Below are 455,407 nucleotides of genomic sequence, written 5' to 3' on the forward strand. Positions count from 1 at the left end.
ATCCGCCCCAGCGATCGCCGTTCTAAATCCTTTGGGACTGTCAGGTTGAGTTCCTTTGCGCGTTGTTGCAGGAGGGCGAAATTTTGGACGTCGTGGGTCACAAACCGCCGGAAACGGCTGCCGGAAACGGCAGTTAAAGCCCACTGGTTGCTGGCGTGAACCCGATACGCCCCTATGGGCTCGTCGATTCCCGCCAGTTCTCCAGCGTAGAAAGGCGTAGAAATCATCAAGTAATCGTCAGCAGTGGTCTTATATGCATCGGGAATGGGAAATATCGGAATCAGGGTTTCTCGGCGATAGGCGTTCCCGCTCATGGGCGAACTCACGTAGCTGCTGGTCTGCAATAATTTGCGCCATACCTCGCCAGCGGCCAAACTCATGCCCACCGAAGGAATAAAATAGCCCAATGGTTCGCTACTGCCGTCCACAACCTCGAGCCGAAAGTGGACTTTTCCGACCCCTGGTTGAAATGCAGCTACAATCTGCTCTACTGCCGCTGGCAATAAATAATCATCTGCATCGAGAAATAAGATAATGTCACCTTTGCACGCTGCAAATCCGGCGTTCAGTGCGGCGGCCTGCTTGCCGTTAGGTTGAAAAATAGCCCGGATGCGATCTCCATAGGACGTTAGGACAGTTCGAGAGCGGTCAGTCGAGCCGTCGTCCACAACAATAACTTCGCAATGCTGGTAACTCTGATTCAGGGCGCTGTCAACAGATTGAGGCAAAAACTGCTCGTAATTATAGTTGTTGATAATAATGCTGACCGAAGGGCGAGCATTCACGTGGGTTCTCCTTGCTGTTGAACTTTTTCAGCACGGTTTAGCAGCGGACGCAATCGGTTCAAAATCCACTCCACTGACTTAGGTCGACTTTCTTGCGCGAACAGCCAACCAATTGCAGGTTTAGCTATGGGTAAGGGTAATAAACCGACTGTTAAGAACCACAAGGTCACGATCGCCCGCTTTTTCCGGTTTAGATCGGAATATAGCCAAACGGAACGGATGCCATGATAGATCAAACTAAAGACGCTGTCAGACGGAATCGAATGGTTCTGCGGATCGAGACGCAAAGAGGCGAGGCGAGCCCACAAGTGGGTATTGGTTCGAAAGAGCAGATCGGAGGGCACGTCGTACCCAAATTCAGTCGCCTTTTTTATGATGAGGTTTTGCTTTCTTAAATCGTGCTCGATAAAGGAGCGAAATCGTTTGCCGTCCATGGAGGTGCCCCAATTGTTGCTGCCATGGACGCGATAGCGACCCAGCGCTTCTTCAATGGCTAATACTTTTCCATAAAATGCAATGGAGGTCGCAATAAACCCATCGGCAGAAATTCGGTACTCGTCAGCAGGAATCGGGAAGATATGGGTTAAGGCCTCCCGGCTTAAAGCATTGCCGCTCGTCGGTGCAACGCCGTAAACGCCGCGTTCGAGCAATACAGAGACCACATCCCCCCGTCCTAAGTATTGCCCCCGCGATGGATAGGTATATCCTAGAGGTCGACCCTCTCCATCGATAGCATCGAGCAGGAAGTGAACTTTAGCGACACCTGGCTCCCATCTCGACACAATTTTCTCGACGGCATGGGGCAATAACACATCATCTGCGTCTAAAAACAGAATGATTTCGCCATTGCTAGCTTCAAACCCTGCATTGAACGCAGAAGCCTGTCCCCCATTTTCTTGGAAAATAGATCGGATGCGATCGCTAAATGAATGGATTACACCCTTAGAATCATCAGTGGAGCCATCATCGACAACAATAACCTCAATATTTGAGTAACTTTGATTGCAAGCACTCTCAACAGCTTCTTGGAGAAACCGATCGTAATTGTAGTTATTGACAATAATAGTTACGAGTGGCAGATCTCTCATAACTCACCTTTTACTATGATGAATGCGATATTTACTCAAATTTTTAACCATCTACATACCCTAGTTCTTTCAGAAGCTCTCCGTCTGAAAAATACATGATACTTTTGAGAAGCGGATCTAGTTTTTGCCCCGTACCCACTCGCGATCGATAGACAAATCCTTCTGCCTTTTCCTTCTTTCGAACTTCCTCCGTGTAACGCTCGTAACCACCTTCGGGGTTATAACTCGAAGATTTATCGAACATTAAAACTTTTTGCTCCCAAGGCTCTTGAAGATATTCAAAAATGCTCTTCGAGCTACTTTCGGGTCGATCGACTAAATCTTCATAACGCACTTCGAAGTACTGATCTGAAGGCATGGTCTTGCCGTAATTCCGAGCAGCTTGGATGTAGTCTCTCCATTTATAAATGAGGCTTACAGCGGACTTGTATCCCCATCTCGTGCGGGCCGACATTACAACATCTCGACCATCCCGGATAATGTGGATGATCTGGCAATCGGGAAACAACGCGTGGATGAAATCAATATGAGGCGTATAGCTAGGAGTTTTGTCGGCCCACCTTTTCTTTCCATATTTCAAAGCATAATCTTCCTTGAATCTATTAAACATATCGGCAATAACGCCATGCCAATATTTTGATTCGGAGTTATATTCCTGGAGCTTTTTCCAATACTTTCCTTCGACCAGACTCCTAAAATCAACTAAGAAGTCTGTTTCGTTGCCGCAACTAATATTTGAATGGGATTCAAGCATGGTAAATAGTAAAGTTGTGCCAGAACCCGGACATCCAACAACAAAAATAGGTCGATTCATGTTTCTAAATATTTAGTGATAAAGGTCGATTCAAACTTTGCTTGATGGCGCTTGTACAATCTAACTAATGTTTGAAATAATGGCAAAAGTTTTGGTGTAAATGGAAATGGGGAAAATAATGAAGAAAGGGGTAAGGTCTTCCTCTAAAAGGATCTAAAATTATACTTCTCCCATAGCAATAGCTGAAGAGTCTATTCCAAACTCGGAGATAACTCTATTTACAAACTCAAGCTGATCGTCTTTGAGGTCTTCGGTGCGCCAGCGAAAGCTACTCCGCGGCTTAACCCGTTCGAGTTGAGCATTAATGCTTTCATCTTTTTCCAACTCTAAAAATGCAAGTACCTTATCAAGGTATGTTTTAGGGGAATCGCAAAACTCTTCATATCGGATCTCTAAATAACGATCTGATTGTCCTGAAAGCTTTCGGGCTGAGCTTACATACACCGCCCATCGAAGAATTGCCCTTTTCCACGGACTGAGTGTCGGCCATTCTTTTTGGAATTGCAGTGGTATCAAACGGAACCAAAACACGGAGTGAATTTCGTTCAGCTCGTCTTTGATCCACGCGTGCTTTAGCATTGAAGACGCTACATCGCGAGGATCCCTGACTATGTGGACAAACTTAGCATCCACAAAATAGTTCGCGAGTTCTTCTGCGAGCAAGCTATGTCCAGGTGACTTCTCTAGCAAGCGTTGACCTGATTTAATGCCGCTCAGACGCACTAGTATTTTTTCTAAGTTTGGCAATCCTTTATGAATCAATTCGGGATGTTCGACCACTGACCACATATTGCGGCGCACCGTGTCATTTTCCGAAAAGTTACACAGTTGTGGCGAGAAGCTTAAAACGTCCGTTAAAATGCTAGTCCCAGACCTGCTACTGCCGAGTATAAAAATTGGCCTTTTCAGTTCGGTATTGTACGGCCACGGGAATTGTGCTCTGAGGTACTGCTTGAGAAGCATTTTTCTGAACGAAATTTCTTTTAATAAGTTTTTCATAGATTGGTATGTCCCATTACATAAATACGTAGCATAAGAATTTAAAGAGGTTGACTTCCATGTAGACTCGCATCACGGATAGAGCTTTTGGAAATCAAAGGAGTCCTTCCAATAGTTGGTAAACTGTCTTGCCCGCGATATCCCAAGATAATCGGTTATGATATTCGCTCCAGCTAGAAAAGGCCAGTTCTCGATATTCGGAATAATTGCCGAACACATTAACAATATAATCGCAATATTCTGAGATGTCAGCATCTCGATCGAAAAGTTGTCCGTTAAAACCGTTGCGGATAGCTGTAGGCACGCCACCGATCGATCTGGCAATACAGGGCACCCCCAACGAATTGGCTTCACAAAATACGACGCCAAAGCACTCGGCTAGAGTAGGCAAAATTAGAAAATGAGATTCCATGATTATATTGCGAAGCCGATTGCGGCCCTCATCTGTGCCTTTACTGATAAAACCCAAAGGCTTTACAAAGTCGGGAGTAGGCTCCGGAATGAGGGGGGTGCACCCAATCACAGTCAATTCAACCTTTAGGCCAGACGCATTCAGCTGTTTTGCCACCTCATAGGCGGTGTCTCCCCCTTTTCTTTTCCAATCCATACCGAGAAACAGGAGTTTGCAGACATCGGATGACCTCGCATCTATCCTCCGACTGATGTCTTCGAATTTTATCTCGGTGTCGATATTGGCTCCAAAAGGCACGACTTTTACTTTGTTAGGATCTGCACCATAAGCTTCAATAGCTGTCTTGGCTGCCCAGTCAGATGCATAAATGGCTAGACTGCATTTTTGCAAAGCATTCTCTTCTAGCCAGTTCCACTCTCGCATTACGCTCTCATCCAGATTCGTATATTGCTCGTAAAAATTGTGCAGTCCGGCAAAAGTTGCATCAGCCCAGAAGACAACCGGACGATCGCATTCTAAGTAAGCAGTCGGAATGCTCGTAGCACTAAAGACAACATCTGCGTCGGAATTTTTAAGCTTCTGGCTGATTTGTCGAGCATAATTTTTAAGCATCCAAGGATCTGCATTCGGCAAGTAAGTTTTCTTATTAATAAATTTGCAATAAGCTTTTTTGAATTTATAAATCCCCTTAAAGATCTCAGGTTCGTTCAAAGGGCCCATATAGTCGAGGACAACCTGTTGCTTGAGAAGTGACTGAGCAATGTAGTAACCCAGGCCAGACCACTCTTTTCTACCTTGAAGACTTCGAGAATCATAGGGAGTTACATATGCTACTTTCATCAATTATTACCTGCACGCCTAGAAATTAAAATAGGTGCTCTGAAATCCATTTAGCTCATACCTGTTCGCCTCTTAAGATGACTTCATCGTAGTTGCCGAAATTTTTAATTTTCCCATTTTCTAACTTATAAATCTGTTGGCAATCTTTGACGGTCGTCAATCTATGAGCAATGATAATAATTGTCTTCCGTCCCATTAAATCTCTGATGGAATCAGTGACCAACTTTTCAGTCTCATTGTCAAGCGCTGCAGTTGCCTCGTCCAGCACCAATATTTCTCGTTCGTGATATAAGGCTCTGGCAATACCCACTCTCTGCCTCTGCCCTCCAGACAGTAACACTCCTCGCTCTCCTACTACAGTTTCCAGGCCGTGGGGCAATTTCTCGATCACTTCAGTAAGTTGGGCCGCATCGATCGCCATCTTTAACTGCTCCCGATCGACGAGAGCATCGGGAACTCCAAAGGCAATATTTCTCTCTAAAGTTTCATCGGTGAGAAAAATAGTTTGAGGAATATATCCGATCGAGTTTTGCCAAGCACGCAGATTTTGATATATGGAAACGCCATCTACCTTAATATCGCCGACCTGGGGAATCAGCAAGCCCAATATGATATCTACCAGAGTTGTTTTTCCAGCCCCAGATTTACCAATAAAGGCAATTGATTCACCTTTTTTGATCGTTAAAGAAAGCTCCGAAACAGCATGAGCTGAAGAGCCAGGATAACTATAGGTCAAATTATTCAAGGAAATTTCTTTGGTAAAATTTAAATGAGCGCGCGCGTTCTCTTTAGAGAAATCGGGTTCAAAGGAATTTTTAGATAATTGAGGTAGGTTCAACTGATTTTGATTTAAAGTTTGTTTTTCCTTGAAATTCTCGAGCTCTTTTAAGTCAGCATATATTTGATTGATTGTATAACTTGAATTCCTCAATTGATTGACGCCAACAATCGAGTTACTAATAGCAGGTAGCAGTCGAATCGAAGCTAGTGCGTAGACACCTAGTACGGAAGTTATATTGTCAATTCCAATGCCTAGAAGTAGGGAAACGGAAATGATCGCCACGATGCTTAAAACCATCGCACATTCAGTTACAAACCGGGGCAAGATTTTAAACGAAGCAAAGTTACCATGTGAGTGCTCGAGTAGCTTTGCTTGAGCAATAATTTGCTCTTCAAAATAGCTTTCACAACCTATGATTTTTGTCTCCTTGATGCCGCCAAAGGCATGATTGATAATTCGAACAATATTTTCTTTGCTTCTAAGTACTTCTTTGCCCCAGCGGTTAATCCGATCTTTGAAAGAATTAAAGAAAATAAACACTGGTAATAGAACTGCTAATAAAACTACCATTACGGATATACTGGTGGCGCAAAGCAGGAAGAATAAAGATGTAGAAACAAAAATGTTTGCTGTAGTTGTTAGTAAAGGTGTAAGAATTGAGTTGGTGAATGAATTAGATATCTCGATTATCATACCAATAATAGAAGAGCTATTCTTCTTCGTATGGTATATGTATGAAGCAGCAAGGTATTCGCGAGACATCTTGACGATCAACAGTCTTTGTTGGCGATCGCTAAACCTAACGATGTAGGATTGTGTAAACCAAGCTCCAAGGGTTTTGACGATAAAGGCTCCCATTACTAAGGAGCCAATAAATGCAACAAACTGGTGCTCTTGCTGAATCCCTGAGATACTAAAAAGTTTGCTCAAAAATAGATTTTTAGAGATAAGACTAAAATCATTGGCAAGGGCAATAAACGGTCCAATGACTCCAATGCCAATAACTTCAAGGACTGAAGTAAACAAAAATAAGATTAATATGATTAACAGTTTGCTGGTTGGGGCTGGAAGAATCTCTAAAAGCTTCTTGAGAGTTCCCTGCATAATTTGCTGCCATGGTTAACGAACTAAATGCCTTTACAGTAATTATAAATTCAAACACTATAAAGCAGTATAGACGTAAATAAAGCCACGGAACACTGACTCGGTCCATCACCTGTCGACGTCCAAGCATCATCCACTAAAAAAGATTAACCACGGACTAACTCATCCCCCTATGAAGCGCGCTCTCCTTGTCCCTTATCCCAAGCTAATTGCAAAGGGGGCCGGCAACAAGAAAGTGCTGGCCCCCTAGAGTTGGACTGCGAGTCTCCATCAATCATAGATCGAGCACTTTGAAGAAACTGTTCGTCAAGATGCCCTTTGATCATTTATGCAAAGAGGGGTTTGAATGCATCCGGGATGGTGGAAACTTGCCCGCCGCTTTGCACGACAACATCTGCTAGTCCGTCAGGGCCAAGGATTCCCGACAGTGTCGCTTGATCCAGGCCCGATAGATCGGGGAGAATTCCTCGAATCCGGTTGGAAGAGATGCCAGTTATCGTGATGGCCTGATCGGCAATCGTCACTGTTGTATTCGTTGGATTGAAGTTGACACCCCCAATTACAAACTCAGTCCCCGCTGGTGCTCGCCAAGGGTGAATATCCCATGCGGTTGCACCAGTTGGATTGAGCAGCGGATCCGGCGTAGCGACTGTAATGTAGTCCGCAGTGTAGTCAATCCCCACAACTGCACCTCCAGGGCCGGTAAGAATGTCAAGACCATCCGCCATGCCTGTAATCGAAGTCACCTGAAGCGATTGGTCGCCACTCGAGTCGAGCTTGACATTCCAAACCTGCTGCTTCCACTTCTGAGCAAATAGGTTTCCATAAAGTTGTCCGTTGAATGCTAGCGACCGATATTCAGTAATCCCAACAGTAGCAGAGTTTACGACTGCTAAAGGAGCTGTATATTCACCTGGAATGCTTGCTGTAAAGGCGCTGCGATAGACGTTCTGTCGGTCATCAGTCCGACCGCGGTTGCGATTGGGATGCCCGTAGTAGTTACCTTCTTCGATCAGGTTAATCTCATCCGGAACATTTTGAGTAAAGGGAATTTCGGTATTGGCTCCCGTCGAGACATCGCCAAAATTTACGTTAGGGCCATTATCCGTTGCGTACAACTGACCTTTGGTACTCCAAGTAATATCAAAGGGATTGCGAAGTCCGCTCGCGTATATCGATACATCTGTTCCTGGCTTCATAGAAGCCCATTGACCGTAACTCTGGCTGGTTGCAGGATCGAAAGTCAGACCGGAGATGACCGGTGCATCAGGGGAGAGTTCGTACTCAATTGCCCCATTAAAGTTAGGTTTAGTGATTTCAGCTTTGAGTATGGCTGCAGTTGTGGGAGATTCGGATAAGCCTCCAATTTTCGTGGCAGTGATCCCTGCATTCGTATTTCCGCCCACTGCAATTAACAGGTTACCCTCATCGTCGAAGTCGAGGCCGTTGACGCCGTGGTCGTGGTTAGAGACCCCAATGCCAGTTACGAGGGGTGTATGTACGTCGAAGTTAGGCCCTTCTAGAACAGAAACTTGACCGCTATAGGGGAAAAAAGTGGTTAGAAGTTCGTTGTTCTTTGCCGCACCTGTATCGTAATAAAGCGCGCTATGCGCAACGTAGATCTTGGGCTGCTGACCGGGGCCAAATTCAAAAGGATTAAACGCAATTCCCAAAATATCGTTGTTGTAAAGCCCAGATAAAGTTGTAATGACTTGAGTATTGACAACGTTGTAGTTGTCATCAAACGTGATGGCCTTGATTTCGCCTTCAATAGTACCAACGTACAATCGACCATCTGGCCCCCAAGTGCCGACAGTAGGAGCAATCAGGCTTGGGTCGGTGATCACTTTTTGGCTGAAGGCGATCGGTACGCTTTCGTTGTCTGAGATCGTGACCGTGAGCGGATCGATGGCTAAGCCGTTATAGCTGGGATCTGCGGAAGTTACCGTATGGTTAATTGTGGCCAGATGAACCCCTTCTGAATTCGCGTCATCCACCGCACTGACATTGACGACTTGAGGAATATTCCAATTTGCGGGGGTAAATGTTAGCGATGTTACACCAGTGCTAATCTGATTGGCCGGACTATTTTGCAGCGCGATCGTGACATTCGATGTAGGCTGACTGTTCAGGACAAGCGTGTAAGAGTCGCCAGCCCCTGCTTCTGCAACTTGAGTCGCGTTTCCCGTGATTCCGAGCAGCACTTCCGCCCCGGAAACGGGCTTGATCGCCAACCCTGCGATGACAGCGTCATTTAGAACGGAGTTGAAATCGATATTTAGGATTCCATCGTTCACAGAAGCCGTGATAGTCGTTTTATCAGGGCCTTGAATTACCTTAGCAGTGTTTTCTCCCTCTAAAAAGGCATTCTTAATTTCACCGTAGACATCAAAGTTATCGAAAATGAGCGCTCCTTCAACAGACACATCGAACGATCGCTGTTCGAAGTCGCTGTACTCCAGCTCTGAAAGATGGAAATCGATGTTGTAGTTGCCGTTTGCGACCGGAATAGCATAGGAGAAACTATTTCCTTTTCGCTGCGTTTGGTAAATGGTATCGGTTAGGGTGTTGTCGATGGGAATTCCGCTTCCAGTCGTGAAAGCGCTGCCACCCGTAAAATAGGTATCTGCCAACCAAAGTTTGCCACTGGCATCTAAGACGCTATTTCCGCCCGAATTAATGCGAATCGCATCATCGGCAGGCAGGGGATTGACAACTGAAACGGTTAAAGTGGCATCAATAAAGAATCCATCCGTATCCGTTGCCCGGACAGTAATATCCGCCACGCCCTCTTCTTCTGAAGGAGCGTCTAGAACGAGATTGCCCCCATTTACAGTAGCTGTAACTAAGGAAGGGTTGGTAATGTTGAGAACAGTGTAAGTCAGCGCTGAATCTGGATCTTGCAGATCTGCAAAAGACAGACCCAAATTAATTTGCGTGTCATCGGACCCCGCTGCGATCGCGACGTCTGGAATGCCTATGGTAGAGGGATTCTCTAAAGGATCCACGACATTTAAAAAAAGACTCCCAAGCTCTTGAGCCGCCACCGAGTTGGGCACGATCCAGGTATCGAACACCTCGTCACCGCGAACTTCGATGGTGTAATTTCCTCGATCGGCCAGCGTCCATCCGCCTGCTGGTGCGGCAATCTCATAGGTAACCTGAAGGGGCGTGCCGTTTCCAGAGGGAGGATTGATGCCGACTAGAGTAACCCCAATGGGCTGCCCACCTACTCTGGTAACGCGGACATCGACGGGATCCAAGCTAGATGCATCAATAGCTATATTGTCAGAGTACGTGACGGTAAAGCGCGCACCCTGCGTGCTGCCAACATTCAAGGTAGATAGGCCGCTTGTCGCAAGGCTAGCTGTTGGAGCTGTTAAGTCTTCTTTAGAAACGAGCTCGAAGTAGTCGAGATTGAAACCTGAGGAGGTCATGTTAACCCGCATGGTTTGGGGACCCGCGTTCAACGTGACGTTGGGAATGACGATATCTTGCCAAGCCGTCCAGCCATTGGTTTTGGGAATGGCGACGCTGTAGGTTTGTCCGGCAATAACAACTTGAAGCGATTTACCCGTGAGGTTCGTGGCAGCCCGCACGACCAAGTCGTATATTCCGGCAGAGGGGACCGTGAAGGCGTAGTTCAAGTACTCGGCTTTATTGTTATCCCCGACGTAGAACCCACCCGCAGGGTTGACGAACACATCGACATCGTCAGTGAAGCCAGGTGCCCCACCAATGTTGCCTGCTGTCTTGTCGAGATATGCAACACCGTTGGCACCCTTGGTATAGCTCTCCGCTTCGATGCGAATGTTTCCACCTGGGGGGACAACGCCATTGACGGTGACGCCAAAGGTAGTTTCGGCAAAGAGTCCTGCGGGGTCTGTGGCGCGCACGGTGATGTTGCTGTTGCCGGTACCAGCTGCGGTATAGTCGAGGGTCAGCGCACCAGTGGCGGGGTTAATCGCGATGGCATCGAAGAGAGCTGGGTTAGTGTTGCCCGCGATGGTATAGGTCAGACCCGTGTCGGGAGTTTGAGCGTCGGCGAAGGCATCGAACAGGTTAATGACCGTGTTGGCAGCGCCTGCGGCGACGGTTACGTTCGCTATACCACTGGTGGTGGGGGCAGTGTTGCCAGGTGCATTGACGGTGACGCCAAAGGTCGTTTCGGCAAAGAGTCCTGCGGGGTCTGTGGCGCGCACGGTGATGTTGCTGTTACCGGTCCCGGCTGCGGTGTAGTCGAGGGTCAGCACACCAGTGGCGGGGTCAATGGTGATGGCATCGAAGAGAGCTGGGTTAGTATTGCCCGCGATGGTATAGGTCAGACCCGTGTCGGGGGTTTGAGCGTCGGCGAAGGCATCGAACAGGTTAATGACCGTGTTGGCAGCGCCTGCGGCGACGGTTACGTTTGCGATACCACTGGTGGTGGGGGCAGTGTTGGCGATCCCACCTTGAGGTCTTAATTCGAAGTAGTCGAGATTGAAACCTGAGGAGGTCATGTTAACCCGCATGGTTTGGGGACCCGCGTTCAACGTGACGTTGGGAATGACGATATCTTGCCAAGCCGTCCAGCCATTGGTTTTGGGAATGGCGACGCTGTAGGTTTGTCCGGCAATAACAACTTGAAGCGATTTACCCGTGAGGTTCGTGGCAGCCCGCACGACCAAGTCGTATATTCCGGCAGAGGGGACCGTGAAGGCGTAGTTCAAGTACTCGGCTTTATTGTTATCCCCGACGTAGAACCCACCCGCAGGGTTGACGAACACATCGACATCGTCAGTGAAGCCAGGTGCCCCACCAATGTTGCCTGCTGTCTTGTCGAGATATGCAACACCGTTGGCACCCTTGGTATAGCTCTCCGCTTCGATGCGAATGTTTCCACCTGGGGGGACAACGCCATTGACGGTGACGCCAAAGGTAGTTTCGGCAAAGAGTCCTGCGGGGTCTGTGGCGCGCACGGTGATGTTGCTGTTGCCGGTACCAGCTGCGGTATAGTCGAGGGTCAGCGCACCAGTGGCGGGGTTAATCGCGATGGCATCGAAGAGAGCTGGGTTAGTGTTGCCCGCGATGGTATAGGTCAGACCCGTGTCGGGAGTTTGAGCGTCGGCGAAGGCATCGAACAGGTTAATGACCGTGTTGGCAGCGCCTGCGGCGACGGTTACGTTCGCTATACCACTGGTGGTGGGGGCAGTGTTGCCAGGTGCATTGACGGTGACGCCAAAGGTCGTTTCGGCAAAGAGTCCTGCGGGGTCTGTGGCGCGCACGGTGATGTTGCTGTTACCGGTCCCGGCTGCGGTGTAGTCGAGGGTCAGCACACCAGTGGCGGGGTCAATGGTGATGGCATCGAAGAGAGCTGGGTTAGTATTGCCCGCGATGGTATAGGTCAGACCCGTGTCGGGGGTTTGAGCGTCGGCGAAGGCATCGAACAGGTTAATGACCGTGTTGGCAGCGCCTGCGGCGACGGTTACGTTTGCGATACCACTGGTGGTGGGGGCAGTGTTGGTATTCGGATCGCCAGCATTGGCATGAATCAGATAAATCGGCTCGCTTACGGGTCCCAAGGGTTTTTGATTGCCGTCAATAATCGAGGCAACTAAACCGATTGGAAGTTTATCGTCTCCGGGGAAAGTCAACGTTCCGCCTGGTGCACCAAAGTTAAACAACGACGTGATGTCTTGCTGGGTACCATCTAGCAGAACATCCACGGTCTGAAACTGAATTGCATTATTCGCGGGGAATGGCGAACCCACAAACTTTTCTGACAGGTTAATAGGGTTGCCATTGGGATCGATATAGGGAAAGGGTTGGATAAATCCTTTCGCCAAGACAATGCGAGCGGTATCTCCCGCTTGGCCTGAAACCAAAACCTGGATATTAGACTGAGTGTAGGAGCCAGAACCTCCGGCTGCGAGGCCGTTAACGGTTAAGGCGACTTGCTTGTTTGGGCTTGCTTGCGAGGCAATGGTCCGACTGCCACCCTGGGAACCATCTCCCATTAGCTCTCCAACTGCCGTCGTACCGTCAGTGAACAGCACGTGAACTTTAGAATTAATCAATTCTGCCCCAGAAACTCCGCCAATGTCCCAAGAATCTAAGAGCGGTTGACTGCCGTTGATGTCTTTCACAACTTTCGGAAGACCAACAATGGAGTTGGCGTCCATGTCAACGCCGAAGGAAATCTGTTCGTTAAAGTTAAAGCCTTGGTTAATATTCGGGTCGAAGGTCAGCCGCATTCCTTCATAGCCAGAGGTTCCACCGATGCCATAAAACGGCATCAGAACGTCTGCACTTCCTGGAACAAAGACACCAGTTCCACCAGTATTTCCATTTTTAAGTGTAAAGCCGCGAAAAAGGGTGTCCCCAGCCAGTCCAACGGGATCGAAGACGGTATCGGGGAACAGCGCATCAGTGACGTCAAAATAGACGGCGGCGATACGCTTATTGCCAATATTTTTGACTTGAAAAGAGCCTGTACCGTAATTAGAGTGCTGGATACCGCTGTTTAGCGTGATTGTAACTTCAACCGCGCCTACTTGCCCGGCTACTATAGGATCGACGGGAGCGATTCCCGCAAACGCTTCAATTTCGTCAGCCATAAGAGTGAAACCGTAATTTTCAAGACTGGCAGGATAAAACGCTAAAACAGGAGTGAATAGAGCTGTTTTGACATCGAGATTCCAATCGCCCCCCTTTGCCCTACACCCCGTTGGAGTGGTTGAGGCTGCAACAGATGCTCCGGTGAGCGCGCCTAGTTTTTGAATAAAGGCCGAGCCGCGATCGCCCTTCCCTACACAGCAGCCATAGAGAAGAATTTGCGCGTCAGTAGATAGTGCATTTGCCCAGCTTTTCAATTGGGCTCGATACCGATCGATTCCTGCAAGGTCGAGTCGAACGGAACCCAAATCTAATCTGCCAGGGCTACCGTGAGAAACAATGTGGAGGGCATTTAGGTTTTGAAATTGATGGATAGCTCTGTCGAGCTGAAAAATGCCGTCAGCATCTGGATTGAGGACTATAACTGCGGCATCTGCAACTAAACCTGCAATCAGTTGAGTGTGGTCTTCAACGCTCGGATCGATGATGACTAGTTGAGTTACTCGATCGGCTCGGACATTCGTTGATAAATGGTTGCCTTCAATATCGGAACGGAATTTTAAACCAGAAAATATCACAATGTTGCCCTCCTCAAATCAAGAAAATAAATGCTTTTCGAGGCATTTATACGCATATAAAAAGTACAAATTGCAACGTCAACTCAAGCAACCAATGCAGTTGCCTGACTTGTTAAAAGGACCGTAGTTAGATTGTCGTAATGATTTTATTCGAGAAATTATTTATACATGCACATAAATGTTGTGCCGCAGTAAAGTTGACCGAAAAAACATCACAAAGACCTGTCAAACATATGAGAAAATCATATGATTCCTGTCGATTCTTAAGAATTCAAAAATCGATCTTAAAAATGTCATTGTCAAATTAGTTTCATGCAAAAACATGAAACACAACGAACGCAATATTTAAAGCGCTGTTGAAAAAATTAGATCGTATCTATATGTATTAAGTAAAACTGGCGCAGCATAAGCATTATGGCGAAAGTAACTTGCTGGAAAAGTTTCGGTTTATCGATCTTGACAGATGAAATCCTGTGCATGAGGTGTCATGCACAAAAAGATCTTCAAGCATAGGAATATTTAATTTGGGCTTGCGATTGCATTCGTCTCAAAAGAGATCGATGCTAATCTTTCAAGCCAAGCAATCTTTGGGTTGCCACACAAAATTTTAATAACAACTACTATCTATCTCAACGTTAGATAGCCTTCAGTCGCTATACCCCCCCACGTCCAGCCGATCTTTTCCCCCCGTCATCAGCTGTCTCATGGTTATTTTACCAACTTAGTCTTTTTTTCTCCAAAGTGTCAATAGACGTCAATCCAGTACCCTATAAAGATTAAGCTGTATTTACACTGTCTATACATTTATCTCGGTTCAAACTTTTCTCAGAAAGGTTTGAACCGAGGTTTATTTTACTTCTAGGTTACGAGTAGTTGTCGCACTTTTACCCCTTGGGATAGCGATGGGCTGCCTCTGTAATAAGAAAGGGGCTATCAGTTCTTCCTCTCTGCACGTACCCGAATCGTTCGACGGACAACGTTGACTGGCGATCTTAAAGAAACTCAGATAAGAGGTTGCTGAAAAAGGAACGAAGCAGGGCCTCGCTTACTTCAACCCAAATATTTTGGGCGCCATCGAAATAGCCCAATCCCGACAGCACCAGTTTATTGCCTGCAACTTACTCGAATAAGGGTTTGGCTCAGGCAACAGGTACATTTTGCATTAAGCCGTAGGCCATCGCCTTAAACCCCGCCCTATTTAGGGCTTCGACAGTTGCTGTTTCGTCTGGCACTCTAAACTGCACGCCCAAACGCACCAGTTGGTTTTGACTGACGCCTTTGATTTTTGCAACTACCGCTACCTTAGGGCTGCCACCTTCCTCTACTTGCGATCGCAGAACTTCTTTGAGTTGTTGTTGGCGCTGAATATTGGCTGCATCCTGAGCGGGAATCTCGACCATCACGAACCGAACGTCTTCAATGGGTTCGGCGTCTTCGATAATAAACTGGGTCCGCTCGTCCCGTCGGTCTACTTTCCCCCACACCATCAAGCGACGGTCGGCTGCGATATGCTGGCTGATGCGCTCTAAGCTTTTGGGAAAGATCACGGCTTCTGCTTTGCCCGTCAGGTCTTCGAGCTGCACGATCGCCATGCGATCGCCCTTTTTAGTGACAATCGGCTTTACTTCCGTCAGCAGCACGATGGCGCTGAGGGTGATGTTATCGGCTTGGGTATCCAAGTGGCTGAGGCTGACGGGTGCCATGATGCGAGAAGGTTGCTCGATTTCGCGCAGAGGGTGGTTGGAGATATAAAACCCCAGCAGATCTTTTTCGAGTTTTAGCTTTTCACCCTCGGGAAAATCTACAACGGGAGCGGCTTTGGGAGCGGTATCGATGCTTGAGGGCGCACCCTCGTTGCTGCCCATCATGTCAAACAGATTGCCTTGACCGACTGCGCGATCGCGGGCGCGGGATTGGACCCAGTCTAAAATGACATCCAGATCTTGGCTGAGTTGATTGCGATTGGGATCTAGACAGTCCATGGCGCCGCAGTGGATTAATGCTTCTAGGGCGCGGCGGTTGACGATTTTGGGATCGATGCGATCGCAGAGGTCGGCCAAGGACTGAAAGGGGCCTCCCACCTCCCGCGCTGCCAAGATATTTTCGATCGCCCCTTGGCCGACATTGCGAACGGCTGAAAAGCCAAACAAAATACTCGTTTCTAGGGGCGTAAAATCTACGCCAGATTGGTTGATGTGGGGCGGATCGACTCCAATGCCCATGTTGAGACAGGTCGTAATGTAGCGCGGAATCTTATCTTGATCGCCGCTGTTGGCAGTTAGCAGGGCGGCCATGTACTCTACGGGGTAATTGGCCTTCAGGTAGGCGGTTTGATAGGTGACGTATCCGTAGGCCGTGGAGTGAGATTTATTAAAGCAGTTGGACGCCACCAAGCCGGACTGGACCGCGAAGTTATGATCCTGCGCTAAGCCTAGGTCGTAGACGGGTTGGAACCCCAGCGATCGCCGTCTAATAATCTTTACCACCGCGCTTTTTCCTCCAGGTACTTGAGTGGAGAGACCGCAACGTTCGATCTTCTCCCATATCCGCTTCAGTTCAAACCTATTGCCTGTCCTAGAAGGTTGCGGCAATTGCTTCAAAATTATTGCAATGATTGTTGCCTCTCTACCAAATTTTACTCGCATTCAAGATAAATCTGGCTCATGACGAGATCTTGCTGGCGCTGGACGTTCTCGCACTTCAACGCTTATTCCAAGGCGATCGATACAAACGCGCTTGTCCTGACATAGCAAAAAGGTGCCCTTCGCAAAAAGGACACCTCTATTCAAGCCAGTTAATGCAAGCAGGGAGTGATTTACTTCATGCCATACTTGCGCTTGAATCGCTCGACGCGACCTTCGGTATCGATTAACTTCTGGGTACCAGTATAAAATGGGTGGTTCCCAGACCAAATATCTACATTGAGTTCGGGTCTTGTCGACCCAACCGTCATCACCACTTCGCCATCGCAAAAAACCTTGGCTTCGGGGTACCATTCGGGGTGAATTCCAGGCTTTGCCATCGTCCTATCTCCTATTTGCTTGCAACAAAAACCGACAAATCCAAATCCAGATTTAACGCTTCGAGTACTGAGGCGCTTTTCGGGCCTTGCGAAGACCGTACTTTCTCCGCTCCTTCGCGCGGGGATCGCGGGTCAAGTAACCTTCAATTTTTAAAGGTTTGCGATTATCGGGGTCGAGCTGACAGAGCGCCCGCGCTACACCCATTCGGATTGAATCTGCCTGTCCGGTCAATCCACCACCCTTCGCATTGGCGATAATATCGTATTCGCCTTCTAGGCCCAAGGTTTCTAAAGGAGCCTTAGCCAAAGAAAGATAAGTCGGATTGAACTGAAGGTACTCTTCTCCAGGCTTGCCGTTGACGATCAGCTTTCCCGTTCCAGGCACCAAACGCACGCGAACGATCGATGTTTTACGGCGGCCCGTGCCAGCGTAAGAAACGCGCTTGGAAGAATCAGTCGTTTGCATTATTGGTTCGCTCCTGGAATAGTTTCAATCTTCAAAATTTCTGGCTGCTGGGATTGGTGGGGATGATCTGGGCCAGCATAGACCTTGAGCTTGGTAAAGAGCTGGCGACCCAGGCTGTTCTTAGGCAGCATCCCTTTAACGGCTTTCTCGACGATCCGTTCCGGCAGACGCTTTTGCAGATCGGCAAAGGTTTCTTCCTTCATTCCGCCAGGGCGACCGGAGTGGCGACGGTAAAGCTTTTGCTCGCTCTTTTTGCCCGTCACGCCCACCTTATCGGCGTTGATGACGATCACAAAATCGCCCGTGTCCATGAACGGCGTGTAGTGGGGCTTATTTTTGCCGCGCAGCACCATTGCAATCTGAGTGGCCAAGCGACCCAAACGCTGGTCGGCAGCGTCTACGACGTACCATTTTTGGTCGGCAGCGGCAGCGGTCGGTAAGTGAGTTTTTTCCATTGTCTATCTCAATTCGGGCTTCAAAACGTTGATACATGTCGGTCGGCTAGGAGACTGAACCGACATAAAGATGGGTGGTTGGCGGGTCCGACAACACGAAGTTAGGGAAGGTATCAAACCAAACCTCTGGCGGGAATGGGAAGTCTGGGTACCCCACCCTCAGCAAACACAGTCCCTTTGCAGGGGCGGCGTGTTTGACTTCATGGCGCTGCTCTGTTTGCCAGATTTCAGTGAAGGCTTCCGGCGATCGCAGTCCCGCCCCCACCTGTACCAGCTGCCCCACCAGCAGCCGCATCATGCCGTACAAAAAGCCGCTGGCCTGAACCTCAATCTGAAGCAGCGACCCAGCCCCGACATTCGTCACAGGCTCGCAGCTTGCGGCTTGGACGTCCACCCAAGAATGCCGTCGGCTGGATCCCGCTCGGTGAAATGCTGAGAGGTGATGGCGACCCACCAACGGCTTCAGGGCAAACTGCATCCGTTCGACATCTAAAGGGTGGTGGTAGTAGTGCCAAGTGTAGGGTTGCAAAAACAGATTCGGACGGGCATCTCTATAAAGCGTATAGCGGTAGCGCCGCCACAGCGCCGAAAACCGAGCGTGCCAGCTTGAGGACACCGCTGCCGAAGCGCGAATTAAAACATCGTCCGGCAGCCGCGCGTTCAAAACGCTGGCCCAACGAGCTGGCGGAATGGGTGACGCCACCTCAAAGTGCGCCACCTGAGCCGCTGCATGAACCCCCGTGTCCGTCCGTCCCGCACCGTGAAGCGTTACGGGATAGCCAACCACAGATGCGATCGCCTGTTCGATGTCCGCCTGAACGCTCCGGTGATGAGGCTGACGCTGCCAACCGTGAAAGCGAGTGCCCAGGTACTGAATGACCAGGGCAACGCGTTGCACGGAAGGAAGAATCGTAGACACCATAAATTTGCGGCGTTTGCTTTGTGCCAGGAGTTTTTGCTGGCTTAGGTTAGCTCGATGATGGACATTTCGGCAGCGTCGCCGCGACGGGGCACGGTGCGGATAATGCGGGTATATCCCCCATTCCGGTTCCCGTAGCGCTCGTTCACCGTCTCAAACAGGGCATGGACGAGCTGCTTGTCGTAGATGTAACCTAACGCTCGTCTTCGAGCTGCAAGGGTTCCTTCTTTGGCCAAGGTGATCATATGCTCTGCTTCAGAACGCACTGCACGCGCTCTTGCCTTGGTGGTCGTAATCCGACCGTGACGGATCAGCTCTGTCGTTAAGGCTCTCAGCAACGCTTTGCGCTGATCGGCGGGTTTACTTAATTGATGCACGCGACAACGATGACGCATATCGACCTATTCCCTTTACTACGTGTTTTTTGAAGCCTTTTCCAAAGGAAGCGTGATGCCCAAATGAATTTGGAGCGCTTCAATGACTTCTTCGGCAGACTTTGCGCCAAAGTTTTTAATCTCGAGAAGATCTTCTTGAGAATACTCCAACAGATCGGCAACGCTGTTGATCTGAGCGCGCTTGAGGCAGTTGTAAGCCCGTACCGATAGGTTTAATCCCTCAATGGGAATTTGATTGGTTTCGTCTTCCGGCGCGATCGTCACATCTTCGGTGGGTCGGTAGGTGACATCCTTAAGGGGGTTGAATAAATCCACCAAAATGGAAGCTGCCTGACTCAGCGCTTCTTGAGGGGTCAAACTTCCGTTGGTCCACATCTCAATAATGAGGCGATCTTTCTCCATAGAACCGCCCACGCGCGCGTCTTCAACGGAGTAGTTGACTTTCCGCACCGGCATGAAGATGGCGTCGATCTGCAAAAAGTCAAGAGCGACGTTCTCGTCTCGATTTTTTTCGACCGGACGATACCCTTTTCCCTGCTCGATCTTAAACTCCATCTCTAGGATGGCATCGGGGGCTAGGGTGGCCACATACTGGTCCGGGCTGATCACCTCGACATCTGCAGAAAGCTCGAAATCTTTAGCCGTAACGGTCGCGGGTCCCTTCACAAAAAGCCGTCCGATTTGAGTCTCAGGACTGTGACTATTGAGGACCAACTGCTTCATGCTCAGCAGTACGTCTAGAACATCCTCGCGGACGCCAGGTATGGCAGCAAACTCATGATTCACGCCCGCGATGCGAACGGAGGTCACGGCTGTGCCCGATAAGTTAGACAGCAAAACCCGCCGCAAAGCGTTTCCCACTGTAGTTCCCTGACCGCGATCTAGCGGCTCGAGCACAAACTTGCCGTACTGGCTATAATCTGCGTCCACTCTCGATTCAATACATTCAACCTGAAATTGCGCCACGTGAAACCCTCTCTTGTTGCTTGCCTTTATGCGCCTGTAAAAGCCAATGAACTACGTCCGAGCGCTCGATAAACAGTTATAAAACCCGCGCTCAGACGGAAACACTGCCCGATCCGGCGTTAAACGCGTCTACGCTTGGGTGGACGGCAGCCGTTATGGGGAATCGGCGTTACATCTCGAATTAACGTAATTTCGAGTCCGGCACCTTGAAGGGCGCGGATCGCGGTTTCTCGGCCTGCACCTGGCCCGCTGACCATCACTTCAATTTGCCGCATCCCTTGATCGATGGCGCGTCGAGCTGCGCCTTCCGATGCGGTTTGGGCTGCAAAAGGGGTCCCTTTCTTGGCTCCCTTGAAGCCGCTAGAACCAGCCGATGCCCAAGAAATGACTTCGCCATTGGCATCGGAGATTGTGACGATGGTGTTATTAAACGTGGATTGGATGTGAGCCACGCCGTTGGGGACGTTTCGCTTTTGCTTGCGGCTGGAGGATCGTTTCGATTGTTGCGCCATATCGGTTCTTTAACTGTTATCGAAGCAGACTACGCTAAAACTGGAAAAGGGAATGGAAAGACTATTTCTTCACTGCCTTTTTCTTCCCGGCCACGGTCCGACGACCGCCGCGACGGGTTCTGGCATTGGTGCGGGTCCGCTGACCTCGAACGGGCAAGCCCAAACGATGGCGGCGGCCTCTATAGGTGCCAATGTCCATCAATCGCTTAATGTTCATGGACTCAAATCGTCGGAGATCCCCTTCGATTTGATATTCTTCAACGGCACCCCGCAGGGAAGAAATTTCCGCGTCGGATAGTTCTTTGATGCGGGTATCGGGATTAACGCCCGTCTTCGCCAAGATGGCGTGCGATCGCGACAAGCCAATTCCAAAAATGTAGGTCAGACCAATCTCAACGCGCTTGTCCCGTGGAAGGTCAACTCCGGCAATACGTGCCACGCTATGTTTATCTCCTTTGCGGATACGTTACTAATACACGGCCCCCAGAAGGGCAAATCGAAGGGCAAATCGAATTAACCTTGACGCTGCTTGTGCTTGGGGTTAGAACAAATCACCATGACGCGACCCCGCCGCCGGATCACGCGGCACTTGTCGCAAATTTTACGGACGGATGCGCGAACTTTCATGACTATTTACAACTCCAAACTCGTTATTTTAGCACTATCTAAAGCTAAAGTGAATATTAAAAAAATTATGTTTTGGGCCTGACTCCATTATTTTTTGCGGAGGCGGTAAGTGATCCGCCCTTTAGTCAGGTCGTAGGGGGTGAGCTCGACCTTGACGCGATCGCCGGGCAAAATCTTGATATAGTTTCGTCGAATTTTGCCGGAGATATGAGCCAAGACATTGAAGCCGTTGTCCAAATCGACGCGAAACATTGCGTTCGGCAGCGACTCGGTAACGGTTCCTTCCATCTCGATAACATCTTGTTTAGACAATGGCAGCGGCCTCCTTTAGGGGAATGCGAAACAGTGGCGAGATCTGGGGTTACCCTGGAAGAAAATTGTCTAGGGCAGCTTGAATGGCTTCCGTGACGTCCTCGACAGCCGCACTCCCGTCGATATCGGTGAGCTGGTGGCGATCGCCATAGAAGCGAATCAACGGCGCGGTCTGGTCGTGGTAGACCTGCAGGCGGCGGCAAATCACCGCTTCGCTGTCGTCTTTGCGCCCGCGTCCGAGGAGCCGCTCTAGGAGCATTTCGTCGGGCACCACAAGATTGATGACGCGATCCAATCCCCGATCGATGCTAGTGAGCAGTTCGTCTAGGGCGTGAGCTTGAGGCACCGTTCGCGGAAACCCATCTAAAAGCCATCCAGGCTGGGTATCCGGCTGAACCAACCGCTCGCGAATCAGATCGATGACTAGGTCGTCCGGCACTAGCTCCCCCCGGTCGAGATAGTCTTGGGCTTTTACACCTAAGGCCGTCTGCTCGGCTACCGCCGTTCGAAACAGATCCCCTGTCGAAATGTGAGGTACTGCAAACCGGGTCGATAGCTCGACAGCCTGTGTTCCTTTGCCAGCCCCTGGAGGGCCAAAGATAATTAAGCTTGCCACTAGTCTTTCACCATTCCTTCGTAACGCTGGGAGATTACGTAGGTTTGGATTTGCTTGGCCGTATCGATCGCAACCCCCACCAAAATCAGCAGAGAGGTCGCTCCCAATCCTCTGAAGGTCGTCACCCTCGTCGCACTTTCGATCGCCGTGGGCACAATCGCAATAAATCCCAAGAATACGGCCCCCAGCAGTGTGAGTCGGTTGAGCACCTTTTCTAGATATTCCGTAGTGGCCCGACCGGGGCGAATCCCTGGAATGCTCGCGCCGCCCTTCTTCAGGTTTTGCGAAACATCCACGGGGTTCATGACGAGGGACGAATAGAAATAGCTAAAAAATACAATCAGCGTGAGGTAGAACAGGACGTGAATCCAGGGTGTTGGGCCATTCGGAGAAAGATAGCCCGCAATTTTCCCGATGGTTTCGTTGCCTGCAAAATTGGTGGCCAACGCACCAGGCAAAATCAGGACGGAAGATGCAAAAATAATCGGCATCACGCCGCCCTGGTTTAGGCGCAGGGGCAAGTAGCTGGTCTGCTCTCGATACATGCGGCGGCCCACTTGGCGACGCGCGTAAACGATTGGAATGCGCCGACTACCCTCTTGGACGAACACGACGCCCACGATCGTAAACAGGTACACCGTAATCAGCAGGACCACGTTACCGACGCTGACCCCGCTCTGGGTCAGGTCGATGGTCTGACTGAGGGAGGTCGGCAAGCCCGAAACGATGCTCAAAAAGATGAGCAGCGAGGCTCCGTTGCCGACGCCTCGCTCCGTAATCAGCTCGCTGACCCACATCACAAACATAGAACCAGCCGTCAAGGCCAAAACCATTTGCCCGATAAACCAGGGGCCAGGATTTGGAACAACTCCAGGGGCAGAATTGACAAACAATGCAAATCCAACGCTCTGAGCTATGGCCCACCCTAAGGCAACGTAGCGCGTAATTTGAGAGATTTTGCGTCGGCCTGCCTCGCCCTCGTCTTTCTGGAGGCGCTCCAGGGAAGGGAGGGCGGCGGTCAAAAGTTGCATGATAATTGAGGCATTAATGAAGGGGATAATCCCCAAGGCAAAAATGCCCAAGGCCGAGAAGCCGTTGCCGGAGAAGTAGTCGAGGAACCCTAAGAATTGGTTGCTTTTGACAATCTCGGCGAAAGCAGGTCGATTGATGCCTGGAATGGGCAGGTAAATACCCAGTCGAACCAGGATCAACAGACCGATCGTGACCAATACGCGACCGCGCAGGCCGGCAGCTTGCGCCATCTGAGTAAATGTTTCTTGGGCTGACGGTGCCTTCCCTCGACTGACAACCATATGGGGTTAACCTCTTTTATTAAATGGAAGCGGCATTAAAGCTAGATTTTCAACAAAAAAGGATGGGGCTTAGCCCAGGATTTCGATGCTGCCGCCTGCGGCTTCGATTTTGGCGATCGCGCTTTTCGTCGCAGCCGCAGCCTTGACCTTGAGGGCAACCTTGAGTTCGCCATCCCCCAAAAGTTTGAGAGGACCCTTTTGGGCAGTCAGGATGCCCGCTTCGAGCAGCGACTCGAGGGTTACCTCAGTCTTGGGCGGCAAAGTCCCTAATTTGGAAACATTCAGCACCGTATACTGCTTCTGGTTGACCAGGGTAAAGTGCTTCAATTTAGGAACTCGGCGGTAAAGAGGATTTTGACCCCCTTCAAACCCAGGCCGCGTGGGGCGACCGGAGCGAGACTTTTGACCCCGCATCCCGAAGCCGCAGCTCGCGCCTTGGCCAGCCGCAATACCGCGACCGACGCGACGAGGGCGATGCTGCGAACCTTCCTTAGGTTGTACGTCTTCTAATCTCATGATAGTTGCATCCCAGCAAAGACATCGGAGTTTAATATTGACAAAGTGCCAGCGAGGATTTGACCCACTACTGGCACCCTAACGCGGATGAGCCAAAGGCTAACCGTAGACTTGCTCGAGGGTCAGACCGCGCTCTTCTGCGACGTCGGCAAAGGTTCGCAGTAAATCGAGGGCGTTGACCGCAGCTCTGGCATTGTTGAGAGGGTTATCGGAACCCAACTGCTTCGCCAGTACGTTTTTGACACCTGCCATCTCCAGCACGATCCGGACAGCTCCCCCGGCAATAACCCCAGTACCGGGGGCAGCGGGTCGGAGCATGACTTTCGCTGCACCGCCACGCCCCTCAATGGGGTGAGGGATTGAATTGGCCTTGGTTAAAGGCACGTCGACCAGCTGTTTTTTGCCGTCCGCCACGCCTTTTTTGACCGCGCCAATCACGTCGCTGGCTTTACCCACGCCGACGCCGACCTGACCGCGCTCGTTACCGACGATCACGATCGCCCGGAAACTAAGCTTTTTACCGCCCTTGACGACTTTAGAGACCCGACGAATTTGAACCACTCGCTCTTGCCAGTTGCTCTCTTTCTCGCGGGCTTTGTTACTACTTTTGCGACTCGTTGCCATAGTTTGTGATACCCAGTTTTAAAACTCTAGCCCAGCAGCCCGAGCCGCATCTGCCAGCGCCTTGACGCGCCCGTGATACAGATTGCCGCCTCGGTCGAATACGACGCTTTCAATGCCCTTTTTGAGCGCGCGTTCGGCGATCAGTTTGCCCACTTCCTCCGACGCCGCACAGGTCGCTCCCGACTCGACTTTACTTTTGAGATCCGGTTCGACCGTAGAGGCTGATGCCAGCGTCTGCTGAGCGACATCGTCGATCAGCTGGGCGTAGATGTGCTGGTTCGAGCGAAAGACTGCCAACCGGGGACGCTCGGGCGTGCCGCTGACTTTGCGGCGAACGCGATTGTGCCGCGCTTTGAGCGCTTCTTTACGAGTACTTTTCATTTATTTCTTACCTGCCTTACCCACTTTACGGCGGACGAACTCGCCGGAATATCGAATCCCCTTGCCTTTATAAGGCTCCGGCGGACGCACGGCGCGGATGCTGGCGGCGATGTTGCCGACAATTTCCTTATCGATGCCGCTGACGACGACGTTGGTATTATTCTCTACCGCAATCTGAATGCCGTCCGGCGGCTCGATGGTAACGGGATGGCTGTAGCCGACGTTGAGAATCAGGTTCTTACCCTGAACTTGGGCGCGATAGCCGACGCCTTGAATTTCTAAGCGCTTTTGGAAGCCTTGGGAGACTCCCTCAACCATGTTGGCCACGAGAGTACGAGACAGACCGTGACGCTGGCGCGCGACGCGAGATTCGTTAATCCGCTTGACGTGCAACGTATCGCTTTCTTGTTCTGCGGTGACTTCAGGCACCAGCACTCGCGATAGCTGACCCTTGGGGCCTTTGACGCTAACGCTTTGGCCTTCAATGGTAATGGTTACCTTATCGGGGATGGGAATGGGGCGTTTGCCAATACGAGACATCTCAATACTCCATGTCAATTCTGTGCGGGGGAATGGCTACCATACGTAGCAAAGGACTTCGCCGCCCAAGCCGGTTCGCCGCGCTTCGCGGTCGGTCATGATGCCGCTTGAGGTGGAGATAATGGCAACGCCAATGCCGCCCAACACCCGAGGCAGATCCTTGCGGTTTGAATAGACGCGCAGTCCGGGCTTGCTAACTCGCTTGAGGGTGTTGATGATCGGCTGGCGATTTCTGCCGCGATACTTTAGGGTAATCACGAGGCGTCGCTCGACCCCTTCGCCGTCTTCTTCAAAATCTGTGATATACCCCTCGGATTTAAGAACCGTCGCGACGTTCCGCGTCACCTTGGTATAAGGCACTGCCGTTGTTTGATGCCGAGCGAGATTCGCGTTGCGAATCCGAGTGAGCATATCGCCAATTGTGTCATTTGCCGCCATAGTTACTCCTTATTGAACCGCCCCATACGCAAGACGCCCCTATCTTCCTAACTGTCACGGAATGGCATTCCCAACGCCTTGAGTAAGGCGCGCCCTTCCTCGTCTGTTTTAGCTGTAGTGATGATGGAAACGTCCATCCCTCTGACTTGATCCACGCTGTCGTAGCTCACTTCGGGGAAAATAAGCTGCTCTCGCAGACCCAGGGTATAGTTCCCTCGACCGTCAAAGCTTTTCGGGCTGACGCCGCGAAAGTCCCGAATCCGAGGTAGGGAAAGATTGATCAGCCGATCCAGGAAGGCATACATGCGATCGCGGCGCAGTGTCACCATAATCCCGACGGGCATGCCTTTGCGAATCTTAAACCCGGCGATCGCCTTCTTGGCGCGAGTCACGACGGGTCGCTGCCCGGTAATAATCGCCACTTCGTTGAGGGAAGCTTCGAGGGACTTGGCATTGGTTGCTGCTTCCCCTAACCCTCGGTTGATCGTAACCTTCACGATTTTGGGAATTTCGTGAACGTTGCTGTAATTAAACTGTTCGCGCAGTTTGGGCACTGCGGTGTCTTGATAGAACTGTTTGAAACGAATAGACATAGTGGATTCCTTAAGCGCCCTGGTCTTGGTCAGGGATGAGCAATACGCGATCGATCGTCGCGTTTCAATCGATAATTTCGCCCGTTTTCTTGAGCATTCGCACCTTGCGTCCTTCATCGGTAAAGGTGTAACAAACGCGGCTTGCCACGTTTTGCTTGGTGGAATACAGCATGACGTTGGAGCTGTGAATCGGAAACTCGTAGGTTTGAACCTGACCCGATTCGCCTTCCTGCTGGGGCTTAACGTGCTTGGTCTTGATGTTGACCCCCTTGACTACTACTTGGCTTTTTTTGGGGATCACTCTCAAAACTTCGCCCACCTTGGCCTTGTCTTTGCCAGAAATGACCTGAACGGTGTCTCCAGTCTTGACGTGGATCTTGTGACGGGTCGGAGTGGGTTGCGATTTTGCCATTACAGAACCTCCGGTGCCAGAGAGACGATTTTAGTAAAGCTCTTATCCCGAAGTTCCCGAGCGACGGGCCCGAACACGCGGGTGCCTCTAGGATTGCCGTCGGCGTTGATGAGGACGGCGGCATTGTCGTCAAACCGAATGGTCATTCCGCTATCGCGGCGGATGGCCTTACGGGTTCTGACGATGACGGCTCTCACGACATCGGACTTTTTGACGGGCATGTTGGGGGTCGCATCTTTGACGGCGGCAATGATAACATCGCCCACACCACCGTACTTGCGATTCCCGCCACCCAGGACGCGGATGCAGAGGAGCTTTTTAGCGCCGCTATTGTCAGCGACATTGAGGTAAGTTTCTTGTTGAATCATTTCCGTAACCTATGCCTTAACGGCTGTTGTGAGAATTTCGGCAACGATCCAACGCTTGGTTCGGCTGAGGGGCCGCGTCTCAAGGATTCGGACGCGATCGCCGGTATGAGAGGCATTTTCCTCGTCATGGGCTTTATACCGCCGCGTTTTCACGACAATCTTGCCGTATTTGGGATGGGGCGCTCTGTTTTCGACCGCAACCACGACGGTTTTATCCATCTTGTCGCTGACGACGATGCCCACTCGTTCTTTAACCGCCATTGGCGAATGCTCCTAATGCTGTGAATCGCGTGATTTTCGAGTGTCAAATAGCTGTTGTGCGATCGCTGGTTAAGCGGTGGCTTCAGTCTGAAGCTCGCGCTCGCGCTGAAGGGTTTTGAGCTGCGCGAGTTTGTGACGCGCGTGCTTGTATTTGTGGGACGCTACGGCTTGACGCGTCGCGGCCTGAAAGCGCAAATCAAAGAGCTCGCGCTTGAGCGTCTGAATTTCGGTTTCCACCTCATCAGCGCTCAAGGCACGCAGCTCACTCATCTTGGAGAGTGCCATTTTCGGTCGATTCCTCTGCTGTACGCATAATAAACTTGGTCTTGATCGGCATCTTGAAGGCCGCGAGGCGCATGGCTTCTCGCGCAATTTCTTCGGAAACGCCTGTAATCTCGTACATGATGCGTCCCGGCTTCACGACGGCCACCCAATACTCCGGCGCGCCCTTCCCCGAACCCATCCGGGTTTCAGCAGGGCGCTGGGTGATGGGCTTGTCGGGAAAGATGCGGATCCAGATTTTGCCGCCCCGACGGATATAGCGGGTCATGGCTCGACGACCGGCTTCGATTTGACGGGCAGTAATCCAGGATGGCTCTTGTGCTTGCAGGCCAAACTCTCCAAAGTTCAGCGTGTTGCCGCGCGTGGCCGTGCCTTTCATGCGGCCCCGCTGCTGCTTTCGAAATTTTGTTCTTCTTGGACTTAACATGATCCGCAACTATGGGTGTGAATGGGTACTGAGTCGAAGGAGCCAGACCGCAACGCGCAGCGTGGAACGACTCGCTATTCGGAGCGATCTTCAAACTGCTGGCGGCGTTTTTGCTGGCGGCGACGAGGTTGTGCCTCGCGGGCGGCGGGGGCTTGCTCGACGGCTCCGGGGATAATTTCACCCTTGAAGACCCAAACTTTAACCCCTAGGATGCCGTAGACAGTACTGGCGGTTTTGTAAGCGTAATCGATGTCCGCCCGCAACGTATGCAGGGGCACGCGACCTTCTCGGGTCCACTCGCTCCGGGCAATTTCCGCGCCGTTCAAGCGACCTGCAACCTGGATCTTGATGCCTTCGATGCCGGCCCGTTGAGCGCGCTGAATGGTTTGGCGCACCACGCGACGGAAGGAAACCCGTCGCTCTAACTGCTGGGCGATGTACTCGGCAATCAGGGCTGCTTCTGCATCTACCTTCGCCACTTCAATGACGTTGATGCGGATGGGGCGATCGCCGCCCAAATCTTTCTGAATCCCGACGCGCAGGGTTTCAATGCCGCTGCCGCCGCGACCGACGACCACGCCAGGACGAGCCGTGCGCAACTCCAGATCGATTTGATCGGCCTTGCGCTCGATGCGAATTCCAGCAATGCCTGCATTGCTCAGATTTTTGACCACGTAACGACGGATCTTAAAATCTTCTTTGAGAAGTTCTGGATAGCGATCCGAGTCTGCATACCAGCGAGAGCGGTGCTCTTGGGTAATACCCAGACGAAACCCGGTTGGATGAATTTTTTGTCCCACAAGTGCGTCCTCTACAGATAAAAAGCCATTGGCCAAACGTCCATCAATCTATTCATCAGCCGTACTGGGGCCAACGCCAATCGTAATGTGACACGTTGGCTTCCGAATCTGGTAGGCGCGTCCTTGCGCCCGCGGGCGGAACCGTCGCAAGCTAGGGCCTGCATCGGCATAGGCTAAGCTCACCACCAACTCCGTTTTGTCAAAACCTTTGTTATGCTCTGCATTGGCCACTGCCGACCGCAAAACTTTAACGATCGGCTCGCAGGAGCGGTAGGGCATAAACTCCAGCAAGATCAGCGCGTCGCGATAGCTCCGACCTCTAATTTGGTCGAGGACGCGACGCACCTTGCGGGGAGACATGCGGACAAACCTTGCAGTGGCGAAAGCGCCTTCTAATTCTCGTAAATTTTTCGACATAGCTGTTTTGCCCTACATCCGAGCCTTTTTATCGCCCTTCGCGTGACTTCTAAAAGTCCGCGTCGGAGCAAATTCACCCAATTTGTGACCCACCATTTGTTCGGTCACGTAGACCGGAACGTGTTGCCGACCGTTGTGGACGGCGATGGTGTGGCCGATCATGTCAGGAATGATGGTGGAAGCGCGAGACCAGGTTTTAATCACCTGCTTGTCGTTTTTAGCGTTGAGGACTTCAACCTTACGCAGGAGGTGGTCGGCCACAAACGGACCTTTCTTAAGAGAGCGACCCATAGTTCGTTAACTGAAACAACACGATGAGAGAGAAAAGAGAGAGCTGATTTCTGACGCCAGCTCATCGATCCGTTAGGAAGAACGACCGCCACGACCGCGCTTGGAAGAACTGCGGCGACGGCGCACGATCAGCGCGCTGCTTTGCTTTTTCTTCTTGCGAGTCTTGTAACCCAGCGTGGGTTTACCCCAAGGCGTGACAGGGCCGCTGCGACCGATCGGCGCGCGACCTTCACCGCCACCATGGGGGTGATCCACGGGGTTCATCACCGAACCGCGAACTTTAGGACGGTGAGCCTTCCAGCGGTTGCGGCCCGCTTTACCGATACTGATGTTGTTGGATTCAACATTGCCCACCTGTCCCAGGGTGGCGTAGCATTCTTTGCGGAACATCCGCACTTCCCCAGAAGGAAGCTTAAGGGTGACCATTTTGCCCTCTTTGGCGACGACTTGGGCCATCGCGCCTGCCGCCCGCACGATTTGACCGCCCTTACCCGGCGTCAGCTCGACGTTGTGAACTTCTGTCCCCAAGGGAATTTTCTCGAGTGGCAGCGCGTTACCGACTTCAATGGCAGAATCGGGGCCTGACATGATGACAGTGCCGACTTGCAAGTTGCGCGGGTGCAAAATATAGCGCTTTTCACCATCTTGATAGTGCACGAGGGAAATCCGAGCGTTGCGGTTGGGGTCGTACTCGACGGACACCACTTTGCCGGGAATGCCGTGCTTCTCGCGGTAAAAGTCAATTAGACGATAGAGGCGCTTGTGACCGCCGCCCCGACGGCGACTGGTGATGACGCCTCGGTTATTGCGTCCCTTGTGGCGGTGACTGGAATACACCAGAGACTTTTCAGGGGTATCGGTCGTGATCTCGGCAAAGTCGGAAACGGTTCTCTGCCGGGAACCTGGAGTCAAGGGTCGATAGTGACGAATGCCCATTGCTAAAACACTCTAGCCTTTAATACTGCTGCTTTCTTCAACTGAAATGGAGGTGACTATACATCAGGAAATAGGGTGATGGTGTCGCCAGGGGCAAGGGTCACGACCGCTCTCTTATACTGGGAGCGAAACCCTGCATACTTACCGACGCGACGCTTCTTGCGCGGTGGGTTTTGGGTGCTGATACCGACCACTTTGACCTGAAATAATTCCTCGATCGCCGCCCGAATTTGAGGCTTGTCGGCACGCGGGTCGACTTCAAAGGTGTACTGGTTGTTTTCCAGTAACATGGTTGCCTTTTCCGTCACCAGAGGCCGACGAATGATGTCCGCTAGCGCGGAAGGAATGAGTTTACTCACCGAAGACCTCCTGAATTTTTGCGATCGCAGACTCGGTCACGATCACGCGATCCGCCGCGAGAATATCGAACACGTTGAGGTTGTTTGCCAAAATGAGCTTGACCGTGGGAATGTTGCGCGCCGACAGGTAAACCGTTTCATCCTTTTGTCCCACAATCAGAAGTACCTTGGCTTGAGGCTCGATCCCCCAGCGACCCATGGCTGCCAACAGCTCTTTGGTCTTGGGCTGCGGCAACTGAGCGGCAAAATCGGCCACCACCACAAGCTCTTCAGCGCGACTGAGGAGGGCAGTGGTCAATGCCAAGCGCCGCTCCTTCTTGTTCATCTTGATAGAGTAGTCTCTCGGCTTGGGTCCAAAAGAAACCCCGCCCCCGCGCCAAAGCGGAGAGCGAATCGAACCAGCGCGGGCGCGGCCCGTCCCTTTTTGCCGCCAAGGTTTGCGGCCACCGCCCCGAACTTCAGCGCGGGTCTTGGTAGAGGCCGTCCCCTGACGCTGATTGGCCAATTGCCGGATCAGCGCGCGGTGGACAATATGCGGAGCATTGTCTTCGTTGGCGGTCTTCAGGTCAAAAGAGGCTTGACCCGATTCTGCTCCTTGCCAGTCGTGAACTACACAGTTAACCATTCTCGTCTCTCTGCAAACTTGATAAAGCGATCGGCACCAGAGGGCGCAACAGACTTATTTACGACCGACAATTGTTGCCGGGCGGATGTTCAGCAGCGCGCCCGATTTGCCCGGCAGCGCGCCCTTAATCAACAAGAGGTTCCGCTCTGCGTCCACCTTGACAACTTCCAACTTCCGTATCGTCACCTGCTTGCCGCCCAAGCGACCCGCCATCCGCTTGCCGGGGTAAACGCGACCTGGCGTCGTCCCAGCTCCGGTCGAACCGGGCAGACGGTGATTCTTAGATCCGTGAGCCATCGGCCCCCGCGCGAAATTGTGGCGTTTTTGATAGCCCGCAAATCCACGACCCGTGCTATCGCCCGTCACGTCGACGATCTGACCTGCTTCAAATTGAGTCACTGAGAGCAGTTGCCCCAATTCGTAACTGCTCGCATCGTCTAGGCGATACTCTTTCAAGTGTCGCAGCGGAGCCGAGTCGGACTTCTTTAAGTGACCGAGTTCTGGACGATTCAGAGACTTTTCTCGGGTTTCGCCGTAACCAATTTGGATGGCATTGTAGCCATCGGTTTGAGCGGTCTTGACTTGGGTTACGGGGCAAGGGCCAGCCTGCACCACAGTGACGGGAACAGAACGTCCCTTTTCGTCAAAAATCTGGGTCATGCCCAGCTTTGTTCCTAAAATGCCAACAGACACGATTAACGTTCTCCCTTCACGACGGTATCGGGAGAGCCGATGAACTTATTGTCCCTAAGCCCGGTTTCGACTCACCTCAGAGAGTTGCACATTCGGACGAGAGCATCATTTCTCTAAATTTCTAGACCCTAGAAATTTAGAGAAAAGACAGAAGATGATCGTCTTCTTATTAGGCTAACCACTGCATAAAGCCCGGAAAGCTAAAGTCAGGCGCTGAACCATGCCTAATGTGTGCCAGGACTTGAACCCATTGAAGACGCTCAGTATCCTATTTTGGCAGCAATTAAACATAATAAATTAAATCTGCAGTTCTGTCTAGCAACATTTTTTAATTCATTCTGGTAGCGTGCTGGGAGAACGGGTTTTAGTGCAAAACTGAAGGTAATGCCTTTTTTGATCCGGCTTGCGGCTGAGAGCCGCACGTCCAAGTTGAAGACCTTGTTATAGAACCGATAAATCATGACCGATATCACAACCAATATTCTTCTCCTCGCTGCCATCGCAATTTTAGGGTGGGGACTCTACCGCGCCCGTTCTCTGGGGAAGCTGGGCATTTTGGCGTGGTCGCAGTCTGTGGTTTTGATGGCTCCTTGGCTGATTCTGTTTGGGCTGATGAGCGCAGGCATTGCGGTGAACTTAGCCAGTATTCTGTTTTTGCTCGTGGGGTCTGTCGTCGTCTATATTGCGATCGGTCGTAAATTGAGAGCTTTAGCGCTGCAAAATCCGCGTCCGAAGCCTGCTGAGCCTCTGGAATCGATCGCCCACCCTCCAGCGGAGACGAATGGAGCGGCAGCGTCCGTCCCGAATCCAGAGTCACTGGAGCCGCACCCCATCCCTGCGGACGACCTGCAAGCGCTCAAGGGCATTTTTGGGATAGACACATTTTTCGCGACCGAAACCATCCCCTATCAAGATGGGGCGATTTTCAAAGGAAATCTTCGGGGAGAGCCGGAAGCCGTATGGGACAAGCTCAACCAGAGCTTGGAATCTGCTTTGGGCGATCGCTACCGACTGTTTCTGGTCCAAAACCCAAATGAAAAACCCGTCGCGATCGTATTGCCCAGCCGGAACGACCCCAAGCCGACTACCGTCGCCCAAAAGTGTCTGGCGGTGGGATTGCTGGTCGCTACCTCCGTCACCTGCTGCGCGACGGCAGGTTTTTTACTTCAGTTCGATCTATTCGAGCATTTCGAACGGCTCCCGGAAACGCTGCCCATCGGTCTTGGGCTGTTCAGCGTCGCGATCGCGCACGAACTCGGACATCAAGTCATGGCGCGTCGCCACCAAGTGAAGTTCAGCTGGCCCTTCTTTTTGCCCGCCCTTCAGTTGGGTACTTTTGGGGCGCTCAACCGATTCGAGTCGTTGTTTCCCAACCGAAAAGTGTTGTTCGATGTGGCCTTTGCCGGTCCTGCGGCGGGCGGTCTGTATTCTCTCGGTTTGCTGATCGCGGGTCTGCTGCTCTCCAACCCCAACAGCCTTTTTAAGATCCCGTCCCTCTTTTTTCAAGGCTCAATTTTAGTCGGGACTTTAGCCCGCGTTGTGTTGGGGAATGCCATTCACGAGGAGACAGTGGGCATCAGTCCGCTGATGGTCATTGGCTGGATTGGCTTGGTCATTACGGCCCTCAACCTCATGCCAGCCGGTCAACTGGACGGAGGGCGAGCGGTACAGGCCATTTACGGACGCCGCACCGCAGGCCGCACGACTGTCGTAACGCTGATTTTCTTGGGCATTGCCTCTCTCGTCAATACCCTCGCCCTGTACTGGGCTGCCATTATCTTGATTTTGCAGCGAGATCTGGAACGCCCCAGTCAAAACGAACTTTCCGAACCGGACGATACCAGGGCAGGGCTACTGCTCCTAGCGCTGTTTCTCGCGATCTCGGTACTGATTCCGCTAACGCCGAGTTTGGCGGGACGGTTGGGAATAGGGATGTAGTTGCACGTATTGCCTTGCCGAACCCATCGACTTTTGCTCGGCCTCTGGTGCACAATGGCTCTAAACGTTCGATCTCTCAATTTTCAATCTCTCAACTATCGATGAAGGCTTGCCGTCCATGAGTTTTGAATACCCTGAAGATTTGCGATACTTGGATTCCCATGAGTATGTACGCTTGGATGGAGATATTGCCACGATCGGCATTACGGCGTTCGCTGTAGATCAGCTTGGAGATATTGTGTTTGTAGAGCTGCCCGAGGCGGGCGATTCATTGACCCAAGGCGAAACCTTTGGGTCGGTGGAGTCGGTCAAAGCTGTAGAAGACCTCTATTCACCCATCACGGGGATTGTGATCGAGAGTAATGCTGTCGTTACCGAATCTCCAGAGCAGTTGGCAGAAGATCCTTACGAGTTGGGATGGTTGCTGAAGGTTAAACTCAATGAGATGCCGGACCTTTCCGAGATGATGTCGGCAGAAGAGTACCGCGATCGCGTCGAAGGGGAATAGTTGCCCGTCGCAAAGTTCGGAGGCCCGTACCGCCTCGCTTTGCTACGCGCGCCGATTAACTCATGAAGTCCTTAAAAAACTTTAGAAAACTTGACGAACAGAAGTCAGCAAAGCCGTAAAAATAGTATCCGAGCTTACAAGACTGTATCGAAAGGTTAACAAAAGTTGAAACTTGGGTCTACAAAGGCTATGATCTCGTCGAGTTTTGTAACGATCACTACACTGGACTGCCACAAAAGGAGGTACGGGGTTTGGCAAGAAGACGGAAGCGCAAAAGTCGTCGTCGTCAAGAAGGACGGCGGATTCTAGAATGTGTTCCTCAGTACAGTATTGAAAGCGGTGAAGATAAACCTGTAACGGCTGCCCGAAAGTTCATCCAGTTAAAGGGAATCGCTCCGCCAGCGCTTCTTTTAGTGAAACGCAACGAACATACGACGGATCGGTACTTTTGGGCCGAGAAGGGATTGTTCGGCGCTCAGTACGTCGAAGAGAATCATTTTCTTTTCCCCAGCCTGCGCGTCGAAGAAGAGATGCCTCTGGCACACGTATAGCGTTGCGCTGTATTGATGAGTCCGTTCCATCGAATCAGTACTCGATTCTGAGGCTGTTTAAAGTACATCTATATACTCCAGAACCAGGGCTTGCCAATCTTTGTAGGTCTTTGTTCTGGATGTTTTTTATGAGTTAAAAGCTCCTTCAACTCAGGCTTTAACTGTCTACAATGGAGACGCTGACTGTAATCTCAATGTCGAACTATCTCGAGTAATAGAGAAAGGTGATATATGGCTGCAATTCTTGAATTAACCCGTGAAAATGTCGAAACGGTTTTGGACGAGCTGCGTCCGTATCTGATGGCGGACGGGGGAAATGTGGAACTGGTTGAAGTGGAAGGGCCTGTGGTACGAGTGCGCCTTCAGGGTGCGTGCGGCTCTTGTCCCAGCTCGACCATGACCCTCAAAATGGGAATTGAGCGCAAGCTCAAGGACAGCATCCCTGAAATTGGTGAGGTCGAGCAGGTTCTTTAGCTTGAATAGCCAGCACTGCAAAACTTTAGGAGTGCTGGCTCAGGCAGGCCCGATGCTCTCTAGAGCCGCTTCTAGGGCGATCGCCGCGTGGGTCCAGTGGGTGCCGCCCTGACAAAATGCGATGAACGGTTCCCGTAGGGGGCCGTCGGCAGAAAATTCGGACGTGCTGCCGTCGATAAATGTGCCTCCTGCCATTACCAATTCGCTTTCGTATCCGGGCATCTCGCCAGGTACCGGATCGAGGTAAGCGCCAACGGGCGAATTTTGTTGGATGGCCCGACAAAACGCTTTGAGCTTTTCGGGCGAGCCCAGCTTTACGGCCTGAATGACGTCTCGACGGGGCGCTTCAGGCAAGGGATTGACAGGATAGCCGAGCTGCTGAAACGCGAGGGCGGTGAGGTGATTTCCCTTCATAGCCTCGCCCACCATTTGCGGGGCGAGAAATAAACCTTGAAACAGCAAGCGATGTTGGTCGAACGTCGCGCCGCCGTGGCTGCCAATCCCAGGACTGGTCAGGCGATAGCAGGCAGCTTCCACTAGGTCCGCGCGACCTGCAACGTATCCTCCGGCTGTGGCGATCGTGCCGCCCGGATTTTTGATCAGCGAACCCGCCATCAAATCCGCGCCTACTGCCGTGGGCTCGCGGGTGTCCACAAATTCGCCGTAGCAGTTGTCCACAAAGCAGACCGCGTTGGGATTCTGCTGTTTGACGAGCGCGACAATTTTTTCGATATCTGAGAGACTCAAGCTCGGTCGCCAAGCGTAGCCGCAGGAGCGCTGAATGTGGACCAAGCGCGTACTAGGGCGAATCGCGCGCGCCAAACTCTCCCAGTCGAGCATTCCTGCGGGAGTTAGTTCGAGCTGACGGTAGCGAATGCCAAAGTCGCGCAGAGAGCCTTGTCCTTGCCCCCGCAAGCCGATAACTTCTTCTAACGTATCGTAGGGTGCCCCTGCAACTGCCAACATCTCATCGCCGGGCCGCAGGACGCCAAAGAGGGCACAGGCGATCGCGTGGGTGCCGGAGACAAACTGAACCCGGACCGCTGCTGCCTCTGCACCCATAATTTGGGCAAAAACGCGATCGAGAACCTGACGGCCCAGATCGTCGTGTCCGTAGCCTGACACGCTTGAAAAGTGGTGGGGACCGACCCGATGGTGGCGGAAAACCCTCAACACCCGATGTAGGTTTTCCTTGACTTGAGCGTCAATATTAGAAAAGATAGGACGGAGTGCATTTTCTGCGGCCTGCAACTGCGTCTGCGCGTTCGATAAACCCATCATCAAGCAAAAATGTTAATTTAGTTTACAAATGTTAATCTACGTCACAATGGTTTGAGCCGATCCGATGAGGCTGCCCTATCCTTCGCAAACGACTGAAGCCGTAATGGTTTTACGCTCGCGTGCAGACATCCAGCCTGATGGCTCGAAGTTAAGGCTAACGTAGATGAGGATCGCCCTGTTAACTTTTACTGAAAGGTCTTTGGATGACTGCTGCAACAACTGTTACAAAACCTCCCTTGTCTTGGCCCGTCATTTTGTTTATGGCGGCAATTCATATTGGTGCCCTGTTTGCTTTACTGCCCGGTAACTTTAGCTGGTCAGCCGTCGGTTTAATGCTGGTCTTGCACTGGATCACAGGCGGACTGGGCATCACGTTAGGATGGCATCGATTGCTCAGTCATCGCAGCTTTCAGACGCCCAAGTGGCTGGAGTATTTCTTTGCCTTTTGCGGCGCCTTGGCTTGTGAGGGCGGCATCATCGAGTGGGTGGGCCTGCATCGAAACCATCACGTGTATTCCGACCAAGAGAAAGACCAGCATAATTCCAACTTTGGTTTCTGGTGGAGTCACATGGGTTGGATGTTGCGCGATGTGGCGGCCAAAAAAGAAGTCGAGCGTCTCACTAGAGACATCAACCAAGATCCGGTTTATCAATTTCTAGATAAGTACTTTTTACCGATTCAAATCGTTTTCGGTCTCGGACTGTACGCCGTAGGCGGCTGGTCCTTCGTCGTTTGGGGGATTTTCATGCGTTTGGTGCTGGTTTATCACTGCACGTGGTTTGTCAACAGTGCTACCCACAAGTTCGGCTATCGCACTCACGAGGCAGGCGATCTATCGACCAATTGCTGGTGGGTTGCCCTTCTAACTTACGGGGAAGGCTGGCACAACAATCACCACGCATTTCCTCATTCTGCCCGTCACGGACTGCAGTGGTGGGAAATCGATACGACTTGGATCATGATATCCATTCTTAAAACGCTGGGCTTGGCCACTAAGGTGCGATTGGCAGAAAGCCGCTCTGCATAGATCGCGATAGATCGCGAAAAGAATTCTGATGCGTTTTGACCTCCTTCTCCCTGCGAGACGGAGGTTTTTTAAAGTTTAGCTGCGCTTGTCAATCCATAGGGATATCCATCGGGACCCCAGAAATTCGTCCACGCAAGTCCAGATGCTTTATCTCGATGAATTTCGCCAATAAACCGAACGCCTGCTGCTTCTAACTGCGATCGCGCTCGACCGACATCCGCCACGACAAATTCAATCGTCGGACCGTTCATAAAGGTAGCTTCTGCTGAGCGCGATCCGATCACGCCCAGTCGTTCTCCGCCCTCTAGGGTGAATTCGGCAAATTGCGGGGACTCCACGCTTAAGGGCAACTTCAAAACATCTCGGAAAAAGAGAACGGTATCCTCAAAATAGGGCGTACGCGTCCCGACCCAGCCAATGCCTCAAACGGGGACGGGCGCTGCGGCGATCGCGATCGCCGTTGGGGGATGCCATCGATGCACTGCGAGCGGTAGCTGCAGTCCCGGAATGCAGGCGGCAGCGTAGCCTACACAAAGGGAGCAAAGAATTAAAATCGCTAACCTGAAGGAGGTCATATTGGCTTCAAAAAAGGATCTCGCGCGTTAAATCGCTCTCGTTTCATCATATCCCGAGGGTTAAATCGGGGTTTTGTAAAATCTCGACGGTGTCGCGATCGCCCTTAACGGCGATACTGGGAAGAGGATATGGTTAAGTACAACAGCATTCAAGGATTGAGAATGGATCCAGCGCAACTCTGGCAACGCTATCAAGACTGGCTCTACTATCACGACGGGCTAGGCATTTACCTCGATATCAGTCGTATGCGGTTTACAGATGCCGATGTTGCTGCTCTAATGCCCAAGTTCGACCGAGCGTTTGCAGAAATGGCCGCTTTGGAGAAAGGGGCGATCGCCAACCCAGACGAGAACCGCATGGTGGGCCACTACTGGCTCCGCAATCCAGATCTAGCCCCCACGCCAGAACTCAAGACTGACGTCGTCAAAACCCTTGAGTCTATCGAAACCTTTGTCAAAGATGTCCATTCAGGTACCGTTCACCCATCCTTAGCCCCCAAATTTACCGATATTCTTTCCATCGGCATCGGCGGCTCTGCTCTCGGTCCTGAATTCGTGGCGGAAGCCCTCGCGCCCCTCCACCCGCCCCTCCACATTCACTTTCTCGACAACTCCGATCCGACGGGTATCGATCGGGTGCTCGATCGAATTCAGGATCGGCTGACCTCTACCCTTGTTATCGTCATTTCGAAGTCCGGCAGCACGCCAGAGCCGCGAAACATGATGTTAGAGGTGCAAAAACGGTACCGCGATCGCAGTCTCAATTTTGCCCAGCATGCCGTTGCCGTCACGGGAGAGGGAAGCCAGCTCGACCGCTTGGCCAAGGCCGAGGGGTGGCTCGCTGCCTTCCCCATGCACGACTGGGTCGGTGGGCGCACCTCGGAGATGTCCGCAGTGGGTCTGTTGCCTGCCGCCCTTCAAGGCATCGCCATTCGCGACCTGCTCGAGGGGGCTAAGGTCATGGACGAAGCCACCCGCGTCCCGAACCTCAAGCAAAATCCCGCCGCCCTCCTCGCCCTGAGCTGGTATGTCTCGGGTGACGGCAAGGGACTCAAGGATATGGTGGTATTGCCCTACAAAGACAGCCTGCTTTTGTTTAGTCGTTACCTCCAGCAATTGGTCATGGAATCCTTGGGCAAGGAACTGGACCTAGACGGCAACGTCGTGAACCAAGGAATTGCGGTCTACGGCAATAAAGGCTCCACCGATCAGCACGCCTACGTCCAGCAGCTGCGCGAAGGGCTGCCCAACTTTTTTGCCACCCTCATCGAAGTGCTCCAAGATCGCGAAGGGCCGTCCGTGGAACTGGATCCCAATGTCACGACGGGTGACTATCTGTCGGGCTTTTTATTGGGCACCCGCGAAGCCCTCTACGAAAAAGGTCGAGATACGATTACCGTGACCCTGCCAACAGTCGATGCCAAAAGGGTGGGTGCGTTGATTGCGCTCTACGAGAGAACTGTCGGCTTTTACGCTTCCCTGATTCACGTGAATGCCTATCACCAGCCGGGAGTAGAGGCCGGCAAAAAGGCCGCAGCTGCTACCCTCGCGCTTCAACAGAAGCTTCTGGAGGCGCTGGCGGCAGCCAATGGGGCGATCGCCCTGACGGATTTAGCTGCCAAAGTGGGAGAGAATACCCGCATCGAGACCGTCTACAAAATCCTGCGCCACCTCCACGCCAACAGGCGGATCCGGCTGGAAGGCCCATTAAACCAGCCCGGACAGTTGCGGGTTTCTAGACTGTAAAGCCTTTCTGCTAGGGTGTTGGAGCTGGGCGCCGATCTCGATACACCGCAGTCGGGACGCCGCGATAAAATGAAATTGCGAGATTAAACTCGCTGCCGCCCTCCACTCCGTATTGCTTGAGAGAACTTTAATGGCTCTAGAAGCTGATGTCAAAAAATACATTGCCTGCTGGATGCAGTTAGGGAAAAAGGTTTGGATTAATGCCGGTCAGTCGTTCTGCTTGGCGCAAACGGTTCTCGAACGAGATCGTTACAGTCCTGAGTTCGAGCAATGCTGGGCTCAAATTACGGACGCCCATTCGAACGACTGCTACTTGGACGGCACGACAATCGACGTCAAGGAGCTGCTGAGCGATTCCTGGGAGATCGTGGAATGCGCTCGATGCGATATGCCCATTTCTCTGCCCGCAGCTGGATTGCCCGTCCTCGGTTGCCCTTGCAATAGTTTGCCAAACTGGCCCAATACGGAATTACCGTTGCCCCGCGCGCCCGTCAACTCTTCCGAGCGCCTGCTGGCGATCCAGAAAAATTTGACAAAATAATAAGGCGGCGATCGCGACGCGGCATTTTCCGCAGGCCAAGTTATAGTGCCTGGGGAGAGACTGAGGTTGTTTCGAAAACATTTTGGAAAAAACAAACCGCAGATGGGCTGCTTTACAGTTTGCCCATCTGCGGCTTACTTATGGCTCGATCGAACTGCTAACGTAGGCTTAACCAGCCCAGCCTTTGTCTGCTTGCGATAAAACATAAGCTGCCACGTTAGCAATTTCGTCTGCGCTCAAACGACCGCCAAAAGCAGGCATTGCATTTTTACCATTGGTGACTTGAGTTGTAATGGCATCGGCGGAATACATCGAAAATTGCTCGAGCGCCTCTTTCTTAAGGGTCTTATTGGCCATCACGACATTATTGCCGCCCATATGACAAGCAGCACAATTCGCGCTAAATACCTTCGCGCCTGAAGCAGCATCTGCTGCTAGGGCCGGACGCCCCAACGCGAAGGTCAAAAACGAAACCGCCAATAGAATGACAGATAATAACTTTTTCAACGGGTTCTCCTCCAACAAAATTCGACAGCGATTTGATAACGCGCCTTCACGACGGGCTGGTTCTAAATTGAGGAAGAAACCCTCGTATAGGCCCGTGAAAGCGATCCTTTCTTATTTTAAGATGCTCTAGATCTGATTTTGACGTATCTTTCGACAAAATTTTAGTTACAGTTCTTAAAATCTTTCGATTCCCCAGCCCGGTGCAACTTCCGCCGCCCTCAGCACAAAGGCAGCTAGGTTTTCTAGCTCTCCCGCGGTCAACCAGCGCTCAGAAACTTCTCGACATCCAAACCCAAAGTCTTGACCGTCATAGGTCAATGGTTCGCGTTGAAAGGCCACTAAAGCACCAATCGTGTTGCGAGGCGGCGTTGCACCTTTGAGATCTTCTAAAGACAACGACACTAAAGGATTAGGTAACGTCGCGCCCCCCACGTGACAACTTTTACAGTTCTCTTCAAAGAGGCGCTTACCTACTGACAGGTCGTCTGCCGTAAAAGAGCGAGATTCGCCTTCCTGATTCAAAGGTAAACTAATCGGTTCAGAGGCTTTGAGATAGCGTTGCACGTACGGATCGATCTCTGCCGCCCAAACGAGATCGGGCGTGCTTACAGCTCCGAACACCACCAGTACGATTATCCCAAGCCAGCGCCAGCAAACGGACTTTAGCATGTTTATCTAAAAACCAGATTATCTAAAACTTGCTAGGGAATTACCGGAGGAGATTGCGGATCGCGTTAGTAGTAAATTTTGCCGCCGCCCCACTTATCGCCCAAGATTTTAGGCTGGACCAAAATGTAGCCGGCAATGTCTACGAGTTGATCTTCGCTCAAGTTACGCATCTTTGGAAAGATGTCAGAACTCTTGAGGCTGGGGTGAATTTCGGCAATAGATTCCTCCCCATCGTAGGTCGTCGGATCTTTCATGTAGTCTACCAACCCTTCTATGGTATCGCGATTGGGGTTAGCAAGGGCTAGGGTTTCGGGATCCAAGCCAAGGCTTGGGTTGGTCTTGGTCACACCGCCGACATGACAGCTCGCACAGGCGGCATCGAACAGCTTGCGACCGTCGTCGAACTGTTTGCGGGTAAGAGTAATGGTGTCTCCACTCCCGTTTAGGGGCACTGTTCGGGTAAGCGCATCGAGTTCTGCCGCTTGAGCAACGCCCGTCCAGAGCTGGAATGTAAAGAATACTGCGGCCACCACTAGCCCAAAGTATCGTCTCAACATAGTTCTCCTTTCAATTTCCTCAGTGAATCAAGCTCTCAACACAGACTTAAGATCTATCCGATCGCAGACCGGACAGGGAGGCATGCGCTCGCTTCAAAAGCGAGCACCGCGATTGAAGACCATCGGTTTCAATGTCATTACTCCCGTTAATATCATGCCATTGCAGGGGATGTTTCCCAAAATGACTGCTATTAAACTCTTAAAAAGCGCGGAACGTTGCTGTTTCGAGATCGCAGGATGACGCTACAACAAGGAATAGACGTTCTAATAACGGTTGTGCTGTTTCTTTAAGCGAGGGCTGCGGGGACGGGTTGGTGGAGGCGAATCAGTCGGGCAAGGGTGGCTTTGAGCTGGGTCCGAGGCACGATCGCATCCACGAAGCCGCGATCTAGCAAATATTCTGAGGTTTGAAAGTTGTCTGGCAGCTTTTCACGGAGGGTTTGCTCTACAACGCGCCGTCCGGCAAAACCAATGGTGGCCTTTGGCTCGGCCAAAATGATATCTCCCAGCATGGCAAAGCTAGCGGTCACGCCGCCCGTGGTGGGGTGGGTCAAGAGCGGAATGTAAAGCAGGTGATGTTCGCGGTGGCGCTCGAGGGCCGCCGAGGTTTTTGCCATTTGCACGAGGCTTAACATCCCTTCCTGCATGCGAGCTCCCCCGGAAGCGCAGATGATAATGACGGGGATTCGATCTTGCGTGGCCCGTTCGATCAGACGGGTTAGCTTTTCGCCGACGACCGAACCCATGCTGCCGCCCATAAAGCTAAAGTCCATTGCGCCTAGGGCAATGGGTAGGCCCTCTAACTTGCCAATGCCAGTCTGAACTGCATCCGTAAGTCCGGTTTTCTCCTGATAGTCTTTGAGGCGATCGCCGTAGGATTTGCGATCGCGAAACTTGAGCGGATCGCAGGAGGTCAGGCGCTCGTCCATGGGCGACCAAGTCCCGCTGTCGATCAGCTGAGCAATGCGAGTGCGGCTATCGATGCGGATGTGATGGCCGCAATCGACGCACACCATCTGGTTTGCTTTCAAATCTTTGGTAAAGGTCATCACGCTACAGGCTTCGCACTTGCTCCAGAGACCGTCCGCAATCTCTCGTTCCGGTTGAGCGTGAGAAGCTGGTGTTGTTTTTTGACGATTTGCAAACCAGTCTAGTAAAGACATTGACCTTTAAGGTTCCTTATTGACATTCCCAAAGACCATTGTAGAGTCTTGCCGAAGTCTCTTTCGATCGGGACAGAACGCAACCCGCGATCGAAGATCGCTCGATGGGCTTTTGGCTCGACAGAGGTGCTTAAAAAAAAGTTTAGATCCACAAGCATCTGGATTAAAAATCAACGTAAATACTTGGGCACCCTAACTCATAGAAATGGTTAGATCGAGTATAGGGGTTTTATCAAGCATCATGTTCCAACGTATTTTCGACCGCGATTTTCCCCTCTGGGAGTTCTTAAATCAGCGCATCTTCGATGCAAAGGTTAAATTTCTCAGTCCGAGAGAGTTTCAGCACTATCACCGGGTAGAGCGATTGGAGCAGTGCTGGGGCTTGACTTGCCCGGATCGCAATAAATATCCTTTTGCTTGAGTCGGGTGATGTTGCTAGTTCTAACGGTCGTACCAAGCGTTGATGGGTTTTTGAAATCTGAATCTCAGCCGTTTTACATTTCTTGATATAGAATCTCACCTGCGGGATCCTTCAAGGAATGATACAATAAATGTCAAGATCGTTATTCCGAGCGGATTACCGGATTTAATGGTTTTGCGAGCCAGCGTCACTACTAAACGTCAGTTTTACAGGGAATCCAAGTCTGAGCTTTGAGATGTCGATCGCTTTGGCATCCGGGCTTTTGGCTCCAACCCCGACCGAGTGTGGCTGCGATCGCTGCTCTAGATTTCAACTATCATTCCTGCACCTGTGTCCATGGTTAATACGTTACCGACTGTCCCCGTCCAAGCAAAGCGCTCTAAGGTCGAGTTTCTTAAGGAAAAAAGTAACTATCTGCGGGAGCCCGTGCTCAGCGAACTGAAACTCGATACGAATCACTTTAGTGAAGATGCGGTTCAGATTTTAAAGTTCCACGGCTCTTATCAACAGGACAATCGAGACAATCGAGTCAAAGGTCAAGAGAAAGACTACTCGATGATGTTGCGGACGCGCAGTCCGGGCGGGTTTATTCCGCCGGAGCTGTTTTTGACGCTCGATCGATTGGCGGATACCTACGGCAATGGAACCTTGCGGGCGACAACGCGCCAAGGGTTTCAGCTGCACGGCGTTTTAAAGCGCGACCTTAAGGCCACCATTGTCGAAATCGTTCGCAGCATGGGTTCTACTCTGGGGGCTTGCGGCGACCTGAACCGCAACGTGATGGCTCCGCCCGCCCCCTATAAAAATCGTCCCGAGTATCAGTATGCCCTCGACTATGCCAACCGGATTGCCGATCTCTTGACGCCGCAGTCCGGTGCCTATTACGAGATTTGGTTGGATGGCGAAAAGGCAATTTCTGCGGAGGAGCATCCTGAGGTCAAGGCGGCCCGCCTGCGGAATATTCACCACAGCAATTTATCGAGTCCTAAGGAGCCGATCTACGGGGAGCAGTACATGCCCCGGAAATTTAAGATTGCGGTGACGGTTCCGGGCGACAATTCTGTGGATGTCTATACCCAGGATGTCAGTTTAATTGTCATGACCGGCCCTGAGGGCGAACTAGAAGGGTTTAACGTGTTGGTTGGGGGCGGTCTGGGGCGCACTCACAATAAGGAAGAAACCTTTGTCCGCGCTGCCGATCCCTTAGGCTACGTCGATAAAGACAGCGTCTACGATCTGGTTAAGGCGATCGTGGCGACCCAGCGGGATTACGGCGATCGCACCCAGCGACGGCATGCCCGCATGAAGTACTTGGTCCATGACTGGGGGTTAGAAAAGTTCCGGCAAACGGTTGAGAAGTATTTTGGTCGATCTATTTTGCCCTACAAGGCGCTGCCAGAATTTCAATATAAGGACTTTCTGGGCTGGCACGAGCAAGGCGATGGCAAGTTATTCTTGGGGATTTCCGTCGAGAACGGACGGGTCAAAGATGAGGGCGAGTTTCGACTTAAAACTGCCCTGAAAACTTTGGTGGAAAGGTTCTCGCTGCCTATCCTTTTGACGCCGCATCAAAACGTGCTGTTTTATGGCATTCAGCCCGGCGATCGCGCTGAAATCGACCGGATTTTGCAGGCTTCCGGCATTCAGCCCGTCGAGGCTATCGACCCGATGGTGCGCTATGCCATGGCCTGTCCGGCACTGCCGACCTGCGGATTGGCGATCGCGGAGTCGGAGCGCGCGATTCCTGGGGTGTTGGCTCGGATCCGAGCGTTGCTCGATCGCCTTGGATTGGGACAAGAGCACTTCGTGGTTCGGATGACGGGATGCCCCAATGGCTGCGCTCGTCCTTATATGGCCGAGCTTGGGTTTGTCGGGATTACGCCGGATACGTATCAGGTTTGGTTGGGGAGCAGTCCCCATCAAACGCGGCTGGCACAAGCCTTTGTAGAAAAGCTTCCGATTGCCGAACTAGAGACGTTTCTAGAGCCGCTGCTCGTATTTTTTAAGGAAAAACGCTCGACCGACGGCAAGCCAGAGAGCTTTGGCGATTTTTGCCATCGGGTTGGCTTTGATGCTTTGCGAAGCTACGCTCAAACCTACGTCCCAGCGCCCGTTAAGGCGAGTGCCGATCGCCATCGCCTCCGGTATCGCGTGAATTTAAGGCCTAAGGTGTTTGAGGATCTCAAGCAGGCTGCTGAAGTTCAAGGGCGCACCTTGGCCGATATTGCCTCCGATGCAATTGAGGCTTACTTAAAGCAGTCTCAACCCGGTGCGTAATGCTTTGAGCGGCGGCACGCTATGAAAATTGTAGCGATTGGGGGTGGAGCGGCTGGCTTTTTTGGCGCGATCGCCGCTGCTGAAGCCAGTCCCCACGCCCAGGTGACGCTACTGGAGGCCAGCCCGCAGGTGTTGGCTAAGGTTCGGATTTCGGGTGGGGGTCGCTGTAATGTGACCCACGCTTGCTTCGACCCGACGGCGTTGGTGCAGTATTATCCGCGCGGGGGGAAGGCTCTGCGCGGGTCTTTCGCTCGGTTTCAGCCCCACGATACGGTGGCGTGGTTTGAGTCCCGTGGGGTGGCGCTCAAAACCGAGCCTGACGGGCGCATGTTTCCGACGACCGACGATTCCGCCACGATTGTGGACTGTCTGGTCCACACTGCTCAACGAGCTGGGGTGCAGGTGGCGACTGGGGCGGCGGCGACGGAGGTTATCCCTTCGGCCTCTGGATTTACTGTGCAACTTAAGGGCGGCAAAACGATCGGGTGCGATCGCCTTTTCTTGGCAACGGGCAGCCATCCTTTGGGCTATCGGTTGGCGGCAAGTTTGGGCCATCAGCTCGTGCCACCCGTTCCTTCCCTATTTACGTTTAATATTTCCGATCCTCGCTTGGCAGCGTTGGCGGGGGTGTCGGTGCCTTTGGTGCGGGTGAAGCTGCTGGTGGAGGGTCAAAAGCCTTTGGAGCAGGAAGGACCGTTGTTGATTACCCATTGGGGTGCGAGCGGGCCTGCGGTGCTCAAGCTGTCGGCTTGGGGCGCGCGGTTGCTTTACGATGCGCGGTACCGAGCTGCTATTCAAGTAAATTGGCTGCCTGCCCTAAAGGTTGAAGTGTTGCGGGGCGTGTTGTTGAGGGTGAAGGAGGAATGGGCGAGGAAGGCGATCTCCAAGCATTGCCCGGTTGCCCTACCTCAACGGCTCTGGCAGCGGTTGGTTGAATCTGTAGGGATCGACCCCGAACTCCGCTGGGCCGATCTTTCTAAGAAAGCGCTGAATCTACTGTTGCTGGAATTGACGCAGGGGCAGTTTGAGATTCGGGGTAAGGGCATTTTTAAGGATGAGTTTGTCACTTGCGGTGGCATTCCTCTCGCGGAAGTTAATTTTAAGACGATGGAAAGTCGCTGTTGTCCGGGGCTGTACTTTGCGGGCGAGATTTTGGATGTGGATGGCGTAACGGGTGGGTTTAATTTTCAGAATGCCTGGACGACGGGTTGGATTGCAGGACAGGCGATGGGTGGATAAAATTTCCCAGAAAATATTTAATCGCTAGGATATTTATGAAAGAAGTCTATTCATCTAAGGGACTGCGTACCCCATGACCGCCCTTGTTAAGAACGTGGGTGTAAATCATAGTTGTTTTTACATCCTTATGCCCCAGTAATTCCTGTATGGTACGGATGTCGTAGCCATTTTGCAACAGGTGAGTGGCAAAGCTGTGGCGGAATGTATGGCAACTGCCATGTTTGGCTATGCCTGCTGATTTAATGGCTATTTTTACCGCCCTTTGCAGCGGTCTTTCCTGAATATGATACCGTCGCATTACGCTGGATCCTGGAATCCTCGAAAGGCTGATAGCTGGGAACATGTATTGCCACCCCCATTCTCGATTGAGATTTGGATATTTCTTTTCTAGTGCATTGGGCAGAAATACCTCTCCCAATCCTGCGCTCAAATCTTGTTGGTGGAGCTTCTTTGCATACTGGAGCTAGCTTTGCAGAGATTCTACGAGGGAAGACGGCAACATCGTTTGCCTATTCTGAAATCCCTTCCCGTCGCGAACGACAATTAGGATGTTAGACGACATCATGTTAGATAAACATCCCATAGAGGGTGTTAGACGACAGTTTGTCGTTTAAACAATAGTTATGCGGCTCGTGTCTCGTATGATCAATGCTTAAAATCGAAGAATCCGATTACCGCCCTCTGGATTCATTCCCTCTCAAATGGCGCTGGACTGATTCTCGCTGGAATAAGTTACCCAACATCGCCCTAAACTCCATACATCCTCTTAGCGAGAGTAAAGCCCGCGAGTTGTGTCGATATTTGTTGGAACTCTCTGGCCACTCAGGACTCAACGAATCTTTGTTTGAGCGTATTTCACGCATCAATACTTCTGGTGATGAGTCAGAAGTTCGGCAATGGTTACTTGATCGCTCAACATAGTCGTATCAAGCGGTAGTTGTATCGTGGAGCAATAATCTTGCTGCTTTGGTGAGGTGGAAAGTGTTCTGCAAATATTGGGATGATTTTTGCTAGCCTTCATCTGAAGATGCGGTAATATTTCCGCCTTCTGGAGAATGGATGCTGTTTTATTCGCACGATGAATATTTTATGTACGGTGAGAGGCGTATCGGAGGCGAAGCCTAACATAGTCCCTGAGGTAGACGGAGTCAATCACTAAGTTTCTGGGCAGTGTTCAGTCAAGTGAAATTCACCTACTACTGAGAGTTCTACATCAGTAGCAAGTTATTTTTGCCGAAAATTCCTTTGTTGCTAGCGATTTGGATTGAACCTGAATTTCATTGTCTCAACTGGGCTACTTAAGCCTGTGCGAGGGGGTGAGATTCTATATCATTAGCGCCTAAAAGCTTGATAAGAGGAGACTTCTTGCATGCTAATGCAGCTAGATATTTCTGCTCATCGTAGGGCGTATTATCTTGCCAACAGCGCCAAAGAATTCTGCCCCACTTGTATGCAAGTGAGCGAATAGCAGTTTGATGGGACTTCCCTGCGCGTTTTTGTTTTTGATAAAAAGCTTGTGCCCAAGGCGAAAACCGTCTGGACTGGTTCACCCATTCGACAAAGGTTTGCCTGAGAAAAATGGGACAAGACCACCTCCAATGCACCCATCGCTTCTTGCCACTTTCTTCTTTCACTGGAGCAATGCCGACATAACTCATAAAGGCCTGTGCCGAAGCGAAACGGTCTCGTTCTGCACCGAAAGCCACAAGCAGACGAGGTGCAAGATGAGGGCCAGCCCCTGGCAGACTGGAAAAGAGTTCAGCATCGGGAATGGACTCAAATAATGTCACAATCTTGGCATTAAAATCATTGAGCTGAGTGAGCACGACTTTTAACAGTGCAATCAAGGCACTGGTCAACGCTTGAGCCGGAATCACAATGGCCTCGTCGCGAGTCAGAGGCGGCCCTGCCTCTTGGATTTGTCGGATACGTCGGGCGAAAGCTGCGCACCAAGAGTCCGCCGATTTGCGTCCAGCCTGGTGGGAGCGAAAGAATTGGGTCAATTGCTGCGGGGTTGCCGCTTGAGCGTCGGTCACGGATGTAAACTACTCCATAAATGAGCAAAAGACCAAAGTGTCTTTATCCTCAAACCAATCGAGCACTTGAGGAAAGTATGTTTTGAGAGCGGCGGTAATACGATTAGTCAGTCTGACTTTCTCGCCCACGAGCATTCGCCGTGATTCCACCCATTGTCTGAGGGCACGAGTTTGAGGACAGCCCGGTACCCAGCAAACTAGCTTTTCTGGATGCTTCTGCATCAGTTCGACCAACAGACGGGCATCTACTGGGTCAGACTTAGCGCGAGAGGGTTGGAAAGCTTTACGGTAGTTCGCAACGGTACGAGGATTGATGGGAAACAAAACCAAGTTATCGTATTGACACAGGGCATAGAGCAACGTGCCTCTTTTCTGTTCCAGGGCGACCGCGATTTTTCCTCCTCCATAGCGTGCTCGCAGTTGATTGACCCAATCTAGGATGTCTTGGGGACGGGTTTTGATCGTGTATTCTTGCCAGATGTCTGATGTGCAGTCATAGAGGGCAATATCGTGTTTGCGATCTGCCCAGTCAATACCGATATAGGCAACATAGTTTTGGGTGCTCATGGTAGATTAATTTCATTGATTTTGATTGAACGGAGGGAGCTTGCCGCCTGCACGTGCGAAAAGATTATGGAAAAGGTTGAAGCCTTGTTCCCTGAGAATTCGTTAAGAGGGTAGGGTAAGGGATAAGAGGCGATACGATATGTTAGAAGTCATCAAGTGACGACGGCTGCATGGTCGTCCTCAAATCCTGGCAAGTTCTCCCGATTTTTTACTTTAAGCTTTTCTTCAATCAACCTAGAATTTTTGGTGAGGAGCGAGCGATATAGCCCTACGAGAGCATGTTAAGACGTTTGTAAATAGCCCGCTTTGAGCAGTAAGGATTTGATTAAGCAGTGCGTCCTAAGCAAAATCCGTAGTGCTATATGTTAGTAGACATGAATTCTGTCGCCGCATGCATGGTCGTCTCCTATTTCTCTCTAGTGCTCGTCTCCCCATAAAGTCGCTGCACCCGACCCCCTAAAAGTTTCTGTTAAGATTCAGAGGTTGTCTACGGCGGGTGAGCTTGGTCGTTAGGCTTTACTGGCGGCTTCTAGTCCTATGTTCGGTCCATTTCTGGTTTTGTTGCTGAGTTTTAGCGGTATGGCTTTCCTGCTGCGGTCTGTATTTTTGTTGATGGGTGGTGGGGCGATTGCCAGTTGCTGACTGTCGGGAGAAAAGATCAGGCACAAGGCCACCGCCCAACTTAGGGCCGTTATACAGTCGCGAAAAAGCTGGGTAAGTGAGATAGCCCTCTCCTAGCTCCTATTCTGAGTGAGATAGTCAAAATCTATCCCCCTAACCTTCCATTTTTAGGGGGATAGGGGGCTAGTGTAATATCTGCGAAACTTTAAACCATCTCTTCGCTAACGCTTACCCTTCAACTAGAGCAGCTAAAGATGGGATCTGAAGCATCTCTGCTAATTCTTCAATTCCTTTTTTGATGCGTCGGGTGACAGTGACGGGGCTGACGCCAATCCGGGCTGCTACTTCTTGACGGGAATGTTGATGTAAAAACACCGATTCGATCATTTCGCGGGTCTTTCCTTCAAGCTGGTTGAGGGCGTGTTGTAGCTCCAGACGTTCCTCTTGGCAGCTTTGCAGAAAAGCACTGTGGGCATCCATCAACGTATCGCCTAAGGTCGTCGCGCTCTCTGTCTGTTGACCCGCTTGAATTCGGGCATCTAAACTCATCGGTGCTCGATTGATGGATGACAGCTTCACAGCCCGCCATTCTTCCACATCGATATTCAGCGCTGCGGCAATTTCCAGCTCGTTGGGCTGACGGCCCAGCTTTGCAACGAGCGCTTGAGACACTTTATCGCCCTCGTTTCTCAACTGCTGGAGGCGCCTGGGAATCCGTACTGTGCTGGCTCGATCGCGCAGGAAGTGGAGCATTTCGCCCTTGATGTAGGGAATGGCAAAGGAGCTAAAGGCGTAGCCTTGGGTAGGGTCGAAGCGCTCGGTCGCGGTAATCAGACCGATATAGCCTACCTGCTCTAGATCTTCAAACGGGACAGAACTTTGATGGGCGATGCGATGAGCGACTTTGCGCACTAAGCCCACATTTGCATTGACAATGCGATTGCGCAGATGGACGCAGGGTTTTTGGCGATAAGCCATTAGCAATTCTAGCGTTTCAGATTGTGCCGAGATTTTGTAAGCCACGATGAAGCCCCCCGTTGTGTTGATGAACCATTGACTTCATTATTCAAAATCTGCATGTTCAGCACATCGTTGAATACACGTAAGTTCCAACGGGGGATAGACTCAGCGGACTCCGCACAATTTCGTAAGTAATTTCCGCAGTCATGCTCTAAGGCGGTCTTTTCCGGGACTGCGTTGCCAGGGAGTTGGGAAGCGCTTGCGCGCCATCAGCTCCCTTAGATTCAGACACCGCTAGGATGTTGGTCGGTTGGAGTCAGGACCCTACAGCCCCAGCGCTTACTCGCCTTTGCGAATAAATAGCACGGGACACGGAGCCTGGACCCTCACATAGTCTGAGGTAGAAGTCCCCAAGAGCCGATCCAAGTCGGGCAAACTCCGAGCAACCGAGGGCCGACGATCGGGGGAACCCAGTATCAGTAAGTCTGCATGGCTCTCCTCAGCAATGCGACAGATGGCTTCGCCCGGTTTCCCGGACATCGCCACGCACTGGACGGTCACGCCAAATCGCTTTGCAGCGGCGATCGCTGGGGCCAGCAGCGGATCGCGCTCGGCTTCGGCAGAGGTGAGGGTTTTGCGCTCGGTTGCGTCAGGAATCACGTGAGCCAAAATCAGTTTGCCGCTCTTGTTATCCCGAAGCAATTGAAGAGCAAGGTCGAGGGATTCCTTGGCCGCGGCAGAAGCATTGATCGCCACCATGATGCGATTGAGGCGCTTGACGTACACGTCGTCCTTAATCAGCAGCATGGGCTTGGAAGACAGTTGAAACACGTACTGACTGACGGAATTTTCCAGAATGGATTGGAGGCGCTTGAGTCCCCGAGATCCCATGATGATGAGATCGGCATCGATCTCTTCCGCAACGCGGCACACTTCATCCTTCGGTTCGCCTTCCCGGAGGATGGTATTGACGGCCATAAACTTACTCGGATCCAGGTGAAGCCCCTCAACTGCTTTTGCTAAGGTTTTGGCTCCTTCTTCGCGTTTTTCTTGCATGCCTTCGGTGCTCACTTGGGGAGGCACCACATGCAGCACCGTTACGGTGGCGCGCTGGATGGCAGGAAGCTCCATGAGGGCGTTGAGCATTTGCTCGGTCTGTCCGGTACCAGAATCTGCCAATAAAATTTTTTCAATCATGGTTAACCTCCTGGTGCTGTGGGTGAGGGGACATCAGTGGGTGCGCTTAATGGTCTACTTCTACTGATTTACCATGTTGGATCGACCAAAATTGATAAGTTCTGCGAACTCTAAGGCGTAGAAAAAGGCGTAGAAAACTATTCCCCTATTACTTCAGAATTGGCATGCTTCGCTCGCTTACCTCAAGTGCGCAATATCATGGTGGCTGTAGATCTCGATCGCTTCGCCCGAGCTGGAAATTGCCGAAGATACCTCTATGTTTGCAAGTTAACCAGGAAGGTATTCCGTATGAAATGCATTAACTCCTTTCTCCGCATCGCACCTCTGACGTGGTTGGCGATCGCCTCCAGCGCATTGGCTGTCCCCCAGTTCAGCGGCGCGGCGCATCAATCTCAGCCCCCCACGGGCTGCCCGCCCGGATGGGAACAGGCAACATATCCCCTTAACCCTCAGCTCGGTTGTTTGCCAACCCACATCCAAGCCAAACCAGGACAATCTGAATCGCAAACGATGATGAAACCCCTTAAAGTCCAGGGTTTTCAAGAACAGCCTCCGACCGGGTGCAGGCCGGGATGGTCTCAAGCTAAGCACCCATTGAATTTTCAACTGGGTTGCTTGCCGGGACAAATTCAGAGCGCTCCGCAACCGAGATAACGGACAGGCACTTTCTCCTAAGATAAGATGAACTCCATTGAAACCCGTTAGCGGGTAGATCCATCGATAGATCTACCCGCTCATCTATTCCCTTGATATAGATGTTTGCTATTTGGATGTTTGCTATTTGCAAGGCCGCAATGGGAGAAATCGATGAAAGCCTATCAAATTCAAACCGCGTCTGGCCTTGAAGGACTCAGACCCGTCGATTTACCCGACCCGACGCCAGGGTTCGGACAAGTTTTGGTGCGGGTTCGGGCCGTGTCCTTAAATTATCGAGACGCTATGGTTGTCAGCGGTCTCTATCCCGGACTAAAGCTGCCTCTCATCCCTCTATCCGATGGCGCGGGCGAGGTGGTTGCAATTGGGGAAGGAGTGACGCGGGTAAAGGTAGGCGATCGCGTGGCTGGGATTTTCTTCCAAGATTGGATTGCAGGTCGGCTCACCCGCGAGAAAATCAAATCGGCAATGGGTGGGGCAATTGACGGAATGCTGGCCGAGTATGTCGCCCTCAACCAGGAAGGAGTCGTGCATCTCCCAGAACACCTATCCTACGAAGAAGGCGCGTCGTTGCCCTGCGCTGCCGTCACTGCTTGGCAGGCCCTCGTGACCAGAGGCGGTTTGGCGGCGGGCGAAACCGTTTTGCTGCTCGGGACGGGTGGGGTTTCGATCTTCGCGCTGCAATTTGCCAAAATATTAGGAGCCAACATCATCATTACCTCCAGCAGCGATGAGAAGTTGGAACGGGCCAAAGCAATGGGCGCGCGCGAAACCATCAACTACAAAACCCATCCAGATTGGCCGGAAAAAGTTTGGGAATTAACCCAGAAAGAGGGGGTAGACCAAGTTGTTGAAGTGGGAGGCGCTGGTACGTTAGAGCGCTCCTTAAGATCGACGCGGGTTGGCGGTCGGGTCAGTTTGATTGGCGTGTTGAGCGGCGCAGGTGAGGTGAACCATACCTATATTTTGCGCAACAGCATCGACGTGCAAGGCATTTATGTAGGAAGCCGGGAAATGTTTGAAGCCATGAACCGGGCGATCGCCTTGCATCAAATCAAACCCGTCATCGATCGCGTATTTCCATTAGACGAAGCGCCAGCAGCCTACCGCCACCTCCAAAGCGGCAGTCACTTCGGGAAAGTCGTCATGCAACTCTAAACTTGACTCGAACCCTAAAGCGAATTCCGAAGCCACGAACCCATCTTGCCGCAGTCAACCCGATTTGCTATTCTTAAAAAGACCGATCGGTCTTTTAGTCATGTCCAAAGCCCAAGACACCAGAGCGCGAATTATCGAGCAAGCGGCAACGCTGTTTAACCAGCAGGGTTACTCCGGGGCTTCGATGTCTGCCCTGATGCAGTTGACAGGCTTACAGAAGGGAGGAATCTACAATCACTTTGATAGCAAAGACGAATTGGCCTTAGCCGCCTTTGACTTTGCCATTCATCGAATTCAGCAAAAATTCATCGGGGCATTAAACGGCAAGCGTCACGCCGCAGATCGATTGATTGCCATCCTGAATGTCTATGGAAACCTGTTGGACGATCCCTTTCTTCAGGGCGGATGTCCCATTCTCAATACCGCCGTAGAAAGCGACGACACCCATCCCGCGCTTCGCGAAAGGGCGAAGAAGGCGGCGGATGCGTGGCGCAGCTTGATTCAACGCATTGTCGAGAAAGGCGTTATGCGTAAAGAGTTACACTCAACCGTAGATCCAGAAAACGTTTCCAGTATTTTAATCGCGACCATTGAAGGGGCCATCATGTTGACCAAACTGTACGAAGATACAGCCCATTTGCACAGGGCATTAACCCATCTCGATGCCTACGTCCGTCAACTGGCCCGCACAGGCTAAATTTTTTTGCCGCAAAACAGACCGATCGGTCTTTTGTTGCACGACCTCGTACACCCGATCTCGTACACCCGATTTGGAAACCAATACCCATGTTGAAGCTTTACTACGCCCGCCCTTCTCTGTTTGCCCGTCCTGTATGGTTGGCACTCCTGGAAAAGCAGGTTTCCTTTGAATTAGTGCCTGTCAATTTGAATGGCGATCAATTTAACCCCGAATTTATGGCGCTCAATCCCTTCAGTCACATTCCGGTTTTGGTGGATGGTGATTTTCGCGCGATCGAATCGATTGCTATTCTGGATTACCTCGAAGCAAAGTATCCCAACCCGCCGCTGCTTCCAGCAGACGCCAAGACCTTGGCAACCGTGCGAATGGTTCAGCTTGTCGCGGTAAACGAGCTGCTTCCAGCAGTGGCCAGGTTAATTATGTATGACAGCCGTTCAGACGAGTCAAAATACGGGCATTTGCAGGCTATCAACGTACTCAATTTTTGGGAGCCTCTCCTCGGCAATTTTCCCTATTTTGCTGGCGAGCAGCTCACAGTAGCAGAAATTGTAGCGGGTATGCTTGTCTGCACCCTGCCCGATTTAGGCATTTCCTTTGCCAATTATCCCCGGCTGCAAGCTTGGTCCGATCGATTGCTCGCTCGACCGACCTGGCAACAGGTTCAGCTCAGTTCGGAGGAATGGACCAGCTTTAAGCGCCACCTACGCGTAATGCCAAAAACTTGGGAGCGGCGACGGCGACAGCGCGTCAAAGCGCTTGCCCAGTAGCACGAGCGTGAAATGTTGGAGCTACTATCTCCTCCCTGTGCCAGATTCCTAATTCTTTCATCACTCTCTAAACAGCGGAATGTGGGCTAAATAGCAAGCAACCCAAATAAAAAAAACTTAGATTTCGGCCTGTCGGAGTAGATGTTGCTGCTGGTTAAATCGACGCTGGGATGGCGTCAAATTAGCAAAATCGACAGGGGGACGCATATCCCATTGATATTCACCTAAAAAGAAGAGCGTACTCGCCAGGATCAGCCCTGCGAAAAGAAATTGATAGGGCATCGTCCAAGGCAAAACAAGACAGCCCAAAAGATGAACCAGACCCGTCAGACCCAGCGATCGCGACTTCAGTCCCCATCCGGTAGCCCAGTAACCGACAGCGCACACCAGCAGCCACAGTTCGCTGAGATGGGCCATTCCCCATCCCCAACATTGAAAGATACTGTAATCGGTAAGACTCACTCCAACGACGAGTAAGCTCACCCAAAGCCAAATCAGCCAGCGAAGACGCTCGATTCCCGTCCAGCACCAACTCAAAACAGTCATTGCAAGCGCAGCACCAATCGTCAAAATAGACCAAATCCAGGCTTGCGTCGTCCAGGCAAGCGGGACAAACTGGGCCGTGGCAAAAATCAGACTGGACAGCACGCCCCAAAGGACGAAAATTTGGTCGATGCGGGTATAGTGCGACTGAAGCAGGATGCGGGAGCCGAGCTGAACGCGAATATGCAGTAAACCTTTTAAGTCTTGGATGTCCAGCGCTGCTTGCTTGGGCTGCAACAAAGGCTCGGAAGAATTCAAAAAGGTCATACTGCGTTATGTCGATCTCTAAGGGTAAGACTTAAACAATCTTAACAAATTAGATTCAGGTCAAACGGCTTTTCATCGGAATCCTTTTGCGCTGTACGGATAGGGCAAGCTCCATGGCGCGATCGATTCGTTCGTTGCGATTTAACGGTGGGCAGCAGCCGTCGGCTTAGGGAATGTTTCATCATCCTTTGAGCCTGCCATCAACGTTTGGAGAGCCGTGAGTCCTTTTTTAACTTGTCGGGAGACCGTGACGGCGCTGATGCCTAGCAGCTCGGCGGTTTCCTTTTGAGTCAGATCGTGGAAAAAGACAAACTCTAATACTTCGCTCGTGCGTTTTTCGAGTTGAGCCAGCGCGAGTTGCAACCGAAGCTGATCTTCTTGGGCGAGCTGAAAACTCCGGTACTGCCGATCTGGCAGCAGATCGACGAGCGAACTCGCTTCATTTTCATCGTTGCTGCTTTGCAGTGGCGCATCTAGGCTGAGAACGGAGCGATTGTAGACAGATAGCTTGACTTCCTGCCATTCCGATTCGGAAACCCCCAAGGCTTCCGCAATTTCAGCATCGGCTGGGACGCGGTTGAGCTGCGATCGCATTTCCCGGTTCAGTGTTAGCGCCTGACGCTGTAAATCTTGCCACCGTCTCGGAATTCTCACCTGCGGGCATTTATCCCTCAAGTAGTGCTGAATTTCTCCTCGGATGTAGGGTACTGCAAAGGAACTGAAGGCGTGGCCTTTGACGGGTTCGAAGCGCTCGATGGCACGAATGAGTCCGATGCTGCCCACCTGGAGCAAATCATCAAAACTCTCAGTACACTGTGTAACCCAGCGATGGGCTTCTTTGCGAACCAGCCCCAGATTCATTTGAACCAACTGATTGCGTTTTTCAGTGGTGGGCTGCTGCTGGTAGGCTTGCAGCAGCTCGAGACTTTCGCTTTTTAGCTCAGAAGGGGATGTTGCCAACATATTTTTTAAGGGGCGGTATTCACAAAAGAGTTCGAAAAGTCTGACCCAGCACTGACACCCATCCAGTTCCCCACTTAAGGGGGCGTTCTTTTTGCAGCATCAATCTCTCCCTAGAGTACGAAGGGCAAGGCTTACAGAGCATCAGGAAAATCACGGAACTTGAAATGCGTGTTTTAGCCCGCGCTTCGGTTGAATTGCAACTCTCTACCCCAACCCACTGAAATTCGCAGCGAATTTAGGGGCGTCTTCTACCCTGTAATCGATCTTTCTGCCCGAACTCAAACCCCAAGATCCTTTCCAGGAAAGCATGGCAGGCAAAAGGCATGGCAGCAGAAAACGACATTCACAAAAATTTGCAATTTTTGAGTATAAAAACGGTTGACTTTTCAAAAAGCTCTCTATGTCTCTCCTGGAAGTGTTTCCAGCGCATCTCCGTAGAATTACGGAGACTAGCGCGGCGTTGGGAAAAACGAGATCGGGAAGAGACGCGTTCTTTTAGGATTCCCAAGTTTAAATGGAGTCGTACATTAGAAGAGGCATTGTTTGTCTGAGGCCAAAATTCCGATGAATCCCGCGACTCAAATCATCCCAACCGCAGCCCAACGCTTCATGTCTTCTGCTGCCACTTCAGAGCTGCGGCTGATGCTGGACTGTGCGGACGCGCTCCAGTGGGAGGCGTGGCTGCCTTTGGGCTTGTTTTATGGTGTCACGACGAATCCGCTCCTGTTGGAAAACGCTCGGGTTGCTTGTCAAGTTGAAGTCCTTGCTGCTCTGACGCAGAAAGCGTTGGCCTACGGCGTCCGAGAGGTGCAGCTCCAAACTTGGGGCGCGACGATCGAGCGGTACTATCAGATCGGCATCCGTCTCGCCGCGATCGATCCGCGCGTGGTGGTTAAAGTGCCTGCGACTGAGATTGGTGTGGCGGCAGCGGTTCAGCTGATTCGCGAAGGGGTGCGGGTGACTTTAACGGGCGTGTACGCCATCCCGCAGGTGCTGATTGCAGCCGCCATTCATGCGGAGTATGCGGCCCCTTATCTCGGACGCATCCACGACACTGGCCGCAATGGGTGCGAAGACTTAGGCGCTATGCAGCGATCGCTCGATGGGGTTGGCAGTACCACTCGGCTTCTGGTGGCCAGTATTCGGCGGGTTGAGGATATTGCGATGCTGGCGGCCCAAGGGCTCAATACCTTTACGATTTCTACGGCGATCGCCACCCAATTTTTCGACGTCCCCGCAACGCTCCAGGCCGCATCAGCGTTCGAAGCAGCGGCCGAGCGAACCTCGGAGCTCGCGTTTGAAGGTCAACGGTCCGAGCGGTGACTCGACTCGACGACTTCCCGGACGCGATAGATGGTGCGACCTTGAGATTCGTGATAGGTGCGCATCATCAGTTCTGCCAGAAGCCCAAAGCAAAACAGCTCCAGACCTGCCAAGACCAATAACACGGCTAACGTCAGCAATGGGCGATGGCCGATAGATTCGCCCAAAACGAGCTTGACGTAGGTGAGGTGCAGCCCCAGCCCTAACCCAATTGCTGTGGAAATCAACCCAAACCAGCCAAAGGCGTGCATGGGTCGGGTCAAAAACCGCTTCATAAAGTAAATCGTCATCAGATCCATCAACACGCGAAAGGTGCGGCTGAGTCCGTACTTACTAGAGCCAAACTGACGGGCGTGGTGGCTGACGGGCAACTCTGCAATTTTGGCCCCTTCAATGAAGGCTAAGGCGGGTAAAAAGCGGTGCAGTTCTCCATAGAGGTGCATGTCTGCCAATAGCTCCGCTCGATAGGCTTTCAGGGAACAACCATAGTCGTGGAGCGACACTCCGGTGACTTTGCTGATGAGTCCGTTGGCCAGCTTCGAAGGCAATAGGCGGGTCAAGGCCGCATCTTGACGGTTTTTGCGCCAGCCGCTGACAAGGTCGTAACCTTCTTCTAGCTTGGCTAGGAGCTTTGGAATATCGCTCGGATCGTTCTGCAAGTCTCCATCTAGGGTAACGACGATGGGCGCTTTAGCGCGATGAAATCCTGCGGACATCGCTGCCGTCTGGCCGTAGTTGCGCCGCAGCAGCACTGCGGTCAAGTCCGCGCGCTCCAGAGCCATCCGCTTTAGGAGTGCGGTCGTTCCATCTGTAGAGCCATCGTCTACGGCAATGATTTCGTAGGCTAATCCTTCTGCGTGCAGGACTCGGGCGATCGACTCCAGCAAATGCGGCACGCTCTCTACTTCGTTATAAACCGGAATCACGACCGAGACCCGGAGTGAAGGAGAGAGGGATGCTGGAAGTTCGGGCAAGTACGGTTCTAGTTTCATGGAATGCGATCGCAAGGATATCGGTCACTATTTTAGGCACATTTGTAATGCCCCGGACAGAATTACGGTCGCGCCTTTGCGACATTTTACGTTCGCATTTTGTTTGGAGAGGACGATCGGCCTAAGGTTCTTCATAGAGACTGGGCCGCGCTCGACGGAACGCGGCTCAAACTTGGCGGATGATATTGTGTTGCGAAAAGCCGGGCAACCATCTCTGCACGGGATGAAACCTCAAGCTTGCGGAACATTCGCTTCAGGGCTTGCTTTACGGAATTCTCGGCAATCCACAGTTCAGTCCCGATCTCTGCGTTGGTTCGCCCCAAGGCCACTAATCCGGCAATTTGCAATTCGCGAGGCGTTAGGCAATCTGCTTTGAAGACCTGGTACTGAGATTTTCTGTCGGAAACACGTTGCGATCGCACGGTGGAAGCCCAAGCCGATAAGTGCAAACAAACGGCACTCATATCGACTAGATTTTGCGTATCGAAGGCAGGCATTGCCCGTTCGCGAGTACAGCCCACGGCACCGATTAATCGACCGTTGCTGACGATCGGTCCTGCCATCGCATGCCAATGATCCGGGCGAGGACAAATCAGGGTCCAAACTTTGGGGGAGGCCACCAATGCTTCGTGAACCGGGGCATGGCGCTCGACCAGGTAGCGCACGACCGGATTGTGTTCGATCGATAGCCCCATTTGCATTGTTTTCAGAAGCGTGCGATCGGCTAAGGGCAGGTATTTGCGTAGCGCCTCTTGGAGGTCATCGAAGAAAAAAATACCCCATCGCGTTGCCGAAAAATACTCGCCTATTTTTGGCACGATGCGCGATCGCAAGTCATCTTCATCCTTTGTCTGATAAATTTCTTCAAATAAAAGTTTCAGGAAAATGCTCATGGCGGTGAAAAGAGTACTCGATCGAGGACTAGGCGCAACGGATCTTGATTTCTAGTATAGAGGGAGATTTCGGAGTAACCGTTAGTGGAAGGACTGATTGATGAGCGATCTACAACCGTATACCGTTGGCTTAGTCATCTATCCCGGCATGACCACCCTGGATATTGTCGGCCCTCAGGCCGTGTTTAGCGAGCTTCCTGATATCAAACTCCATCGCATTTGGAAAGTGCTAGAGCCGATTGAGGCGGATGACGGTATGGTCATTGTTCCAGACACAACCTTTGCAAATTGTCCGCCCTTGGACGTGCTCTGTATCGGCGGCGGTTTAAAGCAAATGGCGATCGTAGACGATCCAGAAGTGCTGGAATTTCTGAAGAAACAGGGTAACACAGCTCAGTTCATCACTTCGGTATGTGGTGGATCTGTGTTTTTGGCTAAGGCAGGACTGCTACAAGGGTATCGCGCTGCAACCCATTGGGCGATGCGGGGAGAACTTGCCAAGTTGGGTGTTGAGGTCGGAACTGAGCGAGTCGTGGTGGATCGCAATCGGATATCAGGGGGAGGAGTGACGGCAGGCATTGATTTTGGTTTGACGATTGCCAAATTGCTGCGGGGGGAGGAAATTGCCAAGATGGTTCAACTCTCGATCGAGTACAATCCCGAACCGCCGTTTGATGTGGGTTCGCCCGAAAAAGCTGGCCCTGAGTTAGTGCAGAAGACGCTGGCATTCGTGATGGGGCAGTTGGGCTTATGAGTGCGATCGCGATCGCAAAAGTAGAGCGCACCGATCCAGCTTGGAGACAGCTTGGGTTTTATGGCATTTCAATTGCGTTTAATCTGTGCCTAGTTGCTCAAGTATTAAGTGTTGGGGTTTCTTACTTTAACGATCCTACTTGGTGGGCAATACATGTTTGGCTAGTTCGAGGGTATGGCGGACTGTCACTAGTCTTACTAGGTGGAGCAGTAGAAGATGACGTTTACGGCCCTTAATGAGTTTTGATGCTTAACAGATTATCCTCTTGAGAGTTTTTCTACTTTTAAAACTGCCTTTGAAGGTCAAGCTATTAGAGTTAATCGATTGAACTTGCTCAAATGCTTTACTTGCCCATTTTGGCGTTAGATGTACACCTGGCCTGCAGGATTATTTGTATGTATGAAAATGCTCTCATGCTATTTTCATTGAGGGTTCACATATGATTAGTACTATATATCCTAGTTCAGTGCTTGCACTGTTTATTAAAACATACAGGAGAACGTGAAAATGCTATCTATATTCAAAAAGAACACAGCTGGATTAATGACAATAGGATGTTTGTTATTAACTCCGGCTATACTCATTTCATCTCCATCTGTACAGTCTGCTATGGCTCAAGCCGATGATGATGATGACGGTGGTGGTGGTGTATCAGCTCCAGTGGGCGGAGTTGCAGCTGGCGCGGGTGGTGCTCATGATAATGGGTTCGGCGTGCTACCAATTGCTACTACTCTCTGTGGATTAGCACTTATGGGCACTGGCATTATGACCTATCGTTTGCGTAAATAGAAGGATTTTCGACTTTTATTTCTGATTTACGCAAATAGAAATAGATGCAAGCTGCATTATTTTGCAGCTTGCATCTATTTCTTACTAAAGATATTTCTTCATCCTGTATTCTCTGGTTATGAGCTTCTTTCAACTCTTGCGGAATTCAAGGCTAAGATTTTCATCCCCGTATCTCCCACATCTACTTATGCTGTCAGGAGTACTTGTTGGACTGATGGGACTAACCGAAGTCTTAACCAATAATGATTTGCAGTTCAGTCCTACTCAGCCAATTCCTATTAAAAAGCCTACCATTGTGGATGAGGCACGCTCATATTTGACACCAAAAATGAATAGTGTCCCCACTGTCTCAGGAATTAATCCATCTAGAATTCAGATTCCAGTTATTGGAGTAGATGCAAGTATTATTCAGCTTGGTTTAAATAAAGACGGAACACTTCAGGTTCCAGAGAATTTCGATTTGGCAGGATGGTGGAAAAAGGGGTATCGTCCTGGGGAAAAGGGTTCGGCAGTGATTGTAGGACATTTTGACTCAAAAACAGGACCTGCTGTTTTTTATCATCTGCAAAAGTTGAAGGTAGGAGATGAAATCCTGGTTATGAATGCAACTGGTCGAACTGTAAGATTTAAAGTGGAACGTTTACAGCAGATTGCTAAGCGTAGCTTTCCCACTGCCACAGTTTATGGAAAATCTTCTAAGCCCACTCTCCGAATAGTGACATGTGCAGGGGCTTTTAAGCACAATCATTATCTGGATAATCTGATTGTGTTTGCGTCGTTATCGAGCAATATGCACTGATCTTCCAGTAAACCATTGAAGAAACTGATTACGAGAAAATAAGAAGGTGAACAATGATTGAACCACTTATAATTCCTGCCAGAAAACACGATCGCTGGGGTTTCTGCCAATGCAGCCTAGCTTTACTCAATAACAGCAGACCTGTGGATCGATTGACTGTCATTTCAGGTTCGAGCGATCGCCAGTATGAACGCTTCATTTCTCCTCGAAGAGACTTTTCTGGGAGTAACCGCCCAATTCCTAAAGGGATCTATCGGTTTTGTTGAGCGGGGCTGGTGGGGAAGTGCCATTGGCTTATGCCTGGTTTGTTTTGAAGTATTTACTCGGCTACCCCAACGTCCGCAATTACGACGGATCGTGGAATGAGTGGAGCCGCCTACCCCATGCGCCGATTGAGCCGTAATGGCGATCGCACGAGATTGATACGCGTCAAGCGCCGCGCCGTTTTGCGATGGATTAGACTGGTTTACTGGCCGTTTCTAAATCGAGGTATAACTTCCGCAAAAACTCGGCTCTGTCCCATTGCGGCAAATCTGGAGAAGGAGCGACAGATGCTCCACTCCGATCGAGCGGTTCTGAGTCGGCTTGTGCGAGTAAACGATGTTCTACGTCCTGAAGCATCCTTTGCAGCGCCAGCTCTTGCTCATCGGCGTCATAGGGATCTTCGTCGATAATGTTTTGACGGATCCAGCGATCGCAATGATGCCGACAAGTCTCTGTAAATTGCTGAAGCGAACGCCACAGGGACGAGCGATTGGAACCGATGGTTTTGTTAAGACTAATCATTGCCCCTTTTAACCTCTCAAATTCTGAACGCGATCGTGCTTAGTCTCAATCTACAAACTGAATCTAAGAAAACGATGAGAGAACGCTAAGGTTGAGGATCGATGGGTAGGGCAACGGTAAAGACGGTTTCTCGGTTCGGCTCGCTCTGGGCGGTTAGGGTTCCGCCATGGAGGTGCGCGATGTCGTGGGCGATCGCCAAACCCAATCCAGCGCCAGTCTTGGTTTGCGATCGCGCTGTCTCGACGCGGTAAAACCGTTCGAATATGCGAGGCAGTTCGTCGGCTGGGATGCCTGGACCTGTATTGGAGATCGCAACCTGTACGTGGGTTTTAGAACCCGTCTCCTCCTGGGCGACGACACTCACCCTCCCATGGGCTGGCGTGTATTTAATCGCATTATCGAGCAGGTTGAGAAATAAACTGGTGAGACGATCGGTATCGCCCTGAACCCAAAGCTCGGGTTGTACCTGGGAGGTGAGCTGAATGGCCTGGGTCTCTGCCAAGGGCTGAAGTTGTTCGATTAAAACGCTCAGCAGCGTACTCAAATCGACCGATTGAAACGTAACAGGCAAAAAACGTTCTCGATCCAGTTTAGCCAGCAGGAGCAGTCCATTACTGAGGCGAATCAGACGTTCGACCTCGTATTCGAGCTCCTGTAACACTTGTTCGTACTCTTCTGGGCTGCGGTGTCGGCTGCGGGTTACGTCTAGGCGCACTTTAATTGCCGTTAGCGGTGTCCGTAACTCATGGGCAGCGGCGGCGGTAAACCGCTGTTCGCGCTCGAATGTAGATTGCAAACGGTCTAACATTTGGTCGACGGTCATTGCCAATTCCCCAATCTCATCCATTGCGCCTCGATAATGAATGCGTTGGCTGAGATCGGTGGCGGTAATCGTTCGAGCGGTTTGCGAAATGGATTGAATAGGGCTTAGCAGCCGATTGGCTAGAAACAGTCCGCCGCAGGCCGTCAAAATTAAGAACCAGGGTAGATCGATCAGAATTTCGGTCGGAAGTTCTTGAGCGATCGCCTGCAAGGACTCTAAAGACTGGATAATCTGAAACCAGCCAATCGTGCGATCGCCTTGAACGATCGGATGGCTCATCAACCGCCAAGCGCCGTCATCGGTTGATAGGGTTTTATAACCGTTCGTGACAGGTATCCAGGCAGGAACCTCGCGGTATCGACCGAATCCATCCGTAACCTGCCCTGCGGGGGTAATTAATCGGGCGGCTAGTCCAAGCTGACTCAAACGATTGGCTAAAGTTCTTTGTTGCGACGTTTCCTGGAAAAACAAGCCGTTGTTCGAGTCGATATAGAGCAAGGATTGAGCTGACGCAATTTGCAGGCTGGTATCGACTTTAGTCATCAGCTTATGCTCTAGCCTAAGGTAGAGATAACCCGTCGAACTTGCCAATGTTAGCCCCAATAACAGCACATACCAGGCTGTGAGCTTGATCCGGATGGGCAAACGTAACCGCAGCCAACTAATCATTGCTAATACTTAAGCGATATCCGATCCCTCGCACGGTGTGCAGCAGCGGCGGATGAAATCCTTTATCGATTTTGCGCCGCAGATATCCGATATAGACGTCTACAACATTGGAATCTCCGTAAAAATCGGAGCTCCAGGTATGCTCTAAAATTTGATTGCGAGTCAGTACTTGACGGGGATGGCGCATCAGATACTCCAACAAGGTAAACTCGCGAGGACTCAGCTCGATCGGCTGCCCAGCCCGACAAATTCGATGGGTTGCAACATCCATTTCTAAGTCTGCAAGCTGCAAAACAGGATTGGCTTGAAGTGGCGGTCGGCGGAGTAACGCCCGCAATCGCGCTAATAACTCTGTAAATTCGAAGGGCTTGGGTAAATAATCGTCAGCGCCTGCATCCAAGCCACGCACCCGATCTTCAACCGAATTCCGAGCGGTCAGAAGCAGTACGGGCGTCTTTATGCCTCGCGTGCGAAGCGATCGCACGACCTGTAAGCCATCTAGCTTGGGCAGCATAATATCCAGAACGATGATGTCATACTCAGCAACAGTCGTATGGTGTAACCCCGATTCCCCATCACTAGCAACATCGACAACATACCCGGCTTCTATCAATCCTTTCTGGATGGACTGAGCAATTCCTGAATCGTCTTCTACAACTAAAACTCGCATAGGATGCCAATTCAATCGTCTTGGTTCTTTCAGATTTTGTGTGGTACATCCGATGGTACACCACCAGCCATTCGCAGATAATTCAGGATCGTTGCCTGCGACTCTGTTTCGCGACAATGCTGACGACCGATGAGATCCCCAGTTGTTGGAGATGACCGCCGAGAGATCGTCTGTTAGGCGTTTGAGGCTATCTGTGGCGTCTCAACTGAGCCGTTAAGCTGCTTCAATCATTGGAAAGTTATCTGTGTGTTGCATGAGTTAAAACTTGGTGGTGGTCAAGATCGAACGTTCGCGTTTTCCTGCAGCTATCGCTTTGCATAGGCAACCAAGGAAACGCCCAAAACCACTAATACGGCTCCGGTAATGCGGGTGGGACTGGCAGCGTATTTAGTGAGCCCAAGCGCACCGTAATGATCGAGAAATAGTGCAGCAACCATCTGTCCGGCGATCGTCAGCGCGAGGGCAAGTGCGGCGCCAATTTTAGGCGTTGCAAAAATGGTCGACCAGACGTACAAAGTCCCTAAACAACCCCCAATCCACATCCACCAAGAGGTTTGAGCTAAAGCAGTCGAAGTAGGAAACGGATATTGCGCAAAGAAACAGATCCCCAGTGAGGTCAAAGTACCCACCAGATATGAAACAAAGGTGACTTGCATGGGTTCGCCTACGTAGCGTCGTAGGAACGTATTCAGCGCAACCTGAATCGGTAGGATTGCTCCACCGATCAGTGCGGCCACGAGATAAATCGTTCGACTATCCATGCTCAATCTCCTATTATGTTCTCCGTTTTGGGTAAAGCCATGCTTTGGTTAAGCGTGTCATCCAAGGCATGACAAAATAAGTCATCAAAAATATCATGATGCCGGAGGAGATAAAAGTACGGATCGAGGTAGGTAAGTTTGCCAGTAAAGGCGCTAAACTAAACACCAAAACTAAATCAATGCGCGTCGAGGCTCTGACAAAGTGACTTGGACAGTAATTTTGCCATCATTCAGCAACCAAGGACGAATGGTAAAAGTACGCGCACCGCTGGTATGCATGGGGTCGGCCTGGGCGATCTGCTGGGCGGCTTCAACCGAATCAGCTCGATAAATTAATAAACCATCTCCTTCAAAATATTGACCGTCATCGGTCCAAAGGGGGCCTGCCCCAAACAAAATATTTCGATCTTCGAGTTCTCTCAAATAGGCTCGATGCTCGACCAGATTTTGCTTGACGGACTCTAGGCTTTTAGCAGTGGATGTGACCACATACAGCTGTAGTCGCAGGGAATTTCCTGAACTTTCGATAATTTTGTCGGTCTCGATGCGATCGCTCATTTTTCTCGTTCCTGTTAGGCTTTTGCTACGATCTTTATGTTTAGCTGGCTGCGTTTGCATGCTAGGCAGCAATGCTAGGCAAAACATGTTGGAACAAAACCTGAATCAATTGACTCCCTGCGGGTGTACTCCAATCCTGCGCCAATTCTGCGATAACGGAATCGGTTGCAGTTAAGATCGTCCCCGCTTTTTCCATCCGGCGGCGCGATACTTCTTCAGCTAACTCAGAGGGAGAGCCAGAGGCATCCATGACGGCCTGAACGGTATAGCCAGCGGCGATCGCGCTCAGGGCTGGATAAACCAGACAAACACTCGTGGTTACGCCCGCCATAATGAGATTTTTCTTGCCTGTCGCGGCAACGGCAGCGCTGAAATTGGGATCGTTCCAGGCATTGACAATACCTGCCCGTTGAATGCGCGCTGCAAAGGCAGTGGGCAGAATTTCTTCCAACTCAGGCAGCAATGGCCCCTGAACGTTTGTTTCTTGGCTGCTGGTCAGCACCACGGGCAGGTTCAAAATTTTTGCGATTTTAGCTAAGGCGATCGCGTTTTGCTTCACCACTTCATAGGGAATATTTTTGACCAACTGCATCGTGCCGACTTGATGGTCGATTAAGAGTAATGCGGAATCTTGCGGTGTAAAAATAGTCACTGCGTTTGCCTCCTGTTAGCCTGCAGCTTGGGTTGACAGAATGTCGGACTCGAATGTATTGATCGTCTGATATGTGTCTTCAAATTGACAAGTACTTACAAAAAACTGCTATACATACAAAAAAGTGCCTAAGGAAAAAAGCCCATGAATTGCGAACAGAACCCCATTTATACTCCGACCAATATCATGGATACCTATCCTCATCTTCGCCAAACCCTAGAATTGGTTGCGGATAAATGGGTGGTTGCAGTGCTCTACATTTTGTCTCATGGGACTCGGCGCTATGGCGAATTGCAGCGTGAAATCGGCGATATTTCGCAGCGAATGCTGACCCGAACGTTGCGCGATCTAGAACGCAATGGCCTCGTGGAGCGCAAAGTGTACCCAGTGGTGCCGCCAATGGTGGAGTATTCTTTAACGCCCTTAGGGAAGACGATCAATGGAGTCCTCAAGTCTCTTTGCGATTGGTCAAAACAGAACTTTGATGCAGTAGAAACTGCAAGAACTGAATACGATCGCGCTCAAAGAGCAGAGAGTTAATGCTCGTGGCATGATAGCGTCTTACCTCATCGACAGCTCAGGTGCATACGGGTGAAACACCCTAAACTTATAGCGAGCGGTAAGAACGCAGCACAATGAAGATCGCTTTAGAGTTTTAGCAGCGCTGCCGAGGCTCTCGTCTGCTCCCAAAATGCATCTAGAAGTGGTTTGCCAAACTGCATTAATGGTCCTACAACTTCCGCTCCTGCCATTTCTGGCGTGCCTGCCTTAAAAGGCGGCTCAGGATCGTACTCCATCATCAGTTGAGTCATCTTCGCGACATCTTTCCCACAAAGTAACCCCAGCAGCGTCAATCCAAAATCGATTCCCGATGTTACACCAGCCCCCGTGATGCGATTACGGTCAATTACAACCCGTTGAGGCACTACCTCAGCCCCTAGCATTGCGAGTTGGTCGCGAAATGCCCAATGGCAGGTCGCTTTGTATCCCCGCAGTAAACCAGCCGCCGCTAAAACCATTGAGCCTGTACAGACGCTGGTAACATATTGAGCTGTTAGGCTTTGCTCTTTCAGAAAGTTGAGGATTTCATCATCTTTCATCACTTCGACTTGTTCCATGCCGCCGCCTGGGACGCAAATTACATCTAATGATGGACATTGTTCCAGTGTGACAGTTGGAATGAGGGTCAATCCTTCGTTACTGACAAGGGGAGATAGGGTTTTCCAAATCAAATGAACTTGCGTGTTGGGTGGAAATGCCAAAACTTGATAAGCCCCCATTACGTCAAGCTGAATAACTCCGGGATAAATCAAAAAGCCGATGTGTACCTGATTCATGATTTTGTGCTTATTTCAAGTTTTTGTCGTTGAGATATTGTAAAGAAGACTGCCAAGTTCAGATAGTCCTCAAGTGGGTACACTTTCAGTAAAGCGATGGCTAAGCTTTCCACCCGTTGCCTTAGGCGATCGCTCAAGACGATCTCGGTAATTTAATGCCGGACATCTGAGCAACCATCTCAGTCCGGGAGGAAACGTCCAACCTGCGAAATATCCGCTTCAATGCCTGCTTGACCGTATTCTCGCTAATCCAGAGAGCCGCACCAATCTCTGTGTTTGTTAAGCCCTGTGCGACCAGTTCGGCAATTTGCGCCTCGCGTGGCGTAAGGCGATCGCAGTTCAAGATTGGCAATGTAACAGGTTGCGATCGCAACGCTGCCAGTCGAGTAGACAGATGCAAACAGAGGGCACTTAAATCTGCCAAGTTCTGAGTATCGAACGCTGAAATATCGCGATGGCGGGTAAAGGCAATGCCACCGACAAGCTGACCGTCGTGGATGATCGGGCCAATCATCACATGTCCGTGATCGGCGCGAGGGCAAATGGTTTGCCAGACTCCAGGCGATAAGATAACTTCCTCATGCACGGGGGCGTGACGCTCTACCAAATAACGTAGAACAGGATTGTAGTCAAGCGACAGTGCCAACCTAACAAAACCAGGCGTCTTGGCATCAATGGACGGAAATTCATCCAGAAAACTTAGCCCCCAACGAGTTGCGGCGAAGTATTTGCCGACCTGAGCCATGACGGACTGACGCAGTTCTGACTCAGCTTGAGCCTGGGCGATCGCTTGAAATAAAGACTGCAATGAAGTTTCCATCATTCTTGCTGCTCATTTGCGCTATTGCGATTGCGGCAAGTGTACCCGAACGAGGTCTGGGCAAAGTGAGTGGGCTGCTCTTAATCTAGCTGTATTGCCATTGAGGAGCAATTAATTCTAAATGTTTAGCTCGATCGCGAGTCGCTCAAAGACTCAAACCCCAGTGGATTGGACGCTGATGGGCTTTTTCCTCCTCATTGCGGGCTTTAACCTGTGCCTTAATGCCCAAGTGTTGACGGTGGGATTGGCTTACTTTTATAACCCGGAATGGTGGCAGGCGCATGTGTGGTTGGTGCGCGGCTACAGCGGCTTGTCTCTAGTCCTGTTGGTGTGGGCGTACCGCATCGTCGTTCCGCACCGAGTGCGAAGCTTGACTGCCAGTTTGCCCCTGTTGTTGGGACTACAATTTCTGAGCATTCACCTGAAAACGCCCATTCCCTTAGCAGTGCTGCATCCGTTGATTGGCTTTGCATTGTTTTCGGTTTCAACGACGCTGGTGCATCGCGTCAGTCTTTTCCTGTTTCCTAAAGCCCCTGAAGATGAAACCCTATGACGTTGCAGCAGTTGAAAACCCTGAATCGATCGACGATTGTTCTCATTGCTGCTGGAATTGCGATCGCAGGGGGTTCGTTCTACTACACCATGACTCAGTTGGGGCAGAAGCCCGCCGCACCCGTTCAATCTGCACCCATCAACGAGCCAATCGCCGCACTGGGTCGGTTAGAGCCTGTCTCAGAAGTTGTGAGTGTCTCGGTTGCGACGACCTTGAGAAACGATCGCGTCAAGCAATTGTTCGTGAAACGGGGCGATCGCGTTCAAGCCAATCAGGCGATCGCGATTCTCGAAAGCTATAATCGCTTGCAAACTGCCCTATTAGAGGCACGAGAACAAGTTAGAGTTGCCCAGGCAAAATTGGCTCAAGTCAAAGCCGGGGCAAAGTCTGGCGAAATTGCCGCGCAGCGAGCCGAAATTGTCCGATTTCAAGCCGAGTTGCAGGGTGAGAGGGCGACTCAGACTGCCACGATCGCCCGCCGCCAATCAGAGGTGAGTGTCGCCCAGTCCGAATACGATCGCTATCTCGCTTTGTATCGAGCAGGCGCGATCGCCGCATCTGACCTCGACCAAAGACGGCTGACGTTAGAAACCGCTCAGGCACAGTTAAGCGAAGTAAAAGCCAACCGCGATCGCACTGCCGATACCTTACGAACCCAAATTACACGAGCGAAAGCCACGCTCAACCAAATTGCAGAAGTGCGTCCGGTGGATGTGCAAGTCGCACAAACGGAGGTGGATCGGTCGAATGCCGCTGTGCAAAGGGCGCAGGCGGAGTTAAATGAAGCGTCAATTCGAGCACCGATCGGCGGCACCGTTTTAGAGATTCATACCCATGCTGGAGAAGCGATCGCCGAGGCTGGGATTGCAGATTTGGGCGGCACAGACCACATGGAAGTGGTGGCGGAAGTGTATCAGAGCGATCTTGATGGGGTTCGCAACGGTCAAGCTGCCACGATCTCCAGCGATGCATTTGCGGGAGAGATTAAGGGTACGGTGCGCCAACTGGGACAGCAAGTGAGCCAACAAAAAGTATTCAGCAATCAGCCTGGCGAAAACCTCGATCGTCGGGTGGTAGAAGTGAGGATTCGCCTCAATGCAACCGATAGTCGGCGTGTTGCCAATTTGACGAATTTGCAGGTACAGGTCGCCATTCAACCTTGAATCAACGGAATTAATCTAAACTGATGCTGCCGAAATTCCTGCGTAAAACGCCCTTAGCATGGCTACAAGTCAAACGCGAAAGAACTCGGCTGTTGGTTGCCCTATCGGGCATTGCCTTCGCCGATATTCTCATGTTTTTTCAGCTTGGATTGATGTCAGCTGCTTTTGATGCGGCAACGGCGATCCACGATCGCTTAAACGGCGATCTGTTTCTGCTGAATTCCCTTTCGGACAACATGCAGACAATTAAACCGTTTCAGCGATCGCGCCTGTTTCAAGTCTCAGCGATCGGTGGGGTGAATTCGATTAATAGCCTCTATACCGGGATTGGAACTTGGCGAAATCCTGACAATCGCACGTCGTGGCAGGTTCAAGTTTATGCGTTTAACCCCAGCAATCCCGCCCTGAAATTGTCGGATGTGACACCCCAACTCAATCAGCTAAAGCGGCTCAACTATGCCCTGTACGATCGCTCGGCACGCCCGACTTTGGGCAATGTTGTAGAACAGATGCAGCGGATCGATCCGTTTCCCGCTCAACTGAACGATCGCCAAATTCAGATTGCGGGCGTATTTGTTTTGGGCGTTTCCTTTGCGTCCGATGGCAACCTCATCATGAGCGATTCCAGTTTTTTCCGAACGTTTCCCAACCGTCAACCCGATGAAATCGACATCGGACTCATCTCCCTTCGACCAAACGCAAACCTCAAGCAGGTTCAGGCTAGACTCAAAACTGCTTTGCCAGCAGATGTTTTGGTATTGACCAAACAAGAATTAATCGATCGCGAGAAAGCCTACTGGGGACAAAATCGACCGATTGGGGTAATTTTTGGCTTCGGTACGATCGTGGGGTTCCTGGTTGGTACCGTGATTGTCTACCAGATTCTTTACTCCGATGTCTCGGATCACCTGCCGGAATATGCCACGCTCAAAGCAATGGGCTATGGCGATCGCTACCTAATCGGCGTCGTGCTGCAAGAGGCATTAATCCTAGCGGTATTGGGCTTCATCCCTGGCTTTTCTGTTTCTTTTGGGCTATACGGCTTGATTGCTCAGGCAACCCTGCTGCCTGTCAACATGACGGTCAATCGCGCTACCCTGATTCTGTCTCTGACGCTGCTGATGTGCGTCGCATCGGGGGCGATTGCCATGCGGAAACTACAGGCGGCAGACCCGGCTGATATTTTCTAACCCAATCATGACTGAACCCGTCATTTCTATTCAGCATGGTCGCGATGTCGTAGAACCGATGAAAAAACTAGCAAGGGAACAGGACTGTACTATATTGACTTCCAACGTTTCCATCCGTAAATCTTGCTTCATTACTAACCCCTGACCGGAGATAGCAACCGAATCGACCTTCCCCTGAACGAGTTTTACCGGATCGGTAGAAATAGCAATATCTATATTTTCAACTTCATCTAACTGACTGGAAATAGCCACCTCTGCCATCTTATTGAGCGCCCTTTCCCCCACATCGGGTTTGTTCGACTCCATACCTTGCTTCCTTAAAATTTGGTTGACCGGATCGAGCGACTGACAAGCACTTCAGCTCGCTCTCTCAATTCCAGCAAAGATAAATGGAAATTTAATTCGTCAGAAGTGATACAAACCACAAGTACCTGGATGAGATCGAATACAGAGCGTTGAACGGATTGGAGCACCACGGTTGATTTGCGATCGAGGGTAAAGCGTTCCAAGGGAATTCTGTATTACCATTAATCCCAGATAAGTAAGACCCATCAACTTTATCCGGGCGCGCGACTTCACCCAAAATCTACCCTCTAACGACGTTCGCCCCCTCGCCAGCTTTTGGTCAGTCGTTTCGCCCAACTCGCCAGAAGCTGGAAAGATAGGCGATGCTGCCGTAGTTTTCGATACCTAGAAATGTTATGCCAGGTGATGCAACGGAACCCCTGACTGACTTTAACGATTGCCAGCGATCGCTCATAGCAAAGCGCATCTCTCTAAAAGAGGAATTTTCTCTCCATCGGTCTCAAGTTTTACGTTAAAAATTTGGTCCTACCTTCCAAGTCTCTGACTTTGTTGTAGGTAGTCACCGTCACGATCGAGAAGGATTAAGTTTTTCAAAAATTGAGCTGAGTGACATCCATTGGATTTACTGATAAAGAATATTTTGTCACCTTTAATGACAGTATTTTGTCACCTTTTATAAAATTTTTACAGGCTAATCCGCGACCCAAGTCGCATTTTTAATGGATATGTCAAATCTTATCTTCCTGCGGCAAACCTAGTAGAATCCTTGTTTAATAATGCTTTTACCCATCTTGATTTTTGCTAGAACACTAAAAAACTATTAAAAAAAGAATATTTTATATTTGTTATAGTTTATTCTTATACGCTGCCCAATAGACATTTCTTTGATTTCGATTTATATTGCAGGCAACCGCAAAGTTATGGAGAAGATATTCTCCTAAGCGAGGCGATCGTACGAATAAAATTCAAGCCCTTTAGATCTTGCCTAAGGTCTCTACGGGTACTGAATAATAGTTTAAAAGTACTAGGAGATTAAAATGACACGGCTCGCAATTAGAGATCTAAGTCTGGCTGAAATTTCGAATAGTGAAAAAACTATTGTCGAGTTGACCGATCGAGACCAGAGTGCAGTTATAGGTGGGTGTAATTGCGTCATAGTACACGGCAAGGACGGTACAGTCCTAATTCTTTGTAAGTAAAATCGAGCGTGCTCGCAGCTTTTTGCTTGCAGATAGAAAACAAAAATACAGACTAAAAACAAGGAGATTCAAATGTTACAGATTGCAATTCAAGATCTAGATCGCGGCGAAACCTCGAACAGTGAGAAAACTGTTGTCAAACTAACAGATCGAGACCAGAGCGCAATCATAGGAGGTTGTACTTGTAAAGGGAGTTATAACTCAAAAGGCGAACTTATAATCGTCTGTAAGTAATAAACTTTTACTGCTTAATCTGCCGGAATAAAAGGCCAGCAGGTTATTTCGTAAATTAAATTTTTCTAGATAAAACTCTTTTTGAAGAGTTTTTGAAATAGTTAAAATCTCAGAAAATTTCTCCATCTGGGGAAATTTTCTGAGTATAAAAGGAAATCAAAAAGTTCGATAAGTGTTTCGGTAAAGTGAATGAGGTAGGAGTAGGAGATTGACGAGATCTCAATAGAAATCTCCGAACCGATGCCGAGAGATGGCTGGTGAATATCGTAGAATTTAGCGATTAGGGCAAGTAGAAAACAACCCTTCCGGTGAGAAGCCTCCATAGGCCGGATGGCACTGAAGCGTCGATGGTGGGAGTCTTTTTCGAAACTCCTTGTTTTCTATTGCTAGATCCTTTTGGGACTGATTTAAGGCTTCTTGTTGCTTTTTAAGATATTCAGCGCGAGACGCGTGCTGATTTCCCAAACTTTGTTGCTGATAATCTACCACTACAGGCTCTATCGAGACAGTCGAAAGATCTGGCGTACGAGCAAGCTGTGCGATCAATATAACGTCAAGCATATTCTCAAACAGTACCTTGTAATCCCAATTGCGAGCAATCGATCGAAAGATCGCGCTCCATTCTCTGTATGCTTTTAGCGTACCCATCCCATCCGCTCAGTTGTCATCCATACATCTCCCTCCAAACGCATCACTGCCACTCTCTCTTCTCCATCCCTTTTAGAAATGACCGTTTTGCAGCTTTGTAACGGATTGTTTTGAAATCGATCCGCCCCGCCTCGAGCGATCGCCGCCTCTCCTCCCCTGCCGTGTCGTTGCATAAAATTGACCTAGGGCACAGTGCTTTCTCTAGCCAAGGTGCAACAGTCCGATATGATGATAATGAAGTTCGGCTTGCAAACCCGTTTTTTAATCTTGTCCATTTATCGGTAGAGCTACAGCGGCTATGGAAACTCTAAAAATTGTTGTTTACATCACGGTTTTCTTCTTTGTCGGTCTCTTTGTCTTTGGCTTTTTGTCCAACGACCCCTCTCGCAACCCGAATCGCAAGGACCTCGACTAAGCCTCTTCGATTCGTTTGAACATTCCAGCTTCGGCCCTTATTCCCAGGGATAGGGGCCGAAGTGCTGCTTGCGTCCGGTACCGATTTCGTGTAGCTTGAATGGGTTTATTGGCGCTTCGTTTTCCCGTTGCATCCAATTATGGAGGTTATGCGTCTGAGCGCTTTATCGGTGTACCGTAAGGAAATATGGTGTATCCAACCCTAGAAGCGGCAACGCCCCCTGCGCTGGTTCAGACTGCTTCCGCTTCCACTCCAATTTTGGCTTTAGATTTACCCCCTAAAGATGCTGCTGCATCGCCGTCCTTCCAAATCAGCGCGCAGCCCCCGCCCGTCATCCCCGATGGAACTCCGGCCACCACTGCCGATAGCCTCGGCAGTCCCCTTGCCGTGCCATCGCCTCCAACGGAAGTCCAGTTTTCGATAACCCCCGCTCCAAGGGCGATCGCCTCTATCCAACCCAGTCCGCCTACCTTTGAGCGCTCTAGCGCTTTAGTGCTGGACGCGTCCTCTGCCCATCCTTTTGCTCAAAAAACGGCGCAGAGCTTAGAACCAGAACGCCGTCCCGACCTCGCACCCGACCTGGTGCCAGATCCCGTCCCGACAACACCCACCCTTCCAGCGCCGCCCGCTCCAAATCCTCCGCCTACAACCAGCTCTTTTGTAGAACTATCCGCCGATCGCCAAGAATACGATGCAGCCCAACGGGCGCTGACGGCAGTGGGAAACGTGCTGCTCAATTATCGAAACGCTCAGTTAAAAGCAGATCGGATTCAGACCTTAACGCTCAAAAAACAGGCGATCGCCGAAGGCAATGTCACCTTGACCCAGGGCGGTCAGATTTTGCAAGGCGATCGCCTAGAGTACCAGTTGGATGAAGAACGCGGCATTTTCTTCAAACCGCGCGGCATTATCAACCTACCCTCGGCGGGACGCGAGACAGCAGCGCCAACCCCCGGAACCGCAGCAGTGGGCAATAGTCCCCTCGTAGGTCTAAAGGATTCGCTCCAACGACCGACCCAGCCCTCTACCCCACGCGCTCAAGATGGCATCCAGCGCTTGCGATTTGAGGCAGACCGAATCGAATTTACAGGACAGACCTGGGAAGCCATCAATATTCGCATCACCAGCGACCCCTTCTCGCCGCCCGAGTTAGAAGTAAGGGCCGACCAAGCCGCTTTGAGAAGGGTGTCGGCCCAGGAGGATGTGGTAACCCTCAGGCGACCGCGTTTGGTTTTCGACCAGCGGATTGCGGTCCCCATTCCGCGCTCCACAGTTATCTTGAGTCGAGTGCGTTCTAATCCCTTTGGCCTTGACTTTGGATTTGACGATCGAGATCGCGGCGGGTTATTCCTGGGGCGTCAGTTTACGCCGATCTCGAATCCGAAATTGACGCTTTCTGTCACGCCTCAATTTTTCTTGGAACGCGCCATCGTCGATAAAGGGTTCGATCTACTGTCGCCCGATCTGTACGGATTGAGCGCCCGACTCAAAAGCCAACTGTCGCCCAAGCTCAACTTTGGGGCTTACGTCGCCTTGCGGAGCGTCGATTTTACCAACCTAGCCGATAACGTGCGGGCAGGGCTGCGCTTTGAGCGTCCCATCGGCGATAACACGCTGGCCTTCGAAGCCGCTTACCGCGAACGGATCGTGAACGGGTCGCTGGGCGAGCAAAATATTCAAAATCGCGCCGGGTTGATTTTCGATTCGCCCACTCAGACCCTTGGTAAAACGGGCATCGAACTCAACTATCGCCTTGCCGGGGAATTGCTGACGGCTAATACCGATCGGTTTGGGGGCATCGACCTCGTGAGCCTAGGGCGAGTTCAAGGAAGCGCCTCCGTTCAGCGGGCTGTAGACCTGTGGCGGGGAACGACCTTACCGCCAACGGCCACAGAAGGCATGAAGTACACGCCCGAACCCATTCAACCTTACGTGCGCCTTGTGGGCAAACTGACTGGCGTGGTGAGCGGATACTCCAATGGGGATTCTCAGACCAGCTTAATTGGCAGCATTCGATTTGAAGGGCAGTTGGGTCACTTCTCGCGCCCGTACCTCGACTACACTGGATTTTTCGTCGGCTTTTCCCAAGGGGTTCAGATTGGCGAGTCGCCTTTTTTGTTCGACCGGGTGATCGATCGCCAGGTCGTGTCAGCGGGCTTCTTGCAGCACGTATATGGACCCGTGCGGTTGGGATTTCAAACCTCAATCAACCTGGACACGGGCGAATTTTTCAATACAGACATCATTTTGGACTACAGCCGCCGTACCTACGGTCTAACCCTTCGCTATAATCCAAACTTGCAGGTAGGCTCTATCGTGTTTCGGATCAACAGCTTCAACTGGGGCAGCAATCAAGACCTGCTCACCAGCCCGGAAATCGGCGCGGTTGAAGCGGGCGTGGGTCAGACCAATCCTCCCTTCTAGGTTTCTTATTTTTCGACCTGCATGACATCCCCTTTCCCAACTGCCCCCGCAGACGACGAAACCCATCGCTTTTGGATGCAGCGCTGTCTGACCCTAGCCCGTCAGGGGCTCGGTCGCACGGCTCCCAATCCAATGGTGGGCTGCGCGATCGTTCGAGATGGCGAAGCAGTGGGGGAGGGGTTTCATCCCAAGGCGGGGGAACCCCATGCCGAGGTATTTGCGCTGCGGGCTGCTGGCGATCGCGCTTTCGGAGCCACCCTCTACGTCAGTCTAGAACCTTGCAACCACTATGGCCGCACTCCACCCTGCTCTGAGGCAGTCATTCAGGCAGGAGTCGCGCGGGTGGTGGTGGGCATGGTCGATCCAGATCCGCGCGTTTCTGGAGGCGGCATCGAGCGGCTGCGGGCGGCAGGCATTGAGGTCATCGTAGGCGTTGAAGAACGGGCTTGCCGCGATTTGAACGAAGCATTTATCCATCGCATCGTCCGCCAGCGCCCCTTTGGCATCTTGAAATACGCCATGACCCTAGATGGAAAAATTGCAACGACCAGCGGCCATAGCGCTTGGGTGAGCAGCCCCGAAGCGCGGGCCTACGTCCATCGGCTGCGATCGCACAGCGATGCCATCATCGTTGGCACCAATACCCTCCGCCGCGACAACCCGCACCTGACCAGCCACCAACCGGAGGATGGCAGCGTTTCAGTGCACAATCCGCTGCGGGTGGTCATGAGCCGCTCGTTTGACTTACCGGAGCAAGCCAGACTCTGGCAGACGCAGATCGCACCCACCGTCGTCCTCACCCAGGGCGACCCCAACCCGGAGCGTTTGGCACAACTGCGCGATCGGCAGGTTGAAGTCGCGATATTGCCAGCGCTTACGCCCAAAGCCGCAATGGAATATCTCTATCAACGCGGTTGCTCGACAGTGCTGTGGGAATGCGGGGGGACGCTCTCGGCCCAGGCGATCGCCCAAGGCTGCGTCCAGAAAGTACTGGCATTCATCGCACCCAAGGTCATTGGAGGGCAAACGGCACCGTCTCCGGTGGGAGATTTAGGCTTAACGCAAATGACAGATGCTTTAGCCTTGGAGCGACTGTCGGTGGAGCGCGTCGGTCAAGACTATCTGTTGTCTGGATATTTGCCAGAGACTGCGTAACGCCGATCGCTTCGCCGTAGATAACGCAAACAAATTAAGATCGTTAGCTTTGTTTAGAACCTTAAGGGGGGCGTGCTAGCTTGTAGGACGAGCGAAGATCTATTGCTGTCTAGTCTTCACCTGAGGAACTAAACCCATAAATCGTAGCGTCAACTTCACCACCTAACTAATCATCCGAGGAATTATGAGCTATAAACAACTGGGTTGCTTTGCGGGCATTTTGGGGGGGGCATCTATTGCCGCAAGCTTCGCGCTCTCGCAGCCGCTTCATGCGGAACCCACTCGCAAACCGACAGCGCCCGTCCGCAAACCCGTTGTGCCTGCTCGCGCGAAGACCTTCCAGAGTTCCGGTTCAGCCGCTGCGGCCAGTCCCGGTCTGGAGGTTAAATTCGACGGATTGAGAGATTCCCAAGGCCAAGTTTGCCTCAGCCTTTTTTCCGGTCCCACTCAATTTCCCAGCGATAGCAGCCCCGATTTGCTCGTGAAGCGCTGCGCCCCTGTCTCCAGCCAAACCGCTTCCATTCTGCTGGGCGACCTCAAGCCCGGAGATTACGCCATTACAGCATTTCATGATGCCAACAAGGATTCCAAGTTAAACAAAGGCTCCTTTGGCATTCCAGAAGAAGGATTCGGGTTTTCCAACAATCCCGAAATTGGCTTCAGCGCCCCCAGCTTCACCGAAACGAAGTTCAAAGTGTCAAACGCGCCTGCCAAAGTTCAAATTAAGTTCCGTTACATGAAGTAGATCGCGATTGCGATCGGTAAAGTATCGGATTGTGTATATTTCAAGATTTTGTATCTTTTTGCACATAATTATCCGATACGGTTGCGCACGATCTGAAGGAGCTGCATGCAGTACCCGCTAGGCTGCAGGCCTTCGATGAAGTTGAGCGCAGGGAGAGAGCCTTTGGTCGAGTATAACCTGACGCTATCGATTAACGGACAGACGGTCGATCTCGCCGCTGTTTCGCCTACAACGACGCTTTTGCAGTACTTGCATCAAAGCGGACGGACGGGTACCAAAGAAGGCTGCGGCGATGGGGACTGCGGGGCCTGTACGGTGGCGGTGCAGTGCACCGGAGCTGACGGGCAATCCTGCTATCGGGCGATGAATAGCTGCTTAATTCCGCTGGGTTCGGTGGCGAACTGCAAGATTACAACGGTGGAGGGACTGGCCGACGCGCAGCTCCATCCCGTGCAAGCAGCAATGGTCCAGACGGGCGGATCTCAGTGCGGTTACTGCACGCCGGGGTTCGTCATGAGTCTGTTTGCCGCTTATTACAGCAGCAACGCGGACGATATTGCCATTGAAGGCAATTTGTGTCGCTGTACGGGTTACGTCCCGATTCGGAAGGCTGCTGCCCTGTTGATGCGGGAAATTGCCGAGACTAAACCCCGCGATCGCTTTACAGAAAGCTTGGCGGCACCCGCTGCAGACTTAGAACCGCTGTATTATGCGAGTCATGGCGAACAATTTTATCGGCCCACCCAGCTTTCTGAGGTGTTAGAGCTGCTGCAACAGCATTCCGACGCAACCCTGATTGCAGGCGGGACGGATCTGGGGCTCGATATCAGCCACCAGCGCCGCCAGTTTCCAGTGCTGATTTCTGTAGAAGGCGTAGCGAGCCTGAAGCACATTCGTCAAACTGAAGCGGCGGTGGAAATTGGGGCGGCGGTGCCCTTGAGCTGCATTCAGTCGGAATTGCGAGGCGTGTTCCCCAGCTTAGATGAAATGCTGTTTTGGTTTGCTGCGTGTCAGGTGCGGAACCGAGCCACGCTAGGGGGCAATATCGGCACGGCTTCGCCCATTGGAGACTTGCCTCCGGTCTTGCTTTCTTTGGATGCGGAACTCAACATTGCCGGATCTCAGGGCAACCGCACGATTCCCCTGGCGGACTTTTTCAAGGGTTATCGCCAGACCGATCTCAATCCAGGCGAGGTCATCGTGTCGGTTAAAATTCCGGTTTCCAAGCCCCCTGGCACGACGCAACGTTTCAGCCAGTCTTACAAAGTTGGCAAGCGCGGCACGGATGACATCAGCATCGTTGCAGCCGCCTTTACCGTAGATTTAGATGCTACAGATCGGATCGTCCGCGCCCGGCTCGCCTATGGCGGCGTTGCAGCAGTTCCGGCACGGGCGATCGCCGTGGAGTCCGCCCTCCTGGGTCAACCCTGGACAATAGCGACGGTGCATCAGGTCAAGCCGTTGCTTCGCGATGCGTTCGACCCCCTGACCGACCTGCGCGGGAGTGCTGCCTATCGCAAAACGCTGGTCGCGAATTTGTTCGAGAAATTTTTTGTAGAGACGAGCGAGGGAGGCGATCGCAATGGTCATGGGCACTCGTAAACCCCACGAAAGCGCGGAGGGACACGTCACAGGCAAAGCCATCTATACCGACGAGCAGCGCGCGCCCGCTGGAATGCTGTCGGCGTATCCGGTCACCGCTCCCCACGCGAAAGCCCGAATCTCGAGCATTGACGTATCGGCAGCCTTAGCCGTCGAGGGCTGCGTGACGGTGCTGACCGCAGCGGACGTACCGGGACACAACAACACGGGCGTCATTGTTTTTGACGAAATGCTATTTCCCACCGAGGAAATCAGCCATTGGGGACAGGCCGTCGTGTGGACCGTCGGCACCACGGAAGCTGCCGCTCGACAAGCGGCTGAGCGGGTTGTCGTAACCTACGAGCCATTAGAACCCGTGTTGACGATCGAGGGGGCGATCGCCACCCAGTCTTTCCACACGCAAACCCAAACGATGCGGCGCGGCGACCCGCAGGCCGCATTTCAGACCGCTGACTACCGCCTCAGCGGCGAACTGACGGTCGGCCCTCAAGATCACTTTTACCTCGAAACCCAAACCAGTTGGGTCATCCCCGATGGAGAAGGTCACTATCAAGTGTATGCCTCTACCCAGCACCCCACCGAAACCCAAATTATCGTAGCGCGGGTGCTGGGGATTTCCAGCAATCAGGTCGTCGTCACCTGTTTGCGCATGGGCGGTGCCTTTGGGGGCAAAGAATCCCAGGCGAATCCCTACGCGGCAGTCGCGGCGATCGCCGCCCGCAAAACGGGCTGTCCCGTCCGGGTCAAGCTCAATCGGGAACACGACATGACCCTAACCGGAAAGCGCCACGGCTTTCTAGGACGATACGACGTGGGCTTCAGCCAGGATGGAAAAATTACGGCCCTGGATGCCCATCTCTACGCCGATGGCGGTTGGAGTCTAGACTTGTCTCCGCCCGTCCTGTCGCGGGCGATGCTGCACGTCGATAACGCCTACTACATCCCAAACTTGGAGGTACGCGGATCCATTGCCCGGACGAATAAAGTTTCCAACACGGCCTTTCGCGGCTTTGGTGGCCCTCAGGGCATGTTGGTCATCGAAGAAATTGTGGATCGGATTGCGCGCGCCCTCCGGCTGCCGCCGGAACTGGTACGAGAGCGAAATTTTTACCACGGTACCGGAGAGACCAACACCACTCACTACGGCCAAGAACTGTTCGACAACCGTCTGGCGCGGGTGTGGGCGCAAGTGCAGGCCGACGCCAATTTTGCAGAGCGGAAGGAGGCGATCGCCCAGTTCAACCAAGCCAGTCCTTACCAAAAGCGCGGCCTAGCCATCACCCCCGTCAAATTTGGTATCTCCTTCAACAAAGTTTGTTACAACCAAGCGGGCGCGCTGATTCTCATTTACACCGACGGCAGCATTCAGCTCAACCACGGCGGCACGGAAATGGGCCAAGGGCTCCACACCAAAATGCTCCAGGTTGCTGCCGATTCCTTGGGCGCGAGCATCGAACGCTTCCGCATCATGTCCACCAGCACCGATAAAGTTCCCAACACTTCCGCCACTGCCGCCTCCAGCGGTTCCGACCTCAACGGTCAAGCCGTCAAAGACGCCTGCGAAACCCTCAAGGCAAGGCTGGCTCCCCTCGCTGCCGCGCTCTTAGGTTTCGAAAACCCAGAAGATATCGTCTTTGAAGCGGATTGGGTCTATTGCCGCACCTATCCAGGCCCAAAAATTCGGTTCGAGCAGGTCGTCCAAGAAGCCTACAACCGTCGCATCAGCCTCTCCGCGACGGGTTACTATCGAACGCCCAATCTGAGTTGGGATCCAGAAAAAGGCCAAGGCCGACCGTTTTACTATTTTGCCTACGGTGCGGCGGTCAGCGAAGTAGAGGTAGACGGCTTCACGGGCACCTTTAAGTTGCGTCAGGTCGATATCGTCCACGACGTCGGCGAGTCCATCAATCCCCTGGTCGATCGGGGGCAAGTCGAAGGGGCCTTCGTCCAAGGGATGGGCTGGCTCACCATGGAAGAACTGATTTGGGACGATACGGGTCGGTTGCGTACCTTTGCCCCCAGCACCTACAAAATCCCGACGGTCAGCGAAATTCCCGAGCATTTTGAAGTGCATCTCCTCCAGCGCGCCGCCCAGGATGGCGTCATCTACGGCAGCAAAGCCGTTGGGGAACCGCCCTTCATGCTGGCCATCTCGGTGCGAGAGGCCCTTCGAGCGGCGGTCGCTGCCTTTGGCCGAGAAGGTAACGTGCCCCTCGCGTCCCCAGCCACCCCAGAGGCCATCTCGAACGCGATCGAGACGGTACGGGCCCGATCGACTGCCCAAGGCGCGCGATCGACCCCTCAAACCGCAGTCTTTAAGGCACTAGAATAAAGTCGATTCCGTCGCTCCATCGAGCAACCTTGACATAAATTCCCTCGATTCCCGCAGCGATCGGCCCTGAAAGAACCATGACCATCGCATTTTTCCAGAAACTTGCCCAATTTCTAAACCAAGGCGCTGCGACCTTGGCAACGGTCGTAGACATTACGGGTTCGGTCCCCCGCGAAATTGGAGCCAAGATTTTAGTGAACGATCGCGGTGAAGTCTTCGATACGATCGGCGGCGGGGCGGGGGAAGCCAAGGTCATCCGCCATGCCCTAGAGGTGCTGAAGACTGGAGACTCGCAATTTGTAGAAATCGACCTTTCTGGCGCGGCTCATCGCCAGGTGCAAGGGGTATGCGGCGGGATGATGCGGGTTTGGCTAGCGCGCTGGCAGGGGGAAGCGGCGATCGCCCTGGTCCGAGAAACGATCGAAACACTTCAGGCTGGAAAATCGCTCACCTTAGTCACCCCCTACGACTCGGGGACAGTGCCTTATTTGCTCGACCACCCGGTCCAAGCGGATCGGCTCTTAGAAAATGCCTTTGTCGAATTGCTTCATCCCGCGCCGATTTTGCTCATTATTGGAGCCGGGCACTGCGGTATCCAGTTGGCAAAAGTAGCCCAGCTTTTGGACTTTCAGGTTATGGTGCAGGACGATCGCCCAGACTGGGCAAATCCCGTTCGCTATCCCAACGTCGCTCGGATTTTTACAGAAAGCGCCCAAGATGTGATCGCCCAGCTCGGCCATTGGTCCCATCTCTATGCAGCGCTCGTGACCCGAGGCTTTCAATACGACATTCAGGCACTTAGAGCATTATTGGCACTACCCATGCCCTGTCACTACATCGGCATGATCGGGAGCCAGAAGCGCGTGCAGCGGGTCTTGAAAGCCATCGAGCTAGAGCTGCATCTCGCCCGCGCCCGCTCGCAGTCGCCCATTATTTACGCGCCGATCGGTCTGGATATCGGCGCGCTGACCCCTGCCGAAATTGCCGTGAGCATTGCAGCGGAACTGGTGATGGTGCGTCGCGGGGGATCGGGGTATCCGCTATCGGTCATTTAGCCGTTTGGAGTAACCCCTCAGCGCCCCAATTCTCGAACGATCTTAAAGAAGGTCTTGTTGAGCGGAATTCGGCTTAAAAAAAACAGCAGAAACCCGATTTGACAGGTAGCCAATAGCCCGTAGAGCTTTAACGTCAGGTTCAGATCTAAGCTCTCAACGACACTAAGGCTGCCCAAACTAATGAAAGCAATACCCAGGAGCAAAACCCATTTTCTAGTTTGAGGCGTCAGCATTTTGAAACATCCAAACGCAGCATAGGTTTCATGCAAGAATCCGAATCCCAGTCCTTTAAAACCAGCCTTTCTTACCCGTCACATAGACTGCATCAAACTCGCTGTCGGACTTGGTGAGGTAAATAATGCCCTCCACCAGACCGATCACACCCATCACGAAAGAAGCAATCCCGCAGGTGACGATCCCCCCGAGCAGGGTAACGAGAATCATAATGACGCCTTCCTGGGTGTATCCCAGAATGAATTTGTGAACCCCCAACGCACCCAGCAAAATTCCGCAAATTCCCGCAGCAATCTTCTTGCTGCTCGTCTCTGAGCTTGGATTCGTCATATTATAGTAAGGAATATTCTTCTGATGCGTTTTACGTCTATAACCCTAGGCTGGATCGATCCGAGACGGTTGATTTTTTTGCGTTTCTTAATAGATTTCGCAGGCCGATTGAATTTCTGACAAGCCTCTAATTGCGGCAGTATTGGGCAAAGCTTGCAAGCTCGGGGAACGCGTTCAGAAGCTATCTCCGTCTGGACTTTGATTTCTACCGAGATTGCTGTTGCAACGAATCGGCGTTCGCGGCTGAATTTACCTTCTCGTTAGCTGTTAGGCTTAAAGTAGTCGTAGCGTTCGACCGTCATCTTATCGAACCTCTCATGGAACGTATCGGTGGAGTGGCCGCTTAGTAAGGCGCGAGTCTGTGCATCCCGGTAGAATGTCAGGTAGCCTTCATATCAAAAATCGCCGACTTCTACCGCCCGAAGCTCGTACCAGTTTTTTGTCGATCGGGTTATAGATGCCAAAAATCTTTATAAATTGGCTTTTTTTTTTGCAAATTTGTCCTAATGTTTGAATTTAGACTGGGTTGCATCGGAGGACAATTATGTTTGAACTCGTACAAGCCGTACTCCGAAGCGATGAGAAATCGGATTTGCGCCAGCTTATTGCCAAATTTCGCAGCACTGACAAAAAATACCTGCTGCGCAACGAGATTTTGCAGGCTTTCGAGCAAACCTGCCACAGTCTCAACAAACCGCCCTATTTTTTCCATAGCTCTCGCCTGGGAGAGCTAATCCAGCTCACCCATGAAGTGCTGCTGGAAGACGAAAGCCTGTGGATCATTCTGCGGCCTCGCATCGCACGTCAAGTTATTTTGCGGCTGTCTTCAGACCTCAGCGGCGTGGATTTGATGCCCGCAGAGGCCCTGCTAGACCTGCGCGATCGCCTCGTCAACCGCTACGAGCCAGGCATCTTAGAAATTGACGTGCAGCCCTTTTACGACCTGGATCTGACTATCCAAGACCCGCGCAGCATTGGCGAAGGACTGGCCTGCCTCCATCGATTTTTAGCCGCAGAGCTGGGGAAAGACCCCCAACAGTGGACGCAGTCGATCTTTGAAGTGCTGCGCGGACACCAACACAGCGGGATGTCGCTGCTGATTAACGATCGCATCCATAGTGGGGAGCACCTCCAGCAGCAGGTGGGAGAGGCGCTCGCCCTCGCGCACCACGCCGTACCCCATGCCTCCTACGAAGACATTCACTTAGAACTCCAATCTGTGGGATTCGAGCCGGGTTGGGGAAGTACCGTCGCGCAAGCCCGCGAAACCCTAGAACTATTGGCTCGATTGCTGCAAAAACCAGATCCGGGCGTTTTAGAGGCCCTCATTGAGCGAATCTCGGTCATCTTCAAGGTCGTCCTGATTTCCATCCACGGGTGGGTCGGTCAAGATGGCGTGTTGGGCCGTCCGGAAACCGCCGGGCAAGTTGCCTACGTGCTCGACCAAGCCCGGCATTTGGATCGAAAGCTCACCCTAGACATTCACAATGCCGGACTGGATCGGTTTGGCGTCAAGCCCCAGATCGTGATTTTGACGCGGTTGATTCCAGACTGCGATGGCACGCAGTGCAGTTTGCCCCTAGAGCAGGTCCAGGGTGCAGAACATACCTGGATTTTGCGGGTGCCCTTCCGAGACGGAGCGGATTCCGTCCTTCAGCAATGGATTTCTAAATTCGATATTTGGCCTTACTTGGAGCGGTTTGCTTACGAAGCAGAGCAGGCGCTGCTGGCCCATTTTCAGGGCAAGCCAAACCTGATGATCGGCAATTATACTGATGGCAACCTCGTGGCGTTTTTGATCGCCCGTCGCCTCAAAGTACCCCACTGCATGATCGCTCACGCCCTTGAAAAGCCCAAATATCTCTTTAGCGATCTTTACTGGCAAGACCTTGAAGAGCGCTATCACTTTTCGCTTCTGTACACCGCCGACCTAATCGGGATGAATGCTGCCGATTTCATCGTGACCTCTTCCTACCAGGAGATCATGGGCACCCCCGATACCACGGGTCAGTTCGAGTCGTACCAATGCTTTAGCATGCCCCAGCTTTTTCATGTCGTCAATGGCATCGAGCTGTGTAGCCCTAAATTTAACGTCGTCCCTCCCGGCATCAACGAGCGCGCGTTTTTTCCCTACCACCTGACCCAAGAGCGCACCGAAGCAGAGGGCGATCGCCTGGCCCACCTTTTATTCACCCAAGAAGACGCCCAAATCCTCGGCTACTTTAAAGACCCAGACAAGCGTCCCATTCTTAACTTTGCCCCCATCAACGCCACCAAAAACCTCACCGGGCTGGTGGAGTGTTTCGCCCTCAGTCAAGACCTTCAAGATCGCTGCAACCTCGTCGTGCTGACGGGCAAGCTGCATCCCAGTGAAGCTATTAACGCAGAAGAACAGTCCGAAATCGAAACCCTCCATCACCTGATCCAGCAGCACGACCTTGAAGGCCGGATTCGCTGGATCGGGCGACCGATTTCCAGCATGGACCTCGGGGAAGCGATGCGGGCGATCGCGGATCGCCGCGGTATTTTCGTGCACTCCGCTCGCTTTGAACCCTTTGGGCTTACGGTGCTAGAAGCGATGACCTCAGGATTGCCCACCTTTGCCAGTCAGTTTGGGGGACCCTCCGAAATTATTGAAGACAACATCAGCGGCTTTCTGATCAATCCCACCAACCTAGAAGAAACCGCCAATCGCATCCTTGAATTTTTAGAACGCTGCGACGCGGAACCCAACTATTGGGAAAATATATCTGAGCGAGCCATTCATCGCGTCCAAGATCGCTATAACTGGAATGCTCACACCACAAAATTACTAGCCCTTGCTAATCTATATTGGTTCTGGAATCAGCTGACGCCCCACAACCGCGAAGCCTTATTTCGCTACTTAGAGTTGATGTTTCACTTTATCTATAAAGCGGGGGCTTCTAAATTGCTAGAACATCCCCACCATTTCAAGTCCTGATTGACTGCTCGTTTTTCAAGATCGCCCGACAAAATGCCGCCACCTTATGGGATCAGGAGAGAACCCCTTCAATGCAAACGATAGCCCCTTCAATTCCAACGCTCGATACGCCAGACCTCACCTACACCGATTGGACCGTCATTGAGACCCAGTTCTCCCCCGACCTCCTCCACGCGCGAGAAACCGTTTTTACCATCGGCAATGGCTATTTAGGAACCCGAGGCAGTTTTGAAGAGGGATACCCCCAGGACTTAAGCGCTACGTTTATTCACGGCGTATTTGACGATGTGCCGATTGTCTATACCGAATTGGCCAACTGTCCCGACTGGTTGCCGATCGCTCTCAGTATCAATGGCGAAACCTTTCGGCTCGATCAAGGGACAGTGCTCAAGTATCAGCGCCAGCTCGACCTCCAACAGGGCATCCTGAGCCGAACGGTGCGGTGGAGCAGCCCCAACGGACGCACGGTAGATCTTCACTTCGAGCGATGGGCTAGCTTAGATAACCCCCACGTTTTGGCAGTGCGGTGCGAAATTACACCCGTGGACTTTGACGGGTTTGTGGAAGTTCAGGCCAGCCTCAACGGATACCCCGAAAATCAAGGGTTTAACCACTGGGAACTGATCCAACAGGGCAAACAAGACCACTCCATTTGGCTCTCTTCCCGGACCCGCGGTTCCCGGATTCAGTTGGGGATGACGGCCCAGCTGAATATCGTTGGAGCGGATGCAACACCTCAAGGCACTAGCGTTCCAGGCTATCCGACGCTTTCTGCCACGTTTTTGGTCAACGAAGGGCAAACCTACGCCGTCGAAAAACTGATCGCGGTCTTTACCTCCCGCGATGTGGAGGATCCGCTGGCAGCGGCCCTCAGCGAACTGTCTGCTTTGACAGATTACAAAACCTTGCGGGCAGCCCACCGTGCTGCCTGGGCGCATCGCTGGACCTACAGCGACGTCGATATTGAAGGGGACTTGCGGGCGCAGTTGGCCATCCGGTACAACCTGTTTCAACTTCTGATCTGCGGGTCTTCCACGGACGAGCGCGTGAGCATTCCGGCCAAAACCTTATCCGGGTTTGGCTATCGCGGCCATGCATTTTGGGATACCGAGATTTTCATCCTGCCGTTTTTTACCTTTACCCAGCCCGAAACTGCCCGACGACTGCTGAGCTATCGCTATCACACCCTAGATGGGGCAAGGCGGAAGGCGCTGCATTACGGTTATAAGGGTGCAATGTTTGCTTGGGAAAGTGCCGATACGGGCGATGAAGTAACCCCTCGCTGGGCGCTGCCGAATCAGCCCTACGGGGAAGACGTGCGGATCTGGTGTCGCGATCAAGAGATTCACATTAGCGCGGATATTTCCTACGCGATTTGGCAGTACTGGCAGGCCACGGGAGATGACGTGTGGATGCGGGACTACGGTGCCGAGATCGTCTTGGATACCGCTATTTTTTGGAGCAGCCGGGTCGATCTCAATATTAAATCGGAGCGCTACGAAATTCGCGAGGTGATCGGGGCCGACGAGTATCACGAACACGTGAGCAATAATGCGTTTACCAATCGCATGGCTCAGTGGCACCTCGAAAAGGCGCTGTATCTCTACGAATGGTTGCTAGAGCAGTATCCAGAAAAGGCTGCGGCCCTCAACGTCAAGTTGAATTTATCCCAAGAGCGGCGATCTCGCTGGCAAGATATCGTGCAGTGTATCTGGATTCCCTATGACCCCAGCACTGGATTGATTGAAGAATTTGAGGGGTTCTTTAAGCTTAAAGACATCGACCTGGCGGACTACGAACCGCGCACAAAATCAATGCAGGCCCTATTGGGCATTGAGGGGGCCAATCAGCGTCAAGTGCTCAAACAGCCAGATGTGTTGATGCTGATGTATCTCATGCGCTTTACCCAGGCGTTTCCCTACAGTGAAGAGTGGCTGCGCGTGAATTGGGACTACTACGCGCCGCGCACGGATATTACCTATGGTTCTTCGCTCGGCCCAGCCATTCACGCCATTTTAGCCTCGGATTTAGAGAAGGTTTCCGAAGCCTACGAACGTTTCATGCAAGCAGCGATGGTCGATCTCGAAGACGTGCGCGATAACGCGGCAGACGGCATCCACGGCGCATCGGCAGGCGGATTGTGGCAGGCCGTTGTCTTTGGCTTTGGCGGCATCCAGCTCAAGGAAAATGACGGCCCGAGCGCCACGCCCCATCTCCCGCCAGGATGGACGCGCTTGCGTTTTCGGCTGCACTGGCGCGGGCAGTGGTACGACTTCGACCTCAGACCGCCAGAAGCATCGCGGCAAAACTATCCTGACATTCGCGGCGTCATTTTCGATCTCGATGGCGTCCTCACCGATACTGCCGAGTATCACTATCGCTCTTGGCAAAAATTGGCAGACGAGGAGGGTTTATTCTTCAACCGTCAAGCCAACGAGGCATTGCGCGGCGTGAGCCGACGAGATTCTTTACTGCGGATTTTGGGCGATCGCAAAGTTCCCGAAGACAAGCTCGAAGACATGATGGAGCGTAAAAATCTTTACTACATTAGCTTCATTCAGGATATTTCCCCTAAAGATTTGCTGCCGGGTGCGTTGACCCTCCTGCAAGACTTGCGCAAAAACAATATTCGAATTGCGTTGGGTTCTGCCAGCAAGAATGCCCAAGGGGTGATCGAGCGGTTGGGGATTGCCGAGTATATGGATGCGATCGCCGATGGCTATAGCGTCGAGAATTCCAAACCCGCCCCCGACCTGTTTTTCTACGCGGCCCAGCAGTTGGGGCTAGAGCCGCAGCACTGTGTCGTGATTGAAGATGCGGCCTCTGGAATTGACGCGGCATTGGCTGCGAACATGTGGGCGGTGGGCTTGGGGCCAGCCGAGCGGGTGGGCAAAGCCCATTTGGTTCTCCCTCATTTGGCCGGACTCGCCTGGCACGATCTATTGGTCAAGCTCAGCGAGCTCGAGCGCAAAGAAGCGTCAGTGTCTCGTTAAGCTGAGCCATGCAGAGCGCGGTGATCGAAATGATTCAAAACTGGCTGACAGCTCGTCCTATGCTCGATTGGGCTTTCGCTCACCCTATTTGGACGTCGGTCGGCTTCGCCATCCTGCTCGTGCTGTTGGGGGGACTGCTGCGGGCGATCGCCCAGCTGACCGAGCAGCTTTGGGTGCGGCTGCTGCAATTGCCGATGCGCGTCGGGCGGTGGATTCTGGCTCAATTGTTCCAACTGTTTAGACTCCCATTTCGTTCTCCGGCTATCGCCGATCTAGAACCCGCAAACACCCGCAGTCCGGCATTCAATCTTGCCAACCTTCAAGACGACTCCGAATCTCCGGTTTCCGAGCAACAGCTTTGCGATATTCTGGTGCGGCTAGAACATTTGCAGCAGGAGCAAACCCTGTTGCTGCAAGACATCAAAAGGCTAATCTCGGCCCAAGAACGCTCGAAGTCTGGGCGTAAAACCCAAATTATGCTGCATTGAAGCTTCGGTAAAGCCTTCGCAGATCGAACCAAAGGGGAAGTTTAGGGTACATGGATGATAGTTTTAGAAAGACACTTTTGACCGCGTAGAGAACGTCAACCTCACCTTCTAGAGGAACTGCACGCGCGGCCTGAAAGTCTCTGAGCTTTTATTCAGTTTGTGCTGACTGCCTAAACCTATGCTTGTCAACGGTCGCTATCAAATTTTGCATCCGCTTCAAGAGGGAGGCTTCGGCCATACCTTTTTGGCAGAAGACACGCAACTCCCCTCGCGGCGGCGTTGTGTCATCAAGCAGCTCAAGCCCATTCAGCACAACCCTGAATTTTATAAGTTGGTCCGAGAGCGATTTCAGCGCGAAGCCGCCATTCAAGAAACGTTGGGAGAGGTCTGCCAGCAAATTCCGAGCCTGTATGCCTATTTCTCGGAAAACGATTGCTTTTATTTGGTCGAGGAATGGGTGGATGGAGAGACGCTCCGCCAGAAGGTTGCAGCCGTAGGACGCTTCTCGGAAGACGCCGTTCGCGAACTTTTGGTGCAGATTCTGGCGACGATCGAAACAGTACACCAGCATCAGATCGTTCACCGCGATATCAAACCGGACAATATTATTCTGCGCAAGCGAGATGGCAAACCCGTCCTAATTGACTTTGGTGCAGTCAAAGAATCAATGGCGACGGTCATCAATTCCCAAGGTCAAACAGCCCGCTCCATCGTAATCGGCACCGCTGGATACATGGCTCCAGAACAATCTGCGGGTCGCCCTGTTTATACCAGCGACCTCTACAGCCTAGGATTGACCGCAATCTACCTCCTGACTGGCAGAACCCCAGCCGAACTCGATACCGATCCCCTCTCAGGACGGATCGACTGGCGATCGCAGGCTCCCCACGTCAGCGAATCGCTAGCGCGGGCGATCGATACCGCGATCCAGATGCACCCCAGGGATCGCTTCGCGAGCGCGACAGCCATGCAGCAAGCGCTCCAGGCGTCTGTTCCCAGCGGCCAAGGCTACGAAACGACCGTCATCTCCCGACCCCAACCTGGAGCCAAAGCCGCCGCTCAACTGCCCCTGCGGATCTCCGCTCAAAACTCTGCCGAAATCCCGACCCACGTGGTTGCCCCGGCAACGCCCGTCGCGAGTTCTCAAAACTCCTCAACGCCCGCTCGCAATGATTGGTTTAAGCCCATCGCGATCGGCGCTAGCCTTGGCGGCGTGCTGTTAATCGGTCTGATGGTTCTGCGGGGCCAGCCCAACGCCGTCTCCACTCAACCGACGCCCCTCGCAACCCCCAGCATCGCAGCCGACCCCACAACCGCCGCCACAACCGATCCAACGCCCAGTTCTACTCCACAACCCAGCTCGCCGCCACCCGAACCATCGCCCGCCGCTGCCGCAAGCTGCGGAGACACCGGGAGCGGCCCTCAGGATTGGTACCCTGTCTTTATTAATAACGCCGACCTTGCAGAAGTCCGACAGCAATACTGCCAGGACGCGATCGCCAAAATTCGCGATGATGGCACCCCAGCCGTCCAAGTCGCTAGCTTCACCGATCGCGCTCGGGCCGATACCTTCGCCCAAAAAGTAGGCGGCGAAGTGGGCATCCCCTACAAAATAGGCGCATCTCCTACGCCCGCGTCTTCTCCTACCGCCCCATCCTCTCCCACCCCTTCTCCCCCTGCTTCTCCTTCCCCATCTCCTGCACCTGCTTCCCCTCCCCCCGCCAGCAGCGACGGAACCAACGCCGTCATTGTCGGTAATAAAGGAGAGACCAACATCCGACGCGGGCCCGGCACCAACTTTGGCGTGCAGCACATTGCCTTTCCCGGCGATCGCGTCAAAATTCTAGCCAACGACAAAGACGCTGGGGGATTTACTTGGTATAAAATTTATTTCCCAAAATCCGGTGCCTCTGGCTGGATTGCGGGACAGCTCCTCGAGCCGGACTAGGAAAGAACCCCCATGAAATGGATGCGTGCCTTGGGCGATCGCTGGCCCTTTATTGCTCTCACCCTCACCACGGCAATTGTGGTGATGTGGGCAGGAGCGACCTTGCAATCTATCTTTACACCCCAGGTCGTTCGCCCTTCTCCCCAAGCCACTTCCCCGTCTCCCCCAGTCAACCCAAGCCCGACGCTGCTGCCCAGCTGGGCTAAAACAGCGCCTGCGGTCGCGCCGACCCTTCCGTCCACTGCCATTGCCCCACTCCCAAAACCATCCGCGCAACCCTCGGTGGCGCTACGGCGATCGCCCGATCGGAGAACCGCTTTTCGCAATCCCCTCCCCCAAAGCCGCTACGGTCACCTCCCCTACGCAGAAAACATTTCAGATCGCTTGGTCAGCGTAGGCACTTACGGCAGTGGCAGCTATCAGCGTACCGAATTTTTAGATAAAGAAGCTGCCGCTACCTTTGCCAAAATGAAAGCAGATGCCGAGGCCGAAGGCGTGACCTTGGCGATCGTGTCCGGCTTTCGTTCCATCGCCGATCAAGAAAAACTGTTCGCGCGGCAAATCCAGCGTCAGGGAAGCGAAGCCGCCGCCGCTCGGCTCAGCGCGCCCCCAGGCTATAGCGAACACCATACCGGCTTTGCCTTAGATATTGGCGACGGGACTCGACCGCAGGCCGATCTAAAGTTTGAGTTTGAAAATACCAAAGCCTATCAGTGGCTGCAAACCAACGGTCGTCGCTACGGCGCGGAGCTATCGTTTCCGCCCAATAACATTCAAGGCGTTAGCTTTGAACCTTGGCACTGGCGTTTCACCAATTCTCCCTACGCCGCCGCGATTTTTTCGGTGGCCCATACCTTGCTCGGCCAGTCTGCGCCTGCGGGGGCTTCCTCGCAATAAAAGATTGCGTTTTGGAGAGACTGCTCCTGATACAATAGATGCTCAGAGAGCTGCTATGGGGCGTCGCTCGGCGTTTGGCTCAACTTCTTTGACGCGAAACCTGACGACAGCGAGATTTAAGTTCATAAGACTGATTTTGGGAGGACAGAACGTGTTAATTGCCGGAATGTTTGATTTTCTAAACGTGTTTTCGACCATTAATTTCGAAGTCATTTTCCAGCTTACGATGCTGGCCATGATTGTCATTGCCGGACCTGCTGTGGTCTTTTTATTAGCGTTTCGCGGCGGCAACCTTTAGGACAATGCTGCCAGCCGCTGGGCGGAGCAATTGTACCAGCGCTGGAGTCGCTCGAGTTCCTGCTCTAGGGAGGCTGTTGCGGCAAAACTAGGGCAGGGATATTTCATTTCTCGAAGCGTCGCGACTAAGGTGCTGGGCGAAACCCACCACTGCTGGCCTAGATCCAGCAGGTTGATGGGAGCATCGGGATTTTTGACAATTTCAAAGGATAGCTGCGATCGCACGGTTTTTGCATCGGGCAGTTTGGGCAGATCGTTGCGAACGCAGACGATATCTGGTTTCGCAATGGCCAGCAGCCAGCGCAAATGCGTCCAGGAGGGCGGCAGAGTCCATAACAAAACGGTGGCGCAGCGACTGCGCGGGCGATCGTAGGTGAGTTCTCCGGTCAGGATTTGGGCGGAGACGTAGGGCCGCTGATAGCCGTAGAGCAAAACATTCCCCACAAGTTGGGGCGCGATCTCTTCTAGGGTATTGAATGAATGCCAGCGGATGGCAGAAAGATCGATGGCTGGAGGTTCCGGGCACTTCAACTCGAGTTCGATTTTAGGCAAAAGGGGCGATCGCCCTACCCTGGCCCGTTCTGAGGGTGCCGCTTTAGGTTCCGCCGTCTGAGGCAGAGGGGATTTGGCACGAGGTCGTTCGGCAAGGCGCGCGCCCGCAAGCTCGAGCTCTAAGGCAGTTTGACCGTTCCAGGTATTTTCCCGCAGGCGATAAGCGACATCGACGCGCTCTGGGAGTGGGAAGTATTCTGCCCAGCGCCACGCGATCGCCGTAAATGCAGTTCCGCCGCCTTCTTGGGTTTGGATGTCTTGGCTGAGGGTCACTTTAAGATGATTTTGCCCGACGATGCGCTGATCTAAGACCTTCACGTTCGCACTCCAAAACACGGGTTCTGGATTGCCGATGCCGCAAGGCTGGAGCCGATCGATCTGCTCGTAGAGTTCTGGGGTGATGTCTGCAAACTGAGCCTGCACGTCTACATTCACCAAGGGTTTGAGGTGCTCTGGTTTGAGGTGCTGGTGGGCAAATTCGCCCAGGCGCGATCGCAGCTTCTCCAGGTTTTCTGACGCTAGGGTAAAGCCCCCTGCGGCGCGATGCCCGCCAAACCGATCCAGCAGATCGCCGCAAAAATGCAGGGCTTCGAAGACGTCAAATTCAGGGATGCTGCGGGCCGAACCCCGAATCGAGGTTTGAGTCTCGCCTTCATAGGTGCCAATAAACACCGGAACGCCGTAGCGCTCCACCAACCGCGAGGCCACAATACCAATTACCCCGTGATGCCAGTCTGGTTCGACGACGACCAGCACCCGATGGATGAGGGGATCGAGGGTGCCGTCGGTGTTTTGTTCGACGAGGGCGATCGCTGCCTGTTCGATTTCGCGGCACATCTGCTGGCGCTGCTGGTTGGCCAGTTCGCACTCCGCCGCACGGGTGCGGGCGATCGCGGTATCGTCCGTGGTCAATAGCTCAATCACCGTTTGAGGGTCGCCAATTCTGCCCACTGCGTTGATGCGCGGTCCCAGGCGAAATCCGATTGTCTCTGGCTTGAAGGCCTGCTTAGAACTGGAAGAACTGCCGGACACCTCGATCAACGCCTTCACCCCTGCAAACTCAGAATAGGGTAAACGTTTGAGTCCGCGCTGAAGCCAGCGGCGGTTTACGCCAATCAGGGGCGCTAAGTCGGCGATCGTGCCCAGGGTAAAGAGTTCTAACAGCGGCGTCACGAGTTGTTGGGTTTGGCCCATCTGCTGCGCGAGGGCCACTGCCAGGATATAGGCGACCCCCACGCCCGCCAGTCCGCTGTAGAGCGACCCTTCCGACAACAGCTTGGGGTTCAAGATCGCGTTGGCGGGTGGCAGTTGGGGCGGCAGATCGTGGTGATCCGTCACGATGACCGCTAAACCCAGCTCGCGGGCCTTGGCGATCGGGTCGTAGGCTGCAATGCCGTTATCGACCGTCAGCACTAGCTTTACCCCTTCGGCGGCAAAGTCTTCCACAATGCGTTCGTTGATGCCGTAGCCTTCGTGCATGCGGCTGGGGATGGCGTATTCAACCTTTGCCCCCAGCGCTTTTAAGGCCCGCAGGAGGAGGGCGGTACTGGTCATGCCATCGGCATCGTAGTCGCCACAGATGGCGATGGGGTCGCCCTGGCGAATGGCCGTTTCGAGCAGTTCCAGACTGGCGGCAAGATCGGGGAATTCTTCGAGGGGGACAGGCAAGTCCTGGGACTCTGGCTCTAAAAAAAACTGAATGGCTTCCGAGGTGGCTAATCCGCGATTCAGCAACACTTGAGCCAACAGAGGCGAGAGCTGAGTGGTTTGGGCAACGCGAAGCGCCTGCTCCGGGTCTTGAGGGTGGATTTGCCACCGTTGGTTGGGGAGATGGATTTGGGGCAAAGGGAGCTTTGATTCTAAAATCACGGGTTGGGAAGGCACCAGACTTTGCATGGAACGATTTGACGCCTCAAAATCTAGCCTAGCGTTTCCTGAAGGACAGCTTCACTGGCGCGAAATCCTACCATAACGGCTTTTCCGTCTTTTACAAAGAGGGGACGCTTGATGAGCATGGCATCTTTGGCAAACGCATTCGTCCATTGCTCGTCGTTCCAGGTTTGCTTTTCCTCTCCGAGGGCGCGATAAGATTGCCCGGAGGTATTGCGCATCGGCTTTGACCCTAGCGTCCCGACCCATTCTTGGATGAGGGGTTGGGCGGGTGGGTGCTCTTTTATGTTGACAAATTCATAGCTGATATTGCGATCGCCCAGCCATTGAAAGGCCTTTTTGCAGGTGCCGCAATTGGGGATGCCGTAAACTTTGAGGGTCATCGCTGTTACTGTAGATAACGTTTACTTTTGAAAGTTTACGGTACAAAGGTAGAGATGAGGTAAAGACAGACTGTCCGTCGGTCGTTACTCTCTCAACCGCGACCTTACCGGGAAACTTCCGAAGGTGCAGCGCAGTCTCATTAAATGGTGTGTGGATTTCTTGAAGGATTATGGCGAATTTTAAACATTTTTCAGCAGTAGGCAGTTTTATTACGATCGCCAGCGCGTTGTTATTGACCATCCCGCCTGCTCGGGGCGGGTACTCTAGCAACTTGGAGGTCAAGCTCAACAGTCTCAAAAATACTAAAGGTCGAGTTTGTCTGACTGTATTTTCGGGTCCGAAGGGTTTTCCCGCTGGTGGAAAGGGTTCGAGTCTCAAAGCCTCTCGGTGTATCGCGGCAAACAGCGGTACGGTAACCTTTACCAATCTGCCCTTGGGGAACTACGCGATCGCCGCGATCCACGACAGCAATAGCGATGGGAAACTCAATACCAATCGATTAGGTTTACCCGCCGAAGGATTTGGATTTTCGAACAACCCGCCCCTTCGGTATGGGCCTGCTAGTTTTTCCGACTCTCAGGTTTTTGTCTCTGGCACTAAAACCGTCGTGCAGATTCAGATGCGCTACCTCTAACTAAAAATTGAAACTATCATGGGGAATTGCGGCTTATTTGTAGGGCTGACGACCTTAGATTTAATCTATAGCGTGCCCCACCTTCCCCAATCCAACGAGAAACAGGTGGCAGCGGACATGGCGATCGCCGCTGGTGGACCTGCCACTAATGCCGCCGTCACGTTTCGGCATTTTGACAACGAAGCTATCCTGCTCGGTGCAGTCGGCCAGCATCCCCTTGCAGGGTTGGTGCGGGCCGATCTAGCGGCTCAACGGGTAGAGCTTTGGGATTTACGGCCAGAGGGAGCCGATCCGCCACCGCTGTCTTCCATTCTGGTGACGGAACAGACGGGCGATCGCGCTGTTATTTCTCGGAATGCGGTTCGCTTGCAAGTCGCTGCCCGTCAAATACCGTCTGATATCTTGGACGGCGTCGATATCGTACTGATTGACGGACACCAGCTTGAGGCGAGCGTGGCGATCGCCAAAGCGGCGCAGCAGCAAAATATCCCGGTTGTGCTGGATGGCGGCAGTTGGAAGCGTGGGCTTGAGGCAGTACTTCCTTTTGTGACCTATGCGATCTGTTCGGCTAATTTTTCTCCGCCGGACGCTTTGAGCCCATCCGATACGATCCAGTATTTGAGGGAGACCGCGCCAATCCAGACCATCGCGATCACCCATGGCGGTGACCCGATTCGGTACTGGACCCGAGGCGAAACGGGCGAAATTACGGTGCCTGCGATTCAGCCCGTGGATACGCTGGGGGCGGGGGATATTTTTCACGGCGCATTTTGTCACTGGATTTTGCGCGCGGGTTTTATTGAGGCGCTGGAGCAGGCGAGCGCGATCGCCGCTTTTGCCTGTCAATCCTTCGGCACCCGTCAGTGGCTGTCTTTAATCAAACACTAGTGAGTTCTTACTTCTCTTCCAACTCATGCGATTGCCCAATTTAGCAGAAGAAACACAGGGCGTCGCATTCTCTTGGCTATGGTGACGATCGCCTTTGCAGATGCTCTACGACTGACAGGGCAAGCGATCTCCCAATTAAAGTATTGCGATCGCCCCTCATATCCTGAATCACAACGATCGCAAAATACTATCAGATTGCCAAAGCTCATTTGGCGACCAAAATAGCTCAAATTTCTTTCCTTGAGCTACAGCTTGAGTGGGCGGAATTAAAAAATCCTGGAGTACAGCAATGATTTCGCTCAGTGTTTCTTCGCTGACTTTGAGTTTGCCCTTGCGGATGAAGGCTTTCCATTGGGTCTGTTTAGCTGCATCTTCAGAAAACTCAGCGGTGAGGGCAAGGGGAGGTTCTACTGGCAACAGGGTTCTTCGTCTGTCGAAGGTGGCTTGGATAGATTGACTCAGGGTGATGCCCTCAAATCTGAAATTTTGACACAGGTACCAGATGTCGTAAAAATCTTTCATCCGACTATTGGCAATGCCCAGTGCCACCATTACCTGAAACTTCTCGGCAATAACGGTTTCAGGGGGATAAGTCTTTAAGGAAGGGGCTGGGAATCCTTCTAGAATAGTGGGGAATGCTGCAACCCTAACCTGTGGGGTTATGGCATCCCCAAATCCAATGTCAATCTGAAGATCTAGACGGGTGGAGGTGCCTGTCAAAAAGGCATTTAGCTTAATCCGTACCCCTTCATATTCTTGGTCTTCTTTGATTTGCTTGCCTTGAACGGTTTCTGCTTTGAAGTCCAGCCCATCGTCTTCAACCTGGGTTTGACAGATCTCCTGAAACACTTGCTCTAGAGGGGCGATCGCATTGTCTCCATGACACAGAAGATCTAGATCGCGAGTGGCGCGGTGGGGTTCGTTGCTCCAAAGGGTGAACAGCATTGCGCCTTTGAGAATAAATCTGTCCCGGTGCTCGGATTGGTGCAAGCGGTATAGGAATCGCTCTAGGGCATAGCGCGTCAGGATGCTCTGAAAGTCTTCCTGTTGTTCTTGTGCAAGGTTGCGTAATCGTTGCCGGACAGAGGCGGCAATGTTGCGGGGGTGATTCTGGCTCATGTCAGGGATTCCAGGTAGGGACGCATGACGTTGCTGACTCGGCAGATTTTGGCGTAGTGCCAGAGTTCGTCCATGGTGCAGCGGCGATCGCGCCAGCTTTCTCGCAGGGCTTCTAGGGCAATGTCTAGGCCAATTTTGTTGCGGTACTTGAAGCAATCGGCGACGGTTTTAGGGAGGTTATAAATTTGCACTGGCATGCCCTCTAGTTGATGGGTTTCAATCCCAGATTCAAAGGCGTTGCCGGACATGTAGACAATATGGAGTGGAATCAGTTTTTCTCTGGGGGTATGGGCTTTGCCATGAATGGCAAGCCAAATTTCAAAGGGGGCTTGAGTGGTGATTTCATGGAAGCGCAGGGCTGAGAGCAGACAAACGATGCTGTGGGAAACACGCTGGGTGGCCTCAACTAGGCTGTGGTGCTCTGTGAAATCGGCATCTAGGGGGGTGTAAATGCCCCGTCCTGAGCGGATGAGAAGTCCTTGTCGTTCTAGGCGGCGCAGGTACTCGCGATGGATGCCTTGGGCTTCCAAATCCCGTGGACGAAGCACGCCTGCTGCACGGGCTAGGTCTAGAACTTGTTGGACTTTAGATTGAGACATCAGAAGGCAAATGTGTCAAAATGTCGGTAAATATTTATATTTGCCTATATTTTGACACAAATGGGTGTGCTGTGGATGACATCGCCCTATTCAGCAGAAGAAACACAGGGTGTCAAGTTTCCTTTGGCCATGGTGGCGATCGCCTTTGCAAATGCTCCACGACTGGAAGGGCGATCGCCCCTCAGAAAAAGCACTTGCGATCGCTCTATTCCAGGTGCTTGGGCTAAGGATGCGATCGCTTATTCTGAGCGCTGCGATCGCCCCTCCTGTCCTGAAACAAAACCAGGCGATAGCTTCGCACCAAGAGTCCGCGCTTTGTAGCCAAAAGCCCCATGCGCTAAGATCGTGTCACATCAAAAACTCACAGAGCAAACATGAAAGCCCTGTCCTCACCCAACGCATCAACCCATGCCTTCGATGTCTTGATTAAGCCCGAAACAGAAGGCAACGTCAGCGCAACCGTCTTAGGGTTGCCAGAGTATAGAGCCACAGGGAGCGATCGCACCTCAGCTCTAGCCGCCCTACAACAACTATTAGCCGAAAATCTTTCCCAAGCCGAAATCGTATCCATAGATGTTGCAGTTCCTCAGCCTGAAAATCCCTGGTTAAAAATGGCAGGTCGATTTAAAGATGACCCTCATTTTGATGAAATGCTCGCCCATATCGAAGCCTATCGTCGTGAGCTAGATGCAGATATGGAACACCGCTTTCATGAGCTAGACGAGCAGGTTTAACCAGAGTGACCCTTTGGATTCTCGATACCGATCATATTTCCTTACTGCAAAGGGGACATCCAGTCGTTGAGCAACGCATCCGCAGGATAAATCTCAACGACATCGCCCTCACAATAGTCTCCGTTGAAGAACAGCTCTATGGCAGGCTCAACAACATCCGTCGTGCCAAATTCCCAGAAGCTCTAAAGACATCCTACAAAGCACTATACGAGACCCTAGAGGACTTTAAAGCAACAAACGTCCTCGAATTCAATCCGACCGCGATCGATCTCTACCAGGAAATGGTGCGCCAAAAAATTCGGGTCGGCACCCAAGACTTGAGAATTGCAGCGATCGCCCTCTCCGTTAATGGCATCCTCGTCACTCGAAACCAGCGCGACTTTGCCAAAGTCCCCAATTTAGTTCTTGAGGATTGGTCAACAATCATTCCTAGCTAAGATTTGCGGTAAAACTATTGCCCAGACTCCATTCCCGCTAATCTTGAACAGATCGCCCTATTCCCAGGTGCTTGGGCTAAGAATGCGATTGCTTATTCTGAGGGCTGCGATCTCCAAAAATCCTTAGGTTTATGAAAATTCTGACAAAAATTGTCAACAGAACAGATGTTTATCCATTATCGCTATATCGCTCAAGCAATAGTTTAATCAACTGCGGAGACGCCCAAAAATTAGTTTGCCGAAGCCGATCGATCGTCATCGGAAAATTTACCAGTCCCCGCTCGGCAGAAGCTCCTAAAATGCCGAGCAATCCAATCACCTTCAATCCTCTTCCCATCGCGACCTTACGTGCTGCTCTTTCATCCAGAATCACCAAATTAGCCCTCATCTGCTCAGCCAATGCGATCGCGGCGCATTCACCCGCATCTAGCTGACTCAATTCAACATCCGGCTCGCCCACTAAAGATTGAACCTCAATCCACCTCGGATGCTGAGCCATCCACGCTTGAACCTTCATAGGAGAGCCAACAGCAGTCAACTCCATATAAACCGCCTGAGGGATAATCACTCGGCCATATAGTTTCTGAAGAAGGTCAATTTCATCAATCAAAACTAGGTAGCAAATTGGAGAAGTATCGGAAACAACCATCATTTCCGCTGAAATTACTCCTCATTCTCAATACTCTGCATTGTTGACAGATCCTGCTCAAAGTCGGACACATCATAATGTAGATATGCTCCAGACTCCTTCAAGAATCCATCAACCTCATAGCGCGTTGGTATTTGAAGAATTCGTCCTACTTCAGCATGGCTAATAATTTCGGCCTTATATGCCTCAGCAACCAAAGTTTCTAGGGCCTTCCGAGGCAATGTATGCCACTGTTCACTCATTCGATGGGCGATCGCATCTGGTATATCAATCGTAATTTGCATATCCCTAGCCCTTTAACCCTACAGGTCTGCTCTCCAAACATTATAAGTGAAGAAATCCGTACAATCTTTGACCCAAACCATTACTCGCCCCATCAAAGCAATGCGATGCCCTATTCCCAGGTGCTTGGGCTAAGGATGCGATCGCTTATTCTGAGCACTACGATCGCCCCTCATGTCCTGAAACAAAGCCAGGTGATCGCACTTTACCGCTCCACAACCCACACCTTCAACGTCTCGATTAAGCTAAAACGATAGATGCGATTGAGCTGCGATTAAATCCGAGCGACAATTTTATAAATTGCACTCGTAATTGCTGTGAGTTCTGATGGTTGAATAATATACGGTGGCATCGTGTAGATCAGTCGCCCAAACGGACGCAACCAAACTCCCTCTTCAACAAAGCGCGGCTGGATCGCCTGCATGTTCGCCGGGTCGTGCAATTCCACCACCCCAATTGCTCCTAACACCCGCACATCCTTAACTGCCGCCAAACTTCGGCAAGGTTCCAACTCAGTTTTAAGCTGAGTTTCAATTGCTCGGATTGTAGATTGCCAATCATAACTTTCCAGCAAGGCCAAATTTTCTAAAGATACCGCACAGGCCAACGGATTGGCCATAAACGTCGGACCGTGCATAAATACCCCTGCCTTGCCCGCAGCAAAGCTTTCGCTAACCTCCCGTGTCGTCAGCGTCGCTGCTAGGGACATAAACCCGCCAGATAATGCCTTGCCTACACAGAGAAAGTCCGGACATACCGCTGCATGCTCGCAGGCAAACAGTTTGCCCGTGCGTCCAAATCCAGTCGCAATCTCATCTAAAATTAGCAAGACATTGTATTGCTCGCATAATGCCTTGGCTTGTCGCACGTATTCTGGATGATAAAAGCGCATCCCCCCAGCATTTTGCACTACCGGCTCAAAAATGGCTGCTGCAATGCGATCGTGATGGGCTACGAGCAATGCAGCAAAGCTATCAATATCTCGTTCTTGCCAATCTCGATCGAAAGTCACCTGGGGTGCTTCAGCGAAATATTGCTGAGACAAAATATTGCGGAACAGATGGTGCATCCCATTCACTGGATCGCAGACCGACATGGCTGCAAACGTGTCCCCATGATAGCCATTGCGAATCGTCAGAAAATGCTGTTTCTGCGGCAAGCCGCGATTGTACCAATACTGTATTGCCATTTTCATGGCGACCTCTACCGCAACCGAGCCGGAGTCGCAGAAAAAGACATGTTGGAGTTCTGTGGGCGTCATGGCAATCAATTTCGCGGTCAAATCCACCGCTGGCTGGTGGGTCAGACCGCCAAACATCACATGGGACATCCGATCGATTTGCGCGTGAGCCGCTTGGGTTAAGCGGGGATGGTTATAACCATGAATGCAAGTCCACCAGGAAGATACGCCGTCAATCAGCGATCGACCGTCCATTAACTGGATGCGTACGCCCTGGGCTGATTCTACAGGAAATACGGGTAAAAGGTTGGGCATGGCCGCGTAGGGATGCCAAACATGCAGGCGATCTAGGTCGAGGAGTTGTTGTAAGGACTGCATGGAGTGTGGGGGTTGATATTGCTAGTATATTCTCCGCAAGGTAGGATATGCGATCTCAATTAAAATTTTCAATCTCGCTCAACCACTCTGCCTCGGACAAACGGCGACACACATTGCGATTGCAGCTCATCAATCGATACCCAGTCAATTCTCGGCGCAGGGTAGCGCAGTCCTCAGGGTGTTGCTTCAATCGGGTATTCACTTCTCTCGGGATAATTGCGATCGCGTTCGAACTTCTCCACGAGCCATTATAGAGCCGACTGCAGCAAATTTCTTGGGCAAAATCGAACCATGAATTACGCTCGCAATCACGAACCGATATGGGTAGAGCATCGGCACCGCGATCGCCCGAACAGGAAGTCGATGCGGCCATTTGGTTGGCAACAGAAGCACCGCGTCGAGAGACAGGCAAATTTTGGCGCGATAGCTTGCGCTGACTTGTCAGTTCGCAAGGCAATTCCTTTTTAGGCTCCAAGCTCGAACGACTGTTTCATTTGCATTAAACGCTCGTGATTCAACAACCACTGTTTGCGCTCGATGCCGCCGCCATAGCCCGTTAACTTGCCGTTGGCTCCAATCACCCGATGACAGGGTACGACGATCGAGATGGGGTTTCGTCCATTCGCTAGGCCCACTGCACGAGATGCATTGGGTTGTCCGATTTGCTTCGCTAACTCGCCATAGAATAGCGTTGCACCGTAGGGAATGGATTTGAGCGCTTCCCAGACGCGTTGCTGAAAAATGGTACCTTGCATCTGTAACGGCACGTCGAACTCAGTCAAAGTGCCTGCAAAATAAGCCGCCAGTTGTTGTTTTGTCTCCAGAAAGGGCGTAACAGAATCATCTTCCACCCAATCGTTTTGAGGTTTTAGTCGGTGCTTTTCGGACATCATGTAGAGTCCAATTAGCGATCGCCCGTCGGAGACCAGCCGCAGTGTTTGAATGGGACTTTCGTAAACCGTGTAGTAAATCATAGATCCCACGTTCCGCTGTTTTCAGAGACTGTCAGAGCATTAAACTAGGGTTAAAGACAGAATATTTGAACGACGATCGTTGATCGTTTAGGCAAAGCCTTAGATAACTCGTACGCGTCAGGATTGAGCGAAGTCTTTTGAGAAATCAGTCTTGAGGCCGTGCGTCGATTTGGGGTAAAGGTAGAGTGCGCCCATCTAGAAGGGTTATGCGTCGCAGATGGGGCGCTGTACAGCGCAGATAATCTGAGTGCGATGAGCGGTCTGCGATAGCTCCCAAGAGTTCCTTTGAAGATTAACCTAGCATCTACCTTAGTCGATAGCACGGTGGCGTTCAACCCCAGCACCCTCAAAGACTAAAGATTTGCGGAATCGAGTTGTGAATATGGAGGAGTCCCACAACGCTGGTTCCTCATTGAAAGCGAGCAACGGCGTCAATCAAGCACTGATAGCCGTAAAGGGATGTTTTGCTCTAAGCCATTCCAATCCTCAAGTGAAAAGAGTCATGACACCCAATTTAGGTGGATCAGTACGTGATGCGATCTCATCAAGCCTGAGAAAGCGATCGCGGGGCTAACTGCTGGTCGTCAGCCCTCGCTCTCGCAACCGTTGGATGAAGAAGTCCTCCAGGGAAGGACGCACCAAGTCCATTTTCAGCAGCTGCGCCTGACTTAGGTGCAGCGCGCGCACGAGCTGCTCTGGGTCGCCGTGAAACTCCCCGTGCCAGCGATCGCCCTGAATTTCCAGACCCGGAATCGATCGGTGCAGAGCGTTTGCGTCTCCCCCGCGTCCTTGAATCTGGTAAATTTCAGTGTTGGTGCCCAACAGCTCGTCCAAAGTGCCTTCGCAGATCAAATCGCCTTGGGCCAGAATCGCCACGCGATCGCAAATCACTTCCACATCCGATAAGACGTGGCTGTTGAAAAAGATCGTTTTGCCTTGGGCTTTAAGGGACAGAATAATTTCGCGCATTTGATAGCGCCCCAACGGGTCCAACCCGGACATCGGTTCGTCTAGAAAAATAACATCTGGGTTATTAATCAGCGCCTGCGCCATCCCGACCCGTTGCAGCATTCCCTTTGAGTAGCGCCGCATCTGCTTTTTCTTAGCGGCAGACTGAGCCAGCCCCACTAGGTCTAGCAATTCTGGAATGCGCTTGCGCCTCACCGCAGCCGGAAGCTGAAATAAACCTGCCGTAAAGTCTAAAAATTCCCAACCCGTAAGGTAGTCGTAAAAGTAAGGGTTTTCTGGCAGGTAGCCGATACGCTGCTTGATGGCGCGATCTCCGAGGGGGCGACCCAAAATCGACCCGCGCCCCGCCGTCGGTCGAATAATCCCGAGCAACGTTTTCAGCAGCGTCGTTTTGCCCGCACCATTAGGACCCAACAGGCCGAAGGTTTGCCCCGCATAGACCGACAGCGTGCATTGCTTTAACGGCGTAACGACTTTATTCAGCCAAAATCCAGTGCGATAAGACTTTTTAAGATTGAACGTTTGTACGATTGCTTGCTCTGGCGACTCTAGCTGAATGGCAGCATCAGATAAACTCGCAACGCTCATAACCCTTCCCCGCAAACATTAACGAATCAACAATAGAAGAGACTGGAATAACCCAATGCCCAAGCCTAGGATACCCCCAAGGTTTACGATAGCCTGCAGCTCGCTCTTGACAATTCCCTGAATGGCATCTTCTAGAGACTCCGGCGGCGTTGCCTTGACACGCTCCACGATAACCCGATCCAAATTCAAAATAGGAATGGCCTGCTCCACGAGCTTCTCTAAATCTCGTTCCAGATAGCGCTCTAAAATGAGGGCTAATTCTTGACTGACTACATCGAGAGACGCCACAACCGCCTCAGACGACTGGAGCCGACTTAAAATAACGGCAGCCGTCTCTTCCCAGTTCACCGTATCGCTCAAACTTTGCAAAACGCTCTCTCCCCTGGTTTGGAGATACAAACGGACGCTTTCCCTAAAATTTCGCCGCAGTTGCCGTACGGTGCTGACGGGAAGATTCTGGAGCGAAAGGCTACCCAGCCATTCCCCCAAGCGCTGCTGAATCCCCAAAGAAACCACCAACTCTTGAATTCTTGCATTGCAAGCATCTCGTTCCTCAATGCAAAAAGAGCGCAGCCGGACCAGGGCATTTTTGGCCCCCAACAAATTTGCAACCACCCAAAAGGTGCCGCTGGTTTTTTCGCGCAGCCCTTCATCGAGGATGGCAATATTGCGATCCGTCAGAAAATTAATGAGTCCGAGGCGTAAAGTATCCGGCGGCACGGCGTCGTCGATCAGCCAATCGGCCAACTGAGCCGCTTGGTCGTCGTCGAGGTGATAGTCCAGCAAAATTCGATCGAAAATCTGGTTGAATTGGACCTTCAAGAAATCGTCTCGTCGCGCCAATACCGCCGTTACGCGCGGTAAAGACTGTCCCACAAAATCTTTAAGAATGTTGGCTAAGATTCTGACCGTTTTTTGCTGAGTGTCAGCCTCGATCTGCTCCAGCGCTAGCTCGAGCAACCATTGAATCGCTGACTGCATCCGTTCCGTTTGCAGCAACCGTTGAGCGACCTTCTGCATCTCGTCCGGCGTCAGCAACGACGACATGATTGCATTTGAGACCCGCTGCGCCAGACGATCCTGGTTGCGAGGAATAAGTCCCGGCGTAAAGGGAAGGACGGTGTTGCCGATCTTAATCGGCCGATAGGGGCGAAAAAGCATTTTAATCGCCAAGTCATTGGTGTAGTAGCCAATGATGCCGCCAGTGATGGGCGGTAAGGCAACAATCCAGAAGGAGGACCAATCCAAGAATCACGCTCAACTGTTGCGAGGAATCAATCAAAGCTCGAATCTATATCAATCCTAGCAAGTTCGCTTCCCGCTCTCTCGTCGGAAAATCTAAATTTTGCGGCTGAAGCTATCCTAGTGCGGGGATTTAGCCTATAAATTTCTGAAAATTGAGGTTAGTATGGTCAGTACATTAGTAACCGTGTTGAGCGATGCTTTTTTCTGATGTGCCCGATCCCGAGCTTCTCAAAACGCTTCTCGAGCCGCTTCTGAATGATTTTCAGTATTGGCTGAGTCGCGCAAAGGTGCTGCTCTCTACAGAAGAAATTAGTTTTTTAAGCCCCGAAGCCCATTCCGATCTGCTGGCAAGGGTCGAACAAACGCTTCAGGAGGTGAACGCGGCTCAAAGCCTGTTTCATGCGACGGGTTGCCAAGTCGGGCTGGATGGGTCAGCGATCGTGCGTTGGCATACTTTAGTCGCAGAATGTTGGAAGATTATGATCCACTATCGCTTGGGCCAAGGGAGTCAAGGTAGCCCGATCGAACAGTCTTGAGGACGGTTTGGGGATAGGTCGGGGATAGATTGTAACGAACGAACCGCACTTTTTCGCCGAGCGCGTTGGACCCCTCGCTTTAGATTCGAAAGAGTCATATGAAAAAGTTTATGCTCTTCCGGCAAAGAACCTGTCAGAATGAAAGTATGATCGTCAATCTGGTGTGGGCGATCGCTTGCGGGGTTGATAAGCTGGTGTATTGAGAGCTGGAGAGTCGCAGCTATGTTGCAACTGCTTTATATTATTGCGTTTGCCATTTTGGCAGTGTTAGCGATCGGAAACTTGATCCGCAGTTTGTTTACGCTGGGGGTAGAGTCTCAGCGCAGCTACCGCCCGAGGAACGATGTGGAGACGCTCGTGAGTCGCAGCGGGGCTTCCCCCCACCCGGAACTGCTCGACGAAAGCGGGAAAATTATTGACGAGCCGCTGTTGGTCATGCGATCGATGACTGTGGAAGATGCCAGAGAACAGCTCGATGCCGCGTACCGAAATTCCCCCGGTTCTGGCGAAGAGGGTTGAAGAAACGGTCGATTAAAGGCTTCGTTTCGGCTGAGTTTTCGGTTCAAACGCCAGGTGTGGGTTTCTCGTTCGCAGCTATGCCTCCCGATCCTTCCCAAGACAGCGAACCGCAGCACTCACCGCAGGATGGGACAGATCTCGACGCTAAGTCTGAAGCGAGTGCTGCGGTGCCAGCTCGATCGCCAGGGGAGATTCCGCAGACAGATCGGACGTTCGGTCTGCGGCTGTTACCGCTTCAGCAAATCCGCCAAGTGTTGCAAAACTCGCTACAAACTGCCGGACAGACCCTTCAAAAAGGGGGCCAGTGGCTGACACAGTGGTTTCAGATCGGTGAAGCGGACCTACAGCAACTTCTAGAACAAGTCCGCCAAAGTTTGCCGACCGCTGAAGTCATTTTGATTGGCAAGGCCCAAACCGGAAAGAGTTCGATCGTGCGGGCCATGACGGGCGCTTCCGTGGAGATTGTCGGTCAGGGGTTTCGGCCCCATACGGCCCATACCCAGCGCTATGCTTACCCGACGGAAGACCTAACGCTGCTGAATTTTATCGATACGATCGGCTTAGGGGAAGGACTGAAGGACCCTCAGTCTGTCCTCCAAGACCTCCAGCAGGTATTGAGCGGCGAAATGCGTCCGGACTCCTCTCCGCCAGCCGCTCGGGTTTTAGTGGCGACCGTAAAAATCGCGGATTTTGCCATCGATCGCGTTCATCAGCTCCTTCAAGCGCTGCGCCGCGAACATCCCCAAGTGCCTTGTCTTTTGGTCGTGACCTGCATTCACGACCTGTATCCAGCTGCCGTAACCGAACATCCGCCCTATCCGCCGGACAATATCGAAGTGCAGCGCGCCTACGCAGCTCTCCAAAACCAGTTGCGGGACGTTTACGATCGCTCGGTGCTCGTGGACTTTACTCTGGAAGAAGATGGCTACACGCCCGTACTCTATGGATTAGAAGCCTTTATTGAAACGCTAGCCGCGCTCATGCCCGATGCTGAAGCCCAGGCGATCCATCGCCTGTTAGCGCGGGACGCGTTGGGCGATCGCATTGGCAATATGTATCGAGATGCAGGTCGGCGCTACGTTCTGCCCTTTTCGATTATGGCGGCAACCCTGGCGGCAGTCCCGCTCCCCTTGGCGACCATGCCCGTGCTGACAGCGCTTCAAGTGAGTATGGTGACGCTGTTGGGGCGATTGTACGGCCAGACTTTGTCGCCCTCTCAGGCGGGTGGAGTAGCCAGCGCGATCGCTGGAGGGTTTGCCGCTCAGGTGGTAGGCCGAGAATTGGTCAAATTTATTCCGGGACTGGGTTCGGCGATCGCGGCCTCTTGGGCCGGAGCCTATACTTGGGCGCTGGGGGAAGGCGCCTGCGTGTATTTTGGCGATTTAATGGGCGGAAAAACCCCAGATCCTCAAAAAATCCAAAAGATTATGAAAGAATCCTTTAAAAGCGCGCAGGAACGATTTAAGAAATCCGCTACTACCGATAAAGATCCTTAAGGTGACTAGGGCGCTCATTATTCAGAGATACATTCCGATTCCAAAGCGCTGCTCGCCAAGCCTAAAGTCTTCAAAGTCTTACGGAAAAGCGCTTAAAGTGCTTTCTGGCAGTAGATCCTTGCAATTAAAACCAATTTTGTCATCTTTGAGAAATCAAAATTTTTTGACAACTTTGGATATTGCTGAGACTATTAAAGCAGCTTTGCGAAAAAGCAATGAGCGAATTCATTCTCTCGTAGTGGTTTTGTAGGTGGGTGTGAGTTATGAAAAGTTTATTTATCTTGGGCGGCGCATTAGCGCTATCCTCTCTTGCAACCGTAACTTTGGCGACAGAGGTAACAGATCCCTTAACGACTGCAGCCCCTGAGACTCAGCCAGCAGCAGCTCCGTTTAGCACGTTTCAAGTGATTCCATCAGAGGAGCAAGAGCAGTCTCAGGTTACGGCAGTCTCTCAGCTTTCCGACGTACAGCCTACAGATTGGGCATTTCAGGCTCTCCAGTCCTTAGTCGAGCGGTACGGCTGTATTGCCGGATACCCGGACGGCACCTTTAAGGGAAATCGCGCTTCGACCCGTTACGAATTGGCTGCTGCACTGAATGCGTGCTTGGACCAGATTAGCGACAGGTTTGCCACCAAAGAAGACCTAGCAACGGTCAAAGCCCTCCAAGAAGAATTTAAAACAGAGTTAGCCACGCTTAAAGGCCGCGTTGACGGTCTTGAAGCTCGCACTAAAACCCTTGAAGCCCAGCAGTTTTCGACGACGACTAAACTTTCCGGCGAAGTAATTTTCCAAGGAGCCGTATCAAGCAATACTACTTCCTTACCATCTGGGATCTTCGCAAATCCACCTCTCGATTCCTTCTTTTCAGCTTCGGGAGATAATGTAACCTTTTTACACCGAGCCACTCTCTCTTTATTAACAAGTTTTTCTGGTAAAGATCTGTTGATTACAAGTCTCCAAGAAGGGAGCTACCCTATCCCTGGATTTAATTTTCCTCCTGGAGGAGGTGCGACGGTCACGAGCTATCAAGGTACTTTAGCCCCTTCACTGAATCAAGTTTCGACGGGCAATGTCGGTCTTTACTATCTTGGATATCGTTTTCCCGTCTTTCAAGGCAAAGGAACTGTCTTTGCCACTGCAGTTGGGGGTGAGCTAAGCGACTTCACCGACACACTAAACCCATTTTTTGATAGCGATGGACAGGGATCCTTATCAGGGTTTGGGATTCGAAACCCAATCTATCGACACATCAGCGGTAAGCTTACAGGTGCTGCTTCTGGAACTGGAGCGGGGGCAAATTTCAACGTCACAGATAAGCTAAATTTTGCTGTAGGGTATCTAGCTCCTAGTAACGTTGCTGCAACATCAAATGCGATTTTTACCTCTGCTGACTTTGCTACAAATGGCGGTTTATTTGGCGGAGATTATGCTGCAATTGCCCAGATAACTTATAAGCCACTAAAGAATCTCGGATTGGGGTTGACTTACGTACGAAGCTATCAAAACTCTGTCTCAACTCAGTTTGGCGGTGGTTCTGGTACGTTTAGAGCTAACTTTCCTTTCTTAAATACGCCAACTTCAGCAAACTCAGCTGGTTTTCAGTTTTCCTGGCAGCCCAGTACGCGCTTTGCGCTCTCTGGGTGGGCGGGAGCAACCTTTGCCCAGGCAGAAAATAGCAATAATGCAGGAATTGTTGCAGACGGTGATACGGCAACCATCCTCAATGGTGCGCTTGCTTTTGCTTTCCCCGATCTTTTAATGAAGGGGGGGATGGCTGGTTTTATCGTTGGTGTTGAGCCTCAAGTAACTTCTAATACTTCACTAATCGGCAAAGATGGCGCTGCAAATATTCACCTTGAAGGGCTGTATCGTTTCAAGGTGAATGATAATATCTCCATCACTCCAGGTGTGATTGCTGTCATTAACCCTGAAGGCAATAGCGGAAACGATCCCGTTATTATTGGTACCATTCGGACAACGTTCACCTTTTAGTTCAACGTCTACTGCGTTTTCCCCAAAAGAAGAGAGCAACTATGCTCTCTTCTTTTGGATTCTTCATCATTTTTTGCGGTACGTTTCAGTCGCTTGTTTTGTAAACATGGCATCTATCTGTTCGTAATGTAGGCGATAAGCTATCAACCACTCTCACTATTCGTCTCGTCGATCTTAAGGTTTTATGATCTAGATCACAAAATAATTGAGTAAAAATGATAGCCTGTAAGCATCTGAAGAGTTTACTGCATTGGGGCATGCTCATGCGTCATCTTATTTCCTTCCTGACGTTGTTTTCGGGGATTTCTATGGCAGCGGCCTATATGCTGCCACTTCAAGCAGCAGTTGCTCCAGCTCGCGAGACCAACGCGCAGATTGCCGCTACCAACTTAGCTCCTCAGGTCGATCCAGTGGCTAACACTAAAATTGTTTGTAGCCGTAACCGTCCGCTGGCTGTCATTCCTGAGAGTGCTAAGGTTGCTTCAAACCTTGCACCTCAAGTTGGTGTTTTGGCTTCCAGCATCGTTCAGCTCTTCTGTCGCGACGTTCGCATCAACACGATTGTAGTTCGCGATTATTGCGCCGTCATTCGCGAGTAGTTTAATTTTAATTTTTGAAAAGCTGTTATTTCCGAATCGCTCATTTTCTGAACTAGCGTCCTACCCTACCTATTGCGTTCTTCCATGAACTCCGCCTATCGCTTAACCGCCCTCTTAATGGGGACAACCGTGATGGTGGCCCAGCCCTTCCACTGGGGAAAGGCTATGGCAGGCGTCCCCATCGGTAAACTTGCCCCAGAAGTCACCGTTTTTATCCAAGGGGTCAATAACCCTGATAACTTTGGCTCTGGCGTTATTATCGGTCGTTCTGGGAAAAGCTATACGGTATTGACTGCTGCTCATGTGGTGGCGGCAGCAGATCGATACACGATTCAGGCGAGTGATGGAGTACAGTACTCTCTCCAAAATATTCAAAGACTGCCCAACGTGGATATGGCAGTAGTACAGTTTGAAAGCAGCAGCAGCTATACAACCGCTCAGTTGGGTGACTCCGATCAAGTTAGCTTAACCACTGGTGTTTATGTGGCTGGGTTTCCAAAACCAGGGCAAAACATTCGAGTGCCAGTTTTGACCATTACCAATGGTGAGATTGCCCAAGTTCTTCCAGCAAATGCTTCTGTGGACGGATATGGACTGGCTTATACAAACTCAACGCGTGCTGGGATGAGTGGAGGGCCTGTATTCAACAGTGAAGGACAGGTTGTTGCCATTCACGGGCGCAAGGAGGGCGAGGCAGGCGGGGGAGCCACGAATGGAGCTTGGTTAAATCTGGGCATTCCGATCAATCGTTATAAAACGGCAGGCAAAGGCAGCAGTCAAGTCGCCAGAGCTTCATTTGTCGATACGCAGCAGCAGAACGCGAGAGAAGAAGCTCAACGGCAGGCGGCGTTAGAGGCTCAGAAGAAAGCTCAAGAGCAGTCTCAACTGGCTCAAGAGAAAGCAGCCCAACAACAGGCGGCGTTAGAGGCTCAAAAGAAAGCCCAAGAACAGGCCCAAAAGCAAGCCGCTTTAGAGGCTCAGAAGAAAGCCCAAGAACAGGCCCAAAAGCAAGCCGTTTTAGAGGCTCAGAAGAAAGCCCAAGAACAGGCCCAACGACAGGCGGCGCTGGAAGCTCAAAAGAAAGCTCAAGAGCAGGCCCAACGGCAAGTCGCTTTAGAGGCTCAGAAAAAAGCTCAAGAGCAAGCCCAACGACAGGCGGCGCTGGAGGTTCAGAAGAAAAGTCAGGCACAGGCGGCGGCTCAGCAGCAGTCTCGGGGCGCTACTGCCAAGGCCGTTTTAGCGGCAGCATCTCCTTTTTCTGCGGCGATTTCCCGGTCTCAGCCTGCTGCTCCTCCTTCTAGCCGAGAGGTTTGTGAAGAGATTCGCATTAATACGATTGTTTCGAAGCGCTGTCGAGCAGAATCGGTATTTCAAGAGTCAGCGTCCGCGCCTAAGTCTGAGAGTAGTGCAGAAAACTATGTCAATAGCGGCAATGCAAAGGTTGCCAGTGGGAGCTATCAGGGTGCGGTAGAGGATTACAATGCCGCGATTCAGGGTAATTCAAGTTTGGCGATCGCGTTCTTCAACCGAGGTCTCGCTTATTACAAGTTGGGGAAAGAGGACCGGGCGATCGCCGATTTTTCCAAAGCCGCCGATCTTTTCAGAGCGCAAGGAGACGCCCAAAAACTACAGAAAACGCAGGACATTCTCCAATCCCTAACCCGAGCTAACTCTTAGCGCTTTTTCAGGACTTCTCGGCTAAAATCTGCTATTAGAATCAATTTCTATTCACTACATCGACGATCGGGAGGAGTGCATCCATGAAAAGACAGAAACTTGCTCTAGCAATTGCTTTTGTGACCCTAAGCAGCACCTTAGCTGCAATACCCATCGAATCCGTTTGGGCTCAAGCAAAGAGCGCGCGCTTTTTTTGCGGGCGCGACGCGACGGGTTCCCCCGCCACGATGGTAGAACCTGCCAATAAAGCGAGAAAACCTGTCGTCCTGATTCGATGGAAATCGCGCTTCTTCGATGGTGCTGGATATAATCCGGCATACCGCTGCGCCGTCGTGTCGAAGAAGTTTCAGGATGCCTATACTAAAAATCCAAACTTCGTCTTTACAACAACCATTGCCAACAGCGAACCCGTCATTTGCGCGGCAGAAAGCCGAGGGGGCGCTTGTACCACGCTACTCTATACCGTAAAACGCGGTTATCAAGATCCCATTCTGACCATGCTGCGCTTGGAACAAACGCGGGCAGGCGCGTCCGGCCCCCTAAACGAAAGCAGTGGCAGCAGTTCGAGCGAACCCGGCTATGTAGGCGTGCAGGATCTGATTGCCAACGTCTTGGAGAGCAGCTCTAGCACTTTGCCAACGCCAACTTCGGCAATTTCAAAACCAGCGCCGAGCGAGCGCCCTACCTCCGTTCGCCCCGTCAAAGCTCCGACAGCCCCCGCTGTAACCCCAAGAGCGCTTTGGTAGATCTATCTAAGCCGCGCCGGAAGGAATCTAAATCCGTTAGGAACCCGTACGATGGCCGGGTTCGATCCTGCATCAATTCGATCGGGATCGGGCTAAGTCCTCCGTCTATAAACTTTTGCGATGGACGATCGGTTTTCCCTCCCGCATTCCCATACTAGGGGTATATAGCGTCTTGCCTTTATCCATATCGTTATCAATATGCGTTTGAATGCTTTGACAGTCGGTATTGCCTTAAGCTGCGGTTTGCTATCTTTTTCCTGTAGGCCGACATCGGCGTTAGCGCCCGATCGCCCTAGTTCCGCCCGACCTTCAACGCCGCCAGCCTCGCTCCACAGCTTCGCGCTAACCCAAAATAAGCTTCAGGGTCTGATGCGGCACGCCCGAGGGATTACGGTGAAAGTCATCGCTGGAGATAATTGGGGTTCCGGTATTTTGGTGCGGCAGCAGGGACAGCGCTATACCGTATTGACCAACGAGCACGTCCTGTGGATGGGCGATCGCTACACGGTTCAAACCTCTGACGGTAAACAACACCTCGCCCGTCGGGGAGCATCGGGCGCGTTTGGGAAAAACGATCTGGGGCTGTTGGAATTTGATAAAGGCTCGTCCGCTGGCTCCTATCCAGTGGCAGTATTGGGCTGCTCCCTAGAGCTATCTGCGGGGACGCCTGTCTACGCTGCAGGGTTTCCACTACCGCTGACCGAGTATTCGAGCAAGGGATTTAAGTTTACGGCTGGGTCGATTTCGCTGATTCCGGCCAAAGCCCTTGAGGGCGGCTATCAGGTTGGGTATTCCAACGATATTGAAAAAGGAATGAGCGGCGGGCCTGTTCTCAATGCAAAAGGCGAAGTCATTGCCGTCAACGGCATGCATCAGGAGCCATTGTGGGGAGACCCCTACGTGTTTCAAGACGGATCGAAGCCTAAGTCCAGTCTATTTCAAATGTTTTCGCGCTCGAGCTGGGCGATTCCGATGGAAACGGCCTTTCGCACGACGGCTTTGACGGCAGCCCATCTTTCCCGTCAGTGTCCCGTGCCAAACATCAAGCAGGCTCAAGGCTGAACTCGCGATCGCCGGAGGGTAGGGATCGCTAAGGGGGTGGCGGGGGGAGTCGGCTCGGAAAACTGGTGCCGGAGCGAGGCACTGGCTTCGGCAATCCGCTCGGGACCGATAGACCGCAACTGGTCTAGAAGGTCACTGCTGGTATCCAAGAGATAGTTGACGTCGATATTGGCATACTCTGGCTGGTAAGGCGAGAGACGGCGCACGCCCTCTCCCAGCAAAATGACAGCGCCTCTCCAGTTCTGATTTCCCAAATGGTAGCAGGCCACCGCGATCTGTAAGATGCCTTGAAAAAAGGTTTTATCCGGCTCTTGGGCTTCAATCCAAAGGGCTTCTAAGGTATCGTGGCATTCGTAAAATCGGCCTTGCTGAAATTCCCGAACGCCCTGCCAAAACGAGGCGGGAAGTTCTGTCACGATCTAAAACTTGTTGGTTTCGGATCGGATCTCTTCAACGCTGATCTCCTGGCGATCGCCGCAAAAGGGATTGTCCGGCGTCAAAAATAACATGCAATGGCATTCCTTGCGTTCGCGCATGGGGACGCAGGGGCAGTTCCAGTAGGCTGCTTCAACTTCTGCTTCTTTATCTTCGTAGTAACGGCAAGGGCAGAGAGGCGAACCGAAGTCATCCTTGTGCTTTGCTAAGCCTTCAATGACGACGGCAGTCGTGCCTAGATCGGAACAGAAATAGGTGCCCGTGCGCTTGGCGTAGGTTTCGGAAAACTTACGCATTGCCTCAAGGCTTTTCTCGGTGCCTTGTTGAGGGCCGCCTGCTGTAGTCATAACTTGCTCTCAGTGTTGCTGTCAATGAACGGACTAGTCTTTACCGTATCATCTTTCCAGAAGGTTGCGTTCATAGAATTTTTCAATTCTCGCGGTTGTAATTTTTTGAGAATTGTTTTGGAAAGGGTCTTTCAGCCAGTGCAACACTGTTAACTTAAGGATGATGAGTTTGCCAAGTCTTGCTTTCGAGAGCATTTTAGAGTTTGGGGCTAAAAAGTTTAAAGACCTCAATGCAATCGAGGTTTAAGGGGTTCATTTCCCTCGATCCAACAGTGCTGTCTGAGTATTGTCCTAATTACAAATATGATGCTTAAACCTGTCTTCCGCAAATTAGCTCATCTCCGCGCGCCTTGGGCAGGCGTTTTTTCGATCGGCGTTTCCCTTGGCTCGGCTCTGACAATGTTTGGGGCTCCGGCTCTAGCGGCAAGCAGGGTTTCTGCCATCTATGGACCCTTGGAAATATCAATACCGGTAAGCGATATCGAGACTTTTGCTAAGACGGGCGCGGTGTCGGAGAGCCTCAAAGGCTACGCCCAAATTTTGAGCCCCAAGCAGCAGTTGGAACTGCGAAGCGTCCTTCAAGAAAAGCTAGAGGCGGACACCCGTTCGATCGAGCGGTTTGGGGGTACCGCGATGGGCCGAGATTTACTCAAGCGTCTGAGCAGCGTGCTGCAAACCGATCCGGGTCAAGACGGCGGAGCGTTACTGTTTAGTGGAATTATAGCGGCAGCCCAAGACCCTCAAGGGTTGACGATTCTGAGTTTGATTCGACGCTTTCCGGCTGAAAACTTGCGCATTAAGGTCGAACCGCTGCTGACGGCGCAGAAAGAGCTGACGGCGCTGTTGAAGTACCGCGATACGACGGTTGCGGCAATCGCCAAAGCAACAAATGCAGAAGCGCTGGCCGCTCCCAGGATAGATTTCACCAAACAGACAGATCTACGGCAACCCGGTCCTCTGAAAGTTCTCCGTCAAACCTTGGATTTATCGAACAGCCGAAATCGTCAGTCTATCCTGGGGCGTCAGGTGGGGGTGCAATTTAAGGTGGAAATGTACCTGCCAGAGGGGCAGGCCGTCCCCGCGCCGCTCGTGGTGATTTCTCACGGATTGGGGTCCGCGCCCATCGATTTCGGCTACCTGGCCGAACACCTCGCGTCCTATGGCTTTGCCGTGGCGCTGCCGCAGCATATCGGCAGCGATGCCAAGCGCCTGGAATCGATCTTAGATGGGCGCAGCAACGGGGATGTCAGTCCGGTGGAATTTGTCGATCGCCCGTTGGATATTAAGTACCTATTGGACGAGTTAGGCCGCCTCTCCGAAACCGATCCGACGCTCAAAGGGCGGCTGAACCTCCAGCAAATTGGCATGATGGGCCACTCCTTCGGGGGGTATACGGCACTGGCGCTAGCGGGTGCTGGCATCAATCACGATCGGCTGCGGGAGCTGTGCGTCGACACGCAGCCGACTTTCAATCTCTCGCTGATCTTGCAATGTCGCGCCAAGACATTGCCGCCGTTCAACTACAATCTTGCCGATTCGCGCGTGAAGGCGGCGATCGCCATTAACCCCTTTTCCAGTACTATTTTTGGGCCGGAAGGCTTGGGAGACATTCGGATTCCACTCCTGATCGTCAGCGGCAGCCACGACGTGGTGACCCCTGCAATTCCAGAACAGATCCATCCGTTTCTGTGGTTGAACGCTCCGAATAAGTACTTAGCTGTTCTGAGCGATGCCGGACATACGTTTTCGATTAACCCTCCCCAACAGCGAGAATTGTCAGCCGCTGTCAAAGGATTGGGTCCCCTTCTGTCTGGAACCGAGCCGCAACTCTCGCGGGAGTACCTGAATGCCACGAGCGTGGCGTTTATGCAAACCTACTTAGAGAATCGCCCAGATGCGCGCGGCTATTTGAGCGCGGCTTACGCTAAATATATAACCCGCAAGCCAGTCCAGTTGGGATTCGTGCGATCGCTGACAGTCGAGCAGCTCGAACGGGCCTACGGCGGCCCGCTCCCCATTCCAGTCGTGCCGCCCCTGACCGCCGTTGCCCCCAGCCGGACAGAATCGATCGTGCAGACCATCCGCAAAACGGGCGTTCTCAAGGCAGGCATTCGCAAAGCGGCTCCTCCCTTCAGCCAATTGGATGCGAAGGGCAATGCAACGGGATATTGCGTCGATCTATTGACCCTCATGGCTCGGGAACTGCAAGCACAGCTCAAAACGCCAGTGAAGTTGAAAATCGTACCGTCGACCTTGACGAATCGATTCTCGATGGTGCGAGACGGCACCGCTCAACTCGAATGCGGCCCCAATACCGTTACGGCAGCGGACGCGTCTCGCAAGACCACCTTTTCGACGCCATTTTTTATTACAGGCACGCACTTTTTAGTCAAGGCAGCCGATCGAAAGCAGCTCGATCCGAGGAACTTGCCTTCCACTGCTAGGGTCGGTGCTTACAGTCAGACTACGACGGCAAAATTTCTCGAACAGCAGTTTCCCAAGGTTAAGAAAGTCTTTTTTCAAGGGGCTCAGGCTCGAACCGAGGGGTTCCAAGCGCTCGCTACCGGAAAGATCGATGCGTTAGCCGGGGATGGCATTCTGCTGGTGACGACTTTGGGGCAACAAAAAGTCCCTACCAACCAGTTTGCTCTGGTGCCCGAGCAGCCCTTAACCTGCGATGCTTACGGACTCATCTTGCCCGAAGGCGATCGCGCTTGGGAAAATACCGTCAATCGAATCTTGGGAAGCGAATCGGCGCGACAGGTCTGGGACAAGTGGTTTAAGAGCCTTTACCCTTATATCTACCTCAATATTGACTATTGTGCCGATCGCCCCTAGAGCATTTTCGACGGACGTTCGCTCCAGGGGTCTAGAATGTCTTTGACCACAACTTCTTTGATCCAAATCTGACCTACGATCACGAGCGGTAGTGCCAGTAGAAGCCCCAAAAATCCAAAAAAGATGGCAAAAATAATCTGAGAGAGTAGGGTAACGGCGGGCAGCAAAGAAACCTGTTTTGCCATTACCGTGGGCACTAAAAAGTACTGTTCCAATTGCTGAATCAGAAAGTACAACCCTAAAACCGCTCCGGCTTTCCACGGGGCATCGAGCAAGGCGATCGCCATCGGTGGGAGCACGCTAAACGTAGGGCCGATAGTTGGAATGGCTTCCAATACGCCTGCAATGAGCGCGTTGGCGAGGGGCAGACGTACCTGGAGTACGAGCAGCCCGATAAAGCTGCTCAGCCCGATCACGAACATATTAAACAGCGTCCCGGCCATCCAATTGTCTAGGGCGGTTTCGCACAGACCCAATACATCGTCAACCCGACGGCGATAAAACGCGGGAAACAGCCGCACGAACAGCCCTCGGTATTTATCTGGCTCCAGTAAAAACATCACGCTTAGAATCAACACCAGCAGAATGTTCAGCACCACTGCTAGAGAATTGGAGAAAAATGCGAAGAAGTTACTGAGAATAGGGCCAACCAAAGGGGTGTACTGACGTTTGAGGTCTTCGAAGAAATTTTCGTCAATAATGTTCTGACCGGGAAACTTCTGCTCTACCCAGTGAAACAGCGCTACCAGCCGATCGGCGCTTTGGGGGACGAGGTTTGCCAATTCCTGAGACTGCGCGACGAAGGGCGGAATAACCAGCAGCCCAAACACGGTAGAAATGCCTAACAACAACCCAATCACTAAGGGAATAGCCAAACCGCGCTTTATTTTAAGCCGAGCGATGAGTAACCGAATCAGGGCATTCATGGCAGAGGCCAGCACCACTGCTGCAAAGCCCAACAGCATGACCTGCCGAATTTGCCACAAAACATAAAGCGAAATACAAAGGACGGCTAGACCAATCCACTTACCAAGATTCACGGTGACTCAGTCCTTACTAATCTCAAGATTGTCCTGACGGGCGCGGCTAAGCGCAGATCGCTAGGGGATCTTGTCTGTGCAGATTTTACAGGACTGTCGCCGCAATAGTTTTTCTATGACGCGATTTGAAGATTTTGCGGGACGGTCTGCAGGGGAATGCTGAGGCGCTGACCTGGTTTTGGTATCAACACTCGAGCTGCGGGCAGTACTTGATGCAGGCGATCGCAAAAGCCTTCCAGCGTTCCTTCCGCAGAAATCAATTTGTTCAAAAACCCTTCAGATTCAATTTCGCCATCGATGGTGGTGGGTAGTACTGCTTGGGGTTGAAGCCACTGGATGAGGTCTAAGGCACGATCGCCCCCGCGAATAAACGCGCCCACTAAGGGCAGCTTGAGGTCGATTAAGGGTGCGATGACGACATCCACCGGAGCAGCAGCCTTGAGGGTGGGGGAATGGTTGCCGTGAGGTTCGTAGTAGAGCTTGGTTCGATCGTGCAGATCTGTAAGGACGTAGGCATTTTCGACAAGCTGCGGGCCGACTAGCGATCCTGGGAAGGCTCGGACCTCAAGGGTTTGATTCCAGATAAAGGTCTCAGTATGGGCCAGGGCCGCGACGGTCTGAAACCCGAGGGATTTCGCGACCTTCGCGGCATTGGGCGAACCCACCACCGGAATCGATCGATCTAATTGGCTTAAGGTTTCGACGTGGGCGTGGTCGGGTAGTCCCTGGGAGAGCAGGATGAAACTGAGATTGTCTGGAATCGCGATCGGCTGGCGATGCGTTGCTTTGAAAAACCAAGGCGCGTTGCCAAAAATGAGATCGCCCACCAACCAAGGATCTAACAGAACTCGCGCCCCAGCCATCTCAATCAGCCATGAGTTGCTATCGAACCAAGTTAAGTCCATAAAATCTTACGCTCATCTCTGTTACTTATTGTTACATTTTTTTGGGCGAACTGCGTGGGGCGGCGCTTTAGCAAGGCGCGCAGCTTGCCGCCGTCCGCAATTGCTCACAATTTCCTCATCTTTATTTCCTAGGCTCGTTTCAGATGGGCTCTGTCTTGCGGGTAATTCAAAATGAAAATTCTACTCGTAGAGGATGACGAGCATACCACTGCACTGATTTCAAATGCGCTGACCGCGCATCACTATCTCGTTAACGCGACCAAGAGCGGACAGACCGCACTAGCGCTGACAGAAACCTATAATTATGACCTGATTCTACTGGATGTTATCGTCCCCGATCTCGATGGCGTCAGCCTTTGCCGCCAGCTTCGCTCCCAGGGGGCGCAGATGCCGATTCTGATGCTGACGGGGAACGGCAGCAGCGGCGATCGCGTTGCTGGATTGGAAGCCGGGGCGGATGACTACGTGGTGAAGCCCTTCGATTTATCCGAATTAGTTGCCCGCATCCGGGCTTTGCTGCGCCGCAGACAAACCCCCCTGCAAACAATACTGACCTGGGAAAACCTGCAGCTCGACCTCAGCACCTGTGAAATCGCCTATGGTGGGGTGCCCCTTCACCTCACGCCAAAGGAGTACGGGTTGTTAGAGCTATTTCTGAGAAACCCGCGCAGAATCTTCAATCGAAGCGCGTTGCTCGATAACGTCTGGAAGGCCAACGAGTTTCCAGGAGAGCGGGCGGTAACGACTCAAATTAAGGGGTTGCGCCAAAAACTCAAAACCGCTGGAATGACGGTCGATCTCCTCGAAACTGTCTATGGATTGGGCTATCGCCTCAGGCCAGAACCGCTCGAACGCCTGGACCATCGCACTGCTGCAGAGGCTGACGTGCTTCAAGCGCACACGGAAAAGGAAATTGAAGCAGCCATTGAAAAAATATGGCAAAAGTTGCAATCTTCGTTGAAGGACACCTTTGAACTCTTCGATCGCGCGAGTGCCGAGGCTGCTTCCGCGCACCCAGGGTCTGTCGGAATCGACCCCGACCTGAGACGGCAAGCGATTCTAGAGGCTCACCGCCTCGCCGGCAATTTAGGTTCCTTTGGGCTGCCGCAGGGTTCGGAACTGGCACGGCAGATCGAGCAACTCCTGCGAGCCAAAGAATCCCTCAGTCCCAACGATGCAGGACAGCTTTCGGAATGGGTAGAAGCGCTCAAGCATGCCGTCACCCAGCCGCGCAATGCGTTTAAGACTCCAAAAAAGCAGCTGGCATCTCCAAAAAAGTCGCATCCTACCAATCCTGTAACGCGACTGCTGGTCGTGGATGATGATGTGGCGATCGCCCAGCAAATTCAAGCAGCGGCACGGTCTGCTGGCTTTGAGGTTGCTGCTGCCACAAATTTGGTGCAGGCCCGACAGGCTTTTGCGCGCGCGTCCTTTGATGGCGTGCTGCTGGACCTGACCTTCCCCGATACTGCCGAGACGGGGCTGACGTTTTTAGAAGAGCTGACGCACCAAATCCCCAACGTTCCAGTGGTGGTGCTCACAGGCCGCGATCGCCTGACGGATCGCGTGGAGGTGGCGCGTCTGGGCGGACGAGCCTTTGTCCAAAAACCGATCTTGCCTCACAAACTCTTGGAAACAATGGCTCAAGTTCTCGCCCAAAGTCGCGAAGCGGGTCATAACGTTCTGATCGTAGACGACGATCTTCAATTGCTGGAAACCTTGAAAATGCTCCTACAACCCTGGGGATTGCAGGTGACGACCTTGGATGATTCGCAACAGTTTTGGAAGATGTTAGAGACCGCCGCTCCCGACTTGCTGATTTTAGATGTAGAGATGCCTCACTTTAATGGCATAGACCTATGTCAGGCGGTGCGCAACGATCCTTACTGGGGCGAGATTCCCGTGCTGTTTCTGACGGCCCATCGGGATGCAGAAACAATTCAGCGCGTGTTTATGGCCGGAGCTGACGACTACGTCAGCAAGCCTATAATGGCACCAGAACTACTGGCCAGGGTGTTGAATCGACTGGAACGCAGGCAACCGCGCCGCCCCCGAATGAGCCTTCAACCTTCACCCGATCGGCAAACCTTCTAAGTCCTTTTCCCCTTCTGTCCATCCCAGTACCATGAGTCAAACCCAACAGCAGCTCGCAACTGAGATAGAAGCCCTGCAAGCCGAAGTGGCGAGGCTCAAAGCCGCCCTAAAACAGGCCTGTCCGCCGCAGATCGACCAGAGCTGGCTCGTAAACGAGATTGCTACGCAAATTCGGCGATCGCTCGATTTAGAAGAGGTCTTAGAGACGACCGTTACGGAAATTCGGCGGTTTCTCGCTACAGACCGAGTCATTATCTTTTGTTTCGAGCCAGATCGGGTGGGTCGGGCGATCGCAGAATCGGTCGGGGCCGAGTGGCGTTCTATCCGATCCATCTCGATCCACGATCCTTGCTTTAGCGAACAATATGCCGACCTCTACCAGCAGGGACACGTTAGTGCCAATTCGGATATTTGTGCCTCGGGCTTTCGCCAATGTTATATTGACATGCTGGCTCAGTTTCAGGTACGGGCCAATCTAGTGGTGCCTATCCTCCAGGGGGAAGGTTTGTGGGGATTGCTGATCGCCCATCATTGCTGCGCTCCTCGGTCTTGGCAACCGGAAGAAATCAGTTTGCTTCAGAAGCTGGCCACCCAGGTTGGAATTGCAATCCAGCAAGCAGAGCTATACCAGCAGTCCCAGCGCGAGCTGATGGAGCGCAAGCGCAACGAAATTGTGCTGCGGGAAATGAGCGAAGCCTTGGGCAATGCCGTAGAAGGTATTTCGCGATTGGACGCTCAGGGACGCTACATCGCAGTCAACGAAGCCTATGCGCATATGGCAGGCTACCAGCCTGAAGAAATGCTAGGGATGGATTGGCGCAAAACCGTTCATCCTGAAGATTTAGATAAATTGACAGCAGCCTACCAGGCGATGGTTGCCGATGGCAAAGTTGAAGTCGAAGCCAGAGGCGTGCGTAAAGATAGGGTTGTTTTCTACAAGCAGTTGTTTATGGTCTCCGCCTATAACGACCGGAAGCAATTTACGGGGCATCATTGCTTCATGAAGGATATCGGCGAGCGCAAACAAGCTGAAGCTGTTTTACAGCGTTTGAATCAAGATTTAGAGTCCAGGGTTCAAATTCGCACTGCCGAATTAAGCCAAGTCAATTGCGACCTCCAGCAGGAGCTGCGTTTCCGCCAACAGGCAGAAGCGGCTCTACAGCGTCAAATTGCTCGCGAACGAGTCCTCCAAAGCATTACGCAAAAGATCCGTCAGTCCCTCGACCTCTGCGAGGTTTTGCCCACTGCGGTCGATGAGGTGCGTCAACTGCTTCAGGCCGATCGAGCCTTAATTTTTCAGCTCGTTGCAGACGGTACGGGTGCGGTCGTTCAAGAATCTGTCTTGCCTGACTATCCAGTCACCGCAGAAATGCGCTTCCCCGACGAATGGTTCTCTCAAGCCTGCTACGAGTACTACTGCCAAGGCAATCCTCGAATTGTACCGGATGTGGCGGTCGATGACTGGGCCGCTTGTCTGGCAGAGTTTATGGCGTCGGTTTGCGTGAAATCGAAAATCGTCGCGCCCATCGTGCAGCGTCGCAAAGACGGCTCGCCCTTTGTGTGGGGATTGTTGATCGTTCATGCCTGCTCTGACTATCGACAGTGGCAGCAGGACGAAGCGGAACTGCTCCAACAGATTGCCGACCAGATGGCGATCGCCCTGCAGCAAGCAGAGCTATACCAGCAGCTCCAGCAAGAGCTGCGAGAGCGCCGACAAACTCAAGCTTCGCTCCAGCAGAGCGAAGCGCTCTTTCGCTCCCTCAGCGAAGCGTCCCCGATCGGTATTTTTAGAAACGATGCGGAGGGCAAATGTATCTATACCAACCCTCGTTACCGAGAAATCACCGGGGCCACCTTAGAGGAGACCTTGGGGGATGGATGGCAGCAATTTATTCACCCTGAAGATTTAAAAAAACTCCTGCCCGAGCGCTCTGCCGATATGTTGGCAAAGCAAGAGAGTTCCGTCGAGCTGCGTCACGTCCGTAAAGATGGAACCGTTCGGCTGTGTAAAATCAAAGCTGCGCCAATTTTATCGACGACCCACGACCTGCTCGGCTATGTCGGCACCGTTGAAGATATTACGGAAAGCCGTGCCATCGAGCAAATGAAAAATGAGTTCATCTCCATCGTCAGCCACGAGCTGAGGACGCCGCTAGCGTCGATTCGCGGCTCCCTGGGGCTGCTCGCGTCCGACGTTCTCAAGGACGACCCGGATACTGCGCAGCACATGCTTGACATTGCAACGATCGAGACAGAACGGCTGGTGCGCCTCGTGAGTGATATTCTCGACCTAGAGCGACTCGAATCCAACAAAGTCGTGCTAGATAAGCAATGGTGTAGTGCGGCTACCCTCATGCAGCAATCTATCGAAGTGCTGCAGCCCCTTGCTGAAGAAAATCAAATCCATCTTTCCTGTTCGCCGCTCTCGGCTCAGATCTGGGTAGCGCCCGATCGCATTATCCAAACCCTGGTCAATCTTCTCGGTAACGCGATTAAGTTTTCACCGCCTTCGAGTCACGTAACGCTGACGGCTTCCATCCAGGCCAATCGGATTTTGTTCCAAGTTCGAGATCGAGGAAGAGGCATTCCAGCCCACAAGCTAGAGGAGATTTTTGGGCGGTTTCAGCAGGTTGACGCGAGCGATTCGCGCAATGAAGGGGGGACTGGCTTGGGATTGGCGATTTGCCGCAATATCGTCCAGCAGCACGGCGGAAAAATTTGGGTTGAGAGTGTTGTGGGCAAAGGCAGTACGTTTTACTTCACCATTCCTATCCCGACGGAGTAGTCATGACAGCAAAGCGCCTTCTGCTCATCGACGACGAAGAAAATCTGGTTTCGGTCATTCAGATCTGCTTGCAAAAGCTGGGGGGATGGACGGTCTTGACCGCCTCATCTGGGACAGAAGGGTTACGCCATGCCGAAGCGCTGCAGCCAGATGCAATTTTGCTGGATGTGATGATGCCAGATTTAGACGGACTCACGGTTCTGCGGCGGCTTAAAGCAAATCCGAGCACTCAAAACATTCCAGTTATTTTACTGACAGCCAAAATGCAGTCTGCCCATCAAAGCGAATACGCTCAGCTCGATATTGCTGGCGTGCTGGCTAAGCCTTTCGATCCCCTCGATCTGGCTAAGCGAGTGGCGAAAATATTGGGTTGGTAGCGTCCTTGCTGCCGCTGCGTCAAAAAAAAGACTTCTCTTATCGTTTCCTCACTTTTCTTCTTTACTTTGATAGAAAGACGCGACTGAAAGGTCGACCTAACATACCGCATCGTCAAGCACGGAAACAGGACAAGTTAAAACGCATCTATGGTTGAGGCAGCGACGAAACGAATTCTCGCGATCGACAGCGAACCGAATATGCAAAAGATCGTGCAAACCTGTTTGACGACTTTAGGGGGGTGGGAAGTTCAGCTGGCCACATCGGCTCAGGAAGGTCTGAATAAGGCCGCAATCGAGCGCCCGGACGCTATTTTGATGGAAGGAACGATGCCCGCAATGAAGATTGCCGACTTCTTGGCGCAGCTTCAGGCGAACCCAATAACGCGGTCTATCCCAGTCGTTTTCTTGACAGAACAGGCCAGCCTGACCGAACGGCATCGGTTTTTAGAATTGGGTGCAGTGGGGGCGATCGCCAAACCCTTTGACCCCTTAACTCTAGCTGCTAAGATTGCAGCCATTCTAGGTTGGGAGATAGATCGCTAAAACCAACCACCAAAGCGAAACGCAATGTCTGTAAGTGTGTACAGCAGATTCAAGCGAGGAGTGAGATTGAGGCCAGACCGACATTTAACGTCTTCCCTTATCTCAGGAGTTACGATTATGAGTTGCCCCATTGACCCGAACTACGTTGCCCTCAGATTTAGCTGGTGGATTGAGGTTTTTACCGCGCATCCCAGCTGTATTTATTACTTTGGTCCGTTTGAAAATCCATCGGAAGCCAATGCCGCCCAAGACGGGTATTTAGAAGATTTAAAGGGCGAAGGCGCGCATATTGTTTCCGTACGGACTCACCTATGCCAGCCCCGCAAACTAACCATCTACGAAAACGAGCTGACGATCCACGATTTTGAATTTGGACCGCTGACCTTTTTCGAGGGATTAGTGGTGAGCTGAGGCTGAAGGCTCGAAGTATTTTGTTCGCTCAAAATGCGAAAATCGAAAGGCTTAAGCTCTTCAGGCGATCGATGGTATCTATCAAGCGATTTTGGCTGCTCTTATTCACTGCGATTCTGACCTTTTGCGCCAATGAATCGACGCTTGCAGCGGCCAGTGTAAATCCGCTGCAAGCTCGACTGGAGCAGTTTCCTGATTGGAAATCGCCGCCCATCCTTCAGCCCGCTAAAGGAGATCTGTACTACCCGGACTGGATGGCAGGTACGTGGCAAGTCACAAGCACTCTAACAGATGTTGCCGCACCCCTTGCACCAGCAGTTGCGGCACCAGGATTTGATGCCAGTCGCAAAATGCTTCAGCAGCCTGTTCGTTTTTCCGTGCGGTTTGGGCCAGACAGATCGAAGGTGGCAACCTTGCCTGTACGATCGCCTTTCCCTGTAGGAGCGATCGCTCCTGAGAAGTCCAACATTGTGGCAGACCGCGTCTATAACGGAATGAGTTTAGCCGAGGCAACCTTGGGGAAAAGGGTTTTGCGGTCCATTAGGGTAGATCCGCAATCTCCCAACCGTCAGGTGGCAGTGTTTGAGAACGGGCAAAGCTTGACAGCGGAGATCGGCGATCGCGGGGTTGAAACACCATTCGATCGCGCATTTGCCAGCAGCGAACTTTACTTACAAACCTTTCGGAGTGCGTCGCAAATTTATTTCAACCGCGTCGAGAATACAATCTCTTATCAATTGATATCGGTCGAGCCGCCGCATATTGAAGCCAATCAGGTCACTGCTATTTATTTATCTCCGCAAGATCCAGATTACTTTAAAGCCAAAGACCATCCCGTCGCGCTTTATCGTTATCGTCTTGAGTTCGATCGACCGAGTTGAAAATTGTAGGATAACCTAGCTCAGCACGCACGGCAAAAGGCTTCTACGATCCTATGATAGGAGAACGGTCTTACTCTGTGTCTTTTGAGGACAACGTGACTACATCTTTTGTTGCAGGCGCTGCTGCCCAGACTCACTTTCGCCTCACTTTTGCGCCCCTGTCCTTGGCGGAGGCCTACGTGATCGCCGATTGTCCTGGCAATGGTGCGGTCGTCCTCATGAGCGGCACCGTGCGGGAGCAAACTGAAGGTCGCCCCGTAGCTTTTTTAGAGTATCAAGCCTACGAACCCATGGCGCTGAGAGTATTCGAGCAAATTGCTCGGGACGTTGGGCGCCAGTGGGCAGCAGTGAATACCCTCGTCATTCACCACCGCACCGGAAAATTGACCGTCGGCGAAATTAGCGTGCTGGTTGCCGTCGGTTGTCCCCATCGCAGTGAGGCTTTTGAAGCGTGTCGGTACGCCATCGACACGCTCAAGCATCAAGCCCCGATTTGGAAAAAAGAGCACTGGGAAGACGGTGCGAGTACCTGGGTGAGTATTGGAGCCTGCGAACAGCCAGATGCTTCGGTCGTAGGGTGCTAGAACACTGAAAGCTGTTTTAGCCGTTCCTGCTGCGCGATCAACAATTCCGTCGCCTGAGCGGTCGGGACGGGTGGCGAAAACAAATAACCCTGAACTTCCTGGCAATGAGTCGTGCTGAGGTAGTCCAACTGCGCTTGAGTTTCCACCCCTTCAGCGACCAGCGAGAGTCCCAATTGATGGCCCAGCGCCGTAATGGTTTTAATAATGTCGCACTCTTGGCCGGGGGCCTGGACCTGTTTGACAAACTGTCGGTCGATTTTAAGCGTATTGACAGGAAATCGATGTAAATAACTCAAAGACGAGTAACCGGTGCCAAAGTCGTCGATGCTGAGCTGAACGTTCCGCTTTCTGAGCTTATGCAAAAATCGAATCGTTCCTTCAGGGTCGTGGACGATCGTACTTTCAGTAATTTCTAGCTTGAGCTGATGTTCTAAGCTCTGCTGCTGGGACAAGATGTCGTCGATGACGCTCAGGAGCTTCGGCTGATTTTCGGGCAAAAAGTGTTTGGCGGAAAGGTTGACGCTCATGACGAGCGGTGCGAGGTCTGGAAATCGAGATGCCCAAGTTCGAAGTTGCCGATAGGCTTGTTGAATGACCCAAAGATCGATAGGGACGATCAGATCTGTCTCCTCAGCAATTTGGATGAAGATCTCCGGCAGAATAATTTGACCGTTGGCTTGGGGCCAGCGAATCAGCGCTTCAAATCCCGTAATTTGAGACGTCTTAATCGAAACGATGGGCTGATAGTAAATGGAAAATTCATCTCTGCGTTCCGTCGCACGGCGCAAATTAATTTCAATCTGAAGCTGCTGGCGGGCTTGGAGATGCATGGCATCGTCAAAGATCTCAAACCGTCCCGTTCCCAGTGATTTAGCGCGATACATGGCCGTATCTGCATCGCGGAGGAGATGTTCTGGCTGCTCGTACCGCCCATCGCCGATGACAATGCCGATGCAGGCATTCATAAAAATCTCGTGCTGCTCGATGGTGTAAAGCTCGCTCAAGGCGCGATTGAGCTTCTCTGCCAGGCGAATGGCTTCCATTTTGTCTGAAATATCTTCGAGCAAGATGGCAAATTCGTCGCCCCCCAGACGAGCGAGCTGTCCTGCGGACTGCAAGCAAGCATTGAGCCGCTTGGCAACAGCCACCAAGAGTCGATCGCCCAACGAGTGTCCGAGGGAGTCGTTGACCATTTTGAAGCGATCGCAGTCCAGATAGAGCACCGCAAAACGATAGTGCTGCTGCTGCTGCGCGTGGTCTAATGCTTGCGCGAGGAGGTTGCTAAAACAGGTTCGATTGGGCAACCCCGTGAGCGGATCGTGCAAAGCTAAATGCAGTAGCTCCTGCTGGACCTCGTAGCGCTGGGCCGTCTCCGCTTCTAGCTGTGCGGTGCGCTGCAAAATCCGCAGCTCTAGTTTTGAATTGAGTTCGCTCAGCGCCGTGTGGGCGGCAAACAAGCTCAGGTGCGTTCTGACCCGCGCCAAAACTTCTTCCCATTGAAAGGGCTTGGTGATGTAGTCCACACCACCATTCTTAAACGCTTGGACTTTATCGAAGACCTCGTCTAGCGCGCTGATAAAAATAATCGGAATCGCCTCGGTTTGCGGATCCGTCTTGAGCTGACGGCAAACATCATAGCCATCCATCTCCGGCATCATGATGTCTAGCAAGATTAAATGCGGCGGTGCCGATTGAATTGCCCTGAGTGCCATTGCACCGCTGACTACGCCGCGAACGCTATATCCTTGCTGCGTCAACAGCGCTGAAAGCACTTGAAGATTCTCCGACTTGTCATCAACAATCAGAATATCGATTTTGGATGACGCGTCCAAGGCAGTTTTCATAACAAGTTTTCAGTCAGCTCAAAAATGACATCGCATCGGAAATTCCGGACCAGATGCGTTAAGTTTTCCCGAAGCTCGCCGTTCTCCTCCGAAACGCGATCGATTAGCGACAACAATACAGCATTGTCTACCTTTTGAGCGGCTTGGTGAACTTCAGCGATCCACTCCTTTGGCATTGTTCGGAGCGACTCTAGGGTTAGGGTATCCATAGGCTGTTTTATACCACTTTTACGGACAGATTGCTGATGGACTCGGACAGCAAAATGAATGCCTAGGTATTGGGCGAGAACTTGGAAAATTTCGGCTTCTCTAAACGGTTTTCGAACGATCGCATCGCAGCCCGCCTCCAGAATCGCATCCGTATTTTCTTCTAGGGCACTGGCGGTCAGCGCAACGACAACCGTATTGCTCTGAGGGTTTGTTTTAATGTGCCGGGTGGCGGTATAGCCATCCATTGTGGGCATTTGCATGTCCATCCAAACTAAGTGAGGGTTCCAATCTTGACAGACCGCAACGGCCTCCTGTCCGTCGCGGGCATCTCGAATGTCAAAGCCCAAGGGTTCTAACAAGTGCATCATCAGCTGCCGACTCTCCCAGCGATCGTCCGCCACTAGAATGCGGTATTTCTGCTGTCCGGGCGCTAACCCCACGACCTGAGGTTCTGGCATCAGCAGGGGTTCGGAGACTGCTTCGACAGGAATATAAAATTGGAACAGCGAACCTTGCCCCAGTTTGCTAGAGACAGAGATACCGCCACCGAGGAGTTGCACGAACTCTCGACAGATGGGTAGCCCTAGTCCGGTGCCAGCCTGCGGACCGCTGCTGCTTTGTTTGCTCTGCACGAAGGCTTCGAAAATCGAGTCGAGTTCGGTGCTGGCGACCCCAACACCGGTATCTTCCACGTCGAAGGATAGGAGCGAGGTTGGGTTTTCCTCAGAATCCCGATCCTCTAAAAAGCGAACCCTAACCCAAATATGACCCTCATCGGTAAATTTGATCGCATTGCCGATGAGGTTGATGAGAATCTGGCGAAGCTTGCCTTCGTCGGTGACGACAAACTGCGGGACGTTGTACGATTGCTCGACGGTTAGCGCGATGCCTTTGGAAAATACTCGCATTGAGAACATGCTTTCCAATGTTTTGAGCAGGTAGTGCAGATCGAAACAGTTGAGGTTAATGTCGATTCGCCCAGCTTCAATTTTTGCCATATCTAGCACGTCGTTAATCATCTCCAAGAGATGCTCTCCGCTGCGATTGATAATATCCAGCCGATCGCGCTGGATTTCAGAGAGAGAGAGATCGCGGTTCATCACCTGGGCGAATCCCAAAATTGAGTTGAGGGGCGTGCGCAGTTCGTGGCTCATATTAGACAAAAATCGGCTCTTGGCTTGGTTGGCCGTTTCGGCCTCTAGTTTGGCTTGTTGCAGCGCGACTTCGGCCCGGCGGCGATCGCTGATATCGTTCATCGTGCTCACTACGCAAACCTGACCGTCCACTTCAATCATCTCTGCCGAGAAGAGCACCGTGCGAATCTTCCCCTTTCGATTGCGAAAGTCGCACTCGAAACCGCGCACCACTTGGTGTTGCTGGAGCATTTGAAAGACTTGTTCGCGGCGCTCGAGATCTGCCCATAACTGTAACTCAAAGCTCGTTTTTTCTAAAATATCGACGGTTTGCGCGTCAAAAAATTCTAAAGCGCTCGTATTGGCATCTAAAATACGCCCGTCGCTAATCCGGCTGATGGTCATCGGGTTGGGATTAGAGTGGAAAATCTTTGCAAACTTTTCTTCGGAGCGGCGCAACGCCTCTTCTGCACGTTTGCGGTCTGTAATGTCGTAGAGGATGCTGATGAGATAGGGTTCCCCGTCAACCTCGATCAAGTCTGCCGAGTAAAGAATGATGCGATCTCCTCGTTTTGTCTTCAGATAGCTTTCGACGCCCCGCACCGGACCCTGGGTTTGAATCGACTGAATCATCTGCTGGCGTTGGACTGGATCTATCCCTAAGTCCAGGTCGAAATTGCGTTTGTCCAATACCTCCCCGCGTTCGAGGTCGAATAAATCGAGGGCGCTGTCATTCACGTCGATCGGGCTTCCATCGCTGACGCGGCTGATCGCAATGGGATTGGGGTGGGTGTAAAAAATTTTGGCAAATTTTTCTTCAGACTGTCGCAGTGCCGCAGTTCGTTCTTGTACTCTCGCCTCGAGCTCGTCGAAGGAGCCTTGCAAGTGAATTGCCATCCGGTTGAAGGCTTTGGCAAGATTGCTTAACTCTTCGATGCGACTGTTTTCGAAACTAGCGCGAATGGAGTTGTGCGTGAAGCCCTGCGGGCCTTCTTGAGCCAGCATCTCGCCGGATCGGATCAATTCTCTAAGACCCTGGCTGAGGCGACGTGCGGTCACGAGGCTAAATAAAATAGCCGTCATTAGAACTACAATTCCCAGCAGCAGACTTTCTCGGTTTTGTTCGGGGACTTGCTGCCAGAACGTCGCGCGGGGCACAACGGCCACGACTAGAAAATCCAGACCGCAATCTTTCCGAACTGGGGCGGACCAGAGGGTGTAGTTGCTGCCTTGGCTTGACAGCGCGGCGTGCTGCAATGGCTCGCGGGCGCTCCATTGTTCGAGCAGGTCGGGCATGTGGGGGGCGATGTGCTGCAGCAGCGGATCGCTCAGGTTTGCTGCTGTAATGCGTTCGACTTTACCGCGATCGACTTTAAAGGGAAGTTGCTGGGATGAAGTGCCTACAATTTGGCCTTTGCGATCGACGATCGCCAGACCGGGCAATTGCTGGGTAACGAGCGATCGCAGAAACGTACTGATTTGCTCTAAGGAAAAGCCCACTCCAGTCACGCCCAGAAGGGTTTGGTTCGCGCTGTAGACGGGCTCTGAAAAGGTCAATCTCGGTCTAGATTCCTTAAAGTCTTGATAAATGCCGCTCCAGCCTTTACTGCCTGGTTTTAGCGCGTTAGCATACCAAGGCCTTTTCCTAGGGTCGTACCATTGCCCCTTTTTCAGCCGCTTGCGAACTTGACCTCGAGCGTTTACAGCATAGCTATAGAACTTTCTTTTAGTTTTCGCATTGACGCGGCTGGCCTGCCAGGTGCGATCGCCTTGAAACCCCAGTCCTGCAAACTCGCCGTTGACGCTGCCGAAATAAATTGCCGTAACGGGTACCGTCGTCAGCAGACTGCGCTGCCTCCAAAAGTGCTGCGTCAATCGATCGGGATCTTGAAGGCTTAATTCTCGATTGGAAATGCCCGCGCGGTTGAGCCGATTGATCACAGTGGAGGATTCCAGATACTCGTCGAGCTTTTCGCCGATTCGAGTCAGCGTTTCGGCCTGCACGTATCGATTTCGCTCCTCAATGGAGCGCCGCTCGTTATTCCACGCCAGCCACATCGTCAGGCCAACGGCTGTGGCCGTTTGAAGCACGAACGTCGCAACCAGTATGATTCGGAGCGGTATGGTTCTACGGGGCATGTCGAAGCGCATTTAGGCAGGCCAACACAGCAGAAGTAGGCTATTGCTCGGCTAATCGTTCGATTGTTTTCTAATGTGTTTAAGCTTATCTCACTGGGCCAGACGAATGCCTGAAAATTGCCATCGCGCCGAAGTTGGAAAAAAGTTGCGATAGGTGGCGCGAATATGGCCCGGCGGGGTGACGCAGGAACCGCCCCGCAGCACCATTTGGTTGCACATGAACTTGCCGTTGTACTCTCCCACTGCGCCAGCGCTGGGTTGAAAGCCTGGGTAGGGCAAATACGCGCTTTGCGTCCACTCCCAAACGTTGCCGTAGAGCCGAAAGCTCTGGTCTGGAGATGGAATGGGATGGAGATAGCCTTGCTCTAGGAAGTTGCCTTGAAGGGGTAAGTTTGAGGCTGCAATCTCCCACTCTGCTTCGGTGGGCAACCGCTTGCCAGCCCAGCGGGCGTAGGCATCGGCTTCAAAAAAACTGACGTGGCAGACGGGCGCGGCGGTGTCGAGCGATCGCAGCCCCCCCAGGGTCATCACTTTCCAGGTTCTATCCCCGCGCTCCCAGTACAGGGGTGCCGTCCAGCCCTCGCTTTGGATCGTCGCCCACCCTTCGGCCAGCCAGTATTCGGGATTTTGGTAGCCGCCTGCTTCGATGAATTCTAAGTATTCTTTGTTGGTGACGGGTTGGGAGGCGAGGCAGTAGTCCTGCAAATAGACTGGATGGCGCGGCCCTTCGTTGTCGAAGGCGAAGGCACTTCCATCGTGGCCGATGGCGCGCAACCCGCCGGAAAATTCTAGCCACGCGGGCTGAAGGTTGCCTTCATTTTGTTCTGGCAGGTTCGTTCGATACGCAGGCCGTAGAGGGTTGCACGCCAGAATATGCTTGATATCGGTCATCAACAGTTCTTGATGCTGCTGTTCGTGGTGCAGCCCTAGGGTGATGAGGCCTTCGAGTTCGGGACGGTCGCCGCTCTGGAGCAGCGACCGCATGGCGGCATCGACGTAGGCTCGATATTGATAGACTTCCGCTACGGTCGGTCGGGTCAAGAGGCCGCGCTGGGCGCGGGGATGGCGATCGCCGATGGCTTCGTAGTAGGAGTTAAATAAATAACCGAATTGGGGATGAAAAACCTCGTAACCCGGCAGGTAGGGTGCGAGCAAAAAGGTCTCAAAAAACCAAGTTGTATGGGCCAGGTGCCACTTGGGCGGACTGACATCCGGCATGCTCTGAACCACATAATCTTCAGTGGCGAGCGGGGCGCAAAGGACTTCGCTGAGCTGGCGCACTCGTTCGAACTGCGCTTTGAGGCTTGCCGTCGGCGTTTGGGTTGGAGTCATGCAAAAAATAAGCGATGGTGCGTCTTAAGGATAGGAAGATCCGTAGGAAGCCTGCGGGTTACTGCCGCGCATTGCTTGACTCCGCGCTTTTGCTTCGGCGGCGCTGGCTTTCAATGCCTGTAGGCGCGCTTCGACTTGTTTGCGCTTGCGTTTGTTGGGAGATTGCTCTGCGAGAACCTTAAGCGCGCTGCCGAGACTTTTGTAAGCATTGGGCAACGTGTAGCCAAAGCGGGTGGCAAGGGCGATCGCCTTTTCATCTGCAGCCGTGGCGTGCTCTAGGGCATTCTGCGAATTGTTGCGCTGGTAGAGCCGCCAGCCTGAAAATCCGCACAGTCCCATGGCTAAAAGCAGCAAGAGGCCATCCTGCACCCACAGCTCGCCCACCGCACCGCCCAGACCGATGGCCAAGGCGGCCATTTCCCAACCGTCTCTGGGGATCGTGTCGTTCTGGATGCGGGCGACCTCGTGCCAAAACAGCAAATTGCGCTGATCTTTGGCGAGTTGATCCCAGCGGGCTAGATTGATCTGCACCTCGACTTGATCTTTGCCAATTTCTTCGCAAGTAATCAGGGGCGGATTGCTGGCCATATTGGCTTCTACCGTCACCCAACTTTGCAACTCCGGCGGCAAGAGCGTTCTCAGCCGACGCAGCTCGCTCATTTCGGCCCGTGCATTAGACGTTGCAAAGGATGACATACCTGTGGTCCACCAATTTTGACGAAAGCGTTCAATTACTATTATATGGAGTATAGCGGCCTACCCCCCTCTCCTTCCACCGCTTTGCGATACATTACCGTCCTTCCGATAGGGTGGATTCCCGATCCTGGGCGAACGTTTGGTTGAGGTCACAACATGGCAGCGCAATGGCAGGGATTGCTTCAAAATTTGGGAACCTGGACGGGGTCTTTTACAAAACTGTCGCCAGCAGGTGTTTGGCTCCAGGATACGCCTAGCGAAGTCGTGCTCCGGCTTTCGGAAGACGGGCAAACGGTGTTTTTTACGCTCCAGCGCGAAGCATCCCCAGAGGTTGCGCTGCAATTCAATTATCCCGGACCCGGACTTCAGGTTCCTTTTTTTGAGAATGGGTGCTTTTCTCAAGGTTCTCTTCAGCACGCGCCCCAGGTGCGCTTTGGGGCGGAGTTTGCGCTGATCGAGGGCGATCGCCGTTTGCGCCTGGTCCAGCTCTTTGAGGCGGGTGCGGTCCTCACCGACCTCACTCTCATCCGCGAATGTCGTGCGGGGAACGAGGCGGAGTCTCCCCCGCTAACGGCGGATGCGTTGGTTGGGGTTTGGGAAGGGGAAGCGGTCACGCTCTATGCCGATAATCGATCGCCCAATGTGATTCAAACTCATCTTGCGGTGGAGCGGGAGGGCGATCGCCTCACCCAAGCTCTCCAGTTTGGCAGCCATAGGATTCAGTCCTCAGCTCGGATCGATGGGAATTGCCTGCACTTTAACGAAGGCGCTCAGCCGATGCAGCTTTTGTGTTTGCCAGGGGGTGCCTCGGCATTATTTCCCCAGCAGATTCAGCCGCGAACGCCGTTTGCGATCGAGGCGGGGTGGTTGGTGGAGCCGAGGTTGAGGAAGCGGATGGTGCGGAGTTATGGCGATCGGGGAGAATGGGTCAGCATTACGCTGGTGACGGAGCGTAAAATAGATTAGGGATAATCGAAGCACTGTAATTTGCCCCTCAAAGCGCACCATGGTACAAATCACCATTGAAGTTTCAGACGAACTAGCTCAGCGGTTAGAGCCTTTTCAAGATCGGCTTTCTCAACTTTTTACACGTCTGATTTCGGCTACGTTGCCAGGGATGACAGCTTCTGAATTAGGGCTTCCGGTTGCTGCGGTTGAGCCACCTCCCACCTATCAGGAAGTTTTAGATTTTTTGGTGAGCCAACCTACTTCAGAGCAAATTCTGGGTTACAAAGTATCGGAATCCGCTCAGTTGCGACTCCAAACTCTGCTTGAGAAAAATCGCGAGGCAGCGCTCAGTGCCTCAGAGACTTCGGAGCTAGACCTTTACGAACAGTTAGATTCTCTGATGGCCATGCTCAAAATCAGAGCCTATGCTTCAACCTATCCGAAACAAGATAGATTGCCTTCGGTATGAGTGTTTATGTGTCTGCTGCACTACGGCAGCAGGTTATTGACCGAGCGCAAAGCTATTGCGAATACTGTCTTTTGCCTGAAGCCTTTTCGATCTATCATCACGAAGTCGATCATCTCATTGCGCTCAAACATGGTGGTCAGACTGCCAGCGATAACTTAGTTCTAGCCTGCCTTCCCTGTAATCGCCACAAAGGTTCAGATCTCACCAGCATCGATCCGGTGAGTGGAAAAGTTACCCTCCTTTTTAACCCTCGCATCCAATTATGGAGCGAGCATTTTCAGCTTCAAGAAGGCTATATTTTGGGTCTGTCAGCAACTGGACGAACCACTGTTTTTCTGCTGCGATTTAACGATTCAACTCGAATCCAAGTCAGACAAAATCTTATTGCTTATGGGCTATATCCAAATTCATCTGACGCTTCTCTAATTTAGGTCGGTTAAATTTCTATAAAGCTGAACATCGCTCGGTTCCGACTTGCTACCCGATCGCAAGTCAACCTAAACTAACTGTGCACCGATTGCAGAGGCTTATCGTGGAGACAACGAGCGAAAGCAAGATTCCCAAACTTCTGGAAACCTACGAAGCCGATCTGCTGGCAGCGTGGAGCCAGCAGTTAGCTGCTACCAACCCTCGGAAAGGGTCGCTCGAAGCAGCCGAACTGCAAGAGGAATGTCGGGAGTTCCTCAAGTTACTGCGCAGGGCAGTTCAGCGGGGGAATATGACCGATATTCAGACAGCAGAGTGGCAAGAGGTGCGGGGACTGTTGGCGAGCGTTTCTAGAACGCGATCGCAAAGGGGGTTCACCCCTTCCGAGACCGCTCACTTTGTCTTTTCGTTCAAACAACCCTTATTTGATCGTTTGCAACAGGACTTGCAAGACCCTGCCGAACTGGGTCGAGAGATTTGGCAAGCGACGACTTTACTCGACGGACTGGGCTTGCTCACGGTAGAAGCCTACCAGAAGGCGCGCGAAGAAGTCATCGCGCGGCAGCAGGAAGAGCTGATGGAACTGTCTACCCCTGTGGTCAAGCTGTGGGAGGGCATTCTGGCATTGCCCATCATTGGCACCTTGGATAGCGCCCGCACGCAAGTGGTGATGGAGTCTTTATTGCAGAAGATCGTCGAAACCGGGTCGGAAGTTGCCATTATCGATATTACGGGGGTGCCTACGGTCGATACCCTCACCGCTCAACACCTTCTCAAAACGGTCACTGCCGCGCGGCTCATGGGCGCGGATTGTTTTATCAGCGGCATTCGCCCGCAAATTGCGCAGACCATCGTCTATCTGGGTATCGATTTGACGAACGTGATTACTAAAGCAACGCTTGCCGATGCCTTCATGTTGGCGCTCAAGCGCGTGGGAACGACCATCGCTCGCACCCAACCTTAAATACCGATCGGAGGAACGGATGGAACGCATTCCCATACTGCACATGGGCGAATTCTTGCTCGTCACCATCCAGGTGGATATGCACGATCGCCTGGCGATGACGCTCCAAGAGGATCTAACCGATCGCATCGTCCAAAGTCGCGCGCGCGGGGTTCTGATCGATATTTCTGCCTTGGAGATCGTGGATTCCTTCATCGGCAGAATTCTAGGCAACATTGCCAAAATGTCGCGGGTGCTGGATGCCGAAACGGTTATCGTCGGAATGCAGCCGGCGGTTGCCATCACGTTGGTGGAATTGGGGCTATCGCTTGCGGAGGTTCGCACGGCCTTAAACGTAGAAAAGGGCATGGCACAGTTGCGATCGTCCTTGGGTGCTGAGATTCAGGCCCCGGTCGCTGCGAGTCGAGGGGATGCGGACGATCGTGCAGAAGCCTGAAATGCTCCAGATTCGATCTTCTGTGGATGTGGTGCTGGTTCGCCAAGCCGCGCGCAAGCTTGCGGTGGAGATCGGCTTTGGCTTGGTCGATCAAACTAAAATAGTGACAGCCGCCAGCGAATTAGCCCGCAATACCCTAGATTATGGCGGTGGCGGCAGCGTCGAGCTAGAAGTATTGCAAGAAGCAGGACGAACGGGACTCCGGCTCGTCTTTGAAGATCGGGGTCCGGGCATTCCCGATCTCGAGCTAGCACTCAAAGATGGATTTACGACGGGCAGCGGCTTGGGGATGGGTCTGGGCGGCGCGAAACGACTCGCGAGCGAATTTGCAATTGAGTCGATAGTGGGAGAGGGGACGCGGGTGACCATCGTACGATGGAAATAACATGAGCGAATCGATTTCCATTGCCATTACAGAACAAAGCCAGACGGGGGAAGCCAGACGGGCGGCTTTGGCTTTGGCAGACCGTCTCGGGTTTCAAGAAACAGAACGGGGCAAAATTGGCATTGTGGTCATGGAGGTGGCCAACAATTTGCTGTATCACGCTCGCGGTGGAGTCATATTGTTGCGGGCGATCGAGCAGGAGTCAACCCTCGGTATCGAAATCTTATCTCTCGACCGAGGACCGGGGATGGTCGATGTCGCTGAGTGCCTGCGAGATGGGTTTTCCAGCGCTGGAACGTCGGGTAACGGGCTGGGTGCCATTCGTCGCCTTTCCGCTGTTTTCGAACTTTATTCTTGTGCGGGCAAGGGGACGGCACTTCTCGCCCAAGCCTGGTCCAAACCCCCGTCCGCTCGACCGGAAACGAGCTTAGAAATTGGAGTGGTGTGTTTGCCCAAGCAAGGGGAGACGGTTTCGGGCGATGCCTGGGCCTATCGAGCCAGCGCGAACCGCAGCTTATTTCTGGTGGCAGATGGTTTAGGTCACGGGCCCGCTGCTGCGATCGCGTCGTCAGAAGCCGTGAGGATTTTTCAGGAGCACTCTCATCGATCGCCTGCGGAGATCGTCGCAGTGGCTCATGGCGCCTTGCGCAGCACGCGCGGAGCGGCACTTGCCATTACTGAAATTGACTTCGAGCGATCGTCCGTTCGCTTTGCGGGCGTTGGCAATATTGCAGGCAGTATCTGGTCCCCAACCGGGCATCGCAACCTGGTCTCTCACAACGGCACCGTCGGCCATGAAGTGCGCAAAATTCAAGAGTTTACCTATCCTTGGTACGGCAACGAACTCTCAATCGTGCATTCCGATGGCTTAAGCGCTCACTGGCGGCTCGATCGCTATCCCGGCTTGAGCCTCAAACATCCCAGCCTCATTGCTGGCGTGCTGTACCGAGATTTTAGCCGGGAACGCGATGATGCGACGGTATTGGTGGTTAAGGGGGCAGTCCGATGACGATGCTGTTTGCGCTCGAGATTCACTACGAGCAGGATGTGGTGCAGGCTCGGCAGCGGACGCGCGAACTGGCCGAGCAATTGGGATTTGACACCCAAGATCGGGCGCGACTGGCAACTGCCGTTTCAGAAATTGCCCGCAATGCTTTTCAGTATGCCGAGGGAGGATCGGTTGAATTTTACGTGGAGGGGGACCCGCACATCTTTCAAATTCGAGTTCGCGATCGAGGTAAGGGTATTCCGCATCTCAGCGATGTTTTAGCGGGGCGATACATTTCCCCAACGGGAATTGGAATGGGCATTGTGGGTACGCGTCGGTTGATGGATGTGTTTGAGATCGAATCGCTGCCGGGGAAGGGAACGACGATTTTGCTCGGCAAAGCCTTGCCGATGCAGGCGCTGACCCTGACCGACGCGCAATTGCAGCAGATTCGAGAGGCGGTAATGGAGCGATCGCCGCAGAATCCTTACGAAGAAATTCAGCGACAGAACCAGGAACTGCTGCAAGCCATGGCAGAACTGCGCAAGCGCGAGGAAGAACTCAACCAACTCAACCGAGAATTAGAAGATACCAATCGAGGCGTGGTGGCGCTGTATGCCGAACTGGATGAAAAAGCAAACTCTTTGCAAAAAGCAAACGAGTTAAAAACCCGTTTTTTCTCTCACATGAGTCACGAGTTTCGCACGCCGTTGAACTCCATTCTGTCGCTTTCGCGGATGCTGCTGGCCCGCATGGATGGGGACTTGACCCCAGAGCAGGAAAAGCAGATAACGTTTATTCAAAAGGCAGCGGACGGATTATCCGAGCTGGTCAACGATTTGCTCGATCTAGCGAAGGTAGAAGCTGGAAAAATTGAGGTGCGCCCCAGTTCCTTTACAATCGGCGACTTGTTTGGCACGTTGCGAGGAATGTTGCGCCCGCTCATCGCCCAAGACTCAACCGTAGCCCTGATTTTTGAAGAATCCGATCGAATTCCTCCCCTCTACAGCGATGAAAGCAAAGTGACTCAGATTCTCAGAAATTTTATCTCAAACGCCTTAAAATTCACCGAGCGAGGAGAAGTGCGCGTTAAGGCCGCGCAAATCGACGGTAGCGTTACCTTCTCCGTATCTGACACGGGTATCGGTATCGCACCGGAAGACCTAGAACGCATTTTTGAAGATTTCGTGCAGCTCGAGTCGCACGTCCAAAGGCGGTTGAAGGGCACGGGCTTGGGGTTGCCTCTATCGCGCAAGTTAGCCGAACTGCTCGGCGGGATGATTTGCGTTGAAAGTACGCTGGGGAAAGGTTCTACCTTTTCGCTCTCTCTTCCGACGAGCTACCCCAAAGCGATCGATACTCCGCACTTGCAGCCCCCACTTCTACCGCTCAAACCCGCCGACCTGACCGTTTTAGCGATCGGGTCGCATGCCGAAACGCTGTTGGGCGGCCCGCATCTGCAAGCGTCGAGGTATGAATGGATTTCCGTTCGAACGCTAGAACGGGCAAGGCAAGTCTTGCAGCAACTTCGGCCTGCGGTTATCGTTCTCGATGTTCTCCTCGAATCGCAAGGGGTTGGGGAATTTTTGCAAGAACTCGAAGCAGAAGCGGCAACTCGCACGATACCCGTGTTGGTTGTTACTTCCCCGGAGGACGAACACCGGGCATTGGGCTTGGGAGCCAGGGTCGTCTTAATTAAGCCTATTGATGGATTGACTTTGCTAAGTGAAATCAATAGTGTGATTAGTCGTGGTACGACTCAAAGAGTCTTGCTGATCGACGACGATGCTGCATCTCGATACGTTATGAAACAGTGGTTGGCAGGCGTACCTGTAGAAATCTTAGAAGCTAAAAGCGGGCGGGAGGGGTTGGCGATCGCCCAGCGCGAGCAACTCACCGCGATCGTTCTCGATTTGCAAATGCCCGAGATGAGTGGATTTGAGGTTCTCGACCGACTGAAGCGCGACCCCATCACCCAATCCATTCCCACGATCGTTCGCTCTTCGACGCAATTAGAGCCCGAAACGCAAAGCAGCCTTGCAAAACAGAGTATTGCAATTCTTTCAAAAGAAACGACGTCCCAAACTACCGCAATCGCTCAATTCCGAAATGCACTCATCAAAGGCGGACTCGTTTTCAAAGTTTAGAGGAAACCACCATGTCTGAACCCCGGATGACGGTTTTGCACGTTGAAGATAATGAAGCGAACCGTTATGTCGTGGCTCGGATTTTGAGAAATGCAGGCTTCACGGTGATAGAAGCAGCAACGGGAATTGAGGGATTGGAAGCGATCGCCCAGCACCAGCCCGATCTCGTGGTTTTGGATGTAAAACTACCCGATTTGAACGGCTTTGAAGTTTGCCGCAAAATCAAGTCAGATCCCAAAACGGCAAGGATTCCAGTGCTACACCTTTCGGCTACGTTCGTCCAAAGTCAAGATAAAGCGGAAGGGCTGGACAGCGGTGCCGATGCCTATCTCGTGCAACCCGTGGAACCCATCGAGTTGGTCGCTACTGTGCGATCGCTGTTACGCATTCGACGAGCAGAGGAAGTCGCGCTGGCATCCGCACGGGAGTGGCAAACGACATTTGACTCCATCAAAGATAGCGTTTGTTTGGTCGATCGGGAGGGTAAAATTTTGCGCTCCAATCGATCGATGAGCCAGCTCTTAGGCAAGCCCTCCCATGAAATCTTGGGTCGCGTCCATCACGAACTGATCCGCTCCGTATTGGGCGTGGGTGACGGTTTCTGTTTTCGTCGCGCCAGGGAAACGCATCAGCGTCAAGTTTTGGAACTCCACCCGGAAGGACGATGGTTCGCCAAATCGGTAGATCCGGTTTTGGATGAGAATGGAGCGTTTGCTGGGGCTGTTTACATTTTGTCAGACATTACCGAGCGCAAACGCTCAGAAGTGACCCTCAAAGAGCAGAACGATCGCCTCAACCAGCTCATGCTCTCTCTACAGCGGCAGACAGAGGAGGCGCAACAAGCCAATCGCATTAAAGATGAATTTCTTGCCGTGCTATCCCACGAGCTGCGATCGCCGCTCAATCCCATTCTGGGTTGGGCGAGAATTCTCCGAACGAAGCAGCAAGACGAAGCAAAAACGCAATATGCTCTCGAAACGATTGAGCGGAATGCCAAGTTACAGGCTCAACTGATTGAAGACTTGCTCGAGGTTTCTCGCATCCTTCAGGGCAAGTTGAATTTGAACACCAGCTCCATCGATCTCACCTCCATCATTAAGGCCGCTTCCGAAACCGTCCGGCTCGCCGCTGAAGCTAAATCCATCCAGATTCAGACAGTATCAGAACCGAACGTCGGGTGCGTATTGGGGGATTCCGGTCGCTTGCAACAGGTCGTTTGGAATCTGCTTTCCAATGCCGTTAAATTTACCCCGCCGGGCGGTCGAGTCGAGGTGCGCTTGGAAAAGATCGAGCGCGAGCGCGGAGACGAAGGGGAGATGGATCGACAGGGAGACGGGAAAGCAGCGATCGCAACACCGCCCCCCTCCACCGCCACCGCTCAGATTACCGTCAGCGATACGGGCAAAGGGATCTCCCCCGATTTCTTGCCCCACGTTTTTGACTACTTCCGTCAGGCTGACAGTACGACGACTCGAAAATTTGGTGGATTGGGATTGGGATTGGCGATCGTGCGCCATCTGGTCGAGCTGCACGGCGGGACTGTTTGGGCAGACAGTCCTGGCGAAGGACGAGGTGCGACGTTTGTCGTAAGGCTTCCCATCGCAGCGGAATCGAGGGAGAATTCACCCGACCGATTGCCCGGCGATCGCGCAGATTGGAATCTCAATGGATTGCACGTCCTTTGCGTAGACGATGACAGCGATTCGCGCGAGTTAATTGCTTTTTTGCTCGAGCAAGATGGAGCAACGGTAACGAATGTAGAATCGGCGATAGAAGCACTGAACTGTTTGAACCAAACAAAATTCGATTTGATCGTGAGCGATGTGGGGATGCCCGATATGGACGGTTACGCATTCATCCGTCAAGTCAGACAGCACTATCCCGACCCTATCGCAAAAATTCCTGCAATTGCGCTGACCGCTTACGCGAGCGAAATTCACAGACAACAAGCTTTGGTTGCTGGATTTCAAGCTCGCGTTGCCAAACCGATCGAGCCAGATTTTTTACTCCAGGCGATTCGGACGTTGCTGGAGGAAACAGCCGGACTGGTAGAAAGCGCGGAAGCCAGCATACTCGCAACCCGCGATCGCGGGGAATGAGCCAGCACTAGCGATAGTACCGCTGTTCTAACCAAGCTCGAATCTCAGCTTCAGACCCAAAGCTGGCAGATACTCCGCTCAGCGGATCGTAAACTTGATAATACAAATGCCCCTGACGATCGCGTTTATGGGAAACCTTTGGCTCAGATGTTTGGACGATCCAATTGGCAATTGCCGCTTTAGTTCTTCCTACCGCTCCCTTCAACCTTCGTCCGAGTGGAATTGTTTGGGATATTTCTGCTTTAGTTTGTAGCTTAGTTTGTGGCGTAAATAAAGGCGAGACACTTTCGCATTTCATGGTTCCTACGTCCGAGCGATTTGGATTGCGTTCCTTAACTCTTTCTATCTTCGTCAACTTTTACGTTGCCAACCAGAGACAGTTCGCTTAAATTGTTATGGTTACAGTGAGATTTTATGCAACTGTTATGGTTGCAATTTTGCCTGACTGTATTGGACGCAGATTTGCCGCAGCAAACAGAGGTTGCCATGAAAGCCGAACTACCGGATAAATTGCGAGACATCCCGCTCTACGAGCAGGTTGCAGACCGCGTGCAGGGCTTGATTGCAGAAGGAACCTTGCAAGTGGGCGATCGCCTCCCATCCGTCCGCAAACTGCACCAGCAGCTCTCAGTGAGCGTGTCCACCATTTTGGAAGCCTATCGCCTCCTCGAAGACCGGGGCTGGATTAGCGCTCGCCCTCAGTCGGGCTACTACGTCAAGCAAATGCTGTTGAAAGCCCCGGAAGAACCCCTGCACTCCCATGCCCTCCATCCAGAGCGGCCTGTAGAAATTTCCCTGGCCTATCGCATGTATGCTAGCAAGCGCGACCCTAACACGATCCAGTTGGGCGCAGCAGTCCCCAGTTCCGATCTATTTCCCCTTGCTGCCCTAAATCGATTGATGGGGCAGGTCATCCGCGCCCAACCGCAGCTCGTTCACAGCTATGAAGTCCCTGCTGGCTGCGAAGCGTTGCGCCATGAAGTGGCGCGACGGCTCATGGAAGCGGGATGTTCGCTGAGTCCCAATGAGATTGTCATTACCAACGGCACCACCGAAGCGCTGTCTTTGTCTTTGCAAGCGGTGACTCAGCCGGGCGATACCGTGGCGATCGAGTCTCCGACCTATTACAACCTCCTTGAAGTTCTCAATGCCCTGCATTTGCGAGTCTTAGAACTGCCGACCCACCCTCAAGAGGGCATATCCTTGGCAGCGTTAGAATCTGCTTTGCAACAGCGCCAAATTTCAGCCTGCGCGTTGGTTGCCAACTTTAACAATCCGCTGGGGAGCTGCATGAGTTCGGAAAGGAAACGTCAGATTGTAGAACTTTTTAATACCTATGACGTTCCCTTAATTGAAGACGATATATACGGCGATCTCAATTTTGAAGGGACTCGTCCCAAGGCCATTAAAGCATTTGATACTCGCGGCTTAGTGCTGTACTGTGCCTCTGTCAGTAAAACCCTTTCCCCAGGCTTGCGGATGGGATGGTGCGTCCCCGGTCGCTATCAGGCAAAGGTAGAGTCTTTAAAGATGTCCGTGAATTTGAGTACAGCGCCAATTCCGCAGCTCACGGTAGCCGCCTTTCTGGCCAATGGAGGCTACGACCGACATTTGCGGCAGTTGCGACGGGCGTTTCAGCTTCAAATTGCTCAGATGACCCAGGCGATTTGCACCTATTTTCCCGCAGAAACAAAGGTTACGCGACCCAGGGGCGGTTTTATTCTGTGGCTGCAATTTCCCGAAGCGTTTGATGCGCTGGTACTGTACGAAGAAGCCTTAGCCCATAATATTAATATTGCTCCAGGCATTATTTTTTCTTCTTCTGGACATTACCGCAACTGCCTGCGGCTCAATTGCGGTTTCCCCTGGTCGCCTAGAATCGAGCAAGCCATGCAGATTTTAGGACAGTTATGCAAACGACAGCTTGCCAAAACCTACTTGGCATCGGAGATGCTTCCCCCTGCAAACGCATGAGGAAATGCGACTGGCAAACGTCTGCTAACCGAACTAGCCGTGGCCCTCACAGGGGAATTCGACAAAGTTTCCCAAACTGGCCCAGCCGCGATCGCCTTTCTCCACTCATCCACTGCGCGATCGTCCCTCAGCTCGACTCTAATGCGATCGTCTTGATGCATTAGGATAATTGCCAATCGGTTTTTCCTCGCTTAATTGAGTTCGGGACCGCTAGGGGGCGATAACTGAATCGCGATTGAAAACCTTGAATACTTCACCTCATTGGAATTGGAGAGAACAGGGTTTTCAGATACCGCAAGTAAACCAGTTTTAATCTCTTCAAAGTAAATGACGCCGCCAATCCGTCCGTCGACTTGGAACGGTCCGTGACAGAACTGGTATTCTGCAAGATAGATCGCCAAAAAATCGCTAATTTTTACGGTTCTGCCAAACATCTGCTTGCAAATTTGAGGAAGAATCGCATCTAGGTATTCATTTTGGATCGGTTCGCCCAGTTCCGTAAATTCTGCATGGTCTGCAAAGTGGTCCATATAGAATAGCCAGATTTTGGAAAGGTCTTTTTCCCTGAGCATTCTTTGCTTGAGTTCCTTCAATCGCTGGATCTTCATGGCGTGGATAGATTGAGATGGGATAAACAGACAGCGCTGTTAACAGCGTAAATGAAATCGCTAACTTTTCGGGGTCTACCCTGATTTCTCGACCGAACTATTCCAATGACTCATCCAGATCGAGACCGCGCTGGACAGACCTGCCAAATCTCCCCTCATTTACAAAATTTAGAGTTCCTTAACGTAAGGTTACCTCTGCGTTAAGAGTCGTCGCAAGTTGATGCCAGAAGGGTACGAACTGCGCTACATCAAGAACAGGATGACCGATCCGATCGTCGCATTGCCTGGATCGCAATCCACCGCGATCGCGGTTGGATCGAGCGCGATCGCCCCCAACCCTCAACGATTTTTGTCTAAAAAGAACGATTCCCCCCATTCGTATCAGAAGAGGTAAGCATGAACAGCACCCGCAATATTGCGATTGTCGGCCCCTACTCTAGCGGTAAAACCACGGTTTTAGAAAATTTGCTCTACGTTACGGGAAGTCTTTCCCGCAGAGGTTCCGTTCGTGCTGGAAATACCGTGGGCGATGCCTCCGCAGAAGCCCGCGCCCGCCAAATGAGTACAGAAGTCACGGCTGCCAGTCTAACCCACGGCAGCCTTAATTTTATGTTCCTAGATTGTCCGGGTTCGATCGAACTCGCCCAGGAAGCATTTAATGCCCTGATTGGCGTTGATGCAGCAGTAGTGGTGTGCGAACCGGATCCGCAAAAAGTGTTGGGCCTTTCGCTCCTCTTTCAAGTCTTGGACGATTGGCAAATTCCACATCTCGTGTTTCTCAATAAAATGGATCGCGCCATTGCTCCTTTTTCAGAGGTGCTGTCGGCGCTAAAGCAGGTGTCTAGCCGCCCTGTAGTGCCGCAGCAATATCCCATCGGCCAAAACGAAACGCTGCAAGGGTTTATCGATTTAGTGACAGAACAAGCCTTTCAGTACCACCCCGACGCCCCCGCCGATCCGATTCCACTCCCGGAAGCGCTGAAAGAGCAAGAACAAGCAACCAGAACAGAAATGCTGGAAACCCTAGCAGAGTTTGACGACCATCTTTTAGAAGAATTAATTGAAGAGGTAGAACCTCCCCAAACAGAAGTACTCCAAGACTTAAAAGATGACTTGAGCGCTGACCTGATCGTTCCTGTCTTGTTTGGGGTTGCCGATCGGGGGTTTGGGATTCGTCCGCTGCTGGAAATCCTGACCAAAGAAGTACCTGAAGCCCACGAAACAGCTAAGCTGCGCGGTTTCGGGACGGAAGGCGATGCCCCCATCGCCCAAGTGCTCAAAACGTATATGTCGGCGCAAGGGGGAAAGCTGTCTCTGGTGCGCGTGTGGCAGGGAACGCTGTCGGATGGGATGTCTCTCAACAAAGTTCGGGTGAGCGGCATCTATCGCCTCGTGGGGCAACAGCAGACGAGTATCGCTCAAGCGAGTGCTGGGGAAATTGTGGCCCTAGGGCGCATGGAAGGCATTCAAACGGGGGATACGCTATCCGGTAATGGCTTGGCTGAATCCACCCCGGAACTGCGGCGCGCGACGAGTTTAGAGCCTGTCTTCGCGCAAGCGGTCCGAACTCAAAACCGCAAGGATGAAGTGAAGCTGACCGCAGCCCTCAATAAACTCAATGAAGAAGATCCGTCCTTAATCTGGAAACACCAGGAAGATACCCGCGAGATCGTGCTGTGGGGGCAAGGCGAGATTCATTTGGCGATCGCCAAAGAGCGCCTAGAGCGCAAGTACAACCTACCCATCGACCTCAAAACGCCCCACATTCCCTACCGCGAAACGATTCGCAAGACCGCTAGCAGCCACGGTCGCTACAAACACCAAACGGGCGGGCACGGACAATTTGGCGATGTTTATCTAGACATTCAACCGCAGCCTCGCGGCGAAGGCTTTCAGTTTAGGGAAACCATTGTGGGCGGTGTGGTGCCCAAGCAGTACATTCCTGGCGTGGAAATGGGAGTGCGAGAATTTTTGGCCCAGGGCATGTATGGCTTCCCCGTCGTGGATTTATCGGTCACGCTGACGAACGGGTCCTACCACTCGGTGGATAGTTCGGAGCAGGCCTTCAAGCAAGCAGCTCGGTTGGCGATGCAGTCGGGACTGCCCAATTGCGAACCGGTTTTGCTAGAACCCATCGAGCGGATTACCTTGGCAACGCCGACAGAATTTACCGCTAATATTTTGCGGCTGGTCCGCAACCGTCGCGGCCAGGTATTGGGGTACGATGCCAAGCCGAACTGGACTGGGTGGGATGAAGTGACCGCCTACTTGCCCATGGCAGAAATGCGGGATCTGATTACAGAATTGCGATCGCTCACTCAAGGCGTGGGCTTCTTCCGCTGGGAAGACGATCATCTGGAAGAAGTACCAGACAAAATTGCGGAGCAGGTTCTCGCAACCGCCAACTCCGCAGCGTAGGATCGATGGCTCAAGGAGACAGAGAGATGGCAATATGAAGAGGCGTCAGCTCTGAAGGGTGAAATCCTGCATTCTAATGGCCACATTAGGAAATTCTGTCAATATTTTGCGATCGGATGTGACAAGTCGAACCTCCAGATCTAGAGCGATCGCCACAAACTCGCAATCATAAGCAGAGCAGCGGGATGAATTGACTAAATTCAACACCTGGTCTGAAGCAACTTCATATTCTTTCCCTTGCATTAAAGCTTCAGCTTCGCCCATCAATTGCCGAGCATCTTCAAGGGATATATACGCCTGCCGCAAGTAAAGAGCAATAATACTCCGAAACTCCGAACGCCATAGCTTTGGAGCCGCCCACTCCGAGTCTTGGATCCAAACAAGTTCTGCTTGAGCCGTATGCTCGCCTTGAATGAGAAGGTAGGCAATGACATTGGTATCAACTGCAATCATCGCCGTCCGTCTAGCTTGGCCTGTTGCAGTATCTCATCCGTTAGGGGATGAGATACTGTTTTTTGACGTAGTTCTCGAATCCGAGTGAGAGCCACTTGAGTATCGGGATGCCGATCTTGTAACACTTGTTCTAGACAAACTAAAACTTCGCTGTTAAGACTGCGACGATTATTGAGAGCTCTCTGCTTTAAAGTTTGGTATAAGCCTTCGGGCATGTTTTTTATCGTCAGATTTGTCATAGCTTTGCTCCATTGGCTTCCATAATGCAACCAAAATGGTTCCCTCTACTTTAATTCAAAATCTGAAGGGACTGCATTCTATAACAGGTCGAACTTAAGTTGCAGGATGAAAACCTCTGGATGCACTTGTTCCATTACCCTGATTGACTGACAAATGTTTAAGACCCTCACCCCCAACCCCTCTCCCAGAGCGGGAGAGGGGAGCTAGAGTTGGAAACGTTCTTGTTCCCCTTCTCCCCTTGTGGGAGAAGGGGCTAGGGGATGAGGGGGATTAGTTCTGTCAGTCAACCAGTCCATTACCATCTTCACCGCAAAATCTGTTCCAGAATCGTCGGATCTTGGATTTCCTTGTCTTTGGAAAGTAACAATACCTTAGACACCACTTCTGCTGTTTTAGGATCGTTATCGACAAAAGGCAGAAAAATCCTGCCCCGATGCTGGGAAGGCACCGGAATAATGCAAAGTGCCCCGCCCGGCTGACGATGCACCATCGCGCTGCCGAGATGAATGGAGTAGCTGCCCAAGTGCCCTTCAATCAACGCATGGGAGCCTTGAATCTGGACGTTGATTAACTTCAAGAGCCGACAGGTTTCACGCACCAAGCTCGCCCGCATTTCCACGGTTGAAGCGGTCGCTTCAGGATCCACGCCCCCTTGGTGCGCCACGCTTGCTACCAAATCCAGGTCGCGCATCGTCTCGCTAAACAGCGCTGGCGGAATTTCAGTCAGGGGCAGCGGTTCCCACTCATCGCGTCGGTAAAACCGAACCCCGGAAATTGTTAACCCTTCCACTTCCAATGGGGTATAAAATCCGTTTAGAAACTCGACCTCGGCAATCAATCCTTCCTGGTGAAACGTACGGCGTACCCCCTCGTCGGGGGCTGCAATCCACCCCCGCTGGCCGAAGAGGGCTAGGGCCTGACGCGGATTGACCTGATGCCCTTCGTAACGCCGAGATATCTTTTCGCCTCGTTCTGCGGCGGTGAGGACGTACAGCTCCCGAAAAATCTGCTTGAAGGGCTGCGTGCGAGACTGCGCGAAACAATCCTGCTGCCACAGATGCCATGCGTTGGTCGCCAGCAAATCAGAGGGATGGGCAATCCGCAGTTCCGCAGACCGAATGGGTTGAAGGCTACCATCGTGCTGCTGAAGCGCCGTGCCCTGTTCGACTAAATAGCCCATTTCCCGCTCGCCCAGGAGAACCAATTGGGTCAGCATGGGAGCCAATACGGGATGCGTTGTCAACTGAAGCAGTTCTGCCGCCGTAAAGCGATCGCCTCGGCACATGGCTTGTTCTAGGGAAATCCGCATCCGCGACGCTTGGCGGGTAATGTCTTGTTTGCGGGCTGTAATGGCTTGAATTTCAGGGTTTTTCTTGAGCTTGGCGGGGACGGCTTTTAAGGGTTTGCCTTGCTTGGTAATGGCGATTTCGGGTTCGCCTAAGGCATTGATGGAAAGGCTTACGCTGACTTCATCCACGGCGACGACTTGGGCCTTGCTAGATAGATCGGCGATCGCCGCTGCTTCCATGGCCCATTGCAACCGTTGGGGGTCAACGAATCCCGCTGTTCTGGCGAGGTTTTCTAGGCCAATTTCGACGCACAGCTTTTCACTGGCTTGACGTTGGGAACCAAATTTCTTACTCGCGCGCAAAAATTCCTGAAGAAATTGATAGCGACTCAAGATTTCGGGTTCGCGTTTCTTGCCTTTGGGGAGGGGCAGTAATCCTAAAGCACGCACTGAATCTTGATGGCGTTTTTGGGTGATGCGATCGCGCAGGACTTTCCCGTCGCTTCTGCCCAACATGGCATCGGCAAACAGTTTGGCCCGTTGATGCCCGATGCCGCTGGAGGCGTATTGAGCGGTTTCGTAGAGTTGGAGCCATCGTTCTTGCTTGAGGCGCTTGTAGACTCGTAAAAACCACTCTACGTCTACGGCTCCGTCCATCAAGCTTTGGGTCGAAAGGGGGGTGCGTTCGCTAATTTGGGCTTCCCAGGTTTCGCGCACGTCTTGGTCTACCGACCAACTGGTGTCTTTGGTGTGGGCATGGATCCACCAGACGGCATCGGCAAAGCCAGTCCAGCCGAGGGCGTGTTCGACGTAGTTGACCCATTGGGGCGCATAAAAGGCAAATTGAATCAGTTTTTCCGTGGGGATTTGGGCGGAGGCAACCCGCTGGCTAAATTCTGCGGGGGTATCTTCTGGGGCAGGGAAGCTGACGCGCATCAGGTGGCTAAACACTGCCGCTTTGCTGATACTGCCGTAGTTATAACCCCGTGCTAATTTCTCTTGCCCCAAGGCTTGGATGAGCTGGAGCACGATGGGAATACCAGAAATGGAGCGCAGGGCAAGGGCTGCGTGGGAGACTGCGGTGGGGAAGTCGCCGCGTTGAAGTTCTACGGCTAAGATGCGCTGCCGACAGCGATCGGCTAAAGCGACTAACGTAAGGTGCTGAGCGTATTCTGGCTGAAGTTTACGACGGGTTAAATCTGATAAATCTCGAAAGTTTGTTCTCAGATTTGCCTTCAATTCTGCGAGTGAGCCGGAATTCTGTTCGAGATAGAGAGCTAAGTCTCGTTCTTGCACACCTATCAGATGAAATATCAAATCAGCCTCAGTTGCATCTCCAGCTTGGTAGACATTATAGACATCCCAAAGCAAGGTCACGGGTTGATGCATAGTAATCCAGGCATCGATCCACTTGAGCGATTGCCACCATTGATATTGATGGCTTCGCCATTCCGTAGCAAAAAGAGATTGGAAGCGTCGAGCAAGTTTTATCCACTCTCCAAAAAAATTTGCAACGTCATAACGCCTTCCTTCATGGATTCGCTTTAAACGTTCAAGATCCTCTTGTGAGTCCTTTGCTGGAATAGCTTGGAGAAGCGTGGCGATCGCATCCAATACAAAACCTATAATCTGTGCGGAAGGATGCTGGTACAACAACCAGTCAACTACGGCCTGCACGATATGCGGATAGCGGAGCGTTAGGGACTTACCTTTAAGAGATCGAAAAGAAGATATTAAGCATTGCAATGGATTTTGTTGTTGCGCTTCTTCGACTCCTTCTCCATTGGAGCCATAACTGAATCGCTCAAAACTGGGGCCGATCGCTCGGAGGAGTTCTAACTCATCTCCATCGTGAAGTTGATTCGCACGATTCTGCCACCAGTTCTCCCAAACGTCAGCCAACGGCAGTAGTGCCAAATTTTCTTCACGGGATAATCTAGGGTCAATACGCGGAAAATTCCATTCTACATTACCCAGAAGTTCTTCTTGCTCCCCTTGCCAATTTTTAATTGTGATGGGCGTTTGTCGATGCTCGTGAACCAACTCATCTAAAGCTAATAAGCAAGCCTGAGACGCTTCGGTCTGGAACTCGATTGAGGCTGAAGGTTGAGGCGCAACCAATGGGGTAAGTTCAGTTAGCTCAATCAAGCCCAGAGCATTGGTGAGGGTGGGTTCTTCGGTTTTTGGTTCAAGAATGCTGCTTAAAAGTTGGGTTTCTGTCGTGGTTAGCTTTGCATGATTGGTTTGATATTCCACTGCCAATGATCGACAGGATTCAACCAAACGATCGCCCAAGACAAGTTCCCGTAATAACTCCAGCCCTGCCTGTCGTTGCAGAGTCTGTTTCGCTTGCAGAAGGCGTTGTCCAGAGGCGATCGCCATTTCATCCCCTTGATTGAGCAATAAGCCCAAAATCCCGCGCCGCAAATCGCTCGCCTTACGGGTCAAAAGCTGCTCTAGGGGGATACTTTCTTCGGCTGTAATTTTGCATTGACGTAGAAGTTGCAAGACCTCCTCCCGCACCCACTGGCTGGCATCCCCCACTGACCCCAGCAATACTTCCCGAATTTCTGCATCCCAAGGTTTCACCTCGGCTAGTCGCTGGGCGATGGTTCTGCGTTCGTAGCCATCCACAATCGACAATAGGGGAATGAGCCGTTTGGGCGATAGCTTTGCACCCAGAGTCCGCGCTCCCTGTTGAAAGATCATGGCGGAAGCAACGAGTGCCTGACTGGCTTCAATCTGCATCCACTCCCACACCATCGGAGGAAGCGTCTTGGGCTTTTCTGGAAACCGTCCTAGATTTTGCTCCAAACGCTCAAATGCATCGGAATTTTCAAGGGCAGCATATCGGAGCGACTGCACGGCATGAGCTGCTACGGCTAAATCGCGATCGCCTACAGCAGGCAGCAATGCCAACCGCGCCGGATCGATCTCTAACTGGATCAAAAAATGAACCGCAACAAAGCGATGGGTTGCCTCGGGATGGTTAAGTAGGTCGGTTGCGAGGGGGATAGCGGCGATCGCATCCATAAACCCCACACTCCAAAGCCCCAGATATACTGTCTGCGGATCTTCGCTAGAGAGCGCAGCCTGTCGTGCCGTTTCATCTTCTAAATACTGGCTCACTTGGGTCAGAATTTGCTTTGCTTGTTTCTCGTTCAGAGATTCCAGTCCGAACCCAAACCACACATCGATCGCCCGAATCACAGCGCTAAAGCGCGTCAAATTCTCCGCCACAATCAGCCGCACCATGCGCCCAAAGGCGACGGGATGAGCTTCATCGATGGTTTCTAAAATGGTTTGCCGCAACCCTTCTTGGCGCTGGGCGGCGAGGAGCAACCGTTCGATAAAGTCCCATCCCTCCGGGTCGTTGGCTGCCAGTAAAGCGCGGGTGACATGCCGTCCCATTGCGCCAATTTCATGGTCGCCCCGCGCAGAATCCAGCAAAATTTGCGAAATGCTTTGCCCTAGCTCATCGCCCCGGTTTATGACAGCAGCAAACAAAATACCGAATACGTCTGGTGCACCATAGCCAAGATAGGGCACCCAAGCGGCAAACCATTCTAAATCTCGATCGTAGCCCTCTATTGTGCTGATGAGCTGAATCAGCCACTGGCTGCGTTTTGCCTGCGTAAATTCTGGATGGTGGGGTGTCCGAAAAGATCGCCGACTATATCCGATCGGGTAAGGCAATTGATGGTGGAACTGCCATGCCAACTCAACAGTAGCGCTAATTTGGGGGAACAGAATGCTGAAGACTTGGATGCGATCGCCCTCAGACAATCTCTCCAAACGTGTTAGGGCCTTCTCTTGAAACTGACTGGATTGCCAATAATCGCCAGGTTTACCGCGATCGTTCAGCCCGAATAAACCATAGCCAACAACAGCCATCGCTTCAGGGAGTGCTGCAAACTGCTGGAGACGCTGCGATCGCCAGTCTTTGCTAACGATTAGCTTAAGTTGGGCTTGGGCAGCTTCAGGATTCAGCATCTTAGAAAGGGTTGGACGGCTCTCTGTATAGATTACCCATCCTGCCAACGGAACCAAGCGCAAAAACAAGAGCGGGTTTTTATTGGGCTTTAAAGGGCTTAATGATCGTTACGCCTTCAATATCGTAGGAAAGTCCTCGACTAGAACCATCTTGGTAAAAGGCAAGAGCCTGTTCGCGTGTCTCAAACTCTAAATGTAGTCCGCGATCGCTCGGATAAACCTGTGTTGCGTGATGGTTCTGTGCAGTCTGCATTAAAATCTCCTCAGCTGTCTTCTGGCGATTTCTCTGTCAACCTTAGCTTGTTTTCTACACTAGATCGGCTAGTAAACCATGAGATAAGTGTTTTTACCCTCAATGGGTAAGACTCTCAACGCCTGATTTTGTAAATCTGGCTCTAAACCAAGATCTTCTAAAGGAATCAGCCCTAGAAGCGGATCGGATCCTTCAGGCAGTTCAACGCAGTCATATCGTCCTTCTCGTCCCGCAACCTCAAGTCTCACCCCTGCAAAAACCCGAAACTTTGTAGGGCCAAGAGCCGTTTTGACATCGTTTTCACCCACATATTTGAGTCCGAGAGCCTGAATCATCTCCTTGGGCAGACAAAGACGACTGGCACCTGTATCGACCAGAACGTTTTCCAGCGTTAGGGAACGGATCTCGTTTTTTTGGATAAAGCCTCTTTCTGCTAAAATCTCGTCAACCCAATTGGCAACCGTAAGGGTTGTGGTTACTTTACCCATGTTTTGGCTAACGCTAGAAACAATCATGGCGTTTATCCTGCGATTAAAGCATGAAAAAACATCGCTTTTGCTAACTCGATCTTAATAGATTACCCACCCACCAACGGAACCAATCGCAGAAACAGCAGTTGAGAATTGGAGGTGAGAGGGGCGATCGCATCCAATGTTTCAATCTGCTCGTCGTCTATAAACACAAAATAAAGTCCATCCTCAAAGGCTTGCAGCGCCGCCTCAACAGCAGCATCCGCCTCAACTTTCTGGTCTAATTCACTGCCACCAGACTCGATTTTTCCCTGCTCCACCCCAAGCTGAATTTGTTCTGGACTCAAAACCCGCAATAGCCGACGCTGACTCTGCCGCGTTTTAAAGGCGCTGACTTCGGCACGGACAATATGAGTGAGGAGCGATCGCAGGGATAGGTTTGTCGTTTCAAGGGCTTCGGGTAACGTCAATTCCCAATCCGTAAAGGTGGGTCGGGTTTTCCCCATGACTTTCCCAGAAATCGTTAAAGTTGTAGACATCGTTACTTGCCAAAAATCATCCTTTTCGACTTCCCTCAGAATACAATCTCTAGCTGGTTGAGCGCGCTGCCCTGAGCCAGCATCTCAGCTCAGCTTGCCTAGACTAGAAACGAGCGTATTATAGAGATTGAGAAATTGAGGTATCGCAATGAAAGCCCCCATCCCTGTCCTGAAATCAGTGGCGGGGCTTCGTCGCTTTTTGCAAATGCAGCCGCGCAGCAGCCCCACCGAAGGCTTGCTAGGGCACCTGGGCCTCGTCCCCACCATGGGCGCGCTCCATCAGGGACACTTGAGCCTCATGCAGCGCGCGAGACAAGAAAATGCCGTCGTCATCGTCAGCATCTTTGTCAATCCCCTTCAGTTTGGGCCAACCGAAGACTTTACCCAATATCCCAGGCCGATCGAACGCGACTTAGCGTTCTGCCAGGACTGCGGGGTAGATGCAGTCTTCGTTCCAAACGCAGCCGACTTAGTCCCCAGCAGTCCCATGACCCAAGTGGTCCCACCCATTGCCCTCACCCAAGGACTGTGCGGGCGATCGCGTCCCGGTCATTTCCAAGGCGTTGCCACTATCGTGCTCAAACTGCTTAACTTAGTACAGCCTGATCGCGCTTACTTTGGGCGCAAGGATGCTCAGCAGCTGGCCATCATTCAACGACTTGCGAGCGACCTGAACGTCGCGACCGCCATCGTGCCCTGCCCCATCGTGCGAGAACCCAGCGGTCTCGCCTACAGTTCTCGCAACCAGTACCTCAGCGCGGAACAAACGCAACAAGCTCTGGTGCTTTCTCAAAGCCTAAGGCAAGCCGAAGCCCTGTTCAAAACAGGCGTAACTGACCGTAACTCAATCTTGAACATGATTCAAACTACAGTGGGACAAAAATCGGGGATCGAGATGGAATATGTCGAGCTGGTCGATCCGCAGACGTTAGAGCCTTTAGAACGAGTCGATCCCGTGGGGATGGTGGCGATCGCCGCTCGCGTCGGCAACACCCGTCTCATCGACAATATCGTACTGGACGGACGCAAACCCATCCTGGCGATCGATGGGCCGGCGGGCGCTGGGAAATCTACGGTGACGCGCCTGTGCGCTCAGCAGCTCGGACTCATCCATCTCGATACGGGGGCGATGTATCGGGCCATGACCTGGCTGGCCCTTCAATCGGGGGTGCCGCTAGAGGATGAAGTGGCGATCGCCGACCTCGTCAGCCAAGCCGAACTGGAACTCAAGCTGAACGATTCCTTAGAAGTGCGGGTAAACGGACAGGATGTGACCCAGTCCATCCGCTCCCTTGAAGTGACCGCACACGTTTCTACCATCGCGGCGCAGCCATCCGTGCGAGATATTTTGCGGCAGCAGCAACAATCCTATGCCAAAGTGGGCGGTGTGGCTGCCGAAGGGCGAGATATGGGCACGCATATTTTTCCAGAAGCAGGACTCAAAATTTTTCTCACCGCCTCTGTAGAAGAACGCGCCCGTCGCCGTCACGAAGAGCTTCAGGCCAATGGAAACACAGACATCACCTACGAGCAACTCGTTCGAGACATTGCCGAACGCGATCGCAAAGACAGCCAGCGCAAAACCGCGCCCCTGCGCAAAGCGAGCGATGCTGTCGAAATTTTGACCGATGGATTGTCTGTAGCGGAGGTGACAGACAAAATTGTGCATCTCTATAAAGAACGGTGCCCAGACCATGCCCTTGGGGTGTAGGATGCGAGTAAAGGGTTTTTAAAGTGTCCGTTGCGGCTGAATAAGCGCTGGGAATCGTTTGTCAGGGTTGGCAGATATCGATCGCTCTGATGTTTTGGGTTCCTGCTGGAAAGCTGGGAATACTGGAAGGATCCCAACAGCATAAGTTGAGGGAAGGGTTTTGGTTTACAGCATTACGGGTGAACGAATGAAACTGGCCGCACGGATCGCTCAGGTTCCGGCTTCGATGACGTTGGCGATCGCCGCAAAGGCGAAGGCAATGAAGGCGGATGGTATTGATGTGTTGGGGTTTGGCGCGGGGGAACCGGATTTCGATACGCCAGAGCACATTAAAGCAGCCGCCAAAAAGGCTTTGGATGAGGGCAAAACAAAGTACGGCGCAGCGGCAGGTGAAGCGCTCTTAAGGGAGGCGATCGCTCGCAAACTCTACCGCGATAACCAGCTCGCCTACAATGCCGAGAACGTGCTGGTCTGCAATGGCGGCAAACACTCTTTATACAATATCTTTCAAACCTTTCTGGACCCTGGCGATGAGGTCATTATTCCGGCTCCCTATTGGCTGAGCTATCCCGAGATGGTGAAGTTGGCGTCCGGGGTGCCCGTTATCGTCCAAACTGACCTCAGCGAAAACTTTAAGATTACGCCCAGCCAACTCAAGCAAGCCATTACGCCCCGCACGAAGTTCTTTGTCCTCAATTCTCCGTCTAATCCGACGGGAATTGTTTACACGCCTGCAGAGATTCGGGCGCTGGCAAACGTCATTTTAGACAGTCAGGTTTGGGTGATTTCCGATGAAATTTACGAAAAGACACTCTACGACGATGCGGAGCACCTCAGCATTGCATCTTTGGGACGAGAATTGTTCGAGCGGACTTTCGTAAGCAATGGGTTTGCGAAAACCTATTCCATGACCGGATGGCGAGTGGGTTACGTCGCTGGGCCTGTAGAGGAAATCAAGGCTATGACGCGGCTGCAAAGCCACAGCACGTCTAATGTCTGTACTTTTGCGCAATATGGGGCGATCGCCGCGCTAGAAGGCTCGCAAGATTGTGTTACAGAAATGCTGAGTGCTTTTGCAGCGCGGCGGAAGGTGATGTTGGATTACCTCAACGCCATTCCCGGCTTAGAATGCCCTCAACCCGACGGCGCGTTTTATATGTTTCCTAGCATTCGCAAGACGGGGATGCGTTCGATGGAATTTTGCGATGCGCTATTGGCCTCCCATCAGGTGGCAGCGGTTCCAGGGATCGCGTTTGGCGCGGATGATGCCATTCGGATTTCCTACGCGACGGATATGGACACGATTCGCAAGGGCATGGAGCGCCTGGATGACTTTGTGCGATCGCGTTTGGCGTAAGGATATTGCGCTAATCGAACCTAAAGATTGGAGAACGCGTCTGAAACGGCAGCCATGCACCTTCCGGCAAGAGAAAAGCATGTTCGCGCGGGATGTGCAATGAGTCGCAGGCTCCATCCGTAATCACCAGTAGTGGGCCATCTTTCGGAAAATCCGTTGATTCCAGAATGCATTGAATGCCGGGTTGCAAAATCGTACCGCCACGCCCTGTGATTTCGACTCTGACCAATAATTCCTCAGGATTGATGAATCCGCGATCGTGAGGGCTGGCATCGCACAAGACCAGTCGCACGGCTGTGACGTCTCGGCTCATGGCATAGCTGGCGATCGCCCCTACAGCTTTGCCCAACAGTAAGCGATCCATCGAACCCGAACTATCCAGGACGACTGCAAAGGTTCGGTTAAGGGCTAACTCCTCGGGACGAACCCAAGCTGGACGCGCAATATCAGGGGTGGAGGCTTGGCGGCGACTGGCACGGGCGAAGGTGCGGCGACGTTCGATGGGCTGAAAAAATCCATCTAGCCATTGGGCTAATTTCACATCCCAAGGGATGGGCGGTTGTTGAAGGGCACGAATTTCTTCTACCAGTCCGCCGGGTAAATACCCTCGCTTGCCACTGCTCAGGTGTAGCTCCAATCCTTCAGCGAGGGCGCGGCGATGGAACGCATCCAGATCGCACCCTGGCCCCGCTCGCCACCACACAGGCGATCGCTCGGCCAATACATCCGTCTCGCCAAAGCCTCGAAAGGTTTTGAGTTTCTGGAGTTTCCGCATTAGGCGCAAGTCGGTTGTCAGGCGATCGTAGATTTCTTCGGCGGAGTAGCCCCGCAGTTCAATATCGAACAGGGCACCGTCGCTGGGTAATATGCCGATACCTGCTTCTACTAGCCAATCATTGATCGCATAATCGCACGCGACATTCCACAAAAATGGATCGCGTCCCTGTTGCCGCTCATCGTGACGTAAGCCCACATGCATTAGCTCATGAGCCATCACAAATTTCATTTGCTCGGCGGTCATGGGATAGCGCGGACGAATGTAAATTTCCCGCAGTTCCGAGTGAATGGCGGCGATCGCAATGTTCAGGTTGTCGCAAATCTCATCGTCTTCAATAATCTCGAAGGAGGCGGCTAAGGCTGCAAGTAAGGGAAACTCTGCAACAAACCAAGACCGGGCTAATTGAGCCATACTGTTGGGCTTATAGCCCTTGCGATCGCTGGTTTTAGCGCGTAAATCCGTGGATGCGATCGCACTTTCTAATGCCCGTCGAATCCCGTTGGCAAGAGAAGTTGCATTGTTTTTCCGTTCATCATCGCTAATTTTGGGAGCAGTAGGGGTACAGATCCAGGTCGGCTGACCTTTGCCAGCCAATCCCAGGTTGAAATAGCGATCGTCCTGGGGGTTTTCCTGTAGATACCGCGCGAGTTCGTGGACATCGCGTCCTGGTGGGGTGGCTTCAATGTCTGCTAGGGATTGGGGGCGAGTACCAATGCTCAAGTGGCGCAAGAAATCTACGGCTTTCGCTTCGCAGGCCATCCGCCACGAGGGATCGGATTGTTCTGGATCGACGTGATCCATGACCAAGTGAAGTTCTGCTTGCGCGAGTACGTTGGCCCATTCCGGCGGGGTTGCCCGTCGCCAGATGTTGATGTAGATGGTGAATTTGGGTGTGGGTTGTGCATGATAGCGCATACTATCGCGCTCAATTTGGAGCCATGCGTCTTTGGGTAACGGGTGTTGTCCGTTAGTGATTATGGAGGTTGTTGGACCTAAGTTTTTGAACAGTTCAAATTGCCGCAACAACGCCTGTCCCGCCATAAATTGGGCCAGATTTTCCTTGGGGGGTGTTTTATTTTTGCCCACGGGAACTTCCTTCTCTCTTGGCAACCAGACGTGGTAAATCGCGAACCAATTGCAGCATGAACCAATCCGGTAGTGCTGTGCCGCTTTCATCTTCCGCAACCACAAGCTGCGCCATTTCCATGGAAATTCGCGAGAGTTGCACCACCAAATCTTTTGCCCGTAGCGATAACTCTTTTGCTTCGCGTCCGAGCTGTTTTTCTTCGGGTGGTAGCTCTTTGATTAACCGAGCGCGCAGCGATTGGGAGAGAAAATAAAGAATATCGCGCTCCTCCGGTTTTTCGGGCCATTTGGCTTCTTCCTTCAGAATAGCGGACAAATCAAAAGCTCGCTGTTGCTGCCGGAAAAATGCGGTGAATTGTTTGGCATGAGCAGGGGTGAGCAATCCCGCTGCTAGCATTTCTACTGATTTTTCAGTGAGGTTGTCGCCGTAAGCCTGTAGACCATCGGAGAGCATATGCCAGCTTCGCGGGGTGGAGAAAGGCTCTTCGTGTTTGGGCGGTTTTGACCAGAGCTGATCGCTTCTGAGGCCAATGTAGTCATACACTAAAGCGTGAATTCCGGCGTTGCCTGCCCAAGTCAGCCAGTTGCTAGCGTTCGCACGCAATTGCACATGCACCAGTCGGTTGATCAGGGCGGAGGACATCGGTTTCACAATCGCAGCATCTTCCGCCCGATTCCCGGCCCCAATGATGACGGTACCTTCGGGGAGATAATATTCGCCAATCCGGCGATCGTGGATCAAGGAGTAAAAGGCTTTTTGTACTTCCTGAGAACAAGCATTCAGCTCATCCAGAAAGAGACAAAAAGGCTCGTCCCGTGCAATCAGGGTAGGTGGGCAGAAGCGCGATTTGCCGTCAATGATCTGCGGAACTCCGATCAGGTCTTCGGGAGCCAGTTGAGAACCCAGTAAGGAGACGCAGGGCAAGCCGACAGAATCAGCGAAGGCTTCTACGAGGGAGGATTTGCCGATGCCTGGTGGCCCCCAGATAAAGACGGGGCGAATGGGGGCAATATTGAGGAGGAAGTCGATGAGTTCGCTGGGAATGAGGGATTTGGCAGCATCCATGAGGGCTTGTTTGTAATTGAGGTCAAACGCGATCGAGGGGTTGATGGGGTTCTGGCGGTAGTTCGATGCGGATTAAGTCACCAGGGCGGATCTCGCCACTTTCTACAACGATTCCCATCACTCCTGCTTTGCGAATTATTTTGCCGTCTGCATCTCTTCCTAGCACGGCTGCCATTAAACCGGGCTGAAATCGATCCAACTGAGTACAGGGATTTCGCAGACCTGTGATCTCAACGACTGCTACATCACCCAGATATAGCTGTGTGCCTGTTGGTAAACTGAGCAGATCGATACCCCGCGTTGTGACATTCTCTCCCATTTGTCCGGCTGATACAGCAAAGCCAGCAGCCTGTAACTCATCATGCAGCTCGGCATGAATCAAGTGAACTTGGCGTAAATTAGGCTGGCTCGGATCGGCGGCAACCCGCGATCGATGTTTGACGGTTTTTCCAAGATGAGCATCGCCTTCAACGCCCAACCCAGCCTGGAGGAAAATTTTCTCCTGATTCGCTTTACTGAAGGTGTGCTGGGTACTACGGCTGACTGCTGCAACTATACCGTTCATATGCATTTTCTCAACTAAACCCGGATCGCAAATTGTACAACTTTGGCATACGCAGGTGACGATCTCAATCTGTGGATTGAAATCTCAGAATAGATGCTCAACAGCTTTGGAAAGTGCTATGGGCCAATTAATCCCCCAGCCCTAGATTTTGTCCGGCACCACCAACTGGATGGAGATCGTGCGGTTGAAATGCGATCGCCACCCCACCCAACACTCTGAAGCCTATTTCTTGCCCAGCCTAACTTTCGCATTGTCGTAAGCACGATCGTGCAGAGCAAAACTAATAATCTCAACATACTTTGGTGCTGGCTTCTCAAAAATTCGATAGACCAGTCGATAAGCATTAGGATCGCCTTCCCACTCAACCTCAAGTGCCTGCCAGTTCTTGAGCTTTCCTGTCAGTGCATGACAAGGCAGACCATCACATTTGTGCGGGTCAAACTGCAAAATAGGTATAAAAATCTCGTTAAAATCGACTTGTAAGTCTTCAGTAAGACTGGGAATATCGTCTGCAAGCACTTTGGGATGAATTTTAACTTGATACTTTGTAGCCACGCTTGTGCATCCGTTCCCTCACCCTCTCGATATCAACCGACTCATCAGGTTCAATCAAAATCCAATCAACCGTTTCGCCCATTTCCATCGCGCTAACTCGTTGCAATGCTTTGCCTTCAGCAGAATCCGGGCTGACAGAGATATTGACATCCTCTATTTCACCCGTTCCATTCTGGACTGGGTTAAGAGCATCTTTCTTCTGCTTGATTTTGTTGGCCATGTGTATTGCCTCCTGCCTACATTATGCGCCATGAAAACAGACTACGAAAGCCTCTAAGAATGAAACGCCCTAACAACATAATGTTGAGCGATTCACATCCACCTGAGCAACGCACGACCGTTCGTCCCGTCCGACCAACTGGATGTACAGAAAAATTTTGTCTGAGTGCGATCGCCACTCCAACCAACACCTTAATTCCAGCCACACTGCTCCAAAGGCACGTTATCTTCCGCAGCGCTGGAAAATGCGATCGCCCAGCCAGTGACTCAGCCCATGAGAAGTATCATTTTCTCAATTTACAAAGATAAAGCGTTTGGTCTCTAGCTAAATTGTTCTAAAAGCCAACGATTCACAGCTCCATCATTCTCGGTTTGACTGCGTTGCAGCGCTTTCTCAATAAGCGATAGAGACAAACCAGGTAGAACTGCCGACACCTGAATCTGCCGACTGCCACCCCCTGCGATCGCAAAGGCAATCACAGTGGCGGCTTCAACATTCACAACCCAATATTCCTGGACTCCCAGACGTTCGTACAGCAGCCGCTTTTGGCCTAAATCATCGCTCAAGGTTGTGGAAGCCACTTCAATTGCTAAGGTGGGAGGGTTGTATAGATCCACATCAACAGGACTATTACTCCGAGGGATATTAGGCAGTTCTGCCCCGATGTAGAACGCAAGATCGGGCTGACATTCTCGTTCGCCCGCTTTACGGAAACTGCCATTCGTGATGGATAAAAACGGCAGATTTTTTAAGGTTCCATATAAAGTCACGACCGATGCCAACAATGAATTGTCGCGCCCGTGCGCAAACCCAATGGGCATGGTCTCAATCCTCATCCAGTTGGTATCGTAATAGCATCTTGTTTGTTCTCGTTCGGAACATTCTGAAATCCCAAGGAATTCTTCCCAGGTTGTAGGTATCCAGGTATCGGTGAGCAATTTTTGCTGAGTAGGTAAAGTGTTGACCATTTCGGTTCACCTTTTGAGCTTCAGAAAGATTGGAATGTCTTCGATAAGGACTTTGGGATGAGTTTTAACTTGATACTTTGTAGCCACGCCTCTGCATTCGTTCCCTTCCCGATTCAGTGGTTGGTGCGACAGGTACAAAATCTTAGCTAGCATAGAAGTCTTAAGTTTTTGCGCGTCAAGCACTGGGGCGAAACCAGCCCCGCTTCCAGAAAAAGTAGACCAAGCCCGCCTCAATCGAAAGCATGATCGACCAAACCAATGGGTAACCCCAACGCCATTCCAGCTCGGGCATGTACTTAAAATTCATGCCGTACAGCCCTACGATAAACGTAATGGGGATGAAGAGCGTCGAAATGACAGTCAAGACCTTCATGATTTCATTCATCCGGTTGCTGACAGAAGAAAGATAGACGTCCATCAGACTGGAAGCCAGTTCTCGATAGGTTTCGACCATATCCAAAACCTGTATGGCGTGATCGTAGCAGTCGCGCAGATAGATTTGCACGTCTCTACTAATCAGGGGACTCGCATCTCTGATCAGCGCATTAATCGCTTCTCGCTGAGGCCAGATGGCGCGGCGCAACAGCAGCAAATCGCGGCGGATCTGATGGATTTTGTCGAGGGTTTTGGGCGTAGGGCGCGAAACCACCTCATTTTCTAAGTCTTCAATGCGCTCGCCGTAATCTTCTAAGACAGGGAAAAATCCATCAATAATAGAATCGAGCAAGGTATAGGCCAAATAATCGGCACCGCGCTCGCGAATCGTACCTTTGCTAAACCGGATGCGCTCGCGCACGGGGTCAAAGCAGTCGTGTTCTGGTTCTTCCTGCACCGTCAGCAGGTAAGTTTTGCCCAAAATGAGGCTCACCTGCTCTCGCCAAAAGCCCACGCCGTTGGGTTTGGGAACCACCATCTGGGCAATAATCACGAGCTGGTCGTCGTAATCTTCCACCTTAGGGCGCTGGGGGACGTTGACGACATCCTCAAGCACTAAGGGATGCAGCTTAAAGGTCTGCCCCAATCGATTCAGAATATCCTCATCTCCGAAGCCCCGCACATCCACCCACGAGACGGAAGCCGACACCATGTATGCCGTAACATCTTCCGGCTGTTTGAGATGCACGCGACAGGCTCCCTCTGGGTTGTAGTCAATTAAGACTATTTCAGGCGGGTGGGCATTGGGGTCGATTTTGAGAGTGCCGGGGACGGCTCCAGGAGCATCGTAGAAATAATTAAAGTCGTTTTCTTCTGGAGATTGAAGCGCAGACGCATTTTTGACCATTGCAGGCTACCCATAGGTCACTTCCGTCATTAGAACAGGTTTTTAGGATGGCGTCCAAACTCCGCGAATTTGAGCAGTTGCCAGGGCGATCGCCGTTACGATCGCCCGATGTTCCTGTACTTGAATCCGAGCGTGAAGCGAATCCGGCGTATCGTCGGCCAGCACGGGCACCGCAGCCTGCACTAGAATCTCGCCGCTGTCCACCTCCGGCACCACCCAGTGGGCCGTACAACCCGTAATTTTGACCCCAGCGGCGATCGCCTGTTCCACCGCTCGAATCCCCTTGAAGCTGGGCAGCAAACTGGGGTGAATATTCAACACGCGATTCGGGAATGCGTCCAGCAACACGGGCGTCACCACTCGCATCCAGCCCGCCATCACCACCAGCTCTACATTGTAACTTCGCAGTACGTCTACGATGGCTCGATCCAACCCTTCGCGAGAGGCATAGTCGCGGTGATTCAGGAGCTTCGCGGGGATATCGTACTGCTGCGATCGTACGGCAACCTTAGCCTGAGGGTTGTTGTAGATCAATACCTCAACCCGAGCCGAGAGATGCTGCTGGGCAATGGCCTGGGCGATCGCCTCAAAATTGCTGCCCGACCCCGAGGCCAGCACGCCCAGTTTGACGGGCGTCTCAAACTCTGTCGCACGGTGGGGTGTAAGGGGCGAACAGAGACTTTGCAAAGCAAGATCGGGCGGAGTTGAACTCGTCATACACGCGTCATCACAGGATAATAGCGATACACTAACCAAAGCCTACAGTCCCCCGAAGGGTCATGAAACCAGCAATCTCTTCATCCCGTTCAGACGCGCTTGCAGCTTGGTTATTTTTAAGTCCTGCAATCGTGCTGTTGGGAATCTTCGTGCTGTGGCCGATGGCCTACCTATTGTATCTGAGCTTTACCAGCGGAAGTTTTACACGCTCGGGTTTACGCTGGACGGGATTGGCAAACTACATTCGGTTGCTGTCCGTGCCAGATTTTTGGCAGGTGCTGCAAAATACTGCCGTCTTTAGCGTCGCCACCGTCATTCCCAGCCTCGTTATTCCCTTGGGACTAGCCGTCCTGCTCGATCGCAAACTGGCATTGCGAGACCTATGGCGTACTGCCTTTGTCCTACCCTCTTTTATTTCGCTCGTAGCCGCAGGATTGGGTTTTCGCTGGTTATTTCAAACCGACGGCCCCATCAACGGCTTGCTTTCCCCCTTGGGCCTAGAACCCATTCCCTGGCTGGGAAATACGACTTGGGCCATGCCCGTGCTGATTTTGCTGAGCGTCTGGAAACAGCTCGGCTTTAACCTCATCGTGTTTTTAGCAGGTCTCCAGACCATTCCAGCCTCCCGCTACGAAGCCGCCGAGCTAGACGGCGCAAATCGCTGGCAAATGTTCTGGCACATTACCCTGCCGGGCTTGCGACCTACCTTTTTGTTTGCAATGGTCACCACGGCGATCTTCACCCTCCGCAGCTTCGAAACCGTCTACGTCGTGACGGGAGGCGGTCCCCTCAATTCCACCAATATTCTGGTCTACTACATCTACGAACAAGCCTTCAGCCAGTTCGATTTTGGCTATGCCGCCGCCGCCGCTACTATCCTGCTGGGCGTCGCCCTCATCTTCGTCTATCTCCAAGTTCGGGTTTGGGATGTCGAGAGCTAGCTGCCTTACCAGCGCGATCGCCGTCCTAAAAATTCCTTTGGAGAGACCTGGGCGTCGAGGGAGGTTGCATTGCCTTTAACCCCTTGAAACCAGCTAGAGAGACCCGTTAGCGTCTGCGTTAAATCTGGGGAGATCGCGCCCGCAGGCGACTCGACCTTGTGCGTTTCCCACAGTTGAGCCACCTGTGCGGTCCATTCTTCTGCCTCAGTGCTGCGGGTTTTCCAATGTTGGATGGCCGTTTCGTATTCGCTGGCCTGTTGCGCCTGACGCAGGACCTGCTCCTGGAGATCGTTGACCTGCTGCTCTAGCTGTTCCGAGCGAGTTTGGGCGACTTTCCCATCCTGCTCCAGTTCGTGAGCCGTATGCTGAAGCTGAGCCTGGAGAATGGATTGATTGGACAGCTCGTTTTGCAACTCCGTAATCTGGCGCTGTGCTTTGAGCAGAGTGGAGCTAATCCCCTGAATGAATTGATCTTTTTGAGAGTCGGGACGATTGCGATCCTTGAGGGCTGCAATCATATCTTCCCGTTGGGCTAGCATCTCCTCCGCCTGCTGCAGCTTTGTCTCCAGCGATCGCGCGGCTAAGTCGCGATTCCGAAGTTCCGTTCGCAGGCGGTCGGCGGTCTTTTGAGCGATGATTCTCTGCTGCGTTTCTTGCACCATCGAACCTTGCAGCGCGTCGAGCTGGGCAACAACTTGCGCTTTTTTGTCCTTCAGGCGATCTATCTCAGCCCCGTCCTGCCAGACCTGAAGTTGTAGCGCTGAGAAATTAGCCTCCTTTTGGCGGACCAAAGCGTTTGCTTCCGCCAATTCAGTTTGCATGGACTGAATCTGCTGCTGTGCCGCCTCTAATTCCGTATAAAGCGTTTGCTGGTCGGCCACTTGAAGCTTGAGCGTTTCGATCGCCTGTTTTTGAATGTGAGAGAACGCTTCCGTCGTTGCAAGCTGACCTTCTAAAAATTCTTGGTCGATCAGCTTTTGCTTGAGCTCGTCGATGTAGAGCTGACATTGATATAAAGCCTGCTCTAGTTGGCAGATCCGCTGCTCCTCAGAAGGCGGTTCCCCAGACGCAGAAAGCTGAATCGACTGAGCGACCTCGCTCAACAACTCAGAGACCAAAGGCATCGACATCCCCAGCTCGGGAGACGGCTCAGGCGGGTTGTCCTGGAAATTTTCTACCATCACGCTCTCCTCGCGGTCATCACGATCGGCTGAGTCAAGGGGCAGGGGCTGGTGGGAGGATTGCACCGCCGATTCTGTCAGCGCTCCCTCGCATTCCCACAAAATTTCTAGTTGCTGTTCCACGATAGATAGCCCGCAATGTCTTAAACAAGTAGAGCGCTCGATTCGATCGGCCCGACGCGCCATTCGATCGAGACACTTACGGATTGACCCCAAGTCTTACATCGAGACATCGATGCTTTAAGAAGTTAACTGTTATTATGGCTCACTCTTGCATAGGCGTCAGGCTAGATGGGAATCCTAGGGAAAATGTAATGCACCTATAGGCAAAAGTCGAAGAAGTGCAATACGATATCAGCCAATACCAGCCAATACGAGCTGGCTTAATCTTAAATTAATTAATTATGGTCGCAGCCGATAACATCTCTTTATCAGAATTATCGAGAGCCTTTGCCCCGGAGGACTCCGCGTTCTTCAAACTTTTACAGGGTGAAGTGGTACTAAAGCCCCGCGCCTACAATGCTCTAGGCGGAGCCATCACCGCCCAGATGTATCTACCCATCGCGCGATCGCTGGTATGGCAGCAGATTACCGACTACACCCGTTGGGTTCAGTTTTTTCCCGATATCGTCCGGAGCGAGATTCTGGAGAGCAATCCGCTGCGCCCCCACCGAGGGCACCGTCTCTATCAAGCGGCTCGCAAAAACTTTTTAGTATTCACCGCTCAGGTCGAAATTCACCTGCGGGTCTTTGAAAACCTGCAGCGCCAGATCCGGTTTCGGATGGAGCGCGGCAGCTTTGATGACTTCTCTGCGGAACTCACTTTAGATGATTGCGGTGACGGCACAATTTTGACTTACTCGGTCGAAGCAACGCCGCTGATTCCGGTTCCCAGCCTGTTGATCGAACAGGCCATGCGCCACGATCTGCCGGGCAACATGCGACAAATGCGACAGGTGATTTGTGCCGGGGTTTCGAGCTAACTAGCCTTACAGATTGGCTTCCGTAAGGGCGCAAAGCCTCGCACCCTTACGGAAGTGCTGCCATGCCCCCAATCTCAGGGTTCCAGCGGTCTGCACTAGAATAAAACTAGCGCCAATCGATCGCGGACCTCCTAAAAACGACATGGCTCATCTCACCCAACGGCGAATCGAAAACGTACCGGGCGATTTGTATGTAGATAGCACCTGTATCGACTGCGATACCTGCCGCTGGATGGCTCCAGATGTGTTTCGTCGCGATCGCAGCCAGTCGGCAGTCTTCCACCAACCTGCCGACCCGCAAGAACGGTTGCGGGCGTTGCAGGCATTACTGGCTTGTCCCACAGCGTCGATCGGTACGGTCGAGACGCCTAAGGATATCAAAGCAGTCCAGCAAAGCTTCCCCATTCCCGTGACGGAGAACGTCTATCACTGCGGCTATCATGCTGAGAACTCCTACGGTGCAGCGAGCTATCTGATCGTTCGTCCAGATGGGAATGTGTTGGTCGATTCCCCTCGGTTTGCACCGCCGCTCGTAAAGCGGTTGGAGGAAATGGGCGGAGTGCGCTATCTTTACCTGACCCATCGCGACGATGTAGCGGATCACCAAAAATTTCACGACCATTTTGGTTGCGATCGCCTTCTCCACGAGGACGACATTACCCAAGGCACGCGCTCCATCGAAATGCCGCTCTCTGGTGCCGATCCGATTGCGTTGGCCCCAGATTTGACGATCGTTCCCGTCCCCGGTCACACCAAAGGCCATACCGTTTTGCTTTACGGCGATCGCGTTTTGTTTGCGGGAGATCATTTGGCTTGGGATGACGAACTCCAGCAGCTCATTGCCTTTCGTCGCGCTTGCTGGTACTCGTGGCCGATATTGCGGCAGTCTATGAAAACATTGCTGGACTATTCTTTTGAGTGGGTTTTGCCCGGTCATGGCAGACGGCATTACGCTCCAGCTCCAGCGATGCATCAGGCTCTCGAGCAATGCATTGACTGGATGGAAGCGAATCCTTAGTGCTTAATGGCATCATCGATATGCGTCGAGTCTCGGCCATTATGGGCCATCATCCACCCGAGCAGTAGGATTAAAAATCATGACAAAAAGACGAGTTCTCGTGACAGGCGCGACGGGTCGGACGGGGACCTTAGTCCTGCAAAAGTTGCGGCAGCATCCCGCGCAGTTTGATGCGGTTGGCTTTGCGCGTTCCGAAGCAAAGGTTAAAGAACAATTTGGCGATGTCCGAGGCTTTTTCTTCGGCGATATCAACCATCCCTTCAGCCTTAAGCCAGCGCTGGCTGGCATTCAGTCCCTTGTCATCTTGACCAGCGCAGTCCCGCAGCTCAAAGCGCCTCCTCAGCCTGGAGAACGCCCCGAATTTGGATTCGAACCCGATGGAACGCCGGAAGAAGTGGACTACATCGGCCAGAAACACCAAATCGACGCGGCGATCGCCGCCCATGCAGACCACATCGTCCTAGTCGGTTCCATGGGCGGTACCGACGAAAACCACCCCCTCAACCAGCTCGGCAACGGCAACATTCTGATTTGGAAGCGCAAAGCAGAACAGTACCTCATCGATTCCGGTATCGACTACACCATCATCAGAGCTGGAGGGCTGCTCGATAAACCCGGTGGTATGCGAGAACTGCTTGTGGGGAAAGATGACCAATTTTTGGCCCATCCTCCCAACGGCATCCCCACCTCCATCCCCAGGGCAGACGTTGCCGAAGTCGTCGTGCGGGCATTGCAAGAGCCAACCGCTAGAAATAAGGCCTTCGATCTGATTTCAAAGCCAGAAGACGATCCCTCCGCGTCTATTACAACGGACTTTGCCGCGCTGTTTGCCCGAGCCACGGCTGGATTGTAGGGGAAAGGGCGATCGCACCAACCCCCAACCCGATACACTCAAGGGTATGTCCAAACGGCGTTATTCCGGTGCCCAACGATGCAAACCCTGTCCATCATCCCCCCTCAGTTCCCCAACCTTGCGCCCCTATCTTTACCCGAGCGCTTGCTGTTAGGCCCCGGCCCGTCTAACGCCAACCCCGCTGTTCTCGAAGCGATGAAGACCCCTCCCCTCGGACATCTCGATCCGGCTTTCTTAGGGGTAATGGATGAAATTCAGGCATTGCTGCGCTACGTTTGGCAAACTCAGAACCCGTTGACCATTGCCGTCAGCGGTACGGGTACCGCAGCCATGGAAGCGACCATCGCCAATTCCATCGAACCCGGAGACAAAGTCTTAATCGGCGTTGCCGGATACTTCGGCAACCGCTTGGTCGATATGGCAGGGCGCTATGGTGCAGACGTGCAGACCATTACCAAGCCTTGGGGACAGGTATTCTCCCTAGCAGAGCTGCGCGCTGCCATGGAAACCCATCGCCCTCGGATTTTAGCCTTGGTTCATGCGGAAACCTCCACGGGAGCCTGTCAACCCATGGCCGGAGTGGGCGATCTGTGCCGAGAATTTGACTGCCTCCTCCTTTTAGATACCGTCACCAGCTTGGGCGGCGCGCCCGTCTTCTTAGACGAATGGGGCGTAGACCTAGCCTACAGTTGCAGCCAGAAAGGACTGGGTTGCTCTCCTGGTGCCTCGCCGTTTACGATGGGCGATCGCGCCATGGAAAAGCTCCATCAGCGCAACACCAAGGTCGCAAACTGGTACCTCGATATGAATCTGCTGGGTAAATACTGGGGTAGCGAGCGGGTCTACCACCACACCGCCCCCGTTAACCTTTACTACGCCCTCCGAGAAGCACTCCGATTGTTGGCCGAGGAAGGCATCGAAAATAGCTGGCGACGGCATCAGCAAAACGTGGAGTACCTCTGGGCAGGGCTTGAAGACATGGGACTCCAACTTCACGTCGACCGAGAATTCCGGTTACCCACGCTGACCACGGTGAAAGTTCCCGATGGCGCAGACAGCAAAGCGATCGCCCGCAGACTGCTCGACGAATTTAACATTGAAATTGGCGGTGGATTAGGCGAACTCGCCGGAAAAGTTTGGCGAGTGGGACTGATGGGCTTCAACAGCCGCAAGGAATCCGTCGATCGACTGCTCGAGGCGCTGCGCCAGCTTCTGCCAGGGAAATAGGAGGAAGATTGGTTTTACTTTCTGGGGAGGGCATCAATTACTTTACAAAAGTCCCATCATTTCCCAGCATAGAAAAGGACAACAACCCCTGGTGGAGAAAATCTGTGGAACGTACATTTTTAGCAATTAAGCCGGACGGCGTGCAACGCAAACTGGTCGGCGAAATTCTAGGCCGCTTTGAAGCGAAGGGGTTTACCTTAGTGGGGCTGAAGCTCGTGACCGTCAGCAGAGCGCTGGCAGAACAACACTACGGCGAGCATAAAGACAAGCCATTTTTTGCCGGACTGGTTGACTTTATTACCTCCGGGCCAGTCGTAGCAATGGTTTGGGAAGGAAAGGGCATCGTCGCTTCCGCTCGCAAAATCATCGGCGCAACCAATCCTCTCAACTCCGAACCCGCGACCATTCGGGGCGATTTTGGGGTGGACATCGGACGCAATATCATCCACGGCTCCGATGCACCTGAAACGGCAGTTCGGGAAATCGACCTCTGGTTTAAGCCGGAAGAACTTTCGGATTGGACTCCTACGCTTTCGACTTGGATTTACGAATAAGTAGAGCCGCTGCATTGTAGGGGCGCGCGACCTTGCGCCCCTGCTGAAGGGTTGCTCCAGACTCTATTTGGTCACTTTCAAATCTTGGGGCGTCTGAACGACTTCGCTGACGATCTCGACCTCAGATGCAGCAGGAGAGATTTGGGTTTGCTCGTCAGATCCATCCACTCGCTTAGAAAATCCCCAAGCGAACAAACAAGCAATGACGGATATCATGAGCCATTCAGGCGGCACAATTCGATCGTTCAACACTTTGAGCAATAACCTGGCGCCAACCAATGCCACAGTCGCGTAGCCGGCATCCTGCAAGTGGACGAACTCTTTGAGCCAGCGGATGAATAGCTCGGCCATGAGCCGGAGCGTCATAATTCCAATGACTCCGCCTAAAATGACAAGCCAGCGATCGTTCACCAAGGCGATCGCCGTCGTCACGCTATCTAAAGAAAAGGCGAGGTCCGTCACTGCAATCAACGGGATCGCTTGCCACAGAGTCGTAAAGCGAGGGCCGTGGTGCTGTCCTTCCTCCTCATCGGATAGAAAATACTGCAAGGACAGCCATAGCAAGTAAGCGGCCCCCAACAGCTCAAACTGCCAGTATTGCACCACCCAAGTTGCCGTAAAAATCAGCCCCATCCGCATGGCGAAAGCTGCCACCATGCCCAGATTGAGGGCTTGACGCTGGAGCTTTTCGTTTTCAATCCCTTGGACTAGGGCTGCCAGGGCGATCGCATTATCCGCCGACAAAACCGCTTCCAAGCCCGCCAAAATAGCAATCAGAAAAACGGTATGAATCCCAAAATGGGAGGGAAGTTCGGAGAGTTTGTCTAGCATTCGAGTTCTGAAGGGATCCGTCAATAATTTTAGAGCGTTACGCAAGCTTGCGGCTTCGATGCCGAAGCTCCACCTATCAACCCTAACGTTAAATCAAGCTTTGCGCACTCTCGATCGCGATATCTCAAGGTTCTTAGCCCTTCAGAGAACGGACCGCTTCATTCTGCCGACCCTTAAGATTTTCCCCAGAGAGTGTTGCATGATGTAACAAAGGATTCCGTTGGGGGTCACTTTGACGGACATTGTGAACTATCAACGCAATTTCAAGGAGCTTGTCCTTATGTTGTCAGATACCCAGGTCTTCGTCGCACTGGCGATCGCCCTTATCCCTGGTATTCTTGCACTGCGCTTATCGACCGAACTTTATAAGTAACTTTATAAGTAAAGGTCTTGGCTAAAAATCGGCACATTCTCTCGTAGAATGTGCCGATTTTTTTAATTCGGGTTGGAACGGCAGGCGAGTCCAGTCGTTCCCATTGCCTTTAAACGAGGGGATCGCCACCCAGTAAGGTTCCCAGACAAATTTACTGCAATCGTTTTCGAGCAGGAACCTCGACCTCCTTTGCTCGGCTCAGATCTTTAAACCGATCGAGTCGCCTCAAATGTCATTTTTTGTACAGAAAATTAAATTTATTGTTGACTTTCGCCAACGGGCTTCGCTAGAATCTCAGCGCGTAAATTCTTTTTGCGTTTGCCAGACAGAACGGGCATCTCCGAACATCCGGTGGGTCGATCGATCGACGTCGCTTCGCCCATTGCAAAGCTTCACCTCCTCACGCTGCAAAAATTTCCATAAACTCAGCTCTCATCTTAAAAATCTCAAGATTTTAAGATTTTGGAGACAGTTTGGCGTGCTTTACATTCAGCGTTGAAGAAATTATTAATATCGCTATCTTTCTTTAGCCTTCTAGCCTAGAATCGAAACAAAAATAACCACCACGGCCTTTTGACTATGAGCGCACTACCCAATTCCGTTCCATCCCCCCGCGATCGCGGCTCCAAACATCCATCGACCGATCGCGCTCGCCGAAAATCTTCCTCCCGCCGGCGCGATCGCGAGCAACAGGCTGACTCTGCTGCTGTTGCTCGGTCTGAAGAACATACTGCAAGAATCTGGGAATCGGGCTTGATTTTAGGGGTGAACGCAGTGCTGATCGGAACTGCTGCGGTAACGCTAGCCAATTTGGTTCCGTATCAGCTAACCCAGCGGGCAAAACTCCAGGAAATTAGACGCGAAGAGTCTCAGATCGCCCAAAGCCTTCAAGAGCTCCAACAGACCTACCAACGCAGTCAGTCGCCAGAAACAGCTCAGCGTATTGCCCAAGAGCAGGGGAGTTTGATGCGTGCCAATCAACTCAAGGTGTTTCAAATTCCTCAAAGCCCGCAAAAGGTTCAATAAACTTTAAGAAACGATTGGGTAAAGGCCTTTAGAATAAGGGTGGGTAGAGTCAACGCGCTCTGCCCATTTTTTAGGTCTTTTCGCTTGGAATCTTTTATGTCAGCAGATTTGATGCCTTCCAACGTGACCGACGTTCCTGCCGATGCCTACGTCGTGCTGGGATTGGCCACCTGTTTTATTAAGGAAGACGGTAAGCTTCAGCCGTTAAAGGTGGTAGAACCCATTCCCTCCGCCGCTTTGGAAGCGCTGTGCAAAGGCATTGAAACCTCCTACGAAATGGCGATCGCCACGACCTTCTCCGCTGCTTTTGTCGAGGGCGAAGGTCGAGTACCCGATGGCTTCCCCACAGACGTACAGCTTTGCGAATCCTTTGAAGAACGGCTCATGGCAGCTACCCGCAGCTATCGATCCTGCGCTTCTATCCAGTCGCTGCTTCCCCTCGGCGGGGCTAAAACCGACTTTAACTATTCCACCGAGCGCAAGCGCATGCTCAACGTCGAGCGGGTGATTCGAACCGAAGACAATGTGAAGCAACACGCCTATACCCATCAAGTTCTTTAGTAAATCCAAGAGTAAACCCAAGGTTTTGACTTAGGAGAGCAAGCATTCCCATGATCCTCACTGGTCCCGGATGGCAGATGTTAGGTATTATCCTAGGCTGGAGTTTTGTCTTCTTCCTCGGTTCGAGCCTGTGGACTTTTTTTAGAGAGACGGTTCGGGTGAGTCAGCGCTTGCACCAAATTCCCTGCGCGAACTGTCGATTTTGCACCAATAGCTCTTTTCTGAAATGTACGATTCACCCTCAGTCAGCGCTGACGGAACAAGCAATTCAATGCCCGGATTTTTGTCCGAACGCTTGAGCGGTCTGGATAATCCTTAGGCAAAGGAAGACTGCCCCAGATCTGTTGGGACATCTTGCCAGCGCCCCGGCCCCACAGCTCTCAATGCTTCGGTTAAGGATAAATTTCCCGTGTAGAGCGCTTTTCCGACAATCGCACCGCTGACCCCGAGAGGTTCCAACGCCAAGAGACTTAGTAGGTCGGTCATGGAGCTCACGCCGCCAGAGGCAATAACAGGCACAGAGACTGCCTCTGCCATTTCCCTCAACATCGGCAAGTTCGGACCTTGCAGCGTTCCATCGCGCTGAATATCGGTGTACACGATCGCAGCGGCCCCTTCGGCGGATACGCGCTGCCCTAAGGCAATCGCCGAAACGTTTGAGGTTTCCAACCATCCGCGAGTGGCTACTTTGCCATCCCGCGCGTCAATCCCCACCACAATTTGACCGGGATAGCTCTGGCACAGCTCCCTCGCTAAATTTGGATCCTCAATCGCTGCCGTTCCCAAAATCGCGCGTCGAACGCCCATTGCTAAGAAACTCGCGACTCGCTCCCGCGTCCGCAGTCCGCCCCCCACTTGGACGGGAATCTTGAGGGTTTCCACAATTCGAGCGATCGCTGCTAAATTGACCGGCTCCCCCGTCTTAGCACCATCCAGATCGACCAGATGGAGCCATCGCGCCCCTTGCTCCGCCCAGCCTCGTGCCACTGTTACCGGATCTTCTGCAAAGACCTCAGACTGCTCGTAATCGCCCTGGTACAAACGCACGCACCGACCACCGAGTAAGTCGATCGCTGGGATCACATCCATGGAAGTTTCCTTTAGTCGCTAATATTTTCGAGCGCGCTGGAGCTGGCTCAACTTCTATTGAAACAGCTTTTAGGACCTCAGCAGCCGAGCTCCGAGCGAAATAAACCTTAGGCATTGTTCGACGAATATTAAGTAATGTGTCTTTTTTGACGTCATGACAGCATTCCGTCTTGACAGCCTTTGCGACAGTGGGTAGAGTATGAAGACACACCCGGGAAAACGTGTAAGCCTTATGCAAGACAAACAAAAAGTCACGTTATATTTGCCGCCTGAGCTTCATCGCGAGCTTAAGATTAAGGCCGCAGTAGAAACCGAGCCGATGTCTGCAATTGCAGAGCGCGCGCTTACGTTCTACATTCAGCACCCGGAGGTTGTCGAAGAGGTTGAGGCATCCGTTTTAGGCGCTACCCATCAGGTGTACAACTGTCCTGAGTGTGCTTCTTCTGTAATTTTGCGCTCCAGCGAGCTGATTTCCTTAAAGCACCAGCAATCCTTGCTGAGCGATGACGGTCTTCAGGTTGCTGTTGCCGAACCTTTGGTTCCGGCTAGCGTATAGCAGCAACGCTCCCTTTAGGGGAAGTCATAGGAACCGAAAGTAATTCGCCAACTCTAACCTGAGGTGATGGCTATGAGAGAAGAGCTTAAAATTCTAATTAAAGCTCAGTACCCGCTGATTTATTTGGTCACATCCGAGGAGATGCGTGCGGAGCAGACCATATCTGCTATTGCTCATGGCGAACGCCCTCAACTTAAGGTTTTTACCTGGACTCAAACCCATGGATTGATCAGCGTCGATCAGCCTCGTCAGAGGAGCCATCACAATACGGTCGCGCCTGAAATGGCCATTCAAGCCGCGATCGCCGAGAAAGAACCCTCAGTTTTTATTTTCAAAGACCTTCACCCCTGTTTTTCTCCGCCAGTCGTTCGACTGTTGAGAGATGCGGCGTTGGCTTTCAAAGGCACGGACAAGAGTATTATCCTCGTGTCTCCGATCCAGCAAATTCCAATTGAAATAGAGAAGGAAATCGTCGTCCTCGACTTTCCGCTGCCTACGATTGCAGAGCTGGACGAAGTTCTCTCCAGCCATCTTCCCCCTAACTCGCCAAAACTGACACCTGAAGTCCGAGAAAAAATGCTGAGGGCATCTCTAGGGTTGACCCTAGACGAAGCTGAGAAGGTTTACAAAAAGGCCAAGGTTACTTCGGGGCGTCTGTCGGAGCTCGAGCTAAGTATCTTCTTGGCAGAGAAAAAACAGCTCATCCGCCGCAACGGCATCTTAGAGTTCATTGAAGAAGACGAAACCATCGACTCAGTGGGCGGTTTAGGGGAGCTCAAAAGTTGGCTGAAGCAACGAAACTTTGCGTTTACAGAGCGCGCCCGCGAGTACGGATTGCCCAAACCTAATGGCATGTTAATTCTAGGCGTTCCCGGCTGCGGCAAGTCCTTAATTGCCAAGACGACTTCTCGGTTGTGGGGGTTACCTCTCCTGCGACTCGATATGGGCCGCGTCTACGATGGTTCGACGGTCGGTCGTTCGGAGGCGAACTTGCGGGAGGCCCTCAAGACTGCCGAGTCTATCGCGCCCGCTATCTTGTTTATCGACGAGATGGATAAGGCCTTTGCCGGGAGTTCCGGGTCTGCCGATTCTGACGGCGGCACTTCAAGCCGTATCTTTGGCTCGTTTCTGACTTGGATGCAAGAAAAAACATCTTCGGTGTTTGTGATGGCAACGGCCAACCGGGTGGAGCGCTTACCGGGGGAATTTCTCCGAAAAGGGCGTTTTGATGAAATCTTTTTTGTAGATCTGCCCGTTAAAGAAGAGCGCGAAGAAATCTTTAAAGTTCACCTGTCCAAGCGACGCTGCGACATCTCGCGATTTGACATCGAGCAGCTGGCAACCGTTTGCGATGGATTTTCAGGATCTGAGATCGAGCAGGCAATCATTGCGGCCATGTACGAGGCCTTCGCTCAAGATCGAGAGTTTACGCAGCTCGACATTATTGCTGCCAGTCGAGCGACCATACCGCTGTCCCGTACCATGACCGAACAGGTCACAGCGCTACGAGACTGGGCCAGACAGCGGGCGCGTCCAGCAGCAGCTTCCGTCGCCGAATACCAGCGGCTGGAGTTCTAACAAGTTTTCTTCTGAAACCCCTCAGAAGGAAAAACTAGCCCAGTGCTAGTTTCACAACCGCATCAATTGGATTTATCGGATTGAGCGGCGTCTTCAGTCAAACAGTCAAATGTTGTATACCTCATCATCAAGTGGAGAATTATTACCATGTCACACTTCAGCACCCTCCGAACCAAAATTACCGACGCTGAAATCCTCAAAACTTCTTTGAAGGATCTGGGTATTCAGCTGAAAACCGAAGCCGACGTGCGCGGTTATCACGGTCAAAGAGTTCGGGCTGACATCGTCGCCGTACTTGAGGGCGAGTACGACCTAGGTTGGTCGAAGAATACCGATGGTACCTTTGACCTCATTGCCGACCTCTGGGGCGTTGCCAAGAAACATAATCAAACAGAGTTAATTAACTCGATCAATCAAAAATACGCTATTAACAAAACACTGGTTGAAGCTCAGCGCCCTGGCCTCCAAAATGCTAACGTCAAGTTGGTTGTGCATAGCTAAATTTCTCTGCGCGTTCCCAAAACATTTTAAGCCGCCTGTCTTCAGGCGGCTTTTTTGCGGCTGGCCGTCAGGCGAGATCCAGCAATCTCAAAATGCGATCGCGTTTGTCTAAGGTACCTACAATTCGGCGGACAGGGGGCGGCCAAGTTTTAATCAGGGTTGGTGTTGCGGCAATGCCGTCTCGTTCTGCGACCTCAGGATGTTGCCGAACGTCTACGATCCGGAGCGTGTAAGGACAGGTGAGGGTTTGCTCTAAAAATTGATGGAGGCTTTCAAGGGCTTGGATGGTACTTTTGGTCTTGCCATTGATAAACAAACGCAGCACGTAGCCCGACAGTGTATTGGAGAGATCTGGGGCGATCGCAGATCGAAAAGAGGCCAGGTGTTCTAGGTTCAGGACTAAATTATGCGGTTCCCAAAGCTGCGGAAATTGCTGGCGATAGCGCTCTAAAAGATCGGCAGTACAGTGACTTTCAGTATCTTCGCCGATCTGCCAGCGGTCGAGCGGCGTATTGAAAAGGCTTTGGAGGAGAGGTCGATATTGCCATACCCTGGGCTTGACTTCGGCAGCAATTTTTAAGGTTTGGGTTTTAGGGTCTATCCAGCGATCGACCGTAGCCGTAAAGCAATGGGTCAAAAATAAAGGGGCTTCGGGCAGGCTTAAAACTTGAGCGACTGCGGAGCACAAGTGGATGTGCCAATGCCCTTGCTTTGCAGGATCGATGCAGTAGATTGCATCTCCGCCTGGGGTAAACAGCGCTAAGCCTTTGAAAGTTTCTGGAAAACTGGGGTAGGACAAACCCATCAATTGTTTTTAGATACGCTACATCACAACTTTGCCAGATTTTACGCCCATGGGAAGGGGGTGTCTTTTAGTCCGCTACACCCCCCCTTCCCCTAAACATCTCGAGCGCGAAGCAGCATCAAACCCGCCCGCGCAGAATCTGTGCCATTTCGTTCGGTTTTGGTGACGCTTCGAGAGCGGTCTCTTCGTCGACGCGACCTTCTTCGTACAGTTCGTAGATGCACTGATTCATCGTCATCATGCCATCGTAGGAACATTGCGGAATGAGCTGTTCGATCGCCTCAATGTCTCCCCTCAAAATATAGTCTTTTACCGCATCGGTGTTGACCATAATCTCGTGGATGGCGGCTCGCTTCCCATCAGTGGTGCGCAATAGAGATTGCGCGATCACGGCCACTAAGGATTCTGCTACCTGCATGCGCATAGGACCCTGCTCGTCTGGGTTGTACAGGTTCAAAATCCGTTCGATAGTTTTGACAGCACTGTTGGTGTGCAAGGTCCCAAAGACCAAGTGGCCGGTTTGGGCCGCTTTGAGTGCGGTATTGACGGTCTCGCGATCGCGCATTTCCCCGATCAAGATGATGTCAGGATCTTCCCGGAGAGAAGCTTTGAGCGCGTTATCGAACTTATGAGTGTGAATGCCCACTTCCCGTTGCCGGATCATGGATTTGCGACTCTTGTGTACGAACTCGACGGGATCCTCAATAGAGATAATGTGCTTGGGCATTTCCGCGTTGATGTAGTCCACCATGGCCGCGAGGGTGGTGGATTTGCCGGATCCGGTTGGCCCCGTGACGAGAATGAGTCCTTTTTGGTAAAGGCACAAATCTCTGAAAATCATCGGAAGGCTGAGTTCTTCCAAGGTTTTGATGCGCAGCGGAATCAGCCGCAGCACCATGCCGGGACCGTATAGACTCACAAAAATGTTGATCCGCACCCGTACCAATCCTTCGTACTGATGGGCGCCGTCAAACTCTAGATCGTGGTGGAACTGCTGAATTTGCTCCGGCGATAGAATTTCTTCTAGCCAGTATTCAAAGGTGCCGTTATCGGTCACTGGATAGTTGGTGGGAATCATTCGACCGCGATCGCGAAACCGAGGCACCTCGCCGACACCGAGGTGAATATCGGAAAAGTCGTTATCGTAAGCTTCGTTAACGAGGCTTTCCAGCGTCAATCCATTGAGAGGACGCCTAGGACTTCGCATCGTGGACTGGGTTGGCTCTGCTCGTCCAGCAGCCTGGTGGGCAACGGTCGAACCGCCAACCGCCGTGAAGGGAATTGTATCGTTAGAATCGGGATGGGCCTTGGTAACGCCAGGGAATTCTAGACCGGGGACGGCATAGGTTTGAGTAGAGGAGCTGTGACTTGACAGTTGATTTTGGGTGGGCGTATCAATAGACATCGTGGGTTCCCCATCGTTGTGCGCCATGGGAAAGTGAGGGGGGGGCGGTAGAGGGACTTTAGGGGAAGGTAAGGGCGATGGGTTTGACATAGGGATAGGCCACTTCCAAAAACGACACGACAAGTGTGAGACGTTTAGCCCGATACAACGGCTAAATGATAAAAAGGATTTGTATTAGTATTGACCGGCAAGCCTTCGAAAATAACGTTTTGCCTTTAAATCTCAACGGCAACTCAGTAATGATTGCCAGATTTACGGTGGTGGATAGCTGTTAGACGATCGGGGTCGATAACAGCTCCCGCCTCAATAAGGGCGTATACCAGCCAGTGATCGCCGCAGTCCATCCGATTGTCGACCGTGCATTCTAGGTAGGCAACGGCATCTTTGAGCGTCGGACATCCGTTTTGAGCGGGCTGGGTTTCAACCCCTACAAACCGATCCTCGCCGGGACTGAAAGGTTTCAAGAAGTGTTTCATCAGCCCTAGGTGTTTCCCTTCGCCCAAAATATTCAGGACAAAGGCGTTGCCGCGATACAGCAGCGACTCGATGGCCCGATCCTTGGCAACGGCAACGGTCAGTCCCGGTGGATTGAAGGTCGCTTGGGCCACCCAGTCTGCCAGCATCGCACTGCTAACCTCGTCCTGCCGTGCGGTGACGACGCACAACGACCCCACAATGCGACCTACCGCCTGTACCGTTGGGTCTACCTGGGACTCTAGGCTGACTTTCTGACGAGATTGACGCGTCTTTTTCGCTTTTTTGAGACTTTGAGCGAAGTCTGTCCCTGCTTCTTCGCAGTGTTGCAACGTGGCAGCTGTTGGTTTGAACTTGACGCGGATCGTCTCAAATCCCAACTGAAAACCTGCATCTTTGAGCTTGCTCTCTAGAAGGTCGATCGCCTCGCCACTCCAGCCATAGGAACCGAAGACGCCCGCTAGCTTGAGCTTGGTGGCGCTTGAAATTGCGATGCCAAGAGCCGTCATGACCTGGGTGGGCGCGTGACCGCCGAGAGTGGGCGACCCAATAATGAACCCATCCGCTTTTTCAATGGCAGCCTGCACTTCTTCGGGGGCAGACACTTCGCAATTGATCGACTCGACTCGGACGCCAGATTTGGTGATGCCTCGGGCGATCGCCTGAGCCAAGGTCGCGGTATTCCCGTAGGCCGAAGCGTACAGGAGCGCTACAGCCAATTCCTGTGCCTTCTGCGCTTGACTCCACGTTCGATAAGCTTTGGTTAAATCTTCAAGGCCGTATTTAACGAGAGGGCCGTGTCCCGTGGCATAAAGTCGGGCGGGGTATTCTGCCAGTTTGTCGAGGATGCTTTCCACTTGACGGGCGTTGGGAGCCATCAAGGAATCGAAGTAGTATTGCCGATCTTCTTGAATCGTCTGGAATCCCTCATCCAGTACTTGATCGCTGCAAATATGGGCTCCAAAAAATTTATCGCTAAACAGAATTTGCGTCGCGGCATCGTAAGTGCAAATGCTGGTCGGCCAGCGAGGCGTGGAGGTGGGAATGAGAGACAAACGGTGACCGCGGCCTAAGTCCAGCGTTTCATCTCCGCGTACGATTTGTACCGTTGGGGTTAGCTCCGGGAGCGCCTCCTTCAGCACGATGGAACCTGGATTGGAGGCAATGACAACCGCCTGGGGTGCAATGGCTAAAAGGGCTTTGAGGGTAACGCAGCGGTTGGGGTTCACCCGTCCCATAATGATGTAGTCGATCGTCGTCGGGTCGATCCGATCTTGAAGGGAACGCAAAAATAGCGCGGTAAAGGTTTCGCCGGGGGGATCGATCAGGGCGACCCGATCGGCCCTCAGCAGGTAGGTATTGGCGGTGGTGCCGCGCTGAAGACCGTACTCGATTTCAAACTTGAGGCGAGTCCAACTGCGCGATCGCAGGATCGTGGTTTCCGCTGCGATCGGCATGACCTGAACGTCTCTCGGTTTCGCTTCTGCCATGACCTTAAACCTTAAATGACGTATAAAAACCGCTTAGGTCTTATGGTAGCAGCAGCGATCGTTCTTGACGGCTTGACGGTAGGTAGAACGCCCCAACATGCTCGATTCAATCCATTACACTGGATAAATAGCATGAAACCACCTATCGACAAACCTGCAAAACCCCCTATGGCTGATAGATCGCCCATTTTGCACCTTCTGTTGGCGGCATTGGTGGGAGGAGCTGTTGCATTTGTTTTATCGCAGCTTCAGTTCAGTTTGTGGATCGAACCGACGGCATCCAGGGATTCTGCCCCCCCCGTCATAGAAGTCGCCCCAGAGTCTGTGCCGCAGGTTTCTGCGTCGCCCTTTCCAGGTGCAGGCGCTCCAAAGCCGTTGGCCAACGGTCTGCGCGTGCGCAATGCAAGTCCCCATACGGTTAGGGTGGTTTTGCTCTCTCAGCAGTCGAACCAAGCTGCTCGACCGACCGCAACTCCCTATCGCGCTCCCATACACTGGGATTTTGCTCCCAATGAAGGCAGCAAAGGAGGGCTATTGCTTTCATTGCCAGAAGGCAATTTGACCTTGCAGACTGGAGACGTATTAGTGGCCTTTGCCCTAGATGGTTCTCAACGGTACTGGGGACCCTACGTGGTCGGAGAAACGAGCGGGCTAACCCAGTCGGCAGCGTTGGAATGGCAGTTGGAGATCGCACCCTAAACTCTGCTCGAAACCTTTTCAAAATCTTCGTTTGCTGCATCTGTTGTATAGTCTCCTGTATTCGCACTGTGGAGAGTTTTTGTAATGCCGGGTTCCACGATTCTTGTTGCGGTTTCCGATGCTGCCCTATCTTCAGCCATGAGTGCAGACCTCGAGCAATCTGGCTATGCGGTCCAGCATGCCCATAGAGCGAATGAAGTATTTTTGAAAACAAAAGAAATTCAGCCCGACCTGCTGGTGATTGAAGAGCAGTTTGCCCAGGATTCTGGACTCGATGTCTGCAAGCAATTGCGCCTGGACGGCGTTGTCTTTCCGCTTTTAGCCGTGATGAATGCCGACACCGTGGAAGATCGCGTCGCTTGTCTTCTGGCGGGTGCCGATGACTATTTCGTGAAGCCCTACCGCAGCGAAACCTTTGTCAAGCAAATCCGTCTTTACCTTCAGCCTGCCAGCGCGAGTCAAGGAGAGTCGCTTAAATTTGACAATCTGGTTTTAGATTTGAGCGCGCGGGTGGCTCTGCGAGGCGGCCAAGTCATCAGCCTCACCATGAAAGAATACGACTTGCTCAAATATTTGATGGAGCACCCGCGAGAAGTGCTGACGCGCGACCAAATCTTGGAAAATGTCTGGGGGTACGACTTTTTAGGCGAATCGAACGTCATTGAGGTTTACATCCGGTACCTGCGCCTCAAAATTGAAGGAGAGGGAGAGAAGAAATTGATTTACACCGTGCGGGGAGTGGGCTATGCCTTACGGGATGCCTGAGCGACGACAACTGCTACCTTTTGTTGGTGTTGTTTGCTTTATCGGTCTGCTGCTCGCCTGCAATCCCATTCGTCAAACTCAATCCGAACCCAAGGCAATGGCTTCAGCCGTTCCCCGCACGCCAGCTCAGGTTTTACCCATTACGGCAACGGCCAAACTCGGCGATCGCTTGTTCGAGCTGGAAGTTGCAAAAACGCGCCAGCAGCAGGCCATAGGACTCATGTATCGCACCTTTTTGCCGTCCAACCGGGGGATGCTGTTTCCCTTTTCGCCCCCGCAGTCCGTCCAGTTTTGGATGAAACACTGCCTGATCGCTTTGGATATGATTTTTGTGCGCGGAGGCAAGGTCGTCGCGATCGCTCCCAATACACCCCCTTGCAAGGCCGATCCTTGTCCGACCTATGGCCCCAAAGAACCCATCGATCGAGTCATTGAGATCCGGGGCGGACTGGCTGCGAGCATTGGACTGAAGGTAGGCGACCCGGTTGAGGTGCAGTGGCTCAAAACCCCTCGATAAGTTTGTGAAAAATTCGCAAGCGATCGATAGCGTCTATACCTTTAGACGTATTTTTTTTGCACCCAGAAGGAAGATTTTAGCGCCATAATTATTCCCTTAAATCTAGGACGATCTTCCTACAAGTAAGGCAAAAGTTTATTTCTTAACAAATGTTTATCTACCTTTATTTTTAGACACGCAGTTTTAAGCAAATTCTAAAGAAAATCTAAACGCTTTATTTTCAGGTTATTTGGCCTAACGATTTCCCTGTGGCGATTGCAGGGATCGCTCTCCAAAAGTACGTCTTGTTTTGAAACCTAAAATAAAGGTGTTAAAGAATTTCGCTGGAACCAATTCTATAAAAACGAAACTCAAACATTTTTGCGTTGACGCCTCGACCGATCCCCGATTCCTTAGAAAGCGCTTAAAGCTAGTGCTGGATCGGCAAGTTTCAAGCCATCGAGTTTAAAACTAACTCCGTTCCTTGATTTCTGACACAATAAAGCAGCCATAAATCTTGTGACACATTCAAATTTTTCTTGTCGGTATTGTAAATACTACGAATTTGCAGGCCATCGCGGGGGCGAGTGCCAACGTCTTGGAGTACCCGTAGAGGGGAAATGGTCCGCCTGTCCTTTAATGATCCCAGCCGTTAACCCTACGACTAGGACCATTGACAAGTTGGCGCTGACAGAGGCTCATGCTTCTTCGCTGCTTTACCTGCGCGTCTCGGCCAATGTAAAACTCGACCCGCCAGAATTGGCTTCTGCATAACAGCGTTGAATAGTTTCCCTCTAACGATCGGTTTGCTGTCGAGCAAGGATTCGCTCGGCTTTTGCCTAAACTTTACTTTGCACCATCTGCCTTAGCTTCTCGGCCAAGGTATCCACTTCAGCCTCTAGGGTTAAGTAATGCAGGCAAACCCTGATGCAGTTCGGATCTGCAATAAGCCGCATCATAATCTGCCAATTTTCTAGAACCTGCACCCATTCTTTATGGGACTGCCCCTCCACTTGAAAAGAGACCAGCCCTGCTTCTGGAGGAGCGGTGCGGAGGGTGCGAAGGCTGGGAATGTCCTGAAGGTGCGACCACAATCTTTGACTCAGGCTGTAAATGCGCTGGTAGCGCTGGGCTGGACTGCCCCACTGCCGATGGGCTTCAATCGCAACCTGCAACCCTCGGTAAAGTGGAAACGCAGAGGTGGCCATTTCAAATTTTGTGCCGTCCTGCTTCCAGCCTGTCGGGCAACCCGATGCATCCACGCAAATGCCGCGCCAGCCGATAAAGGTAGGTTGCAGCCGATCGTGCAGGGCGGGTCGGATGTAGAGTCCCCCAACGCCATCCGGGCCGCACAGCCACTTATGACCGGTAAAGGCATAAAAGTCTGCGTCTAATTCTGCCAAGTTTAGGGGCAGGACCCCGACGGACTGGGCGGCATCGACCAGTAGCAAGACGTCGGGGTTTTGTCGGCGGCAAGCTGCAATAATTTCGGCCAATGGCAAGACCTGACCCGTATTCCAAAGAATGTGGCTCAGGACGACGAGACGGGTATCGCGCTGGATTCTCTCGGCGATCGCCCCCACGGCATCGCCTTCATTCAAGGTGCCCTGTACGGGGCAAATGTCGATTTCAAGCCCAAACCGACGGCTCAGTTCTCGCACTGCCGCTACAATTCCTGGATGCTCGCAGTCCGTAATGAGAAGGCGATCGCCCTTTTGCCAGGGCAACCCCCACAGGGCAATATTGCAGCCCGCAGTTACGGATTCTGTCAGGGTAATTGTATTGGCAGAAACCCCCAATTCCTGGGCAATGGCCAGATGGGTGAGTCCGATCTGCGCGGTGACGGATTCCAGCGCTTTTTTAGAAAAAGGCCCATGCTGCTGCATGAGGGTATAACTTTCTAGAATGGCATCCAAGGCCGCCTTTGAAAGCGGTCCCTGTCCGCCATAGTTGAAGTACAGCTTGTTATTGAGGGCTGGAAACTGCTGGCGATAGGTTTCTAAAGCGATGGGCGGCGCGAGATCGGACATGACGGGTTCGAGTTGAAAACAAGAAGGACGGGTTTGGGTGCCCTCATACTGTATCAAACCGATCCGTCCGATCCGCCTCGGCCATCGAACCAAGTCCCCTCCGCGATCGCCGGGGGCGCGCACTAGAATAAACTCAACGTTTTGTTTTTAAATCCTACGGCAGCAAAGATTGATGAAGACAGTTCTCAATTTAAGGTGAAAAACCCTTAAAATTGCCGTTAAAGTTGAAATATCGCAATAGGAGCCTCATTATGAGTTGGTTAAAGCGAATTTTTGGTCAAGACAAGCCCGCAGACCCCCAAGCTGCTATCAACGCACCAGCCGCAATGCCCGCTGCGAGTGGAGAATCAATTCCCGCAGAGCGCGTGGGATTGAATGGCGAATATGACGAAAGCGGCTTGGCCAAAAGAGTCGCACTTGCCTTCGATGAAAATTCAGAATTAACCGATGAGAACGATCTCTGGGTTGCCCAGACCAGCGGCACTGTAGTCTTGAAAGGAAAAGTTTCCAGCCAAGTCGCGCTCAACAAAATGATTGAGGTTGCCAATGAAGTGAATGGGGCAACTTCGGTCGATACATCCCAGGTGACGGTTGCTTAGCGCTCGAGTTTTCATCGCGTCTGCGGCTGAAAAGATCGAACCTCCAAAACCGCGCTCGACTTTTGAACGATCAGTTCAGACGCGATGCTTCCTCTTCTAAAATCCAAATCGCATAGGCTTTGGGCGTTTGCGTGATCGCGGCATCGTTGCCGTTGTCGTAAAGTTTGCCCAAGATGTCCAACGCTTTGTCGCGGTCTTTGATGGTCTTAAAAAAGCTGTAAAGATTGGAACCCAGGGCGATCGCAGGTAGTTTTTCCTGCGTTCCGTCAATCTGAATGTGACAGGTTTCGTAATCGTCCTTGGTGAGGAAAAGCTTGTGCTTGAGCGCTGAATCTTGAGACTGAAGAACTAAACCCATGGCCTGACTCCCTAATTTCGACTGCCGTTGATGAAAACTGGTTGAAAGATTGAGAAGCCGCGAACGCTGCATTCGCCTGCTTCTTTTATTAAGATATGTAACTTACCTCTGGTTCGAACACCGTATTTTTGCGGAGATCGTTGGGGTTTATGAGAAATTGGGCCTCAATCCGCTCGACGGGGAAAGACTTAGTAGATCGCAAACTTCTTGCGCTCGATCCCCCTAAATCCCCCTTAAAAAGGGGGACCTTAACTCTGAAGCCCCCTTTTTAAGGGGGTTGGGGGATCGAGTGTAACAATATCAAGCGCGCCAATGAGGCTCCCGATCGCATACCCTAGAGGGGTGTAGGGGTTTGTAAAGTTCAAACCTGTCAAGATCTGTCACGTCATTTTTGCGTAACGCAGTTTACTTATGGCGCAAATCCGAATTGTTGAAAGCTTCGATACCAGCTTTACCCTCAGCCCAGATGCGAAGGAAGCGCTGTTTGCGCTTTTAAGGGGTGAAACTTTTGCCGCGCAGCTCGTCGAACAGCTACAATGCGGGGCCGTTGAGTTTACCGATCTGCTGTTCCAGCCAGTGCCCTATAGCGCTGGCACTCCCAAAGGAATGCCGCCCGAATTCGAACCTTATTTTGAATCGTCCGAGCACGCGATTGTAAACGTGCCGCCAAACTTTATGTTTAAGGCCAAAATCTTTAGTCCCAGCCGACTCTGTGCGGTATACCGTCTGGTGAAAAATTGAACGTGCCTCTTTCCGGATGCCTGGGAGCATTGGGTACCCTAAGAGAGGCCGATTTCTCGTCAGATTTAGCGGAAACCTTGTCAATCCTAAGCTTAAATAAAGGTTAAATTGACAGGCCTTCGATTTTCGCGTCAATATTGAGAAGTGTAACTTTGCTTAAAGGCGAATTAAATGTCCTTAGAGTTGATCCCTCTGGAAAAATTAGAAGAAATTGCTCGTATTTACGGATACTGGGCAGTTTTATTGGGGATCATGCTAGAAAATCTGGGAATTCCCTTGCCGGGGGAATCTATTGTCCTCGTCGGCGGTTTTTTGGCCGGTCGTGGCGATTTAGGGTTTTGGCAAGTTTTAGCTTGTGTGATTTCCGGCGCGGTAGTGGGCAATACCTTTGGTTATTGGGCGGGCGTCTATGGCGGATGGCCGCTGGTTCTACGGGTCAGCCGCTGGTTTCGCATCGACGAGCAGAAATTGCTTGATGTTAAGCAACGGTTTAGCAATAACGCGGCGAGAGCGGTCTTTTTCGGACGCTTTATTACGCTGTTACGGATTTTTGCCGGGCCGCTGGCAGGCATTGTAGAAATGCCCTTTGCGCAGTTTATGCTCTACAACGTCCTGGGTGCAGTGGTTTGGGCTTCAGCGATTGTGACGGGTGCTTATTTTGCGGGGCAGTGGGTGGACTTGGAGCAATTGATCCGATGGGTGAGCCAGTTTAGCGTTGTGGTACTGGGGGCGATCGCCGCTTGGTTCGTCCTTCCCCTAGGCGTGAAGCTCGTTCGCAAAACTTGGTTTAAGCCCGCGAACGAGACTGAGATACCTTAGGCATGACAACCCTTGCAGATCGTCTAGAGTCTCTGAAGGCAGGGATGGTAGCAGGCAGTACGGCTGCTGGAGCGGAGGGCGCGATCCAATTGATTCAGGGGCTATCTCATGCAGGAAGTTCGGTTCTCTACGGATTGGACTTGGGGTATTGGGTTGATGTGGCGATCGCCGCATTTTCCGGCTTTCTGTTTGGCGTGACCTGTCGTTATGCCATCCGTAAAGATGAGAATCCTCATTTGTCGTCAGGGGTAGTGCTGGCCTTCGGGTTAGTGCGAGGATTGGCTCAAGTCCACGGACAAGACCTAAACCCCTCGATTTTTCCCCTAGTCCTCTTTGCGTTACTAGAAAGCATTCTCCTGTTTGCGATCGCCTACGTCGGTCTATCGACTGCCATGCGAGCGGGTTGGATTAAGCCCAGTCTTTAGAGCGTTACGGTCTTAACGTTTCCGTTTGGCCAGACAGGGCGGCTTCCATCACTTGCTTGAGCCAAGGTACCTCTTGAGCTAGATTGAATTCCCGTTCCACCTTGAGGCGTCCGGCTTGTCCCATCCGCTGCCGGAGCTCTGCGTCATCTAGAAGCCGATCTAGGCTTTGAACCAACGGTTCCACGGCACCAGGCGGAATGAGATAACCATTGATGCCAGCCTCCACCAGTTCGCTAATGCCCGCGATCGCTGTGGTAATGACGGGTACTCCAGCCGCAAGGGCTTCCATAAGGGCCACGGGCAATCCTTCGGAGAAGCTGGGTAAAACAAAAATATCGCTGTCGCGCAGATATTGGCAGACGGCATCCTGAGACTGATACCCAACAAATTTGAGATGGGGGGTCAGCTTTAAGTTTGCGGCTAGGGTTTCGAGGGCATGGCGATCGGGGCCATCCCCCACGAGGGTCAGAATCAGTTCGGGATGGCGAGGTACGACTTGTTGAAGGGCTTGAAATAAAATCGGTAGACCCTTGGCAGCAGAAAGACGACCCGTATAGAGCAGCCGTTTGCGCCCTGGTTGATGGCTAACAGGGGTAAATCGCTGGAGATCGACGCCACAATGGACAATATGAAGCTTAGGCCATTGGTCAGACGGGCAAAATAGCATGAGCTGAGAGCGGCAGTAGTAGCTGATGCAGCTCACAAATAGCGCCTGCTCTACTTTGAGATCTAGCCGCCAGCGATAGGGTTCGAAAAAGATGGCGGGGCCGTGAATGGTAAAGCTGAAGCGGATGCCTGCAAGGGTTGCCGCAATCATTGCCACCGTGCAGCTTGAGTCAGCCAGATGGTTGTGGAGATGCCGGATTTGACGCTGCTGGAGGGCATGGGCAAGGGTGCCTGCTTCGATGAAATAGAAAAATTGGTAGAGGAGGGCTTTGAGACCCGGCGATCGCCCAACCCAAGCCAGCTTAAGTCCCTGGGCGTAGCGGCGGGGAGAGCTGAAGAGGAGGGAAATGTGGGCGCGGAGGAGATGGGGAAGGTGAGGGGGGAGGAGGGTGACGGTGCGATCGCGTTCGGCCTGCTGTTCTGGACCGACGATATGTTCGATGCCCGTGGGACGGACGGAGAAGGTATGGACTTCCACGCCGAGGTTGCGCAGCCCTGCCACTTCGCGCTGAATGAAGGTATCGGTAGCCCTCGGGTATTCTCCGGTGAGGTAGGCAATCCGCATTAGGACTGTGCCTCCTGTAGTAGGTCGATGTCGCTGAGCGATCTCGAGAGGGCTTCTTGGAGCGAAAACCGAGGGGTCCAGTCTAGGTATTGCTTTGCACGAGTGTTGCTGTAAGCCAACGGTTTAAAGCGGGCGTGAACTCTGGCTGGGACGAGCAGTCCAGGGGGATTGGCGGGCAAGATACTGGGGAGTCGTGCCGCCCAGCGCGAAATTTGATTGACGATGGCCCAGGGCAGCACGAGCTGGGGCGGTAGATCGGGCAACACCTGCCGGAGCGCCTCGCGATAGGCTTTTTGGGTCGGAAGATCGTCATCGATCAGGTTGATGGTGTGGCGACTTTTGGGGGGATACTGGATCGCCTGCACGATCGCATCGGCGCAGTGTTCGACGTAGAGCAGCGGCAGGATGGCGCGATCGCCCACGCAAACCCACAGCCGATCTTTCAGGTTAACGCCCAAAGACGCATTCCACAGATGATCCTTGCCGTAGACAATGCCAGGGCGCAGGATCGTCAGCAGCGTGTCGGTTTCCGTTGCAAACTGGCGCACTAAAATCTCTTGGGCGAGCTTGGCTTGCGTATAGCCATCGCGGCGATCGGGCCGAGTTTCGAGGGGGAGACTTTCTCCCAAAATCGTGCCAGGGCTTAACGCCAGGTAGTCGTAGACCGAAAAACTGCTGATGGCGATCAGGTGTTGCACGGCAGACGTTTTCATTGCCGCGACCAGAGCCTGGGTTGCCCGCACCGTACCCTGACGCTGTTGCTCTCGGGTGCCGGACATGACTGCGGCTAAATGAACGACGGTATTGATGCCCTCCAGGGTTTTGGGTAGACGCGCCGTATCTCCCAGATCGAGGTGCGTCACTTCCAGTTGGGGATGCTGGGGCCAAGGCAATGTTGGCTGGGGCGATCTCACCACGGCCCTGACGTCATAGCCTTTACAAAGCGCTGCCGCCACCACATAGCGACCGATAAATCCCGAAGCGCCTGTAATCAGTATTTTCATAGGCTTAGCTTACGCCCAAGGCATGGGGGCGATCGGTTCAAAGGTGGTCTTAGGTTTGTAAGACACCCCTGAGGTAGCATTCTGAATCGCCAGTACCACTTCGTTGACGTGCAGCGAAAATTCTGCAGAAAGGCGGCAGGGACGCTGGTTTTCGATCGCATCGGCCAATTCTGCAACCCCGCGAGCGTAGTCCATTTGCTGGCCTTTTTTGATGCTTTGCTTCTTCTGGCTGGAGCACACTAAAGGATACTGACGAGACAGCGGATTGAGGAAGGTTTTGCGGCGGAAGGTGAGCGATCGCCGCACGAACACGGGCGAATTATAAAACCAACAGTCGCGGGTATACAGGATACCCTCGTCCCCAATAATTTTGAGCGCGTGGTCGTGGGGGGCCACAATGCTACAGGTCAGACGGGCCACCACGCCGGAGGCAAACTGAAGGCAGGCGACGGAAAAATCCGGGGCGTTCTTGGGTTCTAAAGGTGCATCCGTTTGCTTATCGGGCACTTGACAGGACGCAAAGGCAGTTACAGAGGCGATCGGCCCAAAAAAGGCGGCCAACCAAGTCACGTAGTAGCCTGCGTGTTCGAGGGTGCAGCCCACCTCGAACTCATCCTGGGCGGGCCAAGGGATGCCAGAACTGCTTTGCCACTGACGGTAGGGCATTTTATGCAGCAACCCGTCGTCCATTTCGGCATAGACGACCCGGACGGAACCAACGGTCTTTTCCCGAAGCGCTTTCCATAGGGTCTGGGCCGTCTCCCCCAGTAAATTGCAGGGAGCACAGGACAGATACAGCCCTTGGCTTTGGGCTAGGGCGACTAGGTGTTGAGCCTCCTCAAAGGCCATGGCAAGGGGTTTTTCGGAATAAACGTGCTTGCCTACATTGAGGCAAGCCTTGGATATTTCAAAGTGACTGCGCGGATTAGTGAGATTGAGTACTAGCTCGACGCTAGAGTCGTCGAGAAGGGCTTGGAGACTAGGGTAGAGCGGTAAACTATGAAATTTGGCAAAATGCGCGGCGCGATCCGGGTCGCGATCCGTGACGCCTGCCACCGTTAACTGGGGATAAGAGCGCAGCGTACTGATGTAATAGTCGGCTACAAATCCGCAGCCTACAATGGCAATCCGCATTCAAACCATCCTAGATCTAAGGCTTACTCGAGAGCGCTGGGGTTCGGTCGGCTAGGGTACGGCGGTCAATCGGAGGTTTTCATGCGCGCGTTCGAGGGCGCTCGTTGCCTGACCCACGGCTGAGGAAATCTGGGGATAGAGTTCCCGCGCCCCGATCGTAGTGCCCGATTTGCCAATTTGCTCTAGATCGCGACAAAGCTGTCCTACCCGAACCGCACCTAGATTGACGCTGCCGGAACGGAGCGCGTGGGCAGATTGTCGCAGGGCTTCCGGGTTGGCTTGGGCGATTGCCGTCTCGATGGCCGCCAGCCGCTGCGGCACGTCTTGAGCGTAGGCATCCAGCAGTTCCCGCAAAAGCTCTGCCGCTGCATCGGGACCGACCATTTGCAAAAATCCGTCGAGGACAGATGGATCGAGAATCATCGCTGTTTCTGGGGGCAGAGGAGATGGATCGTCTGATAAAGCGCTTTGTCCTAATTCTAAGAATAAGGAGTTTTCGCCCTTTTGGAGCGCCGCTTCTAAATCTTGAATCCGTAAAGGCTTGGTAAGATAATCCTGCATCCCGGCTTGCAGGCAGCGATCGCGATCGTCCGTCATGGCATAGGCAGTCAGGGCAATGATGTAGGGACGCTGAGAACTTTGCCATTCCGCGCGGATGGCCCGAGCGGCAGAAATCCCGTCCATTATCGGCATTTCAATATCCATCAGGATCAGGTTGTAATTGTCTTGACGTAGAGCTGCAACGGCCTCAGCGCCGTTATTGGCAACCTTGAAGTCATAGCCAAGCTGCTTCAGCATGAATTGAGCGACCGTTTGATTCACTGGATTATCCTCGACAAGCAGGACTGGCGTTTTTTCAATAACTGTGGATGCAGCCGTTAGGGAAGCGGGAGCGCGGGTCGGCAGGGGAGGGACGGGGTCGGGAACGGAAATAGACTTAGTGGCAATCGTAAAATAAAAGGTCGAGCCAGGGCCTGTCTCCAGCGTCAAAGCGGTCGGACCTCCTTGCAGAAGGGGATTCAAAAAGGGTTGCCACTGGTTTGGCGGATCGCCCCCGAGACTCCCCCGACTTTCTACCCAAAGATGACCGCCCATTAAACGCGTCAACTGGTGGCTGATGGCCAAGCCCAACCCGGTGCCGCCGTACTTGCGCGTGATGGAGGTGTCGACCTGGCTGAAGGGCTGAAACAGCGTCGTTTGCTGCTGGGTAGAAATGCCGATGCCCGTATCTCGAATCGCAAACTGGAGTTCGTAGCGGGGGGAAAACGGATCGGGGCGGCGGGCGATCGCTCGAATCGAAATCTGACCCGCATCCGTAAATTTGATCGCATTGCTAATCAGGTTTGTCAGAACTTGCCGCAGTCGATAGCTGTCTCCTTCAACCTGCTGGGGCACCTCCGGGTCGATAAACCATTTCAGCGCCAGCCCTTTTTCATGACATTGAGGCACCAATAATTCAATGGCTGAAGTAATGCAGGCGCGAACGTTAAACGTATGGTTGTCAATTTGAAGCTTGCCAGCCTCGATTTTAGAAAAGTCTAAAATATCGTTGAGCAACGTCAGCAACGCTTCGCTGCCGTTGCGAATAATGTTGAGATACTGCGCTTGCTGGGGGTTGAGGTGCGTGACGTGCAATAAATCCAAGGTGCCGATCACGGCGTTCATGGGAGTGCGGATCTCGTGACTCATCATGGCCAGAAATTCGCTTTTGGCGCGGCTGGCTGCCTCTGCGGCGCGGGTGGCAACAACCAGATCTTGGTTTTGTTGGGAAAGCTGTTTGCGATGGGCCGTTTCTTGTTCTAGGAGTTGGGCTTGGGCGAGGGCAATCCCGACTTGGGCTGCAACGGCTTCGAGCAGCTCGATCTCGTCCGGCTGCCAGCTACGAGGGCGATCGCACTGATGCAGGCTCAGAAGGCCGTTCGGTTTGCCTTGATAGGAGGTCCGAACGGCAAGCATGGACTTAACGTCGAGTTGCGCGCACAGCGAATGGACGGGCGCGAGCAAAGGCTCTTGAGATACATCTTCCGAAACCACTGCTGATTCTTGATGCAATGTCGTGAGTGCGTGGGGATTGTTCGCGACTGGAATCTCTACGTCGGCCATGGAGACGACTCCATCTTTTCGATATTCGGCAGCGCAAAAAATTTTAGGCTCGGGGTGTTCGGTATAGGTACAGAGCACGCAGCGACTGACCTGAAACGCTTTGCCAACCTGATCGACCGTGGTCTGAAAAATGAGGGAGGTCTCTAAACTGCCTCGAATTTTTTGAGTAATTTGTTTGAGTAAAACCGTTTGCTTGAGCTGCTGCTGAACTGCGTTTTGGTACTGCTGGCGCTCCATTTCGCTCCCAACCCACTGGGCCATAAACCGGAGCAAATCTTTTTGAAAAGGCTGAAACGTCACAGGCGAAGGTGTTGCGCTGCCAAAGCATAGAAGCCAGTGGGCCTGTTTGCCACTGGTCACTCGAATACTAAACCAAGACCGGAAGGATCGATCTTCATTGGAAAATAGCGATCCCTCCGGGGATTGTTCTGCAAAACCAAGATGTTCGTAATCGATGGGGGAGTCGTGCTTGGCGGTTAAAGCGCAGAGTTCGAAAAAAACACCATCGCAGAGTGACGACGGATCGAAGGTGACTGGGGTGTGGGTCGGGGTGGGGTTGTAGTGTACTTGCGCTAAAACCTTGGGCGAGTTGTTAGACCATTCGCAGAATAGACCGTACTCTAGGCCAAACCACTCGCACCCCATGTTGAGCAACCTCTCGATCCGCTTTGAAAAGTGTAGGTCGCGGGCGGCAATGACTTCGCTGAGGAGGCGATCGCGTCCCTTGAGTTCTTCTGCTGCGTTGGGGGGGATGGTAATGGCTGAGACAAGTTGGGGATTGATAGCCGCTAGCTCTTGAATGCTGGCGGCTGCGAAGTATTGGGCCTGAACCCGTTCGCCCAAGGCAATGCGATCGCCATTTTGGAGGCCGTAACTGTCGCACGCGCGATCGTTAACGGTGATGCCGTTGGTACTGCGCTGCCCCTCTAAAGTGCCGTCAACGAGGCGGAAGGTGGAGATCTCAGACGAATGGGGCGCCGCTGTTCTCACCAGGGTGGCGTGGTGCCGGGAAACAGCTGGAGAAGACACTAGAATCGAGCTGCGCGAATCTCGCCCGATAGAATAACTGTCTGCTTCTAAGGGAATGGTCCGCTTGCCAAAACGGTCGCAAATAACTAAAAAGTGATGCACAATCTAAGGCCCGTGGCGATCCATGAGGGTTGGAACGAAGGATACCCGCTCGAAGAATGGATGGGCGAGGCTCTTCTTACACTCAGGATGCCCTCGTACGGGAAGGCTGGTGCTATCTACCTAAAGGGTAGGTAGGCCGTTGAAGGCTAAAAGATGCGTCTGGTGGGTCGCGTGCGGTACATCCCTAAGTCGTATATCCCTAAATCAAAGAAGACCAAGATGGCACGTAAGAATCTGACTGTTGCATAATTTGCTGGAGTTCTTCGTGTTCCATTGCTCGGAGTGCCATTGAAAGACCCATTTGGACAATGCTGAGGCGCTGTCTGGCTTCTTCGCTGAGTTCTTCAGCGGCTGCTTCCGTGCAGGCCAAAATCGTGGCGGTCATGCTGAGGTTGTCGGCGGTTACAGCTAAAGCTTCGGCGAGTAAACTGGTGAACATAATCTCAAACCTGTTTCGCTGAACTGAACTACTCCTTCATCATTGAGCAGGCCAACCGATATTAATACTGGATTAATACTGAACTTTAGTCTGTGTCTCTACATCCATCTCTCTGGGTTTACGCGGATAAAACAGGTTGGCAAGATCGTACAGATGTTCTGATGCCAGTCGCTTCGAGGTTTTTTGTATTGTCAGGGATTCATGACAATTAACTCGCGATCGAGATTCCGTAAGTTTGCAGAGGCGTTTCCTGTCGATCGAATTTGGGGGCATCGTCAGCGGTTGCAAATGCGGTCTGAAACCCGTGCGAGTCTTAAGAAGCGCATCGGGTCGAGCTGTGGCGATCGCCGCGATCCGTTCTCCGTGGAAATACGGCATTCTTCCAACCGCTCTATCCCAAGCCCGCCTTCAGGGCGGGTATCAACGATTCCGCAAGCATTTCGGCATTCACGCCCATCGACGTATGTTGCCGAGCCGCCCAACATCCCGCGCGAGCATGCCACCACACGGCTACCTGCACGGCAGACTCCAGCGATCGTCCTTGCCGTTGGGCCTGGGCCATCAATCCGCCCATCACACCCGTCAAAACATCTCCGCTGCCACCGCGAGCTAAAGCGGGCGTGCTTTCAGCGTTAACCCAAGCCCGACCGTCAGGCGCTGCAATCGTCGTGCAGGCTCCTTTTAGCACGATCGCGGCGCGACTGATTCGAGCGGCTTGGCGAGCGGCAACAAGGGGTGAAGTGTCAGCCAATTGCGGAAACAATCGCTGAAATTCTCCAGCGTGGGGAGTCAAAACCGTAATGGCCGTCCGGGTTTGCAGCTGTTCTACCCCCAGTCGAGCGAGTAAATTGAGCCCGTCCGCATCGAGGATAGATGGGCGATCGCGCTCTAATACTTGCTCCAATACCGTCGTAGATTCCGCTGTCACGCCGGGGCCGTAGGCGATCGCATCAAATCGTCCCAACTCTAAATCCTCGGGAAGCCGAGCAATTGCCCCGCGCTCCGTCTCCTCGCAACTGACGACGACGGCATCGGGAAGCCGCGCGACAACGAGGGGCTTTAGATTGACCGGAACGGCGATCGTCAACATTCCCACGCCAGAGGCGCGCGCGCCGAGTCCCGCTAAAATGACGCTACCGGGATATTTCTGAGAACCGCCGACGAGCAGCAGGTGACCTTGTTTGTATTTGTGGGTAGCGGGCGATCGCGCTAAGGGCAGTTGCCGCACCATCTCCTGGGCAACGAGTTGCTGAACGGCAAGCGGCTCGCCCGGAATCGCCTCAATGCACGCCCACGGAATATCGAAATCGACGAGCTCTCGCTGCCCCGCCCACTCAAGGGAAGCATCTTGCATCAACCCTAGCTTCCAAAGTCCCAAACAAAGCGTGTGGGTAGCGCGGACTGCTGCCCCCAAAACTTCCCCCGTATCGGTATGAATGCCTGAGGGTAAATCGATCGCGATCGTGGGTTTATCCCATTGGTTGATCGTATGGATGGTTTCGGCGATCGCCCCCTCTAACGCCCGCTCCAGCCCGAACCCAAACAGCCCATCCACCAAAACGTGGCAAGCGGACAGATCCTCGACGCCAGTGCAGAAGGGAATTGCAAAGAGCGATCGTGCAACTTGCGCGTGGGCTGCCGTCAAATCCTTACAGCGCTCGAAGGGCTGATAGATCCGCACATGATAGCCCCGCACCCATAGCTCTCGCGCCACGACCAAGGCATCGCCTCCATTGTGACCCGGTCCGACCAAAATCCCAACGGAAGGAAACACCTCCAACGGAAAAAGGGCCTGAACGCGACTTGCAATCAGACCCCCTACTTTTTCCATGAGCGCAGCAACTGGCATTCCACCCGCAAAAATGAGAGACTCGATCTCCCGCATTTGCCGTGCCGACACGATCGGCACCTGAATCTGGATAGACCGCTGCGATCGGCGGCTTACCCGTGGGTCGAAACCTTCAGTCACTGGCGTCGCTCAGCTAGATAATGGCGGAAAATGCATCCCCAATCCATATGATGGCACCAGCAAAAACGGCTCCACCAATCCCGCCAATTAAGAAACCGCCTGCAAACTCATTCCAACCTTCAGAATCTAGATCGGTCGGGGCAGGTGCTGCCAAATTGCCGATCGGTGCATCCGGTTTGCTGCCCGCGTAGAGTGAGAGGCAAACCGTCAAAATCACAACCAGCCCGCACGCGCCCAGCACGCCCGCCAAACTAGAAATTTCAGTATTGCGAAGCGGCCCTAGCTTTGCAAAGGGACCGTAGAGCAAATAGCCGTGAGCCATTCCAATTTCAAGGGCGCGACGAAACGGCTTCAACCCGATGCGATAGGCGGGTAAGTTTTGAATGAGAGCCTTGGTGAACTCCGAAGAGTTGATGGGAGTGGCTAAGTTCCCAATTTGCGGATCGCCCGGAGCTTTAATAACGTCTACTGCCATGGATTTTTCTACTTTCAATAAGGTTGGGTGACAACAATAAAAACGCAAAGCCATCTCATTTTAACAACCGCTGAAGTCAATAAAATGAGATGACACTGCTAGAGATTCAGGTTTTCGAGAAAAATCTTTCATTTTCCACACAGAAAATTCAGACCTGCTCGGACTTATCGCGATTAAAGCGGGTGAAATAGCAAATCGGGGTAAAACCGATTGAATTCGATCATAATCCCCGCCGTCAGGGTAAACCAAATTGCGGCTACGACAGGGGCAGAAGCCAAAAATCTTGCCATGGGGTTCTCCAAATGGATGTTTAAGAGTCGGAAAGGAACAGCGAACTGAGGTGCTCTAACGGGGAGAAACCGTAATTTCGCCGTCTTTGGCAAACATCTCGCCCGAGGTGAATTCCTTTAAAGCCAATAGGGGCCATAGTCCAGCAGCAACCGTGCAGCTAAATGCTAACGGAAGATTGAGGATAATTTCTGACATTGCTGCATCCTTGCCCTTGCGAACCGCGATCAAATAGGAACGACCCGCCCAGCCAATGGTGCCCGTGATGTAAAGAAACATGATGCTCGGCAACAAAAAGTCGCCAGCATGGCTGAGACGACCATCCACAATGAGGTGAGGTAGGCCTTCAGGACCGCAGAGGGCTTGACCGTAACGCTCAAACCGCTTGGCTCCAGAATCGGGATCCGCGGTGGTGGGGCGGGCGGTCTTGGCCCGTTGCTGAAACGCAGGCGTGTCACTGCACTTGGTCAGGCCTGCCACATCTGCCGATGCCGATGGCGCAAAACCCAACCACAGGGTAAAAACTAAAATGAGAGCAAACAATCGACGCATAGAGTTGTTTCCCTTTATTTACACAACAAGCCAGTCATAAAAGCAAAAAAGACTTTTCGCTATAGGTTGCCTACAGACTCACACTCTCTGTAAAACCTTACAAAACAATCTGTCATGTAAAGGGTGAAGGTTTGAGAGAATAGGCATACTCATTCAAAAAACTACCAGCTAATGGCTACTGTTTTGGCAATTGAAACGAGTTGTGACGAAACTGCAGCGGCAGTTGTTAAAAAACGTCACATTTTGAGTAACGTCGTATCGTCCCAGATTCTGACGCATCAGCCCTTCGGCGGGGTGGTACCGGAGGTGGCATCCCGCCAGCATGTCGAGACGATTAATGCCACGGTCGCGGCTGCGGTGGCGCAGTCCGGCTTGAGTTGGGCCGAAATTGACGGGATTGCCTCGACCTGCGCGCCCGGTCTGATGGGCTCGCTGCTGGTGGGGTTGACGACTGCGAAAACTCTAGCGATGCTCTACGACAAGCCTTTCTTAGGGGTCCATCACCTGGAAGGCCATATCTATGCATCCTACCTAGAACGGCCCGATTTAGAACCTCCCTTTTTGTGCCTTTTGGTGTCTGGGGGGCATACCAGCCTGATTGTCGTGAAGGATTGCGGTATCTACGAAATAGTGGGCCAAACCCGCGACGATGCTGTAGGCGAAGCCTTTGACAAGGTTGCACGGTTGATGGGGTTAGGCTACCCAGGCGGTCCCGCGATCGACCGGGCGGCCCAGGCGGGAAATCCTCTGGCTTTTCCGTTGCCCGAAGGCAATATCTCTTTGCCGGAAGGGGGCTACCATCCCTACGACACCAGCTTCAGCGGACTCAAAACAGCCGTGCTCCGCTTGATTGAATCCCTTGAGGCCAAGTCTATCCCCTTGCCCGTGGCAGATCTGGCTGCGAGTTTTCAGCATACGATCGCGAAATCCTTGACCCGCCGCACCGTGCGATGCGCGTTGAATTATGGGCTGCAAACCGTTGCGATTGGCGGAGGGGTGGCGGCCAATAGCGGGTTGCGATCGCACCTGAGCGCTGCCGCCCAAGTCCAGGGACTCCAGGTCATTTTTCCTAAACTGGCGTTGTGTACTGATAATGCGGCAATGGTGGCCTGTGCGGCGGCGGCGCATTTGCAGTTGGGGCATCGATCGTCCTTGGGGCTGGGCGCGCAGTCGAGATTGGCAATCTCAGACGTGATGGCGCTCTACAAGCAGGATAAAATAACGTTGCCTTTGGCTCTTTCCGCCTAAATTGTCAGCCTGCTTGCATTGCAAGAGCCGCAGCAAGTGGGCTGTCCAGCCTCAATAAACAGGAACTTTGCACCATGTTTGACAAATCTAATTCTCAGCCTCGGAGTTCAACCATCAGGATGCTGCGGCTGGTTGGCTACGTGCTTTTACTGCTGTCAATCTTGGATGCGATCGATCTTTTGATTCCACCTCGCTTTATGAACCCTGAATGGGAAATTCAGCTCATTACAGAATTGGTGGAACGCGTGGCCGTTCCTTTAATTGGTCTGGCCTTAGTTTTCTATAAAGACCTGGATTTCAGGCTCAAGTTTGAAATTTTGCTATTGAAGGGGTTTTCCTCGGCTGCTTTAGTTGCGGGAATGGGCTATCTTTTATTGCTGCCGCTGTTGGTCGTCGATACCTTTCGCTACGATGCTTCGATCTTGGGGCAGACCAATACCTTAATGGACCAGCGCATGACCCAGATCGAGCAGATCGAACAGCGATTGAGCAAAGCTGCGTCTAAGCCAGAGCTGAGCGCTCTCTTCAGTCGATTCAGCGGCCAAGCACTGCCGCCAAATTTGGCCAGCCAAGATTTTCCTTCTCTCAAACAAGAACTGTTAGAGACAATTGCCAGGGGAAAACCAGCCGTCCGCAAGCAAGTGAATACTGCGGCTCAAGAACGGCGTTTGAAGCTTTTTAAGACGACGGTAAAGGCATTTTTAGGCGCTGTTATTTCCAGCTTTTGCTTTATTTATATTTGGTCTCTGACGCGCTGGATTCGTCGATTTCAGTTGGGTAAGGCGCAAATGGGACAGCCGACTGAGATGGAACTTTAAGACTCGGCGATTTTACGATCTGTTGAAGGGCGGCGGCGATCGCCTCGGGTTGTTCCACCATTCCCATATGTCCGCACTGCGGGATTTCAATGACGTTTTGTGCGCCAGCCTGAAACAAATGATGAAAGCTGGCCAGGTGGTAAACGTACTTTAGCTCCATCACCCGGTCCTGTTGGCCTGCCAAAAAGTAAACGGGCTGCTGCAACTGCGCCACAACTTGGGGCAATAAATGAACTTCTTCCGGCAAGGTAGAGTCGAGGAGCGATCGCCGCGCGGCTTTTGCGTGCGCTGACACAAAGTCAACGACCCGCTGGTGCCCCCACCGCCGCGCTAGCGGCTGGTGCACCATAATGCGGCTGAAGACGAAGTCGAGGAACGGCACTGAAGGGAGCCAAGGGGGACGCACCGCAATCATTTGCTCGCCAGCTTTGCGGAATCGATCGAAGGCTTCTTTGACGTAAATCCCGCCGCCAGCGTTGAGGCAGACGGTGCCTGCGATGGTCTGAGGGGCTAAGCCTGCTGCCCATAGCGCAATACTGCCGCCCAAAGAATGTCCCACCAGCCAAGCCTGCGAAATATCGAGCTGCTTCAGGAGGAGGACGAGATCCTGGGCGTAGGCGGCTGGCGTGTAGGGCGTTTGGATGCTTTTGACCAAGCAGGATTGCACGAAGGAGTCATCTTGACCCAGGGCGATCGCCGTTCTGAGGTCCACGGAATTGACTGCCAAAGTATCTTCGTTACCGGACTCGCCAAACCCCCGGAGATCGTAGGTCAAACATTGGAAATAGGGAGAAAGGATCCGAATTAAAGGCTCCCAGTAGCGACGGCTCAGCAACCACCCGTGAATAAATACTAAGACAGGGCCAGACCCAACGGGGGATGTCAATTCGTAGAAATGTCGAACGCCCAAAACATCAGTGCTTTGCATAGAGTCATCCGGATACTGCGCAAACCTCACGCACCCCTTGCCTCTATCTTCTACTGCCCCTAGGGGTGCTGTCTACTAGCCTTCGCAATTGTCTAAGATATGCGATGGAGCGCTAGAACCGTAAATGTTTGGGGATTCAATACCATTAAATTCAATACAATTTAAGGAGGGTGGAAAGACGAACGCACAAAAGATGAACGCACAATGGTGCCCGCTTCGGACCTTAACGCTCGATGCGAATGACATGTTCGGTGACGGCTTCGAAGGTATCGTCATGGCTGATAACGATGAGCTGCCGAAAGGCCTTGAGGTTGCTGATGGCCTCAGCAAGTTGGCGTCTGCGCTGTCGATCCATATTGGTGGTCGGCTCGTCGAAAAAGGCAATGTCAATATTGGCCAGCACCCGGAGCAGGGCTAAGCGAACCGCAAGCGCCGCACACATTTGCTCCCCGCCGGATAGGCTCTTGAAGCTGCGCCAGTAGCCTCGTTCCCGCACGCTAATTTCGTAGTCTTCGGTCCACTCTAGCGTGACCTCGTCTCGGTTTAGCAATTCTCGGAACAGCCGATCGGCTTCTCTAGAAACTTCTGCTAGGTAGTATTTGGTAATGCGCGGTCCGCTTTGATTGTAGATATGGCGGGCATCTCCCACGAACTGAAGAATTCCCCGTCGCTGCTCTAGAATCAAACGATCGCGATCGCGCTGTTCGGCTAAGGCTTGCCGATCCTGAAGGCGTTGGATGAGGTCTTGAAGCTGCGATTTCTGAGGGGCGAGGCCGCCCTGAAGCTGGTTGTTTTGCTGCTTGAGCTGCTCTAGATTGGCGTTGAGCAAAAGATGTTGCTGCGGATCGTAAAATTGTTGAGCCTCCTGAAGTTGGCTTTGAAGCTGCTCTACCTGCAACTGAAGTGCCGCTAAGGTTGCTTCAGCTTCTGTCTGTTGCGGAGCCAGTTCCCGATACTTGTTGGCTTCTTCTCGATGGCGCAGGTAAAGCTGGTGGTCAGCTTGGTGGGTTTGCGCCAATACCTGCTGCTCCTCCAATAGGGCGTCCAATTTGGCAAAATCTGCAATTTGAGTTTCAAGACCCATCATTTCCTGCTGCATGGGCGTGAGGCCGATCTGAAGCCGCGCTACCTTATCTTGAAGCTTTGCTGCTTGCTGAAGCTGCTGCTGGAGGAGCCGCAGGTTGGCTTTGGGATCGCCGAGCTGTTTGAGTTCGGCTTCGAGTTCGGCGACTTGGGTTTGCAATGGTAGGGCTTGTGCCAGTTGGCGATCGCAGGATTCGCACTGTTCTTCAAGCATTTCTAGTGCCTGTTGAACTTCTGCATACTGCTGTTGCTTCAGCGGTAAAACGGCTAGTTGCTGCTGTTGGTGCTGAGCTGTCTGGAGGACTTCTGCAATGCGGTGCAACTGTTGCTCTAGGGATGCCGTTGCTGCCGGATCGGTTAAGGGTTGGAGGAGCGTTTGGATCGATCGCAAAATCTTAGCATTGAGCGTAATGCCGGACTCGATCGCCTGCTGCAAAAAAGCTAAATCAGGATGGGAGGGCAGTGCTCGATCGAGGAGCATCTTGGCCGCCGCCGCCTGCTGCTGATAGCGATGGTAGGCGGCCTGGGCTGGTTCTACCGTTGACTGTAACTCCCCCGCAAAAGCCTGCCCTGCAAACATCCGACTCAATTGATTCTGAATCTGAAGTCGGTGCTGCTCTAGTTGGGGAATTTGCTCGACCCGATCGGCCAAGGGAAGCAGCGTTTCAATCTCTGTCTTGAGGCGATCTAAGGATGCTTGGTGCTGGATCTGTTGCGTTTGGAATGCTTGGTGCTGAAGTTTTAACGGTTCTAGCGTTTGAAGGGCTTGAAGCGATTGCTTGAGCTGTTGCTCTAAACGCTCCTGCTGGGGAACCAGCGCCTGCCACTGGGCTAAATCTTGGCGAAGTTCGGCAAAGGTGGCGAGCTGTCCTTGGATCTGGGATACTTCCACCTCGCGATCGCGTAGCTGACGGCGCAGTTCTTCGCGCTGCTGGAGGACGGTCTGCTGCTGGCGTCGCTGCTCGGAAAGCTGCTTTAGCGCGTCCTGGGCTGTTTGGTAGATGTGAAAGCTCTCGCGCCTGACGCGGCACACCTCGACTGCTTTTTGGGCGCTCAAACAGGCCGCCGCCAATAATTTTAGGGCTTCTGTCTTGCTGGCCATCTGAAGCTCTAGCTGACGGACTTGCCCTTCTAATGCTTGGACTTGCGTCGCTGCTGCCGCGAATCGATCGACTCGGACCTGGAGCGCCTCGATTTGATGGGCGAGTTGCACGATCTGCGCTTCATCTCGGGCGATGGCTGCTGTCAAGGTATCGGCCTGCTGCTGAAGGTCGGCCCAATCGGCGAGCTGTTGCTCGTAGTTTGCCAACTGCTGGGTCAGGGTGTTGACCTGCGCCTTGGCGTAGGTTTCTAGATCGCGCAGTCGATCGTAGGTTTGCTTGTACTCTTCAACCTTAAGAATCGGGTCGAAGATTTTTTTGCGATCGGCAGGACGCTTCAAAAAATCTGCTGTAAACGTTCCTTGCGGGATGCCGATGGTTTCCGCAAACAGTCGTGCTAAATCGGTGAGGGGGGGGACTCCAAGATGCTCCCGGAGCCACGCCTGTACGTCCTCCAGCTTGCGCATCCCCAGGTTGATGTTGAGTTGGGGGTCGTGTAGCTCGTAGCCGCGACTGGTGCAGCGCCGCGCTTCATAGACGCGCTCGTCCGCTTGGGAAATGAAGCAAACGGTCGCTTGGGCGCTTTTGGCCCCAGTGCGAATGAGCTCGCCTCGCGTGTAGTCGCTGTGGTCGAAGAGAACCCAGGCGATCGCCTCTAAAATGCTGGTTTTTCCCGCACCGTTCTCGCCGCAAATTGCATTGGTGCCGGGAAGAAACTCGTAATGGCGATCGGCGTGGATCTTGAAATTTTTGAGCGTAACCGAACAAATTTCCATGCTGTAGAACAGCCTAACGCGTCAGGCGCTAGATGGCTATTGCCGTCCAGGCGATCGTCGTACCTCAAGCCTGACCTTACCCCGAAATTGAATCCATACCATCGGCGTCAGCAGATCGGTGAACTCAGATATCCTCTGAAGGATAGCAACTTTGCCCAACCCAGAAATCGATCATGATTGGATATCTCAACGGTCATCTAGCTGACCTCCAGCGCAGTTCCAGCCCGCGCAGCTTCATTACGCTAGATGTCAATGCCATCGGTTACGACATTCAAATTCCAACCCGAACGATCCAACAACTCCCCGAAATAGGAGGCAGCCTTCAGATCTTCACCCATCTGCAAGTCCGCGAAGATCAATGGATCCTCTTTGGATTTAGCACCGCCGCCGAACGCGACCTCTTCCGCCAACTGATTAGCGTGAGCGGCATTGGCCCGCAGCTAGGGTTAGCCCTCCTCGATACCTTTGGACTCCAAGATCTAATCCAGGCGATCGTCAGCAGCAACACCAAATTACTGTCCAAAACTCCTGGCGTAGGTGCTAAAACCGCCGAGCGCATTGCCCTAGAACTGCGAACCAAGCTAGCAGAATGGCGCGAACAAGCCGGACTCGCGACCGCTCCCCTCCCCGGCCCAGCGGCTGAAATTCAAGCTGAGGTTGAAATGACGCTCTTAGCCTTAGGCTACAGCACTCGCGAAGTGATCGATGCGCTCAAAACGGTCGGGCAAAAAACCGCACTGTCTAAAACCGCCAACACAGATGACTGGATCCGCGAGGCGATCGCCTGGCTCAGTCAAGGCGTCTAAATTGAGATTTCATGCCGGAAAGGAACAAATCGCTAGCTATACGGTCTTTTTAACTACAATAAAGCTTGAAATAAAATAAAATCGCTCCATGACTTGCCTAACGCCATCAGCCCGTAGCATTGGAATTGGGATTATTTTCGTTGGTTTGGCTTTAGCAGGGTTACAGCCTGCCGCCACCGCTCAAATCCCTCCTTCTAGAAATACCCCCAACAACCTTGCCCAAAGTAAAACCGCTCCTCACCTCAACACCGAGATCGTTCCAGGGGTTAGCGTTGGACCTATTACAGCTAAAACTACCTATCAAGATCTGGTTAAAATTTACGGTGCTGATAAGCTTTCCGACGTGCGCCCGCCCGATGCAGAAGAAACCGAGCGCGAATTTGGGACAAAAGTCAATCTCGGGCCAGAATTTTCCTTTATCGTAGTCTGGCAAGACAAAACAAAAACCAAACCCTACGAGACCATCGAAATGGGTCCCGGCTGGAAACTCCCCGCCGGACTCCGAGTTGGAATGACCATCGCCGAACTTCAGCAAAAACTAGGCCCCTTCGAAATTGTGGGATTGGGCGGACCCTATTCAGGTATCGTTCCGCTCACCAATACAAAATTAGAGCAATACTTTGGTAAAGTTATCGTGCAACTGGCACCCAAACAAGGTGCGGATAAAAAATTCCCTCAGCAATACAAAGCTATGACCGGAGAAGTTTTGAGGCCCTCAACCGATCCGAATTGGAAGCCTTTAGAAATGAAGGTCAAATATATCGTACTGCTATTTCCTAAAAAATAACTCGATCTTATAATTTATCGATCCAATTTTAATTTTTCGATGCTTTCCTGATTCAATGCCAATAGCAAACAAATAAATTTATTAAGGAGCGAAAGCTCGGCAAAATCAGCAGTTGAAACCGCAGCTGATAGTACAGACTAAAAAGTCTGTACTATCAGAGCGAATCTTTAGTTACATGCAGATTTTACAGAAAAGATCGGACAAAAAGTGCTGTTACTGCCCAAAGGCATTCTAACTCCAATAAGTTAGTGGCATCTTTTGACCTCGATAGCCAACAAAACAAGACATTGAAACACGCGTACCATCAACTGATGGCCGAACAGCATGTACGCGTCCAGAGTCAAACAAAATGAGATCTCCTGTCATAGGCTTGATAGAAACTTCTGGATTAGAGAGTTTGTCTGGATCCAGATGCAATCCATCTTTAGAAAGTTTTAGAAATTCTTTTTGGCAAGGATTCTCTTTCCATACTTCTAACTCGCCACCGTAGCGTGCACCTTGCAAATATATATTTGCAGATAGCTGAGTCTGAAGGAGTACCCGATCTAAATCCTCATTCATATCGCGGGCAAGTACATCTTGATGGGGAGGTAGTTCAAAATGTTCTTCGAACATTCTTACAATGCCAACCATCATCGTTTTTCCATGTATATTTTCTAGACGAGCTCCCATCGGCCACCTCTCTTCCAGTTCGAGCCGCAGTTTATCAATCGGTGCAAGGTATGGAAAACATGAGTTGCGTATAGCCGCACACATCTTACTGGCCTCAGAATAGTATTGATTTAAAAGGTTCGCATCACCTTTTGTTTCAAAAAATGTAAGGCCTGTACGTTGCACTCCTACATCTTTTGCTCTCAAATATCTAGAAAACTCGGGCAACTTTAGTAGATTTTGGCAGAGCTGAGAACAGAGCCAATCTGGATAATAATTTGGAATGCGCAAACAAGCATATTTCCCATCTACTAGATCTAAAATATCTTGTTTCGCAATCGAGTTTGTTACTTTTATGGGCGACGAAATCGAACTGAATGAGTTTCTTCTGTCAAGCAATTCAAGCATGGACATATTAATACCTCAATAGAAACAATCGTGTCGTTTATATTCTCGAAAACCAACAATTGGTGTCTCAGAATATAATTGACACTTTCGATTTCAGATCGACCATCAACACTAAAAAATAAGTCAATTATTAATTTTTATTGAAAATTAACCAATCGAAAACTAGCGAAGCTGTATATCTCGTAAGAGCCAATCTTCTGTAAGGCTAAAGTCCTTAAGAGATTGGAGTCTCGATCTGAATAAATCTAAAATGCCTCTATTTTTATGATTTTATAAAATAGTTTGTATTGTTTCGCTATAACGATAGCCCCGCTCGTACGATCGGGCTACAAATTATATGATTACAAGTAATAAATATGCTTTTTTATAGAAAAGACATCCTTTTCTAAGCTGAGCTTCCAGAAAAGATATCTGCTTTCTATGCTTCTAGGGTTCCCATCTCCACCAGCTAGCTAACATATTTACATGGATGGATATCTCAGGATGTCTCTAGCGGTAGTAGCTGGGTCAGATTGAGATGAGCGAACGAATGGGCGCGCCCAAGTTGCTTTGTGCACATGCCATAGGATCTGCTGAACCCAATTCCACAAGGTTCTGGCACTCGCTGAGATCTCGGGGCATGGGTTTTGGTATCCGTCGCGATCGCTCATAGGGTATCGCAATGTCGAACAGACAGTCAAGGCAAATTCGTTCCTTACAGCTCGCTTGCTTGGACTAATACAGGTTTTATCTAACAGAACGCTCGGGCTGAGTTTTTAGGTTTGGTAGGGACCGTAACCTACTTGGCGTCTTCTGTAGATACAACCGATGGAGAGCCTCCTCCAGCAGGGGCGAAAGTCTTTAGACCAAAAGGGAGATTTTACAGTTTCTACAAGAGGGATAAATACTTTAAAGTGAATTTTGTAGTGCCTCGTAGAGATTGAAGCGATAATCGAGATTCATAAATATTTCTTCTGCTGATTCTCTATCTAAAGGTTTAGAGAAAAAATACCCTTGACCGTACTTACATTTAAGATTGAGAAGGGTCATAAATTGTTGTTCTGTCTCAATTCCTTCAGCAATTGCTTTGAAACCAAAATTTTGGGCTAAAGTAAGAATTGCGCTAACAATTTTAGCTTTCTCGTTATCCTGTTGTAAGCTATTGACAAACGATTTATCAATCTTGAGCGTGTGTACGGGAAGTTGATGGAGATAACTCAACGAGGAATATCCGGTCCCGAAATCATCCATATAAATATCAATTCCTATTTTTTTAAGCTCGTTGAGTAATGTGGAAGCGGAATCAGCATTTGTCATAAGAGTTGTTTCTGTGATTTCTATCTTCAAGTAATAAGAATCAAGGTTGTTTTCTTGTAATATGTTAAAAATCTCGCTTGCCAAATCAGGCTGAGAAAACTGATGACTTGAAAGATTAACACTAATTTTTAGATTATAGTTTTTGTATTTACTTTGCCATAGACTTAGCTGACGGCAGGCTTCAGAAATAACCCAGTAGCCAATCGGAATAATCAGACCATTCTCTTCAGCGACAGGTATAAACTCGCCAGGGGAAAGCAAACCTCGTGTTGGATGCTCCCAACGTATAAGAGCCTCAAACCCCAACAAACAACCACTTTCTAGACAAACAATCGGTTGATAATATAATTGAAATTCTTGCCGCTCAATTGCTCTGCGCAAATCATTTTCTAAATACATTAACGCAACGGCAGATTGATGCATTTCCGCATTGAATACTGCGTATCGTGTTTTACCTGTCTTTCCTAACTCTTTTGCTCGATACATAGCTGTATCGGCATCTCTAAGAATCTCATCAGAATCATGATATGCGGTGTCGCTCAAGGCAATGCCAATGCTAAGGCTTGTAAAAACTTCAAGTCCATCTAAATTAAAGGGGGCCGAAATTATTTCTTGAATTCGATTTGCGATATCAATGGCATCCTGCAATCGTTTTATGTCTTTGAGCAAAATAACGAATTCATCGCCACCCAGTCGGGCTAAGGTATCATCGTTGCGCAAGCACGACTTTATGCGAAGGGCTGTGTTAATTAATAACTTATCTCCAATTAGATGCCCTAGGCTATCATTGACAATTTTGAAGCGATCGAGATCCAAAAACAAGACCGCAAAAAAATAATTATTATTTTCTTTGAATTTTAAAAACTCTTTTTTTAATCTATCCACAAAAAGCGTTCGATTTGGCATTCCAGTAAGTGAATCATGACAAGCATAGTGTAAAAGTTGTTTTTCCGAACTTTGACGCTTTTCTACATTTTTTTGGAGTTCGTAAATATTTCGTCTTAATTCAAGCTGCGTAACAACTTGACGAGCTAAAACGCTGAGTGCGTGAATTTGTTCGTCATCTAATTGACGTGGCTTATGATCGAGAACGCACAAAGTTCCCAACGCTACGTTGTTAGGTGTAAATAGAGGAGCACCCGCATAAAAACGAATTTTTGCATCGCCGATAACAAAAGGGTTGTCTCTAAATCGTTTGTCTTTATAAGTATCTGAAATGATAAAGATATCTTTCTGTAAGATAGTATAATTGCAAAATGTAATGCCGCGAGGCTCTTCTGAAGAAGTAAATCCTAATTTGGATTTATACCATTGCCTTTGGTCATCTATCAAACTAATTGCGGCAATCGGGACTTTGCAGATATAAGCAATTAAACGCGTTAGGTCATCAAAATGCTCCTCGGGTAAGGTATCTAATATTTGATACTCGCGAAGCATGTTTAGACGATCTTCTTCGATCTTAGATAGCTTCATTAATCTCTCTCCCCAAGACTAATTTTAATGATTAACGATTTCAATTAATTCTGGAAATAAGAAATCTTCAAACTATATCTAGAGTTCATATAAATTCTAAAACTAAAATAATGCTAGCAATTTCTAAGGTCGAGGCATGATTTTGATGATGGAGAACCTTTACTCACGAAACGATCGCAACGGTCAAAGCGATGCTCGAACTTTAATGACATCTCCAAAATATGCTGCAACTAAGGCGATGTAAGAGCTTTAAACGACAAAACTCCTAGTAATTCAACTTATACCGAACTGCTCCGCAGACAGGTGAGATCGATCGAACGCTCTGTAGATCGAGCAGTTCAGCATCGGCTAACCCAGTAAACCTGTATTTCCAGGAGAAATACAGAAATGCAAAAATCTGCTTAGCAGTCAACCCAAGCCAGAAATACTTAGTATTTAACGGATAGCTAGGTTATTACAACCATCAAAAGGCTCATTAAAGTCTATGAGGAGCAGAAAATAATCGTTTTCAAGGTCTACTCGCCTCTCCTTCAAGAATAACAAAAGAGATAGATAAAGGCTCACTATCTGCGGGAACACGCCTTGCTATAGCATCGTATACCCATATCCGTTCGTCAACAATCAGGTCGGCGATCGCCGCACCTGTTCTTGGAACGTTAAAACGATGGAAAAAATCGGAGCTTATTTGTAAGGCTTCTCGATTTGCCGAACCTGCTGCATCAGCAATAAAGTCTGCTGATACCGCGTAGGGTCATCCTGCTGCGAAAAAATCTTAGCCGCCTCCTGTAAATCTTGTAGCCCTGCGTGCTTTTCTCCCATCTGAGCGCGCAAGGTACCTCGGCTACCGTAAGCTTCAGCCAACTTAGGATTGAGCACGATGGCCCTTGTGTAGTCAGCCACAGCTCCTCTGTATTTACCCAGATCCGAGAGCGCTTTGCCGCGATTGTAGTAAGCATCTGCATAGGTAGGCTTGAGTCTAATCGCGCGGTTGAGATCGGACAGCGCCCGAGCGATGTCTCCCTTAAACTCGCCGTATAGCATTGCGCGATGGTTGTAGGCTTCTGCATACCTTGGGTTGATCTGGATAGCCTTATTAATGTCCAAAAACGCACCCTGGAAATCCTCCGTATCGGTGCGCACTTCGCCTCGGCTATACAATGCTTTGTAATTCCAGGGATCGAGGTCTAGTGCCTTATTAAAATCCGCGATCGCATTTTTATAGTCCTCTAGATCGTGGTGGGCCAGCCCTCGATTAATGTATGCTTCCGTCGAACGAGGGTTGAGCTGAATCTCCTGCGTAAAGTCGGCGATCGCTCCTTTATAATCGCCCCGTCGTACTTTGGCTTTCCCTTGCTGGAGGTGGTTCGATGCTTGTAGAGTTACGTTGGCGCGCGGCGATCGCGCTGATGCTTCAGAGGTTGTACCTAACAACATTAGCGCTAGCGAACAAGGAATAATGACGATCTTGAAAGCAGCTTTCATGAGTCTCGAAGCCCGTGGGTTTGCATTTTGCCCGATCCGATACTGTTCTTAAAAACTTGTTTTTTACTACCCTCTATCTTTCTCTAACCTACTGCACACCGCAGCATACACGTATACCGTTAACAGAGATTTAACACTAATTCGCGATAAAATCCGTCAGCTCGCGCAGCTTTGCGCTAAAATATTAAGGAATATATCGCAACCTCACATTTTAAATCTCGGTTGCGAATCGCTCACTTAGCTTGCCCTCTTATGCAATGCATTATTAATCGACGTGCTGAATTTTCTGCCAGTCACAGGTATTGGTTCTCAGATCGAACGGAACAAAGCAATCAAGAACAATTTGGAGCCTGCGCTCGGTCTCCGGGGCACGGGCACAACTACGAGCTTTACGTTTCGATGTTGGGAGAACTAGATCGGTACGGTATGGTGCTCAACCTATCGGACGTCAAGCAGGTCATCAAAAAAGAAGTTACGAGCCAACTTGACTTTGCCTATCTAAACGACGTTTGGCCCGAATTCAGTCATACCTTGCCCACAACCGAAAATCTCGCGCGTTTGATTTGGCAGCGGCTAGCGCCGCATTTGCCCCTCGTTAAAATTCAACTATACGAACATCCTCGCCTGTGGGCAGAGTATAAAGGAGCTGGAATGGAAGCCTATCTCACCGTCGGGACTCACTTTAGCGCGGCCCATCGTTTAGCGTTGCCAAGCCTCAGTCTCGAAGAAAATACAGAAATCTATGGCAAATGCGCCCGACCCAACGGCCACGGTCACAACTATCACTTAGAAGTGACGGTGAAGGGCGAAGTCGACGCTCGCACCGGAATGCTGGTGGATTTAGTCAAGCTCCACGAGGTTATCGAGGAAATAGTCATAGAGCCTTTAGACCACACCTTTTTAAATAAAGACATCCCCCACTTTGAAACCGTGGTACCCACCGCTGAAAATATTGCGGTCTATATTGCCCGACTGCTCAAAACCCCTATTCAAGCGTTGGGGGCCGTCCTCGATCGCGTCAAACTTATCGAAAGTCCTAACAATTCCTGCGAAATCGATTGCAGTTGGTTAGACTCCGAACTTCACCTTCCCGCTCAGAGTCAGCCCGCTCTCGTGTAGTCGGTAAAACCCTTCTATTTCTCGGGAGCGCTACAGCAGTGCTTGGCATTCTAGCATCAGCTTTTGATTGATCAGCGCGTAGGGCTGTACGTTCAAGGCTTCGTGAAAGGCTTGAATTGCAGCTCGATAGTCCCCCAAAGCTGCATGGCACAAACCCAAGCCGTGCAGCGCGCCGAAATGAAAAGGTACGAGTTGAAGGGTCGCTTTGCAGTCCTGGAGCGCTTCAGTATATTTGTGTTGGGTATAGTACAGCACCGCACGGCGGTTCCACGCTTCCGCAAAGTCTGGCAATTGTTCGATCAGTTGGTTTAGAAGCTGTTCTGCTGCTTCGGGTTTTCCTGTTTCTAGAAGTTCTTGGCTTCGCTGAAGCTGTTCTAGGCCCGTTGCGCCTTTTTGCCAAAACCAAAGTTCCCAGAGAGACTGCGTTGCGCGATCGCGCACTCTAGGCTCAGAATTCTTTAAGTCTTCGAGTAGCTGTTCTACCGCTCCACCATCCATCACCGCTGCTTTATACCTTTCCTCGTAACGACGGAGATCGAGCGTACATTAGAATGTAGCGATCGAGCCGGAAGCCGACCCTAGCCTAATATTCATTGGAGCGATCCGAAAAAAGCCCTAGCAGCGGTCCTAAAATGGCACCAAAGACAAAACCGCCCGCATGCGCCCAGTAGGCAATGCCGCCGTTCTGCATGCCGACATTGGTGGGTACGTTGAGGCTAGCAAAGCTGTACAGGGCTTGCTGTGCAAACCAAAAGCCCAAAAAGAAAAACGCAGGGACCCGAAACGTCCACATAAAAAAGCCCAAGGGGACCAACGTTAAAATTTCAGCCTGAGGGAATCGCAGGATGTAAGCGCCCATGACCCCGGCGATCGCTCCGCTAGCGCCCAAAGAGGGGATCGCTGAGTACGCGCTGAAAAACCATTGAGCGAGTCCGGCCAAAACGCCGCAAGCCAAGTAAAAAATCAGAAACCGAACGTGACCGAGCTTGTCTTCAACATTGTTGCCAAATATCCACAGGAACAGCATATTTCCAGCAATATGCAAAAAACCGCCATGCAGAAACTGTGACGTAAACAGCGTCACCCAAGCTGGGAATGGCAATCCCGTCGGCTCTCCCGCAAAAGATGCGGTCAACGCGCGAGGGACGATAGCCCACACGCGAAAAAACGATTCTAGCTGCTGCGGTCCCAAACTGAGCTCGTAAACAAACACCGCAATATTGATGGCAATAATGGCGTAGGTTACAACTGGGACAATTCGAGTAGGGTTATTATCGCGAAGGGGGACCACAGGCTTACTGCTTTACTGTTACAACTAAACGTACACTATCCTCAACCCTTTGTGCCTCAACCCAATGAAAGGATCGTTATGTCTAGGACGACACGCCCTCTCTCCCAGCGCCTTGGCTTAAGCCGCATTAAACTTCAGTTGCGGCAGCAAAGCATTGCAAAAATTCAGCAACGCTACCAAATGGTGGCTCAAGGGCTTGAAGATGGGTCTTTGTCTTGGTGGGAATGGGCTGTGCTGACGGGGCAACTCCGAGAGCTCAGTGCCGCCCAGCACTTGGTTGAAACTTTGTTTGCAACAGCAGCGGAAGAGCCTACCTCGGACGAGCGAGTATTAGAGACCGATCCGTTTCCTTCGGGCCGTTCCTTAGCGCTGAGCCGTCCCATCGCAGCCGCGCTGGATCGCCATACCTTTACTGAAAATGACGACTTTCAGACGCTTAAATATGTCATTTTGGATCGATTAACTGCAAAATTAACGCTGCCTTTGACCAACCAGACAGATACCCCTCTTGAGATAGATATTCTCAAACCTGTCAAAAAGCAAGAACTGTTCTTAGTCGTTCTCAAGCAGTTCGAGGCATTGCTGGATGAGCTGCGCTTTTCGCGGGTCTCGCGATCGCAGCTCAAATCCAAGCGACGCCAACTTTTGCAGGACTTATGGCAAAGTTCAGCCACCGACTTTTTGGGCAAATACCGTACCATTGCCGTTGGGACTCTAGATGCCAGCACCTCCGCTACCGAAATCATGCAGCAAGTCCTGCTAGATATAGTCGTTGTCGATAATGCAATTTTGGAGCGCGTGCCCCTCTTTGTAGAATTGCTGGATCACCTACTGTTTCATTCAGACCTCGAGATGGATCGGCAGGTCTACCCCGTCGGTTCTTCAGAGGCAATCCTTCAAGGCGAAGCCATTTTAGGCAATGTCGTCCTCCAAATTTCCAACGCCGTGGCGCAGCCCTTAATCAATCGGTTTTCTGGGGTCGACGAACTACGGCGCGATTTCTTTGACCGTCGCTGGCTTTCTACCCGCGAAATCGAGCGATTTCGGAACGCGCTTTCGTGGAAGTATCGCGTCTTGCAATGGTTTGTGGAGCCAACCGATATTTTTGAAAGCCAGTATCGCCTGCTCGCTTTCAGCGAAGCGGGCCTTCAATACCGCACTATTTATGCCCCCCGCGACCTCGAACTCAAAACCCTCTCCGGCGTGCCGTTTGTTGTTACCCTAGCCCTAGAAACCCGAGATGCAGTCGCTCCTCCCCTCCAGGCAGCGGTCACGATCGTAGGCCGGGGGATTGTATTTGTCTTGACCCAGGTCATTGGGCGCAGCATCGGTCTTGTGGGACGCGGCGTCCTTCAGGGGATTGGCTACGTCCGGGGGGAGGTGCGATCGCGATCTGCACCATCTGCAAACCAAAGACAACCGTAAAACCACTGACCTCAAGACCCGTCTCTTCCCGCGACTGTCGCCCTCCTATTCATTTTCAGAAAACTAGCATTCTGCATTGTTCGTTTGTCGCTGTAAGCCTTACTGTCTGTTTCTTATTGAAAAATGAGACTGTTCTCTCAATGCAAATCGGCATTCAGCGGCGGCAGGATGAGTTAAAAAAACACTGGGTATCTTCAGCATTTATGCTGTTTGGGTGTGGGTAGCTGTAAATCTATTTTTAACTATAGATAAGACGGCATACGTTTATTGAGAGGAAGCGCGAGTGGACGCCCAACAGCTGATTACTCTTTATCGGTCAGGAGAACGCGACTTCAGCGGTTTGGAACTCGAAAATCTAGACCTGCGGGAGGTAACGCTCGCTGGCTGTAATTTTACAAAAGCCAGTTTGCGAAACGTCGTCCTGAGCGGCGCAAACCTAAAAGCCGCCGTCTTTAAGAATTGTCTTGCAGTAAACCTAGACTTCAGTTCAGCTTGCCTCAAAGGCGCAAACCTACAGCAGCTGAACGGTCAAAACGTCTCTTTCAGCCGCGCCGACCTCCGAGACGCTCGACTCCAGGAAGCCTATGTACTGAGAACCGACTTTACCAAAGCAGTGTTGGCGCGCGCCAACCTGCAAAAAGCCTATCTATGGGGCAGCCTATTTATGGATGCTGACTTCAGCGACGCTATTTTAGACAACGCAAATTTGCAGAATGCAGATCTCTCCCGCGCCGAACTCAGCGAAGCCAAACTGCGCTACTGCTACCTTCACAGCGCTAATTTGCAACATACATCCTGGATTGGGGCTGACCTGAGCTATGCCAACCTCATGCAGGCCAACCTCAACAACGCCGACTTCCAAGAAGCTAACCTCAGAGGAACTGTGCTGCTGCGCGCCGTGCTTCTGAATGCAAAATTTAGTCGCTCTCCTCTAGCTTTTGCCAGTTAGGTTGCGTTGCAGTTCCTGGCGAACGCGCATTAAAACTTTGCCCAACTGATTTTGGCCTAAGCCGTCTGCGCCGCACCCCCAATAGCTATCGGTCGGTGAGTCTTCGATAATCAATTCCTGTCCGGTTTTGAGCAACACTTCTGCAAGGTCTGGGTGGCTCGCAAACTTGGTTGAGACCGCATCGTACATAACAGCAGCCTTGAGAGTATCCCAGTTACAGCGCACGGTATGCTTCGGATTGCGGCCAATTGCCGCTGCCATTTCCGGGCTTTCGGCATTGCAAATCTGCTGGCAAAGGTGCCGATCGACCGTCCCGACAAATTTTTGAGCCTGATAGTAATGTTCTGCAGTGGGCCAAAGGGTTCCCCCTAGCCAAATACTGTGGGGAGAAAAATTAGAGAAACAGCCATACGGCTCGCACACCTTATAAAAAAAAATGGTCATTCCCAGAAAACGGGCAATAGTTCCATTCCCATGATGGCAGGAAACTTCAGCTAAATGCAGTCTGGATCGCAGAGAAGCAGACAGGGTTTATTTTTTGAGCGGGTTATTTTTGAAGTACGCCTCAAACACCTTGAGTGCCATGGGGCCGCAGGTGCGACCGCCCCCGCCCCCAGAATTTTCGGCAAAGGCAACGACCACAATCTCTGGTTTGTCAAAGGGCGCAAACCCTCCAAACCAGGTATGAGACGGACGCGGCGGATCTTCTCCCGTCCCACTTTTTCCTGCCACGGGCGGGAGGTTAGGTACGTTGAGCGCAGTACTGGTTCCGGCCTGGACCACCGCTCGCATGCCAGTCCGAAGAGTTCTCAAGGTTTGGGGTTTGATATTTAAGGATTGCCGCCAGTGATTGACGGGCAGGTCGGACTTGAGTAAGTGAGGCTTTACGCGATAGCCGCCATTGGCCGGAACCGCAAACACCACAGCTGTTTGGAGCGGACTTACCTGAACGGCTCCCTGCCCGATCGACATCATCACCGAATCTGCGGGGTACCAATTCTCCTGCCAGACTTTCTTTTTCCAGTCGGGATTCGGCAAAAATCCTTCCGCTTCGCCTGGAATCTCGATTCCGGTTTTTTGGCCCAATCCGTAGCGATGCGACCAGTCCAGCAGCGTTTTAGGGCCGACCTTGACGCCGACTTGGCCGAAAAAGGTATTGCTGCTCCACTGCAAAGCTGTTACAAATCCAATCGCGCCAAATCCAGCTCCATTCCAGTCGCCTACCCCATGAATGGAGGGGTAGGTCATGAGCACCGCATCGGGAGAAAATTTGCCCGATTCCATGCCTGCGGTAGCCGTAATAATCTTAAAGGTGCTAGCGGGGGGGAACCCCTGAAGCGAACGGTCTACAAAGGGAAACGATCGCTTTTGCAAGGTTTGCCACTGGGCTTCAGTTATGCTTTTAGCAAACCAGTTGGGGTCAAACGCCGGATGGCTTACCATCGCCAAAATTGACCCATCTCTGGGGTCCATGGCAACAATAGATCCTTGGCGATCGCCCAATGCTGCTTCTGCGGCCTTTTGGACATCCAGATCCAGCGTCAGCGTAATGTCTTTCCCCGGCAGCGTGGGCTTTTGGCCCAAAATGCGCACGATCTGACCGGCCCCATCCACCTCCACCTGCTGACCGCCCCAGGTGCCGCGCAGTTCATCTTCGTAGGCGGCTTCAATCCCCATTTTGCCGATGACGTCTCCGAGGCGATAGCCTCGGTCCTTCTTCTTGTCTAGCTCTTCTCCCGTAATTTCGCCGATGTACCCCAAGGTTTGAGCGGCCATTTCTCCATTGGGGTAGTACCGGGTGGCTTCATTGTCTACTTCAATGCCAGCTAGCTCGCTGCGGTGCTCTTCTAACGCCACAATCTGGCTGTAGGAGATCCCCCGTGCCACCCGCACCAGAGAAGGAGAGTTGACCCCGGCTTTTTTAACCTTTTCTTGAATTTGCTGGGCGGGAACGTCGAGGATCTCGGAGAGGGTCTCCAATGTTTGAGGCCACTGCGCTTTTTTTTGCACCAAAGGCCATACGAACACGGAGTAAGAACTCTGGCTTCCGGCAAGAACTCGGCCTTTGCGATCGAACACTTTCCCGCGTTCTGGTCGTTTGGGAATGAGCTGAATGCGGTTTTCGTCCGCTAGTTCTCGATTGAGCTTGCCCTGAACCACTTGTAAAAAGGCTAAGCGTGCCGGAATCAGTCCGAAGAGCAGCAGGCTGACCAGGGCGATCAAAACGACATTTCGCGGGCTTTGCCCAATGGCCCGAGCGGAAGATCGATGCGGCGATCGCCGAATATTGTGAGACTGAAGCAACGTCATGGAAGACAAATAAACATCAAAAAAAAGGGCTATACCCAACACTCTAAACTGCTCGTCGGGCGATCGCCAAATTTTAGAGAACCGAACGAAGTTTACCTATCCCCTTGACTTGAATAGCGTAAGGCATAGGTATATTTTGAAGCAAGGTGATAAGCTAACCACAGCTTATAGGTACGGTTTTAGAGGGGCAGTTCGCTGTTGCAAATTGACCGTCAAAGGCTAAACTCACCGATCGAGTCTCTGGTGCGGGTTGTTTCTCGATCGAACCCAATGAGAGGGCTTGTGATGTCGAATTTAGAGCAGCTAGCCCAGAGCCGTTGGATTGAACTTCGAGTGTTGTGTGTGGAGCGAGCAGTGTCATGGTGGTGTCTTCAGAATCTTTACCTTCTCTCCTTTCGATGAAATCACCCCTACGGAAGGAGTCCGATATCGGTTCCAGCCGAAAACCGCGTCAATTGTTTGGGACGGACGGCATTCGCGGCAAGGCGGGTCAATTATTAACGCCTGCTCTTGCAATGCAAGTGGGCTTTTGGGCTGGAAAAGTACTGCAGCAGGAAGCAGGAAGACCCGGTCCATTTATGATGGGTCAAGATTCTCGGTGCTCCAGCGATATGCTGGCCATGTCCCTGGCGTCGGGCTTGACTGCCGCTGGCTTGGACGTTTGGAATATGGGACTGTGCCCTACCCCTGCAGTCGCCTACCTCACCCATCGCACCGAAGCTTTAGGGGGTGTGATGATTTCCGCTAGCCACAATCCGCCGGAAGATAATGGCATTAAGTTTTTTGGGGCAGATGGCGCAAAGCTATCCCTCGGCATTCAGCAGGCGATCGAAGATCGCCTGTACTCCAGCTCGATTGAGAGCGTGACGGGGCATATCTGGGGCCGCCACCACCATCGATCCGACCTGACGCAGGTTTATCTGGAATCGCTTCAAACTCCTTTCAACGCTAACCTGACCCTCCAAGGGATGAAAATAGTGCTGGATTTGGCTTGGGGTGCGGCAACGCAATTGGCACCCGACCTATTTCGACAGATGGGGGCTGAGGTCATTTGCCTCCACGATCGGCCCGATGGCACTCGGATTAATGTCAATTGCGGCTCCACCCACTTAGAGACGCTTCGAGAGGCAGTGGTCAGCTGCAGCGCAGACATTGGTTTTGCCTTTGACGGAGATGCCGACAGAGTTTTGGCGATCGATTGCAGCGGTCGTACGGTCGATGGAGATTACATTTTGTACCTTTGGGGCCAGCACCTGAAGCAAGCCCAAAAGTTGCCAAACAATACCATTGTGGCAACGGTGATGTCGAACCTCGGGTTCGAGCGCGCTTGGCAAAAACAGGGAGGCCAATTAGTGCGCGCGGCGGTGGGCGACCAATACGTCCATGCCGAAATGCTCAACCATAATGCCATGCTAGGGGGCGAGCAATCCGGACATATTCTGTGCCGCCATTACGGCATAGGCGGCGACGGTCTGCAAACGGCCCTCCACATTGCGGCCATTGTGAAACAGGCGGGGGTTCCGATCCGAGTGCTTGTAGATGCGAGCTTTGCCACCTATCCCCAACTGCTGAGAAATGTGCGCGTCGAAGATCGCGATCGCCGCTGTCGTTGGCAGGAATGCGAACCGCTCCAAGCGGCTATCTGCGAAGCCGAGGCAGCCATGGGCGATCGGGGCCGAATTTTGGTGCGGGCCTCCGGAACCGAACCGCTGATCCGGGTGATGGTTGAGGCGGCTGACTTCAGTGCCGTCCATCACTGGTGCGATCGCCTTGTGGATGTCGTGAATTGCCATCTCGCAAACTGACTGCTTCTGGACGGCCCGCTACGAACATCACTGCCGATTGCTCGAAAGGTTCACAAAAAGTGGATGCCGCCTAGAAAGGCCAGTTTTTATGGTGGGGCCTGCGATCGACTCCTGCTTAAAAAGCAAACCTTTTCAATTTTTCCTTGGGTTGACAAGGCGATCGCTGGCATAGGAGCAATTATCAAAATCTTAACTAGATCTTAAGTATTCGCCGTCTCGACTCCCCCAAATAACTGGATCTTATCCGTACTATGGAAATTGAACGCGATCGGATATCGTCACCTTAGGAACTTTTTGTGGAAACACTTCAACAGCAGCTTACGGTCGTTAACACCAAAATTGAGGCAATTCATCAAAAAATCGAGGTAATCAGTACCCAAATTGAAGAGCTTTTAGCCTCCACCCGGTCGAACGAGCGACCCAAGATAGTTCGCGACGGCGATCGCACCTATCCTCCCAACGCCAGGGCAGGCCTCCATCGCGACATATTAGCTGACGAAGATCCCGCTCCCTTGACCGGCAGCAAAGGCCAAACCATCAGCCAGGAGCTTCAAATGCAGCGTTTGATGGCGCAGCTCACAGCAGCCTACAACCGCATTGCAGCCCTTGAAGAGCAGTTAATGGCTCAGCGATTCCACTAAATAGCCCCGCCGTTTAAAACCTTATTTGACAAAACCCTTGCATATCTGCACAATAGAGATTGCTCGGGACTTGGGACTGTAGTTCAATTGGTTAGAGCACCGCCCTGTCACGGCGGAAGTTGCGGGTTCGAGCCCCGTCAGTCCCGTTCAAACAATTAGTGTTAGACAGCCTGTCAAAGCGACCGAGGCATTCTGTTTCTTAGCTTTTGAAAATTCTACGGCTGAAAGTTCCAGGAAAACTCGAAAGACTCATCGGGCGGAGTCGTCAGCTGTCTGGGTTTGCACCACTTGACCCGAACGGTAATACCTCGAGCGCCTTCTTCCTCTATATCCTGGATGTAGCCCAACTGAGACGCTTCAGCTTCAGCAAAGCTTGTAAAGGGACCAAAGTAATACAGGCAGTCTGGCCGTGCTGTCTGCAACTCTACCCACCATCCCCAGGTTGATGCTTCATCTTGCCCTAATGAATCCCGTTTCTGCCAAGCTCGCGTCGATGCTTTAATAAAAATCTGGACCATTAAAACGGCAGCGAGCAGGAAAGCTAAATTAACAACCAAGGTACTCTCAAACATGATATATGTTCCTCTGATGCCTTAGCATGGTTTATTGGATTCAGCCTGTACCGATTGTAGAAAGAGTTTTGCAGGCGGCGCTTCCGTTAAATTACAGATCTTTGCCAGCGCGCAAAGAAAGCTTTACGTCCGTTCGAGCGCGTTCGAGAGCGTCGTTCGGTGGTTGACAGATTCTTTCTCAGTCGTCCATGATTGCACTTCAACGATGGTGGAAAAGAGGGGTTCTGGCATTTCTGGGCTTGGCGATCGCGAGTAGCGTCCTGAGCCTGAATGGCCCCCCTCGTTTAATGGCTGCACCCCAGCCTCAGACCTTACGCGTTGCCACCCGTCTCATCCCTCCCTTTGTGATGGAAGAAGGAGGAAAGCTAACGGGCTTTAGTATCGAGTTGTGGCAGAAGATAGCGGACCAGATGGGGGTGAGATCCACCCTGACGCCCTACCCAACCCTCCCGAAAATGTTCGCAGCAGTGGAGCAACAGAACGCAGATCTGGCGATCGCCGCAATTTCCATTACCGCCGAACGCGAGCAAAAATTTGATTTTTCCTATCCTATTTTTGCCTCGGGGTTAAAGATTATGGTACGGAACCCCAATCGATCCGGGTTTGTTCCCAATCTACTTCGAGATTTACTTTCGCCAGCACTGCTGCAAATTATTGGCCTTGCCTTGGCCATGATCGTCATTGCCGCCCATTTGATCTGGCTGTTCGAACGGCGGCATCCCCACAGTTCGATATCGGAGAAGTATTTCCCAGGCATCTTTGAAGCTGCTTGGTGGGCGGCTTCCACGCTAGCAACCCAGGCGGAGGAAATGCCCAGGGGTGCGTTAGGACGCGTGATGGCCATATTTTGGATGTTCATTTCAGTTCTATTCGTGGCCTACTTTACCGCGACCGTAACGGCTGGAATGACGGTTCAAAACCTGCAAGGAGATATCAAAAGTGTAGAGGACTTAAAAGGTCGAGCGGTCGCCACTACCGCCAACAGTACAGCGGCGGCATTTCTCCAAGGCAGACAACTTCAGGTCCTAGAAGTGGACAAAATTGAAGCCGCTTATGCAGCGCTTGCAAACAAACAGGTCGATGCCGTTTTGTTCGATGCCCCTGTCTTGATGTATTACGCCGCCCGCGATGGGCAAGGCAAAGTTCAGTTGGTCGGCGAGACGGTACGAGACGAAAACTACGGCATTCTTCTGCCCATTAACAGTCCCTATCGCAAGGAGATCAATAGGGCGTTGCTGAAGCTCAAAGAAGATGGCACGAGCGAAGCGCTACACGATAAATGGTTCAACCCGGAGCGTTAAACGCTAGATCGCTTTCCGATCTGAAGGGGATTTTTCCGCGATCGCTGAGGAACAAATTGTGGGACGCAGATCGAGATTAGACCGAGAGCAGATCGAGATTAGAATTTTGCCTCAGGACTCTAGACTGGAGAATGGAGTTCACCTCAACAGAATGCGTACCATTGCCGAAATTAATGACAAAATCCAGCGCGGCTCTGTCGTCGTTTGGACCGTCGAACAGCTCAAGGCACGCGTCGCTGAAGCGGGTATTCCTCAAACGGCTGCAGAGGTAGACGTCATTGTAGCGGGCACTTTTGAACCCATGGAGTCTTCTGGAGCCATTCTGAATCTAGGCCATACCGACCCGCCGATTAAGATTCGCCAATGTTGGCTCGATCGTGTGGCGGCTTATTCGGGCTTTGGCGCTGTGGACTTATACCTGGGGGCTTCTCAGTCTGCGGAATCTATCGGAATGTCTGAAGCAGACGGCGAAGAAGTGCGCGAGCGCGGCGGCGGTCACGTCATTGAAGATTTAATCGCCGGGAAATCCGTTCCCCTGCGGGCCACGGGGCAGGGAACCGACTGCTACCCCCGCGCTACTCTCGATACGGTCATCACTAAAGACACCATCAACCAGTTTTATTTGTTCAACCCGCGCAACCTCTACCAAAACTTTATTGTGGGCGTCAATGGCGGCGATCGCCCTCTTTACACGTACCTCGGTCCCCTTCAGCCCCGTTTGGGCAACGCAGTGTATTCCAACACGGGTGCCCTATCCCCCCTGCTCAATGATCCCAATCTGAGGCTCCTCGGTATTGGCTCCCGCATCTTTATGGGCGGCGGTATTGGGTACATCACCTGGGAAGGCACTCAACATTTCCCGCTCCAGAAACGCCGACCCAACGAAACCCCTATTGGCCCTGCGGCAACGCTCGCCCTCATTGGAGATGCCAAGCAAATGAACCCCAAATGGGTGCGCGGTTGTTACTTTAAGCAGTATGGGCCGTCGCTCATGCTGGGCGTCGGGATTCCGTTTCCGGTTTTAGACGAAGAGGTCGTGCGCCGCTGTGCCGTAACAGATGCGGAGTTGGTGGCACCCATTATCGATTTTTCGATTCCGAGACGGGTAAGGCCGACCTTCGGGCTGGTGAGCTACGCGCAGCTTAAATCTGGCAAAATCAAAATTGAAAATAAGATAGTGCGGACTGCGCCTTTGGCCAGCATTGCTCTTTCGCGACAGGTCGCTTTAGAACTAAAGGAATGGATTGAAGCGGGGACTTTTATGCTGACGGAACCCGTTGCTCCCATTCCCAGCGATCGCGCTTTCATTCCCCAGGAAGTTTGGGGTTCGCGAACGAACCTAGAGTGACTTCAGATCGACCTCGCTCGCACGATTTCAGCTGTATCAAGGACGCTCGATCGATATGGTAGACTCCGCGCAGCTCGCGCCTCCACCCATTAGCTTGATTGTCGGTCTGGGCAATCCAGGCGCGAAATACGATCGCACGCGCCACAATGTCGGTTTTGATGCGATCGATCGCTTGGCAAAGCGCTGGCAAATTCCCCTGGCCGAACAGCGTCGATTTCACGGCGAGTTAGGGGAAGGGATGGTGGCAGGGCAGCGGATGCGATTGTTAAAACCCAACACGTTTATGAACAAGTCCGGACAGTCGGTGCGGGCGGTGCTGGACTGGTACAAGCTTCTGCCGCAGCAGGTGCTGGTGCTCTACGACGACATGGATTTACCCGTCGGGAAACTTCGAATTCGGCTCAGCGGTTCGGCAGGGGGGCATAACGGCATGAAATCGCTGATTGCCCATCTGGGAACTCAAGATTTTCCGCGACTGCGAATTGGCATCAGTAAAGCTGCTGAGGCTGGGGCTGCTAAGGATACAATTTCCCACGTTTTGGGCAAATTTACGCCGGAGGAGTTGCAAATTTTGCCGGAGGTGTTGGATATGGCGGCAGATGCGGTCGAGCTGGCGCTCCGGCAAGGAATGGAGAAATCGATGAGTCTTTACAACGGGCGATCGGTGGATGGGGTGAAATCGTAGAGATCGGTTTGGATGGAGTGAGTTATTTCCGGTTAGAAATCCGCTGCATTGACACAGCTTCAGGGTACAAGAAATAGGAGTTTTAAGACAAGTATTAATGCTTAGTAAATATCTTGTTTTTAGAAGCGGGCAACTCGGTATATGCCATCCATTAGCTGAGGTGGATGAGATTGATTGAGAATATTCGCGATCGAGAAAATTTAATTGAGCTGTTGTGGAAGCTCTCTAATAAGGGTGCTATACGATAATCTGTCGCAATGCCCTACCGTTTAGTGTTAGACGACATCTGTCATACTAATGCCCGTAAGAGGGTGTTAGTATGACAGTCTGTTAGATAAACAGCCTGGAGAGAGTGTTAGACGACAGTTTGTCGCTTAAACCATAGTTGGGCTGCTTAAATCCTGGGTAAAGGCAATTTTTCAGAATATCTGTCAGCGTTCTGTTTTGAATTCTCAACGCTTTATCCAGCGAACAGATTTTTTTGATATACTACAAATGGACGGTTGAATCTGAAATCGGTGATTTTCGATCTCGAAGAATGGACTGTAGCTCAGATTTTAGTAAAGGCCGTTTATTAACACTTTGCAAGCTTTAAAAACATCTCCACTCAAAGACTTCGTAAATGGCTGAGCAGCCATCATAGAGTGCAAGGAGCTATGGAAGTTGTGAAACGCTTGGAGATTTAGGTTGAGGCGATTGTCTTCACGCTTTCCAGGTAGCGTTCAGTGGGGTGAAATACGGAGAAGTGCGATTATTTGTAATCTCAAGTTTTGCGTATAACATAACACTTCACTGCACCGGAATAGGGCGTTAAGCTATGAGAGGTGATGTAAGGTGCATCGCTGTCCTGTGAGTTTCGACGTCATGCAGCTTAAGATCTCGGTGGAGGCAGTACCATAAGTTTGTGGCTAGGGCTTTAGAGAATTTGACGATTAAACAACATTGCGGGGCAATGATTGAAGATTATTTCTGCACCACCAAGCTTCAAACATTAGCACCTATTGCATTTCGGATTTGAATTGGCAACTTGTTCCAAAATTCTACAATTTAATAATATAAATTTCAAAAATGTATGTATAAGAATCTTATTCATAAGGTTAATTACACGGTTAAAAATTTTATTATAAACCCAAATAATACCATAAAGTTTTTGCTAGGAAGATTTTATTCTGTACGTTTAATCCTGACTTATTTTGATCGAGTTCATGAAGCAAAAGAGTCTAATTTATTACAATCCTTCTTTCCTGATTTAGATATTTCCTCGGCTGTTAGTTCGCTTAAGAAAGATGGATTTTTTGGAGGACTTGCATTACCCCAAAATATACTTCAAGAAATACTTGATTATACAAAATCGAATGACTGTCATGCTGGAGGCGATCCCCAATTAGGATTCAGAATTTCAGACAAAAAAAAGGTAGACCAGATATATAGTCAGCCGTTTTATATGGCTGACTATTTTAATGTTAGCGAACGATGTCCTGCCATCTCAAAACTTGCAAATGATTCAAAGCTACAGGAAATCGCACATCTATATGTGGGGAAGCGAGCTAAATACACGGGATGTAGCCTCACGTGGGTTTTTCCAGTAGAAGGTCTTTCCCATGATGCGCATAGACAGGAAAGCTGTAGTTTTCACTATGACATCGATGACTATGCCAGCATGAGAGTCTTTTTCTATCTAACTGAGGTAACGACTGAAGGAGCCCCCCATGTTTTTGTTTATGGTAGTCATCATAAAAAGTCTTTATTTCATGTCTTAAATTTTTTGAGTAGAAAACTTGCTGACGAAGCAGTTTCAAAGTTTTACGGTACTGAAAAAGTTTTTCCAATCTACGGTCCGGCGGGATTTGGATTTATTGAAGATACAAGTGGTTTTCATAAAGGAACCGTTCCCAAAAGCCAGCTGCGCCTGATGCTGATGCTGCATTATGCAGGCAACAACTATAACAACGAGAAATATAGCGATCATAGAGATCCTCACTTGCTAAAATCTTTCGATCGATCCAAACACCTACCATGATTTTGCAAATATCATTTAAAATATGCCTATTGAAGTATCTTGTTTCTTGTTATCCTAGGTAGTCCTCATTTGTAAATCGCAAGCCTCTAGAGTGGTTGTTAAACCATGGTTAGGAAATCATCATGTATACGGCATATTTTTATTGCCAAAAACCTGCTTTCCTAGCGAATTGGTAGTTCTCAACTTCAAAAACATTGGTTTTCCTTGTCCAAATGCTAATGTTTCTGAGGTCGATCTCTCAATGCTTACTATTCCTGATGGTTATTATCCGGTCAAGGTATATCTTAGAACTCGCTTCGCTATTCTTCTGGTGTTTATAGGATTGGGTAAAAAGCTCAACGATCCCTCGAACTGGTACCTTTCAGGACACCATTGCACTCATTAATGCTGTCCTTTGAGAATTTCTACTTACCTTTAATATTGCTCTCTCATTCACGCACTGGCTTGGGTATGCAACAGCTTTAAAAGCTTCTGCGCTTCAGCCTGACAAAAATGTCCTGTAGACTTGCACGGTATAGAGAGCAAAATGCGATCGAAGTGCTGCAAAGAGTGACAGGGTACGGACAGGGTTAGGGCCAATGGATCGTCGCACACCATCAGGACAAAGGGACCGCTCTCGTATTCGTGATGGGATGCATCCATGTCCTTGCGGGGCTTGAAGCAATAATGTTCCAAGACATATTCCGCATGGGCAAAAGTAATATACAACCCGCTGGTTTTAACGTGGGGCGGAGGGTTGTGGTTCGCTGAATAGGTCTGGCGGGACTGGGTTTGATGGGGAGCCGATTGGGGCGATCGCGGTTCTCGATCGCGCGCGGCCCGATCGCGGGATGAAGCGCTCGATCGGCGGGAATGACCTGCGGCTTGTCTCGGATCCGCGCACCACTGCTTTAAGCAGTCGTAGGCTTGGTTGAACTGCTTGAGCTTCTCCTCAGCTTTGTGGCGCAACCGAGCGTTATGGCCAAAGCGGTCTGGATGCCAGACCATGACCAAATCCTTGTAAGCTTGCTTGATCTCATCGAGCGTTGCATCTCGATCTAGCTCTAAAGCTCGGAAATAGGCTTCAAACTCATGCATTGCCCGACCAATGAGAGTTGCTGTATTCATCTCATCCTAGTCATCGCGTCTCTTCAAAATCAATCCGATTTAGATAAGTTAGTTGTACTCTTTTCTAAGAATTGACAATAAATATTGCATTTTGCAACGTATTTTTCTTCGATCCAGAGTCCCTCAGGTCGCCCTCAGCGTATTTTCAGACTTGGTGCATAGAATCGAATCCATCAAACCTCACAGGATTTTTGCCCCATGACACCTCCTCGCATCCCCTCCCCTCGCTTACTGTTCTTTAGCTTATCTGCCTTGGCTTTGCTTGCCGCGCTCGCAGGCGGAGCGCCCCACGACCTATCGCACTCCAAGGCAGCCCAACCCTTCCCCGAACCCATCGCTAGTTTACCTGCGGCCTCGGGAAAATCCACTGTCGTTTTGGCAGGCGGATGCTTTTGGGGAATGGAAGGGGTTTTTGAGAGCCTGAAAGGGGTGTCTGATGTGGTATCTGGCTATGCAGGAGGCAGCGCACGCGATGCCATTTACGAAAAGGTCGGGGCCGGACAGACCGAACACGCAGAAGCCGTACGGATTACCTACGATCCATCGCAAATTACCTACGGGCAACTGCTGCAGATTTACTTCGCAGTCGCCCACGACCCGACGCAGATCGACCGACAGGGTCCAGATTATGGCACTCAGTATCGGTCGGCGATATTTTTTAAGGATACTACGCAAAAACAGGTTGCCCGAGCCTATATCGATCGGCTTAATGCGGCTCGCGTCTTCAAGAATCCGATCGCAACCCAACTTTCGCCCCTCAGTCAGTTTTACGCGGCGGAAGAATACCATCAAAACTTTATTGCTCGGAACCCGACGCATCCTTACGTCACGGCCCACGATCTACCCAAGATCGAGCAGCTTCGAAAACAGTTTCCAGCGCTCTACAAACCCTAAGTTTGGGATCTAGAGTTGCTCAAATCAGTCGCTCGACCGCCACTTGAAGATCGGGAAAGGTGAGGGGTGAGAGCATTCCGGTGCGGAAAATTTGTTCGCTCAGGTATTGCCGTCCCTGCGGTTCTCGAAGCACGATGATTCTCGGGTCGGCTAAATCTAAAACCCAATACTCCTGAACGTTTGCAGCAGCATAAATGGCAGCCTTCAGGTCTAGATCTTTGCTAAGGCTGGTTCTGGCCACTTCAATGAGCCAGTAAATATCTTCTGGCCCAGGATGCCTGTTACTGTAAGCAGACTCCGGCAAACGCACGATCGCAATATCAGGCTCGGGTTCAGAGGTATCTAGAGTAATTGGCCCATTAAAGCGAACAGCGGCTTTATCCCGCAAAATTTCCCTTAAATAGTTTGAACTTTGACTGGCGGTGCTGTAGTGAATTGGCGTTTCTGGACTCATTTCAACAATTTCGCCTTCTAGGAGTTCCACCTTGCGATCGCGCAGAACCCCTGCCCCAATCATGCTGTGATAATCTTCGACAGACCATTTCGCTAAGGTTTTCATAGCCCAATTGCTCGCGAGCGGCATAGATATTTTTTATTCTACTCGCCTCTACAGCAGCTCAAGATATTGCGACTGAAGACCGATCTGCAGACAGGCTGCAAACAGGGCTTCGCGAAAAAAGAATGTCGGCGCACTAGACTAGGGAATATAAACTCTGATGCAAAGCGATCTGACAACGCTGCCATATTACAAATGATTTCTCTGTTAGAACAACAAACTGCGATCGACGACAAACTGTCCCAGCGCTTTATTGCGCTCGATCCGGGCGGATACTTTATTATTTATATCGACACTGAGAATGCGCTGATTTACGCTAAGCACTTTACCAACGCCATCAACGAGAAGGGCTTAGCGGTCGATCCAGAGACGGGCGAGCCATTTCCCTGCGGCGTCAAGGTGGAGCGCCAGCCGACGGCTGTTTTCCAGGCCCGAACGGCAAAGGAACTTTGCATTCAAATCTTTGAAGCGCCGGAAATTTCTTTGGTGACCAAGCTGGATCATGCGGCTTACTTGGGTAGAGAGTTTATGCGGGCGGAAATGGCCTTAGCGATGGGGCAGGTGTACGTTCAAGATTAGGTTGGTTTTCCCGTCCCTGTAGGAGACTTGTTTTGACACATTCATCGGTGGCGCGATCGCAGTCTACCTCCCCCTCCAAACCCATTCGAGTTGCCATCGTGGGCGACGTCCACGGCCAGTGGGACGATCGCGACGAGTCGGCATTGATCTCCTTGGGCGTCGATCTAGCCCTATTTGTGGGGGACTTTGGCAACGAAGCCGTCGAGCTCGTCGAGCAGGTTGCAGAAATGTCAATCCCCATTGCGGTGGCGCTGGGCAATCACGATGCTTGGTATAGCGCTACGATTTGGGGTCGCCAAAAGTGTCCCTACGATCGACGATATGAAGATCGAGTCCAGCAGCAGCTCGAGGCGTTGGGAGCGGCCCATATTGGCTACAGCCAGCGCGATTTCCCCCAGATGCAGTTCGGGATTGTAGGAGGCAGACCCTTTAGCTGGGGCGGGCCGGACTGGAAACACGCCGATTTTTACGCCGATCGCTTCGACGTGCACTCCATGCAGGATTCCTGCGATCGCATCGTGCAGGCCGCCCAGCAGTCAAGGTGTGAAACCCTTGTTTTTGTCAGCCACAATGGCCCGACGGGCTTGGGCGATCGCCCCGAAGATCCCTGCGGTCGAGACTGGATACCCGTTGGCGGAGACTACGGCGACCCGGACCTGCACGCGGCGATCGCGGCGACCAAAGCATCGGGAAAACGGGTTGCGCTGGTGACCTTTGGGCACATGCATCACGCGCTGCGCCATACCAGGCAGAAGCTCCGCAAACGAGTCCATGTCGGAGACGATGGCACCGTGTACCTCAACGCCGCTTGCGTCCCGAGAGTGTTAGAGCAAGGCGGCACGAGCTATCGCAACTTTTCATTGGCAAGCTTGGCGGCAGGGCAAGTGGTTCGAATTCAGTCCGTATGGGCGTCCTCAGAAGGGGCGATCGCAGCTCAAGAATTGCTTTACGCGCAGCCGCCTTGCTCGTCCTACGCTTTGCCTGCGGCTAGCGGATGAGGTTTCTTTCATCCCCTAGGGTACATGGGGGAGGAAAACTCACCCCCCATGAGATAGAATTAGCCCGCAGGCTCAAGATCGTCAGGAATGCAGGTTGCCACTGTCTCCCACCCTACGACAAAAAGTCCATTTTTATCATAAATTGGTTTCTGCCATGAAGACGGTGTTTGTCCTTTAGGGCAACCTGCACGCAATACGCCGGGGCCTCCCAACCCTGATGATTCAGGTCGGGTTTGCTTTAGACCCTGAAATCCTGATGGTGCAGATTGAGGTGACGCTTGCGTACTAAAAGTGCGGGGTGAAGCTAAGGCTGCAGATGCAAGTGATACAACGATTAACAGTCCTAACGAAAGAGGTTGAATCAGTTTCATAATGTGTCTCCTTGGATAAAGCTAAGTGAACTTATAAACTTGATTCTCGTTTACGCTCTTCAGTTCGGTGGTGATGTACCTCGTGTAACAGTCGCGCATTTATCATCCTTTCAGTGTGATTTGCATCCGCGAACCTTACTACTGCGGACAAGCGTAGCAATATCCTATAAACCAGCCCTGCCCAAAGAAATCATTCACCGTCCTCGGCGATCGCTCCCTTCGTCTCAACGCGTTTTTAAGGTTCGAAAATTGAATATTGACCTTTTCCATTTTGCTTAGATTGATAGAGCGCTGTATCTGCATCCTTGACTAAATCGGTAGCCTGCTTGTAGCGAAACGCGCTCAGAACGATTCCAATACTGACTCCGCAAATCAGCTCGCGGTCTGCAAGGTCGAGCGGCGTGCGAAATTTTTCCTGGATCCGCTCGGCCACGTTTCGAACCTCAGCTACATTGGTAATGCTGTCCAGCAGGATAGTAAATTCATCCCCACCCAAGCGGGCTACCGTATCGTTTGCCCGCACGCAACTCTGAAGAACGCCAGCCACTGCTTTCAAAAGCCGATCGCCCACATCGTGACCGTAACAATCGTTAACCTGTTTGAACGAATCTAGGTCGATAAAAAAGACCGCAAAATAGAGCTTTGGAAACCGTCTAAACCGCCGCATTGCCATCTCTAGGCGATCCGTAAACAGATTACGGTTGGGCAGCCCGGTCAAGCCATCGTGGAAGGCATCGTGGCGCAACTGCTCGTCTCGCTGCTGCCGCTCGGTGATGTTGCGAATAATGGCGATCGCTCGATCTTGCGAGTAGGGAATCACTCGCGCTTCGTAGTAGGCTTTTTCACCCCCAGTGGAAAGAGAATACTCTAGCTGTTCGGGGGTTTGCGTCCAAAACACCTGTTGGAGCGCGCGCTCGAAGGCCGCGCTCACCTGTATCGGCCACAGATCTTGAAGGCTTTTGCCCTCCCACTCTTCCAGTACGAGGTAAAGTTCTGAGACAAGCGGAGCCTTGTAGTCTGCGATTTGACCTTTTCGATCTAAAAGGATCAGGACATCTGGAAAAACTTCAAAAAAAGAAATAGACACGCTGCGGGTTCCCCCAAGTCGAAGGTGTTTTGCATCCAAAACTGCGTTTTTTCACGAAGGATGCATGCAGTAGAGTGCGAAGGCGCGATTGAAGTTCGGGTTTGTCCGGCCTTAGCGCAGCGAGCCCAAATTCATCGCCCCTTCCCCTCCAAATTTGCAAAATTGCTTATGATAAAAGTCGAAATCTAAAAATCAACCATACTCCCAAACAACGCTGTATCAAACCTTAAACTGAGATTGAACCCATGAAAGCATTGGTTGTAGGAGCAACGGGCGAAACGGGACGTCGGATCGTACAGCAGCTCGTAGCGCAAAATATCGGCGTTCGGGCGCTGGTGCGAGACCGGGCGAAAGCGCAGGAAATGCTGCCAGCGTCAGCAGAACTGGTGGTGGGAGACGTGCTCCAACCGGATACGCTGAGAAAGGCGATCGCCGATTGTACCGTCGTATTTTGTGCCACTGGAGCGCGCCCCAGCCTCAACCCTTTCGAACCCTACCAAGTGGATTTTGAGGGCACCAAAAATCTAGTGGATGCGGCCAAAGCGGCACGGGTAGAGCATTTTATTTTGGTGTCTTCTTTGTGCGCCTCGCAGTTTTTTCATCCGCTCAACCTATTCTGGCTGATTCTGGTCTGGAAACAGCAGGCCGAACAATACCTTCAGCGCAGCGGGTTGACCTATACCATCGTGCGTCCCGGCGGGTTGAAAAATACTGAAGATCGTCCCCCCATCGTCATGTCGAGTGCGGACACCCTTTTCGATGGCAGTATTTCGCGGACTCAGGTCGCTCAGGTCTGCGTCGAAGCTTTGGCCTACGCTACAGCTCACAACAAGATTGTTGAAATCGTAGCCCGCCCAGATGCAGCAGAGCGGCCTTTCTCCGAGTTATTTGCAGGGGTTGCAGCCTAAATTAATGACGCATTCTAAATCGCTGCCATCCAAATCGGAATCGCCACCGCAGGCACCCCAGCCCAAACCCTCTCTTGTCCCGTTGTTGTTTCAGCTCAGCTCTGTCGCCCTACAGCAGAGCAGCAGGATTCTTAAAACGGGCATTCAGCGTTTTCAGCGCCTCAACCTGCGCGATCGGGTTGTTGTAGCAGGATTGATGGGTTCGATTTTATCCCTTCAGATGCATTGGATTCCCTCCTTCGAGCAATCCTCTCCTTTTCGCTCCGCCTATCCTCCTCTGGTCATGACAGGTGGAGACCCCTATATTCGCGCCCTAATGCGGACGATTTCTGTCAGCGAGTCGAACGATCCCAATCCCTACGGGCTCCTCTATGGCGGCGAGTATTTTTCAGATTGGGATCGCCATCCCGACCGCTGTATCGAAATTGTGGCCGGGCCCAATGTGGGGGACTGCACCACCGCAGCGGGTCGCTACCAGTTTATTACGACTACTTGGGAACAAATGTCGCGCCTCTATCATCCAAAGCCCGCAGGCTGGTTGTTTTGGCAGAAGTATACCTTCGACCCAGAGAGTCAAGACCGGGTCACCTATCGTTGGCTGGCAGATCCAGAAGCGTGGGGAATGGACATTCGCGCTCAACTCAAAGCCGGACAGCTCCTTCCCGTCCTTCGCACGCTTTCAGGAACTTGGACCAGTCTCGGCTATGGTATTGAAACCAACGAGATGACGCCCTATCTGAGCGAGATGTACCAAAGGTTTTTAAAGGAAGAAAAAGCGAAAGCAGGCTCAAATGTATCGACGTCCGCTCCTACAATGCAGGCAGAGGTTGAAGGATAAAGGGCGATCGCCTTTTTCATCCCGCCCATGGCTTCAATCGGTCAATATCTTCTCGATGCGGCGATCGGGAATGAACCACAGGACGGCAACCAAAACAAATAACCCGCATGCAATCCATCGGTTTGCAAAAGACAGCGGAATCGCCAATGCATAGGACGCCAGCGAAATCTTGCCCTTAAGATCTCGACCAATGGCAGTCGCTAGAGGAGAGTCTTGGCCGTGCCGATCGATCAAGGACCGCGTCAACAGGGTGAAGGCGATCGCCGCAAACAGAAGCACCGTTCCGTAAAGCGCGACGGGCGTCGTCGCAAAATTATTCTCCCCCATCCATCCGGTCGCGAACGGAAAGAGGGACAGCCAAAACAGCAGGTGCAAGTTTGTCCAGAGAATGCGACCGTTGACGAGTCGCACGGCCTGGAAGAGATGGTGATGGTTGTTCCAATAAATCCCAATATTGATAAAACTCAGCACGTAGCTGAGAAACACCGGAATCGTCGGACGCAGTGCGGCCCATCCGTCTCCGTGGGGCACTTTCATTTCCAGGACCATAATCGTAATAATAATGGCCATCACGCCATCGCTAAATGCTTCTAACCGTCCCTTGCCCATCTGATACTCCCTGCCGTCTTGAGGATCGGTGAAAGAAAATTAAGGTTTATTGCCCATGCTTCCCACCCCGCTAAATAGCATGAGCAACCCTCCAATGAGGATGGCCAGCGCGGCGCAGCCCAAAACCCAATCTGGCAATGCATTTTCCATCTCAGTTATACCTATTTAGTGCTTTGCTTGAGGCCAACTCGGCTACCGCTAAGGCGGTTTTGGCACGTTGACGGGAGGACCGACCCTGCGCTGCGGCCATACCTTGAAGGCTTCGCGGGCGACAGTCGCTAAGTTGGCCGCAAGCTGAGGCCGCAGGAGTTCGGGGTCGAATGCCTGCATCTGTTTTTGATGTTCCGAAAGGCAAAAGGTGAGAAAAGATTCCGCACTAAATTGAGCCATCCATCGTTCTGCGGGAGGTCGCTCGTCTTCATCCTTGGCCCGGAAAGCCGACATCAGTTTGACGAGTGCCGCACTGCGATTCCAGAGCGCGGGCACCGCACTCGACTGATTCCAGCGCCGATTCAGCTTGACTTTTTGGTAGGCCATCCAGTTGACCAGAAAAATACTGTGACGGTTGTGCTCCGTCAAAAGCGATGCAAAGCGCTGGTTTATTTCGTCTGGAATAAAATTGACCTGAGCAGCCGCGACGCGCAATCCATCCGCCACAAAAAGATCCAAACATTTTCTGTACCCCGCCCGAATAAAGGCTGCTTCGGGGTTTTTGGATACTGTGACTGTTGGAAGAACCGGAGATGGGATGCCATAAGCCATCAAAAAAGCTCGAACGATCGCCACAAGCCGTTGCTGCTCTTCTTCCAAAAGCGTAACGGTCTCTTTCACCATCGGATCTTTAAGCGTCTGGGCAAAGGCACGGGTTACTCGTGCTGCATTGTGTTGAGTTAACAAGACCTCTCCCCAGAATGGAATACTCTGCAGCCGCCCGACGAACGCATCATCGAGGATCGGCCAAACCAGGCTGTCTGCACTGTAGGGAGCGTGACTGTCCGTAAAACTCCGACAGAACAGCTTTTTAAATTCGTAGCTTCCAGGGTTCATCATCTTTCGTCATGGCAATGTTCGGTCTCGGACGCGCTTGAGATCGCAGCTCACCCGTGCATCCCTTCTTCAGAATACAGCGATACCTGAATCCAGAAGTTCGTGTAAAGTATCCCCATGGGTTGGATAGTTGAGATTGGGGTGTCAGTCACATTATCGAACGACATTCGCTACTCTAGATTGCAAAGACAAAATTTTACGCGATAGCTTAAGGATGCTGACCATGGCTGTTCCAGTCCTCACCCCCGCAGAACTAGATACTCAGCTCAAAGCGTTAGCGGGTTGGTCCGTTCAAAGCGGTAAGCTGCACAAGCAATTTCAGTTCAAAGACTTTATCAGAGCTTTTGGATTTATGGCCAGCATGGCGCTCGTGTCTGAGGGCGAAGGACACCATCCCGAATGGTTCAATGTCTATAACAAAGTAACGGTAGACTTAACCACTCACGATGCAGGGGGGATTACGCTCAAAGACATTAACTGGGCCAAAAAAGCAAACGAGCTGGGAAGTTGAAATCGAGCCCATCCAACCCCACGACCGAACGATGCGAGCGGCAACGTTGATCGCGATAACAGTCCTCCAGCTCGGACGAACGCGATGCAATAATGACCCAACGTATTGCCACGCGATGATCCAGGTCACATCTTGGGCCGTAAATTCGTGAGATTCTAGACTATAGGATTTGTAATGAACGCATCGATTTTCAAATCTAGAAAGACAAAAGACTCAAAACGATAAATTTGCCACGCTCGAGAGGTCAGTATGAAGGTCCGAAGTATTGGGTTTGTCTCCACCCTGTCATTGGCTGTGGGAGCGGCGTTGGCTGGCGCGATCGCTCCGGCGCAGGCTGGCGACGTCAAAAGTAATGACGCGAAATTTATCTGCGGCACCAGCCAAGGCGCACCCGCTACGGTTGCCCTCACGTCGCGGGGTTACATACCCGTCGTGCGATGGTCTTCCAGTTACTTCAGCCGTTCTGGGTTTTCGCCCCAGGCGCGCTGCAAAACCGTATCCGAAAAGTTTCAACAGTATTACCAAAATGGAATGCTGAACTATCTCACCCCTTCTTACCAGAACCGCCAGCCTGTCATCTGCGTTGCTGCCACTAAGGGAGGTCCTTGCGCTGGGGTCCTGTTTACCTTGAAACCCACGGCCAATCCCATGGCAACCTTGAAACAACTGATGCGAGTTCGCGTTCAGGCTGGACCAGTCTTAAACGAAAGCACCGGAGGCTCCCTTCCTGCAAACACTGGTGACGATCGCTATCTAGATATGCAGGAGTACCTCCAGACGGCTGCCGTCGATCCCGTTTCCAGCACTGCGCCTTTGCCGAAAAAGGGCATGTGGTAGCGCGTGCATTGTAAGACTTTGCGCCCCTAAAGCGAGGGTTCGGCTCGCGCAGAAATTGCAATAAAAGTTAATACACGTTTGTCGCGGCATTGGGCCCTCGACGTCGATCTCGCTGTGGATTTAATGCTTTGTTCGGTAAGGCTTTTCAAGATCGAACGGATTAGTTGAAGCGGGTTGTCGTTGGTTTCGCCTGCAATGGGGATCGCCCATCCTTGTAGTTTTCTATACTATATTGAAGTTAAGCTAAGTTTAGATCTGCTCCTATTGAGGTCTTAGAGGACAAACTTCTTAGGGCTGAGAGCAGCTCCAAGCATGCTTAGAACGAGCGCGTTAGAACGAGGTAGAAGAATCCTGTGGCTGAGTCTTTACTCGGTGCTGAAACATCTCGCAACAGCACGGTGCTAAAACGGTACGACCCCCATGCAATTTCTCGCTACTACCGTTGGCGTCCTTGGAAAGTATTATGGCGATCGCTTCAAGTCGCAGTCATGTTTGCCTGGTTTGTGGGGAGCATTCAACTCGACAAGATTCTAAATCGAACGGAACGGAATCTTCCCCTACGGGCCATGCAGTTGCGAAAGTTGCTGACCAATCTCGGCCCTACGTTTATCAAGATCGGGCAGGCGCTTTCAACCCGGCCAGACCTCGTCCGACAGGACTACCTGGAGCAGCTTACGCTGCTTCAAGACCAGCTTCCTCCCTTTCCGACGCAGGAAGCCTTTGCCATTATCGAACGCGAGTTAAACTGCATCGTCGAGGATGCCTTTCAAGAAATTTCTCCAAAGCCAGTGGCAGCAGCCAGCTTGGGACAGGTTTATAAAGGTCGGCTTTATAACGGTCAAGCGGTAGCCATTAAAGTTCAAAGACCCAACTTAGAGAAAAAGCTGACTCTCGACCTCTTTATCATTCGTCATGTGGTCAAACTAATCGGACCGTGGCTGCCTATCAACCTCAGCCACGATTTGAGGACGATCGTGGATGAGTTTGGCACGAAGCTTTTCGAAGAGATCGACTATCACAACGAAGGCTTGAATGCCGAGCAGTTTGCGCGTAATTTCCGCGATTCTCTGGAGGTTAAGGTTCCAGCTATTTATTGGAAATACAGCAGCCGCAGCGTTCTAACCCTAGAGTGGATTGATGGATTTAAGCTGTCTGCCACCCAGTGCATTCTCGATGCAAATCTAGAATCGGATAATCTGATTCGGATTGGGGTCGAGTCGGGGTTGCGACAGTTGCTAGAATTTGGCTTTTTCCACGCAGATCCCCATCCCGGCAACTTATTTGTCATGCCCGACGGTCGGATGGCCTATATTGACTTTGGCATGATGGATCAGCTGAACCAGGAGACGAAGGAGACGCTGGTCGATGCGCTGGTTCACTTGGTCAACAAAGATTACGAGCGTTTGGCGCAGGACTTCGTTCGCTTGGGGTTCCTTACCCCAGATACCGACATTACGCCGATCGTTCCCGCCCTAGAGTGCGTCTTTGCGGATGTGGTGGGATCTAGCGTTGGCGAGTTTAACTTTAAGATTGCGACGGATCGGTTTTCGGATCTCATGTTCCAGTACCCGTTTCGGATTCCGGCCAAGTTCGCCCTCATCATTCGCTCCTTGGTCACTCAAGAGGGGGTCGCGCTGTGCCTGAACCCCAATTTCAAAATTGTCGAAGTGAGTTACCCCTATATTGCCAAGCGCCTCTTAACTGAAGAATCTCCTGCGTTCCGCCGCCGTCTTATTGAAGTGCTCTTTAAAGACGGGAAATTCCAGTGGGAGCGCCTCGAAAATATGATCGCGATCGCCCGTTCCGACAAGTCCTTCGATCTGGTCCCGACCGCCCAGATGGGGCTGCAATACCTCTTCTCCGAAGAAAGCCAGTTTCTGCGCCGGCAGATCGTCCTAGCCCTCACCGAAGACGATCGGCTCCACACCACCGAAGTACAGCGACTCTGGGCGCTGATTCAGCCAGATTTACATCCCAGCAAGCTGGTGAATGCTGCCTTTGGCGCGCTGGCAGATTTTTCAGGAGGGGTAGTCGCCAACTTAACCCCCTGGGCCGCGCCTCAGTCCGCCTCAAAACCCGCGGACGCCCGCGAGCCGCAAATGGCCGGAAGCAAGCGTTTGTAAAGTTTGATGAAGTGATACGATGCAAAGATACTCAAACGCAAATGCTTCGAGGAAGCTCTAGGTCTCATGTATTACGATCCCCCTTATTTTTTGCTGGTTGCAGGTTTGCTGGCAGGCATCGTCTGCGGTCGTGCCTTTGAAGTGACGCTGAGACAAGCGGTCAAAACCTGGTCTCAAACTCGCTCTACGCGAATTTTGCAGCAACTTCAGGGTTTTTCCTTACTAATTCCTTTTTTAGGGATTTGCGGGGGAATTTGCGTATTTCTGGCCTCTGGACTCAATATCTTCGGTTTGCCGCTCCAATTTAGTTATATTGCGTCTGTTGCCCTGACCGTCCTTACGGGGCTATTGGTTTGGTCTCAGCTTCGTAATTTACTGCTCTTGCTCCAGCAGGGCGGATCGCGGGCGATCGACCTGGATGCATTGGAGTAAAATTCTGCACTCTCAGATCGATTCCCAGAAGAAAAACCACCCGCCCTTCTGTAGGGACGCGAAGCATTTCGTTGCGACATCGCAAATTCTGCTTCAGCTTATTGAGACTCGAAGCCTTCCCCTTCTTCTTCTGCCGTAAAATCTCGCGCGTGGCCCGACAAAATTTCTCTTAGCTGCATTCTTGGAATGTAGGGCCATCCGCCTTCCGCTTCTACTTCCCTAAGCATGGCGTATAGCTCGTGGCGGTAAATCGGTAGGGATGGCTGAAAGTGGAGTTCTCGAACTTCGTTGTGCAGTTGCTCTAAAAAACGCAAGATCTTGAGTAATGCGACGGGGTCTGCTTGGGATCGCTCGACGAGCTGATGCAGGTGAACCTCGATCGCGCGAAAGTCTTCTTGAGAGGAATGATCTTCAGGCATCTGCACTAAAATTTCTTCAAAACACGATCCAGCATAGCCCAGCGCGCGCTGCGGGGATAGTTTTATCCCCAGCCGAAAACCGATCGAACCCCAAACTCAGGTGCTCTTCTCAAGCATTTTGCTCTCCATCGCTCGACTGACCGTTTCTTCTGTAGGTTAAATCTGTGGCAACATCCCTTTTCGTGAGCGGAACGGATACTGGCGTTGGCAAAACTGCCGTCACCGCTGCGCTGACTGCCTACCTCAAGTCGTTTTATCCCCAACAGAAGGTGGCTGTTTTTAAACCAATTCAGTCTGGTGAGGGCGATCGCGAGTTCTACGCCCGACAGTTCGACCTCTCGCAAACTTTAGAGCAAATTACGCCGCTTTATTTTGAGGCTCCCTTGGCTCCTCCTTTAGCCGCTGCCGCAGAAGGAAAATCCGTCGATCTCGGTTTGGCTTGGCGAACGTTTCAAACGCTTCAGCAAACCCACGACTGGATTCTGGTAGAAGGCGTTGGCGGCTTGGGTTCTCCCATTACCGCAGAGTTGACGGTCGCCGACTTGGCCCGCGACTGGACGTTACCGACGGTATTGGTGGTTCCGGTGCGGCTGGGGGCTATAGGACAGGCGATCGCCCAAGTCGCTTTAGCCCAGCAGGCTCGCGTTGACATTCGAGGACTGATTTTGAGCTGTTCGAACCCTTGCTCGGCCCTCGAGATCGAACAGTGGGCTTCCGTCGAACTCTTAGAGTCTTTTACCCGCCACCCCGTCTTAGGAATTTTGCCCCACCAAGACGACCTAGCATTAACAGCGCTGGCTCGCGCTGCCGCAGAGTGGGATATTGAAGCCCTTCTACCCCGCCTTCACGCGCTGAGGATGGGCTGAAAGAGCCGCCGAACGTAAAGCTTGAGGATGAGATAAATGGGGATTTGATAATATTCCAGACAGAACCAAGCCACGATCGACCCGTGGGACAAAAAGGTCAGCACCGTCCACAGCGCGGAAAAAGATAGGCCGCCGCTCTCCCGAGCGGGTAGAGCGGGGAACGTATGATTCGCCAGCCAAACCAAAGCTGTCGGAATCAGAACAAACGCAAGACCCAGTCCCCAAATCAGCAGCAGCGACTCTTCCGTCGCAACGCTGCGTGTGGAAACCCAGCGATCGCCAGTCCAGCGCCATTTAAGCGGTTGAGCGGTATCTTCCAACCGCAACTGCTGCAGGCTATCGACGGTAAAAATGTGGCGGCAAAATTTGCAAGAAAATGCATCCACCCAAAAAATTCCCTCGATTTGACCGTATCGACAGACCGGACAGGGGTAGCGATCTCCAAAGCTCAAAGGCTGTCTTAAGAACTGTTGCTCAGAATGCTTTGACTCTATCGGTTTTGTCATAAATCGAAGGCGACTATAGCGATACGATTTAGGCTGCGCTTCCGGTCAAAACAATGCGGTAGATTGAAAAAACTGAAGCCACCCTTTCAGCAGCTTAACAGTCTTTTCCTCCTACCGCGCCTCAACCCTCTTAAGGATTTAAATACCTTCTGGAGATCGAAATTGATTTTCTAAATGCGTCGCTCAGAATCCAGCGAGGTCAAACGATTGAGGTCGCCGCTCGACCGACCATCGGCACGCAGGCTCAAATGGATTTATAGCGCTAGCTCGCGATCGCTGTCTGAGGCGTTTAACGTCCGCGTTTGCAGATCCGCCAGCAGGGCTTCGACTTGCGCTCTTAAACGCAGGAATTCTTCTTGGTGGCTGACTTGGTATTGCTGCTGAATGGTCCGTACTGTCCGCTCATCGACAGCCCGATCTTCAGAAGAAGGGGACGCAGCAATAGACGGTTTTACAGGGTTAATAACAGACATTTGACTAGTTATTTATACTTATTTTATGTATCCAGGAAGCCATTGTAGCGTCAAGTCGCCTCAGAAATCGCAACCTATGTGACAAATTTCAAAGAGACCGTTCCCAAGCTGACCCCTTTAGAAAGGGTTTTAGACGGAGTCAGATGCTGCCTCGCGCTAGAGTTTTTCGATAGCCGAGCGAACAATCAGGTTACACTGGAGGGGTTAATCCACTCAGCTTTATATAGACTGTGACCTCCAGCCTCCTTTCGACCGCCGCTCCAGTGCAGTACTGGCCGGGACTGATTGAAGCGTATCGACGTTATCTTCCCGTCTCTGAGAGCACGCCCATTGTCACGCTTCACGAGGGCAACACGCCGCTCATTCCGGCCCCGGCGATCGCCAGTCGGATCGGTCGTCAGGTAAAGGTTTACGTAAAATACGACGGGCTCAACCCCACGGGCAGCTTTAAAGATCGGGGCATGACCCTAGCGGTTACCAAGGCGAAGGAGGCCGGGTCAGAAGCCGTCATTTGCGCCAGTACGGGCAACACGTCCGCCGCCGCTGCCGCCTACGCCCGTCGCGGCGGGCTTAAAGCTTTCGTTATCATTCCCGATGGCTACGTCGCCCAGGGCAAGCTGGCTCAGGCCCTGCTCTACGGCGCTCAAGTTATTTCAATTCGAGGTAACTTTGACGACGCGCTTGCAATCGTGCGGGAGATGGCAGAGACCCATCCCGTCACGTTGGTTAATTCTGTAAATCCCTATCGGTTGGAAGGGCAGAAGACAGCGGCGTTCGAGGTTGTGGACGCCCTGGGAGACGCTCCCGACTGGCTTTGCATCCCCGTGGGAAATGCCGGTAACATTACCGCCTATTGGATGGGATTCTGTCAGTACCATCAAGAAAGCCGCTGTCAGCGCCTTCCCCACATGATGGGGTTTCAGGCCGCAGGGGCTGCGCCGATGGTGTTGGGACACTCGGTCGAACATCCCGACACCCTTGCAACTGCAATTCGGATCGGCAATCCTGCCAATCAAGAAAAGGCGATCGCCGTTCGGCACGCCAGTCAAGGGGCTTTTAATGCCGTCACCGATGGCGAAATTTTAGATGCCTACAGAATTCTAGCGGCAGAGGAAGGCGTTTTTTGCGAACCGGCAAGTGCCGCATCCGTGGCGGGACTGCTCAAGCTAAAGGATCGAGTGCCTGTGGGTGGGACCGTCGTTTGCGTGCTGACCGGAAACGGTCTTAAAGATCCCGATATTGCTCTCAAGCAAGAGTTCGATCGGTTTCATCAAGGGGTGAGCGCTCGCTTGGATTCAGTTGCAGCAGCAATGGGGTTTTAGACCCATTCGGTAGAGCGTGGTATCCGAAAAATCTAGAAAATTTGAAAATCTCTAGATCGAGCTCGGCATTCTAGACCCTCTCATCAAGATAGTTTAGCGGCAAAAACATCTTCTCCGCTAACTTCTCTAGTACGCAAATTCTAGGCCGTTCGATCGCTGCATACCTCGACATAATTTTTCTCTAGGGAAAAGATTTGAAAAAAAATTGATACTTTGGTCCTCGCACTGTTCTAAATTTTCAATTTATGACTATAATTAAGTGGGCTATCGATCCCCCCGTATAGCTCGGTCAAGTCCTCGAAACGGCAACTTGTCTTGAAAGAGCAAGGCGCAAATTAGTAGGCCTAATCCTTTGTCTTCGGACATAGAGGCAAGGACGCTACTAATACCGAAAGGACTTTCTTTCAGAACTTGACCCCCGCTCCGAACCCAAAGGTACGATCGTCGCTACAAATTTTGTTGATTTTGCTACAAAATCGACAATGTACCTTTAGTTGGCTGGTTTCTTCAGTCAGAAGAGCAATGGGGTAAAAAAATTATAAACTCTAGCTTTAGTTTGCCCCCTAAGTCTCTGCGGGTAAAGCAAGCTCGATCCAAGGCAAGAGTGGGCCCGTTTGAGGTTGCCCGTTAACAGCCAATTCGCTATGACAAAGATAAACTCGATTCTGCACCCGCCCCAGTAAATTGAGGAGCGTATTCTGAAGCGGGGAGTTGAATTCTTGCATTTGTCCCCCTGGGTCAGGCAAGCCTTCGGCATTGGCTTTTAGAAATAAAGGCGCGCCCCAGAGCTGCAGATCGCCGCTGTATTGCCAGAGCTGCGATCCGGCATCCAACCAAAATTGCCAGCGACGATCGAGGCGAGCGTTGAGATACTGAAAGGTCGTTGCTAATATGACAGAAGAACGGGCTTGCTGGGCGATAGTAGTAGGGTAGGGGTTTGCAGTGACGATGCCTCGATACAAAAGTTGAATGAAGGCACCGACCGTTTCTGTCAAGGTGGGCCAGGGGTTCTCCATCTTTCGCAGGTGAGCGTCAACATCCCAGTAGTGCTGGGCTGTTTCAATTAACTCCCGCAGTACTGCAAGCTGGTCTACCGTTAAGGGGCGGGGCATCAAAAAAGTTTGAATTGCCCGATCCAGTACGAACACGGGGCTGAGGGTTAGGTAAGCAGTAGAACGATCCCGTGCCAGGGGGTTGGCGCTGCTGCCGTTTAGGGAACCCTGCTGTTGGGCAATCCACTGACGCAATGTTTCGTAGGCATTGGCCGTGCTGTGGCCTAAACGGTCCCAACGGGCGTAGACCTCAATGGGCAGCAGTTCCGGGCGATCCGGGTGGGGACGGAAGCAGTAGTCTGCCAGCAGACCTGCTCGAACGGGGTCAATAGCACTGCTGCGCTCTAATCCGTTTGCAGGGGCTCGAACGGTTGATAGCACGACCAGCATTTCAGCGATCTGTTCTGTTTCGAGGAGGTGTCCCAAGCCTGGATAAACCAGAGCCATCAGGGTCAAAAGCGATCGCACGATGGCCGTGCTTAGAATGGGGCGCTGGTCGCGCAATGACTCGACTGCAATACCAGCGCGCTGGAGGGTTTCAATAATGCCAAACCGGGCGAGGGGGTCGAGACCGGGCCCTAGGATTGCCACCTCATGGGGCAAAACTACTCCAGCCTGAATAGAGTCTGCGACCTGCTGCGCGACCGCTTGTAAGAGCTCAAAGCGAGATGTGGTTTTGAGGGCATAAAACTCGGGTTGGCGCTGAGCGCTGGCCTCCTGGAGGGCAAAAGGCAGGTCCGCAATTGAAACCCGAGCGGCCTCTGCTAACCCCGCAGCCGAGGGCAGCGCGATTTCTGTACAGCGTTGTCGCAATCCCAGCAAATAGACAGAGTCTGCCCCTAAGCCATCGCGAATTCCACCCAGTTCGCTGTAGGTGAAGATACTTGGCAGACCCAGATCGAGCGCGGTTTCGAAGAACGACCGGGCGATCGCCGGATAGTTTTCGACATCGTCAGCGGCGATCGCCGCAAAGCGCTGGGAAATTTGGCTGCGATAAACGGGGTGGGACAATATGCATTGTCCGAACAAATCCGTAATTAACCCGTAGGTCAACACGCCGCGAGGCAGGCACCAGTCCCGCCACTCTAAAGCCATCTGCTGGGCTAGATCGGCCAAAGGTTCGGGGAGGAGCGGTTGCGAATCGGCAGACCCAACCTTAAGGCGAGCGGCAAGATCTGTAAAAGGCGTGCCGCTAGAAGCCGCGAGCTGAATTAAATCTAAAACTCGACGCACCCAACGGTCTAGAGAAGCCCCATCCCATTGCTGAAATCGTTTGATGAAGTCCTCTCCCCACAACCGAACAGCCAGAGCCTGCTCCGTTTCAGGGCGCAATCGATAGGGAAAATAACCGTGCAGGCCGAGCTGCTGCACCGCCAGCGGCCAAAACAACTGCACCTCTGCTTCAAAGAAGGCGAGGGGCGTTGTGAATTTTATGCTACCGCGCCCTTTGAGCTGTTCGGCAACGCGTCGGACCAAAACACTCCGATTGTCGGCATTCGCCGCGAAAGCCAAAATCATCTTATCCCGCGCCGCCGATCCAGCATTCGGTTGGCCCAAAAGCTGCTGCGCGCCTGGGCGATCGCTCCATTTCTCGAGTTGGGCGATCAGCGTGGCGGTCTTGCCAGACCGAACAGAACCCGTAATCCAGAAAAACATAGAAGACGCAACGGAGGAAAAGCAGATTTGATAGGATACGGCATACTCAGTTTAAAGTGTTTTTCTGAATCCCCAATGAATCGTTCTGTGTGGGCTCGACTGAAACAATCTCTAACTGCCGCAGAACAATGGTATCGCAGAACGCCCGAACGGGCGCTGAACGAAGCCTACGAGGCAGCTCAAGCCATCAAACGTCTAGAAGATCGATACTCTGACGGGACAACCATCGATCTCTACGCTCAAGGAGAAGGGGCGGTTTCGACCTATCTCCAAACTCAAATCAGCAGGCATCTCAAAACGATTCGGATGCGGCTGACGGAATATCGATTTTGCAGCCCTATTGTCGAAACCGAACCTAAACCGCCTAGCAATAGTCCGAGATCGTCCCAAGACCCTAACGCTCAACGAAAGGTATCCGCAGCAGATAGCAATTCGTCTACCGCTGAATACACCCTCTCGAACGATCCGTATATTACGGTCAGCGCCTCAACCGTCGATCTTTCCCAAGAAATATTAGGAAAGCTCCAGTTTGTCGATTCAGTTTTGACACGATACGAACCTTGGCGATTGCCTCCTCAGGCCGCCAGACCTTCCCGCAATGCAGACTTGCTGCAGTCTAACCTTTCTGCCAACAGCCAGACATCGCCACCACCGCTGCAGTCCGTCCAAGAGTCTTTCTCTAGTGCTGGCAGCAGTCCCCAGCCCAGTAAAGCTACGGGGGGGCGGTTTATTCCCCGCTCGATTTTCAAAACGGTCGATCGGTTTCGACGAGAAATCGATCCCAATCCTCAAACGGAAGAAGAAATGGTTCGGGACTTTCGAACTGCCCGCACCCGCACTCGCTCAGCTACTCGATTCTTGTTGCTGCTCATCATTCTACCGTTGCTGACTCAGCAAATTTCCAAAGCAGTCGTCGTTGGCCCGATCGTAGATCGTTTCCGGGGTGCGGAGCGGGTTGAAGCTTGGGTCAATCCTCGGATTGAAGAGGAGTTTTTGACAGAGATGGTGTCGTTTGAGGAAAAGCTGAAATTTCAAAATCTGTTTTCAACAACCCTTCGTTCCGCTGAGGAAGTAGAAATTGCTCTTAAGGAAAAGGCGGCACAGCTCAAGGTAGATTTGCAGAAGGAACTGAAAGAACCCGTTAAAAATATTTTTGCCGATTTAATTTCGCTAGCGGTCTTTGCGATTCTAATCGTGACGGGGCGGCAGGAGATTAGCACGCTCAAGACTTGGATTGATGAAGTCATCTACGGTCTCAGCGACAGCGCGAAAGCCTTCATTATCATTTTGTTTACAGACGTTTTCGTTGGATTTCACTCTCCCCACGGATGGGAAGTCCTTATGGAAAGCACCTTCGTGCATTTTGGGCTACCGCCGAATCAAAGCGTGATCAACATGTTTATCGCAACGTTTCCCGTGATGCTAGATACGGTCTTTAAGTACTGGATCTTTAAATACCTCAACCAACTGTCGCCGTCTGCGGTGGCAACCTATAAAAACATGAACGAGTAGCACGAGGATAGAAAATTTTTCTGAGCTGCAAAATCAGCCTCTAAACCTTTTCCTGCGGCCATCAGACGAGATCCAGATCGGTTCGCGCGCTAAATTTCTCAAAAACGAATGTTAAAAACACGAGCGCGGAGGGGCAACCTACATTAGGGATGTTCTACGGATAAAACGCGACGCAAACAAGATGCAGTAATGCGTGTTTGGCGTAGTTGTTTGTCTGCTCGCTCATCCCTTGATTGGCCGCAAACCCTTCTTCAAAACGGTGATAACTGCCGTGAACGTCTTGGATTCCCGTACCCATCGATCTGTTGAAGTATTAGAGCAAACGATTTACGAACATTTGCTTCATTGCGTCCGGACGGAGTTACCGGAACAAGTCCTTCAGCGCTTCCAACTTCTGTTCGTTCAGGGCGGTACGTACCCAGAACCGCGCATTCGCGTGGCGCTAACCGAACTGGTGCGCAGCGGCTCCGCCAAACATAGCTTTCATTTATTTTTTAACCGTTGCTGCTTTATTTTAATTAACCGCTGGCAGACGAACCTTCTCCATCGGGAGACAATCGTGCAGTTGGTTGAGATGTTACATCTCTGTCGAGGCGCGTCAGTCATCGTGGGGCAGCCCAGTCCAGCGGGACGCACCCGGTTTTTGGTACAGGAGTACGTTCGCAGTTCCTATTTCGAGCGCATCCGGCGATTGGCGGATTTGCTCAACCCCAATAATGACAACGATAAGCAGCGCCCCCTGTCGGCACTGCTGCACCGTTATCCCTATCTTTACGCCCATTGCCTGACCAATCAAGATGATGGAGAAGATTATCAGAAGTTGATTGTGGTCACCCAGCGCAATGCCAATCAGCGCTTCCAACAGGATCTGTCGAGCTATCTAACGCAGTCGCTGCTCAAACAAGAAAAACCGAACCAACCCGTATTGACCCCTCCTAAGAATCCAACGCTGTTGAGCCATCAAGAGGTATGCTCCAGCCTCAAACATTATCTGGCTAAGGTGGATTCGCGCGGAACCTACAAAGACATGGCTCACCAGTTTTGGATGCCAGGATACGAACCGCAAACCTATGGAAGTTTTAAGGCGGCTTTGGTGGAATATATTTCCAGCGGTATTCCGTTGAAGTCCGGGCAGTCTCGATTTAACGAGCAATTTCGAGCATACCTCGATAGCCTAAATCCAGAGAGCAATGCAGCACCTGTGAATGATTTTCTGTTGGTGCGCACCTGCAATCAGGTGCTCAATTTCATGGTCATTGAAAGCAAGCAGCGACCCAACCATACAATATTCATGAATCTGTTAAATAATTTTGGCTCGACCTTGACGGTCGGCCTCATGCTAAAGGTCGTGCTGTTGTGCAACAAGGTAAAACCCTATCTGGAAAGACGGCTATCAATTTTATTTCAACACTACGAATCGCAAACGCGAGGGTCGGTAGACTGGCTGGTGCGCTGTCTCGAAAAGCTAAACCTAGCGTGGACAGCTCACTTTAGCGCGCAAAATTTGTCGTTCGTTCACTTACTCTAGAGGAAAATTTCACGGGCGATCGCATTACAATCGTCCTACTTTAACATCGGTCAGACAGCACAACGCTTCGATCTCAACCCTACTGCTCCGTCAATTTGGGCGTCGGATTTTATTGAAAAGCTTTGCCCGTTCGTCGAATACCGACCGACGGGACGTGCCTGACGGCATTCTCATATTCGGCTCGTACAATGTTTAAGGTCGTACCGTTTAGAAGCCGAGCTTCTAAAATCACATGCAATCGATCGAATCGCCTGGGTTCAACCCCCTTCTATGGGCTTTTGGTTTGACGCTTACCCTTACAAATGCAGCGGCTGTTGCTCAAACCTTGCCTTTGCCTCAAACCCTGATGCCCCTCACATCGCTTCAAGGAGAGCAACTTCTGCGCCAGAGTCAGGCCCAAGATGATTTCTTGGCTTTGTCCGCTCAGTTCGTAACCCAGGAGAATCAAGCCTTCTGTGGCATCGCCAGCGCTGTCATGGTTCTCAATGCTTTGGGTGTTCCAGCTCCATTTGCGGTGGAGTGGAAGCGGAACTACTTTACTCAAGACAATCTGTTCGATGCCCAGACTGAAGCCGTTATTCCCCGACAGAAAATCGAACGTCAAGGCCTGACTCTGGCGCAATTGGCGGCCATACTGGAGCGTTATTCCGCTAAAGCCAAAATTCAGTATGGCGGGGATCTGAGTTTAGATGCCTTTCGCTCGACCGTCAGTCAGAATCTCAAACAATCAGGTAACTTTGTCTTGGTCAATTATTCTAGACGGACCCTCGGTCAAGAAGGTGGAGGGCACATTTCACCTGTAGCTGCCTACAACGCAGATAACGATCGGTTTTTAATCTTAGATGTGTCTCGCTACAAATATCCGTCGGTTTGGGTGAAGGCAAAAGATCTGTGGGAAGCCACCAGGACTCTCGATCCGGTTTCTCAAAAAACGCGCGGAACGATCCTCGTTTCAGCACTGGCAGGGAGCTTCAAGAAATACTGACAGCGCGGCACTCCCAGGCGATCGCCGTTCTATTTCGTTGCCATCGACCAGCAGTAAAGGTCTATCGCTGAATTTGAGCGGACAAGCTCGTAGAAGATTGTTTGGTCATTGGAGCCATCTCTGCTTTGCCAACCGTCCAGGCTAATCCCAAAAACGCCACAATCCCGATCACGCAGAAGGCAAACATCTGGTTTACGTGATAGTTATCGGTGACGAGTTGAACTCTCCCAGTGGGTTGATGGCTAGAAGAAAGGAATGTTTTGTTGTTCATGACTGTTGCCCTTACGTCTATCGAGTTCGATATAGTTATGTTCTCTGAAATACGCGCTTGGCGCTGTGACGCGAGAAGATTTTAGCTGCGATCTGCGTCACTGAGGTTTTGTGATATTGACCCGACCCGATCGCCAAGGTTTGTCGGGGGCGATCTCCTCGTTAGCGCTACTCAACGGCTAGCGACCGGGCATTCGAATTAGAGCGGGATGCAGCAGGGAATGACAATACAGCCTCCCTGACTTTGCAACTGTAGCTCGCGAGCGGCTGAGGCACAGCTTCGAAAGCGCCGACCTGACAGTTGAACGACTGAGGCGAGGTCTTGCTCGAACAGTAAATGTTTGACATGGTCAGAGCAAGAGCGCTCTCCATATAAAATTCGATGGGGGCAAGAAAACCCTTTACGAGGCGAAAGACGATGTTGATAAAATTGGATCGAATCGATCGCCGCTTGCCGTACGAGTGGTTTTAGTCGAGCGCCGTACATAACTTCGAACCTTTTTATAATTCATGAGACTCAGCTACAAGACTCATAGTTATTTTCTAGCAGAAAAACTAGCTTGAATTTCTCTGCTAGAGGGATGAAGCTTGCCATCTAATTGGCTAATAAAATATTTAAGTTTGTCATTTTATTCGAGCTGAAGTGAATACAAATCGCTAAAGAACGCGGGCTGAAGTGTTGTTTTTCTATACCTTAAGAAATAGCTCGAACAGGATCGAAAAATTGAAAAAATAATAAGATATTCGATCGCGCGCGTTCTTGTTAAAAAGCCTGCTGGGCCTGAACTACAAGCGACCCATGACAGTTGGATCTTCAGCGTTCAACCGCAGATCGTGAAGTTGAAGCACCAGCCAGGGACGGTCGAGACCGAGCCTTGAGAACGGACTCTCGATCGGTATCGTTACAGTCCCCCGTATCCACTTTGGAAACATTTCAAATCTCCCCTGAAATTGGAGAATGTCTTTGTCGAGAACTGAAAAGACCTTTCCGTTAATTTTCCATCTCCCGAAGAACGATAGCGGGAAACCCCTTTGGCCGTGCCGAACAAGGCACAGGTTAGAATTCCCTTGTCTGACCTTTACCGCATCCTCACTCCATTCAAACTCTGCTAGTTCTTTCGGCAGACCCCAAATGTTGCGCCCTCCTGCAACAGACTCTGGATTATCGACGTAAATATGAGAAATCCAAGCCCCAAATTGGTTGCCATACCGAACTAGCCCTGCCACTACGATCGCCTCGCTATAAGCCAATGTCGAATTTCCTCTATAAATAGAAACGTATATTCCTCCCAAGGTTTTGCCGGGAAGTATTGTGACGACTTCAAACGTTGGTGGAATGAAAGTTTGCGATCGCTCGAGATCGATGAGTTGGACGGTTTGAAAAGCAGTACCGTAGAGCTGCCAGGGTGCGGGAGGATACGATGCATTCATTCTTAAAATCCGAATATTTTATGCCAGCGATGAAAGTTGAAGCGCCGATTAAGATCGATCGTTCGGATCGCGTTCTCAAGAAATTTTAGTTCTCCCATGCAGGCTGCGACCCAAGTTAATTTCAAATTGACCTTGACAAGCGTGCAAGTCTACTATCTGCGCTTGTGGTTTATTTTCAGGAGAAATTCCCAAAAAAAGCATCGTCCGTTTTAAGGAGACGCAAGAATCAGCGATCGCCTCTATCTCTAAAGCGTTTGCGAAACCCAGCCGATCCGCTGAAGTTGTCGCATACAATAGAGATTCATGCTTTAATCCCCTATCCATTGCAATGGTTAACAGACCCATGTCTACAGAAATTACCGCCAATCCAGAAAAGCAAAAAGCGCTCAATATTGTGCTCTCGCAGATTGAGCGATCCTTTGGCAAAGGTTCCATTATGCGGTTGGGGGATGCAACGCGGATGCGGGTTGAAACGATCCCCAGCGGTTCGCTGACGTTAGACCTAGCCTTAGGGGGTGGTTTACCAAAAGGTCGGGTGGTCGAACTGTACGGCCCAGAAAGCTCCGGTAAAACCACTCTGGCCCTTCACGCGATCGCCGAGGTTCAAAAAGCAGGCGGAGTGGCCGCCTTCGTGGACGCAGAACATGCCCTAGATCCTACCTATGCAGCGGCGATCGGCGTGGACATCGATAACCTGCTCGTCGCGCAACCCGATACGGGCGAAGCTGGACTTGAAATTGTGGATCAGCTCGTGCGTTCCACTGCCGTCGACCTCGTCGTCATCGACTCCGTTGCAGCGCTGGTTCCTCGCGCTGAAATTGAAGGCGAAATGGGAGACGTCCACGTCGGCTTGCAGGCGCGACTGATGAGTCAAGCCCTACGCAAAATCACAGGCAACATCGGTAAAACGGGCTGTACGGTATTTTTCTTAAACCAACTCCGGCAAAAGATCGGTATCAGCTACGGCAACCCCGAAACCACCACTGGCGGTAACGCGCTGAAGTTCTACGCGTCAGTTCGCCTAGATATTCGCCGCATCCAAACCTTGAAAAAAGGAACCGAAGAATTCGGGATCCGCGCCAAGGTAAAGGTGGTCAAAAATAAGATCGCGCCTCCGTTTCGAATTGCTGAATTTGACATCATTTTTGGAACGGGGATTTCTTCTCTCGGCTGTATCTTAGATATGGCCGAGGAAACGAATGTTGTCATTCGCAAAGGCGCTTGGTACAGCTATAACGGCGACAACATCGGTCAAGGCCGCGACAACACCATTAAGTACATGGAAGAAAATCCAGATTTTGCCAAGGATGTTGAAAAGCTAGTGCGGCAAAAGCTGGATGGCGGTGCAGTGGTGTCGGCGAATTCGGTCGTTCCCGTCGACATTCACGCTGAGGATGAGGGCGAAGAACCCTAACCCTAACGCTGACTTGGCGCAAAAAACTCGCAAGCAGAGTACCCCGCCTCAGGGTACTCTGCTTGCTGGCTGTTAATTCAGGCTGTACTGTAGATTTATCGGTCACTCCCAGCGGTCTGCGACATATTTCATGTTGATGCCTGCTAGTTCGGAATTTATTACGCTGTGCCGCACGCAGGTCGCACTTCTGATTGATGGATTTGGGGCATCTTTAAGCGCCATTTATCTGACAGAAGACCCCACAGCAGAGAACGAGACGGCGCTGGTTCCGCTGGTTATTTTTCCTGAAGAAAATAGCCAACGGTCGGGATCTGCCCCTTTGGCATTGCCGAGGGCTGTTGGCGATTTGTCCGCACGATCGCAAGACAAACGTTCCCCTCGGACCCTTCGCGCGGCTGCGAGGCGGAAGCTGTCTGGACTCAAGCGATCGCCTGCATCCACAGGCCAACTGACGCGCTCTCAGGAACGAGAGCCGACGCGGTTGGTGTTGCCGCTCATTCACGAAAATATGATGTGGGGGCTGTTGGTCGTCGGTCGCGAGGAGCGCCGTTGGCTCAAGCGCGAGCAAGCTCAACTCGAACAGATCGCCCACACCCTAGCGATCGCCTGCGTCCTCGACCAGCGATCGCAGTGGCTGGCGCAAGGGCACGATCTGCGGATGCTTCAGCAAGCCCAGCAGCATACGGCATTATCTACGCTACTCCATCAATTTCGCAATCCCCTCACGACGCTACGCACCTTGGGGAAACTGTTACTCAAACGCTTGCAACCAGAAGACGCCAACCGCGCTTTGGCCGAAAGCTTGGTCGGCGAGAGCGACCGTTTAGAAAGTTTGCTGCGGCAGTTCGATGATGCCATCGACCTCGGCGATGCTGCCCTAGAGCCCGATCTGGAATCTCTGGAATCTAAAGAAATACCTCCCTCTAGCCCACTGGCATTAATGCCAGGGCCAAACTGGTTGACTGGCGGCGCGCTGACGCTTCAACCCTGCTGGCTGGGAGATATTTTGCTGCCCTCGATCCACGCGATCGCCGGACGGGTGGACGAACGGGACGTGCGCCTCCACGTCACCATTCCCGACGAGCTGCCGCCCATCAAGGCTGATGCAGCAGCGCTGAGGGAAGTGTTTGGCAATCTTCTAGACAATGCCCTCAAGTATTCGCCAGCGGGCGCGGAGATTTGGGTCGATCTGGAGCGCGATGCCGATCGTTTAATTCAGCGGGTGTCGATCTCTGATTCCGGCTGCGGCATCCCAGCTGGAGATCTAGAGCGCATCTTCGAGCGCAGCTATCGCGGCGTGCAGGCCCAGACGGCAATTCCAGGGACGGGGTTGGGATTGGCAATCGCCCGCGACCTGATCGCGCAAATGGGCGGGAAAATTCAAGCGTTCAGCCCCGCGATCGTTCCGGGTGGTTTAGAGACAGCCAACAGCGGCAGTACCTTTATCGTCCAGCTTCCCGAATATTCTGAGTAATTTTGCATGAGTAGCTCCTCTTCCGCCCACGTTCAGGCTTTATTCAATCGAATTGCCCCCGTCTACGATCGGCTCAATGGATGGTTGAGCCTGGGACAGCATCGCGTGTGGAAGCAAATGGCAATCCGATGGGCCAACCCCAGCCCCGACGGCATCAACGTCGATCTTTGCTGCGGCAGCGGCGATTTGACCTTGATGATGGCGCGAACGCTGCGGGGACGGGGGCAGATCGTCGGCATTGATTTCTCCGAGCGGCAACTGGCGATCGCCAGAGCGCGTGCTGCGTTTCTGCCTTGGTCGGACGCCCTTCAATGGATCGAGTCGGACATTTTGACGCTGCCACTGCCCGATCGTTCCGTGGATGCTATCACCATGGGCTATGGCCTCAGAAACGTGACCGATATCCCAACCGCCCTCAGTGAAATGTATCGCGTACTCAAGCCCGGTGCCCGAGCTGCCATTCTAGACTTCAACCGCCCGACATCGGACGCGATGCAGCAATTTCAGCGCTGGTACCTGCGGCAAGTTGTCGTCCCTGTGGCTGGCTTCTTTGCTCTGACGGAAGAGTACGCCTATTTAGAAGCCAGCATCGCTCGCTTTCCGACAGGGCCAGAGCAAATCCAATTGGCTGCCGAAGCTGGCTTCGAAAATGCAAAACATTACGCGATCGCCGCGGACACCATGGGTATTTTGGTCGTGGCGAAGCCCAGCACAGCTCGGGAATCGACCTGAGGAACGGGTTGCAGCGCAGCCGATCGAAGCGATCCACTGCCCACCCTAATTTCTGTAGAGGCGGCATACCAAACTCCCAATGCTTTCCACCTTAACGGTTTCCGCCGTCAGCTCGGGGGGGATATAGCTCGAGCTCCCTCTGGAAAACACGCGGCAATCGTAGATCCGCTCGGGCTGCTTGATCCCGTCAATGCTGAGTTGCGCCCAGTATTCCCAATAATGCTTGGCGCTACGGCGGAGGTTCAGAACGCAGACCTCTCGTCCCGCAATCGATTGGCATTGGGCTGCGGCTGCGGGCAGTGCCATTGCCGCAATCCACAGCAGCGCCAGCAAAACCGCGATCGCGACTCGCCGTCGCAGAGGTCTGGGAACGCTCATCTCTACGCTGCCTGGAGGTTGCGAACCGCCGCTAGGATTGCTTCCGGCGGCACCCGATCGGTCATTTCCACCACGCCGATATCCTTTGGCATAATAAACCGCACTCGCCCTGCCTTTACTTTCTTGTCCGCTGTCAGCATCTCCAGTACGGCTTCCGACTCGAAAGAAGCTGGGAGTTGGGTGGGCAACCCCGCTTTGCGAATGAGGCGATACTGGCGATCGCGGCAGTCCTTTGACCATAACCCAAGCTGCACGGCTATGTCGCCCACGGCAATCATGCCCAGACCCACGGCTTCGCCGTGGTTAAACAGGCGGTACTGAGTCAGGCTTTCGATCGCATGACCGATGGTATGACCGTAGTTCAAGATGGCCCGCAACCCCAACTCTTTCTCGTCTTGGGAAACCACATCCGCTTTTGCCTGACAGGAGCGCCGCAAAATATCCATCAGCATTTCCGGCGCAAGATAGCGAGGTTGATCGATCCGCGGCGTATCGTCTAACTGCTCGAATAAATCCGCATCCCAAATCACGCCATACTTGATCACTTCCGCCATTCCAGCGCGGAACTCGCGGGTCGGCAGCGAGTTGAGCGTATTTGGATCGATCGAGACCAATCGCGGTTGATGAAAAGCACCAATGAGATTTTTTCCCTGAGGGTGATTCACGCCAGTTTTACCACCAATCGATGCGTCCACCATTGCCAACAGCGTCGTTGGAATTTGGACGATCGCAATTCCCCTCAACCAACAGGCTGCTGCAAAGCCCGCCATGTCACCAATCACGCCACCGCCCAGCCCCACTACTGTAGAAGATCGCTCTAAGCGATGGGCTAAAGCGCTGTCAAAAATCTTTTCAACAGAGCGGAGGGTTTTATAACGTTCCCCGGCTGGCAAGAGGCAGCACGCCACCTCAAACCCAGCAGCTTCTAAAGACTTAGAAACGATGTCGCCGTAGTGCTTCCAAATCATCGGATTGGAGACAATCAAGACTTTTTGACCAAGCCCCGGCGACACCAATTCCGAATCTTGCAGTACGCGTCCTATCTGTTGCAGCCCGCCAGGTGCTAATAGGACGTTATAAGAATTTTGTTGAAGGGGAACAGCAATAACGGTCTGCATGGGCGGCATTTACTACGACAGTCGGGCCTGTATTTTAGCTCACCCTCAGCACCCAACGGTAAATTGGCAGAATGTCAGTTCCTTTTTTCAAGCTTCAAGTCATAGACCTTTCTACGAGCGAGCGAGCTGGCCAAAATTACGCCGATAGAGCGATGCTCGGCAAATCCCTGTCAGTCCGAAGGAGTGCAAGACAGACTTTCAAAGGGGATTTTTCCGCTGCCAAGGCGCTCGGACTCAACTTGGCTGTCTTAAGCGCGTGCGGATATAAGATTTTCGAGTTTTCTTAGAGCTTTATTTTAGACGCTTGATGGCCGCGATATATCTCTCTAAGGCACTTCAGGCTTAACAAGCCATGACGATGCCCATCAAAAACCAAGAAAACTTTACAAAAGTTAAATATATCTGTTACATTAGTTTACATAGGTAACTTACTCGAAGGCACTTCCATGAACTCACGCAGCTATACCGTTGACGAACAGGGCATACTCAACAACTTCGCAACTGAGCCGCAGATGTACGTTGACGAAAGCGTCCGTACCGGTTTTACCGTCTACTCCGAAAAAATGAACGGACGCCTTGCCATGATTGGTTTTGTCGCGCTAGTCCTGACTGAGGTGCTCTCCGGACACAGCTTTATTGGCTTGCTGACGGGTCTGTAAAGTCCAAAACGCGCGGCTGTACTTCGATACTTCTGAAAACAGCGCGTTAAAGTCTCAGAGAGCTACTTGAAATGCGGTCGGTAGGGTGAGGTTTGAATTCCTCCAATCTGCAGCCGCTCTCAGCCAGACAGTTTAACAACCTGCTCTCGGTTTCTAAATATCGACGAGTTTTGGACTTATGGATGCTGCTGAACTGCTAAAGCGTTACTTAGAGGGAGTCCGAGACTTTTCTCAGATTTGCCTGCGAGATGTAAATCTGAGCGAAGCTTACCTAGATGGTATCGATCTAAGTCGCGCCGATCTATCTCGGTCAACGCTCACGGCTGCCAGTTTACAGAATGCAACTCTCGACGAGATCTGCCTGATCGGTGCAATGTTATGGCGCACCGATCTGAGCGAAGCGCGCTTGGCTGGTGCCAATTTGAATCGGGCGCATCTAATCCGAGGCTTCCTAAGGCATGCAACTTTGCACCAAGCATCTCTACAGCATGCAGATCTGCGTTTGGCAGAACTCCAAAATGCCGATCTAAGGAGCGCCAGCCTTGTCGGAGCGGATTTGCGGTATGCGAATTTGCAAGATGCAAATTTAGAGGGTGCGGACCTCAGTAGAGCCGATTTGACCGGAGCGAACTTGAGGGGGGCTAACCTCAGCTTTGCCTGCCTGACTCAAACCGTTCTCTCTAGAACCGATCTGGGCGATGCCGACTTGAGTCTCACCAATGTGGATGGTGTTGACTTCCTGGATGCAGATCTTAACGGTGCCCGCCTACCAGAGTCCAAACTCAACCTTCAGGGCAGCTCGGAAATTAGCCTGCATTATTCATGACGATTTCGGAAAATCCTCGAAACCTATGCCAATCAAGCAGTCTGGCGACTGGTCTAAAAAACAGTCTTTTTTTTGAGGTTGCCGTTCCATCTGTATTCTGGCGATTGGTGAATAATCCAGGTTAGTCCGTTCAGGATCTTAACCGCCAGCACCCGAGACTCCGAAGTATTTTGAGGGTTATCTTGACATCATCGCTTTACTGTCTGCTTGGGTCGCGGCAATTTTAGAGTCTCACCCTGCACGATCGGGTCCCATCCAGAGGTGGCGAAAAAGAGCGATCGCCCCCAAGCTGAGCGACCCAAAATCCGTATCCGAGCCTGTGCCAGACAAAGGTTTGTAGCGTATGATAATTTTTATAAAGTTTTTAGCGAAAACTGTTTATAGTTCTGTCTCTTATTTAGATCATGACCTTCTCCCCTACCTTGAAGCCGATTGTTGATTTTGCCCATCCGCTAACCATGTGGGCATTGCTGGGGCTGACTTTTTACACCATGTACTTAGGCTTTCAGATTCGTCGCACCCGCTCTGCCGAAGGAGATGAGAAGAAAGCGTTAATCCAGAAAAAATTCAATCTCAAGCATCATCAGACCAGTTCCCTGCTGCTGGCTTTGATGGTACTCGGAACGATTGGTGGGATGGCTTCCACCTACATCGAGAATCACAAGCTATTCGTCAGCCCTCACCTGTTGGTGGGACTGGGGATGACAGGACTGATTGCAGTTTCCGCCAGCCTTACGCCGCTGCTGCAAAAAGGCAGCAATGTCGCCCGTTACAGCCACATTACAATTAACATTGCCTTGCTGAGCTTATTTGGTTGGCAGGCCGTCACCGGAACGCAAATCGTCCAAAAAATCCTCAGCAATTGATCGGTAGTTGGCTGATTGAAAAGGACCGAGAGATGCCACAAGTGCTTCTCGGTCCTTTTCATTTTGAGGTGACATTACGCTTCCGTTGAGTGTTTTAGGGCACAAAAGCTCTACAGTACGGGTAACGCCGATCGGATTGCGTCTCCTCAAAAATTATGGCGGTTAGCTTTTAATGCATGTTGACAACAGAACCCAAAACAGAAACCTTAGATACCTCTAACGTTCTCAGCGTTTGTTTTAAAATTTCGCGGTGAATTATGCCCAGTCTTGTGACCATCAACAACCCATCTGTTTGCGGGATCAACAACAGTGAATCTGCAAAGTTGAGCGGAACAGTATCGTAAATTACAAGATCGAAATTATGTTTGCACTCTTCCATTATATGCTGCATTTTTCTCGAACTTAAAAGACTGGTAGGATCTACGACAATGGAGCCAGCAGGGAGAATATATAGGTTTTCGTAACCATTCATTGTTTGAACGGCATCCATCAATTCAGAACTACCTACAATTACATCGGCCAAACCGCGAATCGAATTATTTTCGACGTGATGGCTGATCTGCTCCTTTAAAATTGTCTTTCTAAAATCAGCATCAATGAGTAAAACCTTTTGACCCATCGCTGTAGCAGCTCGGGCTAAATGTAACGCGACTGTCGTTTTGCCTTCATCCGGCAAGGACGAACTGATCACTAGAGATTGAATTGGCATATCTGGTCGAAGGAGGCGAATTTGCGAGTTTAAAGCGCGAAAGGATTCAGTAAAAGGAGAAAAGCGATAAGGAGATTTCTGGGCAATACTCTCTTTAAGAGTGGAAGTATCTGTTTCTTTGAATTTGTTGATAACGTTAAATGGATTCTTACTCTGGACAGATAGAGACCCTGTCTCATCTTCTTGTTCTGGAATCAAGCCTAATATAGGAATATTAATTTCACTTTCTAAATCTCTAAATGAATGAATTACATCATTCATTTTCTCTAATAATAACGCAACCCCAGTTCCTAAAAGCAATCCTAAAATTAAACCTAAAGATAGGTCTCGAAGTAAACTAGATGACGATACTTCTCGTACTGAAGGTGGAGCGATGAGTTCCCAAGGAACTTCCTCTCGAGCGGCATTGATCGTCAAATCTTCGCGTTTTTGTAAAAACTTACTGAGTTGTTCCTTTGACAGCGTTAACTGCCTTTGCATGTTTTCATATTGACGCGCAATAGCAGGCATCCGTCTAGATTGACTTTGGAGGTATTGAAGTGCAGTGTTCAGTCCTTTTAACTTAGATTCTAAGACCGGAACTTGAATGGCCGCAGCAATAAATTGCTTGCTGAGGTCTTGACGCAATCCAGTTTGATACGGAAGAGACTGTTTATCCGTAACGCTTTGAGAAAGACCGCTACCTAGAACGGTGGTGGCCTTTTGCTCTAATAATGGCACCAATTTTGCTCTTTTTTCCTGAAGCGAGATGATTACAGGATGATCGGGACCTAGGTCCGCTGATTGAACTTGTAATTCAGTATCGAGGTCTTGAAGCTGCTTGACCAACGCTTGATATTGAGGAGCTTCACTTAACACCGAAGCTGCCTCAACCTCGTTCGAGCCGAGTTTTAACTGTTGCTCGAGAGAGCGGGACATCTGCCTCATTTTGGTCAACTCGATTTGAGTTTCAAGCTGCTGCTGCTGAGTACTGCCAATTTGGCTGCTAATCTGACTGGCCAAGGTACTCGGATCGACGATCTGATTTCTTTCCCGAAAATTTTGTAACGCCGCTTCCAGACTTTGGACTTGCGTTTCAATTTTGGGGCGTTGAGCGTCAAGAAATTGAATCGCTCTGCGCAAGTTGGTTTGTCTCTCCCTGAGGCTGTAGCTGATGTAAGTCTGTGCGATAAGATTAATAACTTGTTTGCTTTCCTCAAGCGATTTTGATTTATAACGTATGTCGAGGATTTTAGTGTCGGTTGGTTCCTTAAGCCGACTGATAGCTAGAGAACCTCTAAGTCTTTCGTAAGAAAGATCGGGATAGGAAGGTTCGAGTTTTTGAAGTACAGGAAGCAATAATTTAGGACTGAGGAGCAGCTGAATTTGAGTTGGATAATCTAAAACATTTTTAGATGCATTCAAGGGACTCCCAATGTCTGGATTCGCGGCAGTTGGTTGATTTCCGGTCACGGCAGATACGACCTCGCTTTCCGCCGTAACTGGTTCTATTAGTATTCTGAAACTTCCTTCAAAGGCAGGGGGACGAGTGCGACTCCAGATAATCGACACGCCTAGCACTACTGTCGTAACGCCCAAAACCACAATTGCCCGTCGTCGCACGATCTCAAAAATTCTACCAATCTCTAAACCACCCTCTTCTTGGCTCTGTCCTGCAAAGCTTGAAGGCATCGCAGCCACTTCATAACCATTAGAATTCTGGGGCATGTAGGTAATATTAGGTTTGTCTGACTTCGAATTCTTGCCGATCTTCATAATAATTAGTCCGTACTTAAACCTTTCAGGATTCTTTAAAGTAGAAATCTATACTTTACTGTTTAACAGGATTTGAAAAATAATTTATTTATTTTCTAATTCGTTTATACAAGGAGAAAATATTTCTAGTAAGATGCTTACTTTAACCAAAAAATAATTAATAAATTAAACTTCAACTCGTGATTTTAAATTTTGTTTTTATTTTTGATTACCTCATATATGCATTTCATTCATTCGACAAGCTTTATCCATTTCTCTGAGGCATGATTATTTAATTAATTAATATTAGTATTATTATCGTCGATTCAAATTTGAAGTGCAACACCCGCCGCGCTCTAATCTAAATGGTTGACTGGGCGATGAGATGAAACATTTACCCAGATAGGGTTCTAAATTTTTCAACGCGCTTGACCTCTGCTTATCTGTAACCGGTAAATCAATATTTTCCTGAGGAGTCTCAACCCTTACCTCAAATGAGAACTGGCGGAACGCCCCCAATCATCTGTCGGAAGCTGGAACTCACCAATCGCTCGGGCGAACGGCAGAGCGATCGCCGATCGGTCTATTTTGCACCACTGCTGGCGTGCGGGTCAGACTTACCCTTGGGGTGGATCGCGCTTCAATCCGTAGGGGGTTGGGTAAAAGCCGGAGCTGTTACTGCGGGTACGAGCCATCTATCTTAACGCTCCAGCGATCGAGCGACGAGCGTCTCTCGGTATATCTATGTCGGAAGGATGGTTTCGTAAAAAACGGCCGATCGTGGAGTGCAAACCGCACCTCAACATCATTGTTACAAATTTGCCAATGTGTAACGATATTGTTACACATTGGCAAAAGACTCTCATTTTCAACGCTCCGAAGTCTTGCAGATGAGACGACGTTACGAAATACTACGAGGTTTCCCTCATGCAGCTAGATGAAGTCAAGGCATTGTTAGACAGCGAAAATCCTCAAAAAAGAATGAGTGCGATCGTCGCGCTCAGACAGTACGAAGAAACGATTGCGGTGCCGCTGTTGGTCAGTCAGCTGAATGACTCTGAATTTATTATCCGATCATTTGCGGCGATTGGATTGGGACACAAGCAGACGCCGCAAGGGTTTGAAGTATTGGTCGATGTACTGCAACACGATCGAGATGCGAACGTCCGCAGCGAAGCTGCAAATTCATTGGCGAGATATGGCAAGCAGGCTTTGCCCCATCTCATGAAGGCTGCTGAGGCAGACGATCATTGGTTGTTGCAGTTGAGCGTTTTGCCCGTTGTAGCTGAATTGAATTGCCCCGACGAGCTTTATATTCTATGCATGAGGGCGCTCGAGCATTCCGATCCTGTCGTTCAGTGTTTGGGTCTAGAGCATCTGGGTTACTTAGAGGGGTCCGCAAGACACGATGATGCTCTGGAAACGCTCTTAATTTGGGCGGAATCGGAAAATTGGCTTTTGCGCAAGCAGGTCGCTCTGACCTTGCGTCAATTTAAAGGACTTTTCTCCCAAAACGCTCTGTTGCGGTTGCGACAAGACGATGACTACCGAGTTGTTGCAGCTACGTTGGAAGGATTGATCTCGATCTAGGTTGCCGAAGGACGGGTTTGGAGGCAAGGCTTGCTCGGGTAGGGGAGTGCGTTGTTTAATGGCCCCTTAATATTGCTTCAAGTATTGCGTTAAGGGCTTTCTGTTTCCACGCTGAAAGATTTAGCAATTACACTCGGGCGTTGAAGGACGGCAGATCGCATCTCTAGAGGGAGTTAAATTTCGATCTGGAGTGGTTAGATCGATCTATATCGATCGCCGCTGTCGGTGGTGTGGAGCCCTCCAATTTAGTTTGCACTCCGATAGCATTGAGAAGTGATCGCCAACTCTCGCGACTGTCAGCGCCTTTGCATTCAGCGCCTTTGCATTGCCGCACTCTACACGCAAGTAAAAATTTTGTCCTGATTCCTCTGACGGCGCGAATGAATATCTACTTAAAAGGATGAGCAGTAATTATGAGCATTAAAGACACTCCAAAACCTTCTCCATCTCGGCTAGTTGGCAACATCCTGCTAGGGGTATCGGGCCTGTTTCTTCTGGCCAATCTATTCTTGCCTGGTCTGCTCGGGCCGCGGCCCACTGCTGCTCCCTACAGTTTGTTTATTCATCAAGTGCAAGAGGGGGAAGTCAGTCAAGTTTCTGTCGGCCAAAACCAGATTCTGTATCAGCTCAAATCAGAGAATGGCGAGCCCGGACAAGTTCTGAGTACTACTCCCATCTTCGATCTAGAGCTACCCAAGCTTTTGGAGTCTAAAGGGATTGAATTTGCCGCTGCACCCCCGCCGAAAAATGGCTGGTTTACAAGCCTGTTGGGATGGGTCGTTCCGCCTTTGATATTTGTGGCCATTTGGCGGTTTTTTATTGCGCGGGGTGACGGACAGCAGGGGGTTCTCTCTATTGGCAAGAGTAAAGCCAAGGTTTACGTAGAGGGAGAATCTGCTAAAGTCACCTTTGCCGATGTTGCTGGCGTTGAAGAGGCTAAGGCGGAACTCGTTGAAATTGTAGACTTTCTCAAGAGTCCAGTCCGCTTTACGGACATTGGCGCGCGGATTCCAAAGGGCGTTTTGCTTGTCGGCCCGCCAGGAACTGGGAAAACGCTGTTGGCTAAGGCCGTGGCTGGCGAAGCGGGCGTTCCGTTCTTCAGCATCTCTGGCTCGGAATTCGTGGAAATGTTCGTGGGCGTCGGCTCCTCGCGGGTTCGCGATTTGTTCGAGCAGGCCAAGAAACAAGCTCCATGCATTATTTTTATCGACGAGCTAGACGCGATCGGGAAGTCTCGCAACAGCGGCGGCTTTTACGGCGGCAATGACGAGCGCGAACAAACCCTCAATCAATTGCTGACCGAAATGGATGGCTTTGCAGCGGGGGATGCGACGGTCATCGTGTTAGCTGCGACGAACCGACCTGAAAGCCTGGATGCGGCACTTTTACGGCCCGGTCGATTTGACCGCCAGGTATTAGTGGACCGCCCCGACCTCTCTGGGCGCGAGGCTATCTTGAAGATCCACTCGCAAACGGTGAAGCTCGGTAAAGATGTGGACCTGAAGGCGATCGCCACTCGCACCCCTGGGTTTGCTGGAGCGGACTTGGCAAACTTGGTGAACGAGGCCGCGCTCCTTGCCGCGCGCAATCACCGTCTGACGGTCGCTCAAGAAGACTTTGCCGAGGCGATCGAGCGAGTTGTGGCGGGGTTAGAGAAGAAAAGCCGCGTCCTCAACGAAACGGAGAAGAAAATTGTGGCATACCACGAAGTAGGCCACGCCATTGTGGGCGCGATGACGACAGGGAGCAATCGAGTTGAAAAAATATCGATCGTGCCGCGCGGCATGGCAGCCTTGGGCTATACGCTTCAGCTTCCCACCGAAGATCGGTTTCTGAAGGACGAAACCGAACTGCGCGGCGAGATTGCAACGCTTCTAGGCGGACGTTCTGCGGAGGAAATCGTGTTTGGCAGCATTACGACAGGAGCGGCTAACGACCTTCAGCGAGCCACCGATCTCGCCGAGCGGATGGTGACCGCCTACGGTATGAGCAAGGTTCTAGGGCCTTTGGCCTACCAGCAAGGCCAGCAGCCTATGTTTTTGGGGAGCGGCTCGCCCGATCCGCGTCGGGCCGTGAGCGAAGAAACGTCGAGGGCCATCGATCGCGAGGTCAAAGAAATTGTAGAAAGCGCTCACGAACGGGCGATCGCCCTTCTCAAGAATAACCGAGATTTGCTAGAAACCATTACAGCCCAACTGCTCGAAACTGAGGTAATCGAAGGAGAGACGCTGTACGAGTTGCTGGGTCAAGTCAAGGCCGCACCCGAACCTGCTGAGCCTGCCCTCGTTTAGCGCGATCGCTTTGCCACGAAGGTCCGAAGTGCGTCGGGAAAACTCGAGTTTTCCCGACGCACCTTGCGAAATACGCGATCGGCAATTTACCTTTTCCAACCGTCAAACTGCCGATCTGTAAATTTTAAAAATTCACTGAAGGAGAACGATCGTGAGATATCGACGACTGGGACGCTCCGGCCTGCAAGTTAGCGAATTATCTTTAGGGTCTTGGGTGACTTACGGCAATCAGGTGGACGAGAGCGCTGCGATCGAAATGCTCTCTAAGGCCAAAGATGCGGGCGTCAACTTTTTCGACAACGCTGAAGTTTATGCAGGTGGAAAATCTGAGATCCTGATGGGAAATGCCCTCAAGCACCTGGGCTGGGACCGAGAATCTTATATTATTTCGACCAAGTTCTATTGGGGCATCGCCGATGGCCCCAACCGGAAGAACACGCTGAACCGCAAATACTTGCATCATGCGATTGATGGTTCGCTAGAGCGCCTCCAGATGGATTACGTAGATCTGGTTTTCTGCCACCGTCCCGATCCGCACACCCCGATTGAAGAAACGGTCTGGGCAATGCATGATATGGTCCAGCGCGGCAAAGCGCTGTACTGGGGAACTTCGGAATGGTCGGCGGCGGAAATTGTCAGCGCTTGGCAGATTGCCGATCGCCATCACTTGCACAAGCCTGTAATGGAACAACCCCAGTACAACTTGTTCCACCGCCATCGGGTAGAACGGGAATACGCCCGGCTTTACGAGGATTTGGGAATAGGCTTGACTACTTGGAGTCCCTTGGCTTCTGGCGTGCTAACCGGTAAATATGCCAGCGGGATTCCTGCGGGGAGCCGCTCGACGCTACCGGGTTACGAGTGGTTAGAGAAGACCGTGACCAACCCCGACTGGATTGCCGCGACCGAGCGCCTGCGACCCATCGCTGCCGACCTGGGCTGCACGCTTTCCCAATTGGCGATCGCCTGGTGCGCGAGCAACCCTCGCGTCAGCACGGTCATCACGGGAGCCAGCCGCACGGAACAGGTCGTTGAAAACATGAAAGCAGTAGAACTGATCCCTCAATTGAACGCAGATCTGCTGCAACGAATTGACGAGGCTATCGGTCGGATCTCTGTAGAGTAATACCTGCCATTGAAAATAGATGAAACGGACTATCCGCCGTACTGCCACTTCGTATCCTTGAGCCAGAGAGGGTCGCCTTCGCGATGCAGCTGAGCGCCTACCACTTCACCCAAAAAGATTGAATGGTCGCCCTCTTTAAGGATTCCTTTGACTTGACATTCAACGTATCCGAGCGCTGCTTTGAGGACGGGACAACCTACGATCTCGCTCAAATAAAACTCGTATTCGCCGAATCTATTTTCAACCCTGCGCTGCGGCTGAAAGAAGGTTTCTGCGATATTTTGCTGGGTTTTTTCCAGAAAACTGACGGCAAAAACCTGGCTTGCTTCGATCGCCGCGTGAGAGCGAGAATCTTGTCGTACGCCGATGACAATCATCGGCGGCTTGAAGGAGGCTTGAGTCATCCAACTCAGGGTAAACCCATTCACTTCATCGCCGTCTTTCACACCGCAGATATTAATGGGGTGGGGGATGTATTGCAGCAGCTTTTTTTTGGCTTTTTCATCTAACACTGAAGTTTTACCTCTATAGGATCTGCGACGCGTTCGTCTCAATGCATTCCCACCTATTCTGCTACGGCAGCCTACAGGTCGGCAATCGATCGCAGACGCGGGTCACAAACTGCAAATACTGCCGACAACCAGTGCTGTCAGGATGTGCCGATCCGCGACAGCAATCGAGACCGAGACTAGAGCTGTGAAGGCGTATCGGGTGCGATTTCAATGCCCTTGTCTTGTGTCATTTTCCTCGGATCGGTCATGAGATCGGTCAGTTCCTTAATTTCAATGCCGATGTCTCGACAAGCTCGTTTGAGTTCGCGCTCGAACGTACTGAGGTCGTCCCCATAGCCGCAGAGAGCGGCAGCGGTTTGAATGCCTTGGGGAGCGTTAGCCTTGGCACAGTCGATCAATACAATGCCCTTAAGGGGTTCGGCAGAAGCCATAACATTGGACCATAGTTTGTCTTGTTGCCCAGTGTAATTAAAAAGTCAGAGCTGATAGATCTCTCCAAAGGTATGAAAATACGTTTGAAAATGCAGCCCTGCCCCATTTCTCCAGACTGTTTGAGGCTGCCTTACACCCCTACCGTTTCCCGCTCTGGCTCCAGTACCTTTTGAGAGTAGAATGAGGCGGACTCTTGGCCTGTGGCGCACTCCTTGGCAAACTCGATCAGGTGATAGCTGGCCCAGCCCGTTCCAATCACATCCTCAATTTTGCCAGCCTTCAGGGCGGGTCCCGCTAACTTCCAAAACGTCTTGCGGTAACTGCCGAACACGCCCATGCGGATCAAGATATTGCCCATCATGATCAGCGCTTTTTTGATGTTGGGCCAGTTGACGCGAGCGGGGCTGTTGGGGGCTGCGATGCGGTTGGCGTAGGTATAGTTCACCTGGTACTGATACCGTTCGTACAAAAATTCAGGGCTGTAGGCAGTCGTGATAACCCGCCGCCACATTTCGACCACTTGGTCGTAGGGCATCAAAAACTTGACATTGGATTCGCGGGTGGGGTCTTCGTCCAACAGCAGCCGACCTTCTTTTTCCAGTCTCGCCCACAATGCCGTCTTGGGTAAAGCGTAGAGCAAATTGATGGTCAGTACGGAAATATTGGAGGCGCGAATGAAGTCTAGGATGCGATCGCCTGTCTCCGGCGTATCCGTATCGAACCCGATGATAATCCCCGACACGACTTCCATGCCGTACTTATTGAGCTGCTTCACCGCATCCAAAATCGGCATGCTCAGGTTTTGGTCTTTCGAAATCGCGTGCAGGGCCTCTGTCTCTGGCGTTTCAATGCCGCAGAAAACCGTAGTGAAGTAGGCTTCCCGCATGAGTTCCAAGAGTTTGGGACTCTGGGCAATATTGAGGGTGGCTTCGCAGGCAAACTGGAGGGGGTAGCCCCGTTGCTTTTGCCACTCGATCAGCTTGGGCAAAAACTCAGTGACGGCACGACGGTTGCCGATGAAGTTGTCGTCCACAAAATAAACCAACCCCGGATTGCCAGACTCCAGCATGGCATCTAGTTCCTTGAGGATCTGCTCCGGCGTTTTGAGACGGGGATTGTGACCGTAGAGGGTGGGAATGTCGCAAAATTCGCAGTTGAAGGGGCAACCGCTAGAAAACTGCACGCTACCCAACAAGTACTGATTCAGGTTGATGTGGTGGTAGGCCGGGGTGGGGAACTCGCTCAACGGCAGCCGCTCTAACGTCTCGAACCGGAGTTGCTCCGTCGGGCGCGCGATGGAATTATCTAAATACTCGATCAGCTTTTCATCGGCATCGCCCAATTCTCCCACGCGCAGAATGTCGAAGTCGGGGTAGTATTCCGGACAGCCAGACACGGAAGGCCCGCCCACGACCGTAATTTTGCCGTGCCGATGGGCGATCGCGTTAATTTCATTAATCTGAGGGCGTTGAATGTGCATCCCGCTCGTAATGACTGCATCTGCCCAGCGATAGTCGGCCTCCGTCGCGGGCTTTGCATTTTCGTCGATGAGGCGGATATCCCATTCCTTTGGCAGGTAAGCAGCAACCAGCAGCAGGCCCTGAGGGGGCATAAAAGCTTTAACCCTGCCGCCCGTCAGTTTGTAGGAATAGTGAAACGTTCCAAAGGATTTACTGTAACGAGGAAAAATCAACAAAATGCGACGATGATTTTGAGGGATGTATTTTTCTCGACCCGGTAGACTTTCAGGAACGCCCGTCTTAATCTCTGTTGGAACCGTCATCGTAAATTCTTCCTCAACACCCACTAATTTGCACGTTTTTTCTTACTTTAACCAAAGTTTTCGAGCAGATGCATTTCCATAGAGCTTTCGCGGCCCGATTTCGAGTAACGGTTCGCCTGCATCCTTTGGCAAATTCAAGGTGGGCGGGTCGCGGGGGTCGTCAGGACGCCGCAGAAAGTCCGTCACGAAGACGACCGGGCGATCGCTGCTCCAGAATTGCTGCATTTGAGCTTTCGTAATGAGGGTGGGAGGCGGTTCGCCTGGGAAAGAGGGGGGCAGGCGATTCGACCCCGCATCGGTTAAGACGGCTACGGTCTGGTACAAGATTCCAATCGGCGTCACCACCCAATCTGCTGAAATGGCACCGTCCGGTCGGGTGGGAGTTTGCAGGGATCGACCGTCACTCAGCCCGATCGCGCGGGTCGATCGAACTGCGCTCATTTTTGGGGCGGCTAAGATAGAATCCGCCGACTTCGTGCCCTTAAACCCGGAAAACCCGCTGGGATTGAGGTAAAAGCTCATCGAGCCCGCCACCCCCAGTTCCCGCGAACCTTCAAAAATCCAGAGGGGAGCGTCCTGGAGGCGATCTTTGGCTTGCAGGACGAGCGTTTTGGACGAGCGAAAATCTTGAACGGTCTTAAATCCTTGGATGACCGTCGCCCAAGTGGTTCCAAACCCGAACCACAGCAGCACTAAGGCGATCGCCAGTTGCTCGCGCAACAGAAAGATTCCGCTCCCTACAAACCCGACCCCTAGACCGATGAGCTGAACGGTGACGATAGTCTGTACGCCTTGGGTTTGAGCCAGCTCTGGGAAAAAGCCAATCACCCGTTGGGGGAGCCAAATCAATCCAGTGGCGATCGCCACCCCCAGCCCCACCATCACCCATCCAATCCAAACGCGAGCGCGCTCGGATTTCCCGTGCCACGCGGTTGACCACCAATGTCCCGCTGCCATTGCCAAAGGAGGGAGCGCCGGAATGGAATAGTAATAGAGCCTAGAAGATAGCGGTAAAAACATTAAAATTGGCAAAGCTGCCAAAACGCCCAATAAGGTCAATGCATCGCTGCGCTGGCGGTCATTTGAAGGGCTCTGGGAGGAAAGTCCCCGTCGCCATGCATGGTAGAGACTCTGCAGGGCTGGAGGCAGTACGAATACCCAAGGCAAGCACCAGAGGGCACTGACCGCGACATATCCCCACGGACTGATTTTAGAAATGCTGTAATCGGGCGGCCATCGAGTATCTAAAACTCGCTTGAAATTCTCGTTGAGCAAAAAGTATTGAAGAAAGCCTGGATTGTCCCGCTCTACCGCAACGCACCAGGGCGCGACCGTCGCTGCTGAGATGCAAATCCCGAGGAGAGGCCGAAACAAACCGACGGTTTGCCAGCGGCGATAGGTTAGGGCGATCGCCCCGCAACCTGCAGCCCAAAACGCCAAGGCTAAAATCCCTTTTGCCAGTACGGCCAGGCCCAGTAAAAGGTAAGCTGCCACAAAAAAAATGTGGGATTTAGGCTGTACCGTCAAACGCCACAGGCAGTACATCATGCCCAGGAGTAGCGTGCCTAAAAGCTCGTCAATCAGCAACTGGTGGGCAAAAATAAACCAGCCTACGCTGGTACTGAGAAGGATGACCGTCGCGCGACTGGCCACGACACCCCAGATCTGACGGCTCCACCACCATGCCACCACCACGCCCAACCACCCGGCAAGGGCGATGGGGATGCGCGCCGCAAATTCGTGAAAGCCAAAAAGCTTAAAACTGGTCGCGATCGACCAATACAGCAGAGGTGGTTTGTTCAGATAGGGCGCGCCGTTGAGGGTTGGCGTAACCCAGTTTCCTCGCAGGATCATCTCTCGTGCAACGCCTGCAAAATGGCCCTCGTGGGGTTCGAATAGTCCGTACTTCTCTAACCCGTAGGTCAGCAGAAGCAATGCCGCAAAAAGTAATCCCCCGTCGATCCATTCAATGTATCTACTGAGCTTGACAGACTGCATGTCTTTGATAGGGAGATGAATTTCCTTCTCCGAGAGTGTACGACAGTTCGAGACACACCACAAATACAGAAAGTCAGAGTGTTAAGCGTTCGGTTTATCGATCTTCTACCTGATGGATCGAAACCTTGCTCTCGAGTGCGGCTGCGGTTCCACTGCCCCCTCGATGGGTTCCATCAATAGGCGCTGCGTACCGGGGCCACTCGCTCGCGGCGACCGCAATGTGGCGATCGCTCACCACCAGGCCCATGGTCGGATCGTAGCCGCGCCAGCCCGCACCGGGGAGGTAGACCTCTGCCCAAGCGTGGAGCATTTGTTCGTAGGCCGGGTCGCCCTGCTCGTAACCGCTCGCGAATCGGGCTGCTAGACCCACGGCACGGCAAGCCGCCATAAACAGCACCACAAAGTCCCGACAGGTGCCGCTCTGCTGCATCCAGGTGATGCTGGGAGGCTGAGGGTCGCCTTCTTCTCGCACTTGGTAGCGCATCCGTCGATAAATGCGCTGGTTGAGTTCGCCTAGGAAATGAATGGGATTCCAATGGACGGCATGGGCAATTTCTTGGGCGAGGTGGGTGGCAGCGGGGTCTGAAGCAAGGCCGCCCAGGTGAGTTGGCGTGAGATAGGGTTGAAGGTGTTCTGCAAGCGCCGTAGGGTAGTCGAAGGGCAAGCGAGTGGCCCACGGTTCGAGGAGGTAATTAAAGGGGTTATCGCAGAGGGTCTCGACCTCGGAAATAGCCGTAACGTGCAGCGCTTGCGTGGGAACGTCCAGCCACCAGCAGCGCGTCAGCAGGTTGCCCTCTATATCTAAAAGGCTATTTTGGCCTTGAGGCGCGGGCGTCACCTGGAGTTTGAAATGTTGCAGGTGTTGAAACCCGTCGGTGCGGGGCTGAAGCCGCAGAACGTGGGGATTGAGAAAAACAGGACAGCCGTAGGTATAGGTAGTGCTGTGGGTGACGGTATACTTCATTGCCGCTGCACTTGAGTGAAGAGCTTGCTGGGCGACGCAGCTGCAATGGGTTCTCGGGAGATGGGTTCTCGGGAAAAGAAGGTTTTGAAGATATCTCGATCGATCGCGTTGAGTTGCTGCTGCAGCCGATCTAAAAATTCGTGCATCCCGTCGGAGACAATTTCGGAAATGGTGACAAATTCAAGCTCGGAACGGACTTTGCCGACGGTGCGTTCGGCAGCGTTGCGCCAGGTTCCGACGGGCGTGCCGCTAATTTGATGGAGCGATCGCTCCACTTCAAACAAACAAAAGCGAATCGAGCGCGGAAACTCGGCATCTAAGATCAAAAACGAAGCCACTTCTGCGGGCGTAATCCGATGCTGCACGCTGCTTTTGCGATACATTTCGTAGGCGCTGGCCGATCGCAGTAACGCGATCCAGCCCAGCTCGTCCACGGAGGAACCCACGTCTTGCGACGAGGGCAGCAAAATGAAGTATTTTACATCCAGGATGCGGGAGGTCTTGTCGGCTCGCTCTACGTAGCGTCCGACCTGCCCGAAGTTCCATGCTTCATTGTGAGACATGGTGGCCTCCATAACCCCGGCAAAGAGATGGCTCGATTCCTTCACCCCTGTCAGCAGTGCGTTGAGGGACGACAGAGAAAGATCTTCTCGCCTTGCTTGAGCCACCATCATGTGAAAGGCATTGACCCGTTCCCACATTTCCGAGGAAATAATTTCGCGGACCGATCGCGCATTTTCGCGGGCGAGCTGGAGGCAGGACAGAATGGAGTTGGGGTAATCGCGATCGAAGACTAAAAACTGGATGACGTTTTCGGGCGTGGCATCGCCGTAGTGCTCCTGGAAAAAGTCGCGATCGCCCGTCGTTGCCACCAAGGGTTTCCACTGCTGCTCGATCCCGGAGGGCATATCCAGTAACAGATTGAGGTTTACATCTAAGAAGCGGGCAACGTTCTCAGCTCGTTCGATATAGCGGTTCAGCCAGTAAATTGAATTTGCAACGCGGCTCAGCATGGGTGATTTCGGTAGGGTTCGACAGACATAGAATCCATTTCAAACGGAACTCCTTAGTATAAAACCCAGGTATCCTTGCTCCCTCCTCCTTGGGAAGAATTTACGACCAAAGACCCCTTTTTTAAGGCCACGCGCGTGAGGCCGCCCGGATGCACGTAAATCTCCTTTCCATAGAGAATGTAGGGGCGCAGATCGACGTGACAGCCCTCGATTTGCTCTCCTAAGATGGTCGGAACTCGCGATAGGCAAAGGGTCGGCTGGGCGATGTAGTTGCGCGGATTCTCCTTGATTTTTAGGGCGAATGCCTGACGCTCTGCTTCGGTGGCGTGAGGCCCCACCAACATCCCGTACCCCCCCGCTTCATTGGCCGATTTTACAACGAGTTTGTCTAAGTTATCGAGCACGTAGGCGAGCTGTTTGGCCTCCCAGCAAAGGTAAGTCGGCACGTTCGGCAGAATGGGTTCCTCGCCCAAGTAGTACTGGATCATGGCAGGGACGTAGGCATAGATGACCTTATCGTCCGCGATGCCCGTGCCGGGGGCATTGGCGATCGCCACCCGTCCCGCTGCATACACCTCCATCAGGCCCGGAACCCCTAGCATAGAGTCCGCTCGAAATGCCTTGGGGTCTAAAAAGTCATCGTCGATGCGTCGGTAGATCACATCGACGCGCTGGAGTCCTTTCGTCGTCCGCATTTGAAGGTAGCCATCGACCACGACCAAATCCTGTCCTTCGACCAGTTCGATTCCCATTTGCTGGGCGAGGAACGAATGCTCGAAGTAGGCAGAGTTGTAGATGCCCGGCGTGAGCACCACGACCGTCGGACATTCGACTTGAGGCGGCACTAAATGCAGGAGCGTCTCTAGGAGATGGCCGGGGTATTCATCTACGGGCTGAATTTGCATTTTGGCAAACACCTGGGGAAAGGTGTTTTTCATTACCCTTCGGTTTTCTAGGACGTAGGAGATGCCGGAGGGACAGCGCATGTTGTCTTCTAAGACAAACCACTGCCCGTCTTTATCGCGCACCAAGTCCGTGCCTGTAATGTGACACCACACCCCCGCAGGAGGGTTCAGCCCGATGCAAGGTCTCAGAAAACCTTTGGCCGACTCGATTAATTCCAAGGGAACGTGTCCGTCTGTCACGATCTTGCGATCGTGGTAGACATCGTCGATAAATAAGTTGAGGGCGTGAATCCGCTGCTTGAGACCTCGTTCTAGGTACTCCCATTCCTTGACGGCCACGATTCGCGGAATCACGTCAAAGGGAAAAATGCGATCTTCCGCTTCTGCTTCGCCATAGACGTTAAAGGTCGCGCCTAACTTATACATTGCCGCTTGGGCTGCGGCCTGCCGCAGCATCAGCTCGCCCGGTGGCAGAGAGTGAATCCGGTCTACGAGGGGCTGTCCCTCCGGACGCGGTACATTTTTGTCAACAAACAGTTCGTCATAAAACCCTTGTGTTTCGGGATCGTAGCTATCAAAACGCACGGGCTACTGCCTCCATTGACCTCTGCTCGTATACTACCGACCTTCGGGTAGTCCGAATCTGTAGCGTTCGATACTGCTAGGCCGCTAGTTCGGTCAAATGCTGCGGAGGTTCTGGAATTGGAAGCGCCTGACAGGAGCGGTATGGTCCGCGATCGCCAGCGAAAGCACCCGCAGCGATGAGCTAAAATTTAAGGTCTAACGGTATAGAGATTGACCAAAACCATGAGCCGAGGCACGCTATTCGATAAGGTTTGGGACTTGCACGCAGCGCGCACGTTACCCTCAGGCCAAACCCAACTGTTTATTGGCCTGCACCTGATTCACGAGGTCACTACCCCTCAGGCGTTCTCGATGCTGAAGGACCGCAATCTCAAAGTTCTCTACCCAGAACGAACCATCGCAACCGTCGATCACATCGTCCCGACCGAAAACCAGGCTCGCCCCTTTGCCGACCCTTTGGCCGAAGCCATGATGCAGGCCCTCGAAAATAACTGTCAGGAACACAATATTCGCTTCTATAACGTGGGTTCCGGCAATCAAGGGATCGTCCACGTCATCGCCCCAGAACTCGGGCTGACCCAACCCGGCATGACCATTGCCTGCGGGGATAGCCATACCTCTACCCACGGGGCTTTTGGGGCGATCGCCTTTGGCATTGGCACCAGCCAAGTGCGCGACGTATTAGCTTCTCAGACGCTAGCCCTCGCAAAACTGAAGGTGCGACGGGTGGAAGTCAACGGCAGCCTGCAACCGGGCGTTTATGCCAAGGACGTCATTCTGCACGTCATTCGGAAGCTGGGCGTGCAAGGCGGCGTGGGCCACGCCTATGAATTTGCAGGTACGACCTTCGAGCAGATGGATATGGAAGAACGCATGACCGTTTGTAATATGGCGATCGAGGGCGGGGCGCGGTGCGGTTACGTGAATCCCGATCGAGTTACGTTCGACTACCTCAAGGATCGGGAATTTTCCCCTAAAGGTGCGGACTGGGACCGTGCCGTTGCTTGGTGGACCGGTCTCGCCAGCGATGCCGATGCGGTTTACGACGATGTCGTCGTCTTTGACGCTGCCGACATTGCCCCCACCGTGACGTGGGGGATTACCCCCGGACAAGGGATTGGCGTCAACGAAACGATTCCGATTGCTGAAATGCTGCCAGAGGCAGAGCGCCCGATCGCTCGAGATGCCTATCTATACATGGACTTAGCGCCAGGCACGCCCATTGAAGGGACCAAAATAGACGTTTGTTTCATCGGTAGTTGTACCAACGGACGCATTAGCGACCTCCGCGAAGCGGCTAAGGTGGCCCGAGGCCATCGCGTAGCGGCAGGGATTAAGGCATTTGTGGTGCCCGGATCGGAGCAAGTGAAACGACAGGCCGAAGCGGAAGGGTTAGACCGAGTGTTTGTGGCGGCGGGGTTCGAGTGGCGGGAACCCGGCTGTTCGATGTGTTTGGCGATGAATCCCGACAAATTAGAGGGCCGTCAGATCAGCGCGTCTTCGTCTAATCGCAATTTCAAGGGCCGTCAGGGGTCTGCGTCCGGGCGGACGCTCTTGATGAGCCCGGCCATGGTGGCGGCGGCGGCGATCGCCGGACGGGTCACGGACGTACGCGGGCTAATTTAAGCCCTTTTGGGGCGCGTCAGGTCTTGTGCCCTGAATATATAAAATAAATAACGAAAATTCTTTGCGCGCAAAATAACCTCGTACTGTTCAATATATATAACCCTGTTGAACTGGATTATGGTTTTATATTCACTAGCCTTGGTCTTGTCTGCCGCTGTCGCGGGCGTATCTCTTGCCAGCCCCGCACAGACCCTCGCTCGACCTCTAGAAGTTCGACACTCTAGAACGCTTCCCGTCTCCGTTATTGCCAAATCGCCTGTTGATTCTAGTACGGGTTACCCAGTAGTAGATGGCAAGAAGTGGGACAGCAAAGGCCCTTGGTATCAGCCTGTGGCAGTCCGAGACTCGGCCAGCACCTACGTTGCTGTGCTCGATAAACAGAAGCAAGGCTCCTTAAAGCTCCCCGAACTCACAACGGTCGATAGCTTAGGCGTGTTTAGCAATTGGAGCCGCGATGGAATCCGGCTGGTGGGCAACGGTCAATTCCAAGCCTGCTTTTTTGTTCTGTGCGGCACCAACTACCCGCGCATTGCGGTGGAAGGCATGGAAGTAAAGCTGGGCGACCAAGTTTTTGTCCCTCAACGCAGCGGCGACAAATTTTTGGTGGATGAGCCGCTGGCCCAAGCGCTCAAGACTGCTACGCCAGGCACCAAAGCCTTACTTCGCGTAAAACTTGCCTCTGGCGTGACTATTACCCAAGCCATAAACGACAAAACGGTCCAAGCCTGGCCCAAGGTCTTTCAAGACGCCATCCCCACGGCTAGTGGTGGCCCAGTCGGCGGCGGCACTCTGTCAACGGCTAAGACGGTTGCCATTGCGTCCCTACCTACGCCGCCGCCGGATCTCACTTCAAAATGGGTTGCGACCGATTCCAAGACGGGGCTTCCCTTAGTCAATGGTTCGACTTGGCGCACGGGCAGAAATGTGGCTTGGTCGACTCCTGTCATCGTACGCGATGAGTTTGATGGCGAATATAAGGCCGTTCTCTCCAAACGGGGGGGCTTTATGAGTCAGTGGTCGCGCAATTTTGTGGATGTGTTTTTGAGCAGTCGATTTATAACGGCGCTTACGTTTTCGGGCATCCCCTCGGTACACATTACCTTTGGCGATCGCACTTTAAACCTGTACGGCCAACACAATCGCTTCCCCATTAATAAAATGGCAGCTCAGTTTTTGCAGGAGGCCGGAGAAAAGACCCTCACCAAACTCCCTACGATTAGCTACTACGTTGGCAAAAACCGTCAGAACACCTACGACCTTGACATTGGAACGGTAAAAGCTTGGGCCTCCCTCTATCGGGAGGATATCTAGGAGGGCGCAAGGCCTTTCGCCCCTGTGGCGTGCGCTAGTTTAAGTCCGCTTCGTTGAGGCTAATTCGCCAAAATCCTTCAAAGGGGCGGGGGCGGGGAGGTTCGGTGTTGTTAGAGCTGTCGTCCGCGACCCCAACGCTCAAAATGCCGCCCAGGCTCAGAAAACCGACCCGACCCCAGCCCACAATATTTTTAGGGTCTGTAATGTTAGACCGTTTCAGCCGGATGGTTTGCTGCCCTCCGTTCGCAAAGTAGAGAACGGCTTTCTTCTTGCGAAACTCTACCTGCACGTCAAAGACGCCCCCCGTCTCGTAGGCGTACACTTTGCCTGCAAAACGCTTGCCGTCGATATTTTTGCCCCGGTACTCAGCGGCGATCGCAGGCTCGGCTAGGAGTAGCGCTAACAGTAAAACCCAGACTTGAATGGACCTCATGATGATTGGATGCTCGACGCATCCCGAGTGGGAAAACCAAAGGCAACGCGCGATAAAAACTGCGACCTTAGGGGCGAGGATTGGGCTGAGCAGTCGATGGAGAAGGGTTAGACGGTTGGGGGTTTAACCCATCCGAGGAATTAAAATTTTGTAAGGGCGAAGCGTTAGAAGAATTGGGAACTGAATTGGGAGCTGAATTGGGCAACGGAGCCGGAACGGTAGGGACGTAGGGCGATCCAGCCGGTCGATTGAGATCGGGCTGGAGCTGATTTGGGAGCGTTGGAAGGCTCTCTCCGGGAAAAGTGCCGCCGGGTTGGGGGACCGGAGCTTGCATCGTCGCGCCTAGTGCAACGCGAGTGCCGCCGACCTTCTGAAGCGTATCGATTAAGCGAGCGACCTGCCCGTAGCTCACCAGCTTATCTGCTTGCAACACTACAATTCCTTCAGGATTCTGACCCACATAAGCGGCCAAAAGCTGCGTCAGCTGACTTTCCGAGATCGTGGTATTTCTCACCTTGATTTGCCCTAGGGCATCCACCTCCACGGGGAGCGTATCTCCGAATTGAGTCTTGGCAGTGCCTGCTTGGGGCAAATCTACGTTGAGTCCTTCCATCCGCGCGAAAGTAACGGCCCCCAGAATGAAAAACACTAGGATGCAGAAAATAACGTCGATCAGCGGAACGATCTCAATCCGAACGTCTAAATCGTCAGGCTCTAGATATACTTTCATAGTAGCTTTTTCCCAAAAATACAGGACGATCGCGCGGCTGAAACAATTGTTGCAATACCCTCAAAGCCTCGCTACACGCGCGCATCTTTGGCCTAATAACCGGGGAGATTCTTAGGCGATTCAAAATTACTGGGTTGGGCTGCGGCTCGCGCGATGTTCTGAGATTGCAACCAAAACTGACGGTAGGTTAGCTCCAACTCGTTCCCGGTCCGGCGAAAGATTCGAGCTTGATGAAACAACAGCCCTTGAAAGAGTCGATAAAACGCCAGGGACACGATCGCCACGATCAGCCCAGCGGCAGTACTGATCAGCGCCTCGCCAATCCCGATGGGAACGTTGGTCAGAGAAGAGGTGCCGATGTCGCCCAGCCGAATGGCGCTCAAGGAGCGAATCAGGCCCAATACGGTTCCGAGCAGGCCCAGCAGAGGGGCGATCGCGATGACCGCTTCCAGCACTTTATGACCCCGCCGCATGGCGTTCAATTCTTCATCGGCAGAGGCTTCTAGGGCGAGACGGAAGATTTCCGGCTCCTTATTGGCAAGTCGTAAGGGCGTATATAAAAATCGGCCCATCGGTTGAGCGGTCGCTTGTCTGGCCAAATGGGTGGCTTCATCCCAGTCCCGGCGGGCGGCATCTAAAATCCGATCCGTCGTTTTGCGCTCGCCTCTAAGAACCGTGCTCCAAAACCACAGACGCTCAAAAATGGTGCCAATTGACAGGATTGACAGGAATAAAAGGGGCCAAATGGCTAGTCCGCCTTTTTGGATAAAGTCAACGAAATTCACAGCGGTTCCTTCGATATCTAATGAACGACCCTTTAAGCTAGACCCTAGCAGACAGAGAAATTTTGCTCCTCATTCCCCAAAAGTCTAGGATATCTTGCCCAGCTTAATATACTTTGCGCAGCGATCGACTCTATAGGGGTACCCACACCCGACAAAATCGTTTACGTTTGACACCATAAAAGTACGTTCAAAACATCTACCCATGAAACTCCCCATGCAGACCGTATACAACTGGTACCGCAACACCATTCGCAATCCAAAATACCGTTGGTGGATCGTATTGGGGACTTTGGCGTATTTGCTCAATCCTATCGATATTTCTCCCGACTTCTTGCCGCTCGTCGGCGAGATTGACGATATTGCCTTAGTCACGCTGCTGGTTGCCGAAATATCTCAAATCGCGATCGAAAAGATGAAACAGCGCCAGCCGAATGCTTCTGCTGCTGCCGAGACAGAAGCCAATACGGTGGAGGTAAAAGCGGTCTCCGTTCGAGACTGAGTCTAAAAAGATCGCTGTTGCCGTTGTTTGTCGAGCGCTAGGGTCAGGATGGGTTTATTGCCTTTACAGTCTGAAGTTTGGTTTGACTATCCCATCACCGTCCAACCCCACCATACTGACTATGCGGGAGTCGTATGGCATGGTTCGTATCTGGCTTGGATGGAAGAGGCGCGGGTTGCGGCACTCAAACAGGTCGGCGTCGAGTTTGCAGATTTGGTGGCGATTGGATGCGATTTGCCCGTGATCGACCTCCAGCTCAATTACCGCAAAGCCGTGCAAATGGGTCAACAGGTGCGGGTTAGAAGCTGTCTCAAGGCAGTGGAGCGGGTGCGGCTGATCTGGATTCAAAATGTGTGCGCCCTCGAGACGGAGCTTTGCTACGTGGCAGGTCGCGTGGTCAACGTGCCCGTCGATCGCCAACAGCAAAAGATCGTGCGGGCTTTTCCGCCGCTGTTGGAAAAGGCGATCGCGGGCCTGACCCGCTCGACTGAAGCGTTCTAAGGCTGCTTCAGACCAATTTCAACTGCGAAACTCGTGGATTGGTCGCTATCAATGGGAATGACGTCGATTTGGTAGGTGCCAGGCTCTGAGATAAGCGCTTGCCAATTGAGGACGTTCTGAGCGCTGTTGAGCGGTTCTCCCGCCGGATCTCGAATGGTGAGGGTCACGGCTTGATTCTCGAAAACGGCAGCCGTCAGGACTTGACCGGCAGATGCCGCAACCGTATAGCGCTGAATCTGAGCGGGGAGCAAAAGACCCGTCAGGCGTTGGAGAGAACTGTCGGGTGCGAAGGCGAGGGTTTCGGTCTGGATGGTAGGAGGGATTTCTGCGGGCGTTGGCGATGGACTGGCGAGATCCGATGGCGCGATTGAAGGCGACGGAGGGGGTTCGGGTTGAGCTAGCGCCAACACGAACTCAAAGGACCGAACCTGGCTTGCGGAGCGATTTTGGACCTGGAGGGAGTAGGTATCGGTTTGAGGCAGTACGCCCTGCCAGCGGGTCGTTTTTTGACTGTTGCGACTCACAGGCGTTAAATCTGATTTTAGGAGGCTAAACGTGGTATTCTCCGCTGTCAGCGTTGCTGAGAGTTTATCGTCCATGCTGCCTTCAAAGCGGTAGGTTTGCGCTTCGCCGGGCTGTAGGGTTCCCTGTACGGTAACGGACTGGCCCGGTATGAGGTCCAAGGTTTGACTGTAGCGAATCGTGGGGGTTGGGGCAGGTTGAGGCGCTCGGCTCTGAATGGGAGCAGGCGATACCTTGATCGGCTCCTTCGCCCAAGGGCGGAGCATCAAAAACTGCATCAGCAGCCAGCCAGCGCCCGCCGATAAAAGAGCGAGCAAGAGTCCTATGACAACGAGTGCTGCTGTTTTTGCTTTGCTCTGAGGTTTTCTGGCCGGCGGTCGCGTCCGCACGGCTGGGATAATTTTTCTTCCCTGGGAACGGACTCTTCGCAACCCCTCTGGACGCTCTGCCGCAATCGTTTGGGCCTGTGAGGCTTCGGGCGGATCTTGCAGTTTAACGGGGGCTGCAGGAGAGGGATTGGAGGGGCGCGCTGGAGCAGTGGCAGTTGAGGGAGGTGCCGCAGACGACTCAAAAGGCATGGACTGAAGCGCTTGGAGGACTTCATCGGCGGAGGAGTAGCGATCGCTCGGTTTGTGGGCCAGCATTTTGTCCAAAATGTCGGCCAGACCGTCGCCGACTGAGGTGTGATGCCTCCAGTGCCAAACGGCAGCAGCATCGTCAAAGAGTTGAGAAGGTTCTAGCCCCGTTAACAGAACCAAACAACATACGGCTAAAGAATACAAATCGCTGCTGGGGTAGGCGCGGCCCGATTGCAGTTGCTCGATGGGCGCGAATCCGAACTTCCCGACGGCAGTCCCTGAGGGCATCACATTCGTCTGCTGGAGCTGAGTGACAACGGTTTTTACGACGCCAAAATCGATCAGGACTGGCTTTCTGTCCGAGGACCGCAGGATCAGGTTGTCGGGAGAGATATCTCGATGAATGATGCCCTTGCCGTGGATATAGGACAGGATCGGGAGCAATTGCTTCAGAAGTTGGCGCACCTCTTGCACTGAAAAATGTTCTCCCGCTTGGAGGCGTTGCCTGAGCGCGCTGCGATAGGTGTCCCCTTCAACGTAGTCCTGCACGAGAAACAACCGCTGCGTTTGCGCTACCGCTTCCGCAAACATCGCCCGGAACTGCGGCACTTGAGGGTGTTCGAGCTGGTAGAGGGTCTGGGCTTCTCGCTGAAATAATTCCTTTGCCTTTTCAAACACCGTCGCGTCATTAGAGGGAGGGCAAAATTCCTTGACCGCGCAGCGCTCCCCAAATCGCCCCCCATCTTCAGCCAAATAAGTTCGCGCAAAGCCCCCCTCCGCCAAGAGCCTCAGCAGTCGATAACGACCTTGTAAAACGGTCTCAGTGGCGAGGGGAGAAGACATGCCTTTAACCTACAACTCTGGCGCGGGCGGCTCGACCCAGCGGCCATCCGACTTGATCAGATCGATCAATTCCGCAACGCCCCGATCTTCCGGCACTTTTTTGACCTCATCTCGACCGCGATAGAGCGAAATAAATCCCGGCTGTTTGCCGACGTAGCCGTAGTCCGCATCCGCCATTTCCCCAGGCCCGTTGACAATGCAGCCCATCACCGCGATGTCCAGTCCTGTGAGATGGTTCGTTGCATCGCGAACCTTATGAAGCACGTCTTCTAGATTAAACAGCGTCCGCCCGCAGGAAGGGCAGGCCACGTACTCTACCATCGTTTTGCGGAGTCCGAGGGACTGCAAAATGCTGTAGCAGACCGGAATTTCCTTCTCGGGCGCTTCCGTCAGCGAGACCCGAATTGTATCGCCAATACCTTCTGCCAAGAGGGTACCAATGCCAGCAGTGGATTTAATCCGACCGTATTCGCCATCTCCTGCCTCGGTGACGCCCAAGTGAAGCGGGTAGTCCATTCCCAATGCGTCCATGCGCTTGGCCATGAGGCGGTAGGCGGCCAGCATAACGGGTACGCGCGATGCCTTCATGGACACGACGAGATTGTAAAAGTTAAGGGATTCGCAGATTTTTAAAAATTCGAGGGCAGATTCCACCATGCCTTCAGGCGTGTCGCCGTAGGTAAACAGCATGCGTTCTGCTAGGGAGCCGTGATTGACTCCAATGCGCATGGCTTTGTTTTGATCCCGCAAAGATACGACCAACGGCTCTAAGGCTTCGCGAATCTTGTCGCCAATTTCAGCAAACTCTTCAGGGGTGTATTCGGTGCGATCGGCTTTGGGTTTTTCAAAAACGTACAGCCCTGGATTGATCCGCACTTTATCGACGTGCTTTGCCACTTCCAAGGCAATTTTCATCCCGTTGTGGTGCACGTCCGCTACGAGGGGAACGGGTTGATAGGTTTGGGCCAGTTTCTGCTTGATTTCTGCTAAAGCTTTAGCGTGAGCCATGCTGGGAACTGTAACCCGCACGATTTCGCAGCCGATTTCGTGCAGGCGACGAATCCCTGCCACAGAGCCGTCGATGTCTAGAGTGTCTTCATTAATCATGGATTGCACCACGACGGGATGTCCGCCCCCGATGGTGATGCTACCCACGCGGACGGGGCGAGTCTTGCGGCGAGGAATTGCGGTATCGGTAATCGACCAGAGGTCTGCGCGATCGGTGGCGGGGGTAGATAGGGTTTGCATAGAGTTGTCAGGCGGCTTAGGACAGTGAAAAACTACGAAAAACTACAGTCTCAGAATCGTTTCAGAACAAAGAGCCCTTTTTGAGACAGCTTGCAAAACGAGGCAAGCGATCCGCTGGGCGATCGCCGTTCTCACTCCTGCTTCGTCAATTTAAAGTTTTGCGGGCCTTTATAGCCCGATAGCTTCGCTAACTCTGGAAGGGGCTGCTGGCCGGAAAAATACTTGCCGTTAATTTCCCAGGTAGGATACCCCACTTTTTTGGGATCTCCAAACTGCTTGGCTGCGTTTCCAAGTCCTGTCTGGCAGGCTTCAACCTGGGGATTTTTGCCACCTGCGTCGCATTCGAGATAGGGTAAATCTGCCAGCGCTTGTATGCCGAACGCCTTCTTTTGCGTCGCGCAATGGGAGCACCAATAGACGCTGTACATCTTTGCATTGGTCGCTTTGAGGTGCTTCGCTAAGGCAATTTCGGCGGGTCCCGAATCTTCCGTAACGCTGTAAAAAACCTTGCCCGCATTATCCGTGATGTTGTAACCGCCAGCAGCGGCGGGCGCGTTAACTTGAGCGAAAATGCTCAAGGTCCCCACCAAGGTAATGATGGCGGCAACCAGTCCAGAAAATAAAAGCTGACCGACATCCTTCCAAGCGCGTCCGACGACGGTCAGCACGAACATTGCCGTGGCAAATATGGCCGATCCGATGCAATAGAGGCAAATTGCCTGAGAGCCGTGGGGGATGACGAATTCGGTCACCATGATGTACATCAGGTAGGCACTGAAGCTCATCATGGCTGTCGCTCCTAGAAACAAGAGCAGCCAGGTTTTCTCTTCAAGGTCGGTACGCAGCGATTTTTGGGCTTCGCTGTTAATCAAAATAGGGCCAAAGGCAAAAATGGCCATTGCAATATAGGCAAGCAATCCGAATAAGGCCAAAGGTTGCCCGAAGACGGTCGCGTAGGGGCTATTGAGAACCTGCGCGCACCCCGTGGTGCAGAGGGTTTCTTTATCGAACAGCCTCGTAGCGGTGATGTAGCCCGTATTGATGGCGCCTAAGGTCGCAATGCTACCGATTAAGACGCGAGACCAGCGATGAATCCAGGGGGTTGAGCGACGACGAGACATAGGTTTTGTAGTCCAATCGCGGACATTACAACGGACAGCAAGGCAATCGTATTTTACTTGATCGGAGTGGCTTGAAAGCGCATTCGCGTTTTGCAGCCCTCGACGCCTAGCTTAGCGAAAAGAGTTCGCTATCATACAGTCTGACCCAAAGTCGCACCCCTGAAGTTCCCTTACGAGGTTTGTCCATGCCAACGCTCGATTGGTGGTTTACTGGCGCGAATGTTTTTGTGCTTCCGTTTTGGACGCTCGCGGTGCTGTTGCCCAACTGGGACTGGACGCGTCGCCTGATGAGTTCTTTGCTCCCTTTTGTAGCATTGGCGCTGCTATAGCCCTACGAGAGCATGTTAAGACGTTTGTAAATAGCCCGCTTTGAGCAGTAAGGATTTGATTAAGCAGTGCGTCCTAAGCAAAATCCGTAGTGCTATATATGTAGGTTTGTTCGCGCTGACGACGCTTACTTCAGATTCGGCTCAATCTTTTGCCAACCCTACGCTCTCGGATGTTGCGCGGTTGTTTTCAGACGAAAAGGCGGCTGCGACGGGGTGGGTCCATTATCTGGTCATGGATTTATTTGTAGGTCGCTGGATTTACTGGGAGGGCCAGCGCACGGGTGTTTGGACGCGTCACTCCCTCGTCTTCTGTCTGTTTGCCGGGCCGATGGGGTTGCTGTCTCATATTGTGACGGCGGCGATCGCCCAAAAATGGTTTAGCTCTTCTCAAGAGACCGAGCCTGAAATTGCTTCGACCGAAGGCTAGATAGGGAATACTAGATAGGGAATAAATGATTCAATACGAGTCAGACTCCAAGGCATCAACTCAACAAAGCGTTTGTAGCTCACTAACTCAGGGAATGCGCTTTGCCAATGCGGCAACATTTAGAGAGGTTATCTATCACCTGGAGAAACTCTCATTAGACCTGTACGACCGAGGTCTATTTGCCCTTTTTTAAGCTATTTTTTAGCGTCGAACTCACGCTTTCTTGGGAGAATGTCTGTGATTTCTACCTTAGGGTAGATAGACCTCTCCTTAAAATTAGCTAAAACCCTAGATATAAAGAACTTTATAAAGCGGGAGTCCTATGGCTTTTCATCAAGAATATTTAGGTGTCCAGCAGCCAGCAATCGGTCAACTGATTCGGGAGCTTCGGCAGACTTTAGGACTGACCCAGGAGAAGTTGGCAGCTCAACTTGGCCTCACTTTTCCCACTATCAACCGATGGGAAAACGGACATGCTAAACCGTCTCGCTTAGCTCTTAGGCAAATTGATACCTTACTTCGCCAGATGTCTGAGTCATCTAACATTACTTTACAAGAACACAGTCAGGTAATGCGAAGGAAATACTTGTCCTCAAAGGAGCTAGAGGTATAAGAGCATAAGGGCAGAGGGGTAGGGGGAATCGCTAAACCCCTCTTTTGAGTGAGTGACAGCGATCTTGGCGCGTTGCTGCGATCTCACGACTGGTCGCAAACACCTGTGGGTGCGGTCGAAACTGGGTCGAGGAGCTTGAAAACTGCGGTACGGGTTGGAATCTGTCACAGATCTAATTTCTCGCCCCTTAGGAGCATTCGTATCGGCTCGAACTAAACCGAATACGCTGTCCACTTCGGCGGTGTGGATTGTTAGCAATTTAACCGACTAACCTAACCCAACCCTCATTTCGCTTCTTGACCTCCCTACTGAAACCCTATCATGCAAGAATTTTGGAGCCATTTTCTTGATTCGAGTTCTTTTATCCCACACGGACATTGTTACCTTTGGCAAACTGGATTGGTTTGGCTGCATATCACTGGAGATATGCTGATTGCACTGGCATACTACTCCATTCCAATTACCCTCTTTTACTTTGTTCGCAATCGTCGCGATCTTCCCTTTGAGTGGATTTTTCTCCTGTTTGGCGCGTTCATTATCTTTTGTGGAACGGGTCACATCTTGGACATTTGGACTTTGTGGCATCCAGACTATTGGATCTCCGGCTTCGTCAAAGCGATTACGGCCTTGGTTTCGATTCTCACTGCGATTGAACTCTACCCTTTGATTCCGAAAGCTTTAGCGTTGCCGAATCCCACCCAACTCGCATTGGCAAATCAAGCACTAGAAGTGCAGATCGGTGAACGTCGTCAGGCTGAAATTGAACTGAAATGCTATCGAGATCAGCTTGAGGAGTTAGTGGCACAGCGCACAGTAGAATTGACTCAGATTAATGTGCAGCTACAGCAAGAAATTGCAGAACGTCAGCGCATACAAGATGAGCGGGAATTACTATTGCAACGGGAGCAGAAAGCGCGGGAACAAGCTGAATCCGCTAGCCGCATCAAAGATGAATTTCTTGCTGTGCTCTCCCATGAACTTCGAACGCCGCTAAATCCAATTTTGGGCTGGACAAAACTTTTACAAAGACAGCAGGTCAGGCCAGAAAAAATGATGGCCACTTTAGCGACGATCGAGCGCAACGCTCAAATTCAAGCACAATTGATCGAAGATCTACTGGATATTTCCCGCATCATGCGCGGCAGCCTGACCCTCAATCCTGCGCCATTGGATCTGAGAGCGGTCGTTCTCGCCGCAATCGAAACTGTTTCTTTAGCCGCTGAAGCTAAGCAAATTCAGATCGAGACAAGCATTGAAACGGAAGTTGGACAATTTTGGGGAGATACAGATCGATTGCGGCAGGTCTTGTGGAATTTACTTTCGAATGCGGTGAAGTTTACCCCCGAAGCAGGGCGAGTCGAAGTGATTTTGACTGCTGCTGGAGATGAGGTTCCTGCTTGCACGAAGATAATCGTCCGAGATACAGGAAAGGGCATTGCGCCGAATGCCTTAGAGCGAATTTTCGATCGCTTTTGGCAAGAAGACAGCACCAATACCCGTAAATTCGGAGGATTGGGGTTAGGTTTGGCAATCAGTCGTCAAATCGTCGAACTTCACGGAGGCACCCTTTCCGCAGTAAGCGCTGGTGCAGGACAAGGCGCAACCTTTACGGTCAGACTACCGCTTCGTGCGCCCCTGCCTGTTGGAATTGAAGCGCGATCTCGTTCTGTGGAACTTCCAACTCTAGCAGGCTTGAAAATTCTAGTCGTGGAGGACAATCCTGATTCACGGGAGTTTGCTACATTTGTTCTGACCGAAGCGGGAGCGGAGATCTCTGCCGTTGATTCTGCCGCAACCGCCCTACAGATGATCGATCGGAATATACCTGATGCGATTGTCTGCGATATTGAACTGCCGGAAATCAATGGCTATGAACTGATTCGACAAATTCGATCTCGTAGTGTTGAGGAAGGAGGCACAGTTCTTGCGATTGCACTTACCTCCTACGCAGGAGATTATGACCGAAAGCAAGCAATCTCTGCTGGATTTCAGCAGCATCTTTCTAAACCGATACAACCAGAGCAACTTGTGAATACAATCTTTGAACTTTGTCGGGGGCGCAGTGGGGGTTGAGCCGATATAAAGGCAAAAAAGTGCAGGGTAAGCTGAGGAGTATGAGTAGTTTTGGACCGGAAACGTACGTTAATGCTGAAAATAGTGCCGTGTATAGTCGCAAACGATTGGGGGCAGGTCAAGGCGAACTAGACTGTTATTCATGGCCGAGACTGCTCGAACATCAATACTTTGAGCTTAAGTCTTGGCCTTTCTTCTGGCTACCTTGAGCCGTCGAACTTACGTTAGAGACCGAACGACCGCAATCGTTTCAGACGCTGCAATCTCGATCTCTTCTAGGGTATTAAATCGACCGATTCCGAATCGCAGCGAGGCCGAAGCTAGTTTGCGATCGCGTCCCAAGGCCACCAATACATGGGATGGCTTTGCGTCTCCCGAAGCACAGGCCGACCCGGAAGACACCGCAATCTGCGATCGCAGTCCTAGCAGCAACGCAGCCCCGTCTACGCCCTCTATACTCACGTTGAGAGAACCGGGAAGTCGCTGGGTTGGATGTCCGTTGAGGTGGATGCCATCCAATGTTTGGAGGCGGACATAAAGGCGATCGCGCAGTTGCCGCAAGCGATCGCCTTCTTGGGGTTGCTCTGCCAATCCTAGCTCGACGGCCTTGGCAAAGCCGACGATTTGATGGGTGGGCAAGGTACCCGAACGAAACCCGCGCTCTTGTTCGCCGCCGTGCATTTGAGGGGCAAGCTGCACCCGTGGCGATCGCCGCCTGATGTAGAGCGCGCCCACTCCCTTGGGGCCGTAAAACTTATGGGCGGTGAGGGACATTAAATCGACGGACATTGCCCGAACGTCGAGGGGAATTTTGCCAATTCCTTGGGCTGCATCGGTGTGGAATAAAACGTTGTGACTGCGGCATAAAGCTCCAATTTCTGCCAAGGGTTGCAAAACCCCGATTTCGCTGTTCGCCGCCATTATCGACACCAAAACAGTATCGGATCGAAGGGTTTGCGCTAGGTCTTGCAGATCGACTAAGCCATCTGGACGTACGGCCAAGTAAGTCACCTCAAACCCCAAGCGCTCCAAGTATCGGCAGGGTTCGAGTACCGCTCGATGCTCGGTTTTCACCGTAACGATGTGGCGGCCTCGCTGGAGATAGGCTTCGGCAACGCCTTTAATCGCGAGATTGTTAGCTTCGGTCGCGCCGCTAGTAAAAATAATTTCCTCTGGATCGGCATGGATTGCATCGGCTAGAACCTGCCTGGCATGTTTGACGGCGGCAGCAGCCTCCCATCCATAGCAATGGCTTTGACTCGATGGGTTGCCAAATTGCTCGCGCAGGTAGGGCAGCATCGCGTCCAAAACCTGGGGGTCGATCGGTGTTGTGGCGTGCCCGTCTAAATAAATGGGACGTTGGCTAGTTTGAGGGTCCATTGCCTAGGTGAATTTAATTTTTTTGTTTCTGCAACCAGGTCGGCAAATCAGTGGGGCTTGAGAAATCTAGGAGTGCTTCGCCAAGGTTTTCGAGCTGAATGAGGGAAAGCGATTGAATTTGGGTTTGCATTGCTGGAGCAATGGTACCGATGCGCCGCACGAGCTGACGGAGAATGAGGGCTTGGGCTTCTTTGAGAGCACCGCGTTGTTCGCCACGCTGTTCGGTCTGCTGCTCCCACTCTAAGTATGCTTGCGGTAAAGCCATCATTAGCCCCTCTTCTGCGTCAACCTGACCTGCAATCTCAAGGCTAATTTTCCAATTTGCCAATAGCCTCAGTATAGCGGCACGCCTCGGATCGCTGGTATCAAAGGCAATGGCTCGATCGATGGCCTGTTTTTGCGTTTGGCCTTTGCCCAGCAGCCGTAAGAGCAGGGTATCTTCATGGTTGGGAAGTTGATTGATAGCCACGATCGCCATTTTGAATGAAGGATGGAAGCAGTAGAACGTGCCAATCGAACGGCTAAGAAGCAATGGGGAGGACTGGCTTATATTCTGGCAGGAATACAACAACTCAATCGGCAGGAATTGTTTGAAGCCGAAATTGAAATTGCCGATGAAGTTTCTCACGTGCGGGTCGGAGCGATTGCGATCGCCAATGTTGCACCGCCTACTTCGGCCTTAGCTCAAGGATTGGGACAGATCGTTCCCGATGATGGGATTCTGCGAGCGATCGAGGATGTTGCTGAGTCTGTGGCAAAGGTTTGCTGAGAAAACCGAGAAGGCGGTCGGAACGCCAACAATGCCAACAATAATGTTCGAACTCCAAACGAACTTGCGTCACCTGCGCAGACTGGAAGCGGATTTCAACCCGAACAGGAGAGCATTCTCGTCACCTCCCGCGCGGAGCATTGCCGCAGGAAATATTCAATCGCTGGATTGATTTAATTCGCGATCCATTGCGATTTTATTGAAATGACAACACTTCTGTTGCAACGGACATTTGCTGCAACGAGGCTTTCTGGCAACGCAAACCAACGCTCCAAAATCCAGCAGAGTGAGGTTCCATCGACCGACATCTCGATCGGGCGCGATCGCATCCGCTGCCGCCCACAGAATTTTGCAGCGCGACTTAACGCGATCGCCCTGCAAGCCAAAGAAGCGTTCGAAGATCCTGGCCACGTTTGTATCGAGCACTGCTGTGGATTGCCCAAACGCATTGGCGCAAATGGCACGTGCGGTGTATTTGCCGACGCCTGGAAGTAAAAGCAATTCTTCCTCTGAGGCCGGAATGTTTCCCCCATAATTTTCTACAACGATCTTTGCCGAACGGCACAGCCGTTCGGCTCTGAATGCAAGGCCGAGGGGTTGCAGGAGTTGGGCGACTGCTTCGATTGGGGCTGTTGCTAGGACTTTAAGATTTGGATACTCGATCGAAAAAGCTTCGTAGATCGGTGCCGCAGTTGCAGCTGTCGTCTTTTGCAGTAAAAATTCGGCTACAAAGATCGAATAAGGATCGGTCGTGCGCCTCCAAGGAAAGTCTCGGAGGTTGCTCGCCGCCCACGTCGACAGCCGCTTTCGAAACCATTTCACGCTATCCGCTTGCATGTTTGGATGTTAACGCGCGCCGGATGAGGCGATCGAATCACCTTAGCCCCTAAGGAGTAGCCGTCAAAACCTTGCCCGACTCCACCTGTAAATTCGCCTCAGGCCGATCGCCCTCTGAAGGCGGCACCACTTGCCAGAACATAGGCAAATAATTCGCCCAGTCTTCTAGAATTTCCCGAGCTTTGACGCTGCCCGTACGATCGGCATGGGCTTGAATCAGATCCATGAGTTGCCGTTCCCCAGCCTTCGTAATCACCCGTTGAATCTGAACGATTTCAGGATTCACTTTTGTCGGAAAACTCCCCTCCTCATCTAGAAAGTAAGCCAACCCGCCCGTCATCCCCGCTCCCACATTCCGACCCGTCGGCCCTAACACCGCGATCGTGCCGCCCGTCATGTACTCGCAGCAGTGATCGCCCGCGCCCTCGATGACGGCATCGGCTTTGGAATTTCGGACGGCAAACCGTTCTCCAGCTCTGCCGTTGGCAAAGAGAGCGCCTCCCGTCGCACCGTAGAGACAAGTGTTGCCGATAATGACGTTATCCGCCGCCCTAAAGGAAGCGGTCGGCACTGGCTTGATGATAATTTCGCCGCCGTGGATGCCTTTGCCGACATAATCGTTGGCTTCCCCGATGAGGTTGAGGGTCATCCCCGGCAGGATAAATGCGCCAAAACTCTGGCCCGCACTGCCCGTAAAGTTGAGGGCAATCTGCCCCCTAAACCCAGCATCGCCGTGTTTCTTGGCGATCGCCCCTGCAATCCGCGTCCCCACCGTGCGATCGGTATTCACGATCGGGTAAGTCTTTTCAGCCTTGGAGTGGGTGTGAATCGCAAGCTGAATGCTGGCATCGGCCAATAGCTCGTCGTCGAGGACGGGGCCGTTGCCGTGCACCGTCTCGTGGTTCAGCCAAGCGCGATCCGCGCGCGTGTCTGGGAGTTGGGTGAGGCAGTCTAGATTCAGGGCTGCGGTCTTAGAGGCTCGCACATCCGCCCGCACTTTAAGCAGATCGGCACGACCCGTCACTTCAGAGAGGGAGCGATAGCCCAACTTTGCGAGCAAAGAACGAACTTCTTCGGCAATGTAGACAAAGAAATTCACGACATGCTCTGGAATGCCTGTAAAGCGCGCCCGCAAGTTCTCTTGCTGCGTCGCAACGCCCACGGGACAGTTATTGGTATGGCAAATCCGGGCCATAATGCAGCCCTCGGAAATCATGGCGATCGAGCCAAAGCCGTATTCTTCCGCGCCCATGAGCGCCGCCATCAGCACATCCCAGCCCGTCTTGAGACCGCCATCCACGCGCAGCGTCACGCGATCGCGCAGTTGATTTTCCATCAGCACGCGGTGGACTTCCGTCAGGCCCAGTTCCCAGGGACTTCCCGCATGTTTGATCGAGCTGAGGGGAGACGCGCCTGTACCGCCATCATGGCCTGAAATTTGGATGATGTCTGCATTGGCCTTCGCGACGCCTGCCGCAATGGTACCGATGCCCACTTCAGCCACCAGCTTGACCGAAACCTGCGCTTGGGGGTTGATCTGGTGCAGGTCAAAGATGAGCTGCGCCAGATCTTCAATGGAATAAATATCGTGGTGGGGCGGGGGCGAAATCAGCGTCACCCCTGGCTTAGACCGTCGCAGCGAAGCAATGTAAGGACTCACCTTTTTGCCGGGAAGTTGGCCGCCTTCCCCCGGTTTTGCCCCCTGAGCCACCTTAATCTCAAGCTGTTTGGCGCTCATCAGGTACTCCGGCGTAACGCCAAACCGACCGGATGCAATTTGCTTGATCGCGGAGCTGGCCGTGTCGCCCTGGCGCAGTCCTTTCAGGTGGGGCAACAGCGCCGAGCGACCCTCTCCATCCACGTCCTCCAGAATTTCGTAGCGGACGGGGTCTTCTCCACCTTCGCCGGAGTTGGACTTACCGCCGATGCGATTCATCGCGATCGCCAATACTTCGTGGGCCTCGCGAGAAAGCGCGCCCAGAGACATCCCGCCCGTACAGAACCGCTTTACGATCGATTCGACGGGTTCTACTTCTTCAAGGGGGATAGACGGGCGATCGCCTTCAAACATCAGCAGATCGCGCATCGCCGTCGCGGGACGGTTTTGGAGCAGGTTTTTGTAGAATTCGTAGCGATCGACGTTCTTCTCGGCAATGGCCTTGTGCAGCGCCTTGGCAACCTCTGGATTGTTCATGTGATACTCGCCGCCGGGGCGATACTGCACGAATCCAAAGTTTTCCAATTTTTTAAGATTGAGTTCGGGAAAGGCCCGGAGGTGGAATGCCATCACCTCTTGAGCTAACTCATCGCAGGTCAAGCCGCCCAACCGCGAAGCCGTGCCGTAGAAACCCAACCGCAACAATTCCGACCCGATGCCGATGGCTTCAAAAATCTGAGCGCCCTGATAGCTGGAGAGCAGCGAAATGCCCATTTTGGACAAAATCTTGAGCAAACCGCCTTCTACGGCCTTGCGGAAGTTGTGCTGCGCGGCCTCTACAGGCATCTTGGCAACCTTGCCGCGCTCCATCAGCTTTTGAGTGCGCTCGTCGGCCCACCACTGCCGCACGGACTCTAGGGCGAGATGGGGGCACACCGCGCTGGCGCCATAGCCGATCAGGCAAGCAAAGTGATGGGTGCTCCAACACTGGGCGGTATCTGCAATCAAAGACGCCTGCATCCGCAAGCCCTGTCGGATCAGGTGGTGGTGGACTGCGCCCACTGCCAGGAGGGGCGGAATGTAGCTGGTTGCATCGGTCAAGATCGCGGGGCGACCGGAGAGATCGGCGCGATCGCTCAGGATCAAAATCGACGATCCGGCCCGCACTGCCGCTGCCGCTGCTTCGCAGAGGCGCTCGACTGCCTGCCGCAGACCGCTCGGCCCATCGGCAACGGCAAAAAAGGTGGAAAGGGTTGTCGCCCCAAACTCGGAAGCGCGGATGAAGTCAAGCTCGCCATCATTGAGAACGGGAGACTCCAGTTTTAGCAACCGAGCCGATTCCGGCTGACGGTCCAGTAAGTTGCCCCGCCGTCCCAAAGACATAGACAGAGACATCACCAGCTTTTCCCGGAGCGGATCGATCGCCGGATTCGTCACTTGGGCAAAGCGCTGCTTGAAGTAGTCGTACAGAACGTGGGGCCGCTCGGACAGCACCGCCAGAGGGATGTCATCCCCCATGCAGAACGTGGGTTCCTTCCCATCCTGGGCCATGGCCTGAACGACCATCTCCACGTCCTCAGTGGAATAGCCAAAGGCCGTCTGCTGCCTGAGGCAATCGGCTGCATCCAACGTAGGAGCTGCCAAAAACGTCTTCTCCGGTAGATTGACTCGATACTTGCTCAGCCATTCTCCGTAGGGATGCTGGTTCGAGACGCGCTCTTTGAGCTGCCAGTTGGTCAATACCTCATGGCGCTCTAGATGGACGGCAATCATTTGCCCAGGGCCGAGACGGCCCTTGGTTACAATACTGGCCTCATCCACCGGAATACTGCCCGCTTCAGAGGCGACGATAACCAGCCCGTCTGTTGTGGTGCAGTAGCGGGCCGGACGCAGACCATTGCGGTCGAGGGTGGCGCCTACGACTTTGCCATCGCTGAAGGCAATCAAGGCGGGGCCGTCCCAAGCTTCTTGAAGGCCGCTGTAGTATTCGTAAAAATCGACGATTTCAGGATGCTTGGCCAAGTCCGGCTGGTTCTGATAGGCTTCCGGCACCAGCATCATCAGCGCTGCCATGGGGGTGCGGCCCGACTGCACTAGCAATTCCATCGCATTGTCTAGGTTGGCGGAGTCGCTGTTGTCGGGGTTGACGACGGGCTTCAGGTCTTCAATGCGATCGCCCCAGCTCTCGCTGCTGAGGGTGGCCTGCCGCGCCACCATCCAATTCACGTTGCCCAAAAGGGTATTGATTTCGCCGTTGTGTCCCAAAAAGCGCATGGGTTGCGCTAGGGGCCATTTGGGCAAGGTATTGGTGCTAAAGCGACGGTGGTACAGGGCAAAAACGCTGACGTACGCGGGATTTTGCAAATCCAAATAAAACTCGCCCAGCACCGCAGAGCGCACCATACCCTTGTAAATAATAGTGCGACCGGACAAGGAACAAAAGTAAAAGTCTTTGGCCCAAGATTCTCCAGTTTGGTTGACGGCTTTCTCGATCCGCTTGCGAACCAAGTACAGATGTTGCTCTAAGGATTGCCGATCGGCTGGGCCGCTCCCAGTGGCCTCTAAAAAAAGCTGCTCGATCTGCGGTTGGTTTTCTTTAGCTTGACGGCCCAGACAAACGGGATAAACCGGAACCTCTCGCCAACCGAGGACGGATAGGTTTTCTTCTCGGGCGATCGCCGCTACAATGTCCCGACATCGCGTCGCGGCGACCGGATCGGCAGGCAAAAAGACCATCCCCACGCCCGTTCGATCGGGGTTTGGCTCGGTCTTGCCTTGTTCTGCAAACCATCGCGCGAACAACGCCCAAGGCAAAGCCGTCATGATCCCCGCACCATCGCCCGAATCTTGGTCTGCGCTGCATCCACCCCGGTGTTCTACGCACGTCAAACCAAACAGCGCCTTCTGGATAATATCGTGGGTCGCCTGACCGTGCTGATGGGCAATAAACCCTACCCCGCAGGCATCGCGTTCCTCCACCAACCAAGGCTGACCGCCATAGCCCGTATCTTTAGGCAACGGAGCGTTTTGTACGTCGGCCTTAACGTTGAGATTCTCCATGGCGAATTGGTTCATGACCTAAGTGAATAAGGGGATTCAGATTAGCAGCAAACATCCTGCATTGCTGTCACAACCGCGACGAAACGGCCAAACGATCGATTTGCCCTGAAAGCAAGGCTCAGCAATACTGTTAAGACTTCTATCGTAACGTAAAACTATCCCGAGGAGTCAGGAGAGCGGGCAATCGCAGCCCTAGAAATCGCTTCGACCTGAAATCTTCGAGTCCCATCAAATTACCCCAAGACTTTCTCTGGATTCATTAACTATTGATGCAGCTTTAGCAATGAGTGCTGCATTCTCTGATAAATAAAACAGCTAGAATCCATAAAGTTCATCAGAGCGCAAGGAGAACCCTTTTGTTTACCCCCACATTACTCGCGGTTGCTGTCAGAGCAGCAGATTGGAGCCCAACAGTTGCTATCGTTATGGTGATTGCAAACGTGCTGGCGATCGCCTTTGGTAAGCTGACCATCAAGAATCAAAACACGGGCGCGGCCATGCCAGCCTCCAACATGTTTGGCGGATTTGGCTTAGGCGCGGTGTTGGGCACGACGGCCTTCGGCCACATTTTAGGTGCGGGAGCCATTCTGGGTTTAACCAACCTGGGCGTGCTGTAAACAGACGCTTCTCGCTTGTAAGATTTTACGAAGTTGGCAGCGCTGAACCCTCAGCGCTGTTTTTATGAGAAGGTCTGCTTTCCGTTCCCTGAACCTTCAGAAGCAGGCCGTTCATTAAAATGTCGGCCAGGGTGTCCGCAACCTGGGCTTCGGCTTGCGGAATATCCCGAGCATCAAGGAGTGGATTGTCGAACCAGCTCATGCCCAAAAATATAGCAAGCAAGACTTGGGCGACGTTGGACGCCTTCAGCGGCCTGTAAAAACCTCGATCGATGCCGTTTTGAATGTAGGCTTCTAAAACCTCTAGCATTTGTCGCAAGCGCTGATGCTGAATGGCTTGGCAAAGTTCGGGATGAAATGGGGTTTGGATCAGGCAGACCTTAACCAGGTCGGCGTGGAGGTGGACATCCTGAAGTCGGTGGCGCAAGAGACCGACCATGTCTTGACAGTCGGAGACTTCGCAAAGGGTTTCTAGCAAGTCGTTCAAGAGCGCATCCCATCCGCGGCTCATCACCGCAGCCAAGATCGATTTTTTGCTTTCAAAATGTCTGAATAGCGTCCCTTCGGCGACGCCTGACAGTTCTGCAAGTTGTTTGGTGGTGGTGCGATCGTACCCTTGAGCGGCAAATAGGCGCTCTGCTGCCGTTAGGATACGGTGCTGGATCTTTTGTTCTGAGGTCAGCTTAAGCTGTTGTAACAGCATGGCACGCACCAGACATTTGATAGCTTCATTTTCGAATAGCCCTTCAGTGCGTGGGATCGATCGTGTTGATTCTTGATGAAAGTTAGCAATCCATGCATGGTCAAAGTCGCCCTCGATCGCAATTCTGGCTGGAATCCGGTGTGCCCTACAGGAAGTGTAAGGCTCCGCACTCCTACGAGATGCGGTATTTCATCCAGCTCGACGTGCAAGCGGCTTAAAACAGTTAGACTCAGGACATGGCAGAATGTAAAGAAACGTTGCACGCTCTCTTTCCCTATGAACCGTCCTTCATCTCCTCCGGTGTTGCAAGCGACCCTCAACGCTTTGACAGAAAATGCGATCGCCTCCAATCTAGAGCAGTCAGCGAGTGCCGCAAGTTCGGTCCTTGCAACGCCGCCAGCCGCGCTTTTGGCAGGCGGACCGGACCCCCAGCACTTTGACTGGGCCGAAGTTTGGTACCCCATTTACGCCATTGAAGACTTAAACCGCAGTGCGCCCATCCCCTTTACGCTACTGGGTCGGGATCTGGTCATTTGGTGGGAACCTACCGCCCAGCAATGGCGAGTCATGGAGGATAAATGCCCCCACAGGCTAGCGCGGCTTTCTGAAGGCCGGATTTCAGAGGCGGGTTACCTGGAATGTCCGTATCACGGTTGGTCGTTTTCCGGTAGCGGGCAATGCGAGCACATCCCGCAACTGCCGGAAAATGCCGCAGCGCTGCAATCGCCCAGAGCTTGCGTAAAATCGTTGCCGACAGCCACGCGCCAAGGATTTCTATTTGTATACCCAGGCAAACCGGAAAACGCTGCAAAGACAGCGATTCCGATCGTCGAGGCCATGGAAGAAACCCCGGAAAAGTGGGTTTGTATCAATATCGTCCGAGACTTACCCTATGATGCCCTGACCCTACTGGAAAACGTGCTAGATCCGAGTCACGTGCCCTATACCCATCACCGTACCGTGGGAAATCGGGCCAACGCAGCGCCCGTGGACTTAGAAATGCTCGACTACGGCAAGCACGGATTTACGGGCAAGTGGAAAGAAGGCCCTCGAAGGGGCACTTTGGGGCAACAGGATACGCGATTCATCGCGCCCAATCTGATGTATCACGATTTAACCTCGAAGCAGTTTGGCCGCACGCTGACGGTCGTGTATGCCGTGCCGATCCGCAAAGGCGAGTGTCGTTTGATCGCTCGGTTTCCGTTTAAGTTTTCGTCGCCGTGGCCGGGACGCTTCATTCGCCTGACGCCGAGCTGGTATTCTCACATCGGCCAAAATGCAATTTTAGAAGACGATCAGATTTTTCTCCACCACCAGGAGCGCTCCCTGGAGGCGGCAGGCGGCAGCGATCGCCTTTCTAAAGCGTTCTATTTGCCCACAAAGGCGGATCTGTTTGTCTCCCAACTTCACCAATGGCTGAGAGATTATCAGGCCGAGCCCTTTCCTGGTGAGGCGCTCCCCGCGGCGGCGCGCTCTAAAGCCGAGCTTTTAGATCGCTACCATTCCCATACGGCGCACTGCGCGAGCTGTCGCGGGGCGCTGGCCAATCTCAAGCGCATCCGATTGGGGTTGGCTGCCATCAGTACGATGGCCTGGGCCGCCATACCGCTTTTGATGGCTTGGGGCCAAACCCTGCCGACCTTGTATTCGGCGGCTTCGAGCCTAATGGCGTTGAGTTGCTTGGGCGGCTGGGCAGCGCTGGGTCAATTGGAGCGACGCTTTTATGTAGGTCGAGCGGTCCCGCCCCGAAATCTACCTGAGAAATCGAAAAAGAAGAATTAGGAGACTTTTTGCGCTGGCGTGTATTGCTGCCGCTTAGAGAACGCGAAAACCAGGACTGAAAAGGTCAAAATGCCCGCGAGGTAAAACGGGTAATGGTAGGTGATTGGATTTTCCCGATCGATAATCGCTCCTGCGACCATAGGACCAAAGGCATTAGAAACGTTGAGGTAGGATGCATTGAGTCCCATTGCCGTACCTTGCACGTCAGGTTTAGAGTTCAGCGAAATGAGGGTAGTAATCATGGGCTGCACCAGCGCGTTGAACATCGCAAACACGACCGTCACGCCGATAAAGTAAGCGATGTTGGGGAAGTTGGGCATTAGCAGAAATGTAAGACTGCGGATCAGCAGTCCCAAGAATAAAATCTTGACGAGGCTCATGCGCTGCGCGAGGAACCCAATCCCTTTAGATTGCATTGCGACAGAAATGAGTCCGAATCCTGCAAACAAGAGGGTGAGAGACTCTTGGTCCTGCTTGAGGACGTGAATAAAGTAGGGCTGAAAGGCAAAGGTAAAAATTGTAAACGTAGCGCCAATTAAAAAATTGATCGCTAGCAAAATGCCGACTCGCGGAATCGCTAGTCCCGTAATCAAATTCCCCAAACCAATATCCCACCATTTCTCGGCTTTAGCCGCCTTGGCCTGCAAGGTCTCCGGGAGCGCAACCAAGACGAGGATGAGGGCAACGAGGGCGATCGCGCTGGAAGACAAAAATCCCGCCCCTAAGGAATACTGTTGGGCACCTAAGCTTAAGATCGGCCCCACAATAAAACCCAGACCAAAGGTAACCGCGCCAAATAAACCAAACGCCTTAGCCCGCAATTCTGAGGGGGTAACATCCGAAACAATGGCCTGGGCGACAGAGACATTGCCGCCAGTAATGCCGTCTAAAAACCGAGCAAAAAATAGCAGGGCAGCACTGCTCGCCGTTCCGGCCATAAAATTGGCGACGACGGTGCCGGCCAGGCTGATAATCAGTAGCGGCTTCCGGCCAAACCGATCGGAGAGTTTGCCAATGATAGGGGTTGAGATAAACTGAGCGCCCGCATAGGCAGCAAACAAAAGACTGGTTTGGAAATCGCTCAGTCCAAACTGCTTTCCGTAGAGGTACAGAATGGGGATGAGAATGGTAAAGCTGAGGGAATTTGCAAAGGCAATAAAGAGCGTAATCCAAAAGGTGCGGGGCATGAACAAACTCAGCAGAAGACTCGTCCCATCATACTTTGCCGAACTGCAACGGGCATGTTCTCGGACATGCCCTACAGGATCTCAAACGCTCCAAAGCGATCGCCGTAGTAATTCAGAATTTCGAGAACTCTCGCTTCGTCTTCAGGGCCAGCAAGGTTTTTTGCCGCAATTCGCAGTCCGCCAATCTGACCGAGCGTATAGTCAAACTGTGGGGAGGTCTGGGGTAGCAGCTCTACCTCAACGCCAGGAACCTGACGGAGATGCGCTGCCACCTCTCGGTAGACAGAGAGCGGCACTTTAGCCCAAGCAAGCGTTTCGGGAATGGTTTGCACAGAAGACATGGGATTTCGCGGGCTAAGAACCTGTCGTTACTTCCTGAGGCGGGTTAAACACCGGAAGCGCGCAGCAGTTCACATCGTCCAGACAGACCTTGCCCCACTGCAACGCCCATCGCACTAAAGCAACGCGGTTATCCGTTGAGGTTTTGGTCAAAATGTTGCTGATATGGTTGTCGACCGTGCGCTTGCTAATTTCTAACTGCTCGGAAATTTCTTGATTCGTCAACCCAGCGGCCACTAGCTCAATCACCTGAAGTTCCCGCTCTGAAAGCGCTTGGTTATCTTGAGGAGTGCCGTTTGTCATGCCCTTGCAATTCCGTATAAATACTTAATGAGCTAATTGTAAACGGTTTTTTGCTTTTGCGCAGATTTTTAGGATTGCGTCTTGGGCTCGGTTCCCGAGACAACTGGGGCGATCCGACTCAGGTTCAAGTCAGGGAGATCTGTCATGAGCTGCTGCACGTTCCACTCGTTGCGAAACAGCAAAACGGGGCGTCCCCAGCTATCTTTAACGGTGGCGGCATTAAAAATCCGGCCCGCTTTGTCTAGGATTTCCCAACCGCCGCTCACCCAGCGGGCTGCGGTATAGGGCAGGAGTTCCAACGCGGTTTCGACACCGTACTCGTTTTGCAGCCGGAACTGAATCACCTCAAATTGAAGCTGCCCCACTGCGGCTAAAATCGGGTCGCGCTTGGACTCGTCCACAGAATACATAATCTGGATTGCACCTTCTTCTTGCAATTCCGAGACGCCCTTTTGGAACTGCTTGAATTTAGAAGGGTTTGGGTTTTTGAGGTAGGCAAACAACTCTGGCGAAAAGCAAGGGATGCCTGCATACTCTAGTTTCTTGCCGCAGAAAATCGTATCGCCAATCGCAAACATGCCGGGGTTGTTCAGCCCGATCACGTCGCCTGGATAGGCCTCTTCGATGGATTCGCGCCCTTGGGCAAAGAGCTTTTGAGGGCGAGACAAACGGATGCTTTTGCCCGTGCGCGCGTGCTGGACGGTCATGTCTTTTTCAAACTTTCCAGTACAGACGCGCACGAAGGCCACGCGATCGCGATGTTTGGGGTCCATGTTGGCCTGGAGCTTAAAGACAAACCCCGTAAAGTCTTCGTGGGTGGGCTCGATGAATCCCAGGGTGCTGCTGTAGGGACCGGGTTTCATGGCGTAGTCTAAAAACGCATCTAGAAATAGCTCTACGCCAAAGTTGGTCATGGCGCTCCCAAAAAAGATGGGCGTCATTTTGCCCCGGCGCACGAGGTCGAGGTCGAGGGCCGAACCCGCCTCCGATAGGAGTTCTAGCTCGTCTTTCAGTTGGTGGTACAGATCTGGCTCTAGCAGCGTTTCGATATTCGGATCGCCCAGTTCGATAATGGTGTTGCGGGCTTCTTTTCTGCCGTGTTGGCTGCGCTCGAACAGGTGGATCTGCTGTTTGCGTCGGTCGAAAATACCCTTAAAGCGATCGCCCGTTCCAATCGGCCAGTTGACTGCATAGGTTTGCAGCCCCAACTCCCGTTCGATTTCGTCCAAGAGCTCGATCGGCTCGCGACCGGGGCGATCGAGCTTATTGACAAAGGTGAAGATGGGGAGCGATCGCATCTGGCACACTTCGAACAGCTTGCGAGTCTGAGGCTCTAGCCCCTTGGCCGCGTCGATGAGCATGACGGCATTGTCCGCAGCCGCGAGGGTGCGATAGGTATCTTCGCTAAAGTCTTGGTGTCCGGGGGTATCTAGGAGATTGATCTGGGCATCGCCGTAGATAAATTGCAGCACCGTCGAGGTGATGGAGATTCCCCGTTGCTGCTCCATGGCCATCCAGTCAGAGGTGGCGTGGCGCTGAGCGCGCCGCGCTTTCACGGCTCCTGCCTCGTGAATGGCTCCCCCGTATAGCAGCAGCTTTTCCGTCAGTGTCGTCTTTCCGGCATCCGGGTGGGAGATGATGGCAAAATTGCGGCGATGCTCGACGGCCTCGGCAATTTCAGTTTGTAGTTCGGTGGACATTCGCAGCCAGACGCTCTTTGAAACAACGGATCGGTCTTCGTCAATTATAGATGGGCATCGCGATAGTTCCTAAGCCCGAACGTTAGGAGATACCCATCTCAGCAGAAACTCAAGCCTCAGGAACGAACGGGCATATCTGCTGCCATCGCCTCATAAGCATCGAGCGCTGCTTGAGTGCTGGCCGAATCTGCGGCAATATCGACCTGTTGCTGTTCTAGGACACCCAAAACTTTACGGGGATTGGCCGCATCCACAACGGGTAACAACTGGAGACCTCGGGCAACCATTCGTTCTGTGGCCTTTCTCACCAACTCGTCCGGGTAAGCGCACAGGATTTCTTTCGTGCAAATGTCCTTGAGGGTTTGAGGGGGGACTAAACTCCGATCGACCAGCGAACTTGCGGGGAGCAAATGGCGTCTGATATCCGCTAAAGAGACAATTCCCATGAGTTGTTGCGCGGCATCCCACACCAAGACCGTAGAGCGTTTTGCCTTGACCATTGCCCGACCCGCATCCGTCACCGGCATAGTTTCGATCAAGGCGGCGTAGTCCGTCCCCATCACCTCTGCTACCGTCACCTGCTGAAGCCAGTCTCGGTCGTCGATTTGGCGCACGTTAACCCCCATTTGCGGGAGCGCCAAGGCATGAACTGCGGGCATCGCATTCATTCGCTCTACAATCCAAACGCTCACGCCCACTGCGGCCATCAAGGGCAAGATAATTAGATAGTTTCGCGTTAGTTCGAACAGGAGCAAAATTGCCGTCAGCGGCGCGCGGGCGCTGCTGCCGAGCACCGCCGCCATGCCCACCATCGCATAGGCCGCAGGAGAGGCGATCGCATCGGCAATGACCGGAGGCAAAAACGTATTGAGGACCTGACCGTAAATTGCGCCCAAGCAAGCTCCTAGAAACATCGCTGGGGCAAAAATGCCGCCCACGAGACCGCTGCCGAGACTCAAGGCCGTCGCCAATAACTTCACGGGCAGCATAATCAGCAGCACGCTTAAAGGGAAAGCCCCACCTTTTAGAATCACTTCCAATGTACTGTAGCCAATCCCCAAAATTTGGGGCACGACCAAGGCAATTAGCCCCACGATTGCGCCGCCAAGGGCGGGCTTGAGGAGAGGTGGAAGACGGCCAACCCAAGCGACTGCAGACCATTCCCCTTGAAAAAGCTGTTCGCAACAGCGAATGGCTTGGGTGTAGGCGAGGGATACGCCGCTGGCCAGGATGCCCAACCCCAGGTAACACAGCCACTCCCAATTACTCAGGACCTGGTAGGTCGGTAGGTCGAACTCTGCCTGCACGCCGAACACCGCCCGCGCGATCAAAGACGAAACGACGGCGGAAAGCAGGATCAAGCTAGCGCCTTGGGTCGTAAATGCCTGACCCAATACGACTTCTAGGGCAAAAAAGACGCCTGCAATGGGGGCGTTAAACCCCGCTGCCAAGCCTGCTGCTGCCCCTGCTCCCAACAACAGGCGGTAGCGTTCTTTCGCGACTTGAAACCCCTGGCCGAGCAGGACGCCTACAGTAGCCCCAATTTCTACGCTGGGGCCTTCCGGTCCGAGGGAGGCTCCAGTCCCCAAAGAAAGGGCTGCTCCCAATAGCTTGAGGACGGGACGCAAGGGCGAAATCGGCTGCTCGCGGCTATCGCTCAGCAGGGAACTCCAACCCTGGCCGAAAAACTCTGGCAACTGCCACCGCAGCAGCCCCACCATCAGACCGCCGATCGCCGGAATCAACGCCAGCGTCCAAGGCCCTAGGGGAGAAACCACGCCCATCAGGGTTTCGAAACTCAGATCTTCAATGCTTCGGGTCAAAAAGCGGAACAGGGCGATCGCCAACCCTGTGGTCCCCCCGATCAAAAAGGCCGCTACCAAAATGAGCGATTCGGAGGGAATCTGAAGGCGATTCAGAGCGCTGGTGAGGCGATCGCTAAAGGTGAGAGATTGAACTGGCTCTGGCGGTAGAACGTTTGGGGTGGGCGGAGAAACGGTCATCTAGCGGAAATATTCTCCCGTTAGGGCATGGCTATCGACGATCTTAGCGCTTTGCAGCGGCTAAGATCGAAGAATCGCAAGGATCTGTCCGCATCCCCGCCCGGCCATCGCTAAACGGCTAAGGTTCCAGGGGCATAACAGCCCGGTGCCAAGGGGCAGTCGATCAGCGACTGCGCTCCCACGATCGTGCCAGCGGCGATATGGGCCTTTGGTCCCAAAAATGTCCCCGCACCGATAAAGCACGGTCCTTCCAGCTGCGCTCGGTCATCGACTTGGGCGGAATTGGCAACCCACGCGGAAGGCTTGACCTCGATCGCTTCCTTCACCAGAGCGCAGGGCATCTGACCCGTCAACATATCGAGCTGACCCTGAATGTATTTGGCAGGGGTGCCCAGATCCATCCAGTACCCCTCCCAAATAAACCCTGTCACCCGCTTATTTTGGGCCAGCAGATCTGGAAACACCTTTCGCTCAAAACTCAGGGGCCGATCGGCAGGATAGTCTCGAAACAGCTCGGGTTGTAAAATATAGGTGCCAGCATTGATGGTATCGATTCCAAGCTGAGCGGCTTCTTCAGCAGTCGGTTTCTCTCGGAATGCCTTGATGGGTTTTGCCTGAGCCGACCAAGTTCCCGCTCGATCGGGTGGGTCGATCAGCTCCACGAGACCAAAGGCGGTAGGGTCCTCGACCCGTGCCAGCGTTAAAGTCGCATCCGCTTGGGTTTCAAGGTGAGAGCGAATCAGGGCCTTGAGGTCTAAATCGGTCAGAATATCGGCGTTGAAGACGATTAAAGGATCGCCACTGTAGTACGGCTCCGCTAGCTTCATGGAGCCTGCTGTGTCTAAAGGAGTAGTCTCTAAGATGTAGCGGATCTGCACGCCAAAATCAGAGCCATCCCTAAAGTAGTCTTGAATTTGGGCTGCTTGGTACTGAACGTTCATTAAAATATCGGTTACACCCGCCTCCCTGCAACGATCTACCATCCAGGTGAGAAAAGGACGGTCTAAAAGGGGCAACATAGGTTTGGGGCTGCGATGGGTCAGCGGGGCTAACCGGGTTCCTTTGCCACCAGCGATGATAACAGCTTGCATAGAGATGACTTAGCTCAAGTGTTTTTAGGTAAAAGGACTTGTAGAAACAGTCGAATTGTGTAGAATCATAGCGTTGCTTTGCAAATAACTGGTAAAGCAGTACATTCATCCCCAACTCATCCCAATATGCGGTAAGTGGAGTCATTGTGGTAAGAGGCGTCAATTCAGCAGCCGGACGGCAACCCAATTCGTCCTCTCAGAATCCTGGCAAGCGCATCGTTACGTCTGGATCGAAGGGGCGGGCAGTGGCGATCGCCGCATCTCAGCCGCAAAGAACGCCGCTGCGATCCCTCCGTTGGACACTCGTTTTTGCGGGAGTAATTGCAGTTTCCGCCAGCTTGGGTGCAACCATCGCTCTGCTCATGCCGGTTAACCTAACGCAGCAGACTGGAGAAAAAGCAGTTGGCTTTGAAGACTTATTTAAAAATGGATTCCAGTACGGTATTTCCCGTCCGGTCAATATTTTGGTCATGGGCATCGACCAAGGTTTAGACACCGAGGAAGCTCCAAAAGGCGCTAAAGGCCCCAGCGATATGCTGAGCAGCCGCAGCGACACCATGCTGTTAGTGCGGCTCGATCCAGACACCAATAAAGCCAATGTACTCACCATCCCGCGAGACACTAAGGTCGAAATTCCGGGCCTGGGCACTGAAAAAATCAATGCTGCAAACTGGAAAGGCGGAGCCGAACTGGCCTCTGAAGTAGTCAGCAAAACCCTAAACGACGTTCCGGTCGATCGCTATCTTCGGGTCAGCACGCTTGCTTTTGTCGAGCTCGTCGATGTGATGGGGGGAATTGAGGTCTTCGTGCCGAGACGCATGAAGTACGATGACTTCACTCAGAAGCTTCATATCGACCTGAAGCCGGGACTTCAAACCTTAAATGGCGAGCAGGCTCAGGGCTTTGTTCGCTTTCGCCACGACGATTTAGGCGATATCGGGCGCACTCAACGACAGCAGATGCTGCTGAAGGCGCTTCAGAAAAAATTCCAGAATCCGCTCATGCTCGCGCGGCTCCCTCAAATTTTTTCAGTGCTGCAAAAACATATCGACAGCAACATGAGTTTAGGCGAGATGCTGGCGTTGGTGCAGTTTGGAGTGCAAACCCAGCACAGTCAGTTTCACATGGTCATGCTGCCGGGACGATTCAGCGCTCCTGACGAATTCGAGCTGAGCTACTGGTTAATGGATCCGTCTGCGATGAGCCGGGTCATGAAAACCTACTTTGAGACAGAGCCTGTCGTCGATCCCACGATTTCTTCTATAGACGAACCCACGACAGAGACGGACAACCCCGCCGACCTCAGGGTTGTCGTCCAAAATGCCTCTGAGGATCCTCAAGGAGGCCAACGCATGGCAGATGTTCTCCAGCAGGCTGGATATACAAATATTTCTATCGATGAAGATTGGCCCGAACCTTTAGCGCAAACTCAGGTCGTGCCGCAATGGGGAAATTTGGAAGCCGCTGAAAAGCTCCAACAGTCGATAGGCAACGGCGAAATCGTGTCGGATTCTACGGGCAATTTGCGCTCCGATCTGACCGTTCGGGTGGGTCGCGACTGGGCTAAGGCTCAGAAGGCAGCTAAGCCCCAGCAATAGGGCATGCCCGCGATTTGGGGACGAACATTTAGAATGTAGCAGCTTCAAGCTTAAGCACTCTCTACTTGCTCAGGGATATATCGTACCGCGACATTAAAGTTCTGAGAGATATAAGGCGATCGTATGTCTTTTCTCGGATTGCCCCCTGGATAGATGTCAACCTGTGGCCTCAAGCCCCAAACTGACTTTATCTGCAAGCTCACAACATCCTCAAATTGTTGCCCTATCCTCCAAAAGTAGGACCCTGCTTTTGTGCAGAGAGAATTCTCGCGGATTACACGATGCAGGGGGGTAACGCCGTCTATGTCCATCCAGGGAGCGCAGCCGCTTCAGGTGGCAAAGATATCATTGATGCCGAGATGGCGATGCAGATCGATGGTGCTTGAAATCAGCGTGCTGTAGGAGCGTAAGACCTTGCGCGCTTATGGGACTGTTACCTTCATGCATTAAAAACCTTTAGCCCCACCCTGGAGAAGATGCGAAAATGAACAATTTAATGCCGCCTCCTGGAACAAAAGTTGGATTTCCGCTATGGAAATACCTCAATCAACCGCTCTTTAGAGAAAGTACGGTTTTGAATCCATTTAAATTTTGGCATTGCCATAGGATGAAGTCCTTGGAACGTTGCTGGGAGCAAAATCCCGTTGCGTTTTTAGAACGTTGTTGGCGGCAAACCTGCGAATCCGATGTGGAAAATCAATCGACAGAAAGTAATTAGCACTGTCCTGAGATCGTAGATTTTTGGTTTGAAGAAGGAGGGTTTTGAAATGTTGGTAAAACGTTTGGCAAACTTTCTGGGACTCATGGGTACGATTTGCGTGTGGGTTTTAATTTGGGTTCAACCCGTTACGGCAATGGATTTGACACTGCCCCAGTCCACCCGCATCCTGGCGGTAGAAACGCCCCTGGGAAATGTTGTAGATGAGAAATTGGGGAGCGAGTTTGGACAAAAGCTCGATCTAAACAACAGCAACATTCAAACCTTTACGCAATATCCGGGTCTCTACCCTAACCTGGCTCGGGCGATTATCAAAAACGCGCCCTACGTAAAAGTTGAAGATGTGCTCGATATTCCGGGACTGAGCGATCGCCAGAAAGAGACGCTGCAAGCCAATCTGGACCACTTCACCGTCACTGCGGTCGAAAAAGCCCTCGTCGAAGGAGAGGATCGCTACAATCCCGGCATTTACAAGTAAAGTACGTTCTGCTCGTCAGAGCGGAGGTCGTTTATGCTCAATATTATTCGTCGCAGTCAAATTGTTGGGTCGCGGATCGTAGATAGTACAACCGCCGATCGGTTGGACTACCTGGAAGAAGTTTGGTCGGATAGTTCGGGGCATGTTACCTACTTGTCTGGGAAAGAAGGATATCTTTCTCTCGCTCAAGTTTCTGGGGTGGGGGGCGATGCGGTATCTGTCTTTCATCGGCTCGCGATCGAGCCGTCAGAGAATCTGCGGTGCTCGTATCGGCTCCCCGTTCAGTCTTCTCTAGGGCTTCCCCTCGGCTGGGTGGAAGATTTTCTATTCGATTGGCATACCGGAGAAATCTCCGCTTACATCCTGGCGGGGGACATTGCCGCTCCCTTTGGAGGCCGAGCCGTACTCTTCCCTGAAGATGTCGAAGCCGTTGTTGCCGAAGCCATCATCGTAAGAGAAGGCAGCGAAGATCGCCTCAAAAGCGAATCGGAGGGGTTAAAAGGGTTCTTGAGCGAAAAATCTCGCCAAGTGCAAGACTTGGTCCGTACGATGGGCGATCGCCTCCACAACCCGATCTCGCCCCAGGATAAACCGGAGGTCGTCCGCGTCAAAATCAAGGCTGTGAGCGACGAACTGGCAACCTCTGGCCATCATGACCGCCACGCTTTGCAAGAGGCAACGGACTTTCTCCACCATCAATGGGAAAGCCTACAGCACAGTATCAGTCGTGCGGGTCATCGAGCGAAATCTGCCTTGGATAAGGCATGGATAAACCTTGCCGGGAAAAAATAAAGGGATTGCATACCCTTGTCAAAGCTTGAGCGGGAGCATTGCATATAGCAACTATTACGCTTCAAGTTTCTACTGTCAAACCCTTGGGCGATCGCGTCTATCGCGGCGATCGCCCGCCACGGATCTGCGCGATCGTATCGTCATTCTCGTCGATGACGGTTTGGCTACAGGTTCGACGATGCGGGCTGCGATCGCCGCAATCCGCCAACAATCTCCGCAATGGATGGTGGTGGCGGTTCCAGTGGGAGCACCGGATACTTGCGATGCAATCCGAGGAGAAGTAGACGAGATCGCTTGTTTTACGACCCAAGATCCGCTCTGTGCGATCGGCCTTTGGTACGAAAATTTTACGCAAACGACGGATGAAGAAGTCTGCAAGTTGTTACAGAAAAACATCGTGCGTCGTAGGCCAAAAGCCTCAATGGCCAAAAAGCAGTCATTGAAGCGCGGGAGGGTAGCGTCACGAACAGTATTTCCAAACAGAACGTTCAAGAACGGCTTGTTTCAATCCCGGCTGGTTCGGTGCAGTTAGAGGGGACGCTCGCGCTCCCTCAAGGTGCGCAAGGGATTGTCCTATTTGCCCGCGGTAACGGCAGCAGTTGCTACAGTCCGTGCAATCGTTACGTTGCTGAGGCTTGCAGGATGCTACCCTTGCCACTTTACTGCTCTCTGCGAACGTGAAAACTCTTGCTAATCGTTTTTCTAAATTCATTGGGATGCATGATGCTGTGATGGATTATTCATCAATCGCTTCGAGTTTTATTGTGCGGTTTAATTCCAATTCAACAAATCTAGAACATAACCGAGGAATTTTGGACGAAGTTGACGGTTTTGCGCCGAAGGCATAAAGAGTGCAGACGATGTGAAGATACGTCAGGAATTGTTGCGACAAATTGGGTACAAGCTTTAACATCTCGATCTTCACAAATTCCTCAACTTGTTTGTCTAGCCTAGCTAAATAGTATGGATTTGCATAGCAAAGAAAATCTCTGAGCAATAGACCTCTTGCGTGAATATCTTAGCGATTAAAATCGCGGCCACAAAAACGATGTCCGCCTAAGCCTTACGGCTGCTTCGCAAGCACGGACGTAAGAGAAATGCAGATTTAGTCTGCGCAAGCGAAGCCAGCCTTCAGGCTTAGGCAGACTTTATTCTTGTAGCCCCGTTAGTGGAGCGTTTCCGCAGGAAATATTCATTTGGAGGGCTTCGAGGATTCATGCAAGAGTTCTAATAGATAACGGCAGGATAACTATGACAGCTAAGTATCAAGAGAAAATCATTACACTGTGGGCAATCTTTTTGTTGGGAACCCTATTTCACACTCAACTTGGCTTAATGCCACTGTTTCACAACCAAGCCGTTGCAATTCACGGCGCTCGCGAAACGGACAATATCGCCTGGATTCTGTGGTCGATGCTGGGATTTTTTGCCGTACCTATGATTGCGATGGTTGCAACGCTCTTCGATGACTCGAAATGCTATCGGTCACTTCACTTTGGTATCACAATTTTTTACTCGGCGATGAATTTTTTCCACACCGTTGCGGATTTACTAGTGAAGCCGATCGCCTGGTATCAGGTTGCCTTAATGGCGATGTTATTCACGATCGGGCTTGTGCTCAATCTGGTTTCTTTCCAGTGGATGCAAGAACGAAACTACCACAAATTGTGGCGAGAGCGACAAACGATCTTTTGATGCAAAACAACGTCGAAGACGCGATCTTTAGAAAAATCATTTATTGCCTTGATGAATACCATCGATAGTTTAGCGAACCCAGAATCATGGCTATCACAAATAAAACATGCCGATGAGAATGCCGCCCGACAAGGCCGTTACCCAGTTGAATTCAGCCATATTCACCTCTTGCTTAGAGTACGGAGATGCGATCTCATTTATTTAGCGCAAGGCCGTCGCCAGGACTTTACCGCAGAGTTCATTCGCAGGTACTGCCTCCATCATTTTCTTCGGATCCGGGAGGTTTAATTTGCCCATCAATTCGATAAATCCTGCCCGCGTGCGTCCGGCAAATCTAGGGTTCCATCGTTTTTCTTCGCCAATCGTCGATACGGAATGTCCGCGATAGTCATGGGCCGGATACACCAGGGTTTCGTCAGGGAGGATAAATAAACGTTGGGTCACGGAGTCGTACAGAGTCCCCGCATCGCCGCTTTGGAAATCCGTGCGTCCGCAGCCTCGAATGAGCAGTGCGTCTCCCGTCAGGACCCGATCCGAGTTAACCAGATAGGCGTAGTGACTGTCCGTATGACCTGGCGTGGCGATCGCCTCAATCTCGATACCGCCCACTTGCAAAACTTCTCTATCCTTGAGAAATCGGTTGGCGCAAGTTGCGTGAGCGTTTTCCGGGACGGCACTTTCGCAACCCGTGAGATCGTGCAATTTCCCCGTCCCGGTAATATGGTCGGCGTGAATATGGGTTTCTAAACAGAACTTGAGCGTCAATCCGAGTTCATTCATAAGCTTTAGGTCGCGCTCGACTTGCTCTAGAACCGGATCTACCAGGACTGCTTCTTGTGTAAACTCATCTGCGATCAGATAGGTGTAAGTCCAGGTATCTTGGTCGAATAATGGTCGGAATAACATCGCAATGCTCCTTCAATCTGAATGATTTCGCTCCATCAATCTATCGGTCTGCGGAGATTCGGCTGGGTTCGTGTCGGACTGTCTTCGCGCCAGAGCACAAGGGGAAGACTCATGATGCCGAGGGCCATGACTAAGCCTGTCATGAACCACATCGGCCAACGGCTAGGTCGATAGTTTTTCTGTTCGATTTGACGAAAGGCTTGATTAAACTTCCAGACTGCAAGCATCATTGTCAAAAGGCCCGATAGTGCTAAACCCGTTCCTAGATTTTCCGAATTCAGGACAGGATGAATAATGGGGGGGCGATTGGTCATCGCAAGATGAATCTGTCGGGTGAAGAGGCCAAAACGGGCGATCGCAAACCCGAATGCAATCAGAGCCAGTGCTGTCCGTAGCCAAGCGAGGAAGGTGCGCTCATTGGCCTGGTGATCGCGTTGACGATTGGGGTCGGTATTTGGAAGGGACATCAAGACTATTTCCCTAGAGTGGCTTGCTACAACTATTTGGCTGTCTTACTCGGTCGCCTATGCCAGCCGTTCCATGCCGGAAATCCATTTGCATCTCGCAGAACGAGGGTTCGATCTCCTTTTTTGACTTCAAAGTTACGATCTCTTTCATGAGTGCATTCTCCATTGCGCGCTCGCTCTATCCTAGGCAAAAAATTTGAGGAACCTGTGATTGTGTCACTTTACGATCTCCGAAGCGGTTGTTGCGCTTTAAAAAATAAAACCCAACCTGATATCCTCACAGGTTTCTCAATTTATGGGTCTACCTTAAGGATAAAGACAGCTCAATCTTAATTTCTTTCCCACGGCCATATCCGTCAAGGAAGGCGAACATAGCAGCGAAAAGAGAGAACTCCCATGGCAAAAGTTGTTGGAATCGATTTAGGCACAACAAACTCCTGCGTGGCAGTAATGGAAGGCGGAAAACCGCTGGTCATCGCCAATGCAGAAGGCGGTCGGACAACCCCTTCGGTTGCAGCCCAAACCAAAGAGGGGGAGCACTTGGTTGGCCAAATTGCTAAACGGCAGGCCGTCATGAACCCCGAAAATACGTTTTATTCGGTGAAACGGTTCATCGGACGCAAGTATAACGAAGTTACAGAGGAGTCTAAGCAAGTTACCTATAAGGTGCTCAAAGATAGCAATGGGAATGTCAAGCTGGATTGTCCCGTCCTCAAGAAACAGTTCGCGCCGGAAGAAATTTCTGCCCAAGTGATTCGCAAACTCGCGGACGATGCCAGCAAATACCTGGGAGAAACGGTCACCCAGGCCATTATCACGGTTCCGGCTTACTTCAATGACGCTCAGCGTCACGCTACCAAAGATGCTGGCAAAATTGCAGGTCTTGAGGTGCTCCGCATCATCAACGAACCGACTGCCGCAGCGCTGGCCTATGGCCTCGACAAAAAAATTAACGAAACGATCTTGGTGTTTGACTTGGGGGGCGGGACATTCGATGTATCGATTCTGGAAGTTGGCGAGGGGGTATTCGAGGTCAAATCCACCAGCGGCGACACCCACTTGGGCGGCGACGACTTCGACAAAAAAATTGTAGATTGGCTCACGACCGAATTTCAGCGGAATGAAGGTATTGACTTGCGCAAAGACAAACAGGCCCTCCAACGCCTTACCGAAGCCGCTGAAAAAGCCAAAATCGACCTCTCCAGTGCGACAGAAACCGCTATTAATCTTCCCTTTATTGCCGTGACTGCCCAGGGCCCCAAACATTTGGAAATGACCCTTTCGCGATCGCAATTCGAAGCCATGTGCGCCAATCTGTTCGATCGCTGCCGGATCCCTCTAGAGCAAGCGCTCAAAGATGCTAAAGTTGACCGCGCCCAGCTCGATGAAGTCATCTTGGTCGGCGGATCGACGCGAATTCCGGCAGTGCAACAATTGGTTCGCAAGTTAACCGGGAAGGATCCTTGTCAGGGCGTCAATCCAGACGAAGTGGTTGCAGTGGGTGCGGCCATCCAAGCAGGGGTTCTGGGGGGAGAGGTGAAATCGCTGCTGTTGTTAGATGTGACGCCGCTTTCTCTAGGAGTAGAAACCCTTGGGGGCGTCATGACGCGGCTTATTGAGCGCAACACCACCATTCCCGTACAGAAATCCGAGATTTTTACGACCCCAGCCGATGGACAGACCAGCGTTGAAGTCCACGTACTCCAAGGCGAACGGGAGATGGCAAGCGACAACAAAAGCTTGGGCATGTTCCGCTTCGGCGGCATAGCGCCCGCGCCCAGAGGGGTGCCGCAAATCGAGGTGACCTTCGATATCGATGCCAATGGTATCCTCTCGGTGTCGGCAAAAGATCGCGCCACGGGCAAACAGCAGTCGATTACGATTACTGGGGCTTCGACCTTAGGGAAACAGGATGTGGAACGAATGGTGCAAGAAGCCGAACGCAATGCTGCTGCCGATCGCAAGCGCCGCGAACAAATCGACGCCAAGAATATGGCAGATGCGCTGATTTATCAAACCGAAAAACAACTCAAGGAGTTAGGGGGTAAGGTTCCGACCGCAGAGCGGAATCGGGCGGAAGGACTGATCGGGGAACTTCGCAAAGCGATGGACCAAGACAACGTCGCCCGGATCGAATCCCTGAGCAATGACTTGAAGCAAACCATGATGCAAGCGGGTAATGCCGTGTATGCCCATGCGGGGAGCGCAGCCGCTTCAGGCGGAGAAGATGTCATAGATGCCGATGTGGTCGATAGTGATTGACCTACGCCGATCGTAGGGGCAGATCGCGATCTGCCCCTACGGCATTTCCCTCGCCCATTGAAAACCCCAGTTCTCGACATTCCGGGCCTGAGCGATCGCCAGAAAGAGACGCTGCAAGCCAATCTGGACTGCTTCACCGTCACCGCAGTCGAAAAAGCCCTTATTGAAGGAGAGGATCGCTAAAACCTCGGTATTTACAAGTAAAGCGCGTTCCATTTGCGCGATAGGAGGTCTGTATTTAGCTCGATCTGGAGGCTCGAGCGGGGGGAACGTCTGCAGGACAACACGAGTCGTGAAGATTATCGAGCAAAATCAGTTCTCGATCTCAATGGGAGATTTTAATGGGACGAAATTTGCCCGAATACCCTGAATCAGGAGGCGAGAACAGTGACTGCACGATTTCGCGATCGCAGGGAGGCCGGTCAGCGTTTGGCCGCCAAACTTTCAACCTATGCCAATCGTCCTGATGTGCTGGTCATTGGGTTGCCTCGGGGTGGGGTGCCCGTTGCGGCGGAAGTGGCCAAGGCGCTGCACGTCCCGATGGATATCTGCCTGGTTCGCAAACTGGGAGTGCCGGGGCATAAAGAGCTGGCCATGGGAGCGATTGCTTCGGGCGGGGTGCGGGTGTTGAACGACGAGGTCCTGAACTGGCTCAAAATACCTGACGCGATCGTTGATAGCGTCGCAGCTCGCGAACTGAAGGAATTGGACCGCCGCGATCGCGCCTATCGCGGCGGTCGCCCGCCACCAAACGCGCGCGATCGTACCGTCATTCTCGTCGATGACGGACTGGCAACGGGTTCGACCATGCGGGCCGCGATCGCCGCACTTAAAGCACAGCAGCCCCATCGGATTGTCGTGGCTGTCCCGGTGGCAGCGCCGGACATTTGTCAGCGGATGGGCGACATTGCCGATGAAGTCGCGTGTGTCATGACCCCGGATCCGCTGGATGCCATCGGCTTTTGGTACGAAAACTTCACCCAAACAACCGATGCTGAAGTCTGCGAAGAGTTGGAGGCATACTTTGCAGACTCTAGCGCGACTTCTGCGATCGACGGGAGTTGTAAGTGAGAGCGGTTGCTGCCAAGAACGCCGTTTGGGGCACAGTTCGAAACGCAGTTGTTTCTGGTTCCAAACAAGTTTGTGTGAAAGGAGATAGGATCATAGAAAGAGTTGTCGGAGGTCAGAGACCATGCCCCCAAGAAAGACGCGAGGCAAAGCCGGAGATAAAACAATCTGCCTGCCGATTAAAGAGGGTACGAACTACAGTGAGCTGGTCGAAGACCGAGAAGCCTATCGAGCATACCTCAACGCAGAAATTGCCCAGCACCCAGAATTGTTTCCAGAAGGCATAGAGCAAGGGTATCGGTTCCATGGACTGGTGGAGTCATCCCGGCAAGGAATAAAGACCCGACGCATCTACCTTCCCAGCCATCACGAAGCCTATCAAATTCGTCCAGACTTCGTGATGCCTTACATGAGTGAGCGCGCAGAGATCGCAGCCAAAGCATTATATTTGCGCAAACACGGACTGTCCTATGATGGCATCGCCTATGTGCTCGGTAAAACCGAGATGCATTGGTATCAGTTGTGCCGCTCCCTAGGACGGGTCTCGATCGTCGGAGCAACGGTGAAGGACGCGGCGGTGTGCCCCCCCATCTAAGCGCAGACGAGAAGCATACACGGTACCGAGGGGAGAAAGCCTATCTGGCTGTCACTGCCGCCAAAGGCTGTATTTTCGGCAGTGAGTTGTGCAAAAGTGCCGGACACGAGGCGCTTAAGGCGGGTTATGGTGTCTTTCAGGCGGAGGTCGCCCATCATCTGCCCGACTATAGGCCTCAAACCGTCACGCTCGATGGCTGGGATGCGACCCGGAGTGCTTGGCAGAGTCTATTTCCTGGGATTGTCTGGATTCTGTGCTTTTTGCATGAAGTCATCAAGGTGCGAGACTTGTGTCGTTCCCAAGCTGCCCTCTGGCAGAGTCTGCGCGAAAAACTGTGGCATGTGTATCATGGCGCGAACAAGGGGAAATTTGCCCAACGGCTGAGACGATTGCTCGAATGGGCTAAAAAGCAACCCCTGCGAGACTCGATTCACCAAAGGCTCAAGCGGCTCAAGGACAAGTCTGCCCTATTTCAGAGAGCCTATGATTTTCCAGGAGCGAGCCGAACGAGTAATGCGGTTGACCGCCCGATGAACTATCTTGACCGTTGCCTGTTTTCGATGCAATATTTCCATGGAACTTGGCCTGCCGCAGTCCAGACAGGTAGAGCAATAGCTTTATTATGGAACTTTCATCCCTTTTGTCGTAAAACACAGCAGCAAACAGGATGTCTTTGTCCCTTTGAGCAACTCAATGGCTTTCGATATCACGATGATTGGCTTCGCAATTTCTTAATTGCTGCGTCCCTTAACGGCAGACGCTCTCTGCCTCAATCTCTTCACACAAAATAGTGGGGAACTAGAGTTGTTTCATCTCCCGTCCGCTGGCATCGAAAGTCTCGATTTTGGTGAATTGTTTGAGGGGAAATCATGCTGTTGCTCAGAAGTATTGCGGTTTGGCTCGTGTTTATCGCTGTCGAGAGCCTGAATGGGACGATTCGGAACGTATGGTTGACGCCATCTTTGGGCGATGTTTGGGCGTATCGAATTTCGTTTGTCACGGGGGCGTTTGTCGTTCTGGCGATCGCCACTCTTTTCATCCGCTGGCTCCGTGCTGTGCGGGTTTTCCAATTGCTGGGCGTTGGCGTGCTATGGGTAGCGCTGACGCTTGCGTTTGAACTTGTTTTAGGACGGGTTGTTTTAGGTTATTCGTGGGCGCAGATTGCTGCTGACTACAATGTGCGCCAAGGGGGCTTGATGTTTTTTGGCTTAGTCTGGCTCGGGCTATCTCCACTTATTTCTGCCAAAATTCGAGGTGCAATCTAGTGCGTTGGAGGTTTGATATATGTTAGGCGCGCCTCAACGCAATCAAAGATAACAATTCACGCTCGATCGCAAAAAATATAAGGAGGCAAGAAATGTATCGCCCCGATTTAGTTGGAAGCTTTGAAACACGGAAGTTCCCAAATGTTCGCAACCCCACGATCGATACCTTAATGTGGGGTAGTAAACGACATCATATTCCCATCCTGTTTGAAATTGATGTGACAGATGCACGGGATGCCATTCGCGCCCAGAAAGCGAAGACGGGTCAGGGTATCAGTTTTACCAGTTGGATCGTGAAGTGTCTCGCTCAAGCCGTCAGCGAACACAAGTCCATCCACGCGCTCCGCAAGGGGAAACGGCAGTTAGTCATTTTTGACGACGTAGACGTGTCGGTTATCGTGGAACGAGCGGTCGGTCAACCCGGTGAAGGCAATACGCTCCCGATGCCTTACATTATTCGCAAAGCAAACGAGAAAACAGTTGCTACCATCCACTCAGAAATCCGCACCGCCCAACAACTTCCTGCGATCGCAGGAGAAGTACAACTTGACTCGCCTCGCGCCGCTTGGTTGACAGGCTTGTTTACAATGCTGCCATCGTTTGTGCGAGATTTTTTCTTCTGGCAACCGTTGTTTCGCGATCCGTTTCAGGTCAAGCGTAGGATGGGTACAGTTTCAGTGACTGCTCTGGGAATGGCGGGTCAAACCGGAATGAGCTGGGGGATTCCGATCGGGATTCATCCCCTGATCGTGGCGATAGGGGCGATCGCAAAACGACCTGGAATTGCAGACGCTCGGATTGCGATTCGCGAGTACGTGGGACTGACAATACTGTTTGACCACGATGTAACGGACGGTGCTCCGGTAGCGCGTTTTATCAAGCGATTGCAGGAACTGATGGCAGGGGGTTTTGGATTGACTCAAACGGCTGAATCGGTCAACGCAGTTTTATGACTTCGCAATGACAAAGTGCATTGGGTAGAAACCGGGCGATGTTACGAATGGTTTGCCTTACAAGCAACTGCATTCGGCATCAAAAATGCATCCGTAAAACAAGCCCGTCGAGGGTTTGGCCTTGCGCTCGCGCAGGCGGAGTTCTCTCGATCTTAAAAATTCGCAAGTTTCGCTTTTCGATCGAGACAGGGTTTATCGTTGAAGATGCTGGCGCAGCGATTTGCGCTATCTTGCACTCATCAGTTTCTTTGTCTTTATGAGCGATCTTCCCAAGTTCGTCTTTATGAGCGATCTTCCCAAGTTCAAGATCGAGTTCTTTTACCCGTTCTTCGGGATCGTACTCCTGGGAATTGGGGGGTGCGATCGCCCATCCGCCCTCTCTACAACCACCAAATCTGCCTTAGCAAAAGCACCTGAAAGGCGCGTAAAAGGCATTGAAGTTCGCACCGATCGCCCGTTGCTGCCGCTTTCTCCCCACCCCGTCGGCATGAACCTTCACGTCACCAACGATGCGATGCGTCCCGGCACCGTCGAGATGATCCGACGGACTAAAGCGCGAATTGTGCGGTGGCCGGGAGGATCCGAGTCCGATATCTATCAATGGCGCACCCATCGGCTGACCCCGCCTTGGTACGCGCATCCCAACTCCAGCTTTGATCGCTTCATGCGGCGCTTAGCCCAGCCCGCCCAAGTGGAAGTGGCCATTACCCTCAACTACGGCAGCAATGCCACGGGCAAGGGCGGCGGCGACCCCGCCGAAGCCGCCGCTTGGGTAGCAGATGCAAAAGCCAAAGGGTATCGCGTTCCCTTCTGGACGGTCGGCAACGAAGTCTTTGGCACTTGGTCCACGGACTTAAACGAAAAGCCCCACGACGCCGCGACCTATGCCAGAAAAGTAGCCAATGCCTTCTACCCTAAAATTAAGGCTGTAAACCCTCAGGCACGGGTCGGCGTAGTCGTGAATCAGTACGATACGTCCAACCCACACGGCTGGACCCAAACCGTCCTCAGGCGCGCGCGCTACGACTTTGTAGAAGTTCACCACTACCCCCAAGAACCCAACAGTGGCAGCGACGAATTTCTGCTAACCAAAGCCGTGCCGCAGTTTAAAGCGCAGATGGTCGATTTGAAAAAAGCAATGGGAGATCGCCCTGTCCCCATCTTGATTGGTGAATTCAACAACGTTGCCAGCAAGCCGAATCGGCAAACCCTGTCCATCGTCAACGCGCTCTACCACGGCCTCATGTATGCCGAAGGCGCGCAGCTCGGCCTTGCAGGCGTTTTTCCGTGGGAGACCATTGAAGACTACTGCACCCATCCCGCCCACAAAAAACTCGAGACTGGGGACTTTAACCCCAAACTCTACGGCTGGCAAAATTTCTCGACCTATTCTTTATTTAGTTTGGGGCTGCCCAGTAACAGTCCTAGCTGTAGCCGCAGCGTCCCTGTCATACCCTTCGGGACGGCCTTCCCAACAGCCCGCGCCGCCGCCCTCTTTGGCGAGTTTGCCGCACCCCGAGAACGCCTGCTGCAAACGAATATTGCTGCTGCCTTTCCCAGCCTACGGGCCTATGCTGCCACGCGAGGGAAAGGCTACCGCTTACTGTTGTTTAATCTCAACTCTAAAACAGCTGCCAAGCTTCCGCTCCAGCTCCGTCGCGCCGCGGGACCGTGGAAGGCCCAACAAGTCACCTACGGCAAAGCCGAATACGACAAGTCCCGGTATGGATTCTGGGTAGAACCCACTCGTCAGGACTTGGGTCGGATTAAATCTGGGGTTCAGGTCAACCTGCCCCCTTGGAGCATGAGCGTTATTGCTTTAGATCGCTAGGGCCGGGCAAGGCGATCGCTCCTCCACCCCTGCACTGGACCCTTTTGCGCCGCCAGTTCGGCAGCAGTTAGCTTTTCATAGCGCTCGAAGGGTTGGTGAATCCAGGGGTTATCGGGGAGAAAGTCTACATAATAATCGGGCGTAAACTCGGAGCAAGCCTTGCACCACAGCACCGCCGTCCGCATTTCATCGATGTAAAACCCGTACTGGCGGTCCAGCCATACCAACGATTTCTTAAGCGTAATGCCAGAATCCACCAAGTCATCCACCACCAAAACGCGATTGCCGAGATTGGGCGTCGTCATCGCGAGGTCGCGACCGAAGGTAATGGAACCGCGCTCTTGATTGTCGATCCCTCCGTAGGAAGACGCAGACAAAATTGCAAGGGGCAGGTCAAACAGCCGGGCAAAAATATCTCCCACCCGCAATCCCCCTTTAGCAAGGCATACAATTTGGTTAAAGGTCCAGCCTGACTGGTGGACGGCAACAGCCAAAGCTTCGATTGTATGGTGATAGTCATCCCACGAAATATGAAGATCGCTCATGGAGTTGTCAGAGGAAATAGAAGATGAGTACCCTAAGGGTATCAGGGTTATGTGAGGTGCTGCGATGAATTCGGATACGGCTATCGATTTTCTCAAAAAAGGCTTTCGCGTGACGTTGGGTGCCACCACGTCGCTGGTGGAGTCTCTCCAAGACCCGCAAAAGCGAGAGGAAAATTTAATGCAAATGCGGTCAAATCCCAATGCGTTTGCCGAGCAGTTGGCCGAAAAAGGCGCAGTGGCTGAAGTAGAAGCCCGTAAGTTTGTCGATAGCGTCGTGACTCAATATAGCGCGGGGTCGCCTGCTACGCCCTCTGCCAGCAACACTGCGGCATCCACTTCCCCTTCTGTCGATCGCGCCTTGGAGCGAGAGCTACGGGAATTGACGGCGCAATTGGCAGTCCTTCGCGTTCAAATCGAGCAAAGCGGTCATTCGGAAAACGTCTGACCGCGAGCGATGCCTCTGTTTCAGTCTCCAGGTACATCCCATGAAGCCGGATTTTGCCCAATGGTCTTATAAAAATCATCGCAGAGGCGTCGCGGTTCTAGCCGCAGGGATAATGGGCTGGAGCCTAGTCGGCCATCCCGCCGCGGCAGTTCGGTTCGCGGACGGGACGGTTCAGTTTGCGGGAGTGCCCCGCTTGGGTAAGGTGTCCGCTACGGATAACCAAGCCTGGGCGTGGGGTGCTACTTATTTGTTTACGCTTCAGGTGCCCGAAGATGCCAGCGAGCCGCTCGGACAAGTGATGCTCCAGCAGGCGGAGGGAGTGGATACGGTCGAGTTTAATCTAAAGCGCACCTATGCTTATCTGAACGGCGATCGCCGTCAAACTGCTACGGTCGAAGCTGTCAACGTCAATCCAGACACCCTCGAACTGACCTTCAACCCGCCCATTCTGCCCGGCTCCACTCTCACGATTGGATTGCGGCCCTACAACAATCCGAACACGGGAGGCGTGTATTTATTTGGCGTGACAGCAGCACCAGTCGGAGAAAAGGTCCGAAGTCAGTTTATTGGTTACGGGCGGCTTCAGTTCTACGATCGCTCGTTCTGGCGAGGTTTCTGGTAGATGGTTGAGGGGCGGTTTGGGCAGAGCGGGAAGGGGCCTAAAGATTGCCTGCGAATAACCCCACGCGCTTAGAGGATCCGAAGTTATGGGTTTTGCAGCAGAAATGACTGAGCTAAATTAAAGCGAAGCGTACCAGAACGGTCCACCGACAAAAATATCAGGCTGCGTCGAGTATATTTAATTAAAGTTGCTCGAAAACACCTAGGAGTAGCGCTTGCGATGGAAAGCTTCAGGTTTAGCGTTGAAAAAGAGCTACAACATCAGGGGATTTGCGATGCATCGGGAGCCGTTGCCCTCGATGAAAATCGTTTTGTTGTAGCCAATGATGAAGACAATATTTTAAGAGTTTATCAAGCACATCATTCAGGAAAATCAGACCGTCGGATAGATATAAATCAATACTTTGATAACAACCCTAAAAGCGATGAAGTAGACATTGAAGGAGTCGCTCAAATTGACAGAATTATATACTGGATTTCCTCTCATGGAAGGAATAAAAACGGCAAGCTCAAGCCAGAACGACGTCAATTTTTTGCCAATCAATTATTGACGGACGATCCAGAAAAGCTTTTCAAACAAGTAGGGCTTTCTTATACGCAGCTCTTGGAGGATGTATTAAAGGATAAGCGGCTGAAAAAGTATCAACTCGAGGACGCAGAAAAATTACCTCCTAAAGAGAAGGGAGGTTTGAACATTGAAGGGTTAGCTTCCACGCCCGATCGGGAGCTGTTGATCGGTTTCCGCAATCCCATTCCTGAAGGTAAAGCATTGCTGGTTCCTTTACTCAATCCGAGGGCTTTGCTCGAACAAAATACCAATGCCATGTTGGGCGAACCCATCGAACTCGATCTAAACGGTCTTGGAATCCGAAGTCTTGAATATTGGCAAAGTCAAAATACATTCATCGTTATTGCAGGTGCATACGATGGTAGCGATCGATTTGCGCTATACCAATGGTCGGGACTGAGACACGAAGACCCAGAATTAATGGAAGTAACGGGCATGCCATCAGATTTTCGTCCAGAAAGTGTTTTATTTTATCCAAATTGCGAGGATCGATTTCAACTGCTGAGCGATGACGGTTCGATCGCGAGAAGTGAAGGTATTCCTTGTAAAGACATTAAAGTCAAACCCGGCGAGGAGCATCCGCACAAGTTTTTTAGGAGCGTTTGGATTAGATCTGAAGCTGCGTAGTTTAATTATCCTCTGCAAGGTCTTGAGCGCGCGGTCTGTAATGCAGATGTAGATGTAGAGGCGATCGCAGCTAACAAAATCTCGTGTGGGAAGCAAACCGTAGATCTGTGTCTCGTAAAGAGTCGTTCGACCCGATCTCCTATTGCCACTTTCGGATTGAGGACGTCAAAAAAACTAATATGCAGCAAGGCAAAAGTGTTGCAAGCGATTGCGCGGGCCGGATGCTGAGTGGAGGTCTTACGATGCACGCGCTAAAATACCTCCTTTGGACGGGGATAAGATTGGTACTTTAACGTTATTGTAGGTGAGTTACGGTAAGTTTGACGGTTATCCGCACTCAAAACCTCGCAGTGAATTTGTAAAGATAGTACTGTTACTTAATTAATACAACCAGCAATTTCATGAAGGCCTTTACTTAGTCTTTATTTTGTCGACATCGCAGCAAACTAAAGCTAGGCAAGAAAAGTTAGTCTTTTGAGTATTTTTGCGGAGCTGGATTGTTTCTAAGAGCTAGAAACCCAGCTGTGCAGGTAGTCGAGTAGATCGGTATTTACTTACCTGTAGCGTTACTAATAAATGAAGCGTTATTGGTTGGTAAAAAATCTTGTTTCCTGCTAAATCGCTGTGATGCTGTCAAGCCAGAAATTTTAATATTAAAAAGATTGCAGCAAAGCAGTTGTCAGTGCGATGTTCTCCGGCGAGTAGTTCTTTATAACTTTGAGTAGAAGGTAAACTATGTCAGATTCCATTAGAAAACGAGTGACAGAAGACTTCAAGCAAGCGAACGTTAAAGGTGGCTCTAGATTGGCGCGCATTCGAGATATTCTCAAAGATGCAGCTTCCCAAACCGTCGCTGAGGTAAGGCGAGGCTCGGATGAATTGCGAGAAATTGGGACGGGCACGTTTTCCGCAGCAACGCAAAACTCAGCTGGTTTTGACGCTCAGGAACCGAATAAATCCGAAAATCTATCTCTTAGGCAAGCGTTCCAAAATATGTCGGTAGCCGTTAGGGAAAAGTTTTTTGCTCGGTTCAAGCACCAAGCTGAAAAACTCGATGGCAAACTTACAGAGCGCTATGGCCCTCAGTATCAAGCAGCAAAGGGGCATCTAGAAAATGCATCTGAGCGATACCGTCAAGCAGTCGAAACGGCTCAGGCAAGTGGTTCAGATCCTTTACAGCAACAGCAGGAAAAACTGAACGAGACAGCTGGTGTTGCTGGTGGCTCTGTGGCTCAGAAAGAACACCAATTGAAACAGCGCCTGAGAGAGATTTTGAGAGCGCAAACCACTAAAACTAATAAGCCTTAGAGATGGTCTAAAACTTTCACAATCATTACTTGCTTCTATCGACTCAATGTTTGCTATTAAAGCTTAAACCCCAGGGATGAGATTGGGGGCTAATGCAAGGATGAATGAGATTTTTAGGCCGCTTTTTAGCTTTTCTACTAGTTATACCAATTGACCTAATTTCTTTACGGCAATTGGTAGACTGCTGATTCTTGCAATCGTGCTACATGTATCTTAGCCATCAACTAACGGTAGTGTTATGACATTCATTGAAGTCCTGTTGAGCTTTTTTCTGCCGCCCTTAGGTGTTTTTCTGGCCTATGGTATTAGTGCAACTTTGGTTATCAACATTTTGTTGACTGTATTAGGTTGGGTTCCTGGCGTTATCCATGCATTTTGGGTGATCTCAAAGAAGAGTCAAGGCTCTTCCATATAAAGTATTGATTTGTTGTTCTAATGGAGAATGGCTATGCTTGCTTTCTTTTTGACGACGTTGACGACTGCCTTGGGATTGCTAGTAGTAGACCTAGTCGTACCGGGCGTAGATTTGGCAACCTTTCCGGCGGCACTATTGGCAGCGGTCGTAATTGGATTGGTGAATGGCTTTGTTAAGCCAGTGCTATCGGCTTTGTCTTTACCGATCACGTTTCTAACCCTTGGAGCCTTTTCGCTAGTTGTGAATGGCTTGTGTTTTTGGCTTGCTTCGTTATTGGTTCCTGGCTTTAGCATGCACGGACTGCTGGCGTTTATTCTATCTCCAGTTATTTTGTCAACTGCAACCACATTTCTAAATAATTACTTTGCGGAAAAGAAAACGCTTCAAGCTGCTCGGGAGCTGAACATTACCAATACGCTCTGATATCATCTGTAGGTCTAGCCTATATTTTTCAACCAGTCTAGGGATGGCAGCGCAGTAGTAAAAACCAATATTTAACCTTGCGGGTTTATGGAGATCTCTCCATTCCTCAATAACAGTCTGCCAGCCCCTGACAGACTCGGACTTTTCCGTCGCTTGTCGAGCCAGTAAGGTTCCCGCACCAAAACTTGAGTCCAAGCCTGAAAATATTACATAGCGATCGCCGCGAGTAAAAATTCTAGGGAACTGCCGCATCGCGCACTGTTCCATCAAAACTGAGATGTTAAATATCTTAGGATCGTGGATTAAATAACCTCCAGAATTAAGCTTTTTGAGGCTTGGCGGTGTAATTCCATTTTGGCAGGTAAGCATCAAAAACGATTTCCATTGATTCCTTAAACGCCTGGGTGACTTTTCGCCCCGTTTGATACACCTTATCTAATACCGTCGCCAAGACCTTCAGACCCGTTTTCGTCTTGGCTTTACCCATCAAATCTTTAACAGTTTCCACCGACTCAAAAATGACACCTTCACACACCCGTGTCAGATGAGGGAACAGACGATGCTCAATGGGATTGTGTTTTGAGGTATACGGTGGATAGTGGGCAATGCGAATCTCAATCCCCAATTCATTGACCAATGTCTGTAAATCTTGCTTAAACAGATAGTGGCGTGAACTGTTAGACCCGCCTCCATCACAGAGGATCAAAATAGAACTGGCCTTCGGATACTCCATGGAACCGTAATGATTCCACCAGTAGCGAATCGAGTCACAGGCAAACTCTCCCGTGTCATGACTGACCCCAATCTGCACATAGCCGATGTTCAGGTCTAAGTCGTATAGTCCATGGGGAATGGCAACCCCCTCTGCCAGGGATGGCCAATCATGGTCAAGCACCTGAATCTCTTGTTGGGTATACAAACGACCCTCTCGATACAGGAGTCCAATCAACTCTTTTTTTTAGTGTCCATGCTTAAAACCGGATGACCTGAGTCTTGATAGGTTTTTCTAAGATTCCTGATGTTTTCAAACTGTTCGTTACGATGGGCGGTTTCTCCTGTAGACAGTCGTTTCTGAGCTTTGCGTTTGCGATAATGATGCTTTTTAAGCAATTGGTCAACGAGGGTAACGCTGATGGCTTTTCCGTCAACTTCGATCAACTGAGCAATCTCTTGACGCTTGAGATTTGTCCATTTCTGCCCCTCATCCATCGGCGACCCTGCGGTGTGCGCCTCTAGCACCTCAATAAAGACTTCATCCAGTCCCTCGACGGTCTCAAAGGCTGATTTGCGTCCCCCGCCTTTTGCCCGAATCCCCGCCTGATTCATGGCCACTAAATCATCCAACTCTGATAGCCCCAATCGAATCGTGTAATAATCACACCCAAACAGAGCGCTAATGTACGATATTCCACCCCATCCCAGTTTCGCAGCTTCGATGGCCCCATAACGACGACGATCCTTTTCATTTAAGGACTTGTAAAGCCGTTGCATTTGCTGCTCAATAGCGAAGGGGTAGGGATTCATCTAAAAACAGATAAGGAAAGGATCTTCAAGCTATCACGCTTCCTATATTCTGGAGGTTATTTAATCCTCGATCCTTAGAGAGCTTGATTCTAAATCGTTTCAAGCTCTCTTTCCTTTTTGTTGCCTGGTAATAGACAATTGCCTGTAATCAGTATCATGTATGGGGTAACTGTCAGGAGCAATCGTTTTTGCAGCATCGGAACTCTTTTTGGGAAAAGCGAAGTGAACGTAGTGTAAACCAGAGCGGCCTTATCCAAGCTGATTAAGACAGGATACGACGCTTCTCTGGATTTGAAGATCGCCGCGATCGCTATAGCAAATCAGTCAATATTGCTAACGTGCAATACCAAAGACTTCAGTCAAATTGCCAATCTTTCCATCGAAGATCCAACAACCTAATCTACCTCGCAGTAGATAGAGGTTCGGTTGAGGTTTATTCATGGCCTTTTCCGCTTGACTAGGCAGCTCTCCCAGTCCTTTCAGAGCGGCTGTACAGCCTTAGCGTCGGGTTTGTCTAAGGATCGTGGATTAAATAACCTCCAGAATTAAGCTTTTTGAGGCTTGGCGGTGTAATTCCATTTTGGCAGGTAAGCATCAAAAACGATTTCCATTGATTCCTTAAACGCCTGGGTGACTTTTCGCCCCGTTTGATACACCTTATCTAATACCGTCGCCAAGACCTTCAGACCCGTTTTCGTCTTGGCTTTACCCATCAAATCTTTAACAGTTTCCACCGACTCAAAAATGACACCTTCACACACCCGTGTCAGATGAGGGAACAGACGATGCTCAATGGGATTGTGTTTTGAGGTATACGGTGGATAGTGGGCAATGCGAATCTCAATCCCCAATTCATTGACCAATGTCTGTAAATCTTGCTTAAACAGATAGTGGCGTGAACTGTTAGACCCGCCTCCATCACAGAGGATCAAAATAGAACTGGCCTTCGGATACTCCATGGAACCGTAATGATTCCACCAGTAGCGAATCGAGTCACAGGCAAACTCTCCCGTGTCATGACTGACCCCAATCTGCACATAGCCGATGTTCAGGTCTAAGTCGTATAGTCCATGGGGAATGGCAACCCCCTCTGCCAGGGATGGCCAATCATGGTCAAGCACCTGAATCTCTTGTTGGGTATACAAACGACCCTCTCGATACAGGAGTCCAATCAACTCTTTTTTTTAGTGTCCATGCTTAAAACCGGATGACCTGAGTCTTGATAGGTTTTTCTAAGATTCCTGATGTTTTCAAACTGTTCGTTACGATGGGCGGTTTCTCCTGTAGACAGTCGTTTCTGAGCTTTGCGTTTGCGATAATGATGCTTTTTAAGCAATTGGTCAACGAGGGTAACGCTGATGGCTTTTCCGTCAACTTCGATCAACTGAGCAATCTCTTGACGCTTGAGATTTGTCCATTTCTGCCCCTCATCCATCGGCGACCCTGCGGTGTGCGCCTCTAGCACCTCAATAAAGACTTCATCCAGTCCCTCGACGGTCTCAAAGGCTGATTTGCGTCCCCCGCCTTTTGCCCGAATCCCCGCCTGATTCATGGCCACTAAATCATCCAACTCTGATAGCCCCAATCGAATCGTGTAATAATCACACCCAAACAGAGCGCTAATGTACGATATTCCACCCCATCCCAGTTTCGCAGCTTCGATGGCCCCATAACGACGACGATCCTTTTCATTTAAGGACTTGTAAAGCCGTTGCATTTGCTGCTCAATAGCGAAGGGGTAGGGATTCATCTAAAAACAGATAAGGAAAGGATCTTCAAGCTATCACGCTTCCTATATTCTGGAGGTTATTTAATCCTCGATCCTAAATAGACCCTAAACCTCGCTGTCAACGTCAACATTAATCCGCCAATTGAAATCCTTTTCATTAAGAATTGCTAATTTTAGCAAAGAGTCTGTGCATTCGCCTGTGAAGTTGTCTTTTCAGTAAGTTAAAACACTGAAGTATGCCATTGGAGACATTAAATTAGAGGCTATGACCTATTCTGAACCCCCTCTTCAGAAAAATAAAAATAAATATCCTTTTCCGATCGTTTTTACAACAAGTCTTATCTTGGTTCTGATTGGCCAATGGCTCGTTCCTCCTCTAAGTCCCACTCCTGAAACATCCTCAAAACAGTCTCCTCGTCCTTTCTCCGCAAGTAAGCGAGTAGGTTCTCCTCATAAGGCAAGTGTTGTTCATCCAGGACAAGCGATCGCGGCAGTTCCGGATCGTTCGATTCGGATGGTACGGAGAAAGGTGGGCGGAACTCATCTCTATCTCACTATCATCGATCTCCGCAATCCCAACGTGTTGTTGAATATTGGTTTGGCCCGTAATGCCACTCGCGCTAACGATCCAAGATATACAAGCGGGGTTGAGCCCTTCAGCCGCTTTGTGGCTCGCCATCCGTCTGCGGCAATGATAAATGGAACATTTTTTAGCACCGATGTCCAGAAGCGGGTTATGGGGAATATGGTAGCTGGGGGCAAGGTTCTAAAGTTTTCATCTTCGGAGAATTATGGAACTACACTAGGTTTTCAGAAAGGGAACCGTTTGGAGATGGTGACGGCACGTACAGATGGAAAACCGGACTGGAATAGACATTGGTTTTCTCTTACCGCTGGACCACGGCTCTTGCGCAAAGGAACCCTCTGGATTGCACCCCGCAAAGAGGGGTTTACCGATCCAAACGTAATGGGGGTAGCGAAAAGGAGTGCGATCGGATTTTCTAAGAGTCACAAAACTCTCTTTTTTGCAACATTCATAACACCGATTACGCTGCGCCAGGAAGCAAGCATTATGAAGTCGATCGGGTGTTATGAGGCGATGAACTTAGATGGAGGATCTTCCACGGCGCTGGCATACCGAGGCAAGGTACTGGTAAAACCCCGGAGATCGCTGACCAATGTGCTCATGGTCTATGATGCTTTCCACCCCGCACCGCAACCCTTGCGCTCATCCTGGCAACAATTTCAGAGGGATGAGCCTATGGCCTATAGCAATTGATATTCTCCAAGGGTGGTGAAGAATTTTTATTTCAAAAATTTTTATCTCAAAGTTTATCTCAATCTAAGTCTGGCGTCTGTGGTTAGCCCTTTCACTGGTTTTTTTCTGGTGTTGCCTTTGAGCCTACGACCTCTTCTTCGCCCCATTGCTCTAGCCAGTCGCCCTCTACGTCGTCCACAATCAGGTCAACTCGGTTGATACCATGCGAGTGACGCATTTTTTGCAGTGTCCGCGCAGCCCTCAATGACTCTAAAGCAGTTTCCTGGATGGGTTGCTCTGGGATGGCATTCTGGATGACAGAATTTTCTGTGTTAGTGTCCTGAGTTTTTCGCCATAGAGGCCAAAGCGTGAAAAGGTCTGAGGATAAGAGATTCAGGCCAACAGAGAATGGATATCGTCACACGCAAAGCCCAAATACTGCGGGTTCAAACCCAAAATCCATATCCAGAGTTGAACGAAGTCCTACAGGAAAAACTGAATACAGAGGTTCTGGGGGTTACGCAAAGCGTCTTAGAAGCAGCTCTGTGCGAAGAATTACAAGAGCATCTCAATCAGCTTGCGGGAGAACGACCTCGTCGGTCTGGCTACTTCAAGCGAGTCCTTGATAGCGAATACGGGCGCATCGAATCCTTGTCGGTACCCAAGCTGCGCCATGGGAACAGAGACCGAGACTGGCAAATCTTGGGGCGCTATCAACGGGGCCTTGGCAGTCTATTAAACTTTTGTCTAAGTCTGTATGTCATGGGCCTGTCCTTGCGAGACTTGCAAGAAGCGCTCTATCCATTACTCGGGGCTGTATTATCGGTCAATGCCATCAACCGAATCACAGAAGCCGCTCAACAGCAGATGAATCAACGGCGCACGGCAAAAATTACCACTGCTGTACCCATTTTGCTTGTCGATGGTGTTTGGGTGAGAATTCAATATGCAAGCGGGGAAACCTTTGAAGACCAAGCTGGACATGTGCGCGCCTTGCGTCAAGCCGAAGAACGGGTTGTTTTAGTGGCAATGGCCATTTATCCAGATGGCACTCGTGAAATCTTGCACTATGAGATTGCCGAGAGTGAATCTCAATTCGCCTGGGAGTCTTTTTTCAAGGGTTTACAGGAGCGTGGATTGAAGCTTGATGGGGTTGAGGTTGTCGTCAGTGATGGGACCAATGGATTGCCCGCTGTGCTCAAAGCCTGGGTACCTCAGGCCCAGCATCAACTGTGCATCACTCATAAAATCAGGGCAATGCTGCGTCATCTGGGCTATGAGAATTTATCCATCCAAGATGCGCAAGGTCAGACCCTAGACCTTCCAGAAGCAAAGAAGCTTCGCTATACCCAGATTAAGACTGACGCCTATGACATCTATAAAACCGATGATTGGATGGAAGCCATTGAGCGATTGGTGGTCTTTGTCGAGACTTGGCAGTCTGTTGAACCTAATGCCATCCGCTCCTTTTTGAGAGATATTGTTTTGACCTTTAATTTCTATGATTTGAACCCATCCTTATATCCACTCGTCCGAACCACTAATGCGCTCGAACGATTGTTTCGAGAGTTTAGGAACAAGTCCGATGAAATTGGTGCGTTCCCCAATGAAGACAGTTGTTTGACCATTTTCTTCTTGGTCTTACAGCGTGACCATACCAAGCATGACCGTCTCAAATCTGTGGCGAAAAACTAGGGACACTAACGAATTTTCAATCGTCATTGCTTTGCCCCAATTTAAATCTCAATCTCAGTGTAACAACTGGCCGGAAGTCGATCGCTTTCTTATAAAAGGCGGCTTTCTAGTACGATGCGATCGTCATTAAGCGAGTGCTAGCACGTCAGCTTGCTGAAGAGAAGAAGATTACTATAATTCGGAGCTTTCACCTCATTTTGCTGACATCAATAAGCCTCTACTCTGCTTCGATCCAACCTTTAATGGTTTCGACTGGAATTGCAACCAACGGATTTTTGAATACGGCTTCTAATGCAAGTTTGAGAGCTTCAGTGCCTCCTGACTTAAGGGCGTTGAGCAAACGAGATTTAAGAGTGGGACTACGTTTTATTTCTTGGTGTAGGATTTCAAGCGCCGCGTTCTGATCTTGTTCTTCACTAATGGCCGGATTGCTTTGAGCCAATTGCTCCAAGAGTTTTTGAATCTCTGCTGCGGCTTCTGTTAGATTTTGGGGTGCTGCATAATTTTGTTGAGTGGAGATCTGGTCGCCTTGAACTGTTTCAGCGAAGTTGCCGATGTTGGCTCCGCGAAGATCGTATTTTGGGGTCTCTGACATCGCTTTTGGGACTCGAAGGAGCAAGATTAGAAGGGTTACGATATCGCTGGAGGTTAGCGACTCATCCAGTATAGATAAGGCGGTGACGGCATTAATGCGAACTTGTTCGTTTTCATCGGTAAGGGCTTGACAGAGGTTTGGGGTGGCTCTCTCGTCTCTGAGTCTGCCAAGGGCTAATGCGGATTCAGCTCTAACGCTCGCGCTTGGATCGTTCAATAAGCTTTGACAGAGAGAGCGAAAGCGCATTTCTCTGAGTTCGTTGGAAATGGGCACCTAGATGATTCCTCGCGCTAGTCTGCGACTTCTTGGCAGATGGCATCTAGCATGGTTTGCCCCAGAGGATGCTGAATTAAGGCTTTGATGAGTGGAATGGAGGAGGGACTTAGGAATTGATGCAATGTTTGTTTGAGGTCTGGCTGTTGCTGAAGGATTTGAGCGACGGACTGGTGAATTTCGGGGCTTTGGGGTTGATGTTGCTCGAATTGAGTCAATAGCTGCTGAATTTTTGCGGTGAACACAGCAATGGATTTACTGGCTTCGATGTCTGCGTCATCCGCCATGTTTAGGGCGGTGTCGTTGCCAATGCGCCCTAAGGCGCTGGCTGCACTGGAGCGAACTTCATCGTCTGGGTCTTTTGATAAGAGCTGGCAGAGGGCTGGGATGGCGTTTTCATCGCCGATTTTGGCTAGCGCTTTGGTGGCGTTTAGACGAACCTGAGCGTTGCTGTCTTTGAGGGCATTAATCAATTCGGGTACTTCTGTATGGCTGCCAATAACGCCCAATACTTCAGCGGATTGGGCGCGGATTTCAGGGCTGTTATCTCTAAGGGTGTGACTGAAGGTTTCTATTGCCATTTGCTTATGCTCTAGGTTTTGAATCATGGTTTAACCTCCTTTGAGGCTGTATTGCAAGAGTTTTGGGAAGATGAATTTAGCCTTGGGTACTGTGTTGATTGCCTTGGACGATATTGGCGAGGTTTCCAATTTGGGCACCACGGAGATCGTAATAGGGTTGGTTACTTAACGGAATATCAGCAGATGCGGGGATGATACTGCCTTGCCCAATGTTAGGGTGATGTTTACGAATAAATTGTGTGAGATGGTTTCGAACCTTGCGCTCGAAATCCGTTTCACCTTCATACTTCCACCACAAGCCTTCTTCAGGAAAATTTTCTTTGAATCTTAGAACTTGTGTCCATTGCTCAGATTCTTTACTTGAGCTTGGGTTATAGGGTTTTTGGTTAAAGTAGACCATGATTTGTGGTGAACCCTTCTCTTTCCAAGCTTCATAGGCAGCGAGGAATTCGTGCTCTGTACCAGAGTTGGCATCCATCACAGGGGTTCCAAAGCGTTTCCAGAATATCCCGATCAAGATATCGGAGTCTTCAATTTTGAGAACAGAGTCAATCAGACCCTGTGGGCCTTCGGGGTGAAATCCAGGGAAAGAATCTGTCTCCCAACGAACCAGTTCAAGTCTGAGGTTGCGATCAGCGGCAATACCCTGATTAAGTTCGTCAATGACTCCTGGCAATAAGTCACGCTCAGCTTGTACATCGCCAGGAGAGGCAACAATAATACGCGAAATAGATTTTTGATTCATATTAGATTTTTTGAGGAAGCTATTAGGTAAGTCTAATGAAAAATTATAAAACTTACATCGATTTTGAATCTCAGAAATTGCTATCAGAGAAGCATCGATCAATTTCTCATTTATTGAATCTAATAAGAAATTGGTCAAAAATGAAAGATTTTCTATTTTTCCAACCTTTCCTAACGCGTAGATACTGCTACTGGCTACATCACAATCTATATCGTTTGATGCCGCAATTAGCATAAGAGTTGTAGACTCATCAGCAATTCTTGCAATGGAAATAGCTGCTCCAGATCGAATTTCAGGATCTTGATGATTAGAGAGAACATTAACAAGTATTGGAGCAACCAATTTACTCTGTATTTTACCTAATGAATGAATAACAAAATTAACTGATTCATGTTTATCTAAAAGAAGAACTAGTACGGGGATAGCTTTTTCACTACCAATCTCACCCAATGCTCTTATCGCTGGAACTCGAAGACTTTTCTTATTGAGATTTATTAATCTATTTTTTATGGCTAATTGAGCAGCTTTGATATCATTCTCACCTTCGTCTTTATCTATATTGATAGAATCGTCAAGATTAATATTTTCCTCTAGAATAGAACAGAGTTTAGGAACGGCTTTTTCACTGCCAATGGAGCCTAGTGCGTAGATTGCTGACTGACGATCTCTATAATCGCCAGTATCTAAAATTTTCAACAAAATATCAATAATATAATCACTACCAAAATTACCAAGAGCTTTGACACATCCAGAACGAACAAATACATCTTCGTCATATAAAAAACGAATCAATATTGGAAGAATCGAATTATCGCCAATAATGCTTAATGCTTCTGCTGCTGCCGCACGAGTTAAACACCATTCATTAGTATTTTCTAATATTTCCTTAAGAGCAGGAATTGCAATTTTGCCGCCAATCTTTTCAAGAGTATAAATTCCTCTGTCCCTGTCTTCAGTACTTCCATTTTTGATTTTTTCAATTAACGCTAAAACCGTATCTTCATTGGCAAGCTTTTCAAGAGCAACTGTAATTCTTAGCCAGTCCTCTTCGCCAGCATTAAAAAGTTCTTCTATTAAAATAGAATTTATTTTTGAATTCCCAATTTTCCCTAGTGCAAAAGCAATACTAAAACGAACACTACTAACTTCACTATTATCTGTCAGTCGGGTTAAGAGTATTTCAGCCACATCAAAGCAACCAATTTCGCCAAGAGAGATTGCTACTTTTGATCTAACATTTGGATCGTCATCATTTAGACTATTAAGTAGATCTGGTACTGCTTCAATAAATTCGGTATGCCCTAATGCTGAAGCTGCATACACCCGAGTCACAGCTTCGCGATCTTTCAACGCATTAAGTAAATATGGAAGTGCATTTATGGATTTTGTTTTTCCAAGTATTTTGATTTTAAGTATTTGATTGATCTTTCTCTGTACGATCAATTCAATGGCTTTATCTGCAAACTTAGCATTTACCGATCCAGCTAGTCTTGCTCCAAGCGCCAGATCAATTTCCAGTCCTAGATTTACAACCTGGAGAATCTGCTCTGCTTTTTCGGACAACTCTACCATAAGTGTTAGAGGCTCTGTCCATTTTAGATAATTTAGATATTCATGTACTACCTTTTCTTGCTCTATCTTGTCTAGATTTTGAAGTAAATACTCAGCCGAATAGTATTCTTGAATTAGTTGGTGGCGGAATTCAATTTCGTCACAATTATTTATCTGAAGTAAATGATATTTCAATAAATCTTCTAGCCATAATGAAGCTTTTTCATGGGAGATTTTGAATTTTTGATGAATTAATTTTATTGCCTCCTGCTTAGAAATAGTTAGATTCAATTCTGTGGAAGAACTGCCCTGCATCATTACAAAAGCAAGGTGCTGTAATAGTTCAGGCCAGACGATTTGAGAATTTTCATGAGTTGGAACATTCGATTCTTTTAGTTTGGAGTCATAGATTTGGGCAAACTCTCGAAAGGCTTCGCCTAAATTCGCCGGAATTCTTAGGTGCTTCTCAAAGACATCGCATAGCATCACCAATAAAAGAGGCGTTTCAGCAAATTTCTGTAGGCGATCGCCCATCTGCTGCAACATCTGCTGGTGTTGATCGGGAAGATACCCCTTAACAAATTTATTCATCTGAGGGACAGTCAGGGGTTCCATCTCTAACTTGTGTTCAACCCCTACTGTTCCCCCCAAACTCAAATCTCGCGTCGTCAAAATCATTGGGGTGGTTCTGCGGTATCTGCCCCGAAAGTTTTCCAAATCAGTCCGGGCAATCTGGTTGGGTAACTCATTCACCCCATCTAGCAACAGTAAAAATTGGCCCTGAGTTAGCAATTGCTCAAGCTGACCTATCTCAGAGAACCCATGTCCCATCAAAAAATCTCTTACTAAATCCAGCACAGAGGTTTGATACTGTCGCAATCTAACCAGCACTGGAACTTTGACTTGAGCATCGCTTTTGGACTTTTCCGCTTCCTCCAACAGCAATTTCTCTAAAGCCGTTGACTTACCTGAACCAGGCTTACCCACTAACAAAACATGCTTAGACTGATACTTGCGTAGCCCATCTAGAACCGATAAAACCTCTTTGCTTTCTGTTTTTTGGTTTGCGTCAGTTCTTGGCGACTGGTATCGCTTCACCCTCAAATCGATCTTGGGTCGAATCGCGCCATCTGTATGCGTATAGAAATGCCGACAGTCACTGTAAGCTTGGTCATTGAGGACAGATTCTAAATAAGCATGAAAATTAATTTCTTCAATAGCCTTCATGTTAGAAATCCGTCGCCTTGTTCCTTAAACTCTAACAGCCCTAGCTCAGAAACCGCCATATTGAGATTCAGCAATGGTTTGGGCAGCGTCAATTCAAAAAATTATGACAAGGTTTCTCAGTCTTCTACAAGAGCAGCAAGTTCAAACAGATCCTTATAGAGAAGAACTTTTCTGGGCAGCGGATAGAGGTTCGGGCCACGCGGATTCTCCGGCTTTTCCTCTTGACTGGTCGATTCTGCTGGCCCTCTCAGGGCAGTTTCGCCAGCGGAGACACTGGGCGATCGCTCTTAAAAAAACGTCTCGCGTAAGCCATATTACCGATCGCCTCAATCAACCATCAGGAAACTGCCAGCAGAGAATAAATTCAATATCCTGCCCTTCACAAGCCAGACAAGGCTTAGGACTTGAAGCAACCCATTCTGAATGACACTGACGACAGTGACAAAACACATTATGACGATTGGCCTCAGCAATGCTTCGATGCCATGTCTGAAGCTCTTCAGGCGTTAAAACACTGTCTGGTGTTGCGGGTTCTGCCATCACAACTCACCTAAATACCCAAAAATATCGTCATGATGAAACCGATCGAGACAATGGGTCAAATATCCTAAAAGCTGGTGACAAGACTCGAACTTGCGACCGGCTGATTACAAATCAGCTAAGCAGAGTTTTTGTAAGGCTTGTCTGAAAAGGATTATAGGCTATCTCAATCTTTATCTCAAAAATTTTTATCTCAAAGTTTATCTCAATCTAGGACTGACGGCGGTGGTTAACCCATTTACTGGGTTTGTTCCGGTGTTGCCTTTGAGCCTACGGCCTCTTCTTCGCCCCATTGCTCTAGCCAGTCGCCCTCTACGTCGTTCACAATTAGGTCAACTCGATTGACTCCGTGAGAACGACGCATTTTTTGCAGTGTCCGCGCAGCCCTCAATGACTCCAAAGTGGTCTCTTGGATGGGTTGCTCAGGGATGGCATTCTGGATGACAGAATTTTCAATCGTCATGGCTTTGCCCCAATTTAAATCTCAATCTCAGTGTAACAACTGGCCGGAAGGTGATCGCTTTCTTGTAAAAGACGGTTTTCCAGCACAGTGCGATCGCGCTTCGGGTTAAAGCTGACAAATAGCGCCCGCTGGATTTTCCAGTATCTCAAGGTCAGCTCCCAGCGGACTTTTTTATCCACCGAGAGCCGATCAGATAAGGTTGTGAGCTGGACGCACAAGGTTTGTTTAAGGGTGCCGCTCGCAATCAAGTCGGTTGCCATTGATAGATCGAGAATGTAACAAGCCCAAGAGCTGCCTTGGCGCTCGTCGATCCGATTGCACAGGCTATCAATGAGCTTTTTGTCTTCTTGGTCGAATTCCCCAGCCATCAGTTTTTGTTTCCAGATGGAGAGTTTGGGGTCTGGCTCGTTGAACCATCGGGGAAAGAGATCGGTGTACCAGTATTGTTCGGCTGGGGCCATTTGGTCTACACAAGTCTGTCTTGTCTCTGACTCAAGGCTTTGCAGGTCAAGCCAGACTCTGGCATCTACGCACAGCTCGATCAGGAAATCCATGACGTGGCGTTTGCTCATCAACTGACCGGGCTTTTTGTCTTTAATCCAGCGGCGCATCTCGTCTAGTCTGCTGGCCAATCCAGGTTCAATCTGGGTGGCCTCTGCGATCAAACGCTTCAGTTCTTGTTCAATGTCTTTGGCTTGAATTTTATCTGGCATGTTCTTTGATGGGTTAACCGCCCCTAAATCTCGCAACGTTATGAGTCAATTCCAAGGCTATGCTGACCCTGCTCAAGTGAGCCGATTCTAAAGTTATCATGGCCTTCCCTCCAAACACTTTGGGGTACCGCTATCATTTCTCCCACAGATGGAGTCCGAGGCCAAATTTGGCGCAGCACCTTCTTAGCGCCATCGCCTCAGCGTTACTGGATGGGTCGCCCCAGCTATCGATCTCGTTGTCTTCGGTTCCGGTGGCTTCGCGGACAAAATTGCCTTCGGCGGCGCGGAGGGTGAGGCGACCTTCGATGACGGTGCGAACGACTTTCGTCGCGCTTGCGCTTCGCCGTTGTAGTGGGTGCGAACTTCCCAAGAAAAGCCAGGGGAGTAGAACTCCAGCAAGCTAATGTAGCTGTACCAAGAGACAAAATCAATGCGTTGCCCCTTCAAGGTTTTGCTTTTGATGAACCGCTTGGGGATGGGCTTTTGCAAGTCTGCCAGAATTTCTAGGATGGGGCGTTGGTAGCCTTTACTTTTCAGGATTTCAGGGGTCTGGGTTTTGGCTTCGGAGATGGGGATGATTTTTTCTGCGGTGGCTTGGGTTGGCATGGTTCACTCCAAGAATAAAGTTGATGCTGGGGCACCACTCCCGATTAGGTGCATGGAAATTAGGCTGCTGCTGCCGTTCTAAGGTCTGAGAGCGGTGTGGGTTTGAAGCTGAGATCTCGCTCAACCCTTAAACCGAATGGGCCTTGCAAAGTTTGCAATTCGGACAGGCTAAAGTAGCCGAGTTCCTCGTCTTGTCCCTGGACTAGTCCAAAGAAGGTGTCCTCGCCGTCGAATTCGGTTGCGTACCATGTCCAGGATGCGTCAGGGGTGAAGAATTTGACCCAAGCAGTCGGATCGGGGGTATTTTCAGTGCTGTAGAGCGGGGGAAGTTGATGTTTGATTTCGTCGGTTAGTAGGTTCATGGCGATAGTCTCTAAAGGTTTCTGAGGGCGGGGCAGTTTTGCTGCCCCAGTGGGTCTAGAACTCATCACAGGTGCAGTCGTCGGGGCTGTCCATGAAGCCAAAGGCAAAGTGTTTCCGTGGGGTGTAGTGCTGGATGGTACCGTCTGGATTTTTGGGGAGCTGATTTAGTCTGGAGACATAGCCTGCTAGGTAAGCTTCATCTGTCCAGCGGGGGAGTTGCCCTAAGCCTGCATCGGCTTGACCATCGCTGTACCACTCTGTTGCAATTTCGCTCTGTTCTTGGTCTCGGCGTTCTCGTTCACATTCGATTTCGTAAGGTGTCATAATCTAAGCGATCCTTTCTGAATGGGGGGTCATCCCCTGCTGCCTCGCTAAAGTTCAGCAGGGGCTTTGAGTCTTTGGCTAAAGTTTGGACAAATTTAGGCGGCTAAGACACTGATGGGGTCTGACTTTTCTGCATTGAGATAACTGCTTAAACTGTTAAACCCTAAGTGATTGAGTACGGCGTAGCTGTGTTTACAGCACCCATGCCCTAGGAATTGCACTTGGTTGCGGTAGTCTTCGCACTGGCAAACTAAACCAGCCGGAACGGTCTGCACGGTGTAGGTACTGCCCTTTGCTTCGTTTCTGACTGTAAAAGCTGTGGGATTCATGATGTGCTGGGTGACTCTCAGCGCACGAGCAGCAGCTTTGCGCCGTTCGACGAAATGTCGTTTGAATGCGGCTTTTGACATAAACCGAGGGCGATGACCGGGCACCCAAACCCAGATCACAGCGCACCATTCGCGAACGACAATGCGGGAATGACCGTAAATGATGCCCAGAATTCGGGCGGCAGCGGAGGCAGAGTAAATCAGATTTTCGCGAGTGACCATGGGAATAAAACTTCAACTCAACTATGACTATTGTACTAACTGGTTAGTGCTTTTGTCAATCGGTTAGTACTAATTGATTAGTAAAATGTGACATTCAAGGTACTAACTGATTAGGCTTAACGGAGTGGTGCTAAGTTGGCTGTAAAGTTGAGTTATGGATATGAAAGAACTCAGACAAAAGACAGGGTTGAAGGCTGAAGAGGTGGCGGTCAAGCTAGACATTGCTGTCTCGACGGTGCGGAACTGGGAACAGGGGCGAACGCTGCCCAAGATGCGGGTCGATCAGTTTGCTAGCCTCTGCAAGCTCTACGGTTGCACGATTGAAGAATTGGAACTGTCGGCTAGAAGGTCGATAGATAAGGACGGAAAGGACAATAAATCAACTGGTTAGTACTAATCAATTGAGGTATAATAGAGAGGAAGCGAACCGAAAGCCTCTATGCATATTGGCGTGACTGGCCCCAGGAAGTTGACCCCAACCCAGGAAATAAAGGCCATTGAAGATCTGAAACAATTGCTGACCCCTGACAAAACGCTGCACGCTGGTGATGCAAGGGGATTGGACGCGCTAGCGCGGGAGTTGGCGGAAAATTGTAAGCTGTACCGATACGATGCGGAGGGCTGGAAACCCTGGCAACTGCAAAGGCGCAGCCGTGCAATGGTGGATGCCCTAGTGGTTGTGGGTGGAACGCTGCACGCTTGGCCAAATAAGGTTTGTCCGGTGGGGTTGACGGTGGACAGTTGGAAGGGAAGCGGAACTTGGGGGACAGTTAGATATGCGATCGCCAAGGGTATAGCCGTAGAGCTGCACCCCTTAACCCCGGAGGCAATAGCGCCAGATTGGTTGGAGGTGAGGACGCAGCAATTGGTGCTCTGGTAAAAATGCCGTCTGGTTGGTGGGCGCTCAGGGTGAACCGACCGAAATGCCAGTACCCTTACCCCTTTCTTTTTCGCTTCTCTCCTCTCCGAGTGGCGCGGAGTGGAGCACCCCAACCAGAGGATGAAGCACGGCCCTTGAGTCATCGCCGGGGTTGGATGGCAAGCCCCAAAAAGTCGCCTGTGTTAAACGCGCCAACTTCTAAAAAAATGAACAAACGGCGCATCCGCAAATTGCGGCTTTTTGGCCGAAGGGTAGGCTTGCTGCTCCACCGATGCCGTGCTAGGCTGCCGAACCATTTGTGCGAAACGGAGCGCCGCCTGCTGAGGAGCGCAGGGACGAGTACCGGAAGCAGGGAAATCCATGTGCGACAGCACAACCGCTGATATGAGCGATCGCCTCTTTGCCTGTCTGTCCGGGTTGCACTGCCGGAACGGAGTGGAGGCGGTGCCTTGTAAATGTAATGGTGAAGCGGCTGAGGAACGAAGCGGCTGAACACAACGGTATTTTCCAGGATGGAGCGCTATCGATCAGATGTGGTGGCTAGGTCTGGACTGGCGATCGCGTCTCACTGAGCCAAGCCATAAAAAAAGGGGGCAAAGCCCCCAAACCGAACTATGCCATTGGACAGCAGGGAAAGACGCTGACCAGATAGCCGCAAACGCTAGCGCCTGCTTTGAACTGAATGATACCTGGCTCAATGACTGAAGCGGAACTGGCACCTAACTCGACTAAACGAGTACATGCCTTTTCAGCTAGCTCAACGGGTACATTTACTAGACGCGACCAGCCGCCGTTGCGTGCGACGATGTGACAATGAGACCAGGACAGAGAAATGGAACTGGACATAACAAATAACCAAACTCAATGGGGCGTTTAGACTGCCTGTATCTTGAGTTTCCAGGGTGTATGCAGGTCAAGGCTTGCGCGTGGGGGTCTGGGGTTCTCTCCAGAAACAAACCTTTAGACGTTGTTCGCGCAACTCGCCGGAGGCTCGGACTGAACGGAGTGGAGCTGCGATCGCGTTTTGCATCCTCACCGATTCACGATCTAGCGGAACGGAGAGAGGGAGAACCGCAGGGCCTTGACTCCCCAACTAGGCAGTAGAATAAAGCGCCTGGGGTTGGCTATGGGCGGGACGCGGGGCTTTAGGGGCGCGGGGTGTGGAGTGCCGGGGTGGAGTGCGCTGGTTTGAAACGGTTGGGAATGCGATACCCCGGCGAGGCTTGACACCCGATTCTACGATCGCTTCAACTTTAGCTGTACTGAAAGCTAGGCGATCGCTTTCATGGAGGAAAAACCCAAAATTTCTATTGTGCAACCGTTGACTCAGTGAATTTTTCGTAACAAATCATACAAAAATCTAAAGCTGTCGATAAAGGGCTTTGATAGGATTCGGTCGTCCTGTAGGATTATGGCAGAGGCTGTATTAGGATTTATAGTCTTCAATTTAATTTGTCATGAGATATAAATAGGCACAAAAATATGGCTGAGATTAATGATTTAGCCCAGAAATTGCTCGAACTAGATGAAGATGAATTAGAAGCAATGATCGGGATGCGATCACAATCGCAATCAAGAAGCGGCGTGTCTGGCGAAACCGATGATTCGTTGGATTCCTTAGAAGAAGATATAGATACAGTGCCGAAGGGTGGTCTCAATGATTTCTTAAATGCTGGCAAAGACTTCTTTGCTCCTATAAATGCTCAAGCGTATAAGTACCTTTGTTCTGATATAGATAAAGATAGTGAGCTTGGAAAAGCATTGTCTACGGTGATGAGCGATAAAACCACAGAAGCAGCCGCTAAGGTCACTGCATTTTTATCTCCAGTTTTAGTTACTCAGTTTGCTTTACCTCAAGCTCTTGCCGTTTTGATTGGAACTTTGATCGTAAAGAAGGTGGCGAAAGGAGCGTCTGATTTTACTTGCAGTAATTGGAAGAAAAGTTTAGAAGGAGAAGCTGCTGCATAGAATACTTCCAGTACTTTTCATGGATTTGATGGGTAGCGATCGCTCGCTTTTGTAGCTCTAGCTCATCACGCAACGTAGGATTTTGAAACGAGCTAGCAATAGCAGCGATCTCCCTCTTCTGGATTCAGCTTCATAGGTGTCCGGTGTGAAATAAGTTTCGGAGTGCCTCCAAAGTTGCCTCTTTGTTGAACAGACGAATAACTTCTGTTTTTTTATCCAACTATTTGTAGTTATTTTTCCGCTCAAGCAAATCGGCGATCGCACTTGCATCACTGACAGCAATAGTGAAACTGAAAACGCTGGGGTTTTCATAGCGATCAATGCCAATGACAACACCCATATTGAGATCAAACCTTAAACTTACTTCCATTTTATTTTGCTCTAAATGATCCTGCTGCAGAGGCTATAGTCGCTGTAGCATGAAAGAATCGAAACACTGACATAAGCTAAAAAATTAGCCTCGAAATAATCGTATTGAATATTTAGGTGGGGAAGGACAATCCTGCTGAACCATGGGCATAGATCTGCAATTATTAATCATTTGTCTGTCAAGATCTGAAAGCACTCGTAATCGTAATCTAGAATCCCTAGACTCAATATGTTGGTTCAGCCATTCGGACTGAATACCTGAATTGTTAGTGTCTAATGTATAGTCAATAATTGATCCATCTACTAAAGTTGTTACAAGGCTATTAAACTGCAAAATAGGGTCACCATTTTTTATTATTCTCACTCTAAAAGGTATTTGTGTTACTGTCACAGAGCGGTACCCATTTTTACTAAACAAGACTCCATAAATTGTGCTTGAAGGTCTTATTGATGATATATTAATTTGCTGCCAAGGGGACTTAGATACTGTTGCTCCCCCAATAAATTCATAGTAGTCTGCAGATATGCCTTTGGATTGAACAGTATTTCTGAACGCACTTAAATTAACTGTACCCATTGAGATGTTAATTTTGGGTAGGGGGCTATTGGATGGTCGGATTGCAGTATAAATACGATTAGCAAGGTCGTTAGGTGTACCCGCTTGAATAGTTTTCCCAATTTGACTGCCACCAAATCGATTAACAGTGGCTCTATAAGACGTTGATTGAGATAAAACAGGAAATGTGATGAGAAAAATAAAAAGTAAAGCAATAACAAAAAATTTAGTATAGCGAATCTTCATTGTTATAAATCCTTAGTTTCAATAGTTAATCATCATGGTTGGTCATCTGATTTAGAAATTGCGCATCTAAATCCATACTGCAAATCTCTCTGGCTCGTATCAATTAAAGAGCTTTCAGCGTTTTCGTATATATGAGTAGCAAGTTGTGGCTGCCCAAAAGAACCACCTTTAAGAGCTTGCTTACGATAATTAGATAGTGTAGCAGGTCTATCCTTATTCAAAAATGACTCTATATACCAAATATCTGTCCATTCATAGGCATTTCCAATCATATTAAAAACACCATAATAACTAACTCCCTCTGGATACTTATTAACTTCTTCTGTTGTACGTCGATCAGGAAAGTTTTCCCATTTATCAATTGTGTTTGCTCTTAAAAAATCTGTGTTATTTCCCCATGGATATGAAAATATCACAGCATTACCTGAGCGATCTCTTCCAGAAGCAGCCTTTTCCCATTCGAGAACTGTCGGCAACCTCTTACCTTGCCATGCACAGTAAGCAAAAGCATCATACCAATCAATATTGATCACTGGATTATTTTCTGAACCACTGAATTTCTGATAAATCAATTCTCCCCAGTTTCCAGGTTGATGCCCATTTTTATCTAGCTTATATTTTGGTTGAGCATTATAAAATATTTGATAACTCAAGGAACTTTTCTCTATCTCATTAAGGAAAGATCTATATTCTCGATTACTAACTTCATATTTATCAATATAAAAATCATCAATCATTACTGATTGATTCTGTCGATCAAGAGCTTCAGTATTGGCATAGACTACAGGAAACTTACCTCTGGGAATAAACGCCATATTTTTAACTGTTTCAGCGGATACCTTTTTAAGATTGATTCTCACTAATACAGGTTTAATATAGTCATTGTATCCTTCAATTTTTACTGGATATTTGATGATGTAACCTTTATGTAAAATTTCTACATAATAGAGACCTTTAGGGAGCGCGTCTAGGTACAAGAAAGGAATTTTCCATAAGTAATTCTCTTGCTTTTCTCCCGTATTCTTAAGTTGTATTAAGGTGGTCTGGCCAGATAAGTCTTTCCCACCTAAGGAGACAACTTTTAACCGCCCCATTTCCTTTGGTTTTAAGTAAAGATCTTGAACGATTTGATTCAGGGCTAAGTAGCTTGTAACTAGCATGATGGTGAGCGCTCCGCGCCACCGCCAACTAATATTCCGCCGTTTCTGTAATGCACTTTCCTGTATAAATTCTCTTTCCATAGAGTTAAATCCGTTATCCTCGGACTTAAGTTCCTTGTTGAGTAGATCTAGGTAAGGGTTGCCATCCCAAAGAAAATGCTGAGATTTATCTCCTGATCGATTTTGCACTTTTCTCGATCTTCTTAGTAGTCGATCAAACCGATCAAAGATTTTGCTCAGTAAATTCTCAATTATAAAAAGTCTTCCATCAAACCAATCAAAAATCAGCTCGATTTTATCTAAAACTCCTTTTGGCTGTTCTTTCTCCTTCTTTTTAACTCTTTCCCATTCCACCGCTACGGGAGTTACTCGCCTCTGCAAAAGTAAATTTCCCTCCTCTTCTTTTTTCCATGTCAGCAGTTTTTCCCAACCTTTTACAAGCTCGTCGTGGGCAGGTTCAATGTAAGGGTTATCAGCATAATCAGTTCCACTAACCAACAAACGTGCAGAGGAAAATTGAGCAATTACTTCTTGCACTCTAGTATTTTCTGACTCAGGAAAGTTTAGTTCAGAAGCTGGAACTTGCCTCCGCGTCAGAGCACCACCTGCCGACACCATTCGCAACATCACATGACGGATAGTTTGCTCATACGCTGGATCGACTTTGACAAATGCATCATATTCCTCATCCGCCCGACGAGTCAGTGACTTTGTTACTCCCCCAAGCGCATCATAATCACTCCAGGTTATCGCCCGCTCTACGGTCTCAGTATTTATTTGAGCTGTGAGATAACGACGGGCTAATTTCAGATACAACTCACTCAATGCAAAAGACAGAAGCGGTAAGGCTCCAGGCATTCCCGCCACTTCATCAATCAACTGATCGACCAGATTACCTCGGTTATCTAAAGACTCAAAATACACCACCCTTGCTGAAGCAGGTTCTTCAATCACTGTCCTCAATTCTTCACGAGTCATCGCTGGAACAACAAACCGTGCATCCTTCCAAAGGGTTTCTAGAGGTGTACTTCTGAACTGAGGTTCAAAATCTGACCGCAATGTTACAACTAATCGAAATACACCATGATGAGTTTTGAGGAGATTTGCCAGTAAGTCTAAAAACTGATGTCTTTCCTGATCATTGCGACATAGGGTAATCAATTCTTCAAATTGATCGATTACCAATAACAGCTTGATTTCAGAATGAGACTGAATCCAAGATGCGATCGCCTTTGAAAGCATTTTCGAGTCATTCTGATCTGTTTCTACCACTCCCAATTCCTTCAAGACACTGTTCAAGCTATTGAGTGGAGATTCTCCAGGGCGGATCGGAGCTAAAATTTTCCATCCCTTATGTTTACATTGATGGAAATATTCTTGAGGCTTTAGTCTTTGATTTTGGGATTGATCAGTTTGGGCAGAGCCGTCTAGATGAGGAATCAAGCCCGCCTTGACTAAGCTTGATTTACCCGAACCAGAAGTACCGAGAACAACTGTAAAAGGGCGATCGCTCATCGCATCACAGAGCTTGTGAATGAGAGCTGTTCTGCCAAAGAAAAGTGCACTATCTTTAGTTTCATAGGACTTTAACCCCTGATAAGGGTTGTTGTCTTCTAATTCATCAAGGGAAGGGGCATCCGGCAGATTTAGTTTGTGTCCGGGGGGAAGAAAAATGAATTCACCCTTGTCGTGCTTCTTTAAACACCATATTTGGGGTGTTTGGAGCCTATTCATAGCATCTGTAAGAGTTCCAACGGATGTACTCAGGTACATATGAAGCTCACTCGCAGTGATCACCCCATCCCCAGCTTTTTTCCCATTTTTTGCAAGCGGATAGGCATCGGCTTCACCACTTAATGCTTCAATTAATGCTGCGGCAAAGGGTGAATGCTCTGAGTTGCTTTTAGCAATGCCGCGATCGCCCTTAATATCCAAATTATCGTTGGCATATTGATCGGATGCTGCTGAAGTGATGACTTGCCAAGCTGGATCTTGAATAAAGCGATCGTAGCGTTCTTTGTGGATGGTTTCTGAAATAGAGGTTAGTTTTCGAGTACTCGACCAACGAAATGCTCCAGCGAAACAGCAATCTAAAATCACCAAGCAATGGCGACATGAGAGTTTGCTTAAGGCTTCTTCCACCAGGTGCATGGGTAGGTACGTCTCAGAATCTCCCAGTATTGCATCTTGAGGAATTAGATAACCCTTTGGGCCGTCATCGCCATTGAGGGCGATGCCATGACCTGCAAAATAAAACAATAGGCGGCTGGGATTCGCCGCTTTAAGTAATTCTGGTAATTCGGTTTCTAAGCATGCTCTTAAATTTTGGGAGGTTGCTTGGGTATCGGTCTTATCTGTGAAGAGGTGAACCTGGTACTGATAATCAGTTTTTAAGATATCGGCGATTGACTCAGCATCCTGTCTTGCCGTCCCTAATTTTGGAATACTGTTTTGATAATCGTTAATACCAACGACCACGGCGAGGTTTAGTTTAAATTCTGAGGTTTTCATGGGCACAAACTAACCATAATAGTCAGATTTTTGAATTAACAGAAAAACGATGTAATCTAGTGCTCACTGTAAATTCTCTTGCAAATTCCGAATCTTAGACCGAACACTAAAATTTTTATTATCTTCAAAATTTGTTTCTAGAATTCAAGTTCTTCTTCATATATTTTTTGGACACCTCCCAGACATTACGTACTCACGGAAGTCTTTACTGTAAAAATAACAGTTTTCTTCCCAATACTGATTTACACCTGGCTTTTTCAGTTTGCTTCTCATTAATTCACACCAGCCAGCCCATAAATGTTCATCTAACAAGCCAGTTTTATATTGATAATGTAAGTTTTCAAAGAAATTGAATATGCTACAAATTAGTTGAGTAAATCTGATTTCTTCTTCTTCACTACATAACTTTTCTGGATGTTCACAACCTAAATAGTATATTTTTGCTGTTTCAGAATCTTGACCAATACGGGCTTCAATTTCAGCATAAGAACTAATAATAGATTGATATGTTTGACTTTTAACCGATTTAGACCCATCCCTGATTTGTATGGAGACATATATTAATGAAATAACAACAGCTATTGTTTGGATAATACTTGTCGTGGTCTGAATAATATCTGTTTGCATGTTCAACCAATCCTAGATGAAATAGCATTAAATCAGGAAATAAGAAAATAGGCTAAGTTATAATTCATTTATGATCGAATTCACTAATATCTTTCCTAGATTAAATTGGTGACGACTCAAGATATTCATTAATAATTTATATTAATTTTAGTAAAGTATCTAATCTATTGCCAGGATGCAATTATTATGAAAAATTAGAAATTATGTGACAATAAACATATTTATATAATGTACATTTATATTTTTTAAATCTTCTTCACTAACAGATGAAACATTAACTCCTCTTCCATACCCTGTATGAGGATATATGAAAAAATTGACTTTCTTGGGCGATACAAAAAATCGGAATTGAGATAGACCATTGCCTGGAAATTTAAATGGTTGACTTTTGATGGTTTCTCCACAGGGTAAACCATTTTCTAAATATAATGTGTCTTCATCATAGTTCCAGAGTAAAATACTTTCAATCCTACCTTGTTGAGAAATTTCTGCCATATAAATATGAATCGGATAATCCACGACTGTATCAAATGAAAACTGGGTAATCGTATTTATTGGAATAGAGTACCCACTTAGCTCACCTAGTATTTTAGTATCGACTTCAAAAAGTTCATCTTTGTCTTTTCCATTGAAAACTCTAATCTTGACAGGAAAATTATTTCCCTCTATTGCAAGAACAGATTCCCAACACGGAAAATTATAGTAAAGATTCCAAATGTCATTCGGTGACAAAGGAATAGTTCCCTCGGTATAATTAAGTTCTTTTAATTTTTCTATAACTTCTCTTGCTCTAGATATATTGTTTTCTATAAGGGTTAATTTGTATTCGATATAAAGAGTTTCAGGGGCAATTGGCTTAATGGCAATAAGTTGATTGACAAGCTCTTTCAATATTGTTATTTCTCCCTTTTGCAAAGAAGAAAAGGCACGAGCCTTGAGTGCGTCAAAGCTTTGATTTCTGAGTGAGATTACCATTTCGCCGCGATCATCCAAATGGAATGACCCAAAATCAGGAGTCTGTTTAGATTCTGAAGCTTGCGCTACCTGCTGTTGAATAAACAATCCCAATTCCGAAGAACTGATCAAACCATTGCCATCTAAATCAGCTTTGCCCCAGTTGAAACCATCGATTAACGTCCCCGTAAACAAAGAGTGCCCCGGAATTGGCCCATTATCATTCGCTAGTTGATCGCGTTGAGCAGATGTGACTACTTTGCGACTGATTCGGCTGCTGAGGTCTTTTGTATAACGATTGGCATCTCGAAAGCTTTGCATTGACTGACCTAGAGCAAGGCCGCTCTCACAGGAATCTAGAATAACAAGGACATGCCTTGCTGGAAGAGCACTAAGGCTTCTAAGAAATGGATCGATTTCTACATATTCGCTCCAGGACTGAGTTGCATCCACAGGAACTAAATATCCTGTTTCAATTTCATTGGTGCCCACCTTTCTGACACGAGTAGTCCCATGTCCAGCAAAAAATACAATCAGGCTGTCATTTTCTTCAACAACTTTGTAAAGTTGATCATCAACGAGAGAGGAGATTGCTGCTTTGGTGGCTGCTTCATTGATTAAGGGTGGAATTGGTGCTGAGAAACCAAGCTTATCAATTAGTGTTTGTTGAAGTCCCACTGCATCTTGAACCGCGTTTTTGAGTTTATTACAGTGGACGTAATCGTCGATGCCAATTACGACGACTAGAGATCGCCCCCGTACCACGGACTCAGACTCGGTTAGAACGGCATTGAGTTTGCGAGATTCAGAATCAGAATTTTCGGTGGTAGGTTCAGTCATGGTTTCAGAATTTTCCATAAGAAAGATCATTTACAAGGCGATCGCAGTTTTCTAAATTTGCCAAAGTTTGATTTCTAAATCATCTCCTGCACTAGCAAGCAGATTATCCTTCGGACTAAAAACCACAGCTCGCACCTCCCCTAAATGCCCCGTAAAGGTTTGAAGCAATTCCCCAGTTTGGATATCCCATAGTTTCACAGTGAAATCTGCACTGGCACTGGCAACTTTGGTGCCATCCGGGCTAACTGCTACACACCATATCCGTCCGGCATGACCTTCAAGGATGTGCTTGGGCGATCGCTTCTTTCCAGTCGTCAAGTCCCACAGTTTGATGGTGCGATCGGCTCCTCCGCTAACCAATGTTTGATGGGGGGTGCTGATGGCAAGCGATAAAATCTGGCTCATGTGAGCATTGCCAATCACATATTGAGGTTGTTTGCTCTCGTTGTTCAAATCCCAAAGCTTAATGCTTTTGTTTTGACTGCCACTGGCAAGCCATTTCCCATCCGAATTAAATGCCATCGATAGTACAGAGCTACTGTGAGCTTGAATGGTTCGTTGCCATTCTCCAGTTTCCCGATCCCAGATGGTAATTCTGCCATTGCCTGCTCCTGCGACAAAAATTGGAGGCTGAGCCACTGGGCTGACTGGTAAAGCATTTACAAGGGTAATTGGACTAGATGAAGCTTTGATGGTGTAGCGATTGTCGCCTGTCTTTTTGTGGCTGAGCTGTGTTTTGTCCCATGCTTTGACTTCACTATCTGCACTGCAACTCAAAAGCATTTGACCATTCGGGCTGATGCCAACGCACTTGACTCGATCTCGATGTCCAGTCAGTAGATGCAGTAGTTGTCCTGTTTCGATATCCCACAATCTGACTGTTTTATCATTACTGCTGCTCAAAATTGTCTTGCCGTCGGGACTAAAGGCAAGAGAACGAATCCAATCTGAATGTCCAATCAGAGGTTCTAGCTGAGATTTTTGACTCAACTTAGAAGGTTCTGCTGGCAAGGCGATCGCATTAAGTTGTTCTTTCTTCTTTAAAACAGGAATCAAATATTCTGGAATAATGAGTGGACGTTCCTCATCTGGGGAATCAATCACCGTCAGCTTGCGACGATTAGGCGATGTGGAAGGCAGGTCGGTCTCAATGGCGTTACAACCAAGTTTATAGGCAGTTTCAATGGATTTTCCAGCTCCGATGCCATCATAGAATCCAATCGAGAAGGCGATCGCGGCGTTATCTGGAATCTCTTGGCTCATGCCAATCACATAGTTTATGTGCTGGATTAGGGCATTTGCTTGTACTTCAGAGTAGCAAGCGTTAAGTAAAATGCACTCTACATCCTTTGAGAAGATTTCAAAGAGTCTGGACAATTCATTATTTTCGACAAACTGTTCATTGCCGTCATCGGTTTCTAAAACTAAACCGCCTTCGCCGCTGCCATGCCCGCAAAAATGCACGATTTGCGGCTTAACGTCTAGAAGCGATTGTCTTAAGTCTTTTGGGCGAACGGCTCCACGTACTTCAATGTCAAACTGGTCGCGGTTTTGCGATCGTCTCAGTCCTTCCCGAATATCTCGAATTTCGCGATCGAGGTCGAGAACTGAGGTGCCTTTAGGGTTCGATGCCAGGATCAAAATTCGTTTCATGTGGCTTTGTCTCGATTATTCTGCTAAAAGTTAGGGATCCTAAACAACTTCAGCTTTCTGAGCAAAATGCTCCAATAGCATCCGGTGGAAGAAGACATAGCCACTGCCGACTTTTTTCATTAGGAGACGGTCTGAAGCAAAGTCAAGAAATTTAGCATAGTTCCAGGGTATGCGACCTTTTTGGTAAAGTAATTGGCGCAGGGTATGGTGATATATACAATCAGATCTACCACCGGGCACTACGGAACCCAGCCGGGAAACCAGCGCCAAAATCTGCACCAAAATCAGCCCATAAGACAGAACAGACATCAGCATTTCCTCGTTTCTATTCTGTAACAAGGTTTGCTGCATCTTCTCAATCAAAAAGATGGTTTGTTTTTCCCGCATCATCTGGCTGGCTAACCAACTCAGCCAACGTAGCACCTTATCTTTAGGATATTCTGAAGTAGCCCCTCGTTCTAGTCTGCGATCAATGTAAGTATCAAATAAATGTTGTTGCCGATCAGTCGTTGAGCGCAACTCAGGCAGCAACTTTTCGACTGACCATCCCTGGTAGGCCACACTCATGAAGTTCAAAATCAGCGGAGTTTGAGCAAACTTCTCTAGTTCTGCATCTCTTTTTATAAGTGTTTTTAAGCCTGCCAGAGGACCACCCACGCTGTCTAAAAACTGATACACTTGCTCCTTAGAGAGGGGCTGCAGGCAAAGAGCACTGCTGATCTGTAAGCGTTCTGTCAGGGCTTCATAATCCCGCACCCGGCTACAAACCGCCACCTCAGTCTGGGGAAATAGCCCAATAAAGTCGTTCAAGGCACGAACACAATCATTACGATTCTCTTCTTTGACTTCATCCAGCCCATCCAGCAACAAGATAAGCCGCTGCTGCTTGATCCAAGGCTCACTCGATGACTTGGGAACCTGATATTTTTCACGCAGTTCATCCATCAACCAATTGAAGATCGATTTTTGATCCTTCGCCCAAGAAGACAGATTAAACACGACGGGCAACGGTAAACTCAGATTCTGCTCGCTGCGCTCAATTAAGCGTTGTGTTAGTTGCAGAAGAGCGATCGTCTTTCCGGCTCCCGGAGTTCCCAAAATCAACAGCGTCCGACCTTGACCTATTTCCTGATAGATCCGAGTTTCTTGTAGTCTTTCATAGGATGCATCCAGTTCTACAGATAACGCCTCAATGCCCTGCGATAGATCGGCGATCGCATCGGGGCGAGCTTTCAACTCAAGGCGAAGAGCACCAAAACCCTGAAGGGAAGGCCGAAGAAATCCTTCAATCCAAAACTGTTTGACTTTCCCTAACAGTTCCTGGCGTTCCTTATACTCTGACTTGCTTAGAGAGACCGCAGTTTGGGATGAAAAGTGGCCAAAATTGTCATAAGCAGCTCTTGCTTGATCTTTATAGTCCTTGCGATCAATTGCTTGATGCACAAACTCAACAAATTCCTGGGGAAGATCAGCCTCCGCTGAAGTAGGGGGAACCCTTGGAATTGAGCCGAGCTGAGTTACACTCGCAGGAAAGCGATTGCTTTTTTTCAGTAAGACTGGCTTCAAATATTCTGCCATCTCAGGCTGTGCGGGTTGACTCGCTTCACCAGCGGATGAAAGCTTGCGATCCTGCATAGATTGATTGGAGAGGGAATGGGTTTTGCTCCACCAGATTTGAATGGCAATACACCCCATCTCATAAGCTTGCTCAATAGACTTTCCAGCTCCTAAGCCTCTATAGAATCCGACTGAAAAAAGATGAGCCGCTTTGTCGAGGATGGGTTGACTCATGCCAACCACATAATCGATATGTTCAACGATCGCTTCTGCTTGGCGATCGCTGTCGCAAGCATTCAGTACCGTACAGTGAATCTCTTCTGCAAACGTTTTGAAGATGCGAGCCAGAATCTCTGTGCTAACAGACTGTTCTCGTCCATCCTCATCCTGAAACACTAAACCCTTTTCTCCAGCACCATGACCACAAAAGTGAACAAACTGTGGACTATGCTCAGCAAGGAGTTCCTGTAACTCCTGAGAGCGAACACCTAACCCAAGCTCGACTTCAAAGTCTCCAAAACGCCGCACAGCATTGTTCAAATCTGAGACTTCCCGATCCAGATTCAAATCTCGTCTGGGGTTGGAGGCTAATATCAGAAGCTTGGTCATGACATGCACCTTTTAGGGGGAGTTAACTTTGCGCTAAATCTACTGCCTTGAAAACGCCAGTAGGTTTTTACCATCATTAGACCTATTGGGAAAATAAAAATAAAATCGCTAAAACACTTATGCAGAATGGACTTCAAGGATTTTAAGTAAAAATCGCCAAAAGACTTACCAGAAAAGGGTTTTAAGGATTTTCGAGCTTATTACTCAACAACTCTATTTTGTAAGACGTTTCCCAAAATGCAAGGAAGCATGTTAAACATATCTTTCAATGAGGTATTAGTTGACATGTGAATTCTCCTAAAGTTAGCCAGTTTTTGATGCCCCACGTGATTTTAAAAACTCTTCAATTTCTTCTTGATGTCCAAGAGGAGAGCCTGCGTTTAGATAAGTTTGATAAGCTCGTTCAGCCTCCATTAATATTTCTTGTTCAACTAAAGCACGGAGTGATTTTGCTAAGTAATAATGAGCCGCAATATTATCTGGGTTCTGTTGTGTCGCTAATCGGAGTTCACTTACTGCCCAAGCAGGATCTTGTTTACTCTCATAGAGAACTCGACCCAGCCAATAGTATGCTTCTGGATATGATGTAATTGATTCATTATTGCCTACCACTTGCTCAATCGCGGCTTGTAATGCTGAAATACTTCTGCCGTAATTTTTGAGAACATAGTGAGAAATTCCTAGGTTAAATAATTCTTCAGGAGCAGTCCCATTACGCTGTTCAATTAGCCGTTTCAAGATCAGCGCGGCTTGCTGAATGGGTTCTTCTTGAATTTTGATCCAGGAATCCCTGATTTTTGAATAAAGAGCATTAGGCAGAAAAATTAGCAGATCAGAGATGGGTGTATTTTCAGCAAAATAAATTCCATAAAAAAAACGAGAATCCCACCCTTTAAACTCTTCTTTATAAAATTGATGTAGTTTTTTATAAGTAGCAGTTGTTGAATTTTCAGCTTCCAAAAATTGAAATAACAAAGTTGTGAGATTTTCTAGCAATGTTTTACATTTACGATATTTGATAGAAGGAGAATAAATTGAAATATCACCAATTTTAGGAATCAATGAATCATCTCGCTCAATAGCGTTATCATCAAAAGCAACAGTAATTTTACGAGTAGAAGCAGAGAAATCACCTTCCTGATATTTAACAAAGTGATTTTGATCCATAGTCCAACATGAATCTATAACGGAGACTAAGTTGATATTATTTTGAGAAGCACGCTGGGCTAAATCATTTAATAATATATCTCGAACATCTTGATTTCGGCTGTCGAATGCTAAAATGGTCGGGTGATCTTGCTTGTCAACAGAGCCACAACCCGCAAAATAGAAAAGGGTAGAACTTGTTCGAGAAGTATCAATAAGTTTAGTGAATTCATTGAGTATATTTTGATAGGTTGCATCTTGATTATTCAAGATTTTGACATCTTTGAGTTGAAAGCCATATCTGTTGACTAAAATATTTTTTAAAGCGAGAGTATCGCTAGCCGCACTCTCAACACCTTGAACTATGTTAGGATTAAGATAGTTATTAATGCCAATAAGTAACGCACAACGTTTAGCTTTGATTAGATTATAAGTATGTGAAATTATATTGCCGAGTAAATCGCTATTGCTGCTAAACGTCGACATGTCTGAAAGTTCTTGAAAAGTCTGAAGAGCATCACTATAGAGTCGATTATTAAATTGAGCTATTGCAAGATATAAAAGCTGTTCTTCTCTTTTTTGTTTAGTTTGTTCAACAGCCGTTTTAAGTGAGATTATAGCTTCAAGGTTATTTTCTTTTTCAAGATATGCTAAGCCTAAACTATAGTAAAAATCTGGAAATTTACTGGCAAACTGTTTATTGAAATTGTGGTGTAAAGATTGTAAAGAGCTATCGTTAAATGCAGTATAAGAGCGACGCTGAATGAAATTAAAAGTATAAGATAGACTTCTAAAACTTGGAAAGAAAAGAGGTTTGTCCAGATCGCCACAGAAAAATGGCGTTTGATTTGGAAACTCTGATTTCACCTTATCTCTTACTTTCTCAAATAAATTTTGTTGTAAAATTTCTTCTGAAGATTGCCAAAGCTCTTGAACTAAAGCATAGGTAAAATAACCATGTCGTTTTTGTGTATTCTTAATCGTTTTCTCGAATGCAAACTGTCCTGGCGATACACTAAAAAGGAGGCTACAAAGTCGAGTCTGATTAACATGGTGGATAAAACTCTCAAACTCCTTGCTTACTACTGTATCCATTATCAGATGCTTATGAATGGAAGGAATAGAATCGATAAAGTGGTAGATTTCATTGATGCTAAGTATATTTAAGCGATTACCTTCACTATCAAGCTTTGTATCTGCTGCAATCCAGTTTCCATTATCTTGATGTCCTCCATAATAGATGACAACAATATCATTGAGGGTAGTTTGCTCTTGTAAATATCGAAAGGCATTAATAATGTTTTCATATGTGGCCTCCATGTCTGGAAGTTGCTTGATTATGAAGTTATATTTTTGAGACAATACTTCACTCAATATCTCTATATCATTTACACATCCTTTCAAATGTGGAATGCCCTCAGAGCCAGAATAATTAATTCCAATCAGTAAAGCATAGCGATTCACCAACTCTGGATGAGAGGGATTAGCTGCATCTAGCCACAAGATTAATTCCTGTACCAGGCTAGCTCGATCACTATGAGGTGCTTCACTCAAAAAGGATTCTAAGTACTGTTTAGCTTCTTCAGTTTTACCTTGATTGAGACAAGCAATACCCAGATAATAGTTCGCATCTGGTAAGCCTGCCTTGATGGCCTTTTCAAAAGCTGCGATCGCTGCCCTAGGCAAATTTCCAGAGGCAGTAAGTGCCAAACCCAGTTGCAAATGAGCTTCAGGTAGTTTACTTCCGACTACTGCCGCTTGACGGATAGCTTCTTGAAGGTGCCGACTCGCCGAATCAAAACAATATTTATCATCTAACTTTAGTCCTATTTGATAGAGATGACAGCCCAACTCATAATGCTCTTGGGCAGAGATCCCTGCCGTAATTGCGACAGGTAAATTGCGATCATAACTATTCGTCCCAACACAAGGATGCTGTTTATTCCCCGTAGCCTGCTGCACATTCTCTCGAATATATTCAAACAATTCCCCGACTGTCACAACCCCATTCTTAGGACTGCGATCGGCGGCTCCTTTCATTCCTTCTAGTAAATAATGAGTAAATACACCATGCCCCTCTCCCCACTTAGCATCTTCAAACGAAACCTCATTTGCCTCAGCTGATGTTAGCAGCGCAATGCCTCCTCTAGATTTGCCAACTTCCCGTAAATAGCTATTCACAACAGCAGAATTATCGCTCGCATCTCTCCGCCCGATTCCTCCACCAATAGCTGCACTATGACAAGTATCTGCCAAAATAATTACCCGCTCCGCCAGCAAATTCTCTCTCAATGAGAGGTCAATCTCACGCATTGGCAGCGCAGTCCCAGAAATATCCTTGGGGTCAACATCATGGGTTAACAGATAGACAATTCCAGGCCGATCAATATCCGGCGCACCATGACAGGCAAAGTAAATTAGTACAATGTCCTCCTTCGCAGGTTTCTTGAGAAAACTGCGAAGTGCCCGTGTAATATTAGCCGTTGTCGCCTCTTCATTCACCAACTTTTTAACATGTTCCTGCTCAAATCCGCCACCTGATGGTGTCAGCAGTAGTTCATAAAGAGCCTCTGCATCGCGATCAGCATACTTCAGGTTCAGACTTTCATGTTTATACTTTGAAATGCCTACCACAATTGCCCAGCGATCAACATATGTAGCATAGGAGCTTGGAAGCGCGGTCCCTAGCCCACGGTTTTGAGGGTCTTCAGATGAATTGGTGTTTTCTTCTGGAGGCATTACTATAGTCTTCCTAAATATATCCAGTAAGGATAGAGGTAAAAATCACCACTGTACAATCCTTACTGGAATGAATCTCAGCGTTGAGGAACTTCTCGATTATTTGACAACCGTCAAATCGATCTGTTTAGTTGTCCACTCGCGACTAGGAGATGCAGCGATAGACAGCTTGCGAGTTTTTGGTTTTTCCCCATCGATCGCAGACAGCAGTGCTTCTAGGGCATTTTGCGGAGATCTTAATGATCTTGTTGTCTGTTCTCTATCTAGAGCTGGTAGTTCTAACCACCGAAAATTTGCAGCCCCAACACTAGCAAAGACCTTGACAGTATCCATTCCCGCAGAAGTGGTTGGTAGCGCCACCACATCTTTCTTGCCAGCTTCAATTGTGACAAAATCTGCACTCTTTCCTGGGAAAATTTTCTCGATCGACCAATCAGAGGCAAGATCAAGAGCCGCAACATTGAGAGCTTGCAATGAATTATTTTGAATAGACAAGAAGATATACTCACCTAGTTTCACGGTTGGTTGGCTAGGATCGGTAAATGGCTTCATCTGAGATTTTGGTGGAATCTTGTCACCTTGCTCGTAGATATCCGATGTTCCCAGCCACTCCACCGATAGCTTGCCCGCTAGAGGGGAGTCTGAATCTGTATTGTCGATCTCTGCGGCAGTGTGAAATTTTGCTAGGTGCACTAGACGTTTGACAACTTTTGCCGCCGCATCAGACTCGCTCAACATAACAGGAACAATGTTGCTATATGCATGTCCAGTGCGATCGCAGATCTCATACTCTCCTTTATCATTGAGTGCAACCTGATAGGCAACACCTTCGTCATCATCAATATCCACAACATCTTCTGCTAACTCTACCCAGCCGTTCCCTGGGAGAGCATTTTTGATCGCTTCTAGAGCTGCCTTTTGCTGTTTAAAGATTTCAGGTGAAAGTTTATCGTCAGGCAATGGAGGTTTAGCAACCTCTTCTGATGTAGCCTCTTTCTTCTCAAATAGTACAACTTTTCGTACAAGATTTACGGAAGGAGAGACTAGAACTGCCCGATCTCCCTGTTCAACTTTAAATTCCTTGCCTTCAATAGGTTCGAGCTTACAGAGCGACTCAGTTGCTCCCCTCTGAATAATTCTAGCGATCGCTATCCGATTCTCTTTTTGCTTTAAATCAGTATCGCGAGAATAAATGGCAAACTCTGCCCCTTTACTAATTCCATTAACTTGTCCAACTGCCAGCAAAGCCTGTACTTCCTGGGTTTCTGCGTTTGTCTCAATGTTTAAGACACTGACTGCATTGATTTCCTCCGTAAGTTCACTGCCAAATATTTTTCGATTTCCTGGCCCCATCAGCATGGGAGTCTGCTGTGAAAACTGGGTGTGAATTTTGGCATTGATGCGATCAAATAAATCCTGATATGACTGTCCAGCATTTTTTTGCTTTAAAGTATCGAGTAACCAGTAAGTTAGTGCTCCGTTTCTCTCTCTAGTTTCCCGATTGAAGGCATACTCATAGGCATATTCGTTCTGGCGACAGGCTGCCACAACTACACAATCCTCAGAGGATGGCAAACCACCTTCCTTCAATCCGCGAGTGCCTACGCCAATAAAGGTTTGCAGGGATTCTAATGGTACGATATTTTCCTGGCCGGGGAGTAACGGCTTGTCATCGATAACATTCATACCGCGAATTTCAACATCCCCCCGTGTTGCACCACCGGAATGGCAGCAATCTAGTATGGCTGTTACTGTCAGATCCTTAGCGACCAACTCCTTCAGTAATTGCGCTAAGTCAAGATCGCGTAGGTACTGTCCTTCTGTGTTTCCGATATCGGTTGGAACAAGCCCTTCATCAATACCCTCTTCTCCCTTTATTTCTGTGAATACTGTCTTCGCTCTTCCGCCATGTCCAGAGTAATGAATATAGATCTGGGATTTTACTGGAGCTATTTCCCCCAGTTTCCTAAACGCAGTGATCATATTGCTACGGGTAGGCAGTTTGTCAGCGGATTCCAACGGTTTCTTCTCATCTTCTGCACTTGGAGAAGCTGTCAGTTTCAATATTTGGTTCTCTGGAATTTTCTGATAATCCTTGAGAAACGCTTCTACATGATTAATATCGCGGACACATCCACCCAGATTTTTATAGTAACTCCCATCAGGCAACTGATTGGGCATATAACAATCAATACCTATCAATAAAGCATATAGGTTCGGAATTTGATCGATTTCCGTAGTCATTTTGATTTCAAAGCCTCAGTAATTATCTTTTAATGAGACCATTGCTGAATTAGCAGAAAATTACATCTCTGTTCTTTTAGAACACTTACTAATCCAGCAATGTATTCTACTCAAACTTGGGCATGCGTCCACAAAAAGGTTCAAGCAAAATGCTCAAGCGTTTTTGGTCCTACAACACCATCAGCGGTCAGACTTTTCTTTTGCTGAAATTCCTTAACAGCCTTGTCAGTACCAGGGCCAAACTCAGCATCAACCGAAACCGTAATCCCCGCCTTCTTCAAAGACTCCTGAAGCCGCGCAACATCAGACCCTTCCATTCTGGGTTGAGTCAACTTCAAGACTCTGGGCTTATTATCCCAAGGCGCTTTAGCAAAACCATGCGCAGGAGAATCATTCAGCGCCCCTTCGGTTTGTGGGCCAAACCCTCCATCCTCATCAATCTTGTCCTTTGGATTGTTAATATTCCAAAGCTGTTGGAACGCCAAAATGGATGTGCTGCGAATATCAGTCGTGCCTCCTCCTAAATAGTCAAAGTGAGGAGGATCTCCTGGCAAAGGACTCCAACCATGCTGAACCAAAAAAGGCTCCCATCCTCTAGGATCCTCAATATCGATCGCTAAACCCGTTTGATGATTACTTCTGCCGGGAGGTGCAACGGGATTGGGGTTATTGAAGCGATCATTGTACAGCAACATTTGCTGCGCGATCGTGCGATACGACGAATTGACGAGCATCTTGACACCCCGTGCCTGAATCGCCTTCGCAAGACCTTGCTTAGCTGAAGCTTGAACATAGGGGAATGCTGCATCTGACAAATCTACATTCAAATCGTCATAACTGATGAATCCACCAGGCATTATCACTTGTAGTTGGGCAATAAGCTGTTGAGATAAACAATTCACTACAGAAGTCGAACCAAAAGGTGCATTTTTAAGCAATCCTTTAAAACTTCCTCTACTACCACTAGCATCACGAGCATTGATTTCTTCACACACTTCGAGAATGAACTCTGGCGTCTGATTCGATAGATCATCAATCAAATTACTCATAAGTCTCTCCCATTTTTTAATGAAAATTTATAACAAGGTTATAGACCCAAACTTTTTAGAGTCTTAGATCCTACTTGTCCATCAACCGTCAGACCTTTTTGTTGTTGGAACTGCCTCACAACCTTTTCAGTGTCATTACCAAACACACCATCCGGTTTAATATCAAGCCCTGCGTTTTTCAGAGCCTCCTGTACTCGTCGTACATCTTCTCCTTGCGTCAAAGGATTCGTAAGACTGAGGGTACGTGCACCCATTGAATGAGAAGCCACAGAGCCTGTAATATCTAAAGGTCCGTCATAGCTAAGCGCAAATTCCCAAGGCTGATCAAGGAATAGTGCTTGCTCTGCCAATCGTCTACGAGTTAGACCTAGCATGGATTTACCACCACCTTTATTCCAACGGAGAAACTGTTTAGCAGACCCTTCATAATCGCCGTCATTCAGTAATCTCAGCAGCGTAGAACCGCCAAAACCGTCTTGACCTGGGCCAGTGTTGAAGCAAAAACAAACCAACGAAGAGAATTGGTTGCTATTCAAAGGAACATCTACCAAATCCTCGACATAGGATTCATAGATTTCTAAATCTTGACGCAACAATTCTTCGGCTTCATTCTGGGTAATGCTCATCCCCGGTGCAACACCCGCCGTGTGACCATATCCAATCGTCCAGACTCCGACACCATCATCGTAAGCCGTTAGCTCACACCCCTCAAAAGATGTCAGTAGCTTGAGTCCTACATTATTAATGCGCTGCCCACCTCGCCGTTGGGCGATCTCTTCTTCTAGAGGTGACGCCTCGCAACTAACCATAAACTGATGGGTACGACTGAAGCGTAGAGCCTGGATCAAAGCTCGGACATTACCCTCAGTGGAGACTAACCTAATCAGTTCTCCATCACGAAACTCAGCAACCTGCCCATCCTGGAAAAGCGTTATCTGACGTTCCATATGTTTTTTTATTAAGAATAAAAAGGCTTAAATCCTTAAGATTTTAAGAAAGAAATCTTCCTTTAATAATAAAGGATTGGGCATACTATTCCCAATCAAGAAGCTTAAATTAACACCTGTTATTTTTCTTTACTATTTTTTCTTTTGTCAAGAGAATATTTTGTTCTGGCAGGCTGTTGGAGTGAAACGCCAGAAGCCTTGTCCAGTGAACATTTTCCTTTCAAAGCTTCAACAACTAGAATGCATACTGCATAAGTGTTCTCCATTACTTGTCCGACAGGCTGCTAGCTACCCTAGGAAATTGGCGTAGTAGAGCGGTCAGTCAGCGTTAGATTTTGCCGGATTAAATCTGGATCGCTAAGAATAGCTCTACCTGAAATTCTTGATTCGTTTGCCCAACCCACTTGATTCTCCTGACGGCTCCATCGTAAGGCAATCATCAACCCAGTCCAGAAAAACAGATCGCAGCCCGTACAACCCATATCCTGAGACGACAGATCAATTCAGCTTGTGTCATAATGTCGGTAATTATCAATATTTGCCGACGTTTTGACATATCAATCATCAGATGTCTCAATCCAAAACCCAACAAATTCTAGTCCTTGCCCGTGAAACGGGTGTGCTCCGCTCCAGGGATATAGAAGCCCATGGAATCCATCGCGAGTATCTACGCCGTCTAGAACAGCAAGGGCTGCTCATCCGCTCAGGGCGAGGCATCTATACCCTGCTAGAAACAGATTTTACAGAGCACCATAGTCTGGTTGAAGCCAGCCAGCGTGTCCCTCACGGCATCATTTGCCTTCTATCTGCGCTCCGCTTCCATGAAATTACAACACAAGCCCCCTTTGAAGTTTGGCTCGCCATTCACGGTAAAGCCCGTCCACCCAGTGAAGCACTACTGCCGCTCCATATTGTTTACATGTCCGGCAACGCCTTTGAATCTGGGATTGAAACCCATCAACTAGAGGGCATTCCAGTGCAAATTTATAACCTCTCTAAAACCGTCGCAGACTGTTTCAAGTACCGCAACAAAATTGGACTAGACGTTGCCCTAGAAGCCCTACGTGAAAGCTGGCGCGATCGCCGCTGCACAATGGACGAACTCTGGCACTACGCCAAAATCTGCCGAGTCAGCAACGTCATGCGTCCCTACCTGGAATTTCTGTTATGACACCGCACTCAGATCTATACTGAAGTCATGAGCGATACCCAAACCGTCACAATCCACCTCTCCAGCGAAGAGCGCGGACTCTTGGTGCGTCACCGCTCTGCAAGAGCTAGCGATCGCCTTCAAGCCGAAGCAAATCGGCTCAAGCTTGCCCCTGACGTTTTGGCTACAAAATTACTGAGAGAACAATTAGCCCAGGCACCAGCTCCCCTCAAAGCATTAGAAGCCCTCGCCCAACTCCGGCAAATTGCTCAACAGATGCCGTCCATTGATGTCGTCAAACTGGCACAAGACAGTCGAGAAGACTTAGAAAATCGGAGTGAGTTCACCGGATAATTTTCAATTTCGGGATAGAGTAATGCATTCTCGTTATGGCTGATTCTGAAACCTCTTTACCACCTCATCTTGAGACAACCCTGGCAACTCTAGCAGCAACCGCGTATAGTCCTCCGCAGACAACGCCACCAGCTTTGGCAGAATAGCCATCAATGACTCATCAATCGTACCAAACCGAGCCTTAAACAAATTCTCAAGCGTTATCCGACGTTCCGATTGAATGCCTTGTTGAATGCCCCTCTCTTCAGTTTCTTTTTCCCACTCCAGATAAGCCTGTGACAATACCATCAGTACACCTCGCTCTTCATCGTCTGCTGGGTCATTTATCTCTAGTGTAATCTTCCATCCCGCCAATAATTGTAATATCCTACGGCGTCGTGGATCCCCCTCTGGGATAGCCAGCACCTCAGAAATCGCCTGTTCCTGCGTCAGCCCTTTCCCCAAGAGCCTTAACCAGAGCGTGTCCTCCGTTAGCGGCAACTGATTAATCGCAACAATCGCCGTACAGAGCGCCTCTCCTAACCCATAAATTCCCGAAGGCCAAGATTCATTAGAAGTCGCCGCAAACCGTTCGAGCAAATTTCCAGAAACCGACGAAGCCAGAATCCATAGCCTTGGTAAGTCCTCCTCTGAAACGGTTGCATCATCCCGTTGAGTCCGGCGCTGTAAATCAGCATGGACTGACAACAATTTCAAAAGACAGTCCTTCACTTCCGTCGTCGTGGGCGGGTTCCGAAACGGCTCCAACAGACAAGGCGTTGCCGCAATTCTGCTCAACAGTCCCAGAGTTTGAGGCTCTGCTTCAGTTTGTAAAGCAGGTGCAAAATACAGATCGACCAGTCTTGAAGTACCCAAAACCTCAAGACTCTTTTCCACAGTACCCAAAGGGGACAGTAGCTCCTCCAAAAATTCCTTTGAAAACTGATCGAATTTATTCCGAGTCATGGTGCAGCATAACCAAAGCGCATTCATTGTAAGGGAAAACGGGATTTTATCCCGAATGCGCTCAAAGCGCTTTATCAAGAGCATGAACCGCCAAAGTAATTTCAACTGTCAGTTCCTGGTTGACCTGATTCATCCACTTGATTTTCTTGATAGTTCCGTTATAGGGCGATCGCACCACCCCCACCGTCTCCAACCTTGCCTCAACATCCCTCAACTGAGCCATCAGCAAAGACTGCTGCCCTAAAGTATCCTGACCAACAGCCTTCTGCGGCTTATTCTCCCTCGCAGCCTGAAGCTGAGCCACTGCCAGTCCCAACTCAGCCTCAGCATCCTGAACCCTGATGACCAGTTGTGAAACCTGTGTCGATTCCTTGTAGAGCGGCAAACTTGCCCAAGCATAATCCGTCCAAGGGGAATTGGCTTTGAACAGGGCGATCGCCTCCCTCGCCTGCTGCACCCGTACCTGAGCCTGACGAATCCTCGCCTGTTCCACCGCATAACTGACTTGACTTGAACCTACCCCAGCACTTGTATTCAAATGTTCTAACTTGAGGCGAATGACCTGACGCTGTTGTTCCAATGGTTTTCTGGTGGACGTGCGATCGCTCAAAATCTGACCTTTTTGGATGCGATCGCCCTGCTTCACCTTCAAATCTGCCGGATCATCCAGCGTCAGCTTCAACTTCAGCTCACGAGGTACCAGATTCGCTCTGCGGCTAATGATCGGCGTGGGGTCAACTATGGGCAATGGGAGCGATGCAGGTATCCGAGACATCGAATTGCAGCCTGACAAGAAAACAGCGATCGCCACGAAAAACCTACGCATCATCCCCTCCATCAGCCACCCGCTGGTAATAGGGCAAAATCTCAACCTGTTCCGCGTGCTTGCCAAATCGACACAGTGCCGTCAACGGCAGCAACGCTGCCACCTTCTGTTCCGCAAACCGAAACTTCGCCGCGACCTTCTTCACCTCCACCTGATCCACAGGCAACACAATCTTGGTCGCCGCATTCCCCAACACATCAGCCGACAAATGCCGCTCACTCTGAGAGGCCAGAACCAAATTCAGTCCATACTTGCGTCCATCGGCAATAATCCGATCCAACGCCGGAGACTTTGCCATCTCCTTCGCCTCATCAATGAAAAGGTAGGTTCTGGGGATTTTGCTTTCAACCTCACCCTGAAGCCGATGGGTATCCATCAAGTATTTGGCTAGGGATTCAGCCGCGATCGCCCCTAATTCCGGCGGCAACTTACACAAATCCACCCGCACCAGCCGATGTTCTAACAGAAAAGCGGGACGGTTGAAAATCCCATAGGCAAACGTGGCATTGAGCTTTAGCTTCAACTTGGCACTGTCCTTACAACTTTCCTTCACCCGATGCTCAATCTCGGCCTGAAGATCGGCAAAATTGGGCGGTTCCTTTGTCCAGGTGTTCTCCTCGTTCTGAGCGATGCCCTTGTGTCGGTAGCAATCCCCCAGAACCTCCAACAGCAAACCTTCCTGTACAGGTCCCATTTGCAATGCTTTTTTGAGCGTAGCGGCAACTGCGATCGCCTGAAGATTCGGCCCTCCACCCTCTGGATCCAGGTTGATATACAACGGATTCACTCCATAGGGACTGCTCATATGGAGCGGATAGCAAACTTCGCCCTGAAGATTCTGGTCGCCGTGAAAATCGATGATGACCAACTGCATCGCTGGGTAGGTTTTGTGGAGTTCGTAGGCGATCGCCTTCAGTGTCTGAGTCTTCCCCGACCCGCTAGAACCAATCGCCACCACATGACCATTGGGCAATCGTTCTGGAGTCCAGTACACACCCTGTCCCAACAGAATTCCATGACTCGCAGAGTCATCTTCAACCTGAACTTTTTCACCAGGCTTCAGAACCGCAACGGGTAATGGCTTTTCTTTACGACTGAACATGGATCGACCTCACAATCAAACTGCCGCTAGCGGAGTAATCCCCCAGAACTCGAACCACTTCAGCAGGGCTGGCGGCTTCTAGATGAACGCTGGCGATTCCGCTTCCCGGCTGCACCCGAATGGAATTGAAGCGATCCGGGTAGTTGGGCGGTACCAGATCCTCAGCGTCCTCAACGGTCAATAGACCTGACAGATAGGTGCGATCGCTTTGTGGGATACGTGAGAGTGCCTCTGCGATCACCTCGTCTTCCAACCGAATCTCTCGAACCGACGGCTTCACAGTGCCTTGTCGTTGAACCTGCACCTGAGTAATCTGAATCTGAGATTCTTGAGTTTCGCCAGCTCGATAGAGCCTGCCCTGACTGTCTTTCACCAGTAAATCGGTTTGGGTCAGAGGCTGTACCACTTCAAATTGACCTTGAACTGCCTGCTGCGTCAGTGTATTGCGACCACGAATCTGAGCCATTAGCAGATACTGGTTCTGTTCGGCGGCAACAATCTCCACCGCCCCGCTCGAAAGCCCTAGCGTCTGATTGAAGGCTTTGAGGATGCCGCCGCTAATATTGAGGTTGATGATGGCGATCGACACAAAAACCAAAACCGCTAGCAGAAAATACTCAGCAGAACTCCCCGTACTCAACCTGAGTCGAGGATTGCCCGGAGTCACCAACCTTCCCGAATGTGGGAAAAACGCACAAACCCCCTGCTTGGTGAAATTATCGGCATACCAGCCCAAGAAATAGCCCAGATTAAGAGCAATCCAGAGCGACTGATTCCAGAAGGTGAGCGGGAAGGTTACAGCAGCAAGACCCAGAGAAAACAAAAAGCTGTGGGTCAAGGTGCGGTGAGAGTACCGCTTCTCGATCCACCGCGAAATCAGGGTTAACGGGGGTAATCGTCCAATCCAGCTTTTGCTGGTGTCCAAGTCGGGGAACTGGGATGCGATCGCCGCCGTTCCTAACAACACGGGGTCAGCCGTCCCCATCGCCAGGGATGTGAGCGCCACACTGAAGACTGCCTGCGTCGAGTTCATCATTGCCCTAACCTCCCGGACTTACGGGGCAGGCTGTAGAGAATCAACCGGAAAATGCCTACCGCTACCGCCAGAATGCCGCCAAACAGATAAAGGCTGGTGCTGTTCAGCCCCAATCCGATGAAGCGCAGAATCGTAAACGTCATCAACCCGGCAATCAGCAACGGGGTTCCATCAATCCACTGTCGATGGTCGGGGCTGGGGTCATCTAAACCCAGATACTCTTCTCGAATCACCCGCGCTGCCAGCATCGGATTTCCGCCCGCCCGTTGTTGCAGGTGCGCCAATTGAGCCGTGGATAGCTCCAGTTCCAGTTCGGTGGCGGCTTCTTTCATGATTTGACGGATGATGCGATCGCTCAGGGGTTCCAGCTCAATCCGGGGCAACTTCAGAAAAATGTCCCGTGCTGGGGGATGGGTGGCCAGCAACAGCAACGGCTGACCCAGTTCATGGAGTCGCTCCAGCCAGCAGCGAACCTGCACCTGAAGCCGATGGGCATCATCGCAAATTAGAAAAGCCAGGTTGTCTTGGAGGTAATCTGCGATCGCCTGCATCAATTGCATCGCGGTCAATGCTTTGCCTTCTAGAGATTCTGCATCTACGCCCAGTTGAAGGGCGATCGCCACCACCATTTGTTTAGCGGTTGAGGGTTTGACGGTCACGACGGTAAATCCCAGTAGTTCAAGTTCTTCAGCGACAAACTCGCTCAAGGTGGTTTTACCGCCGCCTGCCTCGCCCACGATCAGCAGACTGGAGTTAGCTTGAAGCGCGGCGACGATTCGACGTTTTTCTGTGCTTCTATAGCAGGCGGTTGAAACGGTACTTTCATTGAGCGATCGCCGTTCTCCATCTGTGCCCACGGCATAGCGGTAGACCCTTTGGGTGCCATCCTTCAGGGTGCGGGTGTGTTTCTCCAGACGGGTCATTGCAGCTCACGACGTTCTTTGATGAAGCGGGAGACGGCACGTTTTGAGCATCCTTTCCCTGTCCAGAGTCTGACCTGCTCAATCAGTTGGGCGTAGGTGCGATAGCCCAGTTCCCAGGCTTGCATCAGGGCTTGATGAACTCGTTCGGTTCGGCGATACCAGGGTTTGTGAGGGATGGTCGGTGCGATCGCAGTTTGGGTCAAGTCTTCAACAGTGGTGTCCACGACCGGAGGCAATAGCCGATCCGGTCTGAATCCTTCCAAGACGTGGAGGATGGGAGCGATTACTAAGGGTGAAATTGCGCCCCAGAGATTTCGGGCTGCGGTCAGGTCAAATTTGAGGGGGCTGTATTGTTTGAAAGACCGACGGGCTTGTCGGACTTTGGCGACTCCGCTGCGATAGAGTTCGCCTAGGGTGATGTGTTTCCAGGTTTCGGTTTCCATGATTAGCGGTACCAGAATGCAATGGATGTATTGCTAATGCCCAATCGATGGAAAAAGCAAGGGCTAGGCTGAGGTTTTGCAGGGCGATCGCCGACAGGTCACCTGTAATGAGTAGCGCCGCTCTCCTCTGGTACCGATGTGCGACAGAATCAGCCCTTCGATACAAAGGTTGCGGGTTTGGTCGCGCACTTGGTCATAGGTCAGGTTGGCAGACTGCATGAGTTGGTCGCGGCTCTGGTCGGGCTGGTTTTGGAGAGAGGCGAGGATGCGATCGCGCGAATTTTGTCCTCGCTGTCGGCGGGTGCTGGGTTGTTGGGGATTCAGGTGCATATCATTGAACTGAAAACTGGTACCCATTGCTAAACCCCAAGCTCTCCTATGTCAACCCGTCATCCCAATTCATCTGCAAACTCTGCAAACTTGTAGTTCTGCGGTTGTACATATAGAGAAATTCTTAGAGAGGAGCTGCAAAAGCCTGCTTCACAAGGTTCATTTTGTACAAGTCTTTACAGATAAAGCAATTGTCTCAACGGCGTTGAGACAATTGGCATGGTTGCATTTCCTGAAAAATATTTACGTCCAGGCTGCCAGTTCCAGTGCTGAGTCGGGATAATTAGGGCTTGCTGAAAAAGTATAGAACGTAGGGATTACAGTTCATCTGTCCGAACAAGGGGGTTGAAAAGTGCAAGAAAAAAGGCGAAAAATAGTCAAACCCCTTGCACTTGAGTCGGCATGTATCGGACTTCACCCCCAGGCCAACTGTCCTTTGAGAACTTCTACCTGCCCTTCGGCGGCAAATTGTCCCGTGACAATCGCTGGGTAAAGCTGGCTAAACTCATCCCGTGGGAAACAGTAGAAGCGAGTTATGCCGACCAGTTTAGTGCCACGATGGGCGCACCAGCCAAACCGTTTCGAGTCGCATTGGGAACCCTCATCATCAAAGAGAAGCTCGGCACCAGCGATGAAGAGACCGTGGAGCAGATCCGCGAGAACCCATACTTGCAGTACTTCTTGGGATTTAGCGAGTATCGGGATGAAGCGCCATTTGACTCATCCCTGTTGGTTCACTTTCGCAAACGCCTGAGTCTGGAGCTAGTGGGTCAGGTCAACGAAGCCGTCGTGCAGAAGATGCAAGGAGTGGCAGAAGCTACTGAATCACAGATGGCGGTATCGAGTGAAGCAGCATCTGAATCAGACCGTGATGACGATGAGCCACCCTCCCCCAATCAAGGGCAGCTCATCTTAGATGCGACCTGTGCCCCTGCGGATATTCGCTACCCGAGCGACTTGAGCTTATTGAATGAGGCTAGAGAGCAGAGCGAAGCCATCCTAGATGCCCTCTACGTCCAAGTGAGCGACCAATTTAAGACCAAGCCTCGCACCTACCGAAAGCTCGCGCGCAAAGCGTATCTATCCATCTCGAAGCAACGAAAACCCAGCCGTCAACTCAGGAGAAAAGGGATTCGTCAGCAACTCAACTATCTGGGTCGCAATCTCAAGCATATTGATATCCTCATAACAGCTGGGGCATCCTTGGCACAACTGAGTCGGCGTCAGTATCGCCTGCTGTTGGTCATCACTGAAGTCGTCAGGCAACAACGAGCCATGTTTGACGCCAACATCCGTCGCATCGATGACCGGATTGTGAGCATCGCCCAGCCCCATGTGAGGCCCATTGTGCGTGGCAAAGCAGGCGTGCCCGTGGAGTTTGGTGCAAAGCTATCGGTCAGTTGTATCAACGGCTGTGTGTTTCTAGACCGGCTCAGTTGGGACAATTTCAATGAGTCGACCCATCTCCAAGACCAGGTGGAAGCTTATCGGGCTCGGTTTGGCTGCTATCCCGAGTCGGTTCATGCCGACCAGATTTATCGCACTCGCGCCAATCGCAGTTGGTGTAAGGCGCGTGGTATCCGATTGAGTGGCCCGCCTTTGGGCAGGCCGAAGCAAGACCCATCGGTGCAGGCTCAACTCAAGCGACAGGCGCGTCAAGATGAGAAAGTCCGGGTCTGGATTGAAGGTAAGTTTGGTCAGGCCAAGCGACGCTTTTCTCTGGCACGGGTGATGGCGAAATTGGCCCACACGGCTCAAAGTGCCATTGCGATTACGTTTCTCGTGCTCAATTTGGAGCGTTGGCTCGCTGGGCTCTTAGCCTTGCTTTTTTGGCTTTTCGATCTGTGTCTGCAAGTCCTTCATGGCGGGATGGAGCGTGACGAAGCCGCTCAGCTGACGATGGGAGAATCGATGTCCTTTGTGTCCATTACTGAGCATTCATATCCAGCTATGTCTGAATTGGCGATCGCGTTGCCAATCTCAGTCTGAAATGACTTTTTCAGCAAGCCCTAATTAGGCAAGAATCATGGGCTTGAGTTTATAGGGAAAAAACCGTAGCGTCCCTCTTCAGGGTTCCTTGTGAAAACTGTTGAAGTGATTTTGCCACTGACTTCGGATGGGGGATGTTCGTTCTCAATAATAATTATTTGACTGTCGCTACAGTTATTAGCAAGATATTCATAGAATCGGATCTTTAGGTTTGAACCTTCCAAAATGATTTTATCTTCTGATGCTTCTGGTTTCCAGTACGCCAAAAGAGGTGAATCTAGTACAACAAAACCTGGATGAGGCAGATTTCTATCCTTACAAAATTCCATGAGTCCAATGGTCATAGCCGCATGAGTAATAGCCCTCAAGCCTTTTCCCCGACTAGTACGAGGTTGTCCACCTATTACAATATCTTTTAGCGCTTCATCGAAATGAACTCGATTAGAGCCAGGGAAGTCCCATTCTTGAAGTAAATGTTGCACTTTTTGAGCAAAGTCATCAAGCACAGATTTTGAAAGATCTATTTGTGAACTAACGGGATTAATTGGTTCATCAGCTTCCCAACGAAGCGTAGACTTTTTCTCTTGTAGTTGCACGATCCTGTGGAATGAATCAATGACACGTTGCATTTCACCTGATTGCCTGACAATCTCACTGAAGGTATTTTGGATCTCCTTTAGAGGAGAAGTAATTTCTTGTATCTCCTGATTGAGTGCCTGAAATTCAGGGTCAAGCTGCTCTTTCTGTGTGATCAATGCCTCAACCTCAGAACTGAGATCTGATGCTGTTTGATCAAGCTCTATAGAAAGCGTTTCCACCTTGACAATTTCAGCAGTTGCAGCATGAACTACACTTTCAACATCACCATCACAAACTTCAACTTGATGCTGTTCATCAGGAGGAGCACCACAGAGAGGACAGGGTGTTCTCTCTAGATGGACAAAAAGAGATCCTGATTCCTCAATTGCAGCAAGGCGTTCGAGATCAATCTGGTAATGTTCCTTAAGGAGTTCAAAACGTGATAGAAGTCCAGAGATTTCATCGATTCGATCAGATATTTGTTTTATTTGCTGCATAACTGCATAGCGACGTTCTATTCTGTTATCCAACTCTTGTTGACTTCGATTGAGAATCTCTTGCTGAGCCTGTGCTTGAGCTTGTAGTTGCAGTAATTGATCTTCGGCTTCAGTACGATTAATTCCAATTGCACCAATTTCAGCTTGTAATTCAGAAAGCAACTCATCAATAAATTCAATTTTGGCGTTATTACTCTGTCGAGTAGCTGCTATCTCAGCCTGCATTTCAGCTTGTGCCACTAATGCACTATCATCTACACCAGTAAGCATTAACTTGAATACCGAATAATCTTTTGTCTTTTCAGTATTCTGTACAGATAATATAGGAGATGATTCCTTGGTTATGTCGCTCTCCTTGACTATGATTAACCTAGCAAGATTCCGAAAACTGAGACTATCTGTAATTCCCTGCTGGTTCTTTCGCACATACTTATCTGTAAGTCCTATGGTAGACAACAAATAAGCTGAGAGCGTACTCAAATTTCCATGTGCATGTTTCTGATTAAGGGTAGTGCCTGATTCGATATCAGGATTACCCGATAGCCAGGTTCCTTCAAATTTACGGAAGTTTCCGCCATCCGTACTCCTTTCAAGAGTAAAGATATTGCTATTTACTGTTTCCAGTGTGAGCCTTCCTCGGTCGTATCCAACTCGTTCAGGAATATCCCGCAATGGTCCCTTGGCACCAAGAAGAAAATCGATGGCTTCTACAAGGAATGATTTTCCGGTGTCTGAAGCCCCACATATGACATTCAAGCCACCTTGAAATTCCAACGAAGCAGACTCTTTATACGGACTATTGAACGAAAGACCTCGTAATTGAAGGGGATTCCAAGTCATGTTCTACGTCCCCCTGCTCTCTCGAATGGCTGGAACTGCGTAGACCACTCCTGGAAAAATCGCTGTTCCACTGCTTTCAATTCTTCAGAAGTTGACTCACCATAGTTTTCAGCTACCCACTCTGCTCGTTCTTTGAGTTTCGAGATATATCGAGAACTCAACATTGAGAGAAAAGCACCAGCATTGTCAGTAACAGTGTATTGAAAACCATTCGACGTAGATAAATGTTGTATAAGACCTCGGCTTATCATCAAAAAGAGTCCGCGCTCTATTAATTTACGCCGCACAGTTAGTTCGCCTGAACGTAGTGGAAGGGGCGCATGTAAACTTTCTGGACCTTCAACATCACCTGAATGAACAGTTAAGTAGTCAAAAAAGACAAGATACTGAAGATCCAGCGATTGAGGAAATACTGCTGTCAAGATAGCTAGTGCTCTGATTCCGGTCTCAAGTGGACTATTAAATGGTGATGTCACATCACACCTCCTCATCCGTAGGCACCCAAAGCAGGCGATCTTTGTTGGCAAGCTGATGACAGATACCTTGTTGATCCTGAACTCTAAGCGCACTTTTTAGAGGATTAGATCCTACTGGAACTGTTGCAGCATGTGAGATCGTTGCTTTCATACGAGCTAATCCGTCTTTATGCTCATTTTCACAGATATCAATTACAGCGTAAAAAATCTCATCCTGCAAACTCTCAAAAGTACCGTCAGGCACTGTGTCGCGGGCAAAATTACGTAGAGATTCCGCATGGTAAAAGCGTTCTCGTTGCCTTAAGAAATCACAACTCAGTTGTGAAGATAGCTCTGAAACACAATTAACAGATCTTTCCAGGTTATCGCTATAAGCATTGAACAGTTGCTGGATATAGCGACTCTCTACTACCTCGTGCTCTTCTGGCGGGGGGTTAACATTTGGCCTGGGCGGTAAACCTCCACCAAATCTGACTGAGTGAAAAGGAGTTTTGGCATGTTCATTTATGAGATCTACAACTGATTTTGTCGAAAAAACAGAGAAATTAAAAGCTTCAAGCCAAGCAAGCAGATCATCTTCCAAGGAAATACTGTTAGTTTCTGTGATTTGCGTTTGACAATATTTTCCCCAATTGTTTCGAGTTTCTTCTTTTAACTTCTCTGGGCTTTCGAGCAATTTTCCTAGTTTTGTACCCACACCGCGAGATGCAATAAAGTAATATTTACGTGGTGGCGGATATTCATTTTTATAGGAATAATAAATAATTTTTCCGATTTCTACCCACACATCGCTTGGAGCCAGAGGGCGATCGTAATGCTTGCATTGATAATTGTCCCAGCCACCTTCCCAACCTCTATCGCTAATAAAACCAGCTATATCTACCCCTTGATCCCCAGCACCTGTGTAGCGCTCGACACGAATGTATATAGCACTACGGATTTTGCTTAGGACGCACTGCTTAATCAAATCCTTACTGCTCAAAGCGGGCTATTTACAAACGTCTTAACATGCTCTCGTAGGGCTATATATCCTTCAGTGAGCTTGTCCACTCATGTGTGAACGATTCCCATTCTGCTGGAGAGAATGTGGTCACACGAATCGGTTTGGGAATCGGAATTCCACTATATACATGCGCTGAAGATGGACACATCATCGGTTCCGCTATGGAGATTGGTTTCATGTCCTCGTCAGCGATCAAAAGCTGGCAACTCCTATGTGATTCTTACAACTGTCAGATCATACTTTGAACGGGAGCCTAATAAAATTCCCCCTATTGAAGTTTTTGAACGTCCGGGTACTCCAGAATCTTTTGATCTGCCGTCAGCAGTGGACACTTCAAAACTCGCGCCGTCGCCACAATCATCTGATCTCCTGGATCTCGATGAAAACCGACTAGTTGCGTAGACTCGATCACAATAGGCACTGTTAAGTTGATTAACTGTACTCCAGGATAAGCCAGCGCCAAATTCAACCATTCATGAACTCCGCATGACAGACCAAGCTTTTGCTTCTCAACAGCCTTCGCTATTTCCCAGCAGGAGATAATGCTAACGCCCAATCCCTGAGACTGGTGTTGCTGAATTAGTTCGAGGTGCCTTGAAGTCAGTCGTTCTTCATTATCATTAACCCACCAAATCTAGATATGAGTATCTAACAGAATCATCGCAAGACTTCCCAGTCTTCTACAGGGACAGCAGGCTCAAACGGATCCTCATAGAAAAGAACTGTGCCTCGCAAAGGATAGAGGTTCGGTTCAGGTTGATCCTCAGCCTTTTCCATTTGATTGGGCGATCGCTCCAAAATAATCACCTCCACCGCATCGCCGACATGAAACGGCAGATCCTTCAACGTCAAAGCTCCATCCTCAGACAAGATCGTCTCAACTTTATAAGCGTTCATTTCCTGATGTCCTCTTTTAGAATGACGCTAACAGCCCTGGTCAAATCTTGACTCCTTATCCCCATAAATTGCAAGGCCACATCAAATTTCCCGCCTCCTTAAGCGCGCTCAAAACCCCAGCTTCCGCCCGACCCAGACCACGCGCCCCACAATCACAAAATCTGTCCCCTCATCCTGCAAATTAACCGTAAACGAGTCATAAGCCGGATTATCCGAAGTCACTCGAACCAAACTCTTAGGCTGACGCTGCAAACGCTTCACCTGAAGCAGCCCATCGTATCTAGAAACATAAATCCCATCCCGAATCGGTTCCACCCTAGAACTCACCAGCAACATATCCCCATCCATAATCGTCGGCTGCATCGAATCCCCCCGCACATAAATCATGCTCACCTCCGCCGGACACACATGCAGATCCTGGCGGAGCCACTGCAAATCCACCGAAATCAACTCCGGCTCACCCGCAGCCTCCACAAATGCCCCCGGCCCCGCCGAAGCCCCAATGTCATACTTCGGGATCTGCACACACTCTTCCTCTTCTGGATTAGGGACAAATGGATCGCCCTTCCCCGTAATCAGCCAAGTGAAGTCCGCCCGATGGGTCTCGCAAATCCGGGCAATAACCTCCGCATCCGGCAAACGATCCTCCTTCTCATAACGGATCAGAGTGCTTTTACTAATCCCAATGCTTTTCGCGAACGCTTGCTGCGTCAGTCGCCCCCGCATCTGTTCAATCCGCTGACCGATGCCCTTCGATAACGGTTCCCTCGGTTCTGCTTTCACCTGCGATCGACTCTTCGTCGCGCTTGCGCCTCGTGTCATGACGAACCTCCATACATAAAGTTATCCGAACGGACAACATTGTAAAACTAGAAACAAAAAAGATTTGAACTAAACTATAAAATTTTGCTAGATTTTTAGAAGACTTGTCAAGTCTATCAAAAAGTGTCCGTTTGGACAACATTTATCATGAAGCCAATCAACACCCTTGATAAACCCTTCAGCATTCGAGACTTTGTGACCTTTGACCGCAATGGACGGGCATACTGCCCCAATTGCGAACAGAACAAAGGCCGTCGTCCCTCCCAGAAAAGTCTGGCAGTCCTAGAGAGCGGAGCCTATAAGTGTCATGCCGGATGCACCCCAGATGAAATCCGCATCAGTTTGGGGGTACCCAAGAACAGTTCGATCTCAACGTCCTTGGATGTGCGATCGCTCCACACCCTAAACCAAGCCACAAAAGCAATGGACTGGCTACTTCAAGGCCAAGATGAAGAAAGCCAATGGGCACGGCAATGGTTAGAACAACGGGGCATCAGCCCTGAAATCGTGCGTCACTATCGCTTGGGACTGGTTAACCGTAACGGAACCACCGGGGTTTCAATTCCGATTCCGGCAGATGAATCAGGTCAGCACTTCTACCAAAAGCTGAGACTCGAACCTTGGACTAGCAATAAATCCTGGACACAAAAAGGTGTCCCCGCGATGGTCTACTTCACCCATAAACCAGATCAAGCCAAGCAATCATATCTGTGTGAGGGCGAATGGGATGCAATCCTTTTGGGTTGGGCAATGCGAGAGGTGGCCGATATTGCGATCGCCACCTTCACCTGCGGCTGCAACGTCATCCTCTGCCCCGAACAGCTTCAGCGACTGCCAGGTCAAGTCTTTATCTTCTACGACCGGGATGAACCGGGTCAAAAAGGTGCAGAGAAACTGGCGCGTGTTCTCGGCGATCGCGGTTGGATTGCCCAAGTCCCCTGCAAAGAAGCAACACCATCTAAAGGCTGGGACATCTCCGATGCCCTAAATTCAGGCTTTACGATTGAAGCGATTCGAACTGCTGCCAGAACTGCCACTCGACTCGCTGAACTTGAACTGGCTCAACTATCGCGAAAGTCCAAACTCAACTATGAGCAGTGCTTAAACCGGATTGATGAAATCCTGCTGATCGAAGACACCGCTCGACAACTTTGGGAACTTAACCTGCATTATTCACGAGGTGTATGAGGAGTTGTAAGTTTCACCAAAATTAGAGCTATAGGATGAGATGAAAAGTAAAAGTAGGCAAAAAAGCGATACAAATCGGCTCAAAAAGGCTAAAAACACCTATATTTCCGACAAATAGAGACAAGAATCCTATGACGGGCTTGGCCTACTCAAATTTGAGGGACTGGGACTGGGATAAGTTCCGAGAAATTTGACGCATCTCCTGGGCATAAGGGCAAAACGCAGCCAACTCCACCAGAATCCGTCGGGTAGAAACCGTTACCTTGGCAGCTCCTTTAATGAGCAACAACCGTAGGCGTTCCACCTGAGCCGTTGCCAGTTGTGTTCCATGGGCCGCTTGGCGAATTGCAATCATCAAAATGTAAGCAGCTTGAGCCAAGAGCAGACGAAACTGATTGGCAATAAAAGTGCTGCAACTGAGACGATCTGCTTTGATGCCGAGTTTGAGTTCTTTAATGCGATGCTCGCTGTCGCCGCCGCGTTGAACGTAGAAGTGGTCGTACAATTCTTGAGGCGGTTGCTCCAGATTGGTCACCACAAATCGAGGATTGGGGCCTTGGTCGAGCCATTCTGCCTTCATGACTAATCGTCTGGGTTCATCCCACGTCCGTGCCGCGTAATAGACATCGTCAAACAAGCGAGCCTTTTGCTGGGTTTGGATGTGTTGCAATCTTGCCCGTTCGAGCAAATCGGCAATTTTACGCTCCAATACCGCATTGCGGATAAAGCCAAGGGCATAGCCCACCTTGGAGCGTTCGCAAACCTGCATGATTTCGGGTAAGGAGAATCCCGCATCGCCTCGCAGAATCAGTCTCACAGACGGCCAAACGCGTTTGAGTCGCCAAAATAGCCAGCGTAAAATGCCTGCGACGCCTTTGCCTGAATGACTATTGCCCGCGCGTAACTGCAAAATCAACGGATACCCTGTACTGGCCTCGTTGATGAGCACTGGAAAGTACATATGATGACCGTAGTATCCATGGAAACAGCTCAATTGTTGATTCCCATGGGTTGGGTCGTCCCAGCCATCGATATCCAACACGATTTCGTCGGGTGCGCTCTTGTAGCGTTGGATGAATCCATCCACCATTCGGCTGCGCATGGCAGCGACTTCTGCTTTGCCAATGTGGTTCTCAAGTCGAGTGATGGTGGGTTGGCTTGCCAGTAAATCTGTTCCGACACTCGGCGATCGTCCGCAGGCAACCTTGAAGATGGGGTCGTGGCGCAGCACGTTACTGTCATTGGCATCTTCGTACCCTCCCACCATTTGATATACGCGTTGACTGACCAACTGATGCAGGTTATGGGTGATTTTGCTCGGGTCGCGCCAGTCCTGGATACACGCTGACAATCCTCGACACACTTGAACCTGCTCTTCTGCTTGTCGAGCCAGCAAGATCCCGGCATCTGAGCTTAATTCTAGATCTGAAAATCGAACGACTAAAGGGCGTGGCGTGGGGAAATTGTAGGGCAGGTCCGAATGACACTCTGTCATGGCACAATGGAGATACTAAAAACTCTAGAGAGCCTGATTCTAAACCGTTTCAGGCTCTCTTTTCTTGTGTTTTCCTATCTCTCATGAATTATCCAGGTTAACCTGCTGGCCAAACAAGCCGAACTCTCCACCGCCCAACTCCGCAAAATCCATCAGACCCGTCTGGAATGTGCCCATGTCTTCAGCCCCATTGATGTCGTAGATTTCCTCGCTAAAGCCCCCGAAAAACGCGAATGGATCATCGCAGGCAAAATCCCCAGAGGTAGCACCATTGCCCTAATTGCCGATGGGGGAACGGGAAAAAGTCGCCTCAGTTATGACCTGGCCTTTGCGATCGCATCTGGTCAACCCTGGAACGGATTCCGAACCACTCAAGGCAAAGTCCTCATCATCCAAACCGATGAACCGGATGTGGATTTCTCCGATTCCCTCAGAGATGCAAACTACGACCGATTTGAACGAGGACTGGTACAGGTCGAAACCGAATGGCAGTTTTCCCAAATTCCCCAACTCACCCGTTGGGTTGAACAAGAGCAACCCCTGCTAGTGATCATCGACTCTTTCACCGCCGCCAACCGCGCCAGCGAACTGGATGAGAAAGACACCAACTATGGCTCCTGCATTTACGACCTGCGAAACGTCGCCAACACTTACGGCTGCACTTTCCTGATTCTGCATCACACCAACAAACTCGGCGAGTCCAGAGGCACAACCGCAATCCCTGACAACGTGAGCGAGGTTTGGTATCTGCGGCATCCCAAGTCCGAAGACAACCTGCCCAACGATCGCCGCATCTGGAGCATCGAAAAATCCCGCAGCCGTTGTTCCGGTAAATTTGCGATCGGCTTCGACCCAGACGAATGCGTGGTGGTCTATCACGGCGAACACCAGAGCACACCCAACGGTCAGGGAAATCTAGAGGCAAGGCTGCTGGAACACTTTGGGCGATCGCCCGGAACCCCCTTCGAGATCGAAGAACTCGCCTTACAGTTCAGTAGCAGTGAAGCCCATCTCCGCAGACTGGTCAAACGCCTGTGGCGGCAAGGCCACATTTTAGAAGAAACACGACAAGTCCCGATCGCTGGATCCAAAGGCGGGATGACCCGCAAAAAAGTTTACCTGTGTGACCCGATTAACGATGATCAAGTGCTTCAAACCCAGTCACAGCAAAGAGAAAAAGCACTTGATCATGATCCGCCCAAAAATGATCAAGTGCATCAAAGCCTTACAGGGCAAGAGGAAAAAGCACTTGATCATCCCATTCGTCACACAGGCGATCCATCAGCAACGGCATCGATGCCGCTCAAAGTGGGGGACTGGGTGGAAATCCTGACAGGTTATTTCGCCAGCAGACATGTTGAAATCATTGGATTCCCGAGAGAGAAACCCGGATGGGCGGATGTAAAGGGCAAAGACTGGGCTATCACCCAACAGTATCAACAGAGCGATTTACGACTGATCAGGAGAGCACAGGTATGACAATGAAAACGACCGAAACCCAAGCCGTTTGGTGCAACAAACATGAAGCGACGAAAATTTTAGGGGTGTCAGACTCCACACTCAAGAAACTGCGCTTGACCAACCAGCTCATGGAAGGTATCCACTGGACACGCTTCTCAAGTCGCTGCGTTCGTTACAACGTAGAACTCCTCAAAGACTGGGCCGCGAATCGAACGCACACCGCCAATCACGATCAGGCGATCGCAAACTATTTCAGTTCCCTACCTTCCGGTCAACCTCAACCGCGCCGGAAGCACGCCAAAAAAGCATCCTGAAAACTATTAGAGTTCAGGCACTGCGATATGGTCAACAGGCTTTGCATACACCCGGTCGATCATTTGAGCCGAGTTGCCAACCCATTTTGCAAGCTGAATCGATGGAATATCTGCTTCTCTGCACAAACTACAAAAGGTATGCCTTGTTTGATAGGCATTCCGATGCTCAATCTTATTCAAGGATTTCAGGACTGCTCTCCAAGCACGATTGGTAAAATTATGCCAATCCACAAACTTGCCTTCAGGACTTGGAAACACCAATGATTCCGGTTTACAACCCTCTGGCTTAAGCGATTCCAAGAGTTGAGTGAGTTGAGCATTAATGGGGAATCTTCTAGACTTCTGAGTCTTAAGCCCGTCTTTAAGGACTAACCCTTTCCCGTTGTAGATGACCGCCTGCTCAAACATAATCGCAGTATGGTTAATATGTTTCCACTGCAAGGCGATCGCCTCCGAAGGTCTGCATCCCGTGAAAAACAAAAACTCGACCAAGGGGGCGTAATGACTGTAGTAGCGGTTGCCCTTGAATGCCTCAATAATGCGATCGCGCTCTTTTCGGGTGAAAGGGTTAATTTCTTCCTCTTCTGAACCCGACTTCTTGACCTTCACCTCTGATGCTCTGCCCTCAAAGGGATTAGAGCCAATCAGCCCAGATTTCTTCGCCCACTTACAGCAAGCAGAGAGATGCATCAATACTCGTCTCGTAGAATTGGCAGGGACATTGGCACTCAGCCAATCGAAAATAGCTTGATCCTCGCTGGGCAACTTATGGGGGCATCGTTCCAGATGATTTGCCACCCACCCATACATTCTGACTGTCGCTGGCGATTTCCCAGACGACCTCGCTTTGCTATAGCGTTTCCACAACGCGGGTAAATCAAGAATTGAGCTAGGAATTGCGGTAATCGGGTCAGCCGTCGTCAAAACAGCTTGAGCTTTATACTTATCCAGATTATCAGGGTCGAACTCGCCGTAAGCGATATCCCGCTCAACCTCCAGTGCTTTATCCTGAGCCTGCTTGCGGCTGTAGGGCGTATCGCTTAGCCCCGTTGAGATAAAGTACCGCTTTCCTTCAAAGGTGAAAACGATTTGGAGACGGTTGTTACTGCTCCTGATTTGGGCACTTCCCGTCCTAGACTTCTTGCGATTTCGAGCGTACATAGCAATTGAGATAATTTAGTCACCTGCTCTATCTCTAGTGTACCGCTTATCTCAATCTTTATCTCAATCTTGGCTCCAAACTGACCCAATGATGTCCAACAACACCCAACGCAGTCATCAAAACCCACACAAAAAAAAGCCCAGAAACCTTTCCTGGACTGTGAAATGCTTATTCTTATTAAAAGCTGGTGACAAGACTCGAACTTGCGACCGGCTGATTACAAATCAGCTGCTCTACCAACTGAGCTACACCAGCATCCAACCTATTATACACAGGGATTTAAGCAAAGCGACATCCCTAAAAAACAAGATCCGGTCTTCTGCGCCAACCCTAACGCCACTGCTTGAGCCAACCCAGTACCTGCTGAGGCAAAGGCTGACGCTCGCGACTCACCGGATTAATACACACATGCCGCGTCAAAGCCTGACTAATCAGCCGATCGCGATCGCCCTCTCCATAAATCTCATACCGAATCTCAAACCCGTGATGGGATGTCGAAACGGGCGTCAGCACGATCTCATGGAGATCGCCGCAAAAGGCCGGATGGCGATAGTTCGCCTCCGCATGGACGATCGGCAAAGCGATCGCGCTGCTGCTGAAAAACTTCCACACCTCGACCCCTGCGGCAATGAGAGACTCTTCATAAGCCTCATGGCATATGGCGAGAGTGTTGGCAAAGTACACGACCCCTGCGGCATCTGTATCTTGAAATCGAATCCTGCGGCTGTAGATAAATGGCATATTGACTTTTTGTGAACAGTTTGTTAAGTTTAATTACATAAATTAATAAAAGGATTTTCGCAAACGCTTTCTTGCAAGGAACGCCGCCCGATATCTGCCCCCTGCCCTACTACTCTCCTAGTGGGGTTGTTTTTTGAGATAGCAGAGGTGAAATGGGTTCTACTTCGTGAAAATAGGTGCGGTCAAAATAGCGATCGCCATTTTCCTCCCTGCGCACCACATCGATAAAACGGTGGTCGAATAAAATTCGTTCGGCACCGTAGGCAAAGCGAGCGGTGACCGTGTAGGCAACCGTCTCATCTAAGCCGCTGAGCGAGACCACAAGCTGGACGTGATCCCGAATTAAATCCTCAGCAGTGCAGCCATAGAGCGGGCTATTGGGCGTGATGGGAGAATACGCCGTCCAGGAAATAGAGAAGCCTGGAGAGCGATCGCGCAGCAGATCGAGGGTGTGAATGCGGTACATATACTCTCCTTCTTCCGTCACTTCATTGCGAAAGAGATAGACACGCAGTTGTGCCTCTAGGATTTGGTTGCGGCGCTGATTTGCCATCCGAAACATCAGAGTAGGTACACCATTGTGTTGCGCAATAATGGCATATTTACTAAACATGATGCGCGCTATCGGCTTGGAGAAACGGGCAAAGGACAGCCCTGTCACAACAGCAATCACCAACAGACTGGTAATGGCTTCTAAGGTGACGATGATATGCGCGTAGGGCGTCTTAGGCGAAAAAACGCCGTAGCCAATGGAGCCGAGAGTCTGAACGCTAAAGAAAAAAGCGTCTTCGAAGGAACCAGGGCGAACACCATTGAGACAGTCACCCCCTAAAAGGTAAAGCACTGCAAACAGCGCGTTCAGCAGTAGGTATGCCCCTGAAACGATGCCAATAAAGCCCCACCAAGGCACCGTTAACATGAGGTGATAGGGATCTCGCCAATAGCTGTGCCAGGCCCCTAGTCCCTCCACTTGAAACTTACCGTCCTCCTGACGCGCAATCCGAATGGGAAGCTGGCTTTTGCCAGAGAGTCGTTTGGCTTTTTGCTTCAGTCTGGTTCGCATTGTAGGTCTACAACGTAAGACTGACGCTAGTTTACCCTATTGCCGATGGGTGGATTCGCCCGCGTTTTAACCGTTGCAACTGCTGCTGGAGATGTTGCAGATCGGGGAGGCTTTCGCCATAGCGCCACGCTACGTATGCCTTGGACAGCTCGGCCACAATGTCGGCTTTGGCTTCAGGGCAGGCCGAGCGCACCTGCTCTAGGTATTCTAAGGGGGTTTCGGAGGGATGTTTTTGCAGTCCTTGCTCCGCTAAAATCCGCAGCATCTGTTGGTACAAGCGAGCCATGGGCGGTAGGCGCCGCAGTCGATAGAAGTTTTGGACGGTCCGGCCTGAATGCCAAAGTCCCCAAATGCCAACCCCAACCCCGAAACTCAGCAAACTCAACTTTAAGATGCCCGCCCACCCTTCAGAAAAGAGTCCTAATACTTTACTAAACTGCACGCCAAGGAACGCGATCGCGCCGCTAATCCAGCCAGCAATCGGCGAAGGGAGCCATCCCGCCACCCAGTTCCAGAACTGACGCAGCACGGAAAACGTTTGGTCTATTTCGACAGAAGGTGGATAAAGTTCGTGGCCCGGAATGGCATCAAAAGCAAACCAGCCTTGTTTGGGAAAGTACACTTCGCTGAGGGCATAGGCATCGGTGTTTTTGACCGCGTACAGCCCCGTAAAGGGATTGAATTCCCCAGGGGCAAAACCAGTTGCCAACCGGGCGGGAATACCGATGGAGCGCAACATCACGGTAAGAACCGAGGCAAAGTGGTCGGGATAGCCGCCCTTCCAATCGGTCAGGAAGGCGATCGCCAAGTCTCGATCGGGCTGGAGGATTGGAATGTTGGATTGAAGAGCGTAGCCTTGTTTGAGGGCTTGGGTCAGGTATAACGCTTTCTCGTAGGGTGTGGGGAGCGGGCGCTGGGATTTGGCGAGGAGTTGCTCGGTAATCTTCCGAATTTGAGGGGCGATCGCCTGCGGAACCTGCAAGTAGTTTTCTCGAATGGTTTTAGGGTAGACGACTGTAGAGCGGTTGAGACGGCTGCGGTCTCGGTAGGGTACATCGGAGACCACCGAATAGGTCAACCCTTCTTCGAGGGGACCCGGCGATCGCATTCCTCCTTCGGGATCGATGGCAATTTCTTGGGTCGGGAAGTAGACTTCGCGGGCTTGGGAAAGGGATGGCAGCAGGTTTGGAAATTCGGTCAAAATCGAAAAGGTTTGCACTACCTCCTTAGTATGGGATTGGGAATGGAGCGGCGGCAGTATGAATCGGTAAGACCAGGGCGATCTCCGGACGATGTTGGCGTTTTCGTTGCGCGAGACCTTCCACCCTTGGCCGGTATAGCGATCGAAGGCCATCACCCGCCAAAATCCCTCAGACTGAGACCGCACTCGCATTACGACCTCCGGCTTCAGGCTCCCCCGCAGGTTTTGGTTCATTTCTGCGTTGAAGCCATAGTAAAACTTGGAGCTAAAGCTCTGACCTTGACCGAAACCGGGGTTTTCTCCCCCTGCGCCAGCACTTCTCCCTTTGCCCGTTCTGACGTACCCCGGATTGAATACTCGTTCCGGGTCGAATTTCCCCTGGGGCATTTTCACTTCGCTACTGACGGGCAAGGTACGAAATTGATAGCCGGGCAGGCGCGGTGTCACTGCAAAAATCAACAGTCCCAATCCTAAAACTGCCCCAAACAGCAGCGCCAAGCGGCGGGGTGGCAGGACGGAAAATTGCCGGAACCGAAAGGTGCTAAAGCCCAGGCGAGAGCGGTAGTCGAGGAGGAGGACGGGGAGGGCGATCGCCACAAACAGGATCAAAAACCCGCCAAAGGCCATGGTTTCGCTGATGGTGGCTGCCACCCCAATTAAAATCAGCCCGATCGCGACGGAATAGCCTAAGTCTTTACGGCGGGGCATATCAAAGGTATGCAGCACCTGAAGCTGAATCAATAAATCAGCCAACAGCAATCGCGAATCGCCAGCGTTGCCGAGCAGTCGCGACAGCATGACGCCCAACATCGCCAGCATCCCGATGGCAATGCCAAACTTGGCCGCCAGATTCCGGCGACGGCGACTGTACCAGCTCCAAGTCGCCCCTACAATGCTGAGGGGAATCGCCCACAAACTATTCGCGCTAGTGGCCGCAATGTCTGTTGCCGCAATGCCAACGCTGACCAGCGCTTGGACTGCAATCCGCAGCCAAAGGGAGTCTTCAATGGCTGGGGCGGACGATTGCGCTGCCTTCTGCTGCCATCGCTGGAAGCGATGCTGAAGGGGAAAAACCTTCATAAATGGTGAAACCTCATGCCTGACGGGTTTGCTTTTAGTCTACCCGCCCTGTTGAATCTGCCTTCCAAGGCTGCTGTTGAAAGCGCAAATATTTCTCTACCGCTCAATCCTTCTGCAATTTATCAGAGGTAAGCGATCGCTCGTCCTCCGCCAACTCTTGTGTCGCGCGGGCACTCTCCCCGCTGGCGTTGCCCCAGCTTGAGGCGTTGGGGGAGGCGCTGTTGGATTTTGCAGGGTTGGATAATTGGGCGGGGTAGTTGCGGGGGCAAGGCTAAGCAAATCTAAAAGGCGATCGCGTTTATCCCACATTCCGCAGGTGCGGAATTAGAATGAGGTATTTTAGCGCTCCACTAAGCCATGAGTTCAATACCCCAGGAAATCCAAGTTCAGAATCTTGACCATTTAGGGATTGTCGCCGGAATCATTGATGAGATTGGTCTGGTTGAGCAAGTAGACGAATTACTGGGGATTCATCCACAAGCAGGGGTGACACTCGGTCAAATCCTCAAGGCGATGATATTGAATGGATTAGGGTTTGTCAGTGTGCCATTGTATCTGTTTAGTCAGTTCTTTGAAGGCAAAGCCATCGAGCACTTGTTGGGCAAAGGAATCGAAGCATCCCACTTGAACGATGACCGATTGGGTCGAGCCTTAGACCGCTTTTACGAATACGGCGTGACCAACCTCTTTACGACCCTGGCCTTAAAGGCCGCCCAACAGTTTGGGGTTGAAACAGAGCGTGTGCACCTAGACAGTACTTCTATGAGCGTAGAGGGGCAATATGTCCCTAAAGATTCGACAGTCACCCAAGTACCAGAAGAAGCTCAACCCATCAGCGCGATCGCGCTGACCTATGGATATTCCAGAGACCGTCGACCCGACTTAAAACAGTTCCTCATGGACACGATCTGTAGTGGAGATGGCGACGTACCGTTGTATCTGAGGGTAGCTGACGGGAATGAAGTCGATGGAGTGGGCTTTAGAACCGTCATCCACGAATATCGTCAGGATTGGTCATTTGACGGATTGAGAGTGGCAGACGCAGCCCTATTCACTGCCGAAAATCTCAAACAAATGGGGAGCCTCAAATGGGTTAGCCGCGTCCCCTTGACCCTCAATCAAGCGCAAGAAGTGATTGCACAAGTGACCCCCTCTGTGGAGTGGAAAGGCGTTGGCACGGGGTATCGATTGATTGGGGTTTGTACGACCTATGCCGGAATTAGGCAACGGTGGGTGGTCGTTGAAAGCGATCAACGCAAAGATGCAGACCTCAAACAGTTACAAAAACGCGTCGAGCAACAGGAGCACCGTCAACGCCGTCACCTCGAACAACTGTGCAAAGAATCCTTTGCCTGTGAAGCTGATGCAATCAAGGCTATCAACGCGTTTGAGCAGACTTTACACTATTGCCAACTCACGGACGTCTCAGTGCTCAAGAAAGTCCATCATGGCAAACGAGGGCGTCCTAAATCCGATGCTGTCTGTGAGGAGAGGTTTTATCCCCAAGCAACGCTAGTTCACAACATCGAGGCCATTGCAGCCCAACAGAGCATTGTGGGGCGCTTTATTTTGGCGACCAATGTGCTTGATTGTGATGAGCTATCTGCGGTGGAGGTATTACAGGAATACAAAAATCAGCAATCGAGCGAGCGGGGATTTCGGTTTCTCAAAGACCCTTTGTTTTTCACCTCCAGTGTCTTTCTCAAATCCCAAGAGCGCATTATGGCTTTGGCGATGGTGATGGCGTTATGTCTGCTGGTTTATACCCTGGCGCAACGCAAGCTCCGAAAAGCTTTGAGTGAGGCTCATGCGGGTATTCCCAATCAACTCGGTAAAATGACTGATACTCCCACGATGAAATGGGTGTTTCAGTGTTTTCAGGCGATCCATCTGGTGGTCGTCTCAGGTCACAGACAAGTCTCAAATCTCTCTCCTCAACGGCTTAAGATTTTGCAATTCCTTGGCGCATCCTGTGGCCGATATTACCTTTTGGAGTAAGGCTCTAAAATTCTCACACTAACGGGCTGACCTGCGGAATGTGGGGTTTATATCTCTACAAAACTGCGATCGCATTCCCGAACAAAAACAAAATGCGATCGCCCCCTTCAGCAAATCCAACCCAATTGCAGGTTTAATCAAGGGCAGTATTCTGAATGAGAGAATACCCGTTTGCTTTACAATCAGGGCGATCGCCATTATCCTGCCACCTCAATGACTGAACCTAGAGCAGACCTAGACTCGCCCTGGAAGGACATTTTAAGAGCTTACTTTCCCCAAGCTATACAGTTTTTCTTCCCGAATACGGCTGCTTTAATTGACTGGGAGCAACCCTACGAATTTCTCGATAAGGAGTTTCAATCGATCGCACGGGATGCTGAAGTGGGTCGTCGTTATGCAGACCAACTTGTTAAAGTCTGGCTGCTGGGAGGAGAACAAGTTTGGTTATTGCTCCATGTTGAAATTCAAAGTCAGTGGGAATCTGGTTTTGCCGAGCGGGTCTTTGTCTACAATGTGAGAATTTTCGACCTGTATCGTCAAGTTCCGGTCAGTTTAGCAATTCTTTGTGATGAGAAATTATCCTGGAGACCCCAAAGCTATACGGCTAGTTACCCAGATACCCGGCTCAATTTTGAGTTTGGTATTGTAAAACTGCTGGACTGGCGCGATCGCATCATAGAACTTGAAGCCAGTGATAACCTCTTTGCAATTGTGGTTCTAGCACATTTGAAAGTGATTGAGACCAAAGGACGGGTTGAGCAACGGAAAGCTTGGAAATTCAGATTGACCAAAGCGCTTTACGAAAAGGGATATGAGCGTCAGCAAATATTGGATTTATATCGCTTTTTGGATTGGGCTATGATTTTACCAGAGGCAATCGAGCGTGAGTTTTGGCAGGAATTACAAACCTTTGAGGAGGAACGAAAAGTGACTTATGTAACCAATGCAGAACGATTTGGCTTTGAACGAGGGATCCAAGAGGGTAGGCAAGAGGGTAGGCAAGAGGGCGAATTGGCGATCGTTCTTCGTCTCCTGACCCGTCGAACAGGGATCCTCTCACCTGCTTTAAGATCGCAGGTTGAATCCCTTCCCTTAGAACAATTAGAATCGCTGGGTGAGGCGTTGCTGGATTTTTCTAGTTCGGCTGATTTAGACCAGTGGCTGCAATCGCGATCGTAAACTACAGCGATCGCCCCTAGAATCTCCAACCCAAAACAAGCCCAATTGCCCTCCTAGCCAACCCCAAACCCCAATCGAAACCATACAAACACGCGATCGCACACCAAAGACATTGTCCCCTTCAGAAAACCCAAAAGCTTAAGCTAATACAATTATTCAAAATCTACTCAATCTCTTCATCGCTCGCCGCCACCGCAGGTTCCGGTAAATATAGCCTCTCTTCACTGGCATCGTACTCGAAAAGTTCTGCATAGCGACCCCAGTCAACAGCAGTGGCAAACTGTCGCTCGGATTCTTTATCGGAGAAATATTCGTTCAGCAGATCGATGAAGAACCCCGCCCGCATGGAGCGATTGCGCTTTTCTCGCAGCGTTTGAATCATGCTGACCAAAACGGGTACGTTGGCGAGCACCTGCTGGCGGAACAAGTCCTTACTCCGCAAAATAGTCGTCGTTGCAAAATCTCGACCGATTTCAGTCAGTTTCACATCTCCCTGAGTCACCTCTGCAAAGCTTAAAAGCACCGCTGCATCCAAAATGGGCAGCAAGTCATCGACTTCAAGCTGAATTCGTTCCGCCAGTCGCGGAATATCGTCCGTTGCTTCAGGTTGCTCCACAATTAGCTCCAGCAATCCGCTAATGCTGCCTACGCGCGCGTGGGGAAGCGGATCGGCATAGGGCGATCGCGGTAATTCCACAGACGGATAAACTTCCGCGGCGGCGGGTGCGACTTCCACAGAACCCGTCACCTCGGCCTCCGGGTTGGTCATGACCGTATAGATATAGTCCACCAGAGCTTTGAAGCGATCGCTGCCACGGTCGTGGGGCCGGGGTAAGTCGATCGTCACCTCCCCCCGCACGCAGCCTGGATTTGCGCCTAAAATCACGACGCGATCTGCCAGAAAAACCGCTTCTTCGATATTGTGGGTCACGATCAAAATGCTTTGGGACGGAAACGTTCCTGCATTCCAGAGATCGTCAATTTCACCGCGCAAGTTTTCCGAGGTCAGGACATCCAGGGCGCTAAACGGCTCATCCATAAACAGCACCTTCGGCTCCAGCACGAACGCCCGCGCAAACCCAACCCGCTGCTTCATCCCACCCGACAACTCCTTCGGATAGGCATTTTCAAACCCATCTAGACCCACCAAATCGATCGCTTTTAACGCCCGCCGTCGCCGCTCCTCCCGCGCTATCCCCTGCGCCTCCAGCCCCAGTTCCACATTTTCCTGCACCGTCAGCCAAGGTAAGAGGGCAAAGCTTTGAAATACCATCGCAACATCTTGGTTTGCACCGCGCAGCAGCGTACCGTTGCCGATCACTCGCCCCTGAGTCGGCAGAATTAACCCCGCCATGATTCGCAACAGCGTACTCTTACCGCTGCCGCTCCGCCCCAACAGCGCCACCACCTCGCCCGCAGACACCGTGAGATTAACACCGCTGAGAACCGTAAATTCCCCCTTGCCTTCCTGGGCCGAAAAGCTTTTACTGACCTGCTCGACAGTAATGAGCGCGCGATCGGTCTGGAGGTTTTTCATAGGACTCCTTGTTATACGGGGCTGCTAGAGATGGTACTTGGTTTCGGAAAGCTGGTAGAGTCGCCGCCAAAAGATGCGATTCACCCCAACGACAAATAAGCTCATCATGCCAATTCCGAGGGTGATGCGGGGCCAATCGCCTGCAGCTGTAGCGGTCGCAATGTACGCGCCCAAACCCGTCGCCGTCAAGGTCGATTGCCCCCAAACCACGACCTCAGAAATAATACTGGCATTCCACGCACCGCCGCTGGCCGTAATGCCGCCTGTCACCCAGGCCGAGAAAATACCCGGCCCGATCAGCCTGCGCCACAGATGCCACCCGCGCAAATTCAGATCCCTGGCCATCTCGCGCAGATCGGTCGGGATGCTCTGCGCGCCTGCAATGGAGTTAAACAGGATATACCACTGAGAACCCAGCGCCATTAACAGGATACTGCCCCAATCCAGGCTGATGTGGGCGCGGATGAAGAATAGCGTGGCAAAGGGGAAAAGAAAGTTAGCGGGAAAGGATGCCAGAAACTGCACCGCAGGCTGGAGCAGCCGCGCGAGTTTTGGATTGAACCCGATGGCAACGCCGATCGGCGTCCAGACGAGCGTCGCAAAGACCAGCAGCAGAATCACTCGGCCTAAGGTGAGCAGCCCGAGCCAGAAGGTTTTGCCCACCTCCAGTATCCCCACGGCGGTCAGAATAAAGTGAATGCCGCCAGCCAGCAAAATACCGATCGCCGCCAGCAGCACCCAATTGTAAACGCGATCGCCCCAATCCGATGCAGGACTTGCGGTTTTGGAGGGCGATCGCAGCGGGGTGAGGCGAGACAGGATGCGATTGATCCCCTCCCCAATGGGCTGGAGGGCTTGACCCAGGAGCCGAGGGACTCGCGCAGCCGTCAGCAGGTCGAACAACCAAGACTTCGGCGCATCTGTCCCCGCGCTTTGCTCCAAGCGGAACTTGTCGGCCCAGGCCACGATCGGCTGCCAAAAGAGCTGATTGGTCAGGAAAATAACTGCGGCGATCGCCACAAACGCCCAACCTAAAGCAGCAAGATCCTGGGCTTTGACGGCAGCAGCCACGTAAGAACCGAGTCCCGGAAGCGTGTATTGCTGGTTTAAGACACTGATGGCTTCGCTGGCAGCCACAAAAAACCAGCCTCCGCCAAAACTCATCATCGCGTTCCACACCAAGCCGATCGTGGCTGAGGGAATTTCCAGCTTTGTAAATCGCTCCCAACCTGACAGGCGGTAGAGCGTGACCGCTTCCTCTAGTTCGCGGGGCACCATCCGCAGCGATTGATAAAAGGAGAACGTCATATTCCAAGCTTGGCTGGTAAAAATTGCAAAAATTGACGCGGCTTCCAGACCCAGCAAGCTCCCCGGAAACAGGGCAATAAATCCCGTTACCGTAACCGACAAAAAGCCCAAGACTGGAATGGACTGCAAAATATCCAGGAGTGGAATCAGAATTTTTTCGGCGCGGCGATTGTGGGCGGCAACGTAGCCGTAGGCCAAGGTAAAAACCGTCGAGCAAAACAACGCGATAAACATCCGCAACGTCGAGCGGGCGGCATAGTAAGGCAAATGACGCGGTTCTAAGCGAACGCCGGGCATAATGTCGGGCGGGACAAAGCTCACGAGGGTGCCTGCTCCCACGCGGGCGATCGCGGCCAGTAACGCCAGCATCCCTAGAATGACGGCAATATCGGCCACACCAAACGGAAACCGTCGCAAGGCTTCAGGGGTCGGAAACGTTCGCCTCAGCATGGTCGATCGCCTAACGAGGGTAAAACCGTTCTCAGTGTATAGCGAGTGTAGGGTGCTGAGTCGGATCTGGCCTGACCGAACCGATCGCGCTTTCCCTCGTTAACGGCCTACAACCCTATAACGAGGTAGGATCTAGAATCCGATTCGAAGCTAACGCTTGCTTTAATATTGTAATTCTACGATTCGAGGAGATCAGTGCGATGCTCGAAAGACTTTTAAAACAAGGCGCGGTTTTGACGATTTTGACGGGATGCAGTTTTTCCCTTGCAGCTTCTGGAGAGACCCTTTTAGCACAATCCAAGCAGGCTAAGCCCGTTCCAGAACTCATAATTTTCTGTCCTTCTACACCTCAGCGGTTCAATTTTTTGCCGAACGGATACGCGGCGTCAAAGATTTACATGCTTCCATCCAGTTGCGTGGAAGCAAATTTTACGATTTCGGCAAAGGCAGGTCAATTGATGGTTCTGGTCTTAAATAGCCCTGGTTCAACGCGCGTTGAAATCAAATCTCCCGATGGCACCAGCAACGAGCAACCAGCAGGCAATGCAGGTGTCGTTTTCAATAAGGTTCTAACCGCTACGGGCGAGTACCGCATTAAAGTTTCCAAGGATAAGAAAGCCGCGCCTTGGTCGGGACAATTAATTTTGACCGCAGTGGTCCAACCCAATCTCTAACTCTAGTGTGAAATCTATAGATCGCTCTGTTCTATGACGTCTTCGAGATTCAGTTGCGGCAGGAGGCGATCGCCGAGGCTGCGGAAAAGTCAAAACAAAGATATGGCTGTTGCTCTGCGGTCTGGACCTTTGCGATCCCAACGAAAAATAGATCCAAAAACAGTCGCGCCTAGAGACAGCCACGGGTTAAACTCGATGATTGCGGGCTTTAACGTGTGGCGCGAGGGAGAACAAAAGCATTGGGCATTGAATTACGAAGCTACGTCTATCTAGATAGCCTGCAACCGCAACATGCCGCTTATATGGGAACCGTCGCCTCTGGCTTTTTACCGCTGCCGGGAGACACCTCTCTTTGGATTGAGATTACACCCGGCGTGGAAATCAACCGCATTATGGACGTAGCCCTAAAGTCTGCTGTGGTTCGACCTGCCGTTCAGTTTGTAGAACGATTGTTTGGACTCATGGAGGTGCATTCCAGCAGCCAAGCCGACGTGCAGGCCGCCTCTCGCGCCATCCTCGGTGCGTTGGGCGTGCGGCGGCAAGATTGCCTCAAACCCAATGTGGTCTCCAGTCAGGTCATTCGCAATATCGACGCCCACCAAGCCCAACTGATCAACCGCATGGCGCGGGGCCAGATGCTGTTGGCAGGTCAGTCGCTGTACGTGATGGAGGTGCAGCCTGCGGCCTATTCGGCCCTTGCCGCCAATGAGGCTGAGAAGGCCGCGTTCATTAATATTTTGGAGGTTCAGGCCGTCGGATCGTTCGGTCGTCTCTATTTGGGCGGGGAAGAGCAAGACATTATGGCGGCGATGCGCGCGGTCTTGAGCGCGATGGAAAACACCCCCGGACGCGCGCATCCCGATCTGACTCAGTCGCGGCAAGCAAAGGAATAATGTCTAATTTCGACCATCTGGTAAAACTCGGCTCGGGCGTTTGGTCCTGGAATCACTGGCGATCGCAACACCCCCACGTCACACCAGATCTTAGCCATGCCGATTTAGCTCGAGCGCAGCTCAACAACGCGAATTTGAGCGGAGCCGACCTCAGCAACGCGAATTTAGTGGGAGCCGATCTGCAAGCAGCGAATTTGAACGGGGCAAATTTGGCGATCGCCGATCTATCGAATGCGATTCTAGTGAGGGCAGACCTTGCCAATGCAAATCTCATTGGAGCCAATCTCCAAGATGCAAACCTAACGCTGGTAGATCTGTATCGCGCCAACTTAATTGGCACGAACTTTCGCAACGCCACCCTCAAGCAGGCTGCGTTAGATGGCGCTCAGCTCGGTCGCAGCAATTTGAGCAATGCCAACTTAATTGAAGCAAATCTGTGCCAAGCCGTCCTTTGCCGCAGCAGCTTGTACCGTGCGGTTCTCATTGGCGCGCAGCTTTACGGTGCGGATTTGAGTCAGGCAAACTTGCGCGAAGCCAACCTATGCCGGGCCAACCTGGTTGGAGCAATGCTGGTGGAGGCCGATCTATCGGCGGCAAACTGCGCTTGGACTAACCTGTACCGCGCTAATTTGCAATGTGCAAAACTCACCCAGGTAAGCTTTCGGGGTGCAAACCTTTCGCGCAGTAACTTGCGACAGACCCAGCGCACAGGCATCGATTGGGAAATGGCCAATCTCGAAACAGTCCAAATGGACGATCCAGACATTTTCTAGGCTTTTGCCTCGTGGACTTGTTTTTGTGGCCGATGGGCAATCGGTGATACTGCCCGTGGAGGAAGGTTGCCTGGGAACCCCGATGAAGCAGGAAACAGCCAGACCAGCGAATTGGATGGTTTCATCATTTTTGCTGGGGATTAATGGGTTTAAGATTCAGCCGATCGCCGAAGATAATCCAGCCACATAGCAATCCAAAAGGAATCCAGCCCAGGATGCCGCCGTAGTTGACAAAAATCCAATTTGGGCCGCCCAGAAACAGGATGGTTGTTAGCGAACCGCCAATGGCGTTGGTGGCTCCATGGGCCAGACAAGTTGACCAGATACTCCCTGTTTTCAGTCGGAGCCAGCCGAAGATAATCGACAGCCAAATCGTGAAGACGGGGAAGACTAGCAACCCCAACCAAGGTCGATCGTATCGCTGAAAACCCAGCAAAATGAGTGGATAGTGCCAAATGCCCCAAATCAGTCCGGTGGCGATCGCAGCGCGTAGCGGGTTGTTTGTAAATAATCGGAGTTGCAAGTAACCGCGCCAGCCAAATTCTTCACCCCAGTTCAGCAGCGCAACGGGTAACGCCTGAATCGCGGTAGCAAGGATTGCGATCGGAAAAATAAGTTCGGGTAGGGGAGGAAGGTTGCCTGGGAATGCGTAAGCTGCTAGGAATCGCTGCAGGGAGAAATCGGGTTGACTGATTCTCAAAACCATCGCCAGAATTACAACGATCGCGGTAATGACGAGGGGCGATAACCAAGCGAACAGATAGTAACGCCAGTATCTTCTTAGGTTCAGTCGATACCCCGCATCCGCAAAGCCTTCGCGAGTAACCCAACGTCGGACGACGAAGGTGCCCAAGGCTGGGGAAAATACAGCGGGTAAACTCAACCATTGGAAGGCAGGATCGGTTCCCGATACTCCCGCAATCCAGAGCATTGCCCAATTTCCCCAGGCCATGCCAAAGGCGATCGCCAAGTAAACAAAAATACCTTTGGTTCTGATATTCACGCTCAAACAATCACAGCCTCCAGAGATCGCCGTAAGGAACTTGGCATCTCTGGGCCTCTACCAAACCGCACGACCAGATCGGGTCTGCCAGCCCCCAGTCCCAACGCCCTGGCAAAAGCAGGCCGCAACCTCGCTTCCTCAACGGGCTGGTTTACAAAAGCATTGCGAATGCCGAGGGCCGTCGCCTGGAGTGCAAAACGTTCGTAACAGCGACCTGCTTCAACCCAATGCGCCTTGTCATCAACGTCGGAAACGAACACGGCAATACCTGCGGAACTGCGGATGTGGCCGAGTCCATCTCGGGCCGATCGTCGCGCAACTGCATTGCGAATGGCAAAAATTCTAAACCGGATTGAAAGAAATGCAAACGATCCCTTAATGTAATGTGGTTGCTAGAGATGTTTTGTCCTTGTCTACTTTGTTGCAGACTCAAAAGGCCCAACGGTCGCTGACCGAGCAGATCGTCCGTATCTTCCGCCGCCCATCCAATGCTTATCGATCGAGCAGTTTGTTTTTTCTCTGTTTAGCTCTGACGACAAGCTGCGCCAAATCCACTCCGCCTGGCGGGGGGACGGGGAGCGATCGCCTGGTTATCGGCACCACGGCAAAATTCCGCACCCTAGATCCGGCTGATTCCTACGAAGTGTTTTCGGGGAATTTGCTCTATAACCTAGGCGATCGCCTCTACGACTACGAAAAAGGGTCTGGCAAACTGACGCCCAAACTGGCGACAGCCTTACCCAAAGTGAGCGCAGACGGGCTAGTTTATACCATTCCACTCCGCAAAGGCGTGAAGTTTCACGATGGAACCCCTTTCGATGCCAAAGCGATGGCCTTTTCTCTCAATCGCTTTATGGCCAATGGCGGCAATCCATCTGGCTTGCTCAGCGACCCGGTCAAGTCGGTTACAGCCACAGGCGAATCCGAGCTGACCATCACGCTTAAAAAACCCTTTGCTGGCTTCCCCAACCTGCTGGCCTTCTCAGGACTCGTTCCGGTTTCTCCTAAGGTCTACAAGAAAGGAGTCGGACAGTTTCTGCCCAATCAATTTGTGGGGACGGGGCCGTACAAACTGGTCAAAGTGAGCGGCGATTCCATCCGTCTCGAAGTTAACGATCGGTACTGGGATGCTAAACCGACTAATAAAGGCGTCAATATCCAAATTTTTTCCAGCCCTGCTAATTTATTCAACGCCTTTCGGACCGGATCGATCGATATTGCCTTCCAGTCTTTAGATCCCGATCAAATTCAGGCATTGGAGAACGACGCTAAAAAAGGAGACTGGCAGGCCATTAGCAGTCCCAGCAACTTTATTACCTTTTTGGTGCTGAATATAAAAGATGAGGCGCTCTCGAAGGTAAAGGTCCGTCAGGCGCTAGCCGCAATGGTGAACCGAGACGTCCTGAACGATCGGGTCTTTCGAGGCCAAGCGGAGTCTTTATACACCCTAGTGCCTACCATCTTTACAGGCATCAGCCAGCCTGTATTTAAGGCAGAGCAGCAGAAGCTCGGACGGGATCGAATCCGCAGCTTGCTTAAGGAATCGGGCTATACACCCGGCAAACCCCTCAAGCTCAACCTCTGGTACCGTTCCAATCTCACCAGCGATGGAGTTGCTGCGGCTACCATCAAAGCAATGGTGGGTCAAGGTTACAGCGACGTAGTGCAGTTAGACGTGAGTAGCGTCGATTCGGCTACGGCGTATAAAAACCTGGACAAGGGGACCTACCCGATGTTTATGTTGGACTGGGCGGGGGATTATTACGACCCGGACACCTATTTGCAACCATTTCTAGCTTGCGAGAAAGGTTCGATTAAGACGGGTTGCCAGAAGGGACAAAGCCAGTCCTGGGGGTCGTTTTTCTACAGCGATCGCGCTAACAAGCTGATCGACCAGCAACGTCAAGCCCGCGATCCCAAACAGCGCCTCAAGCCGCTCAAGGAGCTTCAGACGATTGTGGCGAAGGAAGTGCCCTATATTCCGCTGTGGCAGAAAAAGGATTACGTGTTTGCCCAAAAAGGCATCAATGGCATTCAGCTCCAGCCCAGTCAGCAGTTCCCCTTCTGGATGCTCAGTAAACCTTAGGGAAATGGCTCCATGTCTCGGATTCGCGCCCTGCAATATTACATCTTCTCGCGGTTGCTGTTGGCTCCGTTGATGGTGTGGACCATCACCACCGTCGTATTTCTGCTGTTGCGAGCCACGCCAGGGGACCCCGTGGATGCTATCCTAGGCCCTCGCGCCCCGGAGGAGCAAAAGGCTCTAGTCCGCGAGCAACTCGGGCTAGGCGATCCGATTTGGGTGCAGTACCTGCACTATCTCGGCGACTTGCTCCGCCTAAACCTGGGGACCTCTTTGTCCAGTCGCGGGCAGACCGTGTGGGAGATCGTTCGGGATTTCTTCCCCGCAACGGCGGAACTGGCCATTTTTAGCATGGCGATCGCCCTCTTCATCGGCGTGAGCGTGGGCATTCTATCGGCATCCCGTCCCAATACGCCCTTGGATGCGGCGGGACGGATTTTCGGCATCATCACCTATTCCGTACCGCTGTTTTGGATAGGAATGCTGTTTCAACTCGTGTTTTCGGTCCAGCTAGGATGGTTTCCGCTGGGGACCCGCTATCCGGTGACCGCCTTGCCGCCCGCCGGCTTTACGGGTTTGTTCACGATCGACAGTCTCCTGTCGGGCGACTTTGGGGCGCTGGGGGTGTCTTTGTACTATCTTGCGCTCCCTTCTTTTTCCTTGGGGCTGGTGCTCAGCGGCATTTTCGAGCGGATCGTGCGGGTCAACCTCAAGCAAACCCTGAAGGCAGACTACGTCGAAGCCGCAAGGGCTAGAGGCATCCCAGAGCGGCGGGTGCTGCTGGTTCACGCCCTCAGGAACGCGTTGATTCCCGTCGTGACGGTTTTGGGTTTAACCCTAGCCGCGATGTTGGGCGGGGCAGTCCTGACAGAAGTGACCTTTTCGTGGCCCGGTCTGGGCAATCGCTTGTACGAAGCGATTTCGATGCGAGACTACCCGACGGTGCAGGGCATCATCGTGTTTTTTGCGGTGATTGTCGTGATCGCCAGTATTGCGATCGATATTATCAATGCTTACATCGACCCGAGGATCCGGTACTGAGAATTGCCAAAAACGCTCATCTGCTGGATTCTCGACCCTCTCCGAGCCGGGTTCATCTATTAAAAAAAACAGGCGCGTTGTACCGTAAAAGAGGCGCGCAATTTAACTGCAAAGCGAGGAAACCGTGCGAATTATCGTCGTGGGCAATGGCGGGCGAGAACATGCCCTAGCTTGGAAATTGACCCAATCGGCCCCAGTGGATCGGGTGTACTGCATTCCGGGGAACGGAGGCACGGCAACCCTTGCCAAGTGCGAGAACGCTGCCCTCAGTGCTGAAGATTTTGAGGGCATTGCGGCGTTTGCCAAAGCCCATCAGGTCAATCTCGCGGTCGTTGGCCCTGAGGTACCATTAGCCTTGGGCATAACCGATGTCCTCACCCGTCACGGCATCGCCGTATTTGGCCCGACCAAAGCGGGGGCGCAAATTGAAGCGAGTAAAGCCTGGGCCAAGGCATTAATGGAAGCCGCGAGCGTGCCGACGGCTAAGGCTCAATCTTTTACGGATGCAGAGGCTGCCGTTCGTTATATCCAGGAAGAGGGAGCGCCAATTGTCATCAAGGCCGATGGATTGGCAGCGGGGAAGGGCGTGACCGTGGCAATGACCGAGGCAGAGGCGATCGCTGCGGTTAATGCCGCATTCCAAGGAAAATTCGGCGAGGCGGGCGATCGCGTCCTGATCGAGGAATACTTGACGGGCCAAGAAGTCTCAGTCTTGGCGCTGACGGATGGCATCACCATCCGCGCCCTCGTCCCCGCCCAAGATCACAAGCGCATCGGAGAGGGCGACACTGGTCCCAATACGGGCGGGATGGGGGTTTACGCGCCGCTACCCCTCATCACGAATGCCCTCATGAGCCGGATCCAGCTTGAGGTTTTAGAACCCGTGATGGAAGAACTGCGATCGCGTCAAATTGACTATCGCGGCGTGCTCTATGCCGGACTTATGATTACTCCTGAGGGCGAACCCAAGGTGATTGAGTTTAACTGTCGGTTTGGCGACCCCGAAACCCAGGCCATTCTGCCATTGCTCGATACGCCTCTCGAAACATTATTGATGGCCTGTGCGGAGCAAAAGCTGAAGGAAGTCGGTCCCATTGCCTGGAAGCCAGGGGTATCAGCCTGCGTGGTCGCGGCTGCGGGCGGCTATCCCGATCGCTACGAGAAAGGCCACCCCATTACCGGACTGGAAGCGGCAGCGCAGTTAGATACCGTAGTGTTCCATGCGGGGACGGCATTTCGAGATGGACAGGTGGTGACGGATGGCGGGCGGGTGCTGGCAGTGAACGCTCTGGGAGGAGATTTTGACCGAGCGTTTGCCAAAGCGTACGCGGCGATCGCCCGGATTCATTTCCAAGACTGTTACTACCGGCACGATATCGGCTACCGCGTGCGCGGCGAGTGAGGATCGAGGCTCGACCCATTCAATCCCAATCTCTTACAAAATCGTCATCACTTTTATGAATTCTTCTGACAAGTCTAAATCGCTCTCACTATCTTTCCTAAAGAGTACGCCTGATAGAAAATATATATTTTCGGAATAAAAGGCTTGGTTTCGCCTGCGCAATTCCGCGATCGCCGCTCGGACTTTAGGTTCGCAGCTGTAGTATCCAAACCTTAAAGGTGAAAGCATGAAGTCAACTAGTTTATAACCTCGGTCGGCTGCGTAATTTACCACCTCAATTGGGTTGGAATAGGCTGAAATCATCAACATGACATTTTGATAGCCCAGAGATAACAACCGTTTTGTAATATCCGCCCCATCCGTCCCGCCGTGAAGAGAAGGAATATAGAGATTATTATCGGGGGCGGGCAGATACGGAGGGTTGGCAATGAGATAATTGGCTTCGAGCCGCAGATCGTTAAAGAAGCATCGATTATGAACGACGTACCGATCCTCAAGGTGGTACTTCTTAATATTCGAGCGTGCCAGTTCATAGGAAGGATAATTCAGCTCGAATCCATGAATAATGCCATTGAAGTCATTTTTAAGAAGCGCGCTAATGACGGGGCCGCCATCGCCCGCCCCAAATTCGACAACCGTATCTGTTGCATCGCAGTACTTAAAAACCATGCTTTCTAAGCACTGAGCGTAAAACTGAGATTCCTCTTGACAAATAAATACTTCATTGCGCGCGTCGATTGTAAGCAGTGGCTTGGGAAGTAAAGCTTCTTTCATAGGAAAACCTTCGAGCAAAATAGTTGGAAAAACGCAATCCGAAAACTGGATTTGCCAAAGCATGGGAATCGAACCGTCAAACGCACGCTCTGTCTTGTTGGCGAATTAGATCCACAACAGCAGCACCTGCGCGATCGCCGATTAGTTTTTCTTGGTCGTACCCCAGTACGAGTTCCCAAGCCTTGTCGGGATATCGATCGACTAGGGGTAGTGCCACCTCTTGCAACATCCACTGACCGTGCCGCTCGTCTTCGCGAATGTGAAGTTCCCAATAGCCCATCGCGCTTTGAGAAAGCCCCAGTCGCTGCGCTGCAGCGAGATAGTCCTTGTAGATGGAAGGTCCTGCAATTTCAAAGTAGGTCAATCCGCCGTTGTAACGGAGAAAATGACGCTTGCATTCGGTGAGCAAAAAATTGTGATTGATTGAAGCTAGAACTTCCCACGGCACCCAGTCGAAGTATCCTTCTGGCTCTGTATCCAACCCGAATTCCGCCATCATTTGGGCAAAGTAGGTAGAGTGTTTGCGAGACAAACGACCGTTACCGTATTCTTCTAGAAGAACGCGTGTCAAAGTAGCATGAACTTCATTACTACTGCCGCCTAAGATTCTAGACAGTCGGCTTCCTTCCACCAATCCATCTAAAGAAGCAACGATCAAAAGATGTTTGTACCCTTCTATTGTCATTTGTTCGCGCAAGTACCGTTTGTTAGAAGACAGCGGCGGGTCGAGATCGGCCTCGCCGCGTTCCACGAGCGCTTGCTTTGGATCTAGTCGCTGAATTTCTGGGATATCGAGCTGCTCTAGCTCCCAGGCTTGCCAAGCTGCTTCAATGCGATCGCGCCAGCGTTGCAAATAAACGGAACGCTCGTTGGTATAACGAGCTAAATCGTCATACCAAAAAAGGTTGAGGCGATTGATCCAATAAAGCACGCGCTGTAGAAATAAGTGTGCTGTTTCCATCTCTTGGGCAGGATTTTTTTGAGGGCCATAAGCATCAGTTAAAGCTCTATTAATAGCTGTCTCAAACCCTTCAATAAGTGAAGGGTTAATTTCAACTTTGCGATCTAGTTTTTCCAGAACTAACAGCTCTCTAAATTGTTGCTCTTCACTAAAATAACTAAGAGTTTGAGTGGCCGAATGTAACACTAGATTTTGCTCTCCTACTAGATTGAACGAAATAAACTGTAGCGATAGCTAAATTTTCTATTATGTTTAAAGATCTCTGGCAGCTTGACTAAACTAGCTAACAACGTATATTCAGTTAAAATTGAATTATAGATAAAATTAAATTTCATAAACGTCTGTCTTTCGACAGAAATCAATTCAATGAACCTCTGTCGATGGTACTAGCTGAATTTCAAAGAAGAGGTAAATCTTGTTTTCTGGGATCGATAAAAAATTACTATCAAAAATAAAAATCTAAATTAATATCCCGATCTGCAATTTAGCAGTGACTCGATCGAGAAATTCCCTTGCCCAATCCGACAGAAAGAAATGCCGCTTTAAATCTATCCTGGTATCTCGCTCTGTCGGTCTTACCATTGAAGCTCCGCCTACCAGCGCTGGCAAAATGCTTTTACGAGTAATACAGAGCGCTGAAAACATCTTGTTTAAGAAAATCAAGCAGTTCTGCATTAGAGCGACGATCTCATGTTAAATTACTGAAGCTTAACGTCGGGAAAGTCCGGTGAGAGTCCGGCACTGTGCCGCAACTGTAAGGGCATTGCCCGAGTCAGAATGCCGACGAGGATGGCGTTTTTAGGGGTCATCGTCTATTTTTCTATTCTCTGCGCCGCACGGAGAAGGAGTTTCAATTGTTGTCTGATGTTACTGTCCCGATTGCTGACGCTTGCCCCGGCTTATTTCATGCCACTTCAGCCCAAGATGGCGTTTTATCGCGGATTCGGATCCCTGGTGGCATTTTGAACGGGCAGCAGTGCGAGGCAATCGCCGACCTCTGCGATCGATTTGGCAGCGGGGCCGTCCAGGTTACGAACCGCGCTAATCTCCAAATCCGCGAACTTCAGGCAAAAATTCCGGCTGACGCGCTCCAGTCCCTCCAAAGCGTAGCGCTAGCGGCGCCCATCCCAGATGCGGACGGGGTTCGCAACATTATGTGCAGCCCTACCGCTGGGATTGATGTCCGAGCGCTGTTGGATACTCGACCGCTCGCGAGAAATTGGAATCGCTATCTCGTCAGTCGCCCCGACTTTGGGGTGCTTTCGTCTAAATTTAGCGTTTGTTTTGACGGTGGGGAAATCGTTTCAGTTCGCGATCGCCCCAACGACATTACCTTGGTGGCGATGGCAGTCGGGGAGAGCATCCAGTTGAGGCTGCACTTAAGCATTGGAGAACGCGGCGAAGCACCCCAGGATATGGGGGTCAGCGTGCGGGAGAGCGAAGCGATCTCGCTTCTGGCTGCCTTAGCGGCAGTTTATCGAGACTATTCTTTTGCGCATTCTGGCCAGCAGCGACGGAAACCTCGTTTGAGAGAGCTTTTAAAGGAGTGGGGCGTCGAACGCTATCTCAAAACCGTCGCCCGGCAACTCGACTTTGCTTTGATTTCAGACGACCGAGATCGAGATGAAATTCCTTCTAGAAATTACGCCCATCTGGGCATCCACCCCCAACGGCAGTCGGGGTTGGCTTATATCGGCGTCAGTCTACCGCTGGGTCGGCTGAAAACGAGGCAATTACGCGAATTATCGGCTCTATCCAGCCATTGGGGAGATGGGACCTTGCGGCTAACCCCTTGGCAGACGGTTATTGTGCCGCATATACCTACGCCGCAGGTTGCCCGAGTTCGGCAGCGAATTGAAGCGCTGGAGCTATCCCCCCGCGCAACCCATCCTAGGAGCGCAATGGTGGCTTGTTCTGGAACGACGGGTTGTAGCGCCGCCGCGACGGATACGCAGCGTCACGCTCGCACCCTCATTGCTCATCTAGAGCGATGTATCGTCCTCGATACGCCCATCAACATTCACTTCAGCGGTTGCGAGAAGTCCTGCGCTCAGCATCGATCTGGGGATATTACCCTGGTGGGCATTCCGGGAGCGGATACCGAAGCTTACTGCATCTACGTTGGCAATGATGGCAGTCCGTTTGGACGGACGCTCTATTCGTTTAGCGCGGCAGACGCGCTACCTCGCCTCATCGAAGCGATGATTCGCGCGTACCAACAATATCGGCAAGGTGGGCAAGAATCCTTCGGTGCCTTTGTCAACCGCCACGCGATCGCCCGCCTGCGACAGCTGTTCGATTCGACCTTGGAACAGTCATGATGGACTACATCCGCGATGGCAGCGCCATTTATCGCCAATCTTTTGCGACCATTCGAGCGGAGGCTCGCTTAGAAAGGCTACCTGCCGATTTAGAACCCGTGGCGGTGCGGCTGATTCACGCCTGCGGCATGACCGATATTGCGGACGATCTGGCCTATTCCATCGATGCCGTCACAGCGGGTCGAGCTGCCCTCGTGCGAGGTGCTCCCATTTTATGCGACGCGCAGATGGTGGCCAATGGCATCACCCGCAAGCGATTGCCCGCTCAGAATGCCGCGATCTGCACGCTGAACGAGCCTGAAGTCCCCGCGATCGCCCAAAAGCTCCAGAACACTCGTTCGGCAGCGGCTCTGGAGCTATGGAGGGCGCATCTGGACGGTGCGGTGGTGGCGATCGGCAATGCCCCGACGGCCTTGTTTCGATTGCTGGAGATGCTGGAGGAGGGAGCGCCCAAACCTGCTTTGATCCTGGGATTTCCGGTGGGATTCGTGGGAGCGGTCGAATCCAAATCGGCCCTGGCTGAAATCCCTCACGGCATCCCGTTTATGACCCTTCGCGGACGGCGAGGGGGAAGTGCAATGGCAGCCGCAGCCGTCAATGCGTTAGCTCAGGAGAACGAACTATGACTCAACCCCAAGGGCGACTGTACGGACTGGGCATCGGTCCCGGCGATCCCGAACTCCTGACCTTAAAGGCCCACCGCATTCTGACCTCGGTACCCGCGATTGCCTATCCCACGATGGAGAGCGGTAAGGTTTTGGCACGGGCGATCGTGGCGAGCTTTATTCGGCCCGAGCAGATTGAAATTCCGATGCCCCTGCCGTTCAGCGTCGAGCGCTCCTCCCAACCCTACTACGACCGCGCTGCCGAAGACATTGCCCGACACCTCAGCGAAGGGCGCGATGTGGCGGTGCTGTGCGAAGGCGATCCGATGCTGTACGGCTCGTTTATGTATATCTTCAATCGTCTGGCAAGTCGCTTCGAGACGGAAGTGGTTCCAGGTATTTCTTCGACCTTTGCCAGCGCTGCGATGCTGGGTGCCCCGCTGACCTACCGGAACGACGTGCTGAGCATTATGCCCGCTACGTTGGATCGGGAGACGTTGCGCGATCGCCTAGCCGTGGCCGATGCTGCGATTGTGATTAAGCTGGGCCGCCACTTTGCTAAGGTCAAAGCCGTCCTGGAAGAACTCGATCTTTTTTCCCGCGCGCTCTATATCGAGCGGGCCACCATGCCCAATCAGCGCATTCGTTCCATTGCTGAGGTCGCACCTGAGGAGGTTCCCTATTGGGCGCTCGTTCTAGTGCCGAGTCAAACGCGACCGCAGTAGCCCGAGTGCGGATTCTCGAACGAGCGCGCTGAAGGTCTGAATGGGTCTGCGGCGAGGCATTTCTAGGCTCTCGGCATTCAAACCCTCAAACGCTCCGCAACCTCATCCGCTCGCGTCGGTAAAGCTGCCGTCAAAACTCGGCATCCGGCTTCGGTGACCAGCACGTCATCTTCGATCCGTATGCCTCGCACATCCTCAAAGTCCGCCAACCGCTCCCAATTCACGCAGTCTGCAAACGCATCCCGGCATTCCCTGTCGTCTAAAATGCCAGGGACTTGATAAAACCCCGGCTCGATCGTCACCACCGTTCCCGCCTGTAGGGGGCGGTTGAGCCGCAAGTACTGCATGCCGTACTCGCGACTGCGGACCCGACCGGGCGCGTAACCGGCCAAATCGCCCAGGTCTTCCATGTCGTGTACGTCCAACCCCAGCAGATGGCCGATGCCGTGGGGGAAAAACAGCGCGTGGGCAGCCCGTTCCACTAAGGTTGCCGTACTTCCTCTCAGAATTCCTACATCCACAAGCCCCTCAGCTATCGTCTTGGCAGCCATTAAATGAATATCGCGATATTCCACCCCAGGGCGGACTGCAGCGATACAAACATCGCGAGCCGCCAACACGATTTCATAAATCGCCCGTTGAGTGGCAGACCACTGACCCGAAACAGGCCAAGTGCGCGTCACATCTGCTGCCCATCCGAGCGGATGCTCTGCTCCTACATCGACCAGTAACAAATCGCCAGCATTCAGCACGCGATGGTAGGTCTGGCTGTGTAAAATCTCGCCGCGAGTCGTCACAATACTCTGATAGGCAGGCTCCATTTGCGCTGCCATCATCTCCATTTCCATCGCCGCGCGCACTTCGGCTTCGGTTTTGGCCTGGCGCGTCCGAGCCATGCCTGCCAGATGCGCTTTGACCGTCACATCGGCAGCCTGTTGCATTGCGGCGATCGCCCAGTTATCTTGCACCAATCTCAGCTCTACCAAAACTTCAGCCAATTCCAGATCGCCGCCTTCTAGGGCATTCGCTTCGTCCAGAGGACGACCGAGTACCTGACTCTGGTGCTGGCGAGCAGTGGGGTTTTGCACTGGAATTGTCACTGCATCCCGCGCAAACTGATGCAGTTCCGCGAGGGGATACGCTGCTGCCGCACCCAGGCAATTGGCGATATCGCTGCGCTGAGGAGATGGGCCGTGCCAGAGCGCGTCGGCAGGAGTCGCATCTTCCACAAACAGCGTTAACTGCCCGCAATGGAGATGAATGACCGCCTCCTGAAGCGGTACTCCTGCAAAATATAGAAAGTGACTGCTGGCGCGGAAAGGATGGCGATTGGCCGGAAAATTGCGCGGGGGTGCCGACCCGGACCAGAGGAGGACGGGACGGTTAAGGCGATCGCCTAGCTTTTGCCGCCGTTGCGCGAGGGTTGCAACGAGTTCGGTCGTGTAGGAATTCAGCAACATATTAAACGCACTGGGTAGCAATATTGAGATTTATATTGTTGCAAACTCACAGCCTAACGTTCGAACTCAAATTGATGTTGTCGGCCTATCAAGCAAGGCTAGAGGCACGTTGCCCTTTTCAAGGAAATAGCCTTCTCCATCATGGTACGATGCGGAACAGCTTGAATTCGTTGTCTTTGCATGACCCGTACCTACCATGACTTATTTGCCAAACAGCATCTGGAAACTTTACTGGAGCCTGTAGGTACCGTTACAACCAGTCGAAAGGTCATCAGTGAAACTCGTGAAATTGATGTTTGGTTTGTCCCTAAGCCTGATGCTCAACTTGCACTGAATCAATTGGGCATTTTGGGGCGGATGGTCAGACAATCTTGTGCAATAGAACCTTTTCATAATGCGGTGCAATCCCATGAGATTGATAGCTGTATTGGCAAACGGGTTAATGTAACTGAAGAGCTAATACGTCAAGCAAAACGCGAAACACAATCGTTGTCTGAGCAGGATTTACCTCGGTTGTGGATTCTGAGTCCAACGGTTTCAAAACGAACGCTGCAAGGATTTTCTGCTATCGGGCTTACAAATTGGCCGAAGGGCTTTTATTTTCTGCCGACAGAGCTACGTACTGCTGTTGTTGCGCTACATCAGCTTCCGATCGCAGAAGAGACATTATGGTTGCGATTGATGGCTCGTGGTAAGGTTCAACGTCAGGCAATTTCAGAATTGTTGGCACTGCCAGCCAATCATCCGATGCGGCAAAACACGATTGAGCAGTTGGCGGTGTTGCGAATTAACCTAAATGTGTTGCAGAATCTAAATGAGGAAGAGAGGGCTTTAGCGATGAACTTATCTCCAGTTTACGAAAAATGGCGTCAAGAAACTTTGCAAGAGGGTCGCCAAGAGGGTGAACTTAAGGGTCGCCAAGAAGGGCGTCAAGAAGGTGAACGGTCGCTGGTTCTACGTCTGCTCTCCCGCCGAATTGGGAATTTGTCTCCTAATGTTGTATCCAAGGTTGAAGCGTTATCTCTGCCTCAATTAGAAATGTTGGGTGAGGCACTATTGGACTTTATGGGTGCTGAGGATCTGATGACTTGGTTGGAAGCGAATCAGTAATCTTGATTGTGCGATCGCCCTCCTAATAAACCACCACACGATCGCCGTTTCAGTCGCGAATATCAGAGCGATCGCTTCCATCGCCTGCTACCGTGCTGCTTTAGCACTGACACACTCAATCCATCAGAGAAGGCGATCGCCCTCAATTACAAATAATGGCTAGGATTTTCGACCTTCAATCCTTCTCTAATCGCTGCTTCGTTTAGCTCATTATCTGCGGAAACGAGGGTTACGAGGGGTAAGCTGTTCTCAATACATAGACTATTGACAGCACATGCCGCTGCAACTTGAACTGCATCATAACCTCGCAGTCCTTGGGCTTGAGCTAGGTCCATGGCAGCAGCAATAATGCGATCGCTGATTTCGATAACTTATACTCAGTTGCTAGATCGACCCTGAATTGATGACATAGGGCATCAGCATCTTCTAAGTCAATGCTGCCGCCTTTTGCGCGTCGCGTTATGGCAGCAGTGATTTCAACCCCTGCGATTGCCGCAATAACGATGTCGTGATTCGAGGCAGGATTACATAAATTCAATATCCACTGAGAGCCTGTTTCGTTGATGTATCGCTTAACAAGAGCACTACTATCGACAAAATAGACCGCCATTTAACGACGTTCCTCAAGGATTGTCTCAGAGAGAGGTTTACCTTGAATTTCAACCAATCGTCGCTCTATAGACTGGGGGGAAGTAGGATACTTGATCTGTTGAGTCAGACCAGAGGCCAGAAGCGCCTGAGGAAAGCCAGCTTGTGGAGCGGTTTGGTGCTGAGCTAGTTTAGATTGAATGGATTTCTGAAGTTGTTGTAACTCCTCTGTCTCAAGAGTTTCAATCTGGCTAAGGAGCAGTTGTCTTACCTGAGCAAAAGTTTCTTCTCCAGAAATCGGTGTTACCGTGCCATTGCACACCTCATCCCTGCGCCTTTTGGCCTCAGTGACCCAAGTCGCTTGAAGGGTTGAGTCAGTATCAAATTCCAAACTCTCAACCAGCTTTTCTGCTAGAAATGCTCTTGATACGCTGGGTAAAGACAAAATTTCTGTTGTCAGTTGCTCAATCGATCGCATAGTCCCTCACAGAACCCTGAGCTTTCCTCACTATTTTAGCTTAGACCCAAGTTGCCTCTGCCCCTAGCTGAGTAAACATAGCTTGTTATACTAGACCATAATATTCACGGTCTATCCAGAGCCTAACGCCCCATGCAGCCGACCGACCCAGGCAAATTTACCGATAAGGCTTGGGAAGCCATTGTCAAATCGCAAGACGTTGCCCGCAAATATCGCAACCAGCAGCTCGAGGTCGAACACCTCGCGATCGCCCTCCTCGAAGAAGACGAAACCACCACTCTTTTGCTCGAGCGAGCGGGTGCGGACCCCGTTGCCTTACTCAAGCGCCTCACGGACTTCGTGCGGCGACAGCCCAGCGTGACCGCCAATGGCACCAATATTTACCTAGGACGCGGACTCGATCAGCTCCTAGATAGCGCCGATGCAGAACGGGAAGAACGGGGCGATCGCTTTATTTCCGTCGATCACTTTTGGCTTGCCTTTGCAGAAGACAAGCGCGTGGGCAAAAGTCTGCTGCGCAGCGTCGGGCTAGATGGCGGATTGCTCGAAGAAGCCATCCAAAAAACGCGGGGCACCCAAAAAGTCGTGGATCAAGATTCCGAGTCTCGCTACAACGCGCTGGAAAAGTACGGGCGCGACCTCACCGCCCAAGCCCAAGAAGGAATGCTAGATCCCGTCATCGGTCGGGACGAAGAAGTCCGCCGCGTGATTCAGGTTCTGTCGCGCCGTACGAAGAACAATCCAGTGCTGATCGGGGAGCCGGGGGTGGGCAAAACGGCGATCGCCGAAGGATTAGCCCAGCGCATCGTTAAAGGCGACGTACCGGAATCCTTGAAAAATCGCCAGTTGATTTCTCTCGATTTGGGTAGCCTCATTGCCGGAGCTAAGTACAGAGGCGAATTTGAAGATCGCCTCAAGTCCGTCCTCAAAGAAGTGATGGACTCCGAAGGGCAAATCGTGCTGTTTATTGACGAACTGCACACCGTTGTCGGCACCGGAGCTACCCAAGGCAACATGGATGCAGGCAACCTGCTCAAGCCCATGCTGGCCCGGGGAGAACTGCGCTGTATTGGCGCGACGACCCTCGATGAATTTCGCAAATACATCGAAAAAGATGCGGCCTTAGAGCGGCGCTTCCAGCAGGTGCTCATCGCCCAGCCCAATGTCGAGGACACCATCTCCATCCTGCGAGGTCTTAAAGATCGCTACGAGATCCACCACAACGTCAAAATCACCGACTCGGCCTTGGTAGCCGCCGCCGTCCTGTCCAATCGCTACATCACCGATCGCTTTTTGCCCGATAAGGCGATCGATCTCGTAGACGAAGCCGCCGCGAAGCTCAAAATGGAAATGACCTCAAAACCTGGGGAATTAGAAACCATCGAGCGCCGCCTAATGCAGCTCGAAATGGAAAAGCTGTCCCTAGAGCAGGAAGCAGCACCCCGCGCGCGATCGGGCGCGTCGTTTCAGTCTTCCGGCGATCGTCTCGCGCGCGTCCTTCAAGAAATTAAAGAGCTAAATCCCAAAAAACAATCCCTCGAAAGCCAATGGCAGGGCGAAAAGCAGGTTTTAGACTGCATCAACCACCTCAAAGAAGAAGAATCCCAGCTCCGCGTCCAAATCGACCAAGCCGAGCGCGAGTATAACCTCAACAAAGCGGCTCAGCTCAAGTACGGACGCATGGAAGCCCTTCAGCGAGAACTCGAAGAACAGGAAATCCTGCTCCACGATCTCCAAGAAAAAGGATCGACGCTACTCCGCGATCAGGTCACCGAAGCCGATATCGCCGAAGTGGTCGCCAAGTGGGTGGGCATTCCCGTCACGCGCCTCCTCGAAACCGAGCGCCATAAACTGCTGGCCCTAGAATCCTATCTGCATCAGCGCGTCATCGGTCAAGAAGAAGCCGTTGCTTCCGTCTCGGCTGCCATCCGTCGCGCCAGAGCAGGCATGAAGGACTTAGGTCGTCCTATTGGGTCTTTCCTCTTCCTCGGACCCACGGGGGTGGGCAAAACGGAGTTAGCTCGCGCCCTTGCAGAACTGCTGTTCGATGCTGAAGATGCGATCGTGCGGATTGACATGTCCGAGTACATGGAAAAACACGCCATTTCTCGGCTCATCGGCGCGCCGCCCGGCTACGTGGGCTATGACGAAGGCGGTCAGCTCTCCGAAGCCATTCGTCGCCGTCCCTACTCCGTCATTTTGTTTGACGAAGTGGAAAAAGCCCATCCCGACATCTTCAATGTCCTGCTCCAAGTTCTCGACGACGGGCGCATCACCGATTCCCAAGGCCGCACGGTTGATTTCTGCAATACGGTCATCATCATGACCAGCAACATCGGCAGCGATCGCATTCTCGACCTTTCGGGCGACGATACCCGCTATGACGAAATGGAAAAACAGGTCATGGGCGCGCTGCGATCGCACTTCCGGCCCGAATTCCTCAACCGTGTGGACGATGTGATTCTGTTCCATTCCCTTGGACGCGAAGATCTGCGTCAGATTGTCGGCATCCAGCTCAAGCGGGTCGAAAAACTACTCTCTGAGCAAAAAATTAAGCTGAAGCTTTCCGACGCTGCCCTCGATCACTTGGTCGAAGCAGGCTATGACCCTGTATATGGCGCTCGGCCCATTAAGCGAGCCATTCAGCGGGAACTGGAAAATGCGATCGCCACTAAGCTCCTAGAGCAAGCCTTCACTGAAGGAGACACCATCCACGTGGACTGGCAGAAGAACCAACTCGTATTCCAAAACCAAACCCGTTCATCGATCGCCAAAAAAGATGCTAAGTCGGACAAGGCGATCGATGGGGCGATCGCAAACGCGATAGAAGCCTAGTGAAGTCTGCATTAATACACTTTTATAGCGCGTTCTAATCCTTTCCCCTGGGGCACTTTGTTGGGCGAGTATAAAAAAGGACCAGTCTCAGACTGGCCCTTTTTTATAGTTTATTGCAGCAGCAAAGCGCGCTTAGAAGTCATCGCTGTCCGGGTCGAACTGCTCCGCAACCGAATCGTCGATCAGGGCATAGTCATCGACCGGATCGACAACAAAGGCACCCCGCCCGCCCGTTCGCTTTGCCGCCCCATCGCCGCCAAAGAGTTCGTCTTCGGAGTCAACAATGGTCAGCGCATCGTCAAAGGCATGCTCCAATCCGTAGGTCCGAGCGGTCTGATCGTCAATCACGTCATCATCATCGCGGTAGCCGCCATTTTCGTAGGCCGACTCCAGATCGCTGAGCCCGCCCGGAGACTCTTCGTAGGTGTTGAACCCAGTCCCCGCTGGAATCAAGCGTCCGATGATCACGTTTTCCTTCAGACCTCGCAGCCAATCTGATTTTCCTTCGATCGCCGCTTCCGTCAAGACCCGCGTAGTTTCTTGGAAACTTGCTGCCGAGATAAAGCTGTCTGTATTCAGAGAAGCCTTAGTGATCCCCAATAGGACTGGCGTGTACTCTGCGGGTGCGCCCCCCGTAATCGACATGGCTTCGTTGACTTGCTCCGCTTGATACAGGTCGATCAGCTCTCCAGGCAAGAGCGTAGTGTCTCCACCGTCGTCGATCCGGACTTTAGACGTCATCTGCCGCACGACCACTTCGATATGTTTGTCCGCAATATCGATCCCTTGGGACTGATAAACGGATTGCACCTCGTTGACCAAGAAGGATTGTACCTTCTGCAAGCTGATCAAAGCGGCTTCGTAGAGACCGTTCGACTCGCGGTGGAGTCGGAAGTAAATCTCCAGAATGTCGTGGGGGTTGATCGGGCCGTCCGTGAGCGGCTCTCCAGCTTCAACCCGCTGTGCGTCAGACGCCATCGGGTTCTGTCCGGGACCGATCGGATAGTCCGTCACGGTACCATCGTACTCGACCACCTTAATATCTACGGAGTCGTCGTCGTTGTACTGAAGCTGAACTGTGCCGGGACGGTGTGCCAGGGTGCACATCTCCTTCGGTTTGCGAGCTTCGAGCAGCTCTTCAATCCGAGGTAGACCTTGAATGATATCCCCAGTCTTCGCTCGCTCAAAGACCAGCAGGGCCAGATTGTCACCCCGCTGCACCAAATCTCCATCGTCAATTTGGAGCATCGCACCTGGCGAAACCAGATAGGGTCGCGCAATTCTCAGGGTCAGTTGCCCGTCGTCAACGCTCGCCACTTGGGCCGACTCCGGAGCCGTCAGACCGGCGGCAATTTCATCTCCAGCTCGCACCAAGTCGCCCGCTTTAATCGTAGGGGATTGACCTTTCAAGTCTACGGAGATAAGGTCTTCCTCCGTAACCACGAGCAAGCGACGGATCGTTTCCCCATCTTGGCGAATCCCGCGAATTTGCCCGCCTTGCTTGGCCTTGATTTCAGTCCGCGCTACCACTGCGCCAGGGTCGATCTGCTGTCCGTCTTCAACCAGGAGACGGGTGTGGGTACTGCCCTGGGTTTGGTCGGCAGGGATATCGCGCCGCAGCACGAGGGATTCTAGAATCACGAGCTGAAGGCGAGAAACGTTAACGTCTTTCTCGTCGGGAATGACTTCGATGTCGGCAGCGATCTGCGGCGCGTCGGTGTCAATTTCTAACACCAATTGGGTTCTGAGCAGATCGAGTCCTTCAATCGCCTTGACCCGTTCTCCATCTTTGTAAGGCAAGCGCTGAACAGCCCGAAGCTGAATGGATCGACCCGCTTCGTTGATAGATTCTTGGGAAGGCACTGACGGCTGGTCGGGAACTGCATATTCGATCACGGGACGTAAGAGCAGCGCGTAACCCTCGGGCGTCTCAACGCACTCCAAGTAGCGAAGGTCTGTCAGCGGCAATCCGGGAATGACTTCTTCCCCAGGATTCCCTAGGGTTTCGTTTTTGGCCAAGACTGCTTCGGGGTCGTCCACCAAGTGAAGATCGCCGGGTTTGATGACGATTTCCCGTAGAATGTCGTTTTTCTGCGTGACTTCTACGACACCGCTACTTTGGCAGAAAATGTCTTTGACGACTTCCGTCCCTGCTTCAACGTACTGGCCGTCTTCCACCATCAACAGCGAGATATCTTTGTTGACCTCGTGAGCTTCCTCAGGAATCCACAGCAGCGTGCCACCCTGGATTACTTCGTAGCCTTGCTTGGCTTTACCGCGCTTGGCAACATCCACGCCAGAGTATTTGATAATCCCGCCTGATGAAGTGCGGTAACTGTCGTCTACGAGCTCGGCAACCACCTGACCGTTGAGCACTTTAGTGCCGGGTGCGGCTTTGAGCAAGAACTGCTGATTATTCTGCGCTTCGATGATGTACTGTTCCCGTCCCTGGTGGCTTTCGAGATGAACCTTGGCCGTATCCAGCATCACAGAGGCGGTAATGATCTCCACCTCGCGACTGCCTTTGCCGTCCGCAGCGTATTCTGGCAAGCGAACGACCCCACCATGCTCGGTCATGAGCTTGGTTTCCGCCAATACGGCATTGGGTTCGATGCGATCGCCGTTGCCGACGGTCGGCTCTGCTCCAGGCGGCAAGTTGTACACTTCTCCAGACAAAATCCAAATCAATCCGCCTCGAGGTGCGATGCGAGTGGTGTTGCCTTGGCGATCGCGTTTTTCTTCCGGCACGAGGTTCATGAATTGAACTTCTCCAGCCAAGTCGGAAGCCACGTCCTTGGTCACTTTCTCCGTGCTCTTGCGCACGTTACGGCTGTTGTTGACCACCTCGCCCAGTTGCTGGCCTTGCTTTACCTGCTGCCCGTCGGCAAACAAGAGGGTAGAGCCTTGGGTAATTTCAAAGACTTCCTTCTTGCCGCCGCCTTCTAAGGTGAGCTGGGTATTGGTCTCAGCCGTATAGGCATCTTCCCCGTGGCGGGTTCGGAACGGTCGCATCCGCACGTTTTTGGGATACTTCACTTTCCCGGAGAAAGGCGCGCGGACTTGTCGCGCCATTTCTGCGGTAAATACTCCACCCGTGTGGAAGGTCCGCATGGTGAGCTGAGTGCCAGGTTCTCCGATCGATTGCGCGGCAATGATGCCCACGGCCTCGCCAATGTCCACCACATAGGCATGGGCCAGACTCCACCCGTAGCAGTGCTGGCAGACCGAACGGGCCGCTTCGCAGGTCAGGGGCGATCGCACGACCACCTCCTCCACCCCTGCATCGCAAATTGCCTGGGCTAGATCCTCAGAAATTGCCTGATTCTTCGCTAGGATGACTTCGCCCGTTTCGGGATGAACCACATCGTTCAAAAGCACGCGACCCAAGAGGCGATCTCTGAGCTTGATCAGCACCTTGTCGCCATCCATCATGCTGCGCACCGCAACCCCGCGCTGGGTACCGCAGTCATTCTCGCGAATGATCACATCCTGGGACACGTCCACCAGTCGGCGGGTCAGGTAGCCCGAGTCCGCTGTTCGGAGCGCCGTATCCACCAAGCCCTTGCGAGCGCCGTAGGAAGAAATGATATATTCGGTAACCGTCAGTCCTTCCCGGAAATTGGTCTTAATGGGCAAATCGATAATTTCGCCTTGAGGATTTGCCATCAAGCCCCGCATCCCCACCAGCTGACGCACTTGGGATAAATTCCCCCGCGCTCCCGAAAACGCCATCATGTAAACCGAATTGAGCGGATCGTTAGCCCGGAAATTCCTGACCACTTCATCCTTCAGTTCCTCGCTGGCTCCGTTCCAGGTATCGATTACCTTTTGGAACCGCTCGACTTCCGTAATTTCGCCGCGCGTATAGCGATCTTCTGTGACCCGAATTTCTTCTTCCGCCGTTTCGAGAAGATCCTTCTTTCCCGGTGGAACCTGTAAATCTTCAATACTGATCGACACCCCAGCCTTCGTGGCATAGCGAAAGCCAAGGTCCTTCAAGTTGTCGGCCATTTCCGCACTGCGAGCCGTCCCGTAATGGGTAAACGCCCAACCCATTAAGGTCTTTAGTTCGCCTTTGTTCACCACTCGGTTAGAAAAAACTGGCAGTTCAGTGTGCTTCTGCTGATTGTGAGTCGTCATACCACCTTCCGTCATAATTTGCCTTCCGCTGCTGCTTAGCTTGCCAAAGAATCCTGAATGGTCTTGTTGTAAATTACGCGACCCGCAGTGGTGCGAATGTATTGAGAAATCAAATTCCCTTCAGCATCTCTGCGAATGCGCTTAGACGGATAGGTCTGTGTTACGCTGCCGTCTGGAAAGGTCTCAACTTCAGGCTGAGCATCTCCATCGCTATCGTCTACCGGACCGTCAAATCTCACCCAGATGTAAGCGTGAAGGGCAATTTTATGTTGCTCGTAAGCCAGAATTACATCGTCTAGGTCGGAGAAATAGCCGCCCGCGCCCGTCTGAACCTTAGGGTTTTCTGCGGTCAGATAGTAGCACCCCAGCACCATATCCTGACTCGGCGTCACGATCGGTCGGCCCGTTGCAGGAGACAAGATATTGTTGGAAGCCAACATCAACAGTCGTGCTTCGGCTTGTGCCTCGATCGAAAGCGGTACGTGTACGGCCATCTGGTCCCCGTCAAAGTCAGCGTTAAAGGCCGGACAGACCAGCGGGTGGAGCTGAATCGCTCGACCCTCTACCAGTAAGGGTTCAAACGCCTGAATCCCCAAGCGGTGAAGCGTCGGTGCCCGGTTGAGCATGACGGGGTGGCCCTTAATGACCTCCTCTAGAACGTCCCAAATCAAGGGATCGTTGCGCTGAATCAGCCGCTTGGCTGCCTTAATGTTGTTGACCAATCCCTGACGGATCAGGCGATGGATGACAAAGGGCTGAAACAGCTCGATCGCCATTTCCCGAGGCAGACCGCACTGGTGAATTTTGAGCTTAGGCCCCACCACGATCACAGAACGACCGGAGTAGTCCACCCGTTTACCCAGCAAGTTCTGCCGGAAGCGACCCTGTTTCCCTTCGATAATGTCAGATAGCGACTTGAGGGGACGATTGTTGGCTCCCACGACCGTTCGTCCGCGGCGACCGTTATCGATCAAAGCGTCTACGGCCTCTTGAAGCATCCGTTTCTCGTTGCGAACGATGATTTCGGGTGCGAGGATTTCCTGAAGCCGGGCCAGACGGTTGTTCCGATTGATAACGCGGCGATAGAGATCGTTGAGATCGGAGGTAGCAAATCGACCCCCATCCAACTGCACCATCGGACGCAAGTCGGGGGGAATGACGGGAATGTAGGACAGGACCATCCAGTCGGGGAAGGAACCCGTCCCCACGAAATTATCGACCACTCGCAACCGCTTGATCAGCTTGGCGCGCTTTTGCCCCTTAGAGGTTGCAATTTCTTCCCGCAGGCTCTCCGCTTCGGTTTCCAGATTCAAATCCTGGAGCAGCCGCTGTACGGCCTCGGCACCAATGCCTACTTCAATGCCCGCGAGTTGAGAATCTTCGCTGTAGATCTGATCCTCAATTTCCATCCACTGATCTTCGCTGAGCAACTGTTTGTAGGACAGGTTCTCCGCATTACCTGCATCCAAAACGACGTAGGCGTTAAAATATACGATTTGCTCTACATCCCGCAGCGGCATGTCTAGCAGGGTTGCCATGTAGCTCGGAATCCCCTTGAGGTACCAAACGTGGGTCACGGGAGCTGCCAGCTTGATGTAGCCCATGCGATGCCTGCGTACGCGCGATTCCGTCACCTCAACGCCGCAGCGCTCGCACACGATCCCGCGATGCCGCACCCGTTTGTATTTTCCGCAGTGGCATTCCCAATCCTTGGCGGGACCAAAAATGCGCTCGCAAAACAGACCGTCCATCTCCGGTTTCAAGGTACGGTAGTTGATCGTTTCTGGCTTGGTCACTTCGCCGACCACTTGGCCGTTGGGCAGGGTGCGCTCGCCCCACTGACGAATTCGTTCTGGAGATGCCAGACCAATCTTGACGTAGTCAAATCGCTGTTCTAGCTTAGGCATCGCTTAGCGTTTCCTTTTGTGTATCTCAAACTAAATCGATCGTAAAAACCGGGCAACTGCCGATTGAAATACCGTAAAACCCTAGGGCTTCGATCGGCGATTTCAAGCGGCAGCAAACCGTCTCTGGATACCAAGCCCGCTACTCAGGCTCGTCCAAGTCCATTCTCGATAGGGACTCGTAGGTCGGTCGCGAAGGCGTCCTGCGCTGACTGACATCCGCCATCAGATCCACCTCGACATCGCGACTACTGCCTTCGTCATCCGGTTCCACCTTGTGAACGGCAATATCCAAACAGAGAGACTGCAGCTCTCGCATGAGCACCTTAAAGGATTCCGGCGTACCGGGGCGAGGGATAGCCTGACCTTTCACGATCGCATTGAGGGCTTCGTTGCGCCCCTGCATGTCGTCGGACTTCACCGTCAGCAGCTCCTGGAGAATATATGCAGCCCCAAACGCTTCCAGCGCCCAGACTTCCATTTCTCCAAAGCGCTGACCGCCCTGCTGCGCTTTACCGCCCAAAGGCTGTTGCGTGACCAGGGAGTAAGGCCCCGTGGACCGAGCGTGAATCTTATCGTCGACCAAGTGAACCAGCTTCAGCATGTAGGCTTTACCTACGGTCACGGGCTGGTCGAACGGTTCGCCCGTCCGCCCGTCGATCACCTTCAACTTGCCTGGCTCGTCGGGGTTGAAAATCCAGTGTTTGCCGTACTGCTCGCTGGCCTCTTCTAACTTGCCGTGGACGGTCAGGCGCGATGCTTCTTCGCCGTGCATTTCGTCGAAGGGGGTGAGCTTAAAGCGCAGGCCCAGGTTTTCCCCAGCCCAACCTAAGAGGCATTCGAACACCTGCCCCACGTTCATCCGGGACGGTACACCCAAGGGGTTCAGCACCACGTCGACGGGAGTGCCGTCTTCGAGGTAGGGCATATCTTCGATCGGCAGAATCCGGGAAATAATACCCTTGTTGCCGTGACGGCCCGCCATCTTGTCGCCCACCTGGATTTTGCGCTTCTGGGCCACGTACACCCGAACCACCATGTTGGCTCCCGGTGGCAGTTCGTCTCCCTGCTCTCGGGTAAAGATCCGCACGTCTACGACGCGGCCCTTCTCGCCATTGGGTACTCGCAAAGAATTGTCGCGAACGTCCCGCGCTTTTTCGCCAAAGATGGCTCGCAGCAGCTTTTCTTCTGGCGGCTGGTCGGATTCGCCCTTAGGGGTGACTTTACCTACTAAAATGTCGCCGGACTCGACCCACGCGCCCGTCCGAATCACGCCGTTCTCGTCGAGCTGACGCAGGGCATCTTCCCCAACGTTGGGGATTTCCCGCGTAATTTCTTCGGGACCTAACTTGGTTTGACGGGCTTCAATTTCGTACTTCTCAATGTGAATGGAAGTATAAACTTCGTCCCGCACGAGGCGTTCGCTAATCAGAATGGCGTCTTCGTAGTTGTAGCCCTCCCAAGGCATGTAGGCTGCCAATATATTCTGACCGAGGGCCAGTTCTCCGCCTTCGGTTGCAGAACCGTCTGCAATAATCTGGCCGGATAGGACGCGATCGCCCACAAACACGATGGGCCGCTGGTTGAGGCAGGTATCTTGGTTCGAGCGATGGTACTTTTGAACCGGGTAAGTAATGACCTCTCCCTCATCGTCTCGCACGCAGATTTTATCGGCAGAGACGTAAGTGACTTCCCCGTCGCTGCGGCTGATAATCACCATCCCAGAGTCGCGCGCGGCTTGGCCTTCTAGCCCAGTTCCGACCAGAGGGCGCTCGGGACGCAGCAAAGGCACCGCCTGCCGCTGCATGTTAGAACCCATCAGCGCTCGGTTAGCGTCATCGTGCTCCAAAAAAGGAATCAACGAGGTTGCAACGGAAATGATCTGCACCGGAGAAACCGCTACAAAATCTACCTCAGTCGGCGATGTCGTGGTGAAATCTTGACGGTAGCGAACGGGCACCACATCGCCGAGAATGTAACCGTTTTCGTCCATGGGGATATCCCCTGGAGCGACCCGCTTGTCGTCCTCTTCGTCAGCGGTCATGTAGAGGGGCGCAAACTCTTTGAGCACGCGTCCGTTCTCGACACGATAGGAGGGCGTTTCGATGAAGCCGTAGGAGTTCACTCGCGCGTGGGTGGCCAAGGAGCCAATCAGACCTGCATTCGGACCTTCCGGCGTCTCGATCGGACAAATGCGCCCGTAGTGGCTGGGGTGAATGTCCCGCACCGCAAATCCAGCTCGTTCCCGCGTCAGACCACCAGGACCGAGGGCGCTGAGCCGCCGCTTGTGGGTCAATTCGGCCAAGGGATTGGTTTGATCCATAAACTGAGAAAGTTGGCTGGATCCGAAGAACTCTTTAATGGCCGCCACCAAGGGCTTGGGATTCACCAAAGAGGCCGGGGTCAGGGACTCGACATCCGAAACGGTCATCCGTTCTTTGATGATGCGTTCCAAGCGGTTGAGACCCACCCGCACCTGGTTTTGGAGCAGTTCGCCCACAGAACGAACGCGACGGTTGCCCAAGTGGTCGATGTCGTCGATGCTGCCGATGTCGAACTCTAGGTTGATGAGGTAGTCGATCGCCGCCAGAATATCGTCCGGCGTCAGCACTCGCGTGTTTTCAGCCGTATTCAGCCGCAGCTTTTTATTGAGCTTGTAACGGCCCACCCGCCCCAAGTCGTAACGTTTGGGGTCGAAAAACCGAGAATCGAGAAGCTGTTGGCCGCCGGAAACCGTCGGTGGTTCGCCGGGCCGCAGCTTGCGATACAGCTCCAAGAGGGCTTCTTCCTCGCCAAATTGACCTTCTTTTTCGATGGTTTTTTGGTAGTATTCGGGGTGGCGCAACCGATCGAAGATTTCCCCATCGGTCAATCCCAACGCCTTGAGCAGCACCTGAGCCGAGAGCTTGCGCGTCTTGTCGATTCGCACCCAAACGAGATCGTTCTTGTCGGTTTCAAACTTCAGCCATGCCCCGCGATTCGGAATTAAGCTGGCATTGTAGGTGCGCCGCCCGTTTTTATCCGTCTCGGACTTGTAATAAACGCCGGGACTTCGAACGATCTGGTTCACGATCACGCGCTCTGCACCGTTGATGATGAACGTCCCGCGATCGGTCATGAGCGGAAGATCGCCAATAAAAACTTCCTGCTCCTTGATTTCGCCCGTTTCCTTGTTGATGAGACGAGTGGGAACGTACATCTGGACGGCGTAAGTGCTATCCCGTCGCTTTGCTTCGTCGACGCTGTACTTAGGTCGCTTTAGCTTGTAATCTTTGGCAAGAAAATGAAGCTCAATTTTACCCGTGTAGTCCGTGATGGGAGAAAAACTCTCTAGTTCTTCAATCAGCCCTTCTTCGAGAAACCATCGAAAACTCTCCCGCTGAATTTCAACCAAATCTGGAAGAGCAAAAGCAGGTTGGGTGTAAATCTGATTAGTCATGCGTCTCCTCTAGAGGTCACGCCCAGCGCAAATAGAATTGTACATCATATTCCTACGCAGAGGAAAAGTCAATCCAAGGCGTTGCGCTGTGCTGGTCTTTGAATCGGTGGGTGGGGCTGCAAAAAGCGGATTCGGTCTGCGACTCCCAGGGGCATAAGCTTCGAGAAGTCTGAGGCCCATCTTTACAATGGGTAATATAGTCTAGCGCAATTGGCTAAGCTTCGACCAAAATCGGCTGTTCGGCCGGTCGAGGCAGATCGAACAGCGTGCAGGCATTTTGAGTGGTTTGAGCTGCAATCTCAGAGAGGGAACAGTTCCGGAGATCGGCAACGCGCTGAGCGACGTGATAGACGTAAGCGGGTTCGTTGCGGCGCTCTCCCCGCTTGGGGACGGGAGCGAGAAAGGGGCAGTCTGTTTCGACGAGCAGCCGATCTGCAGGCACGATTCGAGCAGACTCGTGGATTTGAACCGCATTTTTGAACGTTACAGTACCGCTAAAGCTGATGAAGAACCCTAGGTCGAGAAACTGTTGGGTTTCTTGAGGGGTTCCTCCCCAACAATGCATGACACCCTTGACGGGACCGTACTGCTTCCAGAACGACCTCAAGAACTCGGCCATGGGCTGGGCTGCGTCTCGGCAATGAATGATGACCGGAAGACTCAGCCCTTGGGCAATCAGAAGTTGAGTCTCAAATGCCTCGAGTTGCTCGGCCAAATTCTCGGCTCTGTAAAGGTCGAGCCCCGTTTCTCCAATTGCAACCACTTTGGAATCGGAGGTTGCTAAGGATCGAATCCGATCTCCCAAGCTCGCCGTCCACTGCGCTACATCCAACGGATGCAGACCTACCGCAAAAAACAGCTCTGGATAGCGGCGGGCCAAACCTTGAATTTTTTCAAATTCGTCAGGCTCGACGCAAGAATGGACTAAACGGACGACGCCGGCTTCGCGCCAGCGCCGAACGACTCGCTCAAAATCTGGCTCGAAAGCTTCAAAGTTGAGATGAACGTGGGTGTCGATGAGATGCATTCTGCTTTTTCGAGCGTGAGAGATCGCTTCTAAGTCCAAACCGATGGTGCTAGAACCTCTGGGCGCGGGACTGTCCTAGGCCTGTTGCGCTGCTCCCTGGGTCGAACTTTTGAGAACGCGAGCGAGGCGGGCTTTTTTACGCGCGCCCGTATTGCTATGGAGGACGCCACGCTTCACAGCTTTGTCAATTTTGCTATAGGCAGAGGACATGCGCTCTTCGACTAATGCCATTTGCTCCGGCGTGGGTTCGGCAGCGTACTGGCGAACCGCATCGAAGTACTTCTTCATGAGGGTCTTGACGGCAGTTTTGTAGGACTTATTGCGGAGACGATTGCGTTCCGAGATTTGGATGCGTTTAATTGCTGATTTAATGTTAGCCACAGTTGTTCGGCAAAGTATAAGACATGAAAATACCCAATAAATCATGATAGCACCAGTTCTTCCCAGAACACGACCTTTCTAAAATCGCGTTAAGCTAAGAATACTAAAGACGGGTTTGCTCCGGTACCTAAATCCGTCGCTATACTTGAATTCAGTCTTTCTAATCCGAGACCTACATTGGCTGCCCAAACCCATGTTGAGAACGATTACACAGCTCTCCGAGGCAAAAGCTGAACTTCAGCGAATTTGCGACCGCATCCACGACGATCAGGTTCTGCACAAAGAGGCAACGGTTCGCGAAATTTTGCAGAGCGTCAGGCGTCAGGGCGATCGAGCGCTCTTGCACTACACGGCTGAATTCGATCAGGTTACGTTAGAACTCGGCGGGTTGCGGGTGAGCGGTGCTGAGCTGGATGCGGCCTACCAGCAGGTTTCTAAGGAACTTTTAGATGCCATTCAGTTAGCCCATCGTCAAATTGAATCTTTTCACCGCCAGCGCAAGCCCAAGAGTTGGGTGCAGTTTGGAGACGACGAAGTGGTCTTGGGGAAACGCTACACCCCTGTAGACTGTGCTGGATTGTACGTGCCGGGTGGGCGGGCGTGCTACCCCAGTACGGTCCTGATGAATGCGGTACCTGCTGCCGTGGCGGGGGTGCCGCGTGCGGTCATGGTGACGCCGCCGGGCCCCGACAAGCAGATCGATGCAGCGGTGTTGGTGGCGGCTCAAGAAGCGGGAATTCATGAAATTTATCGGGTGGGAGGGGCTCAGGCGATCGCCGCCCTGGCTTACGGGACCGAAACCATTCCAAAGGTCGACGTGATTACGGGGCCGGGGAATGTCTACGTAACCCTCGCCAAAAAGCTGGTGTACGGAACCGTTGGGATCGATTCTTTGGCAGGACCGTCTGAAGTTCTCATCATTGCGGACCACCTTGCCAATCCCGTTTTCGTCGCAGTGGATTTACTGGCCCAAGCAGAACACGATCCTTTAGCGGCGGCAATCTTAATTACGACCAGCATGACCTTGGCCGAACAAGTGACCCGCGAAGTGGAAGCGCAGTTGGTGAATCACCCGCGCCGGACGCTGACGGAAAAGGCGATCGCCCACTACGGCCTAATCATCGTGGTGAACACCCTGGAGCGGGCCGCCGAACTTTCCAACGAGTTTGCCCCGGAACACCTAGAGTTAGAAGTTGAAGACCCTTGGGCTTTGCTAGAACATATCCGCCATGCAGGGGCGATCTTCTTAGGTTCCGATACGCCAGAGGCAGTGGGCGACTATTTGGCGGGACCAAACCACACCTTACCCACCTCGGGATCGGCGCGGTTTGCTTCGGCGTTGGGCGTCGAGACCTTCATGAAGCACTCCAGTCTCATTCAGTATTCCAGCACTGCCCTGAGCAAAGTGGCCAATGCCATCGAAATTTTGGCAGATGCAGAGGGTTTGCCTTCCCACCGAGATTCAGTGCGGTTGCGGGCGCGACCGAAGCCCCATTATCCCTAGCGTTTACGGGCGAATTTCCTCGTAAATACTCGTAACTGGCATGTGTTAGAACCTCGAATGTCGTAGTAAGGTCGAGATGCTGCTCGCGATCGCGTATTTGGAGGCACGTACCGTGTTTGATCGAATCCTAGTGGCTTTAGACAGTTCCGAACAGTCGGACTATGTGATTCAGTGCGTTTTGCAGATTAAGCTTCAGCCTAGCGCGACGATCGTTTTGTGCCACGTCATCGAGCTATCCGAGAGCAATTTAGAACAGCCTGCCGACCTTCCCTTTGTCGATCCAGAATTGGGTCAGTTTCGACACATCGAAAAAGCGCTCCAAGCTTACCAGGCCGAACTTCCCTGTCAATCGGAGCTGGAAATTGTGACGGGCGACCCGACGGAGGAAATTATTCGACTGGCAAATATCCATCATGCTGACTTGATCGTGCTGGGCAGTCGCGGACTGACGGGGGTGAATCGAATTTTGAAGGGCTCGGTTAGCAGCCAAGTCGTCAGCGATGCATCCTGTCCCGTGCTGGTGGTCAAGCTTTAAGGATGGGTCTAGCGGCGAAACTTCTCCGCAAGAGCAAGGTAGGCTTTTAAGCGGAGAAGCGTGGCAGTATTGCCGGCTTGAAGCGGAAGGAAGGAAACGCCTTCGAGGCAAGACTGCACCCATCCGTCGCCCCACTGCCACTCGTGAATTCCATCGATCCCCCGACTTAAAATTAACCGGAGTCCTTCGGTCTCGACGGCGTCAACGTTGTGTTCGACGGGAACGAATCCAATCCAGCTTGTAAAGGTTAAGCCAGGGGACAGTTCTGCCAGAAGGTTTCCGGTCAGAATTTGGGGAAACAGCCATTGCCGCAGTTGGGCCGTTCGTAGAATGGCCTGGTTTAGCTGGGAGGCGGTCGCTCCGATTTCAACTCGCAGTTGGCTTTGCTGAAAGGTTCCAAGCATGGGGATTAAGGGTAAGGGTGGAGATGGGGCTGGTCGGGAAGATGGGGGAGATGGGGGTTTGGAATAGGCTATTCCCGAACTGAAAACCACCAACAATCTTGTAGGGGGCGCAAGGCCTCGCGCCTCTACAGGAAATCGCCTCGGTCGGAATCTAAGGGTCGGTTTTGCAGCCACTGTTGCCCCAATTGAAGGCCCGCTTTTTGCAGCCACTGGGCAGCGCGAAGGCGGCAGTCTTCGGCGGAAGTGGGTGCATCTGAGGCGGGGAAGCAGCAGGTCGGACCTGGCGTTAAAGAGAAGCAGTTGCCTCTAAAGGATTGCGCTAAAGTCGCCGCATCTTCTGACACGATCGCCCCAGATAGAAGCGTGACGGGTACTCCTTCATTGTGAGCCATTTGAGCGACAACCCAGGGGGCCTTGCCTTGCAGCGTTTGGACATCGCTGCAACCCTCCCCCACAATCAGCCAGTCTACCTGCTTTAAATGATGGGGAATGTTCAGCAGTTCTGCAATGAATTTTGCACCGGAGGTATGGATGCCGCCTAACAACTGGAGCGCAAATCCCAGCCCGCCTGCCGCGCCAGTCCCAGGGCGGGTCTGTAGGTTTTGTCTCAGCTCGCGGGAGGGAAACTGCTGCGCTATAGTCCGTTCTGCCAAGGTGGCAAAGCGATCGAGGGTTCGATCGATGCGATCGCGTTCTTCTTTATTTGCTAAACCTTTCTGCGGGCCAAAGGTATGGGTGGCCCCGTTCGGCCCGCAAAGCGGACTGCGGACGTCCGACAGCAAGGTTAAACGCGTCGATTGCAGTCGAGGATCGAGACCAGAGAAATCAATGCTCGCGAGCCGTGCTAGACCTTCTGGCGCAGGTGATAGAAGACAGCCTCGAGCATCCAGGAACTCAACCCCCAACCCCGCGAGCAGACCCGCACCGCCATCGTTCGTACAGCTTCCCCCTAGGCCGACGTACAGTTCGCGAATACCAAGATCTAAGGTATGTCGTAGGAGTTCGCCTACGCCTTGCGTCGCGCGCTGGGCGACTGGATACTGTTGTGACGATCGGTCAGTGATGCCTACAACCTGGGCGACTTCGAGGACAGCAGCAGGTTGGTTTTGAATTTCGCAACGATAAAAACACGCCCGTACGGGTAAGCCCGCTGCATTTTTGACTGTCCACCGCTCGAGTTCTCCACGCAAAACAGCCTGGAGCGAGTCTAGGGTGCCTTCTCCGCCATCGGCCATCGGCCACTGCAAAATGTTGGCCGATGGGAGCGCCTGCTGCAATCCACCCGCAAGGGCTTGGGCTGCTGCTTTTGCGGTCAGCGTTCCTTTGAAAGAGTCGGGGGCGATCGCAATGGTAGGCCAGGGCTCGGACGGGGTAGCGCGCATCTGTCTATTCTCTGGCGTTTCGTGCAATTCTACCAGCCTAGAAATCTCGCGCAGTCAGGATCGCTCCCATAAAAAAGGATCGCTTCCGAGAGCAATCCTTTGGCTAAGTGCTAATACTTTACTGTACGCAAACCTCGCATGGGATTTAATGAAGTGCAGCGATCGAGGTCATGCTTTTACTGTGATCTCGATCGCTGCACAAAACGCTTTTAGCTGTAGGTCAGAACAACACTTTCAATGAGTCCTTCCAGGGTATACTCCCGAGCCTCGATATCGACTTTGCCTAAAAGCGCGCGACAGGTTTTAGACGTCTGCGGCCCAATGGAGGCAACTTTGAGGGATTGAAGGATCGGGTTCCAGCCCGATGGCTCGAAATGCGGCGTTTGCTGGAGCAACTGCCAAAAGTGCTCGACGGTTTTGGAACTGGCAAAGGTGATGACATCTACAGTCTGTTGCTGGAGAGCGACTGCAATTTGGGGGTCTATAGCACTGGGACATTGAGATTGATAGGCAGGAACTTCAACCACCGTCGCTTCTTGGGCCGTAAGCTGCTGCACTAGGACCTCCCGTCCGCCGGACTCCACCCTCGGAAACAAACAGCGCAGGCTGCCTAGGCGATCGCGATCGGGGAAGTGGGCCACGAGTTCATCGGCAATGTAGTGCGGGGGGATAAAGTCTGGGATGAGTCCCTGCTCTTTTAATACGGCGGCGGTTTTGCGTCCCACAACGGCAATTTTAATCCCCGCTAACGCCCGCGCGTCTTTGCCTTGGGCCAGCAACCGCTCGAAGAAATACTGAACGCCATTAGCTGAGGTCAAAAACAGCCAGTCGAAGGTGTCGAGTTGGGCGATCGCCCGATCCAGTGGCTCCCAACTCGAAGGGGGAACGATTTCGAGCGCCGCCATCTCCAAGACCGTTGCACCTTGCGCCTCTAAACTCTGGCGAAATGCTGGGGCTTGGCTCGCCGAGCGCGTTACTAGAATCGTCAGCCCTTCTAAGGGGCGAGACTGCTGAGATTGCAAGTCTGCGTGCGTTTCAGTCATAGTCATTTCAGTCATAGTAGCAAGAGGACTAGGGGGTACTAAGGCAGAGAAATTGGGGATGGCAAGGGTTTCGCGAAGCCGGACGACTTCGCCGATGACCATGACCGCAGGTGAGAGTCGTTCTCCTCGGGTCTCTTCCACAATTGTCTCTAGGGTGCCGACCCAGACTTCCTGCTGGGGCCATCCGCCCCAGCGAACGATCGCGATGGGTGTATGGGCGGGTTTGCCGTGCTCTTGGAGAGACTGGATGAGGAGGGGGAGCGATCGCCCTCCCATGAGAATCACCAAGGACTCGCTGCGCGCCATGAGGTCCCAATCTACGGCAGCAATCTCATGGGCGCTCGCAATCGTAACGCTGCGGCTGAGGACCGGATCGGTTAGGGGAATTCCGGCCAAAATTGGAGCAGCCAAGGCCGACGATAGCCCCGGCCAAACCTCATAGGCACAATTTGCCGATTGCAGCGCCTGTATTTCTGACGCCACTCTACCAAAAAGAGCGGGGTCTCCGCTTTTCAGGCGGACCACCTGTTTGCCTTGCTGGCAATACGTTATTAACAGTCGATCGATCTCGGGTTGGGGGGTGCTGGGTTCTTGCCCCCGCTTCCCCGCCCATAGATGAATACAGGTTTTCGGCGCGAGCGTTAATAATTTGGGATCGATCAGGGCATCATAGATAAGAACCTCAGCGGTTGATAAAATGGTCTGTCCGGCAACGGTCAAAAAATCTGCCGCACCGGGTCCGGCTCCGAGAATATAAACTTTCCCTTCGGTTTGGGCCATATTTGTCTCTAACCTTTGAGGAGAGCGGAAAATCTGGAAGCTTTAGGTAATAGGGTCGTTATTTCCATTGCTACGATAGAGTGACAGTTCGAGTCCTAACACTAAAATATTGTCTTATTGCGCTCTATAGCCAATTTGGAGTCAATCAGTTAGTCTCGATCGGTCAGTTGGATGCTACAGCAGTCAAATTTCGAAGTTTAAGTTTTTTAAGGTAACGGTGAGGCATAGACAGATGAAGGTGCGGTTTAATCGAGTACCCCTATATTTGACCCTTGCGCTCGTGCCCCTTGCAGTGGTGGGGTGCGGAGAGTCCAAGGATTTGAGCGTCAGCCCCGCCCCAGCGCCTGTTCCTTCCCAACCCTTTCCCTCACCATCCGTTCCGGCGACGCTTAACTCGCCCTCTAAAATTGCGCTGACCCGACCCACCAACCCCGACGATCGGCTGCGAGTGATCAAGAGCGGACGTCCCGATCCGTTTGGTTCTGTAGGACCCGTAGCGCGCTTGGCCCCTACAGGAGGAGGAGGTAATAATACTGCTGCAACGACACCCGGCGGTCCTTCCACCCAGTCGGCGAGTTCGGCACAATCTTCAGCTAAAGGACGATCGGGGACTGCCAAACAGATTGCGATCGGTCCTGGGACACAAGCCACTAGCGCCAAACCGTCCGACTCGCTCAAGCTTCCAGAATTGCCCAAGGCCCCAGAACCCGCTCAAGTCAAGGTTACGGGCGTGGTGATTGTCAGCGGGCTGCCCCGCGCGATCGTGCAGGCACCCGACGAGCCGACCAGCCGGACGGTCGGCATTGGCGACTCTCTCTCTGGCGGGCGACTTTTTGTCAAAAGTATCGACACCAGCAATCGGTCTGAACCGAGCGTCGTGTTCCAGCAAGGTAGCATCCAATTTTCAGTTGCTGTGGGCAGGGAACCCGTTCTTCTTGCCTCTGCTTCAGGGCCAAACCCTCCCGTTCGCGGTTTGTATTCTCTGCGGAATCGGTAGGCTAGGATTGCCCCTTCAAACAAAGAACTTCAAACAAAGAACTGAGTTCGGTGCATCGCTCGACGTTGTAACAGTGCTAGGTCAATTGTTGCGTTTGAGCCGAGCGGGAAGATTTCAGGTTGAGTTGCAGCGATTTGCTCATCAAGAGCTGCTGCGACTGCCCGAATAGCCTCGCCCAAACTGGAATTTCATCCTGCTGCCGTCGATAGCCTAGGTTGAAGTACAGCCCTCTGGCAACTTGATTGTCTTTTTTGACATGGAGATAAAGCGTGTCGTGTTGCCAGTGTTGCGCGATCGGTTCGCAGGCCAGTAGTAGCTGTCGGCCTATTCCGCGACGGCGGAAAGATCGGGCAACGGCTAGGTTGGAAATATAGGGTACCGATGCATTAAAGGTTCCCCAGGCTAATAAGGGCCGCACGGCTAATTCGACCGTTCCGGCAACGATCGGCAGTTCGCGTTGCGAGACTTGAATGCCCACGAGGCAGATGTGCTGAGACGGCTGGCTCAAATAACGGCTTTTTAAGTCCTGATAAATGCCGAGCTTGAGAATGGGGGCAGCCCACCCCGTCCATCCGTGCCCGCCATAAAACGCTTCGCTTAGCAGCTCGGCTACAGACGGAATATCTTCGAGTTGGAGGGTGCGTACGACGATCTGCTTTTCCATCAACCGTCAAGATTTATGCTGCTTGAGTAGATGCGCTGGTGTAAGGTTCACCAGGCTATCTCCCTTCCCCATAGTGGGTAGAAGAAAGAGCTAAATTTTAAGGTTTATTTGGCTTGGCTGGCGCGGGTCTTTTTTGAATTTGAAGTGCCGGAGCTGTGACGGGCGCGGATTGAGCGAGGGTATCGCGGACTTTAGGGGTTGCCAAAATGGTCTGGGTATCGGCAATCAGGCGATCGCCCCAGAGGTTATCTTTCAAGAACTTGACGTCGCCATAGCGGCGATCCACGGCGATCGCCGCTGCGGCCAGGGTAGTGCCCTGTTCGACTTGACCTTGTTTGTAAAGGGCTGTGGCAAGCGCTAACTTTGGCTCTGCATTCTTTTCATCAATGGCGATCGCCGCTTTCCAGCTTTGAATTGCGCCATCGATATTACCCTGCTCGTACTGAACCAATCCGACATTATTGATGGCAGGCCAAAACTTTGCATCTTTGGCAGCAGCTTCTCTGTAGCGATCGATCGCGTCATCAAAACGCCCCATCCGAAGATAGGTATTGCCCAAGTCGAAGAGGGCTTCTGGGACGCCTGGTTTTGCCTTTAGCCCAGCCTGAAGGGCGCGCTCGGCAGCGGGATAATTGGCTTTGCGAAAATAAGCAGAGCCGAGGCTAAAGTTAACGCCTGCATTGTTGGGATTGAGCGATAGAGATTTTTCTAAAGCCTGGATGCCGGGGTCTAGTTTGTCGGTGCTCAGGTAAAGACCGCCTAAGAGCGCCCATGCTTCGGCAGAGGTGGGTAAAAGCTGCGTTGCCAGTTTTGTGCGCGCTAAGGCTGGTTCGTATTGCTGAAATTGCGCGAGCTGTACTGCTTCTCGCAAGAGTGCGATACCTGTTTTCTGTAACTCTTTTGCGTCCGGTGCCACCGTATGGGGAATAAAAGCTTGGCTGAGGGCGACCGGGGCGATGCCAAGTACGCTGCAAAGGACGAGTAAAGAAGCTAGGGTTGAACGATGAAGCACAATGTCTGGCCTTACGCAATAGAATGTCTCGTTAGCTAGCTTAGCCTAGATTGTCAGTTCGTCGCTGGCAGATTGAAAGGGGCGACTTGAGAGGCTTTGCTCAAAGGGTTGACACGCGTCGCTTAAAAGGAGGACGGATCTCTTCAAAACTAAGTTTCCGACGACTGGCAAATTGCTAGAGTAGGAATAGACTCAGATTCTCGTTTAACCTTCGTAAATAAATTTGCATGGAACGACAAACCGCACAAACTTGGCTGACGTCTATCGAGCAAAAGCGCGAGCTTTTGGTCCGTCTCCTAGAGCAACCCGACCTCGGTACGCTTAGGATCGATGTCAACCAAGCGCTTGAGGAAATGGACGATCTGATTGAAGAGTTCAAGCGTACTTTTCCGCCAGAACCGTTATTTTCGTAAGCTTGGCTCGTCCCTGGCTGAATTTTATTTTCAACCAGGGATGAGTTGAATGTTGCGCTAATCAAGCCGGATAAATCCGAAGGCGACGGTTGGGTTCCTCGCCAAAGCTTTGGGAATGCAGGCGATAGTGCTCGATGAGTTCGTGCTGCATTTTGCGGACTAGGGCGGGGCGGGGCAATAACTCGACAGGCTGACCTTTGGGGATGACAATTTGCTCGACTGCCAATCGCGCTTCTTCTAAGGCTTCCATTTCGTCGTTGTTGCGACCCGCAGAAAACATATTGATGTCCAATACCTCGGCATCTGGATCGTCCATATTCAGCAAGCGACGCAAGCCTCTGGCAATTTGCGGGATGGAGTTGGATTTAATGCTGACGATGGGCACTTGCTTAATGCGCGCCACCTGCTTGAGTTTGGCGTGGCTTTTGACGTGCGATCGCAGGGCAAACACCACATCCGCATGGTCGATATCTTTGGTCAGCAGGATGGGCAGTTGCAGGGTTTGGATCACCTGCTCTAGCTGCGATCGACTGACGGCGTAGGGGTAGACGTGCAGGGGCAGGTCTTCGCCATTGGGACCTGTTTTGCGCTCGAATTCCGGACTGAATCCATCCTGCTGCCGAAACGATTCGTCGAGGAGAGATTGAAAATCTCGAACGTTGGATCCGGGGGGTTCGAGTCCCATTGAAGGCAGCGGCAAGGGCTGAATGCGTCCTGCACCGCCCCACCCGGTTTTTGCGAGGCGGAGGGCATCGAGCTCGGAGGCGGGAGTGGGTGCTGGGGTTGGCTGGGATTGGATAATCTTAACTTCGCCCCGCTCGTCTACGGTGCGTTCCTGGGGAACGGGAACCCTACCGCGCAGGAGAGTATCGACTGAAATTGCGACGTCTTCGTGGATATTCCAACGCTGCCGCTCTAGCATTTCGATCGCAATTTCAAAGGTGGGAGGGGCTTTGCGCTCCAAAATGCTTTTTTGGGTGCCCCGCCGTCGCGCTTCGTCGTCGCCGAGGGTGACGGATTGGATGCCGCCGATCAAGTCCGAAAGGGTCGGATTTTTCATGAGGTTTTCGATGCGGTTGCCGTGGGCGGTACCGATGAGCTGCACGCCGCGTTCGGCAATGGTGCGGGAGGCGATCGCCTCCAGTTCCGTCCCGATTTCGTCGATCACGATGACTTCCGGCATGTGATTTTCCACGGCCTCGATCATGACTTGGTGCTGTAACTCAGGGCGCGCCACCTGCATGCGACGGGCGCGCCCGATCGCCGGATGGGGCACGTCGCCATCTCCGGCAATTTCGTTGGAGGTGTCAATAATCACGACGCGCTTGTCGAGTTCGTCAGCGAGGACGCGGGCAATTTCGCGCAGGGCGGTGGTTTTGCCAACGCCGGGACGACCCAAAAGTAAGATCGAGCGTCCGCTTTCGATCAGGTCGCGAATCATGAGGGTGGTGCCAAAGACGGCCCGCCCCACCCGGCAAGTCAGGCCAATAATGATGTCTTGACGGTTGCGCATGGCGCTAATGCGGTGGAGGGTGCGCTCGATGCCCGCTCGGTTGTCGCCGCTGAAGAGACCCACTTGGCTGATGCAGTAATCCAGTTCTTCGCGGGTGACGACGGTTTCGGAAAGCCGTTCTGCCACCCCAGGAAAACGGGCTTCGGGTTCCCGTCCCAGGTCGAGGACAATTTCAATCAGGGATTCTTTTTGGGGATGGTTTTGGAGGCGATCGCGTAAGTCGGGCGGCAGAATGTAGAGCAGCTTGTCTAGATCGTCGGTAGTCAGCTGTCTTTCTCCAGAGGCTGCTTGTTCGACCATAGTGATATGAGGATCGGTATTGCCGATTTTATGGGTTGATACGGGAGTGCTAGTGTTGAGAACTTCAAAGTCCCACGTTTTGGGCGTTGTTGCGGGTCATGACTCTCCCCTCTCAAAGTGCTGAACCCATTCTGACAAAGATTTCCTCAACCTGACCATGAATTTTGGCTTAAATTCAAGAATTCGTCTGTGCGGTTGCAGATTGCGCCCAGAACGGTCAGCGTTTGGCGTTGGGCATCGGTCAGTCCTTGGGTGTCGCTAATATTCATCCCTGCATAGGGACGCGGAACTTCTAAGCGTTGGAGGGGTTCCCCGGTTGTTAAGTCCCAACATTGAATGGTTTCATCTTGACTCCCGCTCAGCAAGATATGGGCAGAAACTAAAGCTAAGGACCAGGCCCAATGATCGTGACCGGACAGGGTTTGGAGGCATTGACCTGTCTGTAAGTCCCATTGTTTAACAGTGCGATCGCCGCTACTGCTGAACAACTGCCGACCATCGGCACTAAAGCGAAGGCAGAGCACCGATTGGGAATGGCCGCTGAGGGTTTGGAGGCGATCGCCTGTTTCTACATCCCACAGAATAATATTTCCGTCTTCTCCGGCGGTTGCGAGCCACTGGCTATTGGGGCTGAAGGCCACTGCCCAGACGCGATTGGGGTGGGCGTACCAGGTGTGAACGCATTCGCCGGACTCAGGATGCCAGAGCTTTAGCATTTGCTCGTAGCCGCCGGACGCCAGCCATTGCCCGTCGGGGCTAAAGGCAACGGAGAGGGCTGAACCGAGATGGCCTTCTAGGGTATGGGTACAGTGGCCTGTTTTGAGATCCCACAGCTTCACGGTGCGATCGTAGCTGGCGCTGGCGAGGGTTTTGCTATTGGGATGAAAGGCAACATCCCAGATCCAGCTTTGGTGGCCTTGAAGCGTGAGGCGACATTGGTAGGTCTCTGGATTCCAGAGTTTAATGGTACGGTCGAGGCTGCCGCTAGCGAGGGTATGACCGTCGGGGCTAAAGGCGATCGCCAGAATCCGGTTTTGATGTCCCCGCAGGGTTTGGAATGGTTCAAGAGAGGGGCGAATTGGATTTGGCGGAGCGAAAGCGTACCGCTCTCGATCGGTTGGGCCGTTTGACACCTTCGATCCCCCTAAATCCCCCTTAAAAAGGGGGACTTTGAGTTCTAGTTCCCCCTTTTTAAGGGGGTTAGGGGGATCGAATGCAGAATCTCCAGTTTTGTCTAGAGATTTATGTGGCTCTAGAGGTGAAGATGGCACTGGCCACAAACGAACGGTTTGATCTTCGTGGGCGCTGGCCAGGAGGGTGCCGTTGGGATGGAGGGCGATCGCATAAATGCCGTTGCTGTGGCCCTGAAGCGTATTGGTAGGGTCACCTGTGACAGAATTCCAGAAGCGAGCAGTATGGTCATCGCCGCCGCTGGCGAGGAGATTGCCCTTGGGGTGAAACTTAACGCACCAAATCCGGTTGGTATGTTTATTCAGGATTTGAGTACAGATTCCGGTTCGAGCATTCCAGAGACGAACGGTTCGATCGTAGCTGCCGCTGGCAAGGGTGCGACCTTTAGGGCTAAAAGCCACGCTGAGAACCGGGGCTTGATGACCGGACAGCGTATGCAAGCAAGTGGCCGTGGCGGTACACCACAGTTTGAGGGTGCCGTCCATGCTGGCGCTGGCGAGTTGGAGTCCATCGGGGCTGAGGGCGATCGCCATGATCCATTGGGTGTGTCCGGTAAAGACTTTAAGGCAGGTTCCGGTGTGCAGATCCCAGTAGCGAATGCAGTTATCTTCGCCGCCGCTGTAGAAATGCTGGCCGTCGGGGGCAAAGACGGCCCCCCAAACGCACTTCTCATGACCGAGAAAGGTTTGCATGCAGTTTCCCGTGGACAAGTTCCACTGCTTGACGGTGCCATCGGTACTGCAACTTAGCAAAGAAAGTCCATCCGGGCTAAAGGTCACATCCGTCACGATGTTGGTATGTCCTTTTAGAATTTTGTGACAGTGACCTGTGGCAGTGTCCCAGAGGCGAATGGTTTGATCTTGCCCGCAACTGGCCAGCAGCGCGCTATTGGGGCTAAAGGCAACGGCCCAAGTCCAAAAATCGTGCCCGATACATTTTGCGGTGGGGTGCATTCCGTTCACCGACCACAGGGCGACGTTGCCGTTGCTGTCGCAGGTGGCAAAGCGGTTGCCGTCGGGGCTAAAGGCAAGGTGAGTGATACCGCCGAAGGTGTTGGCAAAGCTGCATTGGCGAAAGGTGGCTTGGGTAAAGTTCGTACGGCGCAGGGAAATATCGTGCAGAATGGCTTGGCGCAGGGTCAGACCAGAGAAGTCTTGGCCTACAAGGTCGGTTTTCAGGTGACGAAACAGGTTCAACAGGTTGCCGCCGCCGTAGCCGATCTGGTGGGTAGGTAGGGTTTGCAGATGTTGGCGTAGAGTGTGCAATTGTTGGGAGAGGGCGATCGCACTGCCAAAGTGCCCCATCAACCTCGTAGCAAGGGGGTCTAGAATGAGGCGCGTTTGACAATCGCGGAGGTTGTCTTCGATTTGGGCTTTCACGAGGGCATGGCTCAGGAAGGCTTGGGGGGCGATCGCCTTGATTTCACTACATACTCGCTGAATCAGCTCGTCGATGAGACATTCCATGATGACGGGCTGGAGGGTAAAGCGAATGGATTGCCCCTCACCCCCAACCCCTCTCCCATAGGGAGAGGGGGGTAAGAGTTGCTCGTCGGTTGTTGTGTTGGCTAAGGAATTTTCTTGTTCCTTCTTCCCATAGGAGAGGGTGAGGGTGAGGGCCGCCTTTGCCGTCTCGATGAGAGATCGCCGTTTCAGCGACTCCAACGCTTCCAGAAGCTTGGATTTGGTCGGCTCCGGCACTAAATCTTCTAACAGTTGGGCGAAGGAGACGGGTTCGGAATTGATGGCTAACCAGTAGAGGATGGCTTGTTCTAGGGCTGACAGGCGCTCTAGCTGTTTGACGAGAAGTTTTTGGAGTCCGTTAAAAACCCCGGAACCCTGCTGCAAGAACTGAGCAATGTTGCCATCGAATAAATCGCGAATGGAAGTAGAGATAATTTTGAGGGCGAGGGGATGGCCTCGGTAGTAGTCGATGAGGCGCTGAAAGTCTTGTTCGGTTCCTGAAAGTTCTTTTTGACGGAGGATTTGGGCGCTGGCGGCGGGGTCTAGTCCATTGAGGTAAAGGGTGCGGACGGGGAGGCGATCGCCTTCCATCCCATCAATACCTTGTGGTTTCTCGCGACTGGTGATGAGAACGCAACTATTGTGGGCAATTTCTCCGACATACTGAAGCAGTTCGCCATAGTCTTCATAGGCGGGTTGAAAGACGCCGCCCAGTTGTTCGCCTTGCAGAAGTACGTCGAAGTTATCCAGAATAATGAGGCAGCGGCTTTGGCGCAGGTATTCGATCAGTTGTTCGAGTTTACCTGGGGTATTATCCGGCAGAGTTTTCTCAGGGGAGGGTGCCAGAACCTTGAGCAAATTGTTGAGGAGGTCGCCCAGGGGCGGGGCGGCTTTGAGCGATCGCCAGATCAGCACCTCGAATTCGTCTTGCAGGGTTTGGGCGAAGCGAATGGTAAAGGAGGTTTTGCCCATACCGCCCATGCCTAGGATGCTGATGAGCCGACAGCGATTTTCTTTAATCCATGGGGTGAGAGTGGTGAACTCGCGATCGCGTCCAAAAAAGACCGGGACATCGGCAGCAGTGCCCCAATCGACGAAGCGCGATGGCGCTATAACGGGAGTCAGAATGGTTGCGCGTTGCCCTCGCTCGCGACGACGCAAAACGGTTTTGAAGTTGCTTTTAGAAACTTTTTCGTTGAGAGATTGGGACAATTTTCGCCAGAGCTGAAACCCTACATCGCGGATATAGTCGTCATCGTAGCCCGTGGTTTCGGCAATTTGGGTATAGGTTTGCCCTTCCCAACACCCGCGCACGATCAGTTCTTGGAGATTGCTTAGCCCATCAGTCGTCAGGGCGGCATCTAGCGCCGCTAATGCTTCTTCAACAGATTCCATTAGCTATCCCCCAGCCCAAAGGTGTCCAATCCCGTCATCCCCTAAAACAATCTCTAGACAAGGATTTATGCATTCAGCCACCCAATCTAACCTCTCTTAATGGAAAAGACCAGATTTTTCATGATTTTTCCCCACAGACCCATTATTGAGAAGGATCTAGTCTGTCTATGGATAAACAAATTACCGTTTAGGGCTTACCCCCCGCCTTCACGGTCAAGCACGTCCACCAATCCCAAGAGTCAAACATAAGGCTTTCTCGATGCGGTCTTATGTTTGGCTTCTCTAGAAGGCAAGTCGATCTTTTTTATTCTGGTAGGCGATTGGGGTCGATACCTTGCGATCGCAGATAATCCTCCAACTGCGCGGCCCGATGTTCGGCTTTTTCCCGTGCTTTGCTTTCTTGTTCGACGGCGCTTAAGTGGCGATCGCCTTGGGCATTGAACCAAGTTAAAACTTCTCGCTGCCAACCTGCTATCTCTGTCTGATGGCGACCGATGCCCAATCCGACTTCAGGCATCCAGTAGGGTTCGCCAATTTGCAGTCGATACTGGCCGGATTCTAGTTTGTAGACTTCAAAGGGCTGATGGCGATCGCGTTGCCAGTACACAGGGTTGTAGATGACGTAGTAAAGAACCCCTAGCTTTGCGTAGATGTCCATTTTTTCATCATATTCACCGCCAGTCGTTTGCGAGACGACCTCTAAGGTCAAAATAGGGGCTATGTCATTTTCTTCCCATACGGCGTAGCTGGATCTTCCCTGGCCCTGGTGGCTGGCCTTAATCCGCTCAACGCCCAAGCTTAAAAAGGCATCGGGAACAACGGGAACTCTGGCGTTAATACCCGTCGTGTGGTACACCGCCATATCCACTCCAAAGAACCAGTCTGTCCGCTCTGACCACAGGCTATTCAATAGGAATAACAGCAGATTGGGCAGCAGGTTTTGATCTTCGTTATCCACAGGTATATCGTCGGAGCAGGGTAGCTCACTAGTGCTGGGAAGGACTGAGCGGAGCGGTTGGGAGATCACGAGCGGAGCCTTGAAGAACTCTACTTGCTCATTATATTAGCCTGCCGAAAAAGTAGCGCTGAAGCAATGACTTCGTGGTTGCACTCTGAGTATCGGTGACTCGGACTCCAAGACATTAATCATGATATGGGATGATAAAGGTTTTCTCTGACCCCATGTAGCATGACCAAAAATAGCTCAGACCAGTTTTCTAAGCAGTTCCTAGAAGAAATACTCGCACCCTTTGGAACTGTTGAAACAAGCTATGAGGTAGCGGGTGAACCCCAATGGGTGGATCTTTATTTTATCCCTACTAACCCACCTGCAATACAAGAACTGGGACTGCTAGGACGAATGGCTCAAACTGCTTGTCTGATTGAGCCATTCCGCAATCAGCCTACTCCTTCGGAAGTCCGTAGCTGTCTGCGCAAGCTCTACCAAGTCCATGGAAACTATCAACGCAAAGCTAGACGAGAACGACAATCTATTCAAGACACTGACCTGCCCCAGCTTTGGATTCTGGCCTCATCTGCTTCTGAGACACTGCTGAATGGTTTTGGGGGTTCTTTTAGTGCAGATTGGGAGACGGGAGTCTATTTTATGCATCCTCTGTTAAAAGTCGCTATTGTTGCTATCAATCAGCTTCCCCGGACTGAAGAAACGCTATTTTTGCGGTTACTGGGCAAGGGTCAAATCCAAAAGCAGGCTGTGGACGAGGTTATTGCTTTTGATGCAAAAGAACCGAAACGGACGGCTATACTAAAGTTATTATCCAACTGGAAAATCAGTCTTGAGATGACAAATCAAGCCGCAGCAGATGAGGAGCTAATGATGGTTTTATCGCAAGCTTATCTGGAATGGGAGCAACAAACGGAGCAACGGGGACGTCAAGAGGGTGCTCTTGGAGAAGCTCAAGCCCTTATACTACGACAATTAACACGCCGTATTGGTCAAGTATCCTCAACAATGCGATCGCAGGTTGAATCTTTGTCTTTACCTCAACTTGAATCTTTGGGCGAAGCATTACTCGATTTTTCTAGTTCGACTGATTTAGACCAGTGGCTGAAATCGCATTGATAACCTAAGCGCGATCGCCCCGTAGTCTTCCAATCCATAAGCGATCACCACCGTCAGCCAAGCCATCCCAAACGGCTTTATGATTGGGCTGTTCTTTGGGCGATCGCATGTGTTTGGCTTTGGCACTTCAGCTTAATTTGCCAGCACTGACGGCAGATAAAGCTTGGAGCAAGAAATCTAAGTCATCCCCACGCTAAAGCTCTGTCTCTTTAGCCTTGGCTAGAAACCCTTCAATGCTAAAATTCTTCAATGGCGTTTGATTCTACCTGTAAGTTCCTCGCTGAAAGCTTTCCCAGCGATTTTGCCACTTGGTTGCTTGGCAAGCCCATTGTTTTTTCTAAGCTCAGCCCTTCGGAACTCTCCCTTGAACCCATTCGGGCAGACGCTTTGATTCTGTTCGATTCCGATGATCTCATTCTCCACATTGAGTTCCAAACTGAGCCTGACCCTGATATGCCTTTCCGGCTGGCAGATTATCGCCTCAGGATTTTTAGACGATTTCCTGGAAAACAAGTCCGGCAGATCGTCATTTATTTGAACCCCACCACTTCTGAACTGGTTTACCAGACTGCTTTTGCCATTCCTGGTACTCGGCATGAATTTGAGGTCATTCGCCTCTGGGAGCAGCCCACGGATATTTTTTTTGAGGCTCTGGGGTTGCTGCCTTTGGCTGTTTTATCCAATACTCAAGATAAGAACGATATCCTACGGCAGGTTGCTTCACGAATTGACGCGATTCCTGAATTGAGAACTCAGGCTAACCTCGCGGCCTCTGCGAGTCTTCTGGCTGGGCTAGTATTGAAGAAAGATTTCATTCATCAGGTGCTTCGGAGAGAAATCATGCAGCAATCCGTGATCTATCAAGAGTGGCGAGAAGAGTTTTTGCAAGAAGGCAAGCTTGAAGGCAAACGGGAGGGCAAACTTGAGGGCAAGCTTGAAGAGGCTTTTTCGCTGGTTTGTCGGCAACTCTCGCGGCGCATTGGCAACATTTCTCCTGAATTAAGCGCTCAGGTACAGGCTTTACCTCTCACGCAGATCGAAGCGTTGGGTGAGGCTCTCCTGGATTTCTCAAGCCCTAATGATTTGACAAGCTGGCTTCACAATAATCAGGGCTAAAACGGTTGCCCTGTGGAGCTGTTCTTTGGGCGATCGCACGTACTTAGCTTTGGCGCTTCAGCTTAATTTGCCAGCGTTGACGGCAGATAAGGCTTGGAGCAAGGTGAATGCTGGTGTTGTGGCGTAACTGGTTCGTTAGCCATATGGCATGATGTACGGTAGAGGCGATTTTAGAAGCATCATGACAACCTAATCAACAGATCCGCCAACAAGTCGAGAATTTAACGCCGGATGAGCAGATTCTTTTGTTAGGGGAGTTAGCTTCAATAGTAGGTCATCGCATCCGTCCAAATCCTAAGCACAGCATTATAGATCTGGAAGGGTTAGGCAAGGAAATTTGGCAAGGCGTGGACGCTCAGGTCTATGTTGATGGGGAACGGTCTTCATGGAAGGGGTAGGTCAGCAGAAAACATTGAACTGGCTTAGCAATATCGCGATATTCTGCTGAGTCAAGAAAATCTATGGAAGCATTTCTCATGCCGATAAAATGATCGCTTCTAAAAAAGAGCGGGACATCGGGAGCTGTGCCCCAATTGGCTAAGCGCGATGGTGCTGAAGCGGGAGCTAAAGCTGTAGCGTGCTGCCGTTGGGCACGACGACGCAACACGGTTTTGAAGTTGCGTTTAGAAACTTCTTCGTTGAGGGTTTGGGGCAATCTTCGCCAGAGCTGAAACCCTACATCGCTGGCTTAGTGGTCATCATAGCGTGTGGTTTCGGCAATTTGGGTATAGGTTTGTCTTTCCCAATATCCGCGTGCGATCGGTTCTTGAAGATTACTTAGCCCATCGGACATTAGGACGGCACCTAGCGCCACTAATGTTTCTTCAACGGATTTCATTCATTCTCCCCCAGCCCAAGGGTGTCCAACCCCGCCAGCCCCTAAAACAATTGGGAGACAAGGGTTTATGCATTCAGCTACCAAATCTAAGCTCTCTTCATGGAAATGACCAGATTTTTCATGATTTTTTCCCACAGACTCTTCTATTGGAGAGGCTTTAGTCTGTCTATAGATAAACAATTAACTGTTTAAGACCTACCCCCGCCTTGTCAAGCACGTCCACCAATCCTAATAGTCAGATATAAGGTTTTCTTGATAAGGTCTTATATTTAGCTTTTCTAAAACGGTTGAAATATCACTTAAGAATGATGATGAACATAAGTTTACCCTCTTTACTTTTCCATGGCGGCAGGTTGTAAAACTAGCTATGAATGTACTGAGTCACAAAAGAAGTTGTCTCTGAGCGAAATAGGCAAATCCCAAAGCAAGATGTGCAAAGGCAACATAGCGAGGAATAATATCTTCCAGTGACAACCCAGGAATCGCCTGGAATATTTATTTTAAAGTAATTTTTAGAATTAATAACTCTAAAAAATAAAGAACTATTTAAGCTAAAGCTACGAAAATATTTCTATGTTCTAATACTTAGGTCATATTCCATGGTATATAAGAAAGTCAATAAATTTAACAGAAAAATAGATGCAGCGATTAGTTCAACAAAATTAAATTTTAACACAAAAATATTATTCTCAATTTTGTTCATAATTGGCTTTTATTTAAGTTCAACCTTTGTGAGTTTTGGCCTGACATCGCCAGAAGCAACAACTTCTTCTCAAAATATATCTAGAGGAGAAACTATTACATATTCATTTAAAAATGTTCTAGCTCAGCCTCAAGCAAAAGATTCAGATGTTTCATTAATTCTTGACAAAGAAAACGAAATAAAAGCTGAAAATATATATTTTAATAGCTCCAATAAATTCATGATTGAATCAGCTGATTTTATTATTCCTGAGAGTGCAAAGCTTGGAAAACAAGCAAGAAAAATAAAACTTCTAAGTAACTCAAAATCTAGAATTATACCTATAAAGAGTAATAGATTAATAATTTCAAGTTTTGAAGGAGATCTGCTTCCACAGATAGAAGCAATTTCCCCATCTACAATTTTTCCATCTAAAAACACTTATTCATTTAATTTAATAGGCAAAGATTTTAGTCAGAAGGCTGATGATAATAAACTTAAATTTTCAACACAAAAAGATAATAAAGGTAAATATATTGGAGCAAAAAATTTAGATGTGTGTTGGATTATTGACAATAATAATGATAATTCAATCTGCGACAAAAATGCAATTATAGGTAAAGTAATTGATGATCGAGAAATTGAATTTAAAAATATTTCTAATGCTAATATGTCTGATGGATTTCTGAAAGAAATTGGAATACAAGTCCAGGTTGGAGATAAAACTTCCAATTTTAATACCTTATTTTTGTCTCCAGTTCCAAAATGGATACCGATCATGGCTTCCATATTGGGAACCATTGCATTATCTTTACTTTTGCTTTCAATATCTAATTCTCTTTTTATTGATTCTGAAACAAACACCTACAGCCTTTCAAGATTTCAATTTTATATTTGGACGTTCACTTGTATTTTAGGTTACTTACTATTACTACTTTCAAAAACTTTGATCCAAGGAAAAGCTGATTTTATTGATATACCTTCTGGATTGCCAAGTATTATTTTAATTAGTGGGACAACATTTGCCTTGACGGAAGGAATAAGTAATGCAAAGGGTAGTAAAGGAGCAGGGGATATAAAACCTAAATTAAAAGATTTTATCAGTACCGGAGGCGTTGTAGTTCCTGAACGTGTACAATTATTTATTTGGACAATAATTGGAGTACTTACATTTATTTTTGTAATATTTTTTAGATCTCCTGAAAATATTCAAGACTTACCTGAAATTCCTCAAGGATTTTTACAACTAATGGGTGTTAGTTCATTAGGATATATTGGTGGGAAAACAGCTCGAAAACCAGGCCCTATTATAAATGGAATTAATGCCGACTATAACGATCAAAAACTACGTTTAATTTTATATGGTAGTAAACTTTCTCCAAATTGTACTTGTGAGATTAATAATCAAAAAGTATTGTCTGAATTCATTGAAGGGAATAAGCCAAAAGTAAAAGAGAACGATAGTGCTAATGACTCGAGTTTTGCCAATAGTCTAGAGCTAATTATTAATTTTTCAGATCAATACCTAATAAAGGAAGCTAATAACAATAAAATCAACAAATCAAGTGAAAATATTTTAAAGATAATAAATCCAGATGGACAATATGCAGAATGGGGGTTTAAGTTTTTGCACGAGATCCAAAAACAAAGCCAAAAAGATTGATCAATAAATACTCAGCTTTATATTTGTTTTGATCTCACTAATATTATTGATTATGATTATTCATAGAAAATAGGAATACTATTGGAGATATTTTTATGGATTCTGATTTAATGCTTAATGAAAATAAATTTACATGGAGCCAGTTCGTAAATGATCTAAAGAATATGGATTCTCAATATCCAAGACTAAAAATTGCATATTTAGCTCAATGTATATTGGAGTCAGCATCAGGAACTAGTGATTTATTCGTACAACTTGGTAATCCAACTGGATTAAAATTTCGTCCAGAAATGGAAGGTTTTGCTAATTCTGTTTGGCTACGAACTCCAACAGAGCCAAACGGAGAAAACTGGTGCAGCTGGGATACACCAATAGATGCTATTAAAGGTTATTGGAGATTCATTAGCCGTAGTATTTATTCGGGATGGGAAAGCTTTAGTGAAAATCCAGAAGCATACATTAAGCACATTGTTGCTCGGGGATATGCCACTGATCCTAAGTACACCAAAAAAGTAATACCACTTTTTATTAAGGCAATTCAGTTACTTCAAGAAGGAAATATTATGCTGACATTAGATTCTTTATCTACAGACGAAGTGATCGCTTCTTGGTTTAATCTTGACTTAGGTCAAGATCGAGAAGCTATTCTTTATGCCATGAATTCAGAACAAAGCATTAGTTCTTTAAAGAGTCCCATCAAAAAAGAGATCTTGGCTTTTTTAGACCACCATGACCAAGCAAAAACTTTACGCTTATCTCAAAAAGTCAAAGTTATCGATAAAGAGCAGCTAAATCAGTTAAATCGTTATCCAAATGACAAAGTAAGCTGGTTTCAGTTTTGGCGAAATGAATCTGATAATTCTACTGTTTTAGTTGGATTCTCTGGGGGGAACGCGATCAATGCAATCAAATCAAATAACACTAGACTTATTATTGATTTTTTAAAAGCTCATCCTAAAGCTAATACTGTCCAAGCAGCTAATATGGAATCAGTCATATCTATAGTTTCTTCGCCAGTTGAAAGTTCTCTAGGACGGAGTAGCCATGGTTCAACTAATGCAGCACAACGCCCATCAAACATTGAGGTAATCGGTGGCTGTCCTAATTATAGTTCTCGTGGCAATCAAGGAATTGATGCCATTGTTTTACATTACACAACTAGTCGTAATGTTCAGGGATCAATTTCATGGTTTAAAAATCCAGAGAGTGAAGTATCAGCACATTACATTGTTGATAGAGATGGCAAGATTTATCAACTAGTTAATGATAGTGATAAAGCTTGGCATTGCTATGGATTTAATACGACATCAATCGGCATCGAGCACGTTGCGCAACAAGGAGATAGGCTGACATCTGAACAGGAGAATTCCTCAGTTCAGCTAATTCGATGGCTTTGTAAAGAATATAAAATCTCAAAAGATCGAATCTTTGGTCACAATTGGAATCCAAACCAACCTGGTGGTACATCTTGCCCTGGCTCATTGTGGCATAGCGCTGAAGAACTACGAGAGTGGGTTGAGAAAAATGTTATCGATGTTAATGAGGCTGATATTGGTTCATTTAATGAGGATCTTCATCCTGCTGCGTCTGAGGCATTGCGAACTTCTCCTATAGTGAAAAAGTTAATACCGGATTCTCCATTTGAGTTATACGTGACACCTCATATTCAATATGGAGAAATTTGCAAATGGGAAGAGCGCAGAAGATTTGTCACTCAGACTCAGTGTGATGTTTCATTAAAGATTTGTCAGTTCTTGGAGACAGTCCGAAGTGCGTTTAATAATCGTCCGGTAATTATTACAAGTGGCCATAGACCCCGTCCAGTTAATGAAGAACAGGGCGGTGCAATCGACTCTGAGCATCTTTACAATCAAGGTAGAGGTGCAATTGACTTCTATATTGATGGAGCTGATGTGTACAATGTTCAAGACTATTGTTTAAAAGAGTGGCCTTATTCTGTTGGTCGCGGAGCACCAAAAGGATTTGTACATATTGGCTATGGACGAGGAAAGGTTCAATGGGATTATTAAGGTAACTTAGCGTTACATATTTTCTCGCGGTATAAATACTCTCTTAATGGTGCAGAAAACTTTTTTAGCTTTGTCTGAATTGATCATTTGACTCTAAAAAAGGTCTAAAGTCTCGAATCTAGGTTGTCTCTTAGCAGTATCTTTGATAATCTCGATTAGATAGGAATCTTTACTTCACAAAGGTTTTACGAATTTTCTGCACCACCAAGACGAATGGCTTAGTACTGCTGTAATCGAAAAAATTAGTTTCAGATTTTTATTTGTTTTCACAAAAGATTTATACTAAAAAATAGTTTCTTAAGAAAAAAATTGATATTTATAGTGATTACTTTAGCTTCAATTTTTATTTCCGTCATGCTGATTTCTCCTTCTTTTGCTGATCCTCTATGTATTCATGGCATGAGAATTGTAGGTAGTCAATCCATTTATCTCTCTCACATGGGGCTATTTAGGAACACTTGTCATGATTACCAAGCTTTGTTTGAGGTTAGCTTTACTGGATCTAATGATCCACAAAATGTTTATTTAAGTGCTCAAAAATCCGATATAAATAAAAATGAGTTTACATTAAAACCCAAGAATAAATTTGAGCTTCCAAGACTTAGATCGGGAGAAATTAAATCTTTTAATGCTGATATTTTTGAAGGTCAATATGAGCGGCCAGCAACTAAGCCTAAATTAATTGCATCTAATGTAACAGTAAATATCAAACGAGTTCTTTATTTTCAACATTTTGAACCTGCCGCAAAATTATCTTCCAATATTCAATATCTTCTTTTTGGCAATAGCAAGGAACAGTATGTAGCACATAAACTAACAAGAGCAAACGACTACGATCAAATACTATCTGTTAAAACACCGCTGAATTTAAAAGATAGTGAATTGAGTAAGGCTGTGATTTTGGTTAGTGTCCTGAGTTTTTCGCCATAGAGGCCAAAGCGTGAAAAGGTCTGAGGATAAGAGATTCAGGCCAACAGAGAATGGATATCGTCGCACGCAAAGCCCAAATACTGCGGGTTCAAACCCAAAATCCATATCCAGAGTTGAACGAAGTCCTACAGGAAAAACTGAATACAGAGGTTCTGGGGGTTACGCAAAGCGTCTTAGAAGCAGCTCTGTGCGAAGAATTACAAGAGCATCTCAATCAGCTTGCGGGAGAACGACCTCGTCGGTCTGGCTACTTCAAGCGAGTCCTTGATAGCGAATACGGGCGCATCGAATCCTTGTCGGTACCCAAGCTGCGCCATGGGAACAGAGACCGAGACTGGCAAATCTTGGGGCGCTATCAACGGGGCCTTGGCAGTCTATTAAACTTTTGTCTAAGTCTGTATGTCATGGGCCTGTCCTTGCGAGACTTGCAAGAAGCGCTCTATCCATTACTCGGGGCTGTATTATCGGTCAATGCCATCAACCGAATCACAGAAGCCGCTCAACAGCAGATGAATCAACGGCGCACGGCAAAAATTACCACTGCTGTACCCATTTTGCTTGTCGATGGTGTTTGGGTGAGAATTCAATATGCAAGCGGGGAAACCTTTGAAGACCAAGCTGGACATGTGCGCGCCTTGCGTCAAGCCGAAGAACGGGTTGTTTTAGTGGCAATGGCCATTTATCCAGATGGCACTCGTGAAATCTTGCACTATGAGATTGCCGAGAGTGAATCTCAATTCGCCTGGGAGTCTTTTTTCAAGGGTTTACAGGAGCGTGGATTGAAGCTTGATGGGGTTGAGGTTGTCGTCAGTGATGGGACCAATGGATTGCCCGCTGTGCTCAAAGCCTGGGTACCTCAGGCCCAGCATCAACTGTGCATCACTCATAAAATCAGGGCAATGCTGCGTCATCTGGGCTATGAGAATTTATCCATCCAAGATGCGCAAGGTCAGACCCTAGACCTTCCAGAAGCAAAGAAGCTTCGCTATACCCAGATTAAGACTGACGCCTATGACATCTATAAAACCGATGATTGGATGGAAGCCATTGAGCGATTGGTGGTCTTTGTCGAGACTTGGCAGTCTGTTGAACCTAATGCCATCCGCTCCTTTTTGAGAGATATTGTTTTGACCTTTAATTTCTATGATTTGAACCCATCCTTATATCCACTCGTCCGAACCACTAATGCGCTCGAACGATTGTTTCGAGAGTTTAGGAACAAGTCCGATGAAATTGGTGCGTTCCCCAATGAAGACAGTTGTTTGACCATTTTCTTCTTGGTCTTACAGCGTGACCATACCAAGCATGACCGTCTCAAATCTGTGGCGAAAAACTAGGGACACTAACTGATTTTGACATTTCCTAATCGACCGACTTTAAATGAATCAGATTTATTTTTAAAGTCGCTCACCGCTAATGCTTTGCCTAAGCCAGTGGTTAAAATTAATGGGCTAGTTCCTCTTCAATCGCTTGAAGTCGGAAGTCAATACTTTCAAGAGAAATGTGATTATGAAGCTAATCCACCGTCTCCAGATCAATGTCCACTTTTAAAGATAAATAATTGATAAAGCGTTGAAT

General features: G+C 51.2%; 439 protein-coding genes, 2 tRNA genes, 2 pseudogenes and 2 riboswitches (1 of these 445 cut by a window edge). Of the genes and pseudogenes, 198 read left to right on the plus strand and 245 right to left on the minus strand.

Annotated elements, in window-relative coordinates:
- The 38 genes from R6H26_RS07370 to rplC all read right to left on the minus strand — a co-directional run.
- Positions 1-785, minus strand: partial view of a glycosyltransferase family 2 protein gene (locus R6H26_RS07370; protein WP_404789617.1) — the 5' portion only. The gene continues 274 nt to the left of window position 1, outside the view; the window shows 785 of its 1,059 coding nt (coding positions 1-785); it begins with the start codon at positions 783-785; its stop codon lies beyond the left edge, outside the window.
- Positions 782-1,873 (minus strand): glycosyltransferase family 2 protein, encoded by a 1,092-nt coding sequence (locus tag R6H26_RS07375; RefSeq protein ID WP_404789618.1) that lies wholly within the window; start codon positions 1,871-1,873, stop codon positions 782-784. Before R6H26_RS07375 ends, R6H26_RS07370 begins: the two co-directional genes overlap by 4 nt.
- A 43-nt stretch (positions 1,874-1,916) precedes the next feature.
- Positions 1,917-2,687, minus strand: a complete 771-nt coding sequence (locus R6H26_RS07380; RefSeq protein WP_404789619.1) for a sulfotransferase family protein — start codon at positions 2,685-2,687, stop codon at positions 1,917-1,919.
- Between the two features lie 159 nt (positions 2,688-2,846).
- Complete coding sequence (locus R6H26_RS07385; protein ID WP_404789620.1) at positions 2,847-3,686, minus strand: sulfotransferase family protein; 840 nt, start codon at positions 3,684-3,686, stop codon at positions 2,847-2,849.
- A gap of 94 nt (positions 3,687-3,780) precedes the next feature.
- Complete coding sequence (locus R6H26_RS07390) at positions 3,781-4,938, minus strand: glycosyltransferase family 4 protein (RefSeq protein WP_404789621.1); 1,158 nt, start codon at positions 4,936-4,938, stop codon at positions 3,781-3,783.
- Positions 4,939-4,993: 55 nt separating this feature from the next.
- Positions 4,994-6,823 carry an ABC transporter ATP-binding protein gene (locus R6H26_RS07395; RefSeq protein WP_404789622.1) on the minus strand — a complete coding sequence of 610 codons (1,830 nt, stop codon included), beginning with the start codon at positions 6,821-6,823 and terminating at the stop codon, positions 4,994-4,996.
- Between the two features lie 326 nt (positions 6,824-7,149).
- Complete coding sequence (locus R6H26_RS07400; RefSeq protein WP_404789623.1) at positions 7,150-13,995, minus strand: DUF4347 domain-containing protein; 6,846 nt, start codon at positions 13,993-13,995, stop codon at positions 7,150-7,152.
- Positions 13,996-15,134: 1,139 nt separating this feature from the next.
- Positions 15,135-16,481, minus strand: coding sequence for an OB-fold nucleic acid binding domain-containing protein (locus tag R6H26_RS07405; protein ID WP_404789624.1), 1,347 nt, complete (start codon positions 16,479-16,481; stop codon positions 15,135-15,137).
- Between the two features lie 329 nt (positions 16,482-16,810).
- Positions 16,811-17,017 carry a 50S ribosomal protein L31 gene (rpmE, locus tag R6H26_RS07410; protein ID WP_404789625.1) on the minus strand — a complete coding sequence of 69 codons (207 nt, stop codon included), beginning with the start codon at positions 17,015-17,017 and terminating at the stop codon, positions 16,811-16,813.
- Between the two features lie 52 nt (positions 17,018-17,069).
- Complete coding sequence (gene rpsI, locus R6H26_RS07415; RefSeq protein ID WP_404789626.1) at positions 17,070-17,483, minus strand: 30S ribosomal protein S9; 414 nt, start codon at positions 17,481-17,483, stop codon at positions 17,070-17,072.
- On the minus strand, positions 17,483-17,938 hold the full coding sequence (rplM, locus tag R6H26_RS07420; RefSeq protein ID WP_404789627.1) for a 50S ribosomal protein L13: 456 nt from the start codon (positions 17,936-17,938) through the stop codon (positions 17,483-17,485). The genes rpsI and rplM overlap by 1 nt, the downstream gene beginning before the upstream one ends.
- 46 nt (positions 17,939-17,984) lie before the next feature.
- Entirely contained in the window at positions 17,985-18,860 is an 876-nt protein-coding gene (gene truA / locus R6H26_RS07425) for a tRNA pseudouridine(38-40) synthase TruA (RefSeq protein ID WP_404789628.1), read from the minus strand.
- Between the two features lie 41 nt (positions 18,861-18,901).
- Positions 18,902-19,252: a 50S ribosomal protein L17 gene (rplQ, locus tag R6H26_RS07430; RefSeq protein WP_404789629.1), complete on the minus strand. Its 351-nt coding sequence runs from the start codon at positions 19,250-19,252 to the stop codon at positions 18,902-18,904.
- 18 nt (positions 19,253-19,270) lie between these two features.
- Positions 19,271-20,218, minus strand: coding sequence for a DNA-directed RNA polymerase subunit alpha (locus R6H26_RS07435; RefSeq protein WP_404789630.1), 948 nt, complete (start codon positions 20,216-20,218; stop codon positions 19,271-19,273).
- A gap of 119 nt (positions 20,219-20,337) precedes the next feature.
- Positions 20,338-20,730, minus strand: a complete 393-nt coding sequence (rpsK, locus tag R6H26_RS07440; RefSeq protein WP_404789631.1) for a 30S ribosomal protein S11 — start codon at positions 20,728-20,730, stop codon at positions 20,338-20,340.
- A gap of 61 nt (positions 20,731-20,791) precedes the next feature.
- A complete protein-coding gene (gene rpsM / locus R6H26_RS07445) occupies positions 20,792-21,169 on the minus strand; it encodes a 30S ribosomal protein S13 (protein WP_404789632.1) in 378 nt (125 codons plus the stop codon).
- A 74-nt stretch (positions 21,170-21,243) separates the two neighbouring features.
- Complete coding sequence (gene rpmJ, locus R6H26_RS07450) at positions 21,244-21,357, minus strand: 50S ribosomal protein L36 (RefSeq protein WP_015203279.1); 114 nt, start codon at positions 21,355-21,357, stop codon at positions 21,244-21,246.
- Between the two features lie 87 nt (positions 21,358-21,444).
- A complete protein-coding gene (gene infA, locus R6H26_RS07455) occupies positions 21,445-21,669 on the minus strand; it encodes a translation initiation factor IF-1 (RefSeq protein WP_404789633.1) in 225 nt (74 codons plus the stop codon).
- Positions 21,670-21,718: 49 nt separating this feature from the next.
- Entirely contained in the window at positions 21,719-22,285 is a 567-nt protein-coding gene (locus tag R6H26_RS07460; protein WP_404789634.1) for an adenylate kinase, read from the minus strand.
- Positions 22,285-23,598 carry a preprotein translocase subunit SecY gene (secY, locus tag R6H26_RS07465; protein WP_404789635.1) on the minus strand — a complete coding sequence of 438 codons (1,314 nt, stop codon included), beginning with the start codon at positions 23,596-23,598 and terminating at the stop codon, positions 22,285-22,287. The genes R6H26_RS07460 and secY overlap by 1 nt, the downstream gene beginning before the upstream one ends.
- A gap of 69 nt (positions 23,599-23,667) precedes the next feature.
- Positions 23,668-24,114: a 50S ribosomal protein L15 gene (gene rplO / locus R6H26_RS07470; RefSeq protein ID WP_404789636.1), complete on the minus strand. Its 447-nt coding sequence runs from the start codon at positions 24,112-24,114 to the stop codon at positions 23,668-23,670.
- Positions 24,115-24,213: 99 nt separating this feature from the next.
- On the minus strand, positions 24,214-24,738 hold the full coding sequence (gene rpsE / locus R6H26_RS07475; protein ID WP_404789637.1) for a 30S ribosomal protein S5: 525 nt from the start codon (positions 24,736-24,738) through the stop codon (positions 24,214-24,216).
- 18 nt (positions 24,739-24,756) lie between these two features.
- Positions 24,757-25,119 (minus strand): 50S ribosomal protein L18, encoded by a 363-nt coding sequence (gene rplR, locus R6H26_RS07480; protein ID WP_404789638.1) that lies wholly within the window; start codon positions 25,117-25,119, stop codon positions 24,757-24,759.
- Complete coding sequence (gene rplF, locus R6H26_RS07485) at positions 25,120-25,659, minus strand: 50S ribosomal protein L6 (protein ID WP_404789639.1); 540 nt, start codon at positions 25,657-25,659, stop codon at positions 25,120-25,122.
- 36 nt (positions 25,660-25,695) lie between these two features.
- Positions 25,696-26,097 (minus strand): 30S ribosomal protein S8, encoded by a 402-nt coding sequence (gene rpsH, locus R6H26_RS07490; protein WP_404789640.1) that lies wholly within the window; start codon positions 26,095-26,097, stop codon positions 25,696-25,698.
- Between the two features lie 47 nt (positions 26,098-26,144).
- The gene (rplE, locus tag R6H26_RS07495; protein WP_404789641.1) at positions 26,145-26,690 is read right to left on the minus strand and encodes a 50S ribosomal protein L5; all 546 of its coding nucleotides are present in this window, start codon (positions 26,688-26,690) and stop codon (positions 26,145-26,147) included.
- Between the two features lie 64 nt (positions 26,691-26,754).
- A complete protein-coding gene (rplX, locus tag R6H26_RS07500) occupies positions 26,755-27,102 on the minus strand; it encodes a 50S ribosomal protein L24 (protein ID WP_404789642.1) in 348 nt (115 codons plus the stop codon).
- Positions 27,102-27,470: a 50S ribosomal protein L14 gene (gene rplN, locus R6H26_RS07505; RefSeq protein ID WP_404789643.1), complete on the minus strand. Its 369-nt coding sequence runs from the start codon at positions 27,468-27,470 to the stop codon at positions 27,102-27,104. Before rplN ends, rplX begins: the two co-directional genes overlap by 1 nt.
- Before the next feature lie 9 nt (positions 27,471-27,479).
- Entirely contained in the window at positions 27,480-27,731 is a 252-nt protein-coding gene (gene rpsQ, locus R6H26_RS07510; RefSeq protein ID WP_404789644.1) for a 30S ribosomal protein S17, read from the minus strand.
- A 69-nt stretch (positions 27,732-27,800) separates the two neighbouring features.
- A complete protein-coding gene (rpmC, locus tag R6H26_RS07515) occupies positions 27,801-28,016 on the minus strand; it encodes a 50S ribosomal protein L29 (protein ID WP_404789645.1) in 216 nt (71 codons plus the stop codon).
- Complete coding sequence (gene rplP, locus R6H26_RS07520) at positions 27,994-28,440, minus strand: 50S ribosomal protein L16 (RefSeq protein ID WP_404789646.1); 447 nt, start codon at positions 28,438-28,440, stop codon at positions 27,994-27,996. The genes rpmC and rplP overlap by 23 nt, the downstream gene beginning before the upstream one ends.
- Positions 28,441-28,514: 74 nt before the next feature.
- Positions 28,515-29,240: a 30S ribosomal protein S3 gene (gene rpsC, locus R6H26_RS07525; protein ID WP_404789647.1), complete on the minus strand. Its 726-nt coding sequence runs from the start codon at positions 29,238-29,240 to the stop codon at positions 28,515-28,517.
- A 48-nt stretch (positions 29,241-29,288) separates the two neighbouring features.
- Positions 29,289-29,657, minus strand: coding sequence for a 50S ribosomal protein L22 (gene rplV, locus R6H26_RS07530; RefSeq protein ID WP_404789648.1), 369 nt, complete (start codon positions 29,655-29,657; stop codon positions 29,289-29,291).
- A gap of 12 nt (positions 29,658-29,669) precedes the next feature.
- Positions 29,670-29,948, minus strand: a complete 279-nt coding sequence (rpsS, locus tag R6H26_RS07535; RefSeq protein ID WP_404789649.1) for a 30S ribosomal protein S19 — start codon at positions 29,946-29,948, stop codon at positions 29,670-29,672.
- A 72-nt stretch (positions 29,949-30,020) separates the two neighbouring features.
- Entirely contained in the window at positions 30,021-30,884 is an 864-nt protein-coding gene (rplB, locus tag R6H26_RS07540) for a 50S ribosomal protein L2 (RefSeq protein ID WP_404789650.1), read from the minus strand.
- Positions 30,885-30,940: 56 nt separating this feature from the next.
- Positions 30,941-31,243, minus strand: coding sequence for a 50S ribosomal protein L23 (locus R6H26_RS07545; RefSeq protein ID WP_404789651.1), 303 nt, complete (start codon positions 31,241-31,243; stop codon positions 30,941-30,943).
- Complete coding sequence (gene rplD, locus R6H26_RS07550) at positions 31,236-31,868, minus strand: 50S ribosomal protein L4 (protein WP_404789652.1); 633 nt, start codon at positions 31,866-31,868, stop codon at positions 31,236-31,238. Before rplD ends, R6H26_RS07545 begins: the two co-directional genes overlap by 8 nt.
- A gap of 54 nt (positions 31,869-31,922) precedes the next feature.
- The gene (rplC, locus tag R6H26_RS07555) at positions 31,923-32,561 is read right to left on the minus strand and encodes a 50S ribosomal protein L3 (RefSeq protein ID WP_404789653.1); all 639 of its coding nucleotides are present in this window, start codon (positions 32,559-32,561) and stop codon (positions 31,923-31,925) included.
- 459 nt (positions 32,562-33,020) lie between these two features.
- Here rplC and R6H26_RS07560 point away from each other — a divergent pair, with 459 nt between their 5' ends.
- From R6H26_RS07560 to R6H26_RS07575, 4 genes are all read left to right on the plus strand, one after another.
- Positions 33,021-34,499, plus strand: a complete 1,479-nt coding sequence (locus R6H26_RS07560) for a site-2 protease family protein (protein WP_404789655.1) — start codon at positions 33,021-33,023, stop codon at positions 34,497-34,499.
- Between the two features lie 118 nt (positions 34,500-34,617).
- A complete protein-coding gene (gene gcvH / locus R6H26_RS07565; RefSeq protein ID WP_404789657.1) occupies positions 34,618-35,007 on the plus strand; it encodes a glycine cleavage system protein GcvH in 390 nt (129 codons plus the stop codon).
- A 251-nt stretch (positions 35,008-35,258) separates the two neighbouring features.
- Positions 35,259-35,558 (plus strand): DUF3155 domain-containing protein, encoded by a 300-nt coding sequence (locus R6H26_RS07570; protein ID WP_404789659.1) that lies wholly within the window; start codon positions 35,259-35,261, stop codon positions 35,556-35,558.
- 231 nt (positions 35,559-35,789) lie between these two features.
- Positions 35,790-36,032 carry a NifU family protein gene (locus R6H26_RS07575; RefSeq protein ID WP_404789661.1) on the plus strand — a complete coding sequence of 81 codons (243 nt, stop codon included), beginning with the start codon at positions 35,790-35,792 and terminating at the stop codon, positions 36,030-36,032.
- Positions 36,033-36,071: 39 nt separating this feature from the next.
- On the opposite strand, the gene R6H26_RS07580 is transcribed toward R6H26_RS07575, so the two are convergent.
- Positions 36,072-37,310, minus strand: a complete 1,239-nt coding sequence (locus tag R6H26_RS07580) for an aminotransferase class I/II-fold pyridoxal phosphate-dependent enzyme (RefSeq protein WP_404791241.1) — start codon at positions 37,308-37,310, stop codon at positions 36,072-36,074.
- A 206-nt stretch (positions 37,311-37,516) separates the two neighbouring features.
- On the opposite strand from R6H26_RS07580, the gene R6H26_RS07585 reads away from it, so the two are divergent.
- Positions 37,517-38,341, plus strand: coding sequence for an acyl-CoA desaturase (locus R6H26_RS07585; RefSeq protein ID WP_404789663.1), 825 nt, complete (start codon positions 37,517-37,519; stop codon positions 38,339-38,341).
- A gap of 68 nt (positions 38,342-38,409) precedes the next feature.
- Here R6H26_RS07585 and R6H26_RS07590 read toward each other — a convergent pair whose 3' ends face one another.
- Complete coding sequence (locus R6H26_RS07590; protein ID WP_404791243.1) at positions 38,410-38,760, minus strand: VOC family protein; 351 nt, start codon at positions 38,758-38,760, stop codon at positions 38,410-38,412.
- 3 nt (positions 38,761-38,763) lie between these two features.
- A complete protein-coding gene (locus R6H26_RS07595) occupies positions 38,764-38,916 on the minus strand; it encodes a hypothetical protein (RefSeq protein ID WP_404789665.1) in 153 nt (50 codons plus the stop codon).
- 162 nt (positions 38,917-39,078) lie between these two features.
- Between R6H26_RS07595 and R6H26_RS07600 the strand changes: the two genes are divergently transcribed.
- Together R6H26_RS07600 and R6H26_RS07605 are read left to right on the plus strand one after the other, a co-directional pair.
- Entirely contained in the window at positions 39,079-40,662 is a 1,584-nt protein-coding gene (locus R6H26_RS07600) for a glucose-6-phosphate isomerase (RefSeq protein WP_404791244.1), read from the plus strand.
- A 130-nt stretch (positions 40,663-40,792) separates the two neighbouring features.
- On the plus strand, positions 40,793-41,203 hold the full coding sequence (locus R6H26_RS07605; RefSeq protein WP_404789667.1) for a hypothetical protein: 411 nt from the start codon (positions 40,793-40,795) through the stop codon (positions 41,201-41,203).
- A 168-nt stretch (positions 41,204-41,371) separates the two neighbouring features.
- Here the strand turns inward: R6H26_RS07605 and petJ are convergent, their stop codons facing one another.
- From petJ to accD, 4 genes are all read right to left on the minus strand, one after another.
- A complete protein-coding gene (petJ, locus tag R6H26_RS07610; RefSeq protein WP_404789669.1) occupies positions 41,372-41,710 on the minus strand; it encodes a cytochrome c6 PetJ in 339 nt (112 codons plus the stop codon).
- A gap of 174 nt (positions 41,711-41,884) precedes the next feature.
- Complete coding sequence (psbV2, locus tag R6H26_RS07615; RefSeq protein ID WP_404789671.1) at positions 41,885-42,379, minus strand: photosystem II cytochrome PsbV2; 495 nt, start codon at positions 42,377-42,379, stop codon at positions 41,885-41,887.
- 65 nt (positions 42,380-42,444) lie between these two features.
- Positions 42,445-42,936 carry a photosystem II cytochrome c-550 gene (gene psbV / locus R6H26_RS07620; RefSeq protein ID WP_404789672.1) on the minus strand — a complete coding sequence of 164 codons (492 nt, stop codon included), beginning with the start codon at positions 42,934-42,936 and terminating at the stop codon, positions 42,445-42,447.
- A 287-nt stretch (positions 42,937-43,223) separates the two neighbouring features.
- Complete coding sequence (gene accD / locus R6H26_RS07625) at positions 43,224-44,099, minus strand: acetyl-CoA carboxylase, carboxyltransferase subunit beta (protein WP_404789674.1); 876 nt, start codon at positions 44,097-44,099, stop codon at positions 43,224-43,226.
- Positions 44,100-44,340: 241 nt separating this feature from the next.
- On the opposite strand from accD, the gene R6H26_RS07630 reads away from it, so the two are divergent.
- The 3 genes from R6H26_RS07630 to R6H26_RS07640 all read left to right on the plus strand — a co-directional run bounded on the left by R6H26_RS07630 (position 44,341) and on the right by R6H26_RS07640 (position 48,036).
- Complete coding sequence (locus R6H26_RS07630; protein WP_404789676.1) at positions 44,341-44,520, plus strand: hypothetical protein; 180 nt, start codon at positions 44,341-44,343, stop codon at positions 44,518-44,520.
- 336 nt (positions 44,521-44,856) lie between these two features.
- A complete protein-coding gene (sir, locus tag R6H26_RS07635; protein ID WP_404789678.1) occupies positions 44,857-46,797 on the plus strand; it encodes a sulfite reductase, ferredoxin dependent in 1,941 nt (646 codons plus the stop codon).
- Between the two features lie 21 nt (positions 46,798-46,818).
- Complete coding sequence (locus tag R6H26_RS07640; protein ID WP_404789680.1) at positions 46,819-48,036, plus strand: NAD(P)/FAD-dependent oxidoreductase; 1,218 nt, start codon at positions 46,819-46,821, stop codon at positions 48,034-48,036.
- Between the two features lie 46 nt (positions 48,037-48,082).
- On the opposite strand, the gene R6H26_RS07645 is transcribed toward R6H26_RS07640, so the two are convergent.
- The 5 genes from R6H26_RS07645 to R6H26_RS07665 all read right to left on the minus strand — a co-directional run bounded on the left by R6H26_RS07645 (position 48,083) and on the right by R6H26_RS07665 (position 53,417).
- Positions 48,083-48,466, minus strand: coding sequence for a tyrosine-type recombinase/integrase (locus R6H26_RS07645; protein ID WP_404789682.1), 384 nt, complete (start codon positions 48,464-48,466; stop codon positions 48,083-48,085).
- An 868-nt stretch (positions 48,467-49,334) separates the two neighbouring features.
- A complete protein-coding gene (locus R6H26_RS07650; protein ID WP_404789684.1) occupies positions 49,335-49,913 on the minus strand; it encodes a transposase in 579 nt (192 codons plus the stop codon).
- 168 nt (positions 49,914-50,081) lie between these two features.
- Positions 50,082-50,639: a transposase gene (locus tag R6H26_RS07655; RefSeq protein ID WP_404789686.1), complete on the minus strand. Its 558-nt coding sequence runs from the start codon at positions 50,637-50,639 to the stop codon at positions 50,082-50,084.
- A gap of 849 nt (positions 50,640-51,488) precedes the next feature.
- Complete coding sequence (locus tag R6H26_RS07660) at positions 51,489-52,283, minus strand: RNA polymerase sigma factor SigF (RefSeq protein ID WP_404789688.1); 795 nt, start codon at positions 52,281-52,283, stop codon at positions 51,489-51,491.
- Between the two features lie 276 nt (positions 52,284-52,559).
- On the minus strand, positions 52,560-53,417 hold the full coding sequence (locus tag R6H26_RS07665; protein ID WP_404789690.1) for a universal stress protein: 858 nt from the start codon (positions 53,415-53,417) through the stop codon (positions 52,560-52,562).
- Positions 53,418-53,705: 288 nt separating this feature from the next.
- On the opposite strand from R6H26_RS07665, the gene R6H26_RS07670 reads away from it, so the two are divergent.
- The 4 genes from R6H26_RS07670 (at position 53,706) to R6H26_RS07685 (ending at position 56,696) form a co-directional block, all read left to right on the plus strand.
- Positions 53,706-54,071, plus strand: a complete 366-nt coding sequence (locus R6H26_RS07670; protein ID WP_404789692.1) for a hypothetical protein — start codon at positions 53,706-53,708, stop codon at positions 54,069-54,071.
- A 153-nt stretch (positions 54,072-54,224) separates the two neighbouring features.
- Positions 54,225-55,229 (plus strand): NAD(P)-dependent alcohol dehydrogenase, encoded by a 1,005-nt coding sequence (locus R6H26_RS07675; RefSeq protein ID WP_404789694.1) that lies wholly within the window; start codon positions 54,225-54,227, stop codon positions 55,227-55,229.
- 100 nt (positions 55,230-55,329) lie between these two features.
- Positions 55,330-55,926, plus strand: a complete 597-nt coding sequence (locus tag R6H26_RS07680) for a TetR/AcrR family transcriptional regulator (RefSeq protein ID WP_404789696.1) — start codon at positions 55,330-55,332, stop codon at positions 55,924-55,926.
- An 89-nt stretch (positions 55,927-56,015) separates the two neighbouring features.
- Positions 56,016-56,696: a glutathione S-transferase family protein gene (locus tag R6H26_RS07685; RefSeq protein ID WP_404789698.1), complete on the plus strand. Its 681-nt coding sequence runs from the start codon at positions 56,016-56,018 to the stop codon at positions 56,694-56,696.
- 117 nt (positions 56,697-56,813) lie between these two features.
- On the opposite strand, the gene R6H26_RS07690 is transcribed toward R6H26_RS07685, so the two are convergent.
- Both R6H26_RS07690 and R6H26_RS07695 read right to left on the minus strand, forming a co-directional pair.
- Entirely contained in the window at positions 56,814-57,506 is a 693-nt protein-coding gene (locus tag R6H26_RS07690; RefSeq protein WP_404789700.1) for a hypothetical protein, read from the minus strand.
- A 141-nt stretch (positions 57,507-57,647) separates the two neighbouring features.
- The gene (locus tag R6H26_RS07695; RefSeq protein ID WP_404789702.1) at positions 57,648-58,469 is read right to left on the minus strand and encodes an RNA polymerase sigma factor SigF; all 822 of its coding nucleotides are present in this window, start codon (positions 58,467-58,469) and stop codon (positions 57,648-57,650) included.
- Positions 58,470-59,012: 543 nt separating this feature from the next.
- On the opposite strand from R6H26_RS07695, the gene R6H26_RS07700 reads away from it, so the two are divergent.
- Positions 59,013-59,792: a transaldolase family protein gene (locus R6H26_RS07700; protein WP_404789704.1), complete on the plus strand. Its 780-nt coding sequence runs from the start codon at positions 59,013-59,015 to the stop codon at positions 59,790-59,792.
- On the opposite strand, the gene R6H26_RS07705 is transcribed toward R6H26_RS07700, so the two are convergent.
- Positions 59,774-60,784, minus strand: coding sequence for a glycosyltransferase family 2 protein (locus R6H26_RS07705; RefSeq protein ID WP_404789706.1), 1,011 nt, complete (start codon positions 60,782-60,784; stop codon positions 59,774-59,776). The two genes, R6H26_RS07700 and R6H26_RS07705, sit on opposite strands and share 19 nt — an antisense overlap.
- 131 nt (positions 60,785-60,915) lie before the next feature.
- Positions 60,916-61,677 (minus strand): LuxR C-terminal-related transcriptional regulator, encoded by a 762-nt coding sequence (locus tag R6H26_RS07710; protein WP_404789708.1) that lies wholly within the window; start codon positions 61,675-61,677, stop codon positions 60,916-60,918.
- A gap of 100 nt (positions 61,678-61,777) precedes the next feature.
- On the opposite strand from R6H26_RS07710, the gene R6H26_RS07715 reads away from it, so the two are divergent.
- The 5 genes from R6H26_RS07715 to R6H26_RS07735 all read left to right on the plus strand — a co-directional run bounded on the left by R6H26_RS07715 (position 61,778) and on the right by R6H26_RS07735 (position 64,422).
- Positions 61,778-62,431, plus strand: a complete 654-nt coding sequence (locus tag R6H26_RS07715) for a DJ-1/PfpI family protein (protein ID WP_404789710.1) — start codon at positions 61,778-61,780, stop codon at positions 62,429-62,431.
- Complete coding sequence (locus R6H26_RS07720) at positions 62,428-62,667, plus strand: DUF6220 domain-containing protein (RefSeq protein WP_404789712.1); 240 nt, start codon at positions 62,428-62,430, stop codon at positions 62,665-62,667. The genes R6H26_RS07715 and R6H26_RS07720 overlap by 4 nt, the downstream gene beginning before the upstream one ends.
- 271 nt (positions 62,668-62,938) lie before the next feature.
- A complete protein-coding gene (locus R6H26_RS07725) occupies positions 62,939-63,220 on the plus strand; it encodes a hypothetical protein (RefSeq protein ID WP_404789714.1) in 282 nt (93 codons plus the stop codon).
- Positions 63,221-63,407: 187 nt separating this feature from the next.
- Positions 63,408-64,019 (plus strand): class F sortase, encoded by a 612-nt coding sequence (locus tag R6H26_RS07730; protein WP_404789716.1) that lies wholly within the window; start codon positions 63,408-63,410, stop codon positions 64,017-64,019.
- A 262-nt stretch (positions 64,020-64,281) separates the two neighbouring features.
- Complete coding sequence (locus tag R6H26_RS07735) at positions 64,282-64,422, plus strand: rhodanese-like domain-containing protein (protein WP_404791246.1); 141 nt, start codon at positions 64,282-64,284, stop codon at positions 64,420-64,422.
- A gap of 53 nt (positions 64,423-64,475) precedes the next feature.
- On the opposite strand, the gene R6H26_RS07740 is transcribed toward R6H26_RS07735, so the two are convergent.
- The 6 genes from R6H26_RS07740 to R6H26_RS07765 all read right to left on the minus strand — a co-directional run bounded on the left by R6H26_RS07740 (position 64,476) and on the right by R6H26_RS07765 (position 68,938).
- A complete protein-coding gene (locus tag R6H26_RS07740) occupies positions 64,476-64,805 on the minus strand; it encodes a hypothetical protein (RefSeq protein ID WP_404789718.1) in 330 nt (109 codons plus the stop codon).
- 85 nt (positions 64,806-64,890) lie between these two features.
- Entirely contained in the window at positions 64,891-66,297 is a 1,407-nt protein-coding gene (locus tag R6H26_RS07745; protein ID WP_404789720.1) for a sensor histidine kinase, read from the minus strand.
- Positions 66,290-66,967, minus strand: coding sequence for a response regulator (locus tag R6H26_RS07750; RefSeq protein ID WP_404789722.1), 678 nt, complete (start codon positions 66,965-66,967; stop codon positions 66,290-66,292). Before R6H26_RS07750 ends, R6H26_RS07745 begins: the two co-directional genes overlap by 8 nt.
- 305 nt (positions 66,968-67,272) lie before the next feature.
- Complete coding sequence (locus tag R6H26_RS07755; protein ID WP_404789724.1) at positions 67,273-67,728, minus strand: DMT family transporter; 456 nt, start codon at positions 67,726-67,728, stop codon at positions 67,273-67,275.
- Between the two features lie 171 nt (positions 67,729-67,899).
- A complete protein-coding gene (locus R6H26_RS07760; RefSeq protein WP_404789726.1) occupies positions 67,900-68,286 on the minus strand; it encodes a YciI family protein in 387 nt (128 codons plus the stop codon).
- A gap of 61 nt (positions 68,287-68,347) precedes the next feature.
- Positions 68,348-68,938 (minus strand): isochorismatase family protein, encoded by a 591-nt coding sequence (locus R6H26_RS07765; protein ID WP_404789728.1) that lies wholly within the window; start codon positions 68,936-68,938, stop codon positions 68,348-68,350.
- A gap of 144 nt (positions 68,939-69,082) precedes the next feature.
- On the opposite strand from R6H26_RS07765, the gene R6H26_RS07770 reads away from it, so the two are divergent.
- A complete protein-coding gene (locus tag R6H26_RS07770; RefSeq protein WP_404789730.1) occupies positions 69,083-69,478 on the plus strand; it encodes a winged helix-turn-helix transcriptional regulator in 396 nt (131 codons plus the stop codon).
- A gap of 107 nt (positions 69,479-69,585) precedes the next feature.
- Here R6H26_RS07770 and R6H26_RS07775 read toward each other — a convergent pair whose 3' ends face one another.
- A complete protein-coding gene (locus R6H26_RS07775) occupies positions 69,586-70,275 on the minus strand; it encodes a DJ-1/PfpI family protein (RefSeq protein ID WP_404789732.1) in 690 nt (229 codons plus the stop codon).
- A 133-nt stretch (positions 70,276-70,408) separates the two neighbouring features.
- Positions 70,409-71,098: a LuxR C-terminal-related transcriptional regulator gene (locus tag R6H26_RS07780; protein ID WP_404789734.1), complete on the minus strand. Its 690-nt coding sequence runs from the start codon at positions 71,096-71,098 to the stop codon at positions 70,409-70,411.
- A gap of 118 nt (positions 71,099-71,216) precedes the next feature.
- Here R6H26_RS07780 and R6H26_RS07785 point away from each other — a divergent pair, with 118 nt between their 5' ends.
- Genes R6H26_RS07785 through devC form a run of 3 tightly spaced genes read left to right on the plus strand, consistent with a single transcriptional unit; the run spans position 71,217 to position 74,001 of the window.
- Positions 71,217-71,648: a DUF6220 domain-containing protein gene (locus R6H26_RS07785; RefSeq protein WP_404789736.1), complete on the plus strand. Its 432-nt coding sequence runs from the start codon at positions 71,217-71,219 to the stop codon at positions 71,646-71,648.
- Positions 71,645-72,811 (plus strand): HlyD family efflux transporter periplasmic adaptor subunit, encoded by a 1,167-nt coding sequence (locus R6H26_RS07790; RefSeq protein WP_404789738.1) that lies wholly within the window; start codon positions 71,645-71,647, stop codon positions 72,809-72,811. Before R6H26_RS07785 ends, R6H26_RS07790 begins: the two co-directional genes overlap by 4 nt.
- Before the next feature lie 23 nt (positions 72,812-72,834).
- On the plus strand, positions 72,835-74,001 hold the full coding sequence (gene devC, locus R6H26_RS07795) for an ABC transporter permease DevC (RefSeq protein WP_404789740.1): 1,167 nt from the start codon (positions 72,835-72,837) through the stop codon (positions 73,999-74,001).
- A 30-nt stretch (positions 74,002-74,031) separates the two neighbouring features.
- Here the strand turns inward: devC and R6H26_RS07800 are convergent, their stop codons facing one another.
- From R6H26_RS07800 to R6H26_RS07810, 3 genes are all read right to left on the minus strand, one after another.
- Positions 74,032-74,307, minus strand: a complete 276-nt coding sequence (locus R6H26_RS07800; protein WP_404789742.1) for a DUF2993 domain-containing protein — start codon at positions 74,305-74,307, stop codon at positions 74,032-74,034.
- A gap of 1,706 nt (positions 74,308-76,013) precedes the next feature.
- Positions 76,014-76,388 carry a hypothetical protein gene (locus tag R6H26_RS07805; protein ID WP_404789744.1) on the minus strand — a complete coding sequence of 125 codons (375 nt, stop codon included), beginning with the start codon at positions 76,386-76,388 and terminating at the stop codon, positions 76,014-76,016.
- Entirely contained in the window at positions 76,376-76,561 is a 186-nt protein-coding gene (locus tag R6H26_RS07810) for a hypothetical protein (RefSeq protein ID WP_404789746.1), read from the minus strand. Before R6H26_RS07810 ends, R6H26_RS07805 begins: the two co-directional genes overlap by 13 nt.
- A 125-nt stretch (positions 76,562-76,686) precedes the next feature.
- On the opposite strand from R6H26_RS07810, the gene R6H26_RS07815 reads away from it, so the two are divergent.
- From R6H26_RS07815 to R6H26_RS07845, 7 genes are all read left to right on the plus strand, one after another.
- The gene (locus tag R6H26_RS07815; protein WP_404789748.1) at positions 76,687-76,803 is read left to right on the plus strand and encodes a photosystem II reaction center protein I; all 117 of its coding nucleotides are present in this window, start codon (positions 76,687-76,689) and stop codon (positions 76,801-76,803) included.
- A gap of 186 nt (positions 76,804-76,989) precedes the next feature.
- Positions 76,990-79,227: a DUF3769 domain-containing protein gene (locus R6H26_RS07820; RefSeq protein WP_404789750.1), complete on the plus strand. Its 2,238-nt coding sequence runs from the start codon at positions 76,990-76,992 to the stop codon at positions 79,225-79,227.
- A gap of 21 nt (positions 79,228-79,248) precedes the next feature.
- Complete coding sequence (ribD, locus tag R6H26_RS07825) at positions 79,249-80,382, plus strand: bifunctional diaminohydroxyphosphoribosylaminopyrimidine deaminase/5-amino-6-(5-phosphoribosylamino)uracil reductase RibD (RefSeq protein ID WP_404789752.1); 1,134 nt, start codon at positions 79,249-79,251, stop codon at positions 80,380-80,382.
- A gap of 184 nt (positions 80,383-80,566) precedes the next feature.
- The gene (locus R6H26_RS07830; protein ID WP_404789754.1) at positions 80,567-81,127 is read left to right on the plus strand and encodes a DUF2141 domain-containing protein; all 561 of its coding nucleotides are present in this window, start codon (positions 80,567-80,569) and stop codon (positions 81,125-81,127) included.
- Between the two features lie 162 nt (positions 81,128-81,289).
- Positions 81,290-82,729, plus strand: a complete 1,440-nt coding sequence (gene xdhA / locus R6H26_RS07835) for a xanthine dehydrogenase small subunit (RefSeq protein WP_404789756.1) — start codon at positions 81,290-81,292, stop codon at positions 82,727-82,729.
- Complete coding sequence (gene xdhB, locus R6H26_RS07840; protein ID WP_404789757.1) at positions 82,710-85,061, plus strand: xanthine dehydrogenase molybdopterin binding subunit; 2,352 nt, start codon at positions 82,710-82,712, stop codon at positions 85,059-85,061. The genes xdhA and xdhB overlap by 20 nt, the downstream gene beginning before the upstream one ends.
- A gap of 77 nt (positions 85,062-85,138) precedes the next feature.
- Positions 85,139-86,116: an XdhC family protein gene (locus R6H26_RS07845; RefSeq protein ID WP_404789759.1), complete on the plus strand. Its 978-nt coding sequence runs from the start codon at positions 85,139-85,141 to the stop codon at positions 86,114-86,116.
- Between the two features lie 17 nt (positions 86,117-86,133).
- On the opposite strand, the gene R6H26_RS07850 is transcribed toward R6H26_RS07845, so the two are convergent.
- Together R6H26_RS07850 and R6H26_RS07855 are read right to left on the minus strand one after the other, a co-directional pair.
- Positions 86,134-86,349, minus strand: coding sequence for a hypothetical protein (locus R6H26_RS07850; protein ID WP_404789761.1), 216 nt, complete (start codon positions 86,347-86,349; stop codon positions 86,134-86,136).
- A 55-nt stretch (positions 86,350-86,404) separates the two neighbouring features.
- Positions 86,405-86,680, minus strand: a complete 276-nt coding sequence (locus R6H26_RS07855) for a TM2 domain-containing protein (RefSeq protein ID WP_404789763.1) — start codon at positions 86,678-86,680, stop codon at positions 86,405-86,407.
- Between the two features lie 544 nt (positions 86,681-87,224).
- On the opposite strand from R6H26_RS07855, the gene R6H26_RS07860 reads away from it, so the two are divergent.
- The 6 genes from R6H26_RS07860 to psb30 all read left to right on the plus strand — a co-directional run bounded on the left by R6H26_RS07860 (position 87,225) and on the right by psb30 (position 96,266).
- Complete coding sequence (locus R6H26_RS07860; RefSeq protein ID WP_404789765.1) at positions 87,225-89,642, plus strand: sucrose synthase; 2,418 nt, start codon at positions 87,225-87,227, stop codon at positions 89,640-89,642.
- Between the two features lie 71 nt (positions 89,643-89,713).
- Positions 89,714-92,635 carry a beta-phosphoglucomutase gene (gene pgmB, locus R6H26_RS07865; protein WP_404789767.1) on the plus strand — a complete coding sequence of 974 codons (2,922 nt, stop codon included), beginning with the start codon at positions 89,714-89,716 and terminating at the stop codon, positions 92,633-92,635.
- Positions 92,636-92,643: 8 nt separating this feature from the next.
- On the plus strand, positions 92,644-93,123 hold the full coding sequence (locus tag R6H26_RS07870; protein WP_404789769.1) for a hypothetical protein: 480 nt from the start codon (positions 92,644-92,646) through the stop codon (positions 93,121-93,123).
- Positions 93,124-93,301: 178 nt separating this feature from the next.
- Positions 93,302-95,071, plus strand: a complete 1,770-nt coding sequence (locus tag R6H26_RS07875) for a protein kinase (protein WP_404789771.1) — start codon at positions 93,302-93,304, stop codon at positions 95,069-95,071.
- Between the two features lie 12 nt (positions 95,072-95,083).
- Positions 95,084-95,968, plus strand: coding sequence for a D-alanyl-D-alanine carboxypeptidase family protein (locus tag R6H26_RS07880; RefSeq protein WP_404789773.1), 885 nt, complete (start codon positions 95,084-95,086; stop codon positions 95,966-95,968).
- Positions 95,969-96,134: 166 nt separating this feature from the next.
- Positions 96,135-96,266 carry a photosystem II reaction center protein Ycf12/Psb30 gene (psb30, locus tag R6H26_RS07885; RefSeq protein ID WP_404791248.1) on the plus strand — a complete coding sequence of 44 codons (132 nt, stop codon included), beginning with the start codon at positions 96,135-96,137 and terminating at the stop codon, positions 96,264-96,266.
- On the opposite strand, the gene recJ is transcribed toward psb30, so the two are convergent.
- Positions 96,263-98,701 carry a single-stranded-DNA-specific exonuclease RecJ gene (gene recJ / locus R6H26_RS07890; protein ID WP_404789775.1) on the minus strand — a complete coding sequence of 813 codons (2,439 nt, stop codon included), beginning with the start codon at positions 98,699-98,701 and terminating at the stop codon, positions 96,263-96,265. The two genes, psb30 and recJ, sit on opposite strands and share 4 nt — an antisense overlap.
- Before the next feature lie 35 nt (positions 98,702-98,736).
- A complete protein-coding gene (locus tag R6H26_RS07895; RefSeq protein WP_404789777.1) occupies positions 98,737-99,090 on the minus strand; it encodes a Spx/MgsR family RNA polymerase-binding regulatory protein in 354 nt (117 codons plus the stop codon).
- A gap of 170 nt (positions 99,091-99,260) precedes the next feature.
- On the opposite strand from R6H26_RS07895, the gene R6H26_RS07900 reads away from it, so the two are divergent.
- The gene (locus R6H26_RS07900; RefSeq protein WP_404789779.1) at positions 99,261-99,725 is read left to right on the plus strand and encodes a DUF2141 domain-containing protein; all 465 of its coding nucleotides are present in this window, start codon (positions 99,261-99,263) and stop codon (positions 99,723-99,725) included.
- Between the two features lie 18 nt (positions 99,726-99,743).
- Positions 99,744-100,613 (plus strand): PfkB family carbohydrate kinase, encoded by an 870-nt coding sequence (locus R6H26_RS07905; RefSeq protein WP_404789781.1) that lies wholly within the window; start codon positions 99,744-99,746, stop codon positions 100,611-100,613.
- Between the two features lie 168 nt (positions 100,614-100,781).
- Here the strand turns inward: R6H26_RS07905 and R6H26_RS07910 are convergent, their stop codons facing one another.
- Positions 100,782-101,732, minus strand: coding sequence for a nucleotidyl transferase AbiEii/AbiGii toxin family protein (locus R6H26_RS07910; RefSeq protein ID WP_404789783.1), 951 nt, complete (start codon positions 101,730-101,732; stop codon positions 100,782-100,784).
- Complete coding sequence (locus R6H26_RS07915) at positions 101,729-102,331, minus strand: type IV toxin-antitoxin system AbiEi family antitoxin domain-containing protein (RefSeq protein ID WP_404789785.1); 603 nt, start codon at positions 102,329-102,331, stop codon at positions 101,729-101,731. Before R6H26_RS07915 ends, R6H26_RS07910 begins: the two co-directional genes overlap by 4 nt.
- Before the next feature lie 75 nt (positions 102,332-102,406).
- On the opposite strand from R6H26_RS07915, the gene R6H26_RS07920 reads away from it, so the two are divergent.
- From R6H26_RS07920 to R6H26_RS07930, 3 genes are read left to right on the plus strand one after another with little or no spacing between them, the layout of a single operon-like run.
- Positions 102,407-102,652: a hypothetical protein gene (locus R6H26_RS07920; protein WP_404789787.1), complete on the plus strand. Its 246-nt coding sequence runs from the start codon at positions 102,407-102,409 to the stop codon at positions 102,650-102,652.
- Positions 102,653-102,705: 53 nt separating this feature from the next.
- On the plus strand, positions 102,706-103,065 hold the full coding sequence (locus R6H26_RS07925; protein ID WP_404789789.1) for a hypothetical protein: 360 nt from the start codon (positions 102,706-102,708) through the stop codon (positions 103,063-103,065).
- 5 nt (positions 103,066-103,070) lie between these two features.
- A complete protein-coding gene (locus tag R6H26_RS07930) occupies positions 103,071-103,502 on the plus strand; it encodes a type II toxin-antitoxin system VapC family toxin (RefSeq protein ID WP_404789791.1) in 432 nt (143 codons plus the stop codon).
- A 169-nt stretch (positions 103,503-103,671) separates the two neighbouring features.
- Here the strand turns inward: R6H26_RS07930 and R6H26_RS07935 are convergent, their stop codons facing one another.
- Both R6H26_RS07935 and R6H26_RS07940 read right to left on the minus strand, forming a co-directional pair.
- Positions 103,672-104,154: a DUF3368 domain-containing protein gene (locus R6H26_RS07935; protein WP_404789793.1), complete on the minus strand. Its 483-nt coding sequence runs from the start codon at positions 104,152-104,154 to the stop codon at positions 103,672-103,674.
- Positions 104,155-104,165: 11 nt separating this feature from the next.
- Positions 104,166-104,435, minus strand: a complete 270-nt coding sequence (locus R6H26_RS07940; protein ID WP_404789795.1) for a UPF0175 family protein — start codon at positions 104,433-104,435, stop codon at positions 104,166-104,168.
- 105 nt (positions 104,436-104,540) lie between these two features.
- Between R6H26_RS07940 and R6H26_RS07945 the strand changes: the two genes are divergently transcribed.
- Positions 104,541-104,690 (plus strand): hypothetical protein, encoded by a 150-nt coding sequence (locus R6H26_RS07945; protein WP_404789797.1) that lies wholly within the window; start codon positions 104,541-104,543, stop codon positions 104,688-104,690.
- Between the two features lie 17 nt (positions 104,691-104,707).
- On the opposite strand, the gene bioA is transcribed toward R6H26_RS07945, so the two are convergent.
- The 5 genes from bioA to R6H26_RS07970 all read right to left on the minus strand — a co-directional run bounded on the left by bioA (position 104,708) and on the right by R6H26_RS07970 (position 109,770).
- Complete coding sequence (gene bioA, locus R6H26_RS07950) at positions 104,708-105,991, minus strand: adenosylmethionine--8-amino-7-oxononanoate transaminase (RefSeq protein ID WP_404789799.1); 1,284 nt, start codon at positions 105,989-105,991, stop codon at positions 104,708-104,710.
- Positions 105,992-106,046: 55 nt separating this feature from the next.
- The gene (locus tag R6H26_RS07955) at positions 106,047-106,364 is read right to left on the minus strand and encodes a DUF2087 domain-containing protein (RefSeq protein ID WP_404791250.1); all 318 of its coding nucleotides are present in this window, start codon (positions 106,362-106,364) and stop codon (positions 106,047-106,049) included.
- A 91-nt stretch (positions 106,365-106,455) separates the two neighbouring features.
- Complete coding sequence (locus tag R6H26_RS07960; protein ID WP_404789801.1) at positions 106,456-106,965, minus strand: methylated-DNA--[protein]-cysteine S-methyltransferase; 510 nt, start codon at positions 106,963-106,965, stop codon at positions 106,456-106,458.
- Positions 106,966-107,535: 570 nt separating this feature from the next.
- Positions 107,536-108,522 (minus strand): ABC transporter ATP-binding protein, encoded by a 987-nt coding sequence (locus tag R6H26_RS07965; RefSeq protein ID WP_404789803.1) that lies wholly within the window; start codon positions 108,520-108,522, stop codon positions 107,536-107,538.
- A gap of 18 nt (positions 108,523-108,540) precedes the next feature.
- Complete coding sequence (locus R6H26_RS07970) at positions 108,541-109,770, minus strand: DUF445 domain-containing protein (RefSeq protein ID WP_404789805.1); 1,230 nt, start codon at positions 109,768-109,770, stop codon at positions 108,541-108,543.
- Between the two features lie 191 nt (positions 109,771-109,961).
- Between R6H26_RS07970 and R6H26_RS07975 the strand changes: the two genes are divergently transcribed.
- The 8 genes from R6H26_RS07975 (at position 109,962) to R6H26_RS08010 (ending at position 118,396) form a co-directional block, all read left to right on the plus strand.
- Complete coding sequence (locus tag R6H26_RS07975; RefSeq protein WP_404789807.1) at positions 109,962-110,303, plus strand: DUF2605 domain-containing protein; 342 nt, start codon at positions 109,962-109,964, stop codon at positions 110,301-110,303.
- A gap of 222 nt (positions 110,304-110,525) precedes the next feature.
- On the plus strand, positions 110,526-110,822 hold the full coding sequence (locus tag R6H26_RS07980) for a DUF2973 domain-containing protein (protein WP_404789809.1): 297 nt from the start codon (positions 110,526-110,528) through the stop codon (positions 110,820-110,822).
- Positions 110,823-110,899: 77 nt separating this feature from the next.
- Positions 110,900-112,318, plus strand: a complete 1,419-nt coding sequence (locus R6H26_RS07985; RefSeq protein WP_404789811.1) for a YcjF family protein — start codon at positions 110,900-110,902, stop codon at positions 112,316-112,318.
- 404 nt (positions 112,319-112,722) lie between these two features.
- A complete protein-coding gene (locus R6H26_RS07990; protein WP_404789813.1) occupies positions 112,723-114,312 on the plus strand; it encodes an iron uptake porin in 1,590 nt (529 codons plus the stop codon).
- 263 nt (positions 114,313-114,575) lie between these two features.
- Positions 114,576-114,911 carry a hypothetical protein gene (locus tag R6H26_RS07995; RefSeq protein ID WP_404789815.1) on the plus strand — a complete coding sequence of 112 codons (336 nt, stop codon included), beginning with the start codon at positions 114,576-114,578 and terminating at the stop codon, positions 114,909-114,911.
- Between the two features lie 84 nt (positions 114,912-114,995).
- On the plus strand, positions 114,996-116,588 hold the full coding sequence (locus R6H26_RS08000; protein ID WP_404789817.1) for a trypsin-like peptidase domain-containing protein: 1,593 nt from the start codon (positions 114,996-114,998) through the stop codon (positions 116,586-116,588).
- 83 nt (positions 116,589-116,671) lie between these two features.
- Positions 116,672-117,334 carry a COP23 domain-containing protein gene (locus R6H26_RS08005; protein WP_404789819.1) on the plus strand — a complete coding sequence of 221 codons (663 nt, stop codon included), beginning with the start codon at positions 116,672-116,674 and terminating at the stop codon, positions 117,332-117,334.
- A gap of 198 nt (positions 117,335-117,532) precedes the next feature.
- Positions 117,533-118,396, plus strand: coding sequence for a serine protease (locus R6H26_RS08010; protein ID WP_404789821.1), 864 nt, complete (start codon positions 117,533-117,535; stop codon positions 118,394-118,396).
- On the opposite strand, the gene R6H26_RS08015 is transcribed toward R6H26_RS08010, so the two are convergent.
- Both R6H26_RS08015 and R6H26_RS08020 read right to left on the minus strand, forming a co-directional pair.
- Entirely contained in the window at positions 118,387-118,812 is a 426-nt protein-coding gene (locus R6H26_RS08015) for a DUF309 domain-containing protein (protein WP_404789823.1), read from the minus strand. The two genes, R6H26_RS08010 and R6H26_RS08015, sit on opposite strands and share 10 nt — an antisense overlap.
- Positions 118,813-118,815: 3 nt before the next feature.
- Entirely contained in the window at positions 118,816-119,178 is a 363-nt protein-coding gene (locus tag R6H26_RS08020; RefSeq protein WP_404789825.1) for a ferredoxin-thioredoxin reductase catalytic domain-containing protein, read from the minus strand.
- A 399-nt stretch (positions 119,179-119,577) separates the two neighbouring features.
- Here R6H26_RS08020 and R6H26_RS08025 point away from each other — a divergent pair, with 399 nt between their 5' ends.
- Entirely contained in the window at positions 119,578-122,016 is a 2,439-nt protein-coding gene (locus R6H26_RS08025) for an alpha/beta hydrolase (protein ID WP_404791252.1), read from the plus strand.
- Here the strand turns inward: R6H26_RS08025 and R6H26_RS08030 are convergent.
- Together R6H26_RS08030 and R6H26_RS08035 are read right to left on the minus strand one after the other, a co-directional pair.
- Positions 122,013-123,056 carry an AI-2E family transporter gene (locus R6H26_RS08030; RefSeq protein ID WP_404789826.1) on the minus strand — a complete coding sequence of 348 codons (1,044 nt, stop codon included), beginning with the start codon at positions 123,054-123,056 and terminating at the stop codon, positions 122,013-122,015. The two genes, R6H26_RS08025 and R6H26_RS08030, sit on opposite strands and share 4 nt — an antisense overlap.
- Positions 123,057-123,169: 113 nt before the next feature.
- Positions 123,170-123,961, minus strand: a complete 792-nt coding sequence (locus tag R6H26_RS08035) for an MBL fold metallo-hydrolase (protein WP_404789828.1) — start codon at positions 123,959-123,961, stop codon at positions 123,170-123,172.
- A 171-nt stretch (positions 123,962-124,132) separates the two neighbouring features.
- Between R6H26_RS08035 and R6H26_RS08040 the strand changes: the two genes are divergently transcribed.
- The 7 genes from R6H26_RS08040 (at position 124,133) to R6H26_RS08070 (ending at position 131,636) form a co-directional block, all read left to right on the plus strand.
- The gene (locus R6H26_RS08040) at positions 124,133-126,055 is read left to right on the plus strand and encodes a response regulator (protein ID WP_404789829.1); all 1,923 of its coding nucleotides are present in this window, start codon (positions 124,133-124,135) and stop codon (positions 126,053-126,055) included.
- A 31-nt stretch (positions 126,056-126,086) separates the two neighbouring features.
- Positions 126,087-128,840 (plus strand): GAF domain-containing protein, encoded by a 2,754-nt coding sequence (locus tag R6H26_RS08045; RefSeq protein ID WP_404789831.1) that lies wholly within the window; start codon positions 126,087-126,089, stop codon positions 128,838-128,840.
- A 2-nt stretch (positions 128,841-128,842) separates the two neighbouring features.
- Entirely contained in the window at positions 128,843-129,217 is a 375-nt protein-coding gene (locus R6H26_RS08050; protein ID WP_404789832.1) for a response regulator, read from the plus strand.
- A 147-nt stretch (positions 129,218-129,364) separates the two neighbouring features.
- Positions 129,365-129,760 carry a response regulator gene (locus R6H26_RS08055; protein ID WP_404789834.1) on the plus strand — a complete coding sequence of 132 codons (396 nt, stop codon included), beginning with the start codon at positions 129,365-129,367 and terminating at the stop codon, positions 129,758-129,760.
- 117 nt (positions 129,761-129,877) lie between these two features.
- Complete coding sequence (locus R6H26_RS08060) at positions 129,878-130,171, plus strand: DUF1816 domain-containing protein (RefSeq protein ID WP_404789835.1); 294 nt, start codon at positions 129,878-129,880, stop codon at positions 130,169-130,171.
- A gap of 71 nt (positions 130,172-130,242) precedes the next feature.
- A complete protein-coding gene (locus tag R6H26_RS08065; protein WP_404789837.1) occupies positions 130,243-131,052 on the plus strand; it encodes a DUF6816 family protein in 810 nt (269 codons plus the stop codon).
- Between the two features lie 95 nt (positions 131,053-131,147).
- Positions 131,148-131,636, plus strand: coding sequence for a molybdenum cofactor biosynthesis protein MoaE (locus tag R6H26_RS08070; RefSeq protein WP_404789839.1), 489 nt, complete (start codon positions 131,148-131,150; stop codon positions 131,634-131,636).
- Here the strand turns inward: R6H26_RS08070 and R6H26_RS08075 are convergent.
- The 4 genes from R6H26_RS08075 to R6H26_RS08090 all read right to left on the minus strand — a co-directional run bounded on the left by R6H26_RS08075 (position 131,633) and on the right by R6H26_RS08090 (position 138,990).
- Positions 131,633-133,480 carry an EAL domain-containing protein gene (locus R6H26_RS08075; protein WP_404789840.1) on the minus strand — a complete coding sequence of 616 codons (1,848 nt, stop codon included), beginning with the start codon at positions 133,478-133,480 and terminating at the stop codon, positions 131,633-131,635. The genes R6H26_RS08070 and R6H26_RS08075 overlap by 4 nt on opposite strands.
- Complete coding sequence (locus tag R6H26_RS08080; RefSeq protein WP_404789842.1) at positions 133,477-136,962, minus strand: ATP-binding protein; 3,486 nt, start codon at positions 136,960-136,962, stop codon at positions 133,477-133,479. Before R6H26_RS08080 ends, R6H26_RS08075 begins: the two co-directional genes overlap by 4 nt.
- A gap of 90 nt (positions 136,963-137,052) precedes the next feature.
- Positions 137,053-138,294 carry an ergothioneine biosynthesis protein EgtB gene (gene egtB, locus R6H26_RS08085; RefSeq protein ID WP_404789844.1) on the minus strand — a complete coding sequence of 414 codons (1,242 nt, stop codon included), beginning with the start codon at positions 138,292-138,294 and terminating at the stop codon, positions 137,053-137,055.
- Positions 138,295-138,318: 24 nt separating this feature from the next.
- Positions 138,319-138,990: a DUF3318 domain-containing protein gene (locus R6H26_RS08090; RefSeq protein ID WP_404789846.1), complete on the minus strand. Its 672-nt coding sequence runs from the start codon at positions 138,988-138,990 to the stop codon at positions 138,319-138,321.
- 156 nt (positions 138,991-139,146) lie between these two features.
- Between R6H26_RS08090 and R6H26_RS08095 the strand changes: the two genes are divergently transcribed.
- From R6H26_RS08095 to R6H26_RS08135, 9 genes are all read left to right on the plus strand, one after another.
- Entirely contained in the window at positions 139,147-139,956 is an 810-nt protein-coding gene (locus R6H26_RS08095; RefSeq protein ID WP_404789847.1) for a DUF3598 family protein, read from the plus strand.
- Between the two features lie 40 nt (positions 139,957-139,996).
- Positions 139,997-140,407, plus strand: a complete 411-nt coding sequence (locus tag R6H26_RS08100; protein WP_404789849.1) for a hypothetical protein — start codon at positions 139,997-139,999, stop codon at positions 140,405-140,407.
- A complete protein-coding gene (locus R6H26_RS08105; RefSeq protein WP_404789850.1) occupies positions 140,404-140,838 on the plus strand; it encodes an HNH endonuclease in 435 nt (144 codons plus the stop codon). The genes R6H26_RS08100 and R6H26_RS08105 overlap by 4 nt, the downstream gene beginning before the upstream one ends.
- A 101-nt stretch (positions 140,839-140,939) precedes the next feature.
- A complete protein-coding gene (locus tag R6H26_RS08110; protein WP_404789852.1) occupies positions 140,940-141,797 on the plus strand; it encodes an STAS domain-containing protein in 858 nt (285 codons plus the stop codon).
- Positions 141,798-141,816: 19 nt separating this feature from the next.
- On the plus strand, positions 141,817-142,233 hold the full coding sequence (locus R6H26_RS08115) for an STAS domain-containing protein (RefSeq protein WP_404789853.1): 417 nt from the start codon (positions 141,817-141,819) through the stop codon (positions 142,231-142,233).
- The gene (locus R6H26_RS08120) at positions 142,220-142,618 is read left to right on the plus strand and encodes an anti-sigma regulatory factor (RefSeq protein WP_404789855.1); all 399 of its coding nucleotides are present in this window, start codon (positions 142,220-142,222) and stop codon (positions 142,616-142,618) included. The genes R6H26_RS08115 and R6H26_RS08120 overlap by 14 nt, the downstream gene beginning before the upstream one ends.
- Before the next feature lies 1 nt (position 142,619).
- Positions 142,620-143,627 (plus strand): ATP-binding protein, encoded by a 1,008-nt coding sequence (locus R6H26_RS08125; protein ID WP_404789857.1) that lies wholly within the window; start codon positions 142,620-142,622, stop codon positions 143,625-143,627.
- Positions 143,624-145,753 (plus strand): ATP-binding protein, encoded by a 2,130-nt coding sequence (locus R6H26_RS08130; protein WP_404789859.1) that lies wholly within the window; start codon positions 143,624-143,626, stop codon positions 145,751-145,753. Before R6H26_RS08125 ends, R6H26_RS08130 begins: the two co-directional genes overlap by 4 nt.
- Before the next feature lie 11 nt (positions 145,754-145,764).
- Positions 145,765-147,852 (plus strand): response regulator, encoded by a 2,088-nt coding sequence (locus tag R6H26_RS08135; protein WP_404789861.1) that lies wholly within the window; start codon positions 145,765-145,767, stop codon positions 147,850-147,852.
- A 7-nt stretch (positions 147,853-147,859) separates the two neighbouring features.
- On the opposite strand, the gene R6H26_RS08140 is transcribed toward R6H26_RS08135, so the two are convergent.
- Entirely contained in the window at positions 147,860-148,150 is a 291-nt protein-coding gene (locus R6H26_RS08140) for a hypothetical protein (RefSeq protein WP_404789863.1), read from the minus strand.
- A 116-nt stretch (positions 148,151-148,266) separates the two neighbouring features.
- Here R6H26_RS08140 and R6H26_RS08145 point away from each other — a divergent pair, with 116 nt between their 5' ends.
- On the plus strand, positions 148,267-149,826 hold the full coding sequence (locus R6H26_RS08145; protein WP_404789865.1) for a PLP-dependent aminotransferase family protein: 1,560 nt from the start codon (positions 148,267-148,269) through the stop codon (positions 149,824-149,826).
- A complete protein-coding gene (locus tag R6H26_RS08150) occupies positions 149,823-149,990 on the plus strand; it encodes a hypothetical protein (RefSeq protein WP_404789866.1) in 168 nt (55 codons plus the stop codon). The genes R6H26_RS08145 and R6H26_RS08150 overlap by 4 nt, the downstream gene beginning before the upstream one ends.
- A 27-nt stretch (positions 149,991-150,017) precedes the next feature.
- Here R6H26_RS08150 and R6H26_RS08155 read toward each other — a convergent pair whose 3' ends face one another.
- Positions 150,018-150,434 (minus strand): hypothetical protein, encoded by a 417-nt coding sequence (locus R6H26_RS08155; RefSeq protein WP_404789868.1) that lies wholly within the window; start codon positions 150,432-150,434, stop codon positions 150,018-150,020.
- Between the two features lie 396 nt (positions 150,435-150,830).
- Here R6H26_RS08155 and R6H26_RS08160 point away from each other — a divergent pair, with 396 nt between their 5' ends.
- Positions 150,831-152,852, plus strand: a complete 2,022-nt coding sequence (locus tag R6H26_RS08160; RefSeq protein WP_404789869.1) for an elongation factor G — start codon at positions 150,831-150,833, stop codon at positions 152,850-152,852.
- A gap of 45 nt (positions 152,853-152,897) precedes the next feature.
- Here the strand turns inward: R6H26_RS08160 and R6H26_RS08165 are convergent, their stop codons facing one another.
- From R6H26_RS08165 to R6H26_RS08190, 6 genes are all read right to left on the minus strand, one after another.
- The gene (locus tag R6H26_RS08165; protein WP_404789871.1) at positions 152,898-153,305 is read right to left on the minus strand and encodes a type II toxin-antitoxin system VapC family toxin; all 408 of its coding nucleotides are present in this window, start codon (positions 153,303-153,305) and stop codon (positions 152,898-152,900) included.
- Positions 153,302-153,544, minus strand: coding sequence for a FitA-like ribbon-helix-helix domain-containing protein (locus R6H26_RS08170; protein ID WP_404789873.1), 243 nt, complete (start codon positions 153,542-153,544; stop codon positions 153,302-153,304). Before R6H26_RS08170 ends, R6H26_RS08165 begins: the two co-directional genes overlap by 4 nt.
- A 305-nt stretch (positions 153,545-153,849) precedes the next feature.
- A complete protein-coding gene (locus tag R6H26_RS08175) occupies positions 153,850-158,826 on the minus strand; it encodes a DUF5724 domain-containing protein (protein ID WP_404789875.1) in 4,977 nt (1,658 codons plus the stop codon).
- Between the two features lie 79 nt (positions 158,827-158,905).
- Positions 158,906-159,079, minus strand: coding sequence for a hypothetical protein (locus R6H26_RS08180; protein WP_404789877.1), 174 nt, complete (start codon positions 159,077-159,079; stop codon positions 158,906-158,908).
- Positions 159,080-159,147: 68 nt separating this feature from the next.
- Entirely contained in the window at positions 159,148-159,594 is a 447-nt protein-coding gene (locus tag R6H26_RS08185) for a retroviral-like aspartic protease family protein (protein WP_404789879.1), read from the minus strand.
- A gap of 62 nt (positions 159,595-159,656) precedes the next feature.
- Positions 159,657-160,088 (minus strand): hypothetical protein, encoded by a 432-nt coding sequence (locus R6H26_RS08190; RefSeq protein ID WP_404789881.1) that lies wholly within the window; start codon positions 160,086-160,088, stop codon positions 159,657-159,659.
- Between the two features lie 148 nt (positions 160,089-160,236).
- Between R6H26_RS08190 and R6H26_RS08195 the strand changes: the two genes are divergently transcribed.
- Together R6H26_RS08195 and R6H26_RS08200 are read left to right on the plus strand one after the other, a co-directional pair.
- The gene (locus tag R6H26_RS08195) at positions 160,237-161,799 is read left to right on the plus strand and encodes a bifunctional pantoate--beta-alanine ligase/(d)CMP kinase (protein WP_404789883.1); all 1,563 of its coding nucleotides are present in this window, start codon (positions 160,237-160,239) and stop codon (positions 161,797-161,799) included.
- A gap of 187 nt (positions 161,800-161,986) precedes the next feature.
- Complete coding sequence (locus R6H26_RS08200) at positions 161,987-163,156, plus strand: pyridoxal phosphate-dependent aminotransferase (RefSeq protein WP_404791254.1); 1,170 nt, start codon at positions 161,987-161,989, stop codon at positions 163,154-163,156.
- 10 nt (positions 163,157-163,166) lie between these two features.
- Here R6H26_RS08200 and R6H26_RS08205 read toward each other — a convergent pair whose 3' ends face one another.
- From R6H26_RS08205 to R6H26_RS08225, 5 genes are all read right to left on the minus strand, one after another.
- On the minus strand, positions 163,167-165,020 hold the full coding sequence (locus tag R6H26_RS08205) for a hypothetical protein (RefSeq protein ID WP_404789884.1): 1,854 nt from the start codon (positions 165,018-165,020) through the stop codon (positions 163,167-163,169).
- Positions 165,007-166,086 (minus strand): AAA family ATPase, encoded by a 1,080-nt coding sequence (locus tag R6H26_RS08210; protein WP_404789886.1) that lies wholly within the window; start codon positions 166,084-166,086, stop codon positions 165,007-165,009. The genes R6H26_RS08205 and R6H26_RS08210 overlap by 14 nt, the downstream gene beginning before the upstream one ends.
- A gap of 22 nt (positions 166,087-166,108) precedes the next feature.
- Positions 166,109-166,651 carry an MOSC domain-containing protein gene (locus R6H26_RS08215; protein WP_404789888.1) on the minus strand — a complete coding sequence of 181 codons (543 nt, stop codon included), beginning with the start codon at positions 166,649-166,651 and terminating at the stop codon, positions 166,109-166,111.
- A 222-nt stretch (positions 166,652-166,873) separates the two neighbouring features.
- Positions 166,874-167,206 carry a hypothetical protein gene (locus tag R6H26_RS08220; protein ID WP_404789889.1) on the minus strand — a complete coding sequence of 111 codons (333 nt, stop codon included), beginning with the start codon at positions 167,204-167,206 and terminating at the stop codon, positions 166,874-166,876.
- Positions 167,184-167,426 (minus strand): hypothetical protein, encoded by a 243-nt coding sequence (locus tag R6H26_RS08225; RefSeq protein WP_404789891.1) that lies wholly within the window; start codon positions 167,424-167,426, stop codon positions 167,184-167,186. Before R6H26_RS08225 ends, R6H26_RS08220 begins: the two co-directional genes overlap by 23 nt.
- 80 nt (positions 167,427-167,506) lie before the next feature.
- On the opposite strand from R6H26_RS08225, the gene R6H26_RS08230 reads away from it, so the two are divergent.
- On the plus strand, positions 167,507-167,734 hold the full coding sequence (locus tag R6H26_RS08230) for a hypothetical protein (RefSeq protein ID WP_404789893.1): 228 nt from the start codon (positions 167,507-167,509) through the stop codon (positions 167,732-167,734).
- Positions 167,735-167,746: 12 nt separating this feature from the next.
- On the opposite strand, the gene R6H26_RS08235 is transcribed toward R6H26_RS08230, so the two are convergent.
- The 3 genes from R6H26_RS08235 to purN form a co-directional block, all read right to left on the minus strand.
- Complete coding sequence (locus R6H26_RS08235) at positions 167,747-168,394, minus strand: Uma2 family endonuclease (protein ID WP_404789894.1); 648 nt, start codon at positions 168,392-168,394, stop codon at positions 167,747-167,749.
- A 175-nt stretch (positions 168,395-168,569) separates the two neighbouring features.
- The gene (corA, locus tag R6H26_RS08240) at positions 168,570-169,676 is read right to left on the minus strand and encodes a magnesium/cobalt transporter CorA (RefSeq protein ID WP_404789896.1); all 1,107 of its coding nucleotides are present in this window, start codon (positions 169,674-169,676) and stop codon (positions 168,570-168,572) included.
- 42 nt (positions 169,677-169,718) lie between these two features.
- The gene (gene purN, locus R6H26_RS08245; RefSeq protein WP_404789898.1) at positions 169,719-170,393 is read right to left on the minus strand and encodes a phosphoribosylglycinamide formyltransferase; all 675 of its coding nucleotides are present in this window, start codon (positions 170,391-170,393) and stop codon (positions 169,719-169,721) included.
- Positions 170,394-170,455: 62 nt separating this feature from the next.
- On the opposite strand from purN, the gene R6H26_RS08250 reads away from it, so the two are divergent.
- Positions 170,456-171,334: a carbohydrate ABC transporter permease gene (locus R6H26_RS08250; protein ID WP_404789900.1), complete on the plus strand. Its 879-nt coding sequence runs from the start codon at positions 170,456-170,458 to the stop codon at positions 171,332-171,334.
- A 5-nt stretch (positions 171,335-171,339) separates the two neighbouring features.
- Here R6H26_RS08250 and R6H26_RS08255 read toward each other — a convergent pair whose 3' ends face one another.
- The gene (locus R6H26_RS08255; RefSeq protein ID WP_404789901.1) at positions 171,340-172,638 is read right to left on the minus strand and encodes a hypothetical protein; all 1,299 of its coding nucleotides are present in this window, start codon (positions 172,636-172,638) and stop codon (positions 171,340-171,342) included.
- A gap of 281 nt (positions 172,639-172,919) precedes the next feature.
- On the opposite strand from R6H26_RS08255, the gene R6H26_RS08260 reads away from it, so the two are divergent.
- A complete protein-coding gene (locus R6H26_RS08260; protein WP_404789903.1) occupies positions 172,920-173,498 on the plus strand; it encodes an SRPBCC family protein in 579 nt (192 codons plus the stop codon).
- Between the two features lie 6 nt (positions 173,499-173,504).
- Here the strand turns inward: R6H26_RS08260 and R6H26_RS08265 are convergent, their stop codons facing one another.
- Complete coding sequence (locus tag R6H26_RS08265) at positions 173,505-173,642, minus strand: hypothetical protein (protein ID WP_404789904.1); 138 nt, start codon at positions 173,640-173,642, stop codon at positions 173,505-173,507.
- On the opposite strand from R6H26_RS08265, the gene R6H26_RS08270 reads away from it, so the two are divergent.
- From R6H26_RS08270 to ndk, 4 genes are all read left to right on the plus strand, one after another.
- Entirely contained in the window at positions 173,641-174,516 is an 876-nt protein-coding gene (locus R6H26_RS08270) for an MBL fold metallo-hydrolase (protein WP_404789906.1), read from the plus strand. The two genes, R6H26_RS08265 and R6H26_RS08270, sit on opposite strands and share 2 nt — an antisense overlap.
- A 79-nt stretch (positions 174,517-174,595) precedes the next feature.
- Positions 174,596-175,369, plus strand: a complete 774-nt coding sequence (locus tag R6H26_RS08275) for an SDR family oxidoreductase (RefSeq protein ID WP_404789908.1) — start codon at positions 174,596-174,598, stop codon at positions 175,367-175,369.
- 78 nt (positions 175,370-175,447) lie between these two features.
- Positions 175,448-176,596 (plus strand): alanine--glyoxylate aminotransferase family protein, encoded by a 1,149-nt coding sequence (locus R6H26_RS08280; protein ID WP_404789909.1) that lies wholly within the window; start codon positions 175,448-175,450, stop codon positions 176,594-176,596.
- A 104-nt stretch (positions 176,597-176,700) separates the two neighbouring features.
- Positions 176,701-177,150 (plus strand): nucleoside-diphosphate kinase, encoded by a 450-nt coding sequence (gene ndk, locus R6H26_RS08285; RefSeq protein ID WP_404789911.1) that lies wholly within the window; start codon positions 176,701-176,703, stop codon positions 177,148-177,150.
- Positions 177,151-177,213: 63 nt separating this feature from the next.
- Here ndk and R6H26_RS08290 read toward each other — a convergent pair whose 3' ends face one another.
- On the minus strand, positions 177,214-177,981 hold the full coding sequence (locus R6H26_RS08290; RefSeq protein WP_404789912.1) for a TerC family protein: 768 nt from the start codon (positions 177,979-177,981) through the stop codon (positions 177,214-177,216).
- 280 nt (positions 177,982-178,261) lie between these two features.
- On the opposite strand from R6H26_RS08290, the gene psaM reads away from it, so the two are divergent.
- A complete protein-coding gene (gene psaM / locus R6H26_RS08295; protein WP_404789914.1) occupies positions 178,262-178,354 on the plus strand; it encodes a photosystem I reaction center subunit XII in 93 nt (30 codons plus the stop codon).
- A 257-nt stretch (positions 178,355-178,611) separates the two neighbouring features.
- Here the strand turns inward: psaM and R6H26_RS08300 are convergent, their stop codons facing one another.
- On the minus strand, positions 178,612-178,737 hold the full coding sequence (locus tag R6H26_RS08300; RefSeq protein ID WP_404789916.1) for a hypothetical protein: 126 nt from the start codon (positions 178,735-178,737) through the stop codon (positions 178,612-178,614).
- A gap of 196 nt (positions 178,738-178,933) precedes the next feature.
- On the opposite strand from R6H26_RS08300, the gene R6H26_RS08305 reads away from it, so the two are divergent.
- The 3 genes from R6H26_RS08305 to R6H26_RS08315 all read left to right on the plus strand — a co-directional run bounded on the left by R6H26_RS08305 (position 178,934) and on the right by R6H26_RS08315 (position 180,240).
- Positions 178,934-179,380: a hypothetical protein gene (locus R6H26_RS08305; RefSeq protein ID WP_404789917.1), complete on the plus strand. Its 447-nt coding sequence runs from the start codon at positions 178,934-178,936 to the stop codon at positions 179,378-179,380.
- 96 nt (positions 179,381-179,476) lie between these two features.
- Positions 179,477-179,941, plus strand: coding sequence for a hypothetical protein (locus R6H26_RS08310; protein ID WP_404789919.1), 465 nt, complete (start codon positions 179,477-179,479; stop codon positions 179,939-179,941).
- 50 nt (positions 179,942-179,991) lie between these two features.
- Entirely contained in the window at positions 179,992-180,240 is a 249-nt protein-coding gene (locus tag R6H26_RS08315; RefSeq protein WP_404789921.1) for a hypothetical protein, read from the plus strand.
- 16 nt (positions 180,241-180,256) lie between these two features.
- Here the strand turns inward: R6H26_RS08315 and hisA are convergent, their stop codons facing one another.
- Entirely contained in the window at positions 180,257-181,030 is a 774-nt protein-coding gene (gene hisA / locus R6H26_RS08320) for a 1-(5-phosphoribosyl)-5-[(5-phosphoribosylamino)methylideneamino]imidazole-4-carboxamide isomerase (protein WP_404789923.1), read from the minus strand.
- A 232-nt stretch (positions 181,031-181,262) separates the two neighbouring features.
- Here hisA and R6H26_RS08325 point away from each other — a divergent pair, with 232 nt between their 5' ends.
- The 3 genes from R6H26_RS08325 (at position 181,263) to R6H26_RS08335 (ending at position 183,665) form a co-directional block, all read left to right on the plus strand.
- Positions 181,263-181,586 carry a hypothetical protein gene (locus R6H26_RS08325; protein WP_404789925.1) on the plus strand — a complete coding sequence of 108 codons (324 nt, stop codon included), beginning with the start codon at positions 181,263-181,265 and terminating at the stop codon, positions 181,584-181,586.
- Between the two features lie 72 nt (positions 181,587-181,658).
- Positions 181,659-183,164 carry an AAA family ATPase gene (locus tag R6H26_RS08330; protein ID WP_404789926.1) on the plus strand — a complete coding sequence of 502 codons (1,506 nt, stop codon included), beginning with the start codon at positions 181,659-181,661 and terminating at the stop codon, positions 183,162-183,164.
- Between the two features lie 147 nt (positions 183,165-183,311).
- Positions 183,312-183,665, plus strand: coding sequence for a DUF1257 domain-containing protein (locus R6H26_RS08335; RefSeq protein ID WP_404789928.1), 354 nt, complete (start codon positions 183,312-183,314; stop codon positions 183,663-183,665).
- A 67-nt stretch (positions 183,666-183,732) separates the two neighbouring features.
- Here the strand turns inward: R6H26_RS08335 and R6H26_RS08340 are convergent, their stop codons facing one another.
- From R6H26_RS08340 to R6H26_RS08350, 3 genes are all read right to left on the minus strand, one after another.
- Complete coding sequence (locus R6H26_RS08340; RefSeq protein ID WP_404789930.1) at positions 183,733-184,470, minus strand: circadian clock KaiB family protein; 738 nt, start codon at positions 184,468-184,470, stop codon at positions 183,733-183,735.
- 118 nt (positions 184,471-184,588) lie between these two features.
- On the minus strand, positions 184,589-185,965 hold the full coding sequence (locus R6H26_RS08345) for a type IV pilus twitching motility protein PilT (RefSeq protein ID WP_404789931.1): 1,377 nt from the start codon (positions 185,963-185,965) through the stop codon (positions 184,589-184,591).
- A gap of 143 nt (positions 185,966-186,108) precedes the next feature.
- Positions 186,109-187,839 carry a diflavin flavoprotein gene (locus R6H26_RS08350; protein WP_404789933.1) on the minus strand — a complete coding sequence of 577 codons (1,731 nt, stop codon included), beginning with the start codon at positions 187,837-187,839 and terminating at the stop codon, positions 186,109-186,111.
- A gap of 132 nt (positions 187,840-187,971) precedes the next feature.
- Here R6H26_RS08350 and R6H26_RS08355 point away from each other — a divergent pair, with 132 nt between their 5' ends.
- The 4 genes from R6H26_RS08355 to R6H26_RS08370 all read left to right on the plus strand — a co-directional run bounded on the left by R6H26_RS08355 (position 187,972) and on the right by R6H26_RS08370 (position 190,573).
- The gene (locus tag R6H26_RS08355) at positions 187,972-188,538 is read left to right on the plus strand and encodes a hypothetical protein (RefSeq protein WP_404789934.1); all 567 of its coding nucleotides are present in this window, start codon (positions 187,972-187,974) and stop codon (positions 188,536-188,538) included.
- 84 nt (positions 188,539-188,622) lie between these two features.
- Positions 188,623-189,303 (plus strand): response regulator transcription factor NblR, encoded by a 681-nt coding sequence (nblR, locus tag R6H26_RS08360; RefSeq protein WP_404789936.1) that lies wholly within the window; start codon positions 188,623-188,625, stop codon positions 189,301-189,303.
- Positions 189,296-189,820 carry a DUF192 domain-containing protein gene (locus tag R6H26_RS08365; protein WP_404789938.1) on the plus strand — a complete coding sequence of 175 codons (525 nt, stop codon included), beginning with the start codon at positions 189,296-189,298 and terminating at the stop codon, positions 189,818-189,820. The genes nblR and R6H26_RS08365 overlap by 8 nt, the downstream gene beginning before the upstream one ends.
- A gap of 618 nt (positions 189,821-190,438) precedes the next feature.
- Entirely contained in the window at positions 190,439-190,573 is a 135-nt protein-coding gene (locus tag R6H26_RS08370; protein WP_404789940.1) for a hypothetical protein, read from the plus strand.
- 65 nt (positions 190,574-190,638) lie between these two features.
- Here R6H26_RS08370 and R6H26_RS08375 read toward each other — a convergent pair whose 3' ends face one another.
- On the minus strand, positions 190,639-191,952 hold the full coding sequence (locus R6H26_RS08375) for an aminotransferase class V-fold PLP-dependent enzyme (RefSeq protein ID WP_404789942.1): 1,314 nt from the start codon (positions 191,950-191,952) through the stop codon (positions 190,639-190,641).
- Positions 191,953-192,080: 128 nt separating this feature from the next.
- On the opposite strand from R6H26_RS08375, the gene R6H26_RS08380 reads away from it, so the two are divergent.
- The gene (locus tag R6H26_RS08380) at positions 192,081-192,428 is read left to right on the plus strand and encodes a BON domain-containing protein (RefSeq protein WP_404789944.1); all 348 of its coding nucleotides are present in this window, start codon (positions 192,081-192,083) and stop codon (positions 192,426-192,428) included.
- A 70-nt stretch (positions 192,429-192,498) separates the two neighbouring features.
- Here the strand turns inward: R6H26_RS08380 and R6H26_RS08385 are convergent, their stop codons facing one another.
- Complete coding sequence (locus R6H26_RS08385) at positions 192,499-192,786, minus strand: hypothetical protein (protein ID WP_404789946.1); 288 nt, start codon at positions 192,784-192,786, stop codon at positions 192,499-192,501.
- Between the two features lie 411 nt (positions 192,787-193,197).
- Here R6H26_RS08385 and R6H26_RS08390 point away from each other — a divergent pair, with 411 nt between their 5' ends.
- From R6H26_RS08390 to R6H26_RS08400, 3 genes are all read left to right on the plus strand, one after another.
- Positions 193,198-193,527, plus strand: coding sequence for a hypothetical protein (locus R6H26_RS08390; RefSeq protein WP_404789948.1), 330 nt, complete (start codon positions 193,198-193,200; stop codon positions 193,525-193,527).
- Positions 193,528-193,698: 171 nt separating this feature from the next.
- Positions 193,699-194,346 carry a DedA family protein gene (locus R6H26_RS08395; RefSeq protein ID WP_404789950.1) on the plus strand — a complete coding sequence of 216 codons (648 nt, stop codon included), beginning with the start codon at positions 193,699-193,701 and terminating at the stop codon, positions 194,344-194,346.
- Positions 194,347-194,348: 2 nt separating this feature from the next.
- Positions 194,349-194,771 carry a hypothetical protein gene (locus tag R6H26_RS08400; RefSeq protein ID WP_404789952.1) on the plus strand — a complete coding sequence of 141 codons (423 nt, stop codon included), beginning with the start codon at positions 194,349-194,351 and terminating at the stop codon, positions 194,769-194,771.
- A gap of 4 nt (positions 194,772-194,775) precedes the next feature.
- Here the strand turns inward: R6H26_RS08400 and R6H26_RS08405 are convergent, their stop codons facing one another.
- The 10 genes from R6H26_RS08405 to R6H26_RS08450 all read right to left on the minus strand — a co-directional run bounded on the left by R6H26_RS08405 (position 194,776) and on the right by R6H26_RS08450 (position 205,097).
- The gene (locus R6H26_RS08405; protein ID WP_404789953.1) at positions 194,776-196,002 is read right to left on the minus strand and encodes a glycosyltransferase; all 1,227 of its coding nucleotides are present in this window, start codon (positions 196,000-196,002) and stop codon (positions 194,776-194,778) included.
- Positions 196,002-197,006 (minus strand): NAD-dependent epimerase/dehydratase family protein, encoded by a 1,005-nt coding sequence (locus tag R6H26_RS08410; RefSeq protein WP_404789955.1) that lies wholly within the window; start codon positions 197,004-197,006, stop codon positions 196,002-196,004. The genes R6H26_RS08405 and R6H26_RS08410 overlap by 1 nt, the downstream gene beginning before the upstream one ends.
- A 9-nt stretch (positions 197,007-197,015) precedes the next feature.
- On the minus strand, positions 197,016-198,140 hold the full coding sequence (locus tag R6H26_RS08415) for a Gfo/Idh/MocA family protein (protein WP_404789956.1): 1,125 nt from the start codon (positions 198,138-198,140) through the stop codon (positions 197,016-197,018).
- 51 nt (positions 198,141-198,191) lie between these two features.
- Complete coding sequence (locus R6H26_RS08420; RefSeq protein WP_404789958.1) at positions 198,192-201,374, minus strand: response regulator; 3,183 nt, start codon at positions 201,372-201,374, stop codon at positions 198,192-198,194.
- A 199-nt stretch (positions 201,375-201,573) separates the two neighbouring features.
- On the minus strand, positions 201,574-201,813 hold the full coding sequence (locus R6H26_RS08425) for a hypothetical protein (protein ID WP_404789960.1): 240 nt from the start codon (positions 201,811-201,813) through the stop codon (positions 201,574-201,576).
- A 72-nt stretch (positions 201,814-201,885) separates the two neighbouring features.
- On the minus strand, positions 201,886-202,191 hold the full coding sequence (locus R6H26_RS08430) for a hypothetical protein (protein WP_404789962.1): 306 nt from the start codon (positions 202,189-202,191) through the stop codon (positions 201,886-201,888).
- 13 nt (positions 202,192-202,204) lie between these two features.
- On the minus strand, positions 202,205-203,722 hold the full coding sequence (locus tag R6H26_RS08435) for an NAD(P)H-hydrate dehydratase (RefSeq protein ID WP_404791255.1): 1,518 nt from the start codon (positions 203,720-203,722) through the stop codon (positions 202,205-202,207).
- A 73-nt stretch (positions 203,723-203,795) separates the two neighbouring features.
- The gene (locus R6H26_RS08440) at positions 203,796-204,257 is read right to left on the minus strand and encodes a photosystem I reaction center subunit XI (RefSeq protein ID WP_404789964.1); all 462 of its coding nucleotides are present in this window, start codon (positions 204,255-204,257) and stop codon (positions 203,796-203,798) included.
- A 173-nt stretch (positions 204,258-204,430) separates the two neighbouring features.
- Complete coding sequence (psaJ, locus tag R6H26_RS08445; protein WP_404789965.1) at positions 204,431-204,547, minus strand: photosystem I reaction center subunit IX; 117 nt, start codon at positions 204,545-204,547, stop codon at positions 204,431-204,433.
- Positions 204,548-204,602: 55 nt separating this feature from the next.
- Positions 204,603-205,097: a Photosystem I reaction center subunit III gene (locus tag R6H26_RS08450; protein WP_404789967.1), complete on the minus strand. Its 495-nt coding sequence runs from the start codon at positions 205,095-205,097 to the stop codon at positions 204,603-204,605.
- Between the two features lie 171 nt (positions 205,098-205,268).
- Here R6H26_RS08450 and tsaD point away from each other — a divergent pair, with 171 nt between their 5' ends.
- Both tsaD and R6H26_RS08460 read left to right on the plus strand, forming a co-directional pair.
- Entirely contained in the window at positions 205,269-206,345 is a 1,077-nt protein-coding gene (gene tsaD, locus R6H26_RS08455; RefSeq protein WP_404789969.1) for a tRNA (adenosine(37)-N6)-threonylcarbamoyltransferase complex transferase subunit TsaD, read from the plus strand.
- Between the two features lie 74 nt (positions 206,346-206,419).
- Positions 206,420-207,163 (plus strand): HpsJ family protein, encoded by a 744-nt coding sequence (locus R6H26_RS08460; RefSeq protein WP_404789971.1) that lies wholly within the window; start codon positions 206,420-206,422, stop codon positions 207,161-207,163.
- On the opposite strand, the gene R6H26_RS08465 is transcribed toward R6H26_RS08460, so the two are convergent.
- Positions 207,075-208,091, minus strand: a complete 1,017-nt coding sequence (locus R6H26_RS08465; RefSeq protein WP_404789973.1) for an alpha/beta fold hydrolase — start codon at positions 208,089-208,091, stop codon at positions 207,075-207,077. The two genes, R6H26_RS08460 and R6H26_RS08465, sit on opposite strands and share 89 nt — an antisense overlap.
- A gap of 223 nt (positions 208,092-208,314) precedes the next feature.
- Complete coding sequence (locus R6H26_RS08470) at positions 208,315-211,050, minus strand: AAA family ATPase (RefSeq protein WP_404789975.1); 2,736 nt, start codon at positions 211,048-211,050, stop codon at positions 208,315-208,317.
- A 173-nt stretch (positions 211,051-211,223) separates the two neighbouring features.
- On the opposite strand from R6H26_RS08470, the gene ruvA reads away from it, so the two are divergent.
- Positions 211,224-211,856: a Holliday junction branch migration protein RuvA gene (ruvA, locus tag R6H26_RS08475; RefSeq protein WP_404789977.1), complete on the plus strand. Its 633-nt coding sequence runs from the start codon at positions 211,224-211,226 to the stop codon at positions 211,854-211,856.
- 88 nt (positions 211,857-211,944) lie between these two features.
- Complete coding sequence (locus tag R6H26_RS08480; RefSeq protein WP_404789978.1) at positions 211,945-212,643, plus strand: hypothetical protein; 699 nt, start codon at positions 211,945-211,947, stop codon at positions 212,641-212,643.
- A 231-nt stretch (positions 212,644-212,874) separates the two neighbouring features.
- Here R6H26_RS08480 and R6H26_RS08485 read toward each other — a convergent pair whose 3' ends face one another.
- The 3 genes from R6H26_RS08485 to R6H26_RS08495 form a co-directional block, all read right to left on the minus strand.
- Positions 212,875-213,708, minus strand: a complete 834-nt coding sequence (locus R6H26_RS08485) for a 2OG-Fe(II) oxygenase (RefSeq protein WP_404789980.1) — start codon at positions 213,706-213,708, stop codon at positions 212,875-212,877.
- A gap of 882 nt (positions 213,709-214,590) precedes the next feature.
- On the minus strand, positions 214,591-216,471 hold the full coding sequence (locus R6H26_RS08490) for an EAL domain-containing protein (RefSeq protein ID WP_404789982.1): 1,881 nt from the start codon (positions 216,469-216,471) through the stop codon (positions 214,591-214,593).
- A 681-nt stretch (positions 216,472-217,152) separates the two neighbouring features.
- Positions 217,153-217,953, minus strand: a complete 801-nt coding sequence (locus R6H26_RS08495; RefSeq protein WP_404789984.1) for a tetratricopeptide repeat protein — start codon at positions 217,951-217,953, stop codon at positions 217,153-217,155.
- A gap of 252 nt (positions 217,954-218,205) precedes the next feature.
- On the opposite strand from R6H26_RS08495, the gene R6H26_RS08500 reads away from it, so the two are divergent.
- Positions 218,206-219,072, plus strand: a complete 867-nt coding sequence (locus tag R6H26_RS08500; protein WP_404789985.1) for a 6-carboxytetrahydropterin synthase — start codon at positions 218,206-218,208, stop codon at positions 219,070-219,072.
- A 30-nt stretch (positions 219,073-219,102) separates the two neighbouring features.
- On the opposite strand, the gene R6H26_RS08505 is transcribed toward R6H26_RS08500, so the two are convergent.
- The gene (locus tag R6H26_RS08505) at positions 219,103-219,570 is read right to left on the minus strand and encodes a tetratricopeptide repeat protein (protein ID WP_404791257.1); all 468 of its coding nucleotides are present in this window, start codon (positions 219,568-219,570) and stop codon (positions 219,103-219,105) included.
- A gap of 85 nt (positions 219,571-219,655) precedes the next feature.
- Complete coding sequence (locus tag R6H26_RS08510; protein WP_404789987.1) at positions 219,656-220,363, minus strand: rhomboid family intramembrane serine protease; 708 nt, start codon at positions 220,361-220,363, stop codon at positions 219,656-219,658.
- A 78-nt stretch (positions 220,364-220,441) separates the two neighbouring features.
- On the opposite strand from R6H26_RS08510, the gene R6H26_RS08515 reads away from it, so the two are divergent.
- Both R6H26_RS08515 and R6H26_RS08520 read left to right on the plus strand, forming a co-directional pair.
- Entirely contained in the window at positions 220,442-221,788 is a 1,347-nt protein-coding gene (locus tag R6H26_RS08515; protein ID WP_404789989.1) for a DUF3685 domain-containing protein, read from the plus strand.
- Between the two features lie 283 nt (positions 221,789-222,071).
- The gene (locus R6H26_RS08520; protein ID WP_404789991.1) at positions 222,072-222,737 is read left to right on the plus strand and encodes a pentapeptide repeat-containing protein; all 666 of its coding nucleotides are present in this window, start codon (positions 222,072-222,074) and stop codon (positions 222,735-222,737) included.
- On the opposite strand, the gene R6H26_RS08525 is transcribed toward R6H26_RS08520, so the two are convergent.
- Positions 222,720-223,181, minus strand: a complete 462-nt coding sequence (locus R6H26_RS08525; RefSeq protein WP_404789992.1) for an NADAR family protein — start codon at positions 223,179-223,181, stop codon at positions 222,720-222,722. The two genes, R6H26_RS08520 and R6H26_RS08525, sit on opposite strands and share 18 nt — an antisense overlap.
- An 87-nt stretch (positions 223,182-223,268) precedes the next feature.
- On the minus strand, positions 223,269-225,047 hold the full coding sequence (gene mrdA / locus R6H26_RS08530; RefSeq protein ID WP_404789994.1) for a penicillin-binding protein 2: 1,779 nt from the start codon (positions 225,045-225,047) through the stop codon (positions 223,269-223,271).
- Between the two features lie 398 nt (positions 225,048-225,445).
- On the opposite strand from mrdA, the gene glmM reads away from it, so the two are divergent.
- The 3 genes from glmM (at position 225,446) to R6H26_RS08545 (ending at position 227,639) form a co-directional block, all read left to right on the plus strand.
- Positions 225,446-226,852 carry a phosphoglucosamine mutase gene (gene glmM, locus R6H26_RS08535; protein WP_404791259.1) on the plus strand — a complete coding sequence of 469 codons (1,407 nt, stop codon included), beginning with the start codon at positions 225,446-225,448 and terminating at the stop codon, positions 226,850-226,852.
- 296 nt (positions 226,853-227,148) lie between these two features.
- Positions 227,149-227,493 carry a hypothetical protein gene (locus R6H26_RS08540; RefSeq protein WP_404789996.1) on the plus strand — a complete coding sequence of 115 codons (345 nt, stop codon included), beginning with the start codon at positions 227,149-227,151 and terminating at the stop codon, positions 227,491-227,493.
- A gap of 72 nt (positions 227,494-227,565) precedes the next feature.
- Positions 227,566-227,639, plus strand: a tRNA-Asp gene (locus R6H26_RS08545).
- A 69-nt stretch (positions 227,640-227,708) separates the two neighbouring features.
- Here R6H26_RS08545 and R6H26_RS08550 read toward each other — a convergent pair.
- The gene (locus tag R6H26_RS08550) at positions 227,709-228,065 is read right to left on the minus strand and encodes a DUF1816 domain-containing protein (RefSeq protein ID WP_404789997.1); all 357 of its coding nucleotides are present in this window, start codon (positions 228,063-228,065) and stop codon (positions 227,709-227,711) included.
- 188 nt (positions 228,066-228,253) lie between these two features.
- Here R6H26_RS08550 and R6H26_RS08555 point away from each other — a divergent pair, with 188 nt between their 5' ends.
- From R6H26_RS08555 to R6H26_RS08570, 4 genes are all read left to right on the plus strand, one after another.
- A complete protein-coding gene (locus R6H26_RS08555; protein ID WP_404789999.1) occupies positions 228,254-229,366 on the plus strand; it encodes a transporter substrate-binding domain-containing protein in 1,113 nt (370 codons plus the stop codon).
- Positions 229,367-229,517: 151 nt separating this feature from the next.
- Positions 229,518-230,714, plus strand: coding sequence for a homocysteine biosynthesis protein (locus R6H26_RS08560; protein ID WP_404790001.1), 1,197 nt, complete (start codon positions 229,518-229,520; stop codon positions 230,712-230,714).
- A 55-nt stretch (positions 230,715-230,769) separates the two neighbouring features.
- Entirely contained in the window at positions 230,770-231,399 is a 630-nt protein-coding gene (gene pth / locus R6H26_RS08565; RefSeq protein WP_404790003.1) for an aminoacyl-tRNA hydrolase, read from the plus strand.
- Between the two features lie 1,072 nt (positions 231,400-232,471).
- Positions 232,472-233,419 (plus strand): hypothetical protein, encoded by a 948-nt coding sequence (locus R6H26_RS08570; protein ID WP_404790005.1) that lies wholly within the window; start codon positions 232,472-232,474, stop codon positions 233,417-233,419.
- A 432-nt stretch (positions 233,420-233,851) separates the two neighbouring features.
- Here R6H26_RS08570 and R6H26_RS08575 read toward each other — a convergent pair whose 3' ends face one another.
- Complete coding sequence (locus R6H26_RS08575) at positions 233,852-234,526, minus strand: J domain-containing protein (protein ID WP_404790007.1); 675 nt, start codon at positions 234,524-234,526, stop codon at positions 233,852-233,854.
- A 198-nt stretch (positions 234,527-234,724) separates the two neighbouring features.
- Between R6H26_RS08575 and msrA the strand changes: the two genes are divergently transcribed.
- On the plus strand, positions 234,725-235,420 hold the full coding sequence (msrA, locus tag R6H26_RS08580; protein ID WP_404790009.1) for a peptide-methionine (S)-S-oxide reductase MsrA: 696 nt from the start codon (positions 234,725-234,727) through the stop codon (positions 235,418-235,420).
- Between the two features lie 19 nt (positions 235,421-235,439).
- On the opposite strand, the gene R6H26_RS08585 is transcribed toward msrA, so the two are convergent.
- The gene (locus tag R6H26_RS08585; RefSeq protein WP_404790010.1) at positions 235,440-235,979 is read right to left on the minus strand and encodes a Uma2 family endonuclease; all 540 of its coding nucleotides are present in this window, start codon (positions 235,977-235,979) and stop codon (positions 235,440-235,442) included.
- 192 nt (positions 235,980-236,171) lie between these two features.
- Between R6H26_RS08585 and R6H26_RS08590 the strand changes: the two genes are divergently transcribed.
- Both R6H26_RS08590 and R6H26_RS08595 read left to right on the plus strand, forming a co-directional pair.
- On the plus strand, positions 236,172-236,555 hold the full coding sequence (locus R6H26_RS08590; protein WP_404790012.1) for a DUF4346 domain-containing protein: 384 nt from the start codon (positions 236,172-236,174) through the stop codon (positions 236,553-236,555).
- A gap of 32 nt (positions 236,556-236,587) precedes the next feature.
- Positions 236,588-237,553, plus strand: a complete 966-nt coding sequence (locus tag R6H26_RS08595) for a TIGR04168 family protein (RefSeq protein WP_404790014.1) — start codon at positions 236,588-236,590, stop codon at positions 237,551-237,553.
- Between the two features lie 59 nt (positions 237,554-237,612).
- Here the strand turns inward: R6H26_RS08595 and R6H26_RS08600 are convergent, their stop codons facing one another.
- The gene (locus tag R6H26_RS08600) at positions 237,613-237,924 is read right to left on the minus strand and encodes a hypothetical protein (protein WP_404790016.1); all 312 of its coding nucleotides are present in this window, start codon (positions 237,922-237,924) and stop codon (positions 237,613-237,615) included.
- Between the two features lie 235 nt (positions 237,925-238,159).
- Positions 238,160-239,011 carry a diguanylate cyclase domain-containing protein gene (locus tag R6H26_RS08605; RefSeq protein ID WP_404790018.1) on the minus strand — a complete coding sequence of 284 codons (852 nt, stop codon included), beginning with the start codon at positions 239,009-239,011 and terminating at the stop codon, positions 238,160-238,162.
- 245 nt (positions 239,012-239,256) lie between these two features.
- Here R6H26_RS08605 and R6H26_RS08610 point away from each other — a divergent pair, with 245 nt between their 5' ends.
- Together R6H26_RS08610 and R6H26_RS08615 are read left to right on the plus strand one after the other, a co-directional pair.
- Positions 239,257-239,919 carry an NAD(P)H-binding protein gene (locus R6H26_RS08610; protein ID WP_404790020.1) on the plus strand — a complete coding sequence of 221 codons (663 nt, stop codon included), beginning with the start codon at positions 239,257-239,259 and terminating at the stop codon, positions 239,917-239,919.
- A gap of 4 nt (positions 239,920-239,923) precedes the next feature.
- Complete coding sequence (locus tag R6H26_RS08615; RefSeq protein WP_404790022.1) at positions 239,924-240,757, plus strand: hypothetical protein; 834 nt, start codon at positions 239,924-239,926, stop codon at positions 240,755-240,757.
- 33 nt (positions 240,758-240,790) lie between these two features.
- Here the strand turns inward: R6H26_RS08615 and R6H26_RS08620 are convergent, their stop codons facing one another.
- Both R6H26_RS08620 and R6H26_RS08625 read right to left on the minus strand, forming a co-directional pair.
- Positions 240,791-241,366 carry a TMEM175 family protein gene (locus tag R6H26_RS08620; RefSeq protein ID WP_404790023.1) on the minus strand — a complete coding sequence of 192 codons (576 nt, stop codon included), beginning with the start codon at positions 241,364-241,366 and terminating at the stop codon, positions 240,791-240,793.
- A gap of 198 nt (positions 241,367-241,564) precedes the next feature.
- A complete protein-coding gene (locus R6H26_RS08625) occupies positions 241,565-242,416 on the minus strand; it encodes a hypothetical protein (protein ID WP_404790025.1) in 852 nt (283 codons plus the stop codon).
- Positions 242,417-242,636: 220 nt separating this feature from the next.
- Between R6H26_RS08625 and R6H26_RS08630 the strand changes: the two genes are divergently transcribed.
- From R6H26_RS08630 to R6H26_RS08645, 4 genes are all read left to right on the plus strand, one after another.
- Positions 242,637-242,924, plus strand: coding sequence for a 4a-hydroxytetrahydrobiopterin dehydratase (locus R6H26_RS08630; protein ID WP_404790027.1), 288 nt, complete (start codon positions 242,637-242,639; stop codon positions 242,922-242,924).
- Positions 242,925-243,173: 249 nt separating this feature from the next.
- Complete coding sequence (locus R6H26_RS08635; protein ID WP_404790029.1) at positions 243,174-243,761, plus strand: COP23 domain-containing protein; 588 nt, start codon at positions 243,174-243,176, stop codon at positions 243,759-243,761.
- 353 nt (positions 243,762-244,114) lie between these two features.
- Complete coding sequence (locus R6H26_RS08640) at positions 244,115-245,884, plus strand: ABC1 kinase family protein (RefSeq protein ID WP_404790031.1); 1,770 nt, start codon at positions 244,115-244,117, stop codon at positions 245,882-245,884.
- A gap of 66 nt (positions 245,885-245,950) precedes the next feature.
- Positions 245,951-246,316 (plus strand): hypothetical protein, encoded by a 366-nt coding sequence (locus R6H26_RS08645; RefSeq protein WP_404790032.1) that lies wholly within the window; start codon positions 245,951-245,953, stop codon positions 246,314-246,316.
- Between the two features lie 98 nt (positions 246,317-246,414).
- Here R6H26_RS08645 and R6H26_RS08650 read toward each other — a convergent pair whose 3' ends face one another.
- Positions 246,415-246,735: a hypothetical protein gene (locus tag R6H26_RS08650; RefSeq protein ID WP_404790033.1), complete on the minus strand. Its 321-nt coding sequence runs from the start codon at positions 246,733-246,735 to the stop codon at positions 246,415-246,417.
- 164 nt (positions 246,736-246,899) lie between these two features.
- On the opposite strand from R6H26_RS08650, the gene bioD reads away from it, so the two are divergent.
- Complete coding sequence (bioD, locus tag R6H26_RS08655; protein WP_404790035.1) at positions 246,900-247,601, plus strand: dethiobiotin synthase; 702 nt, start codon at positions 246,900-246,902, stop codon at positions 247,599-247,601.
- On the opposite strand, the gene R6H26_RS08660 is transcribed toward bioD, so the two are convergent.
- On the minus strand, positions 247,580-248,107 hold the full coding sequence (locus R6H26_RS08660) for a hypothetical protein (RefSeq protein WP_404790037.1): 528 nt from the start codon (positions 248,105-248,107) through the stop codon (positions 247,580-247,582). The genes bioD and R6H26_RS08660 overlap by 22 nt on opposite strands.
- A 254-nt stretch (positions 248,108-248,361) precedes the next feature.
- Positions 248,362-248,580, minus strand: coding sequence for a hypothetical protein (locus R6H26_RS08665; RefSeq protein ID WP_404790039.1), 219 nt, complete (start codon positions 248,578-248,580; stop codon positions 248,362-248,364).
- Positions 248,581-248,810: 230 nt separating this feature from the next.
- Here R6H26_RS08665 and thrC point away from each other — a divergent pair, with 230 nt between their 5' ends.
- On the plus strand, positions 248,811-249,902 hold the full coding sequence (gene thrC / locus R6H26_RS08670; RefSeq protein ID WP_404790040.1) for a threonine synthase: 1,092 nt from the start codon (positions 248,811-248,813) through the stop codon (positions 249,900-249,902).
- 294 nt (positions 249,903-250,196) lie between these two features.
- Positions 250,197-250,295, plus strand: a riboswitch (cyclic di-GMP riboswitch).
- Positions 250,296-250,465: 170 nt separating this feature from the next.
- On the opposite strand, the gene R6H26_RS08675 is transcribed toward thrC, so the two are convergent.
- On the minus strand, positions 250,466-252,610 hold the full coding sequence (locus tag R6H26_RS08675) for a recombinase family protein (RefSeq protein ID WP_404790042.1): 2,145 nt from the start codon (positions 252,608-252,610) through the stop codon (positions 250,466-250,468).
- Positions 252,611-252,685: 75 nt separating this feature from the next.
- Between R6H26_RS08675 and R6H26_RS08680 the strand changes: the two genes are divergently transcribed.
- The 3 genes from R6H26_RS08680 (at position 252,686) to R6H26_RS08690 (ending at position 256,635) form a co-directional block, all read left to right on the plus strand.
- Positions 252,686-254,122: a proton extrusion protein PcxA gene (locus tag R6H26_RS08680; protein WP_404790044.1), complete on the plus strand. Its 1,437-nt coding sequence runs from the start codon at positions 252,686-252,688 to the stop codon at positions 254,120-254,122.
- A 193-nt stretch (positions 254,123-254,315) separates the two neighbouring features.
- Positions 254,316-255,650 (plus strand): hypothetical protein, encoded by a 1,335-nt coding sequence (locus tag R6H26_RS08685; protein ID WP_404790046.1) that lies wholly within the window; start codon positions 254,316-254,318, stop codon positions 255,648-255,650.
- A 232-nt stretch (positions 255,651-255,882) separates the two neighbouring features.
- Positions 255,883-256,635 carry a phytochelatin synthase family protein gene (locus R6H26_RS08690; RefSeq protein WP_404790048.1) on the plus strand — a complete coding sequence of 251 codons (753 nt, stop codon included), beginning with the start codon at positions 255,883-255,885 and terminating at the stop codon, positions 256,633-256,635.
- A gap of 61 nt (positions 256,636-256,696) precedes the next feature.
- On the opposite strand, the gene R6H26_RS08695 is transcribed toward R6H26_RS08690, so the two are convergent.
- The 3 genes from R6H26_RS08695 to R6H26_RS08705 all read right to left on the minus strand — a co-directional run bounded on the left by R6H26_RS08695 (position 256,697) and on the right by R6H26_RS08705 (position 258,336).
- Complete coding sequence (locus R6H26_RS08695; protein ID WP_404790050.1) at positions 256,697-256,906, minus strand: hypothetical protein; 210 nt, start codon at positions 256,904-256,906, stop codon at positions 256,697-256,699.
- Positions 256,907-257,104: 198 nt separating this feature from the next.
- Positions 257,105-257,392 carry a membrane protein insertion efficiency factor YidD gene (gene yidD / locus R6H26_RS08700; RefSeq protein ID WP_404790052.1) on the minus strand — a complete coding sequence of 96 codons (288 nt, stop codon included), beginning with the start codon at positions 257,390-257,392 and terminating at the stop codon, positions 257,105-257,107.
- 299 nt (positions 257,393-257,691) lie between these two features.
- Positions 257,692-258,336 (minus strand): acetoacetate decarboxylase family protein, encoded by a 645-nt coding sequence (locus R6H26_RS08705; protein WP_404790054.1) that lies wholly within the window; start codon positions 258,334-258,336, stop codon positions 257,692-257,694.
- Between the two features lie 343 nt (positions 258,337-258,679).
- Between R6H26_RS08705 and recA the strand changes: the two genes are divergently transcribed.
- The 3 genes from recA to ubiE all read left to right on the plus strand — a co-directional run bounded on the left by recA (position 258,680) and on the right by ubiE (position 261,956).
- A complete protein-coding gene (recA, locus tag R6H26_RS08710; protein ID WP_404790055.1) occupies positions 258,680-259,750 on the plus strand; it encodes a recombinase RecA in 1,071 nt (356 codons plus the stop codon).
- A 130-nt stretch (positions 259,751-259,880) separates the two neighbouring features.
- Positions 259,881-261,224 carry an ATP-binding protein gene (locus tag R6H26_RS08715; RefSeq protein ID WP_404790057.1) on the plus strand — a complete coding sequence of 448 codons (1,344 nt, stop codon included), beginning with the start codon at positions 259,881-259,883 and terminating at the stop codon, positions 261,222-261,224.
- A 6-nt stretch (positions 261,225-261,230) separates the two neighbouring features.
- The gene (gene ubiE, locus R6H26_RS08720; protein WP_404790059.1) at positions 261,231-261,956 is read left to right on the plus strand and encodes a bifunctional demethylmenaquinone methyltransferase/2-methoxy-6-polyprenyl-1,4-benzoquinol methylase UbiE; all 726 of its coding nucleotides are present in this window, start codon (positions 261,231-261,233) and stop codon (positions 261,954-261,956) included.
- 45 nt (positions 261,957-262,001) lie between these two features.
- Here ubiE and R6H26_RS08725 read toward each other — a convergent pair whose 3' ends face one another.
- Together R6H26_RS08725 and aroB are read right to left on the minus strand one after the other, a co-directional pair.
- Positions 262,002-262,334: a hypothetical protein gene (locus R6H26_RS08725; protein ID WP_404790061.1), complete on the minus strand. Its 333-nt coding sequence runs from the start codon at positions 262,332-262,334 to the stop codon at positions 262,002-262,004.
- A 2-nt stretch (positions 262,335-262,336) separates the two neighbouring features.
- Positions 262,337-263,452, minus strand: coding sequence for a 3-dehydroquinate synthase (gene aroB / locus R6H26_RS08730; RefSeq protein ID WP_404790063.1), 1,116 nt, complete (start codon positions 263,450-263,452; stop codon positions 262,337-262,339).
- A 446-nt stretch (positions 263,453-263,898) separates the two neighbouring features.
- On the opposite strand from aroB, the gene R6H26_RS08735 reads away from it, so the two are divergent.
- The 3 genes from R6H26_RS08735 (at position 263,899) to R6H26_RS08745 (ending at position 265,803) form a co-directional block, all read left to right on the plus strand.
- On the plus strand, positions 263,899-264,111 hold the full coding sequence (locus tag R6H26_RS08735) for a chlorophyll a/b-binding protein (protein ID WP_404790066.1): 213 nt from the start codon (positions 263,899-263,901) through the stop codon (positions 264,109-264,111).
- Positions 264,112-264,289: 178 nt separating this feature from the next.
- Positions 264,290-264,937, plus strand: a complete 648-nt coding sequence (locus R6H26_RS08740) for a pentapeptide repeat-containing protein (RefSeq protein ID WP_404790068.1) — start codon at positions 264,290-264,292, stop codon at positions 264,935-264,937.
- 404 nt (positions 264,938-265,341) lie between these two features.
- Positions 265,342-265,803 (plus strand): DUF4079 domain-containing protein, encoded by a 462-nt coding sequence (locus R6H26_RS08745; protein ID WP_404790070.1) that lies wholly within the window; start codon positions 265,342-265,344, stop codon positions 265,801-265,803.
- A gap of 169 nt (positions 265,804-265,972) precedes the next feature.
- Here R6H26_RS08745 and R6H26_RS08750 read toward each other — a convergent pair whose 3' ends face one another.
- Entirely contained in the window at positions 265,973-268,267 is a 2,295-nt protein-coding gene (locus R6H26_RS08750) for a GumC family protein (RefSeq protein ID WP_404790072.1), read from the minus strand.
- 473 nt (positions 268,268-268,740) lie between these two features.
- On the opposite strand from R6H26_RS08750, the gene R6H26_RS08755 reads away from it, so the two are divergent.
- From R6H26_RS08755 to R6H26_RS08770, 4 genes are all read left to right on the plus strand, one after another.
- Positions 268,741-268,950 (plus strand): hypothetical protein, encoded by a 210-nt coding sequence (locus tag R6H26_RS08755; RefSeq protein ID WP_404790074.1) that lies wholly within the window; start codon positions 268,741-268,743, stop codon positions 268,948-268,950.
- A gap of 223 nt (positions 268,951-269,173) precedes the next feature.
- Entirely contained in the window at positions 269,174-269,836 is a 663-nt protein-coding gene (locus tag R6H26_RS08760; RefSeq protein ID WP_404790076.1) for a HEAT repeat domain-containing protein, read from the plus strand.
- A 413-nt stretch (positions 269,837-270,249) separates the two neighbouring features.
- Positions 270,250-272,127 carry an ATP-dependent zinc metalloprotease FtsH gene (gene ftsH / locus R6H26_RS08765; RefSeq protein ID WP_404790078.1) on the plus strand — a complete coding sequence of 626 codons (1,878 nt, stop codon included), beginning with the start codon at positions 270,250-270,252 and terminating at the stop codon, positions 272,125-272,127.
- A gap of 151 nt (positions 272,128-272,278) precedes the next feature.
- Entirely contained in the window at positions 272,279-273,253 is a 975-nt protein-coding gene (locus R6H26_RS08770; protein WP_404790080.1) for a potassium channel beta subunit family protein, read from the plus strand.
- A gap of 29 nt (positions 273,254-273,282) precedes the next feature.
- On the opposite strand, the gene R6H26_RS08775 is transcribed toward R6H26_RS08770, so the two are convergent.
- From R6H26_RS08775 to R6H26_RS08805, 7 genes are all read right to left on the minus strand, one after another.
- Entirely contained in the window at positions 273,283-273,765 is a 483-nt protein-coding gene (locus R6H26_RS08775; protein WP_404790081.1) for a flavin reductase family protein, read from the minus strand.
- 176 nt (positions 273,766-273,941) lie between these two features.
- Positions 273,942-274,196 carry a hypothetical protein gene (locus tag R6H26_RS08780; protein WP_404790083.1) on the minus strand — a complete coding sequence of 85 codons (255 nt, stop codon included), beginning with the start codon at positions 274,194-274,196 and terminating at the stop codon, positions 273,942-273,944.
- 131 nt (positions 274,197-274,327) lie between these two features.
- Entirely contained in the window at positions 274,328-275,980 is a 1,653-nt protein-coding gene (locus R6H26_RS08785) for a B12-binding domain-containing radical SAM protein (protein WP_404790084.1), read from the minus strand.
- A gap of 42 nt (positions 275,981-276,022) precedes the next feature.
- A complete protein-coding gene (locus R6H26_RS08790) occupies positions 276,023-277,978 on the minus strand; it encodes an ArnT family glycosyltransferase (protein WP_404790085.1) in 1,956 nt (651 codons plus the stop codon).
- A 94-nt stretch (positions 277,979-278,072) separates the two neighbouring features.
- Entirely contained in the window at positions 278,073-278,942 is an 870-nt protein-coding gene (locus tag R6H26_RS08795; RefSeq protein WP_404790086.1) for a transglutaminase N-terminal domain-containing protein, read from the minus strand.
- Positions 278,939-279,955: an alpha-E domain-containing protein gene (locus tag R6H26_RS08800; protein ID WP_404790087.1), complete on the minus strand. Its 1,017-nt coding sequence runs from the start codon at positions 279,953-279,955 to the stop codon at positions 278,939-278,941. The genes R6H26_RS08795 and R6H26_RS08800 overlap by 4 nt, the downstream gene beginning before the upstream one ends.
- A 53-nt stretch (positions 279,956-280,008) precedes the next feature.
- A complete protein-coding gene (locus R6H26_RS08805; RefSeq protein ID WP_404790088.1) occupies positions 280,009-281,445 on the minus strand; it encodes a circularly permuted type 2 ATP-grasp protein in 1,437 nt (478 codons plus the stop codon).
- 222 nt (positions 281,446-281,667) lie between these two features.
- Between R6H26_RS08805 and leuC the strand changes: the two genes are divergently transcribed.
- A complete protein-coding gene (gene leuC / locus R6H26_RS08810) occupies positions 281,668-283,071 on the plus strand; it encodes a 3-isopropylmalate dehydratase large subunit (protein ID WP_404790089.1) in 1,404 nt (467 codons plus the stop codon).
- Positions 283,072-283,188: 117 nt separating this feature from the next.
- On the plus strand, positions 283,189-284,382 hold the full coding sequence (locus tag R6H26_RS08815; protein ID WP_404790090.1) for a hypothetical protein: 1,194 nt from the start codon (positions 283,189-283,191) through the stop codon (positions 284,380-284,382).
- A gap of 34 nt (positions 284,383-284,416) precedes the next feature.
- Here R6H26_RS08815 and R6H26_RS08820 read toward each other — a convergent pair whose 3' ends face one another.
- The 3 genes from R6H26_RS08820 to R6H26_RS08830 form a co-directional block, all read right to left on the minus strand.
- The gene (locus R6H26_RS08820; RefSeq protein ID WP_404790091.1) at positions 284,417-284,815 is read right to left on the minus strand and encodes a hypothetical protein; all 399 of its coding nucleotides are present in this window, start codon (positions 284,813-284,815) and stop codon (positions 284,417-284,419) included.
- A gap of 67 nt (positions 284,816-284,882) precedes the next feature.
- Positions 284,883-285,545, minus strand: coding sequence for a biopolymer transporter ExbD (locus tag R6H26_RS08825; protein WP_404790092.1), 663 nt, complete (start codon positions 285,543-285,545; stop codon positions 284,883-284,885).
- A gap of 92 nt (positions 285,546-285,637) precedes the next feature.
- Positions 285,638-286,330: a MotA/TolQ/ExbB proton channel family protein gene (locus tag R6H26_RS08830; RefSeq protein ID WP_404790093.1), complete on the minus strand. Its 693-nt coding sequence runs from the start codon at positions 286,328-286,330 to the stop codon at positions 285,638-285,640.
- A 202-nt stretch (positions 286,331-286,532) separates the two neighbouring features.
- Between R6H26_RS08830 and R6H26_RS08835 the strand changes: the two genes are divergently transcribed.
- Positions 286,533-286,829 (plus strand): YkvA family protein, encoded by a 297-nt coding sequence (locus tag R6H26_RS08835; RefSeq protein ID WP_404790094.1) that lies wholly within the window; start codon positions 286,533-286,535, stop codon positions 286,827-286,829.
- A 48-nt stretch (positions 286,830-286,877) separates the two neighbouring features.
- Positions 286,878-287,330 carry an acyl-CoA thioesterase gene (locus R6H26_RS08840; protein WP_404790095.1) on the plus strand — a complete coding sequence of 151 codons (453 nt, stop codon included), beginning with the start codon at positions 286,878-286,880 and terminating at the stop codon, positions 287,328-287,330.
- Here R6H26_RS08840 and R6H26_RS08845 read toward each other — a convergent pair.
- The 3 genes from R6H26_RS08845 to R6H26_RS08855 all read right to left on the minus strand — a co-directional run bounded on the left by R6H26_RS08845 (position 287,327) and on the right by R6H26_RS08855 (position 291,642).
- Positions 287,327-289,273, minus strand: a complete 1,947-nt coding sequence (locus R6H26_RS08845) for a protein kinase (RefSeq protein WP_404790096.1) — start codon at positions 289,271-289,273, stop codon at positions 287,327-287,329. The genes R6H26_RS08840 and R6H26_RS08845 overlap by 4 nt on opposite strands.
- Before the next feature lie 9 nt (positions 289,274-289,282).
- Entirely contained in the window at positions 289,283-290,521 is a 1,239-nt protein-coding gene (gene ispG / locus R6H26_RS08850) for a (E)-4-hydroxy-3-methylbut-2-enyl-diphosphate synthase (protein WP_404790097.1), read from the minus strand.
- A 131-nt stretch (positions 290,522-290,652) separates the two neighbouring features.
- Complete coding sequence (locus R6H26_RS08855; protein ID WP_404790098.1) at positions 290,653-291,642, minus strand: vitamin K epoxide reductase family protein; 990 nt, start codon at positions 291,640-291,642, stop codon at positions 290,653-290,655.
- Between the two features lie 185 nt (positions 291,643-291,827).
- On the opposite strand from R6H26_RS08855, the gene R6H26_RS08860 reads away from it, so the two are divergent.
- The 4 genes from R6H26_RS08860 (at position 291,828) to R6H26_RS08875 (ending at position 295,084) form a co-directional block, all read left to right on the plus strand.
- Entirely contained in the window at positions 291,828-291,971 is a 144-nt protein-coding gene (locus tag R6H26_RS08860; RefSeq protein WP_404790099.1) for an abscisic acid-deficient protein Aba4 family protein, read from the plus strand.
- Positions 291,972-292,077: 106 nt separating this feature from the next.
- A complete protein-coding gene (locus R6H26_RS08865; protein WP_404790100.1) occupies positions 292,078-292,398 on the plus strand; it encodes an ABA4-like family protein in 321 nt (106 codons plus the stop codon).
- Positions 292,399-292,720: 322 nt separating this feature from the next.
- A complete protein-coding gene (locus R6H26_RS08870) occupies positions 292,721-293,011 on the plus strand; it encodes a multiprotein-bridging factor 1 family protein (protein ID WP_404790101.1) in 291 nt (96 codons plus the stop codon).
- 426 nt (positions 293,012-293,437) lie between these two features.
- Positions 293,438-295,084, plus strand: coding sequence for an ATP-binding protein (locus tag R6H26_RS08875; RefSeq protein ID WP_404790102.1), 1,647 nt, complete (start codon positions 293,438-293,440; stop codon positions 295,082-295,084).
- Between the two features lie 219 nt (positions 295,085-295,303).
- On the opposite strand, the gene R6H26_RS08880 is transcribed toward R6H26_RS08875, so the two are convergent.
- Entirely contained in the window at positions 295,304-296,464 is a 1,161-nt protein-coding gene (locus R6H26_RS08880; RefSeq protein ID WP_404790103.1) for a cysteine desulfurase family protein, read from the minus strand.
- A 13-nt stretch (positions 296,465-296,477) separates the two neighbouring features.
- Positions 296,478-296,942: a DUF4351 domain-containing protein gene (locus R6H26_RS08885; protein ID WP_404790104.1), complete on the minus strand. Its 465-nt coding sequence runs from the start codon at positions 296,940-296,942 to the stop codon at positions 296,478-296,480.
- A 12-nt stretch (positions 296,943-296,954) separates the two neighbouring features.
- On the opposite strand from R6H26_RS08885, the gene R6H26_RS08890 reads away from it, so the two are divergent.
- Positions 296,955-297,233, plus strand: a complete 279-nt coding sequence (locus tag R6H26_RS08890; protein WP_404790105.1) for a hypothetical protein — start codon at positions 296,955-296,957, stop codon at positions 297,231-297,233.
- Positions 297,234-297,389: 156 nt separating this feature from the next.
- Here R6H26_RS08890 and R6H26_RS08895 read toward each other — a convergent pair whose 3' ends face one another.
- The gene (locus tag R6H26_RS08895; protein WP_404790106.1) at positions 297,390-298,070 is read right to left on the minus strand and encodes an A/G-specific adenine glycosylase; all 681 of its coding nucleotides are present in this window, start codon (positions 298,068-298,070) and stop codon (positions 297,390-297,392) included.
- A 49-nt stretch (positions 298,071-298,119) separates the two neighbouring features.
- Positions 298,120-302,787 (minus strand): glutamate synthase large subunit, encoded by a 4,668-nt coding sequence (gene gltB, locus R6H26_RS08900; RefSeq protein WP_404791260.1) that lies wholly within the window; start codon positions 302,785-302,787, stop codon positions 298,120-298,122.
- A gap of 356 nt (positions 302,788-303,143) precedes the next feature.
- Here gltB and psaK point away from each other — a divergent pair, with 356 nt between their 5' ends.
- Positions 303,144-303,404 carry a photosystem I reaction center subunit PsaK gene (gene psaK, locus R6H26_RS08905; RefSeq protein ID WP_404790107.1) on the plus strand — a complete coding sequence of 87 codons (261 nt, stop codon included), beginning with the start codon at positions 303,144-303,146 and terminating at the stop codon, positions 303,402-303,404.
- A 25-nt stretch (positions 303,405-303,429) separates the two neighbouring features.
- Here psaK and R6H26_RS08910 read toward each other — a convergent pair whose 3' ends face one another.
- Positions 303,430-304,107, minus strand: coding sequence for a TetR/AcrR family transcriptional regulator (locus R6H26_RS08910; protein ID WP_404790108.1), 678 nt, complete (start codon positions 304,105-304,107; stop codon positions 303,430-303,432).
- 276 nt (positions 304,108-304,383) lie between these two features.
- Between R6H26_RS08910 and R6H26_RS08915 the strand changes: the two genes are divergently transcribed.
- The gene (locus R6H26_RS08915) at positions 304,384-305,889 is read left to right on the plus strand and encodes a Rieske 2Fe-2S domain-containing protein (RefSeq protein ID WP_404790109.1); all 1,506 of its coding nucleotides are present in this window, start codon (positions 304,384-304,386) and stop codon (positions 305,887-305,889) included.
- On the opposite strand, the gene R6H26_RS08920 is transcribed toward R6H26_RS08915, so the two are convergent.
- The 6 genes from R6H26_RS08920 to R6H26_RS08945 form a co-directional block, all read right to left on the minus strand.
- Complete coding sequence (locus R6H26_RS08920) at positions 305,886-307,082, minus strand: MFS transporter (protein ID WP_404790110.1); 1,197 nt, start codon at positions 307,080-307,082, stop codon at positions 305,886-305,888. The two genes, R6H26_RS08915 and R6H26_RS08920, sit on opposite strands and share 4 nt — an antisense overlap.
- A gap of 65 nt (positions 307,083-307,147) precedes the next feature.
- Positions 307,148-307,417 (minus strand): hypothetical protein, encoded by a 270-nt coding sequence (locus R6H26_RS08925; protein WP_404790111.1) that lies wholly within the window; start codon positions 307,415-307,417, stop codon positions 307,148-307,150.
- Positions 307,418-307,430: 13 nt separating this feature from the next.
- Positions 307,431-307,718: a LuxR C-terminal-related transcriptional regulator gene (locus R6H26_RS08930; protein WP_404790112.1), complete on the minus strand. Its 288-nt coding sequence runs from the start codon at positions 307,716-307,718 to the stop codon at positions 307,431-307,433.
- 68 nt (positions 307,719-307,786) lie between these two features.
- Positions 307,787-309,418 (minus strand): peptide chain release factor 3, encoded by a 1,632-nt coding sequence (prfC, locus tag R6H26_RS08935; protein ID WP_404790113.1) that lies wholly within the window; start codon positions 309,416-309,418, stop codon positions 307,787-307,789.
- 116 nt (positions 309,419-309,534) lie between these two features.
- Positions 309,535-311,421: a chloride channel protein gene (locus R6H26_RS08940; RefSeq protein ID WP_404790114.1), complete on the minus strand. Its 1,887-nt coding sequence runs from the start codon at positions 311,419-311,421 to the stop codon at positions 309,535-309,537.
- Positions 311,422-311,531: 110 nt separating this feature from the next.
- A complete protein-coding gene (locus tag R6H26_RS08945) occupies positions 311,532-312,512 on the minus strand; it encodes a sugar phosphate nucleotidyltransferase (RefSeq protein WP_404790115.1) in 981 nt (326 codons plus the stop codon).
- 146 nt (positions 312,513-312,658) lie between these two features.
- On the opposite strand from R6H26_RS08945, the gene R6H26_RS08950 reads away from it, so the two are divergent.
- The 5 genes from R6H26_RS08950 (at position 312,659) to R6H26_RS08970 (ending at position 317,793) form a co-directional block, all read left to right on the plus strand.
- Entirely contained in the window at positions 312,659-314,110 is a 1,452-nt protein-coding gene (locus tag R6H26_RS08950; protein WP_404790116.1) for an LCP family protein, read from the plus strand.
- Positions 314,111-314,877: 767 nt separating this feature from the next.
- Positions 314,878-315,306, plus strand: a complete 429-nt coding sequence (gene psbU / locus R6H26_RS08955) for a photosystem II complex extrinsic protein PsbU (RefSeq protein WP_404790117.1) — start codon at positions 314,878-314,880, stop codon at positions 315,304-315,306.
- Positions 315,307-315,339: 33 nt separating this feature from the next.
- On the plus strand, positions 315,340-316,098 hold the full coding sequence (locus R6H26_RS08960) for a photosystem reaction center subunit H (protein WP_404790118.1): 759 nt from the start codon (positions 315,340-315,342) through the stop codon (positions 316,096-316,098).
- A gap of 25 nt (positions 316,099-316,123) precedes the next feature.
- On the plus strand, positions 316,124-316,630 hold the full coding sequence (locus tag R6H26_RS08965) for a phosphoribosyltransferase (RefSeq protein WP_404790119.1): 507 nt from the start codon (positions 316,124-316,126) through the stop codon (positions 316,628-316,630).
- Between the two features lie 719 nt (positions 316,631-317,349).
- The gene (locus tag R6H26_RS08970; protein ID WP_404790120.1) at positions 317,350-317,793 is read left to right on the plus strand and encodes a hypothetical protein; all 444 of its coding nucleotides are present in this window, start codon (positions 317,350-317,352) and stop codon (positions 317,791-317,793) included.
- 201 nt (positions 317,794-317,994) lie between these two features.
- On the opposite strand, the gene R6H26_RS08975 is transcribed toward R6H26_RS08970, so the two are convergent.
- Both R6H26_RS08975 and R6H26_RS08980 read right to left on the minus strand, forming a co-directional pair.
- On the minus strand, positions 317,995-318,699 hold the full coding sequence (locus R6H26_RS08975; RefSeq protein WP_404790121.1) for an MBL fold metallo-hydrolase: 705 nt from the start codon (positions 318,697-318,699) through the stop codon (positions 317,995-317,997).
- A 35-nt stretch (positions 318,700-318,734) separates the two neighbouring features.
- A complete protein-coding gene (locus R6H26_RS08980) occupies positions 318,735-319,166 on the minus strand; it encodes a YidH family protein (RefSeq protein ID WP_404791262.1) in 432 nt (143 codons plus the stop codon).
- A gap of 396 nt (positions 319,167-319,562) precedes the next feature.
- Between R6H26_RS08980 and dnaK the strand changes: the two genes are divergently transcribed.
- The 8 genes from dnaK (at position 319,563) to R6H26_RS09020 (ending at position 327,140) form a co-directional block, all read left to right on the plus strand.
- Complete coding sequence (gene dnaK, locus R6H26_RS08985; RefSeq protein WP_404790122.1) at positions 319,563-321,428, plus strand: molecular chaperone DnaK; 1,866 nt, start codon at positions 319,563-319,565, stop codon at positions 321,426-321,428.
- Positions 321,429-321,485: 57 nt separating this feature from the next.
- On the plus strand, positions 321,486-321,611 hold the full coding sequence (locus R6H26_RS08990; protein WP_404790123.1) for a hypothetical protein: 126 nt from the start codon (positions 321,486-321,488) through the stop codon (positions 321,609-321,611).
- 204 nt (positions 321,612-321,815) lie between these two features.
- Positions 321,816-322,499 (plus strand): phosphoribosyltransferase, encoded by a 684-nt coding sequence (locus R6H26_RS08995; RefSeq protein WP_404790124.1) that lies wholly within the window; start codon positions 321,816-321,818, stop codon positions 322,497-322,499.
- Positions 322,500-322,620: 121 nt separating this feature from the next.
- Positions 322,621-323,091, plus strand: coding sequence for a hypothetical protein (locus tag R6H26_RS09000; protein WP_404783134.1), 471 nt, complete (start codon positions 322,621-322,623; stop codon positions 323,089-323,091).
- A complete protein-coding gene (locus tag R6H26_RS09005; protein WP_404783135.1) occupies positions 323,076-323,882 on the plus strand; it encodes a hypothetical protein in 807 nt (268 codons plus the stop codon). The genes R6H26_RS09000 and R6H26_RS09005 overlap by 16 nt, the downstream gene beginning before the upstream one ends.
- A 78-nt stretch (positions 323,883-323,960) precedes the next feature.
- Complete coding sequence (locus R6H26_RS09010; protein WP_404790125.1) at positions 323,961-324,356, plus strand: hypothetical protein; 396 nt, start codon at positions 323,961-323,963, stop codon at positions 324,354-324,356.
- 92 nt (positions 324,357-324,448) lie between these two features.
- Positions 324,449-325,309, plus strand: coding sequence for a 2-oxo acid dehydrogenase subunit E2 (locus R6H26_RS09015; RefSeq protein WP_404790126.1), 861 nt, complete (start codon positions 324,449-324,451; stop codon positions 325,307-325,309).
- Positions 325,310-325,565: 256 nt separating this feature from the next.
- Positions 325,566-327,140 (plus strand): hypothetical protein, encoded by a 1,575-nt coding sequence (locus tag R6H26_RS09020; RefSeq protein ID WP_404790127.1) that lies wholly within the window; start codon positions 325,566-325,568, stop codon positions 327,138-327,140.
- Here R6H26_RS09020 and R6H26_RS09025 read toward each other — a convergent pair.
- The gene (locus R6H26_RS09025; RefSeq protein WP_404790128.1) at positions 327,137-327,685 is read right to left on the minus strand and encodes a phosphoribosyltransferase; all 549 of its coding nucleotides are present in this window, start codon (positions 327,683-327,685) and stop codon (positions 327,137-327,139) included. The two genes, R6H26_RS09020 and R6H26_RS09025, sit on opposite strands and share 4 nt — an antisense overlap.
- Positions 327,686-327,749: 64 nt before the next feature.
- Here R6H26_RS09025 and R6H26_RS09030 point away from each other — a divergent pair, with 64 nt between their 5' ends.
- From R6H26_RS09030 to R6H26_RS09055, 6 genes are all read left to right on the plus strand, one after another.
- Entirely contained in the window at positions 327,750-328,130 is a 381-nt protein-coding gene (locus tag R6H26_RS09030) for a hypothetical protein (RefSeq protein ID WP_404790129.1), read from the plus strand.
- A gap of 40 nt (positions 328,131-328,170) precedes the next feature.
- Positions 328,171-328,752: a DUF2808 domain-containing protein gene (locus R6H26_RS09035; protein ID WP_404790130.1), complete on the plus strand. Its 582-nt coding sequence runs from the start codon at positions 328,171-328,173 to the stop codon at positions 328,750-328,752.
- 219 nt (positions 328,753-328,971) lie between these two features.
- Positions 328,972-329,946 carry a DUF3616 domain-containing protein gene (locus R6H26_RS09040; RefSeq protein ID WP_404790131.1) on the plus strand — a complete coding sequence of 325 codons (975 nt, stop codon included), beginning with the start codon at positions 328,972-328,974 and terminating at the stop codon, positions 329,944-329,946.
- Positions 329,947-330,681: 735 nt separating this feature from the next.
- Complete coding sequence (locus tag R6H26_RS09045; RefSeq protein ID WP_404790132.1) at positions 330,682-331,254, plus strand: hypothetical protein; 573 nt, start codon at positions 330,682-330,684, stop codon at positions 331,252-331,254.
- Positions 331,255-331,492: 238 nt separating this feature from the next.
- Positions 331,493-331,669: a YqaE/Pmp3 family membrane protein gene (locus R6H26_RS09050; protein WP_404790133.1), complete on the plus strand. Its 177-nt coding sequence runs from the start codon at positions 331,493-331,495 to the stop codon at positions 331,667-331,669.
- Between the two features lie 33 nt (positions 331,670-331,702).
- Positions 331,703-332,092 (plus strand): phage holin family protein, encoded by a 390-nt coding sequence (locus R6H26_RS09055; protein WP_404790134.1) that lies wholly within the window; start codon positions 331,703-331,705, stop codon positions 332,090-332,092.
- A 319-nt stretch (positions 332,093-332,411) separates the two neighbouring features.
- On the opposite strand, the pseudogene R6H26_RS09060 reads toward R6H26_RS09055, so the two are convergent.
- Both R6H26_RS09060 and R6H26_RS09065 read right to left on the minus strand, forming a co-directional pair.
- A pseudogene (locus R6H26_RS09060) lies at positions 332,412-333,616 on the minus strand (ISAzo13 family transposase).
- Between the two features lie 545 nt (positions 333,617-334,161).
- A pseudogene (locus R6H26_RS09065) lies at positions 334,162-335,366 on the minus strand (ISAzo13 family transposase).
- Positions 335,367-335,610: 244 nt separating this feature from the next.
- Here R6H26_RS09065 and R6H26_RS09070 point away from each other — a divergent pair.
- Entirely contained in the window at positions 335,611-336,624 is a 1,014-nt protein-coding gene (locus R6H26_RS09070; RefSeq protein WP_404790135.1) for a phosphodiester glycosidase family protein, read from the plus strand.
- Positions 336,625-336,715: 91 nt separating this feature from the next.
- On the opposite strand, the gene R6H26_RS09075 is transcribed toward R6H26_RS09070, so the two are convergent.
- Positions 336,716-336,841 carry a hypothetical protein gene (locus R6H26_RS09075; RefSeq protein ID WP_404790136.1) on the minus strand — a complete coding sequence of 42 codons (126 nt, stop codon included), beginning with the start codon at positions 336,839-336,841 and terminating at the stop codon, positions 336,716-336,718.
- 170 nt (positions 336,842-337,011) lie between these two features.
- Here R6H26_RS09075 and R6H26_RS09080 point away from each other — a divergent pair, with 170 nt between their 5' ends.
- Positions 337,012-338,298: a transposase gene (locus tag R6H26_RS09080; protein WP_404783412.1), complete on the plus strand. Its 1,287-nt coding sequence runs from the start codon at positions 337,012-337,014 to the stop codon at positions 338,296-338,298.
- A 217-nt stretch (positions 338,299-338,515) separates the two neighbouring features.
- On the opposite strand, the gene R6H26_RS09085 is transcribed toward R6H26_RS09080, so the two are convergent.
- The 10 genes from R6H26_RS09085 to R6H26_RS09130 form a co-directional block, all read right to left on the minus strand.
- The gene (locus R6H26_RS09085) at positions 338,516-339,166 is read right to left on the minus strand and encodes a HEAT repeat domain-containing protein (protein WP_404790137.1); all 651 of its coding nucleotides are present in this window, start codon (positions 339,164-339,166) and stop codon (positions 338,516-338,518) included.
- Between the two features lie 17 nt (positions 339,167-339,183).
- The gene (locus R6H26_RS09090) at positions 339,184-339,774 is read right to left on the minus strand and encodes a HEAT repeat domain-containing protein (RefSeq protein ID WP_404790138.1); all 591 of its coding nucleotides are present in this window, start codon (positions 339,772-339,774) and stop codon (positions 339,184-339,186) included.
- A gap of 49 nt (positions 339,775-339,823) precedes the next feature.
- Positions 339,824-343,270, minus strand: a complete 3,447-nt coding sequence (locus R6H26_RS09095; protein ID WP_404790139.1) for a HEAT repeat domain-containing protein — start codon at positions 343,268-343,270, stop codon at positions 339,824-339,826.
- A 330-nt stretch (positions 343,271-343,600) separates the two neighbouring features.
- Positions 343,601-343,813, minus strand: coding sequence for a hypothetical protein (locus R6H26_RS09100; protein WP_404790140.1), 213 nt, complete (start codon positions 343,811-343,813; stop codon positions 343,601-343,603).
- Between the two features lie 235 nt (positions 343,814-344,048).
- Positions 344,049-344,273: a hypothetical protein gene (locus R6H26_RS09105; RefSeq protein ID WP_404790141.1), complete on the minus strand. Its 225-nt coding sequence runs from the start codon at positions 344,271-344,273 to the stop codon at positions 344,049-344,051.
- Positions 344,274-344,287: 14 nt separating this feature from the next.
- Positions 344,288-344,986 carry a hypothetical protein gene (locus R6H26_RS09110; protein WP_404790142.1) on the minus strand — a complete coding sequence of 233 codons (699 nt, stop codon included), beginning with the start codon at positions 344,984-344,986 and terminating at the stop codon, positions 344,288-344,290.
- A gap of 183 nt (positions 344,987-345,169) precedes the next feature.
- On the minus strand, positions 345,170-345,592 hold the full coding sequence (locus R6H26_RS09115; RefSeq protein ID WP_404790143.1) for a hypothetical protein: 423 nt from the start codon (positions 345,590-345,592) through the stop codon (positions 345,170-345,172).
- Between the two features lie 59 nt (positions 345,593-345,651).
- Positions 345,652-345,954, minus strand: coding sequence for a DUF2958 domain-containing protein (locus R6H26_RS09120; RefSeq protein ID WP_404790144.1), 303 nt, complete (start codon positions 345,952-345,954; stop codon positions 345,652-345,654).
- Between the two features lie 55 nt (positions 345,955-346,009).
- Positions 346,010-346,279: a hypothetical protein gene (locus R6H26_RS09125; RefSeq protein WP_404790145.1), complete on the minus strand. Its 270-nt coding sequence runs from the start codon at positions 346,277-346,279 to the stop codon at positions 346,010-346,012.
- 95 nt (positions 346,280-346,374) lie between these two features.
- Positions 346,375-346,830, minus strand: coding sequence for a hypothetical protein (locus tag R6H26_RS09130; protein ID WP_404790146.1), 456 nt, complete (start codon positions 346,828-346,830; stop codon positions 346,375-346,377).
- Positions 346,831-346,984: 154 nt separating this feature from the next.
- Between R6H26_RS09130 and R6H26_RS09135 the strand changes: the two genes are divergently transcribed.
- Together R6H26_RS09135 and R6H26_RS09140 are read left to right on the plus strand one after the other, a co-directional pair.
- Positions 346,985-347,221: a helix-turn-helix domain-containing protein gene (locus R6H26_RS09135; protein ID WP_404790147.1), complete on the plus strand. Its 237-nt coding sequence runs from the start codon at positions 346,985-346,987 to the stop codon at positions 347,219-347,221.
- A 48-nt stretch (positions 347,222-347,269) separates the two neighbouring features.
- Complete coding sequence (locus R6H26_RS09140) at positions 347,270-347,710, plus strand: hypothetical protein (RefSeq protein ID WP_404790148.1); 441 nt, start codon at positions 347,270-347,272, stop codon at positions 347,708-347,710.
- Positions 347,711-347,989: 279 nt separating this feature from the next.
- Here R6H26_RS09140 and R6H26_RS09145 read toward each other — a convergent pair whose 3' ends face one another.
- From R6H26_RS09145 to R6H26_RS09155, 3 genes are all read right to left on the minus strand, one after another.
- Complete coding sequence (locus tag R6H26_RS09145; RefSeq protein WP_404790149.1) at positions 347,990-348,208, minus strand: hypothetical protein; 219 nt, start codon at positions 348,206-348,208, stop codon at positions 347,990-347,992.
- Between the two features lie 114 nt (positions 348,209-348,322).
- Complete coding sequence (locus tag R6H26_RS09150) at positions 348,323-348,556, minus strand: hypothetical protein (RefSeq protein ID WP_404790150.1); 234 nt, start codon at positions 348,554-348,556, stop codon at positions 348,323-348,325.
- Between the two features lie 247 nt (positions 348,557-348,803).
- Positions 348,804-349,028: a hypothetical protein gene (locus R6H26_RS09155; RefSeq protein WP_404790151.1), complete on the minus strand. Its 225-nt coding sequence runs from the start codon at positions 349,026-349,028 to the stop codon at positions 348,804-348,806.
- Between the two features lie 164 nt (positions 349,029-349,192).
- Between R6H26_RS09155 and R6H26_RS09160 the strand changes: the two genes are divergently transcribed.
- Positions 349,193-349,678 carry a hypothetical protein gene (locus R6H26_RS09160; protein WP_404790152.1) on the plus strand — a complete coding sequence of 162 codons (486 nt, stop codon included), beginning with the start codon at positions 349,193-349,195 and terminating at the stop codon, positions 349,676-349,678.
- A gap of 220 nt (positions 349,679-349,898) precedes the next feature.
- Here R6H26_RS09160 and R6H26_RS09165 read toward each other — a convergent pair whose 3' ends face one another.
- From R6H26_RS09165 to R6H26_RS09215, 11 genes are all read right to left on the minus strand, one after another.
- Positions 349,899-350,048 (minus strand): hypothetical protein, encoded by a 150-nt coding sequence (locus tag R6H26_RS09165; protein ID WP_404790153.1) that lies wholly within the window; start codon positions 350,046-350,048, stop codon positions 349,899-349,901.
- An 84-nt stretch (positions 350,049-350,132) separates the two neighbouring features.
- Entirely contained in the window at positions 350,133-350,849 is a 717-nt protein-coding gene (locus R6H26_RS09170) for a hypothetical protein (RefSeq protein ID WP_404790154.1), read from the minus strand.
- Positions 350,850-350,881: 32 nt separating this feature from the next.
- Positions 350,882-354,520: an SUMF1/EgtB/PvdO family nonheme iron enzyme gene (locus tag R6H26_RS09175; RefSeq protein WP_404790155.1), complete on the minus strand. Its 3,639-nt coding sequence runs from the start codon at positions 354,518-354,520 to the stop codon at positions 350,882-350,884.
- 156 nt (positions 354,521-354,676) lie between these two features.
- Positions 354,677-355,147 (minus strand): hypothetical protein, encoded by a 471-nt coding sequence (locus tag R6H26_RS09180; RefSeq protein ID WP_404790156.1) that lies wholly within the window; start codon positions 355,145-355,147, stop codon positions 354,677-354,679.
- A 201-nt stretch (positions 355,148-355,348) separates the two neighbouring features.
- Positions 355,349-356,959: a caspase domain-containing protein gene (locus R6H26_RS09185; protein WP_404790157.1), complete on the minus strand. Its 1,611-nt coding sequence runs from the start codon at positions 356,957-356,959 to the stop codon at positions 355,349-355,351.
- 33 nt (positions 356,960-356,992) lie between these two features.
- A complete protein-coding gene (locus tag R6H26_RS09190) occupies positions 356,993-358,594 on the minus strand; it encodes a CHAT domain-containing protein (RefSeq protein ID WP_404790158.1) in 1,602 nt (533 codons plus the stop codon).
- 39 nt (positions 358,595-358,633) lie between these two features.
- Complete coding sequence (locus tag R6H26_RS09195) at positions 358,634-360,760, minus strand: NACHT domain-containing protein (protein ID WP_404790159.1); 2,127 nt, start codon at positions 360,758-360,760, stop codon at positions 358,634-358,636.
- A 303-nt stretch (positions 360,761-361,063) separates the two neighbouring features.
- Positions 361,064-364,645: a caspase family protein gene (locus tag R6H26_RS09200; protein WP_404790160.1), complete on the minus strand. Its 3,582-nt coding sequence runs from the start codon at positions 364,643-364,645 to the stop codon at positions 361,064-361,066.
- A gap of 99 nt (positions 364,646-364,744) precedes the next feature.
- Positions 364,745-366,889 carry a caspase family protein gene (locus tag R6H26_RS09205; RefSeq protein WP_404790161.1) on the minus strand — a complete coding sequence of 715 codons (2,145 nt, stop codon included), beginning with the start codon at positions 366,887-366,889 and terminating at the stop codon, positions 364,745-364,747.
- Positions 366,890-367,029: 140 nt separating this feature from the next.
- The gene (locus tag R6H26_RS09210) at positions 367,030-367,938 is read right to left on the minus strand and encodes a peptidoglycan-binding protein (RefSeq protein WP_404790162.1); all 909 of its coding nucleotides are present in this window, start codon (positions 367,936-367,938) and stop codon (positions 367,030-367,032) included.
- Between the two features lie 38 nt (positions 367,939-367,976).
- Positions 367,977-368,885, minus strand: coding sequence for a glycoside hydrolase family protein (locus tag R6H26_RS09215; protein ID WP_404790163.1), 909 nt, complete (start codon positions 368,883-368,885; stop codon positions 367,977-367,979).
- Positions 368,886-369,453: 568 nt separating this feature from the next.
- Between R6H26_RS09215 and R6H26_RS09220 the strand changes: the two genes are divergently transcribed.
- A complete protein-coding gene (locus R6H26_RS09220; protein WP_404790164.1) occupies positions 369,454-370,056 on the plus strand; it encodes a type IV toxin-antitoxin system AbiEi family antitoxin domain-containing protein in 603 nt (200 codons plus the stop codon).
- Between the two features lie 27 nt (positions 370,057-370,083).
- A complete protein-coding gene (locus R6H26_RS09225) occupies positions 370,084-370,389 on the plus strand; it encodes a hypothetical protein (protein ID WP_404790165.1) in 306 nt (101 codons plus the stop codon).
- Positions 370,390-370,422: 33 nt separating this feature from the next.
- On the opposite strand, the gene R6H26_RS09230 is transcribed toward R6H26_RS09225, so the two are convergent.
- The 7 genes from R6H26_RS09230 to R6H26_RS09260 all read right to left on the minus strand — a co-directional run bounded on the left by R6H26_RS09230 (position 370,423) and on the right by R6H26_RS09260 (position 376,021).
- On the minus strand, positions 370,423-371,334 hold the full coding sequence (locus R6H26_RS09230) for a hypothetical protein (protein ID WP_404790166.1): 912 nt from the start codon (positions 371,332-371,334) through the stop codon (positions 370,423-370,425).
- A gap of 61 nt (positions 371,335-371,395) precedes the next feature.
- Positions 371,396-372,109, minus strand: a complete 714-nt coding sequence (locus tag R6H26_RS09235; RefSeq protein WP_404790167.1) for a hypothetical protein — start codon at positions 372,107-372,109, stop codon at positions 371,396-371,398.
- Between the two features lie 43 nt (positions 372,110-372,152).
- Complete coding sequence (locus R6H26_RS09240; protein ID WP_404790168.1) at positions 372,153-373,262, minus strand: ATP-binding protein; 1,110 nt, start codon at positions 373,260-373,262, stop codon at positions 372,153-372,155.
- Positions 373,249-374,298 (minus strand): metal-dependent hydrolase, encoded by a 1,050-nt coding sequence (locus R6H26_RS09245; RefSeq protein WP_404790169.1) that lies wholly within the window; start codon positions 374,296-374,298, stop codon positions 373,249-373,251. Before R6H26_RS09245 ends, R6H26_RS09240 begins: the two co-directional genes overlap by 14 nt.
- The gene (locus tag R6H26_RS09250) at positions 374,295-375,221 is read right to left on the minus strand and encodes an ATP-binding protein (protein WP_404790170.1); all 927 of its coding nucleotides are present in this window, start codon (positions 375,219-375,221) and stop codon (positions 374,295-374,297) included. The genes R6H26_RS09245 and R6H26_RS09250 overlap by 4 nt, the downstream gene beginning before the upstream one ends.
- Positions 375,218-375,664, minus strand: a complete 447-nt coding sequence (locus R6H26_RS09255) for a hypothetical protein (protein WP_404790171.1) — start codon at positions 375,662-375,664, stop codon at positions 375,218-375,220. The genes R6H26_RS09250 and R6H26_RS09255 overlap by 4 nt, the downstream gene beginning before the upstream one ends.
- A gap of 63 nt (positions 375,665-375,727) precedes the next feature.
- Positions 375,728-376,021 (minus strand): hypothetical protein, encoded by a 294-nt coding sequence (locus tag R6H26_RS09260; protein WP_404790172.1) that lies wholly within the window; start codon positions 376,019-376,021, stop codon positions 375,728-375,730.
- 375 nt (positions 376,022-376,396) lie between these two features.
- On the opposite strand from R6H26_RS09260, the gene R6H26_RS09265 reads away from it, so the two are divergent.
- Positions 376,397-377,983, plus strand: coding sequence for an IS5 family transposase (locus R6H26_RS09265; RefSeq protein ID WP_404783413.1), 1,587 nt, complete (start codon positions 376,397-376,399; stop codon positions 377,981-377,983).
- Positions 377,984-378,018: 35 nt separating this feature from the next.
- Here R6H26_RS09265 and R6H26_RS09270 read toward each other — a convergent pair whose 3' ends face one another.
- The 6 genes from R6H26_RS09270 to R6H26_RS09295 all read right to left on the minus strand — a co-directional run bounded on the left by R6H26_RS09270 (position 378,019) and on the right by R6H26_RS09295 (position 383,097).
- Positions 378,019-379,899 carry a hypothetical protein gene (locus R6H26_RS09270; RefSeq protein WP_404790173.1) on the minus strand — a complete coding sequence of 627 codons (1,881 nt, stop codon included), beginning with the start codon at positions 379,897-379,899 and terminating at the stop codon, positions 378,019-378,021.
- Complete coding sequence (locus R6H26_RS09275; protein ID WP_404790174.1) at positions 379,896-380,375, minus strand: ABC-three component system middle component 2; 480 nt, start codon at positions 380,373-380,375, stop codon at positions 379,896-379,898. Before R6H26_RS09275 ends, R6H26_RS09270 begins: the two co-directional genes overlap by 4 nt.
- Before the next feature lies 1 nt (position 380,376).
- Positions 380,377-381,357 carry an ABC-three component system protein gene (locus R6H26_RS09280; protein ID WP_404790175.1) on the minus strand — a complete coding sequence of 327 codons (981 nt, stop codon included), beginning with the start codon at positions 381,355-381,357 and terminating at the stop codon, positions 380,377-380,379.
- A 289-nt stretch (positions 381,358-381,646) separates the two neighbouring features.
- The gene (locus R6H26_RS09285; protein ID WP_404791264.1) at positions 381,647-382,012 is read right to left on the minus strand and encodes a type II toxin-antitoxin system VapC family toxin; all 366 of its coding nucleotides are present in this window, start codon (positions 382,010-382,012) and stop codon (positions 381,647-381,649) included.
- Positions 382,013-382,035: 23 nt separating this feature from the next.
- A complete protein-coding gene (locus tag R6H26_RS09290) occupies positions 382,036-382,275 on the minus strand; it encodes a hypothetical protein (protein ID WP_404790176.1) in 240 nt (79 codons plus the stop codon).
- A gap of 108 nt (positions 382,276-382,383) precedes the next feature.
- Positions 382,384-383,097 carry an XRE family transcriptional regulator gene (locus R6H26_RS09295; protein WP_404790177.1) on the minus strand — a complete coding sequence of 238 codons (714 nt, stop codon included), beginning with the start codon at positions 383,095-383,097 and terminating at the stop codon, positions 382,384-382,386.
- 147 nt (positions 383,098-383,244) lie between these two features.
- Here R6H26_RS09295 and R6H26_RS09300 point away from each other — a divergent pair, with 147 nt between their 5' ends.
- A complete protein-coding gene (locus tag R6H26_RS09300; protein WP_404790178.1) occupies positions 383,245-384,285 on the plus strand; it encodes a hypothetical protein in 1,041 nt (346 codons plus the stop codon).
- A gap of 145 nt (positions 384,286-384,430) precedes the next feature.
- Here the strand turns inward: R6H26_RS09300 and R6H26_RS09305 are convergent, their stop codons facing one another.
- On the minus strand, positions 384,431-385,780 hold the full coding sequence (locus R6H26_RS09305; protein ID WP_404783571.1) for an IS1380 family transposase: 1,350 nt from the start codon (positions 385,778-385,780) through the stop codon (positions 384,431-384,433).
- Between the two features lie 189 nt (positions 385,781-385,969).
- Between R6H26_RS09305 and R6H26_RS09310 the strand changes: the two genes are divergently transcribed.
- Positions 385,970-387,259, plus strand: a complete 1,290-nt coding sequence (locus R6H26_RS09310; RefSeq protein ID WP_404791266.1) for an AAA family ATPase — start codon at positions 385,970-385,972, stop codon at positions 387,257-387,259.
- Positions 387,256-387,555 (plus strand): hypothetical protein, encoded by a 300-nt coding sequence (locus R6H26_RS09315; RefSeq protein WP_404790179.1) that lies wholly within the window; start codon positions 387,256-387,258, stop codon positions 387,553-387,555. The genes R6H26_RS09310 and R6H26_RS09315 overlap by 4 nt, the downstream gene beginning before the upstream one ends.
- A 6-nt stretch (positions 387,556-387,561) precedes the next feature.
- Here the strand turns inward: R6H26_RS09315 and R6H26_RS09320 are convergent, their stop codons facing one another.
- From R6H26_RS09320 to R6H26_RS09340, 5 genes are all read right to left on the minus strand, one after another.
- On the minus strand, positions 387,562-388,716 hold the full coding sequence (locus tag R6H26_RS09320; RefSeq protein WP_404790180.1) for an Arm DNA-binding domain-containing protein: 1,155 nt from the start codon (positions 388,714-388,716) through the stop codon (positions 387,562-387,564).
- 183 nt (positions 388,717-388,899) lie between these two features.
- Positions 388,900-388,972, minus strand: a tRNA-Thr gene (locus R6H26_RS09325).
- A 75-nt stretch (positions 388,973-389,047) separates the two neighbouring features.
- The gene (locus tag R6H26_RS09330) at positions 389,048-389,458 is read right to left on the minus strand and encodes an acyl-CoA thioesterase (RefSeq protein ID WP_404790181.1); all 411 of its coding nucleotides are present in this window, start codon (positions 389,456-389,458) and stop codon (positions 389,048-389,050) included.
- A gap of 109 nt (positions 389,459-389,567) precedes the next feature.
- The gene (locus R6H26_RS09335) at positions 389,568-390,521 is read right to left on the minus strand and encodes an ion channel (protein WP_404790182.1); all 954 of its coding nucleotides are present in this window, start codon (positions 390,519-390,521) and stop codon (positions 389,568-389,570) included.
- 31 nt (positions 390,522-390,552) lie between these two features.
- Positions 390,553-392,802 carry a DUF3488 and DUF4129 domain-containing transglutaminase family protein gene (locus R6H26_RS09340; RefSeq protein WP_404790183.1) on the minus strand — a complete coding sequence of 750 codons (2,250 nt, stop codon included), beginning with the start codon at positions 392,800-392,802 and terminating at the stop codon, positions 390,553-390,555.
- A 188-nt stretch (positions 392,803-392,990) separates the two neighbouring features.
- Between R6H26_RS09340 and R6H26_RS09345 the strand changes: the two genes are divergently transcribed.
- From R6H26_RS09345 to R6H26_RS09355, 3 genes are all read left to right on the plus strand, one after another.
- Positions 392,991-393,059, plus strand: a complete 69-nt coding sequence (locus R6H26_RS09345) for a hypothetical protein (protein ID WP_404791268.1) — start codon at positions 392,991-392,993, stop codon at positions 393,057-393,059.
- A 100-nt stretch (positions 393,060-393,159) separates the two neighbouring features.
- A complete protein-coding gene (locus R6H26_RS09350) occupies positions 393,160-394,800 on the plus strand; it encodes an IS1634 family transposase (RefSeq protein ID WP_404783115.1) in 1,641 nt (546 codons plus the stop codon).
- Positions 394,801-395,013: 213 nt separating this feature from the next.
- Positions 395,014-395,979, plus strand: coding sequence for a DUF4351 domain-containing protein (locus R6H26_RS09355; RefSeq protein WP_404790184.1), 966 nt, complete (start codon positions 395,014-395,016; stop codon positions 395,977-395,979).
- A gap of 163 nt (positions 395,980-396,142) precedes the next feature.
- On the opposite strand, the gene R6H26_RS09360 is transcribed toward R6H26_RS09355, so the two are convergent.
- Both R6H26_RS09360 and R6H26_RS09365 read right to left on the minus strand, forming a co-directional pair.
- Complete coding sequence (locus R6H26_RS09360) at positions 396,143-397,516, minus strand: nitrate/sulfonate/bicarbonate ABC transporter ATP-binding protein (protein ID WP_404790185.1); 1,374 nt, start codon at positions 397,514-397,516, stop codon at positions 396,143-396,145.
- Positions 397,517-397,540: 24 nt separating this feature from the next.
- Positions 397,541-399,274 (minus strand): ABC transporter permease, encoded by a 1,734-nt coding sequence (locus R6H26_RS09365; protein ID WP_404790186.1) that lies wholly within the window; start codon positions 399,272-399,274, stop codon positions 397,541-397,543.
- Between the two features lie 200 nt (positions 399,275-399,474).
- Between R6H26_RS09365 and R6H26_RS09370 the strand changes: the two genes are divergently transcribed.
- The 3 genes from R6H26_RS09370 (at position 399,475) to R6H26_RS09380 (ending at position 401,614) form a co-directional block, all read left to right on the plus strand.
- Positions 399,475-399,948, plus strand: a complete 474-nt coding sequence (locus R6H26_RS09370) for a hypothetical protein (protein WP_404790187.1) — start codon at positions 399,475-399,477, stop codon at positions 399,946-399,948.
- Between the two features lie 239 nt (positions 399,949-400,187).
- Entirely contained in the window at positions 400,188-400,841 is a 654-nt protein-coding gene (locus tag R6H26_RS09375) for a hypothetical protein (RefSeq protein WP_404790188.1), read from the plus strand.
- Positions 400,841-401,614 carry a pentapeptide repeat-containing protein gene (locus tag R6H26_RS09380; RefSeq protein WP_404790189.1) on the plus strand — a complete coding sequence of 258 codons (774 nt, stop codon included), beginning with the start codon at positions 400,841-400,843 and terminating at the stop codon, positions 401,612-401,614. The genes R6H26_RS09375 and R6H26_RS09380 overlap by 1 nt, the downstream gene beginning before the upstream one ends.
- 124 nt (positions 401,615-401,738) lie before the next feature.
- On the opposite strand, the gene R6H26_RS09385 is transcribed toward R6H26_RS09380, so the two are convergent.
- Entirely contained in the window at positions 401,739-402,617 is an 879-nt protein-coding gene (locus R6H26_RS09385) for a CPBP family intramembrane glutamic endopeptidase (protein WP_404790190.1), read from the minus strand.
- A 2-nt stretch (positions 402,618-402,619) separates the two neighbouring features.
- A complete protein-coding gene (locus R6H26_RS09390) occupies positions 402,620-402,877 on the minus strand; it encodes a hypothetical protein (RefSeq protein WP_404790191.1) in 258 nt (85 codons plus the stop codon).
- Positions 402,878-403,026: 149 nt separating this feature from the next.
- Between R6H26_RS09390 and R6H26_RS09395 the strand changes: the two genes are divergently transcribed.
- The 3 genes from R6H26_RS09395 to purD all read left to right on the plus strand — a co-directional run bounded on the left by R6H26_RS09395 (position 403,027) and on the right by purD (position 407,143).
- On the plus strand, positions 403,027-404,703 hold the full coding sequence (locus tag R6H26_RS09395; protein WP_404790192.1) for an ABC transporter substrate-binding protein: 1,677 nt from the start codon (positions 403,027-403,029) through the stop codon (positions 404,701-404,703).
- 12 nt (positions 404,704-404,715) lie between these two features.
- Entirely contained in the window at positions 404,716-405,741 is a 1,026-nt protein-coding gene (locus R6H26_RS09400; RefSeq protein ID WP_404790193.1) for an ABC transporter permease, read from the plus strand.
- A 124-nt stretch (positions 405,742-405,865) separates the two neighbouring features.
- Positions 405,866-407,143, plus strand: a complete 1,278-nt coding sequence (purD, locus tag R6H26_RS09405) for a phosphoribosylamine--glycine ligase (RefSeq protein WP_404790194.1) — start codon at positions 405,866-405,868, stop codon at positions 407,141-407,143.
- 33 nt (positions 407,144-407,176) lie between these two features.
- Here the strand turns inward: purD and R6H26_RS09410 are convergent, their stop codons facing one another.
- Together R6H26_RS09410 and R6H26_RS09415 are read right to left on the minus strand one after the other, a co-directional pair.
- Complete coding sequence (locus tag R6H26_RS09410) at positions 407,177-407,917, minus strand: SAM-dependent methyltransferase (protein ID WP_404790195.1); 741 nt, start codon at positions 407,915-407,917, stop codon at positions 407,177-407,179.
- Positions 407,918-407,993: 76 nt separating this feature from the next.
- Positions 407,994-408,878, minus strand: coding sequence for an iron-containing redox enzyme family protein (locus tag R6H26_RS09415; RefSeq protein WP_404790196.1), 885 nt, complete (start codon positions 408,876-408,878; stop codon positions 407,994-407,996).
- A gap of 671 nt (positions 408,879-409,549) precedes the next feature.
- Positions 409,550-409,682: riboswitch (cobalamin riboswitch) on the plus strand.
- A gap of 50 nt (positions 409,683-409,732) precedes the next feature.
- Here R6H26_RS09415 and cobG point away from each other — a divergent pair.
- From cobG to R6H26_RS09430, 3 genes are read left to right on the plus strand one after another with little or no spacing between them, the layout of a single operon-like run.
- Positions 409,733-411,199 carry a precorrin-3B synthase gene (cobG, locus tag R6H26_RS09420; RefSeq protein ID WP_404790197.1) on the plus strand — a complete coding sequence of 489 codons (1,467 nt, stop codon included), beginning with the start codon at positions 409,733-409,735 and terminating at the stop codon, positions 411,197-411,199.
- On the plus strand, positions 411,196-411,825 hold the full coding sequence (locus R6H26_RS09425; protein WP_404790198.1) for a precorrin-8X methylmutase: 630 nt from the start codon (positions 411,196-411,198) through the stop codon (positions 411,823-411,825). The genes cobG and R6H26_RS09425 overlap by 4 nt, the downstream gene beginning before the upstream one ends.
- Positions 411,822-412,529 (plus strand): precorrin-2 C(20)-methyltransferase, encoded by a 708-nt coding sequence (locus R6H26_RS09430; RefSeq protein WP_404790199.1) that lies wholly within the window; start codon positions 411,822-411,824, stop codon positions 412,527-412,529. Before R6H26_RS09425 ends, R6H26_RS09430 begins: the two co-directional genes overlap by 4 nt.
- Positions 412,530-412,606: 77 nt before the next feature.
- On the opposite strand, the gene R6H26_RS09435 is transcribed toward R6H26_RS09430, so the two are convergent.
- A complete protein-coding gene (locus tag R6H26_RS09435) occupies positions 412,607-413,989 on the minus strand; it encodes an aminopeptidase P family protein (RefSeq protein ID WP_404790200.1) in 1,383 nt (460 codons plus the stop codon).
- 180 nt (positions 413,990-414,169) lie between these two features.
- Here R6H26_RS09435 and R6H26_RS09440 point away from each other — a divergent pair, with 180 nt between their 5' ends.
- Positions 414,170-415,099, plus strand: coding sequence for a DUF4351 domain-containing protein (locus R6H26_RS09440; RefSeq protein ID WP_404790201.1), 930 nt, complete (start codon positions 414,170-414,172; stop codon positions 415,097-415,099).
- Positions 415,100-415,424: 325 nt separating this feature from the next.
- On the opposite strand, the gene R6H26_RS09445 is transcribed toward R6H26_RS09440, so the two are convergent.
- Positions 415,425-415,709 carry a type II toxin-antitoxin system VapC family toxin gene (locus R6H26_RS09445; protein ID WP_404790202.1) on the minus strand — a complete coding sequence of 95 codons (285 nt, stop codon included), beginning with the start codon at positions 415,707-415,709 and terminating at the stop codon, positions 415,425-415,427.
- A complete protein-coding gene (locus R6H26_RS09450) occupies positions 415,710-416,165 on the minus strand; it encodes an addiction module protein (RefSeq protein WP_404790203.1) in 456 nt (151 codons plus the stop codon).
- Positions 416,166-416,297: 132 nt separating this feature from the next.
- Here R6H26_RS09450 and clpB point away from each other — a divergent pair, with 132 nt between their 5' ends.
- Complete coding sequence (clpB, locus tag R6H26_RS09455; RefSeq protein ID WP_404790204.1) at positions 416,298-419,000, plus strand: ATP-dependent chaperone ClpB; 2,703 nt, start codon at positions 416,298-416,300, stop codon at positions 418,998-419,000.
- A 132-nt stretch (positions 419,001-419,132) separates the two neighbouring features.
- Here the strand turns inward: clpB and R6H26_RS09460 are convergent, their stop codons facing one another.
- From R6H26_RS09460 to rpsT, 5 genes are all read right to left on the minus strand, one after another.
- Positions 419,133-423,140 (minus strand): DNA-directed RNA polymerase subunit beta', encoded by a 4,008-nt coding sequence (locus R6H26_RS09460; protein WP_404790205.1) that lies wholly within the window; start codon positions 423,138-423,140, stop codon positions 419,133-419,135.
- A 35-nt stretch (positions 423,141-423,175) separates the two neighbouring features.
- Entirely contained in the window at positions 423,176-425,047 is a 1,872-nt protein-coding gene (locus R6H26_RS09465; protein WP_404790206.1) for a DNA-directed RNA polymerase subunit gamma, read from the minus strand.
- A gap of 139 nt (positions 425,048-425,186) precedes the next feature.
- Positions 425,187-428,483: a DNA-directed RNA polymerase subunit beta gene (gene rpoB / locus R6H26_RS09470; protein WP_404790207.1), complete on the minus strand. Its 3,297-nt coding sequence runs from the start codon at positions 428,481-428,483 to the stop codon at positions 425,187-425,189.
- Between the two features lie 214 nt (positions 428,484-428,697).
- Positions 428,698-429,510 carry a TatD family hydrolase gene (locus tag R6H26_RS09475; RefSeq protein WP_404790208.1) on the minus strand — a complete coding sequence of 271 codons (813 nt, stop codon included), beginning with the start codon at positions 429,508-429,510 and terminating at the stop codon, positions 428,698-428,700.
- A gap of 75 nt (positions 429,511-429,585) precedes the next feature.
- Positions 429,586-429,891, minus strand: a complete 306-nt coding sequence (rpsT, locus tag R6H26_RS09480) for a 30S ribosomal protein S20 (protein WP_404790209.1) — start codon at positions 429,889-429,891, stop codon at positions 429,586-429,588.
- A gap of 193 nt (positions 429,892-430,084) precedes the next feature.
- Here rpsT and hisD point away from each other — a divergent pair, with 193 nt between their 5' ends.
- Both hisD and R6H26_RS09490 read left to right on the plus strand, forming a co-directional pair.
- Positions 430,085-431,395 (plus strand): histidinol dehydrogenase, encoded by a 1,311-nt coding sequence (hisD, locus tag R6H26_RS09485; protein ID WP_404790210.1) that lies wholly within the window; start codon positions 430,085-430,087, stop codon positions 431,393-431,395.
- A 112-nt stretch (positions 431,396-431,507) separates the two neighbouring features.
- Positions 431,508-431,930: a universal stress protein gene (locus tag R6H26_RS09490; protein ID WP_404790211.1), complete on the plus strand. Its 423-nt coding sequence runs from the start codon at positions 431,508-431,510 to the stop codon at positions 431,928-431,930.
- A gap of 8 nt (positions 431,931-431,938) precedes the next feature.
- Here the strand turns inward: R6H26_RS09490 and R6H26_RS09495 are convergent, their stop codons facing one another.
- From R6H26_RS09495 to cobA, 3 genes are all read right to left on the minus strand, one after another.
- Positions 431,939-432,334 carry a hypothetical protein gene (locus tag R6H26_RS09495; protein ID WP_404790212.1) on the minus strand — a complete coding sequence of 132 codons (396 nt, stop codon included), beginning with the start codon at positions 432,332-432,334 and terminating at the stop codon, positions 431,939-431,941.
- Between the two features lie 125 nt (positions 432,335-432,459).
- On the minus strand, positions 432,460-433,716 hold the full coding sequence (locus tag R6H26_RS09500) for a glycerate kinase (protein WP_404790213.1): 1,257 nt from the start codon (positions 433,714-433,716) through the stop codon (positions 432,460-432,462).
- A gap of 209 nt (positions 433,717-433,925) precedes the next feature.
- A complete protein-coding gene (gene cobA / locus R6H26_RS09505; RefSeq protein ID WP_404790214.1) occupies positions 433,926-435,539 on the minus strand; it encodes a uroporphyrinogen-III C-methyltransferase in 1,614 nt (537 codons plus the stop codon).
- A gap of 232 nt (positions 435,540-435,771) precedes the next feature.
- Here cobA and R6H26_RS09510 point away from each other — a divergent pair, with 232 nt between their 5' ends.
- Positions 435,772-436,536, plus strand: a complete 765-nt coding sequence (locus R6H26_RS09510; protein WP_404790215.1) for a hypothetical protein — start codon at positions 435,772-435,774, stop codon at positions 436,534-436,536.
- A 76-nt stretch (positions 436,537-436,612) separates the two neighbouring features.
- Here R6H26_RS09510 and R6H26_RS09515 read toward each other — a convergent pair whose 3' ends face one another.
- Together R6H26_RS09515 and R6H26_RS09520 are read right to left on the minus strand one after the other, a co-directional pair.
- Positions 436,613-437,200 carry a GNAT family N-acetyltransferase gene (locus R6H26_RS09515; protein WP_404790216.1) on the minus strand — a complete coding sequence of 196 codons (588 nt, stop codon included), beginning with the start codon at positions 437,198-437,200 and terminating at the stop codon, positions 436,613-436,615.
- A 97-nt stretch (positions 437,201-437,297) separates the two neighbouring features.
- Positions 437,298-438,212, minus strand: coding sequence for a tetratricopeptide repeat protein (locus R6H26_RS09520; protein WP_404790217.1), 915 nt, complete (start codon positions 438,210-438,212; stop codon positions 437,298-437,300).
- A gap of 227 nt (positions 438,213-438,439) precedes the next feature.
- On the opposite strand from R6H26_RS09520, the gene R6H26_RS09525 reads away from it, so the two are divergent.
- On the plus strand, positions 438,440-438,625 hold the full coding sequence (locus R6H26_RS09525) for a hypothetical protein (RefSeq protein ID WP_404790218.1): 186 nt from the start codon (positions 438,440-438,442) through the stop codon (positions 438,623-438,625).
- A gap of 61 nt (positions 438,626-438,686) precedes the next feature.
- On the opposite strand, the gene R6H26_RS09530 is transcribed toward R6H26_RS09525, so the two are convergent.
- The 3 genes from R6H26_RS09530 to R6H26_RS09540 all read right to left on the minus strand — a co-directional run bounded on the left by R6H26_RS09530 (position 438,687) and on the right by R6H26_RS09540 (position 445,445).
- A complete protein-coding gene (locus R6H26_RS09530; RefSeq protein ID WP_404790219.1) occupies positions 438,687-440,438 on the minus strand; it encodes a R3H domain-containing nucleic acid-binding protein in 1,752 nt (583 codons plus the stop codon).
- A 146-nt stretch (positions 440,439-440,584) separates the two neighbouring features.
- A complete protein-coding gene (locus tag R6H26_RS09535; protein WP_404790220.1) occupies positions 440,585-444,487 on the minus strand; it encodes an NB-ARC domain-containing protein in 3,903 nt (1,300 codons plus the stop codon).
- 304 nt (positions 444,488-444,791) lie between these two features.
- Positions 444,792-445,445 carry a Uma2 family endonuclease gene (locus R6H26_RS09540; protein WP_404790221.1) on the minus strand — a complete coding sequence of 218 codons (654 nt, stop codon included), beginning with the start codon at positions 445,443-445,445 and terminating at the stop codon, positions 444,792-444,794.
- A 231-nt stretch (positions 445,446-445,676) separates the two neighbouring features.
- Here R6H26_RS09540 and R6H26_RS09545 point away from each other — a divergent pair, with 231 nt between their 5' ends.
- On the plus strand, positions 445,677-446,570 hold the full coding sequence (locus tag R6H26_RS09545) for a DUF4351 domain-containing protein (protein ID WP_404790222.1): 894 nt from the start codon (positions 445,677-445,679) through the stop codon (positions 446,568-446,570).
- Positions 446,571-446,819: 249 nt separating this feature from the next.
- Entirely contained in the window at positions 446,820-447,686 is an 867-nt protein-coding gene (locus R6H26_RS09550) for an Rpn family recombination-promoting nuclease/putative transposase (RefSeq protein WP_404790223.1), read from the plus strand.
- A gap of 361 nt (positions 447,687-448,047) precedes the next feature.
- Here the strand turns inward: R6H26_RS09550 and R6H26_RS09555 are convergent, their stop codons facing one another.
- Complete coding sequence (locus R6H26_RS09555; protein WP_404790224.1) at positions 448,048-448,341, minus strand: hypothetical protein; 294 nt, start codon at positions 448,339-448,341, stop codon at positions 448,048-448,050.
- Between the two features lie 33 nt (positions 448,342-448,374).
- The gene (locus R6H26_RS09560; protein ID WP_404790225.1) at positions 448,375-448,524 is read right to left on the minus strand and encodes a hypothetical protein; all 150 of its coding nucleotides are present in this window, start codon (positions 448,522-448,524) and stop codon (positions 448,375-448,377) included.
- A gap of 599 nt (positions 448,525-449,123) precedes the next feature.
- On the opposite strand from R6H26_RS09560, the gene R6H26_RS09565 reads away from it, so the two are divergent.
- The 4 genes from R6H26_RS09565 (at position 449,124) to R6H26_RS09580 (ending at position 455,166) form a co-directional block, all read left to right on the plus strand.
- Entirely contained in the window at positions 449,124-450,869 is a 1,746-nt protein-coding gene (locus R6H26_RS09565) for a hypothetical protein (protein ID WP_404790226.1), read from the plus strand.
- A gap of 95 nt (positions 450,870-450,964) precedes the next feature.
- Positions 450,965-452,899 carry an N-acetylmuramoyl-L-alanine amidase gene (locus R6H26_RS09570; RefSeq protein WP_404790227.1) on the plus strand — a complete coding sequence of 645 codons (1,935 nt, stop codon included), beginning with the start codon at positions 450,965-450,967 and terminating at the stop codon, positions 452,897-452,899.
- Between the two features lie 354 nt (positions 452,900-453,253).
- Positions 453,254-453,829, plus strand: coding sequence for a hypothetical protein (locus tag R6H26_RS09575; RefSeq protein ID WP_404790228.1), 576 nt, complete (start codon positions 453,254-453,256; stop codon positions 453,827-453,829).
- Between the two features lie 50 nt (positions 453,830-453,879).
- Positions 453,880-455,166, plus strand: a complete 1,287-nt coding sequence (locus R6H26_RS09580) for a transposase (protein WP_404788692.1) — start codon at positions 453,880-453,882, stop codon at positions 455,164-455,166.
- Positions 455,167-455,407: the final 241 nt, after the last annotated feature.

Source organism: Altericista sp. CCNU0014 (genome assembly GCF_044923475.1).
Taxonomy (GTDB): domain Bacteria; phylum Cyanobacteriota; class Cyanobacteriia; order Thermosynechococcales; family Thermosynechococcaceae; genus JAAURS01.

What these genes read in the sequence shown, in the direction of transcription:
- R6H26_RS07375 (WP_404789618.1), bottom strand. Translation starts at nt 1,873, where the DNA reads ATGAGAGATCTGCCACTCGTAACTATTATTGTCAATAACTACAATTAC.
- R6H26_RS07380 (WP_404789619.1), bottom strand. Translation starts at nt 2,687, where the DNA reads ATGAATCGACCTATTTTTGTTGTTGGATGTCCGGGTTCTGGCACAACT.
- R6H26_RS07385 (WP_404789620.1), bottom strand. Translation starts at nt 3,686, where the DNA reads ATGAAAAACTTATTAAAAGAAATTTCGTTCAGAAAAATGCTTCTCAAG.
- R6H26_RS07390 (WP_404789621.1), bottom strand. Translation starts at nt 4,938, where the DNA reads ATGAAAGTAGCATATGTAACTCCCTATGATTCTCGAAGTCTTCAAGGT.
- R6H26_RS07395 (WP_404789622.1), bottom strand. Translation starts at nt 6,823, where the DNA reads ATGCAGGGAACTCTCAAGAAGCTTTTAGAGATTCTTCCAGCCCCAACC.
- rpmE (WP_404789625.1), bottom strand. Translation starts at nt 17,017, where the DNA reads ATGGCAAAGCCTGGAATTCACCCCGAATGGTACCCCGAAGCCAAGGTT.
- rpsI (WP_404789626.1), bottom strand. Translation starts at nt 17,483, where the DNA reads ATGCAAACGACTGATTCTTCCAAGCGCGTTTCTTACGCTGGCACGGGC.
- rplM (WP_404789627.1), bottom strand. Translation starts at nt 17,938, where the DNA reads ATGGAAAAAACTCACTTACCGACCGCTGCCGCTGCCGACCAAAAATGG.
- truA (WP_404789628.1), bottom strand. Translation starts at nt 18,860, where the DNA reads ATGGTGTCTACGATTCTTCCTTCCGTGCAACGCGTTGCCCTGGTCATT.
- rplQ (WP_404789629.1), bottom strand. Translation starts at nt 19,252, where the DNA reads ATGCGTCATCGTTGTCGCGTGCATCAATTAAGTAAACCCGCCGATCAG.
- rpsK (WP_404789631.1), bottom strand. Translation starts at nt 20,730, where the DNA reads ATGGCGCAACAATCGAAACGATCCTCCAGCCGCAAGCAAAAGCGAAAC.
- rpmJ (WP_015203279.1), bottom strand. Translation starts at nt 21,357, where the DNA reads ATGAAAGTTCGCGCATCCGTCCGTAAAATTTGCGACAAGTGCCGCGTG.
- secY (WP_404789635.1), bottom strand. Translation starts at nt 23,598, where the DNA reads ATGGTTGTCAGTCGAGGGAAGGCACCGTCAGCCCAAGAAACATTTACT.
- rplO (WP_404789636.1), bottom strand. Translation starts at nt 24,114, where the DNA reads ATGAGATTAGAAGACGTACAACCTAAGGAAGGTTCGCAGCATCGCCCT.
- rpsE (WP_404789637.1), bottom strand. Translation starts at nt 24,738, where the DNA reads ATGGCAACGAGTCGCAAAAGTAGTAACAAAGCCCGCGAGAAAGAGAGC.
- rplR (WP_404789638.1), bottom strand. Translation starts at nt 25,119, where the DNA reads ATGAAAAGTACTCGTAAAGAAGCGCTCAAAGCGCGGCACAATCGCGTT.
- rplF (WP_404789639.1), bottom strand. Translation starts at nt 25,659, where the DNA reads ATGTCTCGTATTGGCAAACGCCCCATTCCCATCCCCGATAAGGTAACC.
- rpsH (WP_404789640.1), bottom strand. Translation starts at nt 26,097, where the DNA reads ATGGCGGCAAATGACACAATTGGCGATATGCTCACTCGGATTCGCAAC.
- rplE (WP_404789641.1), bottom strand. Translation starts at nt 26,690, where the DNA reads ATGTCTATTCGTTTCAAACAGTTCTATCAAGACACCGCAGTGCCCAAA.
- rplX (WP_404789642.1), bottom strand. Translation starts at nt 27,102, where the DNA reads ATGGCAAAATCGCAACCCACTCCGACCCGTCACAAGATCCACGTCAAG.
- rplN (WP_404789643.1), bottom strand. Translation starts at nt 27,470, where the DNA reads ATGATTCAACAAGAAACTTACCTCAATGTCGCTGACAATAGCGGCGCT.
- rpsQ (WP_404789644.1), bottom strand. Translation starts at nt 27,731, where the DNA reads ATGGCGGTTAAAGAACGAGTGGGCATCGTCGTCAGCGACAAGATGGAT.
- rpmC (WP_404789645.1), bottom strand. Translation starts at nt 28,016, where the DNA reads ATGGCACTCTCCAAGATGAGTGAGCTGCGTGCCTTGAGCGCTGATGAG.
- rplP (WP_404789646.1), bottom strand. Translation starts at nt 28,440, where the DNA reads ATGTTAAGTCCAAGAAGAACAAAATTTCGAAAGCAGCAGCGGGGCCGC.
- rplV (WP_404789648.1), bottom strand. Translation starts at nt 29,657, where the DNA reads ATGTCGAAAAATTTACGAGAATTAGAAGGCGCTTTCGCCACTGCAAGG.
- rpsS (WP_404789649.1), bottom strand. Translation starts at nt 29,948, where the DNA reads ATGGGTCGCTCTCTTAAGAAAGGTCCGTTTGTGGCCGACCACCTCCTG.
- rplB (WP_404789650.1), bottom strand. Translation starts at nt 30,884, where the DNA reads ATGGGCATTCGTCACTATCGACCCTTGACTCCAGGTTCCCGGCAGAGA.
- rplD (WP_404789652.1), bottom strand. Translation starts at nt 31,868, where the DNA reads ATGGTTAACTGTGTAGTTCACGACTGGCAAGGAGCAGAATCGGGTCAA.
- R6H26_RS07560 (WP_404789655.1), top strand. Translation starts at nt 33,021, where the DNA reads ATGACCGATATCACAACCAATATTCTTCTCCTCGCTGCCATCGCAATT.
- gcvH (WP_404789657.1), top strand. Translation starts at nt 34,618, where the DNA reads ATGAGTTTTGAATACCCTGAAGATTTGCGATACTTGGATTCCCATGAG.
- R6H26_RS07575 (WP_404789661.1), top strand. Translation starts at nt 35,790, where the DNA reads ATGGCTGCAATTCTTGAATTAACCCGTGAAAATGTCGAAACGGTTTTG.
- R6H26_RS07580 (WP_404791241.1), bottom strand. Translation starts at nt 37,310, where the DNA reads ATGGGTTTATCGAACGCGCAGACGCAGTTGCAGGCCGCAGAAAATGCA.
- R6H26_RS07585 (WP_404789663.1), top strand. Translation starts at nt 37,517, where the DNA reads ATGACTGCTGCAACAACTGTTACAAAACCTCCCTTGTCTTGGCCCGTC.
- R6H26_RS07595 (WP_404789665.1), bottom strand. Translation starts at nt 38,916, where the DNA reads ATGACCTCCTTCAGGTTAGCGATTTTAATTCTTTGCTCCCTTTGTGTA.
- R6H26_RS07600 (WP_404791244.1), top strand. Translation starts at nt 39,079, where the DNA reads ATGGATCCAGCGCAACTCTGGCAACGCTATCAAGACTGGCTCTACTAT.
- R6H26_RS07605 (WP_404789667.1), top strand. Translation starts at nt 40,793, where the DNA reads ATGGCTCTAGAAGCTGATGTCAAAAAATACATTGCCTGCTGGATGCAG.
- psbV2 (WP_404789671.1), bottom strand. Translation starts at nt 42,379, where the DNA reads ATGCTAAAGTCCGTTTGCTGGCGCTGGCTTGGGATAATCGTACTGGTG.
- psbV (WP_404789672.1), bottom strand. Translation starts at nt 42,936, where the DNA reads ATGTTGAGACGATACTTTGGGCTAGTGGTGGCCGCAGTATTCTTTACA.
- accD (WP_404789674.1), bottom strand. Translation starts at nt 44,099, where the DNA reads ATGTCTTTACTAGACTGGTTTGCAAATCGTCAAAAAACAACACCAGCT.
- R6H26_RS07630 (WP_404789676.1), top strand. Translation starts at nt 44,341, where the DNA reads ATGTTCCAACGTATTTTCGACCGCGATTTTCCCCTCTGGGAGTTCTTA.
- sir (WP_404789678.1), top strand. Translation starts at nt 44,857, where the DNA reads ATGGTTAATACGTTACCGACTGTCCCCGTCCAAGCAAAGCGCTCTAAG.
- R6H26_RS07640 (WP_404789680.1), top strand. Translation starts at nt 46,819, where the DNA reads ATGAAAATTGTAGCGATTGGGGGTGGAGCGGCTGGCTTTTTTGGCGCG.
- R6H26_RS07655 (WP_404789686.1), bottom strand. Translation starts at nt 50,639, where the DNA reads ATGAGCACCCAAAACTATGTTGCCTATATCGGTATTGACTGGGCAGAT.
- R6H26_RS07665 (WP_404789690.1), bottom strand. Translation starts at nt 53,417, where the DNA reads ATGATTGAAAAAATTTTATTGGCAGATTCTGGTACCGGACAGACCGAG.
- R6H26_RS07670 (WP_404789692.1), top strand. Translation starts at nt 53,706, where the DNA reads ATGAAATGCATTAACTCCTTTCTCCGCATCGCACCTCTGACGTGGTTG.
- R6H26_RS07675 (WP_404789694.1), top strand. Translation starts at nt 54,225, where the DNA reads ATGAAAGCCTATCAAATTCAAACCGCGTCTGGCCTTGAAGGACTCAGA.
- R6H26_RS07680 (WP_404789696.1), top strand. Translation starts at nt 55,330, where the DNA reads ATGTCCAAAGCCCAAGACACCAGAGCGCGAATTATCGAGCAAGCGGCA.
- R6H26_RS07685 (WP_404789698.1), top strand. Translation starts at nt 56,016, where the DNA reads ATGTTGAAGCTTTACTACGCCCGCCCTTCTCTGTTTGCCCGTCCTGTA.
- R6H26_RS07690 (WP_404789700.1), bottom strand. Translation starts at nt 57,506, where the DNA reads ATGACCTTTTTGAATTCTTCCGAGCCTTTGTTGCAGCCCAAGCAAGCA.
- R6H26_RS07695 (WP_404789702.1), bottom strand. Translation starts at nt 58,469, where the DNA reads ATGTTGGCAACATCCCCTTCTGAGCTAAAAAGCGAAAGTCTCGAGCTG.
- R6H26_RS07705 (WP_404789706.1), bottom strand. Translation starts at nt 60,784, where the DNA reads ATGAAACTAGAACCGTACTTGCCCGAACTTCCAGCATCCCTCTCTCCT.
- R6H26_RS07710 (WP_404789708.1), bottom strand. Translation starts at nt 61,677, where the DNA reads ATGAGCATTTTCCTGAAACTTTTATTTGAAGAAATTTATCAGACAAAG.
- R6H26_RS07715 (WP_404789710.1), top strand. Translation starts at nt 61,778, where the DNA reads ATGAGCGATCTACAACCGTATACCGTTGGCTTAGTCATCTATCCCGGC.
- R6H26_RS07720 (WP_404789712.1), top strand. Translation starts at nt 62,428, where the DNA reads ATGAGTGCGATCGCGATCGCAAAAGTAGAGCGCACCGATCCAGCTTGG.
- R6H26_RS07725 (WP_404789714.1), top strand. Translation starts at nt 62,939, where the DNA reads ATGCTATCTATATTCAAAAAGAACACAGCTGGATTAATGACAATAGGA.
- R6H26_RS07730 (WP_404789716.1), top strand. Translation starts at nt 63,408, where the DNA reads ATGCTGTCAGGAGTACTTGTTGGACTGATGGGACTAACCGAAGTCTTA.
- R6H26_RS07740 (WP_404789718.1), bottom strand. Translation starts at nt 64,805, where the DNA reads ATGATTAGTCTTAACAAAACCATCGGTTCCAATCGCTCGTCCCTGTGG.
- R6H26_RS07745 (WP_404789720.1), bottom strand. Translation starts at nt 66,297, where the DNA reads ATGATTAGTTGGCTGCGGTTACGTTTGCCCATCCGGATCAAGCTCACA.
- R6H26_RS07750 (WP_404789722.1), bottom strand. Translation starts at nt 66,967, where the DNA reads ATGCGAGTTTTAGTTGTAGAAGACGATTCAGGAATTGCTCAGTCCATC.
- R6H26_RS07755 (WP_404789724.1), bottom strand. Translation starts at nt 67,728, where the DNA reads ATGGATAGTCGAACGATTTATCTCGTGGCCGCACTGATCGGTGGAGCA.
- R6H26_RS07760 (WP_404789726.1), bottom strand. Translation starts at nt 68,286, where the DNA reads ATGAGCGATCGCATCGAGACCGACAAAATTATCGAAAGTTCAGGAAAT.
- R6H26_RS07770 (WP_404789730.1), top strand. Translation starts at nt 69,083, where the DNA reads ATGAATTGCGAACAGAACCCCATTTATACTCCGACCAATATCATGGAT.
- R6H26_RS07775 (WP_404789732.1), bottom strand. Translation starts at nt 70,275, where the DNA reads ATGAATCAGGTACACATCGGCTTTTTGATTTATCCCGGAGTTATTCAG.
- R6H26_RS07780 (WP_404789734.1), bottom strand. Translation starts at nt 71,098, where the DNA reads ATGATGGAAACTTCATTGCAGTCTTTATTTCAAGCGATCGCCCAGGCT.
- R6H26_RS07785 (WP_404789736.1), top strand. Translation starts at nt 71,217, where the DNA reads ATGTTTAGCTCGATCGCGAGTCGCTCAAAGACTCAAACCCCAGTGGAT.
- R6H26_RS07790 (WP_404789738.1), top strand. Translation starts at nt 71,645, where the DNA reads ATGACGTTGCAGCAGTTGAAAACCCTGAATCGATCGACGATTGTTCTC.
- devC (WP_404789740.1), top strand. Translation starts at nt 72,835, where the DNA reads ATGCTGCCGAAATTCCTGCGTAAAACGCCCTTAGCATGGCTACAAGTC.
- R6H26_RS07800 (WP_404789742.1), bottom strand. Translation starts at nt 74,307, where the DNA reads ATGGAGTCGAACAAACCCGATGTGGGGGAAAGGGCGCTCAATAAGATG.
- R6H26_RS07805 (WP_404789744.1), bottom strand. Translation starts at nt 76,388, where the DNA reads ATGGGTACGCTAAAAGCATACAGAGAATGGAGCGCGATCTTTCGATCG.
- R6H26_RS07810 (WP_404789746.1), bottom strand. Translation starts at nt 76,561, where the DNA reads ATGCAACGACACGGCAGGGGAGGAGAGGCGGCGATCGCTCGAGGCGGG.
- R6H26_RS07815 (WP_404789748.1), top strand. Translation starts at nt 76,687, where the DNA reads ATGGAAACTCTAAAAATTGTTGTTTACATCACGGTTTTCTTCTTTGTC.
- R6H26_RS07820 (WP_404789750.1), top strand. Translation starts at nt 76,990, where the DNA reads ATGGTGTATCCAACCCTAGAAGCGGCAACGCCCCCTGCGCTGGTTCAG.
- ribD (WP_404789752.1), top strand. Translation starts at nt 79,249, where the DNA reads ATGACATCCCCTTTCCCAACTGCCCCCGCAGACGACGAAACCCATCGC.
- R6H26_RS07830 (WP_404789754.1), top strand. Translation starts at nt 80,567, where the DNA reads ATGAGCTATAAACAACTGGGTTGCTTTGCGGGCATTTTGGGGGGGGCA.
- xdhB (WP_404789757.1), top strand. Translation starts at nt 82,710, where the DNA reads ATGGTCATGGGCACTCGTAAACCCCACGAAAGCGCGGAGGGACACGTC.
- R6H26_RS07845 (WP_404789759.1), top strand. Translation starts at nt 85,139, where the DNA reads ATGACCATCGCATTTTTCCAGAAACTTGCCCAATTTCTAAACCAAGGC.
- R6H26_RS07850 (WP_404789761.1), bottom strand. Translation starts at nt 86,349, where the DNA reads ATGCTGACGCCTCAAACTAGAAAATGGGTTTTGCTCCTGGGTATTGCT.
- R6H26_RS07855 (WP_404789763.1), bottom strand. Translation starts at nt 86,680, where the DNA reads ATGACGAATCCAAGCTCAGAGACGAGCAGCAAGAAGATTGCTGCGGGA.
- R6H26_RS07860 (WP_404789765.1), top strand. Translation starts at nt 87,225, where the DNA reads ATGTTTGAACTCGTACAAGCCGTACTCCGAAGCGATGAGAAATCGGAT.
- pgmB (WP_404789767.1), top strand. Translation starts at nt 89,714, where the DNA reads ATGCAAACGATAGCCCCTTCAATTCCAACGCTCGATACGCCAGACCTC.
- R6H26_RS07870 (WP_404789769.1), top strand. Translation starts at nt 92,644, where the DNA reads ATGCAGAGCGCGGTGATCGAAATGATTCAAAACTGGCTGACAGCTCGT.
- R6H26_RS07875 (WP_404789771.1), top strand. Translation starts at nt 93,302, where the DNA reads ATGCTTGTCAACGGTCGCTATCAAATTTTGCATCCGCTTCAAGAGGGA.
- R6H26_RS07880 (WP_404789773.1), top strand. Translation starts at nt 95,084, where the DNA reads ATGAAATGGATGCGTGCCTTGGGCGATCGCTGGCCCTTTATTGCTCTC.
- psb30 (WP_404791248.1), top strand. Translation starts at nt 96,135, where the DNA reads ATGTTTGATTTTCTAAACGTGTTTTCGACCATTAATTTCGAAGTCATT.
- R6H26_RS07895 (WP_404789777.1), bottom strand. Translation starts at nt 99,090, where the DNA reads ATGACCCTCAAAGTTTACGGCATCCCCAATTGCGGCACCTGCAAAAAG.
- R6H26_RS07900 (WP_404789779.1), top strand. Translation starts at nt 99,261, where the DNA reads ATGGCGAATTTTAAACATTTTTCAGCAGTAGGCAGTTTTATTACGATC.
- R6H26_RS07905 (WP_404789781.1), top strand. Translation starts at nt 99,744, where the DNA reads ATGGGGAATTGCGGCTTATTTGTAGGGCTGACGACCTTAGATTTAATC.
- R6H26_RS07910 (WP_404789783.1), bottom strand. Translation starts at nt 101,732, where the DNA reads ATGAGCCAGAATCACCCCCGCAACATTGCCGCCTCTGTCCGGCAACGA.
- R6H26_RS07915 (WP_404789785.1), bottom strand. Translation starts at nt 102,331, where the DNA reads ATGTCTCAATCTAAAGTCCAACAAGTTCTAGACCTAGCCCGTGCAGCA.
- R6H26_RS07920 (WP_404789787.1), top strand. Translation starts at nt 102,407, where the DNA reads ATGACATCGCCCTATTCAGCAGAAGAAACACAGGGTGTCAAGTTTCCT.
- R6H26_RS07925 (WP_404789789.1), top strand. Translation starts at nt 102,706, where the DNA reads ATGAAAGCCCTGTCCTCACCCAACGCATCAACCCATGCCTTCGATGTC.
- R6H26_RS07935 (WP_404789793.1), bottom strand. Translation starts at nt 104,154, where the DNA reads ATGATGGTTGTTTCCGATACTTCTCCAATTTGCTACCTAGTTTTGATT.
- R6H26_RS07940 (WP_404789795.1), bottom strand. Translation starts at nt 104,435, where the DNA reads ATGCAAATTACGATTGATATACCAGATGCGATCGCCCATCGAATGAGT.
- R6H26_RS07945 (WP_404789797.1), top strand. Translation starts at nt 104,541, where the DNA reads ATGCCCTATTCCCAGGTGCTTGGGCTAAGGATGCGATCGCTTATTCTG.
- bioA (WP_404789799.1), bottom strand. Translation starts at nt 105,991, where the DNA reads ATGCAGTCCTTACAACAACTCCTCGACCTAGATCGCCTGCATGTTTGG.
- R6H26_RS07955 (WP_404791250.1), bottom strand. Translation starts at nt 106,364, where the DNA reads ATGGCCGCATCGACTTCCTGTTCGGGCGATCGCGGTGCCGATGCTCTA.
- R6H26_RS07960 (WP_404789801.1), bottom strand. Translation starts at nt 106,965, where the DNA reads ATGATTTACTACACGGTTTACGAAAGTCCCATTCAAACACTGCGGCTG.
- R6H26_RS07965 (WP_404789803.1), bottom strand. Translation starts at nt 108,522, where the DNA reads ATGAGCGTTGCGAGTTTATCTGATGCTGCCATTCAGCTAGAGTCGCCA.
- R6H26_RS07975 (WP_404789807.1), top strand. Translation starts at nt 109,962, where the DNA reads ATGCTTTTTTCTGATGTGCCCGATCCCGAGCTTCTCAAAACGCTTCTC.
- R6H26_RS07980 (WP_404789809.1), top strand. Translation starts at nt 110,526, where the DNA reads ATGTTGCAACTGCTTTATATTATTGCGTTTGCCATTTTGGCAGTGTTA.
- R6H26_RS07985 (WP_404789811.1), top strand. Translation starts at nt 110,900, where the DNA reads ATGCCTCCCGATCCTTCCCAAGACAGCGAACCGCAGCACTCACCGCAG.
- R6H26_RS07995 (WP_404789815.1), top strand. Translation starts at nt 114,576, where the DNA reads ATGCGTCATCTTATTTCCTTCCTGACGTTGTTTTCGGGGATTTCTATG.
- R6H26_RS08000 (WP_404789817.1), top strand. Translation starts at nt 114,996, where the DNA reads ATGAACTCCGCCTATCGCTTAACCGCCCTCTTAATGGGGACAACCGTG.
- R6H26_RS08005 (WP_404789819.1), top strand. Translation starts at nt 116,672, where the DNA reads ATGAAAAGACAGAAACTTGCTCTAGCAATTGCTTTTGTGACCCTAAGC.
- R6H26_RS08010 (WP_404789821.1), top strand. Translation starts at nt 117,533, where the DNA reads ATGCGTTTGAATGCTTTGACAGTCGGTATTGCCTTAAGCTGCGGTTTG.
- R6H26_RS08020 (WP_404789825.1), bottom strand. Translation starts at nt 119,178, where the DNA reads ATGACTACAGCAGGCGGCCCTCAACAAGGCACCGAGAAAAGCCTTGAG.
- R6H26_RS08025 (WP_404791252.1), top strand. Translation starts at nt 119,578, where the DNA reads ATGTTTGGGGCTCCGGCTCTAGCGGCAAGCAGGGTTTCTGCCATCTAT.
- R6H26_RS08035 (WP_404789828.1), bottom strand. Translation starts at nt 123,961, where the DNA reads ATGGACTTAACTTGGTTCGATAGCAACTCATGGCTGATTGAGATGGCT.
- R6H26_RS08040 (WP_404789829.1), top strand. Translation starts at nt 124,133, where the DNA reads ATGAAAATTCTACTCGTAGAGGATGACGAGCATACCACTGCACTGATT.
- R6H26_RS08045 (WP_404789831.1), top strand. Translation starts at nt 126,087, where the DNA reads ATGAGTCAAACCCAACAGCAGCTCGCAACTGAGATAGAAGCCCTGCAA.
- R6H26_RS08050 (WP_404789832.1), top strand. Translation starts at nt 128,843, where the DNA reads ATGACAGCAAAGCGCCTTCTGCTCATCGACGACGAAGAAAATCTGGTT.
- R6H26_RS08055 (WP_404789834.1), top strand. Translation starts at nt 129,365, where the DNA reads ATGGTTGAGGCAGCGACGAAACGAATTCTCGCGATCGACAGCGAACCG.
- R6H26_RS08060 (WP_404789835.1), top strand. Translation starts at nt 129,878, where the DNA reads ATGAGTTGCCCCATTGACCCGAACTACGTTGCCCTCAGATTTAGCTGG.
- R6H26_RS08065 (WP_404789837.1), top strand. Translation starts at nt 130,243, where the DNA reads ATGGTATCTATCAAGCGATTTTGGCTGCTCTTATTCACTGCGATTCTG.
- R6H26_RS08075 (WP_404789840.1), bottom strand. Translation starts at nt 133,480, where the DNA reads ATGAAAACTGCCTTGGACGCGTCATCCAAAATCGATATTCTGATTGTT.
- R6H26_RS08080 (WP_404789842.1), bottom strand. Translation starts at nt 136,962, where the DNA reads ATGCCCCGTAGAACCATACCGCTCCGAATCATACTGGTTGCGACGTTC.
- egtB (WP_404789844.1), bottom strand. Translation starts at nt 138,294, where the DNA reads ATGACTCCAACCCAAACGCCGACGGCAAGCCTCAAAGCGCAGTTCGAA.
- R6H26_RS08090 (WP_404789846.1), bottom strand. Translation starts at nt 138,990, where the DNA reads ATGTCATCCTTTGCAACGTCTAATGCACGGGCCGAAATGAGCGAGCTG.
- R6H26_RS08095 (WP_404789847.1), top strand. Translation starts at nt 139,147, where the DNA reads ATGGCAGCGCAATGGCAGGGATTGCTTCAAAATTTGGGAACCTGGACG.
- R6H26_RS08100 (WP_404789849.1), top strand. Translation starts at nt 139,997, where the DNA reads ATGGTACAAATCACCATTGAAGTTTCAGACGAACTAGCTCAGCGGTTA.
- R6H26_RS08105 (WP_404789850.1), top strand. Translation starts at nt 140,404, where the DNA reads ATGAGTGTTTATGTGTCTGCTGCACTACGGCAGCAGGTTATTGACCGA.
- R6H26_RS08115 (WP_404789853.1), top strand. Translation starts at nt 141,817, where the DNA reads ATGGAACGCATTCCCATACTGCACATGGGCGAATTCTTGCTCGTCACC.
- R6H26_RS08125 (WP_404789857.1), top strand. Translation starts at nt 142,620, where the DNA reads ATGAGCGAATCGATTTCCATTGCCATTACAGAACAAAGCCAGACGGGG.
- R6H26_RS08130 (WP_404789859.1), top strand. Translation starts at nt 143,624, where the DNA reads ATGACGATGCTGTTTGCGCTCGAGATTCACTACGAGCAGGATGTGGTG.
- R6H26_RS08135 (WP_404789861.1), top strand. Translation starts at nt 145,765, where the DNA reads ATGTCTGAACCCCGGATGACGGTTTTGCACGTTGAAGATAATGAAGCG.
- R6H26_RS08140 (WP_404789863.1), bottom strand. Translation starts at nt 148,150, where the DNA reads ATGAAATGCGAAAGTGTCTCGCCTTTATTTACGCCACAAACTAAGCTA.
- R6H26_RS08145 (WP_404789865.1), top strand. Translation starts at nt 148,267, where the DNA reads ATGCAACTGTTATGGTTGCAATTTTGCCTGACTGTATTGGACGCAGAT.
- R6H26_RS08150 (WP_404789866.1), top strand. Translation starts at nt 149,823, where the DNA reads ATGAGGAAATGCGACTGGCAAACGTCTGCTAACCGAACTAGCCGTGGC.
- R6H26_RS08155 (WP_404789868.1), bottom strand. Translation starts at nt 150,434, where the DNA reads ATGAAGATCCAGCGATTGAAGGAACTCAAGCAAAGAATGCTCAGGGAA.
- R6H26_RS08160 (WP_404789869.1), top strand. Translation starts at nt 150,831, where the DNA reads ATGAACAGCACCCGCAATATTGCGATTGTCGGCCCCTACTCTAGCGGT.
- R6H26_RS08165 (WP_404789871.1), bottom strand. Translation starts at nt 153,305, where the DNA reads ATGATTGCAGTTGATACCAATGTCATTGCCTACCTTCTCATTCAAGGC.
- R6H26_RS08170 (WP_404789873.1), bottom strand. Translation starts at nt 153,544, where the DNA reads ATGACAAATCTGACGATAAAAAACATGCCCGAAGGCTTATACCAAACT.
- R6H26_RS08175 (WP_404789875.1), bottom strand. Translation starts at nt 158,826, where the DNA reads ATGCTGAATCCTGAAGCTGCCCAAGCCCAACTTAAGCTAATCGTTAGC.
- R6H26_RS08180 (WP_404789877.1), bottom strand. Translation starts at nt 159,079, where the DNA reads ATGCAGACTGCACAGAACCATCACGCAACACAGGTTTATCCGAGCGAT.
- R6H26_RS08185 (WP_404789879.1), bottom strand. Translation starts at nt 159,594, where the DNA reads ATGATTGTTTCTAGCGTTAGCCAAAACATGGGTAAAGTAACCACAACC.
- R6H26_RS08190 (WP_404789881.1), bottom strand. Translation starts at nt 160,088, where the DNA reads ATGTCTACAACTTTAACGATTTCTGGGAAAGTCATGGGGAAAACCCGA.
- R6H26_RS08195 (WP_404789883.1), top strand. Translation starts at nt 160,237, where the DNA reads ATGAAAGCCCCCATCCCTGTCCTGAAATCAGTGGCGGGGCTTCGTCGC.
- R6H26_RS08200 (WP_404791254.1), top strand. Translation starts at nt 161,987, where the DNA reads ATGAAACTGGCCGCACGGATCGCTCAGGTTCCGGCTTCGATGACGTTG.
- R6H26_RS08210 (WP_404789886.1), bottom strand. Translation starts at nt 166,086, where the DNA reads ATGGATGCTGCCAAATCCCTCATTCCCAGCGAACTCATCGACTTCCTC.
- R6H26_RS08215 (WP_404789888.1), bottom strand. Translation starts at nt 166,651, where the DNA reads ATGAACGGTATAGTTGCAGCAGTCAGCCGTAGTACCCAGCACACCTTC.
- R6H26_RS08225 (WP_404789891.1), bottom strand. Translation starts at nt 167,426, where the DNA reads ATGGCCAACAAAATCAAGCAGAAGAAAGATGCTCTTAACCCAGTCCAG.
- R6H26_RS08230 (WP_404789893.1), top strand. Translation starts at nt 167,507, where the DNA reads ATGTTGAGCGATTCACATCCACCTGAGCAACGCACGACCGTTCGTCCC.
- R6H26_RS08235 (WP_404789894.1), bottom strand. Translation starts at nt 168,394, where the DNA reads ATGGTCAACACTTTACCTACTCAGCAAAAATTGCTCACCGATACCTGG.
- corA (WP_404789896.1), bottom strand. Translation starts at nt 169,676, where the DNA reads ATGGTCAAAAATGCGTCTGCGCTTCAATCTCCAGAAGAAAACGACTTT.
- purN (WP_404789898.1), bottom strand. Translation starts at nt 170,393, where the DNA reads ATGACGAGTTCAACTCCGCCCGATCTTGCTTTGCAAAGTCTCTGTTCG.
- R6H26_RS08250 (WP_404789900.1), top strand. Translation starts at nt 170,456, where the DNA reads ATGAAACCAGCAATCTCTTCATCCCGTTCAGACGCGCTTGCAGCTTGG.
- R6H26_RS08260 (WP_404789903.1), top strand. Translation starts at nt 172,920, where the DNA reads ATGGTCGCAGCCGATAACATCTCTTTATCAGAATTATCGAGAGCCTTT.
- R6H26_RS08270 (WP_404789906.1), top strand. Translation starts at nt 173,641, where the DNA reads ATGGCTCATCTCACCCAACGGCGAATCGAAAACGTACCGGGCGATTTG.
- R6H26_RS08265 (WP_404789904.1), bottom strand. Translation starts at nt 173,642, where the DNA reads ATGTCGTTTTTAGGAGGTCCGCGATCGATTGGCGCTAGTTTTATTCTA.
- R6H26_RS08275 (WP_404789908.1), top strand. Translation starts at nt 174,596, where the DNA reads ATGACAAAAAGACGAGTTCTCGTGACAGGCGCGACGGGTCGGACGGGG.
- R6H26_RS08280 (WP_404789909.1), top strand. Translation starts at nt 175,448, where the DNA reads ATGCAAACCCTGTCCATCATCCCCCCTCAGTTCCCCAACCTTGCGCCC.
- R6H26_RS08290 (WP_404789912.1), bottom strand. Translation starts at nt 177,981, where the DNA reads ATGCTAGACAAACTCTCCGAACTTCCCTCCCATTTTGGGATTCATACC.
- psaM (WP_404789914.1), top strand. Translation starts at nt 178,262, where the DNA reads ATGTTGTCAGATACCCAGGTCTTCGTCGCACTGGCGATCGCCCTTATC.
- R6H26_RS08300 (WP_404789916.1), bottom strand. Translation starts at nt 178,737, where the DNA reads ATGGGCGAAGCGACGTCGATCGATCGACCCACCGGATGTTCGGAGATG.
- R6H26_RS08305 (WP_404789917.1), top strand. Translation starts at nt 178,934, where the DNA reads ATGAGCGCACTACCCAATTCCGTTCCATCCCCCCGCGATCGCGGCTCC.
- R6H26_RS08310 (WP_404789919.1), top strand. Translation starts at nt 179,477, where the DNA reads ATGTCAGCAGATTTGATGCCTTCCAACGTGACCGACGTTCCTGCCGAT.
- R6H26_RS08315 (WP_404789921.1), top strand. Translation starts at nt 179,992, where the DNA reads ATGATCCTCACTGGTCCCGGATGGCAGATGTTAGGTATTATCCTAGGC.
- hisA (WP_404789923.1), bottom strand. Translation starts at nt 181,030, where the DNA reads ATGGATGTGATCCCAGCGATCGACTTACTCGGTGGTCGGTGCGTGCGT.
- R6H26_RS08325 (WP_404789925.1), top strand. Translation starts at nt 181,263, where the DNA reads ATGCAAGACAAACAAAAAGTCACGTTATATTTGCCGCCTGAGCTTCAT.
- R6H26_RS08330 (WP_404789926.1), top strand. Translation starts at nt 181,659, where the DNA reads ATGAGAGAAGAGCTTAAAATTCTAATTAAAGCTCAGTACCCGCTGATT.
- R6H26_RS08335 (WP_404789928.1), top strand. Translation starts at nt 183,312, where the DNA reads ATGTCACACTTCAGCACCCTCCGAACCAAAATTACCGACGCTGAAATC.
- R6H26_RS08340 (WP_404789930.1), bottom strand. Translation starts at nt 184,470, where the DNA reads ATGGGTTTGTCCTACCCCAGTTTTCCAGAAACTTTCAAAGGCTTAGCG.
- R6H26_RS08345 (WP_404789931.1), bottom strand. Translation starts at nt 185,965, where the DNA reads ATGTCAAACCCATCGCCCTTACCTTCCCCTAAAGTCCCTCTACCGCCC.
- R6H26_RS08350 (WP_404789933.1), bottom strand. Translation starts at nt 187,839, where the DNA reads ATGGCAGAAGCGAAACCGAGAGACGTTCAGGTCATGCCGATCGCAGCG.
- R6H26_RS08355 (WP_404789934.1), top strand. Translation starts at nt 187,972, where the DNA reads ATGAAACCACCTATCGACAAACCTGCAAAACCCCCTATGGCTGATAGA.
- nblR (WP_404789936.1), top strand. Translation starts at nt 188,623, where the DNA reads ATGCCGGGTTCCACGATTCTTGTTGCGGTTTCCGATGCTGCCCTATCT.
- R6H26_RS08365 (WP_404789938.1), top strand. Translation starts at nt 189,296, where the DNA reads ATGCCTGAGCGACGACAACTGCTACCTTTTGTTGGTGTTGTTTGCTTT.
- R6H26_RS08370 (WP_404789940.1), top strand. Translation starts at nt 190,439, where the DNA reads ATGATCCCAGCCGTTAACCCTACGACTAGGACCATTGACAAGTTGGCG.
- R6H26_RS08380 (WP_404789944.1), top strand. Translation starts at nt 192,081, where the DNA reads ATGAGTTGGTTAAAGCGAATTTTTGGTCAAGACAAGCCCGCAGACCCC.
- R6H26_RS08385 (WP_404789946.1), bottom strand. Translation starts at nt 192,786, where the DNA reads ATGGGTTTAGTTCTTCAGTCTCAAGATTCAGCGCTCAAGCACAAGCTT.
- R6H26_RS08390 (WP_404789948.1), top strand. Translation starts at nt 193,198, where the DNA reads ATGGCGCAAATCCGAATTGTTGAAAGCTTCGATACCAGCTTTACCCTC.
- R6H26_RS08395 (WP_404789950.1), top strand. Translation starts at nt 193,699, where the DNA reads ATGTCCTTAGAGTTGATCCCTCTGGAAAAATTAGAAGAAATTGCTCGT.
- R6H26_RS08400 (WP_404789952.1), top strand. Translation starts at nt 194,349, where the DNA reads ATGACAACCCTTGCAGATCGTCTAGAGTCTCTGAAGGCAGGGATGGTA.
- R6H26_RS08405 (WP_404789953.1), bottom strand. Translation starts at nt 196,002, where the DNA reads ATGCGGATTGCCTACCTCACCGGAGAATACCCGAGGGCTACCGATACC.
- R6H26_RS08410 (WP_404789955.1), bottom strand. Translation starts at nt 197,006, where the DNA reads ATGAAAATACTGATTACAGGCGCTTCGGGATTTATCGGTCGCTATGTG.
- R6H26_RS08415 (WP_404789956.1), bottom strand. Translation starts at nt 198,140, where the DNA reads ATGCGGATTGCCATTGTAGGCTGCGGATTTGTAGCCGACTATTACATC.
- R6H26_RS08425 (WP_404789960.1), bottom strand. Translation starts at nt 201,813, where the DNA reads ATGTTCACCAGTTTACTCGCCGAAGCTTTAGCTGTAACCGCCGACAAC.
- R6H26_RS08430 (WP_404789962.1), bottom strand. Translation starts at nt 202,191, where the DNA reads ATGCCGTATTTCCACGGAGAACGGATCGCGGCGATCGCCACAGCTCGA.
- R6H26_RS08440 (WP_404789964.1), bottom strand. Translation starts at nt 204,257, where the DNA reads ATGGCAGTAGACGTTATTAAAGCTCCGGGCGATCCGCAAATTGGGAAC.
- psaJ (WP_404789965.1), bottom strand. Translation starts at nt 204,547, where the DNA reads ATGGCAAGATTTTTGGCTTCTGCCCCTGTCGTAGCCGCAATTTGGTTT.
- R6H26_RS08450 (WP_404789967.1), bottom strand. Translation starts at nt 205,097, where the DNA reads ATGCGTCGATTGTTTGCTCTCATTTTAGTTTTTACCCTGTGGTTGGGT.
- tsaD (WP_404789969.1), top strand. Translation starts at nt 205,269, where the DNA reads ATGGCTACTGTTTTGGCAATTGAAACGAGTTGTGACGAAACTGCAGCG.
- R6H26_RS08460 (WP_404789971.1), top strand. Translation starts at nt 206,420, where the DNA reads ATGTTTGACAAATCTAATTCTCAGCCTCGGAGTTCAACCATCAGGATG.
- R6H26_RS08465 (WP_404789973.1), bottom strand. Translation starts at nt 208,091, where the DNA reads ATGCAAAGCACTGATGTTTTGGGCGTTCGACATTTCTACGAATTGACA.
- R6H26_RS08470 (WP_404789975.1), bottom strand. Translation starts at nt 211,050, where the DNA reads ATGGAAATTTGTTCGGTTACGCTCAAAAATTTCAAGATCCACGCCGAT.
- ruvA (WP_404789977.1), top strand. Translation starts at nt 211,224, where the DNA reads ATGATTGGATATCTCAACGGTCATCTAGCTGACCTCCAGCGCAGTTCC.
- R6H26_RS08480 (WP_404789978.1), top strand. Translation starts at nt 211,945, where the DNA reads ATGACTTGCCTAACGCCATCAGCCCGTAGCATTGGAATTGGGATTATT.
- R6H26_RS08485 (WP_404789980.1), bottom strand. Translation starts at nt 213,708, where the DNA reads ATGTCCATGCTTGAATTGCTTGACAGAAGAAACTCATTCAGTTCGATT.
- R6H26_RS08490 (WP_404789982.1), bottom strand. Translation starts at nt 216,471, where the DNA reads ATGAAGCTATCTAAGATCGAAGAAGATCGTCTAAACATGCTTCGCGAG.
- R6H26_RS08495 (WP_404789984.1), bottom strand. Translation starts at nt 217,953, where the DNA reads ATGAAAGCTGCTTTCAAGATCGTCATTATTCCTTGTTCGCTAGCGCTA.
- R6H26_RS08500 (WP_404789985.1), top strand. Translation starts at nt 218,206, where the DNA reads ATGCAATGCATTATTAATCGACGTGCTGAATTTTCTGCCAGTCACAGG.
- R6H26_RS08505 (WP_404791257.1), bottom strand. Translation starts at nt 219,570, where the DNA reads ATGGATGGTGGAGCGGTAGAACAGCTACTCGAAGACTTAAAGAATTCT.
- R6H26_RS08515 (WP_404789989.1), top strand. Translation starts at nt 220,442, where the DNA reads ATGTCTAGGACGACACGCCCTCTCTCCCAGCGCCTTGGCTTAAGCCGC.
- R6H26_RS08525 (WP_404789992.1), bottom strand. Translation starts at nt 223,181, where the DNA reads ATGACCATTTTTTTTTATAAGGTGTGCGAGCCGTATGGCTGTTTCTCT.
- mrdA (WP_404789994.1), bottom strand. Translation starts at nt 225,047, where the DNA reads ATGACGTTGCTTCAGTCTCACAATATTCGGCGATCGCCGCATCGATCT.
- glmM (WP_404791259.1), top strand. Translation starts at nt 225,446, where the DNA reads ATGAAATCACCCCTACGGAAGGAGTCCGATATCGGTTCCAGCCGAAAA.
- R6H26_RS08550 (WP_404789997.1), bottom strand. Translation starts at nt 228,065, where the DNA reads ATGTTTGAGAGTACCTTGGTTGTTAATTTAGCTTTCCTGCTCGCTGCC.
- R6H26_RS08555 (WP_404789999.1), top strand. Translation starts at nt 228,254, where the DNA reads ATGATTGCACTTCAACGATGGTGGAAAAGAGGGGTTCTGGCATTTCTG.
- R6H26_RS08560 (WP_404790001.1), top strand. Translation starts at nt 229,518, where the DNA reads ATGCGTACCATTGCCGAAATTAATGACAAAATCCAGCGCGGCTCTGTC.
- pth (WP_404790003.1), top strand. Translation starts at nt 230,770, where the DNA reads ATGGTAGACTCCGCGCAGCTCGCGCCTCCACCCATTAGCTTGATTGTC.
- R6H26_RS08570 (WP_404790005.1), top strand. Translation starts at nt 232,472, where the DNA reads ATGTATAAGAATCTTATTCATAAGGTTAATTACACGGTTAAAAATTTT.
- R6H26_RS08575 (WP_404790007.1), bottom strand. Translation starts at nt 234,526, where the DNA reads ATGAATACAGCAACTCTCATTGGTCGGGCAATGCATGAGTTTGAAGCC.
- msrA (WP_404790009.1), top strand. Translation starts at nt 234,725, where the DNA reads ATGACACCTCCTCGCATCCCCTCCCCTCGCTTACTGTTCTTTAGCTTA.
- R6H26_RS08585 (WP_404790010.1), bottom strand. Translation starts at nt 235,979, where the DNA reads ATGAAAACCTTAGCGAAATGGTCTGTCGAAGATTATCACAGCATGATT.
- R6H26_RS08590 (WP_404790012.1), top strand. Translation starts at nt 236,172, where the DNA reads ATGATTTCTCTGTTAGAACAACAAACTGCGATCGACGACAAACTGTCC.
- R6H26_RS08600 (WP_404790016.1), bottom strand. Translation starts at nt 237,924, where the DNA reads ATGAAACTGATTCAACCTCTTTCGTTAGGACTGTTAATCGTTGTATCA.
- R6H26_RS08610 (WP_404790020.1), top strand. Translation starts at nt 239,257, where the DNA reads ATGAAAGCATTGGTTGTAGGAGCAACGGGCGAAACGGGACGTCGGATC.
- R6H26_RS08615 (WP_404790022.1), top strand. Translation starts at nt 239,924, where the DNA reads ATGACGCATTCTAAATCGCTGCCATCCAAATCGGAATCGCCACCGCAG.
- R6H26_RS08620 (WP_404790023.1), bottom strand. Translation starts at nt 241,366, where the DNA reads ATGGGCAAGGGACGGTTAGAAGCATTTAGCGATGGCGTGATGGCCATT.
- R6H26_RS08625 (WP_404790025.1), bottom strand. Translation starts at nt 242,416, where the DNA reads ATGATGAACCCTGGAAGCTACGAATTTAAAAAGCTGTTCTGTCGGAGT.
- R6H26_RS08630 (WP_404790027.1), top strand. Translation starts at nt 242,637, where the DNA reads ATGGCTGTTCCAGTCCTCACCCCCGCAGAACTAGATACTCAGCTCAAA.
- R6H26_RS08635 (WP_404790029.1), top strand. Translation starts at nt 243,174, where the DNA reads ATGAAGGTCCGAAGTATTGGGTTTGTCTCCACCCTGTCATTGGCTGTG.
- R6H26_RS08645 (WP_404790032.1), top strand. Translation starts at nt 245,951, where the DNA reads ATGTATTACGATCCCCCTTATTTTTTGCTGGTTGCAGGTTTGCTGGCA.
- R6H26_RS08650 (WP_404790033.1), bottom strand. Translation starts at nt 246,735, where the DNA reads ATGCCTGAAGATCATTCCTCTCAAGAAGACTTTCGCGCGATCGAGGTT.
- R6H26_RS08660 (WP_404790037.1), bottom strand. Translation starts at nt 248,107, where the DNA reads ATGACAAAACCGATAGAGTCAAAGCATTCTGAGCAACAGTTCTTAAGA.
- R6H26_RS08665 (WP_404790039.1), bottom strand. Translation starts at nt 248,580, where the DNA reads ATGTCTGTTATTAACCCTGTAAAACCGTCTATTGCTGCGTCCCCTTCT.
- R6H26_RS08675 (WP_404790042.1), bottom strand. Translation starts at nt 252,610, where the DNA reads ATGTTTTTCTGGATTACGGGTTCTGTTCGGTCTGGCAAGACCGCCACG.
- R6H26_RS08680 (WP_404790044.1), top strand. Translation starts at nt 252,686, where the DNA reads ATGAATCGTTCTGTGTGGGCTCGACTGAAACAATCTCTAACTGCCGCA.
- R6H26_RS08690 (WP_404790048.1), top strand. Translation starts at nt 255,883, where the DNA reads ATGCAATCGATCGAATCGCCTGGGTTCAACCCCCTTCTATGGGCTTTT.
- R6H26_RS08695 (WP_404790050.1), bottom strand. Translation starts at nt 256,906, where the DNA reads ATGAACAACAAAACATTCCTTTCTTCTAGCCATCAACCCACTGGGAGA.
- yidD (WP_404790052.1), bottom strand. Translation starts at nt 257,392, where the DNA reads ATGTACGGCGCTCGACTAAAACCACTCGTACGGCAAGCGGCGATCGAT.
- R6H26_RS08705 (WP_404790054.1), bottom strand. Translation starts at nt 258,336, where the DNA reads ATGAATGCATCGTATCCTCCCGCACCCTGGCAGCTCTACGGTACTGCT.
- recA (WP_404790055.1), top strand. Translation starts at nt 258,680, where the DNA reads ATGTCTACAGAAATTACCGCCAATCCAGAAAAGCAAAAAGCGCTCAAT.
- R6H26_RS08715 (WP_404790057.1), top strand. Translation starts at nt 259,881, where the DNA reads ATGTTGATGCCTGCTAGTTCGGAATTTATTACGCTGTGCCGCACGCAG.
- ubiE (WP_404790059.1), top strand. Translation starts at nt 261,231, where the DNA reads ATGAGTAGCTCCTCTTCCGCCCACGTTCAGGCTTTATTCAATCGAATT.
- R6H26_RS08725 (WP_404790061.1), bottom strand. Translation starts at nt 262,334, where the DNA reads ATGAGCGTTCCCAGACCTCTGCGACGGCGAGTCGCGATCGCGGTTTTG.
- aroB (WP_404790063.1), bottom strand. Translation starts at nt 263,452, where the DNA reads ATGCAGACCGTTATTGCTGTTCCCCTTCAACAAAATTCTTATAACGTC.
- R6H26_RS08735 (WP_404790066.1), top strand. Translation starts at nt 263,899, where the DNA reads ATGAACTCACGCAGCTATACCGTTGACGAACAGGGCATACTCAACAAC.
- R6H26_RS08740 (WP_404790068.1), top strand. Translation starts at nt 264,290, where the DNA reads ATGGATGCTGCTGAACTGCTAAAGCGTTACTTAGAGGGAGTCCGAGAC.
- R6H26_RS08745 (WP_404790070.1), top strand. Translation starts at nt 265,342, where the DNA reads ATGACCTTCTCCCCTACCTTGAAGCCGATTGTTGATTTTGCCCATCCG.
- R6H26_RS08750 (WP_404790072.1), bottom strand. Translation starts at nt 268,267, where the DNA reads ATGAAGATCGGCAAGAATTCGAAGTCAGACAAACCTAATATTACCTAC.
- R6H26_RS08755 (WP_404790074.1), top strand. Translation starts at nt 268,741, where the DNA reads ATGAGAACTGGCGGAACGCCCCCAATCATCTGTCGGAAGCTGGAACTC.
- R6H26_RS08760 (WP_404790076.1), top strand. Translation starts at nt 269,174, where the DNA reads ATGCAGCTAGATGAAGTCAAGGCATTGTTAGACAGCGAAAATCCTCAA.
- ftsH (WP_404790078.1), top strand. Translation starts at nt 270,250, where the DNA reads ATGAGCATTAAAGACACTCCAAAACCTTCTCCATCTCGGCTAGTTGGC.
- R6H26_RS08780 (WP_404790083.1), bottom strand. Translation starts at nt 274,196, where the DNA reads ATGGCTTCTGCCGAACCCCTTAAGGGCATTGTATTGATCGACTGTGCC.
- R6H26_RS08785 (WP_404790084.1), bottom strand. Translation starts at nt 275,980, where the DNA reads ATGACGGTTCCAACAGAGATTAAGACGGGCGTTCCTGAAAGTCTACCG.
- R6H26_RS08790 (WP_404790085.1), bottom strand. Translation starts at nt 277,978, where the DNA reads ATGCAGTCTGTCAAGCTCAGTAGATACATTGAATGGATCGACGGGGGA.
- R6H26_RS08795 (WP_404790086.1), bottom strand. Translation starts at nt 278,942, where the DNA reads ATGAAGTATACCGTCACCCACAGCACTACCTATACCTACGGCTGTCCT.
- R6H26_RS08800 (WP_404790087.1), bottom strand. Translation starts at nt 279,955, where the DNA reads ATGCTGAGCCGCGTTGCAAATTCAATTTACTGGCTGAACCGCTATATC.
- leuC (WP_404790089.1), top strand. Translation starts at nt 281,668, where the DNA reads ATGAGCCGAGGCACGCTATTCGATAAGGTTTGGGACTTGCACGCAGCG.
- R6H26_RS08815 (WP_404790090.1), top strand. Translation starts at nt 283,189, where the DNA reads ATGGTTTTATATTCACTAGCCTTGGTCTTGTCTGCCGCTGTCGCGGGC.
- R6H26_RS08820 (WP_404790091.1), bottom strand. Translation starts at nt 284,815, where the DNA reads ATGAGGTCCATTCAAGTCTGGGTTTTACTGTTAGCGCTACTCCTAGCC.
- R6H26_RS08825 (WP_404790092.1), bottom strand. Translation starts at nt 285,545, where the DNA reads ATGAAAGTATATCTAGAGCCTGACGATTTAGACGTTCGGATTGAGATC.
- R6H26_RS08835 (WP_404790094.1), top strand. Translation starts at nt 286,533, where the DNA reads ATGAAACTCCCCATGCAGACCGTATACAACTGGTACCGCAACACCATT.
- R6H26_RS08840 (WP_404790095.1), top strand. Translation starts at nt 286,878, where the DNA reads ATGGGTTTATTGCCTTTACAGTCTGAAGTTTGGTTTGACTATCCCATC.
- R6H26_RS08845 (WP_404790096.1), bottom strand. Translation starts at nt 289,273, where the DNA reads ATGTCTTCTCCCCTCGCCACTGAGACCGTTTTACAAGGTCGTTATCGA.
- ispG (WP_404790097.1), bottom strand. Translation starts at nt 290,521, where the DNA reads ATGCAAACCCTATCTACCCCCGCCACCGATCGCGCAGACCTCTGGTCG.
- R6H26_RS08855 (WP_404790098.1), bottom strand. Translation starts at nt 291,642, where the DNA reads ATGTCTCGTCGTCGCTCAACCCCCTGGATTCATCGCTGGTCTCGCGTC.
- R6H26_RS08860 (WP_404790099.1), top strand. Translation starts at nt 291,828, where the DNA reads ATGCCAACGCTCGATTGGTGGTTTACTGGCGCGAATGTTTTTGTGCTT.
- R6H26_RS08870 (WP_404790101.1), top strand. Translation starts at nt 292,721, where the DNA reads ATGGCTTTTCATCAAGAATATTTAGGTGTCCAGCAGCCAGCAATCGGT.
- R6H26_RS08875 (WP_404790102.1), top strand. Translation starts at nt 293,438, where the DNA reads ATGCTGATTGCACTGGCATACTACTCCATTCCAATTACCCTCTTTTAC.
- R6H26_RS08880 (WP_404790103.1), bottom strand. Translation starts at nt 296,464, where the DNA reads ATGGACCCTCAAACTAGCCAACGTCCCATTTATTTAGACGGGCACGCC.
- R6H26_RS08885 (WP_404790104.1), bottom strand. Translation starts at nt 296,942, where the DNA reads ATGGCGATCGTGGCTATCAATCAACTTCCCAACCATGAAGATACCCTG.
- R6H26_RS08890 (WP_404790105.1), top strand. Translation starts at nt 296,955, where the DNA reads ATGGAAGCAGTAGAACGTGCCAATCGAACGGCTAAGAAGCAATGGGGA.
- R6H26_RS08895 (WP_404790106.1), bottom strand. Translation starts at nt 298,070, where the DNA reads ATGCAAGCGGATAGCGTGAAATGGTTTCGAAAGCGGCTGTCGACGTGG.
- gltB (WP_404791260.1), bottom strand. Translation starts at nt 302,787, where the DNA reads ATGGAGAATCTCAACGTTAAGGCCGACGTACAAAACGCTCCGTTGCCT.
- R6H26_RS08910 (WP_404790108.1), bottom strand. Translation starts at nt 304,107, where the DNA reads ATGCTGTTACAACAGCTTAAGCTGACCTCAGAACAAAAGATCCAGCAC.
- R6H26_RS08915 (WP_404790109.1), top strand. Translation starts at nt 304,384, where the DNA reads ATGAACCGTCCTTCATCTCCTCCGGTGTTGCAAGCGACCCTCAACGCT.
- R6H26_RS08925 (WP_404790111.1), bottom strand. Translation starts at nt 307,417, where the DNA reads ATGTCTTCTGTGCAAACCATTCCCGAAACGCTTGCTTGGGCTAAAGTG.
- R6H26_RS08930 (WP_404790112.1), bottom strand. Translation starts at nt 307,718, where the DNA reads ATGACAAACGGCACTCCTCAAGATAACCAAGCGCTTTCAGAGCGGGAA.
- prfC (WP_404790113.1), bottom strand. Translation starts at nt 309,418, where the DNA reads ATGTCCACCGAACTACAAACTGAAATTGCCGAGGCCGTCGAGCATCGC.
- R6H26_RS08940 (WP_404790114.1), bottom strand. Translation starts at nt 311,421, where the DNA reads ATGACCGTTTCTCCGCCCACCCCAAACGTTCTACCGCCAGAGCCAGTT.
- R6H26_RS08945 (WP_404790115.1), bottom strand. Translation starts at nt 312,512, where the DNA reads ATGCAAGCTGTTATCATCGCTGGTGGCAAAGGAACCCGGTTAGCCCCG.
- psbU (WP_404790117.1), top strand. Translation starts at nt 314,878, where the DNA reads ATGTTGGTAAAACGTTTGGCAAACTTTCTGGGACTCATGGGTACGATT.
- R6H26_RS08960 (WP_404790118.1), top strand. Translation starts at nt 315,340, where the DNA reads ATGCTCAATATTATTCGTCGCAGTCAAATTGTTGGGTCGCGGATCGTA.
- R6H26_RS08970 (WP_404790120.1), top strand. Translation starts at nt 317,350, where the DNA reads ATGACAGCTAAGTATCAAGAGAAAATCATTACACTGTGGGCAATCTTT.
- R6H26_RS08975 (WP_404790121.1), bottom strand. Translation starts at nt 318,699, where the DNA reads ATGTTATTCCGACCATTATTCGACCAAGATACCTGGACTTACACCTAT.
- R6H26_RS08980 (WP_404791262.1), bottom strand. Translation starts at nt 319,166, where the DNA reads ATGTCCCTTCCAAATACCGACCCCAATCGTCAACGCGATCACCAGGCC.
- dnaK (WP_404790122.1), top strand. Translation starts at nt 319,563, where the DNA reads ATGGCAAAAGTTGTTGGAATCGATTTAGGCACAACAAACTCCTGCGTG.
- R6H26_RS09000 (WP_404783134.1), top strand. Translation starts at nt 322,621, where the DNA reads ATGCCCCCAAGAAAGACGCGAGGCAAAGCCGGAGATAAAACAATCTGC.
- R6H26_RS09010 (WP_404790125.1), top strand. Translation starts at nt 323,961, where the DNA reads ATGCTGTTGCTCAGAAGTATTGCGGTTTGGCTCGTGTTTATCGCTGTC.
- R6H26_RS09015 (WP_404790126.1), top strand. Translation starts at nt 324,449, where the DNA reads ATGTATCGCCCCGATTTAGTTGGAAGCTTTGAAACACGGAAGTTCCCA.
- R6H26_RS09020 (WP_404790127.1), top strand. Translation starts at nt 325,566, where the DNA reads ATGAGCGATCTTCCCAAGTTCGTCTTTATGAGCGATCTTCCCAAGTTC.
- R6H26_RS09025 (WP_404790128.1), bottom strand. Translation starts at nt 327,685, where the DNA reads ATGAGCGATCTTCATATTTCGTGGGATGACTATCACCATACAATCGAA.
- R6H26_RS09030 (WP_404790129.1), top strand. Translation starts at nt 327,750, where the DNA reads ATGAATTCGGATACGGCTATCGATTTTCTCAAAAAAGGCTTTCGCGTG.
- R6H26_RS09035 (WP_404790130.1), top strand. Translation starts at nt 328,171, where the DNA reads ATGAAGCCGGATTTTGCCCAATGGTCTTATAAAAATCATCGCAGAGGC.
- R6H26_RS09040 (WP_404790131.1), top strand. Translation starts at nt 328,972, where the DNA reads ATGGAAAGCTTCAGGTTTAGCGTTGAAAAAGAGCTACAACATCAGGGG.
- R6H26_RS09045 (WP_404790132.1), top strand. Translation starts at nt 330,682, where the DNA reads ATGTCAGATTCCATTAGAAAACGAGTGACAGAAGACTTCAAGCAAGCG.
- R6H26_RS09050 (WP_404790133.1), top strand. Translation starts at nt 331,493, where the DNA reads ATGACATTCATTGAAGTCCTGTTGAGCTTTTTTCTGCCGCCCTTAGGT.
- R6H26_RS09055 (WP_404790134.1), top strand. Translation starts at nt 331,703, where the DNA reads ATGCTTGCTTTCTTTTTGACGACGTTGACGACTGCCTTGGGATTGCTA.
- R6H26_RS09070 (WP_404790135.1), top strand. Translation starts at nt 335,611, where the DNA reads ATGACCTATTCTGAACCCCCTCTTCAGAAAAATAAAAATAAATATCCT.
- R6H26_RS09075 (WP_404790136.1), bottom strand. Translation starts at nt 336,841, where the DNA reads ATGCGTCACTCGCATGGTATCAACCGAGTTGACCTGATTGTGGACGAC.
- R6H26_RS09080 (WP_404783412.1), top strand. Translation starts at nt 337,012, where the DNA reads ATGGATATCGTCACACGCAAAGCCCAAATACTGCGGGTTCAAACCCAA.
- R6H26_RS09090 (WP_404790138.1), bottom strand. Translation starts at nt 339,774, where the DNA reads ATGATTCAAAACCTAGAGCATAAGCAAATGGCAATAGAAACCTTCAGT.
- R6H26_RS09095 (WP_404790139.1), bottom strand. Translation starts at nt 343,270, where the DNA reads ATGAAGGCTATTGAAGAAATTAATTTTCATGCTTATTTAGAATCTGTC.
- R6H26_RS09105 (WP_404790141.1), bottom strand. Translation starts at nt 344,273, where the DNA reads ATGACGATTGAAAATTCTGTCATCCAGAATGCCATCCCTGAGCAACCC.
- R6H26_RS09110 (WP_404790142.1), bottom strand. Translation starts at nt 344,986, where the DNA reads ATGCCAGATAAAATTCAAGCCAAAGACATTGAACAAGAACTGAAGCGT.
- R6H26_RS09115 (WP_404790143.1), bottom strand. Translation starts at nt 345,592, where the DNA reads ATGCCAACCCAAGCCACCGCAGAAAAAATCATCCCCATCTCCGAAGCC.
- R6H26_RS09120 (WP_404790144.1), bottom strand. Translation starts at nt 345,954, where the DNA reads ATGAACCTACTAACCGACGAAATCAAACATCAACTTCCCCCGCTCTAC.
- R6H26_RS09125 (WP_404790145.1), bottom strand. Translation starts at nt 346,279, where the DNA reads ATGACACCTTACGAAATCGAATGTGAACGAGAACGCCGAGACCAAGAA.
- R6H26_RS09130 (WP_404790146.1), bottom strand. Translation starts at nt 346,830, where the DNA reads ATGGTCACTCGCGAAAATCTGATTTACTCTGCCTCCGCTGCCGCCCGA.
- R6H26_RS09135 (WP_404790147.1), top strand. Translation starts at nt 346,985, where the DNA reads ATGGATATGAAAGAACTCAGACAAAAGACAGGGTTGAAGGCTGAAGAG.
- R6H26_RS09140 (WP_404790148.1), top strand. Translation starts at nt 347,270, where the DNA reads ATGCATATTGGCGTGACTGGCCCCAGGAAGTTGACCCCAACCCAGGAA.
- R6H26_RS09150 (WP_404790150.1), bottom strand. Translation starts at nt 348,556, where the DNA reads ATGTCCAGTTCCATTTCTCTGTCCTGGTCTCATTGTCACATCGTCGCA.
- R6H26_RS09160 (WP_404790152.1), top strand. Translation starts at nt 349,193, where the DNA reads ATGGCTGAGATTAATGATTTAGCCCAGAAATTGCTCGAACTAGATGAA.
- R6H26_RS09165 (WP_404790153.1), bottom strand. Translation starts at nt 350,048, where the DNA reads ATGGAAGTAAGTTTAAGGTTTGATCTCAATATGGGTGTTGTCATTGGC.
- R6H26_RS09170 (WP_404790154.1), bottom strand. Translation starts at nt 350,849, where the DNA reads ATGAAGATTCGCTATACTAAATTTTTTGTTATTGCTTTACTTTTTATT.
- R6H26_RS09175 (WP_404790155.1), bottom strand. Translation starts at nt 354,520, where the DNA reads ATGAAAACCTCAGAATTTAAACTAAACCTCGCCGTGGTCGTTGGTATT.
- R6H26_RS09180 (WP_404790156.1), bottom strand. Translation starts at nt 355,147, where the DNA reads ATGCAAACAGATATTATTCAGACCACGACAAGTATTATCCAAACAATA.
- R6H26_RS09185 (WP_404790157.1), bottom strand. Translation starts at nt 356,959, where the DNA reads ATGGAAAATTCTGAAACCATGACTGAACCTACCACCGAAAATTCTGAT.
- R6H26_RS09190 (WP_404790158.1), bottom strand. Translation starts at nt 358,594, where the DNA reads ATGAAACGAATTTTGATCCTGGCATCGAACCCTAAAGGCACCTCAGTT.
- R6H26_RS09195 (WP_404790159.1), bottom strand. Translation starts at nt 360,760, where the DNA reads ATGACCAAGCTTCTGATATTAGCCTCCAACCCCAGACGAGATTTGAAT.
- R6H26_RS09200 (WP_404790160.1), bottom strand. Translation starts at nt 364,645, where the DNA reads ATGCCTCCAGAAGAAAACACCAATTCATCTGAAGACCCTCAAAACCGT.
- R6H26_RS09205 (WP_404790161.1), bottom strand. Translation starts at nt 366,889, where the DNA reads ATGACTACGGAAATCGATCAAATTCCGAACCTATATGCTTTATTGATA.
- R6H26_RS09210 (WP_404790162.1), bottom strand. Translation starts at nt 367,938, where the DNA reads ATGAGTAATTTGATTGATGATCTATCGAATCAGACGCCAGAGTTCATT.
- R6H26_RS09215 (WP_404790163.1), bottom strand. Translation starts at nt 368,885, where the DNA reads ATGGAACGTCAGATAACGCTTTTCCAGGATGGGCAGGTTGCTGAGTTT.
- R6H26_RS09220 (WP_404790164.1), top strand. Translation starts at nt 369,454, where the DNA reads ATGTCTCAATCCAAAACCCAACAAATTCTAGTCCTTGCCCGTGAAACG.
- R6H26_RS09225 (WP_404790165.1), top strand. Translation starts at nt 370,084, where the DNA reads ATGAGCGATACCCAAACCGTCACAATCCACCTCTCCAGCGAAGAGCGC.
- R6H26_RS09230 (WP_404790166.1), bottom strand. Translation starts at nt 371,334, where the DNA reads ATGACTCGGAATAAATTCGATCAGTTTTCAAAGGAATTTTTGGAGGAG.
- R6H26_RS09235 (WP_404790167.1), bottom strand. Translation starts at nt 372,109, where the DNA reads ATGTCTCGGATACCTGCATCGCTCCCATTGCCCATAGTTGACCCCACG.
- R6H26_RS09240 (WP_404790168.1), bottom strand. Translation starts at nt 373,262, where the DNA reads ATGTTCAGTCGTAAAGAAAAGCCATTACCCGTTGCGGTTCTGAAGCCT.
- R6H26_RS09245 (WP_404790169.1), bottom strand. Translation starts at nt 374,298, where the DNA reads ATGATGAACTCGACGCAGGCAGTCTTCAGTGTGGCGCTCACATCCCTG.
- R6H26_RS09250 (WP_404790170.1), bottom strand. Translation starts at nt 375,221, where the DNA reads ATGACCCGTCTGGAGAAACACACCCGCACCCTGAAGGATGGCACCCAA.
- R6H26_RS09255 (WP_404790171.1), bottom strand. Translation starts at nt 375,664, where the DNA reads ATGGAAACCGAAACCTGGAAACACATCACCCTAGGCGAACTCTATCGC.
- R6H26_RS09260 (WP_404790172.1), bottom strand. Translation starts at nt 376,021, where the DNA reads ATGGGTACCAGTTTTCAGTTCAATGATATGCACCTGAATCCCCAACAA.
- R6H26_RS09265 (WP_404783413.1), top strand. Translation starts at nt 376,397, where the DNA reads ATGTATCGGACTTCACCCCCAGGCCAACTGTCCTTTGAGAACTTCTAC.
- R6H26_RS09270 (WP_404790173.1), bottom strand. Translation starts at nt 379,899, where the DNA reads ATGACTTGGAATCCCCTTCAATTACGAGGTCTTTCGTTCAATAGTCCG.
- R6H26_RS09290 (WP_404790176.1), bottom strand. Translation starts at nt 382,275, where the DNA reads ATGAACGCTTATAAAGTTGAGACGATCTTGTCTGAGGATGGAGCTTTG.
- R6H26_RS09295 (WP_404790177.1), bottom strand. Translation starts at nt 383,097, where the DNA reads ATGACACGAGGCGCAAGCGCGACGAAGAGTCGATCGCAGGTGAAAGCA.
- R6H26_RS09300 (WP_404790178.1), top strand. Translation starts at nt 383,245, where the DNA reads ATGAAGCCAATCAACACCCTTGATAAACCCTTCAGCATTCGAGACTTT.
- R6H26_RS09305 (WP_404783571.1), bottom strand. Translation starts at nt 385,780, where the DNA reads ATGACAGAGTGTCATTCGGACCTGCCCTACAATTTCCCCACGCCACGC.
- R6H26_RS09315 (WP_404790179.1), top strand. Translation starts at nt 387,256, where the DNA reads ATGACAATGAAAACGACCGAAACCCAAGCCGTTTGGTGCAACAAACAT.
- R6H26_RS09320 (WP_404790180.1), bottom strand. Translation starts at nt 388,716, where the DNA reads ATGTACGCTCGAAATCGCAAGAAGTCTAGGACGGGAAGTGCCCAAATC.
- R6H26_RS09330 (WP_404790181.1), bottom strand. Translation starts at nt 389,458, where the DNA reads ATGCCATTTATCTACAGCCGCAGGATTCGATTTCAAGATACAGATGCC.
- R6H26_RS09335 (WP_404790182.1), bottom strand. Translation starts at nt 390,521, where the DNA reads ATGCGAACCAGACTGAAGCAAAAAGCCAAACGACTCTCTGGCAAAAGC.
- R6H26_RS09340 (WP_404790183.1), bottom strand. Translation starts at nt 392,802, where the DNA reads ATGAAGGTTTTTCCCCTTCAGCATCGCTTCCAGCGATGGCAGCAGAAG.
- R6H26_RS09350 (WP_404783115.1), top strand. Translation starts at nt 393,160, where the DNA reads ATGAGTTCAATACCCCAGGAAATCCAAGTTCAGAATCTTGACCATTTA.
- R6H26_RS09355 (WP_404790184.1), top strand. Translation starts at nt 395,014, where the DNA reads ATGACTGAACCTAGAGCAGACCTAGACTCGCCCTGGAAGGACATTTTA.
- R6H26_RS09360 (WP_404790185.1), bottom strand. Translation starts at nt 397,516, where the DNA reads ATGAAAAACCTCCAGACCGATCGCGCGCTCATTACTGTCGAGCAGGTC.
- R6H26_RS09365 (WP_404790186.1), bottom strand. Translation starts at nt 399,274, where the DNA reads ATGCTGAGGCGAACGTTTCCGACCCCTGAAGCCTTGCGACGGTTTCCG.
- R6H26_RS09370 (WP_404790187.1), top strand. Translation starts at nt 399,475, where the DNA reads ATGCTCGAAAGACTTTTAAAACAAGGCGCGGTTTTGACGATTTTGACG.
- R6H26_RS09380 (WP_404790189.1), top strand. Translation starts at nt 400,841, where the DNA reads ATGTCTAATTTCGACCATCTGGTAAAACTCGGCTCGGGCGTTTGGTCC.
- R6H26_RS09400 (WP_404790193.1), top strand. Translation starts at nt 404,716, where the DNA reads ATGTCTCGGATTCGCGCCCTGCAATATTACATCTTCTCGCGGTTGCTG.
- R6H26_RS09410 (WP_404790195.1), bottom strand. Translation starts at nt 407,917, where the DNA reads ATGAAAGAAGCTTTACTTCCCAAGCCACTGCTTACAATCGACGCGCGC.
- R6H26_RS09415 (WP_404790196.1), bottom strand. Translation starts at nt 408,878, where the DNA reads ATGGAAACAGCACACTTATTTCTACAGCGCGTGCTTTATTGGATCAAT.
- R6H26_RS09425 (WP_404790198.1), top strand. Translation starts at nt 411,196, where the DNA reads ATGATGGACTACATCCGCGATGGCAGCGCCATTTATCGCCAATCTTTT.
- R6H26_RS09430 (WP_404790199.1), top strand. Translation starts at nt 411,822, where the DNA reads ATGACTCAACCCCAAGGGCGACTGTACGGACTGGGCATCGGTCCCGGC.
- R6H26_RS09435 (WP_404790200.1), bottom strand. Translation starts at nt 413,989, where the DNA reads ATGTTGCTGAATTCCTACACGACCGAACTCGTTGCAACCCTCGCGCAA.
- R6H26_RS09440 (WP_404790201.1), top strand. Translation starts at nt 414,170, where the DNA reads ATGACCCGTACCTACCATGACTTATTTGCCAAACAGCATCTGGAAACT.
- R6H26_RS09445 (WP_404790202.1), bottom strand. Translation starts at nt 415,709, where the DNA reads ATGGCGGTCTATTTTGTCGATAGTAGTGCTCTTGTTAAGCGATACATC.
- R6H26_RS09450 (WP_404790203.1), bottom strand. Translation starts at nt 416,165, where the DNA reads ATGCGATCGATTGAGCAACTGACAACAGAAATTTTGTCTTTACCCAGC.
- clpB (WP_404790204.1), top strand. Translation starts at nt 416,298, where the DNA reads ATGCAGCCGACCGACCCAGGCAAATTTACCGATAAGGCTTGGGAAGCC.
- R6H26_RS09460 (WP_404790205.1), bottom strand. Translation starts at nt 423,140, where the DNA reads ATGACGACTCACAATCAGCAGAAGCACACTGAACTGCCAGTTTTTTCT.
- R6H26_RS09465 (WP_404790206.1), bottom strand. Translation starts at nt 425,047, where the DNA reads ATGCCTAAGCTAGAACAGCGATTTGACTACGTCAAGATTGGTCTGGCA.
- rpoB (WP_404790207.1), bottom strand. Translation starts at nt 428,483, where the DNA reads ATGACTAATCAGATTTACACCCAACCTGCTTTTGCTCTTCCAGATTTG.
- R6H26_RS09475 (WP_404790208.1), bottom strand. Translation starts at nt 429,510, where the DNA reads ATGCATCTCATCGACACCCACGTTCATCTCAACTTTGAAGCTTTCGAG.
- hisD (WP_404790210.1), top strand. Translation starts at nt 430,085, where the DNA reads ATGTTGAGAACGATTACACAGCTCTCCGAGGCAAAAGCTGAACTTCAG.
- R6H26_RS09495 (WP_404790212.1), bottom strand. Translation starts at nt 432,334, where the DNA reads ATGCTTGGAACCTTTCAGCAAAGCCAACTGCGAGTTGAAATCGGAGCG.
- R6H26_RS09500 (WP_404790213.1), bottom strand. Translation starts at nt 433,716, where the DNA reads ATGCGCGCTACCCCGTCCGAGCCCTGGCCTACCATTGCGATCGCCCCC.
- cobA (WP_404790214.1), bottom strand. Translation starts at nt 435,539, where the DNA reads ATGGCCCAAACCGAAGGGAAAGTTTATATTCTCGGAGCCGGACCCGGT.
- R6H26_RS09510 (WP_404790215.1), top strand. Translation starts at nt 435,772, where the DNA reads ATGAAGGTGCGGTTTAATCGAGTACCCCTATATTTGACCCTTGCGCTC.
- R6H26_RS09515 (WP_404790216.1), bottom strand. Translation starts at nt 437,200, where the DNA reads ATGGAAAAGCAGATCGTCGTACGCACCCTCCAACTCGAAGATATTCCG.
- R6H26_RS09525 (WP_404790218.1), top strand. Translation starts at nt 438,440, where the DNA reads ATGGAACGACAAACCGCACAAACTTGGCTGACGTCTATCGAGCAAAAG.
- R6H26_RS09530 (WP_404790219.1), bottom strand. Translation starts at nt 440,438, where the DNA reads ATGGTCGAACAAGCAGCCTCTGGAGAAAGACAGCTGACTACCGACGAT.
- R6H26_RS09535 (WP_404790220.1), bottom strand. Translation starts at nt 444,487, where the DNA reads ATGGAATCTGTTGAAGAAGCATTAGCGGCGCTAGATGCCGCCCTGACG.
- R6H26_RS09545 (WP_404790222.1), top strand. Translation starts at nt 445,677, where the DNA reads ATGACCAAAAATAGCTCAGACCAGTTTTCTAAGCAGTTCCTAGAAGAA.
- R6H26_RS09550 (WP_404790223.1), top strand. Translation starts at nt 446,820, where the DNA reads ATGGCGTTTGATTCTACCTGTAAGTTCCTCGCTGAAAGCTTTCCCAGC.
- R6H26_RS09560 (WP_404790225.1), bottom strand. Translation starts at nt 448,524, where the DNA reads ATGAAATCCGTTGAAGAAACATTAGTGGCGCTAGGTGCCGTCCTAATG.
- R6H26_RS09565 (WP_404790226.1), top strand. Translation starts at nt 449,124, where the DNA reads ATGGTATATAAGAAAGTCAATAAATTTAACAGAAAAATAGATGCAGCG.
- R6H26_RS09570 (WP_404790227.1), top strand. Translation starts at nt 450,965, where the DNA reads ATGGATTCTGATTTAATGCTTAATGAAAATAAATTTACATGGAGCCAG.
- R6H26_RS09575 (WP_404790228.1), top strand. Translation starts at nt 453,254, where the DNA reads ATGCTGATTTCTCCTTCTTTTGCTGATCCTCTATGTATTCATGGCATG.
- R6H26_RS09580 (WP_404788692.1), top strand. Translation starts at nt 453,880, where the DNA reads ATGGATATCGTCGCACGCAAAGCCCAAATACTGCGGGTTCAAACCCAA.